The organism is Aminobacter aminovorans (genome assembly GCF_900445235.1).
In the GTDB taxonomy this organism is placed as follows: Bacteria; Pseudomonadota; Alphaproteobacteria; order Rhizobiales; family Rhizobiaceae; genus Aminobacter; species Aminobacter aminovorans.
The window spans coordinates 3543621-3998853 of the sequence record NZ_UFSM01000001.1 but is presented as its reverse complement, the minus strand read 5'-3'; the positions used below and the strand labels follow the sequence as shown (position 1 = coordinate 3998853).

Sequence of the window (455233 nt, the reverse complement as noted above, 5' to 3'; positions counted from 1 at the left end):
GCGCCCGTATAATGGGGTGATGAGCGGCCAGCTCGACGCCCAGCCCGGCGATGAAGCCGCCGTGCTGCTGCCGCCGACCAACAGCACGTCGGGCGTGATCTACATTTTCTCGGATCGCGACAGGTCGAAATGGGTCGGCAGCTTCAGCGGCAATTACGGATCGTTCGTTGCCATGGTGAAGTCGGCAACCATCGCGGCCGGCAAGGTCACGGTCGTCGTCAGCTACATCAATAATCTGACGCCGAGCGCGTCTTATGATGCGACGTTCCAATATGCGGTGCGGGTCAACACCTCCAAGGTCAACTGACAGCTCATTGCAAAACGGGATTGCGCCGGGGTAACCGTGTGCGGCATACAGGAACCACGATGGCGCATTGCGTCGATAAGGGCTGCTGCGGCGGCCCTTTTGCTTTTCCGGTAGCAGGGATTGTTCGTCGCGAGATCCACGGCATGCAACTGTGTTCAAGCGAAGCAAACAAGTGCTCTTTCTTCTGCCGTCCCCGCGTTCCGCACCCTCACGGCATGGATCCTCGGGTCTCCGCGACGGAGCTGCGCTCCTGCTCCGCCCGAGGATGACGACGGCACGGGGGCTCGCGGCTAATCTCCAAGGTCGGCACTTGGCTGCAAAGCTTTCCGACAGTCCAACACCACTCAACCCTGCGACATTCCCCGTCCTTCGTCATCCTAGGGTCTCCGCGTCGCTACGCTCCTGCTTCGCCCTAGGATGACGAAGCGGAGAGGCCGCTCGCGGCAACCGGCTCACCACCTAAGCCCGCGACGACCACCTAAGCCCGCGACGACGCCCCCGCCATTCGTCATCCTAGGGCGAAGCAGGAGCGAAGCTCCGTCGCGGCGACCCTAGGATCCATGCCGTGACCTGTCGGCAGCGCACAGACGGTTCAGCACGCCTGCACTTTCTTCCACCCGGCTCGCATTCCTCACCTTCACGGCCTCGGGTCAAGCCTCCGGGATGACGAAGCGGGGAGACCGCGCTCGCCAACCATCATCACCAAGCCTGTGACGACATCCCATCCCTTTGTCATCCCAGAGGCTTGACCCTAGGATCCATGCCGTGACGTCGATGAAGCCGCGACGGGGCAAGCAGGCCAACTACGGACCGGGCGCGCCAAACAAGACTCCGCGATACCAGATCCGAACGGCACCAGCCTTTTCATGCTGACGGCGAACGCTGCCGCCCATCCCGACGACAGGCCCGACGACAGGAATGCCCATGTCCGCACCCCTGGGAAACCAGTTCTGGAAGGCGCGCAGCTCGCATGGGCGCGATCCGATCTTTGCCACGCCGGATGCGCTGTGGGGCGCATGCGGCGAGTATTTCGAGTGGGTGGACGCCAACCCTCTCTATGAGGCGCGGCCCTTTGCCTATCAGGGCGAGGTCAAGGTCGAGAACATCGCCAGGATGCGGGCGATGACGATTTCGGGCCTGTGCATCTTCCTCGGCATCGCCCGCAGGAGCTGGGACAATTATTGCGAGCGTGACGGCTTCGGCGACGTCACCGCGCGGGTCGAGGCGATCATCCGGACGCAGAAATTCGAAGGTGCTGCGGCCGACCTGTTGAACACCAGCATCATCGCCCGCGAGCTCGGCCTGGCCGACAAGTCCGAAGTGACCGGCAAGGGCGGTGCTGCGCTCACCTCGACGGTGGACGAGCTGTCCAAGAACGACATTGCCCGCCGCGTCGCCTTTCTGCTCGCGCAGGGACTGAACAGTGCAGCTGAGTGAGGTGCTGGCGGCCCTCGACGCCCTGCCGTCGCAGGCCAGGCAGGAAGTGATCGACGAGGCGGTGAAGGCGTCAGTCGGCCGCTACATGATCCCGAACCCCGGCCCGCAGACCGAAGCTTGGCTGTCCGAGGCCGACGAGACCTTTTATGGCGGTGCGGCGGGCGGCGGCAAGACGACGCTGATCTGCGGCCTTGCGCTCGAGGCGTATCAGCCGGCGCTGATCCTGCGCCGGCAGGCGACCCAGCTCAAGGGTATCGAGGACGAGCTCGCCCGGATGCTCGGCGGCCGCGACGGCTACAACAGCCAGTCGCATGTCTGGCGCCTGGCCAATGGCGGCAAGATCGAGCTCGGCGGCGTGCCGCATGAGGCCGACAAGGAAAAATACCAGGGCCGGGCGCACAGGTTGAAGGCCTTCGACGAGATCACCCAGTTCACCGAGAGCCAGTACCGCTACATCATCGGCTGGCTGCGCGATGCCAGGGGCGGGCGCTGCCGGGTCGTCGTCACAGGCAACCCGCCGACCTCGGCCGAGGGCATGTGGGTGGTCAGGTACTGGGCGCCATGGCTCGACAAGGGCCACCCCAACCCGGCAGCTTCTGGCGAACTCCGATGGTTCACCACCGTCGGCGGCGAGGACCGCGAGGTCGATGCCGACTATGTCGGGCCGAAGGGCGAACGTCCGCGGTCGCGAACCTTCATCCGCTCGATGCTGGAAGACAATCCGGAGCTGATGGCGACGGGTTATGCCGCACAGCTCGAAAGCCTGCCCGACGACATCCGCGAGCGGCTGCGCTACGGCTCGTTCGAGGCAGGCGGCAAGGACGATCCCTGGCAGGTGATCCCGACCAGCTGGATCCGGCAGGCGCAGGCGCGCTGGCTCGCCACCCCGCCTGAACTTCCCATGACGGCGGTCGCCGCCGACATCGCGCAGGGTGGATCGGACAAGACGCAGATCCAGAGCCGGCGCGACTGGTGGTATTCGCCCTTCGCCAGCTACAAGGGCAGCGAAACGCCCGACGGGCCGACGGTCGCCGGCCTGATCGTCAAACAGATGCGGGACCGCTGCCGCGTCGTCGTCGATGCCGGCGGCGGTTATGGCGGCGACACGCTGACCCAGCTTGCCCATGCCGATGTCGACTGTTTCGGCTTCAAGGGCGGCAGCGGCTCGACCTCTTCGACACGCGACGGCCTGTATGGCTTTGCCAATCTCAGGGCCCAGGCCGTCTGGCAGTTTCGCGAGCAGCTCGACCCGGCCTATGGCGCGCGCATCGCCTTGCCGCCGGATGCCGAGCTGGAAGCCGATCTCGCCGCCTATCGCTATGAAATCCGCGCCGGCGGCGGCGGCGAGGAAATCCTCGTCCTGCCCAAGGATGCGATGCGCGAACAGCTCGGCCGCTCGCCCGACAAGGGCGACACCACGATCATGCTGTCGGCGTCCGCCATCGGCGGGCTGAAGCGCCCGAAGGCAGCGCAGGAGCGGCGCGAACAATCGAGGATGCGGCTGCAATCCGTGACGTCAAACAGCGCCCTGAAGGCCAAACTGCGAGGAAAACGCCGATGAGTGGACTTTTCGGAAAGAAACAGCAGATGCCTGAGCCGGAGCCGCCGGCGACGATGCCCGACCCGGAAGACCCGTTGGCCAAGCGCCAGCGCAGCCGGACGCGCTCGCTGGCCCCGGCGGCCAAAAGCAGCGCCGCCACCGACCGCCTGGCCCAGGTGCCGGGCACGATCGGGCGTGAGTTCTCGCGCGGAACGCTTGGGGCGAGCTGATGAGCGACCAGGCAGGCCGCGACCTGATGGATATCGATGCGCGCCTCTTCTCCGCCAAGGGCGCGCTCGACAGCCTGTATCAGGAAATCGCCGAATTCCTCTTCCCCGAGCGCGCCGACTTCACGACGGAAATCGTGCTCGGCCAGGAGTTCGCCGCGCATCTGACCGATGCCACGCCGGTGCTGATGCGGCGCGAGCTTGGCGACCAGATCGGCTCGATGGTGCGGCCCGATGGTCGGCAATGGTTCAAGGCGGTGGCCTCCAACAAGCGCATCGGCCGTGACCGCGATGCCGCGTCGTTCCTCGAATTCATGACCGACGTCAACAGCGCCATCCTGAATTCGCGCGACAGCGGCTTTCGCCGCGCCGCCCAGCAGGTCGAGCATGACTTCGCCGCCTTCGGCATGGGGTGGCTGCAGGTCAGCTACAACAGGAACCGCGACAACCTCATCTATCGCTGCCACCATCCCAAGCACATGGCAGGGCAGGAGGGCCCCGACGGCCAGGTCAACCATGTCCACCGCAAATGCGACATGACCGCCGCAGCGATGGCCCATCTGTTCGGCGAGGCCAGGCTGCCGCAACAGGTGAAGAACGCGCTGCGCAACAAGGATACGAAGACGACATTCAAGGTCCGCCACATCTTCATTCCGCTGGAGCTCTACGAGCCGCGCCGCAAATTCCCCAAGGGGGCGAAATGGGCGGATGTCTATGTCAGCGAAGACGGCACCATCCTGCAGGAACTGCCGGGCTTCACCTTCGACTATGTCGTGCCGCGCTGGTGGCTTCTGTCGGGAAAGTTTTATGCGGTGTCGACGGCGGCGTCGATCGGCCTGACCGAAAGCCGCATGCTGCAGCGCATGAAGATGACGATCATCGAGGCGGGCGAAAAGCAGGTCGACCCGCCGCTGGTCGCCACCCAGGACGCATTGCTGTCGCCCGTCGATCTCGGCGCCAACGGCATCACCTTCATCGACAGCCAGTATGACGAACGCCTGGGGGCAGCACTGCGCGTGCTCGACCTGGGCAAGAATGTCGGCCTCGGCATCGACCTGATCAACGACCAGCGCAACCAGCTCGGCGACGCCTTCTTCCTGAGCAAGCTGCAGCCGATCGCCCAGGCCGACAAGACGATGACCGCCTATGAGGCAGCGCAGCGCGTCCAGGAATGGATCCGCAACGCCATGCCGCTGTTCGGCCCGATCGAACATGAATGGACCGGCGCCGTGCTCGACCTGACCACCGAAAAGGTGATGCGGGCCGGCGGCTATGGCCCCGTCGATCGCAACGGCGTGCCGGTCGACATGCCCGACATCCTGCTCGGCCAGAACATCCAGTACGAGTTCAACAATGCGCTGAAGGAAGCGCGCGACCGGCAGGTGCTCAACGCCTTCCAGGAAAGTGCCGCCATCCTGCAGGCAGGCGTTTCGCTCGATCCGTCGCTGGCCGGCGAGGTCGATGCCCGCACCATGTTCCGCGACGCCTTTGCAGCGATCCCGAACAGCCGCGCCGACTGGCTGCTCGATGCCGAGCAGGCGGCGGCCAATCGCCAGCAGAGCGAGCAGGCCATGGCCGAGCAGCAGCAGATGCAGCAGGTCGGCAATGGCGCCGCTGTCGCCACCCAGGTCGGTGACGCCGCGCAGTCGATCCGGGCAGCACTCGGGCAATGAGCCAGAAGCCCTATCGCCCCTGGCACCCGGTCACGGTGCGCAGCGACAATGAGATGCCGCGCAGCGATCTGGAAATCCGCAAGGCCGATTGCGCAGCCCTCCAGGCGCTCGCCGCCGGCATTGCCAATGAAGAACAGCAGAAGCGCGCGCTGGGCGCCGTGCTCCACATTTGCGGCATCCATCAACCCGCCTGGATGCCGTCCGAGCATGGCGGCGAGCGCGACAGCTGCTTTGCCGCCGGAAAGCAGCATGTCGGCTTCCAGATCAGGAAGCTGATTTCTCATTCCCTTTCCATTTTGACAGGTGAGAGCCATGACCGACCAGCCCATGACCGACGCACAGGCAAGCCAGCCGACGAACGCAACGCCGACCGCGCCAGACGATAGCCCGGCGCCATCGTCGACCCCGCCATCGCCGACTTCGCATGCGCCGGCGCCAAATTCTCCGGCATCAAATTCGCCGGCATTGGGCGCCGATGCGGCACTGCAGTCGTTCCGCGAACAGCTGGCCGGCGGCGACGCTGCGATGATGAAGCAGCTCGAGCGCTACAGATCGACCGACGAGATTTCGAAGGCGTTCCGCGAGGGCTACAGGAATGCCAAGAATGGCGGCCGGCAGGTCGAGCTGACCGAGACGTCGACGCCGGAAGAGGTCAGCGCCTATCGCGCCGCCAACGGCATCCCGGAAGATGCCGCCCAGTATCCGGGCGCGTTCCGCGACGGCTTCGAGGTCACCGACGCCGACAAGGCGATCCTCTCCGACTTCAAGGCGGCGATGCATGAACGCCACGTGCCGCCGAAGGTCGCAGCGGCCGCACTCGACTGGTACCAGGACTTTGCCGCCACCCAGGCGCAGGAGCTGAACGCCCAGCTGGCCAAGGTCGCCGGCGAAACGCAGACGTCGCTGCGGGCCGAGTGGGGCGGCGACTATGACGGCCAGATCGGCGCCGCCCAGGAGCTGATGAAGGCGCATCTCGGCGACGACGGTTTCGGCCAGATGATGGGCCTGCGCCTGATGGACGGCTCGCGCCTGCAGGACAATCTGGGCTTCGTCAAGATGATGGCGACCATCGGCGCCGACTACTATGGCAGCAATGCGATCCTCACCGGCGACATCGAGGCGACGGGCAAGACGCTGGAAGCGCAGCAGCAGGAACTGTTGGCGCTGCGCGTCTCCGACCCGGAAAAATACAAGAGCGACACCGTCCAGGGCAAGCTGACCCGGATCTATGCCCAGCTCGACAAGATAAACGCTCGCAAGTGATCCGGGCGTAACAACCTATCGCGGCACCCCGGCAACGGCCCCGCAGACCTCTCCAAAATACAAGCTGATGTGACGCCCCGCGACGGGGTGAGTAGCGGCCCCGTGCCTGGCACGGCATCCCGCGAAAGCCCTGCCTGCTGCACCCCGATCACGGCTGGAAGAACCCCTCCAATCATCAATAAAGGACATTCGAGATGCCTTACGCCATCACGAAAACCCAGTACCGGGATGAGTGGGTCGTCGCCTTTCAGCGCGGCGAAACCTACCTCAAGGACTGCGTCACCAAGGAACTCATGATCAGCGGCCTGACGGCCTCGTTCGCGCTCCAGGGCGCAGCGGGTCGCATGACCAGGCGCGGCACGAACGGGCTCATTCCGTCGCGCAACCGCACCGACAGCCAGCCTGTGATCACGCTGGAAGAAAAGCACACCAAGGAAACCCGGCCCGGCTTCGACGTGTTCACGGCGCCTGCCAACCTGCGTGAAGCGATGCAGAACGCCAGTGCGCTGACCGCCTCGCGCGAAATCGACATGACCATCATCGAGGCGCTGTCGACCGCCACCAACGCCTATGCCGGCGGTGCGGCCCAGACCCTGACCTATGGCAAGACCGTCGACGCCCTGTCCGACCTGTTCGAGCTCGACGTCATGGCCGGCAACGAGATCACCTGCCTGTGGACGCCGAAGGCCTGGGCACGCCTGCTCACCTTCCAGGAGTTCAAGTCGGCCGACTATATCGACGCCAAGCCACTCGTCGGCCTGACGCTCGACCGGCCGAAGGTCTGGCTCGGCGCCAAGCACATCATGCATACCGGCCTGCCGGGCATGGGCACGGCGACCGCGTCCAACTTCATCTTCGCCAAGCCGGCCGTGGGTCACGCCATCGCCGGCGACGTGAAGGTCGATGCCGGCTTCAACGGCGAGGACGACTACTCCTACGACCGTGCCACGATCTACGACGGCAGCACCATCCTGCAGCAGGCCGGCGTGATCAAAGTCGTCACCGACGACACCGCTGCGTTCTCCTGAGGAGGCTTTGAAATGGCTTACGAAACGAACGGCTTCAAGCTCCTGACCGATGGTCTTTCCGGCGCCAGCTCCATGAAGACGTGGCTGCTGGATTCGGTCGACGCCATCGCGACGGTGAACACCTCCAACTATGTCAGCGACGGCCACGCCAGGGGCGCCCGCCAGGGTGACATCGTCATCGTGCGCACGCGCACGACCACGCTGGCCGGCCCGGTGACGGCGATCCACCATTGCTGGGTGATCGACGAGAAGACCGGCAGCGACGGTCGCGGCATCGACCTGACCGACGGCCTCGCCATCACGGCGACGGATACCGATTAACTCGAAGCGACTGGGGGAGGCTTTCGAGCCTCCCTTTTCCTCTTTCATTTCCCTTTGATCCCAGGTGAAAACAATGACTGAAGTCACCAAGCTTGCCGGGCATCGCTTCGCCCAGGCCGACTACGCAATCGGTCGTTATGCGGCGACCGTGCCATCCGACACCACGCTCGCCGACGTCACCCATCCCGAGTTTTTCGCCAACCACCTCGGTGTCTTCAGGCGCGGCATGACCATCGACATCGTTTCGGATGATTTCGGCCTCGATTGCACTTTGCGCGTGCTCGCCGTCACCAAGACCACGTCGGTTGTCCGCGTCATCAGGCTGTTCGACGAGGAAAGCGCGCCCAAGGCCACATCCGTCGATGTCAGCCCGCCGCAGGTCAGCTTCGGCGGCCCGCACCACAAATGGCGTTTCCTGCATGGCGGCAACGTCATCCAGACCGGGTTCGACACCAGGGACGCCGCCGAAAAGGCGGCCGACCGCTATGTCCAGCAGATGAAGGGCTGACACCGCCATGGCGACAAAGCTTGAGATCTGGAAGCAGGCGCTGGTTCACCTGGAGAAGGCGACGATCACAGCCCTGACCGACGACGTCGAAGCCACCTATGTCTTCGCCAACGCCTGGGACGGTGCGGTCGAGGAAGCCTTCAATTCAGGCGACTGGAACTTTGCCAAGGCCTCCGCCGCCTTGTCGGCCAATGGCGCCGTGACGCCGGCCCTGGGCTGGGCCCATGCCTTCGACTATCCCCTGAACTGGCTGCGCACGCTTGTTGTCTCGGACCGGCCCGATTTCGCGGCCTTCCATGACTATGTCGACGAGGGCGGCCGGCTGCATGCCCAGACGCCCGCGCTTTATCTGCGCTTCATCAGCGATGCGAACGCCGCAGACGACAAGGTCGTGACCTGGCCGACGATGTTCTGGCGCTATGTCGCGCTGAAGCTCGCCTTCGACACCTGCGGCAAGCTGACGTCGGGCGATACGCTGGAAGAAAAGCTGCGCCAGCGCATGGAGCGTGCCCTGGTGCAGGCCAAGAACATCGATGCCCGCAACGAAAACAACAAGCTGATCCAGCCGGGCACCTGGCTTCGCGCCCGCCGCGGTAGCGGTACAGGCGGCCGTCATGACGGTGCTGCGACACTTGTCGGCGGCCAGATCAGCTTCGGCGAGGGCGAGGTCTGATGCCGCGCGTTTCAGCTCCGGTCTATTCGGTCAATGGCGGCGAGATCGGCGAGGAAGCGCTGTCGCGCCTCGACCTCGAGCGCATGCAGTTCGCGTCCGCACTCAGCTCGAACATCTTGCCGCGCGTCGTCGGCTCGATGACGCTGCGGCCCGGCCTGGAGCACATCGCCGACATCAATCTCGGCGATGTACGGCTGCTCGAATATTCCTTCGCCGGTTCGAACGCCTCGATGCTGGTGCCGATCCTGTCGAACAACGAGATGCGGGTTTTGAAGGACAATGCCTTCGTCTCGCGCGTCGCCGTCTCGACCGCGATCGTCAATGGCGACTTCAATTCCTTCACCGGCTGGACCAATGCCAGCGCCGTCGGCGCCTCGGCAACTGTCGCGGGCGGCAATCTGGTGCTGACCGGCACCACCCAGGGCAGGGCGGCGGCGCGCCAGACGATCACCGTATCAGGCGGCGACCTGGGCAAGGAACACGGCCTGCGTGTCGAGGTCGTTCGCGGGCCGGTCTGGGTGCATATCGGCTCGTCATCAGGGGCAAGCGACATCCTGCCGCTGTCGATCCTCGACGATGGCGACCATTCGATCGCCTTCACGCCCAACAGCGCCAACATCCATCTCGAGATCTACACCGACAAGGCGCGCCAGGCGCTGGTCGCCCGCTGCCAGATCGACGCGCCGGGAACGCTTGTCATTTCGACGCCATGGACGACGGCCGATCTTGCCGCACCCAGGCACAAGCAGAACATCGACGTGCTTTATCTGGCGTCGCGCCAGTTCCAGCAGCGCGAAATCCAGCGCCGCGGCGACACCAGCTGGGGTATCCAGCGCTACAAGGTCGATGACGGCCCCTTTGTGTCAGCCGACGGCACGGTGGCGCTGACCCCTTCCGTCTACACCGGCAACGGCACGCTGACGGCCAGCCGGCCGCTTTTCGAAGCGAGCATGGTCGGCCGCCTGTTCCGGCTGTTCCAATCCGGCCAGACCGTGCAGGAGAGTTTCACCGCCGCCCCGGCGAATGGTGCGTCGATCCGTGTTTCCGGCGTCAATGCGGCGCGCGATTTCAGCTTGCAGGTCTCCGGTACCTGGGCCGGTTCGGTCCGGCTCGAGGTCGCGACCGATGACGGCAGCGGCAATCCCGGCGCCTGGAGCACACACAGCACCTACACGGCAAACACCGGCCCGACCAACTACCGCGACCCCGACAACAACGTCGTCAAGTTCTTCCGCTTCGTCGCCGTCACCTTCACCAGCGGCACCATCGACACCTCGCTGGTCTACACCGGCGGCAGCCAGGTCGGCATTGCCCGCATGACCGGCTACGTCAGCGCAACGGTGGTCGCGATGGAGGTGCTGAGCCGCTTCTATTCGCTGAGCCCGACCTTCGAATGGGATTTTTCGACCTGGTCGGACTTCGACGGCTGGCCATGGGGCATCGAGGCGTTCGGCGGCCGGCTCTACTGGGGCAAGGGCGACTTCGTGCACGGCTCGGTGCCCGATGCCTTCCACAGCTTCAACGACAATGTCGAGGGCGACAGCGCGCCGATCTACCGGTCGATCGGCGCCAGCACCGACAGGGGCATCCTCTGGCTGCTCGGCCTGCAGCGCCTCATCGCCGGCACCGACAATTCCGAGATCTCGATCAAATCGTCGAGTTTCGACGAGCCGCTGACGGCGTCGAGCTGGTTTCCCGTCGATGGCTCGACGCAAGGCAGCTACGACCTGCGCGCGGTCAAATGCGACAAGGACGGCATCTTCGTGCAGAGCACCGGTCTCAGGGTCTTTGCGCTGATCGCCGAGCAGGGCACGCTGGACTACAGCGCCATGGACCTGATGGCGATGCATGAGGAGGTCTGCGGCGGCTCGCCCATCGTCAGCATGGCCGTGCAGCGCCAGCCCGACACCGTCGTTTGGTTCATCCTCGAAAACGGCGAGGCCCGCGCCTTGACCTATCGCCCCTCGGAGAAGGTGGTCGCCTGGTCGCGCGTCGTCACCGACGGTGCGTTCAGGCAGGTCATCGCCTGCCGCGGCAAGGGCCAGGACAATGTCTATTTCGCCGTCCTCCGTAACGGCACGCAACGCCTGGAAAGGCTGGCCGACCTGAAGGATTGCCGCGGCGGCAAGGTGAACTGCCTGGCCGACGGCTTCAGGCGCTTCGTCACGACAGTGGGGCAGACGACATTTGCCGTGCCGCATCTCAACGGCAAGGGCGTCACCGTCTGGCTCGATGGTGCGGCCCTGCATGACCAGGACAACCTCTATCCTGTCAGCGCAGGGCAGGTGGTGCTGCCGCCGCAGCCGGCCGGCAGGGCGGTGGTGATCGGCCTGCCCTATGTCGGACGCTGGCAGTCGACCAAGCTCGCATATGGGGCTGCCAACGGCACGGCACTGTTCAAGAAAAAACGTGTGTCGCAGCTCGGCATGTATCTGGTCGATACGATGCTGGACGGCCTGCGTGTCGGTAACGATTTCGACAGCCTGCACCGGCTGACCGTGACCAAGGGCGACAAGCCGATCGTGGCAAACACGCTGTTCACAAGCTTCGACGCCGACATGATGTCGGTTTCCAGCGACTGGGACACCGACAGCCGCCTCTGCCTCGAACATCGCTCTCCTTATCCGTTCACCGCCGGCTCGCTGGTGCTGGATGTCAAGACCAATGGCTGACATCCGGCCGGCCGACGACATCGACTTCGCCCGCTTCTATGGCGGCGTCCAGGTAACAAGCCGGTGGGTCGGCCGCGCGCTGTGGCGGCGTCGCCTGCTCGCCGGTTTCGGCTGTGTCATCGAAACCGGTGAGGGCGAGTGGATGGCCTTTCTCGAGGTCCCGGTGGAAGCGCGCCGGCCATTCATCTTCCGCCACATCCTCCAGGTGCTGGCCGAAGTGAAGGCAAGCGGCGCCCGCGTGATCAAGGCGACATGCGACACCTCGATCCCGCGCGCCGAAGCGCTGATGCTGAAACTGGGCTTCAGGCCGACAGACGAAATCTTGGACGGAAAGGTGGTGTGGCAATGGGTTTCCTGACACCGGTCCTGGGAGCAATCGGCACGATCGCCAGCATCGGCGGCACGATCATGTCGGTGGCCGGGGCGATGCAAGAGGGTCGCGAGCAGAAGGCCCGCTTCCAGTATGAGCAGAAGGTCGCGGCACAGCAGGCCGACGAGGCGACGGCGGCAAGCCAGCGCGACGCCATGGCCCGCTATCGCGAAGGCAGGTACCTGCTATCGCAGCAGCAGGCGGCCATTGCCGGCTCGGGCGGCACCATGACCGATCCCTCTGTCATCGACATCATGGACGACACGTCGGAGCGGGTGCGGCTCGCCGCCGAAACCGACATCTACAAGGGCGACCAGCAGGCGCGTGGCTACAACGACGCCGCCAAGGTCGCCGGCTACAACGCCGAGAGCGCCATGCGCGCAGCTCGCATCCGGGCGGCCGGTTCGCTGTTCTCCGGCATGTCGTCTTTGTTCAGCCGGTTCGGCGAAAGCAACAAGAAGACGCAGGACCGGAGCTCGGTCTCTCTCCCCTACAACGCCCCCAGGTGAACAGCGCATGGTGACCATTCCCACAGCACGCGACGTCGCTTACGCCGATCCGCGTTCGGGCCGCATCGCCAATGCCGGGCCGACGCCGATGGTGGGGGCTGCCCTTGCCGACGCCGGCCAGGCCGTCGTGCAGGCGAGCTACAGCCTGCTCGAGCTTGCCGAGCGCGAGAAGGTCGACGTCGCCAACGACCGTTCCAACGCTGTCTCGACCAGCCTGACGCGGTTTCTCGCCGATGAGGAACAGCGTTTCCTGAAGGCGCGCGAAGAAAGCTCGGAAAGCGGCATCGGCTTCACCCGCCAGTTCATGGAAGGCCACCAGCAGCGCGCCAACGACTTCGCCAAGGCGAATTTCGAAGGCCTGACCCAGGACGCCCAGACCACCTATCTCAACAACATCCTGGCACGCGGCAACGTGCTCTATGAGAAGGCCGACGACTACGAGCGGCAGGCGAAGGGCGCCTATTACGACCGCACCACCAACACCAACCTCGACAGCTACCGCACCCAGATAAAGAACAATGCGGCGAACTTCGAGGATCTGAAGCGTCAGGGTCTGGAAGCGATCAACTCGGCAAATATGCCGGAGCCATGGAAGGCGGCGCGCCGGCAGCAGTGGGAAGCGGACGCCACCGAAAGCAAATGGCGCTGGAAGTTCCAGCAAGATCCGGCTGCAGCCTTGTCTCAGATGCGCGCTCCAGTTGGTGGCCGTGTCGGGCGAGCCTATCAGCGCCTTATCGCGAAAGGCTGGGCCGCGCACCAGGCGGCCGGCATCGTCGGCAACCTGCAGGCGGAGTCAGGTAGCGGCCTCAACACACAGGCCCGCAACGCTGGTGACGGCAGCGACGGCTCGGACAGCATTGGCATTGCTCAGTGGAACGGAAAGCGCGCGCAGGCGCTCAAGGCGTTCGCTGCATCGCAAGGCACCGACTGGCACGACTTCAATACCCAGATCGATTTCATCGATCACGAGTTGCGCACGAGCGAGCGCGCGGCAGGCGAAAATCTCGCGAGGTCAAGAAGCGCAGAAGAAGCCGCCGCAGCCTTCACCGGTTACGAGCGACCAGCAGGATGGTCGGCCAGCAATGCCCGCGGCGCACACAATTGGACGGGGCGCCGTGACAACGCGCTTCGTATCGCAGGCGAGAACCCGCAGGCGGAGGACGCCGACCTCGACAAGATCCCCTATGAGCGTCGTGACCAGTTGGCGTCTTGGGGCGAGACGGAACACAGCCAGCAGGTCACGCAGCAGCGCGCGACGTCGAAGGACAACTACAATGAGCTGATTGCCAGCGAGCCGGACACGGTTCGGGAAAGCGTGATCCTGGCCGACACGACGCTCGAAAGCAGCGACAAGGCCGACCTCGTGAAGACCCTTCGCATCGCACAGCAGGAAAGCGGCGGCGTCAATGCGATGATCGGCGCCCTGGCCAGCGGCAAGGTCGACGTCGACAGCTTCGACGGTGACCAGACCAGGATTGCCGACAAGACCTATGACAAGCTCTTTGCCGCAGCCGAAGATGCCGTCAAGCAAAAGGCAATCACATCGGAGTTTGTCGCGCGCACCGGCTACATCCCCAAACGCGTACAGGCCGAAATTCGCAAGGGTGTGGCGTCGACCGATCCGGCGACTTTCGCGGCGGCCATGTCGAAGGCCGACGCTCTCGAGCCTCTTGCACCCGTCTCCTTCGGCGCCTTCGAAGGTGGCGCACAGGCGCGCGAAAAGCTCGGCGTCTTCCGCCACCTGGTCGTTGATCTCGGCCTCGGCGGTGAAGAGGCAGCGACCCGCATTCTCGCCGCGTCCGATCCGTTGATGGTGGCCAATCGCGAAGTGCTGAAGACCAAGGCGGCCAGGTTCATCAAGTATCTGAGCGTCTCTGATGTGACGAGCTCCTTTGACCAAGGTTGGCTGTTCTCGGCGCCCGGCGCCGGCATCGTCCCGCAGCAGCCCAACGGTCTGCTGACCGAATATCGCGAGATTGCCGAAGAAAAATTCTACGAATATGGCGGCGATGCCGCTGCGGCGAAGGCCGCGGCGCTCACCGACCTCAAGCGCCGTTGGAACGTCAGCAACGTTTCGGGCTCTCCGAATCTGATGCGGATGCCGCCCGAGTTGCACTATCCGGCGATCGGAGACAGTTTCGACTATCTGCGCGAAGATGCCATGAAGACCGCCAGTGACTACGCCGCCAAGCTTGGCCGGAAGGTCGAGAACGTCGCGATCCTGGCGTCCGACAAGACCCGCGCCGACATCGAGGGAAAACGCCCCCCGCGCTATCGCCTGTTCTATCAATACACCTCCGGCGGCCAGACCAAATTCAGCGAGGTCTTCGGCCCGCCATGGGGTGTCGATGCCGCAACGTTCAAGCAATACAGCGACAAGCTCGGCAAGCTCTCCATGGCCGAGCGCGCGCGCCAGGACGCGGCGAGTGACGCTGTACGCGCCGGCGATGCTGCCGCCACGCGTGCGCTCGAGGAAACGGTCGGTCCCGACTGGATGAAGGCGCGCGCTGCCGAAGCTGCCCGCGAGCTTGGTCGATCCCAGTCCGAAACAATCCGAAAGCGACCGCTTGAGACTCCGGCAAAGCCAACCTTCGATCCCGAGAAACTGCCAGTCACCTTCGGCCATGCGATGAACGACGCCATGTGGAGCGACGATGCCGCAGATTGAGTATCCCGATGAGCGTCCTGTGCTGGGCACCTTTCGCGCGCTCGACTACACTGAGATGGACGAGCCGGAGCTCGATCCCGACACGGCGACGGTGATCGGGGCAGCATGGCGAGACGGCAACACGTTCGGCTCGGCCGCCAACAACAAGCTGGCCGGCATTGATCGGACGACGCCCGAAGCGAGCTATACCGGCGAAGCTGCCTGGAACGACATTCGCGGCACGGCTTACGAACCGCATTGGCAACGCTTCACCACGCTGCGCAACTGGCGCGCGCACGCAGCCATGAAAAGCCAGATCGACATGGAGCGGGAAGACGACCGCATTCTCGAAGCTGGCGGCTGGACCGCGACATTTGCACAATTCGGCGCTCAGGCGTTCGACTGGCCATCGCTCCTCCCGGGCGGGGCGCTGGTGCGTGGGGCGACTGTTGGCGGCACCATTGCCCGCACGGCACTGTCGACCGGCTTTGCCGGTGCGCTCGGTGCCACCGTGTCCGAAACGGCGTTGCAGGCCACACAGCAGACGCGGCCTCTCGAAGAAAGCATCCTTGCCATTGGCAGCGGTGCGGTGCTCGGCACGCTCCTTGGTGGGGGTATCGGCGCACTTTTTTCGGCGGCTCAACGCAAGGCAGCACTGGCCACTGTCGACCGTGTTTTGTTCGAGGCCCACGACAGCGGGGCTGTGCCGGCTGAAGTCAGGGCGGGCCTTGCCGAAGAACAGGTCGCGGGCTCGGACGGCAACATCAAAGATGCCGATAGTGCTGTGGGCGAAAAGCCGCTGGCCACTGTCGACCGTGTTTTGTTCGAGGCCCACGACAGCGGGGCTGTGCCGGCTGAAGTCAGGGCGGGCATTGCCGAAGAACAGGTCGCGGGCACTGCCGCGGATGGCAACATCAAAGACGTCGACAACGCTGTGGGCGGCAAGCCGCTGGCCACGGTCGGCCGTGTATTGGCGGAGGCCGACGACAGCGGCGTGACACCGGCTGACGTGAGGGCGGGCCTTGCCGAAGGACAGGTCGCGGGCACTGCTGCGGATGGTTACGTCAAAGACGTCGACAGCGCTGTGGGCGGCAGGCCGCCGGCCACGGTCGGCCGTGTATTGGCGGAGGCCAATGACAGCGGGGCTGTGCCGGCTGAAGTCAGGGCGGGCCTTGCCGAAGAACAGGTCGCAGGAGCTGCTGCGGATGGTTACGTCAAAGACGTCGACAGCGCTGTAGGCGGCAAGCCGCTGGCCACGGTCTCCCGTGTTTTGGCAGAGGCCGACGACAGCGGCGTTGCGCCGGCTGACGTCAGGGCGGGCTTTGCCGAAGAACAGGTCGCGGGCACTGCTGCGGACGGCACCATCAAAGACTTCGACAACGCCGCGGGCGCCGGGACGGCTGGCACGGCCACCGATCATCTCGGGCCGCTGCGGCGCGCCCTGGACAGTCCGTCTGCCGTTCATCGTTCGCTCATGGCCGACCTGGTCGAAACCGGCTCCCATGTTGAAAACATTGCGCGCGGCGACGGCGAAATAGCCTTGGAAAGTGAAGTGAAATTCTGGGGTCGCGCCGGGGTCGCCAAGGCTCTGACCAGAATGCGCGCCATCTACAACGAAGCGCGCAAGGTCCGCGGCTTCAACATGAGCTGGGATGAGTTCAAAATCGCCGTCGGCAAGGCCATACGTCGGGCAGATAACAGCGACAACGAAGCGGTACACAAAGCCGCAGTTACCTGGCGCAAAGCAGTGTTTTCTCCGCTGAAGCAGCTGGCAATCAAGGCGGGGCTGCTGCCGGCTGGCGTAAGCGACCAGGGCGCTATTTTGTTTCTGGCCCGCTTCGGGAACGCCCCGCGGCTGAAAGCCGGCGAAGCCCGCTTCAAGACCATTGTGAGGCAGTGGGTTGACCAAAAGCTTGCCGAGCTTGAGCTCAAGGCTGACAAGATGGGCAAGCCCGCCCGCATCAAGGGCGTGAAACCCGACGCGCCCGACCAGTTGGCGCCGGAGGCCAAGCCGAATAGCCATCGGTTTCGGTCGCCCGAGGAGCGGGCGGACTATGTGAACGGCGTCGTCGACGACATCTTTTCCCAGGCCGCCAGTCGGGCAAACCAGGACATGCCGTTCTATGACATCGTTATGTCGACGCACGCACTGCTGAAGGGACGCCCCTTCGACATCGATTTGGATCTCATCGAGGAGTTTCTTGAACACGACATCGAATTGATCGGCCGGCGCTTTGCACGCGTCATTGCGGCCGACATCGCATTGGCGCGGCTGGACAGGCGCCTTGGCGGCCCGGGCAAGCCGACACTTCAAAGCCAGCTCAGCCGGCTGGCAGAGGATTACCGGCAGCTGCGTGAGCAGGTCCAGGCATCCGACCTGGACGAAGCAGCCAAGGCTGAGGCACTCCGGGACATGATCAGTCGGGAAAGCAGCGACATCGAGGACGCCACTGCCATGCGCGATTTTCTGCGCGGGCAGTCCGGGCTCGACAGCCGGCACACCGACTTCGCCCGCGTGTTGCGGACGGCGGGGCTGTTCGAGGTCATGGGCCGGCTCGCCGGCATGCTGGTTTCGTCGCTGGGAGATGCGGTGCGGCCGGCAATGGTGTACGGGCTCGGCCGGTACATGAATGAAGGTATCGCGCCGCTGATCACCAATCTCGGCGCGATCAAGTTCGCGGCCGCCGATGCCAGGCTCCTTTGCGCGGTGGTGAAACACCTGTTGCGCTCGCGTATCGCCACCATGGCGGGGCTGACCGATCCCCATGCGATGAATTCGCCCTTCGAGCAGCTGGTCGACAACATGGGCTCCACCTTCTCTGGAATGAGGCTGCTGCCGTTCCTGACCGATTTGAACACGCACGCTTCTTCGGTGCTGGTTCAGAACCGCATCCTGAAGAATGCGCTTGCGGCGAGCGATGGCGCTTCCCTGCCTGCTCGGGAGGTCGTCGTTGGCGATTTCTCGCAGCAGCCGACTGTGTCGCTCCATGAGCTCTATGCGGTCGCCGGCAAATGGCAGGCCGACCTTGCAGTTCCGGGAGACGAAGTCGCCGAGGCAACCGGCTCAACCTTCGTAAACCCTGGATTCAAGGACAAGGAAACAGCGGCAGACAAGATTGCGCGCAAGGGATATGACGACGCGTCTCACCTGACGGATGTGGTCCGGACCGGCTTCGTGGTCGAGACACCTGCCCAGGCCGACGATGTCGTTGCGAAGCTGGCGGAGCGATACGACGTTGTGGATGAAGGCTGGAAGGAAAAGCCCAACGGCTACTTCGACCGCAAGGTCATCCTGCGCTTTGACGATGGAACCGTGGGTGAGGTCCAGCTGTGGGAACCGAACCTGCATGACGCGAAGTTCGGACGCGGAGAAGAGCTGTACAATCTCACGCGAAAGCTCGATCCCACGTCCGAGGAATTCCTCAAGCTGGAGAAGGAGGAAAAGGCTCTCTATTCGGCGGCGCGGGTTGCCGCAGGCGAGACCTGGTCGAGCGACACCATCGGCGAGTTGAGTTCGCCGATGCTCTTGAAGCGCTCGCGCCAGGGCGCTTCGGAGAGCACGTCGGCGGTTTCCCATACATCCAGAAAGTCGACCGCCACCCAGGGGGAGGTGGGCCTGAGCATGGCGAATGCTCCTGCTTCGTCGATGACTGCTGGACGATGGTCCCAAGTCACTAATCTTGTGGTAACACAGCCGGGATTCCGGGGCTACGCGGGCCTGGCCGAACCTGACCGTAAATACATGGAATTGGTCGGTATCGACGAGGAAATGGCCACAAGAATTGCGATTCAGTTCTTTTGGTACCGCGAGGTCGAAGACACCGTCCATATCCCGCTGATCGAGCGCTGGACCGATGACGAAGCGCGCCGCGCCTTCACTGCCGCCGTCAACAAGGACGTCGACAACACGGTGGCCGACAGCAGCCTGGCGGATGTGCCGCTGTTCGCGCACACGCCGGAGGGCAGGGCCTTGCAACAATTCACGAGCTTCGCGCTGGCCGCCAATCAGCGTGCATCGATGCACGGCCTGCAGGACGGTCCGGGCTCGTTCGTCTCGGGCACGCTGGGCATGTCTGCGCTTGGCATGCTGGTCTGCTGGCTCGAGGCCATGGAATCGGGCCGCGAGCTTGCAGAGGATTCCGAAACATGGATTGCCGCAGGGCTGGACCGCTCCGGCATCATGTCGGTCGGCATGGAGATCAACAATGCCTGGGAAAAGCTGGGCGGCCCGGACTTCCATGCATTGGCAAACGGGCAGTTGCCCGATCCGACAGCCTACGCAGGTCGGCCCGCCGCGCGTGTCGCCGATCGGGACGCCTACGGCTCTCGGCTCGGCCCGTCATTCCGGCTTGGAACAGATGCGGCGCGGTTGCTCGGCATTCCCGCTCGCGCCTCGTCAACTGATCTCGCCATGTTGCCTGGTGATGTCGACCGCCGCTCCAGGATGGCGCCGTTCCTGACGCTGCCCTATTGGCGCTGGCTCATCGAGGGTGGCTTCGGGTTGCCGGACGATTTCAGAGGTGTCGAGCCTGAGCTCACCCTGGCCGCATAGGGGCGGCGCTTTCCAGGGGACGGCAACTGGCCGCAACTCATGTCGACACATGTCGGGGCTGGACTGTGGAAGGACACTGTCGAGGGAAAAAGAGGGTGCCGCTTTGCCCAATTCCCGCACGCCGGCTCTCTGCCGAACGGTGGATACGTCCGGCGGCCTTACAACAGGAGATGCCGGAGCCGCGCGGAGTTTGCCGGCAGCCAGCGGAACCGGAAGTCTGAGGACGCTGGCCCAACAACATGGCATCGGCTCCGACAGTAGCCAATGGCGGTAGGCGGGCAGCCTTCGCTGGAGATGGAAGCTGCCTATCTCTATTCGATGTCGCGTGCTGCTGCAGGCGAAACCTGGTCGATCATCGGCGGGTTCAGTTCGCCGAAGCGCTTGAAGCGTTCGCGCCAGGCCTCTTCGGAGAGTATGTCGGCGGTTCTCCAGACATCCAAAAAGTCCACCTCTACCCAAGAAGAGTTGGGCTTGAGCATGGCAAATGCTCCTGCATCACCAATGATCGCCGGACGGTTGTCCCAATTCACCAAATTGGTGGGGCGCTTGTAGGGTTTGGTGTCAGGTGGTGCAGCACTTGCGGATTCACCGGCTGCGCCGGCCGGGAGCGCAGGCGATGGCGGCGTCGAAGCAGAGGGCGCCGCAACGGACCGGACGATCGGCTCCTGCGCTCGGGGCGAAACCTGGTCGAGCATCGGCGGGTTCAGCTCGCCGAAGTTTTTGAAACGTTCGCGCCAGTCCGCTTGAGGGAGCACGCCGGCGGTCCACAACACATTGGTGAAGTCTACCTCTACCCAAGGGGAGTTGGGCTTGAGCATGGCGAATGCTCCGGCTTCACCGATGACCGCTGGACGACTGTCCCAATTCATGAATTGGGTGGTGCGTACATAGGGTTTCGTTTCAGGCAGTGCAGCACTTGCGGATTCCCCGGCTGCGCCGGCCGGGAGCGCAGGCGATGGCGGCGCCGAAGCGGCGGGCGGCGGAGCTTGCGAGGCGACCGGTTCCTGCGCTCGGGGTGAAGGCGAAACCTGGTCGAGCAAGTGCGTCGGCGGGTTCAGTTCGCCGAAGCTCTTGAAGCGTTCGCGCCATGCCGCTTCAGTGAGCATGTCGGAAGTCCACAACACATCTCTGAAGTCCACCTCTACCCACGGGGAACTGGGCTCGAGCATGGCGAATGCTCCGCCTCCGCTGATGATCGCTGGACGGTTGTCCCAATTCACCAAAAGGATGGGGCGCTCATCGAGCGTCGTGTCCGGAGGTGGTGCGGCACATCCGGATTCCCCCGATGTGCCGGTGGGAAGCGCAGGCGATGGCGCCGAGGCGGGCGCTGCAGCTGACCGGACGATCGGTTCCCGCTGTCGGGGTGGACGCGAAATCTGGTCAAGCAAGTGCGTCGGCGGGTTGAGTTCGCCGAAGCTCCTGAAGTGTCCGCGCCAGCCTGGTCCGCGGAGCTTTCGAGCGGTCCACAACACATCCCTGAAGTTGACCTCCACCCAAGGCGAATTGGGCTTGAGCATGGCCAACGCTCCGGCTTCACCGATGACCGCTGGACGATTGTGCCAATCCACCAACAGGATGAGGCGCTGCGCTGGTGGTGATGAAGGCGAGCCTGTCGTTTTCTGAAAATCGCCGAGTCCGTCATCGGTCATCAGCCTGATGAGCAGGAGACGCAGGCTGCCCAAGCGATCCAGCTTTTCCTGCGTTGGATCAGCCATCCAGTCGGCAAAGAATTGCCTGACTGTTGCGGTCAGTTCGTTATTTTCCGCGCACAGCTCATAGTAAATGCCGATGATGTTGCCGAGCTCATGCCGATCGGCGATGTCGGTGATTTCGAGCACCGCCTGCGCGACGGCACTGTCGAAATTCGTACCGATCTTGCGCGAGAAATGTGCGGCGGCGATCTGGGCGAACATGCCCGCCAGCAAGCGCTCGGCACCGTCGTCGGCCGAGCCGGGCGTCATGACGTGCCTGGTCAGCAGCGACGCCGAGCGCGCCGCAAGCTGGGTATCGGACCCGGCGGCTATCCGCTCGCCACCGATCGTGGAGATGGCCGAGCGCAGCAAAGCGCGGTTTTGGCTTCTGGCGCGGGCCTCCGCGAGGAGTGCGCGCTCACTGAGGGCTTTTCTGCTGCGAAACAGATCGAACAGTTCCATGAGTAGTCGGTTTGAACCTTGGTCAAGGCGGCGCAACACCAGGGTATGAAAACGGTAGAAGATCGCGAGCAGAAGCAGGTTCGCGATCAGGCCCAACGCTATGTGCTTGCCGGGAGCCTCGGTCGGCCTGAATACCAAGGGCATCAGGACCGCAAACACGATCGCCCCGAGACAGATCGTTGAGGCAGTCCTGTTCTTGAGTTCGAGAGCGGTCGCCAACAGAAATGCCATGAAGGTCATCCGTGCAGGGTCAATCAACAGTTCGATAAACAGGCCCATCGTCCGAGTTTCGCTTTCTTTCGCGTATAACGTGTATTCAACCTGAAATTGCAGACTCTTTCAAGGCCGGCTCTCGGCGACAAAATCGCGCTCACCCCATGCCGCGCGGACGGAATAGAGCAGCACGATGGCGCCGATGCCTTATGTCCATCGCCCACAAGCGAACAAGCAATGGTGCCCCGACACGTCGGGGTGCCCAGGGGCGCTCGCGCCACCGGATTTGTGCCGATTCTGCGTGGGGCGATCAAGCTTGGCGCAGACCATCCGAAGTGCGGTATCTGTATATCAGCGCCGGCGCGGTGCCGTCATTTGGTCAGAACAGTTCGCCGGTTCTGTAACCATTGATGAAACGGTCCACCAGGCCCACTGAAATCATGATGGCGGTAAACGCTCCGGCGAATATCCAGAGTATGGCCATCGGATTCTGGCGCAGAAAACGGACGTTCTCCTCTCTGTTCTCTGCATGAAAGAACGACCGGTACAGGATGAAAAGCGTAATCGCGCCGGCGCCGATGGCGGCGTGGATCCATGAGAACCAGATCAGGAATTTGTCGAGCATCGGCGTAAAATCCTGTGTTGCGGCGGAGGATCGGGAAACCGCGGTCGTGGCGCCGTTCAATCGTCCGATCCCATCCTGGATCGGACAGGGCGTTTTGGACGGCGCGGGGCGTGCTCCTCGAGTTCTTGGTTCTGACCACGTCCATCCGGCAGGCCATGGCAGTCTGGCTGAACAGCACAGCCTCTCGAGGTCCGGCCCCAGTCCGTTTCGCAGCCCATTTGCCCTGCCTGGCGATAATCGCTGCTGAATAGATGTCGATCGATGGCGGCCAGCGCATGGTTCGCGTCAGGCGCAAAGAACATCGGCATTTCCCCCTGAAAAACACCCTGAACAGCTCGCCTCGGCGAGCCGCTTTGCTTTGAGGATAAGACATGGCGACAGAATTCGACAACGCGCTGCATTGGGGCCTGTTCCTCACCGGAACGACGCTGACCAGCGAGACCGGCAAATATATCAGGGTGTCCGAGCTGGTGTTGTCGGCGCTCAGGGCGGCCGGTGTGTTCAGCAACATGGTCGACGGCATCGTCGCACCCGCCACCGACAAGCTCTGGCTCGACAAGAATGTCGATCCGGCCGTGCTGAAGGAATGGGACGCCACCGGGGCGTCATGGGTACCGATGACCTATGGCAGGCTGTTCGGCCGCGCCGCCGTCGACAAGCTCACCGTGACCGGCGGCACGGGCAACGCTGTCGTCGTTTCCCAGCCGCCAGGGTTCCAGGCCGACAGGCTCTATTTGATGACGCCTGCGGCCAACAACAGTGGTGCTGCGACGATCACCGTCTCCGGTGTCGGCAGCTATGGCGTCAAATATGGCAACGGCGCCGACATCGGCGCGACCGAATTCACCGCCGGACGACAGACGGTGCTGTTCTTCACCGGTGCGCGTTTCGAGGTGGTGTTTCCGCTCGGCCAGCTGTCGGCGGCCGTATTGGCCGCGCAGGCGTCGGCCGACGCTGCGGCGGCTTCGGCAAGCTCATCGTCGACTTCGGCGTCAAATGCGGCGACCTCGGCCACCAATGCGGCAAACAGCGCCACTGCATCGGCCAACAGCGCAACTGCCGCAGCCAACTCCGTGGCAGCGCTGCCCTACAATTTCTCGACCACGACGACCGATGCCGACCCGGGTGCCGGCATCTTCCGGCTCAACAATGTGGCTCCCGGCTCGGCAACCAGCGCCTATATCGACAATGTCGACAGTGACGGCGTGACGGCGACCGGCGTGCTCGACACATGGGACGACAGCACGAGCGCGGTACGCGGTGTCCTGACGATCCGCTCCAAAACGAACGCAACGATCCGGCACAGCTACAACGTGACGGGCTCCATCGTGGACGGGACGGGCTATCGTAAGCTCACCCTTGTCTATGTCGGGGGCTCGGGCACGCTGACCAACGGTGCGGCGCATTGGCTGATCTTCGAGCGGGCAGGCGATGCGGGGGAGGTAACGCTAGCAGGCATACAGACGCTTTCCAACAAGACGCTAACAAGCCCTGTGATCACTGGAACATTGAATGCCCAAGGCTCGATTGTCGCGACCAACACCAGCGGGGCAGTAGGAGCGGCGCCCACGTTGGAACTGTACCGGGACGCCGTGGTTACCGGGAACATCGGCATCATCCGCTTTCCAGGGAAGAACGCCGCCGGGACAAAGATCAATTATGGTGACATCGTTGCGACGATCATGAACAACGTTGCGGGGTCGGAATCCAGTATCTTGGATTTCCGTACCTATTGGGGCGGTGCCTACGCGGTCAAGTTCACCATCGGCTCCGGCTTCTGGATGAACGGTGCGGCCGGGGGCGACCCCGGCACAGGAAAGATCAACGCGACTGAACTGCAGCAGAACGGGGTGCCAGTCGCGACGGCTATCACCACCGCGCAAGGGGTTGCCAAAGCATGGGTGAACTTCAACGGCACCGGCATGGTCGCCATCCGCGACAGCTTTAACGTCACCTCCATCACTGACAACGGAACTGGTGACTACACGCTCAACCTCGGCGTTACGATGGGAAATTCCAACTATGCAGCCGTGGGTTCCGCGCGCTCTGATGCGGGTGCCGGTGCGTACAATGTTGGCTGCGTGCAAACTATCACGCAGAACACTACGACCTGTCAGATACGTACACGTGCCGTAAACAATACTGCGCTCGATTGCGATATCACCAACGTGGCTATCTTTGGAGACTGACATGGATCGCATCATTTATCCAATTGGCGACGGCGTCGCCGTGGTAATCCCGGCTGAAAAGAGCGGGCTGCCAGTCGAAGAGATTGCACGCAAGGATGTGCCTGCAGGTGTGCCCTTTAAGATCGTTGCCGCTGCCGACATCCCCGTCGATCGATCTCTGCGCGGTCTGTGGACAGCCGATTTCAGCAACCCTGATGGGGTTGGGATAGGCATAGCTGCTTGGTTTGCTGAGCACTACGCAATTGATGAAGCTGCTCACGCCGACGAAATGGAGGACAGCAAATGACCGTCATTACTATCCGGCCCGCTCCGCCATCGCCTGTTCCCGACGTCGTCTCTTCTCGTCAATTTAAGATGCAGTTGGAGATCAACGAGCTAACTGCATCTGTTGAAGCCTGGGTGTCTTCTCAGACCAAGCTTGTTCAGATCGCTTATGTCGAGAGCATGACCTTCAATCGAAACGACGCCATGTTGCGATCGGGATTCGCTGCGTTCGGGTACTCGTCGTCATGCGTGGATACATTCTTCACTGCCGCATCTAAGCTTTGACGCCGAAAATGGGACCAGCTATGGCGTAGCAATGAAGCGCCACGACTTAGTCATTCTCACAGGAAAGCAACGGCCGTTCTTGAACGATCTATGGCTGCAAGTGCGTGAGAAGTTGCGTGGCGAGGAACGCCGATACGGCGGTCACCGCGGCGTCACTCGCAGCCTTGTCGAAGGTCTGCAGCAGATTTCCGGCGTCGACTGGCTGTATGCACGGCGCTACGGCAGGCTTCGGGCAAAGACTGTTCATGCTGTCGCCGACGCCCGTTCCGTGCGTACCGGTATCGCAGCAAAGAGGAACGGTCTATGCGACCGGTTGATCGTAGGGCCGAACATTGTTGTCCGCGCCTTTGAAGAGGACTCGGTTCTCGCTTCTCCCGAGATTGATATGGTGCTGGTGCCAAGCAGATGGGTCAAAGCAGCCTATGAAGCTGATGAGCCGCGCCTGATCGGCAGGATTGCAGTCTGGCCGGCGGGGGTGGACGCCGATCATTGGGCACCAACAGGAGGGCCGCGCCGTAACGTCCTGCTCTATGAGAAGCGGCAGCCGGAAGCCGCAGAAGAGGCGGCGGAAGTGGTCCGATCTGCGGGCTTCGAGCCCGTCACGATCCGCTATGGGCATTACCAACCCGAGGAGTTCAAGCGGGCTCTGGACCACGCGATAGTCTGTGTCGTCGTCGGTCAGAGCGAAAGCCAAGGCCTTGCCCTAGCCGAGGCGTGGTCAATGGACGTGCCGACATTCGTCCGCCGATTTGATGTCATCCCGGAAGAGGGCACTCCTTGTAGTGCTGCCCCATACCTGACGCCATCAACTGGAGCCTTCTGGTCGAGCAATGATGACCTGAAACGCCTGCTGACCAGAGGGACGGATGCATACGCGCCGCGCGATTGGGTGTTGGCGAACAACACCGACCGACACGCTGCTGAAGCTTTGGTGCGGATAGCGCTTCCGGCCTGAGTGTTGCTGGCAGCAGCCTATCGATAGCCCACGCGAACCCGTTTGGTACTCACTAGGCCTAAAGCGGACGCAGCCTGCCGCATTGACCTCTGGAACTCGTGCCTTACCTTTGCGAAGCCGCGCAACTTTGCGGACCGCCCGGCGAATGGGCGCGAGATCAGACCATCGAAACGTGATTGGCTGACAAACTGATCCTGGATGCCAAGAGCGGGGAACAGCTTGTAGATCACCAGGTCGGGTCGCCCGCCGTTGAACAGGATCTGATCGAATTCCCGGTCAATCGACACGAAATCGCGGTGCAGCTTTGCGGCGCAATGCTTGGAGATGATGTAGGCCTCTGCGCTAGCGTTCTCTCCGGTGGGTCGATAGAGCTTGCGCCCGAGGGCCGGCAGAGCTTTCCCGGTCACTTCGCAATGCCGCCGAGCGCACCCCAGGTGCACGATGTCGGCGTCTCCGGGGATCCACGATTGATCGGCTAGAAACTTGGGCAGATCGGAGCTTAGGTGAGTGTCGTCTTCGAAAACGGCCGCATATTGGTCTTCAACTTCAGCCACCATCGCCCATGCGGCTCGGTGACTCTGAAAGCAGCCTAAAGCGCCTGCTGAGAGTACTTCCGACTTGGCGAGCGAGGCCCCGTCCACAGCAGCTAGACGGTCTAGCTTTACCCCCAGGGACTTCGCTTGATCCTCCATCCATTGCCGCCTGTCAGGTGAACGGTCGAGGTTCAGGTAAATAGCTCGCACAGAGAAGTCCCCATTGCCACCTTCAGGTATCGCGGCCTGTCTCGACTTTCAACCGTCTTCTCATCTGCACCCTGTCGTAGTGGGCCAAAGCCAGAGCCTTGCATTTAGCGGAGGCTTGGTCACTGCATACGCCAACCTTCGTTCGGCATTTCGACATTGTCCCAGAAGAAGTTCGACCGATGAGTTTCGGTGATTGCTGGCAGCCGGCACTGCCAGCTATGCCCCTCGTGATCGTTGGCGAACAACACGGACTGTCACGCTGCGAAGGCGCTGCTGCAGATTGCTTTCCCCCAGGGGACTAAGGCGCAAACGCAGGCTGCGTAGGCTGATTGCTCGATTCTTCGATTCGCGTTGCAAATTCTGGGCCGCGTAGGCGGAACAGATCGATGTTCGCGCGGATTTTGTCAGGGCTCCAGTTCCACCATTGGACCGCTTGCAGCACCGAAACTGTATCGTGGTCAAAGCGCATTCGAACGAGTTTGGCCGGGTTCCCGGCAACGATTGCGTACGGCGGGACGTCCTTGGTAACGACGCTTCCTGCGGCTACGACCGCACCATTGCCGATCCTGACCCCCGGCATGATCATGGCGCGGTAGCCTATCCAAACATCGTGGCCAACGACAGTTGGTCCCTTGAATACAGAATCGTCGAACAGATCGCCCGTGCTGGCTATCGAGTAACCGGGATAAGTCGAAACCAGATCGGGCCGATGGTCGGTGCGGAAGAAAAAGACTACCTCGTCCGCAATCGAACAAAATGACCCGACAGATAGGGGTTTGTCCTTCGGGTAGTAGCCGATGAGCGTTGCCTTGCCCACTCCATAGGTCTTCCGACCGATCTCGATGCCGAGCAGTGGCTCATGATCGGCATGCTTGGCGGTGGAAAGGAAATCGACCGTTGGCGGTCGCTCCTTTCGAAGCCCTAATTTGGTTCGCAGTCGACGCAGACAGCCCATTCGCGACGGCATACCAATGCCGTCCAGCGTTGTCGAACTCATTTCAACCGGCGCGCTCCTGCGTTGCGGCCGGCAAGATCACCTCGGCGCCATGTATTCGCATTGCCTGCCACGTGCTCCGGCACCTCGCCTGGCGTGCGCATTCAACTGTGGCCGGAGCAGTCAGGCCGACTTGTGCCTGCCGCGAAATACCGACCAGGCAATCAGGCCGGCCCCGATCAGGGTTGCACCCCAGGCGATCAGCGCCGGCATCATCGGACTGCCGAAACATCCATAGAGGCCGACGTAATCCATCTGGTAGCAATGTCTGGCCGGGCTTTCGTTGTCAAAGCTGTAGGTTCGCGTGAACATTCCGTTGAAGAACAGGAACACGCCGGCGATGAGGATCACCCACTTCATGCAGCCCTCCCTCCCGTTGATGCCGGCAGATTGAACGACTTCATCATCAAAGCAAATCACCAGTGGCCGCAATCTACACCGGCGACGGGCTCGTCCTGAAACGTGAGGGTGGCTGATCGCACCGTGATCCGTATGCCATGGCCGCTGCGCTAGTAGCCGGCCAGCCAGAAGATGCCGCTAGCCGCACCGAACGCCACGGCGATGTAGAACAGGTCAGTCCATTGCGGTCCTGGAACGTCGCTCAAATGGTCGACAGGTGCCATGTGCTCGACACGTGAGCCCCTGAGCCACGGAGATATAGAGCGCGTCTTTTAAGGTCATTGTCGCTGCGAGACGACTTCAGATCGGCCGTCATATTCGCCTCCCTAAGAAGATCGCTTAACTCCTTGGACGGCTGACCGTTCCATGCCGCTGCGGGGCCGTCTGGCACCTGGCCGACCCCGGTGGAGGAAGAGGGATGGCCCCGCTCACTGCTGCGGGGCCTATCAGGACTACGCGGCGTCCGAGACGTCCGACATTTGGTCGAAAATGCCATCCGGAAGGCCGAGGGCTCGCGCAATGCGGTCCCGGTATCCCTTTTCGAAGCGATGTCCGGCCTCGATGCTTTCGACTTCATCGACCGTAAGCCCACTTGTCACAGCGACGGCGCCGATCGAATAGCCCAGATATTGGCGGTAAGCCTGGATGGCGGGCGTTCCATTTGCAATTTCGGACAGAACTTCTGCCGGCAGCGCGAAGGGCGTTGCAATAGACATTTAGCCTCCAATTTTGAGAACAGCGCCAGCGGTCGTTTGAAATGCGTCAGCGCTGCTATTGAGGTGGCATGCCGGGAAAGCCGGCAACCGAAAGCGTCACTCCCGAAACGGTGAGAGGCGCAATCGCAATATGGTGCCTGGCCCCGATGTGATCAAGCCATTCCGCCGATGTCCGATCGTCGGACGAACGCGACGTTGCGTCACCGCGCCTGCTGGCTGCTCAAACTAACCCCCAACCGAAGGAATTTCTCATGGACCGCAATTTCGCGCGGGCGCTTGCGCTCGTCCTGAAACATGAGGGGGGCTGGTCGGATCATCCGGCCGATCCCGGCGGCGCCACCATGAAGGGGGTGACGCTGGCGAATTTCCGCCGCTACGTGAAGCCGGGCGCGACCAAGGACGATCTGCGTGGCATCAGCGACGCGCAACTGGCCACCGTCTACCGGCGCTTCTACTGGGACGCGGTGCATGGCGCCGAGCTTCCCGACGGTGTCGACTATGCCGTCTTCGACTTCGCCGTGAACAGCGGGCCGGGCAGGGCAGCCAGGTATCTGCAGGGCGTCGTCGGCGTCGTCCAGGACGGCCGCATCGGCCCGGTCACGCTGAATGCGACCAAAGCGATGATGCGCGCCACCGTCATCAACGACCTGTGCGACAGGCGGATGAGGTTCCTGCGCGGCCTGAACACCTGGCCGAGCTTCGGCACGGGCTGGACCGCGCGCGTCTCCGGCGTTCGCGCGGCGGCACTGAAACTGGCCGCGCCTGACGCGGCCCCGGTGTCACCTGCGTCAGTGGGGACCAAGGAGCCGGCCACGCCAGCGCCTGTCAAACCCGTACCGCTGCCTGATGCCGCCGAGCCGGCCAAGGGGCTGGCCTTCTTCCTGCACCTCATCACCAGGGCGATTGCCGCCTGGTTTCCCGGAGGACGCTGACCATGGCCCCGATCATCCGTATCCTGCTTCGTTATGTGACGCTTCCGCTGCTGGCGCTCGGCTGGATCCTGCCCGAGGAACAGCAGGCGCTCATCGCCGATCCCGAGATCGTCGCCTGGGTCAGCACCGGCCTCGGCATCATCGCGCCGCTGGTTGCCGAGGGCTGGTATTGGGCGGCGCGCAGCTTCGGCTGGGCGAAATGACGGCGCGCGTCGTCACTGTCGGCGAGGTGCTGACCGCAATGGGCTGCGTGTTAAGGCTCGTCGCCGTCGTGCTCGCCATCGCCGCCATGCGGCAGCGTCGGGGAAGGGGCTCATGACCATGCTCGGCTTCCTCCTCTCCAGCCCGACGCTGATCGCGATCATCGGCGGCGTGCTGGCGGCTCTTGTCGCCTTCCTCCGAGGCAACAGCCGCGGCGTCCGCCGCGAGCGCGAGATACAGGCGAAGGCCGAGCAGAAGGCGAGGGACATCGCCGACGAGGTGCAATCCGATGTCGGCGCGATGTCCCGGGATCAACTGCGCGCCGAGCTCGCCAAAAGGACGCGGCCATGAGGACCAACCAGAAGGACACGTCCATGAGGACACGGGCTAAGAGGACACGGGCTAAGAGGACACGGCCATGAAGCGCCGGCTGCTCGATCTCGTCACGCGGATCCTGCTTCTGATCGTCGTGCTGACCGGTGCTGCCGCCTGCACCACAGCCCGGGGCAGCATCTGCCTTGGCCCCGACATGCGCTATCGGCAACAGGTCTATGACGCCATGAGCGACGACGAGGCAGCGCGCCACCTGGCCAGCCTCAAGCTGCGCGAAGAACTCTGCGGCAGGTCGACATGATCGCACGGGCCACGGTTCTCGTCATACCCATCGACGACCTCCTGTTGATCGGCTTTGGCCTGTCGACTGGCTGGCTGGCGGGGAGGGCGCTGCAATGAGCGAACGGAACAGCGAGATGGACAGCGACCTGCGTTCCCGGCTGGTGGCTCTCGAGCATCAAGGCGCAAGCCGCGACCAGCGCCTCGCGGCGCTGGAAGCCCGGCAGCGCCAGAGCGACATCGCCGAGGCCCGCAAGGACGAGCAGTTCAAGCACATGGACATGCGGTTTTCGACGCTCGACGCCAAGATCGACGGCGTCAGCGGCACGCTCAACTGGATCGCCAAGCTGGTCATCAGCGGCATCATCCTGGCCATTGTCGCCTTCATGATGGGCGGCGGCTTCAAGCTGCCCTGATCATTTTCGCTGTGCCGGCAACATGCTATGCTGGCGCCACTGACCTCCCAGGAGCCCCGCTGCCGAAAGGTAGCGGGGCCTTTTTTCGTCTCCAGTTTTCATGCGGGCCGCGAGATCATCCGTCTCTCAGGCAGTTTCTGTTTATAGAAACGTTCACCACCATGGTGACAACTTTCCCCTCGACGACCCCGGCGATGCCGCCGATGTCGAAACCGCATTCCGTCGCCGACTCGTAGCGGTTCTCCGCGTCGCGAAAATTGTAGTACACCTTGCATCCCCGGTCGTCGCAGCGCGTCAAGTTCTCGATCGGCCTCGACAGGCGCACGTTGAAGTAGTCGCTCAGGAAGCGCCTTGTGCATGTTTCCGGCGTGTCGGTGCAGGATGCGGCCGATACCAAGGGTGTCTCGATATACAGGCTGCAGAAGCGGGCCGAGGCAACAAATTCTGTGTCCGGCATGGCGACCCTTGCTTTGATCAGGCAGAGTTCGCGCAGATGCTGGCCGTATCCGGTATGGTCGATCGGAAACTCGAAAGCATGCGCTACCGGAAAAGGCAGGACGAACAAGGACACAGCCGCAATCAAGGCGCGCAACAAAGGATGGTCTTCGCTTGCCATTGCTAGGCGCCCCTCTGTGCCTGTCGGGCATTTTTGAAACCCGGCCAGCCTCATGACAAGTGAAAATGCAATCCACACAATCGATGGTCAGCAGCCTGCAACTGGACGCAGGTTGATACGGCGCCAACTGAAGAACTCATCTATCATGAAGCAGTTCGGAATGTAGGGTATTGGGGCGGTACCCCCTCCGCAACTCAGAGAGGGCCGGAGAAGGTCCAAATCATAAAGGCGATCACACGATCATGGCAAAGGCGCAAAACGTCTGTAGCGCGCGCACCAAGTCATACTTTTCATACATTTCACGGTAGCGCTCGCCCATCTCGTGAAACTTCCAAGGCTCAAGTTTGATATCGTCTGAATCACGCGCTATCAGACGAATCCTGGTGAGCAGGCTAAGGTTTTTGACGTCTTTTGTCTCCGGCATCGGCACATCCCCTTGGCTTGACCCCTTTATTATGCAGTGCCGCCGACTAACCACCTAATCACCCCGCTGCCGAAAGGTGGCGGGGCGTTTTGTCGTCGAACGGCGATTAGAAGTGATAGTTAACGCCTAGCCGCGCGGTATGGAACTTGAAGTCGGCGTAAAAGCCATCGCCGTTTCCATCGCCAAAATGGGCTCTTCCCAGATCGACAAACAGGTATTCGGCCTTGGCCGACCATTTGTCGTTGAAAGCCCATTCCAGGCCGCCGCCTGCGGTCCATCCCGCTTGGGTGTCGCTGCCGCACCAATTGTCGCTTGGACATGCGCCATCAAGTTCACCACTGACACGACCTATCGCCACACCGGCTGAAACAAAGGGCAGGACGGGCCCCACCGCATATCCCAGACGAGCTCGCAGCGTTGCGGCCCAATCAACCTGGAACGTGCAGATGTCCTCATCACCGCAGCCCCAGTCCTCGCCCCCGTCGCCTTCACCCGACATGCTCGCCGCCTCAACGTCACCCTCGACGCCAATGACCAAGTTGCCGAATTGCTTGTTGTAGCCAGCCGTCAGGCCGCCGATGGCCCCCGAGTAGCCGATTTCATCGGAATGTTCGCCATCGAATGCGCTGGTATTGCCAGAGCCGTATCCAATCATGCCGCCCAGATAGACGCCCGACCAATCAACAGGGCCATCCTCACCGGCACGTGCTGCACCGGGGCCTAGAAAACTGGCGCTCAACAGCAACGCACACAGAGTTTTCTTGAAGTTCTCGCGAACGATGGACATGGAATCCATATCTTCGTGCCCCAATCTAAAGCTCAACCTAATGAGCGAACAGGGCAGCGTTCGCGATATGTGTTTGCGACTATCATGGGCACCAATGCAAGACAAGCCGGCTGAGCCGGTGCGTCACGTCGAGGCGACCGGCCCTTCTTTTGCGGCATTGCGACGCTGTCGGGTCGAGCCGGTCGACGCATATGCTTCCCATCGGTTTTTCAATAGCTCGCCGTCGAAGCTCAAATTCGTCCTCCGCCAGGGTGGCTTGCAACTCCCGGACGCGTTGATTGACGGCACGGATAGACGTGCAAACGATGTTTTCTGCAGATGGCCGGTCCATGGCTCGCCTGCCGGGCAGCGCGTCGCCGCCAGCGGATGTCCGTCTGGCGGCCTTCATACTGGGCGGAATCCGGTTCAGGCGTCGCATGGCCGGCAACGGCCTGGCCGTCGCGAGCTAGAACCTGTAGCTCGCGCCGAGCCGCAGGGCATGGATGTTGTTGTCGAAGTCATATCTGTAGGTGTCGCCATCCTCGAACGATCCCCGGCTGTCCTGGAGGTCGACATAGAGATATTCGGCGCGCAGCGACCAGTTGTCGGTGAGGGCATATTGCGCACCGGCGCCTATGGTCCAGCCGGCGACGACGTCGTCGGCGACGGCGTGGTTGCCCTGGCCGGAATCGTTGTCGTCGTAGCTGCTTCTGATGTGGCCGAAGGCGACACCGCCGGTGACGAAGGGCAGAAAGCGGTCGATCGAATATCCCAGCCGGGCGCGGGCCGTGCCGAACCAGTCGATGCTGGTCGAGAAGCTCTCGTCGGAGCCCGGGATCATCGAGTTGGCGACTGTCTTGTCGATGTCGGCGCCGGTGATATCGAGCTCGACGCCATAGACCAGTTGGCCGGACTGCCAGTTGTAGCCGGCGTGAACGCCGCCGAGGAAGCCGTTCGAATTGAATTTGAACTGGGTGTCGTCGCCGGCCGAGAATGAATAGTCATCCAACTCGGTGACCGTGGTGCGGCCGCCGCCATAACCGAGATGTATGCCGGCATAGCCGCCGGTCCACACAAACCCTGTGGGCGCCGGGGAGAGGGCATCGGAGGCAGCCACTTGCGCGCAGGTGGCGAATGGCAGGGAACAGGCAAGCAGCATCACGGATGATGCCTTGCGGATCGATGTGGTCGTGGTGAGTTTCATAGCGTGCCCAATTCTTTGCTCTAGCCGAGCGAACAGGGCAGCGTTCGCGATACGTGTTTGCAACTATCACGGGCAGTCAGGCCAGGCAAGTCGCCTGATCATCCTCCGTCACGTCGAAGCGTCCGACACGTCTCCCGCCCCGCTGCCTCGAGGCAGTGGAGCCTTCTTGCGTTTGAAGGATCAGGGACGATTGTAAATCCGGCAGGGATGGCGCCGGCTTGTCCTGGTCGGGGATGCATCAGCGTTCATGGCCCGAGCACGGCCTCGACGATCTCAGCAGTTTTCTGCGGCTCGTCGCGGCTTTTGGGTCTAGGATCGAGCGAGATCTTCGAATGACATGACGCCGCCCCGGGCAGTGCGACCGGGATTGATGAACGCCGCGCGAGCATGTCGCGCGCCACCACTGTGGAATGGATGATCAGGTGGGACTGCTCAGGTCGATCAGGAAAAGATGGCTGAGATATGCCGGCCCTCGCCACGTCAGGCGCCATATGGCCGAGCATGCGCGCTGGCTGGCCGACAATGGCGAGGCCAGGCGTTATGACTTCCCGGCGTTGCGGCCGGGCGACGTGGTCGTCGATCTCGGCGGCTATCAGGGCCAATGGGCAGCAGGCATTCTCGATCGCTACGACGTCCAGATGCATGTCTTCGAAGCACATCCGGGCTTCGCTGCGGATCTGGCCAGACGATTTGCCGGCGACCCAAGGGTCAAGGTCCACCCGGTGGCTTTGGGCGCGGCCGACGGCGAGTTCACCATCGCCGACGACGGCGACGCCTCGGGTGCCAGCGGCGCAAACGCCACGGTCAGGTGCCGAAGCGTCGAGGCATCATCCTATCTGCAGGCGATCGGCGTTGCCCATGTCGCCGTCTTGAAGATCAACATCGAGGGTGGCGAATACGAGGTGTTGCCGCGGCTGATCGAAAGCGGCTTCATCGCCCATGTCGATCTCATCCAGGTCCAGTTTCATCGCTACGGCAAGGCCGACGAAGATCGCCGCAATGCCATCGTCGGCCGCCTTGATGAAACGCATGAACAGGTCTGGTGCTACGCGTTCGTCTGGGAAGAATGGCGGCGAAAGGCCGGCCGGCATCGGGATGTGTCAGCGGCCTGACATGAGTTTGCGCGCCCGCTGGATCGAGGGCGCGCCTGCGTGGCCAGCCTGCTGCCGCCACACGACAAGGGCTGATCCCGGGCTAATCGCGGCCTTCGCCGGTGTCCCGCGCCGCACGCACCCGGTCCGGCAAGCCGTCATGATCGCCGAGCACACGTTTTGGTGCGTCGTGCCACCAGTCGCCGCGGATCGCCTTGCGCTCGAGATTGACGGGATAGACGATCTGGTTCTCGTCCTTGTTGGCTTCGCCGACCACCAGGAGGCGGACTTCGCCGTCGGTGTTATTGAGGAAGCTGTGCGCCAGGCCGGTGCCGGCGGGAAAGCCGACGGAATCGCCTGGCTTCAGCCGATGCAGCACCCCGTCCAGCCAGACATCGGGTTCGCCCTCGATCACGTGGACGAATTCTTCCTCCAGGCTTTCGGCATGCGGAAACGAGGTGCGCCGGCCCGGCGGCAGCCTGACATGGTGGATGCCGAGCCGCTCGAGGCCGAAATGAACGGCGAGCGGCGCGCCGAGCCCCCTGAGTTCCGATGTGCCGATGAAGGTTTCACCGTCGGGCTTTTCGATCTCGCTCCAGTGGACGATTTCGGAAGGGCGGCCGGATGCGGTCATGTCGATCTCCCCGAAGAGCTTGCCAGGTCAGGAAGGCAAACGTCGTGATGGCGACGCTGCCTGTCAAGTTGAGGTGGCGGGACGACGTATCCGGGGGCCAGGCTCAGGCGCAGCAGCCTTGCCTGCTGCCCAGCCATCAGCTCACCGCGTTCGCCGCCTGCAGGCCCGCGGCGATGTCTTCCTTCAGGTCGGCCACGTCTTCCAGGCCGATCTGCAGCCGGATGATCGGGCCTTCATAAGGACCGTTGGCGATTTTGCGGTCGGCGAGGCTGACCTGCACCGCCAGGCTTTCGTAGCCGCCCCAGGAATAGCCGAGGCCGAAGATCTCGAGCGCGTCGAGGAAGGCATGCGCCTTTGGCGTGCCGCCGCCAGAAAGCACCACGGAAAAGATGCCGCTCGAGCCGGAGAAGTCGCGCTTGAAGAGAAGGTGGTCGGGATGGCTTTCGAGGCCGGGGTGCAGCACGCGGGCGACGCCCGGCTTGCCTTCGAGCCAGCGCGCGATCTCGAGCGTGCTGTTCTCGTGATGGGCGAGCCGGACGCCCATGGTGCGCAGGCCGCGCAGCACCTGGTAGACATCGTCGGGGCCGGCGCAGCAGCCGAGCGTGACGAAGGCGTCGTGAAGCTTCGGCCAGCAGGCGGCATTGGCCGACACGGTGCCGCTCAAAACGTCCGAATGGCCGGCGGGATATTTGGTCGCGGCATGGATGGTGACGTCGACGCCGAAGTCGAGCGCCTTGAAATAGAGCGGCGTCGCCCAGGTGTTGTCCATCATGACGATGGCGCCCGCGGCATGCGCTGCCTTGGCGATCGCCGGAATGTCCTGGATCTCGAAGGTGTTGGACGCCGGCGATTCGGTGAACACCACCTTGGTGTTCGGCTTGATCAGCGCCGAAATGCCTGCGCCGACATGCGGATCGTAATAGTCGACCTCGACGCCGAGGCGCTTGAGCATGGTGTCGGCGAAATGGCGGGTCGGCAGATAGACGGAATCGGTGATCAGGATGTGGTCGCCCGACGACAGGAAGCCGAGCAGGGGAATCGTCACCGCAGCCAGGCCCGAGGGCACGGCGATGGTGCCGGCTGAGCCTTCGAGCTCGTCGATGGCGTGGCAAAGGGCGTCGCTGGTCGGCGTTCCGCGGGTGCCATATGTGTATTTTTGAGCACGCGCGGCCATCGTTGCAGCGTTGGGGAACAGAACTGTCGAGGCGTGCACGACCGGCGGATTGACAAAGCCATGAAAGCCGTGTGGATCGTGCCCGGAATGCGTCAGCCGCGTGTTGACGCCTTTGGTCCTGCCATTGTCTCGAGTCATGAATCCGCACCCTTTCAGTGAAGACGCCAGCCATAGTGCGACGGCACGACCCGTGCAACCGCCGCAGGGCCCCGTTCGGCTGGGCCAGATCTGGCCCAAGGGGTTTGCCGGGCGTCTCAGGGAGACGGTGGCGTTTTCCTCGCGCCGCATCCGGCGCCGCCCCGTTGGCGCGCCGCAGCCGGTGTGGTCGCGCGGGCTGACCTTGCTGCTTTTATGCGGCGCCGTTGCCGTCGCGCTTCTGTTCACCATCGATTCGGCGGTGATGAACTTCATGCTCAGCAACCGCAACGGCTTCACCGCATGGCTGGCCTGGCTGAGCGATATCGGCAAGTCGGAATGGTATCTCGTGCCCGCCTTGCTGGTCTATCTCGCGACCGCCGCCGCCGACTGGCGCGGCGTGGGTCATGGCCTGAAGGCCCGGCTGGTGACGCTGTTCGGCCAGGCCGCCTTCGTCTTCGGAATGGTCGCCTTCACAGGCATCGCGGTCAACATCGTCAAGCTGTTCTTCGGCCGCGCCCGGCCGGCCTTCTATGGCGAATATGGCGCCTATCATTTCGATCCGTTCGTGGTGACGCGTTATTCGTCGAGCTTTCCTTCCGGCCATGCCACGACCCTCGGCACGGTGGCGGCGATCCTGATGATCTGGTTTCCGCGCCACTGGCTGTCGATCGGCATCGTCGGCCTGGCGCTGTCGGCCCTGCGCATTCCGGCGGCAGCACATTATCCCTCCGACATCACCGCCGGCTTCCTGTTCGGCCTGATCGTGACGATCGCAGCTGCGCGGTTCTTTGCCGTGCGCCGGGTCGGCTTCCGGCTGGTGACGGGAAAGCTGCTGCCCAGAGCCACTGGTTCCGGCAGACGAAAACGCGCCGCCGGCTAACGTCTTCGAAGTGAAGCCGACACCGGCCGCAGCAATCATTCCCGCCGATATCTAATACTAAAGGCGCAGCCGGCAGTGCCGGGCCTTTATTGCTTGACCTAATAAGAATTATCGCCTTCGATGCATCCGTGAACCGGACTGCAGCAAAGCGCGCCGGCAAGGACGCGCAATCCGGATTTGGGCCGGATAGGGGATGCTGAGTTCACAATTCAAAAAGGCAGGCAAAAAGCCTGTAAAAAACAGAAGGGTTCGTGGGTCATGAAGTACATCATTTCAGGCATTCTCGGGGCAGCCACGCTCGGCATGGTGGCGACCGCCGCATCTGCCGGCACCCTTGAGGACGTCAAGGCAAAGGGCTTCCTGCAATGCGGCGTCAGCACCGGCCTGGCCGGTTTCTCGGCGCCGAACGACAAGGGCGACTGGCAGGGTCTGGACGCCGATTTCTGCCGCGCAGTGGCCGCTGCAGTGTTCGGTGACGGCACCAAGGTCAAGTTCACGCCGCTCTCCGCCAAGGAGCGTTTCACCGCACTTCAGTCGGGCGAGATCGATCTTCTGTCGCGCAACACCACCTGGACCATCAATCGCGACACCGCACTCGGCCTCAACTTCGTCGGCGTCACCTATTTCGACGGCCAGGGCTTCATGATCAACGCCAAGAAGCTGCCGGGCGTCAATTCGGCGCTGCAGCTTTCGGGCGCCGCCGTCTGCGTGCAGACCGGCACCACGACCGAACTCAATCTCGCCGACTACTTCAAGGCGAACAAGATGGAGTACAACCCGGTCGTCTTCGAGAAGCTCGAAGAGGTCAATGCCGCCTATGACGCCGGCCGTTGCGACGTCTACACCACCGACCAGTCGGGCCTCTATGGCATCCGCCTGACGCTCGGCTCGCCGGACGATCACGTCGTGCTGCCCGAGATCATCTCGAAAGAGCCGCTCGGACCTGCCGTGCGCCAGGGCGACGACAAGTGGTACCACATCGTCAAATGGGCCTATTTCGCGCTGCTGACCGCTGAAGAGCTCGGCATCACCCAGGCCAATGTCGAAGAGATGAAGGCGTCGGGCAACCCCGAGGTCAAGCGCGTGCTCGGCACCGAAGCAGACACCAAGATCGGCACCGATCTCGGCCTCGGCAACGACTGGGTCGTCAACATCGTCAAAGCCGTGGGCAACTACGGCGAAGTCTTCGAACGCAATGTCGGCCAGGGCAGCCCGCTGAAGATCGCCCGTGGCATCAATGCGCTCTGGACCAAGGGCGGCCTGCAGTACGCACCGCCGATCCGCTGATCCGAAGTCTCACCCGGAGGGCGGCGCTGCCGCCTTCCGGCTCCTCTTTTGAAGGGACTTCCGATGGCTACGCAGGACATTCCCCATGACGTAGGGGGCGGCCGCGCGTCGCTTCTCTACGATCCGAAGGTGCGCGGCATCTTCTTCCAGATCCTGGTGGTCGTTGCGCTGACAGCGTTCGTCTACTGGATCATCGGCAACACGGTCGAAAACCTCAAGCGCGCCAACATCGCTTCCGGTTTCGCCTTTCTCAACGGACGCGCCGGTTTCGACGTCAGCGACACGCTGATCGCCTTCGATTCCGATTCGACCTACAAGCGGGCCTTGCTGGTCGGCCTGATCAACACGATCGTGGTCGCACTTGCCGGCATCGTCACGGCATCGATTCTCGGCTTCCTGATCGGCATCGGCCGGCTCTCCAACAACTGGCTGATCCGCAAGATCTGCACGGTCTATGTCGAGCTGTTCCGCAACATTCCGCCGCTTCTGGTCATCTTCTTCTGGTATTTCGGCGTGCTTTCCGTGCTGCCCTTGCCCAAGGAGAGCATCGAGCTGCCCTTCGGCTCCTATCTCAACAGCCGCGGCTTCTATTTTCCCAAGGCGATGTGGGGCGAGGGGGCGTGGCTGGTCGGTGTGGCGCTGCTGCTCGGCACTGCGATGTCGTGGTTCGTCGCCCGGCAGGCAAGGCAGCGGCAGATGGCAACCGGTGCGACCTTCCCGGTGTTCTGGACCTCGCTGGCCCTGATCGTCGGCCTGCCGCTGCTGGCGCTCGTCGTCACCGGCTTTCCGCTGAGCTTCAACTTCCCGCAGAAGTCGACCTTCAACCTGACCGGCGGGCTGCAGGTCAAGCCAGAGTTCCTGTCGCTCTATCTGGCGCTGTCCTTCTACACCGCAGCCTTCATCGCCGAGATCGTGCGCGCCGGCATTCGCGGCGTCAACAAGGGCCAGACCGAGGCCTCGTCGGCGCTCGGCCTCCGCTCCGGCCAGGCGCTCAGGCTGGTGGTGGTGCCGCAGGCGATGCGCATCGTCATCCCGCCTCTGACCAGCCAGTTCCTCAACCTGACCAAGAACTCGTCGCTGGCCATTGCCATCGGCTATCCGGACCTCGTCGCCGTCGGCGGTACGGTGCTGAACCAGACCGGACAGGCAATCGAGATCGTGGTGATCTGGATGGTCGTCTATCTCGGGCTCAGCCTGATCACCTCGGCCTTCATGAACTGGTTCAATGCCAAGATGGCATTGGTGGAAAGGTAAGGAGGCGGACATGTCGCAAAACGACCTTCATTATGTCCGCACCGAAATGGCGCTGCCGCAACCGGCACCTCTTCGCGAGCGCGGGCCGGTGGCCTGGGTTCGCAAGAACCTGTTCGCCAATCCGTTCGATTCGGTGCTGACCATCATCGGCATGATCATCGTCGCGATGATCCTGCCGCCTTTGGTCAACTGGGCGCTGATCCAGGCGCAATGGACCGGCACCGACCGCACCTTCTGCGCCACGGTGGCGCAAGGCGGCATCCAGCCGGAAGGCTGGTCCGGCGCCTGCTGGGCCTTCGTCAACGCCAAGTTCGGCCAGTTCATGGTCGGCCGCTATCCGTTCGAGGAGCGCTGGCGGGTCATCCTGGTGGCGATCATGTTCGTGGCGCTGCTGGTGCCGCTGCTGATGCCCCGCGCACCATACAAGGGACTGAACGCATTCCTGTTCCTGGTGGCATTCCCTGTCGTCGCTGCGATCCTGCTGATCGGTGGCATGCTTGGCCTGCCGCATGTCGAGACCCCGCTCTGGGGCGGCCTGCTGGTGACGCTGACCTTGTCATATGTCGGCATCGTCGTGTCGCTGCCGCTCGGCATCCTCCTGGCGCTCGGACGGCGCTCCAAGATGCCGGTGGTCAAGATGCTTAGCGTCATCTTCATCGAAACGGTGCGCGGCGTGCCGCTGATCACGGTGCTGTTCATGGCAAGCGTGATGCTGCCGCTGTTCCTGCCGGCGGGCGTCAGCTTCGACAAGTTCCTGCGGGCGCTGATCGGCGTGTCGCTGTTCGCCTCGGCCTATATGGCCGAAGTGGTGCGCGGCGGCCTGCAGGCAATCCCCAAGGGCCAGTATGAGGGCGCCGATTCGCTCGGCCTCAGCTACTGGCAGAAGACCGGGCTGATCATCCTTCCGCAGGCGCTGAAGCTGGTCATCCCGGGCATCGTCAACACCTTCATCGGCCTGTTCAAGGACACCAGCCTGGTCTACATCATCTCGATGTTCGACCTGCTCGGCGTCGTCAGGCAGAACTTTTCGGATCCGGCCTGGGCTTCACCCCAGACGCCGGCGTCAGGGCTGGTCTTTGCGGCGCTGATCTTCTGGATGTTCTGCTTTGGAATGTCGCGATATTCCATTTATATGGAGCATCGCCTCGACACCGGGCACAAGCGATAACGAACAACAAAAGGGAACGGCCCATGGCCATAGAAAACGCAGTCAGCGCCGACGAGATCAAGGTCGATCGGGCAAAGATGCACATCTCCGATACCGACGTGGCGATCGACATTGTCGGCATGCACAAGTGGTATGGCGAGTTCAACGTGCTCAAGGACATCAATCTCAGGGTCATGCGCGGCGAGCGCATCGTCATCTGCGGTCCGTCCGGCTCGGGCAAGTCGACAATGATCCGCTGCATCAACCGGCTGGAAGAGCACCAGAAGGGCAAGATCATCGTCGACGGCAAGGAACTGACCAACGATCTCAAGAAGATCGACGAGGTCCGCCGCGAAGTCGGCATGGTGTTCCAGCACTTCAACCTGTTCCCGCATCTGACGATCCTGGAGAACTGCACGCTGGCGCCGATCTGGGTGCGCAAGACGCCGAAGAAGCAGGCCGAGGAGCAGGCGATGCACTTCCTGCGTCGCGTCAAGATCCCCGAGCAGGCCAACAAATATCCGGGCCAGCTGTCGGGCGGCCAGCAGCAGCGCGTGGCGATCGCCCGTTCGCTGTGCATGAACCCGCGCATCATGCTGTTCGACGAGCCGACCTCGGCGCTCGATCCGGAAATGATCAAGGAAGTGCTGGAGACCATGGTCGGCCTCGCCGAAGAGGGCATGACCATGCTGTGCGTGACCCATGAGATGGGCTTCGCCCGCAAGGTCGCCAACCGCGTCATCTTCATGGATCAGGGCCAGATCGTCGAGGAGAACACACCGGGCGAGTTCTTCGACCATCCACGCCACGAGCGCACCAAGCTGTTCCTCAGCCAGATCCTCCACTAGGGATTTGCCGCATGGACAAAAAAGCCCGGCCGCATTTCGGCCGGGCTTTTTTGTTGCATCAGGTGCTGCGAAGCGGGGACGACGGCAGGTGAGAGAAGTTCTACGTCTGCTGGGCGCTGTCGTGCTTGTGGCCGTGACGGCGGTCGCCCTGGGCACGCTGGTGCCGCGGCCGCTGTTCGGGCGTGCCGCCGATCAGGCGACACCGCGCCATATCCTCGTCTTCACCAACCCGATCCACACCGACATCGCCGTGCCGATCGACGATGCCGTGCTCGAAAAATTCGGCTTCCTGCTCGATTTCGGCATCCAGGCCGACCTGCCGGCGGCGCGTTACCTGGTGTTCGGCTGGGGCAGCAAGGAATTCTATATCGGCACCCCGACCTGGTCGGAGCTGAAACCTGGGCCGGTGTTTGCCGCACTCACCCTCGATGACTCGGTGATGCATGTCGATCTTGCCGGCGAAGTCGACCTGCCACAGCCGGCCGTCCAGCGTTTCGAGCTCGGCGAGGCGGGGTTTGCCGCCATGCTCGATTTCATCGACCGCAGTTTCGTCAGAGATGATGATGGCGTCGCCCAGCGCATTTTCGGGGTTGCCTATGGCGAATATGACGGCTTCTTCAATGCCCATGGCAAGTTCAACGCACTTGCCGGCTGCAACACCTGGACGGCGGCGGCGCTGAGGGAAGCCGGCCTGACGACAGGCTGGTGGAACCCGCTGCCCGTGACGCTGAACTTGTCGCTCGGCCTCTACAACCGGCCAACCGGCGGTTCTGGCGGCGTCCAGCCTGGCGGCGTCCAGCCATAGAGCCAGTCCAGGTCGGCAGCCAGGCTCGCCGGCGACTTGAGCCTGAGGAACAGGTTGCGTGCGAGCGCCACGGGCCCGCTCGCATGCCAGGCGAAATGGTTGAGCGCGCCGCGCCGGGCCACCTTGGCGACGCGGATCTTGCGCGCCGCTTCCCACTGCGAAAGCACGGCCGCCATATTCGAGGCCGCCATGTTCGAGGCCGTAACGACGGCGTCGGCCAGCGTGCAGGCATCCTCGATCGCCATGGCCGCGCCCTGGGCGGCAAAGGGCGTCATGGCGTGCGCCGCATCGCCGATCAGCACGATGCCGGATGCCGAGGTCCAGGGTCGGGTCGGATCGACTGTGTGCAGCGGCCACACCGTCCACGGCCCGGCCTCCTGGACAAGCCTGGAGAGCGCAGCGGAGGTGCCCTGCATGGCGCGCCGCAGCGCATCGGCATCGGTTTCGCCGGACCATTGCTCCGCGATCGCTGTGCCTGGGGTGAAGGCGACGAGATTGACCGCATGGCCGGCGCGGACCGGATAGGCGACGAGATGGAAGCCCGGATGCAGGAAGGTCGTGACAGTCGCAAGCGAGGTCAGTGCGGCGAACTGCCGGCCGAGCTCGCTGTCGACGGGGATCGTCGTGCGCCAGGCGAGCTCGCCCGAGAACCGGCTCTTTTCATGCGGGCCGACAAGGCGTCGGCTGTCCGACCAGACGCCGTCGGCGGCAACGAACAGGCCGGTCTGCTCGTGGGAGACGATGCCGCCTTGCATCACCGACACGCTGAGGCCGTCCGCCCGCGCCTCGACCGTGTCCACGGTCGCTCCGGTGGCGATCTCGATCAGCGGGCTTTGGCTTGCGCGTGCCAGCAGCGCCGACTGCAGATCGGCGCGATGGGCGACGAGGTAAGGGGCTTTCCAGCGTCGCTCGGCCGCAGCGCCAAGCGGCACGCGGGCGCGCTCGACAAGCGTTGCCGCGTCGCGCAGCACCACCGCTTCGGGGCGCACGGCAGCGGCGCTGACGAGGTCGAGCACGCCGAGGCGGTCGAGAATGCGGGTGGCATTGGGAGAGATCTGGAGGCCGGCGCCGACTTCTTCGAGCACCGGCGAGCGTTCACGGATGCGGACGCGGACGCCATGCCGGGCAAAGGCAAGTGCTGCGGTCAGTCCGGCGATGCCGGCGCCTGCAATGACGACCGGCCGCGATTGCATGATCGTGCTGGGGTCTTAGGCGGCGCGGTCGACGACGTAGAGGCTACCCGCCGGCTGGGTCTCGGTCGCCTTCAGCTTCGAGGAGTAGCGATACAGCGTCGAGCAATAGGGGCAGACCTTCTCGGCGTCGGCGCCCATGTCGAGGAACACATGCGGATGGTCGAACGGTGCCGTGGCGCCGACGCACATGAATTCCTTGACGCCGATCTCGATCACGGCATGTCCAGCGTCGTTCTGGAAGTGGGGGATGGAGCCGCCGGCCATGGTATTTTCCCTTCTAAGGAACCTTGTTGCAGAGCGTTTGTATCATAAGCGGCGGGTTTGCAAGATGCTGAAATGAAACTGTCGCAATTGCCTGTCAGAGGATAAGTTGAGCCGGATAAGCGGCGGAACGCGGCAGTGGGGAAGGTTTGTTTATGAATCAGTTGAAGCCGGTCCATACCGATTTCGTCAACGACAAGTCGCCGACCGGGGCCATCGATGGCAATCCGGATCGCTTCGTCAACCGCGAGTTTTCCTGGCTGCAGTTCAACCGGCGTGTGCTCGAGCAATCGCAGAACCCCACCCATCCGCTGCTCGAACGCGTCCGCTTCCTGTCGATCTCGGCCGGCAATCTCGACGAGTTCTTCATGGTCCGCGTCGCCGGTCTCGCCGGGCAGGTGCGCGAGGGCATCACCATCCGCAGCGCCGACGGCCGCACGCCTGAACAGCAGCTCGACCAGTTGCTGCACGAGGTCGAGCGGCTGCAGGAGGACCAGCAGAAAAGCCTCGCCAGCCTGCTGGAACTGCTCAAGCGCGAAGGCATCGAGACCATCGCTTCGGCAGACCTGACCAAGGAAGAGCGTAATTGGCTCGAAGATCACTTCATGGGGCAGATCTTCCCCGTCTTGACGCCGTTGTCGATCGACCCGGCGCACCCGTTCCCCTTCATCCCCAATCTCGGCTTCTCGATCGCCCTGCAGCTGCGCCACCGCAAGAGCGGCGAGGAGATGACGGCGCTGCTGCGCCTGCCGGTCGCCCTCAAGCGCTACATCCGCTTGCCCGACCGCAAGCGCTCGGTGCGCTTCATCCCGATCGAGGAAACGGTCAACCTGTTCATCGGCAAGCTCTTTCCCGGCTATGAGGTCAAGGGCTCGGGCACCTTCCAGATCATCCGCGACAGCGATATCGAGGTCGAGGAGGAGTCGGAGGATCTTGTCCGGCTGTTCGAGACCGCGCTCAAGCGCCGCCGCCGCGGCTCGGTGATCCGCGTCGAATTCGACAGCCTGATGCCGGCCGAGCTGCGCGAATTCGTCGCCGGCGAGCTCGGTGTCGCCGCCAACCGCATCAGCGTGCTGAACGGGCCGCTGGCGATCAACCAGATCTCGGAGATCGTCTCGCTCGCGCGTGACGACCTCAAGTTCCCGCCCTTCAACCCGCGCTTTCCCGAACGCATCCGTGATCACCGCGGCGACTGCTTCGCGGCAATCCGCGAGAAGGACTTCGTCGTCCATCACCCTTACGAATCCTTCGACGTCGTCGTGCAGTTCCTGCGCCAGGCGGCGATCGATCCGGAAGTGGTGGCGATCAAGCAGACGCTCTACCGCACGTCAAACGACAGCCCGATCGTGCGCGCGCTCGTCGACGCTGCCGAGGCCGGCAAGTCGGTGACCGCACTGGTCGAGCTCAAGGCGCGTTTCGACGAGGAGGCCAACATCCGCTGGGCCCGCGATCTCGAGCGCGCCGGCGTGCAGGTTGTGTTCGGTTTCCTCGAACTCAAGACCCACGCCAAGATGTCGCTGGTGGTGCGCCGCGAGGACGGCCGCCTGCGCAACTACGTCCATCTCGGCACCGGCAACTACCACCCGATCACCGCGCGCATCTATACCGACCTGTCGTTCTTCACCACCGATTCGGCGATCGCGCGTGACGTGGCGCATATCTTCAACTTCATCACCGGCTATGCCGAGCCGGCCGACGAGATGTGCATCGCGCTGTCGCCCTACACGCTGCGCAGCCGCATCCTCAAGCACATCGCCGACGAGGTCGAGCACGCCCGTGCCGGCCGGCCGGCGCAGATCTGGATGAAGATGAACTCGCTTGTCGATCCCGACGTGATCGACGCGCTCTATGACGCCAGCCGCAGCGGCGTCGAGATCGATCTGGTGGTGCGCGGCATCTGCTGCCTCAGGCCGCAGGTCCCCGGCCTGTCGGAGAACATCCGCGTCAAGTCGATCGTCGGCCGCTTCCTCGAGCACAGCCGCATCTATTGCTTCGGCAATGGCCATGGCCTGCCCTCGGACGAGGCGATCGTCTATATCAGCTCGGCCGACCTGATGCCGCGCAACCTCGACCGCCGCGTCGAATGCATGGTGCCGATCGCCAAACATTCGACCGTGCACGAGCAGGTGCTGGGCCAGGTCATGCTGGGAAATATCATGGACAACCAGCAAAGTTTCGAAGTATTGGCGGATGGAACCTCGCGGCGGATAACGCTCGACGAGGGCGAAGAGCCGTTCAATGCGCAGGAATATTTCATGACCAATCCGAGCCTCTCCGGACGGGGTGACGCGCTGAAGTCTCACGCGCCCAAACGCATTGCCCAGTTCAAGCGCCGCAAGAAGGCGGAGGCAGCGGCCACCTGATGGCGCAGCTTTCGCAGGGCCGGCTCAAGGACCGCCGACCGCTGTCGATCATCGATATCGGCTCGAACTCCATACGTCTTGTCGTCTATGAAGGGTTGGCGCGTTCGCCGACCCTTCTGTTCAACGAGAAGATGCTGGCCGGCCTTGGCCGCGGCATCGTCTCCACCGGCAAGCTCGACCCCGAGGGCGTGACCCGCTCGATGGAGGAGTTCCGGCGCTTCCGGGCGCTGTCGGAGCAGGCCGGCGCCGAGAAGATGTATGTGCTGGCAACCGCCGCCGCCCGTGAGGCCATCAACGGTCCCGATTTCATCCAGCGCGCCGAGGATGTGCTGGGCACCAAGATCCAGGTGCTGACCGGCCGCGAGGAAGCGCATTATTCGGCGCTCGGCGTCATCTCCGGCTTCCATCCCGCCGACGGCATCGCCGGCGACCTCGGCGGCGGCAGCCTCGAACTCGTCGACGTCAGGGGCGAAGCCATCGGCGACGGCATCACCTTGCCGCTGGGCGGCCTCAGGCTGCAGGACATGGCCAAGGGCTCGCCGGTTACGGCGGCGAAGATCGCGCAGGCCGAACTCGCCCGCGCCAAGCTGCTCAAGGGCGGGCAGGGCAGGACCTTCTATGCCGTCGGCGGCACCTGGCGAAACCTCGCCCGGTTGCACATGAACACCTCCAACTACCCGCTCGAGGTGATGCACCACTACGAGATGGATCCGGTCAGCCTCGTGCCGTTCCTGCGCCAGGTGGCGCGCGGCGAGGTCGAGAAGATCAAGGGCATCGAAGGCGTGTCCAAGAACCGCCGTTCGCTGCTGCCCTATGGCGCGCTGGTGCTGCAGGAGATCATCACGGCGATGAAGCCGGAGAAGATCGTGGTGTCGGCGCTCGGCGTGCGCGAGGGTTTTCTGTTTTCGCTGCTCGAAGAGCAGGAACAGCGCGCCGATCCGCTGATTTCGGCAGCCGAGGAACTGGCCGTGCTGCGCGCACGCTCGGTGCGCCATGCCCATGAACTGACCGAGTGGACCAAGCAGTCCTTCGCCGCCTTCGGCATCGAGGAGACCGAGGAGGAGGCGCGTTATCGCCACGCCGCCTGCCTGCTCGCCGACATCGGCTGGCGGGCGCACCCGGAATATCGCGGGCGGCAGTCGCTCAACATCATCGCGCATGCCTCGTTCATCGGCGTCGATCATCCCGGCCGCGCCTTCCTGGCGCTCGCCAATCTGTTCCGCCATGACGGCGTCTTCAACGACAGCTTCGCCCCGGAACTCAAGGAACTGGCGACGCCGCGCTATCTCGAGCGTGCCCGCATCCTCGGCGCGATGATGCGCGTGGTCTATCTGCTCTCGGCCTCGATGCCGGGGGTGATGCCGAAGCTGCGCTGGGAAAACAGGGGCAATGCGCTCGCGCTGGTGATCCCGTCGGAGTTCGGCCAGCTCTATGGCGAACGCCCCGCCGGGCGTCTCGCCCAGCTTGCCAAGGTCACCGGCCGCAAGCTGGTGCTGGCGGTCGAGGACGGCCCGAGCATCTCAGTCAAATAGCATCTCGGTCAAATGGCATCGCGGTCAAATAGGCTGGCGCTTCAGGATCCGGTCGAGCGACAGCGCCCCTGCGCCTGCAACTGAGAGCGCCAGCAAGCCGCCCGCGGTGGCGATGTCCTTCATCAGCGCCTGCTGGTGCATGAAGGCCATGGCAGCATTGTCGCCGCCCTGGCCGTAATGGCCGATGAAGCCGGCGGCGAGCGCAAAGGCGGCCAGCAGCACGGGCACGATGCGCGACTGGAAGCCTGTGAGCACCAGCAAGCCGCCGGCCAGTTCGAACAGCCCGACTGCCAAAGCGACGATGGTTGGCAGGGGAAAGCCGATGCCGGCGAAATAGCCTGCCGCGCCTGAGATGTTGGACAGCGTGCCGATGCCCGCCGGCACGAACAGCGCGGCGATCAGAATTCTGGCTAGAAGCAGCAACAGGCTGTTGAGCATCGGCATATCCTCGTCGCCGCAGGATGCACCGGCTCACCTTCGATGTCATCACCGTCGCGAACCGGCGGCAGGGCCAGGGCACAAACAGTGCCAGGGCACAAAAAAGCCCGGGACGAGCCCGGGCCATTGTTGGGAGGATATCGGCGGTTTAGCGGCGGCGGCCGTCGATCGACAGGGCGCCGGCGCCGAAGGCGGCGAGCACGAACAGGCCGCCGGCAATGGCGAGGTTCTTCTGCAGGAACATCACCTGGACCTGGTCGGCGAAGTCGAGATGGGCAACCGCGGTGGCAGCCAGAGTGAACAGGCCGAGCACGATCGCAGCGATGCGGGTCTGGAAGCCGACCAGGATGGCGATGCCGCCAACCAGTTCAACCAGGCCGACGACGACGGTGGTTGCGGTCGGCAGCGGCAGGCCGATGCTGGCGAACCAGCCGGCGGTGCCTGAAATGGCGGTCAGCTTGGCAAAGCCGGCGAGGATGAAGATGGCCGACAGAAGCACGCGGCCGGCGAGGGTGAGGGCCGAGGCGTTGGTGCTGAGGCCGGACTTTGCGGTGGCAATGGAAGCATTGGACATGGGCTTGGGGCTCCGTTGAAATTCGATGCCCAACACCTAGTGGATTCGGACTGTTCACTAAAGGTGCGAATATGTCGACAGATCGTTCACCAAGAGAACGGTTTGCTCCGAAACCATTGGCCGGACGATGCGCGGCACGTACCAAAAGAGACGGCGCGGCAGGTGACTGCCGCGCCGTTTCGATGGATCAAACCTGTGATCAGCGGGAAGACGATCAGCCCGGACGGGTCATGTCCTCGGGACGAACGATGCGGTCGTAATCCTCGGCGCTGACCAACCCCGTCGCCAGCGCTTCGTCGCGCAATGTGGTGCCGTTCTTGTGCGCGGTCTTGGCGATCTTGGCGGCGTTGTCGTAGCCGATCGTCGGCGCCAGCGCCGTCACCAGCATCAGCGAGCGGTCGAGCGCTGCCTTGATGTTGTCTTCGCGCGCTTCGATGCCGACGACGCAATTGTCGGTGAAGGAGATCGCAGCGTCGGCCATCAGCTGCACCGACTGCAGGAAGTTGTAGGCCATGACGGGGTTGTAGACGTTGAGCTCGAAATGGCCCTGGCTGCCGGCGAAGGTCAGCGCTGCATTGTTGCCGAACACCTGGACGCAGACCTGGGTCAGTGCTTCGCACTGGGTCGGGTTGACCTTGCCCGGCATGATCGACGAGCCCGGCTCGTTTTCCGGCAGCGACAGCTCGCCGAGGCCGGAGCGCGGGCCCGAGCCGAGGAAGCGGATGTCGTTGGCGATCTTGAACAGGGCAGCGGCGGCCGAATTGATGGCGCCATGCGAGAAGACCATCGAATCGTGGGCGGCGAGTGCCTCGAACTTGTTCGGCGCGGTGACGAAGGCGATGCCGGTGATGGCGGCAATGCTCTCGGCGACCTTTTCGGCGAAGCCGACCGGCGCGTTGAGGCCGGTGCCGACGGCGGTGCCGCCCTGGGCCAGTTCCTGCAGGCCGGGCAGGGTCAGCTCGATGCGCTTGATCGACGAGGCGACCTGGGCGGCATAACCGCCGAATTCCTGGCCCAGCGTCAGCGGCGTCGCGTCCTGGGTGTGGGTGCGGCCGATCTTGATGATGTGGTCGAATTCGCGCGCCTTCTTGTCGAGGGCGGCATGCAGGTGCTTCAGCGCCGGCAGCAGGTCGTGGACGATGCGCTCGGCGCAGGCGATGTGCATGGCCGTCGGATAGGTGTCGTTGGACGACTGGCTCATATTGACGTGGTCGTTGGGGTGGACCGGCTTCTTCGAGCCCATCTCGCCGCCCAGCATCTCGATGGCGCGGTTGGAGATCACCTCATTGGCATTCATGTTCGACTGCGTGCCCGAGCCGGTCTGCCAGACCACCAGCGGGAAATGGTCGTTGAGCTTGCCGTCGATGACTTCCTGGGCAGCGGCAACCACGGTGTTGCCGATCTTGGGGTCGAGCCGGCCGAGCGCCATGTTGGCTTCGGCGGCGGCGCGCTTGACGATGCCGAGCGCCCGCACCACCGACAGCGGCTGCTTTTCCCAGCCGATCTTGAAATTGCCCAGCGAGCGCTGCGCCTGCGCACCCCAATAGCGGTCGGAGGCGACCTCGATCGGTCCGAAGGTGTCTGTCTCGGTTCTGGTCTTCTGGGCTGTCACGATCAGGTCTCCGAAAAATCTCGTTGCGGGCATCGGCCTATCGCGTTGCACACATCGCTTCAAGCGGAGATTGGGGCGTGCCGAAATCCTAATCGGTTCAACTGGGAGGTCGTTTGCGGATCGACAGCCGGGACCGGCCCCGGACCAGAATCGGGACCGGAACGGGGCGACGAAAAAAGGCGGCCGAAGCCGCCTTTATGGTCACGAGATCGGGCGGTCAAAGCGCCTTCTTGATCTTTTCCTTGGTGTCGCCATAGGCCTTCTGCACCTTGCCGGCGATCTTCTCGGCCGTGCCCTTGGCCTGGGTCGTCTTGTCGCCGGTGGCCTTGCCGGCGGCTTCCTTGACCGAACCGGTTACCTGCTTGGCAACGCCCTTGACCTGATCCTTGTTCACCATTTCGCATCTCCTGTGGCTATGTGGCGCAGCACAACGTTCGGCATGCATTACGGTTCCGGCGCCCGGTTGCCGCGATGTTGCCTGGTCGGGTCGCTGATGACCTGCTGGCGGGAGCTGCAAGGTTCTGGTCTTGAAGGGAGCTGCTGATGGGCCAGCCGCAAACGCCGCCCGCCGTCCAGCGCCTGCTTCTGTCGGTGCCGCAACATCGTCGACTGCGTGTTCAGCAATCTCAGGAACTTCCGTGCCGTGGCCGCTGCTTCGAAGAGCATAGCGAAAACCACCATGCTCTCGCCAAACTGGATCAACCAAATCGGGATGCGCGTCACCAGTCGGCGAGCTAGAAAGGCCCGGCGAACGCTCGGAGAGACGTTCAGGCAGGAGCCCGACCATGATCAAGATGAGTGTCTACTACAGGGCCGATGGCGGTTCGACCTTCGATCACGACTACTACCGCACCCGCCATATGCCACTGCTCCAGGAACGGCTCGGCGATGCCTGCCTGCGCTACGAGATCGACAAGGGCCTTGCGGGTCGCGAAGCCGGAAGCGCGCCGGAGTTCGTCGCAGCATGCCACGTCTACTCGCCTTACCTGGCGACCTTCCAGGAAGCATTGGCTCCCCACCGCGCCGAGATCGCCGCTGATGTCGCCAACTATACCGACATCGCCCCCATCGTGCAGATCAGCGAAGTCGTTGCAGGCTAGGGCAAATCTGGATGCGCTTTATGAAACGGTGAGCTAGGCTCAGCCGGATCTTGTCGGGCATCGGAGGTGGGGATGCGGTTGGCAATGCGCGCGGCCTGGGCCGTGGTGGCGGGAGTGTCGGCAGCCGGCTGCGTCGCGAGCGACGTCGGCCCGATCAACACGCTGACCGCCCATGTCGGCCAGGCCTCGCCGGAATTCATCCCCGATATCGGCGATGACGGCTCGACGGTGGTGGGCCTGAGTTTTTCCGGCGGCGGCACGCGGGCGGCAGCTTTCGCCTATGGCGTGTTGCGCGAACTCGACGACACCATCATCGACGAACATCCGGTGGCGCGCAGCCTCGTCGACGATATCCGCATGATATCGGGCGCTTCGGGCGGGGCGGTGGCGGCATCCTATTTCGGCTACAGGGGGCGGGACGACTACCGTGATTTCCGCGAGCGCTTCCTGGTCAAGGACGCCGAAGCCTATCTCAGGACGTCGACGCTATCGCCGGTCAACCTGGCGCGCGCGCTCAATGGCGGCGTCAACGACCGCAACGGCTTCGCCAGATGGCTCGAGGACAATCTTTTCAACGGCGCGACCTATGCGAATTTCAGGCGACCCGATGCCCCGATCGTCTGGATAAACGCCTCCGACATCTACAATCGCACGCCGTTCCTGTTCACCTATGACACTTTCGCTGCCCTGTGCAGCGATCTCGACAAGGTCAGGCTGTCCGATGCCGTTGCAGCGTCAGCCGCGGTTCCCATGGTCTTCGCACCGGTCGTCCTGTCGGCGACCATGCCGAAATGCGGCTACAGCCAGCCTGCGTGGCTGAGCCGCGCGCTTGCCGATCCCGATGCCTCGGTGCGGCTCAAGGCCTATGCCGGCGCCTTGAAGACCTATCAGCACGAGGACCGGCTCGACTATGTGAAGCTGCTCGACGGCGGGCTGACCGACAATCTCGGCATTACCGGTTTCACCATCGAGCGCTCGTCGGCCGGCACGCCCTACGGTCCGCTGTCGCCGGCCGCGGCCGTCAAGTTGCGGACCTTGTTGTTCATCGTTGCCGATGCCGGTCGCGAGGACGATGTCGACTGGGGCGAAACCATACGCGGTCCGGGCCTCGGCGACCTGCTCGAGGCGGTGACCAACACGACCTTCTCAGCTGCCGTTCGCGATCAGCTCGATGCGCTCAAATTTGCCGTGGAGGAGTGGCGCGGCGAACTGATCCGCTACCGCTGCAGCCTGTCGGCGGAAACGGTCAGACGTTATCGCGGTTCGCTGGCCGGCTGGAATTGCCGCGATGTGCGGCTCGTCCTCGAACATCTGTCATTTGCCGATCTCGACCCTGCGGCCCAGGCAAAGCTGAACCGCGTGCCGACGCGGCTGAAGCTGCCCGTCGAACAGGTCGACCTGACGATTGCGGCAGGACGCGAGGCGCTTCGGAGTAATGACAGCTTCCAGGAGGCCGTCGCCGACATCCGCAGCCATGCCCGCGTGCTCGACCACGTGCTTGGCCAACAGCAGGTCGCCTCGGGCGGCGCAAACTGAGCCGCGAGCATTGCGCCGGATCGCCGAAGGCACAAAGCAATCGTTCGCCGAAGGCACAAAGCGATGGTTCGCCGAAGGCACAAAAAAGAACGCCTCCCGCACCTTTGAGAGTGCTGGAGGCGTCCTTTTCGCCGTTCGATTTTCCTTCTGAATTGCTTCTTCCGGTACCGACGACATCACATCAATGCGCGGGCGGCAGAAAGGTTCCGCCCGTTTCGAAAAAACGTCGAAGTTTTTTCGACGCCGTCTCAGGCGATGGCGGCTTTGGCCCGGAACAGGCCCCAGGCAAAGCCGGTTCTCGCCCTTGCATGCAACAGCAGCGCCGAGACCACCAGTACCATCAGCAGTTCGGCCATGGGCGCGGCCAGCCAGATGCCGCGTTCGCCCAGCATGTAGGGCAGGCCGATGGTCAGCGGGATGGCGAACAGATAGGTGCGCGCGACGCTGAGCAGCAGGGCGCGGCGGGCATCGCCGATGGCCTGGAAGTAACCCGACAGCATCATCACAGGGCCGGCCAGGATGTAGAGCGACACCGTCATCGGCAGGATGCGGGCGACTTCGCTCTGTGTCGCCGGATCGTCGACGAAGATCGCGCCCAGGCTGCCATGGCTCAGCAGCATCGCCGCCTCGAACAGCGCGCAATAGCCCAGCGCCAGCACGAGGCCGAGCTTGAGGCCGGCATCCGAGCGCAGCCACAGGCCGGCGCCGAAATTGTTGCCGACAATGGTCTGCATCGCCATGTTCAGCCCGAGCATTGGCAGGAAGGCAAAGGTCATGATGCGGGTGATGATGCCGTAGGCGGCAACGGTCGTGGCATAGGCCTCGCCTTCCCACAGCTGCGTCGCCGTGATGACCGAAGCGGCGAGCAGCGAGATGCCGATGAAGCTCAGGCTCTGCGGCGCCCCGAGCGACAACAATTGCCGCCAGGCGGCAGTCCAGCGCATCGAGGGAACCAGCGCATATTGCAGCACCGTGCCGGCGCGCAGCCTGTAGACGACGATGAAGGCGACGGCCATCAGCTGGGCCAGCACGGTGCCCACCGCCGAGCCTGATACACCGTAGTCGAAGCCGACGATGAGCAGGTAGTTCAAGCCGGCATTGGCAACCGACGTCAGCAGATTGGCCGCCGCGACGATGCCGAGGCGGCCTTCGCTGCGCAGCCCGTCGCCATTGAGCGACAGCGCAAACATCAGCGGCGCAGCCCAGACCAGGATGGAGATGTAGCTGTAGCCCATCTCGGCAAGCGGCTGCGATCCGTTGGCGAGCCGCAAGGCGAGTTCCCTGCCGCCGAGCAGAAACGCAGCGATCGCCAGCGCGCAGACGAGCAGGGCCAGGCCGTGCGCATCGAGGAATGTCGCCCGCGCCTTGTCGAGGTCACCGGCGCCGAGCAGGCGGGCGAGCTGGCTCGCCATGCCGCTTGCCACCAGCGTCGACAAGGCAACGAGCAGCATGAAGGCCGGGAACATCAGGGTGACGGCTGCCAGCGCGTCGGGCCCGACATAGGCGCCGAGGAAATAGGCATCGACGATGGCGAGCAGGCCGTTGGTGGCCATGATCAGGATGATGGGTAAAGCCGTCCTGAGGAAAAGGCCGGGCAAGGGGGCATGCAGGAAGGCATTCGCGCCCTTAGGGTCGAGGGAGGTCATCTCGTCGTCTCCGATAGCGCATCAAACGGAGATCAAATGGGGCCCGCATTGCCATTGGTCTGATGCGTCGGTTTCGACTGACATGGCGAAGGCTTTACCGTGCTTGCGCTGCGGGCGGCGGGCCCTTCATGCCCCGGGCGCTCACTAGGCCGGTGGATGCACGCTGTCAATCCGGCGCCGTGGGCGCGTCTTGCTGACAGGGGCAAGAAGGGCGCCCGAAAACGCCCGCGGCGGTATCCGCAAGCCAGGCGGCAAACACTTCTGTTACTCGATGGCAAGCGCATCGCTGTATTCGCAAACGCCGGCGTTTCGGTCGTGCGCCCCGGTAAAGAGCCGATTGCTCAGCGCCAACTACTGTAACGAAAAAGGGCGCCCGAAGGCGCCCTTTCCGTAAGCTTCTGGAAGCTGGACTTCTTAGAAGTCCATGCCGCCCATACCGCCCATGCCGCCGCCCATGCCGCCCGGCATGCCGCCAGCAGCGCCCGAATCCTTCTTCGGGGCTTCGGCGATCATGGCTTCGGTGGTGACGAGCAGGCCGGCAACCGAGGCTGCGTCCTGCAGAGCCGTACGAACGACCTTGACCGGATCGACGATACCGAAAGCGATCATGTCGCCATATTCGCCGGTCTGGGCGTTGTAGCCGAAGGTAGCCGTCTTGTTCTCGAGGATCTTGCCGGCAACGATCGAAGCTTCGGCACCAGCGTTCGCAGCGATCTGGCGGGCCGGAGCCTGCAGAGCGCGACGGACGATGTTGATGCCGGCAGCCTGGTCGGAGTTCTCGCCGACAGCCTTGATGGCGAGCGACGAACGCAGCAGGGCAACGCCACCGCCAGGAACGATGCCTTCTTCGACAGCGGCGCGGGTTGCGTTCAGCGCGTCATCTACGCGGTCCTTGCGCTCCTTGACCTCGATCTCGGTCGCACCGCCGACGCGGATGACGGCAACGCCGCCTGCCAACTTGGCGAGACGTTCCTGCAGCTTCTCCTTGTCGTAGTCCGACGTGGTCTCTTCGATCTGCTGCTTGATCTGGGCGACGCGGCCCTGGATCTCGGCCTTCTTGCCGGCGCCGTCGACGATGGTGGTGTTCTCCTTGGAGATCGACACCTTCTTGGCGCGGCCGAGCATGTTGAGGCCGACGTTCTCGAGCTTGATGCCGAGGTCTTCCGAGATGACCTGGCCACCGGTCAGGATGGCGATGTCTTCCAGCATGGCCTTGCGGCGATCGCCGAAGCCCGGAGCCTTGACGGCAGCGATCTTCAGGCCGCCACGCAGCTTGTTAACGACGAGCGTGGCCAGAGCCTCGCCTTCGACGTCTTCCGAGATGATGAGCAGCGGCTTCGAGGTCTGCACGACGGCCTCGAGGACCGGCAGCATCGCCTGGAGGTTCGACAGCTTCTTCTCGTGCAGCAGGATGTAGGCGTCTTCGAGGTCAGCAACCATCTTGTCGGGGTTGGTGACGAAGTAGGGGCTGAGGTAGCCGCGGTCGAACTGCATGCCTTCGACGACTTCCAGCTCGGTCTCGGCGGTCTTGGCTTCTTCAACCGTGATGACGCCTTCGTTGCCGACCTTCTGCATCGCTTCAGCGATCATCGAGCCGATTTCCTTCTCGCCGTTTGCCGAGATGGTGCCGACCTGAGCGACTTCTTCCGAAGTCTTGATCTTCTTCGAGCTCTTGACGAGGTGGGTGACGACTTCAGCAACGGCGAGGTCGATGCCGCGCTTCAGGTCCATCGGGTTCATGCCGGCGGCAACGGCCTTGTGGCCTTCCTGAACGATGGCCTGGGCCAGAACGGTCGCGGTCGTGGTGCCGTCGCCGGCGATGTCGTTGGTCTTCGAAGCAACTTCGCGGACCATCTGCGCGCCCATGTTCTCGAACTTGTCTTCAAGCTCGATTTCCTTGGCGACGGTGACGCCGTCCTTGGTGATGCGCGGGGCGCCGAACGACTTGTCGATGACGACGTTGCGGCCCTTCGGACCGAGCGTCACCTTCACCGCGTCGGCGAGGATGTTGACACCGCGCAGCATGCGCTCGCGGGCGTCACGGGAGAACTTTACGTCTTTAGCAGCCATTTTAAGCTCCTCGATGGGCCTTTACGGCCCGAATTTCAGATTGGATGGTGCGGATGGGTGGCGATTAGCCGATGATGCCCATGATGTCGGATTCCTTCATGATCAGAAGGTCTTCGCCATTGAGCTTCACTTCGGTGCCCGACCACTTGCCGAACAGCACGCGGTCACCAGCCTTGACGTCCAGCGGAACGAGCTTGCCGGCTTCATCGCGCGCGCCGGAGCCGACGGCGACGATTTCGCCTTCCTGCGGCTTTTCCTTGGCCGTATCAGGGATGATGATCCCGCCGGCGGTCTTGGATTCGGATTCGACCCGGCGAACGACCACGCGGTCATGAAGCGGGCGGAACTTCGACTTTGCCATTTGAACTTCCTCGGTGAACTGTTGAGAACCCTCGGTCCGGCTGAACCGGACTTGGTTAGCACTCACTTCAGGCGAGTGCTAACGTGCCGCTGAGATAGTCCGCCACCCCTCGGCTGTCAAGGGAATGACAGCTCCGCGACAGCGAGTTTTTGGGGGTGTCAGGCGCGTGCCTGGCCAACGGCCTTGCGGAAGTCGTCTGAGGTCATGCCGCGCTTGTAGAGCGCCTTGCCGATCAGGAAGCCGGGCGTGCCCTGAAGCTGGAAGGCGCTGGCCTGTGCCGCATTGCGCTGAAGCACCCCGACCAGCACGTCCTGCCCGGCCGCGAGGTCGCCGCGCGCGCGCTCGACATCGATGCCGGCCTCGCCGAGCAGTTTGGCGGTGCTGCGGAATGTCAGCCGGTCGCGTGTCGCCATCAGCGTGTGCACGGCGTCGGCATAGCGGCCCTGGCTGTTGGAGGCCAGGGTCAGCAGGGCGGCATTGCGCGAGATCTCGCCGAAGATCGGCCAGTCGCGCAGCACCAGGCGGATGCCCGTATCTTCCTTCATCACCTCCGACAGCTGCAGGAAGCTCAGCTTGCAATAGGGGCATTGGTAGTCGGTGAATTCGACGATGGTGACGTCGCCGTCCGGATTGCCGAGTGCGGGAATGTCGGGGTCGAAGGCGACGTCTTCCACCGTCGGCATCGGGTTGGCCCAAAGTGGCAGCGGCGCCAGAGCGCCAAGGCCAGCAACAAGCTTGAGGATATGACGCCGGTTGGGCGAGGGGTCCGGCATGCGATCGATCCTGTTTTTCGTCGCGATCTCCTAGACGATGAGCGGGCATGATTAACAGTCGCCTAATCGCCGCGCCGGCACACGATGATGTGAATGCCGGGACGTGAATGCAGCTGTGCAATGCAAAAACGCCGCTTGAATGGTAAGCATGCTTATAATATATGCCGCTCATGAAAAACGAAGGCATCGACAGGCTGGGCTTCCTGATCCACGACGCGGCAAGGCTGGTGCGGCGCAGTTTCGAGCAGCGCGGCAGCGAATTCGGGCTGTCGGCGGCGCAATGGCGCCTGCTGGTCCGGCTGGTCAAGGAAGAGGGCGTGGCGCAGGCGCGTCTTGCCGAGCTTCTCGAAATCGAGCCGATCAGCGTCTCGCGACTGCTGGATCGGATGGAGGAGGGCGGCTGGATCGAGCGGCGCCAGGGCGCCGCCGATAGACGTGTGCGCATGATCTTTCCGACCGACAAGGCGCTGGAAGCCTTTTCCAAGGTCAAGGCAGTGGCCGGTGAAGTGTACGAGAAGGCGCTGGCAGGACTTTCCGATGAAGAGCGCCTGGCCACGGTCCATGGCCTGCGCACCATTATCGACAACCTTTCCGCTGGCGAGCCCACGGATGCGAATTGTTTGAGAGAGACGAAGAAATGAACGCGGTGGCGAAAGTGAACGAGAACAGCGCAAAGGTCGAGCTGGATAGCGCGGCCGCAACCCAGCTCCAGCCCGTGATCGCGCCCCCTGCGCCGGCGCCGAAGAAGCGTGGCCGCGTTCTGTTGATGGCGGCATTGCCTTTGGCCCTGGTGGTCGGCGGCGGCTATTTCTGGGTGACCGGTGGCCGCTATCAGGAAACCGAAAACGCCAATCTGCGCCAGGCCAAGGTCAACATCGCCTCGGAAGCCGCGGGCCGCATCGTCAAGGTCGACGTTACCGACAACACGACGGTGAAATCAGGCGACGTGCTGTTCGAGGTCGATCCCGAGCCCTACAGGATTGCCTTGGCGCAGTCGGACGCAGCCCTGGCCGCAGCCCGCCTCAATGTCGAGCAGCTTCGCGCCGCCTACAGCCAGGCGGTGGCCCAGGAGCGGGTCGCTGCCAGTGGCCTCGACTACGCCCAGGCGCAGTTCGACCGCAGCAACGGCCTGGTCACCAAGGGCGTCAACACCAAGTCGTCGCTCGACGAAGCCCGCATGGATCTCGACAAGGCCCAGGAGCAGCACAGTGCCGCGGTGCAGGGCATCGCCAGCGCCAAGGCAGCGCTTGGCGGCAATCCCGATATCGAGACGGACAAGCACCCGACGGTCCTGTCGGCGCTCGCCGCCCGCGACAGCGCTGCCTTCAACCTGGCCCAGACGACGGTTCGCGCGCCCGCCGACGGCGTCGTCTCGCAGGCCGCGTCCTTCAAGGTCGGCCAGTTCGTCGGCACCGGCACCGCGCTGTTCAGCCTCGTCGAGACAGGCGACACCTGGATCGAGGCGAATTTCAAGGAAACGCAGCTGACCCACATGAAGCCGGGCCAGGAGGCCGAGATCGTGCTCGACACCTATCCGGACCGCACCTTCCGCGGCACGGTCGAGGCGATCGGCGCGGGCACCGGCGCCGAGTTCTCGCTGCTGCCGGCCCAGAACGCCACCGGCAACTGGGTCAAGGTCACCCAGCGCATTCCCGTCAGGATCAAGGTCGATACGACAGAGGCAGGCCTCGCCATGCGCACCGGCATGAGCGCCTCGGTGTCGATCGACACCGGCGTGTCGCGCGGCTTCGGCAGCATTTTCGGTCACGCGGTGGCAGCGGAATAAGCGCCGTCACCTCAATGTCCAAGTGAATTTTCGAAGTCGTTCCGGCCGCGCTGATGCGGCCGGCACTCCGGCTTCTGGTCGCCGCTTGACGACCATCAGGTCCCAAGGGTTGGTCGAATGAGCCAGTCAGCTGCAAAATCCCTCACCGATGTGCCGCATCGCGGCCTGATCACAATCGCCATCATGCTGGCGACCGTGATGCAGGTGCTCGACACCACCATCGCCAATGTCGCGCTGCCTTCGATGGTCGGCGATCTCGGCGCGTCCCAGGACACCATCAACTGGGTGCTGACCTCCTACATCGTCGCCGCCGCCATCATGACGCCGCTGACCGGCTGGATGTCGGACCGTTTCGGCCGCAAGGAGCTGTTCCTTGTCTCGGTCGTCGGCTTCACCATCATGTCGATGCTCTGCGGCGTCGCCTGGAGCCTGGAGACGATGGTGCTGTTCCGCGTCCTCCAGGGCGTGTTCGGCGCGGCCATCGTGCCGCTGAGCCAGACCTTCCTGCTCGACATCAATCCCAAGGAGCGCCACGGCCAGGCCATGGCCTTGTGGGGCGCCGGCATCATGGTCGGCCCGATCATCGGCCCGACGCTTGGCGGCTGGCTGACCGAGAGCTTCAACTGGCGCTGGGTGTTCTTCATCAACCTGCCGGTCGGCATCGTCGCCTTCCTGGGCTCGGCCGCCTATCTGCCTGCCATCGCCAAGCGCCTGCGCGGCTTCGACTTCTTCGGCTTTGCCATGCTGTCGCTCGGCGTCGGCGCGCTGCAGCTGATGCTCGACCGCGGCGGCGAGGTCGACTGGTTCTCGGCCGTCGAGATCTGGATCGAGCTCGGCCTCGCCATCACCGGCTTCTGGATCTTCGCCGTCCATATGGCGATGTCGGAGAATACCTTCCTCGATCCCAAGATCTTCACCGACCGCAACTTCGTCACCGGGCTGGTGTTCATCTTCGTCATCGGCGTGATCCTGCTGGCGAGCCTGGCGCTGCTGCCGCCGATGCTTTCGCGCATCTATGGCTATCCGACCATCACCACCGGCCTGGTCATGGCGCCGCGCGGCGTCGGCACGATGATCTCGATGCTGCTCGTCGGACGCCTGGTGCGCATGGTCGACAACCGCTACCTGGTCGTCGCCGGGCTGCTGCTGACCGCCCTTTCGCTCTACTACATGACCGGCTTCACGCCGCAGATGGATGCGTTCCTGATCATCTCGACCGGCGTCGTGCAGGGGCTGGGACTCGGCCTCGTCTTCGTGCCGCTGTCGACGGTGGCCTTCGCGACGCTGGCGCCGCAATACCGCACCGATGCCGCGAGCCTGTTCAGCCTTGTCCGCAACATCGGCTCGTCGATAGGTATTTCGATCGTCACCGTGCTGTTGACGCGCAATGTCCAGATCAACCATGCCGAGCTGTCGGCCAATGTCACGCCGTTCAACCCCAACCTGATGGCACTGTCGCCGGGGGCGGTCGCCGGCAACCCGACGGCGCTGTCGCAGGTCGACGGCCTGGTCAACATCCAGTCGCTGATGATCTCCTACATCGACGACTTCAAGCTGATGATGATCGTCTCGCTCTGTGCCATTCCGCTGGCGCTTTTGCTGCGCAAGCCAAAGGTGCAGGTGGCCGGCGCTGCCCCGGCAGCGCATATGGACTGACGGGCGAAACTAGACCGACAGGCAAATGGCGCCGTCCGCGAGGACGGCGCCATTTTCATTTCTGCCGTCTTGTCAGCCGACGATGCGCAGGTTCGACAGCTCGTCGGCGATTTCCTTGAACACCTGCATCAGATTGGCGCCGGTGGCATTCCAGTAGAGTTTCTTGCCGACCGTCGTGCGCGAATAGGACGCGCAGGCCTTCATCGCGTCGATCGCCTTCTTTTCGGCGGTCTTGCCTTCGCTGAGGTCGAGCGACACGGTCATGACGACGACGGCGTCATTGCCTTCGCCTGTCACCTTGCGGGAATTCGGGCCCTTGGCGTTGGCGCACACCTTCTGCATCTGCTCGTCCATCGCCGCCTGGAAGTTGTCGCTGGTATAGGTCGACTTGCCCACTGACGAACTGGTGCCCATGAAGATGCGCGAGGTGGTGGTGCCGTCATAGCCCTTGCCGGCATAACCATAGGCGGCATAGGTCGAGCGGTTGTTGGCATAGCTCGAGTCGCCGAAGGGACTATAGGTGTTGGCGCCGTCGGTCAGCACGATCACCACCTTGTCGTTGCCCTTCTCGGTTTCCGACCTGCCTCCGGTGAACGGTGCGCCGCTCGATACGACCCGCCAGCCCCAGGCCGTTCCTTCCGGCACGTTGGTGTTGCCCGAAGGCTCCATCTCGTCGATGGCCTTCTTGATCTCGTCCCGCCCGCCGGTCAGGCTGATGTCGGTCAGCGGGGTGATCGGATTGGTGGTGCAGGAGTAGTTCGGACCATTGCCGTCAGGGGCGGCGGCCGCGTCGTAGGGCTTGACGCGAAAATACTTCCGCATGTCGGCCTGCCTGGGCTTGGTCGTCGTGTTTTCCCAGTCCGCCCACCAGTCGTTATCGTAGTTCCAGTTGTCGGTGTTCAGGTCGGGAATGCCGTCATTGTTCAGGTCGGTCCACAGATGCCTGGCTTCGTCGGGCGCAAACATCGGCACGAACAGCGTCTCCGGCTTGGTCGAGGAGGCAACGGTGTCGTCGTTGTTGTAGGGCGCCGGGCGGGCTTCGACGCAACCTTGCCAGCTGGTGTACTGGGTGACGGTGTAGGCGTATTCGGGCTTGTCGGTATATTCCTGGCACCTGCTGTTGCTGTAGCGCTTGCACACGCGCCTGAACTTGTTGGGGATCGCTTCGCGGTCCGTCTGCGCGGTCATGTCCTGGTACAGGCTGAAGCGGGTCAGCGGCTCGCCGGCCTCTGCGCCCCAGCCGGCGCCCTTCTTGCGCCACATGCCGCCTGAATATTCGGCAAACTTCTCGCCGATCTGGGCGATGTCGGCGCTGGTCATGTTGGCCTGTGTCATCTTCGACCAGTCGAAATTCTCGTGATGGACCGGCGAAAGGCCGTTCGTGTCCATCCACGACTGGTCGTCATTGTCGGGTGCGATGTTCACCGAGGCGGCGAAGGGCACCAGGCCGAACTGCACCGGCTTGTCGATCTGCTTCATCGCCGCGGCCTGCTCGGCCATCTTGTCGACCAGCTGCTTGGACGCAGCCTTGAGCAGGTCGATGCGCTTCTGGCCGGTGCCGGATCCGAGATAGCTCATCGATCCCGAATTATCGAGGACAAGCGCGACCTCAAGCGTGTTCTTGAGGCGGATCTCGGACTTGACCGAAAAATCCATCTGGTTCGACGTGCTGCTCTTGCCGAGCAGGGCGGCGGCGGCGGGCACGAAATATGGATCATATTTGAGATTGGCTTCCAGCTTCAGCGTGCCGCCGCCCGAATTGTTGTTGGGCAGCGTAACCGTAAGCGTCGTGTTCGACGGCTTCACCGGGCCGAGATTGGCCTGGAAGAAGTCGGTCGCATAGGTCTTGAGCTGGTCGTCTGTGGCGCCTTCGATGAGGCGCCTGGCCGTGGCGATGCCGGCGGCGTCAAGCGCGTTGCGCGTGATCTCGCGCTGGCGCGACATTTCCGAGTAGTCGATCGCGAGGGCCAGGGCCCCCATGATCGGTACCATTGCTGCGACTGTGAGGATTGCATAGCTACCGCGCCGGTCGCGCAAAAAATTGCGGATCATGGATGGGGGTCCCCGAGCTCAACCCCGGCAAAATCCCACATAATCGTTAAATTTGAGGCCCCTAATCTACCGAGAAGTCGCAGCTCCGGATTAGCCAAGCATTTACCAAGCCGGCCCCGGCCCGCTTCGACGGTGACGGTGCCTTTGCCGCTGGCATAGCTGCCATCAGGGCAAAAGCTGGTGACAGGACGGGTCGGTTCGGATAATTCCGGGCTGCCTGGCCGTTCAGCCAAGGCCTCCCGTTGGGATTGACCGAAGGACAGACAATGGCAGGCTTGCCGCAATCAATCGCGTCGCTCGAAGCGCTCACCGGCCGCTATCAGGCCCTGCTGTGCGATGTCTGGGGCGTCATCCACAACGGCGTCGATGCCTTCCCCGAAGCTGCCGCAGCGCTCAATGCGGCGCGCGAAAAGGGCGTGGCTGTCGTGCTGATCACCAATGCGCCACGTCCGCGCGCCGGTGTCATCGCCCAACTGGCCAGCCTCGGCGTGCCCGAAAGCGCCTGGGACAGGGTCGTAACCTCCGGCGACGTGACCCGCGAGCTGATCCGCTCGGGTCCACGCCGCGTCTTCCACATCGGCCCCGACCGCGATTTTCCGATCTATGACGGTCTCGATATCGATCTTGTCGAGGAGTTCGAGGCCTCCGTCGTGGTCTGCACCGGGCTTTTCGACGACGAGACCGAAACGCCCGACGATTATGCCGAAATGCTGCGCCGCCTGCGTGCGCGCAACCTGCCGTTCATCTGCGCCAACCCCGACATCGTCGTCGAGCGCGGCCACGAGCTGATCTGGTGCGCCGGCGCCCTGGCCCGCGACTACGGCCAGCTTGGCGGCCGCACGCTGGTGTCGGGCAAGCCGCATCGGCCGATCTATGAGGCGGCACTGGCTGCGGCCGGCGAGGTGCTCGGCCGCGAGGTCAAGCTGACCGACGCGCTGGCGATCGGCGACGGCATGTTCACCGACGTCAAGGGCGCGGCCGACAACGGCATAGACGTGCTCTACGTCTCGGGCGGCATCCACGCCCGCGACTATGGCGAAGCGCATGCGCCCGATCCCGATAGACTGGCGGCGTTCCTCGACAAGCATGGCTATTCGCCGGTGGCGACCATTCCCAGGCTGCGGTAAGCGCCAAGATGAAACAGAGCTTTCTTCGCATTTCGGGGGAAGAACCGGTGCCGGCATCGTTGCGCGGCAGCGTCGTTGCCATCGGCAATTTCGACGGCATCCATCGCGGCCATCAGGCGGTGCTCGAGCGCGCGCTCGAAGAGGCGCGCCGGCGCGGCGTGGCAGCCCTTGTGCTGACCTTCGAGCCGCATCCGCGAAAGGTGTTCCGGCCCGAGGTGCCATTGTTCGTGCTGACGCCGCCGCCGGTCAAGGCGCGGCTGGTCGAGGCGCTCGGCTTTGCCGGCGTCGTCGAAACGCCGTTCACGCGCGAATTCGCCAGCCTGTCGGCTGAGGATTTCGTGACCACCATCCTGGAACAGCGGCTGGGCATCAGCCACGTCGTCACCGGTTTTGATTTCCACTTCGGCAAGAACCGCCAGGGCGGCCCCGCCTTCCTGATGGAGGCGGGCGAGCGTCATGGCTTCGGCGTGACGCTTGTCGACGCCTTCCGCGACGAAGGCACGGAGATCATCTCGTCGAGCCGCATCCGCGAATTGCTGTCGCAGGGCGAGGCGGCGGAAGCGGCCGGTCTGCTCGGCTATCGCTACACCGTCGAGGCTGAGATCGTCGGCGGCGCGCAGCTTGGCCGCACGCTGGGCTTTCCGACCGCCAACATGCGGCTGTCTGCCGAGACCGGCTTGAAGGAAGGCATCTATGCCGTCCGTTTCCGCCGCGCCGACGGCTCGTTGCATGACGGCGTGGCAAGTTTTGGCCGACGCCCGACGGTCGGCGACAATCTCGCGCCGCTGCTTGAAACCTTCGTCTTCGATTTTTCTGGCGACCTCTATGGCGAGGTCGCTGCGGTGTCGCTGTTCGGCTACCTCAGGGGCGAGGTCAAGTTCGAAGGCCTCGATGCGCTCGTCGTCCAGATGAAGCAGGACGAGGCCGAGGCGAGGGCGCTGCTGCAAGGCGTGCGCCCTCTCTCCGACCTCGATCAGGTCATCGCGTTCTAGAAAAGCCGGAAGGCTCTAGGCGTTGGCGTTCTTCGCGCCTAAGCCGAAGGCGATGTAGCTGATGCCCTGGAAGATCAGATCGATCGCCAGGAAGGCGCCCAGCACGATCAGGCTGTTCACCGGCCAGCCGATGGCGATGACGATGCCGGCGAGCAACGTCACCACGCCTGCGGCGACGATCCAGCCCCAGCTCGACAAAAGGCCTCTTCCCTTGATGCCCATCCAGATGCGCATCAGGCCCGAAGCGACGAGGCTGGCGGCCAGGAACAATGTCAGGATGGCCGACGCCAAAAGCGGGTTGCTGAAAGCCAGGAAGCCGGCAACGATGTAGAGCACGCCGCCGAGCAGCCAGAGCAGGAAGCCGCCCCAGTTCTTTATGCCGAAGGCGTGGATGATTTCGAAGACGCCGGCCAGGATCATCAGCCAGCCGACGAAATAGACCGACGCGACGGTCGCGATCATCAGGTTGCCTGCGGCGACGACCCCCAGCACGGTGAGTGCTACGCCGAGCAGCACGAACCAGCCCCATTTGGAGCGCAACGCGGCGACGTCGCCTTGCGGCATCTGATCGGAAATTGCCATCGAACCCGTCTCCCTGATTTGAACAAGTCTCAATAACGGTGGCACTGCGCCCGACAGGGAGGCTAGTCTTGGCAGGCGAGTCGGTCCAGTGGCGGGCAACCGGAGAGGGAAATAAACGTCAGTGCGAAGGATCGAATTTAATTCAAATTTTACATTGTTTGCGTCAAACCGAATGGTCCTGGCGATTGGGTTCGTAGCGTACGCGGGGTTGTGATGAGGTCTTTCGGTCGTATTTCCGCAGCGGTTTCCGCTCTTGCTCTGGTCAGCGGACCGGCAATGGCGGGCGAGGGCGCTTTCGGCTTTCTCTCCGGCGACTGGTATCTGACGCTCGGCGCCACCGGCATGGTTGCGCCCCGCTTCGAGGGCTCCAAGAAATATCTGTTCAGCGCCCAGCCGATCATTTCGCTCGGCAAGGCCGGCAATGACGTGCGCTTTTCCTCGCGCAACGACAACATCTCGCTGGCGCTGATCGACGATGGCGGCGTCCGCGCCGGCCTGAACGGCAAGATCATCTTCGGCCGCGACGCCGAGCATGAGCTGCAGGGCCTGCACGACGTGCGCTGGGGCGGCGAAATCGGCGGCTTCTTCGAATTCTATCCCACCGACTGGATGCGCGCCCGCGCCGAGGTTCGCCACGGCATCCGCGCTCATAGCGGCATCGTCGCCGATATCGCCGTCGATGCTTTCCACGACGTCACCCCCGACATCAGGGTGTCAGGCGGCCCGCGCGTCTCCTTTGCTTCCGACGACTATTTCGACACCTATTACGGCGTCAGCGCGCAGGAAGCGGCGGCCTCCGGCATCAGCCAGTACGATCCGAGCGGCGGCATGCGTTCGGCCGGCGTCGGCGGCGCGATCACCTGGAAGGCGACCGACAATGTCACCGCCAGCCTGTTCACCGAATATTCGCGCCTGATGGGATCGGCGGCGGATTCGACGATCGTCAAGGAGCGCGGTTCGCGCGACCAGCTGACGATCGGCGTGTCGACCAGCTATCGCTTCGACTTCAAGCTTTGATCGCAAGCGAATTAGGCGCTTTATTCCGCGCTCCGGCTCCGCTAAAAGCGCGGCCATGAGATTTTTCGCGCCCGTCTTCGCGACGTCGATACGAATTACGGGCCCGGCCTTCCGGGTGGCCTGAGGCTGTCCGCAAGTCCGGGACTTTTTGCCTGCGCGCTACCGGCGCCTTTTCCAGATCATGACAGTTGAACGCCCGTGGCAGCTTTGCCGGGCAAGATGGCAAGACAAATGACCGATACGTTCGAAAAGATCGACTATTCCAAGACCCTTTACCTGCCGCAGACGGAATTCCCGATGCGCGCCGGCCTGCCCGAGAAGGAGCCGGTGACGGTGGCGCGCTGGCAGAAGATGGACCTCTACAAGCGCCTGCGCGAAAGTGCGGCCGGCCGCGAGAAGTATGTGCTGCACGATGGCCCGCCCTACGCCAACGGCAACATCCATATCGGCCATGCGCTGAACAAGATCCTCAAGGACGTCATCACCCGCTCGTTCCAGATGCGCGGCTACGACTCCAACTACGTGCCGGGCTGGGACTGCCACGGCCTGCCGATCGAATGGAAGATCGAGGAAAAGTACCGCGCCGCCGGCAAGAACAAGGACGAGGTCGAGATCAACGAGTTCCGCAAGGAATGCCGTGAATTCGCCGCCGGCTGGATCAAGATCCAGGCCGAGGAGTTCCAGCGCCTTGGCGTCGTCGGCGACTTCAAGAACCCCTACACGACGATGAACTTCCACGCCGAGGCGCGGATCGCCGGCGAATTGCTGAAGTTCGCAAAGTCGGGCCAGCTCTATCGCGGCTCCAAGCCGGTGATGTGGTCGGTCGTCGAGCGCACCGCACTCGCCGAGGCCGAGGTCGAGTACCAGGATTATGAGAGCGACACGATCTGGGTGAAATTCCCGGTGGCGTCCGGCTCGGAAGCCCTGGCCGGCGCTCATGTCGTGATCTGGACGACCACGCCCTGGACCATCCCGGGCAACCGCGCCGTCAGCTATTCGCCGCGCATCGCCTATGGCCTCTATGAGGTCACCGCTGCCGAGAACGATTTCGGCCCGCAGCCGGGCGAGAAGCTGATCTTTGCCGCCGCACTGGCTGACGAATCCGCGGCCAAGGCCAAGGTGACGTTGAATCTGATCCGCAGCCTTTCGGGCGAAGAGCTTGGAATGCTTGTACTTTCGCATCCGTTCAAGGGTCTCGGCGGCGGCTACGGCTTCGCCGTGCCGATGATCGCCGGCGATCATGTCACCGACGATGCCGGCACCGGCTTCGTGCACACCGCACCGGGCCACGGCCGCGAGGACTTTGAAGCCTGGATGGATGCGGCGAAGGATCTGCGCGAACGCGGCATCGACCCGGCGATCCCGTTTACCGTCGACGATGGCGGCTTCTTCACCAAGGACGCGCCCGGCTTCGGTCCCGACCGCGAGGGCGGTGCGGCGCGCGTCATCGACGACAACGGCAAGAAGGGCGACGCCAACAAGGCGGTCATCGACGAGCTGATCAAGGCAAGCGCGCTGTTTGCGCGTGGCAGGCTCAAGCACAGCTACCCGCATAGCTGGCGTTCGAAGAAGCCGATCATCTTCCGCAACACGCCGCAGTGGTTCGTCTATATGGACAAGCAGCTCGGCGACGGCACGACGCTGCGCAGCCGCGCGCTCAAGGCCATCGACGACACCCGCTTCGTGCCGGCCGCCGGCCAGACCCGGCTGCGCGCCATGATCGAGGACCGTCCCGACTGGGTGCTGTCGCGCCAGCGCGCCTGGGGCGTGCCGATCGCCATCTTCGCCGACGCCGACGGCAACGTGCTGAACGACGAGGCGGTCAACGCCCGCATCGTTGAGGCCTTCGAAGCGGAGGGCGCCGATGCCTGGTTCGCCGAGGGGGCGCGCGAGCGCTTCCTGGGGTCGCGCGCCAATGAGGCGTGGACGCAGGTGATGGACATCCTCGACGTCTGGTTCGATTCGGGCTCGACCCATGCCTTCACGCTGGAGGATCGCCCCGACCTGAAATGGCCGGCCGACGTCTATCTCGAAGGCTCGGACCAGCATCGCGGCTGGTTCCACTCGTCGCTGCTCGAAAGCTGCGGCACGCGCGGCCGCGCGCCCTACAACACGGTCGTCACCCATGGTTTCACCATGGACGAGGAAGGCCGCAAGATGTCGAAGTCGCTCGGCAACACCGTCGTGCCGCAGGACGTCATGAAGCAGTCGGGCGCCGACATCCTGCGCCTGTGGGTGATGACGACGGACTATTGGGAAGACCAGCGCCTCGGCAAGAACGTGCTGCAGACCAATATCGACGCCTACCGCAAGCTGCGCAACACCATCCGCTGGATGCTGGGCACGCTCGCCCATGACGATGGCGAGGATGTAGCGCTGGCCGAGATGCCGGAGCTGGAGCGGCTGATGCTGCACCGGCTGTCGGAGCTCGATGCCTTGGTGCGCAAGGGTTATGACGAGTTCGAGTTCAAGCGCATCACCCGCGCGCTGATCGACTTCATGGTCGTCGAGCTGTCGGCCTTCTACTTCGACATCCGCAAGGACGTGCTCTACTGCGACGCGCCGTCGAGCACCCGCCGCAAGGCAGCCGTCCATGTCGTGCGCGCGCTGTTCAACTGCCTGGTCAAGTGGCTGGCGCCGATGCTGCCCTTCACCACCGAAGAGGCGTGGCTCGAGCGCAACCCCGCAGCCGAGTCGGTGCATCTCGAACAGTTCCCCGAGGTGCCGGCTGCCTGGCGCGACGAGGCGCTGGCCGAAAAGTGGCGCAAGGTCCGTCAGGTGCGCAGCGTCGTCACGGGCGCGCTGGAGCTGGAGCGGGCCAAGAAGACCATCGGCTCGTCGCTGGAGGCGGTGCCGGTCGTCCATATGAGCGACGCGGTGCTGGAAGAAGCCTTGGCGGGCATCGATCTGGCCGAGATCAGCATCACCAGCGATCTCGTCATCTCGCATGGGGCGGCGCCGGCCGATTCCTTCGTGTTGCGCGAAGTTCCCGGTGTCGCCGTCGTCGTCGAGAAGGCGGAAGACCGCGGACTGGTCAAATGCGCGCGTTCCTGGCGCTATACGGGCGATGTCGGCTCCGACGCGGCCTTTGCCGACGTCTCGGCGCGCGATGCCGCCGCCCTGCACGAACTGCAGGCGCTTGGCCGCCTCTAACAGGTGCTGAAATGCAACGACCGGCGGACATCTCCGGCCGGTCGTTGCCCTTGACGGCCCATTAAGGTAAAAGCGCGAAACTCCGGCAGACAAATTGTCGCCGGAATTCCGTCGGATGAGCATACGGACCGGGACCCGGCTCAAGGCCGGCATCTAGCGAGAGGCGTTCGAGTGAAAATTACTGGCATGACGGACCGCATCAGCGCGCGCGGAGCTTTGCTTGCGTCGCTCGCCGTTTCCGGCCTGGCGCTTACGGGCTGCATGAGCGCGCCCACCTACGGCACCGACAAGTCGGCGACGACCCAGCTCGCGTCCGACCTGACCAACATCATGTCGTTGAAGCCGAAGACCAACAGCATCGAATACAAGCCGCGTCCGGAGCTGGTGAAGCCGAAGACCGGCCAGGTCGCCGCACTGCCGGCGCCGCAGGACAGCATCGTCACCACGGCGAGCGCCGACTGGCCCGAATCGCCGGAGGCACGCCGCGCCCGCATCCGCGACAACGCGACCAAGAATCGCGACAATCCGAATTTCGAGCCGGAAGTGGTCAACGACATGTCGGCGCTGAACGGCCCCGACATGAGCAAGTGGACCCCGGCCCAGCGCAAGATCGAAATTGAACGCCGCCTCCGCGAGAACAAGCAGGGCAGCACCACGAGCCGCAAATATCTGAGCGAACCGCCGCTGGCCTACCGCCAGGCGGCAGCGTCCGCTGCCCAGGATGAGCTCGGCGAAGACGAGATCAAGAAGGAACGCCGCAAGAAGAAGCTCGCCAAGAAGAGCACGAGCTGGTGGCCGTTCTGATCCTGGCCACAATTGCAGACTGACCGGGCGCCCTGACTGGTTCAGGGCGTTTTCGTTTTTGCGGGGCATTTCCAGGAAAAGTGTGAAGCGGTTTTCCGTAGGAATTGCGCAAAACAAAAAAGAGCGTTTCGAAGAAACGTAGCCTAGTCCTCGCGCCGATCCTTGAAGAAGCTCTTGAGCATCTCGGCGGCGCGTGTTTCGCCGATGCCGGCATATACATCGGGTGCATGATGGCAGGTGGGGGAGGCGTAGAAGCGGATACCGCTGACCACCGCGCCGCCCTTGTCGTCGGCGGCGCCGAAATAGAGCCGGCGCAGGCGGGCAAACGAGATCGCGGCGGCGCACATGGTGCAGGGTTCGAGCGTCACATAGAGGTCGAGCCCGGTCAGGCGCTCCTGGCCGAGCCGCTCGGAGGCTTGGCGGATCGCCAGTATTTCGGCATGCGCGGTGGCATCGTTGAGTTCGCGGGTCCGGTTGCCGGCACGGGCGACGATTTCGTTGCCCTGGACGATGACCGCGCCGATCGGCACTTCGCCGCGCGCCGCTGCCGCTTCGGCCTCGTCGAAGGCCAATGCCATGTAATCGGGCCGTTTCACGCCTCAACCATCCTGTTACCCCTCGCTAACCCCCGAGCTTCCTGTTATCTAGCCGCCGAAAAGGGCAAAGGCCACCATGGACGACGATCGTAAGAAATTCCCCCGCAAGGGCGGGTCAAAACCGGCTGGAGCAGGCGGCCGCGACGGCGGTGCGAAGAAATTCGGCAAGCCGCGCAGCGAAGGCGCTGGCAAGCCATTTGCCAAGAAGCCGTATTCACCCCGCCCTGCGAGTGCAGGTGGTGGCGATCGTCCCGATCGTCCCAAGCGCGATTTCGGTCCGCGCGATGACGCGCGGCCGGCAGGTGGCGAGCGCACGTTCCACAAGGGCCCGCGTCCCGAGGGCAAGCCTTACGATAAGCGCGAAGGCGGCCGCTCCTTTGGTGGCGACAAGCCCTATCGTGCGCGTCCAGCCGCAACTGCCGAGGGCGGCGAACGTCCCAAGCGCGAGTTCCGTCCGCGTGACGGTGAAGCCCGCCCTGCAAGCGGCGAACGCACCTTCAACAAGGGCCCGCGGCCCGAGGGCAAGCCCTACGAGAAGCGCGAAGGCGGCCGCTACTTTGGCGACAAGCCGTTTCGCCCGCGTCCGGCCGAAGGTGGCGAGCGCCCGCACCGTGAGTTCCGTCCGCGCGATGGTGAAGCACGTCCCGCCAGCGGCGAGCGCTCGTTCAGCAAGGGCCCGCGTCCCGAAGGCAAGCCCTACGAAAAGCGTGAAGGCGGCCGCTCCTTTGGTGGCGACAAGCCGTATCGCCCGCGTCCCGCCGAAGGCGGCGAGCGCCCGCATCGCGAATTCCGTTCGCGCGACGGCGAGGCCCGCCCCGCAAGTGGCGACCGCCCGTTCCGTTCGGGCCCGCGCCCTGAAGGTGGCAGGCCTTACGAAAAGCGTGAAGGCGGCGAGGCGAGGGCGTTCCGTCCGAGGCCGGATGGCGACCGTCGCCCGTCGAGCGATGGCTTCAAGCCGCGCCCGCGCGCTCCCGAGGATGCGCCGGAGCCGGGCGAGCGTATCGCCAAGCGCCTGGCACGTGCGGGCCTCGCCTCGCGCCGCGATGCCGAGGAGCTGATTGCTGCCGGCCGCGTCAAGGTCAACAACAAGATCCTGGCGTCGCCGGCGGTCAACGTCATGCCGGATGACATCATCCATCTCGACGGCATGGAAATCCCGCCGATCGAGCGCACCCGCCTGTTCCTGTTCCACAAGCCGGCGGGCGTGGTCACCACCAACCGCGATCCCGAGGGCCGCAAGACCGTCTTCGACGTGCTGCCGCAAGAGCTGCCGCGCCTGATGACCATCGGCCGCCTCGACATCAACACCGAAGGCCTGTTGCTTTTGACCAATGATGGCGGCCTGTCGCGCGTGCTCGAACTGCCGGCGACCGGCTGGCTGCGCCGCTACCGCGTGCGTGTCCATGGCAAGGTCGAGCAGAAGACGCTGGACGGTCTCAAGGACGGCATTGCCGTCGAGGGCGTGTTCTACGGCTCGATCGAAGCGACGCTCGACCGCGAGCAGGGCAGCAATGCCTGGATCACCATCGGCCTTCGTGAAGGCAAGAACCGCGAGGTCAAGAACATCCTCGGCGCGCTCGGCCTCGAGGTGAACCGCCTGATCCGCATCTCCTACGGACCGTTCCAGCTCGGCGAGCTGCCCGAGGGCCATGTTCAGGAGATCAAGGGCAAGATGCTGCGCGACCAGCTCGGCGAGCGGCTGATCGAGGAGTCGGGCGCCAATTTCGACGCCGACATCGTCAAGCCCTTCTCCAACAAGCCTACCTTCCGCCGCGAGGAACGTCGCGAGGAAGAGGCGCCGCGCGCCCCGCGCACCGCCCGCCTCGACATCGGCGAAGGCGGCCTGATCAAGAACCGCAAGCGCGATCGCGAGCGTCATCGTGAGGACGTTCTGGGTCGCCTGTCGACCGAACGCCCTGCCGGCTTCGGTGACAAGCCGAGCTATGGCGACAAGCCGAAATTTGGCGACAAGCCGAAGTTCGGTGACAAGCCCAGGTTTGGCGACAAGCCGAAGTTTGGTGACAAGCCGAAGTTTGGCGGCAAGAAGGGTGACGAGCGCGAAAAGAAGCCGTTCGAGACGCCTGGTGCGCGCAAGGCAAATGTCTGGATGGCTCCGGGCGCGCGTCCGCAAAGTGAAAAGGCCAAGGCCGACTACGCTGCCAAGCCGCGCGGCAAGGCCGACTTCGACAAGCCTCGTTCGGATAAGCCCCGTTCTGACGGCCCGCGTGGCGGACGGCCCGGCGGTCCGCGCCGGGATCGCGGCTGATGCGGGTAGTCGGTGGTGATCTGCGCGGCAGGCCGCTGGCCACGCCGCGCGACAACGCCATTCGCCCGACCACGGATCGCACGCGTGAAGCGGTGTTCAACATGCTTGCCCACCGCTTTGGCGGCAGGCTGGACGGCGCGCGCGTGCTCGATCTTTTCGCCGGCACCGGCGCGCTCGGCATCGAGGCGCTGTCGCGCGGCGCTGCCTATTGCGTCTTCATCGAGGAATCGGCGGAAGGCCGCGGGCTTGTCCGCACCAATGTCGAGAGCTTCGGCCTGACCGGACGGACCAAGATCTTCCGCCGTGACGCAACCGCTCTCGGCGACGCCGGCACGCTCGGGCCCTTCGGCCTGGTCTTTGCCGATCCGCCCTATGGCAAGGGCCTGGGCGAACGCGCCTTGCGTTCGGCCCGCGCCGGCGGCTGGCTGGCATCAGGCGCGCTCTGCGTCGTCGAGGAAGCCGCTGCCGCTGCCTTCGAGCCGGGCCCCGGCTTTTCCATCGTCGACGAACGCGCCTATGGCGAGACGGTGATCCGCTTCATCGAGGCGGAATAGCCGCGGCGCCCGACTTCGGCCTCTTTCGGACCGGAAGATTACGAACAATTCACTTCCCGCCGCTTTGTGCCGAAGCCTATAAGGCGGGCACGTCCACATTCAGAGGCAGTTGATGATCTTGAGATTCTTGCGGGCGAAAGCCTCGCTGCCAGCCCTGTTGGCCCTGGGGCTGGCCTCGTCGGCGCCGGCTCTGGCCGAAGCGCCGCGCAGCGACTGGAAGGTCACCAGTTTCACGCTCGACAATGGCATGCAGGTCGTCGTCATCCCCGACCATCGTGCGCCGATCGCCACCCATATGGTCTGGTACAAGGTCGGCAGTGCCGACGAGGTGCCCGGCAAGTCGGGCATCGCCCATTTCTTCGAACATCTGATGTTCAAGGGCACCAGCAACCACAAGGCCGGCGAGTTCGGCCAGAAGATCGCCGAGATCGGCGGCAGCGAAAACGCCTTCACCACCTATGACTACACCGCCTACCACCAGACGGTGACGCCCGCGGCACTCGAAACGATGATGAGCTTCGAGGCCGACCGGATGCGCAACCTGGTGCTGACCGATGCGGTGATCGGGCCTGAGCGCGACGTCATCCTGGAAGAGCGCCGCTCGCGCGTCGAAAACAATCCGGGCGCGCTGCTCAACGAGGAAGTCGACGCGACGCTGTACCAGAACCAGCCCTATCGCATTCCCGTCATCGGCTGGATGCATGAGATCGAGAAGCTCAACCGCGTCGACGCCACTGCCTTCTACGACCAGTATTACGCCCCCAACAACGCGATCCTGATCGTTGCCGGCGACGTCGAGCCGGAGACGGTCAAGGCACTGGCCGAAAAGACCTATGGCAAGGTCGCGCGCGGCCCCGAGCTGCCGCCGCGCATCCGTCCGGTCGAGCCGGAGCAGAACACCAAGCGCACCGTCGAACTGACCGACGAGCGTGTCAGCGTGCCGAGCTTCTCCAAGGCCTGGGTGGTGCCGTCCTACCAGACGGCCGAGCCGGGCGAAGCCGAAGCGCTCGACCTTCTGTCGGAGATCCTTGGTGGCGGCAGCCGCAGCCGGCTCTACCAGGGCCTGGTGGTCAAGGACGGCATTGCCTCCTCCGCCGGCGCCTTCTTCCAGGGCACGATGGTCGACGACACCAGCTTCACCGTCTATGGCGCGCCGCGTGGCGAAGCCGGGCTGCAGCAGGTGGAAGCCGCCGTCGACGTCGAGATCCGCCGCATCATCAACGACGGCGTGACATCGGACGAGCTCGAAAAGGCCAAGGACCGTTTCGTCCGCTCGATGATCTTTGCCCGCGACAACCAGGCAAGCATGGCCAACATCTATGGCAGCACGCTGGCGACCGGCGGCACGGTTGCCGACATCGAACAGTGGCCGGACCGGATACGCACGGTCACCACCGACCAGATCAAGGCGGTTGCCACCAAGTACCTCAATCCCGACCATTCGGTTGCCGGCTATCTGCTGCCGGCGAAATCAGTCGAGAAGTGATCTGATGACCAGGCTCATGGCAATGCGTTTCAAGGCCCCCACTTTCTCGACGACGCGTGCATCAGCGGCGACGCTGATGCTGGCGCTGGTTTTCCTGGTCCTGCCCGCCATGGTGGCGCGCGCCGAGGTCCGAATCCAGGAGGTCAGGTCCGACAAGGGCATCACCGCCTGGCTGGTCGAGGACTATTCGGTGCCGATCATCGCCATCAAGTTCCTGTTCGACGGCGGCAGCACGCAGGACCCTGTCGGCAAGGAAGGCCTCGCCAACCTGATGACCGGGCTTTTCGACGAAGGCGCCGGCGATCTCGACAGCGACGCCTTTCAGATCAAGCTCGACGAGGCCGGCGCCGAAATGGGCTTCAACGAAGGCAATGACGCCGTCGGCGGCGGCATGCGCATGCTGGCCGATCGCCAGGACGATGCGTTCGAACTGCTCAAGCTTGCGGTCGAGAAGCCGCGCTTCGACCAGGCGCCGCTCGACCGCATCCGCTCGCAGATCGTCAACGGCATCGTTGCCAATGCGCGTGATCCCGAAACCCAGGCAGCCCGCAAATGGGCCGAGGCGATCTACGGCACGCATCCTTATGCGCGGCCCGACATGGGCACCGAGGCATCGCTGGCCACGATCACCGCCGATGACCTGCGCGCCTTCCACAAGGCCAATTTCGCCCGCGAGAACATCCATGTCGCCGTCGTCGGCGCCATCGATGCCGAAACGCTGAAGAAGCGGCTCGACCAGGTGTTCGGCGCGTTGCCGGAAAAGGCCGAATTGCGGCCGGTCGAACGCGTCGAGCCCAGGCTCGGCCAGACCATGCATATCGAGTATCCGCTGCCGCAGACCTCGCTGCAGCTGGTCTATCCCGGCGTGCCGCGCGAAGCGCCCGATTTCCTCGCGGCAGCGCTGATGGAGCACATTCTGGGCGGCGGCACATTCTCGTCGCGGCTGTTCGACGAGGTGCGCGAAAAGCGCGGGCTGGCCTACAGCGTCAGCTCCGCGCTGATCAACCAGGAGCATTCGTCGTCGCTGATCATCGGCACGGCGACACGGTCGGACCGGGCAGCCGAGACGCTGGGCGTCATCCGCGAGGTGATCCGCAAGATGGCGGAGGAGGGTCCCACCGAGGCTGAACTCGACGCGGCCAAGAAATACATGCTTGGCGCCTATGCCATCAACAATCTCGATTCCTCGGGCGCCATCGCTGGCACGCTTGTCGACCTGCAGACCGACAAGCTCGGCATCGACTACATGCAGCGGCGCATCGAGCTGATCAACGCCGTCAAGCTCGACGACGTCAAGGCGGCGGCACGCAAGCTGTTGTCGGTCGAACCGGCGATCATGATCCTCGGTCCGAAATTCGGAGAGAGCAAGGGATGAGCGCCACCTTCGCACTGGCGCTCGGCGGCGGTGGGGCGCGTGGCCTCGCTCATATCCATGTCATCGAGGCGCTCGACGAGCTTGGCATCAAGCCGGTGGCGATCGCTGGTTCCTCCATAGGTGCTGTGATGGGCGCCGGCATGGCCGCCGGCCTGACCGGCAAGGAAATCCACGAGCACTCCCGCGCCGTGCTCGGCCGGCCGGCGGAGGTTGCAAGCCGCATGTGGCGGGCCCGGCCGGGCACGCTGTCGGAGATGGTCGAGACCGGTATCCGGGTCACCCAGTTCAATGTCGAGCGCATCCTCAAATCGTTCCTGCCCGAGGGCGTGCCGGCAACCTTCGAGGAGCTGAAGCTGCCCTTGAAGGTGACGGCAACCGACTATTACGGCCATTGCCTGAAGGTGTTCGAGGAGGGCGAGTTGTTTTCGGCGCTCGCCGCATCGGCGGCGATCCCGGCGGTGTTCAAGCCGGTGACGCGCGGCAACATCCTCTATATCGACGGCGGCATCTACAATCCGGTGCCGTTCGACCTGCTCGAGGGCCTGGCCGACCATGTCATTGCCATCGACGTCGTCGGCGCGCCGTTCGAGAACGGACGCAAGCCGCCCAATTCGATCGACCTGATGTTCGGCGCCAGCCAGCTGATGATGCAGTCGATCATCGCCAACAAGCTCGGCCAGAACCCGCCCGACATCTTCCTGCGGCCGCCGGTGTCGCGCTTCAAAGCGCTCGACTTCCTCAAGATCGACCAGGTGATGGCCGAGACGGCGGCGATCAAGGACGAGCTCAAGCACGCCCTCGACGAGATCCTGCGCTAAACCCGTCTGCTGCCCTATTGCAGCGTCGATGCCTTGCCGGTGGAGAAGGGCGACTGTGCCGCCGGCGGCAGCGCCGGCACCGGCTCGTCCTGATGCTGCGGTTCGCGCGCGATCGCATTGACGACGCGGAAGCAGACGAACATCGAGACGACACCGAACACCACCGCCCCCAGCCCCCAGCCGGCGATGACGCCGATGGCGCCCCAGTAATGCGCGCCGATCCAGACGAAGGGGATGACACCGAGCGTCGAGCGGCCCCAGTTGAACACGGTCGAATAGGTCGGATAGCCCAGATTGTTGAAGGCAGCGCTGGACACGAAGATCGCGCCGTTGAACAGGAAGCTGCCGGCGGCGAAATGGCAGAAGAACACGATCAGCTCGCGGGCGATGCCGTCGGCGCCGAAGGCGCTGGCGATCGGGTTGGCGAAGATCGCCAGCAGCCCCCACACAGCCAGCACATAGACGATGGTGAACAGCAGGCTGTCGCGCATCGTCGTGGTCAGGCGCTCGAACTTGCGGGCGCCGTAGTTCTGCCCGAGGATCGGCCCGACGGCACCCGACAGCGCGAAGATGACGCCGAAGGCGACCGGCACCAGGCGGCCGATGATCGCCCATCCGGCCACCGCCTGGTCGCCGAAGGCGGCCATTTCGATGGTGACATAGGCGTTGCCGACAGGGGTCGCGACCTGGGTCAGCATCGCAGGCACGCCGATGGCAAAGAATGGCCTGACGGCCTCGCGCAGTCCGCTGAGGTCAGGGAGCTTGATCAGCCTGTGCACGACATGGACGCCATGCAGGCCGATGGCCAGCATCACGAAGCGTGTCAGCACCGTCGAGATGGCGGCGCCATTGAGGCCGAGGTCGAAGCCGAAGATCAGGATCGGGTCGAGAATTGCCGCCGCAATGCCGCTGCCCAGCGTCACATACATCGCCCGTCGCGCATCGCCGACGCCGCGCAATATGCCTGTCGTGCACATGCCGAGCGCCATGATTGGGAATGACGGCAGCACGATCTGCAGGAACCGCGTCGACAGCTCGAGCGTGGCGCCGGTGGCGCCGAGCAGGGAGAGCAGCGGACGCAGGAACGGCAAGGCAGCGAGCGTCATCACAAGTGTCGCGACGCCCATGAACACCATCGAGGCGCCGCCCATGCGCCTGGCTTCCTCGCGCTGGCCGCGGCCGAGGCAGCGCGCCACCAGCGCGCCGCAGGCGATGGTGAAACCGATCGAGATCGAAAGCGTGAAGAACAGCAGCGTCGAGGCAAAGCCGATGGCTGCCGCCAGTTCCTCGATGCCGAGCAGGGAAATATAGAACAGGTTGAGCGCGTCGACGATGAAGATGGCGATCAGGCCGACCGAGCCGGTGCCGGTCATGACCACGACATGGCGCATGGTCGAACCGGTGGTGAATTTTGCCGGTGCCGCCGCCGGGGCCTGTGTGGACATGCTGTTCCCCTGGAGATTTCGGCGGCGAAGCGCCGCATCAGGGTCGTTTGACCATGCACCCGCCCATTGCACAAGCCGGTTGGGGACAATAGATGGGGGTGGTACGGGCCGCGACCAACGGGCGGTTAGCAATCGGAACATGCCAAATGAACGATACCAACGACGCCGCAAAACTGGCCGACCGGGTGGCGAGCCTCGTCGAAGCGGCAAAAAAGGCCGGCGCTGACGCAGCCGACGCGGTTGCGGTGCGCGGCCGCTCGACAAGCGTTTCGGTGCGCCTCGGCAAGGTCGAGGCGACAGAGGCTTCCGAAAGCGAGGACATGTCGCTTCGGGTCTTCGTCGGCCAGCGCGTCGCCAGCGTTTCGGCGACTGCCGCCTCCGACCCCAGGGTTCTGGCCGAGCGCGCCGTGGCGATGGCCAGGGTTTCGCCGGAGGATCCCTATCAGGGTCTGGCCGATGCCTCGTTGCTGACGCATGCGCCGCGCGACCTCGACCTGTTCGACGACACCGTCGTTTCCGCCGAACGCCTGAAGGAAGACGCGCTCGCCGCCGAAGAGGCAGCACTCGCCGTCAAGGGCGTGACCAATTCGTCAGGTGCCGGCGCTGCCGCCGGTCTCGGCGGACTGGTGCTCGCCACCTCGCACGGCTTTGTCGGCCACTATGTCGGCTCGCGCTTCTCGCGCTCGGCCAGCGTCATCGCCGGCGAGGGCACGTCGATGGAGCGGGACTATGATTTCTCGTCACGCATCCACTTCGCCGATCTCGATCCATCGGCCGATATCGGCCGCAGCGCCGGCGAACGGGCGGTCAAGCGGCTCAACGCCCGCAAGGCGGCAACCGGACCCGTCGACGTCGTCTTCGATCCGCGCGTCGCGCGCGGCATTGCCGGGCACCTCGCCGGCGCCATCAACGGCGCGTCGGTGGCCCGCAAGACCAGCTTCCTGCGCGACATGATGGGCAAGCAGGTGGCTTCCGCCGCCATCACCGCCATCGACGAGCCGTTGAAGCTGCGCGGCCAGGCGTCGCGTCCGTTCGACGGCGAGGGCATCGAAGGTGCGACGCTCAAGATGGTCGACAAGGGCGTGCTCAACCATTGGTTCCTGTCGACATCGGCGGCGCGCGAACTCGGGCTCGTCACCAATGGCCGTGGCGCGCGCGGCGGCTCGTCCGTGTCGCCGTCCTCGACCAATTTCAGCATCGAGCCGGGCGAGCGCTCGCCCGAGGACATCATCCGCTCGCTCAAGCGCGGCTTCTATGTCACCGAGGTGTTCGGCCAGGGCGTCGACATGGTGACGGGCGAGTACAGCCGCGGCGCTTCCGGCTTCTGGATCGAGAATGGCGAGATCACCTGGGCGGTGTCGGAGGTGACGATCGCCTCCAACCTCAAGGACATGTTCCTGCGCATGGTGCCGGCCAGCGACCTCGACCGCAATTTCGGCACTGCCGCGCCGACGCTTCTGATCGAAGGCATGACCCTTGCAGGCGACTGACAACATCGACAATTCCGACCTGAAGGGCGAGCTCGACCTGCTGCGTGCGGCTGCCACCGAGGCCGGGCGGATCGCCATGGGCTTTTTCCGGCAGAGCCCGGAAGTCTGGTTCAAGGGCGGCAATTCGCCGGTCAGCGAGGCCGATTACGCCGCCGACCACTATCTGCGAGAAACCTTGACGGCGGCCAGGCCCGATTATGGCTGGCTGTCGGAGGAAACCGCCGACAGTCCCGACCGGCTCGGCGCGCGCCGCACCTTCGTCGTCGACCCGATCGACGGCACGCGCGGCTTCGTCGAGGGGCGCACGGCATGGTGCGTCAGCGTTGCCGTCGTCGAGGCCGGCCGTTCACTCGCCGGCGTGCTCGAATGCCCGGCGCGGCAAGAGACCTACTGGGCGGTCAAAGGCGGTGGCGCCTTTCTCAACGGCCAGCCCCTGAAGGTGCGCGAACCGGGCGAACGCATGCGTATTGCCGGTCCCAAGCCGATGATCGACAGGATGCCTGTGGACTGGCAGGGCAGGCTCGAGCGCGAGACCTACATTCCCTCGCTGGCCTATCGCGTGGCGATGATCGCCAACGGGGTGCTCGATGCGACGTTCGTCAAGCCGAATGCCCATGATTGGGACATCGCCGCTGCCGAGCTGATCCTGACCGAGGCGGGCGGCAAGCTGCTCGACCGGCATGGCAGCCGGCTCGCCTTTGCCGGCGAGGACATCGTTCACGGCGCGCTGATGGCCGGCAGCGGGACGCTGCTCGATGTCATGGCCGGTGTTCTCGCCAGCCACGACGGTTGATGATTTTGCCGACTGTTCCAAAACGGCGCGCTTTGGTCTAGATCAGGCAAGCCCTGAGATGATGAATCAAGGAAACAGATGTCCGAAGAAAACGGAAAAAAGCAGCTCCTGCATCTGGTGTTTGGCGGCGAACTGACCAAGCTCGGTGGAACCGAGTTCCGCGATCTCGACGCGCTCGACATGGTTGGCATCTATCCCGACTACAAGTCGGCCGAGCTGGCCTGGAAGGCAAAGGCGCAGGCAAGCGTCGACAACGCCCATATGCGCTATTTCGTCGTTCACCTGCATCGGTTGCTGGAGCCCGACACAAAGGCTGCCGGTCAGAACTGATGGAGCAACCCCGCATGGCGTCGCCGGCCGTGAGGCCCGCGACGAAGAAGAAGCGCGTCAAGCAGCCGGCGTCGAAGACGTTCTGGCGCCGCATTCGCGAGCCGCTTGCCAAATCGCGCTTCGCCAAGGGTGCGGTGGCGAGCCTGTTTGCCGGTGCGATGCGCTTCATCAGGCTGACCAATCCGCTGGTCAAGGGCTCCTATGAGCTGGCCGGCGGCAGCCATGCCGACAGCGAGCCGCTGATCGTCGGGCTGTGGCACGGCCAGCATCTGCTGGCGCCGGCGCTCTATCCGAGCAAGCGCGGCCTGGTGGCGATGGTGTCGCGCAGCGCCGATGCCGAGCTCAATGCGCTTGTCATCAACAAGTTCGGCATCGAGGCGGTGCGCGGCTCCGGCGGGCGTGAAACCAGGCGCAAGCACGAAAAAGGTGGCGCAACCGCGCTGATCGCCCTGAAAAAGGCGCTCGATACCGGCAAGAACGTCTGCATGATCGCTGACATTCCGCATGGCACGCCGCGTGACGCCGGCATGGGCATCGTGCTCCTGGCACGGCTTTCCGGGCGCCCGATCGCGCCGGCGGCGATTGCCACCAGCCGCCGCAAGGTGCTGGAAGGCAGCTGGGACAAGACCACGATCAATCTGCCCTTCGGCCGCTGCGCCATCTTCGTCGCGCCGCTGATCGAGGTTCCGGCCGATGCCGACGATGCCGAGATGGAGCGCAAGCGCCAGGAACTGACCGCGGCCATCGACCATGCCACCGAGCAGGCCTATCGCCTGGTTGATGGCGGCAAAGTCGATGGCGGCAAAGTGGCCAGTGGCAAATTGGATAGTGGCATATGAGCGAACGCTGGGCTCGCGCCTTCCTCAGAGCCTATCGTTACGCAGGTGCCGCTGCCTATCCGATGGTTGGCACCTATGTCGCCTGGCGCGCCTCCAAGGGCAAGGAAGACCACAACCGCCGGCGTGAGCGTTATGGCGTGCCGAGCCGGGAGCGGCCTGACGGGCCGCTGATCTGGTTCCATGCGGCGAGCGTCGGCGAGACCATCGCGGTCGTGCCGCTGATCGAATCGATCCTTGGTTATGGCATCCATGTCGTGCTGACCACCGGCACGGTCACTTCGGCGCAGGTCGCGGAGGAACGGCTGGGCGGCCGCATCATCCATCAATATGTGCCGCTCGACCTGAAGCCGGCGGTGAGCCGCTTCCTCGACCACTGGCACCCGGACCTGGCGATCATCGCCGAATCGGAAATCTGGCCGATGACGATCCTCGAACTCGGCGCCCGCCGCGTGCCGCAGATCCTGGTCAACGGGCGCCTGTCCGACCGGTCGTTCAAGTCGTGGAAGAAGCGCGCCTACATTGCCGAGGCGCTGTTCGAGAACATGGCCCATGTGGTGGCGCAGTCCGAGGTTGACGGCGAGCGTTTTCGCGCGCTCGGCGCACGCCCCGTCACCGTGTCGGGCAACCTCAAGGTCGATACCGCGCCGCCGCCGGCCGACGAAACCGCGCTCTACGCCATCCAGCGCCAGATCGGCCGCCGCCCGACCTGGGCCGCCGTGTCGACCCATGACGGCGAAGAGGTGATGGCTGCCGAAGTGCACGCCATGCTGCGCAGCCGCCACCGCAGCCTGCTGACCATCATCGTGCCGCGCCATCCCGACCGTGCCGAGGCATTGGTGGCGGAGCTGACCGCCATGGGCCTGAATGTCGCCCGCCGCAGCGCCGGCGATCGCATCACCCCTGACACCGACATCCTGCTCGGCGACACCATCGGCGAGATGGGGCTTTATCTGCGCCTGACCGAGATCGCCTTCGTCGGCCGCTCGATGACCGCGCAGGGCGGCCAGAATCCGCTCGAGCCGGCGATGCTCGACACCGCCGTTCTCGCCGGACGCAACGTCCAGAACTTCCGCGACACCTATCAGCGTCTGATCGACAAGGGCGGTGCCAAGATCGTGCGCGACCGCGACATGCTCGCCGGTGCCGTCAATTTCCTGCTCGGCAATGAAATCGCCCGCCACGACATGATGTCGGCGGGTGCTGCCACCGTCGAGGAAATGCGCGGCGCGCTCGCCCGGACGTTGAAGGCGCTCGAACCCTATATCCATCCGCTCATCGTGCAGTCGCGCCTCAAGGGCGCGGGCGGGAGGTAGATCTGGCCAGCGAAGCGCCTCCTTTCTGGTGGGAAAAGCCGGATTGGCGCGCCTACGCGCTCTATCCGGTGTCGGCGCTTTATGCCCTGGTGGCAGGCCGGCGCATGAAGGCGGCCAGGCGCGAAAAGATCGACGCACCGGTGCTGTGTGTCGGCAACTTCACCGTCGGCGGCACCGGCAAGACCCCCGTTGCCATAGCACTCGCCAGGCAGGCCAAGCGCATGCAGCTGGTGCCCGGCTTCCTGTCGCGCGGCCATGGCGGCAGCTTCTCCGAACCGCATATCGTCGATCCCCATCACGACAGCGCCAAGCATGTCGGCGACGAGCCGCTGCTTCTGGCCGAGCATGCGCTGGTCGCGGTGTCGGCCAACCGGGCCGCAGGCGCGCGCATGCTGATCGAGCGCGGCTGCAACTTCCTGATCATGGATGACGGCTTCCAGAGCGCGCGCATCCATATCGACTATGCGCTGATCGTCGTCGACGCCCGTTATGGCCTGGGCAACGGCCATGTCATTCCCGGCGGGCCGATGCGGGCGCGGTTGATCGACCAGCTCAGATTTGCCGACGCGGTGCTGAAGATGGGCGAGGGCGAGCGGGCGGATGCGGTGGTGCGCCGGGCGGCGCGCGCCGGCAAGCCGGTCTTTTCAGCCCTGGCGCGTCCGCGCGGCAAGAAGGCCTTTGCCGGCCGCCGCTTCCTGGCTTTCGCCGGCATCGGCCACCCCGAGAAGTTCTTCGCCACGCTGGCCAAGGCAGGGGCAACGGTGGTGCTGGCGCACCCCTTCGCCGACCATCATTTCTACCTGCCCGACGAGCTCGAGGACCTGGTGACCGCCGCCCGCGCCGGCGAGCTCGAGCTGGTCACCACGTCCAAGGACGCGGCCAGGCTGCGCCATGGTGCGGCCTCGCCGGAATTCCTGGAGAACCTCAACGTGCTGGAGATCGACGCGGTCTTCGACATCGAGAACGCGCCCCAGCGCATCATCGGTGAGACGCTCGAAGCCTGGCGACGGCGCAAGATATCAGCTTGAAGATATCAGGCTGAAGATCGCGGGCCGACGGGCGAGATTCTGTCGCGCCCTATTTGCGCGTGCGCAGCTCCGGGTTCATGTCGATTTCACGCGAAAGCGAGACCGCGGCATCGCGGTAAGGCTCCTGGCGGGCGACGCTCCAGTATTTGAGCTCGTCCAGCGGGATCGAGTCACCCGTCACCGCGCAGCGCACGAAGGAGCCGGGGCTCGTCACCTGGAAATCGCCGTCGAGATAGCGGATGCGGGCTTCGCGTGCGCCGGGGCCTTCGAAACGGTTCATCATGGGCTTTCGCTCAATCTCCCTGTGCCGGCTCCTGGTGCCGGCCGCCGGCGGCATCGCCTGCCGAAATCTACAGTTTCTCTGGCCCGTAAAGAAGGGGGCCCATGAAGAAGGGGCCCCTTTGGAAGGGTGGGCCGTGCGTTGCCCGGCTTTTACGGTCACAAAATGTCCCGGGTCAAGTTACCTCTCCTCGGACAGGAAGCGTTCGACCGTCTCGGGTGCCAGCCCGGCATGGTGGCCGATGCGCCGCGCCAGTTCGGCTGCGGCACTTCTCGGCCGTCCCATCGGGCGGTCGAGCCAGTAGGAGACCGGGTTCAGTGCGCGATGTTCGTCGACCATGACGAGATGGCCTGCCTTCAGCTGGTTTTCGGTCAGTGGCGGCCGCGCCAAAGCGATGCCAAGGCCGTGGCTCGCCGCCGACAGCACCAGATTATAATCCTCGAAGCGCCGGTCCTGCGGCCGCGGGCGGTAGTCGAGGCCATGCGTGCTGAACCAGGATCGCCAGCTCGACGCATCGGAATCGTGGATCAGCGGAAAGTCCAGCAGCCTTGCGGCGTCGCCGCTGCCGATGCGGGCGGCAAGCGCGGGCGCGGCGATGGGAAAGCAATGCTCCTCGAACAACTGCGTCGAGATCCGTCCCGGGATCTTGCCGCGGCCGCAGCGGATGGAGAGATCGATGCCCTCGTCGGCGAGGTCGGCCTGGCGGATGTCGATGTCGAGCACCACCCGCAGCCTGGGGTTGCCGGCTTCGAGCTCGGACAGGCGCGGCATCAGCCACAGGCTGGCGATGGAGGGGATAGAGGTCAGCCGCACGACGGCGGCACCGCGCGGCTCGACCCAACGGTCGGTGGTATCGGAGATCAGCGAGAACGCCTCACTGGCGCGTAGATGCAGGCGCTGGCCTTCGAGCGTCAGCGTCACCCCGCGCGCGCCGCGCTCGAACAGCCTGAGGCCGAGCCAGTCCTCGAGCTTGGCGACCTGCCGGCTGATCGCGCCATGGGTCATGTTGAGCTTTTCGGCCGCCGCCGAGAAGCTGCCGCTGCGCGCCGCCGCCTGGAAGGCGCGCAAGGTTTCGAGAGGGAGCATCTGTTCGGAGCTGTGATCCATGCTCACAGCTGAGCCTTGATTTATTCGTTTGTCAATCAGCTCCTCATCAGGGAAATCTATGCCAGACCCAAACTGACGAGGCCTAGCCATGACCGCCCAGACCACCTCCCGTAGCGGCAATCCGACACAGCGCGCTTCCGCTGTTACCGTGCTTGCGGTGGTCGTGACGATCTTCGGCTGGGCCTCGTCCTTTCCGGCCATCCGCGCCGGGCTGAGCGCCATCGATCCGATCGAGCTCGGCGCGTTGCGCTTCGCCATCGCGGCGGTGCCGTCGGCGATCTACCTGATGATCCTGCGCCCGGCCTTGCCGTCGCTGAACGAGCTCTGGCGCTTTGCCTTTGGCGGCGCGGTCTTCATCGCGCTCTACACGGTGCTGCTGAACTATGGCGAGATGACGGTCTCGGCGGGTGCGGCGAGCTTCATCATCAACGTCAATCCGATCATCACCGCCGTCCTGGCGATGATCCTGCTCGGCGAGCGGTTTCCTGTCTTGGCCTGGATCGGCACCTTCCTGTCGTTTGCCGGCATCGGCATCATTGCGCTCGGCGAAGGGCAGGGGCTGACCTTCAACACCGGCGCCTTGCTGATCCTCGGCTCGGCGTTGTGCACCTCGCTCGCCAGCATCGTCCAGAAGCGGCTGTACAGCCGCCACCGGCCGCTGACGGTCTCGGCCTGGAACATGATCCTCGGCGCGCTGTTCCTGGCGCCGGCGCTGCCCAACGGCCTTGCCCAGATGTCGGTCGCCGCTGCCGAACCGTTCTGGTCGGTCATCTATCTCGGCATCGTGCCGAGCCTGATCGCCTATGGCAGCTGGTCGGTGGCGCTGTCGCGCCTGCCGGCGTCCCGTGCCTCCAACTTCATGTATTGCGTGCCGCCGGTGGCGGTGGCGATCGGCTTTTTCTGGCTCGGCGAGACCCCCGGCCTGTTCGGCATCCTTGGTGGCGCGCTGGCGCTGGCCGGCGTGGTGTTGGTCAATCTTAAGCGCTAAGGCGGGCTGAAGCGCTGAGGCGGGCTGAAGCGCCAAGGCGGGCTCAAGCGCTGCAGCACGCTGAAGCGCTGAGCTCGGGACCGCCCGCTGGATTGCGGCCTGCTTGCATGGCGCCAGGTGGCAGCACCTGGCGCCATGAGCCGTCGAGAAGCAAGTCCACGAAGAGTGTGAAGCGGAGTTGCGTAAAAACAAGCAGATGGAGCGTTTCCTTGATTCAAGGACAAGCGCAACGCTCTGGCGCAATTCCAGCAGAACTGTGCAGCGGGTTTCCGTGCGGAATCGCGCAAAATCAAGGAGATAGAGCGGTTTCGCGATTCAGGGAGAAGCGCAAACGCTCTAGCGGCGGCCGAACAGCTTTTCGATGTCGGCGAGCTTGAGCTCGATATAGGTCGGGCGGCCGTGGTTGCAGGTGCCCGATCCCGGCGTCGCCTCCATCTGGCGCAGCAGCGCGTTCATCTCCTCGGGCCGCAACCGGCGGCCCGACCGCACCGAGCCGTGGCAGGCCATGGTGGCGGCGATCGCATGCAGCCGCTCCTTCAGCGTGTCCGCCGTGTCGCTGTCGGCGATCTCATCGGCGAGGTCGCGCACCAGTTGCGTGACATCGGTTTCGCCGAGCATCGCAGGCGTTTCGCGCACCGCCACGGCACCTGGGCCGAAACGTTCGACGCCGAGACCGAAGCGGGCCAGAGTTTCGGAATGCAGCGCCAGCCGCTCGGCGTCTTCTTCGGGCATGTCGACGATCTCGGGCAGCAGCAGCATCTGCGAGGGGATCGGGCGCGAATGCAGCGCGTTCTTCAGCGCCTCATAGACGAGCCGCTCATGGGCGGCGTGCTGGTCGACGATGACGAGCGAGTCGCTGGTCTGTGCGACGATGTAGTTTTCATGCACCTGCGCCCGGGCAGCACCCAGTTCGGTCCGCAACAGCGCTTCGACCATTTCAGCCTGGCCGGCGCGGGCATCGGCACTGTGCAGCGGTCCTGCGTCGAAGCTCGCCTGCGCTGCCTCGGCAAAGCCCGCGTCGAGCGGCCGGAACGGCGAGCGCTGCGGCTCGTAACTGGCCGAGGTGGCGGCGCGGAAATCCGGATTGTAGGCGCGATGGCCGTTGGCCGGGCCGGGGTGGCCGTAGCTGGTCGGTCCCGGCCGGAACGCCCCCATCATCGCATGCGTGCCTGTCGTCGCCGGCCGGATGCCGGCATTGGCCAGTGCCTGGCGGATCGCGCCGACGATCAGGCCGCGCACCAGCCCAGGATCGCGAAAGCGCACGTCGGCCTTGGCCGGATGCACGTTGACGTCGACGACGGCCGGGTCGAGCGTCAGGAACAGCACCGTAACCGCATGGCGGTCGCGCGGCAGAACGTCGGCATAGGCGCCGCGTATCGCCGAGGCGATCAGCTTGTCGCGCACCGGCCGGCCGTTGACATAGGCATATTGCTGCAGCGCATTGCCCCTGGTGTAGGACGGGATCGAGACATGGCCTTCGAGTCGCACGCTCTCGCGCGCGGCATCGATGACGATCGAATTGTCGGGAAAATCCGTGCCCATCACCTGGGCGATGCGGGCAAGCCGGCCCTCGACTTCATCCGAGGTCGCCGACAATTCCAGCGTCGAGCGGTCGGTGCCCGACAAAGTGAAGCGCACGGCCGGGAAGGCAATCGCAATGCGCTTGACCGTGTCGGCGATGGCCATGGCTTCCGCGCGCTCGGTCTTCATGAATTTGAGCCGGGCAGGCGTGGCATAGAACAGGTCGCGCACCTCGACCGTGGTGCCGCGGTTGCTGGGCGCCGGACGCACGCCCGACACCCGGCCGCCCTCGACAGTGATCTCGGCGCCGCTGTCGGCTGACCTGGTGCGCGACCGGATGGCGAGCTTCGACACCGAGCCGATCGACGGCAAGGCCTCGCCGCGGAAACCGAGCGAGCGGATGTCGAGGATGTCGTCGCCGAGCTTCGAGGTGCAGTGGCGCGAGATCGCCAGCGAAAGCTCGTCCTCGGGCATGCCCGAACCGTCGTCGACGACGCGGATCAGATTCAGCCCGCCGCCTGCTGTCGCCACCTCGATGCGCGCCGCACCGGCGTCGAGCGCGTTCTCGACCAGTTCCTTGACCACGCTGGCCGGCCGTTCCACGACTTCGCCGGCGGCGATCTGGTTGATCATTGTTTCGGAAAGCTGGCGAATGGGCATGGCCGGACTATAGCGGGATTCGGTTGGGTCGGGACAGGTCCATTGCCGGGCGCCGGGCCATCCACAGCGGATTGCTGGACCTTGTGTATGGTAGGGTCAGTTGTCTTGCCGGGCAGGTCCGCGCGCGTTGCGACGGCGGCACGACACGCAGCGCCTCACGCCTGCGCCGCCAGCCAGTCGCGCACCTTTTCAGCACTTTCGCTCAGCACGCGATTCCTCGGCCAGGCGACATGGAAACCCTTGTTCGTCGTCATGACGTGGTCGGACAGCCGGACCAGAAGCCCGGCCGCGATCAGCCGGTCGGTGAGGTGACGCCAGCCCAGCGCGATGCCCTGGCCTTCCATGACAGCCTGGATGACCAGCACATAGTCGTTGATGACCAGCCCACGCTTGGCGACCGCGCCGTTGAGACCGGCCGACTGGAACCATTCGTTCCAGGTCGCAGCCGGGCGATAGGGTTCTTCGAGGTGGATCAGGTGGTGCAGGGTGATCTCGGCCGGTGTCTTTGGCGTGCCGGCGCGCGCGAGATAGGCCGGCCCGGCGACCGGATAGACCTCCTCGTCGGCGATCTGCAAAAGCTCGTAGTCGGGCCAGTCGGCGGCGTCGCCGCCGCGTATGCCGAGCGGAATGCCCTCGGCGATCAGGTCGAGGTCGCGGTCGGCGGTCTGGATGCGCAGGTCGATGCCGGGCAGGTCGTCGCGGAATTTCTGCAGCCGCGGCATCATCCAGAACGAGGCAAAGGCGGTCGACGCCGACAGCGTCACATGCATGCCGCCGGCGCGTGCCCTGAGCTCCTCCGCCGACTTGCGGATATGCGACAGGCCGAGCGTGACATCGGCATGGAAGCGCTCGCCGGCCTCGGTCAATAGCACCTGGCGGTGGCGGCGCTGGAACAGCTTGGCACTGAGCTGGTCCTCCAGTCCGCGGATGGCATAGGAGACGGCGGCCTGGGTCATGCCGAGTTCGCGTCCGGCGGCGGTGAAGCTGGCCAGCCGCCCGGCGGCTTCGAAGACGATCAGGCTGCCGGCCGAGGGCAACAGGTGGCGCAGGTTCTGCATAAGCCAAGCTTATGCAAGTGATGAGGATTTTCAAGCGTCACAGTATCGAATCCAAAGGCTAGCTTCATGCTGGAACGATTTGGAGCCTGACATGAGCGTCGCCACCGCCGAAGCCCCTGGTGAGCCCGCCAAGCGCCGCGAGCGCGGCGGCCGCAACGCCCGCCGCGAGCAGCGCTCGCATGGGCCCGAGGCGCATGGCCGGCCCTTTATCATGAGGAACATCCCGACCTACGACATCCTCTCCCAGGACAACCTCGTCCGCATCGAGGCGACCGCCGACAGGATCCTTGCCGAGATCGGCATCGAGTTCCGTGACGACCCTGTTGCACTGGATCACTGGAAACGGGCCGGGGCCAAGGTCGAGGGTGTGCTGGTCAAGTTCGAGCCCGGCCTGCTGCGCGAGGTGCTGAAGACCGCACCGGCAAGCTTCACCCAGCACGCCCGCAACCCCGAACGCTCGGTCGAGATCGGCGGCAAAAGCGTGGTGTTTTCGCCGGCCTATGGCTCGCCCTTCGTCATGGATCTCGACAAGGGCCGCCGCTACGGCACCATCGAGGATTTCCGCAATTTCGTGAAGCTGGCGCAGTCCTCGCCCTGGCTGCACCATTCCGGCGGCACCATCTGCGAGCCGGTCGACGTGCCGGTCAACAAGCGCCATCTCGACATGGTCTACAGCCACATCCGCTACTCCGACCGCGCCTTCATGGGCTCGGTGACCTCGGAGGCGCGTGCGGAAGATTCCATCGACATGGCGCGTATCGTCTTTGGCGAGGCGTTCACCGACCGGAACTGCGTCATATTGGGCAATGTCAACGTCAACTCGCCGCTGGTCTGGGACGCCACCATGACCACGGCTTTGCGCGCCTATGCCCGCGCCAACCAGGCGGCTGTCATCGTGCCGTTCATCCTCGGCGGCGCCATGGGGCCGGTGACCAATGCCGGCGCCATCGCCCAGTCGCTGGCCGAGACCATGGCCGGCTGTGCCCTGACCCAGCTCGAACGGCCCGGCGCGCCCGTCATCTTCGGCAATTTCCTGTCGTCCATGTCGCTGCGCTCGGGTTCGCCGACCTTCGGCACGCCGGAACCGGCGATCGGCTCGATGGTCATCGGGCAACTGGCCCGGCGGCTCAACCTGCCGCTGCGCTGCTCCGGCAATTTCACCACCTCCAAGTTGCCCGACGCCCACGCCATGAACGAAGGCACCATGTCGATGCTGGCGGCGGTGCATTGCGGCGCCAACTTCATCCTGCATTCAGCCGGTTTCCTCGACGGGCTGTTGTCGATGTCCTACGAGAAGTTCGTCATGGACGCCGATTTCTGCGGCGCGCTGCACACCTATCTCGACGGCGTCAAGATCGACGACAACCAGCTGGCGCTCGACGCCTTCCGCGAGGTCGGCCCCGGCAACCATTTCTTCGGCTGCGCCCACACCATGGCCAATTACGAGACGGCATTCTGGGATTCGGCCATCGCCGACAACGAGCCTTACGAAAAATGGGAGGCGGCGGGTTCGACCGACGCCGCCACCCGCGCCAACCGGCGCTGGAAGACGATGCTCGCCGAATATGAGGCGCCGCCGCTCGACGAAGGCATAGATGAGGCGCTGAAGGACTTCATGACGCGCAGGAAGGCGTCGATGGAAGACGCTTGGTATTGAGGGCCGCAGCCTATGCAGGACACGGCCTTCGATCCCCTCGCGGCTCTGAAAACCTACCACGCGGCCATCGACGTGCTCGATTTCGCCGCCATCGAAGCCTGCTTCGCGGCTGACGCCTGTTATGTCTCCGATGGCGTCGGTGACGCCGTCGTCGGCCGTGACGCGATCATGGCGGCGTTTCGCGGCTATTTCGCCTGCTATGGCGACCAGGTCTCCAAGGACGAGCAGGTGGCGGCATTGTCGCAGCACGCCGCCTGGTCGCGCTGGCGGCTCGAGGCGACGCATGCTGTGTCAGGCGCCCGCCTCGTCAGGTCGGGTGAGGAGACGGTCTATTTCGACGCCGACGGCAGGATCATGCGCGTCGAGGTCAAGGATGACGCTGGCGCGCAAGGCAGCGGCCGATGATGCGTGCTATTGAGGGCCATCACGCCAACGCCGAGGCCGCCATGAAAGCCGCTTTTGCAACTGCCATCCTGCCCTTGCTGGCCACCCCAGCATTTGCCGGCACCGCCGTCGAGGCGATCAGGCCGTTCTACGACCATGTCGGGCTCGAACTCGATCCGGCCGAACGCGGCCGCTTCGTCGATCCGGCCAAGGCGGTGCTCGACGCCCGCGACCAGCTCGAAAAATCGGAACAGGGCGATTGCCTGGATACCAACATGCCGCTCGACAGCACGGCCTATGACAAGGCCGAGCTCGACAGAAGCCTGAAGATCATCGGCTCGGAAACAGGCGACACGGCGATCGTGGTCGCGGCGTTTACCGCGGCCGGCGAGCCGCATCGCATGCAGTGGAAGCTGAAGAAGGTCGACGGCGAATGGAAGGTCGCCGACCTGCTGTCGGTGACCAATGAATGGGCTCTCAGCCAGTATCAATGCCAGTGAGCGCCCAAATCTCTTCGAAACGTTCAGCCGCGGCCGCGATAGGGCGCGACACCGGTTTCGGGCAGCCACACCCCTTCCGGCGGCCTGCCGGTCTGCCAGAACACGTCGATCGGGATGCCGCCGCGCGGATACCAGTAGCCGGCAATGCGCAGCCACAGCGGTTTTGTCGCGGCGACGACGCGGCGGCCGATCATCACGGTGCAGTCCTCGTGGAAGGCGCCATGGTTGCGGAACGAGACCATGAACAGCTTCAGCGACTTGGATTCGACCAGCATGCGGTCGGGGGCATAGTCGATGACGATGTGGGCGAAGTCGGGCTGGCCGGTGACAGGGCACAGCGAGGTGAACTCCGGGCAGGTGAAGCGCACGATGGCGGGCGGACCGCCGAGGCGGTCGTAAGGCACGGTTTCGAGCACGGCTGTCTCGGGCGAAGTCGGCGTCTGCACATGGGTGCCGAGCTGGGTGAGGGTGTCGGTGTTGGTCATTGGGCGGCTCTTCTGGATCGGCCTGGCTCAATGCCCGAAAGGCGGCATGCGCCAGACTGCACGGGCCAGATTTTCAAGTGGCGTGTATTAGCGCCTGACAATGCGGGAAGGCAATGACCAGCAACGATCCGCTTCTCCAGCCCTACCAGCTCCGGCATCTCACGCTCAAGAACCGCATCATGTCGACGAGCCACGAGCCGGCCTATTCCGAGGACGGCATGCCCAAGGAGCGCTACCGGCTCTACCATGCCGAAAAGGCCAGGGGCGGCATGGCGCTGACCATGACGGCGGGCTCTGCCATCGTGTCGCGCGACAGCCCGGCCGCCTTCGGCAATCTGCACGCTTATGACGACGCCATCGTGCCCTGGATGGCCGATCTGGCGGAGGCGTGTCACGAGCATGACTGCAAGGTGATGATCCAGCTCACCCATCTCGGCCGGCGCACCGCCTGGAACAAGGCCGACTGGCTGCCGGTGCTGAGTGCCTCGCCGGTGCGCGAGGCCGCCCATCGCACCTTCCCCAAGACCGCCGAGGACTGGGACCTCGACCGCATCGTTGCCGACTATGCCTCGGCCGCGCAGCGCATGCAGGCGGCGGGGCTCGACGGCATCGAGTTCGAGGCCTACGGCCATCTGCTCGACGGTTTCTGGTCGCCTGTCACCAACCACCGCGATGACGATCATGGCGGTTCGCTCGACAACCGCCTGCGCTTCACCTGGCGGGTCATCGATGCGGTGCGCGCGGCCGTCGGCCCGGATTTCCTCGTCGGCATCCGCATGGTCGCCGACGAGGACATGGACAAGGGTCTCACGCGCGACGAGGGCGTCGAGATCGCCCGGCGGCTGGCGTCGTCAGGAAAGTTCGATTTCCTCAACATCATCCGCGGCCATATCGACACCGATGCCGCACTGACCGGCGTCATCCCCATCCACGGCATGCCGTCCTCGCCGCATCTCGATTTTGCCGGTGAAATCAGGGCGGCAACGAAGTTTCCGGTCTTCCACGCCGCACGTATTTCCGACGTCGCCACCGCCCGCCATGCGATTGCATCAGGCAAGCTCGACATGGTCGGCATGACACGCGCCCACATCGCCGATCCGCATATCACCGCAAAAGTGATGGCGGGCGAGGAGCACCGGATCAGGCCCTGCGTCGGCGCCACATACTGCCTCGACCGCATCTATGAGGGCGGCGGCGCGCTCTGCATCCACAATGCCGCCACCGGCCGCGAGGCGACGATCCCGCATGTCATTTCCCGCACCGATGGGCCGCTGCGCAGAACCGTCGTGGTCGGCGCCGGCGCTGCCGGGCTTGAGGCGGCACGGGTCCTTGGCGAGCGCGGCCACAAGGTGACCGTCCTTGAAGCCGCGAGCCAGGCCGGCGGCCAGATCAGGCTGGCCGCCCAGAACCCGCGCCGGCGCGAGCTGATCGGCATCGTCGACTGGCGGCTGGCCGAGCTGGAGCGCCTCGGCGTCGAGATCCGCTACGACATCTGGGCCGGCGCGGACGACGTGCTGGCGCTCGACCCCGACGCCGTGGTGATCGCCACCGGCGGCCTGCCGCAGAACCCGCCGCTCGACGGCGGCGACGAGCTGGTGACCTCGAGCTGGGACATCATTGCCGGCAGCGTCAAGCCGTCCGAAAACGTACTGCTTTATGACGACAATGGCGGCCACCAGGGCATGACGGCGGCCGAGCTGATCGGCAAGGCCGGCAGGAAGCTCGAGCTTCTGACGCCGGAGCGCTTTTTTGCCCCCGAGATCGGCGGCATGAACCACGTGCCCTATATGGAGGCGTTTCACCGCCATGGGGTGAAGATCACCATCAACACGCGGCTGCAACGGGTGCGGCGCGACGGCAACCAGCTGGTGGCAACGCTTGTTTCGGATTTCGCCAAGGGCTGGAGCGAGGAGCGCCGCGTCGACCAGGTGGTGGTCGAGCATGGCACGCTGCCGCTCGACGAGCTCTATCTCGAACTCAAGCCGCTGTCGAAGAATTCAGGCGCCATCGACTATAACAGTCTGATCCATGGCGGCGACATCTTCCCCGACAACAACCCGGAGGGCCGTTTCCTCTTGCTGCGCATCGGCGACGCGGTTCAGGCGCGCAACATCCACGCCGCCATCTATGACGGCATCCGCTTCGGCCTCAGGATCTGACGGTTTCCGCCGTCAGCCAGCGGACGAATTCGCGCAGGCCCGGGCGGTCCTCGCTGCCTGGGCGGAAGGCGAGCCGGTAGGGCGCTTCGCCGGCGATGCGGTTGGGCGAGGCCATGACCAGCCGGCCGGTGCCGAGTTCGCGCTCGGCCAGCACCTCAGGCACCAGCGCCACGCCAAGGCCGGCGACCGCCGCCTCGACCACCATCGAGAACTGCTCGAAGCGGTGGCCGCGCAAGGTGGTGCGCGGGTCGATGCCGGCGGCCTGGAACCATTGCAGCCACAGCGTCGGCCGCGTCGACTGTTGCAGCAGCGGCAACGCGGCAAGTTCGGCATCGTCGAGTGCAGCGCGCCCGTCGAGCAGTTCAGGCGCGGCGACCACGACGAGGACCTCGTCGAACAGCCTGACGACGCCGGGCTGTCCCGTCTCGGCCGGACCGCGCTGGATCGCGGCATCGAAGGCTTCGGTTTCGAAGTCGACGGTTTCCAGCCGCACCGCAAGGTCGATGGCGACATGTGGGTGGGCGGCGTGGAAGCCGGCAAGCCTGGGGATCAGCCAGCGGTCGGCCAATGTCGGCAGCACCGCGAGGCTGAGCACGTCGGACTGGCCGCCAAAAGCCATGGTGCGCACCGCCGCCTCATGCAGGCTGTCGAGAATGGCTTCGGCATCGCGGGCAAAGCGCCGGCCGGCATCCGACAGCGCCAGCCGCTGCCGGACACGGTGGAACAGCGCCACGCCGAGCCGGTCCTCCAGCTGGCCGATCGAGCGGCTGACCGAGCTTTGCGTCAGGCCAAGCTGATCGGCGGCGCGAATTGTCGTGCCGAGGCTGGCGCAGGCGCGAAACGCCTCAAGCTCTGCAATCGTTGGGACATAGCTGCGGCGCATCGCCTGGCCTCTGACCGAGTTGATCGAATTTACGCATAAACTATGCGAGATTACTTGTTAGCGAAAAGTGCCGAAGCGGTCTAGGATGGCGACGAATTCACCCATTCTCCGGAGGAACCATGAGCGCATCCACACCGGCCGGCGGCGGCAGCTTTGTCTGGGCCGACCCGTTCCTGATCGAAGACCAGCTGACCGAAGACGAGCGCATGGTGCGCGACGGCGCCGCAGCCTTTGCCGCCGACAAGCTCGCGCCGCGCATCGAGGAGGCCTATCTCGACGAGAAGACCGATCCGGCGATCTTCCGCGAAATGGGCGAGGCCGGCCTGCTCGGCATCACTGTTCCCGAGGAATATGGCGGCCTTGGCGCCGGCTACGTCACCTATGGGCTGGTGGCGCGCGAGGTCGAGCGCATCGATTCCGGCTATCGCTCGATGATGTCGGTGCAGTCGTCCTTGGTGATGTACCCGATCTATGCCTATGGCTCCGAGGAGCAGCGCAAGAAGTACCTGCCCAAGCTTGCTTCGGGTGAGTGGATCGGCTGCTTCGGCCTGACCGAGCCGGACGCAGGTTCCGACCCGGGCGGCATGAAGACCCGCGCCGAGAAGACCGCCAATGGCTACAGGATCTCCGGCTCGAAGATGTGGATCTCAAACGCGCCGATCGCCGATGTCTTCGTCGTCTGGGCCAAGTCTGCAGCCCATGACAACCAGATCCGCGGTTTCGTGCTCGAAAAGGGCATGAAGGGCCTGTCGGCGCCGAAGATCGGCGGCAAGCTGTCGCTGCGCGCCTCGATCACTGGCGAGATCGTCATGGAAGGCGTCGAAGTCGGCGAAGACGCGCTGCTGCCCAACGTCTCGGGCCTCAAGGGGCCGTTCGGCTGCCTCAATCGCGCCCGCTACGGCATTTCCTGGGGCGTCATGGGTGCGGCCGAGGATTGCTGGCACCGCGCCCGCCAGTATGGCCTCGACCGCAAGCAGTTCGGCAAGCCGCTGGCCGGCACCCAGCTCTACCAGAAGAAGCTGGCCGACATGCAGACCGAGATCGCGCTCGGCCTGCAGGGTTCGCTGCGTGTCGGCCGCCTGATGGACGAGCACAAGTTCGCGCCGGAGATGATCTCGATCGTCAAGCGCAACAATTGCGGCAAGGCCCTCGACATCGCCCGTGTCGCCCGCGACATGCATGGCGGCAACGGCATCCAGATCGGCTACCACGTCATGCGCCACGCGCAGAATTTGGAGACGGTCAACACCTATGAAGGCACGCATGACGTGCATGCGCTGATCCTGGGCCGCGCCCAGACCGGCCTGCAGGCGTTCTTCTAAGCCTCGGCCGCAACCCGAAGTCGCCTAAAGCGGCCGCAAAGCAAGCGCTTCGCGGCCGCTTTTGTTGGCGCTGCAGACCGCCCGCGGAGCCAATACGACTTTCGCTTTCAGGTTTAGGAAGTGCGAATATATTTCGACTTACGCGCGAATTGTTTCATTGATCTGAAACATGAGCGGCGGCTGCCAACCTCAAACGGTTACATCGCGTCGATAATTCCCGATCTGGCCGGCTGATTTCGCCGGGGTGCGGGGAGAATAATCTGTGAGCGCTCAGACCAGGGCTGAAAACGCCAACCAGATCTTGTGGTTCGGCGACAACCTGATGACCATCCGCGTGCCGGCGAGCGCCGGCGACGACCAGATCAGCGTCATCGAATGCCGCATGCCGCAGGGCGAAACGACGCCGCTGCACATCACGCTCAGCGGCGACGAAGTCATTCACATGCTCGAAGGCACGATGCAGTTTTTCGTCGACGGCAAGGATTTCCCTGTCCATGTCGGCCAGACGGTGATGGCCCCCAAGGGGCTGCCGCACAATTTCAGAATCGAATCGACTGACGCCGCAACATGCCTGATCGTCACCCAGGGTGCCGAGTTCGAGCAGATGGTTCGCCAGATGAGCATGCCGGCGCCGACCGACAGCCTGCCGCCGCGGGCGGAGCGTACGCCTGAGACGACGCAGCGTTTCTTCGACACCTGCGCCCAACACAACATCGAGGTCGTCGGCGCTCCGCTACGATAGCGCCGACATCAGGCTGGACGGGTGCGGGGGCGTGTCCGTCCAGCCATCTCTTCAAAGGCTGCCTCTTCAAAGGCTGCAGGAAAACAGCGGTTCGCCGAACAGGTCAGGCTCGACGTCGAGGCCGAGACCCGGCCCGCCGGGCAGGGCCATCATGCCGCCTGAAATGGCAAACTCGCCGCTTGCATTGGCCACCGTCACCCAGTTGTGGAAGTCGACAGTGTGCTGCCTGAGATGCTCGGGCGTCGACAAGAGCAGGCCCGAATAGGCCGCCGTGTCGATCTGGGCGCCGCCGGTGTCTTCGATCGTCACCTTCAGGTTTTTGGCAATCGCGATGTCGCGCAAAAGCTTGGCCTTGGTCAGGCCGCCGACGCGCGCGAGCTTGATGGTGATGCCGTCGACCAGACCGTCTGATATCGCGCGGATGAGCACATCGGCGCCGTCTATGGTCTCGTCAAGCACCAGCGGCCGGTCGGTGGCGCGGCGGATGGCGAGGTTTTCCTCATAACTCGCGCAAGGCTGCTCCAGTGTGTAGTCGAGATTGCGCGTCGCCATCAGGAAACGCCTTGTCTCCGCTGTGCCCCAGCTGGCATTGGCGTCGCAGAACAGCACGGTCTCGCTGGGCACCGCTGCCCGCACCGCCTCCAGCCGTGCGATATCCTCATTGACGTCGAGCCCGACCTTGACCTGCAGCCGGCGATACCCTTCGGCGATGTATTTTGTCGCCCTGACAGCCATGGCGTCGGGCGCCTGCTGGGCGATGGAGCGGTAGAGCGCAAGGCGCTCTCCCTCGGCGCCGCCTGAGAGCGCGGCCAGCGACAGGCCGGCGCGTTTGCCGGCCAGGTCCCACAGCGCCATGTCGATGGCCGACTTGGCGTAAGGATGGCCCTTGAGCAACAGCTCCATGCGCCGGTTGAGCGCCTCGATGCCTGATGCCGCGCAGCCGAGCAACTGCGGCGCCAGTTCCTTCATCGCTTCGCGGGCGCCAGCGGCAAAGGCCGGGTCGTAGAAACTGCCGAGCGGCGCCATTTCGCCATAGCCCCTGGCGCCGTCGCGGCTGGTGACCTCGACGATGGTCGAATCGAAGCCCTCGGCGCTGCGCCCGCCCGAGCAGCGATAGGTGCCGTCGCGAAACGGCTGCCATTGCCTGTAGATGCGGATGCCTGAAATGCTCGCGTCGGCCATGTTGTCCCCTCGGCGCAGACTGATCTCGGCGAAGGATAAACCGGGCGGACGACCATCGCGACGAAGGAAACGGCACGTGCCCGCGTCGTTTTCCCGACAAGCTCGGCTCTCGCGAGAGGAGTTCTTTTGCTTTCGTATATGGTGCGAATTGTTTCAGGTTTCAGATACAGCGTTCGGTTTCGCTGAATTCGAACGGATACGGTCGCCGCTTAGATCGGTGGCACCGCGGCTTTTCAGACCGCGTTGCTCGAAAGGACACACAATGACCATGCATGCGAAGACCGACAGTGACGGCGAATTGCTGTGGTTCGCCGGCTCCCTGGCAACCATCAAGCTATCCGGTCAGGCGGGAGCCGACACGATCAGCGTCATCGAACATCTGATGCCCTACGGCTCGTCGCCGCCGCTCCACATCCACGTCAATGAGGACGAGGTGTTCCATATCCTCGAAGGCGTGATGCGCTTCAATGTCGGCGGCAAGGAGCTCTACGGCCGCGCCGGCCAGATCATGATGGCGCCGAAGGGTGTTCCGCACAGCTATCGCGTCGAATCCGCCGAGGGCGCCCGCTGCCTGACCGTCACCACGCGCGGCGACTTCGAGCGCCTGGTGCGGGAAATCGGCGTGCCCACAGACAAGGCGGAGTTTCCGCCTCAGCTTGCGCCGACGCCTGAGGCCATCAAGGCGCTCACCGAGGCCTGTGCTCGCAACGGCATCGACATCATCGGCGCGCCGCTGTCCTGACCAAGTCTTGAAGAGCCGGTCGTCCCGGCCGGCTCTTTTCTCGTCAAACGTGCCCGTTGCAAGGTGGCCCGGCTTGGCCGCATCCTGCGCCAGGGATGATCGACCTCTCGGGTCGTATTTCCTGTAGTATCGGCCAAGTCTTGCCGCCATATCAGGGCAACGAACGGGACATGACGCGATGACAAGTGCTTTCCTCTCCCATCTCCAGACGGAACTGTCCGGCCTCCGATCCGCCGGCCTCTACAAGTCGGAGCGGGTCATCACCTCGACGCAGGGTGCCGAAATCGAAGTCGGCGGCGAAAAGGTGCTGAATTTCTGCGCCAACAACTATCTCGGCCTCGCCGACAGCCACGAACTGCGCGACGCGGCCAAGACCGCACTCGACCGTTATGGCTACGGCATGGCCTCGGTGCGCTTCATCTGCGGCACGCAGGAAGAGCACAAGCAACTGGAGGCCAGGCTCTCCGGCTTCCTCGGCATGGAGGACACGATCCTCTATTCCTCCTGTTTCGATGCCAATGCCGGGCTGTTCGAGACGTTGCTCGGCGAAGAAGACGCCATCATCTCCGACGCGCTCAACCACGCCTCGATCATCGACGGCGTCAGGCTCTCCAAGGCCAGGCGTTTTCGCTACGCCAACAACGACATGGCGGCACTCGAGGAGGAGTTGAGGAAAGCCGAGGGCAGCCGCTTCAAGCTGATCGCCACCGACGGCGTGTTCTCGATGGACGGCATCATCGCCAATCTCAGAGGTATCTGCGACCTTGCCGACAAATACGGCGCGATGGTGATGGTCGACGACAGCCATGCCGTCGGTTTCGTCGGCCGGAACGGGCGCGGCACCCCGGAGCATTGCGGCGTCGAGGGCCGGGTCGACATCATCACCGGCACGCTCGGCAAGGCGCTGGGCGGCGCCTCCGGCGGCTACACCTCGGCCAGGCGCGAGGTCGTCGACTGGCTGCGCCAGCGCTCGCGGCCCTATCTCTTCTCCAACACGCTTGCGCCTGCCATCGCCGGCGCCTCGATCAAGGTGCTCGACATGATCGCCGGGGGCGGGGCCTTGCGCGAAAAGCTCGATGCCAATGCCCGGCACTTCCGCTCGGGCATGGGCAAGCTCGGCTTCACGCTCGCCGGCGCCGACCACCCGATCATCCCGGTCATGCTCGGCGATGCGACGGTGGCCCAGGAGATGGCCGCCCGGATGCTAAAGCGCGGCATCTATGTCATCGGCTTTTCGTTCCCGGTGGTCCCCAAGGGCCAGGCGCGCATTCGCACGCAGATGTCGGCGGCGCATTCGACAGCCGATATCGACCGCGCGATAACGGCGTTTGGCGAGGTCGGGCGTGAGCTCGGGGTGGTTTCCTAAGGCAGCGGAACGGTCAAAAGCGATTCCGGATCAAGCGATTCCAAGGACAAGACGATGTCGAACATGATGCGAGCGCTGGTAAAGGCGAAGGCTGAACCGGGTATCTGGATGGAGGAAGTGCCGGTGCCGGAGGTCGGCCCCAACGACGTGCTGATCAAGGTCAGGAAGTCGGCGATCTGCGGAACTGACGTGCACATCTACAATTGGGATCAATGGGCGCAGAAGACCGTGCCGGTGCCGATGGTGACAGGGCACGAATTTGTCGGCACCGTCGCTGATTTTGGCGCCGGGGTGAACGACTACAAGGTCGGCCAGCGCGTCTCGGGCGAAGGCCATATCGTCTGCGGCCATTGCCGAAATTGCCGGGCCGGGCGGGGACATCTGTGCCGCAACACGCTTGGAGTCGGCGTCAACCGGCCGGGCTCCTTCGCCGAATATGTCGCCATTCCCCAGCATAATGTCGTGCCGATCCCCGACGATGTCTCCGACGAGATCGCCGCGATCTTCGACCCGCTCGGCAATGCGGTACACACCGCGCTGTCCTTCGATCTCGTCGGCGAGGACGTGCTGGTCACCGGTGCCGGGCCGATCGGCATCATGGGCGCGCTGGTCGCCCAATGCGTCGGTGCCCGAAAGGTCGTCATCACCGACATCAACCCGACCCGGCTGGCGCTGGCCCGCAAGATGGGCATCCATCACGTCGTCGACGCCTCCAGGGAAAAGCTGCGCGACGTGATGCGCGAGGAAGGCATGACCGAGGGCTTTGACATCGGCCTCGAAATGTCGGGCTCGGCGGTTGCCTTCCGCGACATGATCGACACCATGAACAATGGCGGCAAGATCGCCATTCTCGGCATTGCGCCGACCGGTTTCGAAATCGACTGGAACAAGGTCATCTTCAAGATGCTGCATCTCAAGGGCATCTATGGCCGCGAAATGTTCGAGACCTGGTACAAGATGATCGCGCTGGTCCAGGGGCCGCTCGATGTCAGCGGCCTGATCACCCACCGCATCGGCATCGACGACTATCAGGCCGGTTTTGACGCCATGCGCAGCGGCAATTCCGGCAAGGTCGTCATGGATTGGTAGGGGATTGTCAGGGAAAGATTTTTCACTGTGGGGAGAAAAAATCGAATAAAGCCACGTTGCCAGCCGAAGCCCTGATTTGCTATTGAAGCGGGCCCTTCGGCCTGGAAAGACAGATGCGCCGTCACATTCGCACCCTTACTGCCCGGCATGAGCCGAAAGGACAGATGATCTCGCACGTCAAGTCGGGATCGGGCGCGATTGTCGGCCTGGCGGCCGTCGGCGGCCTGGCATCGGTCACCGGCCTGCCGATGCTGATCGCGCCGCTGGGCGCAACCGCGGTCCTGCTGTTCGGCCAGCCCGCCAGCCCGCTGGCGCAGCCGATCAACATCTTCGCCGGTTATTTCATCGCCACGCTGGTCGGCGTCGCCGCCGCGATGGCTTTCCCCGGCCTGTGGGAAGTGTCGGCCGTGGCGGTCGGTGTTTCGATTGCCCTGATGCTGATGTTCCGCGTCACCCACCCGCCGGCAGGCGCCATCCCGCTCGTTGCGACGGCGACGCCCTACCAGGGCAGCACGCTGTTCATCGTCGTGTTGTTGAGCTGCATCAGCCTGCTGCTGCTGGCACTTGTCCATCACTGGATCCCGCCACGCGCGCAATATCCGCGCCGCGTCGATTGACGCTTTGACCTTGCCTCGGTCACTTCAGGCGCTCTAGCTTGGGCGCAGGCAAAAAGAGGTTCGACATGAAAGCTGAAGTCCGGATCCCGGCTGCTCGCCCGGACAGGGGCGCATGAGCGGCCGTCTTGTCCTGCTCGGCACCAAGGGCGGGCCGGCGATCAGGCCAGGCGGCCCGTGGCCGACCTCGACGCTGCTCCAACTCGGCGGCCGCACCATTGTGATCGATTGCGGCCTCGGCGTGACGCGCGGCGTGACCGATGCCGGTCTCAGCCTCAAGGCGCTCGACCTCGTTTTCATCACCCATCTCCATTCCGACCATGTGCTCGAGCTCGGGCCGTTGCTGCACACCGCCTGGACCGCCGGGCTTGCCACACCGGTCAGGCTTTTCGGTCCGGCCGGATTGAATCGATACTGGCAGAGTTTCGTGCAAGCGCTTGAATTCGACATCGAAATCAGGATCGTCGACGAAGGTCGCCCGGATCTGCGCGAGATGGTCGAGGTGGTGGAGTTCGGCGAGGGTGAGGTGATGCGCGACGGCGATCTTTCGGTTCGCGCCCTGCGTGTCGATCATCCGCCTGTCACCGAGTGTTTTGCCCTGCGCTTCGAGCACCAGGGCACTTCAATCGTCTTTTCCGCCGATACGGCCTATTTCCCGCCTCTGGCGGAATTCGCGCGCGGCGCCGACATCCTGCTGCATGAGGCGATGCTGGAGGAGGGGGTCGAGCGGCTGGTCGCACGCACCGGCAACGGCGCGCGGTTGCGCGAACATCTGATGGCAAGCCACAGCCTGGCCGGCGAGGCGGGCACCATCGCTGCGCGTGCCGGCGTCGGCCGCCTTGTGCTCAACCACCTCATTCCGGCTGACGATCCCGACATCGGCGAGGCCGATTGGGTCGAAGCTGTCAGGAAAACATGGAATGGTCCCTTGACGATTGGTCGCGACGGGCTTGTTGTGACTGACAAGGGCGAAGACGCCCCCTAACCGGGAGGACGTGCATGAAACTGGCGACGCTGAAGAACGGTTCGCGTGACGGGAAACTGGTCATCGTCTCGCGCGACCTGACGCGATACACCGATGCCTCGTTCCTGGCACCCAACCTGCAGGCGGCGCTCGACGACTGGCGCCGGATCTCCCCGCATCTCGCGGCCTTGGCCGGCTCGCTCGAAATCGGCGCGGTGCCGTCGTCGCGGTTCCACGAGCACGACGCCCACTCGCCCTTGCCGCGCGCCTACCAGCGGCTTGGCGGCGGCGATGCCTTCGCCGGTCCGCGCGACCCGATCGAACTGCCCGGCAAGATCCGTGACGCCAGTATCGAAGCCGCTGTCGCCGTCATCGTCGGCGACGTTGCCATGGCGGCGAGCGAAGAGGCGGCGAAGGACGCGGTGGCGCTGATCGTGCTTTCCACCGATACCATCCTCGATGGCGGCCAGGCCGGCACTTCGGCGCTGTCGCCTGTCGCCGTCACCCCCGACGAACTGGGCGATGGCTGGGACGGGGCGATGCACCTGCCGCTGATTGCCGGCGCGCGCAACGTCACTTCGGTCTGGACCAGCTTTCCCAAGCTGATCGCTGAAGCCGCCGCAACCCGCGCGCTCGGCACCGGCGCCATTGTCAGGGGCGCTGTGGAAACGCTGTCGGTGTCGCTCGGCGACACGCTGCGCGTCGAGATGAAGGACAAGGCCGGCCACTCGATCTTCGGTGCCATCGAACGCCAGGTCGGCAGGTTCGAGTCGGCCTGAGACCGCTGCCCGGATGGAGTTGACCAGCCATTTCAGCCGCATGGCGCGGAACAATCTGTGGTCCAACGACCGCATCTACCGCGCCGTGCTGGCCCTACAGCCGGGCGAACTCGAGGCCGAACGGACGAGCTTTTTCCCCTCGCTCAGGGAGACGCTGAACCACATACTGGAAGTCGACCTGTTCTATCTCGACATGATCGAGGAGGGCGGCGAGGGCCAGAAGCTGTTCGACCGTTTTGTTGCCTTCGACACGGCGCAGAGTCTTGCCGCGGCGCAGGCCGAATTCGACCGGCGGCTGGTTGCCTGCTGCGACGGTCTGAGTGCAGCCGATCTGGACAGGCGGGTGCTGTCGGATCGCGGCGAGGCCGGCCAGATCCCCGAGCGCATCGGCGACCTGCTGGCGCATCTGTTCATCCACCAGATCCATCATCGCGGCCAGGTCCATGCGATGCTGTCGGGCACATCGGTCGCGCCGCCGCAACTCGACGAGTTCTTCCTCGACTACGACCTGCGCTTCAGGGGAGAAGAGGTGGAGCGGCTGGGGATTTAGACCAGCGCCACGTCATGGCGGCAAAATGCCGGATTTCCCTATGATGGGGCGAGAGCCCTTGCTCACGGCCCACAGCAGGACATGGGTATCTTGAACCGTGAACAGCTCACTTGATATAATCATCCCATTCCGGGCCGAGCTCATCAAAATCGTCCCAAATCCAGATCCCCTTCATCGCACCAATCGGGCTGGCGCGTGTGGTGTCGGCTTTGGGCGGAGCAGCGATCGTCGCCACCGCCTTGCCGTGACGCGTGACGATGATTTCTTCGCCGGCCTCCGCCCGCTTGATCAGTTCGGAGAACTTGGCTTTGGCTTCTGCGATTGAGACGTTCATGGCTCGTCCTTACGGCCATAATTTTTGGCCTCACGACCCTTCCAAGCATGAGCCCCAGTCGCCGTGCCGATCAGCCCTTGCTCTGCTGGATCGCCATGTAGAGATTGGTGCAGCGCGTGCCCGAACGGCAATAGGCGAACACCGGACCGTCCAACTCGTCGAGCGCGTCGGCCATGTCGGCAACATTGTCGCCGGTCATGGCGCCGCTGATGACGGGGATGTAGCGGAAGGCAAGGCCGGCGGCTTCGACGGCGGCCTTGACGCTGTCGGCGGAAGGCTGGCCGGGCTGCTCGTCGTCGGGGCGGTTGCAGATGACGCTCTTGAAGCCGGCGGCCTTGATGGCGGCAACTTCATCGGGAGTGATCTGGCCCGAAACCGAATAGTCGTCGGTGATCTGGCGGTATTCCATCGTCGTCCTCACAGTTTGCTGGCCGCTCCGGCGGCGCGTCGGCGCCAGTCTTGCCACTGCTGGCGCCGCGGGGCAACTCCTGTTGGGCCTGTGTCAGGCAGCCGGGCGTTGCCAGGACGGGAACGGATCGGTGAGATCACGCCATTTGCCTGGCGTAAACGACGAGGCCTGAACGAGGCAGTCGTCGAGTTCGGCCCGGATGCGCACCTCGTTCATCGGATGGCAGCCGATGAAGACGATCTCCTGCCGCCGGTCGCCCCATACCGGGTCGAGATAGGGCTTCATCGCTTCATGCCATTCGGGATGGTCGGGCCATTGTCCGCGCGGCACCGCCGACCACCACAGGCCACGCTTGCCGGTGCGCACCAGCGCGCCGGCCTGGCTGATCTCGCCGACGAATTCGGACCGTGTGGCGAGCCAGAAGAAACCCTTGGCGCGGATCACACCGGGCCATTGGCGGTTGATGAAGCCGTGCAGCTTCTCAGGGTCGAACGGCCGCCTTTCGCGATAGACGAAGGAGCGGATGCCATATTCCTCGGTTTCGGGGATGTGATTGCCAAAACCGTTCAGCTCCTTGAACCACAAGGGATGCTGTTCGGCCTTGTCGAAATCGAACAGACCGGTGCCGAGGACGGTGTCCGTCGGCACGCGGCCGAAATCGGTCTCGACCAGCCGGGCATCGGGGTTGAGCGCGAAGACGATCTTGCGCGCGGCGTCGCGGTCGGCAGCACTGGCCGACGACGCCTTGTTGAGCACGACGACATCGGCGAATTCGATCTGCTCGACGAGAAGGTCGACCAGAGCGCGATCGTCGCCGGGGCCGGCCTGTTCGCCGCGATCCCGGAGGAAATCTGACGACGCATAGTCCTTGAGCAGGTTGGCGGCGTCGACGACAGTCACCATCGTGTCGAGGCGGGCGACGTCGGACAGGCTTTGGCCGTTTTCGTCGCGGAACTGGAAGGTCGAGGCGACGGGCAGGGGCTCGGAAATGCCTGTCGATTCGATCAGCAGGTAGTCGAAGCGGTTCTGCCCGGCGAGCGCGCGCACCTCCTTGAGCAGGTCGTCGCGCAAGGTGCAGCAGATGCAGCCATTGGTCATTTCGACCAACTGTTCGTCGGTGCGCGACAGGTCGGCGCCGCCGTCGCGGACCAGCGCTGCGTCGATATTGACCTCGCTCATGTCGTTGACGATGACGGCGACGCGAAGGCCGACGCGGTTGTTCAGGATATGATTGAGAAGCGTGGTCTTTCCTGCACCGAGGAAACCGGAGAGCACTGTCACGGGCAGTCGTGCCGGCTTGTTTGGGACGGGCATTGGTCACTCCCTTCGATGTGGGTAGCCGGCGACATATGCCGCCGTCAGGATGTGAGTGGAATTTGCCCGACAGCGAATGCCGCCGGCCGGGACGTGGGCGAAACAACCGGCGGCGGATGCCGCCGGATCTGCGCGTGCCGGTCAGTGCGTTTCGCCGGAGCCGCCGACGGCAACGAGATTGAAGGGCTTGCCTTCGAGCGCGATGTCGTCGCCTTTTTTGAAGCTATCGGCATCGACGACATGCAGCACGCTCTTGAGCGGGTCGGAGACGACGATGCGGCTGCCGGCAACCGCGATGCGCGGGCGCGGATCGCTCCAATGGCCGTCCATGGAGTAGGGCTCGGTCAGCTTGAGCGAGGCGTCGATCTTGCCCCCGACCACGTCGATGCGGTGCAACTGGCCGTCCTCGGTGAAGACATAGGCGAATTTCGCCCGCACCGGATCGACGGTGAAATGCACCCGGCGCGTCGGCAGGTCGATCAGCCGGAACGCCTGCTCGGATTTGGGATCGATCAGCACGACAGCACTTGGGCCATAATTGCCGAGGAAATATTGCAGTCCGCGACCGCCGACGAGTGTCGTCGATTTGCCCTCCGGCAAGGCCTTGTCATAAGGCAAGAGCTCAATCTTGCCGTCCCCGCTGGTGATCAGGAGCCCTGCGGCGCAGGCAATGGCCACGAGGTTGCCTGACGATGCCTCGCCATGCAGGTCGGGGCAGGCATGGACAGCGCCGACAGTCGCGCCGGCACGGTCGACGACACGAATGCCGACCGGCAGTTCGTCGGGTTTGTCCGTGTTTGGTTCCGATATCAGCACGTCGTCGCCAAGGGCGACGGCGACACCATGATGGGGGGCATCGGTCGCCACCTCGCGGATGGCCGGCTTGCCGTCCAGTATGTCGGCTTCGCGGGTGACGCGCGCCTTGCCTTCGCCGTCGAAGAACAGGGCGATGTCGCCGTCATGATCGACGAAATGCGACGGCTTCTTGCCCTCGAAGGCGACGTCGAGCAGCCGTGGCGCCTCGACCTTGATGTCGCCGTGGTCGCCATGGTCGCCGAAGGAGATGCCGCTCGACAGCACCGAGATCACGTCGCCCTTGCCTTGCACGGCAAAGATGCTGCGGCCGCTGTCGGAGCGGTAGAGGCTTGTCGGCGCCTTGACGTTGAAGGTCTCGATCGTCTTGCCGGTGTCCATGTCGAGGGCATGAATGACCGGCGCGGCATGATCGGAGACGAACAGCCGCCATGCGGTTTGTTCCTCGGCGAGCGCGGGCGCCGCGGCGACCCCCAGCAGGACGGCGAGCGCGGATGTGGTGGCGAGCAGATGTTTCATCTTGTCCTCATAAATGTTATTACATAACAAATGCAGTTCAGGAAAAAGGCGAGGTTTTGCGCCCCGCCTTCATTCCGGCTGGTCGGGCAGGCTGGTCGGGTCGTGCGGCAGCCCGATCGCTCGGGCCGCCGGTGCTTCATGCGGGCAGGCCTAGCTGCCGAGGATCGCGCCCTTGATGGTGGCGATGTTGGATTTCATCATCTCGATATAGGTCGCGGCCGGGCCGTCGGCCTTGGACAAGGCGTCGGAGTAGAGCGTGCCGCCGACCTTGACACCGGTTTCGGCCGAAATCTGCTCGACAAGGCGCGGATTGGTGATGTTCTCGACAAAGATCGCCGACGCCTTGTCGCCACGAACCTGCGAGATCAGTGCCGCCACGTCGGCGGCAGAGGCTTCCGCCTCGGTCGAAATGCCCTCGGGTGCCAGGAAGGTCAGGCCATAGGCATTTTCGAAATAGCCGAAGGCGTCATGCGAGGTGATGATGGTGCGCTTGGCCTCGGGAATGGCAGCCACAGCCTCCTTGACCTCGGTCTCGGCGGCGACGAGCTTGGCCGTATAGGCATCGGCGTTGCTCCTGTAGGCGTCGCAGCCGGTGCTATCAGCCGCGCAGAAGGCGTCGGCGATGTTCTTCACATAGATCCTGGCATTGGCGATCGACTGGAAGGCATGCGGGTCGAGGTCGCCGTGATGGTGGTCGTCACCGCCGGCCTCAGCGGCGTGCTCATGGTCTTCCTTCATCTTGATCGGCTCGACGCCCTTGGTCAGCTCGACCACCGACGCCTTGGTGGCGCTGGCCTCGACAAGGCGCTGCAGGAAACCTTCGAACTGCAAACCGTTGACCAGCACGACATCGGCCTTGGACATCGTCACCGCATCTGCGGGCGAGGGCTCATAGACATGGGCGTCGCCGTCAGGGCCGACAAGCGTCGTCAGTTCGATGCGGTCGCCGCCGACATTTTTGGCGAAATCGCCAATGATCGAGAAGCTCGCCACCACTTTCAGCGGCTCGGCTGCGGACGACGTCGCGGTCAGCGAAGTTAATGTTATAACGCTCATCAGCGAGGCGAAGCCAATTGTCCTGAGCATATGTCTCTCCATGTTGAAGCGGATCAGGCGGTGCGGTGGCGGTGGCGGCGCAGCCTGGTGTTGAAGACGCCGCGGGTGCCGAAAACGACGGATGCGAGGTAGATCGCGCCGGCCGACAGGATGATGGCCGGGCCTGAGGGCAGCGAGGCGTGATAGGACACCAGCAGCCCGGCGACGCATGAAATGGCGCCGAAGCCGAAGGCGACTGCGCACATCGGCTCGACGCGCGCCGTCCAGAAGCGCGCCGCCGCCGCCGGCAGCATCATCAGGCCGACCGACAGAAGCGTGCCGAGCGCCTGGAAGCCGCCGACCAGGTTGAGCACGACGAGGCCGAGGAAGATGAAATGGACGGGCGTGCCGAGCCGGCTGACCGAACGCAGGAACAGCGGGTCGAGGCATTCGGCGACGAGTGCGCGCCAGAAGATGGCGAGCGTCAGAAGCGTGATGCCGGAGATCAGCGCGATCAGCGTCAGGGCGTCGTCATTGAGCGCCAGCACGGTGCCGAACAGCACATGCATCAGGTCGACGCTCGAGCCGCGCAGCGACACGATCAGCACGCCGAGCGCCAGCGAGATCAGGTAAAACGCCGCCATCGAGGCGTCCTCGCGCTGCACCGTGAAGCGCGACACCGCACCTGCGCCGAGCGCCACGATGACGCCTGCGATCAGCCCGCCAATTGTCATCGGCACGATCTGCAGGCCATAAAGCAGGAAGCCGGCGGCAGCACCGGGCAGGATGGCATGCGCCATGGCGTCGCCGGTCAGGCTCATGCGTCGAAGCATCAGGAAGACGCCGACCGGGCAGGCGCCCAGCGCCAGCATCAGCGAGCCGGCGAGCGCGCGCTGCATGAAGCCGAATTCGACGAAGGGGGCGATCAGGAAATCATACATGGCGAAGGTCACGCTGCCCGGGGGCCGGATTCGTGGTCGGGATGATCGTGGACTTCGCCGTGATCATGATGGTGATGCCCGTCCTGTCCATGGGCGTGGTCATGCCCATCTGTGTGGGAATGCGTGTGGCCGTGCGCATGCCCGTCGTCCGGCTCGCACCAGGGCGCATCGTCATGCCAGGCTTCGTCGAAACGACGTGCCTTGAGCAGGTTTTCCGGGCGCAGCACCTCGCGCGTTTCGCCCCAGGCGACCGGCCGGCGGGCCAGAAGCAAGGTGTTGGGGAAGTGCGCGCGCACAAGTTCGAGGTCATGGGCGACGACCATCACCGTGCGGCTTTCGCCGTGCCAGCGTTGGATGAGTTTGATCAGGTCGCCGACGGTCTTGGCGTCGACCGCGTTGAACGGTTCGTCGAGCAGGATCAGGTCGGCATCCTGCACCAGCACGCGGGCGAACAGGGCACGCTGGAGCTGGCCGCCCGACAGCGTGTCGATGGCGCGCTTTTCGAAACCTTCGAGGCCAACCGCCATCAGCGCTTTCGAGACGGAATCGCGGTCGTCCCTGGAGTAGCGGCCAAGCAGGCCACGCTTTGGCCAGAGGCCGAGCGAGACGAGGTCGACGACACGGGCCGGGAAGCTGCGGTCGAGCTCGGACTGCTGCGGCAGATAGGCGACGCGCTTGCCCGGTGTAACGGTGCAAATGCCGGCCATCGGCTTCAGCACGCCGACGATGCCCTTCATCAGGGTAGACTTGCCCGAGCCATTGGCGCCGACGACGGCGGTCAGCGATCCCGAGCTGATCGCACCGTTGAGATGGTGCACGGCCGGATGGCTGTTGTAGCCAAGCGTCAGGTCCTTGAATGTCAGGCAGGCGTCGGTCATCGGCTTCATGCTTTGCGGCAGCGAACGGATCATTGGATATGTGATGTTATTACATTAGTCAACGAGGACGGCCGATTTGTCCGGTGGATTTGGGACGCAAAGCGGGTGAACCGGGCGCTGGTCCATGGAATTCGACCATTGCGGCCTTGCGCCGAGGGGGTGGCAAAATCTAAGAAGGCGCCACCCATAACGGAAGGAGACCACCCATGAGCGTTCGTCGTATCGATGTCGGCCCCCGCATGAGCCAGATCGTGATCCACAACAACACCGTTTACCTGGCGGGCCAGGTCGGCGCCCCGGGCGAAAGCGTTGCCGCGCAGACCAAGGCCATCCTGGCCGAGATCGACGCGCTGCTGGCCAAGGCCGGCACCGACAAGACCAAGATCCTGCAGGCGATCATCTGGCTCGACGACATGTCGACCTTCGCCGAGATGAACTCGGTCTGGGACGGCTGGGTGCCGCAGGGCAACACGCCGGCGCGCGCCACCGGCGAAGCCAAGCTGGCCGGCCCTGAGTACAAGGTCGAGATCATCATCACCGCCGCTGCATAAGCGACGGTCTTCGGCTTCAGGCCACGAAAGAACGCCGCGTATCCCCAGGGATGCGCGGCGTTTCTGTTTCCGGACCGAGGCGGCGTGCACAACTAACGGTGTCTGGCGAACAGCTCGCGCTGAGCCTGGTTGACGGAGCCATCGTCCCAGTCGACTTCACGTTTCGACAGCGGCATATGGTTTCGCCGATGCTGATTGTCGTAGAACAGGGTGCCATGGATTCCGAGGGCATCGCGCTTCAGGACGGGGCGGCTCCAAAGCTGCGCCAGGACTGAGCCTGCGGTTTTCTTGCCAAGCCGCTCGATCAGGTCTTCGACCAACTCCATATCGCGTCCAGCCGGGAAGATGGCTGCGGGCGCTAAAGGGGGACTCATAAGGAGGCTTTTGGTCGATCACGCGGCGGCTTTACGACAAAAATCCACGCCCGCGCGGACGGTCAAGGACGCCCTCTCGGGTTCATCCTGACGGGTGGCGAAGTGTCGGACTACAATACCATTCCGAGCTTGCTAGCAATGCCGGTTGGCAAGCCGAGATTGTTTCTCGCTGACAAGGGCTATGACAGCGCCTTTCTACGTGAAGAACTGCTGATCCACGGGATCAGGCCCATTATACCGCCGAAGGCTAACCGAAAAGCGCGGCCAGTCTGCGACTTTCAGGCCTACAAGGATCGAAACCGCATCGAGCGCCTATTCGACAAGCTCAAGCAGTTTCGGCGCGTAGCCACCCGCTATGATAAAACGGAGAGGTCGTTGGCTGCTTTCCTTGCTCTAGCTGCCGTTCGCGTCTGGCTGCCATCATTCACCGGAACGGTCCGAAAGCCATGATGTAATCGTAGTGTCCCCCGTTCGGACGTCTTTGTAGGTCGAGCTGATCTTACTCAGCACCGTCTCATCGTCCGTATCGATCTCGTAGAACGTACTGTCGACGGCTCGGATCGTAACCCATGCCTTGTCTGACTGCATCGGTCCCGAGCCGACGAACTCGCCCCAGATAACCTGCTGCGTCTCCTCGGCCAAGGCTGCTAGGTCGGAGCCTGAAAGGCGGGCGTTGTCCTGCGCCAACTCCTCCAGCTGCTCGCCGCCTTCACCTGTGGCCTCGAACCATTCGTGCCCATCTTTGGACGACTTGACGGTCGTGACCATCCAATTTGCCTCCAAAGACCGAGGTGCCAAAAGCCGCAGTAAGTCTCTGATATCAAGAGCGAGGACGTGATGCTTGAGATCGTAAATCCTAAGTGTCGCCATGGCATCCCCTAACGCTGTGGATCGCACTGGCAACAGCACTGTGTCAACAGATCCTAGCTGTCTGACGGGGTGAAGCGGGCGACCACGGCATGCGCGTTGGCCGGATAGGTGAAACGCACATGGGTGACCGGGCGCTCGGCGCTCCATGTCCGCCTTTCGATGATCAGGCAGGGCGCGCCGCTGGCGAGGCCAAGGTCGGCGGCCGTTTCGCTGTCGGCGGAGGCGGCGCGAATGACGTGCTCGGCGGCACTCCACGGCACCTGTCCGATCAGCCACGGCCCGGGCGCCGACTTCAGGAATTCCTGATCGGCCGCTTCAGGCACGGCGGCAAGATTGATCAGCCGATCCTCGACGCAGAACGGCCGCACCCCGGCATAATGCAGGCATTGCAAGGCCAGCACCTGGCCGGCAACCGAAGGGCCGGGGCCAAGCCTGTCGCGGTCGACCGTCGTGGCACGCCGCCTGGTCTGGGCCATCAGCTCATAGCGGTAGGGCAGGCCGAGCGCTTCGACCTCGACGCGGATGTCGTGGATTTCCAGCACCGCGGCTTGCGATTGCGGCCGGCGCACGAAGCTGCCGGAGCGGCGGCGCCGTTCGATCAGCCCGGCCTTGGCGAGCTGCGACAGCGCCTTGTTGACGGTCATGCGCGAGCAGCCATATTCGGCGGTCAGCTCATGCTCGAACGGGATGCGGTAGCCGGGTTCCCATTCGCCCGAAACGATGCGGTCCCTGATGTCGTTGAGGATGCGCTGGTAGAGCGATGTCGATGCATCGCTGCCAGCCGTCTCTTGAAGCATCTCCGCCGTCGAATCGGGCACCCCAATCACCCCAAGTTACGTCGCCGTCAGTTCCATCATCACGTTACGAAACCTTGCCGCAATAGCGTCGCGACGGAAATGTGCGCCGTCGGAAACGACTTTGCGGCCATTTGCCCAGACACAGTCGACTTTGCCGCCGCCGGCAAAGATCCAGGCATCGACAATGGCATCGTCCGATTTGCCGGCGAGCGTCGGGTGGTTGGGGTCGAGCGAGACGAAATCGGCGGCCGAGCCCGTTGCAAGTCCCGCCGGGCCTGCGCCCAGCGCCTGGGCGCCGCCGTCAAGTGCTGCGTCGAACAAGGCACGGCCGGTCGACTGGCCCGGGGTCGCCAGCACGTTGCGGGCGCGATGGGCGAGGCGCTGCGAATATTCGAGCATCCTGAGCTCGCCACTGAGGCCGATCTCGACATTCGAATCCGAGCCGACGCCATATTTGCCGCCATGTTCGACGAACAGCGGCGCTGCAAAGACGCCGTCGCCGAGATTGGCCTCGGTGATCGGGCACAGGCCGGCGACCGCTCCCGACCGGGCCATGGCGATCGTCTCGGCCTCGGTCATGTGGGTGGCGTGGATCAGGCACCAGCTTTTGTCGACATCGGCATGGCGCAGCAGCCATTCGACCGGCCGGGCGCCGGACCAGGCGACGCAGTCTTCGACTTCCTTGACCTGTTCGGCGATGTGGATGTGAACAGGGCCTGACGTCAGCGCGGTGACAATGGCCAGTTCGTCAGGCGTTGCGGCACGCAGGCTGTGCGGCGCCAGGCCGAGCACCGCACCGTCGATGCCCTTCAGCGCTTCGCCGCACTTCTCAAAAAGCTGTGCGAAGCGATTCGTATCGTTGATGAATCGACGCTGGCCATCATTGGCGGGCGCGCCGCCGAAGCCGGAATGGGCATAAAACACCGGCAGCAATGTCAGCCCGATGCCGGTCTCGACAGAGGCCGCGGCAATGCGTTCGGCCATCTCGGCGATGTTGGCATAGGGGCTGCCGTCGCGGTCGTGATGGAGATAGTGGAACTCGCCGACGCGGGAAAAGCCTGCCTCCAGCATTTCGACATAGAGCTGGGCGGCGACCGCCTCGACCTGCTCTGGTGTCATCGACAGCGCGAAGCGGTACATCACTTCGCGCCAGGACCAGAAGCTGTCGGACGACGGTCCGCGGATTTCGGCCAGGCCTGCCATGCCGCGCTGGAAGGCATGGCTGTGCAGATTGGGCATGCCGGGCAGGACAATGGCGTGGCGCTCGTCGCCGGGCTGCGCGGCCGCGCCTGTTTCCACTGTGCCGATGCGGCCGCCGGCCAATGTCATCCGCACGTCGCGTTGCCAGCCGTCGGCCAGCAGCGCCTGTTCCGCAAAGATCGTCGCCACCAGAATCTCCTCACCTTTCATGTGCACGATAGCACTTGCATCGCCTTTCTGATATGTATATACATAATCGTAGTTGGAGGAAACGAAAAAGATGATGGCTGGCAACCAATCAGCGACATCGGCAAGAATTTGGCGCAATGCGCGGCTGGCGACGCTGGCTGAAGCTGCCGCCGGCCTTGGCATTGTCGAACATGGCGCGATTGCCGCTCGTGACGGCCGCATCGTCTTTGCCGGCCCGGAAGTCGACATGCCCCAGGCTCTGCGCGACGGCGCCGAGGTCATCGACTGTGACGGCCGCTGGATCACGCCGGGCCTGATCGACTGCCATACCCATCTGGTCCATGCCGGCAACCGTGCCAACGAGTTCGAGATGCGGCTGGCAGGCGCGACTTATGAAGAGGTGGCGCGGGCAGGGGGCGGCATCGTCTCGTCGGTCAAGGCGCTGCGCGCGGCGAGCCAGGCCGATCTGGTGGCCCAGACCTTGCCGCGCCTCGATGCGCTGATGTCAGAAGGTGTGACGACCGTCGAGGTCAAGTCGGGCTACGGCCTCGACCTCGACAACGAAGCCAAGTCGCTGCGCGCCGCCAGGCAACTGGCCGAGCTGCGGCCGGTGACTGTGCGCACCACCTTCCTCGGGGCGCACGCGCTGCCGCCGGAAGCAGGTGGCGACAAGGACGCCTATATCGATCTCGTTGCCGGCCCGATGCTCGACCAGATCGCAGCCGAAGGCCTTGCCGACGCCGTCGACGGCTTCTGTGAGGGCATCGCCTTTTCGACGGCGCAGATGACGCGTGTCTTCGACGCCGCCCGCGCCAGGGGCCTGCCGGTCAAGCTCCATGCCGACCAGCTCTCCAATCTCGGCGGTGCAGCCCTTGCCGCAACTCATGGCGCGCTGTCGGCCGACCATCTCGAATACACCGACGAAGCGGGTGCTGCCGCAATGGCCGGGGCGGGCTCGGTCGCCGTCATCCTGCCCGGCGCCTTCTATTTCATCCGCGAAACCAAAAAGCCGCCAGTCGAGCTGTTCCGCCGTCACGGCGTGAAAATGGCTGTCGCCACCGACAACAACCCCGGGACGTCGCCGCTGACCTCGCTGCTTTTGACCATGAACATGGCAGCGACCCTGTTTGCCATGACGGTCGAGGAGTGCCTCGCCGGCACCACCCGCGAAGCCGCCCGCGCGCTCGGGCTGCTCACCGAGACCGGCACGCTCGAAACAGGAAAATGGGCCGATCTCGCCATCTGGGACATCGAAAGCCCGGCCGAACTTGTCTATCGCATGGGGTTCAACCCGCTCCATGCCCGTATCTGGAGAGGGAAATGACCACGCTCGTATTGAACCCCGGCAATGCCACGCTTGCCGACTGGCGCGCCATCTATCGCGGCGCCGTTCCCGAACTCGATCCGGCCTGTCGCCCCGGGATCAAGGCCAGCGCGGAGACGGTGGCGCGGATCGTTGCCAAGGGCGAGCCGGTCTACGGCATCAACACCGGCTTCGGTAAGCTTGCCAGCGTCCGCATCCCGGCCAACGACTTGGAAACGCTCCAGCGCAACATCGTGCTCAGCCATGCCGCCGGCGTCGGCGAGCCGATGCCTGTTGCCGTCACCCGGCTGATGATGGCGCTCAAGCTTGCCAGCCTGGCGCAGGGCGCTTCCGGCGTGCGGGAACAGACAATCGACCTGTTGCAGCAGATGCTCGCCAGGGGCGTCATTCCGGTCGTTCCGGCGCAAGGGTCGGTCGGCGCCTCGGGCGACCTGGCGCCGCTGTCGCACATGACCGCGACGATGATCGGCGTCGGCGACTGCCACACCCCGCATGGCATCGTGCCGGCCAAGGTGGCCTTCGTCACCCACGAGCTCGAGCCGATCACCCTTGGCGCCAAGGAAGGCCTGGCGCTGCTCAACGGCACCCAGTTCTCGACCGCTTATGCGCTGGCCGCATTGTTTGAGGCGGAAAACCTCTATCATTCGGCGCTGGTGACCGGTGCGCTGTCGACCGATGCCGCCAAGGGCTCGGATGCGCCGTTCGACCCGCGCATCCATGTCCTGCGCAAGCATCGCGGCCAGATCGAAACGGCTGAGACGCTGCGCAATCTGATGGCCGGCAGTGCCATTCGTGAAAGCCACCGCGTCGGCGACGAGCGTGTCCAGGATCCGTATTGCCTGCGCTGCCAGCCGCAGGTCATGGGTGCTGCCCTGACCTTGCTGCGCCAGGCCGCCGACACGCTCGGCACCGAGGCCAACGGCGTCACCGACAACCCGCTGATCTTCACCGAGGACGACACCGCGCTGTCGGGCGGCAACTTCCACGCCGAGCCGGTGGCTTTTGCCGCCGACATGATGGCCCTTGCCGTCTGCGAGATCGGCTCGCTGTCGGAACGCCGCATCGCCATGCTCGTCGATCCGGCCCTTTCCGGCATGCCGGCATTTCTCACGCCGAAGCCCGGCCTCAACTCCGGCTTCATGATCCCGCAGGTCACCGCCGCCGCCCTGGTCTCCGAGAACAAGCAGAAGGCCTATCCGGCATCGGTCGATTCGATCCCGACCTCGGCCAACCAGGAAGACCACGTTTCGATGGCCGCCCATGGCGCCCGCCGGCTGCTCGGCATGATCGAGAACGCCAATGGCGTGCTCGGCATCGAGCTGCTGGCCGCGGCCCAGGGCTGCGACTTCCATGCCCCGCTGGCCTCGAGCGGAGCGCTCGAAGCCGTGCGCAAGCTTGTCCGTGCTGAGGTGCCGCATCTCGATGAAGACCGCCATTTCCACCCCGACATGGAAAAGGCCATCGCACTTGTCCGTACCGGCGCCGTCGTCCAGGCAATCGCCGGCGTCGGCCTGCCTGAAATCTCGGGTGGTGAGAGATGAGCGGCACCCCCTGGCTGACGGTCCAGCGTGGCGACGCCCCGCTGCTCGTCAGCATTCCCCATACCGGAACCGATCTTGCCGGGCTCGACGATCTCTTCGTTACGCCCTGGCTGGCGCGGCGCGACACCGACTGGTGGATCGAGCAGCTCTATGATTTTGCCGCCGGCCTGGGCGCCACTGTGGTGCGCACGATGGTTTCGCGGTCGATCATCGACGTCAACCGCGATCCCTCCGGCGCCTCGCTCTATCCCGGTCAAGCGACGACCGAACTCTGCCCAACCACGACCTTTGACGGCGAGGCGCTGTACAAGGAAGGGCAGGAGCCCGACGAGGCCGGAATAGCAAGGCGCCGCGCGACCTATTACGATCCTTATCACGCAGCACTCGAAGGCGAGATCGTCCGCCTCAGGGCCCTGCACCCCGAGATCGTTGTCTACGATTGCCACTCGATCCGCTCGGTCATTCCCCGCCTGTTCGACGGCAAGCTGCCGCTGTTCAACCTCGGCACCAATTCCGGCAAGAGCGCCGATCCCGCCTTGCAGGAACAGGTCGTAGCACTGATGGCCGCCAGCGGCAGGCCCTGGGTGGTCAATGGCCGTTTCAAGGGCGGCTGGATCACCCGCCGGCACGGCCAGCCGGCGCATGGCGTCCACGCCTTGCAGATGGAGCTGTCCTGCCGCGGCTACATGCTCGAGCCGGAAGGCAAGGTCGAGCCTGCCAACTGGCCGACCCGCTACGACCCGGAATTCGCCGCGCCGATGCGCGCGACGCTCACCAAGATTCTCGAAACCGCGCTCGCCTGGGCGGGCAACCGAAACTCCTAGGAGGTTTTCGCATGACCCAACATTCCCGCATCGACAATGCCCGCGTCATCCGCGCCGCCACCGGCACGGAGCTTACCGCCAAGAGCTGGCTTACCGAAGCGCCGCTGCGCATGCTGATGAACAATCTCGACCCTATGGTCGCGGAAAAGCCGGGCGAGCTCGTCGTCTATGGCGGCATCGGCCGGGCCGCCCGTGACTGGGAGAGCTTCGACCGCATCGTTGCCGCCCTGCGCAAGCTCGAAGGCGACGAGACGCTGCTGATCCAGTCGGGCAAGCCGGTCGGCGTGTTCCGCACCCACAAGGACGCGCCGCGCGTGTTGCTCGCCAACTCCAACCTGGTGCCGCACTGGGCCAACTGGGATCATTTCAACGCCCTCGATAAGAAGGGCCTGATGATGTACGGCCAGATGACGGCCGGCTCGTGGATCTATATCGGCAGCCAGGGCATCGTCCAGGGCACCTACGAGACCTTCGTCGAAATGGGCCGCCAGCATTTCGGCGGCGACCTCGGCGGCCGCTGGATCCTGACCGCCGGCCTCGGCGGCATGGGCGGCGCCCAGCCGCTGGCCGCGACCATGGCCGGCGCTGCCTGCCTTGCCATCGAATGCCAGGCGAGCCGCATCGAGATGCGTCTCAAGACAGGTTATGTCGACGTCCAGGCCAAGGATCTCGACGATGCGCTCGCCATCATCGACAGGGCCTGCAAGGAAAGGAAGGCGATTTCGGTCGCACTTCTCGGCAATGCCGCCGAAATCCTGCCCGAACTCGTCAAGCGCGGCGTCAAACCGGACGTTGTGACCGACCAGACCTCGGCACATGACCCTGTCAACGGCTACCTGCCGATCGGCTGGACGGTTGCCGAATGGGAAGACAAGCGTGAGCGCGACCCCAAGGCGGTCGAAAAGGCCGCGCGTGCGTCGATGGCCGTGCACGTCAAGGCAATGCTCGACTTCCACAAGATGGGCATTCCCACCGTCGACTATGGCAACAACATCCGCCAGGTCGCCAAGGAAGAGGGCGTCGAGAACGCCTTCGACTTCCCCGGTTTCGTGCCGGCCTATATCCGCCCGCTGTTTTGCCGCGGCATCGGTCCGTTCCGCTGGGCAGCCCTCTCCGGAGATCCGGAGGACATCTACAAGACCGACGCCAAGGTGAAGGAACTGCTGCCCGACAACAAGCACCTGCACAATTGGCTCGACATGGCAGCCAAGCGCATCCACTTCCAGGGCCTGCCGGCACGCATCTGCTGGGTCGGCCTCGGCGACCGCCACCGCCTCGGCCTCGCCTTCAACGAGATGGTCGCCAAGGGCGAGCTCAAGGCGCCTGTCGTCATCGGCCGCGATCACCTCGATTCCGGCTCGGTTGCGTCGCCGAACCGCGAGACCGAAGCGATGAAGGACGGCTCGGACGCCGTCTCCGACTGGCCGCTGCTGAACGCGCTGCTCAACACCGCCTCGGGCGCCACCTGGGTGTCGCTGCACCATGGCGGCGGCGTCGGCATGGGCTTCTCCCAGCATTCGGGCGTCGTCATCTGTGCCGACGGCACCGAGGACGCCGCACGCCGGCTGGAGCGCGTGTTGTGGAACGACCCGGCGACCGGCGTCATGCGCCATGCCGATGCCGGCTACGACGTCGCGCTCGACTGCGCCAGGGACAAGGGCCTCAACCTGCCCGGAATCCTTGGTTAAGGATCCTGGGCTAAGGATTCTCGACTGATCATGCGCATCATCCGTCACGCCGACTGCCGCCCCATGCCGTGGAAGAACGGAGGCGGCGTGACGACCGAAATCATGGCCTGGCCGCCCGCGGCCGGGCTCGACGCCTTCGACTGGCGTATCTCGATGGCGCAGGTGGCCAGCGGCGGGCCGTTTTCGGTCTTTGCCGGCATCGACCGGACGCTGACCGTGCTGGCCGGTACAATGCGACTTGCAGCGGGCGATGCCGAGCCGGTTGCGCTTTCTCCTCTGTCCCAGCCTTATGCTTTTCCCGGTGATGTCGACACCGAGGCCAGGCTCATCGACGGGCCGGTCCTCGACTTCAACGTCATGACCCGGCGCGGCCGTGTCAGCCACGCCGTTGAACGGCTGTCGTTTTCGGAGCCGACCGAAATTGTCCTGGGGGAGGGCATCAGCCTGATCTTCGTCGCATCCGGGGCGGCACGCATGGACGGCGAGGCGGTGGCGGCATTCGACACGCTTTATCAGGACGACGGCACGGCCAGGTTGAAGATCGAGCCGACCGCGCCTCTGTCGCTGTTGCTGGTCACCATTCGCCTGACATAACAGGGCAATCTCCAAAATCGTCGTGACATCGGCGCGGAACTGGCAAACACTCCCCTTGGGGACGGGTAGGTCAGGCCGGCGATCGATATCGCCAGGCGAAATGGAGAATGTGCCATGGACACCTACAAGGTCGGCTATTTCGTCGGCAGCCTTGCCGCTGGTTCGATCAACCGCAAGCTCGCCAAGGCGCTGGTCAGGCTCGCGCCCAAGCATCTCGAAATGGAAGAGATCCCGTTCAGGGACCTGCCGCTCTACAGTTATGACTACGATGCCGACTTTCCGCCGCCGGCGCGTTCCTTCAAGACGGCGCTGGCCGGCGTCGATGCCGTGCTGTTCGTGACGCCCGAATACAACCGTTCGATCCCCGGCGGCCTCAAGAACGCCATCGACTGGGCGAGCCGGCCCTACGGCACCAATTCCTTCACCCGCAAGCCTTCCGCCGTCATCGGCACGTCGCCCGGCGCGATCGGCACCGCCGTCGCCCAGCAAAGCCTGCGCAGCGTGCTGAGTTTCTGCAATTCGCCGCAGATGAACGCGCCCGAAGCCTACATCCAGTTCAAGCCCGGGCTGATCACCGACGAGGGCGAGGTGACCAACGAAGGCACCGCCGAATTCCTCAAGAATTACATGGCCGAGTTCCATGCTTTCGTGGTCAGGGTCTATACGGTATTGCCGCGGGGTGGCTGAGTGGTGGCTGAGCTGTTCGACGCCTGCTTGGGCGCCATGGGGAGCGAAATCAGGAAGAAGACATGCCGGCATTGCGATGGTTGACGTGCAGCGCCTGAAATATGGCAGAAATTCAACATGCGAACACGAAAAAGCCCCAATCCTTGCGTTCCGCTCGCAGCCCTGCACTGCTATGAGGCGCGGAGGGAGATTGGCGGCGATGACGCCATATTTTCACTCAATCGCGGTGCAAGAGCGATCCATCGACCTGTTGGTTGCATGCAACCAATTCTTGTTTGAAACGGTTTATGTGGCAGGTCCGCGACGCCGGCAGGCGCTGCGGATTTTCTGTCAAACGGAAATGCTGTAGATGAATATTCAGACCGACCCGCGCCGGATCAAAGACGTAGTGCCGAGTTTTCCGGCCGTGGCCGAACAGCCGATCAGGGCGACGGTGCTGCATGAGGACCGGCTGCGCGCGACGGGCGAGAGCATGGCCCGCAAGGAGCTGCGCTCCTATTTCGGTCTCGAAGCCTTCGACTTCCACGCCCGCATCCGCGAGAGCGCCAAGAAGATCCTGCAGGTTTATCGCGACACCAACGCCGCGCAGGGCAGGGGCGAGCCGATCACCCCGGCGGCGCAATGGCTGCTCGACAACAACTATCTGGTCGAAGAGACCATCTATCAGGTCAAGCGCGACCTGCCCAAGCGCTTCTACCGCGAACTGCCGACGATCGATCTCGGCAACGGCCAGTCGGTGCCGCGCGCGCTCGCCATCGCCTGGGTCTATGTCGCCCATTCCGACAGCACCGTTTCGGCGCATATGTTCAAGGCGATCGTCGAGGGCTACCAGGCCGTCGAGCCGCTGCATATCGGCGAGCTCTGGGCGCTGCCGTCGCTGCTGCGTTTCGTTCTGGTCGAGAATCTGCGCCGCATCGCCGTCCGGGTGAACCGCGCCCGCGAAATGCGGGCGATCGCCAACGACGTCGCCGACCGCCTGCAGAGCGTGCAGGAACAGGACGACGGCCTTGCCCTGCTCAGGGCCTACGCTGCCCACGCCCGCGACACGACCTTTGCGACGCAGCTGCTCTATCGCTTGCGCGACGGTTCGCAGAACGCCGGCAAGGCATTGATCTGGCTCGAGAACGAGCTCGAGAAGTCGGGCAGCGACGCCGAAGAGATCATCATCGGCGAGCACCACACGCTGTCCTCCGGCAACGTCACGACAGGCAACATCATTCGTGGCCTGCGCCTGATCAATGACCAGGACTGGACCGTCTGGTTCGAAGATGTCAGCCGCGTCGACACGCTGTTGCGCGAGCGCACCAATTTTGCCGAACTCGACTTCGCCTCGCGCGACCAGTATCGCACCGCGATCGAGGAACTGGCGCGTCATTCCAAGCTGTCGGAATTCCAGGTCGCCGAACAGGCGACCGACTTCGCGCTCAAGGAAGCGCCTGCTTCAGCCGAGGATCCTTCAGGTCTGCAGAAGGAACGCTCCGACGTCGGTTTCTTCCTCGTCGGTCCGCGCCGGCAGGAACTGGAACAGTCGATCGGCTATCGCCCGACCATCGGACGCATCGCCAATCGCGCTTTCCGCAAGACCAACTGGATCGGCATTGCCCTTCCGGTCTTTGCCCTGACCGTGCTGCTGCTTTTCCTTGCCGGCAACGCGCTCGCGGCACTTGGCCTGCCGACGGCAGCCGTCGTTGTGATGCTGGTGCTGTTTTCGGTGCCGGCCAGCGAAGGCGCGCTCGCCTTCTTCAACACCATCGTGCTGAAGTTCCTCGAACCGACCCGCCTCATCGGTTACGAATTCAAGGACGGCGTTCCGGCCGAAGCCAGGACCTTGGTCGTTGTGCCGTCGCTGATCGGCTCGCGCGACGATGTCGAGGAAAATATCCGCAACATCGAGGTCCATCACCTCGCCAACATGTCGGGCGAGATCCATTTCGCCGTGCTGTCGGATTGGCCCGACAGCCAGGCCGAGATATCGGTCGGCGACCGCGAGATCTATGACTACGCCCGTCGCGAGATCGCCAGGCTCAATCAGCGCTACCCGAGCAAGGGCGCGCCGCTGTTTTACCTGCTGCATCGCCGCCGGCTCTATAATCCGGCGCAGGGCTGCTGGATGGGCTGGGAGCGCAAGCGCGGCAAGCTGCACGAACTGAACCTTCTGCTGCGCGGCGACGCCGACACCACCTTCCTGCCGACCGATACGCCGCTGCCCGACAACATCGTCCACGTCATGACGCTCGATGCCGACACGCGCATGACGCGCGGCGTGGTCACCAAGCTGGTCGGCAAGATGTGCCACCCGCTCAACCGGCCGGAGTTCGACGCAGACAAGCGCCTGGTGACGTCAGGCTACGCCATCCTGCAGCCGCGCGTCACACCTTCGCTGACGACGGGCGACGAAGCCTCGTTCTTCCAGCGCGTGTTTTCGGCCCACCGCGGTCTCGACCCATACGTCTTTGCCGTGTCGGACCTCTACCAGGATGTGTTCGGCGAAGGCACCTTCACTGGCAAGGGCCTCTACCATGTCGACGCGATGGAAGCCGCGCTCAAGGGGCGCATCGCCGAGAACACCATCCTTTCCCACGACCTGCTCGAAGGCGCGCTCTCCCGCTCGGCGCTGGTCACCGATGTCGAGGTGGTCGAGGACTATCCGACCCGCTATTCGGTCGACGCCTCGCGCCAGCATCGCTGGGCGCGTGGCGACTGGCAGCTGCTCGGCTACATCTTCGACCCGAAGTCGGGCGTGCCGGCGCTTTCGCGCTGGAAGATGGTCGACAATTTGCGCCGTTCGCTGACGCCGATCTTCTGGGTCATGGCGGCGATTGCCGGCTGGACGCTGCTGCCGTTCACCCAGGCCGCGCAATGGCAGGCGCTGCTGATCCTCAGCCTGTTCATGGCGCCGACATTCGACATCATCGACGCCATCCTGCCCAAGAACCGCGAAGCGACCCCGCGCGGCCATTTCAGCGCACTCGCTCAGGATCTCGCCTTCGGCACCGCGATGGTGGCGCTCAAGGTCGTCTTGATGGCGCATCTGGCCTGGATGATGGGCGATGCGATCGTCCGCACGCTCTATCGCCTGTTCGTCAGCCGCGAGAATCTTTTGGAATGGCGCACCGCCTCGCAGGCGCACAAGTCGGGCGGCAACGACCTCGCTGCCTATTACCGCATGATGTATGGCGCGGTGATCATCGCCGCTGTCGGCCTGATCCTGCCTGTGATGACGGATTCGACCGGCGCCTTCGTCGCCTTCGCTTTCGCCATCTTCTGGGCCGGTTCGCCGGCGTTCGCCTGGCTGATCAGCCGCTCGGCCGAAACGGAAGACCGGCTGCATGTCGCGCCCTGGGACGTCCACACCCTGCGCACTGTGGCACGCCGCACCTGGCACTATTTCGAGACCTTCGTCACGCCGGAGCAGAACTTCCTGCCGCCTGACAATTTCCAGGAAAATCCGACCGGCGTGATCGCCACGCGCACCTCGCCGACCAATATCGGCGTCTATTTGCTGTCGGTCGTCTCGGCTCGCGACTTCGGCTGGATCAGCCTTGCCGATGCGGTGTCGCGCATCGACGCCACCGTTTCGACCATCGAAAAGATGGAGCGCTACCGCGGCCATCTCTACAACTGGTATGACACCACGAACCTGAGGCCGCTCTATCCGCTCTACGTCTCGAGCGTCGACAGCGGCAATCTCGCCGGCCATCTCGTGGCGGTCGCCGCCGCTTGTGCCGAATGGGCGGAAGCGCCCTCGGTGCATCTCCAGGGTGACTTCGAGGGCATTCTCGACATCGTCTCGATCATCGAGGAGAGCGTCGCCGACCTGCCTGACGATCGCCGTCAGCTCAGGCCGCTGCGCCAGCGCCTCATCGACCGCATCGACGGCATGCGCCGTGCCGTGGAAACCATCAAGTCGCAGCCGGAAATGGCCTCGATCCGCACCATCAACCTTGCCGTCTTGTCGGGCGAAATCCGCAAGCTGGCGGGCGCGATCCATACCGAGGCGGCGTCGACCAAGAGCGATGTCCTTGCCGACTGGGCGAGGACACTCGAAATCACCTGCGAGGCGCATGTGCATGACGCGCACAGCGACGACCAGGCGGTCGCGGCCCTGCGCAGCAAGCTGATGGAACTGCGCGAACGCACCCGCAAATTCGCCTTCGAGATGAACTTCTCCTTCCTGATGCGCAACGAGCGCAAGCTTTTGTCCATCGGCTACCGGGTCGAGGAGCATCAGCTCGACGAAAGCTGCTACGATCTGCTTGCCTCCGAGGCGCGGCTGACCAGCCTGTTCGGCATCGCCAAGGGCGACATCTCGACCGAGCATTGGTTCCGCCTCGGCCGTCCGATCGTCGAGATCGGCTTCCAGGGCGCGCTGATGTCGTGGTCGGGCTCGATGTTCGAGTACCTGATGCCGCCGCTGGTCATGAAGGAGCCGCAGGGCGGCATCCTCAACCAGACCAACAAGCTGATCGTCCACCGGCAGATCCAGTATGGCAGGTCGAAGGGTATTCCGTGGGGCATTTCCGAAGCCGCCTATAACGGCCGCGACCGCGAGCTGACCTACCAGTACACCAATTTCGGCGTGCCGGGGCTTGGCCTCAAGCGCGGCCTTGGCCAGAACACCGTCATTGCACCTTATGCGACGGTGCTGGCAGCCCAGTTCCTGCCAAGCGAGGCGACGGCCAATCTCCGGCGCTTGCGCAAGCTCGGCGCCCTTGGCCGCTACGGCTATTACGACGCCGTCGACTACACGCCGCAGCGTGTGCCCGAAGGCACCGACCATGCGGTCGTCTACAACTACATGGCCCATCACCAGGGCATGTCGATCGTGGCGATCGCCAATGCGATCTTCGAAGGCCGCATGCGCGACCGCTTCCACAGCGATCCGGTGATCGAGGCAGCGGAGCTGCTGCTGCAGGAAAAGGCGCCGCGCGACATTCCCGTCGCCACCGTCCGCACCGAGGTTGCCGAACACACCAAGGACGAGACCGCCGACCACAGCGCCGATACGCGCCTGGTGCTCAATCCGATGCGGGCCTTGCGTTCGACCAACCTGATGTCGAATGGCCGCTATTCGGTCATGGTCACGGCAACCGGCTCGGGCTACAGCCGCTGGAACGATATGGCGATCACGCGCTGGCAGCCGGATCCGACCGAAGATCGGCTTGGCACCTATCTGTTCCTGCGCGACACCGAGACAGGCGACTGGTGGTCGGCGACATCGGAGCCGAAGCGCGCCACCGGCGAGCAGACCCAGACCCTGTTCTGCGACGACAAGGCGAGCTTCATCAAGACGGTCGGCACGCTGCGCAGCGAGGTCGAATGCATCGTCGTCTCCGAAGGCAATGGCGAGGCCCGCAAGGTCACCATCTGGAACGACGCCGCCGTCGACCGCCACATCGAGGTGACCTCGTTCGCCGAACTGGTGCTTGCGCCGGAGGCCAATGACAACGCCCATCCGGCGTTCTCCAAGATGTTCGTCGAGACCGAGATCACCCACAATGGCAGCGCCATCCTGGCGACGCGGCGCACCCGTGCCGCCAACGAGCCTTCGGTCGTTGCGGCGCATTTCGTCACCGACCAGTCGGGCTTCGTGCGCGACACCGAGGCCGAGACCGACCGCCGCGCCTTCATCGGCCGTGGCCGCACCATCGCCGATCCGGCGGCGTTCGATCCGGGCGCAAAGCTTTCGGGCAGCGCCGGCTTCACGCTCGATCCAGTCGCGGCCCTGCGTCGCCGCGTCCGCGTGCCTGCCAACAAGAAGGTCACGCTGACCTATTGGACGATCGTCGGCTCGACGCGCGAAGAGGTCGAGGAAACGGTCGCCAAGCTCGACCACCCCGAAGGCTTCCAGCGCCAGGCCATGCTGTCCTGGACCCGTTCGCAGGTGCAGACACGCCACCTCGGCCTCAACCTGGCCGATGCCGCAAACGTCCAGAAGCTGGCGCGCTTCCTGATCTATCCCGATCCGTTCCTGCGCCTGTCGGCTGATGCCATCGCCTCCGGCCTCGGCCGGCAGTCGGCGCTGTGGCCGATGGCGATCTCGGGCGATTTCCCGATCCTGGCGATCAGGATCGGCGACGTCGCCGATATCGAGATCGTCGCCCAGGCGCTGCGGTTCCAGGAATATATGCGGGCGCGTGGTCTCGTTGCCGATCTCGTCATCGTCAATGAGCAGGCGTCGTCCTATGTCCAGGACCTGCAGCAGGCGATCGAGCATCTGTGCGAGAACAGCCGCCTGCGCGGCAAGGAACTCGGACCGCGCCAGCATATCTTCGCCGTCCGCCGCGACCTGATGGACGAAAGCTCATATCGCACGCTTCTGGCTGTCGCGCGTGTCTGCCTGCACACCCGCAACGGCACGATCTTCGACCAGATCGAGCGTGCCGAGGCCGCAGCGCTTGCCGCCCGCGATGCCCTTGCAGCCGCCCAGGCGACCGACCGGCCCGAAACCTCCGCGCTGCAGACGTCGCCCTCGCGCAGCGCCCGCAAGAGCGGCGGCGACGGCCTGACCTACTGGAACGGCTTCGGCGGCTTCGACGCCAATGGCCGCGACTATGTCGTGCGCCTCAATGGCGCACGTTCGACGCCGCAGCCCTGGATCAACGTCATCGCCAATGCCGGTTTCGGCTTCCACGCTTCGGCCGAAGGCGCTGCCTTCACCTGGAGCCGCAACAGCCGCGACTACCAGCTGACGCCATGGTCGAACGATCCCGTCACCAACCGTCCGGGCGAGGCGATCTACATCTTCGATCGCGCCAGCGGCAGGACCTATTCGCCGATTGCAGCTGTGGCGCGTGACGCGGGCGCAAGCTACGAAGCCCGCCACGGCCAGGGTTTCTCGACCTTCCGCTCGAAGCGCGGCACGCTGGCCACCGAACTGACGCATCTCGTCGATCCGAACGATCCGGTTCGCATTTCGCGGCTGAAGATCGAGAATTCGGGCGCGGTGCCGGCCAAGCTCAGGGTCTACGCTTACGCCGAGTGGGTGCTGGGCAACAGCCGGGCCAGGACGGCCCCCAACATCGTGCCTTCGCTCGACGAGGCGACCGGCGCGCTTTTCGCCCGCAACAGCTACGGCCTCGACTTTGGCGAGCGCGTTGCCTTCATGGCGATTGACGGCAAGGCCAATGCGGTCACCTCGGACCGCAACGAGTTCATCGGCATGGGCGGCACCGTCGAGGCGCCGCGCGCCGTGACGCTGGGTGCCGAACTGACCGGCCGTGTCGAGGCGGGTGTCGATCCGTGCGCGGCGATTTCAAGGGATGTCGAGGTGCCCGCAGGCGGCTCGATTTCCCTGCTCTGGCTGCTCGGCGATGCCGGCTCGGACGAGGAAGCGAGCGCGCTGGTGACCCGTCACCTCAAGGTCGATTTCGACAAGAGGCTGGCGGAAAATGAGCGCAACTGGCGTTCGTTCCTCGGCACCATCGAGGTCGAGACGCCCGACAAGGCGCTCGACGCCATGGTCAACAACTGGCTGCCTTACCAGAGCCTTGCCTGCCGCATCCGTGCGCGCTCGGCCTTCTACCAGGCCAGCGGCGCCTTCGGCTTCCGCGACCAGCTGCAGGACACGCTGGCGCTCCTGATGCACGACGCAAGCCTTGCCCGTGGGCAGATCCTGAATGCTGCCGGCCGGCAGTTTGCCGAGGGCGACGTCCAGCATTGGTGGCTGCCGCGCACAGGTGCCGGCGTGCGCACCATGATCTCCGACGACGTCGTCTGGCTGGCGAGTGCCACGGCGCGCTACGTCACGGTGACAGGCGACGCGGCGATCCTCAACGAGCAACTGCCCTTCATCGAAGGGCAGCAGTTGAACCCGGGCGAGCACGACGCGTTCTTCACGCCGGAGCAATCCAAGAAGAAGGCCTCGCTCTACGAGCACTGCGCGCGCGCGCTCGACCTTGCCATCAAGCGGACCGCCAAGAACGGCCTGCCGCTGATCCTCGGCGGCGACTGGAACGACGGCATGAACCGCGTCGGCGAAGAAGGCAGGGGCGACAGCGTCTGGCTTGGCTGGTTCCTGCTGCGGACGCTGGGCGAGTTCGCCCCGCTGGCCAAGGCCGAGGGCGATTCAAAACGCGCCAACGCCTGGGAAAAGCATGCCACGGCATTGAAGCGCGCCCTGGAGAATGCGGCCTGGGATGGCGAATGGTATCGCCGCGGCAGCTTCGACGACGGCACGCCGCTAGGCTCGCGCAACTCCGACGAATGCAAGATCGACTCGATCGCGCAGTCGTGGAGCGTCATTTCGGGCGAGGGCGATCCGGCACGTTCGCGCACGGCGATGGCGCAGGCGACAAAAATGCTGGTCGACGACGAGTTGAAGCTGATCAAGCTGTTCACCCCGCCCTTTTCCGAAACCGACAAGGAGCCGGGTTACATCAAGTCCTATCCGCCTGGCGTGCGCGAAAATGGCGGCCAGTACACGCATGCCGCGACCTGGTTTGTCATTGCCTTGGCGGAAATGGGGCAGGTCGACGAGGCCTATCGCTGCTTCTCGATGCTCAACCCGGTCAACCATGCGCTCGACGAGGCTGCTGCCGAGACCTACAGGGTCGAACCCTATGTGGTTGCAGCCGACGTCTATGCCGACGCCTCCAAGGCAGGCCGAGGCGGCTGGACCTGGTACACCGGTTCGGCGGGCTGGCTCTATCGCGCAGCGGTCGAGAGCATTCTCGGCATCAGCCAGCGCGGCAACAGGCTGGTCGTCGCACCGGCCATTCCCAAGCATTGGGAAGGTTATTCGGCGACGCTCCGTTTGGGTGGTGCCGTCTACAGGTTGCGTGTGGTGAGGGACAAAGCCGCTAAAGCTGCGAAAGCAGAGGTCGATGGCGTGAAGGGCAAGGACGCATCTTTTGCCATGCGCGACAGCGGCGAAGTCGACGTTGTGATCCGCATCCCGGCCTAGCCGGGATGCCGCTGCGTCAATTATGCGGCGGGCTTTGTCATCATTTTGCCGCAACGATGCCTTTTTTCGTTAATTCTCAATTCCTTATCGGATCACAGCAAATTACCGGTCGTAGCCATGTGTTGTTCGATTTTTTTGAACGGAGCGGCTATCTGCGCATTGTCTTGCGGACCTATGACCGCTATTTGTCGGCCATGGTGCAGTGCACAATAAAGGGACGAACGGGACTCAAGGGGTACCAAAGTGTCGTTGCTTGAAGTTTATTGGAGAGCCCTCCGCTATCTTGCCGCCGACGGCAAGAAGGTCGGGCTGATTTGCGCAGCCAACGTCGTGTTGGCAATCGTGACCATTGCTGAACCGATTCTTTTCGGGCGTATCATCGATGCCATCGCTGGAAAGACGGAAGTCGTTCCGACAATGGCGCTGTGGGCGAGCTTCGGCGCGTTCAACATCGTCGCCTTCGTTCTGGTTGCACGCGGTGCCGACCGCCTGGCGCATGCGCGCCGCGGCGAGGTGCTGTGCCAGTCGTTCGAACGCGTCATCACCATGCCGCTTTCCTGGCACCAGCAGCGCGGTACGTCGCATTCGCTGCACACCTTGCTGCGCGCGGTCGAAGCGCTGTTCAGCCTGTGGCTCGAATTCATGCGCACCCATCTGTCGACGGCGGTGGCCCTGCTGCTGCTGATCCCGACGGCATTTTCGCTCGATGCGCGCATGTCGCTGGTGCTGATCGTGCTTGGCGCCCTCTATCTCGCCATCGGCCGGCTCGTCATGCGCAAGACCAAGGAAGGCCAAGCCTCCGTCGAGCGCCACTATCACAAGGTTTTCTCCCACGTCTCGGACTCGGTCAGCAACGTCGCCGTGCTGCAGAGCTACAACCGTGTCGGCCAGGAGACGGAATCGCTTCGTACCTATGTGAAGGCGTTGATCACCACGCAGAACCCGGTGCTCGACTGGTGGGCGCTGGCATCGGCCATGCACCGCCTGGCTTCGACGATCTCGATGATGGTGGTGCTCTTGATCGGCGCCTATCTGGTCAGCAAGGGCCAGCTGCGCATCGGTGACATCGTTGCCTTCACCGGTTTCGCCGCCCTGCTGATCAGCCGCCTCGACCAGGTTTCGAACTTCGCCAACCAGATCTTCGACGCCCGTTCGAAACTCGAGGAGTTCTATCGCCTCGAGGACGCGGCCGGCGAGAACCGCGAGCCGGAAGGCCTGCGCGAGCTCGAAAACGTCACCGGCCATGTGCGGTTCGAAAATGTCAGCTTCGAGTTCCCCAATTCGGGGCAGGGCGTCACCGACGTCTCCTTCGAGGTGCACGCCGGCCAGACCATCGCCATCGTCGGCCCGACCGGTGCCGGCAAGACGACGCTGATCAACCTCTTGCAGCGTGTGCATACGCCGCAGAATGGCCGCATCCTGATCGACGGTATCGACACCCGCACGGTCACCAAGAAGTCGCTGCGCCATTCGATCGCCACCGTCTTCCAGGACGCCGGACTGCTCAACCGCTCGATCGAGGACAACATCCGCGTCGGCCGCGCCAGCGCGAGCTACGAGGAAGTGCATGCTGCCGCGACCGCGGCTGCCGCGCAGGACTTCATCCTGTCCAAGAGCGAAGGCTACGACACCAATGTCGGCGAGCGTGGCGGCCAGCTGTCCGGCGGCGAGCGCCAGCGTATCGCCATTGCCCGCGCCATCCTCAAGAGCGCGCCGATCCTGGTGCTCGACGAGGCGACGAGCGCGCTCGACGTCGAGACCGAGAACCGGGTCAAGGACGCCATCGACATGCTGCGCGACGGTCGTACGACCTTCATCATCGCGCACCGGCTGAGCACGGTTCGAGACGCCGACCTTGTGGTGTTCATGGATCGCGGCCATGTCGTCGAGATGGGCGGCTTCAACGAGCTGTCGACCCGCAACGGCCGCTTTGCAGCACTGCTGCGCGCTGGCGGCCTGCTCAATGACGAGGAAGTCCGTCGCGTCACCCATGTCGAGGCTGCGGCCTAGTCTTTACCTGAAACCGGATCCGGACGGGGCGCCTTGGCGCCCCGTTTGCGTTTGGCCGCGACGCTGGAACCGATTGCGAAGACGAGCGCCCAAGGCTATTTAGCGTCCATGACACAGACGACCTCGCAGGCTTGGCGTTTCAGCGACCTGGCCAATCCGACCCGCTTCATCTCGCTGGTCGACAAGATCGTGCCCTGGCTTGGCGGCGCCTCAGTGTTGGTGCTGGCGATCGGGCTTTATCTGGCCTTTGCCGCACCGGCGGATTTCCAGCAGGGCATCACCGTCCGCATCATGTATATCCACGTGCCTTTCGCCTGGCTCGCCATGATGTGCTACTCGGTCATGGCCGTTTCGGCCCTGGGAACGCTGGTCTGGCGTCATCCGCTCGCCGACGTCGCCCTGAAGTCGGCGGCACCGGTCGGCGCTGTCTTCACCGCACTGGCGCTGCTTACCGGCTCGATCTGGGGCAAGCCGATGTGGGGCACCTGGTGGGTCTGGGATGCCCGGCTGACCTCGGTATTCGTGCTTTTCCTGATGTATCTCGGCATCATCGCACTCACCCGCGCACTCGACGATCCCGCGCGTTCGGCGCGCGCCGCCGCCGTCATCACGCTGGTCGGCTTCATCAACATCCCGATCATCAAGTTCTCGGTCGAATGGTGGAACACGTTGCATCAGCCGGCATCGGTGTTCCGGATGGACGGTCCGACCATCGATCCGAGCATGCTCTGGCCCCTCATGACCATGGCGTTTGGCTTTACCCTTCTGTTCTTCACTCTGCATCTAATGGCGATGCGCACCGAGATCTGGCGCCGCCGCGTCGTCGCCATGCGCCAGATTGCTGCCCGGAGGGCCGAGCGCCAGCAGGCCTGACGGCTCCTTGAAGGAAGGAAGACATGATGTGGCCCGATCATCGAATTCTTGATCTTCTGGGCCTCGAGCTTCCGATCTTGCAGGCGCCGATGGCCGGTCCCGTCGATTCCGAAATGGTGATCGCGGTCTCCGAGGCAGGTGGCCTCGGCGCGCTGCCCTGCGCGTTGATGACGCCTGACAAGGCGCGGACGGAACTCGGCATCATCAGGCAGCGCACAGCAAGGCCGATCAACGTCAATTTCTTCTGCCACACGCCGCCGCAAGAGGACCTGGCCCGCGAGGCGGCTTGGAAACAGCGGCTCGAGCCGTATTATCTCGAGCTCGGCCTCGACCCCAAGGCGCCGATGCCGCGCTCGGCGCGCGCGCCTTTCGACGACACCTTCTGCGACATCGTCGAGGAGTTCCGGCCGGAGGTGGTGAGTTTCCATTTCGGCCTGCCGGATGCCGCCTTGCTCGATCGCGTCAAGGCGACGGGCGCCAAGGTGCTGTCGTCGGCAACGACGGCCGACGAGGCGGTGTGGCTTGAGGCGAGGGGCTGCGATGCGATCATCGCGCAAGGTGCCGAGGCCGGCGGCCATCGCGGCATCTTCCTGACCGATAATATCGCCAACCAGCCCGGCACTTTCGCCCTGGTGCCGCAGGTGGTCGACGCGGTCAAGCTGCCTGTCATCGCCACGGGCGGCATTGCCGATGCGCGCGGCATCGTCGCTGCCTTTGCCCTCGGCGCGTCGGCGGTGCAGGTCGGCACCGCCTATCTGTTCTGCCCCGAGGCCAAGGTGGCAGCACCGCACAAGGCGGCATTGCGTTCGGCCAAGGACGACCATACCGCGCTGACCAATCTGTTCACCGGCCGGCCGGCGCGCGGCATCGTCAACCGCATCATGCGCGAGGTCGGCCCGCTGTCTGAGGACGCGCCGGCATTCCCGCTGGCAGGCGGGGCTTTGGCGCCGCTGCGTGCGGCGTCGGAACCGAAAGGATCGGGTGACTTCATGTCATTGTGGTCGGGGCAGGCGGCGCGGCTGGGCCGCGACATGCCGGCGGCCGACCTGACGCGCGCCCTTGCCGCGGAAACACAAGCTCTGCTTTCGCGCTTCGGCCGCTAGCGCAATTCCAGGAAAAGTGTGCAGCGGTGTTCCGTCCGGAATTGCGCAAAACAAAAAGATAGAAGCTCCGCTGCAAAAGCGAAGCCTTCATTGCGGCAGTTGGAGATCAAGCTACCGGCGTTTGAGGATCACTGACCGCTCTTCCCTAATTCCGTCATCGGCAGACGGGTCCGGAAATGCGACTACAAAAGCCTTGAGAAGAATGTCTCCGTCTGGCTCGTTTAGCCATTCGGCGCTATCCCCGACGTCGAAGTAGACACCATCTTCCGAGAAGCCGAATGTATCGCCGACGGGGAAGGGAGCCCGCCGTCGAATTGCCGCAGCATGAACATCCCACGGAAAGGATGTAATGCGGTCCAAGCAGTCCTGTGTCTCTTTTGCAAGTCTTGCTGCTATGTTCATTATTCCACGCCGAACGTTCTTCTTCTTCGCGCCGACAAACGACCAGCTATCGTCGCACTGAACCGGGCTATTTCGGTGTCAGCGTCCGGCGCACGGCGTCGTGCCAGCCCTTCAGCTTGGCGTTGCGCAGGGCCGGTTCCATCGCCGGCTTGAACTGGCGGTCGAGCGCCCAGGCCTTGGAAAATGCCTTGGCTTTCGGCCAGACGCCGGCGCGCGAGCCGGCGAGCCAGGCGGCACCCAGTGCCGTGGTTTCGAGCACTGTCGGCCGGTCGACCGGTGCGTCGAGAATGTCGGCCAGGCGCTGCATGGTCCAGTCGGAGGCGACCATGCCGCCGTCGACGCGCAGCACGGTCTTGCCGTTGCCGCCCTTCCAGTCCTTCTTCATCGCGTCGAGCAGGTCGCGGGTCTGATAGGCGACGGATTCGAGCGCTGCGCGGGCAAATTCGGCTGGCCCTGTGTTGCGGGTGAGGCCGTAGATGGCGCCACGCGCCTCGGCATCCCAATGCGGCGCGCCGAGCCCGACAAAGGCCGGCACGAGATAGACGTCCTGGGTGTCGTCGGCGTCAGCCGCCAGCTTGCCGCTCTGCTCGGCCTTGCCGATCACCTTGATGCCGTCGCGCAGCCACTGCACGGCAGCACCGGCAACGAAGATCGAGCCTTCCAGCGCATAGGTGGTCTTGCCGTCGAGCCGATAGGCAATGGTGGTCAACAGCCGGTTCTTCGAACGCACCATGTCGCTGCCGGTGTTGAGGATGGCAAAGCAGCCGGTGCCATAGGTGGATTTCATCATGCCTGGTTCGAAACAGGCCTGGCCGATGGTCGCCGCCTGCTGGTCGCCGGCAACACCGAGGATCGGGATTGTCGCGCCGAACAGCGATTTGTCGGTCACGCCAAAATCGGCGGCGCAATCCTTCACCTCGGGAAGCATGGCGGCAGGGATTTTCAGAATGTCGAGCAACTCGGCATCCCAGGCGTTCTTCTCGATGTTGTAGACCAAAGTGCGCGAGGCGTTGGTGGCGTCGGTCGCATGCACCTTGCCGCCGGTCAGGCGCCAGATCAGGAAGGAATCGATGGTGCCGGCGAGCAGCTCGCCGCGCTCGGCCCGCTTGCGCGCGCCCTTCACCTTGTCGAGCAGCCAGGCGATCTTGGTGCCGGAAAAATAGGGATCGAGCAAAAGCCCGGTCTTGCGGGTGAATTTCGGCTCCAGCCCTTGCTTCTTCAGCTTGGCGCAGAGGGATGCTGTGCGCCGGTCCTGCCAGACGATAGCGTTGTGGATCGGCTTGCCTGTCGCCCTGTCCCAGATGACGACCGTTTCGCGCTGGTTGGTGATGCCGATCGCCGAAATGTCGGCGGCGTCCTTGCCTGCCTTCTTCAGTGCCGTCTTGCAGGTCGAAACCACGCTGTCCCAGATCTCTTCCGGGTCGTGCTCGACCCAGCCGGAGGCGGGAAAGTGCTGGGTGAATTCCTTCTGGCCGACACCTGCGACCTTCATCGCCGCGTCGAAGACGATGGCACGGCTGGATGTCGTGCCTTGATCGATCGCCAGAATGAAGCCGCTCATCTTGCCCTCCGCAGTTACTTGCATGAATAGGGGAGACGGCGCTGTGCCGCCTCCCCGGATAGTTGGCCGGGCGGATCAACCGCCCGAACGCTTACTTGCTCCAGCTCTTCACCAGCTCATCGTAGTTGATGGTGACAGGCTTTTCCTTCTCGTTTTCGATCTTCAGCTGCGGCGCGAGATTGCCGGCCTTGACCGCTTCGGCATTCCAGTAGGCGAGATCGTGCTCTTCCGCCATCTTCGGGCCGATGTCGCCCTGGATGCCGGCGCGTTCGAGGCGTTCGAGCACCTTTTCCTGCTCGGCGCACAGCGAGTCCATGGCTTCCTGGGCCGTCTTGGCGCCCGAGGACGCATCACCGATCGCCTGCCACCAGAGCTGAGCCAGCTTCGGATAGTCAGGCACGTTGGTGCCCGTCGGCGACCACTGAACGCGGGCCGGCGAACGGTAGAACTCGATCAGGCCACCGAGCTGCGGGGCACGGTCGGTGAAGCTCTTGTGGTCGAGCGTCGACTGGCGGATGAAGGTCAGGCCGACATGGCTCTTCTTCACGTCGACAGTCTTCGAGGTCACGAACTGCGCATAGAGCCATGCGGCCTTGGCGCGGTCGTCAGGCGTCGACTTCAGGATCGTCCACGAACCGACGTCCTGGTAGCCGAGCTTCATGCCGTCCTTCCAGTAGACGCCATGCGGCGAAGGGGCCATGCGCCACTTCGGCGTGCCGTCCTCGTTCATCACAGGCAGGCCGGGCTTGACCATGTCGGCGGTGAAGGCGGTGTACCAGAAGATCTGCTGGGCAATCGCGCCCTGGGCCGGCACCGGGCCGGATTCGGAGAAGGTCATGCCCTGGGCTTCCGGCGGCGCGTAAGCCTTCAGCCAGTCGAGATACTTGACGATCGAATAGACCGAGGCTGGTCCGTTGGTGTCGCCGCCGCGTGCGACGCAGGAGCCGACGGGCTGCGACTTTTCATTGACCTTGATGCCCCATTCATCGACCGGCAGGCCGTTCGGCAGGCCCTTGTCGCCGTTGCCGGCCATCGACAGCCAGGCGTCGGTGAAGCGCCAGCCGAGCGAGGGGTCCTTCTTGCCATAGTCCATGTGGCCATAGACTTTCTGGCCGTTGACGTCGCGACCGGTGAAGAACTCGGCAATGTCCTCATAAGCCGACCAGTTGACCGGAACGCCGAGGTCGTAGCCGTACTTCGCCTTGAAGTCGGCCTTGTTCTTCTCGTCGTTGAACCAGTCGTAGCGGAACCAGTAGAGGTTGGCGAACTGCTGGTCGGGAAGCTGGTAGAGCTTGCCGTCTGGCGCGGTCGTGAACTTGGTGCCGATATAGTCGGCGATGTCGAGGTTCGGATTGGTGACGTCCTTGCCCTCATTGGCCATCCAGTCGGTCAGGCTGCGTGCCTGCTGGTAGCGCCAATGCGTGCCGATCAGGTCGGAATCGTTGACATAGGCGTCATAGATGTTTTCGCCCGACTGCATCTGCGTCTGCAGCTTTTCGATGACGTCGCCTTCACCGATCAGGTCATGCGTGATCTTGATGCCGGTGATGTCGGAGAACGCCTTGGCGAGTGTCTTCGATTCATACTCATGCGTGGTGATGGTTTCCGAGACGACCTTGATTTCCATGCCGGCGAAAGGCTTCGCCGCATCGACGAACCACTGCATTTCGGCTTCCTGGCCGGCGCGGTCGAGCGCCGACATGTCCTTGATCTCGGCATCGAGGAAGGCTTTCGCCTCGTCCATGCCGGCAAAGGCGCTGCTTGATCCCAAAAGCAGGGCGATCACGCTTGTTGATGCTAGAATATGGCGTCGCATTAATTTCCTCCCAAACAAGGTTGCATTGCCATTTGGCTCCGCCGCGGGCTTGCGGCGGCCCAACATTTCCCCCTCTAGACGAAGCGGAATACGCCGATCGCGTAGACCACTGCGAGAGCGAGAGCCCACCACAGGTTGGGTCCGATCAGACCCAACCATGCGAGATGAATGAAGGCGCTGCCGAGCAGCGAAACGAAAAGCCTGTCGCCCCGGGTCGTTTCGAAGCGGAGGATGCCGACGCGCGGATTGCCGCCCGGCGAGAAGTATTCCCATACCCCCATGCCCACGAGCATCAGGAAGATGGTGATGAAGAACGCGGCCGTCGGCAGCGTCCAGGCCATCCATGAGAAGTCCATCACAAACGCTCCCTCAGACGCGGCCCAGGGCAAAGCCCTTGGCGATGTAGTTGCGGACGAACCAGATGACGAGCGCGCCCGGAATGATGGTCAGGACGCCGGCCGCGGCGAGCACGCCCCAGTCCATGCCCGAGGCCGAGACGGTGCGCGTCATGATGGCGGCGATCGGCTTGGCATCGGTTGTGGTCAAGGTGCGGGCGATCAGCAGTTCGACCCATGAGAACATGAAGCAGAAGAAGGCGGCGACCCCGATGCCGCTGGCGATCAGCGGAACGAAGATCTTCACGAAGAAGCGCGGGAACGAGTAGCCGTCGATATAGGCGGTCTCGTCGATCTCCTTGGGCACGCCCGACATGAAGCCTTCGAGGATCCACACCGCCAGCGGCACGTTGAACAGGCAGTGCGCCAGTGCGACGGCAATGTGGGTGTCGATCAGGCCGAAGGCCGAATAGAGCTGGAAGAAGGGTAGGGCAAACACTGCCGGCGGTGCCATCCGGTTGGTCAGCAGCCAGAAGAACAGGTGCTTGTCGCCCAGGAACCTGTACCGCGAGAAGGCGTAAGCCGCGGGCAGGGCGACGGCGATCGAAATCACCGTGTTCATCACCACGTAGATGATCGAGTTGATGTAGCCCTTGTACCAGGACGGATCGGTGAAGATCACGCCGTAATTGCGCAGTGTCGGGTTCTGCGGCCAGAGCGAAAAGGTGCCCAGGATCTCCTGGTTCGACTTGAAGCTCATATTGATCAGCCAGTAGATCGGCAGCATCAGGAAGATGATGTAGACCGTCGGCACCACCCACCAGAAGCGCGATTCCTCGCCGCGCCGCCGCATCCTGCGCGCCAGAGCCTCGTCTGGAGCACCGCCATGGACAACGCCCGTCGTGGTCCCGGCATTGCGCATCATCTTGTCCTTGTCGGTGTCCGCGACTGCTTGCCTTGTCCCCGCCATCTCACTTCTCCACGTCATAGTTTGTCATGACGGTGTAGAAGACCCATGACAGCAGCAGCACGATCAGGAAGTAGATGATCGACATCGCCGCCGCCGGGCCGAGGTCGAACTGGCCGACAGCCATCTTGACGAGGTCGATCGACAGGAAGGTCGTGGAATTGCCGGGGCCGCCGCCGGTGACGACGAAAGGCTCGGTGTAGATCATGAAACTGTCCATGAAGCGCAGCAGCACGGCGATCAGCAGGACGCGCTGCATCTTGGGCAGCTGGATGTAGCGGAACACCGCCCAGCGCGAGGCGCCGTCGATCTTGGCCGCCTGGTAGAAGGCATCGGGGATCGACACCAGGCCGGCATAGCAGAGCAACACGACCAGGCTGGTCCAGTGCCAGACATCCATGATGATGACCGTCACCCAGGCGTCGAACGGGTCGTTGACGTAGTTGTAGTCGAAGCCGAGCGCATGCAGCGTATAGCCGAGCAGGCCGATGTCGATGCGCCCGAAAACCTGCCAGATGGTGCCGACGACATTCCACGGAATGAGCAGCGGCAGCGCCATCAGCACCAGGCAGACGGGTACGCCCCAGCCTTTCCTCGGCATGTTGAGCGCAATGAAGATGCCGAGCGGAATCTGGATCGCCAGGATGATCGCCGAGAAGATCAGGTTACGGCCCATCGCCGCCCAGAAGCGGTCGGAGTGCAGCATCTCCTCGAACCATTCGGCGCCGGCCCAGAAGAACTGGTTGCCGCCGAAGGTGTCCTGCACCGAGTAATTGACCACTGTCATCAGCGGGATGACCGCCGAGAACGCCACCAGCACGAGCACCGGCAGCACCATGAACCAGGCCTTGTTGTTCCAGGTCTTTTCCATGGTTACGCTCCCATCTCGACGCGCCAGGACTTGTCGTAGAGGTTGATGCCGGCAGGATCGAAGGTGACGTGCGGATCGGCCGGCACGTGGTCGTCCTCGCCCAGGATTGCCGCGATCTCGCGGCCTTCGAGGCTGGCGCGCACCACCTTGTGGCGGCCGATGTCCTCGACCTTTCGGATCGTGACGGGCATGCCCTTGGCGCCGAGCCTGACATATTCGGGCCGGATGCCGAGTTCGATGCCATTGCCTTCAGCCTTGGGCGCGCCGGGCAGGTCTATCACCTGGCCGCCGAGCCGGGCGCGGTTGCCGTCGACGGCCACCGGCATGACGTTCATGCCGGGCGAGCCGATGAAGTAACCGACGAATGTGTGTTTGGGGCGCTCGAACAGCTCGGCCGGGGTGCCGATCTGGACGATCTCGCCGTCATACATCACCACAACCTTGTCGGCGAAGGTCAGAGCTTCGGTCTGGTCATGGGTGACGTAGATCATGGTGTAGCCGAAGCGGCGGTGAAGCTGCTTGAGCTGCGAGCGCAGCACCCATTTCATATGCGGGTCGATGACGGTCAGCGGCTCGTCGAACAGGATCGCGTTGACGTCGGAGCGGACGAGGCCGCGGCCGAGCGAGATCTTCTGCTTCTGGTCGGCGGTCAGCCCGCGCGCCTTGCGCCTGGCCCAGCTGGCGAGGTCGATCATGTCGAGCGTCTCGCGCACCTTGCGATCGACATCGGCTTCGGCAACGCCGCGGTTGCGCAGCGGGAAGGCGAGATTGTCGTAGACGGTCATGGTGTCGTAGATGACCGGGAACTGGAACACCTGGGCGATATTGCGTTCCTGCGTCGACAGGCGGGTCACGTCCTTGCCGTCGAACAGCAATTGCCCGTGCGAGGCATGCAGCAGGCCCGAGATGATGTTGAGCAGCGTGGTCTTGCCGCAGCCGGAGGGGCCGAGCAGCGCGTAGGCGCCGCCATCCTCGAACCCGTAATGGACTTCGCGCAGCGCATAGTCCTTGTCGGATTTCGGGTTTGCGCCATAGGCATGGCGGATGTGGTTCAGGTCGATGCGTGCCATCTCGCCCTCCTATGCTGCCAGTTGCGAAGGCGAAGCGGCCGAATGGCCATTCGCGTCGAAAACCATGATGTGGCGCGGATCGATGAAGACCTCGATGACCTCATCCGGCTCGAACTGGTGGATGCCGTGCGACAGCATCACCCAGCGCGCGTCTGCGTAATTGAGATGGACGAAGCTTTCCGAGCCGGTGATTTCGGTCACCGAGACCTTCGCCTTGACGCCGACGGCGTCCGCGGTGCGTTTCTCAAAAGAAAGATGGTGGGGCTGGAAGCCGATCGTATAGCTGGCGTCGGCAATGCCGGCGAGGTCCGCCGGCACCGGGAGGTCCACCCCACCATCAAGCTGGAAACTGCGGCCGCTCTTCTTCAACACGATGGTGTTGAGCGGCGGGTCGGCGAAGGTCCGCGCCGTGATCAGGTCGTTCGGCTTGCGGAACACCTCGATCGTCGGGCCGAACTGGGTGATGCGGCCCTCCGACAGCGTTGCGACATTGCCGCCGAGCAAAAGTGCTTCATGCGGTTCGGTCGTGGCATAGACGAAGATCGCGCCGGTTTCGGCGAAGATCCTGGGCAATTCGGCGCGCAGTTCCTCGCGCAGCTTGTAGTCGAGATTGGCCAGCGGCTCGTCGAGGAGTACCAGCTTGGCATTCTTGACGATGGCGCGGGCGAGTGCCGTGCGCTGCTGCTGGCCGCCGGAAAGATTGAGGGGGGTGCGGTCGAGATAAGGCGTCAGCCTGAGCAGGTCGGCGGCGCGCTTGACCTCTTGTTCGATCCTGGCCTTGTCGGCGCCGGCGACACGCAGCGGCGAAGCGATGTTCTCGTAGACCGTCATCGCCGGGTAGTTGATGAACTGCTGGTAGACCATGGCGATTTTGCGCTTCTGCACCGGTACGCCGGTGACATCGGTGCCGTCGAACCAGACCGAGCCTGAAGTCGGCCTGTCGAGCCCGGCCATCAGCCGCATCAGGCTGGTCTTGCCCGACAGGGTCGGCCCAAGCAGGACATTGAGGCTGCCATGCTGAAGCGTCAGCGAGACGTCACGGATATGATCCGTGCCGGCCACCGTCTTGGTAACGTTGCGCAGTTCGAGCATAAATCCTCCTCCCAGAGGCAGACGCAGGCGGGCAGGCCTATTCCGCCGCGGCGTTGTGCACGCCTGGGCTCATTCCTTGCAGAAATTCGTCGAGAGATGCGGCCTGCTCCTTGCTGAGCTTCAGGCCCCGCTTGGTGCGCCGCCATAAAACGTCTTCGCCGCTTACCGCCCATTCATGGGCGACGAGATAGCGGACCTCGGCCTCGTAGAGATCGGCGCCGAAATTGCGCCCCAGATCGGCCTCCGACTTCGCCAGGCCGAGAAGGGCCTTGGCGCGCGTGCCGTAGAGCCTGGTCAGCCGGCGGGCGAGGCGCATGTCGAGGAACGGATAGGCAGACTTGAGTTTCACCACTTCGGCGTCGAAGCCCGTCGCATCGAACTCGCCACCGGGCAGGGCAGCGTTTGCCGTCCAGGGCTTTCCCTTCTTGCCCAAATGCTTTTCGATGATCTCGAGCATGGACTCGGCAAGGCGGCGATAGGTGGTGATCTTGCCGCCGAAGATGTTGACGATCGGCGCGCGGCCTTCGCCGGCATCGGCCTTCAGCACATAGTCGCGCGTCGCTTCCTGGGCCTTGCTGGCGCCGTCGTCATAGAGCGGGCGGACGCCGGAATAGGTCCAGACGATGTCGTCGGGGCGCACCGGCTCGGCAAAATATTCGCTTGCCGCGTCGCAGAGATAGGTGATTTCGGCCTGGCTGATCCTGGCGGTGTGGGGATCGCCTTCATAATCCTGGTCGGTGGTGCCGATGAGGGTGAAGTCTTCCTCGTAAGGAATGGCGAAGATGATGCGCCCGTCCTTGTTCTGGAAGAAATAGGCGCGCGGATCGTCGAACTTCTTTGTCACCACGATGTGGCTGCCCTGGACAAGGCGCACATTGTGGACGTTGTTCTGTCCGACGGTCTGGGTCAGCACATGGTCGATCCAGGGGCCGGCGGCATTGACGATGAGCCGCGCCTGGACCTCTTCGACCTGGCCGCTGCGCAGGTCCTCGACGCGGATGTTCCAATGGCCGTTGTCGCGGCGCGCGCTCGTCACCTTGGCGCGGGTGCGGATGACGGCGCCCTTGTCGGCGGCGTCGCGGGCATTGAGCACGACCAGCCGCGCATCGTTGACCCAGCCGTCGGAATATTCGAAGGCGCGCGAAAACATCGGCTTGAGCGGCTTGCCGGCGGCGTCGCTGTGCATGTCGAGCGTGCGCGTCGGCGGCAGCAGCTTGCGGCCGCCAATGTGGTCGTAGAGGAACAGGCCGAGCCGGATCAGCCATGCCGGGCGCAGGCCCTTGGCGTAAGGCAGTACGAAGCGCATCGGCCAGATGATGTGCGGCGCGTTTTTCCACAGCACCTCGCGCTCCATCAGCGCTTCGCGCACCAGGCGGAACTCGTAGTGTTCGAGATAGCGCAGGCCGCCATGGATCAGCTTGGTCGAATAGGACGACGTGCCGGAGGCGAGGTCGTTCATTTCGGCGAGGTAGACGGAGTAGCCGCGGCCGACCGCGTCGCGGGCGATTCCGCAGCCATTGATGCCGCCGCCGATAACGAAGATGTCGTGGATTTCGGGTCTGCTCACGCCTTCGCCGCCTTTTCGCACTGCAGCAATTTAAGCACCATTCGAAGCTCGATTTGGATTATTTCGAACTGAAAATGAATGTCAAACGAAATATAGCGCTGATCGCAGGCTGACATGCTGACGTTGTGTCAGGGGCAGGGGCTTGGCGTGTATCCGTCAGTTTAGACGGCTAAAAGCCTATAAATGGGCGGAATCTTCTGTTTTTTGGCAGGCGAAACACTGTTGCTCTCGGGCAATGCAGGACAATTCCCGGTTGTGATATTCGTTTTTAGCCTTCATTGACCAAAACGAAAGCGGAATTTCCGGTGCATGTTGCGGCTGCAGGCGGCGTCTGTGCGGCCGGCTGTGGACAACAAAAAGCCGGGGCCGCATCGGCGGCCCCGGCTGCAGATGGGGTTCGGGAAAGTCAGTGAGCGAAGAAGGCGAAGCGGATGATGAACAGTGCCGCCACCAACCACGTCGCTGCATGAACCTCGCCGGGACGGCCGGTGAGCAGCTTGAGTGCGGCGTAGCTGACGAAGCCGAAGGCCAGGCCGTTGGCGATCGAGTAGGTGAAGGGCATCATCAGCGCGGTCAGCGCCGCCGGTGCTGCCTCGGTGATATCGGCCCATTCGACCTCGACCAGTTCGCGCATCATCAGGCAGGCGACATAGAGCAGGGCAGGTGCCGTCGCATAGGCCGGCACCGACCCCGCCAGCGGCGAGAAGAACAATGCAGCAAGAAACAGCACGCCGATGACCAGGGCGGTCAGGCCGGTGCGGCCGCCGGCCTGCACGCCCGAGGCGCTTTCGACATAGGCTGTTGTGCTCGAGGTGCCGAGCAGCGAGCCGGCGACGATGGCCGTGCTGTCGGCCAGAAGTGCGCGACCGAGCCGGTTGGGTTTGCCCGGCTCGATCAGCCCGGCACGCTTGGCAACGCCGATCAGCGTGCCGGTGGCGTCGAAGACCTCGACCAGCACGAACACCAGGATGACATGCACCAGGCCGGCATGCAGCGCGCCCATGACGTCGAGCTGCAGGAAGGTCGGCAGGATCGATGGCGGCATCGAGACGATGCCGTTGAACTGGCTGACGCCGAGCGCCATCGAGGCGATGGTGATGACCAGGATGCCGATCAGGATGGCGCCGCGCACCTTGAGCGCGTCGAGTGCTGCGATGATGAAGAAGCCGGCGACGGCAAGCAGCGTTCCGGTCTGGCTGAGGTCGCCGAGCGTCACCAGGGTCGCCGGGCTGGCAACGACGATGCCAGAGCTTTTCAGTGCGATGATGCCGAGGAACAGGCCGATACCGGCTGCAATCGCGCTGCGCATCGAATGCGGGATGCCGGCAATGAGCCAGCTGCGGATGCCGCTGATCGTCAAAAACAGGAAGATGACGCCCGAAATGAAGACGGCGCCCAGCGCCTGCTGCCAGGAAAAGCCCATGGCGCCGACGACGGTGAAGGCAAAGAAGGCGTTCAGGCCCATGCCCGGCGCCATGCCGATCGGCCATTTCGCCACCAGGCCCATGATCAGCGAGCCGATTGCCGCGGCGAGACAGGTGGCGACGAACACGGCATTGCGGTCCATGCCCGTCGACGACAGGATCTCCGGATTGACGAAGATGATGTAGGCCATCGTCAGGAAGGTCGTGACACCGGCGATCACTTCGGTCCGGACCGATGTACCCTGTTCCTTCAGGTTGAAATACTTCTCGAGCACTCTTTGCTTCCTCCCAGACGGCTAGGGGGCAGCCTGGTCCTGGCGCAGTTTCGCCGACGCAACCATGCTTTCCCCGCATGGCCGCAGCGATTTTCCTGCCGAACTCCTGCTACCCTCTCAAGCCGACCCAGGACGCGTCATGCGTCTCCACCCCGGACCGGCTTCCGCCAACAAATGGCGCAAGGCACGATTGCCTGCGCAAACATGGCCTAAATTCTGCCCGTTGCGCTCATCGCACAAGTGGCAGTTGCTAGAAGCAGTTTCGCGTTTTTGTTGATGAATCCGATCCGTTCGGACGATGCCTCAGGCGAGCAGCGCCAGGCCGTCTGCCGGGTCGAACAGGTGCAGCGCGTCGTCGTCGACGGTAAATGTCGCCACGTCACCCTGGCCGACCCTGGCCCGTGGCGCAAGACAGGCGATGAGCTTTTGCTGGCCGAGGCGGGCAGTGGCGACAAGTTCGGGGCCCGTCAGCTCGACCACCTCGATCCGTACCGGCAGCACATGGCCGCCGGCCTGGTCAAGTGATGCCAGCCGCAGCGCTTCCGGCCTTATGCCGAGCGCAAGCCGCGCCTTGTCGCCTATAAGCGTCCTGAAGCGGTCGGGCAGGGGCAAGCGAATGTCGGATCCGACGATTCGTAGCGCACCGTCGTCGACCTCGACATCGAGGATGTTCATCGGCGGGGCGCCGACGAAGCCGGCGACATAGAGCGTGGCGGGTTGATTGTAGATCTCTTCCGGCGTGCCGAGCTGCTCGATGCGCCCGTCCTTCATCACCGCGATGCGTGTCGCCAGCGTCATCGCCTCGATCTGGTCATGGGTGACGTAGACGACGGTGGTCTTCAGCATTTGGTGCAGGCGCTTGAGTTCGGTGCGCATTTCAAGCCTGAGCTTGGCGTCGAGATTGGACAAGGGCTCGTCGAACAGGAACACCTCGGGCTTGCGCACCAGCGCACGGCCGATGGCGACGCGCTGGCGCTGGCCGCCCGACAGCTGGCTCGGCTTGCGGTCGAGCAGCGGCTCGATTTGCAGCAGGCGCGACGCCTCCTCGACGGCCTTTTCGCGCTCGACAAGCGGCACCTTGCGCATCTCGAGGCCGAAGCCGATGTTCCGGCGCACGCTGAGATTGGGGTAGAGCGCATAGGACTGGAACACCATGGCGATGTCGCGGTCCTTGGGATGGACGCCGAGGATGGACCTGCCGGCGATCCTGACGTCGCCGCTGGTGGCTTCCGCAAGGCCTGCGATGATGTTGAGCAACGTCGACTTTCCGCAACCTGACGAGCCGAGCAGCACCAGGAACTCGCCGCTCTGCAAGGCGATATCGATGCCTTTCAGCGTCTCGACCGCGCCATAGCTCTTGCGGATGTTCTGGATGTCGAGCGCACTCATGCAACGTCGTCCCTGATCTCGGGCAATCCGCCATAGCTGCGGGGCAAGGTGGAAATGGCGCGCGAGGCGACCTGAACGCCCGCAGCGAGGCAGGCGGCGAGCGGCTGGTCCTTGGCAAGGGCTGCCAGGAAGGCGGCATTGAAGACGTCGCCGGCCCCGATCGTGTCGATGACCGTGACGACAGGCGCTGCAACCGACACCAGCTTGCCGTCCGGACCGATCGCGATGGCGCCGTCCGGCCCGCATTTGACGACCAGGATCGCGCCCTTGGGCATGCTCGGCCACAAGGCGGCGGCAGCCTCGGCAGGATGGGCGAGGCCTGCCAGCGTCGTTGCCTCGACTTCGTTCAGCAGCGCGCAGTCGCAATGCGAAAGCCAGGCGCGTGTCAAGGCGCAGTTGTGTTCGGTCCAGCCATCGGGCGGCCAGCCGGTATCGAGAACGACCGAGATGCCATGGCCATGCGCCCAATCGAAGAAGGCGTCGTATTCGCGCATCAGGTCGGTGGTCAGGAACGCGCCGCACAGCAAGGCGTAGCCACCGGCAAGGCGTTCGCCATCGAGCACCGAACGCACATCGGCCAGGCTGAACCGGGGCAGGTGTCCATGGGTGGTGAAGAAGGTGCGCTCGCCATCGGGATGGGTGATGCCGACAGAAAGCGTCGTGCGCTCCTGGCTGACCGGCCATTTGGCCGCCCGGTCGCCGAAGGCGTCGCGCAGCCACAGGCCGAACTGGTCGTTGCCGACATTGGCCGCGATCTCGAAATCGACCCCAAGCGCTTCCCAGGCGAGCGCTGAGTTCCCGGCCTGGCCGCCGACGCGCAACTCGTCGTGGTCGACGATGATCTCGGTGCCCGCCCTCGGCCAAGGTGCGGTTGGCCCCAGGATGAGGTCGACATTGACGTTGCCGATCACAGCAAGCGGCCGCATTCATTCGCTCCGTGTGATCTTGGTCGAACGCACCGGCGTGCCGGCGTCCTCGACACGGGCATCGGCAAAGGCGATCATCAGGCGCTGTGCCGTTGGCAGCATGGCAAAAATGGCGTCCATGCCGGTTGCCGGCTTGAAGGCGAGCGTTGTCGCGCCCGCCGCCGGCTGCTCACCAGAGGAATCGAAGATCACGACGGGCGCACCGGTCTCGACGGCCGAGATCGCCATGGCGGTGACCAGCGCCGCCGTCGGGTCCTTGCCACGGAACAGCACCACGCCGATGTCAGGTCCCAGCATTTCCATCGGCCCGTGCCGCAACTGTCCGCCTTCGAGCGAAAAGCACGGCCGCCGCGACAGCTCGGTCAGCCCGAGCGCCAGCGCCTCGGCAACGCCCTGCAGGCGTCGCCCCGAGGTGACGACGGTATCGACGTTGGCCAAAGCCTTGAGTGCTGCGCCGACATCGACGATCTCAGGCATCTGCAGAGCGACCAGCGCGCCGCTCGGATGCTCGCCCAGGGCGGCGAGGATGGCGAGGTGAAGCGAAAGCGTCACCGTCAGGCTGCGGGTCGCGGCAAAAGCGACCTCGCTGCCACCGACGCCGACCAGCGACGGCGCTGTCCGGGCGAGGAACGAGGCGCCTTCCAGCGTCAGCCCGAAAGTCTCGGTATTGCCGCCCGTCTCGGTGAACCAGCGCAGCACCTCGGCGCTTTCGCCCGACTGCGACGTCATGATCACCGTGCGGCCATCGAGCGAAAGCCCCTGGCCGAGCTGCTCGGACAGGGGCAGGGCGATGGCATCGATGCCGAGCGCGCGATAGAGCGGCTCGACCGCGCGGCCGACGGCGTGCGAGCCGCCCATGCCGAGCAGCAGCAACTGGCCGGTCTTTTCAAGGGAAGCGGCGACCCGGGCTGCCATCCCGGCGTTTTCGGCGAAGGACGCCAGCGCGTCGCCATGCTGGCGCGCCATTTCGCGGTCGATGGCCAAGAGGCCGTCCGGTCTGGGCTTCGGTGAGGTCATGGTCGTCATCCTTTCACGCCGCCGCTGGTCAGGCCCGAAATCAGGGCACGCTGCATGACGAGCCCGATCAGCACCGGCGGCAAGGCCGCCAGCACGCCTGCAGTGGCAATCAGACCGTAATCCGAGACGCGGCCGCCGGCGAGGTCGGCGATGGCGACAGTCAGCGTCTTGGCGCGCAGGTCGGAGGTAAACAGCAGCGCATAGAAGAACTCGTCCCAGGCCAGGAGCAGCGCAAACAGGGCCGAAGTGGCGACAACCGGTGCCGCCAGCGGCAAGGTGATGATGCGCAGCGTCTGGAACAGGCTGGCGCCGTCGATCATCGCCGCTGCTTCGATCTCGCGCGGGATCGCGTCGAAACCCGATTTCATCAGCCAGGTGGTGAAGGGGGCGAGGATGGTGAGATAGACAAGCGCCAGGCCGAAGATGTTGTTGAGCATGCCGAAATAGGCCAGGCCCATATAGAGCGGCACGGCGAGCGCGACCGGCGGCAGCATGTAGGTGGCGATCACCACCGACAGCGACCAGCCGACGGCTGGCGTGCGCGACACCGCCCAGCCGGCCGGGATGGCAAGCGCAATCGCTGCAATCGTCGCCATGCCGGCGATCCTCAGGCTGTTCCAGAGGGAGGCGACGAAGGCAGCACCGGCGCTGTTTTCGACTGATGAAAGCAGCAAGGCGTAGCGGGAGAAGTCGACCTGTTGCGGCCACCAGCGCAACGGCTTGGCCGACAGGTCGGCCGCCGGCGAGATGCTCATTACGAACAGCCACAGCACCGGCGCCAGGATGACGATCGCCAAAAGCAGCGCCGAGGCATGGATGAAGATGGTGAAGGGCAGCCTCCTGCGTTCCATCAGCTTGCACTCCCCGCTGCTTTCCTGACAAGGGCCGCATAGGCGACCGCCAGCACGGTGACCAGCAAGGTGACGATCAGAGCCAGTGACGCGCCCGAGCCGGCGCGCTGGAACGAGAAGGCCTCCTGGTAGACCAGGATCGACAGCGTTCTGGTCGAATTGGCCGGACCGCCGCGCGTCATCACCCAGATGATGTCGAACACCTTGAACGCCTCGATGGTGCGCAGCACCAGTGCCACCAGAAGCGGGCCGACGAGATAGGGCAGGATGACGAAGCGGAACCGCGCGATCGGCCCGGCACCGTCGACCATCGATGCGGCGGTGATGTCGCGCGGCACGGCCTGCAAGGCAGCAAGGGCAATGAGCGCGACGAGCGGAAAGTTCTTCCAGCAGTCGGCGACGATCAGCGCTGCCAGCGCGGTGTTGGGCTCGCCAAGCCATGAGCGGTAGGCGTCGAGCAGACCTGCCTGGGTCAGGGCTGCGTTCAACGCGCCATATTCGGGATTGTAGATCAGCCGCCACAGCGTCGCGTTGACCACTGTCGGCAACGCCCAGGGCAGGATCATCAGCGCGCGCAGGACGGTGCGGCCGTAAAACTGCTGGTTCAGCAGCAGAGCGGCGAGCACGCCGAGCACCATCTCCGCCGCCACCGAGATGACCGCGAACCATGTCGTGGTGACGAGCGTGCGCTGGAAGTTCGCGCCGGACAGCATCCTGGCGTAGTTGTCGAGGCCGACGAAGCTGCCCTCGGTGCCGACGAGCTTGGCATCGGTGAAGGACAGGCGAACCGTGTCGACGAGGGGCCAGCCGATGACTGATATCATGACCGTGAGCAGCGGCAGCATCAGCAGCCATGCCCGGGTCGTCATCCATGAGCCCGACATGAGGCGCCTTTTTACTTGATACGGCGGGGCCGGGCGGTCGGAGCCGCCCGGAAGTCTACTTGAAACGAACGGGCTGGGCGGCGGCAGCCGCCCAGAAGTCACTTGAAACGAAAGGGCCGGGCGGTCGGAGCCGCCCGGAAATTTGGGGCAGAAACCTTAGAGGCCGCTGTTTTCGGCAGCACCTTTGAGTGCGTCTTCGGGCTTTGCCTGGCCGAGCAGCGCTTCCTGGATCGCATGCTGCAGCGCCGTCGACAGCTCCTGGTATTTCGGCGTCGTCGGGCGCGGATACATCGCGGCAAGGCCGAGCTTGGCCGCGGCGATCAGCTCTTCCTGGCCCTTGGTGACCGCCGGATCGTCATAGGACGAGGCCCAGATCGGCAGGCTCAGCTTGGCATACTGGTTCTGCGTTTCCTGCGAGGTCATGAAGGTGATGAACTTCCAGGCTTCCTCGGGATGCTTGCTGGCGGTGGTGATGCCGAGGCCCATCGAGCCGTTGACCGCCGAGACCTCGCTCTTGCCCGCAACGCCTGGTGCCGGCACGACACCGACCTTCCCCGCGACCTTGCTGTCCTTGGGGTCGTTGGCCATGTTGTACATGTAGGTCCAGTTGAGTGCGAAGGCGGCTTCGCCGTTCTGGAACACCTTGCGCACGTCTTCCTCGAGGAACTCCTTGGAGTTCGGGTTGGTCAGGCCCGAGCTGTAGCTCGTCACCATGTAGTTCAGCGCATCGAGACCGCCGCCGCTCTGGAAGGCCGGCTTGCCGTCCTTGAGGAACTCGCCGCCATAGGCGCTGACCAAAGTGGTGTAGTCGCAGATCGCGGCCTCCGCCTGCGACCAGCTCCACGAGATCGGCGTTGCCAGGATGCCCTTGTCCTTGATGATCTTGGCCTGCTCGGCCAGTTCGTCCCAGGTCTTGGGCGGGCTCTTGATGCCGGCCTTCTCAAGGATTTCCTTGTTGTAGAACAGGTACTTGGTATCAAGAATCCAGGGCATGCCATAAGACTTGCCGTCATAGGCGACGGTGGTCCAGGCGCCTGGAAGCACGCCCTTCTTCATGTCGTCGGTGATGCGCGAGGAAACGTCGACGAGCACGTTGTTGGACGCATACTCGGCCGGCCAGATGACGTCGAACAGCACCACGTCGTAGCCGCCCGAACCCTGCGCCAGCACGGTCTTGTCGTGCAGACCTTCGTAGGGCACGAATTCGAGGTTCACCTTGATGTCGGGATTGGCCTTGCTGAAGGCCTCGGTCATCGCCCGCACGTCGGCCTCGCTATAGGCGGCCTGGGCCATGAACAGCGCATTGATCGCGGTTTCGGCGAAGGCATGGGGCATGAAGGCGCCGCTGACGAAAGCCGCGCCGAGCAATGTCCTGCTAATCGATTTCAACATTTGATCCTCCATTTTTGACTTATGCAAAGCCGTTCGACGGCGCGCTTCACGCAGCCGTCTCGCTTGGGAAGGACGCTGGGCCTCGGCCTCGCGATCTGTCGCAAGCGGGTGTCCTGGTCGAAAGCCGCGGCGGCTCCAGCCGCCAGTTCATTCCCCGGAACTCTTGCGGTTCCTTAATAAGTCAACTGACTTGACTTATTACTTCTGCAATTATCTATTTGAGTCAAGAGGGGAAAGAGAGTTGCGCGACAGCAGTCCGATCAGAGCCACCAGCGGCACCAACCAGGAGGGCACGAGCGCCCATAATCGCCGTGTCATGATGGATGCGTTGCGGCTCAACGGGGCGCTGTCGCGGGCCGATCTGGCGCGGGCGACGCAGCTGACCAAGCAGGCCGTTTCCAACATCGTCGAGGAGCTGGAGCGCGACGGCTTCGTCGTCTCGCTCGACGCGGTTAGAAAGGGCAGGGGCCAGCCCTCGACGCCCTACAGGCTGGTCCCAGAAGGGGCCTTTGCCATCGGCCTGCAGATCGACCGCCATCTGACCCGCGCCGTCGCCGTCGACCTCGTCGGCACCGTACTGGTACGTGCCGAGGCCAATCTGCCGCCTGACGATCCGCATGGCGGCGTCAGGATCATTCTCGGCGTCATCGAGGGCATCAGGCGCGATCTCGCCGCGATCTCGGCGCAATCCGAAAGGCGCATCGTCGGCCTGGGCGTGGCCATGCCCGGCCCGTTCGGGCTGGAAGAGTTCGGCGACAACAAGTGGATGATGCCGGCCTGGCAGAAATATCCGCTGCTGGAGACGCTTGCCGCCGGCACCGGCCTCGACGTCAGCCTGCAGAACGACGCTGCCGCCTGCGCCATCGCCGAGCGCATGGTGGGTGCCGCGCATGGGCTCGATCACGCCGTCTGCCTCTATGTCGGCTACGGCATCGGCGCCGGCCTCATCCTCAATGGCGAAAGCTACCGGGGCGGCAACGGTAACGCCGGCGAAATCGGCATGGCGCTGCTCTCGCCGCGCAGCAGCGACGGCGCGGTGCTCGAGCACCGCGCCTCGCTTGCCTCGCTCTACCAGCATCTGGAGCTCGACCCGTCCGAACCGGGCCTATACGAACATGTCGAGGCGTTGGCCCTTGCCGAAGATCCGGCGTTGCTCGCCTGGGTCAGGGACGCGGCGATGGACCTGCGCTGGAGCGTCCAGCTCATAGAAACGCTTTTTGACCCGCAGACGGTGATCCTGACCAGCGGCGCGCCCGAGGCCCTGGCGCGGCTGATCCTTGAAGCGATGCTGCCGCTGCCGTCGTCGATCGCCGACCGCCCGCAGCGGAGCTTGCCGCGGCTGCAACTCGGCATCGCCGACCCCTGGTCGATCGCCCTTGGCGCTGCCGCCGAGCCGATCGGCCGCGCATTCGACCCGCGCTTTTCGGCGATCCTCAAGACGCGTTCGGGCGGCTAGGGATTTGCGTGTCGGTTCCTGATGTGAAAATAATTTGACAGGAAGGCAAATCTGCGTTTGCATCGGCATGCCTGATGATGCGAATGCGCGAGCTTTCGCTCAGGCGGGGAGAGATGCCGCAACAGGGCCGATCTCCCGCAGTGCATGATCAGAGCAGCCCGCTCAACCTACCAGTCGATGACGATCCGGAACTCGCAATTCCAGGGACAGGGCTCATAGCGCGTCGAAGCTGAATGTCAGCTTCGTCGGAGTGAATGAGAACCGACCTGGAGAAGCTGCATGTCCGTAGACCTGCTCGTCCGTGATGCATATGTGTATGTCGATCGCGGCTGGGAAATCGCCGACGGCTGGATCGCCGTCAAAGACAAGAGAGTCCATTCCGTGGGCAAGGCCGGCGACGAGCCGGTCGCCGCAAAGACCATCTCGGCGCGTGGCCGGCTGGTCACGCCGGGCCTGATAAACGCCCACCACCACATGTACCAGAACCTGACGCGGTCCTACGCGCCGGTGACCAACGGTTCGCTGTTCGAATGGCTGACCGGGCTCTACCCGATGTGGGCCGGGCTGACCGAGGAATCGGTCTATGCCTCCACCTATGTCGCAATGACCGAGCTTTTGATGGGCGGCTGCACCACCTCGATGGACCACATGTATGTCCATCCCAGGCCCAGGCTGATCGATGCCCAGATCCGCGCCAGCACCGACATCGGCTTCCGTTTCTATGCGACACGCGGGTCGATGACGCGCTCGGTCGAGGATGGCGGCCTGCCGCCTGCCTCGGTGGTGCAGCGCGAGGACGACATCCTCGAAGACAGCGTCCGGCTGGTGGAGAGCTACCACGATGCCGGGCCGGGCGCGATGACGCGCGTGGCGCTCGCGCCTTGCTCGTTGTTCTCCGTGACCGAGCGGATCATGTCGGAATCGGCGCGGCTGGCCGACAAATATGATCTCAGGCTGCACACCCACCTCGCCGAGGACCCCGAGGAGGACAGATATTGCGCCGAGGTCTATGGCTGTACGCCGACCGAATATTTCGAGCGTGTCGGCTGGGCCAGCAAGCGCTCCTGGGTCGCGCATTTCATCTATCCGACCGATGCCGAGATCGGACGCCTCGCACATGCCGGCGTCTGCGCCACCCAGTGCCCCTGTTCGAACATGCTGATCGGCGGCGGCTCGGCCGACGCCATGGGGCTTCGCGCCCGCGGCATGCGCGTCGGCCTTGGCTGCGATGGCTCGGCTTCGACCGACCATGCGTCGATGTGGCTGGAGGCGCGCACGGCGCTGTTGCTCGGACGCTATCGCAACGGCCCGCATTCGATGTCGGCGCGCGATGCGCTCGACATCGCCACGCGGGGCGGTGCCGCCTGTCTCGGCTGGGAGGATGAGATCGGCCATCTGAGGCCGGGTGCCTGCGCCGACCTTGTCGTCTGGAGCATGTCGGATGTGGCGCTTGCCGGCGCCCATAGTGATCCGGTCGAGGCCTGGCTGCGCTGTGGCCCCGCGGTCGCCGGCACCACTGTGGTCTCAGGCAAGGTGCTCGTCGAGGACTGCCGTCCGGTGATGACCGAACTCGGCGACGTGTTGCGCGAGCATGCCCGCCATTCACGCCGCATGCAGTGCCTCGAGGCCTGACCGGGCCATCGGCCCAATTTCATCTATTGCCGCGGAGGCGGCTCATACTTCTGGGAGGAGGTCGTATATCAATGACTGATCATGTTCATGCCCATATGGGCGAGCTTGAAGCGGTCGATGGCATGGTCGGGGATGTCGAGGAGGTCATCCCCGCCAAGCGTCGCTTCGCATTGGGACTTCAGCAGGCGCTCGTGTCCAACGCCTGGCTCGATCCCATCTTCATCGCTTCGGTGGCGGGGTTCTCCGCCACGCTGGCGACAAATCTGGTGACCGCCACATTCCTCGCTGCAGGCGTGGTCACCGTCGTGCAGAGCACCAGGCTGGTCCGCTTGCCGGTGGTGCAGGGGCCGTCCTCGGCCTTTTCGCCACTGGCCATCGGATATTACAAGGCAGGGACGATCTCCGCGGCAAGCCTCGGCCTGATCATCGGCGCGGCACTCGTCTTCCTTGCCTCCGTCTGCGGCCAGTTTGCCAAGCTCCGGCGCCTGCTGTCGCCGGCCGTCTCCGGAACGATCATCACGCTTGTGGGGGTCGCACTGGCGGGGTTCACCTTCATGGAGTTCTTCGGCGGCATCGGCTCGCCAAGCTTTGCCACGGGATCGAGCCTGTTCCTGGCCTGTGTGACGACGGCGGTCGTGCTGCTCAGCGCCGCCTTCGGCGGTACCTTGCGCATGTTCGGCTTCCTGACAGCGCTCATCGTCGGCGATGTTCTGGCGCTGGGCCTTGGACTGCTCGACTTCTCCAGCGTCGGCCAGGCGCCCTGGCTGGCCTTCCCGAAACTGCTGCCCTATGGCGCGCTGACCTTCGACCCGGCGATCACCATCACCATGTGCATCGTCTTCGTCGTTGCCGTCGTCGAGGCCATGGGCATGTATGAGGCGACGGCGCGGCTTACAGGCGTCGAACTCGACGACCGCCGCGTCAATGCCGGCATTGCCGGTGAAGCCGGTGGTTCGATGCTGGCAGCACTGATCGGCGGTTTCGGCACCACGGCATACGCGCAGAATCTCGGCGTCATCAGGCTGACCGGCGTCGCCAGCCGACATGTCGTCCGCGTCGCCGGCCTCATCTTCATCGCCCTGGCATTCCTGCCCAAGGTCGCAGCGGTGCTGGTGGCGACACCGGCGGCGGTTGTCGGCGGGCTGTTCCTGCCGGCGGCGGCAACCGTGGTCATGACCGGCATCCAGATGGCGAGCCAGGACCGGGGTTCACCTGTCAAGAACATGGTGGCCCCGCTCGGCCTGATGGCCGGGCTGGGCATTCCTGCGCTGGCCGGGGCCCTGTCGGGCGGGCTGCCGCAGATCCTTGGCGAGATGCTCGCACATTCCATCGTGGTCGGCGCGGTGACCGTCATGGTCGCCGAGATCGTCCTGGTTCGCCTTCCCGAGTTCCTGCGCTCGCGCTGAAACAGGAGCAGCCGGGCCGAGGATCCGGCGTCGATCGGCTGGGACATGGACGCGGCGATGGACTCGCGCTCGGCGCTGACGCCGAGCGCGATCGGCCCACGCCGTTCGGCGACCCCAAGGACGCGTTCGGAGTGTCAGCCGAGCATTGCCGGGCTGAAGCGCGCGACTTCCTCATGGATCCGGTTGACCAGCATCAGCGGGCGGGTGCCGCCGATCTGGGCCGTCTCATCGGCGACGGCCGCAGGTGGTCGCCGTCGCCATCAGCTTGGGCATGGTCGCGGCGCTATCCATCTCGGCCCGCCGCATCGATGCCGCCGATGCAGGCATATTTGAGCTCGGTGAATTCGAGGATGCCGTGATGGGAGCCCTCGCGCGAATTGCCGCTTTCCTTGACGCCGCCGAAGGGCGCCAGTTCGGTCGAGATCAGCCCGGTGTTGACGCCGACCATGCCGAATTCGAGCCGCTCCATCATCCGGAACACCCGCGCCGAATCGCGCGTGAAGAAATAAGCGGCGAGCCCGGTCTCGGTCGCATTCGCCGCCTGCAGCACCTCGGCCTCTGTCTCGAAGCGGAATATGGGTGCCAGCGGCCCAAAGGTTTCGTCCTGCGCCAACAGCATGTCGGCCGCAGCGCCGGTGATGACTGTCGGTTCGAAGAAGGTGCCGCCAAGCGCGTGGCGCTTGCCGCCGGCGGCAATCTCGGCGCCCTTGCCGAGCGCGTCCGCGATATGCGCTTCGACCTTGGCTATGGCGCGTTCCGAGATCAGCGGCCCCTGGACGACGCCGTCGTCGAAGCCGCAGCCGACCCGCAACTGCTTCACCCGCTCCGTCAGCCTGGCGACGAAGACGTCATGGACGGCCGACTGGACGTAGATGCGGTTGGTGCAGACGCAGGTCTGGCCGGAGTTCCTGAATTTGGAAGCCATCGCCCCTTCGACCGCTGCGTCGACATCGGCGTCGTCGAAGACGATGAAAGGGGCATTGCCGCCAAGCTCGAGGGCGACACGTTTGACCGTGCCGGCCGCCTGCCGCATCAGCAGCTTGCCTGTCGGCGTCGAGCCGGTGAAGCCGACGAGCCGCACCGCCGGATGCGATGTCAGCACGCCGCCTATGGCGATCGCATCGCCGGTGACGACATTGAAGCTGCCGGCCGGGAAGCCGGCGCGCCGTGCCAGTTCGGCCAGAGCGAGAGCGGTCAGCGGCGTCTCGGGCGCCGGCTTGACCACGACGGTGCAGCCTGCGGCGAGGGCGGGCGCGACCTTGCGGGTGATCATCGCCGCCGGGAAGTTCCATGGCGTGATCGCCGCCACCACGCCGAGCGGCTGCCGCTGCACCAGGATACGGGCGTCGGGGCGGTGTGACGGCAGGATCTCGCCGGCAATACGCTTGGCCTCCTCGGCATAGAACTCGACATAGGAGGCGGCATAGTCGATCTCGCCGAGTGCTTCGGCGAAGGGCTTGCCCTGTTCGCTGGTCAGGATGGTGGCAAGGTCGCTGCGTGCCGCAACGATCAGCTCGAACCAGCGCCGCAGCGTTGCCGAGCGCTCCTTCGCCGTCTTCGCCGCCCAGGGCCGGAACGCCCTGGAAGCCGCCTCGACGGCTTGGGTGGCTGCGTCCTCGCCAAGGTTGGGGACATGGGCGATGACTGCGCCAGAGGCCGGATCGGTGACAGGCGTGTCGGCAGACCCGACAAAGCAGCCGTCGATGAAGGCCTGCGTCTTCATGAGGCCATTGTCTTCGAGCGTGCGCATGACGGCTCCTAGGCGTTGGCGGAGACGAGCGCGCGCTCGAGGAGGTCCAGTCCTTCCCCAAGCAGCGCATCGGAAATCGTCAGCGGGCAGAGCAGGCGGACGGTGTTGCCGAATACGCCGCAGGACAGAAGCACCAGCCCATGGCCGAGTGCCGCCTGCACCACCTTCCTTGTCGTCTCGGCGTCAGGGGTGTTGGTGCCACGCTCGGCGACGATGTCGAAGGCGACCATGGCGCCTGGGCCGCGGATCGACGACATCGGCACTGCGTCGTTGCGCTGCGCAATCCGGTCCAGGGCAGTGCGCATCGTCGCCCCGATCTCATTGGCACGGGCGACAAGGCCTTCGTCCTTGATGATGTCGAGCACGGCGAGGGCGGCCGCACAGGCGACCGGATTGCCGGCATAGGTGCCGCCCAGCCCGCCCGGTTCGGCAGCGTCCATGATCGCCGCGCGCCCGACGACGCCAGCCAGCGGGAAGCCGCCGCCGAGCGCCTTGGCGACGGTGATGATGTCGGGCTCGACGCCGGAATGTTCGATGCCGAACATGCTGCCGGTGCGCGCGAACCCCGTCTGCACCTCGTCGGCGATCAGCACGATGCCGTGGCTGTTGCAGATTTCCCTGAGCGCCTTGAGAAGCTCGACAGGGGCGGGCCAGAAGCCGCCTTCACCCTGGACCGGCTCGATGATGATCGCAGCGACGTCAGACGGCGCGATGTCGGCGCGGAACAGAAGCTGCAGCGCGTGCAGCGCATCCGAGACGTCGACATCCAGTGGCGTCGCCGGGAACGGCACGTGAAAGACGCCGGCGGGCGACAGGCCGAATTTATGCTTATAGGGCGCGACCTTGCCGGTCAGCGCCATGGTCATCGCCGTGCGGCCGTGGAAACCGCCGGCAAAGGCGATGATGCCGGGCCGGCCGGTCGCTGCCTTGGCGATCTTGATGGCGTTTTCGACAGCTTCCGCGCCGGTCGAAAACAGGATCGACTTTGCCTCGCCGGAGAAGGGCGCCAGCGCGTTCAGGCGCTCGCACAGCGCGACATAGGGTTCGTAGGGCAGCACCTGGAAGGCGGTATGGGTGTAGGCGTCGAGCTGCTGCTTCGCGGCGGCGATCACCTTGGGGTGACGGTGGCCGGTATTGAGAACCGCGATTCCGGCGGCAAAATCGATGTAGCGGCGCCCCTCGACGTCCCAGATCTCGGCGCCTTCCGCCTTGCCGGCAAAGACGGGGAAGGCCGTTGCGACGCCGCGTGCGACTGCCGCCGACCGGCGGGCCAGCAAGGTGGTGTTGGTGGTCATGGGGGAGGTGCTCCGTAAGATTCTGGCGGCAACCTAGCGGCAATCCTTGGCAAGCAGTGCGCGATTGATTTAGATGCGGTGGTGCCTCCAGTGCACCACAGACTGTCCAGGGGCCTCTGCTTGAACACCGACATTCGAAGACGCCGGTCCGTCGAGAAAGACCAGCCGCATCAGGCGATGCCGCCGCTGCAGATGATCCGCGCCTTCGAGGCGGCGGGGCGCATGGGCTCGATGCGCAAGGCGGCCAACGATCTCGGCGTCAGCCATTCGGTGGTCAGCCGCCATGTCAAGAACCTCGAATTCTGGATGGCGGTGAAACTCGTCGCGTCCAGTCCCCGGGGCCTCAGGCTCACCCGCGAAGGCGAGATTTTCCATGCCGCCATCTCGACGGCCTTCGAACTGATCGCTGCAACGACGGCCGAACTTCGTCCGCCCTCGCATCGGCGGACGCTCAGGCTGTGGTGCATGCCTGGCCTGGCGACGCGCTGGCTGGGGCCGAGGCTGCCTGAGATGCAGCATCTGCTCGGCGACACGGAACTGGTGTTTCGCGCCATCGACCGGCTGCCGGATTTCTCGGTCGGCGAGGCCGATGTGATGGTCGGCTTCGGCGACCCCGACGACCTTCCTGTCGGAGCGACCTTGCTCGTTCATCCCAGGATGTTTCCGGTGGCCAGCCGGCAATGGCTGGATGCGGCAGGTCCCCTGGAAAGCATTGCTGCACTTGTGCGGGCACCGCTGATCCACGAGGAAAACCGCCAGCAATGGGCCGACTGGTTTCGCAAGGCCGGCGTGGCGCATGACGCGCTGCAGGGTCCGCGCCTTTGGGACGCCAGCCTTGGCTTCGAAGCCGCTCTGGCCGGGCAGGGCGTCGCACTGGCGACACGGCTGACGACAGGCAACGAAATGGCCAGGGGCCGCCTCGTCGAGCTGTTCGACACCGACATCCGGCTCGGCGCCTATTATTTCATCGCCGCACCGGCCCGCCGCAAGGACAGGGCGATCCGCAAGCTGCATGACTGGCTGGCCGGCGAATTGATGCGATCGGAGGCTGCCGCAGCACCTTCCAGCGATAAGTCGGCAGCAACTGGAGCTGTCGGCCCGACGCTTTGAACCATACGCGAAAGAAGGACCCAGCAGCCCGGTGATGCCGCGCTGCTACCGGGCTTTCAGGACGCACATATGCATCTGATCGAAGCCGGCGTTTGATCAACCGCCGGAACGAGCGGCGACAGTCGAAACGGATGTCGCTGGTCAACGGAGCGATAGTCCTTCGACCGGTCTGCGCGACATGCTGGTCAGTCCACGTCGAGGCTGGGCGGGCCGACCTCGCGATCATCTGCGATGGCGTAGTCGATGCGCAGGATACGGCCCGAAAAATCCGGGTTCGTCTGCCTGTCCGGATCGACCGGTTCGGCGTTGCTGCGCCCGAACATCAGCGGCGACAGCGACAGCCTGAGCAGGGTGCGTTCGAACACATGTTCGCCGGCCGGCTGGCCGTCGACCGTCAGGCGGCCGCGTCCCTTGAGCGTGCCGGTCTTATCGAATTCGAAGGCGACAGTCGTCTTGCCGAGCGGCAGGTCCCGGTCCGAGATGAGGCGGCTGACTTCGAAGCCGGCATAGTTGTAGGTGTAGACCAGCCGGTTCTCGATGACGTCGAGCGCGTAGCCACCATGGCAGCTGCCGAAGCAGACGAGCGCGCCGCCCTGGCTCGCATCGCTGCGCTCGATCTCGACGGTTATGCGGTGCGAGACGTCCTGCGTCATCGGCGCGGCTTCCGCAGGTATCGAGGAGATCGGCGGGAAGTAGCTGCACTCGTTGCGCCAGCGTGGTGCGCCGGGCCTGTAGGGCGGCTTGAACAGCACGTCGCTGTCGTCGAGAGGCATGACGCCGTAGCGGCCGGCTTCCGCCCACCAGCGTTCCTTCATCTCGGCGAGCTTTTCCGGCCTTTCCTGGGAGAGGTCGCGCAGCTCGGAGAAATCCTCGTCGAGGTGGTAGAGCTCCCAGCGCTCGCTGTCGAAATCGCTGCCGGCCTTGTGCTGCGTCACGGCTTTCCAGCCGCGATGCCAGATGCTGCGATGTCCGTACATCTCGAAATATTGCGACTGCTTGGCGGTTGCCGCATCCGGCGCGTCGAAGGAATAGGCGAAGCTCTCGCCATGGATCGGCATCTGTGCCACGCCGTTGATGCTTTCGGGCGGGGTGACGCCGCAGAGCTGCATGATTGTCGGCGTAATGTCGGTGACATGGGTGAATTGGCTGCGCACCTCGCCCTTGTCTGATATGCCTGAAGGCCACGAAAAGATCATCGGGTCGCGCACGCCGCCGCCATGGGTGAAGCTCTTGTAGAGCTTGAGCGGCGTGTTCGACGCCTGCGCCCAGCCCCAGGGATAGTTGCCCGAGCTGCGTGCCGTGCCGATTTCCGCCATGCGCTCGCGCGACACGGCATAGTCCTCAGGCAGGCGGTTGAACCAGCGCAGCACATTGGTCGTGCCGTCAGGATCGCAATCGGTGGACGCGCCATTGTCGGATATCAGCACGATGATCGTGTTGTCGCGAATGCCGGTGCGGTCGAGGAAGTCCAGCAGCTTGCCGAAGGCGGCGTCGGTATGGCCCAAAAGCGCGGCATAGGCCTCCTGCATATGCTCAGACACCTCGCGTTCTTCCGGCGAGAGTTCGGCCCAGGCACGCACTCCGGGATTTGGCGGCGGCAGTTCGGTGCTTTCCGGAACGAGGCCCATCGCCTTCTGCTTGGCCAGCCTCTGCACGCGTTCTTCGTCCCAGCCATGGCCGAAGCGGCCGCGATATCGGGCCAGTGCGGACTCCGGCGCCTGGTGCGGGAAATGCCCGGCGCCGTAGCAGAGATAGAGGAAGAACGGCTTGTCTGGCCAGATCGCCATCTTGTCGGCGATGTAGCGCACCGCGCGGTCCGAAAGGTCGTCGGACAAATGGTAGCCCTGTTCGGGTGTCGCCGGCGGCGGAACCTGCTGGTTGTCCTGGCAGAGTTCCGGGTGGAACTGGTCGGTGCTGCCATTCATGAAGCCATAGAAGCGCTCGAAGCCGCGGCCGAGCGGCCACTGATCGAAGGGGCCGGCCGCATTGGCGTTTTCGGTCGGCGCAAGGTGCCATTTGCCGACCGCATAGGTCGCATAACCCTGCAGCTTGAGCATTTCGGCGAGCGTGCCGGCGCGGTGGCTGATCGCGCCGCGGCCCGAGGGCCAGCCCATGTCGGCATTGGCCAGATAGCGCATGCCGACCGAGTGGTGGTTGCGCCCGGTCAGCAGGCAGGCACGTGTCGGCGAGCACAGCGTGGTGGTGTGGAAATTGCTGTAGCGCAGTCCGTTATCGGCGAGTGAATCGAAGTTCGGCGTGTCGATGGACGAGCCGAAACAACCGAGGTCGGAGTAGCCGACGTCGTCGAGCACGACATAGATGACATTCGGCTTGCCGGCCGGGCCGACCGGAATGTCGGCATAGTCGCGCTCGGATTCATGGTGCGTGCGGCCGATATGTCCGCGAAATTCGGAAGTCATGCTCTACCCCGATCATGTGAGATGGTCGCCGGGCCGCTTCAGGAGGGGACGGCCCGGCCGATGGATCAGTAGCCGGTGACGCCGCGCAAATAGCGCTTGAGCAGCGTCCGCCCGAGCAGCCGCCACAGCCGATCGGTGGCAAAGCCGAGAAGGCCGAGCGCGATGATTGCCGCGAACATCCAGTCGACCTGGAAGTAGAGGCGCGAGGTCCAGATGATGTAGCCGAGCCCGGCATCGGCGGCGAGCATTTCGGCGGCCGCGATGACGAGGAAGGACGAGGCGAGCGCCAGCCGCATGCCGACATAGATCGAGGGCAGGGAGGCCGGGATCATCACCTTGAAGAACACCTGCCGCTCGTTGGCGCCGAGGCAGCGGGCGGCATTCAGCTTGTCCTGCGAGATCGAGGACACGCCGCTGGCCGTGTTGACCATCACGATGAAGGCCGTCGCATAGGCGATCAGGATGATCTTCGACATCTCGCCTACGCCGAACCAGATGATGAACAAGGTCACCAGCGCGATGGCCGGAACGAAGCGGAAGAAGTGGATGAACGGGTCGACCAGGTGACGCGCCACCGGCGAGACGCCGACGGCGAGCCCGATCGGAATGGCAATGGCGCTGCCGAGAAACCAGCCCGAGAGAATACGCATCATCGACACCAGAATGGACTGAGTGAGGGTACCCTCCGCCAGCATCTGTCCGGCGCCGTTGAGCACGGCGAGCGGTGCGGGCAGGAACATGGGATCGACCAGCCAGGTCGAGGCCATTTGCCAGAAGATCACGACGACAGCGACGCTGAGCGCCGACCAGGCGTAGGATGGCATCAGTTTTGCTCCCATTGCGAAGCCGCCTCCCTTTCGATGTCGCCCTCGATCGCCTTCACGGCATCGGCGAAACGGCTGTCGAGGTCGTCGCGCGGATAGGGCAGGTCGATGTCGTAGATGCGCGTGATGTTGGCGCGGGGCCCCCGGCTCATCACTGCAACGCGCTGGCCAAGCAGCACGGCCTCGCGAATGTCGTGGGTGACATAGACCATGGTGCAGGCGGTCTCGCGCCAGATCCGCGTCAGCTCCTTCTGCAGGACGCGGCGCGTCAGTGCGTCGAGGGCCGCAAACGGTTCGTCGAACAGGATCAGTTCAGGTTCGGCGGCCAGCGTACGCGCGATCTGCACGCGCTGCTTCATGCCGCCGGAAAGCTCATGCGGAAATTTCTGCTCGTGGCCGCGAAGGCCGACGAGGTCGATATAGCGCTGTGCCATTTCGCGGGATTCGGCGCGAGCCTTGCCCGCGACGCTGGGGCCGAAGCCGATATTCTCGGCCACGGTGAGCCACTGGAACAGCGGCTCCTCGATCGATTGGAACACCATGCCGCGCCGCCGGTCGGGGCCGGCGATCGTCTCGCCATTGGCGAGCACGCGGCCTTCGGTCTGCTTCTCGGTCCCGGCGACGATCTTGAGCAATGTCGACTTGCCCGAGCCGCTGGGGCCGACGAGGACGAAGAATTCGCCTTGCGCGACGGTCACGGACAGGTCGGCCAGGATAAGCTCGCTGCCCGCCTTCTGGCCGGGATAGGCCATGCCGACCTTGTCGAAGACGACCGCAGGCATGGCGCCCGGAGATGCCGCCTCGCGTGTTTGATTGTTTGTCATCGCAGGTCCGCTCAGTTGCCCAGCTTGACCAGGTCGGGGGCAGCTTGCCCAAGAAATTTCGGATTGACGCCCGTTTCGAAGCTGACCGGCTGTGCTTTCGTCTTGGCCAGGAAGTCAGCGACTTCCTTGAAGCCGGCGCGCTCATAGTCGGTCAGCGCCAGGGCGAATTCATTGTAGTTGAGCAGGTCGCGCACCGTGTCGCGCGGCGCACGGGTGTTCTTGGCGATGAGGGCTGCCGCTTCGTCCTTGTTGGTTGCGATGAACTGGCTGGCCGCGTTCAGCGCGCGCAGCGTTGAAACTGTCAGTTCCGGATGCTTTTCGGTGAACTCGGTCTGCGCGGCAATGTAGGCGCTGCTGTTGCGCTTGGCTGCCGCATCGTCGGTCAGCACGTAGTGGTTGCCGCCGTCGGTCGATTTCTGCGTGCCGTCGGCCCAGACGAAGGCCGCGTCGATGCGGCCGGAGCGGAGCGAAGCGACGATCTCGAGCAGGCTGGTGAAGCCGACGATCTCGACCTTGTCCTCGGCTATACCGTTTTCCTCGAGATATTTCATGGTGATCAGGTGCTGGGCGGTGCCGGTGGCAATGCCGATCTTCTTGCCGACAAGGTCCTTGGCGTCCTTGATGTCGTTGCTGACCACCAGCTTGTGGAAGCCGGGCTTGGAATGGAAGATGCCGGCAAGCACCGTCAGCTTGCCGCCCTGGATGCGCGAGACGATCGGGAAGTCGAGCCCGACCGCCATGTCGGCACGGCCGATCAGCAGCGCATCGATGGCCTCGACACCGGTGGCGAAGGTGGTGATCTGGGCGTCGATGCCTTCCTTTTCGAAGAAGCCCTTTTCCTTGGCGACCCAGATCTGGGAGCCGGTCGTATAGGCGTCGACGCCGAAGCGTACCGGCTCGAGGGTCTGTGCCCCGGCCAGTTGCGCCGAGAAGAGCATGAGGCCCGATGCGAGACTCAGGACAATTTTGGTGAAGCGGGTCATTTCGGTTCGTCCTCCGGCGAAAGGGCTGAGCTGCCCTGAAAATGAACGGGTGCGAGGGCCATCATCTGATGGCTGGCGAGAAGTTGCGGCACCATCCAGGAGCGCGAGGCCAGCGGCACGCTGCCATTGCCCGAGTGCACGAGCGCCGTACTCCAGAGAAGCGCGTCGCCCTCGCTGACTTCGAGCAGCTCGGCGACGTCGGCCGTGGCGTTGATCGCCGACGTGCGGGTCGAGAGTGATGCGCCATCGATGACGGTGAACGGAGCGATAGCGGCGAGCGCGTCGTGTTCCGTGCTCTGGTTGAAGGCGCCCGGCGGTACGCTGCGCGCGAGAAAGTGGTCGACGAGAATGCAGGGCTGATTGTTGGCGAGGAACAGCCAGCGCAAACGATGGGTTGGCTTCTCGGCTGCCAGGCCCAGGATGACGGCGATCTCTTTTGGCGCGATGACCTGGTCGCGCTGGATCTCGCGGAACGATGCCTTCATTCCGGCATTTTCGATCAGGTTCCAGAAGCCTGCGGAGCCGGTCAAGGCGTTGAGGATCGGCGGGTTGGCGATGAAGGTGCCGACGCCATGCTTGTTCTTGAGCAGCCCCTTGGCCATCAGGTCGGCATAGGCCTCGCGCAGCGAATTGCGGCTGAGGCCGAGCATCCGGGAAATGTCGATTTCCGCCGGCAAACGGTCGCCGGCGACCAGCTTCTGCTGGCGAATATACTGCATGACGCGTTCGGCGGCAGTTCCCGACATCGCTCTCTCCTCCAAGAGGTAGGACGTCCTACCTTTACGCAGGATCATGAAAGAGTCAAACTCGGTCGATCCATTTTTCGACAGGAACGCGCCATGACGTGTTGTTCTCCGGGCCGATCACAGAACGACCATGTCACCAGGCCGGTGGCGGCGCCCGCATTGCTCGATGCCGGCAGCCAGCCTGAAATGGCGCTGATACCGGCTGGGCGCTGGCTTCTGGGGGAGGATCGTTCGATCGCCAATCCTGAGGACGGCGAAGGTCCGGTGCGCCCGGTCGAACTTCCGGCGTTCCTGCTCGACAAGACCGCGGTGACCAATCAGGCCTTCGCGTCATTTGTCGGTGCCACCGGCTACGTGACGGAGGCCGAACGCCTGGGCTGGTCTTTCGTCTTTTTGGCCCAGCTCCATCCTGAGGCAGTGATCGCAATGGACGCCGATGCGCGCGCGCCGGACTGGTGGGCTCCGGTTCGCGACGCCTGCTGGCGCAAGCCTGATGGCAGAGGTTCCACCTGGCGTGACCGGCACGACCATCCGGTTGTCCATGTCTCATGGAACGATGCCGTCGCTTTCGCGAGCTTCGCCGGCAAGCGATTGCCGACCGAAGCCGAATGGGAAGCAGCAGCACGTGGCGGGCTGCAGCGGGCGCTCTATGCCTGGGGCGACGAGCTGCACCCCGACGGCCGTCATATGTGCAACATCTGGCAAGGGCGCTTTCCGCTCAGCAACACCGCCGAAGACGGCTATCTCGCAACCGCGCCGGCGCGCAGCTTTCCGCCCAATGGCTTCGGCCTCTACAACATGCTCGGCAATGTCTGGGAATGGACCGCGTCGCCCTGGTCAGACGAGCCGAGCGGATTGATGGCCATGCGTGGCGGCTCTTACCTGTGCCATGCAAGTTACTGCAACCGCTACCGGGTTGCGGCCCGGACCGGCAACCATCATGGCGCCACCTCGAGCCATCTCGGTTTTCGCTGCGCCGGCGACCTCGCAGGTGAGCTGCCGACCATGCCCGTTCTGCATGGGGGTCCATAACCACATGGAATGAGTTCGCAGAAGCATGTTATGGTGTGGACCCGCTGCATGCGGTCTATCCTCATCGCAATTAGGTCGTTGGGCTTGTCTGATTGGAGGATATAGATGGTCAGCCGACGTTCATTTCTGGCAGCAGCCAGCATCATGTCGCTCGCCTCGCTGGGGCTTGGAGGCGTGGTTCCCGCTTATGCGCAGCAGAAGCAGGTCAAACTGCAACTCGCCTGGCTCTACAACGGAGCCGCCGCTGGCGAAATCGTCGCCTTGAAGAAGGGGTTTTTCGCTGAAAAGGGCCTTGAGGTCGAGATCCTTCCCGGCGGACCGAATTCCAATACGGTGCAGGAAACGCTCTCCGGGGTAGCGCAGATCGCCACCGCCTACGCGCCCGAGATCATGTATGCCGCGAACCAGGGGCTGCCGATCAAGACCTTCGGCGCGGCGTTTCAGAAGGCGCCGCTGACCTTCTATTCGCTTGGCGAAGCCAACATCAAGTCGATTGCCGACTGGAAGGGCAAGCGCATCGGTGCCGGTCAGGGCGCCACCGCCCAGGTCAAGGCCGTGCTCGACCATAATGGCCTGAAGTTCGAGGACATCACCTTCATCCAGGCCCAGATTCCCGGCCTTCTGCAGGATCAGGTCGACGTCGTTGCCTCCTGGCCGACCAATGTCGCCCAGAACCAGCCGATCCTGCAGCATCCCAGCGGCTACAACACACAGAGCATCTGGGACAACGGGCTGCAGTTCCAGTCCAACTACTACATCGCCCGCACCGACCTGATCGGCTCCGACAGCGACATGCTGGTGAAGTTCCTCGAGGCCTGCGACAAGGGCTGGGCCTATGCCGCCGACCATCCCGAAGAAGCGATCGACATGGTTGCCTCGATGTCGAGCGCGATTGAAAAGGACAAGGAACTCGCCTCGCTCAAGGTGATCGTGGCCGACTTCGTCTACACCGACGAAACGCGCGAGCACGGTTTTGCCAATATCAGCAAGGACCGTTGGGACGCGACGCTGCAGACCTACGCCAAAATCGGCGAGATCAAATCCGAGCTGTCTGCGGACGACGTCTTCGACGGCAGCATCCTCGCAGCAGCACAGAGGACGAAGCGGTGAACATGATGGCGACAATGGCTCCTTCCGGGGCCGCCCACTCCGGCGACATCGGTGTCTCCTCGGCGCGCAACGCCATCGAGATCGACAACGTCGCGGTGACGTTTGGCGGCAGTTCGCGGGCGGTGCGCGCCATCGACAACGTCTCGCTGACGGTGCGCGAAGGCGAGTTCGTCTCCCTGATCGGGCATTCCGGCTGCGGCAAATCCACCTTGCTGCGCACCATCGCCGACATTATCGCGCCGACCGAGGGCAAGATCGCCATTTTCGGCGGAACGCCCTCGGCAGCACGTGCCGCGCGCACATTCTCCATGGTCTTCCAGCAATCGGTGCTGATGCCATGGGCCAAGGTGATCGACAATGTCCGCCTCCCTTTCGAGGTCGGCGGGGCCAATCCCAAGGCTGGCAATTTCATGGACCCGCATGAGGCGCTCAAGCTGGTCGAGCTCGAAGGTTTCGAGGACTCACTGCCGTCGGAACTGTCGGGTGGCATGCGCCAGCGTGTGTCGATCGCCCGTGCCCTGGTCACCCGACCGAAGGTCCTGCTCATGGACGAGCCTTTCGGCGCGCTCGATGAGCTTGTGCGCGACACGCTGAATGTCGAGCTGTTGCGGATCTGGAAACAGAGCGGGATGACGATCGTTTTCGTCACCCACTCGCTGCACGAGGCCGTGTTCCTGTCGCAGCGCGTCGTCGTGATGAGCCGAAGGCCCTCGAGGATCGGCGGGATTCTCGAAATCGACCTTCCTGAAGAGCGCGACCTTGCCCTGAAGGATGCCCCGGAACTGGGCCGTCACGTCGCCAGGCTGCGCGACATGCTGGGAGCTGGATAAGCCATGAGCGTTGATCGTTCCATCGAAACCGCCGCGCCTTTGCCGCGCATCTGGAGCATCCTCCCAAGCCCCGAAGTGATGCGTACGCTCGGCATGGCAGTGCTTGGTCTCTCGCTCACCTTGGTCCTGTGGCAGCTCATCGTCACCCTCTTCGGCGTGCCGTCCTATCTGGTGCCTGCGCCGACCGACGTTGCCGGCGCGCTTTCCCGGGATCTGCCGCTGCTTCTGGACGCAGCCGTTCCGACAATCACCGAAGCCTTCCTGGGCTTTCTGCTGGGCAACACCATAGCGCTGCTGGTGGCGGTGTCCTTCGTCTACAACAAGGTCGTCGAGGAGATGTTCTATCCCGTCGCGATCCTGATCAAGACGATCCCGATCGTGGCGATTGCACCGGTGCTCAAGATCATCCTCGGCAACGGCATCGAGCCCAAGATCGTGATCGCGGCGCTGATCTGCTTCTTCCCGACGCTGGTCAATTCGGTCCGCGGTTTCCGCTCGGTCAATCCGCAGCTGCTCGAACTGATGCATGTCCTGTCCGCTTCCAAGACCGAGGTCTTCCTGCGGATCCGCATCTACAGCGCGCTGCCCTACATCTTCTCGGCGCTCAAGATTTCGGTGACGATGTGCGTGCTCGGCGCGATCGTCGGCGAATGGATCGGCTCCAACCAGGGCATCGGCTATCTCCTGCTGCAGAGCATGTTCGACTTCAACGCGCCGCGGCTGTTCGCGACGATCCTGACGGCGTCGGTCATCGCAATCACCGGCTTTGCGATCGTCTCGATGCTCGAGAAGTGGATCATCCGCTGGGATCCCGGCGCGGCAATGTAGTCTCCACAGACCCGGCCTGCCCCAGGGCCGGCCGGGTTCCGATCGATGCGGCATGGTCGGTGAGCGAGATGCGGCATCTCCGGTTTATCCGAAATCCGAGGCGCCCCAATGTCCAACGACCCTGTTTCAGGCCGTATCGGCCGCACCTATCACGAGTCAGACAGCTGGTTTGAAACCAGGCCCAGGCCGGCGCCGGGCAGCCCCAACGTCATCTATGTCATTCTCGACGATGTCGGTTTCGCCGACCTGGGCTGCTTCGGTTCGGAGATCCGCACGCCCAATTTCGACCGGCTTGCCCAGGCGGGGTTGCGCTACAGCAACTTCCACACCACCACCATGTGCTCGCCGACGCGGGCCAGCCTGCTGACCGGGCGCAACCATCACGCCGTCGGCATGCGCTGCCTGGCCAATTTCGATTTCGGCTACCGCAATGGCCGCGGCTCGATCTCGCATCGGGCAGCGACGGTCGCGGAAATGCTCGGCAGTGCCGGCTACGCCAACTTCGCCGTCGGCAAGTGGCATGTCGCGCAGACCGACGAGATCACCGCCGTCGGACCGTTCGACCAGTGGCCGCTCGGCCGTGGCTTCCATCGCTTCTACGGTTTCATGAATGGCAGCACCGATCAGTATCATCCCGAGCTCGTCGAGGACAATCACCCGGTCGCCCAGCCGAAGTCCCCCGAAGACGGCTACCACCTGACCGCCGATCTGGTGGACAAGGCGATGGCGATGCTCGGTGCCCATGTCTCGCTGGCACCGGAGACGCCGTTTTTCCTGAACCTGGCCTTTTCATCAGGCCATTTTCCCCATCAGGTGCCCCGGGCCTATATGGACCGCTATGACGGCGTCTGGGACTGCGGCTGGGACGTCATCAGGCAGCGGCGGCTCGAACGCCAGAAGGCGATGGGCCTGGTGCCTGAAACGACCGAACTGCCGCCCGACGCCCCCGGCGTCGAGAACTGGGACCTGCTCTCTGCCGACCGGAAGAAGGTCGCCGTCAGGTTGCAGCAGGCCTATGCCGGCTTCCTCGAATACACCGACGAGCAGCTGGGCCGGCTGCTCGATCTCCTCGAGACGACAGGCAAGCTGGACGACACGCTGATCGTCGTCATCTCCGACAATGGCGCATCGATCGACTGCGGCCCGGAGGGCACGACCAACGTGCTCAGGCGCTTCAACCAGATCCCGGAATCATTCGAACGCAACCTGGCCGAAATCGACGAGATCGGCGGCCCCAGGAGCAACAGCAACTACTCCTGGGGCTGGGCCCAGGCCAGCAACACGCCGCTGCGCCTGTTCAAGTCCTTCACCCATGGCGGCGGCGTGCGCGACCCGATGATCGTGTCGTGGCCGAGGCGCATCGCCGACAAGGGCAGCATCCGTCATCAGTTCCATCACGTCGTCGACATCACGCCGACGGTGCTCGAGGTCTGTGGCGTCACCGCCCCCGACGTCTACCGGGGCGTCGCCCAGATGCCGGTGCATGGCACCAGTTTTGCCTACACATTCGACGCGCCTGACGCAGATACGCGCAAGGACGCGCAATATTTCGAGATGTTCGGCCACCGCGGCATCTGGCACAAGGGCTGGAAGGCCGTCACCAAGCACCGGCGCGGCGACGACTTCGAGCTCGACGACTGGGAGCTCTACAAGCTCGACGAGGATTTCAACGAGACCCGCGATCTGGCCAGGGAGAACCCGGCAAAGCTCCGCGAGATGACGGAACGCTGGTGGGCGGAAGCCGGCCGGTACGACGTCATGCCTCTCGACGACCGCGAGGTGCGTTTCCGCGCCAAGGCGAAGCCCGACTCCATCCGTTCGCGCAGCCGCTACGTCTTTTATCCGCAGCTCGAATCCATCCCGTCGTCAGCGGCGCCGCTGACCCAGGACACCTCGCATCGGATCACCGCCGAGGTGACGATCGATCAACGTTCGGAAGGCACGCTTGTCAGCTATGGCAACAATTGCAGCGGCTACGTGCTCTCCCTCAAGGACGGCAGGCTGAACTACAGCTACAACCACGTCGGCGAGATCATGCGTCTGGCATCCGCGCCGCTGACCGCATTCGGCTCGATTTCCCTCGGCTTCGAGTACCGCAAGACCGGTCTGCTCAAGGGCATCGGTGCCCTTTTCGTCAACGGCGAGCTGCAAGCCGGCGAGCGCGAGCACCAGACCCTGTTGCGCATATCGCTGGCACCGATGTTCATCGGCCGAAGCGGTTTGCCGCCGGTCTGCGACGGCATCTCCGGTGAATTCCGCTTTACCGGCAAATTGCACCGGCTGGTGATCGAACTTGGCGATGACCGCGAGATCGTGCCGCCCAGCGGCGAAATCGACTGACGCCTGACAGAGTGTTTCCGATTTATTCGCTGAACGCTCTATCTTCTTGTTTTTGCGCAATTCCCTTGGGGAAGCCGCTGTACGGTCTTACTGGAATTGCACCAGGGCGCCGCCTATTCGGCGGCGCTCTGCGGGGTGCGCAAGCCCCTGTTTTCGAACACCTCGACCATCGCCTTCATCAGTCCGCTATGGGCGGGCAGACGGTCCATTCCCTCCCGGAACACGAAGCCCAGATCGTACTGGAAGATCTCCTTGTCGGTCTTGAGCACCTTCAATCCGTGTCCGATCGGGCTGCTGGCCACCATCGTCGACTCGAAGAACAGATAGTCGCCCGAGCGCGCCAGCTCGGCGCAGGTGAAGATCGAGCTGGTTTCGAGCAGGTAGCGGGCAGGCGGAGCCCCCCGGTCCTTCAGCCAGTCGGACAGCATCTTCAGCACGTCCCTGTTCAGGTTGAACGAGACGAACGGGTATTTGACCAGCTCCATCGGGTCGACCGGTCCCTCTACCTTGGCGAGAGGATGATGCTCGGCGCACATGATGCCGATCTGCGCCTTGGCGACGCGGCGCGACGTGAAGCCAGGCAGCCTGCTCTTTGCAATCACCGCGCCGGCGAAGATGTCGACCCGGCCAAGCCGCAGATCCTCGATCAGCTGGTCGACGGGTCCCGTCTGCACCGAAAGCCGATGCCTGGGAAAACGCCGGTGAAAGCGTGAGGCGGCCGGCGGCAGGATCGTCGACGACCAGATCGGGCCCGCCGCCACCCTGATGGTGGCATCCTGCTCGGACAGAAGGTTGCGTATTTCCTGCACCGCATGCTCGTATTCGAGCCCGATGATCTGGGCCCGGTTGAAGAAGGCCTGACCGGTCGGCGTCAGGTCCGCGCCGCCGGAATGACGCTCGAACAGGCGCGTGCCGAGCATCTCCTCCAGCCGCTTGATGTTCTTGGAGAGCGCCGGCTGGGAAATGCGCAGCCGCTTTGCGGCCTTTGATATTCCCTTGTCCTCGGCGACCGTGACGAAGTGCTTGAGCAGCGTCAGATTGGGGACTTCGAACGACATCGCGGGCGCCTGACTCATAACCTATTGGAATTGCCTTCAAGCCTAAATGTATTGGCTCCGGACAGGGCTTTGTCAAATAATCCTGTTGTCGCCGGGAGTTGAAAATCCGGGCATCACCAGGAAATGCCTCGATGTCGTGTTGTTCACCCGTCCGGGAAAGCGAGCTGCAACCGGCGCCTTCATATGCCGCCACGCCAGCGCCTCGTCGCGCAGACATCTCCGGCATGGCCGCTGTCCCCGCCGGCATCTGGCGCATCGGCCATGACGGCTCCGAAGCCTATCCCGAGGATCGCGAGGGTCCCCGGCGGATGGTCGCGAGCCCGGGCTTTCTGATCGACAGGACGACGGTGACCAACAGCGCTTTCGCCCGCTTCGTTGAGGCGACCGGTTATGCCACTGAGGCGGAACGGATCGGCTGGTCCTTCGTCTTTTACGCCCAGCTTCATCCCCGTGCCGAAAAGGACGTGCTTTCGCTGCAGACCGGATCGCGGGAATGGTGGTTGCCGGTGCGCGGGGCAAACTGGTCGAAGCCCGACGGCGCCGGTACCGATTGGCGCGACCGCGACGACCATCCGGTCGTGCACATTTCCTGGAACGACGCCGTGGCCTACGCACTCTGGAGCGGCAAGCGGCTGCCGACTGAGAGCGAATGGGAGATCGCTGCCAGAGGCGGGCTTGAAGACAAGATCTATCCCTGGGGCAACGAGCTGCTGGAGCAGGGCAGGCACCGCTGCAACATCTGGCAGGGGCGCTTTCCCCGGGAGAATACGGCCGCGGACGGCTTCCTCTCGACAGCGCCTGCCGATGCCTTCGAGCCAAATGGCTACGGCCTGTTCAACATGGTGGGCAATGTCTGGGAATGGACGTCGGACAGCTGGTCGCAGAGCCAGCCTCGACTGAAGGCCATGCGCGGCGGCTCCTATCTCTGCCACCGCAGCCACTGCAATCGTTATCGCGTCTCGGCGCGCACCTCCAACTCCGTCGACGCAGCCTCGAGCCACCTTGGCTTTCGATGCACGGCCGACCTGCCGGCGCCATCAGCCGGATCTTTCTGATTTCGAGGAACTGCAATGAAACATGACAAGTTTCCGGGCCATGTCGGCCGCACCGTCGCGGAGTCGACGCCCTGGTGGCCGACGAGCCGCAACCACAAGCAACAGAAACCCAATATCGTCGTTGTCGTCCTGGACGACACCGGCTGGGCTGACTTTGGCTGCTTCGGTTCGGAAATTGCGACCCCGACAATCGACCGGCTGGCTGCGCGCGGGCTGCGCTACACCAATTTCCACGTCACGCCGCTCTGCTCGCCGACGCGCACCTGTCTGCTGACCGGACGCAACCACCATGCCGTCGGCATGCGTTTTCTGTCCGACACCGACACCGGCTTCCCGAATTCGCGCGGCTGCATCGACCGCGACGTGGCGCTGCTGCCGGCCATGCTGCGCGAGCAGGGTTATGGCAGCTATCTGGTCGGCAAGTGGCACCTGACGCCGTCGCATGAGATTTCGCCGGCTGGACCCTATCACAACTGGCCGCTCGGCCGGGGCTTCGACCGGTTCTATGGCTTCCTTCCCGGATGCACCGATCAGATGACGCCCGAGCTGTGCGAGGACAACCACCAGGTCGACCGCGAATTTCCCCAGGATTACCACCTCACCGAGGATCTGGTCGACCGGGCGATTTCTTATGTCCGCGACCACACCGTCTTCCGCGACGAGGAGCCGTTTTTCCTGCAGCTGGCCTTCGGCGCAACCCATGCACCGTTCCAGGCGCCGCGCTCCTTCATCGAACCCTATGTCGATGTCTTCGCCAAGGGCTGGGACGTGACGCGGGAGGACCGCTTGCTGCGCCAGAAGGCGCTTGGCATCGCACCTGAAGAGACCGAACTCGCGCCGCGCAACGAAGAGGTTTCGGCCTGGAACACGCTCTCCGACGAGCAGAAACTGCTCTACACGCATCTTCAGGCGGCCTATGCCGGTTTCCTCGAGCACACCGACCTGCATCTCGGCCGCCTGGTCGATGAGCTGGCAAGACTTGACGAACTCGACAACACGCTGATCATCGTGCTCTCCGACAACGGCGCCAGCCGCGAAGGCGGCAAGGATGGCGCAGTCGACACCAACGCGCCTTATAGCGGCCTGCCGCAGAGCGTCGACGAACAGCTCAAGCGCCTCGACCATATAGGCACCCGTCACGGCGGCGCACACTATCCGCAAGGCTGGGCCATGGCGGGCAACACGCCCTTCCGCCGCTACAAGCAGCATGTCGATCTTGGCGGCGTGCGCTCGCCGATGGTGGTGTCGTGGCCCGGCGGCATCGCCTCGACAGGCGAAGTCAGGACGCAGTTCTCCCATGTCATCGACCTCGCGCCGACAATCATGTCGCTGGCGGGTCTCGACCATCCGTTGCCCTGTGACGGCCGCAGCATCGCATCGACCTTTGATGCTGCCGATGCACCGGCGCCGCGGGCCACGCAATATTGGGAGAACCTCGGTCATCGCGCGATTTGGCATGAAGGTTGGCGGGCGGTCACCGAGCATCGCCAGGGCGATGCCTATGAGGACGACAATTGGCGGCTCTACGACACCGAGGGCGATTTTTCGGAATCGCAGGATTGTGCCGGGCAGGAGCCGGACCTGCTCAAGGAAATGATCGGCCGCTGGTGGCAGGAAGCTGAGGCCAACAACGTGCTGCCGCTAGATGACCGTACGCTGGTGCAATTGCTGCGCGCGCGGCCGCCCATTGGGTTGATGTCACGCGACAGGTTGGTCTTCCGCCCGGGCCAGAGCCATGTGCCGATCAGCAGCATGATCGCGGGTTCGGAACGATCCATGGTCGTCACTGCATCGTTTCGCGATCGCGCCGCCGGCGAAGATGGCGTGCTGGTCTCGAGTGGCGACGCGCAAGGCGGCTACGTGCTTTATGTCATGGACGGGCGCCTGAGCTTCGAACATGTGCAACTCGGCCACCGTGTCGTCTGCGTCGCCGATGCCGTGCTGCCCTCGGGAACATGCGAGGCCGGATTTGCTCTCCACAACCGAAACGGCCATTCTGCCGAAATCGTCTTGCTGCACGGCCGCCGGAGGGTAGGGTCGGCACGTATTCCGGTGACCGCCGCACATCTGTCGTTCTGGGGGATCGATGTCGGCACAGATGCGGCGGACAGGGTCTCCAGCGCCTATCCCGCCGACTTCGCTTACCCCAAGCGGTCGTTTGAGACCTTGACCATAGACTTCCTCGACCAGCCGCTGATCGAGGACGTAGCTGAAGCAATGGAAAGCACTGAGTGATGGCACATCTCGTCGAAGTTCTGATCGATGTCGATACCGGCGTCGATGACGCGCTGGCGCTGTCATTTGCGGCACTCCACCCTGATATCAACCTGCGGGCAGTGACCTGCGTTGCCGGCAACGCCTCGCTCGACAACGTCTACCGCAACACCCGTACCGTCCTTTCCATTGCCGGCGCAGGACACGTCCCCGTCGCCCGCGGTGCCTCGCGTCCGCTGATCGCCGCCCCGCGCGACGCCGCCCATGTCCACGGCCATAACGGTCTCGCCGGGCTTGAGCTCGACGTCCCGGAGGAGGGCGGCAGCGACATCCATGCCGTCGAGCTCATGCGCCAACAGATACTGGCCAGCCCGACACCGCCGACACTGATCGCGCTGGCACCGCTCACCAATGTGGCGCTCCTGGTGCGCATGTATCCTGAGGTGGCGGCCCGGCTCGAGCGGATCGTCTTCATGGGCGGCAGCGCCAGCATAGGCAATGCAACGCCGGTCGCCGAATTCAACAGCTGGGCCGACCCGGAAGCGGCGGCGATCGTCGTCGACAGCGGCATCCCGACTGTCATGTACGGGCTCGACGTCTTCTACAGCGCGGCCGTGTCGGAGGATGATGTCGCGGCACTCGAAAGGTCGAGCCGGCCGGTGGCGCAGTTGTGCGCCAAGCTGTTCCGGCACATGGCGGTCAAGGATTCCGACCAGAAACGCATCCCTGCCGGTACCATCGCAGCCCTGGGCGATGCCGGCACGGTCTGCGCCGTTGTCGACCCCGCCGGCCTGACGACGCACAGGTTTCCGGTCAGCGTCTGCACGGATGGATCGCGGTCGCGCGGCCAGACGATCGTCGACCGTCGTTCCCATCGCGGCGAATCCGAGCTGAGTGGCGCAAGCCTGGGGCAACCTGTCGATGTCGCGCTTGCGGTCGATGGCGCCCGTCTTGCGCAGCTGTTCCGCCGCACGATCCTGGGCAGCTCTGGACGCTGACGGTGCAGATAGTCGGCGCAATCCCCGTGCCAGGGCAATGGCCGGCGCCGGCACGAGCCCGGCTGTCTCATGTGGAGCGCTGGGAGGTCTCATCCTCACTGCGTTCTGTGACAACCGCGTCGAAGCTGCTGCTTTCGGCGAACAGGACGGAGCGCAGTCTGCCTACCTTGCTGGTGTCGATCACGAGTATGTTGCGGCTGGCAGTGGCCATGACCTTTCGCTTTATCTCGGCCTCGTGGAAATGTGCGCAGGTCGCGCCTCGCGCCCAGTCGAAACCGGCGGCCGACAACAAGGCCACGTTGATGCCCAGCGATGCGATGGTGGCCAGCGCCTCTGGGCCGAAGAAGGTGGCCGAAGCGGGATAATAGACGCCGCCGAGCATCACCAGCGTCACGTTCGGTTTGTGTGCCAGCCGCTCGGCAACGTTGAGCGCGTAACAGACAACGGTAAGCGGCATGTCGTTGGGGATGAGGTCGACCAATTCGATGAGCGTCGTGCCGCAGTCGATGAAGATTGTCTCTTCGGCCCTGACGTAACGCAGGGCGGCTTCACAGGCGCGTCGTTTGGCGTCGCGCTGCTGATCGGCAGCCATATCGAGAGTGTAGGAGTTCTCCGGTTCGAACATGCCGCGCGGCACGACATAACCGCCGAGATAGCCCAGTTTGTCCGGGTTCTGCTGGATGTCGCGACGCACTGTCATTTCGGAGACGTCAAGGAGTTTCGCGACGGCGCTGATGTGCAGCGCCCGGCCTTGTGCCAGCTCTGCCTGGAGGCGCTCCATGCGCTGCGCTTTTGCTGAGCCGGCTTTCGCCACGGGAGACTCCCATCGTTGAATGTCAGAGACGTAACAAGTTGGTCCAGGCAGTACAAGTTTGCAGGATATCGTCGGACTTTTTGTGAGAATTATAACAATATGATGTTGACATTATAACAGGTATAATGCCTTTTTCAGTCGCGGCGGCTCCATGATCGTGCTCTCGATCGAAGCACAAACATCGTGGTGGCTGCTTGTCCGGTAGCGCTTTGATGGATCTTGTCGTGGGATTGGCAATGGAAATGAATGAGGGCAGCGGCGCGGTCATGCGCGTGGTGCGTGCTGCGTCAGATGCCGATGTCGGCCCGCCGCGCAACCCCGGCATGGCGCTGGATTTGGGATTTCTGGAATCGATGCGCAGTGTCAACCGTTCGGCGCTGGAGCGGCGGGTCGGCACGCTGACCAAGAGGCGCTCGATCAAGGCCGACAATCAGGCTGCCTGGTTGCTCAGGTCGATCTCGCTGATGGACCTGACGACGCTCAACTCCAACGACACCGACGAGCGTGTGCGCCGGCTCTGTGCCAAGGCGCTGAACCCGCTGCGCCGCGATCTGACCGAGGCGCTGGGACTGGGCGAGGTGCTGATCCGGCCGGCGGCGGTCTGCGTCTATCATCCGTTCGTGGCGGCGGCTGTCGAGGCGGTGAAGGGGTCGGGCATCCATGTCGCTGCGGTGTCGACGGCCTTTCCGCATGGCCTGGCGCCGTTGTCGACACGTCTCGCCGAGATCGAGGCATCGGTTGCCGACGGCGCCGACGAGATCGACGTCGTCATTCCGCGCGGACTGGTGTTCGGTGCGAAGTGGCAGGAGCTTTATGACGAGATCAGGCAGATGCGCGCTGCCTGCGGCGCGGCCCATCTCAAGGTCATCCTCGGCACCGGCGATCTGGCGACTTTGCGCAATGTCACGCTCGCCTCGATGGTGGCGATGATGGCGGGTGCCGATTTCATCAAGACCTCGACCGGCAAGGAAAGCGTCAACGCGACGCTGCCCGTCGGCCTCGCCATGGTCAGGGCGATCCGCGCCTATCACGAGCAGACCGGCTATCTCATTGGCTTCAAGCCGGCCGGCGGCATCTCGACGGCCAAGGTCTCGCTCGACTGGCTGGTGCTGATGAAGGAAGAGCTTGGCCGGCCCTGGCTCGAGCCTGAGCTGTTCCGCTTCGGCGCGTCGAGCCTGTTGACCGACATCGAACGCCAGCTCGAACACCACATCAGCGGCCGCTACTCGGCCAACCACCGCCACGCCATGGCGTGAGGGGCGACCTGGCCATGCCGCGTTCCTTCGCGCCCCCCGCCCGATCCTCGCGCCGCAAAGTCCGGAGCCCCTCATGAACATCCTCGAACGATACCACGCCATGGATTATGCCCCAGCCCCCGAGGCCCGCAGCGAAGCCGATGCCTGGCTTGCGGCCCGCGACTTCTCGAAGGCGCTGTTCATCGCGGGCGACTGGCGCGCCGGCATCGACGGCAAGAGCTTCGACACATCCGATCCCTCTGATGGCAAGCTTCTGGCCAAGGTCTCCGATGCCTCCGCCGCCGACATCGAGACGGCGGTGGCAGCAGCGCGCAAGGCGTTGCCCAAATGGAGTGCTGCCTCGGGTTATGAGCGGGCCAAGGTGCTTTATGCCATCGGCCGCGCCATGCAGCGCCACCAGCGCCTGTTTGCGGTGCTGGAAAGCCTCGACAACGGCAAGCCGATCCGCGAGAGCCGCGACATCGACGTGCCATTGGCGATCCGCCACTTCATCCACCATGCCGGCTGGGCCCAGTCGCTCGACCGGGAGTTCCCTGGCCGCAAGGCAGCCGGTGTCGTCGGCCAGATCATCCCGTGGAACTTTCCGCTTTTGATGCTGGCCTGGAAGATCGCACCCGCTCTTGCCACCGGCTGCACCGTTGTCCTGAAGCCGGCCGAGTTCACGCCGCTGACGGCCATTCTCTTCGCCGAGATCTGCGAACGTGCAGGTGTGCCCAAGGGCGTGGTCAACATCGTCCAGGGCGGACCCGAGACAGGGGTTGCGATCGTCAACCACCCCGGCATCGACAAGATCGCGTTCACCGGCTCGTCGGAAGTCGGCAAGATCATCCGCAAGGCAACCGCCGGCTCGGGCAAGAAACTGTCGCTGGAACTCGGCGGCAAGTCGGCCTTCATCGTCTTTGAGGACGCCGATCTCGACAGCGCCGTCGAAGGGCTTGTCGACGGCATCTGGTTCAACCAGGGCCAGGTCTGCTGCGCCGGCTCGCGGCTTCTGGTGCAGGAGAGCGTTGCCGAGGCCTTCATCGCCAAGGTCAAGACACGGATGAGCCGGCTGCGCGTTGGTTCCCCCCTGGACAAGAACACCGACATCGGCCCGCTGGTCGACAAGACCCAGCTCGACCGCGTCAGGCGCCTTGTCGAGGAAGGTGCAAGACAAGGTGCTGTCTGCTGGCAGCCCGACCAGGATGTGCCATCACAAGGCTATTATCACCTGCCGACGCTGGCGACCGGTGTCGCACCTGCCAACATCCTCGCCCAGGAGGAGGTGTTCGGTCCGGTGCTCGCCACCATGAGCTTCCGCAACACCGAGGAGGCGGTCGAACTTGCCAACAACACCCGTTTTGGCCTTGCCGCCTCGGTGTGGAGCGAGAACGTCAATCTCGCCTTGCATGTCGCCCCGCAGCTCAAGGCCGGAGTGGTCTGGATCAACGGCACCAACATGTTCGATGCCGCCTGTGGCTTCGGCGGCTACCGCGAGAGTGGCTTTGGCCGCGAGGGCGGGCGCGAGGGGCTGGAGGAATATCTGGCGCCGAGCGAGCCGCATGGCCCTGTCATCAAGCCGTCGACGGCGCCCAGGCAGGCAGCGCGGGACAATGGCGAAAGCCATGGCATCGACCGCACCGCAAAGCTGTTCATCGCAGGCAAGCAGGTGCGCCCCGACGGCAACTATTCGCTGCCGGTTCTGACTTCCAAGGGCAAACTCGCGGGCGAGGTCGGCTTGGGCAGCCGCAAGGACATCCGCGACGCGGTCTCGGCGGCGCGTGCCTGCAAGGCCTGGCCGGAGGCGACCGCCTACAACCGGGCGCAGGTGCTCTATTACCTCGCCGAGAACCTGTCGGGCCGCACGGAAGAGTTCGCTGCCCGCATCGTCGAACTGACCGGTGCTGCCCACAAGGCTGCCAAGGCAGAAGTCGAAGCCTCGATCGAGCGGCTGTTCTACTACGCCGGCATGGCCGACAAGTTCGAGGGCAGGGTGCACCAGCCGCCGGCACGCACAGTCACCCTTGCCCTGCACGAACCGGTCGGCGTGATCGGCATCGTCGCCCCTGACGAAGCCCCGCTGCTCGGCCTGATCTCGCTGATCGCTCCGGCACTTGCCATGGGCAACACCACGGTCGTGGTGCCCTCGACCACTGCCCCGCTCGTTGCCACCGACCTCTACCAGGTGCTCGAGTACTCAGATGTCCCTGCAGGCGCGATCAACATCGTCACCGGGCATACCGCCGAACTCACAGCCGTGCTTGCCAAGCACGACGACGTCGACGGCCTCTGGGTCGTTGCCGAAGCCGAGATCTGCGCCAAAGCGGAAGCTGAATCGACGGGCAATCTCAAGCGCGTCTGGACCGGCCACGGCCGCAGCCTCGACTGGCCGACCGCCCAGGGCGAAGCCTTCCTCCGCCGCGCCATCGAGATCAAGAACGTCTGGGTCCCATACGGCGACTAGGGGAATAGGGGAATAGGGGAATAGGGGAATAGGGTTATCTTCTTCCCTTACTCCCTTACTCCCCTGCGGCCCCGGGCCTTCCGCAAACAACGTCCAGTCCGAGAGCACGTATTCATGAAAATCTATCTTGCCGGCCCCGAAGTCTTTCTGCCTAATGCGCGCGAGGTGCTTGATCGCAAGATCGAATTGACCAGGCGCTACGGCTTCGTTCCGGTCTCTCCCGGCGATCTCGAGGTGCCGGCGACCGATACCAAAAGGGCGAAAGGGCTTGCCATCAGCTCGATCAACGAACGCCTGATGATGAGCGCGGACATGATCATCGCCAATCTGACGCCATTCCGTGGCATCGCGGCGGATATCGGTACGGCATTCGAACTCGGCTTCATGTGTGCCCGCGGCTGCCCCGCCTATGCGTTTTCCAACACGGTTGGCGATCACTATGCTCGGGTAGCTGTGCTCTATGACGGGCGCATCGAGGCCGACGCGCAGGGCAGGCCGCGGGGGCCGGATGGACTGGCCGTCGAAGATTTCGAGATGATCGACAATCTCATGCTCGACGGCGGCATCGAGGCGCGTGGCGGCACGATCGTCACGCGCGAGGTTGCGGCCGAGGCGCTGTACACCGACCATCAGGCCTTCGAGCAATGCCTGCGGCTGGCTGCGGCCAGGTTCCCGCGCTGATTTTCATGTTCGGAATGGGAGACAATGTGATGGATCGTGCCGATATCGTCGTGCTTGGAACCTTTGTCGCCGACCTGGCCTTCAAGGCCGAGCGGCTGCCGGTTGTCGGCGAGACACTGCTTGGCCAGGGTTTTGCCATGGGTCCCGGCGGCAAGGGCTCCAACCAGGTGATCGCAGCCGCACGCGCCGGCGCGCGTTCCGCCATGATCACCCGTGTCGGGCAGGATTCTTTCGGTGACATGGCCATGCAGGCCTGGTCACGGGATGGGGTGAACACCTCGCGCGTGCTGATCGACGAGGTCGCCCCGACGGGGGCGGCGTTCATCTTCGTCTCCTCGAAGACAGGCGACAACGCGATCATCATCGAGAGCGGCGCTGCGGCCAATCTGAGCCCCGCCGATGTCCGCGCCGCGGAAGGGCTGATCAGCGGCGCCAGGGTCTTCGTCACCCAGTTCGAGCAGCCCATCGAGACGGCCATCGAAGGCCTTCGCCTGGCACGCAGCCACGGCGTCACCACCATCCTCAATCCGGCGCCCGCGCTGCCGGTCGACGACGCCATCTACGTCAATTGCGATTACGTCACCCCCAACGAAACCGAAGCCGCGACTTTGACCGGGATCGATACGGCAACGGACGAGGGCGCGCTGCAGGCGGCAGCCAGCCTGGTCAGGCGTGGCGCCCGCAATGCGCTCATCACACTGGGCGCCAAGGGCGCGCTGCTGCACGGCGAGGCCGGCACGCATTTCGTCCCGGCTTTCAAGGTAACCAAGGTCGTCGACACGACGGGGGCGGGAGACGCGTTCAACGGCGGCTTCGCCGTTGCGATTGCCGAAGGCCGCAGCCCGGTCGATGCCGTCCGCTTCGGCGCGGCGGTGGCCGCACTTTCGGTGCAGAAGCCGGGCACAGCCCCTTCTATGCCGACGCGGGCCGAAATCGAAGCCTTCATCCGCGCCAACGGTTAGGGCCGATCCCGCCATCGTCGGTGCCGGCTGAAAGCCTGGTGCGGGCCGGACCTGATGTCCCACCCCGCCGTCGCCATGCTATCGACCAGTCTTTGACCGCCGCAGGCCCTCGCCACCGTTTCACGGCATGGATCTCCGGGGGCAAGCCTCTGGGATGACGAAGGACGGGTGGCCGCTCGCTGCAGTCCAACGCCACTCAATCCCTGCGACGCCCCGCTTCAATCCTTCCTGAAGATGATCCTGCCGAGCCAACCGGTGAGCATGGCGAGACCGATGGCGAAGAGGCCGTAGCCGAAGCCGTGGTCGGTGGCGAAGCGAAAGATGGTCTGCTCGAAGCCCGACTTCACGATGGCCAGCTGGGCCGAGGTTTCCTTGATGAAGATGCCGTTGCGAAACAGGAAGGCACGCGCCTTGTGGGTGCCGACCGGAACGTTGGGGGCAAGGTGCAGCGTGGCGCGGAACAGGCTCTGCGACAGGAACTGCACGCCGCCGATATTGTCGGAGTAGAGCCCGGTCGCCAGCTTGCGCTCGCGCAGCGCGTCGGTGAACTCCTGGATGGTCAGCGGGCTGTCGCGCTTGTCCTCGGGCTCCATGTAGATGTTGTTGGCGCCGAGCGAGAGCTGGCGGTAGTTGTTGGGATCGGTGATGTCCTGCGGCTGGCGGGTGGTCGCCACCGAATAGGACATCGGCACGTTGACGAAGGTTTCGGACTGGGTGTTGATCCACATGCCGAGCACGCGGCTCTTGCGCCGCACCACCACCGGCCGTGCCGGACCCTCGAGCACGACATAGACGTCGTAGCGGCCCTGGCGGTTGATCAGCGGGTCGGCGTTTTCGAGCGCCCCGAAGATGGTGAGGTCGGCACCGGCGAAGTCGGCGGTGATGGCGACGCGGTCGGTCGAGAGCCCGATCTGGATGCTTTCGGGATGCGCCGGCTCCTGGGCGCGGGCCGGAAGGGCTGCCGCCAGCATCAGGGCTGCGAGACATGCCGCGACCCGCATCACAGAAGCCCGCTCACGCCGGTCAGCGAATAGAGGTTCTGCGGCTTGACGAACAGGTCGAAGCCGAGGCGCAAGGCAACGGCAAGCACCAGCAGTGCGAGCAGCGCGCGCAGCTGTTCGCCGCGCAGCTTCTGGCCGGCCTTGGCGCCGTATTGGGCGCCGGCAACGCCGCCGACCATCAGCACCAGCGCCAGGATGATGTCGACGGTCTGGTTGGTCGAGGCGTGCACCAAGGTGGTGAAGGCCGAAACGACGACGATCTGGAACAACGAGGTGCCGACGACGACGTTGGTCGGCACCTTGAGCAGGTAGATCAGCGCCGGCACCATGATGAAGCCGCCGCCGACGCCCATGATGGCGGAGAGGAAGCCGATGCCGGCGCCGATGCCGAGCACCGGGATGACCGAGACGAACAGCTTCGAGGTGCGGAAGCGCATCTTGAAGGGCAGGCGGTGGATCCAGTTGTGCTGGCCCGACTTCTTCAAGGCCGGCGGCACGCCGCCCTTGGTCAGGCGCAGCGCATTGACGCTTTCGATCAGCATCAGCCCGCCGACGGTGCCGAGGAAAACGACGTAGAGCAAAGAGATGAACAGGTCGAGCTGGCCGATAGCGCGCAGCAGCGCAAAGACGAAGCCGCCGGCCGCCGAGCCGGCGATGCCACCGACAAGCAGCACCGTGCCGAGCTTGAAGTCGAGCGTGCCGCGCTTGAGATGGGCGAGCGCGCCGGAGAAGGACGAGGCGATGACCTGGTTGGCGCCGGTGGCGACAGCGATGGCGGGCGGGATGTTGTAGAAGATCAGAAGCGGCGTGATCAGGAAACCGCCGCCGACCCCGAACATGCCCGACAGGAAGCCGACCGCCGCACCCATCGCAAGGAGCACGAACACATTGACCGACATCTCAGCAATCGGGAGATAAATGCCCACCCGCGATACTTCTCATGAAATGGCTGCTCGGGACCCAACTGGAGGCCCTCGATATCACCGGCTGCTGCTACGCCTGTTCGGGATGGCGCCCGCCATGTCGAGGATGCGTGTTGTGCGGCATCGTCTTGCTCAGCGTGGCTGGACCGGGGCCACGCATATAGTGCCTTTCCGGATGATACTGTCCGCGCGTCCAGGCGCCGATCAATTCGGCGAAGATCCGCTTCAGGGCGAGCAGTCTATGGGTCTTTGGCATCTGGCTGCATCGGTAAAGTTCGGGTCAGGAGACATTATCATTGCAGCGCACACGTCGCGCATAGCCACTGAGACTAATGGCATTCCTGAGCGGAATGGCTGTGCCTGTGCGGGCAGGAGTCGTCCCGAGCGAGCTCTTGCAGGCAGACCGACAAAAAGGCGCAGCGGTGATCGCCAGGGCGGCGAAGCTGCTATGAACGAGGTCAAGATGATTCTCCGTGCTGCCCGATGACCGCCACCGCTCTCGACATCCTCAAGACCGTCTACGGCTATGATGCGTTCAGGGGACCGCAGGCGCGGATCGTCGAGCATGTCATTGCCGGCAACAATGCCTTCGTGCTGATGCCGACAGGCGGCGGCAAGTCGCTCTGCTACCAGATTCCCGCGATCGTCCGTCCGGGCATGGGGCTCGTCGTCTCGCCGCTGCTGGCACTGATGGCCGACCAGGTGACAGCACTCAGGCAGGCAGGGGTGCGGGCGGCCGGGCTGAACTCCGACCTGTCGCCCGACGACCGCCGCGCGCTGTGGCGCGATATCCGTTCCGGTGCGCTCGACCTGCTCTATGTCTCGCCTGAAACCTTGTTGCGGCCCGATGTGCTGGAACTGCTGGAGAGCGTGAAGCTGTCGCTGATCGCCATCGACGAGGCGCACTGCCTGTCGCAGTGGGGGCACGACTTCCGTCCGTCCTATCGCCAGCTCGACGCCATCGTCTCGCGCTTTGCCGGCACCCCGCGCATGGCGCTGACCGCCACCGCAGATGAGCCGACGCGCGCGGAAATCCTGTCGCATCTCGAAATCGACGAGGTCGACGCCTTCATCGCCGGTTTCGACCGGCCCAACATCCGCTACGCCATCGAGGAAAAGGACAATCCGCGCGCCCAACTCAAGGAGTTCCTCAAGCGCTACGAGGGCGAGAGCGGCATCGTCTATTGCCTGTCGAAACGCCGGACCGAAGAAACCGCCGCCTGGCTCAAGGGCCTCGGCTATGATGCGCTGGCCTATCACGCCGGCATGGACAAGGCGGCACGCGAGGCCAACCAGATGCGCTTCCAGCATGGCGAGGCGGTGATCATGGTCGCCACCGTTGCCTTCGGCATGGGCATCGACAAGCCGGATGTGCGCTTCGTCGCCCATATCGACCTGCCGGGCAGCATCGAGGCCTATTATCAGGAGACCGGTCGCGCCGGCCGCGACGGCCTGCCGTCCGACACGCTGATGCTCTATGGCTATGACGACATCGCCCTGCGCAGCCGCTTCATCGAGGAGTCGGACGCGCCCGACCAGCGCAAGCGCATGGAGCGGCAGAAGCTCGATGCGCTATTGGGCCTGGCCGAGACGGCAAGCTGCCGGCGCCAGGTGCTGTTGTCCTATTTCGGCGACGAGTGCGAACCGTGCGGCAATTGCGACACCTGTGCCGAGCCGCCCAAATTGTTCGACGGCGCCATTTCAGCGCAAAAGGCGCTGTCATGCATCTACCGCACCGGCGAGCGTTTTGGGCAGGCCTATGTCGTCGACGTGCTTCTGGGCGTCGACAACGAGCGCATCGCCCAGTTCGGCCATGACAGGATTTCCACCTTCGGCATCGGCACCGAACATGACAACCGCACCTGGCGGGCGATCCTGCGCCAGCTGATCGCGCTGCGCCTCGTCGACGTCGACCTTTCCGGCCATGGTGGCCTGTCGATTGCGCCCGCCGGCCGCGAATTCCTGCGCGACAAGCCCACGCTGATGCTGCGCGTGCCGGCACCGGCGCGGGCCAGGCGCGGCAAGGTCGCACGCAGCGCGGCCCAGTCCGCTGTCAGCGATGCGGACCAGGACCTGTTCCAGGCGCTCAGGCGGAAACGCACCGAGATCGCGCGGGCACAGAACGTGCCGCCCTATGTCATCTTCCATGACAAGACGTTGATCGAGCTGGCCGCAGCCAGACCGGCGTCACGCGCTGATATGGCAAACGTGCCCGGTGTCGGCGAAGCCAAGCTCGACCGCTACGGCCCGGCCTTTCTCGAGGTGATCGCCGCATACGAATGACGAGGCGAGGTGACGCCGGGATCACCTCGCATCCGCCGTCGCCACCGGCGCGCGGCGCAGAGCGGACAAGGGCTCAGCCGTCCAGCCAGGCGGCGAGGCCGTCCAGCGTCTGCAGCCCGTATTCGACCGCGCCGAAGCCGATGACCTCCTGACGCCGCTTGGCGCTGGGGTGGAGCTGGCGCATGGTCAGCACCGTCTTGCCGTCGCTCTGCTCGTCGAAGGTCACCGTGACGCGGAAGCGGTCGGGATCCTCTGAAGCGGGCGTACCGTAGTCCATCACGATGCGCTCGTTCGGCACGATCTCCAGAAAGCGCATCAAGTTCGGGAAGCGCTGCTGCTTGCCCTCGAAGACGCCGACCATGTCGAAGCGCCAGACCCCGCCCGCGCGAATATCGGCTTCGTGGCTCTCGATGGCGAGGCCGGCCGGCCCGTACCATTGGGCCAGTGCCTTGGGGTCCATCCAGGCGGCAAAGACCTTTTCGCGCGGGTGGTCGAGCAGCTTGGCCAGCACGATTTCGCGGTCGAGCGACCAGGTTTCAAACAGGTTTTCCATGTTCTTTTTCATCCTTCCGTCTTGTCCAGATAGGTTTCCAGCCGATCCAGGCGCTCGGCCCAGCGCCGGCGCTCCGCTTCCATCCAGTCCGCCGCCTCGTCGAAACGCTGCGGCACCAGCCGGCACCAGCGGCTGCGCCCGCGCTTTTCGCTGACGATCAGCCCGCACTCTTCCAGCACCTTGAGATGCTGGGCGAAGGAGGGCAGCGCCATGTCGAAGGGTTCGGCGAGCGCGCTGACCGGCACCTCGCCCGCGGCCAGCCGCGACACCACCGCACGGCGGGTCGGGTCGCTGAGCGCGTGAAAAGCGAGGTCGAGCGGCGTAGAATGGTAAGGCATATGCCTTAGTAATCGCGTCTAAGGCATTGGTCAAGGAAAATAAGGTACTTGCCTTAGTATTTGCCTTCAGGTCGGCAGCTCCATGTCCTGGCTCGGCCAGTCGCTCAGACGGCACCACTCAACGAATTCCATAAATTCTATAAGCTAAGTAGAATTAATTCCCGTCCGGCGACGATGATGGAACTCAGTTCCTGTCACACACCCCATACCCACGCCTATCCTTTTGTCAGCAAACAGGCAGACCGCGCGATCCCGATCCTCCCAAGGGCGTCGATTTCCGGTCCTTATCAAGGGGATGGCCATGTCGCATACACGACGTTCGACACTCAAACTCACGCTGATCGGATTGATGGCGGCGACGTCGCTCGGCTTTGCCGCCAACGGCTTCGCGCAGTCGGACACGCCGGTCAAGGGCGGCACGCTGGTCTATCTCGAGCAGCAGGCGCACACCAATCTCTACCCGCCGGCGGGCGGCTTCTACCCCAATGGCGGGGTGCTGAACCAGATCACCGACAAGCTGACCTACCAGAACCCCAATACCCTCGAGATCGAGCCCTGGGTCGCCGAATCCTGGACGGTCAACGACACTGCCACCGAATACACCTTCAAGCTGCGTCCTGGCGTCACCTTCTCCGACGGCACCCCGCTCGATGCTGCCGCCGTGGCCAGGAACTTCGACACCTTTGGCAAGGGCAACAAGGAGCTGAAGCTGCCGGTTTCGGAGGTCATCAACAATTACGACCGCAGCGAGGTTGTCGATCCGCTGACGGTCAAGTTCCACTTCAAGGCGCCGTCGCCGGGCTTCCTGCAGGGCACGTCGGTGATCGGCTCGGGCCTGGTGTCGCCGAAGACGCTGGAACTGCCCTTCGAGCAGCTGGGCGATGCGACCAAGATCATCGGTTCGGGGCCGTTCGTCGTCGAAAGCGAAGTGCTCGGCCGCGAACTCGTGCTCAAGGCACGCGACGACTATGCCTGGGGACCGCCCAAGCTGAAACACCAGGGCAGGGCATTGCTTGACGAGATCAAGTACCTGATCACGCCGGAGGACAGCGTGCGCATCGGCGCGTTGCTCGCCGGCCAGGCCGATTTCATCCGCCAGGTCCAGGCCTATGACGAAAAGCAGGTCGAGGCAGCCGAGTACAAGATCTATGCACCCGGCACCCGCGGCGTGAACAATTCGGTCGTCTTCCGGCCGGACAATCCGTTGGTGGCCGACGTCAAGGTGCGCCAGGCTCTGCTGCACGCCACCAATGCCAAGGAGATCGTCGAGACGCTCTTCTCGGCCAATTATCCGCAGGCGACGTCGATCATCGCCAAGGCGGCCCAGGGTTATGTCGACCAGTCGGCGAAGCTTGCCTATGATCCGACCCTTGCCGGCAAGCTGCTCGACGAGGCGGGCTGGACGCTTGGCGCCAACGGCATCCGCACCAAGGACGGCAAGGAACTGGTGCTGACCGCCTATGAATCGCTGCCGCAACCTCAGAACAAGGAAACGCTGCAGCTGATCGCCCAGCAGTGGAACAAGGTCGGCGTGAAGCTCTCCGTGCTTGCCGGCGACTCCGGCAGTGCGGCTGCCGACAACCTCGATCCGCTGAAGACCCCAGTCGCACCCGCAATGGTCGGCCGCGCCGATCCCGATGTCATCAAAAGCCAGTATTACCCGAAGAACCGCAACGTGCTGCAGCAGAAGGGCGGCGTCAGCGACAAGGTACAGAGCTTCGTCGACGACAAGCTCAACGGCCTTCTCGAGGCGCTCTCCTCCGAGCCGAACCGCGACAAGCGGCTGGCGATCGCAGTCGAGGTCCAGGCCTATGTGCTCGACCAGGCCTATGCGATCCCGATCTTCGAGGAACCGCAGGCCTTTGCCGGCGCGCCCAACGTTCATGACGTCGCCTTCGAGGCGGTCGGGCGTCCGTCCTTCTATCGCGTCTGGCTGTCGCCGCGCGACTGAGGTCCGAAAGGTCCCGTCTCCGGTGAGACGGGACCTTTCTCCCGATCGCTTCGACGGAGATCCTTCATGTCGCGATATGTCATTGGCCGGATAGGCCAGGCCGTGCTCGTCCTCTGGGCGGCGTTCACCGTCAGCTTCGTGTTGCTGCAGTTGCTGCCGTCCGACGGCGTGCTGATCAAGTTCCTCAATCCGGAACTCGGCCTCAGCCCCGAGCAGCTTGCCGAAATTCGTGTCGCCTACGGCGCCGACGTGCCCGCCTGGCAGCAATATCTGTCAACGCTCCAATCGGTGCTGTCAGGCGATTTCGGTTATTCGGTCCGCGCCGGCGTGCCGGTCACCTCGCTGCTGGCAACCACTTTGCCGACGACCTTGCGGCTGGCAGCGATTGCCCTTGTCGTGTCGGTTCTGGTCGCCGCGGCAATCGCCTATGTTGCGACGGTCAGTCGGAGCGCGTGGTTGCGCAATACACTCCATTCGCTGCCGTCGCTCTTCATCTCGATCCCCGTCTTCTGGCTCGGCATTGCCCTGATCCAGGTCTTTTCCTTCCGACTGAAGCTGATCTCCGTCATCAATCCCGGACCAGTGGAAATGCTGGTGCTGCCGGTGCTGGCCATCGCCGTGCCGATCTCGGCGCCGCTGGCGCAGATCCTCATCCGCAGCATCGACGAGGTGTGCACGCGTCCGTTCGTGGCTGTGGCCCGGGCCAAGGGTGCCAGCCACAGGCGCGTGCTGGTGAGCCATGTCGCTGGCAACGCCATCCTGCCCGTTCTGACCATCGGCGGTGTGCTGTTCGGCGAGCTCGTCGCAGGTGCGGTCATCACCGAAACCGTGTTCGGCCTCAACGGCATCGGCGCGCTGACCTACCTTTCCGTCAACACCCAGGACGTCACTGTCCTGCAGGCGATCGTGCTGATTTCCGCTGCCGGCTTCGTGCTCACAAATCTGATCGTCGATCTTCTCTACCCGGTCTTCGATCCCCGTCTTCGCAATCCCGCAGGAGCCAGCGCATGACCATCATCGATTCACTGGGCGCCATAGGCGGCCTGGCGCCCCGGGACGCAAATGCGGCCTACGATCGTGAAGACTTCGCCGAACGGCTGAAACGACTCCAGCCCAGCCTGGTTCTGGCCTGGCTGGTCATCTCGATCGTCGTTATGTGGGCGCTGCTGCCCGGGCTGTTCACCGGCCATAGCGGCACCGAAGGCGTGGCTGCCCAAAAGCTCACCGGACCCAGCGCGCTGCATATCCTTGGCACGGATGCGCTCGGTCGCGACGTCTATGCGCGCATCGTCTATGGCGCGGTCCATTCGCTCAGCGGCGCTTTTGCGGCTGTCGGCGTCGGCCTCGTCATCGGCACCGCCCTTGGCGTGGTCGCTGCCGCTGCCGGCGGGCGTATCGAGGATGTCGTCATGCGCATCGTCGATGTGCTGCTGTCGATCCCGAGCCTGCTTTTGTCGCTCACCATCATCATCCTGCTCGGCTTCGGCACGGTGAACGCGGCCATTGCCGTCGGCGCAGCCTCGATCGGCAGCTTCGCCCGGCTGGCTCGGTCCGAAGTGGTCCGCGTGCGTCGCAGCGACTATGTCGAGGCCGCCTTCGGCAGCGGCGGAAGCTTCACATCGGTGCTGTTCCGCCATGTCCTGCCCAACTCGCTGACCTCGGTCATTGCCTTTGCGGCGCTGCAGTTCGGCAACGCCATCCTCAACATCTCGACGCTTGGCTTCCTCGGGTATGGCGCGCCGCCGCCCACGCCGGAATGGGGCCTGCTGATTGCCGAGGGCCGCAACTACGTGTCGACAGCCTGGTGGCTGACGACGGCGCCCGGGATCGTCGTGGTGCTGGTCGTGCTGTCAGCCAATCGCATCAGCCGCTCCTTCGGCGGGAGCCGGGCATGACCGAACTGAAACTGGCCAACAATAAAGCGCCTGCCGATGCTGCGGCTCCCGTGCTCGAAGTCGACAAGCTGGTCGTTTCCTATGGCCATGGGACGCGCCGCGAAACTGTCGTCCACGGCATCTCGTTTTCGGTGCAGCCGGGCGAAGTGGTGGCGCTGGTCGGCGAATCCGGCTCCGGCAAGTCGACGACGGCGCATGCGGTGATCGGGCTATTACCCGAAAACGGTCGCGTCGAGGCCGGCGACATCAGGCTGAACGGCACCAGCATTTCAGGCTGGGCCGACAAGCGCCTGGATACGATCCGCGGCAAGGTGGTGAGCCTGATCTCGCAGGATCCGGTCAGTTCGCTCAATCCGGTCAAGACAATCGGCGACCAGATCGGCGAAATCCTCAAGGTGCATCGTTGGGGCGACCGGCGCGCGATCGACGAGCGCGTTATCGAACTGCTCGATCGCGTCGGGCTGCCGCAGCCGGAACTCCGGGCCAGGCAATATCCGCACCAGCTTTCGGGCGGCATGCGCCAGCGCGTGCTGATCGCCATTGCGATAGCACTTCGGCCGGCTTTGATCATCGCCGACGAACCGACGAGCGCGCTCGACGTCACGGTCCAGCGCCGCGTGCTCGACCTGATCGACGAATTGCGGGCCGAGTCCGGCACATCGGTTTTGCTTGTCACCCATGACCTCGGCGTTGCCGCCGACAGGGCCGACCGGATCGTGGTGCTGCAGGGCGGCCAGATCCAGGAAGCCGGGACGGTGGCCGACGTGCTCGCCGCGCCAAAGTCGGCCTATACGAGGCAGTTGCTCAACGACGCGCCGGCTTTTGCCACGCCGAAGACCGCGCGGAACCAGCCCCTGGCTAACGCTGAGCCGGCAATCGTGGTCGAGGGGCTGGTCCAGCATTTTCCGTTGTCGGGTGGGCGGCGGCTCTGCGCCGTCGATGGCGTTTCCTTCGACGTCGCGCGCGGTACCACCCATGCCCTGGTTGGCGAATCCGGCTCGGGCAAGACGACCACGGTGCGCGCCATTTCAGGCTTCCAGAAGCTTGAGGCCGGCCGCATCGTCGTCGATGGCCAGGATGTGTCGTCGCTGCGCGGCGAGCAGTTGCGCCAGTTTCGACGGCGCATCCAGCTCGTCTACCAGAACCCGTTCGCATCGCTCGATCCACGCCAGAGCATCTTCGACATCGTCGAGGAGCCTTTGCTCAACTTCGATCCCGTGGCCAAGGCCGAGCGCCGGGAACGCGTCCACGCGATCCTCAAGCGGGTCGGCCTGCCGGAGGCATCGCTGACCCGGCTGCCTGCGGCACTATCAGGCGGACAGCGGCAGCGTGTGGCCATCGCCCGGGCGATCATCCTGAACCCTGGAATCCTGGTTCTTGACGAAGCCGTGTCGGCGCTCGACGTCACGGTCCAGGCGCAGATCCTGGAGCTTCTCGAAGAACTCCAATGCTCGCTCGGCCTGACGTATCTGTTCGTTTCGCACGACCTCGCCGTGGTCAGGCAGATTGCCGACACCGTGTCGGTGCTGCGCGACGGCAAGCAGGTCGAGCAGGGCAGCATCGAAGATGTCTTCGAGCGTCCGGTGCATGACTACACACGCGAACTCATCGCCGCGATCCCCGGCCGCAAGCTGAAGTCTGGAGCAGGCTTCCTCGCGCGCAAAGTCCAGCCAATTGAAGGAACTGCTTGATGACCGAGAGGAAAAGACTCGGATTTTTCACCCGCCTGCTCGAGGAGGCATCGCCGGCCGACCGCTACCGTTTCGCCACCGAACAGATCCTCACCGCCGAGCGACAGGGTTTCGACACGGCCTGGGTGGCGCAGCATCATTTCCGCGCCGCCGAAGGCGGGCTGCCGTCGCCGCTGATCCTGCTTGCCAATGTCGCCGCCCGCACCCGCACCATCCGGCTCGGCACCGGGATCATTACGCTGCCGCTGGAAAATGCGCTGCGTGTCGCCGAGGACGCCGCCGTGCTCGACCTCATCTCGGGCGGACGGCTTGAACTGGGCGTCGGCTCGGGCGGAACGCCGTCGTCCTTCACCGCCTTCGGACTGGACAGTATCAGGCGCGGCGAGCTGCTCGATGCGCATCTCCAAGTTTTGCGCAGCGCCTTTGCCGGCAAGCCGTTCGACGGTGACGACACGCTCTATCCGGCCGCCCCAACGCTTGCCGGCCGGATCTGGCAGGCGACCTTCTCGATCGAAGGCGGTCGTCGTGCCGGTCTCGCCGGCGATGGCCTGATGCTGTCGCGGACGCAACCACGCCCCAAGGACAATCCGAGCGCCGCCTTGGACGAGGTGCAGAACCCGATCATCGACGCCTATCTCAAGGCACTGCCTGCGGATGTCGCCCCGCGCATCCTGGGCTCACGCAGCCTGTTTGTGGCCGACAGCCATTCGGAAGCCCTGCAGCTTGCGGAGAAGGGGCTGCGCCGTGTGCGCGATCATTTCATCGCCACCGGCCATACCGCGCCGGGCGACAGTGTCGAGCAGCTTGCGACCGCATTCGACACCCATGCGGGCTCGCCCGATGCGGTAATCGCCAGTCTTGCGGCCGACACCAGCCTCAGGCGTGCCACCGACGTCGTGTTCCAGGTCCATTCGGTCGACCCCGGCCATGAGCGCACGCTGCGCTCGATCGAACTCACCGCCCAGAAGGTTGCGCCTGCGCTCGGCTGGGGCAGGTCGATACCACACTCCCCGAAACTCGTTGCCTGAACGGAGGCCAGAACCATGAGCAATCCCGATATCATCGACGAGCTTGCCGGCATTGTTGTCGGCTCCAGGCTCGACCTCATCCGCTATGACCGCGTCGAGGCCCGCGACAACGCACAGAAGAGCTATATCGCGCTGTTCGACCCGGACGACCAGAGCCAGGTTTCCGTCCGCGAGCGCTTTGCGATCGCGAGCTTCGTCGTCGGACTGCATGGCGACGACCGGGTGACGAAGCACTATCTCGACAAGTTCGACCAGGAAAAGCCGTCCAAGGCGCTGGCAAGCGCCATCGCGCATGAGGTGCGGCAGGGCAAGGCCAGCGGTCCCTACGGTGCCTATCCCCAGGGGCCGCTGACGCGGGAAAATGTGACCGGCCCGTCCTATCGCGTCGCCGAGGCGAGCCGCGAGGTCCTGGGACCGAAGCTCGTGGCCGGGCTCGAACATGCGCATCTGCTGGTGCTGCACCCACGTGACGCCAGTCCGGCAGCGCTTCAGGCGCTGCTCGACGCCGGCTGGAGCACGACCGGCATCGTAACGCTGTCGCAGATCATCGCCTTCCTCGCCTTCCAGATCAGGGTGGTGGCCGGTCTGCGTGTGCTCGACAGGAAGTTTGCCGCCGACCGCCTCGATGCGGCGGAATGACAGGGACCAACGACATGACCGATCAAGTAATCACCTATCCCGACAACATCGAACCGAATGTCTTCACCCGCGATGAACTCGGCTGGGTTCCCTGGCTGCAGCCGTTGGCCCAGGACGAGCTGACCGACCGCCACCATGCCGGCCTGGTCGATCCCTCCCGCGCCAAGTCGCCCTATTTCATGCTGCTGGCGCGCGATCCCGATATTCTCGGCGCACGCACCAGGACCGACAAGGACATCTTCTACAACACCAAAAGCGGCCTGCCGCGAGCCGAACGCGAGATCGCAGCGACCGCTGCGTCGCGCACCAATGGCTGCATCTTCTGCGCCTCCGTGCATTCGCGCTTTGCCTGGCAGCACTCCAAGCGCAGCGAAGATGTCCAGAAACTGCTCGACGAGGGCATCTACACGGATATCGATCCGAGCTGGAATGCCATCATCGACGCCTCCGCCGCCCTGACCAGGACGCCCCACGGCCTCACGGAAAGCCATATCGACGAGCTTCGCCGCGCCGGTCTTGACGACGTGGCCATCGTCGACGTGATCAACGGTGCGGCATTCTTCAACTGGGCCAACCGCCTGATGCTGTCGCTCGGCGAGCCCACTCCGCCTGACGCAGCAGCGTGAAGCCCTGAACAATGGTGGTTGCCGCCAAGCGGCGGTCCCAGGGCCTGGAGGTCAGTGTCGGGCACTCGAGTCTGGGAGCTGCAGGTTCGCTGTCGGCTCCTCCCAGGCTTGGTCAGGGAGCCGTCGAGCCGGCCGGATCTTCTACCGCCATCGCCGGTGACGGCGCGGGCTGGAGCACCGTCGTGTCGGGAAGCGCCATGCCATAGGCGGTGTCGCCAGCGCCTTCGGCGATGTCGCTTGCCATGCGGTAGCCCTTGTTTTCGCGAACCTGGCGCGGCGACATGCCGAACTGTTCGGATATCTGCCTGGAGAAATGGAACGGGTTCTTGTAGCCGCACTGATAGGCGATGTCGGAGATCGGCAGGCCGGTCTGCAGCAGCAGGAAGTGGCCGCGAGCGGCCCTGACCTGCCAGAGATAGCGCACCGGCGTGACGCCGATGTGCTTGCGAAACGACGAAACCAGATGCTGCGGCGTGACACCCACAAGCGCGGCCAGGCGTTCGACGGTAATTTCCTTTTCATAGTTCTCGTCGATGTAGAAGCGGGCGCGCAGAACGGAACGCGGCGTCAGCCGCTCCTGCTCGGACATCTGCGCTTCATGGAAGTAGGCGAGAAAGATCGACTCCCCCAGTGCGTTGCGAAGCTGGTTGAGATTGGAACCCGAGCCTGCGCCAAGCTCCACCCCGATACGCTGAATGCTCTCGATGCGCTGCGGCAGGGGGATCCGGGCCGGCAATGAACGCAACCGCGAGGCGAGTGCCTCGCTGACGTCTCCGGCATAGCCTTCGCACCAGCTCACCCGCGTGTGCCGTCCTTCGGTGTACTCCATCGAGATGCTTCGCTCATTGCGGAAGAAGCCGCAGCTTCTTGCGCTCAACACCGTCTCTTCGTCGTCGCAGATGATCCTTGCCTTGCCTTCATGGATGATCAGCAAGGTCACATAACGGTCTTTCAGCGGCCCGTAGACGCCGCCTGCCGGATATATCGCTTCACCGAAGGCGAAGCCCCGGCCGCTGTCGATAAATGCACGCATAGCCAAGGCCTCGCTTGCCGCGTCATGCTTTTTCCTAGCACGGCTAAATGCCCCGTCAAAGATTAGAAGAATGCGATCTTAATGGCAGATATGTTTTCGGTCGGCGCAGGCATTCCGTGAAAACAGGGGCTGCGGAATACTCCTGACATCAACGGGCGAGCCGGTCAGGCCGCCTGGACATGCCAGCAAGACGCATCCTCTGGAGGGAAAACGTGTTTCTGCCAGCCGACCATTCCAAGACAAGAAGCGACCTGCCGCGCGGCTGCACATTTGCCGCCAGCGACTGGCATATCCTGGCCTCGTTCTGGCATCCGATCGCCTTCGTTCACGACATCGCCGACAAGCCGGTGCGCGCCAAGCTGCTCGACGTCGACCTGGTGATCTACAAGACGTCGGCCGGCATCACCGTGGCCCGCGATTTGTGCCCGCACCGCGGCACCCGCATCAGCGCCGGCTGGATGGCCGACGACCAGATCGTCTGTCCGATGCACGGGCTGCATTTCGGGCATGACGGCGCCTGTTCCAAGATCCCGTCGATCGCCAACTCCGAAGGGCGCATACCTCCCAAGCTGCGCCTCGAAACCTACGCATCGGTCGAGCGCTACGGCATCATCTGGACCTGCCTGAAGGGCGAGCCGATCTGGCAGCTGCCGGACTGGGACGGCATCTCCAACCCGGCTCTGCGGAAGGTTTATGTGCCTGAGGGCACCTGGTATGCTGCGGCAAGCCGGCATGTCGAGAACTTCAACGACGTTGCCCATTTCCCATGGGTGCACACCCAGAGCTTCGGCGGCAGCACGGCCGACCCGATCCCTCCCTACGACGTCGAGCAGACCGAGTACGGCCTGCGCTTCGCGTTGCCCTACCATGAAGGCTTCAACCGCTTCGACGACGGCGTCGAGGGCGACGCGCGCGACGTGGTCTATACTTACGAGCTGACCTATCCGTTCTCCACCCTGATCAAGATCGATCCGCAGGGATCCGACTACGTCGTCTACTTCGCCGACACCGTCTGCCCGGTATCGGCGCGCGAGACACGCATCTTCCAGATGATGACCGACACGTCAGGCGATCCGGATACCGACTACTGGGTCAAGGATGCGCTGCTGATCAACGACGAGGACAAGCCGATGGTCGAGGAGCAGCATCCCGAGGAACTGCCGCTCGATCTGACCGAGGAGATCCACGTGCCGTCGGATCGCATGTCGCTCGAATATCGCCGTGGGCTGGTCCGCAAATTTGGCCTTGGTGCGCCGATCGCGAGTTGATCCCGCAGCACATCGCAACTGCAGATATCAGGGAAAGACGATGCCGATCCGTTTCGAAACCTGCTTCCTTCACCAGGCCGTGTTTGGCGCCCGACCAGGACAGCTCGACGGCCAGGCAGCCCAGCAATAGAGGAGGGCGTCTTGACCATGGCGTTCACGAGAAACGGGCTCGCGCCCGCGGCACCGGTAGCCGATAACAGGCTGCGGCTACAGATCGCACGCAAGTGGACCTCTGCCGAGGGCATCGTCGCAATCGACCTCGTTGCAGCGGATGGCGCGCCCTTGCCGGCGTTTACGGCGGGGTCCCACATCGACCTGTTCCTGCCCGGCGGCCTGACGCGTCAATACTCGCTCCGCAACGATCCGCGCGAGCGTCACCGCTATGCAATCGGCGTGCTGCGCGAGCCTGGCGGCCGTGGCGGATCGGCATATGTCCACGACAGGCTGGACGTTGGCGATGCCTTGGAGACGAGCAGGCCGCGCAACGCCTTCGAACTCGATGAGACAGCGCCGTTTTCGCTGCTGCTGGCCGGCGGCATCGGCGCAACACCGATCCTGGCCATGGCCCACAGGCTGTCTGCGCTCGGGCGGGATTTCGAGTTCCACTATTGTGCCCGCAGTGCAGGCCGTCTGGCCTTTCGCGACGAAATCGAGGCCTCGCCCTTTGCCGGCAAGGTCAGGTTCCATCTCGATGACGGCCCTGCGGCGCAGCTTCTGAGCCTGAACAGGTTGCTGGCCTATCGGCCGGAAGGCGCGCATCTCTACGCCTGTGGTCCTTCAGGTTTTCTCGACGCCGTGGTCTCCAGGGCCAAGCCAGGCTGGCCGGCGGATGCCGTGCATCGCGAGTATTTCGCCAACGCGGCACCAAAGGCGCAATCCGATCAGCCGTTCAGGATCACGCTGGCGAGTACCGGCCACAGCTTCGACGTCGCGCCGGGGCGAAGCATCGTCGAGGTGCTGGCCGACAACGGCATCGACATTCCGGTGTCGTGCGAACAGGGCATCTGCGGCACCTGCGTGACGCGGGTGGTTTCGGGCGAGCCGGACCATCGCGATCTCGTTCTGACCGACAGGCAGCGTGCCGACCACATGACGCTGTGCTGCTCGCGCGCCCTGAGCGCCGAGCTGATCCTCGATCTCTAGGCCGGAAGGGTGTTTTCCATGCGGCACTGAAGGTTCACCAGGCAGCGAAGCGCGAGGGCCGCAGGCCCGAGAAGGAAAGCCACCAAGGGAAAGATGATGCAACTGGAACAATTCGTGCGGAACCTGCCCAAGGCAGAGCTTCATCTGCATCTGGCCGGTGCGGTCAAGGCCAGGACGTTCCTCAAGCTGGCGCGCAAGAACAATGTCGCGCTGCCTGATTTCGACGAGGTCGAGGACCTTTACCGCTACGACAATCTGGTCGATTTCCTCGAAGTCTACGATCTCGTCGCGCGCTCCGTCGTCGACGCAGACGATTTCCACTTGATCGCCTATGAGGCGCTGGAACATGTCGCCAAAGCCGGCGGCCGCTACACCGAATTCTTCTTCAGCCCGCAGGTGCATCAGGATGCGGGCATCAGCTACCAGACCATGTTTTCCGGCATCCTCCAGGCCATGGACGACGCCGAGCGCGACTTTGGCCTGGTGTCGCGGCTCATTCCGGCGATCAATCGCGAGTTGAGCCTCGATCGAAGCTTCGAGTTCCTCGACCTGATCCTGCCGTTCCGCTCCGACAAGGTCATCGGCATCGGCCTCGACTATGACGAGGAGCCGTTCCCGCCGGCGCCGTTCAAGCCGGTCTACGACAAGGCGAAGAAGGCAGGCATGCGGCTCACCGCCCATGCGGGTGAGGGCGGCCCGGCTGCCAATGTGCGCGACGCGCTCGACCTGCTCGGCGTCGAGCGGATCGACCATGGCTACCGCGTCATGGAAGATCCCGATCTTGTCGCGCGCTGCATCGCCGAGGACATCGCCTTCACCGTCTGCCCGAGCTCGACAGTCATCCTCACACATTGGCGCGACCTTACCGCTGCCGACCACCCGATCCGGACAATGCTCGATGCCGGTCTCAAGCTGGTGGTCGATACCGACGATCCGCCAATGCTGCAGACCGACCTTGCCAAGGAATACAGTCTGCTCGCCGAGACAATGTCGCTCGATCGGGCGACCCTTGCCGCACTGGCGCTGAACTCGCTCGATGCGGCCTGGCTCGACGACAGCACGAAGCGTAGCTGGCGCGCCGCGTGGACGAAGGACATCGACTTGTTGATGGCGGAGCCGCAGGAGGTGCACACCCCCATTTGAGACCAGGCCGCCTCGAGGAGAAGGCGGGTCCACGACAATAAGAACAGACGGGATAGAACCCAGACGATGACACCAGAGGGAAAGGTAAATCCTATGTTCGAACATCTCGCCAGAAGACTGGCGGTCTTAGCGATGCTTGTCATCGCAGCCATGACAGGCAGTCCCGAGCGCTCAGTGGCAGCCGAGCCCAGCAAGCTCAACATCGCCGTCATCCTGTCGGCCGGCATCGAGAGCGCCTGGGACGGCACTTTGATCGAGGCGCTTGAACGCGCCAAGACGGCAAAGCCGCACGGGCTCGACATCACCTGGAAATACACCGATCCGCTCTGGGGCGACGATGCCGGAGATGCCATGCGCCTGTTCGCCGAAAGCGGCGAATATGACGTCATCTGGGCCCACAGCACCTATTCCGATCAGGTCAAGAAGCTGCGGGACGAGTTTCCCGACATCCTCTTCGTCGTCGTCGGCTCAGGCAATGAAGGGCTCGGCGGCAACCAGTACTGGGTCTACAAGCGTGTGCATGAGCCGGCCTACCTGCTTGGTTATGCCGCCGGAAAGCTCACCAAGTCGAACAGGCTGGGGGCTGTCGGAACGTTCCCGGCTGATGACGTCAACGACGAGATCAATGCCTTCTTCGCCGGCGCCAAGGCGGCAAATCCTGCCGTCGAGCGCACGGTCGCCTTCATCGAGTCCTGGTACGATCCGGCCAAGGCTGGCGAATACACCAAGGCGCAGATCGCCACAGGCGCCGACCTGATTTTCCAGCTCACCGGCAATTTCAAGCCGTGCGAGGAAGCCAAAATCCTGTGCTTCGGCAATTTCCAGGACCAGAAGTCGTTCTCGCCTTCCACCGTCCTGTCGAGCGCCGTGGCGCAGTGGGATCCCGATGTCAGCTGGATCGTCGACGAATGGTGGGCGCACAAGGCCGAAGGCAAGCCTTATCGGGGCAATACCGACAAGCACTGGTTCCTGATGAAGGACGGCGGCTCGGCGGTGGCGCCCAATGCCGAGCTGCAAGGCAACGTGCCGGCCGCCGTCCAGACGGAACTCGACGATCTCAAGGCGAAGATGATGGCCGGCAGCTTCGAGGTGCCTGTCGACGTCTCCGATCCGAAGGCTAAGTAGTTCCTGTTGCAAGCCCGGCCGCGACGGGCGCCTCCGCCTGCCGCGGCCTTCGCTCACTCGAAATTTGGTGCCTCTCATGTCCACTGCCTTGCGTGTCGAAGGCCTGACCAAGCGGTTCGCCGGGGTTACCGCCAACGACGATGTCGACTTCGATCTTCGCTGCGGCGAGATCCACTGCCTGTTCGGCGAGAACGGTGCCGGCAAGTCGACGCTTTCGTCCTGCATCTTCGGCTTCTACCGGCCCGACAAGGGTGAGATCCTTTTGCGCGACCAACCCGTGCACATTGCCTCGCCGATGGACGCAATCCGCTACGGCATCGGCATGGTGCACCAGCATTTCGTGCTCGTTCCGGAATTCACCGTGCTCGAAAACATCATCGTCGGCACACAGCGGTCGGGCTGGCGGCTGAATGCCGCCGAGGCGCGCCAGAAGCTCAGGGGCATCTGCGACGGCTACGGCATTGATCTCGATCTCGATGCCTATGTCTGGGAACTGCCGGTCGGGCGTCAGCAATGGGTCGAAATCCTCAAGGCGCTCTATCTTGATGCGCAGATCCTGATCCTCGACGAGCCCACGGCGGTGCTGACGCCGGGCGAGTCGAAGGTGCTGTTCGACATCGTCCGCAAGATGTGCGCCCGCGGCATGTCGATCATCCTGATCACCCACAAGCTGGTCGAAGTGATGCAATCGGACCGGGTCACCGTCCTGCGCAAGGGCAAGGTGGTGGCGACGCTCGATACGCCCGACACCACGCCGGACGAGCTGGCCACGCTGATGGTCGGCCGCGACGTCTCCTTTACCGTCACCAAGCCCGAAATTGCGCCGGGCGAGACGATCCTGGCCGTCGAAGGCCTGTCGGCCCGCGGCTTCTGGGGCGATGCGGTGCTGAAGGATGTTTCCTTTTCGGTCGCGCGGCACCAGATCCTCGGCATTGCCGGGGTTGCCGGCAACGGCCAGAAGGAACTGTTCGAGGTGCTTTGCGGCGTGCGCAGGCCGGCCGCCGGTTCGATCATCTTCAAGGGCGAGGAGGTGGCCGGCATGTCGCCGCGGGCGATGATGGACCGCGGCGTCGGGCACATTCCCGACGATCGGTTCCGCGAGGGACTGGTGCCCGAGTTCAGCGTTGCCGAGAACGTCGTCCTCGGTTGGCAGCGCAGCCCGAAATACTGCAAGGGCCCGCTGATGGATCACGACGCGATCACTGGCCTGGCCCGGGAGATGATCGGCGAATACCAGATCGCCACGCGCGACGAGCATGTCGCGGCCGGCAAGCTCTCAGGCGGCAACGCCCAGAAGATCATCATCGCCCGCGAGTTCCTGCATGCATCGGGCTTGGTGCTCGCCAACCAGCCGACGCGCGGCCTCGACGTCGGCGTCATCGAATATGTGCAGACGCAACTGTTGAAGAAGCGCGCCGAAGGTTTTGCCATCGTGCTCGCCTCGGAAGAGCTCAGCGATCTGTTCAGCCTCGCCGACCGCATCGCCGTGATGTTCAAGGGCGAAATCATGGGCATCGTCGACCCCAGGACGGTCACGGTTGCCGAAGTCGGCGTCATGATGGCCGGCCGCCGTGGGGAAACCGCGGCCAGTAAGGAAAGGGTGTCGGCATGATCGTCTTCGAACGCAGGATGGAGGCGAACGCGCTCTGGACGCTCGCTTCCTTCATCATGGCCATTGTCGCGGGCCTGGCGGCTTCGGCAATTCTGATCGCATCGACGGGCGCCAATGTGCCTGATGTCTTCGGCGCCTTGCTGCAGGGTTCGGTCGGCTCGCCCAAGGCGCTGGCAACGACGCTGGTCAAGGCCGCCCCGCTGATCCTGACTGGACTGGCGACGGTCATCGCCTTCCGCGCCCAGATATGGAGCATCGGCCAGGAAGGGCAGGTCTTTGCCGGCGCCATGGGCGGTTATCTCGGCGCCCAGCTGCTTGCCGGCCTGCCGCCGCTGCTGTTTTTCCCCGGCGTGCTCGCCTTCGGCATGGCGGCCGGCATGGGTCTTGGCTGGATCGCTGCGGTGCTGCGCAACCGCTTTGCCGTCAACGAGATCATCTCGACGGTCATGCTCAACTATCTGGTCGTCTATCTGCTTTCATGGCTGCTGCAGGGTGGCCCATGGGGCGAGACCGGCGGCACGGTTGCCTACCACCAGTCGCCGATGCTGCCCGATGCGGCGTTCCTGCCGGCACTGTTCGGCAGCAGCCGTCTACATGCCGGGGTGCTGCTGCCTTTCCTGGCCGCCGCCATCTGCGCGCTCGTCATGTCGCGCACGCCTCTGGGCTATGAAATCCGTGGCCTGGGCTACAATCCGGAGGCCCTGCGCCACAAGGGCGTCGACATCGCCCGTACGGTGAGCGTCATCATGATGGCGAGTGCCGCGCTTGCAGCCCTTGCCGGCGCCATCGAGCTCTTTGGCGTCTCTCACCGCCTGCGCGCCGACAATCTCATCGGCCTTGGTTATGCCGGCATCATTGTCGGCATGATCGGCGGCCTGAGCCCGATAGGAACCGTGTTTGCCGGGCTGTTCTTCGGCGGCCTGGCGAGCGGTGCCGTCTATATGCGGGTGCTCGGCGACGTACCGGCCTCGCTGGTGCCGGCAATGCAAGGCATCACCTTGTTCTTCTTCCTCTGCGCCGGCGTCCTGGCGCGCTACCGAATCGTCATGAAGGTTGCCGTCCAATGAGCCAGCTGTTCCAGGAAGCGATCATCATCAGCATCCTCGCCTCGACAATACGCATCATGACGCCGCTGCTGTTCTCGGCGATGGGCGAGCTGATCACCCAGCGTGCCGGCATCTGGAACATGGGCGTCGAGGGCACGATGCTGACCGGAGCCTTTGCCGCCTATCTGGTTGCCACGATGACCGGTTCGCTGTGGCTGGCGGTGCTGGCGGCAATCGTTGCCGGTGCATTGATGGGCATCGTCATTGCCTTCATGACCGCGACCCTGCGGGTCGACCACTTCATCGCCGGTCTCGGCCTCAACCTGCTTGCCGGCGGGCTCACGCTCTACTGGTTCCAGAGCTACATCCAGGGCCGGGCACAGCCGATCTTCTCGGGCTTTCAGGACGTCGACATCCCGCTGCTTTCCGACATTCCCGTCATCGGCCCGGTGCTGTTTTCGCAGCGTGCCCTGACCTATGCCGCCCTGCTGCTGGTGCCGGTTGTCTGGTTCCTGCTCTATCGCAGCCGCTACGGGCTCGAACTGCGCTGCCTTGGTGAAAATCCCAAGGCGCTCGACGTCAAGGGCCTCAGCGTTTCGGCCCGGCAATATGCAGCCGTCATGCTGGGCAGTGCGATGACCGGCCTTGGCGGCGGCTTCCTCATGCTCGGCTTTTCCGACCGCTTCCTGGCCGATTTCACCGCCGGCCGTGGCTGGATCGTCATCGTAGCACTCATCGCCGGCAACTGGCGGCCGAAGGGCGTTCTCGTCGCGGTGACGGCGTTCGCTTTCCTGGAGTCGCTCGCCACCCACCTGCAGGTGGTCGGCGCACAGGTTCCGCACCAGCTGCTGCTCGCGCTGCCCTATCTCGCTTCGATCTGCCTGTTGATGGGACTGCGCTTCCGGTCCGGCCAGCCGGCGCGGCTGGGCATCCCCTACGCCAGGGAATGACCGGGCGCAGGCTCGACTGCGGTACCATTTCCAACAGGCGGCATGCTTCCGGCATGTCGCCTGTTTCGTCATTGAGATCAAAACGCCGTATTGCCCGGGTTCTCCAGCACATCGCTGGCAGGACGGTAGCCCTTGTTCGCGCGGATCTCGGTCGGCGTCATCGCAAAATTCTGCCTGATATGGCGCGAGAAATGAAACGGGTTCTTGTAGCCGCACTGATAGGCGATCTCGGAAACCGAAAGGCCGCTTTGCAGCAGCAGGGCCCGGCCGCGATTGGCCCGCATCTGCCAGAGATAGCGCATCGGCGTGACGCCAATGTGCTTGCGGAACGATGAAATCAGCTGTTGCGGCGACAGGTTTGCGATGGCCGCGAGCGCGCCGCCTGTGATGTCCTTGTCCATGTTTTCATCCATGTGTCGCTTCACCCTGAGGATCGGCCTGGGAACGAAGCGGTCGCGTTCGCTGAGCTGCGCCTCATGGAAGAAGGCGGTGTAGAGCGCGTAGCCAACGGCATTGCGCACGTCGTTGAGACCCGTGGTGGAGGAAAAGCCGAGCTCGACGCCGATGCGCTGCAGGGCGGCCAGCCTTTCGGTCAGGGCGACAACGGGCGAGGCGCCGGCGAGCGGAGAGGGGCCGCTTGCCCAGATCTTGCCGGGCACGCCTTCGCACCATCCCACCTGGTGCAGGATGTCGCGTTCCATCTCGATCAGGAACAGGCGGTCATTCTTGAAGAACGCGGCTTGCCCACCCGCAAGGGTCGTTTTCTCGTCGTCGCAGGTGACCCTGATCAACCCCTGATGGACGAAGATCAGGCTGACATACTGCCTCGACAAAGGTCCATAGACGCCGCCGCGGGAATAGGTCGCCTCGCCGAAGGCGAAACCGTGGCCGACGTCGACGATGGAGTCCATGCCAGCACACCCTCTGCCTTGTTCAGGTAAAGCAGAATAAGACCTCTGTTGGGTAAATTCCATCCCGGCTTTAATCAGGGATATGGATTGCCGTTGGCGCGGTATTCTCTTGATACCCCGTTGGCTGCACAGTCGGGCCACTCAAGTCAGGAGGAGAATGACAGTGCTGGACAAGGCTGAACTGGCGGGCAACGGAACACCGTTCCACGTCGCAAGCAGCGCCGAGATGCGGACCACCTGGTGGTATGCGTGGGACAAATACATCGTCCCCGACGTCTATACGAGCATGCCGCGGGAACTGGCGGCGATCCGCAACGCCGTTGCCATGATCGACATGTCGCCGCTGCCCAAGATGGAGCTGCGCGGCCCCGACGCGCATCGCCTCGTCGACCGGCTGATGACCCGCGACATGACGCGGCTCGACGTCGACCACGTGATGTACACGCCATGGTGCAACCGCGACGGCCTTCTCGTCGGCGACGGCCTGGTTTTTCGCCTCGCGGAGGACTGGTTCATCGTCTCGGGTGAAACGAGCCACGCATGGTTTGCCAGCCAGGCGACGGACCTTCAGGTCGAGATCCGCAACGCCTCCGACGACTATGGCATCCTTTCGCTGCAGGGGCCGCGCGCCTTCGAACTGATGCAGGCCGCGACCGGCCGCGACTGGTCCAGCCTCAAATTCTCGCAGATCGGACGCGCCGCCATTGCCGGCCATGAGATTCTGGTTGCCCGGCAGGGCTTCACCGGCGAACTCGGCTTCGAGCTCTGGGTGCCCAGGGCAGCAGGTGCCGCAGTGTGGAAAGAGCTCCAGTCCGTCGGCCAGCCATTTGGCGTGATGCCGGCAGGCGAATACGCTGTCGACGTGGCCCGCATCGAAGCCGGCCTGATCCTGGTCTCGGCCGATTACAACGGCGCCGGCCCGGACCCCCGCACCGCGCGCGTCGACGTCACAGACGATTTGAACATCACGCCGATCGAGGCCGGCCTCGGGCGGCTGATCGATTTCGGCAGCGATTTTGTCGGCAAGCAGGCGCTTCAGGCTGCAGCAGCCTCGACCGAGCCTGGACGGCGTTTTGTCGGGCTGCAATATGACGCAAGCGAGATCGTGACTGTGGCTGCCGAAAACAGCGCTTATGGCACCGCTCTTTCCCGGGTCTACTGGGGTTCCATGCCAGCCTTGCACGCCGGCAAGCCGGTGGGGCGTGCCTCAAGCCTTACCTTCAGCCCGACGCTGAAGCGCGCCATCAGCTTCGGTTTCCTGCCCGCCGGGCTGTCATCGCCGGGCACCAATGTCGATGTCGAACTGAAGGATGACGAGGGCGCAGGCATCGGGCTTGTCTCGGCCACTGTCGTGTCCTTGCCGTTCATCGAAATTCGCCGGTCGAAGGGCTGACAACGGCACACCCAGGCCACGGAGGAGAGCGACGTGAACATAGCTCACAGGCCCATGTCGTTTGACCTGGAAGACCGGCCCCTTGCCGGTCGGGCGCTCTCCTCCTGTTTGCCCACGGCATCGGATGCGGTCGTATCGAGCTTCCACATCCTGCTCCTGCCCGGTTTCTCCCAACTCTGCCTGGCATCGATGATCGAGCCGCTCAGGCTCGCCAATTCATTGTCGGGCAAAAGCCTGTTTCGATGGCAGCTGACGAGCCTCGACGGCCATTCGGTCGCCAGCGCCAGCGGCATGGCGCTGGAGGTCGCGGGCAACGTCTTTGCCGAGGAGGCGGCAGTCACCACCTGCGGCCACACGGCCGTGCTGGTCTGCGCCGGAGACGGCGTCGAGCACCGCAGCACGAGCGAGCTGCGCAGCTTCCTGCGCCGCATCCACCGCGCCGCCGTTCCGATTTATGCATTGGGCACCGCAACCTGGCTGCTCGCCGACGCGAAGCTGCTGGATGGGGCCCGCTGCACCATCCACTGGGGCAAGATGGCGGCGCTGCACGAGACCTTCTATGGCCTGTCCATCGCCGACGCGCTGTTCGTCCGCGATGGCTCCATCGTCACCTGCGCCGGTGAGTTCGCCGCCTTCGACCTCGCGATGGAACTGGTGGGGCAGCATTGCGAGATCGAGCTGGTGCGCCAGATCTGCCAGCATCTCGCGGCTGATCGCTGGCGCGACGGTGCGAGCGCCCAGTCGCTGCTGCCCGGATTGCGCTTCGGCAGCGCCGGCAAGAAGCTGTCACGTATCCTGCAATTGATGGGGAGGAACATCGAGGAGCCTTTGTCGCTCCAGGCGATCGCCCAAGAGGTTTCGTTGTCGCGGCGCCAGATCGAACGCCTGTTCGAGCGCCATTTGTCGACCACGCCACGGCAGCATTATCTGACACTCAAGCTTCGCCGCGCCCGCCAGCTCATCGAAATGACCGATATGTCGGTAACCGACATCGCCATCGCCTGCGGCTTCGACTCGGCGTCCTACTTCTCGAAAAGCTTCAAGGAACATTTCGGCATCCTGCCGAGCGTGCTGCGCGCACGGTGAGGGCAGGGGCAGGGCGATGCGCTGGGCGTGGGGCAGAGCCAGCAAGGCTGGCAGTGGTCGATACGATGTTCTGCACTACGGCGCGTGGGGTGCCCCCATACAGCCCGCCAGCGCCGTCAGTCGAACTCTATGGGCGCGCGGACATAATGTCCGTTACCTCACCCCTTGAAAACCTGCTCGCGATGATACCGCAGGAACTGTGAATGCGGTCGCTCATCCAGCCTCGCCGGGACGAGCAGCCGCCGCTCCGGATTGACAAGTCGGGTTATGGTGTCGGGCACGCCGCTGCCGGCAATGAGCAGGCTGTAGTCGTCATCGACCGAGATCAGGCCACGGTCGAACATCCAGTGCACGGTGCCGGAGAGTGCGAGCCCGTTTCGCACACTGTCGGGGCCGCCATCGGCCACCGGACGAATATGAGCCGCTTGCACTTCGGAGCGCCCTCCGCCGTTGATCAGCTTGAGGCCGGTGACGCCGCAGGTGTCATGGTAGGCGGTCTTGATCGCCGCGGAGAACGCCCGATCCCGGAAGGGGCGCTGCACGACCTGGGCGATGATCCGACGCTCGACACTGTCGATTTCATAGGGGGCCTGCGGATTGTCGCCAAATCCGATACGCGCCTCCTCGACCGGATCCGGCGTCGGCCTCTCGCGGTCGCGTTTCCCAAGGACATGCGCGAAGCCGGAAGTGAGGATCAGGTCATACTCGGAGTCGGAGATGTTTCGGACAGCACGACCGAACGCTCCCTTGTTCGTCGAGCCGTCCGCCTTGCGCAGGCCGTGCCCAAAATAGTCGTCAGCCTCTTTGAACGGGACGGCATGATCGAAAGGCAGGAAGTCCTCGATCAGCGCGTAGAAGTGATCGGGCCTCGAGCTGTCCGTAATGATGTCGGCAATTCGGGCCGTCGCGAAATAAGCCTGCCTGCCGCCGGCCTTCATCAGATCGCCGCTCGGACGCCTCGGTTCATAATAGACGATCCAGTCCCCACGCGCGGCTTCGACCTGACGCAGATAGGTGCGCGGGAAATGATAATGCTGCTCCGGCAGGTCCTTGTAGGACGACTCGGCCTTGATGGTCAAAATGGCCTTCGCCATCGGATGGACGTACTCTTTCGCTGGAAAACCGGGCTCTCCTGGACTTGCTACCAGGTGTCTTAGTGCTGCGAAAGAGCCTGAGTGAGTGTCTCTCAAGGGCGAGAAAATTTGGCTGGGGAACCTGGATTCGAACCAGGACTAACGGAGTCAGAGTCCGTGGGTCTACCGTTAACCTATTCCCCAGCAAGGCCGATCTGGTGTCGGCCGCGACGCTTGTTCAACGCCGCCGGTGCGCGCCTTTTAGCCGCCGCCGGGAAATAGTCAACCCCACAGGCGGCGGCAATTTCGCATTTCAGCGCTTGTCCGTGTTGCCGCTGCGTCCGAACTGCGAATGCTCGAAGGCAAGCACGGCGACGATGCCGAGGATGAGCGGAATGATGAGATAAAACAGGCGGAAAACCAGCAGGGCGGCCAGCACGGTTGCCGGGTCCATTTCCGGCAGGCCGGTGAGGAACACCACTTCGAGAACGCCGAGGCCGCCCGGCGCATGCGAGGCCTGCGCCACCGCAAACGAGACCAGGAAAATGCCGAGCACGATCAGGTAGCCGGGATTGTTCTCAGTGGGCAGGGCGAAATAGATGATCGCAGCCGCTGCCAGGATTTCCAGCGGGCCGATGATCAGCTGGCGCGCGACGATCGGCAGGGAGGGGTAATAGAGGCGGAAGCTGCGGATGGCGAGCGGCTTGAGATGCAGCCAGCTGCCAAAAACGTAAGCCGCGACCGAGGCGAGCATGGCAATGCCGAGCGCGATCCACCAGCCTTCATGACTGCCTTCGGTGTAGCGGTCGAGCAGGCCGGGCTCGAGCAGAATCACCACGGCGCCGACAAAGACGCTCGACAGCACGAAAGTGAACCAGCAGATGCCGACGAGGACGCCGACGTCCTGGCCGCTCAGCCCCTTGCTGGCATAGGCGCGATAGCGGATGACGGCGCCCGAAAACACCGAGCCGCCGATATTGTGCGACAGCGCATAGGTGGTGAAGGAGCAGGCGGTGACGAAGAACCACGACACGCGTTTGCGCAGGTGCAGAAGGGCGATGTGGTCATAGCCGGCAAGGGCGGCATAAGCGACGACGGAGCTCAGTGCCGACAGGATCCAGCCATGCAGAGGGATGGCGACAAGGCCGCTCCAGACGTCGTCGAGGGAGATTTCACGCCACTCATTGTAGAGCAGCCAGGCGGAAACGGCGACGGCGCCGAGCCCGATGACGGGCCAGATTAGGTCCTTGATTCTCATGCGGCTGCGCTTGCCTGCTCCTTTCGGTCTGGCGTTTCGATACCTCGTTTTGTGGCTATGCGTCCGCTCGCACGACCGGGTGGGGTTCCAGCTTTGCCCCATCAAAGCCGGCTATTCAACCCGAACCGGGGGGTTCCGTGCGGAAGCCCCGTGCTGCCCGGGCAAGGCGAGGGCAAATTTCGACGCAGGCGGCCTTGGTGATCCGCGCGCGCGCTGATAGTCTGGTTTCAACACAAGATGAGATGCGCGTGCAGCGTCCGAAAGGTTCGCGCGGCGCCAGAAGGAAGTTGCAAGGTGAAGGACCGCGAGCCCGGCGCTGACGCGTCGGATGCGGGTGTCTCCGGGGATGGGCCGTCGCGTCACAGCGCTGGCCGATCTCAAAAGGGCCGTCAGGCCGCCGCACGACCGGTCAACGGTCACGGCCAAGGGGACGCTGCGCAACACAAGACAAAGACCAGGAAAAGGCGCAAGCGCCGGCGCGGCCGCAAGGTTTTTGCCCGCGATGGCCTACAGCCGGTGGCCGGCGGCGGACAGGTTGAAACCGCCATCCCGCCGGCACAGCTGAAGCCGAACATGCCGCCGGCAAAACCTGCACCGAAGCTGGAGCAGGCCGAGCAGGTGCGCCGCGTGCCGACCGCGGAGCTGCCGGTCTTTGCCGCGCTCGACCTCGGCACCAACAATTGCCGCCTGCTTGTCGCCGTGCCAGGCCGGCCCGGACAGTTCCGCGTCATCGATGCCTTCTCGCGCATCGTGCGGCTGGGCGAGGGGTTGTCTGCCTCGGGGCGTCTCGGCCAGCCGGCGATGGACCGCGCGGTCGAGGCGCTCAAGGTCTGCAGCGACAAGCTGCGCAACCGCAAGATCAGGAATGCGCGGCTGATCGCCACCGAAGCCTGCCGCACGGCCGCAAACGGTGCGGAGTTCATCGACCGCGTCGAGCGTGAGGCGGGCCTCAAGCTCGAGATCATCGACCGCCAGACCGAGGCGCGGCTTGCCGTGTCCGGCTGCGGTTCCCTGGTCGAGCGCGACACCGACGGCGTCGTCCTGTTCGACATCGGCGGCGGCTCCTCCGAGATCGCGCTGATCGACGTCTCGCGCCATCGCTCGCCGCGCCTGGCGAATCACATCGTCTCATGGACCTCGCTGCCGGTCGGCGTGGTTTCCCTCGCCGAGCGTTTCGGCGGCCGCACGGTGACGCGGGAGATTTTTGCCGCCATGGTCGAGGATGTCGCGACGCGGCTGCGCTCGTTCGATGGGCGCGACCGGCTCAGCCACGTCGTGTCGGGTCCCAAATTCCATCTGCTGGGAACGTCGGGCACGGTGACCACGCTTGCCGGCGTGCATCTCGAACTCGACCGCTACGACCGTCGCCGCGTCGACGGCCTGTGGATGGACGGACTGAGCGTCGACCGCATGGTCGAAAAGGTGCTCGGCTGGGATTTCCAGCAGCGCGTGGCAAATCCCTGCATCGGCGCCGACCGGGCCGATCTCGTGCTTGCCGGCTGCGCCATTCTCGAGGCGATCCGGGCGGTGTGGCCGTCGGAAAGGCTGCGCGTCGCCGACAGGGGCTTGCGCGAAGGCATATTGAGCGAATTGATGGCCGACGACGGCGTGTGGCGCCGCAACTGGCGGAACGGACAGCTGAGATGACCAAGAAGCCGACAAAGCCGGAGGTGGCGGCAGGCGCGACACGCGTGGTGCGCACCAAGATCAAGAAGAAGCGTGGCCTCAAGGAGTCGTCGCGCCGCTGGCTCGAGCGCCACATGAACGACCCATATGTGCAGCGTTCAAAGGCTGACGGCTACCGATCCCGCGCCGCCTACAAGCTGATCGAGATCGACGACAAGCATCATCTGCTCAAGCCCGGCATGAAGGTCATCGACCTGGGCGCTGCGCCCGGCGGCTGGTGCCAGGTGGCGGCGGCTCGCACCGGCTCGACCGCCGAGAAGCCGCATGTCGTCGGCATCGATTATCTCGAAATGGATGCCGTGCCGGGCGCGCCCGTGCTGCTGATGGATTTTCTGGACGACGACGCGCCGGCGCGGCTTTCGGAGACGCTTGGCGGTGCACCCGACGTCGTGCTCTCCGACATGGCGGCGCCGACGACAGGTCACCGCCGCACCGACCACATCCGCACCATGCATCTGTGCGAGGTCGCTGCGGATTTTGCCATCTCGGTGCTCAAGCCGGGTGGTCATTTCCTGGCCAAGACCTTCCAGGGCGGCACCGAGGCCGACCTTTTGAACCTTCTCAAGCAGAATTTCCGCACCGTCCATCACGTCAAGCCGCCGGCCTCGCGTGACGAATCGGCCGAACTCTATCTGCTCGCCAAGGACTTCAAGGGCAGGGCAGTCCCCGACGCATCATAGCTGCTGCGGCTCCTCGGCGGTCCGCTCGGGCCCGCCATGGCCGGAGATCGTCCTGCCGGCATCGGGCGCCATCCGCGCAAACAGCAGGATCGGCAGTGCAGTGATCACGGCGATGACGAGGAAGGCGAAGGTAAAGCCCGCGCCGCCGATGGCCTGGCCAGTAAATACGCTCCACATCTCCAGTGCGCCGCCGCCGACGGCGACGCCGAGTGCGACTGTGATTTGCTGGGCCGCCGCCGAGATCGACGTTGCCTGGCCGCTCTGCGCCGGCTCGATATCGGCGAACACCAGAGCGTTGGTGGAGGTGAAGAACATCGAGCGCAGGAAGCCGGCGAGGAACAGCACCGACAGGATCACCAGGTAAGGCGTCTCGGCCGTGAAAAAGCCGTTGGCGGCGATCAGGCAAGCCGAGCCGCCCGCCGCCACGAGAAGCACGGTGCGGAAGCCGACAGTGCGCAGGATGCGCGGCGCCACGAACTTCATCGACAGCGCGCCCGCAGCGGTGGCGAAGGTGATCATGCCGGACTGAAACGGCGTGAGCCCGAAGCCGAGCTGGAACAGCAGCGGCAAGAGGAACGGCGTTGCGCCGACGCCGATGCGGAACAGCGATCCGCCGGCGATCGCCGTCCTGAAAACCGGATTGGAGAAAAGCTTGAGCTGCAGCAGCGGGTGCGCTGCGCGCCTGGCATGCCTGATGTAGAGCAGGGCGCTGATCACGCCGATGCCGATGGTCACCGCACCCACGACCGGTGGCAAGGCCGGCAGGCTGACGACCGACAGGCCGAAGACGATGCCGGACGCTGCTATCGCCGACAGGAAGAAGCCGGGCACGTCAAGCGGTCGCGTCGGCTCGGGTGGAATTTCGGGCAGGAACCGTCCCGACAGCCAGATCCCGATCGCGCCGATCGGAATGTTGATCAGGAAGATCCAGTGCCAGGCAAAGAAGGTGGTGATGAAGCCGCCGACCGGCGGGCCGATCAGCGGGCCAATGAGGGCAGGGATGGTCAGCGTCGCCATGGCCGACACCAGCCCGCTCTTCTCAGTTGTGCGCACCAGCACCAGGCGCGCCACCGGCGTCATCATCGATCCGCCCATGCCCTGCAGGAAGCGCGCCAGCACGAAGGCGCCGAGCGAATTGGACAGCGCACAGGCGACCGAGCCCAGCATGAACACGCCGATGGCGACGCGGAAGACCAGCTTGGCGCCGAAGCGATCGGCCATCCAGGCGCTGATCGGGATGAAGATGGCGAGCGAGACGAGATAGGCCGTCAGCGCCAGCTTGAGCGCGATCGGGCTCGTGCCGATGTCTGTGGCGATCGCCGGCAGGGACGTTGCGATGACCGTCGAGTCCATGTTCTCCATGAACAGGGCGACGGCAAGGATCAGCGGGGTGGTTCTGTTCACGCGGGGCAAGTCCGGGGGGCAGGAAGTCAGACGCAGGGCGGTCGCTGGTTCGACCGCAATCGAGCGTTATCACGGATGCCTTGATATGTCCGCAGCCAGCACCCTTTGCATTTCAGGGCCAGCTACTTCGAGGCGCCGACCTGGCGGGCACAACGCAAGGTCTCGGCGATGCGTTCCGGTGTCGCCGGGTGTGTAGACAGGAAGTCGGTTTCATCCTTGTCGCCATATTTGTCGTGCAGGGCACGAGCCGGCCGATCTGCGCGGCGTGCAATTGGCCGTCATCATGCGCTTTTCATCGCTTCGAAGACGTGGTACCAGCCACCGCCAATCCTGAAAGGGAAAAGACGAGTCGACGCTGCATACCAACGGTTCCAGCGTCCCTTCATGCATTCCGAGGTTGGCCATGGCAAAAATCATCGAATCCTCCACCGGCGCTCTGGCGCTGACCTTTGACGACGTGCTGCTGCAGCCTGGACATTCCGAGGTCATGCCCGGCGAGACCGACATCAGCACCCGCATTGCCGGCGATATCGACCTTAACGTGCCGATCATTTCGGCGGCCATGGACACGGTGACCGAGGCGCGCCTTGCCATCGCCATGGCCCAGGCCGGCGGCATCGGTGTCATCCACCGCAATTTCACCCCGGTCGAGCAGGCCGAGCAGGTCCGCCAGGTCAAGAAGTTCGAATCCGGCATGGTGGTCAATCCCGTCACCATCGGCCCGGATGCCACGCTGGCCGACGCGCTCACCTTGATGCGCACGCATGGCATTTCAGGCATTCCGGTCGTCGAGAATGGCGGCACCGGCGGCCAGAAGACCGGCCGGCTGGTCGGCATCCTGACCAATCGCGACGTGCGTTTTGCCTCCGACCCGGCGCAGAAGGTCTACGAGCTGATGACGCGCGAGAACCTGATCACCGTCAAGGAGACGGTCGAGCAGGACGAAGCCAAGCGCCTGCTGCACCAGCACCGCATCGAAAAGCTGCTCGTCGTCGACAAGCATGGCAATTGTGTCGGCCTCATCACCGTCAAGGATATGGAGAAGTCGCAGCTCAACCCGAACGCTTCCAAGGATGCGCAGGGACGCCTCAGGGCGGCAGCGGCCACCAGCGTCGGTGATGACGGCTTCGAGCGTGCCGAACGGCTGATCGATGCCGGCGTCGACCTGCTCGTCATCGACACCGCGCATGGCCATTCGCAGCGCGTGCTCGACGCCGTGGCGCGCGCCAAGAAGATTTCCAACTCGGTCCGCATCATGGCCGGCAACGTCGCCACCGCCGACGGCGCCCAGGCGTTGATCGATGCAGGTGCCGACGCCGTCAAGGTCGGTATCGGACCAGGCTCGATCTGCACCACGCGCATCGTCGCAGGCGTCGGCGTGCCGCAGCTTTCGGCCATCATGTCGGCCGTCGAGGCTGCCCAGAAGTCCGGCGTCACGGTCGTGGCCGACGGCGGCATCAAATATTCGGGCGATCTGGCCAAGGCGCTTGCTGCCGGCGCCGGCGCTGCGATGATCGGCTCGCTGCTTGCCGGCACCGAGGAGAGCCCAGGCGAGGTCTACCTGCACCAGGGCCGCTCGTTCAAGGCCTATCGCGGCATGGGTTCGGTTGGGGCGATGGCGCGCGGCTCGGCCGACCGCTATTTCCAGGCCGAGGTTCGCGACACGCTCAAGCTGGTGCCCGAGGGCATCGAGGGCCAGGTTCCCTACAAGGGCCCGGTCGGCGGCGTGCTGCACCAACTGGCAGGCGGCCTCAAGGCTGCCATGGGTTATGTCGGTGGCCGCAATCTGGACGACTTCCGCGAGCGCGCCACCTTCGTGCGCATCTCCAATGCCGGCCTGCGCGAGAGCCATGCCCATGACGTGACCATCACCCGCGAAAGCCCGAACTACCCGGGCGGCATGTGATTTGATGGTCCTTCGGCTGCGGCGCCACGCCGCCGCGCTGGGTGTCGTCACGGCGGCGGTCTTTGCCGCCATGACGATGCTGGAATTCTTCTATTTCCGCAGCCTGAGCGGCGGCTTGCCGTCGCTCGATCTGCGTTTTCTGGGTTTCTCGGAAAGCGAAGCCTTTGCCTGGGTCGCGGCTTTGGGGCGGCCGGGCGCCGAGATCATTCTGGTCTGGCACTACCTGACCTTCGACCTGGTCTTTCCGGCATTGCTGTCGCTGACGCTGGTCAGTCTCGTCCTGAAATCAGGCGAGCATCTGCCGCGCTTCGCAGCCCTGTCAGAGACCATGCGCTCGGTCACGGCTTTGACCTTGGTGCTGCCCTACACGATATCAGACTATGCCCAGAACATCGTCGTCGCGCGCATCCTGTCCGACCCGCCGTCAGCCGGGGCGAAATCGATGTCTCTGGCCTCTGCGCTGGTCGTGACGAAGTTCGCGCTTCTGGCGGTACCGGTTGTCGTCATCGCAGCCTTTGCCCTGGCGGCGAGGCGCAACCGATCAGATTCAGCCGATATCGGAAGCCACAGGGCTGGCTGACAGGCTCGGAGCCGTCTCGAGACCTTCTCTTTCTTCCCGGAATCAACCGGGCTTCTCGGCATCGACCGGGCTTCTCGGAATCGACTGGGTCGGTGAACTCGAGGTCGCGGGCGAGCAAGCCGCGAACAGCCTCACCCCTGGACGGTGCGTCGCCGTCAATCCTCGTGTATCGCGTTCGCGGGCTTAGGTTTCCCGCCTGGATGACCGACGAGGCCGCTGAAGGCGATTGGCTGTTGCAGGGAGCATCATGTTTGGCCGATCATGGGACGATGCTTCATGCCCGGTCTCGCCCACGCCCGTAAATTCTCGATTGATCCGAATGACGTGCCATGGCGAATGACATTGTGATTGTTTGAATATTATTGAGGTAATGCTTATGAATCAGGCCGTCATTTTCTGGCCCCTGCTTGCTCAGGTCCTGCTGGTCTACATCGTCTATGCCGTGCTTTCGGCCCGTCGAAGGCATGCGGTTCGTTCGGGCGAAGCCCGTGTCAACCAGTTCAAGACGCGGTCGACCGAGCCTGAATCGAGCGTCACCGCTGCCAACAATGTCATCAATCAGTTCGAACTGCCGGTGCTGTTCTACGTCGTGAGCCTGTCGCTCTACGTGACTTCAGGCGTTTCTTACGTCGCGCTGTTGCTGGCATGGCTGTTCGTGGCGTTGCGTTATGTGCATGCCTGGTTCCACCTGACCAGCAACCGGGTCAAGTATCGCAGCACTGCCTTTATTGCAGGCGCGCTGCTTCTGGCACTGCTTTGGATCTGGTTCGCGCTGCATCTCGCCGGCGCGGCCTGAACCGCGCCGCAGGCTTTTCAGGCGTCGATCTCGAACACCGCGATCTTGCGCTTGTCGAAACGGATGGCGAGTTCGCCGCGCACCAGCTTCAGCGCGGCTTCGCCGAACACCGAGCGGCGCCAGCCCTGAAGGGCAGGGACGTCGGCAGCCTCGCCTTCGGCGGCAATGCGGTCGATGTCGTCGCCGGAAGCCAGCACCTTGGGAGCGACGCCTTCCTTTTCGGAAACGAGCCGCAGCAGGACCTTTAGCAACTCGGCGGCGGCACTCGAGCCCTCCGGCGGCTGGAAAGTCCTGGGCAGCTTGGGCAGCTGGTCGCGCGGGATTTCAAGCGCCGCATTGACGACGGCAAGCAGTGCCGTCGCCGATGACGAACGCTCCCAGCCCTTAGGCGTGGTGCGCAGCCGTGCGAGGGCCACGGCGTCGCGCGGCGCCTGCTGGGCGACTTCATAGATCGCGTCGTCCTTGAGCACACGCCCGCGCGGCACGTTGCGCTCGCGCGCCTCGCGCTCGCGCCAGGCCGCCACCGCCTGCACGATGGCCAGCTCCTGCGGCTTGCGCAGCCGCATCTTGAGCCGCTTCCAGGCATCTTCGGGAAGCGGGTCGTAGGTCTCGCGGGAGTTCAGGACCTCCATCTCTTCGTTCAGCCAGTGCGCGCGGTTCTCGCGCTCGAGCTCGGTAACGAGATGCTTGTAGACATCGATAAGGTGGGTGACGTCGGCCAGAGCGTAGTCGAGCTGCTTTTCCGACAGCGGCCGGTGGCGCCAGTCGGTGAAGCGCGACGACTTGTCGATGCGCCCGCCTGTGATCTTCTGGACGATCTGCTCGTAGGAGACGCTGTCGCCGAAGCCGCAGACCATCGCCGCGACCTGGGTGTCGAACACCGGGTGCGGGATCAGCGCGCCGAGATGGAAGATGATTTCGATGTCCTGGCGGGCGGCATGGAAAACCTTGGTCACCGCCTCATTGGCCATCAGCGCGAAGAACGGCTTGAGATCGAGGCCCGGGGCCAGAGGATCGACCAGCGCTGAAACGCCGGGTGCTGCCATCTGGATCAGGCAGAGCTCGGGCCAGAAAGTGGTTTCGCGAATGAACTCGGTGTCTACCGTGACGAAGTTGGATTTTTCGAGAGCGGCGACGACGGTTTCGAGTTCGTCCTGGGTCGTTATTACATGCATAATATTGCTTTTATCAGAACGCGTTATCTTTCCATTTCAGCCGGGCGCCCTTTCGTCAAGCACTTGCACGTCCGACGAGGATGTCTAGCCGTCATCAGTGCCGTTGGTGGGGCTGTTTCGGCCGGCAAGACGGGCGAAAATGGGTGACGTCCTCAACAAGGCGATGAAGCGGCCGCGATGGCCGGCTGGCACCGGCGAGCGCGAGCCCATGCGGTAGATGATGACGGCGACGAACACGACGTAGACGGCAGCACTGAAACTAAACAGCGCATGCGGGCCATATCGCTCCATCACCAGAGAGGCCACGAACGGACCCGCAATGGCGCCTACGGAGTAGAACAGCATCAGCGCCGCATTGATCAGCACGAACTCGCCCTTCTCGGCGCGGTCGTTGGCATGCGCCGCTGACAGCGAATAGAGCGGCATGGCGAATGAGCCGAAGATGAAGACGTAGATGAAATTGGCCAGCGGCGAGTCGCCTGCGAAGAACACCAGCATCAGCGCCGAGGCCATCGCACCCGCCGTGGTGACGAGCAGCACCATGCGGCGGTCCCATAGGTCGGACATGTAGCCGAGCGGGTACTGGATGAGCGCGCCGCCGATGATGCCGACGCTGACGAAGGTGACGACGTCGGTCACCGACAGGCCGATCTGCTCGGCATAGATCGGGCTCAGCGTGCGAAAGGCGCTGTTGGTGACGCCGACGAAGATGCAGCCGATGCTGCCGAGCGGCGAGATCTGCCAGGCGCGCCTGAGATCGAGCTTGACCTCTTCGGGCGGCGTCGGATTGGAACGGTCGCCAAGCGACACCGGCACCAGCGACAGCGTGATCATGATCGACATGATGGCGAAGATGGTGAAGCCGCCGGCGCCAAAGACCGGGATCATGAACTGTGCGCCGGTCACCGAGCCGATGTCGATGATGCGGTAGATCGCCAGAATGCGGGCGCGGTCATGATTGGAGACGCCCGAGTTGAGCCAGCTCTCCATTACCGTGAACAGCCCGGCGAAGCAGAAGCCTGTGGCAAAGCGGATCACCGACCACATCACCGGGTCGATGACGAGCACCAATGTCAGCGTCGCCGAGGCGGCGATGGCAGCGAGTGCCGCAAAGGCGCGGACGTGGCCGACGGCCTTCATGATGCGCGAGATGAAAAGGCAACCGAGCAGGAAGCCGACGAAGTAGCACGTCCCCATCAGGCCGATCGTCGACGCCGAAAATCCCTCCTGCGCGCCGCGCAGCGCAATCAAGGTGCTTTGCAGGCCGTTGCCGCCCAGCAGGATGCCGGCGGTGATCAGGAGCGGGATGAGGGGACGTATGGAGGACATCAGGCACGCGATACAAAAGCTGAGGTGGCTACAGTTTGTCTGATCGGTCAATGGCAGACAGCCGCTGGTGCGACATATTCCGTCGACTGCGCCAACGTCACCGCCGCGGAGGCGGCTGGCGTGCGCGGCCTTGGCCCGCCGGCTCGATTGCGAGGGACGCCCAACTGTGAGGGATGCCGGATTGTCAGGGATGCCCAATTGTCAGGGACCAATGAGGCCGCGATGACGACATTGACCGTGAGTACCACCATTGACGACGAGACGGCCAGCTTCATCGGCGAAGGGCTGAACGCCTACAATTTCGACACGGCCGGTCCGCACAACGACCAGGACCTGTGGGTCGTCGCCCGTGGTGACGACGGTTCGGTTGCAGGCGGTCTCAAGGGTTCGTCCGAATACACATGGCTGTTCGTCGAATGGCTGTGGATCAGCAGCGCTCACCGCGGCGAGGGCCTCGGCCAGCGGCTGCTCGCCCAGGCCGAGGCGGCGGCAAGGCAGCGCGGTTGCATCGGCGTTCACCTCGATTCGTACACATTCCAGGCGCCGGAATTCTACAAGCGCCTGGGATATGAGGAGTTCGGCCGGATCGACGATTGTCCGGCCGGGCACTCCAGGGTCTGGCTGAAGAAGCGCTTTTAAGCAGTCGGGGACACGGCCCGCGGTGGCTTTACCTTGACAAAACCGGGCACCCATGCGCTTTTCGCGCCAATTTTAGGCCCGGGCGCAGCTGTCGCCCCGGCGTGACGTCCAAACAGCCTGAACCGGAAAATTTGCCATGCATCGTTACCGCAGCCACACCTGCGCTCAGTTGAGGAAATCCGACGTCGGCTCCGCCGTTCGCCTGTCCGGCTGGGTGCATCGCGTAAGAGATCACGGCGGCCTGCTGTTCATCGATATGCGCGACCATTATGGCCTGACCCAGATCGTCGCCGATCCCGATTCGCCTGCCTTCAAGGTCGCCGAGACCGTGCGCGGCGAATGGGTCATCCGCGTCGACGGCGAGGTCAAGGCGCGCATGGCCGAGGCCGTCAACGGCAACCTGCCGACCGGCGAGATCGAAGTCTTCGCCAAGGAAATCGAGGTTCTGTCGGCCTCCAAGGAACTTCCGCTGCCGGTGTTCGGCGAGCCGGAATATCCAGAAGACATTCGCTTGAAGTACCGCTTCCTCGATCTGCGCCGCGAAACGCTGCACAAGAACATCGTCGCCCGCACCAAGATCATCGCCGAAATGCGCAATCGCATGACCGGCGAGGGCTTCACCGAATATTCGACGCCGATCCTGACGGCCTCGTCGCCGGAAGGCGCACGCGACTTCCTGGTGCCGTCGCGCATCCATCCGGGAAAGTTCTTCGCGCTGCCGCAGGCGCCGCAGCAGTACAAGCAGTTGCTGATGGTCGCCGGCTTCGACCGCTACTTCCAGATTGCACCCTGCTTCCGCGACGAAGACCCGCGTGCCGACCGCCTGCCGGGCGAATTCTACCAGCTCGACCTCGAAATGAGCTTCGTGACCCAGGAAGACGTCTGGAACACGATGGAGCCGGTGATGCGCGGCGTGTTCGAGAAGTTTGCCGACGGCAAGCCGGTCACCCAACAGTTCCGCCGCATTCCCTATGACACCGCGCTGCGCACCTATGGCACCGACAAGCCCGACCTGCGCAACCCGATCGAGATCCAGGAAGTCACCACCCATTTCGACGGCTCTGGCTTCAAGGTGTTCGCCGGCATGATCGCCTCGAACCCGAAGGTCGAGGTCTGGGCGATCCCGGCCAAGACGGGCGGCAGCCGTGCATTCTGTGACCGCATGAACGCCTGGGCGCAGGGCGAGGGGCAGCCGGGCCTCGGCTACATCTTCTGGCGCAAGGAAGGCGACAAGCTCGAGGGCGCTGGCCCGATTGCCAAGAACATCGGCGAAGAGCGTACCGAAGCAATCCGCCAGCAGCTTGGCCTGTCGGACGGCGACGCTGCATTCTTCGTTGCGGGTGACCCCAAGAAGTTCGTCTCCTTCGCCGGTGCTGCCCGCACCCGCGCAGGCGAAGAACTCAACCTCGTCGACCGCGATCGTTTCGAGCTCTGCTGGATCATCGACTTCCCGTTCTACGAATGGCTGGAAGAAGAAAAGAAGATCGACTTCGCCCACAACCCGTTCTCGATGCCGCAGGGCGGCCTGGATGCGCTGAACAACCAGGACCCGCTGACCATCAAGGCCTATCAGTACGACATGGTCTGCAACGGCTTCGAAATCGCCTCCGGTTCGATCCGCAACCAGCTGCCCGAGCTGATGGTCAAGGCGTTCGAGCTGACCGGCAAGACGCGCGAAGAGGTCGAGGAGCAGTTCGGCGGCCTCTACCGCGCTTTCCAGTACGGCGCCCCGCCGCATGGCGGCATGGCTGCCGGCGTCGATCGCGTCATCATGCTGCTCGTCGGTGCCAAGAACCTGCGTGAAGTGACGCTGTTCCCGATGAACCAGCAGGCGCAGGACCTTTTGATGAACGCGCCGTCGGAAGCCACGCCGCAGCAGCTGCGCGAGCTGTCGCTGCGCGTCGCGGTGGCGAAGAAAGAAGCTTAAGCAATCCGCGCAAGCGACTCTTTGGACTCAAAAATCTCGGCGACTTAGAAAAAAAAGCCCGGCAGCGATGCCGGGCTTTTTCATGTCCTGATCTAGCGACCAGGATCAGTCCTGGTTTGCCGTAACCGTCAGGCCGAGCGTCTTGGGCAGGTCCTTGGGGTTCGACATGCCGCTTGCGGCGAGCAGTGCGAACGGGACCGGCGAGGCTGGCTTGGCGGCGATCTCGATCGACTTGGGCGCGTCGAGATAGGCGTTGACAGCGGCCGTCACCTGGGTCGACAGCTCCGGATTGTTCAGTTCCATCATCAGGAACGGCACGATCGCCTTGGCCTGGTTGGCGATGTCCTTGGCCGTCATGTTCTGCTGCTTGGCGACGTATTCGAGAACCTTGTTGGTCACCGAATCGTCGTCGAAGCGGACAGTTGCGCCATTGAAGGTCAACTGCTGCATCAGCCCGAGCATGGCCATGCCCTGGGCCGAGTTGTCGGCGCCTTCCGGCTGGGCGGCCATCTTCTTCTGCAGTTCCTGTACCGATTTCAGGAATTCCACGGTGTAGCCGCCGAGGTCGAAGGTCATGCCGAGCGTGCCGGCATTGTCGACGGTGATGTCGTAGCTCGACAGCGCCATGCGGCCGTCGGTCGGCTGCCAGGTGCCTTCCATCTGGAAGTCGCCAGAGATGTTCTGGTAGCCGAGCGCTTCGATTGCAGCCTTCGACTGGGGGTCCTCGACCAGGGTCAGGTCGGCGGTGAACTTCTCGGCAGAACCGGTGAACTCCATCGCGTTGCCGTCGGCGGGAGGTGTCACCTCGGCCGCGAAGTTGGTCATCTGGAAGGCCTGCTTGTCGCCGATCTTGACGCTGACATTGTCGAGGTTGGCGGTCTCATACATCAGGAAAGACGCCAGCAAGTCGGTCGAATCGGTGGCCGGCAGACTGACATTGCCGAGGGTCAGCGGGCTGATCTCGACCTTGGTCGGGCCTTCGTTGAGGCTGTAGGGCTCGGTCGTGATCGTTTCGATCTTGAAGCCGCGATTCTCTTCGGTGATGCCGCTGAGCGTGAGCTTGCCAATCGACAGCGGCTTGCCTTCGCCTGCCATCTGGATGCTCGTTCCTTCGAGCACGGCTTCCGAGGCATCGCCCGTGACGCTGGTCCAGGCGAGCGTCAGGTTCTGGCCGGCCAACACCGACTTGAGCCGCTCGGCGACCGCGGTGGCATCCTGGGCGAATGCCGCATTGAGCGGCAGCGAGAACAGGAAGGTCGTGAGTGCGAGCTTGCGGAATGCAGAGCGGTGTTGCGTCATCATAGATCCCTGAGACTTTGAAATGATTCAGCCTTACGTCAGCCACGAACTGGACCGGAAGAAGGCGACGCAGCGACAATGGCCGCAATTCGCTCAAAAAGGCAATCACTGCTGAGCAACACGCGCAAAAATGGTGAATGACCGGCTGATCGCATGATTGCTACTTTAGCGAGCGGGCAGATTTGTCGCAGCGCCCGGCGGTCAGCTCTTGCATTTGGCGATAAGGCTTGTCGCGAATCGCCCGTTCCGCTAGTCCAAACCCATGGGAAAAGGGCTCTTGCCGCCTGGAAATGATGGCGGCGACAATATTGAACCGGTCGATCTGAAGAAGGCGCTCGAAGAGCGCTATCTCGCCTATGCGCTGTCGACCATCATGCACCGGGCATTGCCTGACGTTCGCGACGGGCTGAAGCCGGTCCACCGCCGCATCATGCACGCCATGCGGTTGCTCAGGCTCAACCCTGACCAGGGATTCGCCAAATGCGCCCGCATCGTCGGCGAGGTCATGGGTAAGTTCCACCCGCATGGCGACCAGTCGATCTACGACGCTTTGGTGCGCCTGGCGCAGGATTTCTCGGTCCGCTATCCGCTCGTCGACGGGCAGGGCAATTTCGGCAACATCGACGGCGATAGTGCCGCCGCCATGCGCTACACCGAAGCGCGCATGACCGAAGTGTCGGTGTCGCTGCTCGAGGGCATCACCGAGAATGCCGTCGACTATCGCCTGACCTATAACGAAGAGGACGAAGAGCCCGTCGTCCTGCCCGGCGCGTTTCCCAACTTGCTGGCCAACGGCTCGTCCGGCATCGCCGTCGGCATGGCGACCTCTATCCCGCCGCACAATGCAGCCGAGCTGTGCAGCGCTGCCCTTCACCTGATCGACAATCCGGACGCCTCGGTCACCGATCTGATGACCTCGCCGGGCGAATGGGAGCGTATCAAGGACGATCCCGAGCTTCGTCTCGACTGCAAGGTTCGCGGCCCCGATTTTCCGACCGGCGGCAGCGTCGATGATGACTGGGCTTCAATTGTCAATGCCTATGAGACCGGGCGTGGCGGCTTCCGCATGCGTGCCATGTGGCAGCAGGAAGACCAGGGCAGGGGTACGTGGAACCTCGTCGTCACCGAGATACCCTATGGTGTGCAGAAGTCGCGGCTGATCGAAAAGATCGCCGAGCTGCTGATCGCCCGCAAGCTGCCGCTGCTCGAAGACATCCGCGATGAGTCGGCCGAAGACATTCGCGTCGTTCTGGTGCCCAAGAGCCGCACCGTCGATCCGGGCCTGTTGATGGAATCGCTCTACAAGCTCACCGAGCTCGAAAGCCGCTTCCCGCTCAACATGAACGTGCTGTCGCGCGGCAAGGTGCCGAACGTGCTGTCGCTCAAGAGCGTGCTGCGCGAATGGCTCGACCACCGCCGCGAGGTGCTGGTGCGCCGCTCGAAGTTCCGTCTCGGCGAGATCGAAAAGCGCCTCGAAATCCTTTGCGGCTACCTGATCGCCTACCTCAACATCGACGAGGTGATCCGCATCATCCGCGAGGAGGATGAGCCAAAGCGCACCATGATGGCGCGCTGGGACCTGACCGACAACCAGGCTGAGGCCATCCTCAACATGCGCCTCAGGGCGCTGCGCAAGCTCGAGGAATTCGAGATCCGCAAGGAGCACGACGCGCTCAGCATCGAGAAGAAGCAGATCGAGGCGCTGCTGGCATCCGATGCCAAGCAGTGGGCAACGATCAAGTGGGAAGTGAGCGAGGTCCGCAAGCATTACGGTCCCGACACCGAGCTCGGCCGACGCCGCACCGTCTTTGCCGAAGCGCCGGATCACGACCTCACCGACATTCACCACGCCATGATCGAGAAGGAGCCGGTAACGGTCGTCGTCTCGGAAAAGGGCTGGCTGCGCGCAATGAAGGGGCATCTCGCCGACTTCTCGCAACTCACCTTCAAGGAAGGCGACAGCCTCAAGCTCGCCTTCCACGCCCAGACCACCGACAAGATCCTGGTCTTCACGACCGGCGGCAAGTTCTACACCATCGGCGCCGACCGCCTTCCGGGCGGGCGGGGTCATGGCGAGCCGATCCGCATCATCGTCGACATGGACAATGATCAGGACATCGTCACCGCCTTCGTCCACGAGCCCAAGCGCAAGCTCTTGCTGGTCAGCCATGAAGGCAACGGCTTCACCGTGCCGGAGGAGGAGGTCATCGCCAACACCCGCAAGGGCAAGCAGGTGATGAATATCAAGGCGCCAGACGAGGCCAAGCGCTGCATTCCGCTGCAGGGCGACCATCTCGCCATCGTCGGCGAGAACCGCAAGATGCTGGTCTTCCCGCTCGAGCAGATCCCTGAGATGACCCGCGGCAAGGGCGTCAGGCTGCAGAAGTACAAGGACGGCGGCGTGCTCGACGTGAAGACGTTTACGATGGCGAGCGGCCTGAGCTGGCTGGATTCGGCGGAGCGCACATTCACCCGGTCACGCGAGGAACTGCTCGAGTGGATCGGCACGCGCGCCACCGCCGGACGCATGGTTCCCAAGGGCTTTCCGCGTACCGGCCGGTTCAGCTAGGCCGGAATGGTGCAGATGAGCGCGTGCGGTGCGGCAAAGTTTTGGTGCGCGGCATCGCTTTAGGCTCTATGATCTCCCCACCGGCGCTGAACCGCGCGCCGGGCGTCAATCGGGTCCACTTCAGGGCCGAGGAGATCCAGGCTCTTGAACGTGACCAATCCCCGTAAGCCGGAGCGAGAGCAGAGGCTGTTCGGCCCTGCCCAGCCGATGCGTGCCGCTCTGGTGCCGCCACTTTCGGCGGCGCGCTGGCTGCTCGTCCTGATCGTCGCCGCGGGCATCTATTTCTTCCATGGCTTCCTGGTGCCGGTGCTGGCGGCACTGGTCATCGCCTTCGCCAGCTGGCCGCTTTACCGGCGTCTGCTCGTCGCCGTCGATGGCAACAGGACCATTGGCGCGACGCTTGCGCTGCTGTTCATCATCGCCTTCCTCGTCGTGCCGATCTCCTTTGCCGCGACTTATGCCGTCAACGAGATCCGCGACTGGGTCGGCTGGGCGGTGGAAACCAACCGCCACGGCGCGACGACGCCGCAATGGATCAACAACCTTCCGGTCGTCGGCGAATGGCTGAACGAACAGTGGACACGCTATGTCGGCCATCCCGGCGCCATTGGCGAACTGGCCCAGCTTCTCAGCGGAGCCAACATCGGCAGCATCTATCGCGGCGTGCTCGCTGCCGGCGGCAGTGCCTTCGGCATCCTTCTGACGCTGCTGTTCATGCTGATCGCCCTGTTCTTCACCTATCGTGACGGCGAATCCTTCGTCGGCCAGCTCGACCGGCTGGGCGAGCGCATCCTGCCGATGCGCTGGGAGCGCATTTCGCGCGTCGTGCCCAAGACGATAAGTGCCACCGTCACCGGCATGACGCTGATTGCCATCGGCGAGGGCGTGGTGCTTGGCCTTGCCTATTGGGTCGCGGGCGTGCCGTCGCCGGTGACGCTTGGCGTGCTCACCGGTTTCATGGCGCTGATCCCGGGTGGCGCGCCTTTGTCGTTCACGCTTGTCTCTGTCTATCTGGTTGCCAGCGGCTCGCCGATTGCCGGTGTCGCCCTGTTTGCCTGGGGCTCGATCGAGCTCTTCATCGTCGACAAGACCTTGCGCCCCAAGCTTGTCGGCGGCCCGATCAAGCTGCCATTCCTGCCGACCTTTTTCGGCCTCATCGGCGGCGTCAAGACGATGGGATTTCTCGGGCTGTTCATCGGCCCGGTGCTGATGGCGCTGCTTGTCGCGATCTGGCGCGAGTGGCTGCGGGAGGTCGAGTTGACCGACGAGGCAGCGATGCTGGCCGCAGCCAACGCCTTGCCGGAGAGCGACACGCCGCGCACCATCGAAGCCATCCGCAACGACGTGCCGACCAAACAGGCAGGCTAGGGGGCGAGCAGCCCCCCACTCTCGATCTTGAGTGGCTAAGCTGGTTGCCGTGCGAGGGTTGCCCGGCGCCTGCGCCCTTCCGACAGTTGCCAGGCCGAATGCGCGACCAGCGTGACGATCAGGATCGCGCCGCCGATCAGGCTGTTGCGGGTCGGCACCTCGGCGAAGATCATCCACACCCAGATCGGCGCCATCACCGTCTCGAGCAGGTAGAACATCGCGACCTCCGGTCCGGAGATGTATTTCGGGCCGTTGGCGAGGCAGAAGAACGAAATCGGCATGATCACCGCGCCGTTGAAGATGATCCACCACGGCGCCTCGACCTTGAACCCCGTCTTGGACACCATGAAGGCGGCGACCAGTCCGGGCAGCAGCACGCCGACCAGGGCGGTAAAGCCCATGTCCTTGCCGCTGGAGCGGGAAATGGTGATGGCCGAGGCGATGCAGAAGGCCGAGCATACCGCCATCAGGTCGCCGAACAGGTGGCCGGTTCCGATCGAACTGCCGACGATGATCGACACGCCGCCGACCATCGCCAGCATGGCAAGCAGGGTTGCCGGTCGTGGCCTTTCGCGCAGGAACATCCACGACAATACGGCCGAAAACACCGTGTTGAAGGCCAGGATGAACACCAGGTTGGCGGTCGAAGTGTTGTAGACGGCGGTGATGAACGAAATCGAACCGATGCCGTAGAGAGCGGCGACGACGAGGCCGGCACGACCGGGGATGAGTTGCGGCGCCTTCGGGCTCAGTGAGCGCCAGACCAGCCAGATCAGGATGGCGGCGACGAACGTCGTTCCGCTGCGCATCAGCAGGATCGACCAGTTGTTGCCGTCGGCGAGCTTGATCAGCGGAATGTCGACTGTCAGCGCCAGCCCGCCGATGCCTGTCAGCAGCAATCCCTTGGAGTGGTTCGATTGAGTGTCGGCCACGAATATCCCCCTGCCAGATGGTCGACGGCAGCGTGGAAACGGGCCGGACGGGCTCAGATGTCGCCTTCGAAACGCTCCCAGCCCTTCATGCCGAGATGCTCCTGAGGTGTGAAGCGTACCTTATAGTTCATCTTGCGCGAACCGTTGACCCAGTAGCCAAGATAGACGTGGGGCAGGCCCATGGCGCGCGCGCGGGCAATATGATCGAGGATCATGAAAGTGCCAAGCGAGCGTTCGTCCATTTCCGGATTGTAGTAGGAATAGACCATCGACAGGCCGTCCGACATCTGGTCGGTCAGCGCCACTGCCATCAATTCGCCCTGGCCCTGGCCGGTGATGAAAGTATCGGGGCCGCGGCGGCGATACTCGATCACCTTTGTGGTGACATGGGTGTCCTCGACCATCATGGCATAGTCGAGCACCGTCATGTCGGACATGCCGCCTCTGCGATGGCGGGCGTCGAGATAGGAGCGGAACAGCGAATACTGCTCCGTCGAGGGCTCGGCGTCGTGCATCGCCCCGACAAGGTCGGAGTTGCGTTCGATCACCCGGCGCATGTTGCGCGTTGCCTTGAACTCCTGGGCAAGGATGCGGACCGAAACGCAGGCGCGGCACGTCTCGCAGGCCGGGCGATAGGCGATGTTCTGCGAACGCCTGAAGCCACCCTGGGTCAGCAGGTCGTTCATCTCGGGGGCCTTGTCGCCGACGAGGTGGGTGAAGACCTTCCGCTCGAATTGACCCTCAAGATAGGGGCAGGGGGACGGCGCCGTCAGGAAGAACTGAGGAGAATGGGTCGGATGCTGCGTCATCGAGCGTCAGGAAGACTCCCAATCAATGTTCCCTAGCTTGGCGCTGCCTGCGAAAAATTCAACATGAATATGAAGGCAAGCCGATTCTTTGCCTTCACATTTTGGCGCAAGTGCCGGTTTTGACTCGCCGAATGGCAATTTTAGCTGTCGCTGCGGCTGACCACGGTGCCAAGCAGCAGATCATGCAGCGTGCGCTTGCGGTCGGAAAACAGCGAAACCAGCAGCACCAGCGGCGTCAAAACGACGTTGCCGGCCCAGAACAGCACCGAGTGAACCACCGCCAGAAGGCCATCGATCGGCCTGCCGTCGAGCCGGTCGAGCCGGATGCCCATCATGCGCATGCCCGTCGTGGCCTGGTTCGGCCCACCGAGCGTCATCCAGATGTAAAGCAGGGCAACTGCCGGAAACAGGACGCCGAACAGCGCCCAGCCAAGGCCGAGCGTCAGCACGCCGAGAAAGAAGATGACGATGGCGAAGGGGATCATCAGAAGGCCGACGATCAGATAGTCGATCAGGAACGCCAGGATGCGGCGAGTACGTACGCCGTCATAGGCGCGGCTGTCGTCGAGCCTGCTGTTGATGATTTCGCCGTCCAGAACGCGTGCGGTCATGACTTCCTCTATGGGCGGACGAGATTGCCCGCGCCGGAAACAAATGGGAATTGCGGCGGCGGATTCAAGAATCCCGGCGCCAGCTGGCGGAAATCCTCTTGGAGAGACGCTCGACCTCAGCCCTTCAGCATCTCAGCCACTTCGGGCGCGAAGTAGGTCAGGATGCCGTCGCAGCCGGCGCGCTTGAAGGCGAGCAGGCTTTCGAGCATCGCCTTTTCGCCGTCGATCCAGCCATTGGCGCCCGCTGCCTTGATCATCGAATATTCGCCTGACACCTGGTAGGCGAAGGTCGGCACGCGGAACTCGTCCTTCAGCCGGCGGATGATGTCGAGATAGGGCAGGCCGGGCTTGACCATCAGCATGTCGGCGCCCTCGGCGAGATCCTGCTCGGCCTCGCGTACCGCCTCGTCCGAGTTGGCGTGGTCGATGTAATAGGTCTTCTTGTCGCCCTTGAGCAGGCCCTGCGTGCCGATGGCCTCGCGGTAGGGGCCGTAGAAGGCCGAAGCGAACTTGGTCGCGTAAGACATGATCGCAACGTCATGGAAGCCGTTGTCGTCGAGCGCGTCGCGGATGGCGCCGATGCGACCGTCCATCATGTCGGAGGGCGCGATGATGTCGGAACCGGCTGCGGCCTGCAGCACGGCGGCGGCCGCCACCTGGGCAACCGTCTCGTCATTGACGATGACGCCGTCGCGCAGGATGCCGTCATGACCGTGGCTGGTGAACGGGTCGAGCGCGACGTCGGTGATGATGCCGATCTCCGGCACCGCCGCCTTGATGGCGCGGGTGGCGCGGTTGATGATGTTGTCGGGTTCGAGAATATGCGCCCCGGTCTGGTCGCGCAGGCCCATCTCGACATTGGGGAAGGTGGCAAGTGCGGGAATGCCGAGCTTTGCCGCCCGTTCCGCTTCCTTGACCGCGAGATCGACCGACATGCGATAAACGCCTGGCATCGCCGGTATGACTTCCCGACGGTTCTCGCCGTCGATGATGAAGATCGGCCAGATCAGGTCGTCCACCGTCAGGCGGTTTTCCTGGACGAGCCGGCGCGACCAGTCGGCCTTGCGCATGCGGCGCAGGCGGCGGCTGCCGGTAATTTCGTCGACGCTGCGGGCGCCGGCTGGCTTGGCTGGGGTGAACTTGTTCATCGGTATTCTCCGGCAATTGTGCAGTTTTTAGCATGCCGGTTTGCCCAAGACCAAGATGCAGGATGGGACCTGCGGCATTGACGCACCCATGCGCTCCACATTAGCTCTGCACACTCAGCCTGATGTGAGGGATTCCAGTGGACATGGACTTTGGCGGCGACGACGAAATCCGCTTCGAGCGCTCCGGAGCCGCCGGCATCGTCACGCTGACGCGACCGCAGGCGCTGAACGCACTGACCCACAAGATGGTCCTGGCACTGTCCAGGGCACTCACCGCATGGCAGGTCGACCCCAACGTCGCCATCGTCGTGGTCAAGGCCGAGGGCAGGGCATTTTGTGCCGGCGGCGATATCCTGCACGTCTATCACGCCGGCCTCGCCGGCCATGCGCCGGTGGACTTCTTCGCCGATGAATACCGGCTCAATACCCAGATCCAGCGCTATACCAAGCCATATGTTTCGTTCATCGACGGCATCGTCATGGGCGGTGGCGTCGGCATCTCCTTTCATGGCTCGCATCGGGTGCTGACCGAAAACGCGCAATTCGCCATGCCCGAAGTCGGTATCGGCTTCTTCCCCGACGTCGGCGGCAGCCATTTGCTGCCCGACCTCGGCGGCCATTTCGGCATGTACCTAGCGCTGACCGGCAACCGGATCCGTTATGGCGACGCGTTGTGGTCGGGCCTTGCGACACACACGATTTCGGCTGACGGGCAGATCGGGCTGCTGGAGCGCCTGTGCGAAACCGGCGAGCCGGAGGCGATGCTGCGCAACTTCTTCCGCCCGGCCAAGCGCGAGACCGAGCGCGAAACGCTTGAGGCGATCGCCAGGCATTTCTCCGCGCCGACACTGTCCGACGTCATCTCAAGCCTGGAAACGGATTCGAGCGAGTTCGCCCGGAAGACGCTCGCGACCATCCTGCAGCGTTCGCCCACCAGCCTGTCGGTTGCGTTCCGGCAGGTGAGGGCCGGCCTGACAATGTCGATGGAAGACTGCATGCGGATGGAGTTTCGCATCCTCAACCGCATGCTGGCCGGCCGCGACTTCTATGAAGGCATCCGCGCCGTGCTGGTCGACAAGGGGTCGACGCCGCAATGGCAACCGGCCCGGCTCGAGGATGTCGATCCGCTCGACATCGACCGCTATTTCGAAACGCTTGGCGACAGGGAACTTGCCCTGTGACCGACAGCGCAAGCCGCCTGCGCGAGATGCATCCGTCGGCGATAGAGAGCGCCTTCGCCTTGTTTCTGCGCGTGGTGGCAGGCTATTGCCTGCTGTTTGGCATCCTCTACTGGGTTCGCCTCATCGGCCTCTATGACGGCCCGCTCTGGCGTTTCGACCTGATGCCGATTCATTGGCAGGTCGCAGCGGTGACGCTATCGGTGTTTTTCCCCTTCGCCGCCATCGGCCTGTGGATGCTGTCGTCCTGGGGGCCGGTCATCTGGTTCATTTGCGCCGTGACCGAGATCGCCATGTATGCAGGTTTCCCCGAACTGTTCGGAAGCCGGCCGCTGATCGTCGCCTCCCACATTGCGGTGGCCTTGATCTACGCGGCCTTCCGCATCGTCCTGCACCTGAAGAGGCGCCGCGCCGCGCACTAGGCGTTTCCGCTCTTCTTCGCAGCGCGATCTCTCTGTCTTTTGTTTTTGCGCAATTCCGGACGGAAAGCCGCTTCAACGCTTTGCCCGGAATTGCCCCCAGCCAACGCTTTCAGTGCGTTGGCTGCAATCCCGTAAAATACAAGGTTAATTATTCTTACTCGAAGTGGGTTTCGTTAACCCTCTTTCGAAACCTGTCCCCGGTAAGCCCTTGTTAAGCCTGACGTTTAAGTCGAATTTTATGGGTATTCGATAAGTTCGCGATCAAGGTGACATCAAACAAAAAAGTCACCAGGCGAAAACAGAGAGGCAAAGACAATGATCAATTCGCGTCAGGTGGCCAAGCCCGCCATGGTTTCCGAGGACCGTAACGAAGCGATCCGTTCGCTTTACATGGAATCTCTGCAGCTTGTTGAAAGACTTCATCGTCGTCTTCTTGACGTTATCAAGGATGAGTTCGATCGCAACGGCCGCAGCGACATCAATGCGATCCAGGCTCTGCTGCTCTTCAACATCGGCAATGCAGAACTGACCGCCGGCGAATTGCGCTCACGCGGCTACTATCTGGGCTCGAACGTCTCCTACAACCTCAAGAAGCTTGTCGAGCTCGGTTTCATCAACCACCAGCGCTCGCGCATCGACCGCCGCTCGGTCCGTGTCAGCCTGACGCCGAAGGGCCAGGACGTCGCTGAGGTTGTTGCAGGTCTCTATGACCGCCATGTCGGTTCGATCGAGCATGTCGGCGGCATCAACACCGACGAGTTCAAGCAGATGAACCGTGCCCTGCAGCGCCTCGACCGCTTCTGGAACGACACCATCGCCTACCGGATGTAAGCGTGCAGGCAAGCGGGAACAGGGCAGTAAGGCAGCAGGGCGACAGGTCGACGTGACCCCAGGTGCCACGCTCCATTTCTGACGCCCTTCTGCCTTACGGCCCTGTTCCCATGCTTCCAAAGGAACGACCTCCAGTCGCAGGGCCGGTTGCAGAAATGCACCGGTCCTTCCTTTTTTAGCGCACCGACATTCAATGGAAGGCGCGGCAGCCATGTTGCCGCCATATTCGAATGACTATCGGGAAGCTGTGATGTGCCAGATCTGCCTGTTCGGCCGTCAGCAACCCGTGCGATGAAGTCGCGTTTCACGCCTTAGTGATGCCGGGTTATGGTTGGCTAATTGTTAAGTATGGCCGTCATATCGTCGCCGGAGATTTCCTGCCGGTTGTGTTGCGCGAATATGTCTGGAACGTCCATGAAAACGAACCGCCGTTTCTTTCTCTCCGGTGCCGGCGCAATCGCCATGGCAGCCTTGTCGGGCGCAGCCAGCGCTCAGGACGTGATCGGCGAAGTTCTCGGCTCGTCGCGCCGCGGCAATTGGGACGACCAGTTCGACGCCCGCGTCAGCCAGGGCGCCAAGGTTGCCAGCACGCTGCCGGTCTTCACCGCGCAGACGGCTGCTTTCACCCAGCAGGCGATTGCCCAGTACCAGAACATCGTCGCCCAGGGCGGTTGGCCGGTCGTACCGGCCGCCAAGAAACTCAGGCTCGGCGTCGAGGACCCCGATGTCCAGCTGCTGCGCAAGCGCCTGATGGTTTCGGGCGACCTGTCGCCGCGCGCTGGCCTTTCCGATTCCTTCGACACCTATGTCGACGCCGCCTTGAAGCGCTTCCAGGCACGCCACGGCCTGCCGGATGACGGCGTCATGGGCCAGTACACCTATGCGGCGATGAACATCAGCGCCCAGATTCGCCTCGGCCAGCTCGAGACCAACCTTGGCCGTATCCAGGCCCAGGCCGGCACGCTCGGCCAGCGCTATGTCAACGTCAACATTCCGGCTGCCCAGGTCGAAGCCGTCGAGAACGACCGCGTCGTGCTGCGCCATACCGCAATCGTCGGCAAGGTCGACCGCCAGTCGCCGATCGTCAATTCGAAGATCAACGAGATCGTCGTCAACCCCTACTGGAACGCACCGGTGTCGATCGTCCGCAAGGACATCATCCCGCTGATGCGCAAGAACCCGAACTACCTGACCGACAACAAGATCCGCCTGTTTGCGCCGGATGGCAGCGAAGTCGATCCGATGAATGTCGACTGGTCGACGGAAGAGGCGGCGAAGTACCGCTTCCGCCAGGATCCGGGCGCCAACAACGCCATGGCGTCGGTGAAGATCAACTTCCCCAGCCCGGATGGCGTCTACATGCACGATACGCCGCAGCAGAGCCTGTTCGGCAAGCTGATGCGCTTCGACTCCTCGGGCTGCGTGCGCGTCCAGAACGTGCGCGACCTCGTCACCTGGATCCTGCGTGACACGCCGGGCTGGAGCCGCTCGCATTTCGAGCAGGCCATCAAGTCGGGCGAAAATACCCCGGTCCCCGTCACCAATCCGGTGCCGGTCTATTTCACCTACGTCTCGGCATGGTCGACCGGCGATGGTGTCGTGCAGTTCCGCGACGACATCTATGGCCGCGATGGCGTCGACGAGCTGCAGATCACCTCGGCTCTCTGAGCCGCAGCGACAAGCCAAAAAAGCCGCCTTTCGGGGCGGCTTTTTTGTGCTTGCTGCGGGCATCGGCCGATGAGGTGGCGGCTGTCTTCTACTCGTCTGCCGAGAAGAAATGGACTTCCATCAGGACCGGTCCATCCGGACCGCGGAAGAACAACAGCTCGGCGTTTGACACTGTCCTGAACTCTTTGACAATTTCGGATGCGTCGTTGCGATCGAACTCCTGAAACTTGACGCCAAGAGAGTCCAGCAAGGTTCGGGCATCGGCAAGCGCAAGCCCGGGCTGGACGCGGTCCAGCTCCACCTTAATCCCGCGTGCGAGGCGGATGCGTGTCTTCTTGGGGGACGGTTCGCCTTCCGGCGTGTCCCAAAGTTCCACCCAGAACCTGGTCACGACAATCTGGTTGTCGCGCGCCTGAAGATTGATCTCGAAGTCAGCGTAACCAAGCTGGCACGAGAAGAAGCTTTCGTTCGCGAAGTCCCAGCGATCGGGTGTTCCGAGGAAGTACCCGATTTTCCCCAGCGTGTTGTCAGGCCAGAGCGGGCTTTGCTGCTCGCCGCGCAGCATCAATTCGAGCGATATCTTTTTCATGACGGTATTTTGCCGGGGGAACCTTGTGCGTCAAGTTCCTCGCAAGGAGTGCTTGCGTTATCCAGCAGGCTTTCCCGGGTCTGTTTTTTTGTTGCAGTGGCGGTTTGGTCCAAATGCGACCACGAAATTTCGCACCGCACGTGGCGACGCTGGGGCAAGTATGTTAATGGCCGCCGAACTTCCCCGATGCCCCTCCGGACCAGTCCCCGGAACAGCAAGGATCAGAACCGATGGCCGCTTCGAAACACCTCGAAACCTTCTTTGGAACCCCGCTCGAGGAGGCCGATCCCGAGATCTTCGGATCGATCCGCAACGAGCTCGGTCGCCAGCGTCACGAGATCGAGCTGATTGCCTCGGAAAACATCGTTTCCCGCGCCGTGCTCGAGGCGCAGGGCTCGATCATGACCAACAAATACGCCGAGGGTTATCCCGGCAAGCGCTATTATGGCGGCTGCCAGTTTGTCGACGTCGCCGAAGAGCTCGCCATCGAGCGCGCCAAGAAGCTGTTCGACTGCAGGTTCGCCAATGTCCAGCCGAACTCCGGCAGCCAGATGAACCAGGCGGTGTTCCTGGCGCTGCTGCAGCCAGGCGACACCTTCATGGGCCTCGACCTGAATTCGGGCGGTCACCTGACCCACGGCTCGCCGGTCAACATGTCCGGCAAGTGGTTCAAGGTCGTCTCCTATGGCGTGCGCAAGGACGACAACCTGCTCGACATGGACGAGGTCGCGCGCCTTGCCCGTGAGAACAAGCCCAAGCTGATCCTCGCCGGCGGCACCGCTTATTCCCGCATCTGGGACTGGAAGCGCTTCCGCGAAATCGCCGATGAAGTCGGCGCCTATCTGATGGTCGACATGGCCCACATCGCCGGCCTGGTTGCCGGCGGCGTGCATCCGTCGCCGCTGCCGCACGCCCATGTCGTCACCACCACCACGCACAAATCGTTGCGCGGCCCGCGCGGCGGCATGATCCTGACCAATGACGAGGACATCGCCAAGAAGATGAACTCGGCCGTGTTCCCCGGCCTGCAGGGTGGCCCGCTGATGCACGTCATCGCCGCCAAGGCCGTCGCCTTCGGCGAGGCGCTGAAGCCGGAGTTCAAGACCTATGCGGCCAATGTCGTCGCCAATGCCAAGACGCTGGCCGCGAGCCTCAAGGACACCGGCCTCGACATCGTTTCGGGCGGCACCGACAACCATCTGATGCTGGTCGACCTGCGACCCAAGAACGCCACCGGCAAGCGCGCCGAGGCAGCTTTGGGCCGCGCCAACATCACCTGCAACAAGAACGGCATTCCGTTTGATCCGGAAAAGCCCTTCGTCACCTCGGGCGTCCGTCTCGGCACGCCGGCAGGCACCACGCGCGGCTTCGGCGAGGCCGAGTTCCGCGAGATCGGCCAGCTGATCACCGAAGTGCTCGACGGTCTCAAGGTTGCCAATTCGGACGAGGGCAACGCTGCCGTCGAAGCGGCAGTCAAGCAGAAGGTCGTCAGCCTGACCGATCGCTTCCCACTCTATCCTTATCTCGGCTAGGCATCCCTAGCCTTGGTCGGGTCATAAAAGGGCCTTCACGTTTCGAAGCCCCATGCCGGTCGTCCCGGCATGGGGCTTCTGCTTTGCCGGATGATGCATTAAGCCTTTCCCCGTCGAGGATTCGAATGACAAGGCTGAACGATGCGTTGCCCATATTGCCAGTCTGAAGACACGCAGGTGAAGGACTCGCGTCCGGCCGAGGATGGTGCCGCGATCCGTCGCCGGCGAATCTGCCCGGTCTGCGGCGGCCGCTTCACCACCTTCGAGCGTGTCCAGCTGCGCGACCTCGTGGTGCTCAAGAAGACCGGCCGCAAGGTGCCGTTCGATCGCGACAAGCTGGCCCGTTCGGTCGAGATCGCCGTGCGCAAGCGCAATGTCGATCCCGAGCGCATCGAGCGTGCCGTCACCGGCATCGTCCGCCAGCTCGAAAGCTCCGGCGAAACCGAGATTCCGTCTGGCGAAATCGGCCGCCTGGTGATGGAGGCGTTGAAGACGCTCGACGACGTCGCTTATGTCAGGTTTGCTTCCGTCTACCGCAATTTCCGCGAGGCCAAGGACTTCCATGAGGTCCTGGGCGAACTGAAGGGCGACGAGGAAGCCAGCTGAACGATGGTCGAAAACAGTGCATCCGGGCAGGACAGGATTGATCGCCGCTACATGGCAGCTGCTCTCAGGCTGTCGCGCAAGCATCTCGGACTGACATCGACCAACCCGGCGGTCGGCACGCTCATCGTTCGCGACGACGGCAATGGACCCGTCATCGTCGGTCGCGGCGTCACCGCCATTGGCGGGCGGCCGCATGCGGAAGCCGAAGCGCTCGCCGAAGCGGGCGAGCTGGCGCGCGGCGCCACCGCCTATGTCACGCTCGAGCCCTGTGCCCACCACGGCCGCACGCCGCCTTGCGCCAATGCGCTGGTTACCTCAGGCATAAGCCGCGTCGTCGGCGCCGCCAGCGATCCGGATCCGCGTGTTTCCGGCAAGGGCTACGCGATCCTTCGCGGTGCCGGCATCGAGGTCAAGGAGGGCGTTCTGGCCCGGGAGGCCTCCGACCAGCTCGCCGGCTACATGAATCGCTCGATGAGAAAGCGCCCGGAAGTGATTCTGAAGCTTGCGCTTTCCGCCGACGGCATGATCGGCCGCCGCGGCGAGGGGCAGATCGGCATAACCGGCGAAATCGCCCGTCGCCAGGTCCATGTCATGCGCGCCGAATGCGATGCCATCCTGATCGGCATCGGCACGGCCATCGCAGACGATCCCGAACTCACCGTCAGGCTGCCCGGACTGCGGAGCCGCTCGCCGGCCCGCATCGTGCTCGACAGGCTGACACGTCTGCCTGCGACCTCGAAGCTTGCGCGTTCTGCATCCGACGTTCCTGTCATCGTCGCCGCCTGTTCGGACAGCCACGCCGCCAACCGGGCGGAACTGGAGCGCGCCGGGGTGAAATTCCTGGCGACCGAGACCTATGATGGCCGCGTCGCACTGCCGGAACTGCTCGAGGACCTGGGCAACCAGGGCATGTCGCGCATCATCGTCGAAGGCGGCGCCGACACCGCCCGGGCCTTCCTCGACGAGGCGCTGGTCGATCGCATCGCGCTGTTCTATGGCCCCGAAGCCATCGGCACCGACGGCATTGCAGCCCCCATCGGGCGCGACCATATACCGGCAGGGTTCAGCCTGGTGCGCGAGGCGCGCTATGGCGAAGACAGTTTTGCCGAATGGATAAGGGAAATCTGATGTTTACCGGGATCGTCACCGACGTGGCCACAGTCGCGTCCGCAGCCCAGCTCGACCAGGGCGTCCGCCTGCGCATCGACACCGCCTATGATCCGAAGAGCATCGACATCGGTGCATCGATTTCCTGCGCCGGCGTCTGCCTGACCGTGGTGACGCTGCCCGAGGCGACATCTAATGCCCGCTGGTTCGAGGTCGAGGCATGGGAAGAGGCGCTGCGCCTGACCACGGCGAGCAGCTGGAAGGCCGGGCAGAAGCTCAATCTCGAGCGGGCGCTGAAGATCGGCGACGAACTCGGCGGCCACATCGTTTCAGGTCACGTCGACGGCATGGCCGAGATCGTCTCGCGCGAGGACGAAGGCGAGGCGGTACGCTTCCGCCTCGAGGCGCCCCGCGATCTGGCCAGGTTCATCGCGCCAAAGGGCTCGGTTGCGCTCGACGGCACGTCGCTGACCGTCAACAAGGTCGAGGGCACCCGCTTCGATGTGCTGCTGATCCATCACTCGCTGCAGGTGACGACCTGGGGCGAGCGCAAGGTTGGCGACCGCGTCAATCTCGAGATCGACACCATGGCTCGCTACGCTGCGCGCCTTGCCGAGGCGGCCAGGGAAGGGCTCTGAGGCGACGCAAGGCGGCTTCTCGCTGGACAGCGGTTTCCTGCCACAGTGCTTAACACTTCGCTTGCGAACTCACCCGGTTCGGCCTAAGTCAGCCGCTCCTGCCGGAGATTTTACATGGCCAACGACAAGAAACTGAAGCTCCTCATCATCGAGGCGCGCTTCTACGACGACCTTTCGGACGCGCTGCTGGACGGCGCCAAGGCCGCGCTGGATGCTGCGGGTGCAGCTTACGACGTCGTGACCGTTCCAGGAGCGCTCGAAATCCCGGCCGTCATTTCGTTCGCGCTCGATGCAGCCGACGACGAAGGCACGCAGTATGACGGCTATGTCGCGCTCGGCACCGTCATCCGCGGCGAGACCTATCACTTCGATATCGTCGCCAACGAATCCTGCCGCGCAATCATGGATCTGTCGGTCGCGGAATCGATCGCGGTTGGCAACGGCATTCTGACTGTCGAAAACGACGATCAGGCTTGGGCGCGTGCGCGTCGTACCGAAGGTGACAAGGGTGGCTTTGCCGCCCGCGCCGCCCTCTCTATGATCGCCATACGCGAAAAACTCGGAGCAGCCCGCTCGTGACGTCTTCCGAAGATAACGGCCAGCCGCCCGTCCGCCACGCCAACAAGCGCGGCGCCGCCCGTCTGGCCGCCGTGCAGGCGCTCTATCAGATGGATGTGGCCGGCAGCGGCCTGCTCGAAATCACCGCCGAATACGAGGCGTTTCGCCTTGGCAAGGAAGTCGACGGCGCACTCTACCGCGAGGCAGATGCCCAGTGGTTCCGCGCCATTCTTGCCGGCGTCGTCGAAAACCAGAAGGTCGTCGATCCGGTCATCCGCCAGTCGCTGACCGAGGACTGGCCATTGTCGCGTCTCGACTCGACTTTGCGCGCCATCCTGCGCGCCGGCGTCTACGAGTTGATGAAGCGCCAGGACGTGCCGGTTGCGGTGATCGTGTCGGAATATGTCGACATCGCCAAGGCATTCTACGCCGAGGACGAGCCCAAGCTGGTTAACGCGGTACTGGATCGTGTCTCGCGCAAGCTGCGCGGTGAAGGCAAGGGCAAGGACGCATTATGATAGGTGGCGAACGCGAAGCGCGGCGAACAGCATATATTCTCGCCGCATCGCAAGCCATCATCGGTTCTGCCGCCCCGATAGCACTGTCCATCGGCGGACTCGCCGGTTTCTATCTGCTTGATACAGACAAGTCGCTGGCTACCGCGCCTGTCACCGGCTTCAGCGTCGGCATGGCGCTTGGCGCGTTGCCGGCGGCTGCGATCATTCGCGGACTTGGCCAGCGCGGCGGCTTCATGTTCGGCACGGCCGTCACCGCTGCCGGTGGCGCCGTTGCGACTCTCGCCTTGTTCCGCTCCGAATTCTGGCTGTTCGCCTTCGGCCTGCTGGTCATCGGCATCGGCAATGCGTTCGTGCAGCAGTTCCGTTTTGCCGCCGCCGACAACGCGCCGCCTGAATTCAAGGCAAATGCCATTTCGTTCGTCCTGGCCGGCGGCATCATTACCGCCATTTTGGGGCCGCAGATCGTCATCTTCACCCGCGAACTGTTTGCGCCGATCATGTTCGCCGGCTCCTTTGCCGCGATCATCGGGCTTTCGGCCGTCGGCGCCGTCATCCTGGCGTTCCTGCGCGTCAAGCCGAGCGCCGGCACCGCTGCCGCCGTCGACCAGTCGGATGTGCGCCCGTTGATGGAGATCGTCTCCCAGCCGCGATTTGCGGCCGCCCTGATCTGCGGTGTCGGCACCTACACGCTGATGAGCTTCGTCATGACCGGCGCGCCGCTGGCGATGGTCGGCTGCGGCTTCTCGCCCGACGAAGCGACCCTTGGCATTTCCTGGCACGTCATGGCGATGTTCGGCCCAAGCTTCTTCACCGGCCGGCTGATCCAGCGCTTCGGCGCCGAACGCATCGTGGCGCTCGGCCTGCTGCTCCTGATATTTTGTGCCGTCGTTGCCCTTTCAGGCATCGCACTATGGCAATTCTGGACCGCGCTGATCCTGCTCGGTCTTGGCTGGAATTTCGGCTTCATCGGCTCGACCGCGATCGTCGCCGATACCTATCGTCCGTCGGAGAAGGGTAAGGTCCAGGGCTTCCACGATTTCGTCCTGTTCGGTGCCGTCGCTTTCTCCTCGCTGATGTCGGGCGCGGTCTACAACGCCTATGGCTGGGAAATGCTCAACTGGATCGTCTTCCCGGTTTGCGCGGTCAGCCTTGGAGCGCTGGCGACTCTTTCACTGACACGTCGGCGCCAAGCCACCTGACAGTACGTTGTCGGCAGCATTCGCCGCCGATTTCTTCGAAGCACAAAAAAATATTGCGCATGCCCCGCGCATTGTGAAACCGTATGCCCCGACGAACGTTAGGTCGCCATGCTCTTATGCGGCCACCGAATTCCGGGAATGAAAAGGGGCTTCACCATGCGTCACACCACGACAATCGCCGCAGCGTTCATCGCGCTCGGCCTCGCCACCGGCGCCGCGAGCGCGCAGGTGGTGGTGTCTTCCAAGATCGACACCGAAGGCGGCGTGCTCGGCAACATCATCAAGGCCGTGCTCGATGCCAACAACATCGCCACCACCGACCGCATCCAGCTCGGTGCGACGCCTGTCGTGCGCAAGGCGATCACAGCTGGCGAGATCGACATCTATCCCGAATATACCGGCAATGCCGGCTTCTTCTTTGAAAAGGCCGATGACCCGCTCTGGAAGGACGCCGCCAAGGGTTTTGAGACCGCCAAGAAGCTCGATTACGACGCCAACAAGATCGTCTGGCTGTCACCGTCGCCGGCCAACAACACCTGGGCGATCGCGCTGCGCAAGGATGTGGCGGAAACCAACAAGCTCGCCTCGCTCAGCGACTTTGGCAAATATGTCGCCGGCGGCGGCACCGTCGTGCTGGCCGCGTCGTCCGAATTCGTCAATTCGGCAGCAGCACTGCCGGCGTTCCAGACCACCTACGGTTTCACGCTCAAGCCCGAGCAACTGATCACGCTCTCCGGCGGTGATACCGCTGCCACCATCGGCGCTGCCGCCAACCAGACCAACGGCGCCAATGCCGCCATGGTCTATGGCACCGACGGCGGTATCGCGCCGTCCGGCCTCGTCGTCCTCGACGACGACAAGGGCGTGCAGCCGGTCTACCAGCCGGCGCCGATCATCCGCGAAGCCGTGCTCAAGGAGCACCCGCAAATCGAGTCCCTGCTCAAGCCGGTGTTCGAGAAGCTCGATCTCGTCACGCTGCAGGAGCTCAATGGCCGCGTTCAGGTCGGCGGTGAGCCGGCCAAGGCGGTCGCTGAAGATTTCCTGAAGAAGAATGGCTTTCTGAAGTAAGCTTCCCCGGCGCGCCTCGCATACAGCACTGTGCGTCCCTTCCGGACGCGCAGTGCTGCAATATCGAGAATCCGTGCATGGCCTTTTCCGAGAATCGATTCCGATTTTCGGGGTCATGCAAGAGGGCGCGCGCCGACGGAACCGGGGACGCATCGAAGTCGTGGGCATCAGGTTCGACAAGCTTGGCGTGGTGATCGCCGCGATCGCCTGTTATGGCGCCTTGATCGCGCCATTTGCCACTTTCCGCGCCAACCGCATCGTGGCGGGCGAACCTCGTTCCATCATCGAGGCGTTGCCGCAGCCATTGGCTATGGCTCTACTGGCCATTCTGGTAGCCGCGGGCCTCGTTGCCTTGTTCAAGACACCTCTCGTTGCCCGGCTTGGCGCCAGCGTCGTGGCGCTTGTCGCACTCGCGTTGCTCATCGGCGTCGCCGGCAGCCACCTGACCCCTGAAGGCAACACCTTCGCCCGTATCTCGCCGGCCTCCGGTTTCTGGGTCTTGATCTTTGCCTTCACCTTGTTGCTCGCCGATGTCCTGACCCGGCTGCAGTTGTCGCCGACCGGGCGTGTTTTCGTGCTTGCAGTGGCCGCCGCGGCAGTCTGGCTGCTGCTTGCCTCAGGGCAATGGGACAGTCTGTCGATCCTCAAGGAATACGCCAATCGCGCCGACAGTTTCTGGAACGAGGCGAGGCGTCATGTCGAACTCGCGCTTGGCTCGCTGGTTGGTGCCGTTCTTGTCGGTCTGCCGCTCGGCATCCTTTGCCATCGTGTCGAGGCGCTGCGGGCCGGCGTGCTCAACGTGCTCAACATCATCCAGACCATTCCGAGCATTGCGCTGTTCGGCATCCTGATCGCGCCGCTCGGCTGGGTCGCAGCCAATGTTCCCGGTGCCTCAGCGCTCGGCATCCGCGGCATCGGTGCTGCGCCGGCCTTCGTTGCACTGTTTCTCTATTCGCTGCTGCCGGTGGTCGCCAACACCGTCGTCGGCCTTGCCGGCGTGCCGCGTGCAGCCAACGACGCGGCGCGCGGCATGGGCATGACCGGCTGGCAGCGGCTGAGGAACGTCGAGTTCCCGCTTGCCTTTCCGGTCATACTGACCGGTATCCGCATCGTCCTGGTCCAGAACATCGGCCTTGCCACCATTGCCGCGCTGATCGGCGGCGGCGGCTTCGGCGTCTTCGTCTTCCAGGGTGTCGGCCAGACGGCGATGGACCTCGTCCTGCTCGGTGCTGTGCCGACGGTGGCGCTGGCCTTTGCCGCCGCCATTATTCTCGACGCGGTGGTCGAAACCATCGCGACCCGCAAATCCACTGAAGTGGCTGCTGCATGATCGAAATCGAACACATCACCAAGCGTTATGGCGAGACAACGGTGGTCGACGACGTCTCGATGGTCATCGAGCCGCGCACGGTCACCGTGATCGTCGGCACCTCCGGTTCAGGCAAGACGACGCTGCTGCGCATGATCAACCGCCTGGTCGAGCCGACCTCCGGTACGATCAAGCTCGACGGTACGGACAACCGCTCGGTGCCTGGCCACCAGCTTCGCCGCAGCATCGGCTACGCCATCCAGGGCAATGGCCTGTTTCCGCACCGCACGGTGGCGCAGAACATCGCCACCGTGCCCGCGCTGCTCGGCTGGGATGCCGCCCGCATCAAGGCCCGGGTCGACGAGCTGCTGTCGTTGCTGCAGCTCGATCCCGCAGCCTTTGGGCCGCGCTATCCGCATGAGCTGTCGGGCGGCCAGCAGCAGCGCGTCGGCGTCGCCCGCGCGCTCGCCGCCGAACCCAACGTGCTGTTGATGGACGAGCCGTTCGGCGCGCTCGACCCGATCATCCGCACCAAGGCGCAGGAAGACCTGCTGGCGATCCAGAAACGCTTTGGCACCACCATAATCCTCGTTACCCACGACATGGAGGAAGCGGTCCATCTCGGCGACCGCATCGCCGTCATGGATGCCGGCCGTCTGATCCAGTATGCGACACCTGCCGAGATTCTTGCGCGACCCGCCAGCGACTTCGTCGAGACGTTGATCGGTGCCTCCGACCGTCCGTTCAAGCTTCTGTCGCTTGGCTCGGTCGCTGATGCGGTCGAGCCCGGCCAGGCTGCGGGCGAGGGGATACGCGCTGAGGCAAGCCAGCGCGACGCGCTGGCCGAATTGTTGTGGTCGGGCCGCGCCGCCATGCCGGTAATCGCCGAGAATGGCGCTGCCCTTGGCCGCGTGACGGTCGAAAGCCTGCTGAAACGTGCCGCGAGGCCGCAATGAAGGCCTGGATTCCGCTCCTGCTGCGCCTTTGCCTGCTGGCGCTGCTGGTTGCGTTCCTGACCAATCCGCTGTGGTTCGAGCCGCTGCTCAAGCCGCTCACCCAGAATGGCGCGCCGGCGGTCTACAACCAGGGCAGCCTGCTGTCGCTGGCGCTGCTGCATCTGCGCACCGTCGCGATTGCCACCGCGGCGGCGATTGTGGTTGCGGTCGCGCTCGCAATCCTGGTTACCCGACCTGTCGGCGCCGAGTTCCTGCCCCTGTCGCGCAGCCTGGTGAATATCGGCCAGACCTTCCCGCCGGTCGCTGTGCTGGCGCTTGCCGTTCCCGCCGTCGGTTTTGGCGAGAAGCCGACGCTGATCGCGCTGTTTCTCTACGGCCTGCTGCCGATCTTCGAAAACACGCTGACCGGCCTTACCACCACGCCGGCCAACATCGTCGAGGCGGCCCGAGGTGCCGGCATGACCGGTTGGCAACGCTTGCTCAAGGTCGAGCTGCCGCTCAGCGTGCCGGTCATGCTCGCCGGCATCCGGTTATCGGTTGTCATCAGTCTCGCCACCGCCACCATCGGCTCCACCGTTGCCGCCAAGACGCTCGGCGAGGTCATCATCGCCGGGCTGCAATCAAACAACCTGGCCTTCGTCCTGCAAGGCGGCCTGATCGTCGCGGCCCTTGCCGTTCTGATCTACGACGCGCTGTCGGCACTGGAGCGCATGGCGGCAAGGCGCATGGGGCAGGTGGCGCAGGCAGCCTAGTGCTACCGGCCACGGACGGGATAATCGAGCGTGATCTCAAGCCGGTGACCGGTTGTGCCGACGATCCACCGGCGGCGCAGCACCGCGAAATCATGGCCGGTGCCACCTGAGTGCACGGTGACCACATCGCCCGTCTGGCATTCGGGCGAAAGCGCCAGCGCCTTGAGCACGACGTCCAGGCCGGTCTTGCTGGCATGGATCCTGGCTGAACCTGTCAGTGTGACTTCGACCTTCTCAGCTGTTGCGCCGCTGCCGAGACTCGGTGATTGATCTGGCTGATGCCCCGGTCTGTCATTTGAAGGAGTTTTTGCCATGGTTTGGCGTCTCTCTAAGATCGTGATGTGTCTTTGTCTCGCAGCTTTCGCCTTTCTTGTGGCGTTCGGCAACATCACCGACTACGGCTCCAATTTCGCCTTCGTCCAGCATGTGCTGAGCATGGACACCACCTTCCCGGGCAATGCGTTGATGTATCGCTCGATCACCAGTCCGACACTGTGGACCGTCGGCTACTGGCTGATCATTTTCGGCGAGGGGCTCACCTGCGTGCTGTTCCTGATCGCCGCGCTGCAACTCTGGCAGGCGCGCAAGGGGTCAGGCAGGCAGTTCGACGACGCCAAGGGTTTTGTCGTCATCGGTGCCACAATGGGCTTCCTTGTCTGGTTCCTCGGCTTCATGGTCGTCGGCGGCGAATGGTTCGCCATGTGGCAGTCAAGCACATGGAACGGCCAGGAGGCCGCCTTCAAATTCTACATGACCATGTTGGCAGTGCTGATCTTCGTCAATCAGCCGGATCGCGATCTGGCCTGATCCCCCGAAAATCGGAATCGTTTTTTTGCAAAGCACGATGCGCAAATCTTGCCAGTTAAAGCGTGTTTTGTGCGTCCTGCCGGATGCACGGCGCGCTAAAACTGGACTGTCTGCAATAACGGGGCGGCGAAAGCCGAGAAACACCTTTTCGATATCTTGACGTGCGCTGCCCTGTTTCGGATTGTTCGCCAGGGGCCGGAAACCGCGTAATGGCTGCCGGTCTCGTTCACTAGCCCGGGGAGGGGAATTCCGGGCACAATCAGGGAAGAGAATTGGCAATGACAATGCTTTACGTCGTCATCGCCTGCGGCCTGCTATCTGTCCTTTACGCCATATGGGCGACTCAGTCGGTCCTCGCGGCCGACCAGGGCAATGCGCGCATGCAGGAAATCTCCGCCGCCATCCGAGAAGGTGCGCAGGCATATCTGGCGCGCCAATACACAACAATCGCCATCGTCGGCGTCGTCGTGTTCCTGCTCGCATGGTGGCTGCTTTCCGCGACCGCGGCGATCGGCTTTTTGATTGGTGCAGTGCTTTCGGGGGCAGCCGGCTTCATCGGCATGCATGTTTCGGTCCGGGCCAATGTGCGGACTGCACAGGCCGCCTCCAACAGCCTGGCCGCCGGCCTCGACATCGCCTTCAAGTCGGGTGCGATCACCGGCATGCTGGTTGCGGGCCTCGCCTTGCTTGGCGTTTCCGTCTACTACCTCGTTCTGACCGGACCGATGGGTCACGCGCCCGCCGACCGCATCGTCATCGATTCGCTGGTGGCGCTTGGCTTTGGTGCTTCCCTGATCTCGATTTTCGCCCGTCTCGGCGGCGGCATCTTCACCAAGGGTGCGGATGTCGGCGGCGATCTCGTCGGCAAGGTTGAAGCCGGCATCCCCGAGGATGATCCGCGCAACCCCGCCACCATCGCCGACAACGTCGGCGACAATGTCGGCGACTGCGCCGGCATGGCGGCCGACCTTTTCGAAACCTATGCCGTGACCGTCGTCGCCACCATGGTGCTCGGTGCCATCTTCTTCGGCGGAACCGAAGTTCTCTCCAACGTGATGCTCTACCCGCTCGCCATCTGCGGCGCCTGCATCATCACCTCGATCGTCGGCACCTTCTTCGTCAAGCTGGGCGCCAACGGCTCGATCATGGGCGCGCTCTACAAAGGCCTGATCGTCACCGGCCTGCTGTCCATCATCGGCCTGGGTGCGGCGACCTCGCTAACTGTCGGCTGGGGTGAAATCGGCACCGGGGGCGGTGTCGTGATCACCGGTCAGAACCTGTTCATCTGCGGCCTGATCGGCCTGGTGGTGACGGGGCTCATCGTCGTCATCACCGAATACTACACCGGCACCAACAAGCGTCCGGTCAATTCGATCGCCCAGGCGTCGGTCACCGGTCATGGCACCAATGTCATCCAGGGCCTGGCCGTGTCGCTCGAATCGACGGCACTTCCGGCTATCGTCATCGTCGGCGGCATCATCTCCACCTTCCAGCTTGCCGGCCTGTTCGGCACGGCAATCGCCGTCACCACCATGCTCGGCCTCGCCGGCATGATCGTGGCGCTCGATGCCTTCGGTCCGGTCACCGACAATGCCGGCGGCATTGCCGAGATGGCTGGCCTGCCCAAGGAAGTGCGTCATTCGACCGACGCGCTCGATGCGGTCGGCAACACCACCAAGGCCGTCACCAAAGGCTATGCCATCGGTTCGGCCGGTCTCGGCGCGCTGGTGCTGTTTGCCGCCTACAGCTACGACCTGCAGTACTTTGCCGCCAACAGCGCGCAGTTCCCGTACTTCGCCGACATCGGCACGGTGTCCTTCGACCTGTCCAACCCTTACGTCGTCGCCGGCCTGATCTTCGGCGGCCTCATTCCCTACTTGTTCGGCGGCATTGCCATGACCGCCGTCGGCCGTGCCGCGGGTTCGATCGTCGAGGAAGTGCGCAAGCAGTTCCGCGAGGATCCGGGCATCATGAAGGGCACCTCGAAGCCCAACTATGCCCGCGCCGTCGACATCCTGACCAAGGCGGCGATCAAGGAAATGATCATCCCGTCACTGCTGCCGGTGCTGGCACCGCTCGTCGTCTATTTCGGCGTGCTGCTGATCTCGGGTTCCAAGGCCTCGGCCTTCGCGGCCCTGGGTGCCTCATTGCTCGGCGTCATCGTCAACGGCCTGTTCGTTGCGATCTCGATGACGTCGGGCGGCGGCGCCTGGGACAACGCCAAGAAGTCGTTCGAGGACGGCTTCACCGACAAGGATGGCGTCAAGCACCTGAAGGGCTCGGAGGCGCACAAGGCGTCGGTGACTGGCGACACCGTGGGCGATCCGTACAAGGACACCGCCGGTCCGGCGGTGAACCCCGCGATCAAGATCACCAACATCGTCGCACTGCTGCTGCTTGCCGTGCTCGCGCATAGCGGCGGCTGATCCCGCCGGCATCCTTGCCTCTCCGAGGCAGAGATAAACGCCCCGTCCGCAACATCTGCGGGCGGGGTTTTTCGTTGCAGCCGTGCCGGCCAAAGAAAAACCCGCGGAATTGCTTCCGCGGGTCCTGTTGCCTGAGATTCTTGAACCCCAGTCGGCGGATCAGCCGCCGAAGATGCTGCTGGCAGCACTGGAACCCATCTTGCCCGCGCCCGAAAGCAACTGGCCGAGGAAGTTCTGGTCCTTGCCGCCTGTCGGCGTCGTGCGCGAGATGAAGTCGAACACCTTGCCTTCCTGCATGCCGTAATTGGCGATGTTGGAGACGCGGCCATCGGCGCCGAAATAGACGGCGAGCACGCGCTGTTCGATCAGCTTCGGCTTGGCGAAGGCGACTGCGCGCCTGCGCGTCTGGGAGATGTAGTAGAACACCTCATTGTCGAAGGTCGCTGTCGTCGACGGCGTGCCGAGAGCGAGCAGCACCTGCTCGCGGCTCGAGCCCACCGGCACGGAGTCGATCGACTGCTGGTCGATGACGTAGCCCTGGGTCAGCGTCTCGCTGGGGGTCAGGTCACCGAACGTCTTCGAGGTGTTGCATGCCGACAGCGCGGCAGCGGCCACGATCAGCGACACGGCGCCGGCCGGACGCAACGAAAATGGCATCTTGAATTTCAGCGAGTGCAACAACAACTCCATCCTGTCGTGCCAGAGCCCCTGCTTGCGCGAAGCCGCAAAACCGGTAAACCAGCTTGCGCGCCGATGCAACAAGGCCACTAAGCGAAACGGGTCCCCGGGAGACCGCCCTCAAAATGTTCCAGCGTCTGTTTGGCCGTGAACGCCAAGCCAATCGCGCCATCACCGAGGCGCTCTATACACGAATCGTGGCGGCCGCGCGGCAGGAACCATTTTATTCCGCATGGAATGTTCCCGACACGCCGCTTGGCCGTTTCGAGATGCTTTCGCTGCACATGTTCCTGTTCCAGCACCGTTTGCGCGGTGAGCCGGGGGCGCCTGCCGACATTGCCCAGCGTCTGATCGACGAGTTCTTCCTCGACGTCGACCATTCGCTGCGCGAACTCGGCATCAGCGACGTCGGCGTTCCCAAGCGCATGAAGAAGCTGGCCAAGATGTTCTACGGCCGCACCGAATCCTACAAGAACGCGCTCGAAGGCGACGATCATCCGGCACTTGCTGCGGCACTTTTGCGCAATGTCCGCCCCGAGGTGAAGGAGTGGCCGGAAGCCGTCGCACTCGCCGAATATGTCTTTGCGGCGAATCGCGCCCTTGCCGAGCAGCCGTCGGAAGACATATGTGCCGGCAAATTGTCATATCCGGCGCCGCTGGCAGCCTGAAGGAGGCCACCCATGATGCCTGACGAGACCCCGAGCCCGGTTTCATTCAAGGTCAATGTCGCCAGGCTGCCGCAGAAGGGCATGGCTGTAACAGTCGATGCCGATGCCGCCCATCGTGCCGCACTGGCCGAGGTGCATGGGCTGACCTCGGTCGAGCGCTACAAGGCGGACCTGCTTGTCACCAAATGGAAGCGCAACGGCGTCAAGGTTCGCGGCCGGGTCCAGGCAGAGATCACCCAGGCATGCGTCGTCACGCTCGAGCCCGTTGAATCGGTGATCGACGAGGATGTCGAGGGCGTCTTCCTGCCCGAGGATTCCAAGCTTGCCAGGCAAGGCTTCAACGCGGCAGGCGAGATCCTGCTCGATGCGGAGGGGCCCGACGCGCCCGAAACCTTCACTGGCGACACCATCGATGTCGGTGCGCTTGCCGAGGAGTTCTTTGGTCTCGCCATCGATCCTTATCCGCGCAAGACCGGCGTCGCAGTCGCCAGCACCGATGACGATGTCGTCGAGCCGGTCGAGAGCGAATTCCAGAAAAAGCTCCGTCTAATATCCAAGAAGCTTTGAAAACGCCCGCCGTTTCGCGTAATCCCGGTTGTGCGGTTATCCAAAACCGTTACTTTCGCCGGACTTTTGCGTGCCCAGCTACGCCAACAGTGAGATGACCGACGCGTGATCAAGATTTCCATTGATGCCATGGGCGGCGATCACGGTCCTTCCGTGATCATTCCTGCCCTGGCCAAGGTCGCCACCAGGCGCACCGATATTCGCTTCATCATCTATGGCCGCGAAGAAGTGGTCCGTCCCGAGCTTGCCAAGCAGCCCAAGCTTGCTGCCGTCAGCGAGTTCGTGCACTGCGAGGTCGCCGTGCGCATGGACGACAAGCCGAGCCAGGCGCTGCGCCAGGGCCGCTGGAAGTCGTCGATGTGGAAGGCGATCGAAGCGGTCAAGTCGGGCACGTCAGATGCCTGCGTCTCCGCCGGCAACACCGGCGCGCTGATGGCGATGTCGAAATTCTGCCTGCGCACAATGGCGACGATCGATCGCCCCGCCATCGCTGCCCTGTGGCCGACGGCGCGCGGCGAGAGCGTCGTGCTCGACGTTGGCGCCACCATCGGCGCGGATGCGCACCAGCTCACCGATTTCGCCATCCTGGGCACCGGCATGGCGCGGGCGCTGTTCGGCATCGACCGGCCGACTGTCGGCCTGCTCAATGTCGGCGTCGAGGAGATCAAGGGCCAGGAAGAGGTCAAGGAAGCCGGGCGCATGTTGCGCGAGGCCAACATGGCCTCGATGAATTACCAGGGCTTTGTCGAGGGCGACGACATCGGCAAGGGCACCACCGACGTGGTCGTTACCGAAGGCTTTTCCGGCAACATCGCCCTTAAGACCGCCGAAGGCACGGCGCGCCAGATCGCCGGCTATCTGCGTGAAGCGATGAGCCGCACGCTGATGGCCAAGATCGGCTACATTTTCGCCAAGGGCGCCTTCGACCGCCTGCGCGAGAAGATGGACGTGCGTCGCGCCAATGGCGGCGTGTTCCTCGGCCTCAATGGCATCGTGGTGAAAAGCCATGGCGGCGCCGACGCCGACGGCTTCGCCGCTGCCATCGAAATGGCCTATGATATGGTCCGGAATCGGCTGCTCGACCGCATCGAAGCCGACCTCGACCTGTTTCACGCACGCAACCCGCATGCTGCAATGGGCCGCCCCGCGGCCGCGGTCGAAGATCAGGAATAGGATTTTTTCAACGTGATCAGATCAGTTGTGCGCGGCATTGGTTCAGCGCTGCCCCGCCGCATCATGAAGAACGCCGATTTCGAAGGCATGGTCGAGACCTCGGACGAGTGGATCGCCCAGCGCACTGGCATCCGTCAGCGCCACATCGCCGCCGACGACGAGACGACAGCCTCGCTCGGCGAGGCTGCCGCCCGTGCAGCGCTCGACAATGCCGGCCTGACGCCCGATGATATCGACCTGATCGTGCTCGCCACCTCGACGCCGAACAACACCTTTCCCGCCACCGCAGTCGAGATCCAGAACCGGCTCGGCATGCGCCATGGCTTCGCCTTCGACATGCAGGCGGTGTGCAGCGGCTTCGTCTACGCCGTCACCACCGCCGACCTTTACATCAAGGGTGGCCTTGCCAAGCGTGTGCTGGTGATCGGTTCCGAGACGTTCTCGCGCATTCTCGACTGGAGCGACCGCTCGACCTGCGTGCTGTTCGGCGATGGCGCCGGCGCGCTGGTGCTGGAAGCCCAGCAAGGCGAGGGCACTGTTGCCGACCGCGGCGTGCTCGCCGCCAGCCTGCGCTCCGACGGAACCCACAAGGACAAGCTCTATGTCGACGGTGGGCCGTCCACCACCGGCACCGTCGGCCATCTCAAGATGGAAGGCCGCGAGGTCTTCAAGCATGCCGTCGGCATGATCACCGACGTCATCGAGGACGTCTTCGCCCAGACGGGCGTTTCCGCCGACACGCTGGATTGGTTCGTGCCGCACCAGGCCAACAAGCGCATCATCGACGCTTCGGCCAAGAAGCTCGGCATTGCGGAGGAAAAGGCTGTTGTAACCGTGCATCTGCATGGCAACACCTCGGCTGCGTCTGTGCCGCTGGCGCTGTCGGCGGCGGTTGCCGACGGACGCATCAAGAAGGGCGACCTTGTGATGCTCGAGGCGATGGGCGGCGGTTTCACCTGGGGCGCCGTGCTCGTGAGGTGGTGATCGCGCGGGCTCAAGCCTTCGCGCAGCGTCTTGAAAAGGTCATGGGATCGGTCCTTGACCTTGACGGATCAATTACTTAACCTCCGGCGCGTTGCTGGATTTCAGATATTGAGGATGGGGCCCGTCGCATGGGGGGAAAGACACTGACACGTGCCGACCTCGCTGAATCCGTCTATCGGAAAGTCGGCCTCTCGCGCACGGAATCGGCGCAACTGGTCGAAACCGTTCTCGACGAAATCTGCGAAGCAATCGTGCGCGGCGAGACGGTCAAATTGTCGTCTTTCGCCACGTTCCACGTTCGCGACAAGAACGAACGTGTTGGCCGCAACCCCAAGACCGGCGAAGAAGTGCCGATCCTGCCGCGCCGGGTGATGACCTTCAAGGCATCCAACGTGCTCAAGAGCCGGATTCTGCGTGCTCACCAGAACGGCAAGTCCAAGGCCGCCAAGTAGGCTGCGAGCTTTCGACTATCCGGTTGATAGCCTGGTGCGTGATTCGCGCCGGGCTTGAATGTTGTTGCCCAAAGCGCTGAAATGGATCACGAATCGTTTTTTGCGAAAGTGGCGACCATGGACAAGAGCCCCGACGCCTTCCGCACCATCAGTGAAGTGGCCGAAGACCTTGATTTGCCGCAGCACGTGCTGCGCTTCTGGGAAACCCGCTTCACCCAGATCAAGCCGATGAAGCGTGGTGGCGGCCGGCGATACTACAGGCCGCAGGATGTCGAACTGATCAAGGGCATCCGCCATATGCTCTATGAGCAGGGATACACCATCAAGGGCGTGCAGAAACTGTTGCGCGACAATGGCAACCAGTTCCTGGTTGCCATCGGCAGCGGCGACATGAAGGCCGTCGAGGCCATCGCCCAGCGCAAGCAGGCCGAAGCGCCCCTGACGCCGGCAGCGCAGCCGCGCGGTCCTGATGAGGAGATGCTGGTGGGCGAGGCGCGCGCCAAGCCCAGCCGCCGCTTCTTCGGCCTGGGCAAGGGTGACGACGAGGGGCCGGTGGCAGCTGATTCCGGCAAGCTGTCGCGCGACAACCGGGCCTTGCTGCAGGAGGCGCTGTTCGACCTGCTCGAATGCAAGCGCCTGTTGGACCAGGTTCGCTGATCTCCGTCGGCTACTAAAATATTCCTGGAATGAAGAAGTTTGGCGGGAAAGCCGCCGAATTGGGTTGACCGAAGCGGCAATATCAAGATACATCGCGACCGGTCCGGAGTGTAGCGCAGCCCGGTAGCGCACTTGACTGGGGGTCAAGGGGTCGTCGGTTCGAATCCGGCCACTCCGACCATTAAAACAAAGACTTAACCGCTATCCCCCAGATTGCGGTTTGCCGATTTCCCCACCGTTTACATTTTTCGTTCTTGCCTCGGCCTTTCGACCGACGATCGAGCGGTAGAGAACGCCATCGCCTGTCAGGCGCCTGTTTCGGCTGTTACGGCGGGCGGGGTTGCCGTCGACTGCGGTCTGGCGGAGAGAGCGGCGGCAGGCGATCAGGATTGGCTCTCGGCGTCAGTCAGCATTTGAAGCGCTTCGCGGTAGCGATCCAGATATTGCTGCCCAAGTCCGGCGGCCCGCACGCGTTCGGGGGTGGTGTTGTCAAGGATGTCGGCGATCTTGACGCGTCGCGCTATCTCGTTGGAGCGCGCCCGATTGATGAAATCGGGATAGGGCTCATCGTCCCGGCGCGTGAGGGCGTCAACCGCTTCGACAACCCCGGCAGGGAACCCCCTGGTTCGTAGATCGCCCAAAGTGAATTCAGTGTCTTCGACAACGTCATGCAGGACGGCGGCCATCCGTTCTCCGTCACTGTCGACCGCCAGCATGACTCTAAGCGGATGCAGGATATAGGGCTGCTTGGCCTTGTCGATTTGGGTGCGCGTTTGCCGCAACAAGAATCGCAGTCGTAAGGTCGCTCATCGCTTGTCCTGCTGTCGCGTGGCGGTACTCCTTTGAGCGTATCAGAGGCGTTTCGGGTTTACAGCAGGCCTCGGCAAAAACCGGGTCGTCGGTTCGACCCCGGGCTCGACTGCTTTCTTCTGGCACCTGAACTTCGAACTGCCGGCTGCTGCGAAGGCAGTGGCCTCTGCTCCATGCTTCTTTTACCGAAACGAGGAACGCCACGGACGCTGGTGGCGTCCATGGCGTTGTCTGTAGGGGTGGGAACTGACGCGTGATGTTACGTGGCCGAACCCACCATGACGGATTCGATCTTGGCGCCGTTGTCATGCTGGTCGATTGCCACCCGCTTGCCGGGAGCCAGTTGCGGCGGGATTGCGACGTCGCGCGGGATGGTGAAGCTCTCGCCATTGGTGAGCGTGATGACGCGGACCGCCGGGTTGAACTTGGCAACGACGCCATCGACTTCGGTAGCAAGGGCTGCGCCCGACATGAGGGCAAGAGCGGATGCGGCAAGGATGAGCTTTCTCATTATACTTCTCCTATTGCTCTATGACCAAGGGTTGGATCCGGGAGGGAGATGCCAATTGCTTGGTGCGGAGAAGAAACGCCCTGCCGTTAGTTTGGTTCGGTAAACAACAAACACAAATAGATCACGCGCTTTTGCTGCTGTCACGGTGTCGCACCGTCTTGAATTGTCGGCCGCCAGGTCAGCTTCAGGCCGAGCCTGGCAGCGGTCGGGCCGGGCGCGCAAAAGCCATGGGAGTGGCGCGCCCATGGCTTCAGGCCTTTTCGCTGTAACTGCGTTACATCATCTGCGGGCCGGCCAGCACATTGCGGACGACGTCGCCTTCGTCGTTGAAGAGGATCGAGACCTTCTCGCCGACCCTGACCGATGGCAGGGCGACATCGCGCGGAATGGTGTAGCTGGCGCCGCCCTGGAGCGTGATGACGCGGGTGTCGGCGTTGAAGCGGGTGACGACGCCGCTGGCGTCGGAGGCGAGGGCGGAGCCGGAGAAGAGTGCGAATGCGGCTGCAGCCAGAATGAGCTTGTTCATGATCGTTCTCCTGATGGGGTTATGCGAGGTGCTGCTTGTTGCGGGACACCTTGCTGACACCATCAACTACGATCCGACGTCGGTGCTTGTTACGCGCCAACAGGTAAACTCTAGACACGTTTTGATCACGTGAACTTGCCGCGCGGCGGTGAAACTCTGGTGGCGAGTTGCCGTTCGCGCGGGGCATTTTCAATGCCGATGATTTGGCATCGCCATGTCCTGGAACGCAAAAAAGCCATGGGTGGGAGGGCCCATGGCTTTTTGTCGAGGTGAGGCCGGCTTGGGGTAAGTCGGACCATCAATGCTGATCCGCCTTAGCGGAGAACGGCATTGACCTTGTCGCCTTCGCCGTTGAGCTGGATCGATACCTTTTCGCCAGCCTGGATCGCCGGGATGGCGACATCACGCGGAACGGTGTAGCTCTGGCCGCTCTCGAGCGTAATGACGCGTGCCTGTTCGTTGAACTTGGCAACAACGCCATTTGCAGACGAAGCAAATGCAGCGCCAGACATCATGGCGATAGCCGAAGCGGCAAGGATGATCTTCTTCATTGTTTTGGTCCTTTCAATGTTCGGTAGCGGATCGACGGTTTGTTGTTTTGTCGTTTCGCTTACCACTTATAGATAGGCACCTATCTTTCGAATTTCCATAGGCTGGGTGGTCACTCTGAGTCACAAAGCGGTCACGCTGAGTTGAGCCGGCAAACGGGTGTCGGACCGTTCACAAATCGGCACAACTGTGCGCAACGGCCCGGCCGGGAAAACGAATCTGCTCGCGGCGGTGAGACGCGAGCCCGCTTCATCGTGGAGGATAGTGAAAGTGTGCAGGAGCGAGCCTGCATCTGGATGCAGGTCGGTTGCTCGATCGCGCTGGCTGGGCAATGCGGCGTTGGATGGAGCGCGGGGCGCCTTGTGGAGCCGACGGCGGATTGCCAAATGTGCGCTGCGTCACAAACGAAAAAAGCCACGGGTGGGAGGGCCCGTGGCTTTTTCGGAGGTAAAGGCAGTTGAAGGGTATGGCGGTTCCGCTTAGCGGAGGACGCCCTGGACCTTGTCGCCTTCGTCGTTGAGCTGGATCGATACCTTCTCGCCGGTCTGGATCGACGGGATAGCAACGTCACGCGGAACCGAATAGCTCTGGCCGCTTTCGAGCGTAATGACGCGGACGGCTGGGTCAAACTTGGCAACAACACCTTCAGCCGATGAAGCAAATGCTGCACCAGACATCAGAGCGATTGCAGAAGCTGCGAGGATGATCTTATTCATTGGAGTAGTCCTTTCATTATTCGGTAGCGAGGCGGCGGTTTTTGTTTTGTCGTCTCGCTGACCACTGTGAGATAGGCGCCTACCTTTCCGATTGCCATAGACGGATCGGTCACTCTGATTCACAAAGCGGTCACGCTGAGTTGAGCCGGCAAACCGGTGCCGGACCGTTCACAAAACGGGAATCTTGTGTGCAACGGCGGCCAGTCGCCGGCGAGTCAGAAGGTCGGCGAGGCCAAGGCGCGCTGGTGGCGGGCCTCAAGGGCGATCGAGCCCCAGATCAGGCCGAGCAGCAGGTAGAAGTGACGCCAGTGGTCGGTGTCGATGACCGTGCCCAGCGCGATATGTCCGAGGAAAACGACATAGGCCGACAGCAGATAGGGCTGCCAGGGCCTGTTGCGCAGCAGGATGCGGAACCCCGCGGCGACGGTCCAGACGATCAGCGTCAGGTAGCTGGCAAAGCCGAGCCAGCCATAATCCATCAGCGTCTTCAGCCAGATGTTGTGGGTGTCTTCGCCATAGATCTGGCCGAACACCAGCGCTCCGATGCCGAAAGGTTTCTCCGTCGCCAGGAGGAAGCCGATGCCGTAGCGGGCGAAGCGGCCGAGGCGCGCCCCGTCATAGTCCTGGACGAGCTGGGCGCGCGTGGTGAACAGTTCGGCGATGCTGGGGATCTGCAGCACGATCAGCAGCGCCACGGTCAGCAGCGCTATCGCAGCGATGCTCATCATCACGATCCGCAGCCGGAACTTGCCGCTGTCGCTTTGCAGGAACAGGAAGCCGGTGAGCAGGATGGCCGAGGCGCCAAACAGTCCCCACGCGCCACGTGAGAACGACAGGAAGATGCCGCCGGTGACAATGAGCAACGGGACGGCGTAGATCGCCATCTTGAGCGGATTGCCCGTCAGCACGCGGTAGAGCAGGTAGATGCCGGGCAAGGTGAGGAAGGGGCCGAAGACGTTCGGATCCTGGAAGGCGCCTGCGGCACGACCGAACTTGGTGAACATCTCGGCTCCCGGTATCGCACCGAAATAGCCCAACATGCCAAGCACCGAGGTGACCACGGCTGATGCCACCCAGGACAGGAAGATCACCCTGAACAGTCTGGGGTCGGCTTCCGTGACCGCGGCGAAGAAGATGGCGGTGAAGCCGAGGAACAGGGATACCGCGAGATAGAGCGGGGTGTTCATCAGCTCCGCCATCTGCGTCATCGCAATCATCCCGCCGATGTTGAACATGACGATGAGCACGAGCAACGGGGTGATGGCACGCGAGATACGCAGGCCGAAGAGCGACCAAACCGCGATCAGCCCGGCCATATAGAGTTCGTAAGGTGCGGGCTCGCGGATGACGAAGCCCGACAGCAGCACGCCCAGCGCAATGGCGCCGGTGGAAACGAGCGCGATCAGCTTGGCGTTGATCGCGGCTCGCGGCAGATCATAGCTGATCGCGCTCAATAGGCGTTTTCCGTGTCGAGCAAGCGGATCGGCGTCAGGAACAGGATCTTGATGTCGAACCAGAGCGACCAGTTCTCGATGTAATAGAGGTCGAACTCGGTGCGCTTGCGGATCTTCTCGTCCGTGTCCATCTCCCCGCGCCAGCCATTGATCTGGGCCCAGCCGGTAACGCCGGGCTTGACCTTGTGGCGGGCGAAGTAGCCGTCGACCACCTCGTTATAGAGCAGGTTGTGCGACTGTGCGGCGATGGCGTGTGGGCGTGGACCGACCAAGGACAGGCTGCCGAACAGGGAATTGAAGAACTGCGGCAGCTCGTCGATCGAGGTCTTGCGGATGATGCGGCCGACGCGGGTGACGCGGGGGTCGTTCTTGGTCACGGTCTTTTTCGCCGAGGGATCGGACAGCTCGGTGAACATCGAGCGGAACTTGTAGACCTCGACCACCTCGTTGTTGAAGCCGTGGCGCTTCTGCTTGAACAGCACCGGGCCCTTGCTGTCGAGCTTGATGGCGATGGCGGTCGCCAGCATGACGGGCGAAAAGACGACGATGCCGAACAGGCTGAAGATGATGTCGAAGGCTCGCTTGGCGACCGAATCCCAGTCGTTGATCGGCTTGTCGAAAATGTCGAGCATCGGCACTGCGCCGATGTAGGAATAGGAGCGCGGTCGGAACTGCAGCTGGTTGGAGTGCGCCGACAGCCGGATGTCGACGGGCAGCACCCACAGCTTCTTGAGCAGCTGAAGCACGCGGGTTTCGGCGGTCAGCGGCAGCGACACGATCAGCATGTCGATGCGTGCGATGCGTGCGAACTCGAGCAATTCGGAGACAGTGCCGAGCTTGGGATAGCCGGCGACGATCGGCGGCGAGCGCTTGTCGTCGCGGTCGTCGAAGATGCCGCAGATACGAATGTCATTGTAGGGCTGCTGCTCGATCGAGCGGATCAGCACCTCTGCTGCCTTGCCGCCGCCGACGATGACGGCCCGGCGTTCCATGCGTCCGTTGCGGGCCCAAAGCCGGATGAAGCGCGCCAGGATCAGGCGCAGGCAAACGACCAGCGCCAGCCCGATGACGAACCAGCCACCGAACAGCAGGCGGGAGAATTCTGCCGAAACCTTCATGAAGAAGGCGGTAACCGCCATCAGGGCGAAGGTGGTTGCCCAGCAAAGCGCCATTCGTCCCAGCGAGACGCCCGGCCGCATCATGGACTGCAGCTGATAGCAGTCCATGATCTCGAAAAGGACGGTCGCAGCCACGGAGGCTGCCAGAATGACCAGCGGATATTGCCAGCCGAGATGGCCCAGAAATCCGACGTGATAGGCGTAAAGCGCCAGACCGGTGACAAAAAGCAAGCCGAATTCGGTCAGGCGTAAAATGCCGCTGAGCATGACAGGGGACATGGTGTCGCGACGGTACTGGGCTGCCACCTCTTGCGCGACATTGCTCAGCTTGGCCTTGTCGGATGGCTTGCCGTCGCCGTCAGCTGCCTTGACGGCGTCCGGGGTGAAGCGGCGCTTTGGGTCGAAGTTGTTCATCGTCGTCGATCTGTTGGCTGGTCGCCCGTTTGCCAGATTGACATATCAAAGATGAGCTAAGAAACCCTTGAACAACAAACTTGTCTTTGCCGCAGTTCAGACGCGGCGAGATGGCAGCGCCGAGAAATAGGCTTTCTCGACTTCGCTGGCCATCACTTCTACACCGAAACGTGCTTTCAGCTCGGTGATGTCGGGCATCGCCGCGGCATAGGCTGCAGGCGACTGAAACGCCTCGATCATCTTCCGGCCTATTTCGCCGGCATCAGGGTTTACCAGGGCAGGAGACTGCGCCCCGAGAATTTCCGGAATGCCGCCGACTGAGGTGGCCACGATCGGCTTGCCGGCGGCGAGTGTCTCCAGAACGATGTAGGGCATGGCTTCCGCACGCGACGGCACGACGACGAAGCGGGCAAGGGCAAAGGCCTGGCGTGCCGGCATTGGCGCCAGGAAACGGATCTTGCCGTCGAGTTCGAGCCTTGCGACCTGTGCGTGGTAGCGCGGCAGATCCTCGCCGTCGCCGACCATCACCGCGGTGACGTCGCGGTCGAGCTTTTGCCGCGCCGCGCTGATGGCGTCGATGAACATGTCGGGACCCTTCAGGTCGCGCATCATGCCGATATAGAGAAAGTCGGCGGCATCAGGCTGTGCTGCCACCGGTTCGAATTCCGCGTCGCGCAGGCCGTTATAGACCAGGCTGTTGGGCACGCGCGGTTCGCCGACCTTGCGGATAAAGGTGCGGCGCTCGTACTCAGAGACGAAAAGCAGATGATCGGTGAAGCGCTCCATCAGGCGTTCGAGCCCGAAGAACAGCTTTCCGGTCATCGTCCTCTCATCATAGTGCAGAGAGCCGCCATGCGGCGAATAGAGGCGGGCCACGCAATACCTTGAAACCCGCAACAGTGAGCCGAACGCACGCGCATAGGCACCACCTTTGGCGCCGTGCCCATGCAGCACGTCCGGCCGCAATTCCTTGATGATCTTGTACGTGCGCCAGCCGGCGGCGATGTCGCCGGGCCCGATATGGCGCTGCATCGACGTGCGCTTGATGCCAAGCGCCAGCATCGGGCGGATCGCCTCGAACAGGCGTTCCTCATGTTCCCCGCCGGTGGTTGAGTCGCAGATGATGCCGACCTGATGGCCTGCTGCCACCTGGGCTTCGGTCAGGTCGCGCACATGCCTGAAGATGCCGCCGACCGGCGACCTGAAGCAGTGAACGATCCTGAGCTGGCGGGGCGGGGTCTGCTGCACGGCGGCTTAGAACAGCCGCTCGCGGACATAGATCGTGTCGCCGGGCAGAAGCGGGTCGGTGGTCAGCACGCGGCCGGTCATCACCTTGCCATTGATGTCGCGGGTAATGTCGACATTGCCCTGGTTGGCGCGGGCGCTGTAGCCGCCTGCCATCGCCACGGCTTTCTGCACGGTCAGGCCGGGCACATAGGAATATTGACCGGCAGCACCCACTTCGCCCATGACGAAGATCGGCCGGTAGCGATCGACCTCGACCGATACGTCGGGGTCGCGCAGGTAACCCTGCCGCAATTTGGCGGCCAAGGCCTTCTCGACTTCCTGTGCGGTAAAACCGCGGGCCGGCACGCCGCCGACGAGCGGGAAGGAGATGTAGCCCGACTGGTCGACACTATAGGTGTTGGTCAGGCCTTCCTGCTCGAAGACGGTGACGCGGATGCGGTCGCCCGCGCCGAGACGGTAGGGCTGGTCGAGCACTTCATGAAAGGCGGCAGGCGCAGGGCGATAGCTCGAGCAACCGCTTACGACCAGCATGGCGGCGAGAAGCGCATGGCAGATGGGAAGGGAGCTTTTCATTTCTGCAGACACACCTTCGACGGCTTGCCGCCACGCAGCGGAATATTGGTTCGCGCCAGTTATCGACTTGTTAGGGTTAATGCCCGGTAAAGGACGTACTCGTCTTGCCCGGCTCAGCTTGTATGCCGTGCGGCAATGTTAACGCATGGGTTACCATGTTTGTTTACCGTGCAGTCTGCTCAGCCTCGGAGTAGGAACTGCATGTCTGGCGTCCAATCCACTGCCGGTGATGTCGATGTCGATCTGCGCCAGCTCTTCGCCAGTCTTGCGAGGAACTGGCTGCGCCTGGTGCTGTTTGCTGTTGCCGTCACCGCGCTTGCCTTCGTGCTGGCCTCGCTGGCGACGCCGAAGTATCGCGCCGAGACCCGGCTTCTGATCGAAACGCGCGAGTCGGTCTTCACACGGCCCGACGGCAGCGGCGAAAACGAGCGGCCGATCCTCGACGAGGAAGGGGTGACGAGCCAGGTCGAGGTCATCGGCTCGACTGATATCCTCAAGCAGGTTGCCAAGAAGCTCGATCTCGCCAGCCTGCCGGAGTTCGATGCCGCTTCGGAAATGTCGGCGATTTCGCGCCTGCTGGTCATTGCCGGGCTGAAGAGCGATCCCGGCGAGCTACCGCCCGAAGAGCGTGTGCTCAAGGCATTCCGCGAAAAGCTGACCGTCTACCGCGTCGAGAAATCGCGCGTCATCGTCATCCAGTTCTCTTCGGCCGATCCCAAGCTTGCCGCAGCCGTGCCGAACGCGATCGCTCAGGCCTATCTCGATTTCCAGCGCGGCTCCAAGCTTGAGTCGAGCACCGAGGCGACCGACTGGCTGAAGCCGGAGATCGCCGACCTCAACAAGCGCGTCAAGGATGCCGAGGCGAAGGTCGCCAGCTTCCGCTCGCAGTCCGACCTGCTCGTCGGGCAGAACAATTCCGCGCTCGCCACCCAGCAGCTGTCCGAACTCTCCAGCGAGCTGTCGCGGGTCCGTGCTAGCCGGTCGGCCGCCGAAGCCACGGCCCAGAGCGTGCGCCAGGCTTTGAAGGGCGGCGGGTCGATCGACGCCATTCCGGAAGTGCTGTCGTCCGGCCTCATCCAGCGCCTGCGCGAACGCCAGATCCAGCTGCGGACCGACATTGCCGACCTTTCGACGACGCTTTTGCCCAACCATCCCCGCATCAAGGCACTCAACTCGCAGCTCGCCGACCTCGACACGCAAATCCGGTCGGAGGCAGAAAAGGTACTTGTCGGATTGGTCAACGAGGCGAATGGCGCCGACCTTCGCGAAAAGCAGCTTGTCGCCGACCTCAACAGGTTGAAGGTGGAATCCGGGCGCGTTTCGGAAGAAGAGGTCGAACTGCGTGCCCTTGAGCGCGAGGCAGCCGCCCAGCGGGCGTTGCTCGAATCCTATCTTACCCGCTACCGCGAAGCGGCCTCGCGTCAGGACCGCAACTATCTGCCGGTCGACGCGCGGGTGTTTTCGACCGCGATCGTTCCTTCCGAAGCCTATTTCCCCAAGATCGTTCCGATTGTCGGCGCAGCCTTTGTCGGCTCGCTGCTCCTGATGGCGATCTTCACGCTGCTGCAGGAGTTGTTTTCCGGCCGCGCCATGCGACCCGCAGCCGGCGCTCGCGTCACCCCGGTCACGCAGGTGGAGATGCCGGTGCGCCGCGTCGCCGGCCTGCCGCAAGATGACGCGGCCCAGGCCTGGGCCGAAGCGGAAGAGCCGGCAGTCGCCGTGCAGCTCGACACCGCCGACGCCGATGGCGAGCCACGGACACTCGTCGATGCGCAGCACGACCTGGCTGTCGCCGCCGATGAGCAGCCCTTTGAAACGGCGCTCGCGCCGGCACATGGCGGCATCAGCATCGAGACGGCAGCAGAAAAGCTCATAACGAGTGGTGCTGCCCGCGCCATCTTCGTTTCACCCGAAGGCGATGATGCCGCCGCGACTGCCGTGCTGGTTGCACGCGAAGTCGCCGATTCCGGCCTGCGCGTGTTGTTGCTCGACCTCACCGCCTCGGGTGCCGCGGCTGGCCCGATGCTCGACGGCGGCCGTTATCCCGGCATCACGAATCTTCTGGCATCCGAAGCCCAGTTCACCGACGTCATCCGCGCTGACCATTATTCGGATTGCGATGTCATGCCGGTCGGTACGGCCGATCCGGCACGTGCCATGCGTGCCGCCGACCGCCTGCCGATCATCATGGAATCGCTGACGACCGCCTATGATCTCGTCGTCGTTGAATGCGGTCCCGCCGATGCCGGCGAAATTGCGCGGCTTGTTGGCGATGGCACGGAGGTGCTGGTCAGCTTCCTTCACCATGACGATGAGATTGCCTATGTCGCCGACGATCTGCGTGCCGGCGGCTATGAGGACGTCATGTTGGTGACCCCGGTCGGCCATGACTTGCCGACAAGGCCTGAGCCGACACGGTCGGCTGCCTGAGCCGGAGCTATCCCAGGAAAAGCGTGCAGAGGTAATCCGTCCGGGATCGCGCAAAAGCAGGGTGATAGAGAGAGTCTGCGATTCGAAGAAAAGCTGAAACGCCCTAGTCTTCTTCGGCTGCTGTCGCCGCCGGCTTGCCGCGCAAGACCGACCGCAATCGCTTGATCAGCGCCCACAGCCTGTCGTTGTTCTTGACCGTGGCTTTGACACGCGACAGCGACCTCAGGCCGAGCGCATAGAGGCGGCCTTTGGTCGTCAGCGGCACCAGCACATCGGCATGCTGGATCTCAAGGTCGCACCACTGCCGCTTGTAAGGCTCATCCCCGACACTGAAATCGTAGATATCGAAACCCTGGTCGCTGGCCTCGGCAATGTTGTCGAAGAACAGGTATTCGCCAGGGCTGGCATAGGCCAGTTCGTCGTCGGCAATTGCGCCGAATTCGCAGACAAGCCGGTTCCCCGCTCGGCTCGAGCCGGTGACCGCGCGATATTTGCCGCCGACCTCGAGCCCGTGCAGCACGAAGGCGCGATCTTCCCGCGCAAGCGCATCGACGAACAGCTTGCGAAAGAAGCTGCGCACGCTGGCATCGGCGAACACATCGGTGATGCCCATGGCACCGAACCGCTGTTCCTTCATGGCGTAAAACGCGTCGAGCATGGCGTTGGCCTCGGCCGTGGTCGTTGCCATGATACGCCGTGCGCCGCCGACGGCTTCGTATTTTCGCTCCTGGCTGCGATGTCGCTTGCGTTTCTTCTTGCCGCTGGTTCGCGTCAGCACCTGCTCGAAGCCGCCGTCGAGATCGACGGCAAGCGCGACATTGGGGCTCTGTGCCGACGGCAGCTTGAGCAAAGGATTGGGCAGGCCCTTGAAGTCGCCGATCAGGCGGTCGAACGCGACAAGATCGATATCGGGCCGGGCTTTGCCGATTGCGCGGACGAGTACGCCGATGTCTTGGGCATTGGCCGCTACCAGCCAGTTCTTGTCGGAGGCCGGAAAATTTCCGTTGGCGTGCTTGCCGCCCAGGAACCTGGCGATGCGGAACGGCCCTTCGCGGCCGACCTCGAGGGCGACCGACAGCACCGGTCGCCCATTGGTGCTCAAGGTGGCGAGCATCGCGTCGGGCTTGTTGGCGTCGATCCAGGTCGACACCCATTCCGGGCTCTGGGCCGGCGCGTAGATGCTGGTGAACTTGCCGTAGGCGCTCAACACATCGCGCGACACCGGCAGGGCAATTGCCGTTGTCGCGTCGCCGGTGGTGGCAGCGTGACGAAGCAATGTGTTGTTTTCGCTGGGGGCAGTAGCGTCAACCATACTTCAATCCTTGCCGGCTATTGATCGGCACATATTGAGCATTCCTCGCTATGCTCGATGCCACCGAGCCTAAGCGCCAAAGGTGAAGGAATGATCGACATAGCCCGGAAGCTGGCTTTCCTGCTGATCGGATATGGCGGTCTTGGCGCGCTGGCCAAGCCGTTGGTGGGCAGCGTCGGTGTCATCCTGATGCTGCACCGGGTCAGTGCGTTGCTTGACCGGCCTGACGGTCCCAATCGCCATCTGACGATCACGCCCGCGTTCCTCGACCTGATTGTCGGCGAGATGAAGCGGCTCGGCTACGCCTTCGTCTCGATGGATGAGGTCGTCGCTCGCCTGCGCTCCGGCCGGAGCAGCGGCCCGTTCGCAGCACTCACCGCCGACGATGCCTACCGTGACAATCTCGTCGAGGCCTTGCCGGTTCTCGAAAGCCATGGCGCGCCCATCACCATCTATGTCGCGCCGGGGCTCACCTCGGGTGCCGCCGACCTGTGGTGGGAGGTTCTCGACGCGATCGTCGAGGCGGGCAAGCCGGTGACGGCAACGATTGCGGGCAAGCGGCGAACGTTCGAATGCTCGACGCCGGCTGGCCGCAAAGGCGCTTTCCTCGCACTGTCCGATTGGCTGACGTCGGAAGTGTTGGAAGAAGATCATCGCCAGGTGCTGCGCGGCTTGGCCGAACAGGCCGGCGTCGACGCCTCGGCTCCAAACCGGGAGCTGTTGATGGATTGGACCGAAGTCAGGCGTGCGGCGAGCCATCCGTTGGTCACGATCGGCGCCCATACTGTCCATCACTGCAATCTCAAGCGCCTCGAGGCCGGCAAGGCACTGCGTGAGATGCATCGCTCGCGCAGCATGATCGAGGCCGAACTGGGCGAGGCGCCGCAGCATTTCGCCTATCCCTATGGTTACGAAGCCGCGGCCGGCATGCGCGAGACCCATCTGGCGCGCGAGGCGGGTTTCGTGTCGGCCGTCACGACCCGGCACGGTGTCCTGGTACCGGGCCATGCCGCGCATCTGCATGCGCTACCGCGGATTTCGGTCAATGGCCGCCATCAGGATCTTGCCGCCATCCGCGCCATGCTGTCCGGCGCGACCACGCTGATGACCAATGGCGGTCGCAGGCTGGTGACTGTGTAGCTTCCAGAGCAATTCCGGGAAAACTGTCAGCGGTTTTCCGTCCGGAATTGCGGAGACAAAAAAGTTAGAGCGATTCCGCAACTAGGAGAAAAGTGGCAGCGCTCTAGTGGCCCGCGGTCTTGGATGGCTTGACCATCCATTTGATGATCCACATCGCCGGCAGGATCCAGAGAAGGCCGCTGAGGAAGAAGAACAGCAGATGGGCCACCGGGCCGGACTGCGACAGCTGAGCGACCGCCACCATGGTGGCAACCAGCGCGTATACGATGACCAGCAGCACCAGCAGCACGGTTCCGATCAGCTTCTTGACGCGCACGGGCATTTCTTCATCCTTTGTCCAGGCTTCGCATAGTCGCTCTGGCCAGCCGGTGCAACCGGGTAGGGTGGTCGGCGCGACTGCGTGTCGCGTGGGCTGAACTTGCCAGCGGGGCCGCCATGGTCCACCAGTTCCGCGGTTTCGATGAGCCGGGAAAGATTGCCGGGAAAGATTGCTATGTCAGCCATGACCAACACTGCCGCACCGCTTGCCGAGCGCAACAGGGAACTGCGCAACCGTACGCTGGTCCGCGGCTGGCTTTATCTCGTCCTGCTGGTGCTGTTTGCGCTCGTCATGGTCGGCGGCGCAACCCGCATGACCGGCTCCGGGCTCTCCATCACCGAATGGAAGCCGATCCACGGCGTCATTCCGCCGCTCAATCAGGCCGAATGGCAGGAGGAGTTCGAAAAATACCAGCAGATCCCGCAATATGAGCAGATCAACAAGGGAATGACCGTTGACGAGTTCAAGGGCATCTTCTGGTGGGAATGGGGCCACCGCCTGCTCGCACGCGGCGTAGGTTTCCTCGTCGCCATTCCACTTGCCTTCTTCTGGATCTCAGGCCGCCTCGAGCGAAGGCTGAAGCCGCGGCTTGTCGGCCTGCTGGCGCTGGGTGGTCTGCAAGGCTTCATCGGCTGGTGGATGGTCGCCTCGGGGCTCTCGGAGCGCGTGTCGGTCAGCCAGTACCGGCTGGCGATCCATCTTACCTTTGCCTGCATCATCGTCACGGCTGTCGCCTATATAGCGCGCGGCCTTGCGACCTATTCGGAGGTGCCGGCGGACCGCCGGATCCAGCGCTTCTCCGGCGTCATGGTGCTGCTGGTGCTGTTCCAGATCTATCTCGGCGCGCTGGTTGCCGGCTTGCATGCCGGGCTCAGCTACAACACCTGGCCGCTGATGGACGGCGCCATCATCCCCGGCGACCTGCTGGTGATCGAACCGGTCTGGCGCAATTTCTTCGAAAGTCCGAAGACCGTGCAGTTCGTCCACCGCATGTTCGCCTATACGGTGTTGATCGTGGCACTTTGGCACGCCTTTGCGACCATGACCCTGGCACCGCGCAGGACCCATGCGCGCCGCGCCTTGCTGCTGGCTCTTCTGATCGTGGTCCAGGCGGCCATCGGCGTCGGCACTCTGCTGATGCAGGCGCATATGCACTGGGCGCTGCTGCATCAGGGCTTTGCGCTGATCGTGCTGATCTTTGCCACCGCGCACTGGCGCGCGACCAAGGGGGCTTATCCCCTGGAAAACGACGTCGCCGTCAGAAGCTAGCGCGTACCGCCCTGACAGCCGCCACGACGGACAACTCGCTCGCCTCGTCCTCGCCGTTGTCGTCCTCGGCATGCCAGGACGACGACAGGCAGCCCCAGGCAATGGCGTGATCCAGCATGGTGTCAGGGCGCTGGCCCAGCGTTTTGGCGAAAGCTTCCGCCATATAGGCGATGCGCTGCGGATCGATGCAGAGGTCGTCGTGTCGGTCGAGCGGGTTGTAGAAGAAGTTCGCCGCGTCGAAGCCGGGATCGCCAATTATGCCCTTGGGATCGATGACCAGCCAGCCGCGTTCGCCGAGCAGGAGGTTGTCGTGGTGCAGGTCGCCATGCAGCACGCGCAACTCGTGCGGATTCGAAAGCAGCCGTTCCGCAATGACGGCAGCGTCCCGATAAGGGCTTTCCAGCCCGGCATCGCGATCCAGCTCGGCTTTGTTGAATAGGCTGGCAAAGCGCGCCCGCAGCGGCTGCAGATCGGCGGGAGGAGTCACGTCGGACGGCGAAAACAGCCTGGCCATCACCTCGTTGGCGATGTCGGTGGCGTGGCGGTCGCCATGCTCGTTCAATTCGTCGACAAGCAGCCGGTCGCCGGCATATTCGAGCAGCATATCGTGCCCCTCGAAGCCGAGCAGGCGCACGGCTCCAACGCCGTCGCGCCAGCTCAGATAATGTGCGCCGCGCAATTCGTCGGCGACATCGTCGAACGGCTTGAGCGCCTTGACCACCGCCGGCTTGCCGTCGGTCAGGCGCACCTTCCAGATGCGGCTGGAAAAGGTCTCGGCAATGAGCTGCGGATCACTGACATTCCACCGCGCAGGCCAGCGATCTGGCCCGGCATCTGGCCCGTGATCTGGCCCGGGATCTGGAATGACAGCCTGATCCATCCTAGTGCTTGAGCCCGAGCATCAGGTCCATGTTCTGGACGGCGGCACCCGAGGCGCCCTTGCCGAGGTTGTCGAGCAGTGCCACCAGGTTGACCTGACCCTGGCCTTCCGTGCCAAAGACATAGAGCTGCATCCGGTCAGTGTCGGCAAGCTCGGTCGGGTCAAGCCGGTCGAGCTTGGAGCTGACCGCCAGCGGCACGACCTCGACGATGTCCTGTCCGGCATAATGCGCGGCAAGCGTGGCGTGGATGTCGCCGATCGAGGCCGAGCCATTGAGGTCGGCGAGATGCAGCGGCACCTGGACGATCATGCCCTGGGCAAAACGGCCGACCGACGGCGCGAAGATCGGACGCCGCTCGAGCAGGCCATGCTGCTTCATCTCGGCGACGTGCTTGTGCATCAGTGGCAGGCCATAGAGGAAATGCGGCGAAGCGATGTGGTCGGGGCGGGAGGCGTCCTCCATCTGGCCGATCATCTGCTTGCCGCCGCCGGTGTAGCCGGAAACGGCGTTGACGCTGACCGGATAGTCGGCGGGGAGGGTGCCGGCCGCCACAAGCGGACGGATCAGCGAGATCGCGCCGGTCGGATAGCAGCCGGGGTTGGCGACCAGCCGGGCATCGGCGATGCGCTTGCGCTGGGCAGCGTCCATCTCGGCAAAGCCGTAGGCCCAGTCGGGGTGGACGCGATGCGCCGTCGACGTGTCGATGATGCGGGTCGAATTGTTGCCCTCGAGGATGCGCACAGCTTCCTTCGAGGCATCGTCGGGCAGGCAAAGGATGGCGACATCAGCCTCATGCAGGCGCTCGGCCCTGAGGTCGACGTTGCGGCGTTCTGCTTCCGGGATCGACAACACGTCGAGGTCGTCGCGGGCAGCGAGACGCGTGCGGATCTGGAGGCCGGTGGTGCCGTGTTCGCCGTCGATGAATATTTTCGGTGTCATTGTTCTGCCGTCCGTCGAAAAATTCGTTATTTCAGTCAGTTATGGCCAAATTCGGACTCAGGTCCGCAGGCTCTTGATTCAGTCCCTCAGGCCTTGTCGCGCGCCTTCCTCTCGGCCAGCAGACCAAGATAATGCATCGCGACCGTCGAGCCGGCGATTGCCGTAATATCGGCATGGTCATAGGCCGGCGCAACCTCGACGACGTCGGCGCCGACGATGTCGATCTGGGTCATCTGGCGCAGCACCGACAGGATCCTGGCCGAGGACGGCCCGCCCGCCACCGGCGTGCCGGTTCCCGGCGCATAGGCCGGGTCGAGACAGTCGATGTCGAAGGTGACATAGGTCTTCTTGCCGCCGGTGCGTTCGGCGATCGCATAGGCGATGTCGGCGGCGCGCATCTCCTCGACCTCGTGGCCGTAGAGGATCTTGATGCCGCAGTCGTCGGGTGCATGCGTGCGAATGCCGATCTGGATCGAGCGGTCGGGGTCGATGATGCCGTCCTTGACGGCACGGGCCACGAACGAGCCATGGTCGATGCGCTTGCCGTCGTCAGGCCAGGTGTCCTGGTGGGCGTCGAACTGCACCAGCGCCATCGGGCCGTGGATCGCCGCATGCGCCTTCAGCACCGGCCAGGTCACGAAATGGTCGCCGCCAAGCGTCAAAAGGAAAGCGCCCGATTTCAGGATCTTGGCCGCCTCGCGTTCGATCGTTGCCGGTGTCTTCTGGTGATTGCCGCTGTCGAGCAGGCAGTCGCCATAGTCGATGACGGCGAGGTCGTCGAACAGGTCGCGGCTGAACGGGTATTGCGGATCGCAATCGAAGATCGCCGAGGCGCGGCGGATGGCCTGTGGGCCGAAGCGCGCGCCCGGCCGGTTGGTGACGGCGGCGTCGAAGGGGATGCCCCAGACGACCGCGTCGGCGCCGGCGACGTTCTTCGAGTATTTGCGGCGCATGAAGGACAATGCCCCTGCATAGGTCGGATCACCCGAGCGCCCCTTGGGGGTGCGTGCGGTAAAGGCGTGATCGATCGACGAAGAGGGCATGGGCAGTCTCCTTGTTCGGTCTTTCGGAATTTCGAGGCGCAAGAACTACAGAAGCCTGCCACAACATGCCAGCCCCATGGCGAATTGCGTGTGACAGCTGCATTCATCGCCCTGTCATCGACCTTTCACGCCCATGTCATCGCCGCCTTCTAGGTCGTTCCCAGCATCTTCAGCCATGGAGCGATTCCCATGCGGGCAGTTCTGGGAGGCGCAGTCTCGGTCTTGCTGACCCTCGGTCTGGCGACATCCGGCCATGCCGGTTCTCGTTCCGAAGAGATTCTCGCGCGCTTCGAAAATGCCAATCAGTGGCGCGACCATGTGATGGTCGTGGCGCACAGGGCAGGTGGCCTGCAGGACGGCAAGCGGCGCTTTGCCGAAAACTCCATCGCCGCCCTGCATGATGCGATCTCGCTCGGTGCCGAGATGGTCGAGATCGACATCCGCCGCTCAGCCGACGGCGAGCTGATCGTCATGCATGACAGCTGGCTCGACCGCACCACCGACTGCAAGGGCGAAGTCGTCACCCGTGCGATGGACGAACTCAGGAAATGCCGGCTGGTCGTCGAGGGTACCGGCAACGTCACCGCCGAGCCGGTGCCGACCCTGAGGGAATATCTCTCGGTTGCCAGGGGCAAGATCCTGGTCAATCTCGACAACAAGCTCGAAACCGCCGATCTCGTCGACATGGTTGCGCTGGCGCGCGCCATGGAGATGGAAGAGCAGGTGGTGGTCAAGGCGAACCTCTGGAATGCCGAGCGTGTCGCTACCGTCAAGGCTGTGATGGCGCGGGTGGGGCAGGGCTTCCAGTTCATGCCGATCATGGCCGACGATGCGGTGCGTGACCCGGCTTTCGTTGAGGCATCGGGCAAGGCTTTCGCCGCCAATGCCTTGGAGATGATTGCCTGGCGCGGCGACGCCGAAAGCATGACCGTGTCTGGCGGGCCGTTGTTTTCGGTCAAGGTCAAGGCTGCGGCCGTTCGTGGCGACTGGCACATCTGGGTCGACACCCATGCCATCGTCAACAAGCCGGGCGGCTATCTTGCCGGCGGCCGCGGCGACGAACTGGCGGTTGCTGCCGGCTTCCCCAACGAGGTGTTCGGCTTCTGGGTCGAACGTGGCGCGACGATGATCCAGACCGACGAGCCGCGTGCAGCCATCAACTGGCTGGCCGCCAATGGCTATCGCGTGCCTTATGCCGAGGTCGAGAAACCCGTGGCCTCTGTCGCAGGGACGGGCGCCTCTCAGCTGCCGACCAACTGACGTCGCGGGAAGGGGCTAATACGCTCTCGAGCCCCGTAGCGCCTTGCGCCGGTCCTTGAGCGAATATTTCGAGCCGCCCTCCTTAAGAAGCTGCTTGCCCTTTTTCCTGCAGTGACTGTCTGCTTTGCCTGCGGCCTTTCGTGCGTCGGCACCCTTTTCGATCGCCTTGTCGTAGGCGCGCATCCAGCAGCTGTCGAACGAGGTTGCCCGCTTGAGAAACTTGTTCGAAGCGGCCTCGGCTGGGGCTGCGACGAAGGATATGGCTAATGCCAGTGCGAGCATGCGGAGCATGGCGGTCTCCCCGGGCGGCCTGAAGTTTGCGCTTCCAAGCATAAGCCAGGCACGCCGGAACGACATGCAGAAAAGAAAAAGGCCGCCCGAAGGCGGCCTTTTCCAAAATCCGGACTGCGAAACGCTTAGCGCTTCGAGAACTGGAACGAACGGCGGGCCTTGGCCTTACCGTACTTCTTACGCTCGACGACACGGCTGTCGCGGGTCAGGAAGCCGCCCTTCTTGAGCACGCCGCGCAGCGTCGGCTCGTAGTAGGTCAGCGCCTTGGAGACGCCGTGACGAACAGCGCCGGCCTGGCCCGAGAGACCGCCGCCAACGACGGTGGCGATGACGTCGTACTGGCCGACGCGGGCAGCCGCGACGATCGGCTGGTTCAGGATCATCTGCAGCACGGGGCGCGCGAAGTAAGTCGCGAATTCCTTGCCGTTGACGATGATCTTGCCGGTGCCTGGCTTGATCCAGACGCGAGCAATGGCGTTCTTGCGCTTGCCGGTGGCATAGGCGCGGCCGCTCTTGTCGAGCTTCTGGACGTGGACCGGAGCTGCCGGCTGTGCGGCTGCAGCGACGGTGCCGAGTTCTGCGAGCGAGCTGAGATCAGCCATGATTACGAGGCCTTCTTGTTCTTGACGTTCATCGCGCCGACGTCGAGCGTCACTGGCTGCTGAGCGACATGCGGATGTTCGGCGCCTGCATAGACGCGGAGATTCTTCATCTGGCGACGGCCGAGCGGACCACGCGGGATCATGCGCTCAACGGCCTTCTCCAGGACGCGCTCGGGGAAACGGCCCTCGAGCAGCTGGCGCGCGGTGCGCTCCTTGATGCCGCCTGGGTGACCGGTGTGCCAGTAGTACACCTTGTCGGTGAACTTCTTGCCGGTGAAGGCGACCTTGTCGGCGTTGATGATGATGACATTGTCACCGTCGTCGACGTGAGGCGTGAAGGTAGGCTTGTTCTTGCCGCGGAGGATGTTGGCGACGATGGTGGCGAGACGGCCGACGACGAGACCTTCGGCGTCGATCAGCACCCACTTCTTCACCACGTCCGCAGGCTTCTGCGAAAAGGTTGTCATGGTCATATGCTTTCGGTTCGGACCTTCAGGAGAAGGCGTTTCTTGTTGCTTTCATTGACGAAAAACCGGAATTCGCCGCCAATAACAAAACCGCGGCCATTGCGGGCCGCTGCTTTGGATGGGCTTATAGGCGAGGGTCGTTGATGCGTCAAGCGGACGAAGCCGGAAGTCGTGGCAAAAAGATAAACGAAAACAATAGCATATATATGTGGTATTATTTTACCGCATGCCTGCGGCTGGGATGAGGCCGCGTTTTGCGCCGCCGGGCATAGTCGCAGCTGACTCGGCGCCGGCCTCAGTGTCGAAGCGCTGCTGTGCAGCCAGCACGGCCTCGACGTTGGTTTCAGCCCATTCGGCAATGATCGAGATCTTCTCGGAAAGCGTCCGGCCGAGCGGGGTGATCGAATATTCCACCGTCACCGGCACGGTCGCAAACACCTCGCGGTTTATCAGGCCGTCGCGGCCGAGCCGCTTCAGTGTCTGCGACAGCACCTTGGTCGAAATACCCTCGACGTCGCGGCGCAGTTGGTTGAAGCGCACCGGTCCTTCGGAAATCTTCCACAGCACCAGCGACGTCCATTTGTCGGCGATGTGGTCGAGCAGCATCCTGGTCGGGCAATTCTTGGCGTAGACGTCGTAGACGGGCATCGCGGCATTCCCGAAGGGTGATTTCCTGGAGGTAAGCTGGTGGCGTCATAGGCCACCTCATTACCGGAAAGTGCCTTCTTTTTACCCATGTAACGTTTCGCTATCAAGCAGCCATTGGAAACTCACTTTCCAAGGGAAAGCACATATTCCCTGAAGAAAGCACATGTTCCCCGAAGAAAGCACATGGAGCTTGATATGCCTGAAGGAAAGATCCTCGTCCTTGCAGCCACCGGCAATGTTGGCGCACCGCTGGTCTCCGAACTGTTGCGCCGGGGAGAGAAGGTCATGGCCGCCAGTCGTAGTGTTGCGTCGCTCGCAACCGGTGCCGAGGCCGTACGGCTCGACCTTTCCGATCCGCGGAACCTCGCTGTGGCACTGGAAGGCGTGGACCGCATCTTTGCCTTGTCGCCGACCGGCTATCTCGATCCCGTCGGCCTGCTCGCGCCCGTACTCGAGGCGGCAGCAGCGCGCGACATCAAGATCGTGCTGCAGACGGCCCTTGGCGTTGACGCCAATGATGCCATCCCGCTCAGACAGCTGGAACTAAAGCTGCAGGCCTCGGCTGCGCCACATGTCATCCTGCGTCCCAACTGGTTCAGCGACAACTTCGCCACCTACTGGGCGAACGATGTCAGGCGCGGCGAAATCCGCGTGCCGGCAGGCGAGGGCAGGTCGAGTTTCGTCGATGCCCGCGATGTGGCCGCCGCTGCTGCCGGTGCGCTGACCAGCCACCAGCACGACGGCAAGGCCTTCGCGCTGACCGGTCCGGTGGCCTACAGCTATGCCGAAGCGGCGAGGCTCCTGTCCGCGGCCCTTGGACGTCCTGTCGGCTATACGCCGATCGACGATCGCACCTTTGTTGCGGAAGTGGTCGCGGCCGGGCTGACGCCAGGCTACGCCGAGCTCCTGGCGGCTATCTTCCAGCCCGTTGCCGAGGGCTGGACGTCAGGCGTAACCGACGCCGTCGAAGTGCTGTCGGGCAAGGTGCCGCGCTCGCTGGAGCAGTCGATCGGCGACATAGCCGTGCGCCTCGACGCCTGAACCATACCCATAAGCAAGCGTCCTGCCAGCGCGCTCAGCGCTTCGGCGGGATCGAATAGGTGCCGGTTGCGTGCGCCACTGTCTGCCGGTCCGGGCCGGCGACGATATCGATGTCGAAAACCATCAGGCTCTTGCCGAGCTTGAGGATGCGGCAGTGGCCGTCGATCGGTCCGGCTTCGGCCTTGCGCATGAAGTTAATGTTGAGATTGGTCGTCACCGACAGCGCGTCGGGGCCGGCGTGGCTCAGCACGCAGACATATCCGCCAATGTCGGCGAGCGTGAAAAGCGATGGGCCCGAGACTGTGCCGCCGGGCCGGAGATGGCGTTCGTCGGCATTGAGGCGAACGGTGCAGCCGCCCGGAAAGACCTCGGTCACCCGGTAGAAATCATGATGCTCGTTGAGCTGGGGGTAGACCTGCCTCAGAAGGTCGTTGACCTCGGTTGCCGTCATCTTCGGCTTCAATCCGTGCTGCTCGGGCATTAGCTCTTTCCATCGACTTTCCGGTTGCGCGCTCAGGCCTCATTTTTCGTCGGAACGCATGAACCTTTGGTGGTGCTGCAATCACCTAGTTGGGAACCAAGTTTGTGTGCAAACGTATATGGCTGAGGCTCACTTTGGCGATTCGTCTTCGCCGCGCTGAACTCACTTTGGGGACACCATGGCAGAAATAGTCGCCATCAAGCGTAGCACACCGGAAGGTCCGGTTTGGGCCAGCCTCGACAAGGGCGTGCTGCGTCTCGTGCTCTCCAATCCGCCGGCCAACGTACTCTCGATCGCGACGATGGCGGCCCTTCAGGCCCAGCTCGACGGCGCCCAGGACGACGAGGCGGTCCGCGTCATCGTGATCGCTGCGCAAGGCAACGTGTTCTGTGCCGGTCATGATCTCAAGGAGCTGACGGCGCGCCGCAGCGACGCCGATCGTGGTCGCGCCTTCTTCGAACTCACAATGTCGCGCTGTTCGGCGCTGATGCAGAGCATCGTGCGCCACCCCAAGCCTGTCGTAGCCGAGGTCGATGGCCTCGCCACCGCCGCCGGCCTGCAACTCGTCGCCAGTTGCGACCTGGCCATTGCCTCCGACCAGTCCGCCTTCTGCACGCCTGGCGTCAATATCGGTCTGTTCTGTTCGACGCCGATGGTTGCCCTGTCGCGCAACGTTTCGCGCAAGCAGGCGATGGAGATGCTTTTGACCGGCGAGACCATCGACGCCACGACGGCGCGCGACTTCGGCTTGATCAACCGCGTCGTGCCGCGCGAATACCTGAATCACATTGTTGGAAAATATACGCAAACCATTGTTTCAAAATCACCTTTGACGCTGAAAATCGGCAAGGAGGCATTCTATGCCCAGGCCGAGATGGGGCTCGCCGAGGCCTATGATCATGCGGCACGCGTGATGGTCGACAACATGCTGGCAAAGGATGCCGAGGAGGGTATTGGCGCCTTTATCGAAAAGCGCCAGGCCAACTGGACAGGAGAATAGGTTTGGAACAGCGCCTTTCGCTTGTAACCCTTGGAGTGGACGATCTCGGCCGTGCCGTGCGCTTCTACGAAGCGATGGGGCTGAAGCGAAACCAGTCGGTCACCGAAGGCGTCGCCTTCTTCCAGATGGGAGGGATCGTGCTCGGTCTCTGGGGGCGCGAACAACTGGCATCCGACGCCGGGGTTCCCAACGGCAAGGGAGGCTTCTCGGGCGTGTCCATTGCCTACAACACCCGTTCCGAGGCGGAGGTCGACGAGATCCTGGCGACTGCCGAGAAAGCCGGCGGCCGCATCGTCAAGCCGGCGCAACGGGCCTTCTGGGGCGGCTGGTACGGCTACTTCGCAGACACCGAAGGCCATCTGTGGGAAGTGGCCCACAATCCCGATTTCCCTATAGCGGAGGATGGCAGCATCTTGCTGCCGTAAGGGGCGATAGGTTTGCAGGCCCTGCCGAAAGCCGGTATCGAGGAGCCGTCGAACGAGGCCGCCATGAACCACGACAGCTACGACAATGACTATATCGCCGGCATCCTGAATTCGGTGAAGACGATCGCGGTCGTAGGCGCCTCGGCCAATGAGGTGAGGCCGAGCTATTTCGTCACAAAATACCTGATCGACAAGGGCTATGAAGTCTTTCCGGTCAATCCGGGGCATGCCGGCAAGGACATCCTCGGCCGCATGGCATATGCCAGCCTTTCCGACATCCCAGCCTCAATCGACATGGTCGACGTCTTCCGCGCCTCGGCGGCTGTGCCTGGTATCGTCGACGAGGTGCTCAGGCTCGATCCGCTGCCCAAGGTCATCTGGATGCAACTCACCGTTCGCCATGACGAGGCTGCTGCGCGTGCCGAGGCCGCCGGCATCAAGGTCGTCATGAACCGCTGCCCCAAGATCGAATATGCGCGGCTTGCCGGAGAAATCGGCTGGAACGGCGTCAATTCCGGTATGCTCTCCGCGAAGCGCCCGGTGATGCGCGAGGGTTTCCAGAGTTTTGGCATCCGCGCAAGATAATCCGGCATCCGTGCGCGTTTTTGCAATGCCGCGCAAATAATCTCTGCCTGCTCCGGCAGATGTGAAATTTTCGTCTTTGCTTTCCGCCGCAGCCTTGGCCAAAGATGCCAGCTGATTTGACGAACCTATTCTTTGGAGGAAAAAGATGTCCCAGCGCGCCCCTGGTTTCAACACGCTTGCCGTCCACGCCGGCGCAAAGCCCGATCCGGCGACCGGCGCTCGCGCCACGCCGATCTACCAGACGACGTCATACGTCTTCGACGACGCCGATCATGCCGCCTCGCTTTTCGGGCTCAAGGCTTTCGGCAATATCTACACCCGCATCATGAACCCGACCCAGGCGGTTCTCGAGGAGCGCATCGCAGCCCTTGAAGGCGGCACCGCAGCGCTTGCCACCGCCTCCGGCCATGCCGCGCAACTGCTGGTGTTCCACAATCTGATGCGCCCGGGCGACAATTTCGTCGCCGCGACCCGGCTCTATGGCGGCTCTATCAACCAGTTCGGCCATGCCTTCAAGAATTTCGGCTGGGAAGCGCGCTGGGCCGACACCAACGACATTGCGAGCTTCGACAAGCAGATCGACGGCAAGACCAAGGCGATCTTCATCGAGAGCCTGGCCAATCCCGGCGGCACCTTCGTCGACATCGAGAAGGTCGCCGACATCGCCCGCAAGCACGGCCTGCCGCTGATCGTCGACAACACGCTGGCAAGCCCTTATCTGATACGCCCGATCGAGCATGGTGCCGACATCGTCGTCCATTCGCTGACCAAGTTCATCGGCGGCCACGGCAATTCGATCGGCGGCGTCATCGTCGATGGCGGCACCTTCGACTGGTCGAAGTCGGGCAAGTACCCGATGCTGTCGGAGCCGCGGCCTGAATATGGCGGCGTCGTGCTGCACGAGACCTTCGGCAATTTCGCTTTCGCCATTGCCGCCCGCGTGCTCGGCCTGCGCGATCTTGGCCCGGCGATTTCGCCGTTCAACTCGTTCCTGATTCTGACCGGCCTCGAGACCTTGCCGCTGCGCATGCAGCGCCATTGCGACAATGCGCTGACCGTCGCCGGCTGGCTCTCCGACCATCCCAAGGTCGAATGGGTGGCTTATCCCGGCCTCAAGAGCGACAAGAACCATGCGCTGATGAAGAAGTACTCGCCCAAGGGCGCGGGCGCCGTCTTCACCTTCGGCCTCAAGGGCGGCTACGAGTCAGGCGTCAAGTTCGTCGAGGGCCTGGAACTGTTCTCGCACCTTGCCAATATCGGCGACACCAAGTCGCTGGTCATCCACCCGGCTTCGACCACCCACCGCCAGCTCTCCGACGAGCAGAAGATCGCGGCGGGCGCCGGGCCTGATGTCGTGCGACTGTCAGTCGGCATCGAGGATGTCAGCGACATCATCGCCGACCTCGAACAGGCGCTGGCCAAGGCCTGATCGGCCGTGCAAGACTTGGCCCCGGCAGATTGCGCTGCCGGGGCCTTTTGCTGTTTGGGAGTTCGATCTTGCCGAGATTTCTTACCATCGACGTCAATGGCATCGAGCCGGAAGCGGGCGCGCCGGCCAGCGACCGGCTGATTTCGGGCGACCCGAAATTCAGCACCTGGAATGCCGAGGAGGCCGACGGCGGCCTCTATGCCGGCATCTGGCAGTCGACGCCGGGCAAATGGCGCATCGATTATGACGAATGGGAGTTCTGCCACATCCTGTCGGGTGTCTCTGTCATCGCGGAGGAGGGTGGCGAAGCCCGCACTGTGCGGGCCGGCGACAGCTTCGTCCTCAGGCCCGGCTTCAAAGGAAGCTGGGAAGTGCTTGAAACGACTCGCAAGGAATATGTGATCCGCCTCTGAGCGTCAGCTTTTTCCCGTGTCGAATTTTTCCGCTGCCTCTTCCAGCGCGTCGATCTCGTTGGCGCAGAGGAGCGGCTTCAGCGCCTCGAACTTCTCCGCAGGCCATCCGTAGACCTTGAGCCCCAGCAATTTGTCGACAACGGCTTGCGGAAAGCGCGTCTTGATCGGCACGGCCGGATTTCCAGCAACGATGGTGTAGGGCGCCACGTTCTTGGTGACGATCGCACCGGAAGCAATGATGGCGCCTTCGCCGATGTTCACGCCGGGCATGATCATGGCGCGCATGCCGATCCAGGCGCCATCGCCGATGATCGTGTCGCCCTTGCCGGCATAGGCATCCAGAATGAACTCCGGGAAGGGATAAAGGCTGAACCAGTCCGTGCGGTGCGTATGGTTGCCGCCAAGCAGGATCACCGCCTCGGCGCCGATGCAGACATAGTCGCCGATATGGAGCTGGTCGATCGGCCAGGCGGGCTGCCAAGCCTTGAGGCTGTATTCGTCGCCATAGAGATAGCGCACCACGCTGTCTTCGAACGACCCCGACCACGCGTCGCTGTAATAGCTGTGTGTGCCGCGAACATGGATGTTCGGGTTTGTCACGGTCTCGTGCAGCAGTTCCACCTTGGACCAGTGCTTGGCGTCGTTTTTCATTGCTTTAGATCCTCGGGGCGCACCCCAGCCACTCAGGCTTTGGTGGCGAATACATGAAGCCAGTTGGTTGGCTGGCGGTCGTAGCCGCTGCCTCTGCGGCTGGTGATTTCGATTTGCCCGTTCCAGCCGCGGTCGCCATATGCGCCTGCCAGCCATTCCGGGGAAGGGTAGTTATAGTACCTTCCGAAGCGGTCACGCCCCTCGGCCTCGCCAGCCTTGAAGCTTGCATAAAACACCCCTCCGCGGACCAGCGCCCGCTGAACACGGGAAATGACTGCCGGTAGATGTTCGCGCGGCACATGCAGCAGGCAGGCATTGGCCCACACGCCGTCATAGGCGTCGACTTCGTCGATGTCGTCAAACAGAAGGACCTTGACGGTTCGGCCAAGGCGTCTCGCGGCCGCCGCCGCGATTGCCTCCGTACCATCTGACGGCGTTACGTCGAAGCCCTCGGCAAGCATGGCCTCGCTGTCTTGTCCCGCGCCGCATCCGAGTTCCAGCACGCGGCCGCCGGCGGGCAGGCGGGCCATGAAGTCGTGGAGATGGTGCCTGCTCGCCGGCTGGCCCCTTGCCGTGTAGGTTTCTGCCTCGTTCGAGTAGAACCGGATCGTTTCCTGGTCTTTGGCTTCCCTCACGATCGCTCCGATAGCTGGTGTCCGCAAAACAGGCCATCGAGATCGTCATCAAGCCCGCATATCCGCTCAACCGACAGCCGAGCGTCATTTGAGAGGAGCCACTACCGCAGCAGGCATGGAAAGTTCCAGTACCGAGCATTGAGCCAGCTGTCGCAGCGAAAGTTAGCAATAGCTGAAATCATGGGTGTTCACCGGCCTTGCGCAATGGTGAGGCGGCATCCTATTTACAGGGCAAAGCCTCTGAACCGATTCTGCCCGTCCGGCGCCGGAATCCCCTCACGATAAAGGGATAGTCGATGAAGAACCCCGTCGAAACATACATGAACCTCGTTCCGATGGTGGTCGAGCAGACCAACCGCGGCGAGCGCGCCTACGATATCTTCTCGCGCCTGCTCAAAGAGCGCATCATCTTCATCACCGGTCCGGTCGAAGACGGCATGGCGACGCTGGTCTGTGCCCAGCTGCTGTTCCTCGAAGCCGAGAACCCGAAGAAAGAGATCAACCTCTACATCAACTCGCCCGGCGGCGTGGTTACCTCGGGCATGGCGATCTACGACACCATGCAGTTCATCAAGCCGGCGGTTTCGACGCTGTGCATCGGCCAGGCCGCTTCGATGGGCTCGCTGCTGCTCTGCGCCGGCCACAAGGACATGCGTTTCGCGACGCCGAACGCCCGCATCATGGTGCACCAGCCTTCTGGCGGCTTCCAGGGGCAGGCCTCCGACATCGAGCGTCACGCCCAGGACATCGTCAAGCTCAAGCGCCGTCTCAACGAGATCTATGTCAAGCATACCGGCAAGGACTACGAGACCATTGAAAAGACGCTCGACCGCGACCATTTCATGACCGCGGACGAGGCTCGCGACTTCGGATTGATCGACAAGGTCATCGAAAGCCGCGACGTCGCCGAGGGTGCCACGGCTTCGTGATTGGATGCTTCGACCTGCCTGCAGGGCAACATCTCGCATTTTTGAGGTGCCCTGCGGCATTTCGGACACATTTTGCTGTTCCCTCGGTGGAAGCGTCGGCCTACGTTAAGGTGGCGTTGAGCTTCGACGGCTTAGCGTTGTTCAAGGGTGCCGCGACTCGTTGCAGCGACTTCTGGAATGTGAGTGTACGGAGCTCGTTGCGGCGGCCATGGGATGGCGGTGGCGGCGTCCGTCGTTAGATTGCATATGCGCCCCGGAGCCAGACCTTCGGCCGGGCGGCAGTGAAAGGACTTGGACAAGATGAGCAAGGTCAGCAACGGCGGCGGCGACTCCAAGAACACGCTCTATTGCTCGTTCTGCGGCAAGAGCCAGCATGAGGTACGCAAACTCATCGCCGGCCCGACCGTCTTCATCTGCGATGAGTGCGTCGAACTGTGCATGGACATCATCCGCGAGGAGAACAAGACCTCGATGGTGAAGTCGCGCGAGGGCGTGCCGACCCCGCAGGAAATCCTCAAGGTTCTGGACGACTACGTCATTGGTCAGCCTTACGCCAAGCGCGTGCTGTCGGTGGCCGTCCACAATCACTACAAGCGCCTGGCACACGCCTCCAAGAGCAATGACGTCGAGTTGGCGAAGTCCAACATCCTGCTGATCGGCCCGACCGGCTGCGGCAAGACGCTGCTCGCCCAGACGCTGGCCCGCATCATCGACGTGCCGTTCACCATGGCGGATGCGACGACGCTGACCGAAGCCGGTTATGTCGGCGAGGATGTCGAGAACATCATCCTCAAGCTGTTGCAGTCGGCCGACTACAATGTCGAACGCGCCCAGCGCGGCATTGTCTATATCGACGAAATCGACAAGATCAGCCGCAAGTCTGACAATCCTTCGATCACCCGCGACGTCAGCGGCGAGGGCGTGCAGCAGGCGCTGCTGAAGATCATGGAAGGCACCGTCGCTTCCGTGCCGCCCCAGGGTGGCCGCAAGCACCCGCAGCAGGAATTCCTGCAGGTCGACACCGCCAACATCCTGTTCATCTGCGGCGGCGCCTTTGCCGGCCTCGACAAGATCATCTCGGATCGCGGCCGCAAGACATCGATCGGCTTCGGCGCCACCGTCGCTTCGCCGGAAGACCGTCGCAGCGGTGAGGTGTTCCGTCTGGTTGAACCGGAGGATCTGCTGAAGTTCGGCCTGATCCCCGAGTTCGTCGGCCGTCTGCCTGTGCTGGCGACGCTCGAGGACCTCGATGAGCCTGCGCTGATCCAGATCCTGACCGAGCCGAAGAACGCGCTGGTCAAGCAGTACCAGCGCCTGTTCGAGATGGAAAATGTCGACCTGACCTTCCACGAGAACGCGCTGTCGGCGATCGCCAAGCGCGCCATCGAGCGCAAGACCGGCGCTCGCGGCCTGCGTTCGATCATGGAAGCGATCCTGCTCGACACCATGTTCGAGCTTCCGGCGCTGGAAGGCGTGCAGGAAGTGGTTATCTCGGAAGAGGTGGTGACCGGCAGCGCCCGGCCGCTCTACATCTACTCCGAGCAGAAGGAAAAGAAGGGCAACGTCAGCGCCTGAGGCCTGGCCGTTTCCCTTGGAACCGCTCCAGCGAACGGCGCCCCAGCGGCGCCGTTGGCATTTTGGAGCCTCGTCGGTTCGGGCCGGCAAACGCTACAGCGCCGTGCGTCCCTGGATGCGCAAAGGACGCTGTGGAGGTTTGAAGCGGTGCATGATCCTTTCCGAAAATCGATTCCGATTTTCGGGGTCGTGCACAAGCGTGATTGGCCTTGATGTTTACCCGGCGAAGCTCCAACTAACGGAAGAAGAGGCGATGGGTGGGTTTTCGTGCTGTAATGCCGCGCGGTAATCGGCGGTAGGCGGAACCGTCCATGGTCGTTAATATGAGATTCGCGGTTGGCGCTCGCGCGGCTGCGAAATGAAAGGTTGGACAATGGCCAAAATATCCCGCTCTTCCAGCGAAGGTACCTTCGCAGTCCTGCCGTTGCGCGACATCGTCGTGTTCCCGCACATGATCGTCCCGCTGTTCGTGGGACGTGAAAAGTCGATCAAGGCCCTGGAAGAGGTGATGGGTCAGGAAAAGCAGATCCTGCTTGCGACCCAGATGAATGCCGCCGACGACGATCCCGAGCCCGATGCGATCTACGACATCGGCACGCTCGCCAACGTGTTGCAGCTGCTGAAGCTCCCTGATGGCACCGTCAAGGTGCTGGTCGAAGGCACGACGCGTGCCAAGATCCAGTCCTTCACCGACAAGACCGACTTCCACGAGGCCCACGCTCTCATCCTGAGCGAGCCTGAAGAGGAAGAGGTCGAGGTTGAGGCGCTGGCGCGTTCGGTGGTTTCCGACTTCGAAAACTACGTCAAGCTGAACAAGAAGATTTCGCCCGAAGTGGTTGGTGCCGCCAGCCAGATCGAGGACTATTCCAAGCTTGCCGACACGGTGGCATCGCACCTCGCGATCAAGATTACCGAGAAGCAGGAGATGCTCGGCACGCTGTCCGTCAAGGAGCGGCTCGAAAAGGCGATGGGCTTCATGGAAGCCGAAATCTCCGTCCTGCAGGTGGAAAAGCGCATCCGCAGCCGCGTCAAGCGGCAGATGGAGAAGACCCAGCGCGAGTACTATCTCAACGAGCAGATGAAGGCGATCCAGAAGGAACTCGGCGAAGGCGAAGACGGCCGTGACGAGTCCGCCGAGATCGAGGCGCGCATCAAGAAGACCAAGCTGTCGAAGGAGGCCCGCGAAAAGGCGGATGCCGAGCTCAAGAAGCTGCGTTCGATGTCGCCCATGTCGGCTGAAGCCACCGTCGTGCGCAACTATCTCGACTGGATCCTGTCGATCCCGTGGGGCAAGAACTCCAAGGTCAAGCAGGACCTGAACTTCGCCCAGGAGGTGCTCGACACCGACCACTACGGCCTCGACAAGGTAAAGGACCGCATCGTCGAGTATCTCGCCGTGCAGAGCCGCCAGAAGAAGCTGAAGGGGCCGATCCTGTGCCTCGTCGGTCCTCCCGGCGTCGGCAAGACCTCGCTCGGAAAGTCGATCGCCAAGGCGACCGGCCGAGAGTTCGTGCGCATGGCGCTCGGCGGCGTGCGTGACGAGGCCGAGATCCGCGGTCACCGCCGCACCTATATCGGCTCGATGCCCGGCAAGGTCATCCAGTCGATGAAGAAGGCGAAGAAGTCCAATCCGCTCTTCCTGCTCGACGAGATCGACAAGATGGGCCAGGACTTCCGCGGCGATCCGTCGTCGGCGCTGCTCGAGGTGCTCGATCCGGAACAGAACGCAACGTTCATGGACCACTATCTCGAGGTCGAATACGACCTGTCGAGCGTGATGTTCGTGACGACGGCAAACACGCTGAACATCCCTGCGCCCCTCATGGACCGCATGGAGATCATCCGCATCGCCGGCTACACCGAGGACGAGAAGGTCGAGATCGCCAAGCGGCACCTGATGCCTAAGGTTGTTCGCGACCACGCGCTTCAGCCCAAGGAATTCTCGGTTTCCGAGGATGCCATCCGTGCCGTGATCCAGACCTACACCCGTGAAGCGGGCGTGCGCAGCCTCGAGCGCGAGCTGATGAAGCTCGGGCGCAAGGCCGTCACCGAGATCATCAAGACCAAGAAGAAGTCGGTGAAGGTCACCGCCGCCAATTTGGACGATTATCTCGGCGTGCAGCGTTATCGCTTCGGCCAGGTCGAAGGCGAAGATCAGGTCGGCGTCGTCACCGGGCTTGCCTGGACCGAGGTCGGCGGCGAGTTGCTGACGATCGAAGGCGTGATGATGCCCGGCAAGGGCAAGATGACGGTCACCGGCAATCTGCGCGACGTCATGAAGGAATCGATTTCTGCGGCGGCATCCTATGTCCGCAGCAGAGCGCTTGATTTCGGTGTCGAGCCACCTCTGTTCGACAAGCGTGACATCCACGTGCACCTGCCCGAGGGCGCCACGCCGAAGGACGGTCCGTCCGCAGGTGCCGCCATGGCGACTGCGATTGTTTCGATCCTGACCGGCATTCCGGTCAGGGCCGATGTGGCGATGACCGGCGAGATCACGCTTCGCGGCCGTATCTTGCCGATCGGTGGCCTGAAGGAGAAACTCCTCGCAGCGCTGCGGGGCGGCATCAAGAAGGTGCTGATTCCGGAAGACAACGCCAAGGATCTGGCGGAGATTCCGGAAAACGTGAAGAGCGGCATGGAGATCATCCCGGTTTCCCGGGTCGGTGAAGTGCTGCGTCATGCACTGGTCAGGATGCCTGAGCCGATTGAGTGGACCGAGCCGGTCGACGTCCCGGCCTCCAAGCCGGATGCCGGCGAGGATGCCGGCAAGGGTTTCGCTCATTAGTTGTATCTAAAGTCACCGCCAAAACAAAAAGCCGGGCTCATGCCCGGCTTTTTCATGTGAAGAAACCGCGGAATTCTGGGCTTTTTGCGCCTTTTCGACTTGGTTGTGCCCGCACTTTTTCCTAAAGTCCGTGTCCTACCGGCTGAGTCTATGTCCCGGTTTTCTCATGGAAGGGAATTTGAATGAACAAGAACGAACTAGTGTCCGCCGTCGCCGAGGCTTCCAAGCTCTCGAAGGGTGACGCGCAGTCCGCTGTCGACGCTGTTTTTTCCGTCATCACCGGCGAACTGAAGAACGGCGGCGATGTCCGGCTCGTCGGTTTCGGAAATTTCACCGTGTCAAAACGCGCGGAGTCGACTGGCCGTAACCCGCAGACGGGTGCGGAAGTCAAGATCCCGGCTCGCACGGTCCCGAAGTTCTCGGCCGGCAAGGGCCTCAAGGACGCGGTCAACTGATCGCTTTCTTGCCGACATCATGACTGAAAAGCCGGGCTTGCCCGGCTTTTCTTTTGCCTCGGAATGGAGGCGTAACGGCGGCCCTACGGCTCAGTAGACCTGAGTTTTCGACCGGCTGATGAAGAAGCCGTGGCCATCATCGCGGACGCAGCTCAATCCGGCCTTGTCGGACGTGCAGCTGAAGGGGCCCTTTTTCCAGCTGTTGCCATATTCAAGCCTATGCGAGCCGTCGCAGCATCCGGTGTCGCCAACATTCTGATAACGCTTGGCTTTTCCTGATTTTCCGAGGACAAACCTGAGATAGGTCGGCTCGATACGGTCGCAGCCAAGTTCCGGCCCGCCATCTTCGGGTTTGTAGACCTCCGAGCCGCCCGCAGGCGTGTACTGGCAGCCGACATTGCCCGACGGCATATTGAAATAGATGACGCCGCCGTCGGCCGGGAAGCTCTGTTCTACGGCGCGTGCATCGATCGAGATCAGGGCGAACACCCCACGAGCAAAGAACGCACAACCCCTCCAGCACAATTCCACGGTTTCGCGAGTGCCAGGATAGCACCGGAACGCAAACTTGGGGCAACAGAACGGGGGGCGAAAGCGCCAACAAAAAGGGCCGCTGCTGCGGCCCTTTTCCGTGTTCGACTGGTTCGGTGAAGGTCTACGCCTTGACCAGAAATGCCTCGCGCGGCAGGTCGGACAACACCTCGGCGCGGTTGCCGCGCAGGATGACAATCTCCTCGAGGCGCAGGCCGAAGCGGCCCTGCAGATAGATGCCGGGCTCGATCGAGAACACATTGCCTTCCTGCAGGATCGTCTCCGACGTGCCGGTGATGTAGGGCTGCTCGTGGATGTCGATGCCGAGGCCGTGGCCGGTGCGGTGCAGGAAGTTCGGGCCGTAGCCGGCGGCGGTGATGACGTCGCGGGCAGCCTTGTCGACTTCCTTGGCGGCAACGCCGGGCTTTGCGGCGGCAATCGCAGCCTGCACCGCACGTTCTAGGACGCCATGCACCTCGTCGAACCCTTCCGGCTTGTCGCCGAACACACCGACGCGGGTCATGTCGGAGGGATAGCCGTCCTTGCGGCCGCCGATGTCGATCAGCACGGCCTCGTTGGCCTTAAGCTTGCGGTTGCCGGTGTGATGGTGCGGGAAGGCACCGTTCTCGCCGAAGCAGACGCTGACGAATTCGCCGGTCGCGCCATTGGCCGCATAGAAGTCACGGATGGCCTTGCCGACCTCGAGCTCGGTCACGCCTTCCTTCAGCGCGGCGAAGCCTGCCTTCATGGCGCCGTCATTGAGCACCGCGTTCATCTTGAGCAGGGCGTACTCGGCCTCGTCCTTCTTGCCGCGCAGGAAGCTCACCGTATCGTTCAGGAAGCTGCGCTTGGCGCCGGGCAGGGCATCGAGCGCGAGCAGCGCGAAATCGGCGCGCATGGTCTCGTCGAGGGCAACCGAGACGGTGCCGCCATCAACGCCACGATTGATGCCGCAATCGGCGAGCAGCTGCGACAGGGCCGCCTGCGGGCCGTCGGCATCGGCCCAGGGATAGAAGGGCAGCTTGGTGAAGGGGCGCTGGCTGTCGGCGTTCAGCACCGGCATCAGGAAGCCCGCATGCTTCTGCGACACGATCAGCAATACCGGGCGTTCGTCGCCATGGGGCGACATGCCGGCGAGCCAGACAAGGTGCGAGGAGGGGCCAACGACCACAAGGTCGGTTCCCGTCTCAGCCATGCGCTCGCGCAACCGCGCCATCCGCTCTTCGTACATCGTCTCTGCCTTCTCGGAGTTGGGGAGGGGGGTAATGTTTGGGAGGGGGTAATGTTTGGGGAGTGGGTAATGTGTCAGGTAAGGGCGATGGGACCGCCGCAATGGGCGGTCCCTGCCAGGCCGGCTCGTCAGTTCTTCTTGACGAGACGGTAATAGACGAAGTCGGACGTCGCGCCGTTGACGTAGCCCTCGACGTTCTTGGCACGCGCAACCTGGGTCGCGGCCTGGAACATGATGACGATCGGCGACTTCTCCTGCACCTTCTTCTGCAGGTCGACATACATCGCGCTGCGCTTGGCCGGGTCGGCCTCGGCGAGAGCTGCCTTGGTCTCGTTGTTCAGCTCTTCCGGAACGGCCCAGCCGTTACGCCACGTGGTGGTCGACTGGTAGTTTCCGTCCGAGTTGTCGGTGTTGTAGGCGAAGGCCTTGGCGTTGGAGTGCGGGTCCATGAAATCAGGGCCCCAGTACAGCAGCATCGCCTCATGCGTGCGGGCGCGGTACTTGGTGATCACCTGCGAACCGGTGCCCGGCACGATGTCGAAGTTGATGCCGGCTTCGGCGAAGCTTGCCTGCAGCGACTGCGCCATGTCGGTGAACGGCGTCGAGTTGATGACGTCGAGCGTCACTTTGATCGGCGTCTTGATGCCGGCGTCAGCCAGGATCTGCTTGGCCTTGGCGGGATCGTAGCTGTAGGGCGTCTCGTCGAGCGAACCCGGGAAACCCTTCGGCCAGAAAGCCTGGTGCGTCTGCATCTGGCCCTTGAGGAAGGTGTCGGTCATGCCCTGGTAGTTGACCAGGTAACGGGCGGCGTCCCAGACGGCCGGCGGCGTCAGCGTTTCGGTCTTCTGGTTGAACGACAGGAAGTGCACGGCCGCCTGCGGATAGGTCTCGGTCGTCACCTTGTCGTTGCCGGCAAGCGTCGCGATCTGGTCCGAGGTCAGGTTCTTGGCCATGTCGACATCGCCCGACTGCAGCAGCAGCTGCTGGGTCGCGGCTTCGGCGACGTGGCGGATGATGACGCCCTTGATCGCGGGCGCGCCGTTGAAATAGTCGGGGTTGGCGGTCAGGTTGATCAGCTCGCCGGGGCGGAAAGCCTTGAGCACGAACGGGCCGGTGCCAGCCGAGTTCGACTTCAGCCAGGCATTGCCCATGTCGCCATTGGCCTCGTTGGCCTGCAGCGTCACCGCATCGACGATCGAGCCCGGACGGGCGGCCAGCACGTTGAGCACGAAGGCCGAAGCGAAGTCGCCCGCATACTTGATGACGACCTTGTTGCCGTCGGCCTTGACCATCGAATCGAAATTCTCGGGCGTCCAGCCGAGCTGGGTCAGGATGAAGGCCGGCGCCTTGTTCAGTACGATGACGCGCTTGAACGAATAGACCACGTCCTCCGCGCGCAGCGGGTTGCCCGAGGTGAACTTGACGCCGTCGCGCAGCGTGAAAGTGATTGTCTTGTTGGCGTCGTCGACGGCCCATTCCTTGGCGAGGCCAGCGGCCAGCGTCTTGGTGTCGGCGGCGTCGTACTGGACGAGACGGTCATAGGTCTGGGAGACATATTCGCCCGACGAGAACTCGTAGGCCTCGGCCGGGTCGATGCTGACGATGTCGTCGATGTTCTGCGCCACCACGAGCACGCCTGCGGGCGTGGCTGCAAGGCTGATAGCGGGCGTCATCGGCATCGCCAGCGCCGCGGCGAGCAGCGCGGCTTTGAACAGTTTCATCATTTTCTCTCCTTTTTGGTTCCCGTTGTCTTCTCTTCGGCCCTTGAACCGCGCAGGGCCGGATGCTCCGTGCGCGACCTGAACATCGGCAAGGTGCCGGTCCAGAGCATGCGCGCGAACTGTTGGGTGTCGTTCGACCAGGAATGCGGACGATTGCCGCGGAAGTGCAGGCTGTCGCCGGGCGAAAGCACCATCTCTTCGTCCTCGAGGCGCTGGGTGATCGAACCCTCGAGGATGAACAGGATTTCCTCGCCTTCATGGCTGACCGTCTCGGAGCGGTAGCCTGGCGGGACGTTGAGGACGAAGGACGACAGCACGTTGCCGGTGAAGTCGGCAGCGATGCGCTCGTAGACGATCGACGAGCCGTCGACCGAGAATCGGTTGCGCTCGGCCGCCCGCGTCAGTCCGTCTTCCGCGCTGGGCGTGGCGATGAAGTAATACACACCCACGTCGAGGCTGCGGGCGATCTGGGCGAGGGTGCCAAGCGAGGGGGTGGCGTGATCGCGTTCGACCTGGCTGAGGTAGCCGACCGAAATGCCTGCGGCATCACACAATTCCTGCAACGTCATCGACAGCTGGCGACGGCGGGCACGGATCAGCGCGCCAACCTTGGGCTGGCTCGACGGCGTGTTTTTGCTGGCCTCCGAGGACACGCTTTTTTTGCTCCCATCAAATTTTTTTTGATCTAAGCAAAATTATTTGTATAGTCCAAGCAGAATTTTGCTCGACAGAAAACATCCGTGCCGCATCCGCGACGCGGCCAATGTGGTAGGAACAAAGACCGCGTGGCATCAGAAATCGACTCCGCCGCTAAGGCGCTTCCAACAGGGCCTGGCGGCTCGTCGCGCAATGCGCGGCACGCCTGGAAGACAGTGAAGGGCGTGCTTGGCGTCATCGTCGCCGTCGCCTTCACCTTCCTCGGCCTCCTCGCCATCACCTTCTTCATCGGCCGGGTCGTACCGATCGATCCGGTCCTCGCCGTCGTCGGCGACCGTGCCCCGCGCGCCGTCTACGAGGCCGTCCGCATCGAGATGGGCCTGGACAAGCCGCTGATCGTCCAGTTCTTCCACTATGTCGGCAACGTGCTGACGGGTGACCTCGGCATGTCGGTCTCGACGGGCCGGCCCGTCGCCGAGGATCTGGCCCGCGTCTTTCCCGCAACGCTGGAGATGGCGACGATCGGCATCATCATCGGCGTGCTGATGGGCGTGCCGATGGGCGTCTATGCCGCCAGCCGTCAGGGCAGTCTCGTCGACCAGGTCATCCGCGTCGTCGGCCTGCTCGGCTATTCGGTGCCGGCGTTCTGGCTCGGCCTAGTCGGTCTGGCGCTGTTTTATGCCAAGCTGCAATGGGTCGGCGGTCCCGGCCGCATCGACATCTTCTATGATGGCCTCGTCGAGCCGGTTACCGGCTTGCTTTTGATCGACAGCCTGCTTGCCGGCGACACCGAGATCTTCGTCAACGCGCTGACCCATATCGCGCTGCCGGCAGCGGTGCTCGGCTTCTTCAGCCTTGCCTACATCGCCCGCATGACGCGTTCCTTCATGCTCGACCAACTGGCGCAGGAATATGTCACTACCGCCCGGGTCAAGGGCGTGTCGGAGCGGCTGGTGCTGTGGCGCCACGCCTTCCGGCCGATCCTCGTGCCGCTGATCACCGTCATCGGCCTGTCCTATGCCGGCCTGCTCGAAGGGTCGGTGATGATCGAGACCGTGTTCTCCTGGCCGGGCATCGGCAACTACCTGACGACGGCGCTGCTCAACGCCGACATGAATGCCGTTCTGGGCGCGACGCTGGTCATCGGCGCCGTCTTCATCGGCATCAACAAGATTTCGGACGTGCTCTACCGCGTCCTCGACCCGAGGGCACGCTGATGGCTACGACACGTGACTGGCTTCTTGACGATTCGCCGTCCTCGCGCCTGCAGGCCCGGCTTGGCCGCAGCTACCGGCTGAGCCGCGCGCTGGCGCGCAACCCGCTGGCCATGGTCGGTGCGGTCATTGTGCTGACGCTGATCCTGGTGGCGCTGTTTGCGCCGTGGATCGCCACCCATTCGCCTGTTGGCCAGGACCTCGCCATGCGGCTCAAGCCGCCGAGCTGGGACAACTGGATGGGCACGGACGAGCTCGGCCGCGACATCTGGAGCCGGGTGGTCTACGGCGCGCGCATTACGCTGATGATCGTGGCGCTGGTGGCCGTGCTTGCCGCGCCCGTCGGCCTGATCATCGGCGCTGTCGCCGGTTATTTCGGCGGCTGGGTCGATCGCATCCTGATGGGCATCACCGACATCTTCCTGTCGATGCCGAAGCTGATCCTGGCGCTGGCTTTCGTGGCAGCACTCGGACCCGGCATCCAGAACGCGATCATCGCCATCGCGATTGCGACCTGGCCCGGTTATGCCCGCATCGCCCGAGCCGAAACCCTGACCATCCGTAACTCGGAGTTCGTCTCGGCCGTCGAGTTGCAGGGCGCCTCGTCGTTCCGTGTCATCGTCAACCACATCTTGCCGCTCTGCACGTCCTCGATGATCATCCGGGTCACGCTCGACATGGCCGGCATCATCCTGACGGCCGCCGGCCTCGGCTTCATCGGGCTCGGCGCCCAGCCGCCGCTGCCGGAATGGGGCGCGATGATCTCGCGCGGCCGCTCCTTCATCCTCGACCAGTGGTGGGTGGCGACGATGCCCGGCTTTGCCATCGTCATCGTCAGCCTCGGCTTCTGTTTCCTCGGAGACGGTCTGCGCGATGTGCTCGACCCCAAGCATGGAGATCGGCAATGAACCCGCTGCTTGAAATACGCAACCTGAAGGTCACGTTCCCGACGGCGCGTGGTCCGGTCGACGTGGTCAAGGGCCTGTCGCTGACGCTTGGCCGCGAACGCCTCGGCATCGTCGGCGAGAGCGGCTCAGGAAAGTCGATGACCGGCCGCTCGATCCTGCGGCTGATCCGGTCGCCAGGCCGGGTCACCGCAGACGAGATGAGCTTCAATGGCACCGATCTTCTGTCGCTGTCGGAAAAGCAGATGCGCTCGATCCGCGGCGCGCGCATTTCTATGGTCATGCAGGACCCCAAGTTCTCGCTCAACCCGGTCATGACCATCGGCGATCAGATCGCCGAAGCATTGCTGACCCACCAGAGGCTGGGCCGCAGCGATATCCGCAGCCGCACGCTTGCCATGCTGGAAGCCGTGCGCATCAACGATCCGGAGCGCGTGCTCGGCCTCTACCCGCACGAGGTCTCGGGCGGCATGGGCCAGCGCGTCATGATCGCCATGATGCTCATCCCGGAGCCCGATCTTCTGATCGCCGACGAGCCGACCTCGGCGCTCGACGTTTCCGTCCAGGCCCAGGTGCTCGAGATCATTGACGACCTGGTCAAGCGCAAGGGCATGGGGCTGATCCTGATCAGCCACGACCTCGACCTCGTCTCGGCCTATTGCGATCGCATCCTGGTGATGCGCAGCGGCGAGGTGGTCGAGGAATGCGATGCCGGCGAACTCAGGAACGCCAAGCATCCCTATACGCAGGGCCTGCTCGCCTCGATCCCGCGCCTCGACGAAAGCCGCGACGAGCTTCCTGTCCTCGAACGTACTGGGGCTTCGACATGAACGCGCTGGCGATCGACAACCTCGACATCTCCTACGGCGATTCGAAGGTCACCCACGGCATCGGCTTCGAGGTCGCACAAGGCGAGAGCTTCGCGCTTGTCGGCGAAAGCGGCTCGGGCAAGACCACGGTGCTCAAGGCCATTGCCGGCATGGCCAAAAGCTGGACCGGCTCGATCTCGGTCTTTGGCGAGCCGCGCACCCATGGCATCGACCGTGCTTTTGCCAAGCAATGCCAGATGGTGTTCCAGGACCCTTACGGCTCGCTGCATCCGCGCAAGACTGTCGATGCGACGCTGAGCGAGCCGCTGACCATCCACGGCATCGGCAACAGCGGCGAGCGCGTCGACGAAGTCATGCAGTGGGTCGGCCTCGACCGCCGCTTCCGGTTCCGCTTCCCGCACCAGCTTTCGGGTGGCCAGCGCCAGCGCGTAGCCATTGCGCGCGCATTGATTCTCAAGCCGAGGATGCTGTTGCTCGACGAGCCGACGTCGGCGCTCGACGTCTCGGTGCAGGCGGAAATCCTCAATTTGCTCAAGCGCTTGCGCCGCGAGCAGGGGCTGACCTATCTGATGGTAACGCACAATCTGCCGGTCGTTTCGTTCCTGTGCGACCGCCTTGCGGTGATGCGCCATGGCCGCGTCGTCGAGGTAGCCAGTGTCGACCAGCTCAAGCGCGGCCAACTCGTCGATGCCTATTCGCGCGAACTGACCAGGTTCAGCGCGTCTCTACCCAAGACTTGAAATAGAGGTACACCATGACAGAGACCAATTTCGCCGAGGCGCTGGCCGCCTTTGATGCCGCCATTGCGACCACATCGGAGGTCGAAGGCGTGTGGGCGGCGCTGCAGGCTCTGGCCGACGTCGTCGTCGGCGCCAAGCTGTTCACCGTGATGAAGCTCGACTGGGCCACCGAGGTCTCCGGCCGCACCTATACCAGCCATCCCGATGCCTATCCCGTCTCGGGCACCAAGCCGATCAACCGCACCCACTGGTTCGAGACGATTCATGTCCAGCGCCAGCCCTTCGTCGCCAACACCATCAAGGACATTGCCGACGTCTTCCCCGATCACGAGCTGATCTGGTCGCTCGGCTGCGGTTCGGTGCTCAATTGGCCGGTCTTCGTCGGCGACATCATGCTCGGCACGGTCAACATGCTGCACGAGGAGCATTATTACACGCCGGCCCGTGTCGATTCCGCCAAGCAGCTGTCGCTGGCAGCCAAGGCTGCCTTCCTCGCAGTCGAGCACCTTGAACGCCGCTAAGGCGTCATTCGTCGCTTCGTGTCAGCCTGAAACCCACCGGCGTGTCTTTTGCGCCGGTGGCGGTCGCCACTCCGCCCCTCCAGCTTCCTTGCGCTAGGAAACAGCAAGGATCTCGGCAAGGGGGCTGCCTGCCGGCGGATGGAGTGTTGGTGAGATCGAGTTGTTGTACAGGTGGATCGCGTAGGTTCTCGGTGTCGTGATGTCCTTGATCGATAGCTTGCTGTCGAACAGAAGATCGGTCATCTTTTGATGGACCGGGTAGAATGCGTCCATGGGGAGCGCCTTGTCTGCCAGGTCATATTCCTTGATGAAATGGGTGAGGAGCCGAGGGCCGGTCGTGCCCCATTTGGTCCGCTTGATGTCGCGTCCAATCCCGAGTTTCTGAAGCTGACCGTAGGCCGCCTTCTTTCTCGGCGACCACCATGGGGCGATGAAATGCCGGCCAGTGGTGCTCTTGACGAGGCTTTTCACCAACTCGCTGTCGGCTGGTGCCTTCAACACGGCATTATTGATCACGCCATTCGTCTCCCAGCCAAATAGCCAGTCTTGTCGGGGAAACGGCTTCAGGCAGTAGACGTCGCAGTCGGCATAAAGGCCAAGCCCGGCGCCCAGCAGCCTGTAGCGGTAGATGTTCGCCGTCAGTGCCAGGCTCTTCTCACGTCTGTAGGCAACGATCTCATGCCTTGACAGCAGTTGCGAGGCGTCGAAAATTTCGACGCCGTCAGGGGTGTCGCCGGGTGCGTCGAACGTGTGCAACACCGGGCGATAGCCGTGCCGCTGAAACGAGCGGATGCATGCTGCATGCAATCCGCCAAGCCTGTCACCGATCCATATGAAATTGACAGCTTCCCCGGTGTTGCCTTGCATGCAGTCCCGATGATCCTTCCGTCTGCGCCAAGCTGTGATGCTACTTGTGTGGGAAATTTAGCGGCGTTGCAATTACCGAGAGCCGGCATGCGATTGCATTGCCTGCCGAGGTCTGGTCATGAACGCCCGCAGAAGCTTTGTCCCCGGAGGAATGCTGCTAGTGACTGCTGACCAGTGCCGGGATCGGAAGCCTGGCACTGGCCTCGTCCAGTATCGAGAAGCTGTAGCGGCCGGCCTGGTCGCGCTCGACCGAATAGCTCAGCCGGTCGGCGATGCGGTTGTCCTTGTCGAAGGTCAGCACGCGCGGCTTGAGCGCGGTGATCTCGCTTTCGTTCACATATACCGAATTGCAGATGATGACCTGGTCGCCGGCCTGGCAGGTGCGGGCGGCGGCACCGTTGAGGATACAGCAACGCGAGCCGCGTTCGCCGAGGATGACATAGGTCGAAATCCGCGCGCCGGAGCTCTTGTTCCAGATCTCGACGAACTCCATCGGCAGGATGCCGGCTTCTTCGCAATGGTCGGGGTCGAGCGTGATCGAGCCGTGATAGTTGAGGTTGGCTTCGGTGACGTGGATGCCATGCAGCTTGCCCGCTACGATCTTGCGCATTGTTCCTCCCTGATACGCCAGCCGGCGCGAAGCTATATTCCAACCACCAGCGCACCGCCGGTGAGACCCGCGCCGGCTGCCGAAAGCAGCAGCTTTTCGCCGCGCTGGAACGGCGCTTTCAGATGCGCCAGCGACAATGACAGTGGGATCGTGGCGGCCGATGAATTGCCGTAGTCGGCGATCGTCTTGACGATCCTGTCGTCGGCGATGCCGAGCGACTTGCCCACTGCATTGAAGATGCGGGCATTGGCCTGGTGCGGCACGAAGCGGTTGATGGCAGACGTTTCCAGGCCAGCCGCGGCGAGCGCCTCCGTGGAGCAACGGCTCATCATCTCGACCGCCTTGGCGAAAACCGCCCGCCCATCTGCGATGGTCATGCGCGTTTCGGCGATGTCGAGTTCGTCTGAGAAAGGCCGGTTGCTGCCGCCGGCCGGAATCTGGATCAGGCCGTAGCCGCCGCCATCGGCCGCGACCGAGGCGCCGAGAATACCGTGGCCGGGGTCGTCGGCGGGCGTGAGCACGACTGCCCCTGCGGCGTCGGCGAACAGCACCGCACTTGCCCGCTCGGCGGGATTGATGCGGCGGCTGAGGATGTTGGCGGCAATGACGATGGCAGGCTTGTTGTGTAGTCGCACGAAGCCGTCGGCGAAGGTCAGCGCATAGATGAAGCCGGCGCAGGCCCCGGCGAGATCGATGCCGCCCGACCTGGCAAGGCCGAGCTTGTGGGCGACCAGCGGCGCGCTTGGTGGCAGCAGGTGGTCGGGTGTCGACGTGGCGAGCAGCAGCAGGCCGATATCGTCGCGTGCGATGCCGGCCTGCTGCAGCGCCATCTCGCCTGCCTTGGCGGCGAGGTCGGAAAGCGTATCCCGAGGCTCGGCCCAGTAGCGCGAGCGAATGCCGGTGCGGCCTTCGATCCAGCCGGCGTCGAGCCCGAGGCTCGCCTCGATCTCGGCGTTGCCGACCTTGCGGCCCGGCACATGGTGCCCGAAGCCGGCGATTCGCGCAGTGCCGTTCATCCGACGCCGCCAGCAAGTTCTGCGGCCTCGTCGACGGCGTCATAGAGCCGGTCGAGTTCGCCTGCCGTCACGCAATAGGGCGGCAATAGGTAGACGACATTGCCGAGTGGCCGGACCAGCAGCCCGCGCTCGAGGAAGAACGCCCGCAGCTTCGGCCCGACATCGGCGAGATAGCCCGCCTTGCCGACACGCAGGTCGAGCGCGGCAATCGTGCCGGCCGTGCGCACATTCTCGAAGCGCGAGTCGTCGCGGAAGCGCGCGACCTTCTCCGCCTGCATCTTCGCCAATGCCGTCACGCGCTCGGCCACCGGCTCGTCTTGCCAGATCCCGACATTGGCAAGGGCAGCGGCGCAAGCGATGGGGTTCGCCGTATAGGAGCTTGAATGAAAGAAGGTCTTGGCGCGGTCGGTCGAAAAATGCGCCCGGAAGATTGCGTCGGTCGCAAGTGTCGCCGCCAGCGGCATCGAGCCGCCGGTCAAGCCCTTGGAGGTGCAGAGGATGTCGGGCGAGATGCCTGCCTGCTCGCAGGCAAACATGGTGCCGGTGCGGCCCCATCCGGTCATCACCTCGTCGGCGATGAACAGCGTGCCGGACTTTTCGGCGATGCGCTTCAGCTCGGTCAGCACCTGGGCCGGATACATCAGCATGCCGCCCGCACCGAGCACCAGCGGCTCGACGATTAAGGCAGCAGCCTTGCCCTCGCGGGTCAGCGCCTCGAAGCGGTCGAGCGTTTCCTGCTCGCGACCGGGCGCGGGGAAGGGGATGGTGTCGACCTCGAACAGCAACGGGTCGTAGGCGGCGTTGAACACCCCACGCGCGCCGACGCTCATCGTGCCGATGGTGTCGCCATGGTAGCTGTGCTCCATCACGACCAGGCGCGTACGAGCGGCGCCATTGTTGCGGTGGAAGCCGAGCGCCATCTTCAGCGCCACCTCGACGCTGGTCGAGCCGCTGTCGGAATAAAACACCCAGTCGAGGCCTGAAGGCGCCATCCCTACCAGTGCCGACGCCAGCCGTTCCGCCGGCTCATGGGTCAGGCCGGCGAAGATGACCTGGTCGAGCGTTTCGGTGGCGTTGCGGATCGCATTGACGATTTTCGGGTGGCGGTGGCCGTGGGTGATGACCCACCAGGACGAGATCGCGTCGAGGATGCGCTTGCCGTCAGCTGTCTCGACATAGGCCCCCTCAGTGCGCGCGATGACGGGCGGCACGGGCTCGGTGGCGTGCTGGGTGAAGGGATGCCAGACCGACGAACGGCTCATGACTTTGCCTCGAATAACTGGGCCTCGAAGAACCGGCCCTCCAGGAAGTCGGCCGCGTTGAAGTGCGTCCGCATGGCCTCGGCAAGCGTTTCGGGCGTCAGCGGGGCGAGCCGGGGCAGGCGGCCAAGCACGCGCACATTGCCCATCTCGGCGATGGTGCGTTGAGTGTCTGCCATCTCGTCGCCGATGAAGGCGACGCCCAGCAGCGGGACCGAGCGGGCGCGCAACGCCTCGATGGACAGCAGCGTGTGGTTGATCGTGCCGAGCCCGGTACGGGCGCAGAGCACAACGGGTGCCGACCAGCGGGCGAAGACGTCGATATAGAGCGTGCGCCGGTTGATCGGCACCATCAGCCCGCCGGCGCCCTCGACGATCAGCGGCCGTGCGGCGGCGGGCAGGGCGAGCGCGTCGGCATCGATCTCGACGCCGTCGCGCTCGGCGGCGCGGTGCGGCGACAGCGGCTCCTTCAGCCGCCAGGCTTCAGCCAGCACACGCTCCGGCGCAAGGCCGGTTAGGCGGGCGACGATCTCGCTGTCGGTCTCTTCCTCGATGCCTGACTGCACTGGCTTCCAGTAGACGCCGTCGAGCAGGGCGGTCAGGCCAGCGGCGAACACGGTCTTGCCGATGCCGGTGTCGGTGCCGGTCACGACGATCTTCGCCAACTTCTGTGCCGTCATCGCGAGCACTCCTCGGAAAGGGCGTCGAACAGCGCCGCTAGATCTTCTTCGCCGACATTGAGCGTCAGCGAAATCCTCAGCCGCGCGGTACCCTCGGGCACGGTCGGCGGGCGGATGCCGCGCACGTCGAAGCCGCGTGCCTGCAGCGCTTCGGCAAGTTGCATGGCGCGCGCATTGTCGCCGATGATGATGGGCAGGATCTGCGAGCCGCTCGGCGCGAAGCCCAGTGTTCCGGCCTTCTCGCCTGCCAGCTTCACCAGCCTGGCCAGCTGGTCGCGGCGGTCGGGCTCGTCGCCGACGATGTCGAGCGCTGTAGCCGACGCCACCGCCATCAGCGGCGAGGGGGCTGTGGCGTAGATGAAGGGCCGGCAGCGGTTGACGAGATAGTCGCACAACAGGGCTGGCGCCGTGACCAGCGCGCCCGAAGCGCCCAGTGCCTTGCCGCACGTGTGCAGAACGACGACATTGTCGCGGCCTTCGAGATGATGCGCCAGTCCGCGGCCATCGGGACCATAGACGCCAGTCGCATGCGCCTCGTCGACGAACAGGAAGGCGTCGTGCCGGTCGGCGACGGCGGCGAGGTCGTCCAGCGGCGCGCGGTCCCCGTCCATCGAATAGAGGCTTTCAGTGATGATCCAGGCACGTCCGGTGCCACCGTCCGCGCGCCAGGTCTTGACGGCGTCTTCCACTGCATTGGCGTCGTTGTGTCTGGCTTCCACCACCTCGGCGCGGCCGGCACGGGCGCCCTCATGGGCGCTGGCATGGATCAACTCGTCGAGCACGATCAGATCGCCCTTCTGGGGCAGGGTGGTGAGCACGGCAAAGTTGGCGACATAGCCGCCGCCGAAGAACAGCGCCCGTTCTGCGCCGAAGAAGCTGGCGGCTTTTGCTTCCAGCGCCTCATGCTCGGGGTCGTTGCCGCGCAGCAGGCGCGAGCCGGTGGCGCCGACGGGCGTACCATTGGCCAGAGCGGTGGCGACCGCGTCGGCCATGCGCTTGCTGCCCGCCAGGCCGAGATAATCATTCGAAGCGAAATCGAGCCCGGCGCGGCCGCTGAGTGCACGCAGCCGGCTCTTGCGGGCCAGCCCGCTCAGGCTGGCCCGGTAGCGGTCGAGCAGGGCTCGTCCGCTCACTAGAGCGCCGCGCGTCCTGCGGGACGCGCAAAGGACGCTCTGGCACTTTCAGTCTGCGCATCGTGCTCACCCAGAATCGGTTCCGATTCTCGGGCCGATGCGCAGGTGTCGAGCTCCATCGGCTGGATGCCGAGACGACGGAACAGCGCCGTGTCCTTGTCTTCGCCGGGATTTTCGGCGGTCAGAAGCGTGTCGCCGACAAAGATCGAATTGGCACCGGCAAAGAAGCACAGCGCCTGCATCTCGTCGCTCATCGCCGTGCGGCCGGCCGACAGGCGCACATGCGACTTCGGCATCATGATACGGGCAAGTGCGATGGTACGCACGAACTCGATCGGCTCGATCGGGTCTGCTTCACCCAGCGGCGTGCCCTCGATCGGGATCAGCATGTTGATCGGCACGCTGTCAGGATGCTCGGGCAGGTTGGCGAGCGTCACCAGCATGTCGACCCGGTCGGCCTTCTCCTCGCCCATGCCGACGATGCCGCCGCAGCAGACCTTGATGCCGCTGTCGCGGACATTGGCGAGTGTATCCAGCCGGTCGGCAAAGGTGCGGGTGGTGATGATCTCGTTGTAGTAGCGCTCGGAGGTGTCGATGTTGTGGTTGTAGTAGTCGAGGCCGGCCTGCTTCAGCCGCTGCGCCTGGCCGAGATCGAGCATGCCGAGCGTCATGCAGGTTTCCATGCCGAGTTCCTTGACGCCCTCGATCATGGCGACAACGGCATCCATGTCGCGCTCCTTGGGGCTGCGCCAGGCTGCACCCATGCAATAGCGCGTGGCGCCGGCGTCCTTCGCCTTCCTGGCCTCAGCCATAACACGCTGCACCTCCATCAGCTTGGAGGCCTTGAGGCCGGATTCATGACGCGACGACTGGCTGCAATAGCCGCAATCCTCGGGGCAGCCGCCTGTCTTGATCGACAGCAGGCGCGACATCTGCACCCGGTTGGGGTCGAAATTCTCGCGATGGACAGTCTGTGCCCGAAACAGCAGGTCGTTGAAGGGCGAATCGTAGATCGCCTGGGCTTCCGCGCGGCTCCACTGCGGCAGCGCGGCATCGATCTCGGTTGCGGCTGCGTTCAGGTGCAAATCGGCGTTCATGCGCTCTCCATTGCCAAGACGTGTCCTTGCCATCCCCACTCGGGGCGGGACCATTGCCCCGGTCAGGGGGGCGTGTCCAGTCCTATATCGAGGATCGGCGCGCTGTGCGTCAGCCAGCCGACGGAAATGAGGTCGACACCGCTGGCGGCAATGGCGGCGGCGGTGGTGAGGTTGACCCGGCCCGAGGCTTCGGTGATCGCCCGTCCGGCGACCATTCGGACTGCCGTCGTCAGGGTTTCCGGAGACATGTTGTCGAGCAGGACGGCGTCGACGCCGAGCTTAAGCACTTCGTCCAGCTGTTCCAGTCTGTCGACCTCGACCTCGATCTTCACCAGATGGCCGACATTGGCCCGGGCGCGCTCGATGGCCGGGCGAACACCGCCCGAAATGGCGATGTGGTTGTCCTTGATCAGCACCGCGTCGTCGAGGCCGAAGCGATGGTTGGAGCCGCCGCCGCAGCGCACCGCGTATTTCTCCAGCGCGCGCAGGCCGGGCGTCGTTTTCCGTGTGCAGACGATGCGCGCCTTGTGGCCGGCAACAGCATCGACGATGCCAGCGGTGGCGGTGGCGATGCCGCTGAGATGGGACAGGAAGTTCAGTGCCACGCGCTCGCCGGTCAGCAAGCCACGCGCAGGCCCGCTGAGTGTGGCGATGACATCGCCCGGGACCAGGCGGCTGCCGTCGGGTTTCTCGACCTTCATCTCGATTGCGGGCTCGATCAGGCTGAAGGCAAGCGCTGCCAGGTCGAGACCAGCGACGACACCCTGCTGGCGCGAGGCGAGCACGACTGACGCCCGGTGGTCCGCCGGCACGATGGCATCTGTGGTGATGTCGCCGGCGCGGCCGAGGTCTTCCAGCAGGGCTGCACGCACCAGCGGCTCGAGCATGATCCGCGGCAGGGGTGTGAGGTGCATCGTCAGGCGCTCCGGGCAATGGGCAAGAAATCGAGCGAAGCTGCGGCCTGCAGCGCTGCATCGAGTGTGATGTGCGACCGGCGCGCGACCGCGCTTCGCAAGGGAAAGTCGCTGCGGCAATGGGCGCCGCGGCTTTCCTCGCGGCCGAGTGCCGAAATGGCCATCATCAGCGCGACAGCGGCTGGATCGGCTGCCGGCGAATTGCCGCTGGCAATCGGCAGCAGTGCCGTCGCCGCCTGGCGCAGGCTCTCGCCGTCGCGCAGGACGCCGAGCGAAGACGAGACGATCTTGCATGCATCGCGTGGATCGGGATGCATTGGTGCTGGCGGCAAGGCGGTTGTCATGCGGCTCGTGTCCCGAGTGGCGGCGACGCTCCGTGCCACCCAGCCGGCCATGACGACGGCTTCGGTGAGGGAGTTGCTGGCAAGGCGGTTGGCGCCATGCAGCCCGGTCGAGGCGACTTCGCCGCAGGCCCACAAGCCAGATACGGTGCTGCGGCCCTCGCGGTCTACCGCGACGCCGCCCATGTGATAATGGGCGGCAGGCCGTACCGGAATCGGGTCTTGCGCGGGGTCGATCCCTGCTTCGTGGCAGTAGCCGGCAATTGTCGGAAAGCGGTCAGCGAAGCTTTTGCCCAGGCAGGCTCGGGCGTCGAGAAACACCCGGTGGCCGCGGGCGAGATGGCGATGGACGCCGCGTGCAACCGCGTCGCGGGTGCCAAGTTCGGCACCGGGCAGGTCGGCGAGGAAGCGCCGTCCGGTTTCGTCGATCAGCACGGCACCTTCGCCGCGCACCGCCTCGCTTACCAGCCGCATCGGCCGCAGCAGGCCGTCGAGTGCGGTCGGGTGAAACTGGACGAATTCGAGGTCGGCAAAGGCCGCGCCTGCGCGGGCGGCGAGTGCCAGCCCCTGGCCGAAGCAGCCGAGCGGGTTCGTCGTGTCGCGAAACAGCCCGCCGACGCCACCCGTGGCGATCACGACGCGGCTGCTGGCAAACACCGTGCTGCCGAAGCCGTCTTCAGCGAGCACACCGGCTATCGCATCGTCCTCGACGAGCAGCCGGCGCGCCGCGAACCCTTCGACGACCGTTATCGAAGCCCTGTTGCGGACAGCGGCCACGAGCGCGCGCATCAGTTCGCGCCCGGTTGCAGCACCCGCCGCGTGGACGATGCGCCTGCGGGAATGGGCAGCCTCGAGCCCCAGCGACAAGACGCTGTTGGCGTCGCGGTCGAAGGCGACGCCAAGTTCCGCGAGCCTCTCGATGGCCAATGGCGCTGCCTCGACGATGCGCCGGACGACTGTTTCGTCGCACAGGCCATCGCCGGCAGCCAGCGTGTCGGCGAGATGCAGTTCGGGCGAGTCGTCGTTGCCGATCGCCGCCGCAAGCCCGCCTTGCGCGAGTGCGCTTGAGGCTTCGCCACCCAGCGGAGTTGCCGACAGCAGCACGACCGGCTCCGGTGCCAGTTCGAGCGCCGTCATCAGGCCTGCGAGCCCGCCGCCGATGATGACGGGGCGGCCGGCCAGGCGAACGATGTCGTTCATACCGCGAGCATCCGCTCGACGGCGAGGCGCGCGCGCACCGCGACGGCTGGGTCGATGGTCACGGCGTGTTCGTTGCGTTCCAGGGCGGAGCGGATGTTGCCGAGCGTGATCAGCTTCATGTGCGGGCACAGATTGCAGGGGCGAATGAACTCGACATCGGGATGGTCGACCGCGACATTGTCGCTCATCGAGCATTCCGTCACCAAAACGACGCGGGCCGGCTTCACCCGGCCGACATAGTCGGACATTGCGGCCGTCGAGCCGGCGAAATCGGCTTCGGCAACGACCTCCGGCGGGCATTCGGGATGGGCCAGCACGGTGACGCCGGGATGGGCGGCGCGCATCTCGCGGATATCCTCGGGCGTGAAGCGCTCATGCACCTCGCAATGGCCCTTCCAGGCGATGATCTCGACATCGGTCTGGGCAGCGATGTTCTGCGCCAGATACTCGTCCGGCAGCATCAGCACGCGCGGCACGCCGAGCGATTCCACGACCGCCTTGGCATTGCCCGAGGTGCAGCAGATGTCCGATTCCGCCTTCACCGCAGCCGAAGTGTTGACATAGGTGACGACGGGCACGCCGGGATAGCGCTGGCGCAGCAGGCGGATGTCTTCGGGCGTGATCGAATCGGCGAGCGAGCAGCCGGCGCCCATGTCGGGGATCAGCACCGTCTTGGACGGGTTCAGCAGCTTGGCCGTCTCGGCCATGAAATGCACGCCGGCGAGCACGATCACGTCGGCCTCGACCTCCATCGCCTTGCGGGCGAGCGCCAGGCTGTCGCCGACGATATCGGCCACGCAATGGAAGATCTCCGGGGTCTGGTAGTTATGCGCCAGGATGACGGCGTTGCGCTCGCGCTTGAGCCTCAGTATGGCGTCGATGTCATCGGAGAATACCGGCCACTCGATGGCGGGAATGACGCGCTGGACGCGGTCATAGAGCGAGGCGGCGGAAGGGGTCATGCCAGACATCGTTACTCCTATTATGCTCGCAGTGAGTATAATTGGGACATATGCTTAGCATGAGCATAACCTCTGTCAACCCACGATTTCGCTTATTTGGTTCCGGCGATCAGACGTTCGTCGAGCACGGCGTGGCGGAAACGGAACAGTTTCGCCGGGCGTCCACCGGTGTCGGCGCTCATTTCGCCGGTTTCCTCGACCAGGTCCTGCTGCTCGATAAGGCGGCGGAAATTCTGCTTGTGCACGGTAACGCCTGCCAGTGCTTCGACCGCGCGCTGCAGCTGCAGCAGCGTGAAGGCCGGCGGCATCAGCTCGAACACCACGGGGCGATATTTGATCTTGGTCCGGAGGCGGCCGATGCCGGTGGCGAGGATTCGCCTGTGATCGCCGGTCATGGTTCGGCCCGGCACGGATGAAACGGCAGCCTCGCCTTTGGCGCGCACCGCCTCTTCGACCAGACCTGCCTCGAACAGCAACTCGTAGCGCTGCAGCACCAGCTCTTCGTTCCAGTGACGGTCGTCGAAGCCGAAAGCGCCGGCGGCGCGGCGCAGACGGTTCTGCCGCTTGTCCTCTTGCTCGGCAGCATCGGCCCACTGACGCAGGCGCGGCACGATGATGTCGTCGAGGATTGCGGGCGCGCCCGTACGATGGTCCTCCCAGGGGAAGAATTCGTACCAGTTGCGCCAGCTGCCCGGCGGCGTGCGATGCGAGGGCTCTTCGCGCGTCAGGCCGAGATAGCTGATCGAAATCACCCGACGGGTGGCTTCCTCGATGCTGCGGTCGCGGTCGGCGAAGGTGTAGAGCTGCTCGATGTATCCAAGCGGGTGGCCGGTCTGCTGCTCCACCCAATCGCGCAGACCTGATTGCAGCGAACGGTGACCAAGCGCGAACGGGCCGGAGGGCAGGGTGGTGCCTTCCTTGACCGTCAGGACGACAGGATTTCCGTTGGGTGCAGCGACAAGCACCGCAATCAGATCCGCGCTGATCGCACGACGCTCAGCTGCACCTTCCTTGTCCGCCCCTGATGTCTTCAGCATCTTGCCCTTCGTCGATTTCCGGCTGCAATCGGAAAGCCAGATGGATCAAAGGTCAACACCCAATCGCCTGCCGCCGACCTTCATCACATCAAGTGTTTGATGGCTATTGGCCTGTAAAGCCAAGAAAATCCACATGCCGAGGGGGATTACAGCGTGACGATGGGTAAAGCTGTCTCGCCGGGCTGGCAAGAAGCGGACGCGTGTGTGGGGAAATGCTGACCAGCCCCGGAAGCAGCATCGATACCAAGGACATCGGTTTGCTTGACCGCGAGGTCTTCTACGTCGGCAGCCACGCTGCAACTGCCTGACGCCAGTCGCTCAGCGAGAGCCTGGCCACTGCTGCCGGGGCTGCAGGCCCCGTCGCGCATCCTGGTCGAATGCGCGTCCCGGTACCACCCGCCCCGGGACGCGTGTCTCCTCTGGCTACTAGTCCGTCGGCATCTTGCAGTCGGCGGCATAGCTGTCGCTATGCGCCGTCAGCACCTTGGCCTCGGTCTTGAGCACCATCTTGCCGTCAGCGCCTTTTTCCGCCTTGAGCGAATACCAGTCCTGCACCGGGTGCTGGTTGGGGCCGAACTTGAACGAACCGCGCACCGACGGAATTTCCGACGTCAGCAGCGCCTTGCGGAAGGCCGGCAGGTCGTCGACATTTGCCTTTTCAAGGCCGGTGCCGATCAAAAGTGCTGCGTCATAGCCTTGGGCGGCATAATAGGTGATCGGACGGTCGCCGAACTTGGCCTTCCAAGCCGCGACGAAGTCCTTGTTCACAGGATTGTCGAAGTCGTCGTTCCAGTGGCTGGTGACCTTCACGCCGAGCGCGGCGTCGCCGACGGCACCGACGATGACCTGGTCGAGGGACGCCGGATGGACGACCATCGGGATGTCCTTGAGTAGGCCGGCCTGCTGGTACTGGCGCATGAAGGCGATGCCGAGGCCGCCCGGCTCGAACTCGTAGACGACGTCGGGCTTGGCGGCGCGGATCTGTGCCATCTCGGCGGCGAAGTCGGTCTGGTCGAGGCCGGTATAGGTCTCGCCGACGACCTCTCCCTTGTAGAAGCGCTTGAAGGCGCCCATCGTTTCCTTGCCGGCCTGGTAGTTCGGCGCGATCAGGAAGGCCTTCTTGTAGCCGAGAGATTGGGCCAGCGCGCCGGCGCTCTCGCCCTGGCTGTCGTCCTGCCAGGAGCTGACGAAGTAGTTCGGGTGGCATTCCTTGCCGGCGAAGGTGGCCGATGCCGTGTTGGCGCTGATATAGATCGCATCGCCGTCGAGAATGTCGGGCAGGGCGGCGAAGGCGACGTTGGCGAACACCATGCCGGTGAACAGCTTGATGCCTTGCTCAGACAGCATCTTGTCGGCGATCTGCTTGGCGTTGCCCGGCTTCAGGCTGTCGTCCTCGACAACCAGTTCGACGGCCTTGCCGCCAAGCTGTCCTTTGTTGGAGTCGATGGCCAACTGGAAGCCGTCGCGGATGTCCTGGCCAAGATAGCCGGCCGGCCCCGAAAGCGTCGTGATCATGCCGATCTTGAGCGGGTCTTCGGCATAAGCCGCGCTGACCGACAGTGCCATGACGGCGGCCGACAAGATTCCCTTGAAATGCATCAGATTTATTCCTCTTCCCCAAAATTCGCCGCCGCTCCGGCGCGTTTTGCTTGCCATTGCAGCGGACATTTCAAAGGGAGGTGCAGCGGGGCAGGCGGCGCGCTTCCACGGGGCTGGGGCATCAACGCGCCAGCTTTCCGGGGCAGAGACCGTCAGGCAACAGCTGCTCCTCCGCAGTGTTGTCCAATCGGCCAAGCTTGGCCCAACCAGCATTCCGGTAAATGGAAAACTCGTCATCCAGCCATGACGGCCGGGAATATCAATCGTGCAGCGATTACTTATACGTCATGGCGCGCCAGGTCGGCGGCGGTCCGTCGCAGCGTTTCCACCAGCACTTCGGCAGCCGGCGACAGCCTCGCATTGGTCCGGGTGGTGATGCCCATCGGCATGGCCGTGGCGCGCAAGGTCACCGGCAGTATGACGATGGCGCCGGCGGCGGCCTCGCGGCGCGCGACCTGGGCGGGAAACACGCCGAGATAGTCGGCGTCGATCAACAGCGCCCTGTTGGTCAGTAGCGAGACGGAATCCACCGCATGCGACGGCGGCTCCAGCCCTTCCTCGCGGAAGGCGATGTCGATCTGTCGGCGCAGGCTGGTTTCCTGCGGCGGCAGGATCCATTCCCAGCCGATCAGGTCGGCGAGGTTGAGCTCGCTGCGCTCGGCCAGCGGATGGCCGCGACGCGCCACGACACAGGCGATGTCGTCCATCAGCACCTCCTGGACGACATTCAGCCGGTCGCGCTGTTCGGACAGGCGCCCGACCACCATGTCCAGTTCGCCGGCGCGCAATGCCGGGATCAAGACGTCATTGGTGCCCTCGACGATCTTGACCACGAGCTTGGGCCGCTCCTTGCGCAGGCGGGCGATGGCCGTCGGCAGCAATTCGGCCGACGCCGACAGCAAGGTGCCGATGGCGACGCGCCCACCGGTGCCGTCGCGCAGGTCGGCGAGATGTTCCTCGGCATGCGCCAGCTGGGTGATGACGAGGCGCGCGTGCTCGGCCAGCGTGTCGCCGAACATCGTCGGCACGACGCCACGATTGGTGCGGTCGAACAGCCTCGCCTTGGTCAACGCCTCGATTTCCTGCAGCGCCTTGGTCACCGCCGACTGGGTCATGTTCAGGCGCTTGGCGGCGCGCACCAGATTGCCCTCTTCGACGATTGCCACGACCATGCGCAGATGGCGGATGGTGAGACGGCTGGTGACGAGTTTCATCGGAGCCTTGCCTTCAAGTCGTTGCGTCCAAGTTGATATTCCAAATCCTCATAGGAATTTCCAGAGAATTCACTTGTCTGAATGTCCAATCACTGGAAACTTGCCGTCAGGAGGCGTGTTGGCGGTGCGGGGCGTTGCCAGCACGCGGAGGCATTTCGGCTCGAGTCGCCTCGTTGCGGCCGGGCCCCAGACGTCGGCAGGATTTGCCGCACGGGGAGGACAATCCAGACATGACCGAGAAAACCGGAGCCGGGCGCCACGCGGAGATCGCAGGCGCTGGAATTGGCGGCCTGACCACGGCTGCCGCATTGGCCCAGCGTGGCTGGTCGGTGACAGTGCACGAGCGCGCGCCGAACCTGCGCACCTTTGGCGCCGGCATCTACATCTGGAGCAACGGCCTGCGCGTGCTGAAGGCGATCGGCGCCTATGAGCAGGCCGTCGTCGGCGCCCATATCGGACCGCAGTTCCATACTCGCGACCACCACAACACCACGATGGAGGAAATCCCCATCAACGCTCAGGGCGACGCCAGGCTGATCACCATCCTGCGCGAGCAGCTGATCAATTCACTGGTCGACACCTGCCGCCGCAGCGGTGTCGAGATCATGACCAATTCGGAAGCGGTGGGCGCGACGCCAGAGGGCGAGTTGCTGCTGGCCGACGGTGCGCGACGCAAGGCCGACCTCGTCGTCGGCGCCGATGGCATCAACTCAAAGGTGCGCGACTCGCTCGACCTGATGATGTACCGCAAGCATCTCGGCTATGGCGCGATCCGCATGCTGATCGGCCGCGACGATGCCGACGTGCCGGCAGAGGACCGCGACCGCTACATCGAATATTTCACCGGCACCCGTCGCATTCTCTACACCCCGGCCAGCGCCACCGACCTCTATGTTGCGCTGTGCTGCGCCGCCGATGACGCTGCCGCGCTCAAGGTTCCGGCCGACCGGGCGCTGTGGACCGAATCCTTCCCGCATCTCGCCCACCTTGTCTCGCGTTTCGGAGACGCCGGTCGTTGGGATGCCTTCGAGGTGGTCAAGCTCAAGAAGTGGAGCAAGGGCCGCGCGGCGATCCTGGGCGATGCAGCGCATGCCATGCCGCCTTATCTCGGGCAGGGCGGCGGCTGCGCGCTGATGAACGGCCTTGGGCTCGCCGCCGCCGTTGCAAATGCGGCCGACATCGAGCAGGCGCTGGCTGCCTGGGAAGAGCGCGAACGGCCGATCACCGAGCACACCCAGGACACCGCCGAACGCCTCGGGGACATGAATTTCTGGCCTGACGATCTGCGCTCGCAAGTGATGAAGATTACCGGCAAGAGCCGCGAACTCGGCGCTGAGCGCATGAAGACTGCTCGTCATGCGCCGACCGCCACCGAGCCGCTCGCCTGACCAAGGGAACATAGGGTGCGATGCGCCCCAGAATTCGGAGACATCAGATGAAATCCATCGAGATCGGCGCCAACATGCTTTCTTATGACGAGGCCGGCGAGGGCGAGGTGCTGCTGCTTCTGTCGGGCTGGTGCCAGGACCACCGCCTGTTCAAGACGCTGGCGCCCGAGCTTGCCAGGACCCATCGCGTCATCCGCCTGGACTGGCGCGGCCATGGCGAGAACCGAGAACATGACGGCGACTTCACCGTCGACGACCAGGCGTCCGACGTCGTCGCCTTCCTCGACAAGATGAACATCGACAGGCTGGTGCCGGTGTCGACCTCGCATGGCGGCTGGGCCAACATCGAGGTGACCGACCGTCTTGATGTGGCGCGCATCCCGCGTACCGTCGTCATCGACTGGATCCAGACCACGCCGAACGAAGACTTCTTCCGCATGATCGACCACATCCAGGATCGCACAAACTGGGAGAATGGCCGCGGCGATTTCTTCAACTACTGGATCGGCGACACCGAGAACCAGGACATCGTCAATCACGTCAACAACGAGATGGCCAAATACAGCTTCGAAATGTGGGCGCGGTCCGGCCGCGAGATCGGCAAGGCCTATCGCAAATGGGGCAATCCGATGCAGCGCATGGCAGCACTCAAGGACAAGCGTCCGATCACCCACATCTATTCGCAGCCCTTCGAGCCCGAATATGCCCAGGCGCAGCTCGATTTCGCCGCCGGCAACGACTGGTACCAGCCCAACAAGCTGCCCGGCAGGACGCACTTCCCGACGCTCGAGCAGCCCAAGGTGGTGGCCGACACCATCCGTGCCTTCGTCGCCTGACAGGAGGTGCGCATGAGCGTGCTTGCCGAAGAAGCCAACTGGCCGCGTGACGTCCTCGACCGCGACTATGGCGCGCGGGCTTCCGTGACGCCTGAGGTCTTCGAGGCGGCGATGCGTGACTACCGAAGCCGCTCCGAGGAGATGCGGGACCATGCCACGCATCTCGACGTCGTCTATGACGAGCAGAGCGGCCAGACGATCGATATCTATGGCACCTCGGGCGAGCCGCGGCCGGTCTTCGTCTTCGTCCATGGCGGCTACTGGCGCATGCTGTCCAAGCATGATTCCGCCTTCATGGCGGCGATGCTGGCCAAGAACGGCATCGCCACCGCCGTGGTCGATTACCGGCTGGCGCCCGAGGCGTCGCTCGACGAGATCGTGCGCGAGGTGAGGGCGGCGATCGGCTTCTTGTGGAAGAACGGTCGCGAGTTCGGCATCGATCCCGAACGCATTCATGTCGGCGGCAGCTCCGCCGGCGGGCACCTGACGGGGGCCGTGCTCTCGGGCGGCTGGCACGTCGAGGCTGGCGTGCCGGAAGACGTCATCAAGGGGGCGCTGCCGATCAGCGGCCTGTTCCATCTTGCGCCGATTGCAAGATCGTTCGTGCAGGACTGGATCAAGCTTGACGAGGCGGCGGTCGAACGGCTGAGCCCGGCGGCGAACCTGCCACGGATCGGCTGCCAGATCGTCGTTGCCTATGCCGATGGCGAGCCTGACGGCTTCCGGCGGCAGTCGACCGCCTATGACCAGATGTGGCGCGAGGCGGGCTTCGCCTCGCAGCTGATGGAAATCCCCGGCCGCAACCATTTCGACGTGCTGCTCGACCTTGCCTCCGAGGATAGTGTCCTGTCGCAGGCGTTGCTCCGCCTGATCAAGGGCTGAGCAATTCCAGGACAAGTGCGCAGCGGTTTTCCGTCCGGAACCGCGCAAAAACAGGAACATGGAGTTGTTCCGCGATTCGAAGAAAAGCGTAGCCGCTCTATGCGTCAGTTGGCTTCGCGTGGCGTCAGTTGCTGGGCATAGCGGCGCACGACGCCGGCAAAGGCCGAGACGGCAGGCGACACCGAGCGCCCGGTGGCGTGGATCAGCGACACCTCGCGCGAGATGGTGGGCTCGGCCAAGGGCTTGCCGGCGACCTTCCTGAAACGCGCCGCCGCCAGAGCATAGGTGGGCAGGACGGCAATGCCGAGGCCTGCCTCGACAAGGGCGATGGCCGTCGTCACCTGCGTCACCTCATAGGCCGGCTTGAACGGGATCTGCGCCATCTCGAAGCCGACTTCGACGAGCAGCCGGATGCCGCTGTCGCGCGTCAGCGTGATCAACGGCTGTTCCGCCAGAGCGGCCCATTTGACGGTCTCCGCCCCATGAAACGGGCTGTCGTGGTCGCAGAACAGCATCAGGCTGTCGCGCACCAGAGACAGCCGCTCGATGCCGTCCTCAGCAGGTGAGAAGGTGCCGAGGCCGCAATCGGCCTGGCCGCTGCGCACGCTTTCGACGATCTGCTCGGTGCCGACGTCGGCGAGTTGCACCGATATGCCGGGATAACTCCTCTGGAACTCGGCGATGGCCTGCGGCAGCACGACCGAGGCGAGCAGCGGCGGGGCGGCGATGCGCAGGCGTCCGCGCCGGCGTTCGGCCAGCATGTGCACGCCCTCGACCGCATGCTCCAACTCCTCGATCACCTTGGTTGCCGAGTTCTGGAACTCTCGTCCCGCATCGGTCAGTTCGACCCGGCGCGTGGTGCGGTCGAACAGGCGCACCGACAATTCCGCTTCGAGATCACGGATTGCCTGCGACAGCGCCGGTTGCGCGGTTCCAAGCCGCTTCGAGGCGCGCGAAAAACTGCCGAGCTCGGCGACCGCCAGGAACTGCTGGATTTGCTTGATCGTGATCTTCACGGCGGTCTCCGCGGCGCAGGCTTGGACGGCCTGGCCATTTCATCGCTAACTTATACAGAAAACAGTCTTAATTTATCAGATAAATCCATCTTGTCGATATAATGGTTTCCGCCGATGTTGGCACCAAGACGGCACGGGCCGATGCCCGGCACTGTCGAATTTAATGCCAATTGCGAAGCCGAGGCGCCCGATGTCCAACTACCCCGATCTCCAGCTCTATATCGGTGGCGCCTGGCGGCGGACTGCGGAAACGCTGCCCGTCATCAACCCGGCCGACGAGAGCGTGATCGGCGCCGTTCCGGTGGCCTCCACCGGAGATCTGGATGCGGCCCTCGAAGCCGCCGAGCGCGGCTTTGCCGTCTGGCGCAAGACCTCGCCCGCCCGCCGCGCCGAGGTGCTGCGCAAGGCGGCAGCGCTTCTGCGCGAGCGCATCGACGAGGTCGCCAGGGATATCACTCGCGAGCACGGCAAGCCGTTCCAACAGGCCCGGCTCGAAGTCATTCGCGGCGCCGAGTTCTTCGAATGGGACGCCGGCGAAGCCCAGCGCACCTATGGCCGCGTCATCCCGAGCGAGCCGGGCATCCGCTACATCGTCCATCACCAGCCGATCGGCACGGTAGCGGCGTTTTCGCCGTGGAACTTCCCGATGAGCCAGCCGGCGCGCAAGATCGCCGGTGCCTTGGCCGCCGGCTGCTCGATCATCATCAAGGCGGCGGAAGAGACGCCTGCCGGCTGCCTGCACATTGCGCGGGCCTTCCATGATGCCGGCCTTCCCGCCGGCGTGCTCAACCTCGTCTTCGGCATTCCGGCGCAGATTTCCGAGTATCTCATCCCGCAGGAGCAGGTTCGCCTGATCGCCTTCACCGGCTCGACCGCCGTCGGCAGGACCTTGACCGGCCTTGCCTCCCGCTACGTGAAGCCGACGCTGATGGAACTCGGCGGCCATGCCCCGGTGCTCGTTTGCGACGACGCCGATCCGGTGAAGGCCGGCATCGCCTCGGCCATCCGCAAAGTGCGCAATTCCGGCCAGGTCTGCACCTCGCCGACCCGCTTCTTCGTCCATGAGAGCGTCTACAAGTCGTTCACCGAAGCCTTCATCGAGCGTGCCCGCGCCGTAAGGGTCGGCAATGGTCTGGAAGAGGGTGTCGAGATGGGCCCGGTGGCCAATCATCGCCGCGTCGAGGCAATGGAAATGCTGGTCGCCGACGCCGTCTCGAAGGGCGCCAAGCTGCTGCTCGGCGGCGAACGGCCCCGCAACAGCGGCTATTTCTATCCGCCGACGATCCTCGCCGATCTGCCCGACGATGCCCGCGTCATGCGCGAAGAGCCGTTCGGCCCGCTGGCGGTGATCAATCCCGTATCCTCGCTCGAGGAGGCGATCGAGAAGGCCAACGGCGTGCCTTTCGGCCTCGCTGCCTATGCCTTCACCAACTCGGCCGCCAATGTCGACCAGATCACCGACGATCTGGAAGCGGGCAACGTCTCGATCAACACGCTTGAGGCCTCGGTCGCCGAGACGCCATTCGGCGGCGTCAAGGAGAGCGGTTTCGGTCGCGAAGGCGGTGTCGAAGGCATCCTGCACTACATGGTGGCCAAGAACGTCTCGCACCGCATGGCAATCTAGCCGAAGCCTGCAATCGCCTCGTAAAGGTTCGCAATTCGATGAAATACGACAAGAAGAATGCCAAGGCCCATTCGAGGGCAACGATGAAGGGCATCTGGGCTGCCGCCCTGATGCCGTTCAAGGATGATCTTTCGATCGACGAGGACGGTTTCCGCAGCAATGTCGACCACTGGATCGGCGACCTCGGCATCGACGGCTTTTTCATCGCCGGCAAGCAGGGCGAGTTCTTCTCGATGTCGCTTGACGAGCGCAAGCGCAGCTTCGACCTCGCCGTCGACGCCTGCGCCGGTCGCGCCCAGACCATCATGTCCTGCTCCGACCAGAACATGGACGTGGTCATCGATCTGGCAAAACATGCCCAGAAGTGCGGCGCCGACTACATCGTCGTGCACGCGCCGATCCTGCACTTCTTCAAGGAGCAGGACGAGACGCTGCTCAACTACTACCGCACCATCGCCGACAAGGTGGACATCGGCATAGCACTCTGGAGCCATCCCGACAGCGGCTACCTGATGAGCCCCGGTCTTTGCAACAAGCTCGCCGACATCGAGAACGTCGTCGCCATCAAGTATTCTGTGCCGCGTCCGATGTACAAGGAACTGACGGAACTTGCCGGCGACCGCATCCTCGTCAGCACGGCCTCCGAGGAAGAATGGCTCGACAACATTCTCGAGCTCAACTGGCAGCTCTATCTCTGCTCGTCGCCGCCCTATCTGATCCAGACCAGGCACGACAAGCGCATGCGCGAATACACCGACCTTGCCTTATCAGGAAAAGCCGAAGAGGCGCGCCGCATCAGCGCCAGCCTCGACCCGGTACGTTCAGCGCTCAAGAACACGCGCCCGGCCGAGAAGCCGCATTCGCACCAGAAGTATTGGCAGGAGCTTTTGGGGCAGGCGGGTGGACGCGTCCGCCCGCCGCTGCTGGAACTGACCGAGGCAGAGAAGCGCGCCACCCGTGCCGCATTCGAGGCCTGTGGCCTGAAGGCTTCGGCCTGACGATTTGGGCCTGACGACATTGGGCCAGACGACTGGGGCCTGACCGAACAATCCGACGCTTGCGCGCCGACCCAAAGGAGGAACGACAATGACCAGACGCCTTTCGGCCTTCAGCTTCTCGAAGTGGATCGACGAGCACGCCCACCTGCTCAAGCCGCCGGTCGGCAACCAGCAGATCTGGGAGGACGCCGACCTGATGGTGACTGTCGTCGGCGGGCCCAACAAGCGCACCGATTACCACGACGATCCGGTCGAGGAATTCTTCTACCAGCTCAAGGGCGACATGATGCTCAAGGTGGTGGACAACGGCAATTTCTACGACGTGCCGATCCGTGAGGGCGAGATCTTTCTTTTGCCGCCGCATGTGCGCCACTCGCCACAGCGCCCGCAGGAAGGCTCCATTGGCCTCGTCGTCGAGCCGAAGCGCAATGACGGTCTGCTCGACGCCTTCGAATGGTACTGCTTCGAGTGCAGTGGGCTGGTCAAGCGCGTCGAGGTCACCCTGAAGAGCATCGTCCGCGACCTGCCGCCGATCTACCAGGCGTTCTACGCTGACGAGAAGGCGCGCACCTGCCCGCAATGCGGCGCGCTTCATCCGGGCAAGACCCCGCCGGAAGGCTGGGTGAAGCTCTAATCCGTTCGCATTTCTGACTGTGGCTCGCCAGATGGCGTGCCGCTCCAACGCAGGAGCTTCCAAGGCATGAAACTGACGTCTTCGCTGGTCTCGCTCGTGGCCGGCTCGTTCTTCGCATCCGGTGCGCTTGCCCAAGAGCCGCTCAAGATCGGCATGATCACGACGCTTTCCGGACCGGCTGGCTATCTCGGCCAGGACGTGCGCGACGGTTTCCAGCTGGCGATCGACATGGAAGGTGGCAAGCTTGGTGGTGTGCCGGTCAAGGTGCTGGTGGAGGACGACGGCCTCAAGCCGGGCAATGGCCGGCAAATCGCCGAAAAGTTTCTGAACGACGAGGGCGTGAAGCTGTTCACCGGCATCGTCTTCTCGAACGTTGCCGGTGCCACCGTTCCCGAGATCGTCGACGCCGATGCGATTTTCGTCAGCCCCAATGCCGGCCCATCCGAATTTGCCGGCAAGGGCTGTCATCCAAACTATTTCGTCATGTCGTGGTTGACCGACACGATGCAGGGCAGCGCCGGCCAGAACGCCACCGATCTCGGCTACAAGAAGGCCTTCGTGCTGGCGCCGAATTACCAGGCCGGCAAGGACGCCATCGCGGGCTTCAAGCGCTACTTCAAGGGCGAGGTCGCAGGCGAGATCTATACGCGCCTCGATCAGACCGATTTCGCCGCCGAAATGGCACAGATCAAGGCCGCCAACCCTGACGTGGTTTTCCAGTTTCAGCCAGGTGGCCTGGGTATCGCATTTCTGCGCCAGTACCAGCAGTCCGGCCTGCTCGGCACGGTGCCGATGGTGATTGCCGAGCCGTCGATGGATCATGCCATCCTCAAGGCTGTTGGCGAAGCGGCTGCGGGTTTGAACGTATCGGGTTCATGGAACACCGACTTGGACAACGAGACCAATCGCGAGTTCGTCGCCAAGTTCGCAGACACCTACAAGCGCACGCCGACCATGTATGCGGCGCAGGGCTACGATACGGCGCTCGCCATCGCCTCGGCGCTCAAGCAGACGGAAGGCGATGTCGAGGACATCGAGGCCTTCCGTGCGGCGCTGCTCAAGACCGAGTTCAAGACCACACGCGGCAGCTTCAGCTTCGGCAAGAACCAGCATCCCGTGCAGGACTGGTACGCCATGCAGGTGGTCAAGGACGCCGCCGGCGAGATGACGCTCAAGACCCGCAAGAAGCTGCTGAGCGCGCATGGCGATCCCTTCGCCGGCGAATGCGACCTTTGAGGCGGCTTGCGGCATGAAGGTCACGCGTCGGCGCATAAGTGAACTCGACATCGAACTGGAGCAGCTGCACGCTGGCCCGGTTGTGGTGACCTGCATCCCTGACATGGCCAATGTCGCCTGGCCGGCAAAGGCGATCTTCGCGGGGCTTTCGCGCGAAGATCTGGAAGCTGCTTTCAGGCGTTCGCCCGAAGGCACCGTCGATCCCGCGGGTGAGACGGTGGCGCTCAGCTTCAACTGCTACGTCATCGAGACACCTGACTATGTCGCGCTGATCGACGGCGGCATCGGCGATGGCAAGGAGCGGCCGCACCGGCCGGCCTGGCATCGCCGCGAGACGATGTTCCTCGACACGCTCGCCGCGATCGGGATCTCGCCCGAGCGCGTCGACATCGTCATCAACACGCATCTGCACGCCGACCATGTCGGCTGGAACACAAGGCGGGAAGGCGAAACCTGGCGGCCGACCTTTCCCAATGCGCGCTATGTCGTCGCCGAAACCGAGCTGGCCCACTGGACCAAGGTCCATGAGGCCTCGGTCGACGGCAACACGCTGCATGGCGCCTTTGCGGATAGCGTGTTGCCCATCATCCGATCGGTCGGCTTCGAGGCGGTGGCTTCGGACGCCGAGGTGGCGGCAGGTTTGCGGCTGAAGCCGGCGCCGGGACATTCGCCCGGCATGGTGGTGGTCGCGCTCGACAGTGAAGAGGGCGAGGTACTATTCCTGGCCGACGCCGTGCATCATCCGCTGCAGCTCGGTGACGACGGCATCGTCTGCAACTTCTGCGAGGACCCGGTCCTGGCGCGCGCGACGCGGATCGGGCTGCTGGGTGCTGCGGCAGCCAGTGGCACCGTGCTCGCGCCCTACCATTTTCCCGCTCCTGTCTTCGGCCGGCTCAAGGCAGAGGCGGCTTCGTTCCGGTTCGTGCCTCTCGACATCGAGGCAACCGACCGGCTTGCGACCGACCTGGCAATCAACAATGCGCGCTGAAATGCGCCGATCAGAGGAGAACTGAGGATGAATGTGAGGACAACACTTCTTGCCGCATCGATCGCGGGCCTTGCGACGTTTCCGGCAATTGCTGCCGATCCCGTCAAGATCGGTATGATCACCACGCTGTCTGGCCCGGCCGGCTATCTCGGCCAGGACATCCGCGACGGCTTCATGCTGGCGCTGGAGGAGGGCAAGCTTGGCGGCGTGCCTGTCGAACTGGTGGTCGAAGATGACGGCCTGAAGCCCGGCCAGGGCAAGCAGATCGCCGAACGCTTCATGGGCGAAGAAGGCATAAAGCTGTTTACCGGCATCGTCTTCTCCAACGTCGCCGGCGCCACCGTGCCCGATATCGTCGACAACGATGCCTTCTATGTCAGCCCCAATGCCGCGCCGTCGAACATGGCCGGCAAGGAGTGCAACCCGAACTACTTCGTCGTCTCCTGGCAGAACGACAGCCTGCATGAGAGTGCCGGCCAGAACGCCACCAATCTCGGCTACAAGAAGGCCTTTGTCTTGGCGCCGAACTACCAGGCCGGCAAGGATGCCATCGCCGGCTTCAAGCGCTATTTCAAGGGCGAGATCGCAGGCGAAATCTATACCCGCCTCGACCAGACCGATTTCGCCGCCGAGCTCGCCCAGGTCCGCGCCGCCAAGCCGGACGTGGTGTTCCAGTTCCATCCGGGCGGCCTCGGCATCACCTTCCTGCGCCAGTACGAGCAGTCGGGCCTGATGAAGGAAATCCCGATGGTCGTGGCCGAGCCGTCGATGGATGGCGTCACTCTTGCCGCGGTTGGCGATGCCGCCATCGGCCTCAACGTGACCAGCCACTGGAACGCGGACTTCGACAACGCCGCCAACAAGAAGTTCATGGCAGCCTGGAACAAGGCCTACAACCGTCCCGTGACCTACTACGCCAGCCAGGGTTATGACGCTGCCCTTGCCTACGCCTCGGCGCTGAAGGCCACCGGCGGCAAGCTCGACGACGCCGACGCCTTCCGCGAAGCCCTGCGCAAGGCCGACTTCGAATCCGTGCGCGGCAAGTTCGCCTTCGGCCCCAACCAGCATCCGGTGCAAAACTGGTACGCGCTGAAGGTCGAGAAGGGCGATGACGGCAAGCCGATGCTGAAGACCGTCGGCGAGGTCCTCAAAGACCATGGCGACGCCTACGCTGCCGAGTGCAAGATGTAGGCCCGATCGATCAGCCATGGCGGGCGGCCACGATGCCGCTCGCCAGATTTCAAGTTTTTCCAATCGAAACGACAGGCGATGACGCTCTTCCTCGAACAAATGCTGAATGGCGTGCAATTCGGCGTCATGCTCTTCTTGCTGGCGGCCGGCCTGACGCTGATCTTTGGCATCATGGGCGTCATCAACCTGGCGCATGGCTCGATCTACATGATCGGCGCCTATGCCGGCACATGGGTCGCCGCCGAGACCGGCTCGTTCTGGCTAGGCATCCCGGCAGCGCTTGCTGCGGCTGCCGTCACCGGTGCTGCGATCGAGTTCCTCGTCGTGCGGCGGCTCTATGGCCGAGACCATCTCGATCAAGTGCTGGCGACCTTCGGCCTGATCCTGATCTTCAACCAGACGATAACCATCCTGTTCGGGCGCCAGCCGCTGTTCGTGTCGATGCCGGAAGTGCTCGGCGGTTCGGTCGAGCTGCTGCCGGGGCTGGTCTATCCGGTCTATCGCCTCGCAATCATCGCCGTCGGCCTGCTCGTGGCGCTCGGGCTCTATTTGCTGATCAACAAGACGCGCATCGGCATGCTGGTGCGCGCCGGCTCGACCAACCGTGAAATGGTGCGCGCGCTCGGCGTCGACATCCGGCTGCTCTACACGCTGGTCTTCGGCCTCGGTGCGCTTCTGGCGGGTCTTGCAGGCTTCATGGCCGGACCGATCCTCGCCGTCCAGGTCGGCATGGGCGAGCAGATCCTGATCACCACTTTCGTCGTCGTCGTCATTGGCGGCGTTGGGTCGATCCGTGGCGCCTTCTTCGCCAGCCTCATCCTCGGTGTCGTCGACACCGGTTTGCGCGCCTACCTGCCGGGCTTGCTGCGCCAGGTCATGGTCGGCCCGGAGGCCGACGCGCTCGGCGCCGGTATCTCCTCGATGGGCATCTATCTGTTGATGGCGATCGTCCTCCTCATCAGGCCGAAGGGCCTGTTCATCCGCAATTCCTGAACTAGGCGCTGACTGGCCCATGGAAAAGACACTCAAGCGACCCGTATTGCTTGCCGGCGTGCTGATCGCGCTGATCGCACTGCCTGCGGTCGCCGATGCAACCGGCTATGCGGCGTTGACGTCGCTCGCAACGCGCGTGCTGATCTACGGCATTGCCGCCGCCAGCCTCAACTTCGTGCTCGGCTATGGCGGCATGGTCAGCTTCGGCCACGCCGCGTTCTTCGGCATCGGCGGTTATGTCGTCGGCATCCTCTACCAGCATTATTCGCTGGGCGAGCCTTTGCTCGGCTTCATCCCGGGCACCAACCAACTGCTGATTACCATTCCGGTCGCGCTGATGGTCTCCGGCCTGATGGCGGCACTCATCGGCGCGCTGTCGCTGCGCACCGGCGGCGTGCAGTTCATCATGATCACGCTCGCCTTCGCCCAGATGCTGTTCTTCCTGTTCGTCTCGCTGAAGACCTACGGCGGCGACGACGGCCTGATCATTCGCCGCGCCAATGAATTGCCCGGGCTCAACATGCGCGACAAGCAGACAGTCTATTATGTCTGCCTGGCGATCACGGTGGCGTTCTTCTTCATCCTCTGGCGCATCGTCAATTCGCGCTTCGGCAACGTCATCGTCGGCCTGCGCCAGAGTGAAAAGCGCATGGCCGCCATCGGCCTGCCGGCCTACCGCTACAAGCTGATGGCCTTCGTCATCTCGGGAATGGGCTGCGGCCTTGCCGGCGCGCTGATGGCCAACTTCCTGCGTTATGCCAGCCCCGACATGATCCACTGGACCAAGTCGGGCGAACTGATGGTAATGGTCATCCTCGGCGGCGTCGGCACGCTGTTCGGCCCGCTGCTTGGCGCTGCCGCGTTCATCGTGCTTGAATCGATCCTCGCCTCATGGACGGAGAACTGGCAGCTCGGCCTCGGCCTGATCCTTTTGTTCGTGGTCCTCTACACCCAGGGCGGCGTCCAGGGCCTGGGTAGCAGGCTGCTCGGGAGGCGCGCATGACGCCGGTCCTCAACGTCAAGGGCATGGTCAAGCGTTTCGGCGGCCTGCTTGCCACCGATCATGTCGACCTCACCGTCAATCCAGGTGAGATCCACGCATTGATCGGCCCCAATGGCGCCGGCAAGACCACGTTGATTTCTCAGTTGATGGGCGAGCTCAGGCAGAACGAGGGCACGATCGAGCTCGACGGTGTGCCGATCACCAGCCTGCCGACCGCCAGGCGCGTGTCGATGGGGCTGGCACGCACCTTCCAGATCACCTGCCTGCTGCCCGACTACACGGTGCTCGACAACGTCGCCATCGCCATCCAGGTGCGCCAGGGTCACAGCTTCCGCTTCTGGGGCAACGTCCGCCACGAGCACCAGCTGCGCGCAAGCGCACGAAGTTTCCTCGATGCTGCGGGCCTGGCCGACCGGGCAAGCGAACTGGTCGCCAACCTGTCGCATGGCGAGCAGAAGCAGCTCGAGCTTGCCGTGGCGCTCGCCACCAGGCCGCGCCTGCTGCTGCTCGACGAGCCGATGGCAGGCCTTGGCCATGTCGAAAGCCAGCAGATGATCGAGATGCTGCGTGGTCTCAGGAACCAGGTCCCGATGCTGCTCGTCGAGCACGACATGGAGGCGGTGTTCGCGCTGGCCGACCGGATCTCGGTGCTGGTCTATGGTCGCATCATCGCCACCGGCACCGTCGACGAGATCAGGGACAATCCTGAGGTCCGCACAGCCTATCTGGGCGAGGGAGACGAGCTATGCTGAGCGTCGCCAGACTGCAGTCGGCCTATGGCCGCAGCCAGGTGCTTTTCGATGTCGCCCTCGAAATCGGCGATGGCGAGGTGGTGACGCTGCTCGGCCGCAACGGCATGGGCAAGACCACCACCGTCAAGTCGATCATGGGGCTGCTCAAGCCGCTGTCGGGTGAAATCAGCTTCACCGGCCGCGACGTGCGCGGCGCCACGCCCGAAACGGTGGCGCGGCTTGGCGTCGGTCTGGTGCCCGAGGGCCGCCAGACCTTCTCGACGCTCACCGTGCGCGAAAACCTCGTCGCCACCGCAGCCAATCGTCTCGGCCGCAAGGACCCGTGGACGCTGGAACGCGTCTATGCGCTGTTTCCGAGGCTCAAGGAGCGCGCCGGACAGGCTGCCGGAACCCTGTCGGGTGGCGAGCAGCAGATGCTTGTCGTCGGCCGCGCGCTGATGACCAATCCCAAGCTGCTCATCCTCGACGAGGCGACCGAGGGTCTGGCGCCGGTCATCCGTGCCGAAATCTGGGGCTGCATCGAGGCGCTCAAGGCGGAAGGGCAGTCGATCCTGTTGATCGACAAGAACCTCAACGTGCTGAAGCGTCTCGCCGACCGTCACTACATCCTCGAGAAGGGCCGCACCGTCTGGTCAGGCAGCGGCGAAGACCTGACCAACAACGCCGAACTGGTGCAGCGTTATGTCGGCCTCTGACAAGCGCAAGCGCCGTCTGCGGCTCTGCTTCGTCGGTTGGGGTGCCATCGCCTCACGGGTCGGCGAGTTGCTCGCCGAGCGGCAGCCGGCCGGCGTCGAGATCGTGGCCGTCGCCGTGCGCGATCCGGAACTCGAACGCCCCGGCTTGCCGGCGAGTGCCCGCCTGATCAGCGGGCCGCACGAACTGGCTGGGCTCGACATCGACATGGTGATCGAGGTGGCTGGCCGACCGGCAGTCGCCATCTGGGGCGAGGCGGCCCTGCGCCATGCCGCAAGCTTCGTGGTGTCCTCGGCAAGCGCGTTCACCGATGAAGCGCTGCTGGGCCTTCTCCTGGCCGTCGCCGAGGAAATGGGTAGCCGCGTAGTCGTGCCCTCGGGCGCGCTTGGCGATCTTGGCGCGCTCGCCGCCGCTGCCGTCCTGCCCGTCGACGAGGTCAGGCACACAATCGTCAAGCCGCCGCTTGCCTGGAAGGGCACCCGGGCTGCCGAGATGATCGACCTGGACAGGCTTGCCAGGCGCACGGAGTTCTTCGCCGGCACGGCGCGCCAGGCTGCGGAGGCGTTTCCGCAGAATGCAAACGTCGCCGTCATCTCGGCCTTGTCGGGCATCGGCCTGGACCGCACGCGCGTCGTGCTGGCCGCCGATCCCTCGGCCTCGCGCAACATCCACGAGATCAGTGCCGCCGGCGCTTTCGGCACGCTCGAGCTGAGGCTGGAGAACGAGGCGCTGAAGACCAATCCGAAATCCTCCGAGATGACCGCGCTCAGCCTCGTACGTCTCATCGAAAACGCGGTTGCGCCGCTGGTGCGCTGAGCGGTCTCCGTTCGTCCGAGCGACACGCAGCCCGAAACACACCGAACGACGATCGCAGTGCCAGATAAGTCACCTTGTGGCTCGTGCGGTCAGGATTGCGCAGCAATGCGCCATATACGGACTTTGATGGGCATCCCTGGAGCTTTCGTCGGATGGCCAATTCCGACCCTGGCGCGACCCCCGGGCTTTGTTCATCCATGCCTGGTTTCTTTATGAAGATTCTATTTTTCGTGGCTCAGCCCGGCATGGACCTTTTATGGCCATCTGGCCAACTATCGCATCAGGGCAGAGCGCTACAACGTCTACCACGCAGGTGGTGGCGAGGCGGACCTTGGATGTCATTCGGTCAACCACGTGTAGCGCGAGACGGCATGTTGTTGGACAGGAGTTGAGCCAATGGTGGATGCCAGTTCGAAGTCGCACCTGGAGGTCACACGGATGCCACCTGCTGATCCGCCGGCGAGCTCGGCGGATTCTCCGGCTGTGGTGGGCTACCTGGCTGCGTTGGTGATGACGGTCGTCGCCACGGTCCTGGCTGTCAGTGTCGATATAGGGGTAACGATCCCGAACCTCTCCCTGATCTTTGTAGTGCCGGTGGTCATCGCAGGCGCCAGCTTCGGCCTGGGTCCCTCGCTCTGCTCGGCCATACTCGGCGCGCTCGCGTACAACTTCTTCCTCACCGAGCCCCGCTACTCGCTCGCTGTCAGTGACCCGGCGAACATCTGGGCGATCGCACTGCTTTTCATCGTCGGACTTATCGTGAGTGGCGCTGCCTACACCTCGGGCCGGAGGGCCGCCGACTCGGCAAGTCTGAGGAGGCAGACGGATGTACTGCAAGGCTTCAGCCGCGATATCGTGGCGGCCGACAAACCGGAGGCAATCGTCGCGATTACGTCCGAAGCCCTGGCTGAGCTCTTCGAAGTTCCTGCTGTGGTGATGCTTGTCACGGACGATGCGGTTTCCGTGAAGCAAATTGTCGGGGCCGTCGAGCTTCAGGACACCGAGCTAAAGGCAGCACTTTCGTCGTTGGCGGCGCAGACTGCCGTGCGCGCCGGGGTCTACCCTGCTGTCACCTCGCGCTTTGACTTCTGGCCCGTGATAACGCCGAGCGGCCAAAGTGCGGTAATTGGGCTTGCTTTCGACCCCGAAGAGCGTCCGTCGAAACCCGAAACCTTGGTCAACATCGTTCGGGGTGTTCTGGAACTGGCGCTTGACCGCCAGCTTTCCCCGGCTGGCGGCAATGCCCGGCCCACAGGCTGAAGTCTCGATCGTTCGCGTCGCCTGTCGAGTTGCGGTCAGAGCCGCATCAAGTTGCCGGCCCGATGATCAGGGCCGCGCGATAGGCCGGTTCTCCGTACCAGGCCATGCGATCGAGCATGGCATCGCGGATCGGCAGGTCGACGACATCGGCGGCATTTTCGAGCGCATCGACCTCGAACCATGGATCGTTGACGAGGAAGTGCTCCTCGCTCACCGCATGGGCGACCACCCAATGCGGTGCGGTGCGGCCGTGGGTTTCCCTCTGGTCGATCAGAACCACGGCGATCGAACCGCCTGCCACGGCGCTACGTAGTTCGGCTATGGTGAAGGGGCGCGCTTCGACCTCGATGCCGGCTTCGAGCACACGGCTCTTGAAGTCGGCCTGGACGAATTTCATCAGGTCGCGCTTGGCTTCGGTATTGCCGCGATCGATGAGGATCGCTTCTGACGTGCTCATGAACACCTTCACTGCATGACCGCGCGAGTTTGCCGCAAGTGCGAGGCCGTAAGGGTCGCAGCCGCCAGGGCCGTCCATCGATACCACCGTCGTCGCCTCGCGCCACATCGCCAGTTCCAGAAGACGGTCCATGGCGGACGAAGGATCGAGGCCGGCAAAGGCCATCATCAGCGAGGCAGAGCCACAGGTGAACCCGGTTGTCTGGGTGTAGATCGGCGTCCTGGAGCTTGCCATTGGCCCGTCGTTCCGCAGTCGGCGCTCGGCATATGGTGCACCTTGCAGCGCGGCAGCGACGCCGGCAAGAGCTCTCAAGCCGGTGGAGATGACATCCTCCCCCGAGACCGCGGCGATGCGCCAGGTCAGGATATCGCTGTCGAGGGACAACTGCTCCAATGCCGATACCAGTTCGCTGCCGACGGCGTTGCAGTCGATGTCATCGGCATCGACCCAGAAATGGGACACCCGAAGCATCGTAGCCGTGCGCCGCCGACGCCCGATCAGCAACCCGACGATGGCATCGCCACGTTGCGCAATGAAGACGATACGGCCGCGCGCCGACTGTATTGCCGCAAGGTGCTCCGCCATGGCAGCCGGCAGCCCAAGCGGTGCTTCGTGGCCATCGAGAAGTTGCGTGACGTTGATGGGCTCGGCCATGTCAGATCCTTGGTGTTGCGAGATGGGCCAGGCAGTCGCCGCGCACGACCAGCGAGGGGTGCCGCTGGCACACGACGATGCCGGAGATGTCGAAATGCTGAGGTGTGGCAGGGCGCGCCGGATCGTCCACCGCATGGACCATGCCGCAGAGCGCGCCGGCCTCGATGCGATCTCCGAGATCGGTCATGGGCTCGAACACACCGTCCTCGGTCGCATAGACATAGTAGTCGCGGCCAAGCACTTCGAACTCGATCGCGGGAGGTGAGGGAGGGTCAAATGTCTGTTCCACCATGGCGAAATGGGCGAGGAGACGCTGGATGCCGTTTTCGATCAGCGCCAGGCCTTGCCGCGACACCGTCCCGCCGCCGCCGAACTCACCACCAAGCGAGATGATGCCCTGGCGATTCGACTCCGACGTCGAGAGCCGGGGATCGGGACTGTAGCCCCAGACCTGCAGGTGCGGGGCGCCGAAGGCCCGCGCGGCTTCCAAAGCGCGGCTGTCGAGGTCGGGATCGCCGCTGCGGCGGGTGGAAACGAACGGAAGATAGTTCAGCGACGAGCCGCCGGCATGGAAATCCTGATAGAAATCGGCAAGAGGCAGCAGCACGGAGCTGACATAATCGGCGATGGCTGCTGTCGGTCCGCCCAGGGGATCGCCCGGATAGGCGCGGTTGAGATTGCCGCCGTCGAGCGGGGACACACGGCTGCCGGCAAGGGCTGCCGGCGCATTGAGCATCGGCAGGACGATCAGCCGTCCGTTGATCGAGGCGGGATCGATGCTCTGCAGCAGCTTGGTCAGAGCGATCTGGCCTTCATATTCGTCGCCATGGGTGCCGGCGGTGAGCAGCATCGTCGGCCCCTTGCCGCCTGCGACGACCCCGACCGGGATGGTGATCGTGCCATAAGCGGAGCGATGAACCGAGTGTGGGAAATGCAGATTGCCGATCTGCTTGCCCGTTCGTTCATAGTCCAGCCGTGTCCAGATTTGCGTCGACATCTTCAGTTGCTGCTCATGCGGGAGTTGGAATTGGCGGCCGCCTGGCGGTAGAGCGCCAGCAGCCGGGTCGTTTTCGGCGCGTGCTGTGCGCCGGGTGCGTTTGCCTGAAAGGCGGGAATTTCCTGCCAGCGGTGGCAAGCCACCAGCCGCCCATCACCGCCAGGAGAAAGGGCCGGGATGTCCCGTCGGCAGCGCTCGATCGCAAACGGGCACCTTGGGTGGAAGCGACACCCCGAAGGTGGATCGAGCGGACTTGGCATGTCGCCGGCCAGCGCAACGCTGGCCTGGCGGGCGCCCGGCCGCGGCACAGGTGCGGCGGCTAGAAGCGCTCTGGTGTAGGGGTGCGACGGCTGGTCGAAGATCGCCGCCTTCGGCCCGATCTCGACGATATTGCCAAGATACATCACCGCAACGCGATGGCTGATGTGGCGGACGACGGACAGGCCGTGGGAAATGAACAGGTAGCTAAGGCCCAGGCGATCCTGAAGGCTTTGCAGGAGGTTGACGATCTGTGCCTGAACCGAGACATCGAGCGCGGAGACGGGCTCGTCGCAGACGATCAGCCTGGGTTCGACAGCAAGCGCGCGGGCGATGCCGATGCGCTGGCGCTGACCACCGGAGAATTCGTGCGGATAGCGCCCGGCATGCCGCTTTGCCAGGCCAACCAGGCCAAGCAGTTCGGCGACCCTGTCATTGGCGCTATTGCGGTCGGCCAGCCCATGCAGCAGCGCAGGCTCGGCGATCAGTTCGCCCACGGTCATGCGTGGGTTGAGCGAGCCGTAGGGGTCCTGGAAGATCAACTGGATACGCCGGCGCATGGCGCGCTGTTCGCTGGCGGTCTGTCCGGACAGTTCCTGGCCCTCGAACAGGATCCGGCCCGAGCTCGGCGCGGCCAGCCCGACCAACATGCGTCCGGCGGTCGACTTGCCGCAGCCGCTTTCGCCAACCAAAGACAGGGTTTCGCCCGGGGCGATGCCGAAGCTGATGTCATTGACGGCGCTCAGCGTCCGCTTCTGCCATGGCCAGGCGCCTGCGACGCTGAACGTCTTGCTCAGCCCTTCGACTTTCAGAAGTGGGGCAGATGCATCGGTGGGCGACGTCATTGTTGTCCTCCCTGGGTCAGGGTTTCCAGGAGAGGTGCGCGCCAGCATGCGGACAAATGGCCCGGCCTGACGGTCTCAAGCGGCGGCGCCTCCATCGCACAACGCTTGATGGCGAAGGGGCAGCGTGGCTGAAACCGGCAACCGGCGGGCAGCGCCAGCGGATCCGGCATGCTGCCTTCGATCGGCGTCAGCGTTTCGCTGTCGCCGTCGATCGAAGGCATCGAGCTGAGCAGCCCGATCGTGTAGGGGTGCTCCGGACCGTCGAAGAGATCGGTGACCGGCGCGATCTCGACGATGCGGCCGGCATACATCACAGCGACGCGGTCGGCCATCTCGGCAACCACGCCGAGATCATGGGTGATCAGGATGATCGCCGCACCGCTATTCGCCTTGAGCTCGCGCATCAGGTCCAGAATCTGGGCCTGCACGGTGACGTCGAGCGCGGTCGTCGGTTCGTCCGCGATCAGCAACTCCGGCCGGCAGGCCAGCGCCATGGCGATCATCGCGCGCTGGCGCATGCCGCCGCTGAGTTCATGCGGATAACTCTTCATCCGGGCACGGGGCGAGGGGATGCCGGTCAATTCCAGTACTTCGACCGCACGGGCGCGCGCTGCCGCCTTGCCGACCGCCTCGTGCAACTGGATCGCCTCGACGATCTGGTCGCCGATCGTCTGCACCGGATTGAGCGATGTGTTGGGCTCCTGGAAGATCATGCCGATACGGCCGCCGCGAATGTCACGCATCGCATGGGCTGGCTTGGTCAGCAGGTCATCGCCACGAAACAGGATCTCGCCTGTTGTGATTGCGCTTGGGACCAGTCGCAGCAGCGAAAGCGACATGACACTCTTGCCCGAGCCGGACTCGCCGACAATCGCCAGCGTTTCGCCGGCACGGACGCTGAAATCGACGTCGTCGACGGCAGCCACCGTGCCGCCCGCGGTATGGAAACCGACCCGCAAGCCGCGGACCGCGATGAGAGGTATGTCTTGGGTCATCGCTGCAGCTTCGGGTCGGTGAGGTCGCGGAACGCATCCCCCAGCAGGTTGCAGGAAAGCACGATCATGAAGATCAGCAGGCTAGCTGCAGTCGAGACATGCGGTGCCAGGAATATGAAGCTGCGGCCTTCGGCAGCGATGCTGCCGAGCTCAGCCGTCGGTGGCTGCAATCCAAGGCCGAGAAAGCCAAGGGCTGCGGCCAGAAGGATCGTCTCGCCGAATTGCAGCGAGCAGTAGACGACGATAGGGGCGGCACAGTTGCGCAACAGGTAACGCCGGATCAGGGCGCTGTCGGAAAGGCCGATCACGCGGCCGGCATCCATGTATTCGGCCTGCATCACCGAGGCGGCGGTGGCACGGGCAACGCGGGCGATGGGCGGCGCCGCAGACAGGCCGAGCGCAATCACCAGGCTGTCCATGCCAACACCCAGCATGGCCGCCAGAGCGAGGCCAAACAGGATCGACGGAAACGACAAAAGGATGTCGACCAGCCGCATCAGTGGTCCCTCGAGCCTGCGGTAGAAGGCGGCGGCCAGGCCGATGCTGGTGCCGATCAGGCTGCCGACGACGATGCTGGCAAAGCCAAGCGCAAGTGTCGTCCGGGCGCCGTAGAGCAGTCGGGTCAGCAGATCACGTCCCTGGGTGTCGGTGCCCAGGAGATGGTCGCCACCCGGCGGGCGGAGCCGCATCCTGAGATTGGTGTCGTAGGGATCGAACGGAGCCAGAACGGGTGCCAGAATGGCCGCAACGACAATCACGACCAGGAAGATCAGGGCGATGAGGGCGAGCGGATCGCGGGCGAGGCGCCGGAGCAGATGCGGTCGCGAAGCGCCGGCGGTATTTGCCGCCTGGAGGGCGGTGGTGTCAGTGCTCATCGGACCTTGCTCCGGATGCGGGGATCGAGCAGGCCGTAGAGCGCATCGACAACGAAGTTGACCACGATGAAACCGCAGGCCAGCACGAGGATGCAGCCCTGGGCCATCGGAAAGTCGCTGGAGACGATGGAGCCGACCGCCAGCCGGCCGATGCCGGGCCAGCCGAAGATGGTTTCGGCGATAACCGCGCCACCGAGCAGCGAGCCGATCTGCAGGCCGATCAGCGTCACGACAGGTATCAGCGCCGTGCGCAGCGCATGTCGTGTGACGACGCGGAACTCAGACGCCCCCTTGGCGCGGGCGGTGCGGATGAAGTCGGCACCCAGCACCTCGACAACCGCGGTGCGGGTCATCCGCGCCACCGGCCCGATGAAGATGAGCCCCAGCGTCAGCGCCGGCAGTGCGACATGGTGCAATCCGCTGAGCGTCCAAAGCGGCCCGCCCCGGCCTTGCAGTGGAAACAGCTGCCAGCGGAACGCGGCGAACTGCAACAGCAGAAGCCCGACCCAGAAAGCAGGGACGGAGACGCCTGCCACCGACAGCGCGGTGACGGCTCGGTCGAAGACCTGCCCACGGCGCATGGCGGCAAGCGTGCCCAGCAGGATGCCAAGCGGGACCGCCCAGATCAGACTTGCCACCATCAGTTCGATGGTCGGCCCAAGCGCCGTCATAAGCTCTCCGGCGACCGGCGCGTTGTTGATGATCGACCGTCCGAGATCGCCTTGCATGACGCGCAGCAGATAGAACCAGAACTGCATCATGATCGGGGCGTCGAGGCCGAGCTGGCGCCGGATGTCTTCGATTTCGGCAGCCGTACCCGACGGTCCGGCGATAATGGTGGCGGGGTCTGTCGGGATGACCTGAAGCATCAGGAAACCGACCAGAAGCACACCGAGCAGCACAGGTATCGAGGTCAACAAGCGCCAAAGGAGCTGTCGCGTCACGTTGTCTTCTCCCAAGCGGGCATCATTTCAAGGTTTCGGGGTTGGCCCGAATCCTGGCGTTCGAGCGGTCCACCGCACCGGCAGTCATGCCGGGCGCGGTGGACCGTCGCCGTCATTTTGCCAGCTTGAGGTCCAGCCCGTTGTATAGGGGCGCACCGCTGATGCCATGCGGCTTGAACGGCGCAACGCGCGACCCAGCCACCACGACCAGCTTCTCGTTGACCAGAGGCTTCCACAACACGGCGTCGTGGATGATCGCTCCGGCCTCGGCGAAGGCGGCAAAGCGCGCTTCCACTGAGGTCGCGCGGTTGCCGGCGTCGATCAGTTGATCGGTCTTGGGATCGTTCCAGTTCATCCGGTTGGGCGTCGGCATGTTCGACGACAGGAAGTACAGGTTCATGGCGTCGCCCGCGCTCAGATACGGATAGCTCATCTGATACAGGTCGAAATCCTGGGTCTTCAGCTTGCCCCATACGATCGTCGGATCGTAGAGCTCGACCTTCAGATCGACGCCGATCTTGCGCAGATCACCTTGGATGGTCTCGGCCATCTGCTTGTCTGAATCGCCGGTGAAGCCATAGAAGATCAACGACAGAGGCTTGCCGTCCTTCATGCGGACGCCGCCGTCCTTGGAGACCCAGCCTGCCTCGTCGAGCAGCGCCTTGGCCTTTTCTGGATCATAGCCGAATGCGTCCAGCTTCATGTCGGGATTGAAGTCGCGCGCGGCCTCGGAATAATAGGACTTGGCCGCCTCGGCCTCGCCGAAGAAGATCGCGTCGGCGATGGCACTCTGGTCGATTGCCAGGCTTAGCGCTTCGCGGACGCGTTTGTCGCCCAGATCGGGGCGTGTGATCTTCATACCGACATAGTGCGTGCGGAAGCCCGCTTCGGGCCGCAGCAACTGGATCGAAGGTGTCGCCTGCAACTGTGAGATAGCCCAGGCGGGCACCGCGAAGGACACGTCGCCTTCGCCGGTCTGCAAGGCGGCGGCAAGGGTCGCCTCTTCCGGAACGATCTTCCAGACGATTTTCGCCACCTCTGCCGGTCCGGGATTGGTCATGAAGGAAGGCCCCCAGCGATAGCCCTCGTGCCGGGTCAAAACGGTCTGGGTGCGCGGGGTCCAGGACTGGAAGCAGAACGCTCCGGTGCCGTTGAAGGCGGCGACGCCGAAGTCGTCCTTCAGTGCGGTCGCCTGGTCCGGATCGATGATGATGAAGTTGAACTGCGTCATCTGGTACAGCAGTTCCGAATAGGGCTCCTTCAACTTGTATTCGACGGTGTAGTCGTCGAGCGCCTTTACGCTTTCGACCTTGCCGGCCTTCCATTTGCTGACGCCCGGGAAATCCGGATTGAGCCAGCGATCCATCGTGCCGACCACTGCCTTTGCGGTGAAAGGCTTGGCATCGCAGAAGCTTACGTCGCGGCGCAGGTGAAAGGTGTAGGTGAGGCCGTCGGCGCTGACCTCCCAACGCTCGGCCAGGCCGGGGCGGAGGGTCTTGAGATCACGGTCGAGCGTCACCAGCGTTTCGCCGACCATGTAGAGGATTTCGGCTGCAGCGAGCGCTGTGGAGCGCTGCGGGTCGTAGCGGTCCGCATCGCTGATGCGCAGGACCACAGCCGTGTCAGGCTCCTGCGCCATGGCGGCCGTCGTTGCCAATGCGAGCGAAAGCATGCATCCGGCCGCTCGTTTTCCGATCATTCCCATTAACTCACTCCCCGTTGTCGTTGGACGCCGTTCCGGCAAAGCTTCGGTCAGCGCCAAGCCGCTTCCCTGGAAGGAACGGCCTGGCGTCAAAACCGAGATCGAAAATGTCCGGCGTCGTGAGCTGAAGAGTAGAGTGGCCGGCGACGGTCGTTCAAACGATAAGATCGCGTCAAATCATTCCTCTACGGAATGAACTGTCGTTTCGGGTCGACGTGGTGCCTGGTCGCCAATGGTGGGTGGCCGTTTGGACGCCACCACCTCGTCCAAGAGCCACTGCCTGAAGGCCTGCACCGCCGGCAAATAGCTTTTCCGTTCCGGACAGACGAGGAAATAGGATTCCGGACTTTTCATCGGTCGGCCGAACGGCGCGACCAGCGTGCCGTCGGCCAGCTCGACCTCGATCATGAACTTTGGGACGATCGCCATGCCCATGCCGCTGATGGTTGCCTGGATGATCATTTCGAACTGTTCGAAGCGGACACCGTGGAAAGGATTGACCGAGGTATCATCGGCTCTTTGCAGCCAGTCCTTCCAGGCGCGTGGCCGGGCTCGATGATGCAAAAGGGCGACCCGTCCGAGATCGGCAATGCTGCTCACCGGTCCGTTCGGCGCCATCAGCGAGGGCGCGCAGACCGGAACGACCTCTTCCTCCATCAGCCGGTCGGAAATGCCGCCGGGCCATGGTTTTTCGCCGAAATAGATGGCGACGTCGATGTTTTCCTCGACCAGGTCGAACGGCCATGTTCGTGCCGTCAGGTTGAGCGCGATCCTGGGGTGACGCTCCCTGAAGCGGCCGATCCTGGAGGCGAGCCAGCGCGAGCCGAAGGTCGGCAGCGTGGCGATGTTGAGCATGCCGCCGCCGCCCTGGAAGGCAAGTGCCTTCATCGTCGCCGATTCGAGGATCTCGAGGGCCTCGCGCACCCGGGCGAGATAGAGCTGCCCGGCCTCGGTCAAAACGATGCGCTGGCGGATGCGTTCGAACAGGCGCAGGCCGAGGAATGATTCGAGTGACTGGACCTGCTTGCTGACCGCGCTCTGCGACAGGTTCAGCTCCTCGGCGGCGCGGGTAAAGCTCGAATGACGCGCCGCCGCCTCAAAGATCGTCAGCGAGGGTAGCGAAGGCAAAACGCGGCGCATGACGATTCCGAACTGGGCACTGCAATGATGGCGGCGACTATGGAGCGCTTGTCGCTGCGCCGCAATCGGGCCAGCGAGATGGCGTTCCCGCGGTTCAAAGTACAATCTTTGCGAGGATCGCGGCGGCCGAACCTATGATCGACACCACCATGAATATGGCGGCGACGGTCTCGATGCCGGACGTGCTTACCCTTTGTGGCACGAACCGCTCGAACGGATCCCCCGATGAGAAGACCTGCAGTCGGTCGTACCACTGCAATCCGTGATCAATAACGCTGAGCCACATTTTCGTTCGCCACCCAATGGCGCCAACGCGTGGAGCGCCGGCTTGCGTGGCACCAATACGTCTCGCCACATAGGGTTTCGAGGTGACAGCGACGGCTGGAAAATCAAAATGTCATAAGGATTTGGCGGCAGGGGAGCGCTGGCCGTCCTCAATCAACGCGACCTAGGATATCCGGCGGCGGTAAGTGGCCATCGCACAAATGCACGAAGAATTCAGGTTCGCTGAGTGCCTGGGCGACGACTTTTCTTGCCAGCTATCTGGTGATGAGCGAATTACGTACCGGGATGGTGCGGCAAGGCGATGGAGACGAAGGACATCAGGGCGACGACTGCAAACATGGCCTAGAGATAGGAATCGGGGGCAGCGTTGCGAGGGCGGAGGCGAATTATGGGCGTGTCGGTCACGGCAATATACGTGTGATGTCTGGTTTTCCTGGATCGCAGCCGTCGTTGCAGGCTCTTAAGGCCTCCTTGTCAAAGGGCAGCTGGTGCTGGAATTTCAGCGAGAAACTCCATCAGCGCATCGCAGACCTCACGAGGCCTGTCCACTGTCAGCGTATGTCCGGCTCGCGCCAACAGCGCAACTTTGCAGGCTGGCGCATTCGCGCGAATACGCGCCGCTGCTTTGTTTACATCGTAAAGGGCATCATCCTGCCCCAACAGAAATAGGGTTCGCGCCGGCATGCGTTGCAGATCGTCTGCTGACATCCTTGGCGGCGGCGGTGGGCTTTGCCGTTGCGACCGCCAACGTGTGACGAAATCCTGCATGACCAGCCCAGTCGGCTGCGGTGCATGCGGCGATGAGACAAGGCGATAAAAGCTGCGAATTCGTGAGTCGGTTGGAGCCATGGTCGCCAGAACCGCCCTCAGCATAAAGCTCAAACGCAGCGGCTCGATATGGGGCGGCGCGAGCAATGCCAATCCTCGCACGCGTTCCGGGTATTTGAGCGCAAAATCGGCAGCGAGCCATGAGCCGAAAGATGTGCCGGCAAGTGCCGTTTGTTCAAGGCCGAGGCCATCGAGTACCTGAGCCAGCCAACGCACGTGGCCGCCGGATGCATAGGCTGGTCGCGCGCCCGTGCTCCTGCCGACGTCGCCAATGATATCAAGAGCATAGACGCGAAACGTCGCAGCGAGCTCAGCGATGTTGTGAATCCACATCGTCGCATTGCCACCCCCGCCATGCAGCAATACCAGCTGAGACGCCGTCGGATTGCCGGAAACGATGAGATGGGCCTTGCCGAAATCGGTATCGATGAAGCGGCTTTCATAAGATACCGGCCATCGCGCCAGCAGCGCATCATAGTCATCAAGAACCCTGTCCCTTGCCGCATCGGATTTGAATGGTGACTGAGCTGGCATCAGAAATTCTCCCAAAGCTTGCTGTGGCAGCCAAAGCTGCTTCATGCTGTCGAGTTGTTCGAGGGCGCAAAACGGCGTCAATTTGCTCATATGGCGCTATCAACATTGCGAGTTCATTGCAGTTCATGCTTTGCCAACTGCAGATGCACACAACGTGGATTGTGAAATGCACCTTCCGCGGACGAAGCGAATGCGCCCGGCTAGGTTCAAGGATATGCAGCGGCTATTGCTGGTTTGACATGGGCGCGAGTTTCGTTCGTGCCTCATAGTCGAGAGGCTGATCAATCAGACGGGCAGTCACTTGGCAGAGAAAGCCGCGTTTCGTAGAGACGCTGCCAGCCTTCTAATGTCCCGGAGATGGTTTTTGCTGTCGGCTATTAGGCTGCCTTGCCCAGTGCCTTGCGCGCGTCCTCGACCAGCCAGGCCGGGGCGCTGACGCCGGGCTTTTCTGGCAGATAAACAAGCTGGATCGGCCCGCCTTCTTCAAGCTCTACCCATTTGCTGCCGGACACTGTGGCCGCCCGGCGATGCTCGACCCCGTCAGCCGCGACATAGGAAAAGGCGATCCGGCGCCCCATCGATCCAGCATTACCCGCGCCGGTGCGAAATTTCCTGATCACTATCCCCGTCACCGGCAAGCCATGGCGCGCCAGCTCGCCAAACTGCATCCCACGCCACACCAGCGCGCCGACAATAGCCAGGGTGATGATGATTGCCGGCAGGAAGGCGTAGAGGAGAAAGCCCATGGCGGCAGTTTAGCGCGGTGTTTGGGGGAGGCAATTGCAGATGTCTCGATGCATTTGGAGATCCAGATGGCGCGGTGTCACGCCTGGAGACGGCCCGGCTCAATTCCTGACCGTATCGGTGGATAGGGGCAATTCCGGCATTCCAGCCCTTCAGATCCGCTGAACCTGTAGGGCACTTCGCAAATCCAGCCGTCAGGCCGGAAATCATAATAAAATCTGAGGAAAAATGGTGGGCGATGACGGGCTCGAACCGCCGACATCTTCGGTGTAAACGAAGCGCTCTACCAACTGAGCTAATCGCCCCAACCGCGCGGACCAATAAGCGGTTCGCCTGTGATCCGCAAGTTCAAATGCATGCCGCTGGGGCAGGTGAAGCGGTCAGAAAGCCGGGTTTTGTGGACATCGAAAAATAGACGACAAAGTTTGTCGATTATCTCTTCGATGTCGCTTGACACTCCCCATCGAACCCCGTAATTCACCGCCAACGACGCGGCGCCCAGCGCCAACGTCCAGAGCGCGGGTGTAGCTCAGTCGGTTAGAGTGCCGGCCTGTCACGCCGGAGGTCGCGGGTTCGAGCCCCGTCACTCGCGCCAGTTTTTCAAAGGCTTAGCCTTTGCCGACTGATCCTGTAGATTAAGTTTTCCACGAGCGCCTGATGGTGCTGGGAAACACAGATTTTTCCAAATCTCCAAACATGTTCGTGCTGTCATTGTTCGCAGCATGCAGGCGCGAATCGTGCTGACGGAAAAGTCCGCCTTTGATGATTCGTGCTCGCGGGCGAAGCCTCCTGCGGGGCGTCTGCCACCTTTTGTTCGCGCGCTGTGTTGCAGAATGATTCCGGCATCACGCAGATTCGCAGAGCGTCCTGCGTTCCAGAACATGCGATGTGCGCGACAGATGTCCGAACCTGTGGATGACAGTTCCCGGACGTCGCCTCTGGCCGCGTGGCTCAGAGGTACTGCCCGAGCTTCTTGCCGGTCTTGATGAAGCGAAGCGGGTCGACCGCCTCGCCGTCGCGCCGCACCTCGTAGTGCAGGTGCGGGCCGGTCGAGCGTCCACTGCTGCCAACTTCGCCGATTTCGTCGCCAACCGCGATCTTCTGATCGGGGGCGACAAGGATTTTGCTGAGATGGGCGTAGCGCGTGGTGAAGCCGCCGCCATGGTCGATCTCGACCATGCGGCCATAGCCGCCGTTCCAGCCCGCCTTGATGACCGTACCGGCAGCCGTAGCGCGCGCGGGCGAGCCGTAGGGGGCGCGGAAATCCATGCCCGAATGCAACGCCGGCGTGCCGATCAGCGGATCGGTGCGGACCCCGAACGTGCTCGAGATCGAACGGCCGGCGGCGGGATTGGCGAGCGGCAGCTTGCGCGCCTCCTTCTTCAGCCGGTCGAGCGTGTCGAGCGCCTCGTCGAGCTCCTTGACCTTGCTGTCGAAGGCCATCGGGTTGTCGAGCGGCACCAGCGGGCCGCCAACGCCCGACTTGCCGAAATCCGCGGAGACGGGAAGGCCGGCATTCTCGAGCGCGTCGGTGATGGCGCCTGCGGTCTGATAGGCATTGTCGGCCAGTGCATCGATGCGCTCGACCTGGTCGTCCTCGATGCTGCGCAGCGACTTGTTGATGGCGACGAACAACTTGTCGGCGCGGTCGGCCCGGCTTTCGCCGTCGGGCTCGGCCGACCTTGTCGACCAGAATGAGAATGGGCGCACGGCCGCGGCGTCAGCCGCCGCATAGGCGAGCGGCTGCCCTGTTGGAACGGAGATGTCGGCGCGCTCGTCGGCTGCCTTACCCTCAGAAGCGGGTTCCGCCACTTCGGACGCTTGCGCCTTGTCGAGGATCGGGCCGAGCCTGCCATTGCGCTGGCTGAGCTGTGATTGCCGCTCCAGCAATTCGCTGACCTTGGTTTCCATCAATTGCTGGTCGAGCAATTGCCGGCTGGTGATGCGGTCGACCTGGGCACGCAGTGCCGAGATGCGGTCTTCATAGGCGTGCTGCATACGTGCCTGGCGCGCGGTCGCAGCGCCGATCAGGTCGTCACGCAACACGAGATATGATGTGGCAAGGAGATAACCGATGGCGACGGCAGCGAGCGCCGAACCGGCTGCAGCGGCGACCCAGGGGCGCACGGTGAAGTGACGGATCTCGTTGCCGCGTGCGATGATGACGGTATGGGGCTCTTTTCGCCTGCCGAACACGGCGGCCTGACTTGCTGCTTTCACCGGACCCAACTCTCATCACGAGACAGCGACGATCCGATTACACATTATTAGGGTTAACAAAGCTTTGCCCGGATTGGAGCCGCGAGCTGGTTCTGGGGTGATCAGGGCATGAAAAACCCGCCACAGTAATATATGGCGGGCTCTTGGCTGTCCAAGTCATGCTACGAAAGTCTGGCGGCATCTTGGATAACGCGAGAATATACGCGGGCCGAGTTTTCTTCAGCTGTTGTCGAATGATCACGAATTAACGTAGGAAAAGCCAGAGCAGGATGATGATAGGGATGGGAATGCCAAGCATCCAGAGGATGACGCTGCGGAACATCTTTATTCTCCCGTTGATGGTCGTTGGGTGAGAAACGTCGAGAGAGGGCATCGGTTCCGCAGCGGGCGATTTTCGCTAGAGGACTTTCACCGCCTCCAGCACTTCGGCGGCGTGGCCCGGTACCTTCACCTTGCGCCAGATCCTGGCGATCTTGCCGTCAGCGTCGATCAGGAATGTCGAACGCTCGACGCCCATGTACTTGCGGCCATACATAGATTTTTCGGTCCACACGCCATAGGCCTCAAGCGCCTTTCGCTCTTCGTCGGCGACGAGGTCGATGCCAATTTGGTGCTTGGCCTTGAATTTGTCGTGTTTCTTGGCGCTGTCGGGCGAAACGCCGATGACGACCGCTCCAGCCTTTTCGAATTGAGGTTTGAGCTGGGTGAAGTCGATCGCCTGGGCGGTGCAGCCGGATGTATCGTCCTTGGGATAGAAATAGAGGACAACAGGTTTGCCGCCGAAGTCGGAAAGCGTCAGAATACCCCCGCCGTCGCGCGGCAACGTGAATTGCGGGGCGGTTTGGCCTGTCTCGAGTTCAGACATATCGATACCCTTGTTTGAAGTTACGGGGTGAGCCGGCAAGGATGTCAGGTTAATAATGCCGGACTTGGATTCGTCCACGACCGAAACGACTACGGGACATAGCGTGGATCAGGAAGTGCCCCGGCACGAGAAAATCCGGTTCAGGCGCGATGAGATTACCGATCTCGGCGCCATGCCGTCGGCTGCGGGCCAGGAACTGCCGCGTCCACGTACCTCCGTGAGGCGGCGTGCCGGCCATTGCTTGCTTGCCGCGGTGGCCGTGCTCGGCTCGCTGGTGCTTCTGGCAATCATCGCCATCGAAGCGCTCAGCTATTCCGGTTTTGGCCAGGACAGGCTGCGCGCCGAGGCCGAGCATGCCATCGAGGGCCTCGCCGGCGTCGATGTCGACGTCTCGATGGGGCAGGCGCGGCTGACGCTCGATGGCCTCAGGCTGATTGCGGTCGAGGTTCCCGACGTCAAGCTCACACGCACTGACGGCTCGCCCATGGCAGAAGCCGGCCTGATGCGCTTCGGTATCAGGCTTTTGCCATTGCTTACCGGCAATGTCCGGCTCGGCAATGCCAGCATTTCCGACGCCCGGATCGTCGTCGATGCGATGCCGGCCGGTGGCGGTTCGGACTGGAGTGCGGCCCTGCGCAATCAGGACGGTCTCGTCGACCCGCAGAAGCTGCTTGACGAGACGTTCCGGGGTATTCGCCGCGGCTTTGACGCTGTCCAGTTCGATGCCATGCGCGAAATCGCGCTCGGCAACGTCGATTTCGTCCTGCCATCGGGCGGTGAGGTCAAGATCGTGCGCGTCATCGATGCCGCGCTCGCCAAGACACGATCAGGGGAGTTGCGTGTCACAGCCAATTTCGACGTCGATGGCCGCGATGTCGAACTGGCCGCCGCGACAAGGCGCGAGGATGGCGCCAATCGGATCGCAGCACTGGATGCGACAGTATCGATGAGCGATCCGTTCGCCGGAAAGACCGACATCCCGGCAGCCAAGGCAAGTCGCATCGGCTCGGCCGAACTGACCATCACGGGCCAAGAGGGCGTCAACGGTGACGGCTCCGAACTGATCGCCAGGGGATCGATCGGCAAGTCGACGCTGGATCTCAAGGAGCGCGGTCAGCTTGTCGGCGACGTTACCGTCGACCTGCGCCTCGCCAGTGGCGAGAACAAGCTCGACATTCGCAAGTTGCTCGTTGCGACCAGCCGTTCGACGTTCGATTTCGCTGGTGCTTTGGGGCCGCGCCCGGCGACCGGCAATGCAGGCGACAATCCGGCCTACCGCTTCGAGCTGATCAGCCGCGAATCGCGCCTGGCACCCGATGAATCGCCGGAGCCTGCACTCAATTTCCTGGCGCGTGTCGCGGGCGCATATGACGTGGTCACCAACACGCTTTTGGCCGAACAGATCGGCCTGAAGTCCGGGCCGGGCGGCGAGGCGCTTGGAAAGGCGTCGGTCCAGTTCGTCGAAGGCAAGGCTCCAGGCATTTTTGTCGCCTTCAACGTCCACGACATGTCGGTCGCGCATGTCAAGCAGCTGTGGCCGTGGTTTTCGGCGCGAAATGCCCGGCTTTGGGTACTGCATAATCTCTATGGCGGCCGGGTCGTCGACGGCAACGTCCAGTTCGATGTCAGGCCCGACCGTCTCGGCAACGGCGTGCCGCTCAATGCGCAGGAAGTGTTCGGCCGTTTCGAGATCGATGGCTCGCGCTTCGATACGGCGGGCCGCATTCCGCCGATCCGCGATGCCAGGGGCATTGTCGAGTTCCATGGCAACGACGTCGACGTGTCGCTGTCCCAGGGCACAGTCTTCATGCCGAGTGGCCGCACGGTTGCCGCGAGCAACGGCAAGCTGAAGGTCGTCAAGGCCAATGTCATGCCGGTCCTCGGTTCGCTCGACATCGATGTCGAGGGCAGTGCCGATGCGATCGCCGAACTGGCTTCCTACGAACCGATCAATGCCATGCGCCATGTCGGCATCCTGCCCGAGGAACTGACCGGTGACGTGATCGGCAACGTCAAGGCCGACATCCCGCTGACCAGCGGCATCGACACCAGCAAGCTCGATTGGAAGGTGGCGCTCGACTATGACGGCCTGGCGGTGGCCAAGGAGTTCGACGGCCAAAAGCTGTCCGAGGCCGACGGCAACATCACCGTGACGCCCGACAAGGCCGTCATCGTTGCCAAGGGAAAGCTTAACGGAGTTCCGGCGGAACTCGACCTCGTAGAGCCGTTGCGGGACAACGGCATCGACAAGGAGCGCAACGTCCAGTTCGTGCTCGACGACAAGGCGCGCAACGCCCTCGTTCCCGGCCTGTCCGACATGCTCTCCGGCACGATCAAGGTCGATGTCGAGCAGCCCGAGCCGGGCAAGCGCAGCATCACCGCCGACCTGACCGCGGCCAAACTCGATCTTCCCTGGGTAGGCTGGAGCAAGGGGCCGGGTATCGCTGCCGAGGTGTCATTCACCATGACGTCAGATGGCGAGCGGTCGACGCTGTCCGATTTCAGTCTCGACGGAAAGACATTCACCATCAAGGGCGACGTCACGCTTGCCAATGGCAGCCTGTCATCTGCCCGCTTCAACCAGGTTCAGCTCAACCGCGGCGACGATGTCGCGGTCAACATCAAGCGTTCCGGCAAGGGATTTGCGGTCCAGGTCAAGGGCAATTCGCTCGATGCGCGCGCGCTGATCAAGCAGTTCATGTCCGACGTCGACAGCGCGACCAAGTCGACGGGATCGAATTCCATATCTGTCACCGCCAATGTCGACACACTGGTGGGCTTCAGTGGCGAAAAGCTGTCGAATGTCAGCCTGGAATATTCGGGTTCCGGTTCGAAGGTCGGCGGGCTTCAGGTTAATGCCGCGGCCAGCTCCGGCGGGCTGATTACCGTCAGCAACGTGCTGCAAGGCGGCGGGCGCCGCCTTGACGTCAGGTCCGCCGATGCCGGTGCGATCCTGCGCTTCCTCGACGTTTATGCCCGCATGCAGGGCGGGTCGCTGGCGCTTGCGCTGGAATCGGCTGGCGATGGGCCGCTCAAGGGCCAGGTCGACGTGCGTGAGTTCGTCGTCGTCGACGAACCGCGGTTGGCGTCGATCGTCTCCAGCAAGCCGGCCGGCGACAATCGCAGCCTCAACCAGGCGGTGCGCAAGGACATCGACACGTCGCGTGTCGTCTTCGAGCGGGGCTTCGCGCAGATCGACAAGCGATCGAAATATCTGGCCCTGGAAAACGGCGTCCTGCGCGGGCCGCTGATCGGCACGACATTCCAGGGCGTGCTCTATGACCAGCAGGGCCAGATGAACATGACCGGCACCTTCATGCCGGCCTATGGCCTCAACCGCATCTTCGGCGAGCTGCCGCTCGTCGGCGTCATCCTGGGCAATGGCCGCGACCGCGGCCTGATCGGCGTCACCTACAAGCTGTCGGGCGACGCCAACGCGCCCAAGCTGCACGTCAATCCGCTGTCGGTCATCGCACCCGGCATCTTCCGCGCGATCTTCGAGTACTGAGCGCGCAACGCGGCCCGCATCTCCGGATATGAAAATGGCCGGCAGTGCCGGCCATTTTCAGTACCTGCGGGGTGCTGCCAGCTAGGCCGGGCGCACCAGGATGTGCTTCTTCTTGCCGAGCGACAGCTTGACCACGCCTTCCGGCGTCAGGTCGGCCGTCGTCACCGCGCGGCGCTCGTCATTGACCGACTGGTCGTTGATGCGTACAGCGCCACCCTGGACGTGACGGCGTGCTTCGCCGTTGGACGCTGCAAGCCCGGCGCGAACGACCAGCGACAGCAGTCCGATGCCGGCCTTAAGCTCGTCGCCTGGTACCTCTACCGTCGGCAGCGTGTCGGCAAGCGCGCCTTCCTCGAACGTCTTGCGCGCCGTCTCGGCCGCCTGCTCGGCAGCAGTGCGGCCATGCAGCATCGCGGTCACTTCGGTCGCCAGCACCTTCTTGGCGTCGTTGATCTCCGCCCCGCCGAGAGCTGCCAGGCGCGCAATCTCGTCGAGCGGCATCGCCGTGTAGAGCTTCAGGAAGCGCTCGACATCGGCGTCCTCGGTGTTGCGCCAATACTGCCAGAAATCATAGGGCGACAACATGTCGGCATTGAGCCAGACGGCACCGTTCATCGACTTGCCCATCTTGGCGCCGGAAGAGGTCGTCAGCAACGGCGAGGTCAGGGCGTAGAGCTGCGGCGTGCCGAGGCGGTGGCCAAGGTCGATGCCGTTGACGATGTTGCCCCACTGGTCGGAGCCGCCCATCTGCAGGCGCAGGCCGTAGCGCTTGTTGAGTTCGACGAAGTCGTAGGCCTGCAGGATCATGTAGTTGAATTCGAGGAACGACAGCGACTGCTCGCGGTCGAGACGCTGCTTGACGGAATCGAAGCTCAGCATCCGGTTGACCGAGAAGTGCTGGCCGACATCGCGCAGGAATTCGAGATAGTTGAGCGGCATGAGCCACTCGGCGTTGTTGACCATCATTGCATCGCGCGGACCGTCGCCGAAGGTCAGGTAGTTCGAAAACACCTGCTTGATGCCGTCGATGTTGGACTGGATCAACTCGGGCGTCATCAGCTTGCGCGCCTCGTCCTTGAACGACGGGTCGCCGACCATGCCGGTACCGCCGCCCATCAGCGGCACGGGGCGATGGCCGGTCTTCTGCATCCAGTACAGCATCATGATCTGGATCAGGCCGCCGGCGTGCAGGCTCGAAGCCGTCGGGTCGAAGCCGATATAGGCCGACACGGTTTCCTTGCAGAAGAGATCGTCGAGGCCGGCGTCATCCGAGGTCTGGTGGATGAAGCCGCGCTCGGAAAGGGTGCGCAGGAAATCGGACTTGAAGGCGGACATGGTTTCTCTCTCGGCGGACGATTGGCATGGCAGATCGTGCATGTGATCGGCGACGCGAGCGCTTTAGCATCTGAAGCGCAGGAATCACAAGGATTGCCAACCGACAGGAGCGTCCCTTGTGATGCCGGAAACGAATGAGGGCGCGGATGGACGGCAACATGACAGATGAAACGGTTCTCGAAACACCACGGCTGTTGCTCCGGACCTGGCGCGACACGGACCTGGACGATCTCGTCTGGCTGCATTCGCACGTGCAGGCGTCGCGATATCTGTCAATCACCGGCCAGCCTTGGACACGTGACGAGGCTGCCGGCCGAATGACGGGCTGGGCCGAAGAATACCGGCTGCACGGTGTCACCAAGTTCAAGCTGCAGCGGCGCGATGAGGGGCGCTTCATCGGCCGCGCCGGTTTCTCGATCTTCGCCGCCACCGGCCAGTTCGAGCTCGGCTATGCCATTGCCCCGCAGTTCTGGGGGCAGGGCTATGCCACCGAGATAGCAGGGGCCTTGGCCAACTTCTCTTTCGAGCGCAAGATAGGCGATCACTTCATCGCCTTTGCCCATGTCGACAACACGGCGTCGCTGAATGTGCTGCAAAAGATCGGCATGCGCTTTCAGCACACTGGTCCGATGAACGGGCTTCAGGCCCATGTCTACACCATGAACAGCAGCGACCGGCGCAGTCGGTAGGCGGCCCCTGCCGTCCGGCATCCGGGGACTTCATTAAAGTTTCACCCAGGCGTCACCCGCCCGACATGGCGTGGACCTAGCTGGAGGGCGTTCCTTCAACCAATCGGGGTCCACCATGCGACGCTCTCTCTATCTGGCTGCGGCTGTTCTCGCGCTCACCACCGCCTCCGCCTTCGCGGATGAGACGGAATTCAAGGCAACGCTCGCCGGTCACGCGATCCTGCCGGCGAACACCATCATCGCAGCTCCCGAAAATGCGCCCGAACACCTGCGCACGTCGGGCAAGTTCACCACTCCCGACCGCAAGCGCGCCGAAGGCCTCGGCACCGTTCCCGGCAAGGATGGCGTGCGCCTGACCGGCCTGTCGCTGCCATTCGACGGCCAGCCCGTCCAGGGCTTCTCAGGCATCAAGGCTGTCGGTGACGGCACGTTCTGGTCGCTGTCGGACAACGGCTTCGGCAACAAGCTGAACTCCACCGATGCCGCCTTGATGTTGCATCACATCTCGTTCGACTGGGACAAGGGGACGATGAACCGCATCAAGACCCTGTTCCTGACCGATCCCGAGCGCAAGGCACCGTTCCCGATCGTGCTCGAAGGCTCCGACACCCGCTTCCTCACCGGCGGTGATTTCGACGTCGAGTCGATCCAGCCGGTTGCCGACGGCTTCTGGGTCGGCGAGGAGTTCGGCCCCTATCTGCTGAAGTTCGATCTCGACGGCAAGCTGACCGACGTCGTCGGCACCGTCGTCGATGGCAAGCCGGTCAAGTCGCCCGACCATCCGACGCTGACGCTGCAGGCCAACCCGTCGCTGCCGATGCCGGCCTTCAACCTCAAGCGCTCCGGCGGCTATGAGGGCCTCGCCCAGTCGAAGGACGGCTCCAAGCTCTACGGCCTGCTCGAAGGCGCGCTGTTCAAGGAAGACGGCACCATGGAGCAGGCCGAAGGCAACCGTGCGCTGCGCGTCATCGAGTTCGACGTCGCCAAAAAGGAATGGACCGGCCGCAGCTGGCTCTATCCGTTGTCGGCCGGCGGCGATGCCATCGGCGACTTCAACATGATCGATGCCACCACAGCCCTCGTCATCGAGCGCGACCAGGGTGCAGGTGTCGCCGCCAAGAAATGCGCCGATGCCAAGAACCCGCAGCCGGACTGCTTCGCCAACCCGGCTCTGTTCAAGCGGATCTACAAGATCGAGATGTCCGACGCCAATGTCGGCGGCGCGGTCCGCAAGATTGGCTACATCGACCTGATGAACATCGCCGATCCCGACAACAAGAAGCGCCAGGGCGGCGGCGAGGGCTTCTACGACATGCCTTTCAACACCATCGAGAACGTCGATCTCGTCGACGACACCCACATCGTCGTCGGCGACGATAACAACCTGCCGTTCTCGGCCGGCCGCGCGCTCGACAAGGCTGACGACAACGAGTTCGTCCTGCTCGAGGTCGGCGAGTTCCTGAAGGCCAAGTAAGGCGCTGGCTTCACGACAATATCCGGGCCGTCCTTGCGGCCCGGATTCTTTTTATGAATTCCCGGCGCGAAGTGGCTTGCTATAAAACAGGAATCCGTCTTCCCGCTCCGCGGTCTGACGGACAAAGCCGCAGCTTTCTACACTGGCGATCGAGGCGAAATTGTCGTTGTGGACATGGCCGTCTACATGCGTTTAGCGGCTGCCTAAAAGCGCGACGAAGGCGGCGAGTGCGCGCTTGCCGACCCCTCGGCCGCGTTGCGCCGGGTCGAGCACGATCAGCAGGCTGATGCCGCCATCGGGCTCATCGTCATATTGCAGCACGGCAAGCATTGCGTCGTTCGTTGCGCTGGTGGCCACGACCGCATGGGCCGGACTTGCGGGATCCATGACATGGGCGACCCGGTCGGCATTGGGGACGTCGATGCGCCGTACCACCTCGGTGTCGTCGAACCATGCCGCATAGGCGAGAAGGTCCTCGCGGCGAAACGGCCGGAGGCTGATCCCGTCCATGACGCCTCAGGATGCCTGCGACAGGTGCAGCAGCGGGAAAGGCTTTCCCTGGCCGTCTAGTTCGGAGCGCCCGACCTGTTTGAAGCCGCATTTGAGATAGAACGCGACACCGCCCGGGTTCTGCTCGTTGACGTCGACAGCAAGCGGGCCTTTCAGTCGCCCGACATGCTCGATCAGCGCCTTGCCGATGCCTTTGCCATGCTGGCTGGTGCTGACGAACAGCATTTCGACTTTTGGGCCATCCAGGCCGATGAAGCCGACCGGCTCGCCGTCGGCATCCTCCGCCACCAATACCTCGACCGCAGGCAGGTAGTCGTCGCGGACGAGGGGGCGGAAGAACTGGATGTCGTCTTCGCTGAGGAAGTCATGCGTGGCGCGCACGGCATCCTCCCAGATGGCAACGAGCACGGCGTTGTCGGCCGCGATGCCGGGACGGATGTTCATGAGAGAGGCTCCAGGTCGGAAGGGCTATTCGCCCGCGAGCCCGCCATATTGGCGGACCAGTTGCGCCATGCCGCCGGCCGGCTTCTGCTCGGCGGCGATGCCTTCGGCCACGCCGATGCGGTCGCCGACGGGCCGGTTCTGGCTGACCTTCCACTTGCCGTCGATGGCGGTGATGTCGATTTCGAGCCCGATGATGCCCTTGATCTGGGCCGCGATGTAGGCATCGGGCGCGTCGGAGACCTGCCATGGCTCGGTCCGCCCGGCTTCCTGGCTGGCGGTGAGCTCGGCGATCTGGCCGGCAAGCCAGTCCTTGTCGTCGATGACGCGTGCCATGCCGCGCACCTGCACGGTCGCATAGTTCCAGGTCGGAACCACCTTGCCGGTTTCGCGCTTGGTCTCATACCAGGACGGGGTGACGTAGCTGTCCTCGCCGTGGAACACCACCAGCACTGGCAGGTCGGGCGTTTCGGCCAGCAACTGCCATTGCGGGTTGGCGCGGGCGAGATGCGCTCGCAGCAGTCCATTCGGGCCGATGTCGGCGTCGAGCAGGAATGGCAACGGATTGGCCACCGGGCCTTCCGATCCGTTGCAGATCAGAAGGCCGAGCGGATGGTTGCGGATCAGCGCATGCAGAACGTCCAGCCTGGTCTCGCGAAACAGCGGCGGCTGGTACATGCGCGTAACTCCTCTTAGCGCAGGCGCTTCGGACGCGGGTCCGAAAGCTCGCCGGCGAGACGGCGGTCGAGATACTCGGCGCACTCGTCGATCACCAGCTCCGGGTCGTTGCCGAAGAAGTGGTTGGCGCCGGGGAGCGTCTTCTGGGTGATGGTGATGCCCTTCTGCGTGTGCAGCTTGTCGACCAGGCCCTGCACATCCTTCGGCGGCGCCACCTTGTCGGCGTCACCATGGATGATCAGGCCCGACGACGGGCAGGGCGCCAGGAACGAGAAGTCGTAGGTGTTGGGCTGCGGCGCAACAGAGATGAAGCCTTCGATCTCCGGGCGGCGCATCAGAAGCTGCATGCCGATCCAGGCGCCGAAGGAATAGCCGGCGACCCAGCAGCTCTTCGAGTCGGGATGCAGCGACTGCACCCAGTCGAGTGCGGCAGCCGCATCCGACAGCTCGCCCGTGCCATGGTCGAACTCACCCTGGCTGCGGCCGATGCCGCGGAAGTTGAAGCGCAGCGTGGTGAAATCGCGCTTCTGGAACATGTAGAAGAGGTCGTACACGATCTTGTTGTTCATCGTGCCGCCAAACTGCGGGTGCGGATGCAGTATGATGGCAATCGGCGCGTTCTTTTCCTTGGACGGCTGATAACGACCTTCCAGGCGACCCGCCGGACCGGTAAAAATGACCTCTGGCATAAACTACTCCACTTGACGCAAGGCCGATTAAACAATCCTGTGCCCAGCCTTGACGCGAGGGACGCGCCTTCTTAGAAGCTAGTTTAGAACTGTTCAAAACTGGGTGGCGAAACCGCCCATTTGGCAAAGCGGGTAGATAGGACGGCTGGCCTTGGAATTTCAAGGAAATTGCGCGTCCTCCCATCCGAACATGATTTGACAGGGCAAAAACCAGGAAAATGGCCGGACCGCGCGCCTATCTCGACTACAATGCCAGTGCGCCGCTGCTGCCCGCAGCGCGTGCGGCCGTGGTCGCTGCGCTCGATGTCGCGGCCAACCCGTCGTCGGTTCACAGCGAGGGTAGGGCCGCCCGCAAGATCATCGAGGATGCCAGGCGCGATGTCGCCGCCCTCGTTGGCGCCAGGCCTGAACATGTCGTCTTCACCTCTGGCGCCACCGAAGCCGCGACCACGCTTTTGTCGCCCGACTGGCGCATGGGGCGCGGCGCTGTGCGCATGTCGCGCCTCTATGTCACCGAGGCCGATCATCCTTGCGTGCTGAATGGCGGCCGTTTCCCGGCGGAGCGGGTTGCCCGTCTTGGCGTCGATGGCAACGGCATCGTCGACTTTGCTGCCCTGGAAGCCGCACTCGCTGCCCACGACAAGTCGGAAGGCCTGCCGCTGGTGGCGATCCACGCCGCCAACAACGAGACCGGTGTCATCCAGCCCATCCGCGCCATTTCCGAACTGGTGAAGGCTTCAGGCGGCGTGCTGGTACTCGATGCAGTCCAGGCTGCGGGCCGCATTCCTCTCGATATGTCAGAGGGTTATGCCGACTACCTGATTCTCTCCTCGCACAAGATCGGCGGCCCCAAGGGTGCAGGCGCGATCGTCGCCCAAGCCGACCTGATGATGTCCACACCTCTTGTGACGGGCGGCGGTCAGGAAAAGGGCCATCGTGGCGGCACCGAGAACCTGCCGGCGATATCTGGATTTGGCGCTGCCGCGCGCGCCGCTCTGGACGGGCTGGCCGGGATCGGCGAGGTCCGGGCCATGCGCGATCGCCTCGAAGAGACCGTTCTGCGGCTGGTTTCCGACGCCGAAATCTTCGGAAAGGCAGTCGAACGGCTTGCCAATACGACATTCTTCGCTATTCCGGGCGTCAAGGCCGAGACGGCACAGATCGCCTTCGATCTCGCAGGCGTTGCGCTCTCGGCAGGTTCCGCGTGCTCGTCGGGCAAGGTCGGCCCCAGCCATGTGCTGAAGGCGATGGGCTTTGCCGACAATCTGGGCGCGCTGCGCGTGTCGATTGGCCGGCTGACGTCCGAGGCGGACGTGGAAAAATTCGAAACGGCTCTTGCAGCGCTTCTTTCGCGCCGCGCGGACCGTACGAAAGCCGCCTGATCGGCGGGAAATTTGGCCCAAGGGCCAGTGAACGGGTGTGTCAGGGACGCCGAAGGCGTTCTTCCGGGTGAATTCCCGGCAAAAGCACACTATATGGAACTTACGCCGCTCCAGCGGTGCCATAGTTTGAAAACTGTCGGGCCTTGACCCCGGCGTGGATGGAGAACGCTTATGCCTGCTGTGCAGGAAACGATCGAGCAGGTCCGCAAGATCGACGTCGACCAATACAAATACGGCTTCGAATCGTTCATCGAGATGGACAAGGCTCCGAAGGGCCTGAGCGAGGACATCGTCCGCTTCATCTCGGCCAAGAAGGGCGAACCGGAGTGGATGCTCGAATGGCGCCTCGGTGCCTATCGCCGCTGGCTGACGCTTGAAGAGCCGAACTGGGCGCGCGTCGACTATCCCAAGATCGACTTCCAGGACATCTACTTCTACGCCGCTCCCAAGAGCACGCCCGGGCCGACCTCGCTCGATGAAGTCGATCCCGAGATTCTGAAGGTCTACGAGAAGCTCGGCATTCCGCTGCGCGAGCAGGAGATCCTCGCCGGCGTCCAGAAGCAAGCGGCGCCGGTCGACGGCCTGTCCGATGAAGAAGTTGGCGACAATGTCTACAAATCGGGCCGCGTCGCCGTCGACGCCGTGTTCGATTCGGTTTCCGTCGTCACCACCTTCAAGGACGAGCTGGCCAAGGCCGGCGTCATCTTCTGCTCGATCTCGGAAGCTATCCGCGAGCACCCCGAACTGGTGAAGAAGTATCTCGGCTCGGTCGTGCCGACCTCCGACAACTATTATGCGACGCTGAATTCGGCCGTCTTTACCGACGGTTCGTTCGTCTTCGTGCCCAAGGGCGTTCGCTGCCCGATGGAGCTGTCGACCTACTTCCGCATCAACGAGAAGAACACCGGCCAGTTCGAGCGCACGCTGATCATCGCCGAGGAAGGCGCTTACGTCTCCTATCTTGAAGGTTGCACCGCACCCCAGCGCGACGAGAACCAGCTCCACGCTGCAGTCGTCGAGCTCGTGGCCCTCGACGATGCCGAGATCAAGTATTCGACCGTGCAGAACTGGTACCCGGGCGATGCCCAGGGCAAGGGCGGCATCTACAATTTTGTCACCAAGCGCGGCGACTGCCGTGGCGACCGCTCGAAGATCTCGTGGACCCAGGTCGAAACCGGTTCGGCCATCACCTGGAAGTACCCGTCCTGCATCCTGCGCGGCGACGACAGCCGTGGCGAGTTCTATTCGATCGCGGTTTCGAACGGGTATCAGCAGGTCGACAGCGGCACCAAGATGATCCACCTCGGCAAGAACACGTCGAGCCGTATTATCTCCAAGGGCATCGCCGCCGGCTTCTCGCAGAACACCTATCGCGGCCAGGTCTCGGCCCACCGCAAGGCGACCAATGCGCGCAACTTCACCCAGTGCGACTCGTTGCTGATCGGCAACCAGTGCGGCGCGCATACCGTGCCCTATATCGAGGCAAAGAATTCGTCGGCTCAGTTCGAGCATGAAGCGACGACCTCGAAGATTTCCGACGACCAGAAGTTCTACGTCATGCAGCGCGGCATTCCCGAAGAAGAAGCAATCGCGCTGATCGTGAACGGCTTCGTCAAGGAAGTGATCCAGGAACTGCCGATGGAGTTTGCCGTCGAGGCGCAGAAGCTCATCGGCATCAGCCTTGAAGGAAGCGTCGGCTGATGGATCCGGTCACGATGGTCTTCTACGCGGTCGTTTGCGGCGGTCTTGCCGCAGCAGCGCCGTCGTTCCAGTCGCGCGCCGCGCGGCTTGCGTTGGGAACCATCACCGGCATCGTTGCCGCAAGCCTTTTGCCGTTGCTGCGCCGCGCACTGGGAATCTGAGAGACCCGCGCGCCAGCATCGTCGTGGACAGGAATTGCGCCGCCCGCCTCGGCGCCAGATATGAAGAAAGCTGAAAAAAGATGCTTGAGATCAAGAACCTGCATGCCCGTATCGCCGAGAGCGGCACCGAAATCATCCGCGGCCTGAACCTGACGGTGAAGGCCGGCGAAGTCGCAGCCATCATGGGCCCGAACGGCTCTGGCAAGTCGACCTTGTCCTACATCCTCGCCGGCCGCGACGACTACGAGGTGACCGAGGGCGAGATCCTCTACAATGGCGAGTCGATCCTGGAGATGGACCCTGCCGAGCGCGCCGCCAAGGGTCTGTTCCTGGCGTTCCAGTATCCGATGGAGATACCCGGCGTTGCCACGATGGAGTTCCTCAAGGTCGCAATGAATTCGCAGCGAAAGGCGCGCGGCGAGGAGCCGCTGAAGGTTCCTGATTTCATCAAGCGTGTGAAGGACGCCGCCGGTACGCTGGAGATGGACTTCAACATGCTCAAGCGCCCGGTCAATGTCGGCTTCTCCGGTGGCGAGAAGAAGCGCGCGGAGATCCTGCAGATGAAGCTGCTGGAGCCGAAGCTGTGTGTGCTCGACGAAACCGACTCCGGCCTCGACATCGATGCGCTCAAGATCGTCTCCGACGGTGTCAACGCGCTGCGTTCGCCCGACCGCGCCATCATCGTCATCACCCACTACCAGCGCCTGCTCGATCATATCGTGCCGGACACTGTCCACGTGCTCTACAAGGGCCAGGTCATCAAGTCCGGTGACAAGTCGCTGGCGCTCGAACTCGAAGAGAACGGCTATGCCGGGATCATCGAAGAGGCTGCTTGAGGTGTCGACGATGAACATCCGTGCTGAAATCCAGCGTACCCCGGCGGAGGCGGCGATCATCGACGCTTTCGGCGAGCGGCTTTCGCTCCTGCCCGGCGATGGCGCAGTCATGATCAAGCGCGACAACGCGATCGAGCAGATCAAGGCTGGCCTGCCGACCCGTCGTGTCGAGTCCTGGCATTACACCGACCTGCGTCGCCTTCTTGCATCCGTGCCGGCCTTCGATGCCAGCGCTGCTGCCAAGACCATAGCGCCTCTGCTCGAAGGCTCGACCCTGCTGCCGATCGTCAACGGCGTGTCGGCGACGACGCCTTCCGTCGAAGGTGTCACCTTCCAGCGCCTCGGCGACAAGCTGGTCGACGGCAGCTATGCGCCGGCGCTCGTCACTTACGGCAGCGATGACACTGTCGGTGCGTTGAATACCGCCTTTGTCGGCGACGGCTATTTTGTCGACATCGAAGACGGCGCCCAGGTCGAAAAGCCGATCGAGCTGCAGAATATCCAGGCCGGTGGCCAGGTCCATGTCCGCCTGCCGGTTCGTGTCGGCGCTGGCGCCAGGGTAACCATCGTCGAGCGCCAGACGGGCGAGGGCGCTGGTCTCGTCAGCTCCGTCAGCCAGCTTTTGCTCGGCGACGACGCCGAGGTACTGTGGCTGATCGTCCAGGACCAGCCTGAGACGGCGACCCATCTCGCCCAGTTCAAGGCCGAGCTCGGCAAGAACGCCAAGCTGACCCTGTTCGTCATGAACGCCGGCGGAAAGCTTGTGCGCCAGGAAGTCATCGTCAAGGCGACAGGCGAAGGCGCCGACTTCAAGCTGCGCGGCGTCAACCTGCTCGCCGGCGACTGCCATGTCGACGTCACCATGGTGCTCGATCACGCCGTGCCTCATACGTCTTCGACCGAGGTCGTGCGCAACGTCGTCACCGGGCGCGCCAAGGGCGTGTTCCAGGGCCGCATCAACGTGCACCAGATCGCCCAGAAGACCGACGCCCGCATGGCCTGCAACACGCTGTTGCTGTCCGACGACGGCGAGTTCTCGACCAAGCCCGAGCTCGAAATCTTCGCCGACGACGTCGCCTGCGGCCATGGCGCCACCGTCACCGAGATCGACCGCAACCATCTGTTCTACCTGATGGCGCGCGGCATCGACGAAAAGTCCGCCCGCGGCCTTCTCGTTCGTGCGTTCCTGGCCGAGGTCATCGAGGAGCTTGAGGACGAGACGGTCGTCGAACCGCTGGAAGAACTGCTGAACAGCTGGTTTGCGGCGCACGCCTGACCGGGATTTTCTCCCCGTTCGCGGGGAGACGCCGCCGACAGGCGAATGAAGGCATGGGAATTTGTTGATGGATCAGAAGGTCGAAGACAGCACCTATGACGTCGAGGCCATCCGCCGCGACTTCCCGATCCTGTCGCGCGAGGTCTATGGCAAGCCGCTCGTCTATCTCGACAACGGCGCCTCGGCCCAGAAGCCGCAGGTCGTCATCGATGCCATCGCCAACGCCTATTCCAACGAATACGCCAACGTCCATCGCGGCCTGCATTTCTTGTCCAATGCGGCGACCGACGCCTATGAGAAGGCGCGCGAGAGCGTGCGCCGCTTTCTCAATGCGCCTGATGTCAATCAGGTCATCTTCACCTCCAACGCCACCTCGGCGATCAACACCGTCGCCTATGGTTACGGCATGCCGAACATCGGCGAGGGCGACGAGATCGTGCTCTCGATCATGGAGCACCACTCCAACATCGTGCCGTGGCATTTCATCAGGGAACGCCAGGGCGCCAAGCTGGTCTGGGTGCCGGTCGACGACCTCGGCACTTTCCACATCGAGGAATTCGAGAAGCGCCTGACCGACCGGACAAAACTGGTCGCGATCACCCATATGTCGAACGCGCTCGGCACGGTGACGCCGATCAAGGAGATCTGCCGCATTGCGCATGCGCGCGGCATCCCGGTTCTTGTCGACGGTAGCCAGAGTGCTGTTCACATGCCCATCGACGTGCAGGACCTCGACTGCGACTTCTTCGTCATGACCGGCCACAAGCTCTACGGACCCTCTGGTATCGGCGTGCTCTATGGCAAGCGCGAGCTGCTCGAGCGCATGCGCCCGTTCCACGGCGGCGGCGAGATGATCGTCGAGGTGACCGAGGACATCGTCACCTACAATGAGCCGCCGCACCGCTTCGAGGCCGGCACGCCGCCGATCGTCCAGGCCATCGGCCTCGGTGCCGCACTCGACTACATCGACGGCATCGGCCGCGAGCGCATAGCAGCGCATGAGGCGATGCTGCGTGACTACGCCCATGAGCGACTGCGCTCGATCAATTCGCTGCGCATCTTCGGAGATGCGCCAGGCAAGGGCGCCATCGTCTCGTTCGAGCTACAGGGCATCCACGCCCACGACGTGTCGATGGTCATCGACCGCCAGGGCGTCGCAGTGCGTGCCGGCACGCACTGCGCCCAGCCGCTGTTGAAACGCTTCGGCGTAACCTCCACATGCAGGGCGTCGTTCGGCATGTACAACACGAAGGCCGAAATTGACATTTTGGCCGAAGCGCTTGAAAAAGCGCGTAAATTCTTCGGGTGAGCACCATGGAAGACGCTATCGCCGCCACAGTTGACGACACTGCGCCGGAAACGGCGGGCAAGGCTCTCGTTTCGGCTTCGGCCATCCCGGCCGACGAGCTTGCGCGGCTGACCGACGACATCGTCTCGGCTCTGAAGACGGTCTATGACCCGGAAATCCCTGCCGACATCTATGAACTCGGCCTGATCTACAAGATCGACATCGAAGACGACCGCACCGTCAAGATCGACATGACGCTGACAGCTCCAGGCTGCCCAGTGGCCGGCGAGATGCCCGGCTGGGTCCAGAACGCCGTCGGCGCCGTCGAAGGCGTGTCTGGCGTCGAGGTTGCCATGACCTTCGATCCGCCGTGGACACCCGACCGCATGTCAGAAGAGGCCCAGGTGGCGGTTGGTTGGTATTGATGAGCGAGCCGGCAGCCGGGAACAGCGTGTTCGTCGGCTGCTATGTTCGTGTCTTGTCGCTGCCGGCGGACGTATTCCGCTATGGCTCTGACGAGGAAGCGCTTCGGAAAACTGCGATCGGTCGCATATGTCGAATCGTGAAGCCGTATGAGGGTACGTCGGACGACGGGCTTCGCATCAGTACGGGAGAGTTTCGCGCCCACTACGCCATTTTGTCTCGCTATGGAATAGAGGGGTACTCGCTCTATCTAGGCCCCGGCGACATGCAAATCGTCGCTCCGACCGAGGAGATGCTGCTCCTCTATAGCGATGACATTTGGCAGTTGGTTGCTCGATACGGCGAAACGCAACACACGCCTACTTACGACAAGCTGGTCGCCGCTTTCGGACTGGTGGAGCCATCATACTCATCAGCTGCTGGCTGAGAGGTTGCACGCAACAGGAATGTTCACCATCTTAGGTGAGAGAGTCATCCGGCAGGCCTTGAACCTGCAAGGAATGGAGCAGGAAGAAAAATGGGACGCTTCGCCGTCATCTCAATGACCGACCGGGCCGCCGAGCGCGTGCGCGAGATCATGGCCACCCGTGACAATGCCCTGGGCATCCGCCTCGGCATCAAGAAGGGCGGCTGCGCCGGCATGGAATACACCGTCGATCTGGTGACCGAGCCGAACCCCAAGGACGACCACATCGAGCACGACGGTGCCCATGTCTATGTCGCGCCCGAGGCCGCACTGTTCCTGTTCGGCACGCAGATGGATTTCGAGACGACCACGCTGCGCACCGGTTTCACCTTCAACAATCCGAACCAGAGCTCGGCCTGCGGCTGTGGCGAGTCGGTCGAGCTGAAGCCCGCCGACCTCAAGGCGCTCGCAGAGGCGCGCGCGCAGGCCTGATCCACAGCGATCGAGAGGCATCCACCCGCAAGGCATCGGCGCGAGGCATCGGCCCGAAAGGCATCGCAAATGAGTGACGAAGCCATTCGTGAGACCTTCTCCGGCCTCGGCGATGTCACCATCCGCAAGATGTTCGGCGGCAAGGGCATCTATCATGACGCGTTGATCGTCGGCGTAGAGGTGCGCGGCGAAATCCTGCTCAAGGCCGATGCGGTGAGCGCGCCAGATTTCGAGGCGGCAGGTGCCAAGCGCTGGACCGACGCCGGCGGACGGCCGGTCAACATGCCTTACTGGACGATCCCCGAAAGCGCTGTCGACGATCCCGACGAAATGGCGGTATGGGCGCGCAAGGCCTTCGAAGCGGCGCTGCGCAGCAAGAAATAGCCCTACATCGCATCTGGCGGCACGAAGAAGCAGTTCTCGTGTTCTTCGGTCGGATGCAGGCAGATGTGATAGTCGCCGTCGCCCGAGGGGATTTCCGAACCATAGGGCACGAAATAGCGATTGCGGTGCGTCACCTTACGGTGATCTCCGGGTTCCAGCACGATCGACCAGCCGCCGCCATGCTCCTCCACCGCCTTTTCGGGAATGGCCTGGCACTCGCCGTGCTCGATGTCGCCGTGACAGCAGGCCGGCGGATATCTCCAGCCAGAGGCTGTTCGATGCGCCGATGCAGGGGAAATGGTGACGAAAAGTAACGGCAGCGCGAGCAGGGCCGCGCAACGGCGTGCGAACGGCTGTACCTCAGTGTATCGGCAACGTCCGTCACCGCCGGACATCATTAAGCTCCGATGATGCCGCCGGGCAATTCCGGACGGCAGGCTGGCCGCGCCGCAGCTTAAGCCTGCCTGTCCAGAATGTATATTATTGAGTTCTAATATTGATGTGAAGGCGGTTCACGCCTTGGCCAGCGCGATCGCCACCTTGGCCGCCAGCCGGGCATTGTTCTCGACCAGCGCGATATTGGTCTTGAGGCTGGCACCGTTGGTCAGTTCCAGGATCTTGGCGAGCAGGAACGGCGTCACCGCTTTGCCCGATATGTTCTGGGCTTCGGCGGCCTTCTGCGCCGCCTCGATGTAGCCGGCCATCTTGTCGGCAGGAATCTCGTCGCTCTCGGGCACGGGATTGGCCACCAAAAGGCCACCGTCGAGGCCGAGTGCGCCACGGGTGGTGTGCAGGCGGGCGATTTTGTCAGGTGCATCGAGGCGCAGCGGTGCCGAATAAGGCGACTTGCGCGACCAGAAGGCAGGCACGATGTCGGAACCATAGGCCACCACCGGCACGCCACGCGTCTCCAGCACTTCGAGCGTCTTTTCGATGTCGAGGATGGCCTTGGCGCCGGCCGAGACCACGATGACAGGCGTACGCGCCAATTCGTCGAGGTCGGCCGAGATGTCGAAGCTCTTTTCGGCGCCCTTGTGCACGCCGCCGATACCGCCGGTGGCGAACACCTTGATGCCGGCGAGGTGCGCTGCGATCATCGTCGCCGCCACCGTCGTTCCGCCGGTGCGGCTTTCGGCGACCGCATAGGCGATGTCGGCGCGCGACAACTTCATCGCACCGCCGGTCATGGCAAGCGATTCGCGCTCGCCGTCGGACAGGCCGATCTTGATGCGGCCACCGATGACCGCGATCGTCGCCGGAATGGCGCCTTCGTCCGAGATGATCTTCTCGACATTGGCCGCCATCGCCGAATTGTCGGGATAGGGCATGCCGTGGGTGATGATGGTGCTTTCGAGCGCGACGACAGGCTTGCCGGCGGCAAGGGCTGCAGCGACAGGCGCATGGATGTCGATGAACGGACGGGCGGTTTCAGGCGTCATGTTGGTCTCCTTAAGCCGCGTCATGCCATTTCCCGGGCTTGCGGCACAAGAGCCAGCGCCGCGTCAAAATCTGCCTGTGCCAGCTCCGGCACCGCCGACGCACTTTCTATGGCCAGTACGGCAGCGGCAATGCCCTCGCGCAGCGCGTGCTCCAGTGGCAGGCCGCGCATCAGCGCCACAGTCGTTGCACCCGCCAGCGCATCGCCGGCTCCGGTCACATCGACGATCCAGCGCGGGGCAGGTGGGGTGATCTCGATCAGGCCCGCAGCATCATAGGCAAAGACGGAGCTGCCGCCTGCGGTGACGACGCCGCGCCTGAGCCCTGCCTCGCGCAGGCCGCGAGCTATCGCATCAGGGGTGGAATCGGCTGCGATATCAGCCAGCACCGCCGCCTCGCGCCGGTTCATGTAGAGGCAGGCGAGTTTGCCGAGGACAGGCACCAGCCGCACCGCCTTGGCCGGCGAGATTGCGATGGCGAACAGCGGTTTGCCGGAAATCTCGCCGAGCCTGGCCAGCGCCGCCTCGGGCAGGTTGGCGTCGCACAAAACGGCGTCGGCTGCCGCCACCGCCTCGCGTGCCTTGGCGCGCCTGAGTTGCTTGGCGAAGGCAAGCTCATACAGCCCCATGTCGGCCAATGCAGCCACCACGTCGCCGTCGCGGTCGAGCAGGGCGGTGTAGCTAGGCGTTGCCCGATCGAGAAAAATGGCCGACAGGTCCTCGATGCCGTTGGCCACGATCTCCGACGCCACGGTTTCGCCTGCCGCATCGCCGCCGCGCACCGACATCAGGGCGCCGGCTGCCCCGCGGCGAACCGCGCCTCGCAACGCGTTGAAGGCGCCGCCGCCGACCTCCTCGCTCATCGAACCGGGGATAGAGGCGCCCGGCACGAATGGCGCCGTCATGCGTCCGCGCCGGTCGACATGGGCGCCTCCGATGGCGAGGATCTTGGGTGAGTTCATGCTGAGGCTGTCCGGTGTGCGTTTAAGGCGGCGAACTTAGTGTTCCACGCGGGAGGCGGCAACCGCCAGCGATTCGCCAAGACCCGTTCTGCCGAGGAACGGGCTGTCAGGTCGAGACGGCATCCGATTATGCACAGTTTGCAAACAAAAAAAGAACATGTGCAGGAAAGTCATTTTATTTCAACAATTTGACTGCTCTTGCCAAATGTGAACAAAACCAGTACAAAATTATATCGGCGTCGGACGGTCCGGCCTTCATTGACGACTACGGGGTGATGTATCATGGCTCAGAATTCATTGCGGCTTGTAGAGGAAAATTCGGTGGACAAATCCAAGGCTCTGGACGCGGCGCTGTCGCAGATCGAACGCGCCTTCGGCAAGGGCTCGATCATGCGCCTGGGCGCCAATGAGCAGGTTGTCGAGATCGGAACTGTCTCTACCGGCTCGCTCGGCCTTGATATCGCGCTCGGTGTCGGCGGCCTGCCGCGCGGACGCATCATTGAAATCTACGGCCCGGAAAGCTCGGGCAAGACGACGCTCGCCCTCCACACCGTGGCCGAAGCCCAGAAGAAGGGCGGCATCTGCGCCTTCGTCGACGCCGAACACGCGCTCGACCCGGTCTATGCCCGCAAGCTCGGTGTCGATCTCGAGAACCTGCTGATCTCGCAGCCCGACACGGGCGAGCAGGCGCTTGAGATCTGCGACACGCTGGTTCGCTCCGGTGCCATCGACGTGCTGGTCGTCGACTCGGTGGCGGCGCTCACCCCGCGTGCCGAAATCGAAGGCGAGATGGGCGAGTCGCTGCCCGGCCTGCAGGCCCGACTGATGAGCCAGGCGCTGCGCAAGCTGACGGCTTCGATCTCGCGCTCCAACACAATGGTCATCTTCATCAACCAGATCCGCATGAAGATCGGCGTCATGTACGGCTCGCCGGAGACCACCACCGGCGGCAACGCGCTCAAGTTCTATGCTTCGGTCCGCCTCGACATCCGCCGCATCGGCTCGGTCAAGGACCGCGACGAGGTCGTCGGCAACCAGACCCGCGTCAAGGTGGTCAAGAACAAGCTGGCCCCGCCCTTCAAGCAGGTCGAGTTCGACATCATGTATGGTGAAGGCGTTTCCAAGACCGGCGAGCTCGTCGATCTCGGCGTCAAGGCCGGCGTGGTGGAGAAGTCGGGCGCCTGGTTCTCTTACAATTCGCAGCGCCTCGGCCAGGGACGCGAGAACGCAAAACTGTTCTTGCGTAACAATCCCGACGCGGCACGCGAAATCGAACAGCTGCTCAGGCAGAATGCCGGGTTGATCGCCGAGAAGTTCCTTGAGAACGGCTCGCGCGAGGAAGACGACGGCGACGAAGCGAGTGCGATGTAGGCACTTGGGAGGGCGGTCCTGCGGTTGCTGGACCGGACCCGATACAGACGATCTGAGCGACCGCCGGCCCTTGCGCCGGCGGTTTGCGTTTGTGAAGACGGCTTCGGTGATCGGGGCGGCGGGATTGCGGGCTTTTGCCGGTCCGGTGTTTCTGGACAGGGTTAAGGTGGGCCGCTAAAAGGCCAGTTCCAATTTCCGCCTGCAAAGGGCGGGGTGCATCTGTTCAGGGCGGCGATCAAAGGCGGCAATATGAGTGGCGTGAACGAGATCCGGTCGACATTTCTCGACTACTTCAAGAAGAACGGACACGAGGTCGTGGCCTCCAGCCCGCTCGTTCCGCGCAACGACCCGACCTTGATGTTTACCAATGCCGGCATGGTGCAGTTCAAGAACGTCTTCACTGGCCTCGAGACGCGTTCCTATTCGCGCGCAGCGACCGCGCAGAAGAGCGTGCGCGCCGGCGGCAAGCACAACGACCTCGACAATGTCGGCTACACCGCGCGCCATCTCACCTTCTTCGAGATGCTCGGCAATTTCTCCTTTGGCGACTACTTCAAGGAGCAGGCGATCGAACTCGCCTGGAACCTGATCACCAAGGAGTACGGACTCAACAAGGACAAGCTGCTCGTCACCGTCTATCACACCGACGACGAGGCGGCGGACCACTGGAAGAAGATCGCCGGCTTCAGCGACGACCGCATCATCCGCATCGCTACTTCTGACAATTTCTGGGCGATGGGCGACACCGGTCCGTGCGGCCCGTGCTCGGAGATCTTCATCGACCGTGGCGAGCACATCTGGGGTGGCCCTCCCGGCAGCCCCGAAGAGGATGGCGATCGCTTCCTCGAGTTCTGGAACCTCGTCTTCATGCAGTACGAGCAGGTGACGAAGGACGAGCGCATCTCGCTGCCGCGCCCGTCCATCGACACCGGCATGGGCCTCGAGCGCATGGCTTCGATCCTCCAGGGGGTCGAGACTGTTTTCGAGACCGACCTGTTCCGCCATCTGATCGATGCTGCCTCCTCGGCCATCGGCCGTGGCCCGGACGCTGACAACGTCGGCTCGTATCGGGTAATCGCGGATCACCTGCGTTCGTCCTGCTTCCTCGTCGCCGATGGCGTGCTGCCGTCGAACGAAGGCCGCGGCTACGTGCTCCGCCGCATCATGCGCCGCGCCATGCGCCACGCCCAGCTTCTCGGTGCCAGCGAGCCGTTGATGTGGAAGCTGGTTCCGGCGCTGATCCGCGAGATGGCCCAGGCCTATCCGGAGCTCGGACGCGGCGAGGCGCTCATCACCGAGACGCTCAAGCTTGAGGAAACACGCTTCCGCAAGACGCTCGCTCGCGGCCTCGGCCTGCTTGCCGATGCCACCGAGACGCTGGGCGCCGGCGACATGCTCGATGGCGAGACGGCCTTCAAGCTCTATGACACCTATGGTTTCCCGCTCGACCTGACGCAGGACGCTTTGCGTCAGCGCAGCATTTCGGTCGATCTGGCAGGCTTCACCGATGCGATGGAGCGGCAGAAGGCCGAGGCGCGCGCCAATTGGGCTGGATCAGGCGAGGCGGCGACGGAAGTCGTCTGGTTCTCGGTCCGTGAAAAGGCCGGCGCCACCGAGTTCCTCGGCTATGAAACCGAGCAGGCCGAAGGCGTGATCCTGTCGCTGCTCAAGGACGGTGCCGTCGTCGACGCGGTGAATGAAGGTGACGCCGTTGCCATCGTCGTCAACCAGACGCCGTTCTACGGCGAGTCGGGCGGTCAGATGGGCGACACCGGCACCATTTCGGGTGAAGGTTTTGCCATCGAGGTGACCGACACCCAGAAGAAGGCCGACGGCCTGTTCGTCCACTACGGCAAGGTCACCAAGGGCAAGCTCAAGACCGGCGCTGCGGTCGAGCTGAAGGTCGATCACAACAGACGCACGCGCCTGCGCTCGAACCATTCGGCAACCCACCTGATCCACGAGGCCCTGCGCGAGGTGCTCGGCACCCATGTCGCGCAGAAAGGCTCACTGGTGGCGCCTGAGCGCCTGCGCTTCGACATCTCGCACAACAAGCCGATCTCGGCCGAGGAGCTCGAGGACGTCGAGCGTATGTCGAACGAGATCGTGGTGCAGAACAGTCCTGTCACCACGCGCCTGATGAGCGTCGACGACGCCATCGCCGAGGGCGCGATGGCGCTGTTCGGCGAGAAGTATGGTGACGAGGTCCGTGTCGTCTCGATGGGAACCGGTCTGCATGGCGCCAAGGCCAATCGGCCCTATTCGGTCGAGCTCTGCGGCGGCACCCATGTGCGTTCCACCGGCGACATCGGCCTTGTGCGCATCGTCTCCGACAGCGCTGTCGCTGCCGGCGTCCGCCGTATCGAGGCGCTGACCGGCGAGGCGGCTCGCCGTCACCTCGACGAGCAGGACCGTCGCCTGAAGATGGTGGCGGCGACGCTGAAGGTGTCGCCCTCCGACGTGCTGGCGCGTGTCGAGACGCTTGTCGACGAACGCAAGAAGCTCGAACGCGAGCTCACCGAGGCGCGCAAGCGGCTCGCCATGGGTGGCGGGCAGGGCGGATCAGTCGATGCGGTGCGCGAAATTGCCGGCGTGAAGTATCTCGGCAAGGTCGTCTCCGGCGTCGATCCCAAGGATCTCAAGGGCCTGGCCGATGAAAGCAAGGCTGGCCTGGGTTCGGGTGTGGTGACGCTGATCGGCGTGTCGGAAGATGGCAAGGCAAGTGCAGTCGTGGCTGTCACGGCAGACCTCGTCGGGCGCCTGAGCGCCGTCGATCTGGTGCGCGTCGCATCCGCTGCCCTCGGCGGCAAGGGTGGCGGCGGCCGCCCCGATATGGCGCAGGCCGGTGGCCCCGACGCCACGAAGGCCGACGAAGCGGTCGAGGCTGTCGCCCAGGCGATGGCCGGCTGAGCCGATATCAGTTGCTGGAATTGTGAGGGCGGGGGCTTTGGCTCCCGCCTTTTTCGTTTTCGATGTCTCGTGGCCCAGTCAACGGGACTAGTCAGCCGAGGCGGCCACGAACTCGACTTTGATCCGATCCGGATCCTCGATGAACAGCGCGTAATAGTCGATTCCGCCGTTGGCGAAGGGGTAGCGCTCGTCATAGAGGCAGGAGACATCGTTCTCGCGGCAGAACTGCCTGAGCCTGTCGACGGTCTCCCTGTCCTTCACGCGAAATGCCAGGTGATTGAGGCCAACGCCCGACCGGTGATAGTGCCGATGGGCGTGTTTTTCGGCAACTTGCACGAAAGTCAGATAGGCGTCGTCCTCATGCGCGAGTGTGAACCCGTCGCCCCAGCGATCGCTTTCCTCATAGCCGATCTGAGCCAGAAGAGAGGCCCAGAAGGCATGTGAGGCATCCAAGTTCGAAACATAGATCTCGACATGATGCAGCATCGGCTGTCCCCGAAATGGTCGCGTCGCAGTCCCTGGCTTTCTATCGCGTTCAACCCGTCGCTGCCATCTGGTGCGGCTGAAGTCTGCTTGAGCGGTAAACTTGAGGTCAGCAGGATTTGTCAAATCGGGCTATGGTTATGTCCGGCCGATCGATTTGCAAGAGGTTTGGCATGAACGGTGAAACGGCATGGGCAGTCTATGAAACCCGCCTGAGAAGGGTTTCGGCCCACATCCACGCGCATCTCGACGAGGAGCTGGATATGGACCGCCTGGCCGACATCGCCTGCATGTCGAGCTACCACTGGCACAGGATCTACCGCGCCATCTACGGTGAAACGGCTGCCGCCACGGTCAAGCGCCTCAGGCTGCACCGCGCCGCAGGTGACATCGTCGGAACGGATCTGACTGTCCTGGAGATTGCAAAGCGGTCTGGCTATCCCAACGTCCAGTCGTTCAACCGCATCTTCAAGGCCGCCTACGGCATGCCGCCAGCGCGCTACCGGAGGGAGGGAAGCCACAAGCTCTTCGAAACCCATAGAGGAAAGGCTTCCCACATGTTCGACGTTCATATCCGCAACATTCCCGACACCAGTCTCGTCGGCGTCGCCCATCAGGGCTCCTACATGCAGATCGGCAAGGCCTTCGAGCAACTGTTCGGCACGCTCTACGCCCGCGGTCAGGCTCGGCCCGACATGCGCATGATCGGCATCTATCTCGACGATCCCGATATCGTCTCCGAGGACAAGCTGCGCTCCGTCGCCTGCGTCAGTGCCGATGCGGCAGCACCCGCAGCAGCGCCGCTCGAGCGGCACGCAATCTCGGGCTGCGAGTACGCCGTGCTGCGCCACAAGGGGCCTTATGCAGAGATGCACCTGGCCTACAAATGGCTCTATGCCGAATGGCTGCCGAAATCGGGTCGCCAGCTGCGCGATGCGCTGATGTTCGAGGAGTACCTCAACAACCCGCGCGACGTAGCGCCGTCAGAGCTCCTGACCGACATCCACCTGCCGCTGGCTTGAGGCGGGCAGATCCCAAATCAAAAAGGCCCCGGATCGCTCCGGGGCCTTCTTGTTTCGGTGCCTATGGCAGATCAGCCCATCGCCTTCTGCAGGTTCTCGTCGATCTTGTCGAGGAAACCGGTGGTCGACAGCCAGGGCTGGTCGGGACCGATCAGCAGCGACAGGTCCTTGGTCATGAAGCCGCTTTCGACCGTCTGGATGCAGACGCGCTCCAGCGTCTCGGAGAAACGCTTCAGATCGGCGTTGTCGTCGAGCTTGGCGCGGTGCGCGAGGCCACGGGTCCAGGCGAAGATCGAGGCGATCGAGTTGGTCGAAGTTTCCTCGCCCTTCTGGTGCTGGCGGTAGTGGCGGGTCACGGTGCCGTGGGCAGCTTCCGCTTCCACCGTCTTGCCGTCAGGCGTCATCAGCACCGAGGTCATCAGGCCGAGCGAGCCGAAGCCCTGGGCCACGGTGTCCGACTGCACGTCGCCGTCATAGTTCTTGCACGCCCAGACATAACCGCCCGACCACTTCAGGCTCGAAGCCACCATGTCGTCGATGAGGCGGTGTTCGTACCAGAGCTTGCGCGCCTTGAACTCGGCCTCGAATTCCTTTTCGTAGACGTCCTGGAAGATGTCCTTGAAGCGGCCGTCATAGGCCTTGAGGATGGTGTTCTTGGTCGACAGGTAGACCGGGTAGTTGCGCAGCAGGCCGTAGTTCAGCGAGGCGCGGGCGAATTCGCGGATCGACTCGTCGAGATTGTACATGGCCATCGCCACGCCGGCGCCCGGTGCGTCGAACACGTCGTGCTCGATCACCTGGCCGTCGTCGCCGACGAACTTGATCGACAGCTTGCCCTTGCCCGGGAATTTGAAATCGGTTGCCTTGTACTGGTCGCCGAAGGCATGACGGCCGACGATGATCGGCTTGGTCCAGCCCGGAACCAGGCGCGGCACGTTCTTCATGATGATCGGCTCGCGGAAGATGGTGCCGCCGAGGATGTTGCGGATCGTGCCGTTGGGCGACTTCCACATCTTCTTGAGCTTGAACTCCTCGACGCGCTGCTCGTCGGGCGTGATGGTGGCGCACTTGACGCCGACGCCGTGCTTGTTGATGGCGTTGGCGGCGTCGATCGTCACCTGGTCGTTGGTGGCGTCGCGGTGTTCGATGCCGAGGTCGTAATATTCGAGGTCGATGTCGAGATAGGGGTGGATCAGCTTGTCCTTGATGAACTGCCAGATGATGCGGGTCATCTCGTCGCCGTCGAGTTCGACGACGGGCTTGGCCACCTTGATCTTCGCCATAGGAAATTGCCTCTTTTTGCCTGGAACCAGCCGGTCCCGGAGGGTTCACGATTGGGAGTGCGGCCCCTATACCAAAGCGAACCGGGTGGCGCAAATGATTGCGATTGCGACCTTCGGCCTGTCCGCTGACATTGTATGAAATGCGTGGCTGCGACACCGGCCGTCGCGGCTGCCACAGGTCATTTCCGCCTGGCTGTGGCCGTCTTCGGCGGCATCGGCCCGACGAAGCGCGAAGCCATGGCGATCCAGCCCTCGATCGTCCTGTCGTCGAGCTTATCCGCTGCAACCATGATGAAACCTTTCATCTCGCGGCCAGTGAAATCCATCCGCCTCGCGCCTGGCAAAGCGAGGGCTGACGGCTCCTGGGTCTCGCCGACGCGCACGAGCAAGGCGCCATTCTTCAGTGTCCCGACCATCATGTTGCCGTTGAGCGTGAAGCAGGTGCCGCCGAACATGCGGATTTCGCCGACATTGGGATCGTCGCCGACAAAGGCCCGGATCTGCTCTGCGAGATCGTCCGCCATGGCTGGCTCTTACCGGAACTTCATTTTCGCGCGCGAATATGTCAGGGACGCGCAAAAGGCGCAATTCTCGGTTCAATCGCAACGATGTCAGAAAACCCCATGCAAACTGCGGCCCCAGTGATCATCCTCGTCGAGCCGCAGCTCGGCGAGAACATCGGCATGGTGGCGCGCGCAATGGCCAATTTCGGCCTCGGTGAACTGCGCCTGGTCAATCCACGCGACGGCTGGCCGAACGAGAAGGCGCGTTCCGCCGCCAGCAACGCCGATCACGTCATCGACGGCGTCGTGGTTTTCCCCGACCTCGCATCCGCCGTGACTGATCTGAATTTCGTCTTCGCCACCACTGCGCGCGAACGGGACGGTTTCAAGGAAGTGCGTGGCCCTGTCGAAGCCGGCCGCATGCTGCGTGGCCGCGCTGCATCAGGGCTTCGCACCGGCATTTTGTTCGGACGCGAGCGTTTCGGCCTCTACAACGAGGAGGTGAGCCTTGCCGACGAGATCGTCACCTTCCCCGTCGATCCCAGGTTCGCCTCGCTCAACATCGCCCAAGCGGTGCTGTTGATGTCCTATGAGTGGATGAAGTCGGGCCTGGAAGACGAGACCCAGACCAATTTCTCAGGCCCTGAAATGGCGCCGGCAACCAAGGATCAGCTGCACGGCCTGTTCAATCATCTTGAAGCAGCGCTCGACGCGCGCGGTTATTTCCGCCCGGCGGCCAAGAAACCCAAGATGGTCGACAATCTGCGCTCGGTGCTGACGCGGCCTGGCTTCTTCGCGCCGGAGCTCAAGGTTCTGCGCGGCGTCGTTGCCTCGCTCGACTATTTCTCGCCCAAGGAGCCGCGAGGCGCCGGCTACCCCGATCGCAAGGCGAAAGTCGACCACGCTGCCCATTCCGGCAGTGCAGGCAGCGATGAGGACGACACGCCGCCGGTCGGCGGCAGGGGGCTCGACAATGACTGACCGCCCGATCCTGATGTTCGATTCGGGCATTGGCGGCCTGACCGTGCTGCGCGAGGCGCGCGTACTGATGCCCGAGCGTCGCTTCGTCTACGTCGCCGACGATGCGGCATTTCCCTACGGTGCCTGGGAAGAGCCGGCGCTGAAGGCGCGCATCCTCGATCTGTTCGGCCGCCTGCTCGAGCGCTTCGATCCCGAAATCTCGGTCATTCCGTGCAATACGGCATCGACGCTTGTGATCGATGCGTTGCGTCAGGCTTTTCCCGGCCATCCCTTCGTCGGCACCGTGCCGGCGGTCAAGCCGGCTGCAGAGCGCACGCGCTCGGGGCTGGTGTCGGTGCTGGCGACGCCAGGTACGGTCAAGCGGCAATACACACGCGACCTGATCACCCAGTGGGCGACCAAATGCCATGTCCGGCTGGTCGGCAGCGACAGGCTGGCGCAAATGGCCGAAATCTACATGCGCGACGGCTTCGTCGACGAGCAGGCGGTCAAGGACGAGATCGCACCTTGCTTCATCGAGCAGGACGGCCGGCGCACCGACATCGTCGTGCTCGCCTGCACGCATTACCCATTCCTGGTCAACCGAATGCGCAAGACAGCACCCTGGCCGGTCGACTGGATCGATCCCGCCGAGGCTATCGCGCGCCGCGCGCTGTCATTGCTCGACGGTTTGCGCGAGTGGCGCGACGACGCCGGCCGCGACATCGCCGTCTTCACCTCGAAGCGCACCGATTTTGCCACGCGCCGATTGATGCAGGGCTTTGGACTGACAGTCGAAGGAACATGACGGCCCGGCAGGCGTTTTCCAAAGCCGAGAGGTCCAAAGGCCCAGAGCTAAGGAGAAACGCCATGCCAGCCGTATCCAAAGCCCAGCAGAAAGCCGCTGGAGCAGCCCTTGCCGCCAAGCGCGGCGAGATCAAGAAGAGCGAACTCGTCGGCGCATCGAAGGAAATGTACGAATCGATGACCGAAAAGGAGCTCGAAGAGTTCGCCGAGACCAGCCACAAGGGGCTGCCGGAGCACAAGACAAGCCACTGAGCCTTTGGGCACCGAGCCTTGGGGGCACTGAGCCCCGGCGTGCCGGTCAGTAGCCTACGGTGAAGCGCTTGCCCGTATGCTGGGGCGCTTCGGCTTCGTTCACGATGGCGACGGCCAGGTCTTCCACCGAGATGTGGCTTTCGCCTTTGGCATCGAACACCGGCTGGTCGCCGCCGGTGCGGAACTGGCCGGTGCGTTCGCCTGGCGCCATCATGATCGCCGGCGACAGGAACGACCATTCCAGACCGGTCTCGCTGCGCAGGGCCGCGAGTGCATCGCGCGCGGCGCGCGCGCCATCCTTGTAGGCTTCGGGGAAATGCGGGCCGTCGACGAGTTGCTTGCCGTCGATTTCGAGGCTGCCGGCGCCGCCGACGACGATGACGCGCTTGCCGGCGGCCTTGGCGGCCGCAACGATCGCCTTTGAGCCGGCGAGGTGCTTGGCGTAAATGTCAGGATCGCCCCAGCCGCCGTTGAAGGCGGAGACGACGACGTCGCTGCCTGAGATCGCGGCCTTCAGTGCCTCGATATCGTTGACGTCGGCGTTCACAGCAGTGACGCCGTCGATAGCTGCGACCTTGGACGGGGTGCGTACGATGGCCGTTACCTTGTGGCCGCGCGAGGCAGCTTCCTTGAGCACCGCATTGCCGACGAAGCCGGATGCACCGATGAGAGCGAGTTTCATGATCTTCTCCATGTTCGCCCTGCTTTGCTATTTCAGCAGAAAGCAGGTATGATCTGTAATCAGGTTACCAACGATAACTATATAGATCGAACCTAAGGACGCGAAAAGAACGCATGATTTCGTGCCCAGGTTACGTCAGAGGAACCACATGAACGCCTCGACAAGACCCGCAACCGCGGGGCCGCTGCTGCACACCACACCAGGCTTCAATACCGATGGTCGCGACACATGCCCCATTCGCGAGGTGCTCGACCGTGTCGGCGACACCTGGAGCATTCTCGTCATCATCAACCTCCAGGCGCAACCAGTGCGCTTCAACGCGCTGAAGCGCTCGATCGAAGGCATTTCGCAACGCATGCTGACGGTCACCTTGCGCTCCCTGGAGCGGGACGGGCTGGTCACCCGCACCGTGCGGCCGACAACGCCGCCGGAGGTCGAGTATGGACTGACCGAACTCGGTCAGTCGATCGCCGTGCCGATCGCATCACTCGGCAACTGGGCTGCGAGCAATCGCGACCGCATGCGCCAGGCGCGGGAGGCGTTCGATCTCGACGCCTGATCGTTGCCGCGCAGGAATCGGAATGCGGCCTCCAACCTGAGGGCATAGCGTCTGCCTCCTATCGTTATGGAGTGCCGTTATGAATGCAGACACCATCGTTTCGAGCCTGGACTGGCCGCGAATCCTCAGTGAGCTCGATGAGTTCGGTGTCGCGCCGACCGGCCCGCTGCTCGATCGCCAGACCTGCATCGCGTTGCGCGAGCTCTATGATTGCGACGCGCATTTCCGCAGCCGCATCGTCATGCAGCGTCACGGATTTGGTTCGGGAGAGTACAAATACTTCGCCAACCCGCTTCCCCAGGTCATATCTGGCCTTCGCCACGCCTTCTATAAGCGCCTTGCGCCCTTCGCCACCGGCTGGAGCGAACGCATGGGGTTCGACAGGCGTTATCCGTCCGAACTCATCGCCTTCCTTGCCGAATGCCACGCCGACGGGCAGACCAGGCCGACGCCGCTTCTCTTGAAATACGGCGCCGGCGACTACAACTGCCTGCATCAGGACGTCTATGGCGAGCACCTCTTTCCGGTCCAGCTGGTGATTCTGCTCTCCGAGCCCCGATCCGAATTTGCTGGCGGCGAGTTCGTCATGACCGAGCAGCGTCCGCGCATGCAGTCGCGCGCCGAGGTGGTTCCGCTCGGCATCGGCCATGGGGCGCTGTTCGCCGTCAACGACCGGCCAAAGGCTGGTTCACGCGGCGATTACCGGGTAAAGATGCGCCACGGCGTCAGCCGCATCCGCTCCGGCGAGCGCTTCACCCTCGGCATCATCTTCCACGATGCGACGTGAGCCGGCTCCCTGCGAAGCGTTGACATTGCACCCGGTTTCGCCTAGTTACCCGCCAACGCCGGGCCGAAACGCCCGGTGTTTCATTTGACGTGTCCCGTGGACCTTTCCGCAATGCGTGCGTGGAAGATCCTGTCAGGCTCCGAAAACGGGGGCCAGAGGAGGGCGCGTTTCCTTCACTCGAAACACGAGGTTTCGGGTGTATCGTTCTGAAAGGGAATGCGATGAGCAAGCGCGAATCCGCGAAATACAAAATCGATCGCCGTCTTGGTGAGAACATCTGGGGCCGCCCGAAGTCCCCGGTCAACAAGCGTGAATACGGCCCCGGTCAGCACGGCCAGCGTCGCAAGGGCAAGCTCTCGGACTTCGGTCTGCAGCTGCGCGCCAAGCAGAAGCTGAAGGGTCACTACGGCGACGTTTCGGAAAAGCAGTTCCGCAAGACCTATGAAGAGGCAAACCGCCGCAAGGGCGACACCTCCGAGAACCTGATCGGCCTGCTCGAGTCGCGTCTGGATGCGGTCGTCTACCGCGCCAAGTTCGTGCCGACCATTTTCGCGGCCCGTCAGTTCGTCAACCACGGCCACGTCAACGTCAACGGCAAGCGCACCAACATCTCGTCCTACCGCTGCAAGGCTGGCGATGTGATCGAAGTCCGCGAGAAGTCGAAGCAGCTGGTCATCGTGCTTGAGGCCGTTGGCCTCGCCGAGCGCGACGTTCCGGACTACATCGAAGTCGATCACAACAAGATGGTTGCGACCTTCGCTCGCGTTCCCGGCCTGTCGGACGTTCCGTACGCAGTGCAGATGGAACCGAACCTCGTCGTCGAATTCTATTCGCGCTGATCCCCAGAGCGCGGTGCTTCGCGCCGCGTTCAATCTCGCGGCCTTGGGCGCATCTTGGCGATGCGCCGGGGTAGCATCGAATTTCAAAGGGCGGCCGGCAACGGCCGCTCTTTTCGTTTGGGGCGCATGTCTTGCGCGACGCCCAGAATTGCGGAATACCGCTGGCGGCAGCGCTGTCCCGCATCTGCGCGCCGTGGATTGAAGGACCAGACCGATGGGCATTCACGAACAGGACGCGCTGGCCGAGTCTGCGGAGGGCGCATTCCCGCTCTATCGCGACGCCCCGTCCTCGGTTGAGTTCAACAAGCTGCGCAAGCGCCTGCTGCGCCAGACGCGCCAGGCCATCGAAGACTACGCCATGGCCAGGCCAGGCGAGCGTTGGCTGGTGGCGCTGTCGGGCGGCAAGGATTCATATGGCCTGCTCGCGGTCCTGATGGATCTCAAATGGCGCGGCCTGCTGCCGGTAGAGCTGCTCGCCTGCAATCTCGACCAGGGCCAGCCGAACTTCCCCAAGAACGTGCTGCCCGATTATCTCAATGCCAATGGCATCGCGCATCGCATCGAGTACCGCGACACCTATTCCGTCGTCACCGAGAAGCTGCCGGAGGGCAGCACCTATTGTTCGCTGTGCTCGCGGCTCAGGCGAGGGCACCTCTACCGCATCGCGCGTGAGGAGGGTTGTTCATCGCTGGTGCTCGGCCATCATCGCGAGGACATCCTCGAGACCTTCTTCATGAACCTGTTCCATGGCGGCCGCCTTGCCGCCATGCCGCCGAAGCTTCTCAATGACGAGGGCGACGTCATGGTGCTGAGGCCGTTGGCCTTCTGCGCCGAGGCCGACATGGCCAAATTCGCCGAGGGCATGAAGTTTCCGATCATCCCCTGCGACCTCTGCGGTAGTCAGGAAGGCCTGCAGCGCAACGCCATGAAGGCGATGCTGGACGATATTGAAAAGCGCATGCCGGGCCGCAAGGACACCATGCTGCGGGCGCTGTCCAACACTCGACCGTCGCATCTGCTCGATCGCAAGCTGTTCGATTTCACCAGCCTGATGGCTGGCTGAGGTCGACAGGGTCACCAAAACGAACAGCCCGAAACCTTGAGGTTTCGGGCTGTTCTGTTTCAGAGGCTGTACGTCGCCGACGCTCTTGTTAGTGGATCTCGGCAGGGGCCGGCTTGGGATCGTGGTGGCCGCGGAACAGCTTGCCCTTCTCGGCAATCAGCACCATCACCAGGCCAATCGAGGCCACACCGCAGAAACCGATCGCCAGCGGCACCGTCGTGCCATCGAAGGACTGGCCGATGGCCGCACCGATCATGCCGCCGCCCAGGGTCTGCATGAAACCCTGCACCGAGGATGCCGTACCGGCGATATGGCCGAGCGGCTCCATCGAGATCGAGTTGAAGTTCGAGCCGATCCAGCCGAACTGGAACATCGCCAGAGCAAACAGCACGATGAAGGCTGGAAACGGCACCGGCCCGGTCAGCGACCAGACGAGCCAGATCGCACTCACCAGCAGGAAGCCGATCAGGGCGCCGTGCGACAGCTTGCGCATGCCGAACTTGACGACCAGGCGCGAATTCAGGAACGACGACACCGACATCATGCCGGCGATGGCCGCAAACACTGCCGGGAACCACACGCCGAGCCCGTAGAGGCCGACATAGACCTGCTGCGCCGAGTTGATGAAGCCGAACAGCGCGCCGAAGATCGTCATCGAGGCTAGCGTGTACCACAGCGACATCCGCGTGGTCAGCACGGTGCGGAAGCCCCTGGCGATCGACAGCACCGACAGCGGCCGCCGGTCCTCGGGATGCATCGTCTCGGGCAGGCGGATTGCCGCCCATAGCGTGATCGCCAGCGCCGACACCGCCATGACGATGAAAATCATGTGCCATTCCGAAAACAGCATGACGATCTGTCCCATCGCGGGCGCCACGACCGGCACGACCATGAACACCATGAAGATCAACGACATGATCTCGGCCATCTGCCGGCCGCCGAAGCGGTCGCGCACCACCGACACCGCAATGACGCGCGTCGAAGCAGCGCCGATCCCCTGGACGAAGCGCAGCAACAGCAACGTTTCGAAGCTCGGTGCAAAAGCCGCAGCGAAGGCCGCGAGCACATAGATGCCGAGGCCGACCAGCAGCGGCTTGCGCCGGCCGAACTGGTCGGAGATCGGGCCATAGGCAAGCAACGCCAGCGCGAGGCCGGCGAAATAGGCGGTAATCACATACTGGCGGTGGTTCTCGCTCTCGACATTGAGGGCAGCGCCGATCTGCTGCAGCGCCGGCAGCATGATGTCGACGGCGAGCGCGTTGACGGCCATCAAAGCGGCGGCCAGCGCGATGAATTCCCAACGCGGAATCGGGAATGCGTCCTGACGGACGCTCGGGGAGGCTTTCTGTTCCATTCGGAATCCAATTCAAACGGAAATGCGCCGGGCAAGCCGGCGCATTTGCCACAAACGGGACCCCGGAACAGGCCGGAGCCGGTAATTCTCAGGTCAGGCGGCGCCCTTGACGCTCACGCCCTTCTCTTCCAGGAACGACTGCAATTCGCCGGCCTGGAACATCTCGCGGATAATGTCGCAACCGCCGACGAACTCACCCTTGACGTAGAGCTGTGGGATGGTCGGCCAATTGGAATAATCCTTGATGCCTTGGCGAAGCTCGTTCGAGGTCAGGACGTTGACGCCCTTGTAGTCGACCCCGAGGTAATCGAGGATCTGGACGACCTGGCCGGAAAAGCCGCACTGCGGAAAGCCGGGCGTGCCCTTCATGAAAACCACGACATCCTGACTCTTCACTTCGCTATCGATGTATTCGTTGATTCCGCTCATGGCGCCCTAAACCTCAGATCTGGCCGGCGGACCGGCAATGTTCGTTAGACTGCTAGCATCTGCCACTATGTGGTTGCAACAGTCGAGCATTCCAAGCATCGGGTCGACCCGAAATCCGGAAATGTGACCTTTTTGCCGTGCAGCACCTGCGTTGCGGCGTCAGTCAGCTGCTGCGACGCGCCTTCGAGCGCGAGCGTACCGTGCGCTTGCGGCTGGTCTGCTTCTTGGCTGGCCTCAAAAGCTTCTCGATCTGGCGCAGCGTGGCCGAACTCGTCGTCGACGTCGTCCGCTTGCGGCGGCGCGTTCGCTTCGACGTGCTCGACGGCTTCTTCAGAATGTCCTTCAGCACACCGTCGACGACGCCTTGGACCAGGTCGTTGATCAATGACATGAGCGGCGATTTCCTGTTCTGTGGATTTTCCCCGATAAAAGATCGGGCAATCGATGTCGAGAGCTTCTGCCTTCTGGTCTACTTGATCGCCCGAATGCAGATGAACCCGGGCGAATGGCTGAGTTCGGCAAAATGCTCGGGGTCGACGACCGCCATCTCGGCCACCGGCAACGGCTCGACAAAGCGGTCGAGGCGCCAGCCGGCATCGCTCAGCCCGTTCAGTATGTCCTGCAGCGGCCGCCGGTAGGATTCGACATATGGTCTGGGCTCGCCAAAGCCGCTCCAGGACAGGCCCCAGCGGTTGGTCGTGAAGTAGTCGGCGTCGCCGCGTGCGCGGGGATCGGCCCAGTCACGCATCGGGTGGCCCATCGAGAAGACCAACCGGCCTACCGGCCGCGTGATGCGATGGAACTCGGCGAAAACCGGGTGGAGGTCCTCGACATAGTCGAGCGCCAGCGAACACAGGATCGCGTCGGTGCTGCCACTCGCCAGCCAATCCAGCGGATTGGCCAGATCGCCTTGGTGGAAAGCGACGTCTAGACCGGCACAGCGCTTGCGCGCCAGTTCCAGCATTTCAGGCGTGATGTCGAAGCCCCTGACGCGGGCGCCGCCGCGCGCCAGCTTTTCCGAGCAGATGCCCGAGCCGCAGCCGGCATCGACAACGTCGAGCCCGGCGACATCGCCAAGCAGGGCCAGCGAAGCCGGCCGCTCGTACAGTGCGTTGTGGGGCTTGGTGGGGGCTGCCGCGTCGTAGCGCTCGGCAAAAGTCGAGTAGGCGCGGCGCCCTATGTGATTGTCATCCGGGCGCCGCGTCATGGGAGCGTAGACCCTTATTCGGGAATGCTGGTCTGCAGGGCGAGTGCGTGCAGCACGCCGCCCATGTTGCCCTTCAGCGCGTCGTAGACCATCTGGTGCTGCTGCACGCGGGTTTTGCCGCGGAAGCTTTCCGAGACGACCTCGGCGGCGTAGTGGTCGCCATCGCCGGCGAGATCGCGGATGGTCACCCGGGCATCCGGAATGCCGTCCTTGATCATCCGCTCGATGTCGTGTGCGTCCATTGCCATGTTGTCGTTCCCGCTCAGTTGTCCATGAAGCGAGGGAACCAGGATTCGTGAGCCGTGGTCAACTCGTCGATCGCCACGGCCCGTGCCTCGCCCAGCTTCAGTTCCTTGCCGCCGGTCGTTCCGATCCACGGGGCGTGGATGCCGAGCGCCTTGGCTTCGTTCCACAATTCCTGCATCTCAGCCGACTTGGGGTCAAGCTTGACGGTGACCAGATAGCGGCCCTGATCCTCGCCGAAGAACACCGGGATCGGGTCGGTGCCGCTGAGGCCCGGAACAGTGGCACCGATGCCGGAGGTCATCGCCATTTCGGCGAGAGCCACGGCGAGACCGCCATCCGACAGGTCGTGTACGGCAGTGGCCGTGCCGCTGCGGATCAGCTTGCGGACGAAGTCGCCGACCTTCTTCTCGTGCTCGAGGTCGACCGCCGGCGGCGGGCCGTCGGTGCGGCCGTGAACGTCGCGCATGTAGATCGACTGGGCGAGGTGGCTGCCCCACTGGGCCGGGCCGCCGACCAGCAGGATCACCTCGTCCTCCTTGGCAAAGCAGGCCTTGGCCATCTTCGACCAGTCATCGATCAGGCCGACGCCGCCGATTGTCGGCGTGGGCAGGATGCCCTGGCCGTTGGTCTCGTTGTAGAGCGACACGTTGCCCGAAACGATCGGGAAGCCAAGCGCGCGGCAGGCATCGCCGATGCCGGTCACGGCACGCACGAACTGCCCCATGATCTCGGGGCGCTCGGGATTGCCGAAATTGAGGTTGTCGGTGGCGGCGAGCGGCAGTGCGCCGGTCGCGGTCAGATTACGCCAGCATTCGGCCACCGCCTGCTTGCCACCCTCATAGGGATCGGCCTCGCAGTAGCGCGGCGTCACGTCGGACGAAAACGCCAGTGCCTTGGTCTCGTGGCCTTCGACGCGGACGACGCCGGCATCGCCGCCGGGGCGCTGCAGCGTGTTGCCCTGGATCATCGTGTCATACTGCTCGTAGACCCACCGGCGCGACGACAGGTCGGGACCACCGAGCATCTTGAGCAGGGCGTCGGCGACATCGGCCTGCGGTACGTCGTCGGCAGCGAGCGCCGTGCGCTTGGCCGGCTCGACCCACGGGCGGTCATATTCGGGTGCCTCGTCGCCGAGTTCCTTGATCGGCAGATTGGCAACCTCGACACCCCCGTGGATGACGCGGAAGCGCAGGTCGTCGGTGGTCTTGCCGACGATCGCGAAGTCGAGGCCCCACTTGACGAAGATCGCCTCGGCTTCCTTCTCCTTCTCGGGGCGCAGCACCATGAGCATGCGCTCCTGGCTTTCCGACAGCATCATCTCATAGGCGCTCATGCGCTCTTCGCGGACCGGCACTTTGTCGAGGTCGAGTTCGATGCCGAGGTCGCCCTTGGCGCCCATTTCGACGGCCGAGCAGGTCAGCCCGGCAGCACCCATGTCCTGGATGGCGATGACTGCGCCCGAAGCCATGAGCTCAAGGCAGGCTTCAAGCAGGCATTTTTCGGTGAACGGATCACCGACCTGAACGGTCGGGCGCTTCTCGTCGATCTTGTCGTCGAACTCGGCCGACGCCATGGTCGCGCCGCCGACGCCATCACGACCGGTCTTGGCGCCGAGATAGACGACCGGCAAGCCGACGCCCTTGGCCTGCGACAGGAAGATGCCATCGGTCTTGGCGAGGCCGGCGGCGAAGGCGTTGACCAGGATGTTGCCATTGTAGCGGGCGTCGAAATTGACTTCACCGCCGACGGTCGGCACGCCGAAGGCATTGCCATAGCCGCCGACGCCGGCAACCACGCCCGACACCAGGTGGCGGGTCTTGGGGTGGTCGGGCGCACCGAAGCGCAGGGCGTTCATCGAGGCGACGGGGCGGGCGCCCATCGTGAAGACGTCGCGCAGGATGCCGCCGACGCCGGTCGCAGCCCCCTGGTAAGGCTCGATATAGGAAGGGTGGTTGTGGCTCTCCATCTTGAAGACCACGCAGTCGCCGTCGCCGATATCGACGACACCGGCGTTCTCGCCAGGGCCCTGGATGACGACATCACCCTTGGTCGGCAGCGTGCGCAGCCACTTCTTCGACGACTTGTAGGAGCAGTGCTCGTTCCACATCGCCGAGAAGATGCCGAGTTCGGTAAAGCTCGGCTCGCGTCCGACAAGGTCGAGGATACGCTGGTATTCGTCCGGCTTGAGCCCGTGCGCGGCGATGAGCTCGCCGGTGATCTTCACGTCATTCTGAATGGTCATCGTAGATCGCAGAATCCGTTGGGGGAGGCGTTGGTGGCTCCATAGCGCATGATTGCGCTGGGATATACCGCCAAAGGCCAGAAAGTCACCCTTTATGGCACGGAAACGGCCATCTGCCTGAGATCTGCCGGCTTTCAGCCGAAGCTGTCGTAGCCGGCGTCACCCTCGTCGAGCAGGCGGCGCAGCTTGATCAGCCCGCCTTCGACCTCGGCGCGTGAGCGCGGCGCCGAAATGCCGATCCGGACACGATGGAAAACCTGGTCGGAGCGCCCGGCCTTGAACTCGTCCTCGTCATCGACCAGCACGCCCTGGCCATAGGCGGCATTCTTGAATGTCCCGGAGTTCCAGGGCTCCGGCAGGGCAAGCCAGACGAAGGGGATGTTGGCGGCGATGTTGAAGTCGCCTCCTGCGAGTGTCTTGCGCACGATGTCGAGACGCGCATTGATCTCGGCGATCGAGCGGGCGCGAATGGCCGCGGCCTCGCCTGATAGCACCAGTTGCGCGCACAGTTCAGCCAGCAGGAAGGGCATGCCGCCGGTGACCATCTTGTGGGCGACGCGGATGCTGTGTCGGAAATGCGCCGGGCAGGAGAGCCAGCCGCCGCGTACGCCGGCGGCGACCGATTTCGACAGGCCGCCGACCACGAAGACCCGCTCCGGTGCAAATTCCGCCAGCAGCGGGGTACGGTCGTCGGTCAAGGCGCCATACAGGTCGTCCTCGATCAGCAGGACATTGTACCTGCGCGCGACTTCGGCGATTGCGGCGCGCCGCTCGGCCGGCATGGTCGCGCCGGTCGGATTCTGCCCAGTCGGCATCAGGAAGGCCACCTTCGGATGCTTCTGTGCGCAGACGGCCTCGAAATCGTCGGGGTCGATGCCATGGGGGTCTGACCGGACAAGCGCCATGCGCCGCCCGATCAGTCCGGCGCTGCGCGCCACCTGCGTATAGGTCAGGTGCTCGAACACGATGAAATCGCCGGGTTGCGTCACCGCTGCGATGATCGAAACGATCGCCGCATGCGCGCCAAGCGTCGGCACAATCGTGTCGGGCGAGGGGGCAAAGCCGTTGCGCGACAGCCAGGCGCTGCCGGCCCTGAACCAGTGCTCGGGGAAGTTCCGGGCGTAACTCGCAACGTCGTCGGGATAATCGCGGCAGATCGCCGAGGTGATTGTCTCGATTGCACTGTTCTGCCCGACATTGGGCGCAGCCGTGCTGTCGAAATGCAGCTTGCCCGCTGGCGCCTCCACCGACCGCGATCCTTCATGGGGCAGGGGAGTCGGCTCGATGATGGATGGCTGGATGCCGTTGCGTTCCAACACATAGGTGCCGCGGCCGACCTCGCCGCTCACCAGTCCGCGTTCGCGCAGCAGCGCATAGGCGCGACCGACCGTGCCGATGGTCACGCCGATGTCGTAGGCCAGGTCACGCTGCGGCGGCAGCTTGGCACCGGAGGCGAGTATGCCGTTGTCGATGTCGTTCTCGATACGCTCGGCCAACCTGAGATAGAGCGGGCCGGAGCCTGATGTAAGGTTTGGAAGCCAAATTGTCATGGTGACAATTCCTAAATTGCTATCGTCCGTGAGTCAATTCATAGGATCAATCGTTACCAATAGACACAATGCGGACAATGGATATGAGTACAATTGATGCAATTGGTGGAGTTGCCACGGCTGCATCTCCGCACAGGAAGCGTGGCGGGCTTCGCGGCTTCGTGCGCTGGCTGGCATTTTGCATGGAGCGGCGGCGCACCAGGCTGGCACTGTTGGAGCTGACCGACGACCAGCTCGCCGATATCGGAATTTCACGCTGCGACGCTTATCGCGAAGGGCTGCGCCCCTTCTACGATTGACCACTCCCATGGTCGCGAGCCGTCACGACCCACGGACGGTTCGGTTTAGGTGGAGGCGCGCCCCTGGTGCCTCCACCTCTTTTGCCCCGAAGGCACAAGAGGCGGGCAAACGGCGAGTTGTCAGTCCGGAGTGATCAGGCGGCCGCGCCGCAGGATGCGTCGCCGCTGCGCCAGCGATTGATATCAGAGCCGATGCGGGCGCCGAGCGCTTCGCTCATCAGCGGACCGAACACCTGGACCTGGCTCGAATTGCCTTGCGCCTGCACGACAAGCAGTGGGCGCGCGCCATACTGCTTGGCGGGAACAAGCAGGAACCGCGGCGTGCCGCCGAAATTGTTGAGCTCGTTGGCCATCTGGTACTTCTTGAAGGCCGGGTCCTTGCTGGCGAACCAGCATTTGTGGGCAGCAATCGCCACCTGTTCCATCGAACGCAGCGATGCGCTCTTGCCGGACGGCGACGGAGGCGGCGTCTTCGGGTCGGAATTGCAGGCGGCGAGGCCGATGACTGCGGCCGTTGCCGCCAGAATCCGCAGAGACTTCATGCGCCGATGTCCGCCTTTTTTCAGATGGTGAGGGAGGAGGTTGGCTCAGGCTGCCTTGGGCAGCCCGAGTGCGCTCTCGAACAGCGCGCGGCCGTCATTGCCGCCATGCGCTGCCTCGATCAGATTTTCCGGGTGCGGCATCAGGCCAAGCACATTGCCCTTGTCGTTGATGATGCCGGCAATGTCGTTGATCGAGCCATTCGGGTTGGTGCCCTCGGCGTAGCGGACCACGACCTGGCCTTCGCCCTCGATGCGCGCCAACGTCTCGGGATCGGCAAAATAGTTGCCGTCGTGATGCGCCACCGGGCAACGGATGATCTGGCCGGCAGTGTAGTTGCGGGTGAAGGCGGTGTTGGCGTTGGCGATCTCGAGCTTCACTTCGCGACAGACGAACTTCAGCGAGGCGTTGCGCATCAAGGCGCCGGGCAGCAGGCCGGCTTCGACGAGGATCTGGAAGCCGTTGCAGACGCCGACGACCTGCACCCCCTTGGCGGCCTTCTCGGCCACCGCACGCATCACCGGCATGCGGGCGGCGATCGCGCCGCAACGCAGGTAGTCGCCGAAGGAGAAGCCACCGGGAATGGCAATCAGGTCGACATCGGGGATTTCCGTGTCGGTCTGCCAGACGGTGACGGGCGCCTTGCCCGAAATCTTGGTCAGCGCCGCGATCATGTCGCGGTCGCGGTTGAGGCCGGGGAGGAGAACGACTGCTGATTTCACGTCAGGCAATCTCCACTGCGTAATTCTCGATCACCGTATTCGCCAGAAGCTTCTCGCACATGGCGTTGAGGTCGGCTTCCGCCTTGGCCTTGTCGGCGCCTTCGATTTCGACGTCGAAGACCTTGCCCTGGCGCACCGAGCCGACGCCGCCGAAGCCGAGGCCGTCGAGCGCATGTTCGATTGCCTTGCCTTGGGGGTCGAGCACGCCGTTCTTGAGGGTGACGGTGACGCGGGCCTTGATCACGGGCATTTCACTCCGGAGCAGAATTGGAAAACAGTCGGGCGCGAAGTTACTCGCGCCCGTGCTTGGATTTTGTCAGTGCTTGACGAGGACCGGCCCGGTCGGGCGGGGCGTCTCGTTCTCGTTCATGATGCCGAGACGGCGCGCCACTTCCTGGTAGGCCTCGACCAGCCCGCCCATGTCGCGGCGGAAGCGGTCCTTGTCGAGCTTGTCCTGGGTGGCGACGTCCCACAGGCGGCAGCTGTCGGGCGAAATCTCGTCGGCGACCACGATGCGCATCATGTCGCCTTCGAACAGGCGGCCACATTCGATCTTGAAGTCGACGAGCTGGATGCCGACGCCCATGAACAGGCCGGAGAGGAAGTCGTTGACGCGGATGGCCAGCGCCATGATGTCGTCGATTTCCTGCGGGCTCGCCCAGCCAAAGGCGGTGACGTGTTCTTCCGAGACCATCGGATCGTCGAGCGCGTCGGCCTTGTAGTAGAACTCGATGATCGAGCGCGGCAGCACGGTGCCTTCCTCGATACCGAGGCGCTTGGCCAGCGAGCCGGCTGCGACGTTGCGGACAACGACCTCAAGCGGGATGATCTCGACTTCCTTGATCAGCTGCTCGCGCATGTTGAGGCGGCGGATGAAGTGGGTCGGAATGCCCATGCGGTTCAGATGGTTGAAGATGTGCTCGGAAATGCGGTTGTTGAGCACGCCCTTGCCGTCGACGACTTCATGCTTCTTCTTGTTGAAGGCGGTGGCGTCGTCCTTGAAGAACTGGATCAGGGTGCCCGGCTCGGGGCCTTCATAAAGGATCTTGGCCTTGCCTTCGTAGATGCGGCGGCGATTCTTCATTTGAATGATTCTCTGGTTGGAAGGGTGGACGGCAAGTTACCGGTCCCTTTCTCACGCCGCAAAGCCGCGGCGGCTGTGGGTTTCAAGGCCGGTCTCTATCTTAATCGGGCCAATTGCTCAATCATCATTTCCCGCCAATCAACGCCTTTTGCTGCGGAAATGCCGCACCGCACATGCAAATGGTGCAAAAGAGAGATATTGACCGGGCGGCGGGCTTTTGGTTTGAGGAAGTCGATATCATATGCACCGGAAGTCGAATCGATTTCCCACGCCTTGGAGGATTGCCATGAGCAACATGAAGGACCGCGAAGAAGGTTTTGAGCGCAAGTTCGTCTTCGACGAAGAGCTGCGCTTCAAGGCAAATGCGCGGCGCAACAAGGCCCTCGGCCTCTGGGCTGCCGAAAAGCTCGGCAAGTCGGGCGCCGATGCCGACGCTTATGCCAAGGAAGTCGTGGTTTCCGACATCGAGGAAGCCGGCGACCATGACGTTTTCCGCAAGATCCGCGCCGATTTCGACGCTGCCGGCGTCGACCAATCCGACCACCAGATCCGCCGTACCATGGACGAGCTGATGGCGCAGGCGATCGACCAGATCAAGAACACCTGATCCAGCCCCATTTCTGGATACCGGGCGGCTGGTTTCGGCTGCCTGGACCAACGAACCGCCCGCATTCCGGGCGGTTTTTGTTTGCGCCGACGCCAGCTTCCGGTTGAAATGGCTACGACCTGAGGAGAGAAGAATGTCGCTTGCCGAGAGACTGCACGCCAACGAGACCATCATCACCGCCTGGTCTGGCGTGCCGGACGCATTGACTGTCGAAATCCTTGCCGGGCAGGGTTTCGATGCCGTTACCCTCGACATGCAGCATGGCGGCCACAATGAAGACAGCGTGCTGCGCTCGATCGCGCCCGTGCTGCGGGCCGGCAAGCATTCGCTCGTCCGCGTCCCGGTTGGCCGCTTCGACATGGCGAGCCGCGCACTCGACTTCGGCGCCGAGGCAGTCATCGCGCCGATGGTCAATTCGGTCGAGGATGCCAGGCGCTTTGCCGCCGCGATGAAGTATCCGCCGCTGGGCGAGCGCTCCTGGGGTCCGACCTTCGCGGCACCCCGTCACGGCAGCAAGGATTCGGTCAAATGGCTGAAGGAGAGCAACGCCCGTACCGTCTCCTTCGCCATGGTCGAGACGCACGCGGCGGTTGCCGTGCTCGACGGCATCCTGGATACGCCTGGCATCGACGGCATTTTCCTTGGGCCTGGCGATTTCTCCATAGCCTGGACCAAGGGCGAGACGATCAATTCGACGCTCGAGGCGATGATGGAAACGGTCGCCGATGTCGGCAGGAGGACCCGTGCTGCCGGCAAGCATGCCGGCATCTACGTCACTGATCCAAAGATCGCGGGGCGTTTCGTCGACATGGGCTACCAGCTGCTGGCGACAGGCTCCGAGCACCAGCTGATCGCTGCCGGTGCAGCGGGCCTTCTGGCGGATCTCAAGAAGTCGCTCGGCTAACCTTCCAGCCGCGACAGGAACTGCGCGAACACCATCGATCCCTCAGGCCATGGCCCGTGGCCTGAATCGGCGTTGATGTGGCCGGAATCACCGGCGTCGATGAACAGCGAGCCCCAGGCCGCCGCGATATCCTCGGCGACGTCGAGTGAGCAATAGGGGTCGTTGCGGCTGGCGACCACCACGGACGGAAACGGCAGCGGATTGCGCGGGTAGGGGCCGAAGGTCATCAGGTGCTTCGGCTTGAGGGCCGGGTTGGACACATCGGGCGGCGCCACGAAGAAGCCGCCGGCCACGAACTTCTTGAAGCCTGGAATGGCGTGGATGACCGTCGGAATGCCGAGCGAGTGGGCAACAAGCACCACTGGCCGCTCGGCCGCGTTCACCGCCTTGATGACCTTGTCCGTCCAGTCCTCGCGGACGGGCTTCGACCACTCGTCCTGCTCGACACGGCGCGCGGTCGACAGCTTCTCTTCCCAGCGGCTCTGCCAGTGGGCGGCCCCCGAATTGGTGTATCCGGGCACGATGATGATATCGGCGTCTTTTACCTTCATGTCGCGGATGTAGCGATCCGATCTTGCTGGTGCAAGGCGGTGCAGCTCAGAGCTCCATGTGCACGATCTCGATCGGGTCACCACCGACGCCGTGGGAGAAATAGCCGCGCTCGACCGCGCGGAAGCCGTGGCGGCGATAGAAGCCCTCGGCATTGACTGTCGATTCTACCCGGATCGGCCCTTCGTGGTCCTGTCGAGCATTCCGGATGCCGATTTCGAGCAGCATTTTGCCGAGGCCTGAACCTGCCACATCGGCAAGGAGGAATAGCCGCGTCACCTCGCCTGGCTCGGAATCGACGAAGCCGACGATCCTGTCGCCTTGCTCGGCAACGACCATCAGCCCTTTGGCTATAAGGGCTTCGTAAGTGTCCGGCGTCCGATCGCCCATCCATCCGGCAATCTGTTCGGCGGAGTAGTGCTCCTTCGCCAGCTCACGCACGGAATGTCGCGTCACGTCAAACACCGCTCGTCCGTCCCCGCTCCGTGCCGGCCTGAGCGTTGTTGTATGTTCATTGTCGTTCATGACGTGCACCAGGATCGCATTTATGAGCCGGACAGGTAGCCGGCCGGAGATAGGATTGTCTCCGGTGATTGCCGACTGGCACAACGGAACTTTTGCCGACGATCTAAGTCTCGGTCGTGCAATCTTCCAATTGATATCGAATCGTTGAACGACGTGTTCGGTCTTTGCTGACTTGTGTGAACGATGCGCTCAGCCGATCTATGGCTGGAGAAAAACAGCCGTGTTGGCGGAGAGTGGATTTTGGAACTGACACGACGCAAACTGGTTGGCAGCGCGGCACTCCTCGCATTGGGTGCCGGAGTGCGGGCCGGCCACACGGAGCCCAGGATGAGCAACATTCCCTTTGCCGCGACGACCCCGATCAGCGTTTCCCGCGTCGGCCTCAAGGCTCGCGATGCGAATACGCTGGCCGGTTTCTACCGTGACGTCGTCGGCCTGCAGGAGCTCAAGCGCGACGGCGAGACGATCACGCTCGGCGCCGGCAGTCGCGCCTTGCTCGACATCGAGGCCGACAAGGCAGCCAAACCCGACGATCCCCGCAGCGCCGGCCTTTTCCACACCGCATTCCTGCTGCCCAGCCGCACCGATCTCGGCCGCTGGATCAAGCATGCCATCGACAGGCACATTCCGGTCGACGGCGCCTCCGACCATCTGGTCAGCGAGGCGCTCTATCTCACTGACCCGGAAGGCAACGGCATCGAGATCTACTCCGACCGTGCGCATGATGGCTGGAAGTGGAATGGCGCGCAGGTCGAGATGGCGACCAGGCAGCTCGACATCGGCTCGATCGTATCGGAAGTGCCCGAGGGCGACGCCGGCTGGCAGGGCGCGCCCGAAAACAGCATCGTCGGCCATGTCCACCTGCGCGTCGGCGATCCCGCTGCGGCCGCCCGGTGGTGGCACAGCCAGTTCGGCTTCGACAAGGTTGCGGAATACGGCAACAGCGCTGTCTTCCTGTCCTCGGGCGGTTATCACCACCACATCGGCGCCAATTCCTGGCAGAGCCCGGGTGCGGGCAAGCGCGACGCCTCGCTGACCGGCCTTGCCTGGGTCGAGATGCGCTCGGCTGAAGCCAAGACTGCCTCGACCTACGAAGATCCTTGGGGCACCGTCATCCGTGCGGTTCCCGGCCAACCGGGCTGAGTTCCTCCTGACAGCAACTGGCCAAGGCCTGTGCTAAGCCGATGGCCGAACCTGCCGAGCCGGCGGTTCGGCCATTGAGAATGCAGGACCGGGACAAACATGCTGAAAGTCATAGCTCAGGATTTTATCAAGCCTGAGTTCATCGAGATGGTGCGGCCGCTCTATGCCGAGCTGGTGGAGAAGACGCGGCAGGAGCCGCTCTGCCTGTCCTACGATCTGTTCGTCGATCAGAAGGATCCAGGACATTTCGTCTTCGTCGAACAATGGCCAGATCGGGCGGCTCTCGACATCCACTGCGCGTCCGAGCATTTCCGGCGGCTGGTACCGCTGATCAACAAGCACCAGCGCCGGGACCCTACCTTCATCCTGATGGATGCATTCGCAGCATAATAGGGGCAAGGCGCGTTTCGGGCCTGCGCCCTCTCAGCTCCGCTTGCCCGCGTAGCCGGTCAACAAGCCATGGCTCCAACTGGCGAAGCCCGTAGCCTCGGCGCGCTGCGCAGCCTCACTCCAGTCGTAGGCTATGGCATGATGGACAAAGGTCCACTCGCCCTTCTCCAGGGTGGCGATGGCAAAGCGCGCATGCGGGCTACCTGTCACCGTCAGCCCTGGGAAGGCCTGCACGCCGACGCTGCCCGGATTGAGAACTGCCCAGCCGGAAATCAGGGCGATACGCGGCGTATGCGTATGGCCACACAGGATCAGGCGGGCATCGATCTTGCCCAGCTTCCGGGCAATCTGCGCTTCGTCCGACGGATAGAAGTGGTCGCCGCCGTCCTCCTCGAGCAGGAAAACCTCGTCGTCTTCAGGGCTGCCATGGCAAAGCAGGATTTCTGGCGGCAGGCTCAAGCTGGCCGGAAGGGCCGAAATCCACTGACGTGATGCTGCCGACAGGCATTGGTGCGTGAAGCCGTCGACCTTTTCCGGATCGGGCACCGACGTTTCGGTCAGGGCCCGGTCGTGGTTGCCGCGCACCGTCGGCCAGTTCTCGGCCATCAGGTATTGGGCGGTCTCTTCCGGCCACAGCGGGCCGGAGAGACAGTCCCCCAGATTGACTGTCAGGTCGGGGGAACTGTCCTTGATGCGCGCATGGACGGCTTCCAGCGCGCGAATGTTTCCGTGGATGTCTGAGACGACAGCCAGGCGCATGCAGATCCTTATCCAAAAACGCGGCGGAAGATCGTGTCGACGTGCTTGGTGTGATAGCCGAGGTCGAATTTTTCACGAATTTCCGCTTCCGGCAAGGCAGCGGTCACGTCCTTGTCGGCAAGAAGTTCCTCAAGGAAATCCTTGCCTTCTTCCCAAACCTTCATGGCGTTGCGCTGAACAAGACGGTAGGCGTCCTCGCGCGAAACGCCGGCCTGGGTGAGGGCCAGCAGCACCCGCTGCGAATGCACCAGGCCGCGGAACTTGTTCATGTTCTTCAGCATGTTGTCGGGATAGACGAGGAGCTTGTCGATGACATTGGTCAGGCGGGCCAGCGCGAAGTCGAGGGTGACCGTGGCATCCGGGCCGATCATGCGTTCGACCGACGAGTGCGAGATGTCGCGCTCATGCCACAGTGCCACGTTCTCCATCGCCGGTGCGGCATAGGAACGGACCATGCGGGCGAGGCCGGTCAGGTTTTCGGTCAGCACGGGGTTGCGCTTGTGCGGCATTGCCGACGAGCCCTTCTGGCCCGGCGAGAAGTACTCTTCCGCTTCCAGCACCTCGGTGCGCTGCAGATGGCGGATTTCGGTGGCCAGGCGCTCGATCGACGAGGCAATGACGCCAAGCGTCGCAAAGAACATGGCGTGGCGGTCGCGCGGGATGACCTGCGTCGACACGGGCTCCGGCTTCAGGCCGAGCTTGGCGGCGACATGCTCCTCGACGCGCGGGTCGATGTTGGCGAAGGTACCGACGGCGCCCGAGATGGCACAGGTGGCGATGTCCTCGCGGGCATGCACCAGACGCTCGCGGCAGCGGGTGAACTCGGCGAAGGCCAGCGCCAGCTTGACGCCGAAGGTCGTCGGCTCGGCGTGGATGCCATGGCTGCGGCCGATAGTGACGGTATCCTTGTGCTCGAAGGCGCGGCGCTTGAGAGCGGCCAGAAGCGCGTCGAGGTCGCCGAGCAGAATGTCGGTGGCGCGCACCAGCTGCACCGAAAGGCAGGTGTCGAGCACGTCGGACGAGGTCATGCCCTGGTGGATGAAACGCGAATCCGGGCCGACGAATTCGGCGAGATGGGTCAGGAAGGCGATGACGTCATGCTTGGTGACGCGTTCGATCTCGTCGATGCGCTCGACGTCGAAGGTGGCGGCACCGCCCTTTTCCCAGATCGTCTTCGCGGCTTCCTTGGGGATGACACCGATTTCGGCCAGCGCGTCACAGGCATGGGCCTCGATCTCGAACCAGATCCGGAACCGGGTTTCGGGAGACCAGATGGCGACCATCTCGGGCCGGGAATAGCGAGGGATCATGGCGGGGCTCGTCCAGCTGTGGTTTCGTTGCGGCTCCCCTAACAGAGGTAGCAGCAATGCTCAACGCGAACGGCTGGCAAACCACGAAGCTGCGGCGAAAAGGGCGACGAATCCGCCGGGAAAATAGAGGCGCAGGCCCAGAACGGCGAATTGATAGAGCGCGACAAGCCCGGTGAAAACGAACTGGAACGCCCAGGTAATGGTGAAGGGCGCAGCATGCCACTCGGCATAATAGGCCCGGTACTGCAGCGCGTAGAACAAGGCGGTCAGGCCGACTGTCACCACGCCGAGCGATACGAACGCAGCCGCGAACGCGGTCTCGCGGCTGCGACGGCATGACAAAAGGCGTGCGAGCGTCCAGCCGATGGGGAAGGCGATGGCGCCGGCGAGCGCGAATAGCAGCACGACCGCGCGGATGCGAACCGGCGTTTCCCAATGGTCGAACAGAAGTGTCAGGAACGCGCTGGCGCCCATTGCAAAGCCCCACACCGCGGCGCCGAGAACGGCTAGCTGCAGCGACGGCAGCGCCTGGCCCAGCTTGCGGCGTAGGCGCATAAGTACTTTGGCCTTGGAACGAGCCGGGCCCACGGCAATCGTGTCGCTCAAAGCCGCCCCGTCACGGCGATCCAGCGGTGGTCCGGTCCCTCGAAGCCATGGCGGATGACGGTGACCAGCACGGCATAGGCAGCTGTGCCGCCATCACCGAAGAAGGTCTGCACGCCGCCGATGCGGTAGCCGGTCGGGCAACCGCGACTCTGCGGCACATCCTTGTCTTCCTGCAATACGTCGGTCTTTCCGCCGTCACCGACACGGACCAGCTTGAAACCCTTGACCGGACCGAGGCCGGCGCAGCGTTCGATCTCGCCGAAGGAAATCTCCTCGAGCTTGAACGCGAGCTGCGGGTCGATGGGTGGGAACACCGGGCGTGGGTTGACCGTCATGCTGAATGGATCGGCGCTTGTCTCGGTCACCGCGTTGAAGCCGGCGAGGCGGCCGCGATTGGCGGCGAGTTCATCCTCCTTGACGACCTTGTCGCCGCGCTTGCGTGCTTCCGCGCGCGCCGCATCGAGGCCGATGCTTTCGTCCTCCATCTGCACGCGCACCGGCGTGCCGGGCAGGAACGCGTCCGACGTGGTGTCGATGTAGAAGCGGTTGGCATAGGCGAAGCCCGAACCGTCCTGGATGCCGTATTCTTCGAAGGCGAACACCTTGCCGTCGGCGCTGAAGCCGAGCACGTTGAGTTCGGCGGCGTCGCCCGCCAGTGCCACCTGCGAGGCGGTGCACAGCGACAGGGCTGCGAAACAAAGAAGCTTCATCACTTTCATGGCGGTGGCCCCTCTCTGCAGTTGAATCATTTTTTCAATCGAAGGCGCTAACATACAGACATCAAAGGATTTTGGCTCAGCCTTTGCGCGTCGTCCACACCGGCATGATGTCGCCTGACATGGCAGTCGCCGCAAATACGCCCCGCGCAATCGCGCGCGCCATGGTCGAGGCGGCGGCGGCGAAGAAGTCGATGACTTCGGCCTGCCCGACCTCGATTCCACTTGCACCGGTGGCGAGCGCGAACACCAGATCGCCGTCGAAAGGCGTGTGAACCGGCCAGATGGCGCGGGTGAAACCGTCATGCGCCGAGATTGCCATCCGCTTGGCGGCAGCCTTGCTCAGCACCGCGTCGGTGGCGATGACGGCAATGGTGGTATTGGCAACCGCGCTGTTGTCTTCCTCGTATTTCTTGAACACGCGCGAAGCGTTCGCTGGCATCGGCGAAGGAAAACCCAGCCCGCCGAACTCGCCGTCCAGCTCGAACGGTGCCGCCCAGAAATGCCTGGTGCGCCCGACGGTCACAGATCCCGTCGCGTTGACCGCGACAAGCGCGCCGACTGTCACGCCATTGGGCAAGACAGTAGAGGCCGAGCCCAGGCCGCCCTTGAGGCCGGCGGTCAGAGCGCCGGTGCCGGCGCCCGCAGTGCCCAGCGCGAATTCGGGCGCCGCGGCCTGCACCGCCTCGTAGCCAAGCTCGCGATAGGGCGGATAGCGGCCCCAGTCCTTGTCGCCGCCATTCAGCATGTCGAACAGGATCGCCGCCGGCACGATCGGGATCACCTGGTCGCGCATGGCAAAGCCGACGCCTTGTTCGCGCAGCGCCGCCTGGACGCCCGACGCAGCATCCAGGCCGAAGGCCGAGCCGCCCGAGAGTGCAATAGCGTTGATCGTTTCGACGGTGTTATGCGCTTCGAGCAGGTCGGTCTCGCGCGTTCCCGGCGCGCCGCCCAGCACCTGGCAAGCTGCGGTGGCGGGAGTGTCGCAGGCCACTACCGTGACGCCCGACTTCAGCTTTTGATCGGTGGCGTTGCCGACGCGCAGGCCGGCGACGTCGGTGATCAGGTTCAGAGGTCCGGCTCTTAACGTGGCTGGCGGCATCACTGGGTCTCTGCAGGCAGGTAATTGGTTCCGTCGAAACGAAACAGCCGAAACGGGCTTTCCACGAGGTCGCCCTTGGCGTCGAAGCGGATGTTGCCGATGGCGCTGTCGAAGTCCTGACCCGTCAGCATGTCCGCGACAGGCTTGCCGCTTGACGCGGCAAGCCGCGCCGCAGCACCGGCAACCTCTACCGCGGCATAGCCGGGCAAAGTGTAGCCGTCGGTCATCGTCTTGGCCGCTTCGAACGCCGAACGCACTTCCGGCTTCGCGACATCAGACCATTCGGGCGGTGCGATCATCAACGTGCCTGTTGCGGGCGGCACCGTGCGGTCGGCGACACGCAGCGTCTCGCCGCCGGCGAAAGTGATGTCGACGCCGAGTGTGGCGGCGTCACGGCCCATCACCGCGATGTCCTCACCGTCGCCGCCGACGAAGACATGCGTGGCGCCGGCCTTGCGCAGCCGGCCGATCAGCGCGACCTGGTTGTCGAGCTGTGGCCTGTAAGTGTCGAAGAACACCGGCTTCAAGCCGGCCTGTTCGGCGCTGGCGCGAAAGCTCTCGGCCAGCTCGCGGCCATAGATCGTGCCGTCGTCAACGATGGCAAACAGCTCGTCGTTCCAGAGACGCGTCAGCATCGAAGCTGTCGCGTTGCGCTCTCCGTCGCCGCGCGGACCCAGGCGAAACACCAGCCAACCTGTCTTGTCGTGCTGGTCAGTGAGGCTGTCGGTGCGCACGCCGACAGTGATGACAGGGATATTGGCGGCCTTGAGCACGGGCAGCGCGGCCTCGACCGCCTCGGTGCAGAGAAAGCCTGTGGCGACCGACACTTTGGCGTCGACGAAGCTTTGGGCCGCCTTGGCGCCGCCTTCGGCGGTGCAGCCGTCATCGGCTACCACCAGCGAGGCTTCATTTTGGGTCGCAGCAAGCTGCGCGCCGGCACTGACCTGTTCGCCAAGGATCGCCGACGGGCCCGACAACGGTGCTGCAAGCCCGAGCTTCACCGGTTCGGCATGGGCGGCAAGCGCCGCAAGCGAGGCGACGAACAAGGTGGTGATGGCCGTTGCGGCTCGCATTCGCTCCGAAAAATCCTCTCTGCGGCCAAGTTTGCGCGGTTTACCTGACCTACTGCCTGGCCAGGCCAAGCGCAACGTGCTTGTGCCATGTCAGCTTGTGACCCGGACGATGCGGCCATATATAGCGGGTATGTCTCGTTGCAGGAAAATGCGGTGTTGAAGAAGTTTGAAGTCGGGCCGCAGGCCTACCGGGACGCGATGAGCCATTTTGCCGGCGCGGTGCATCTGGTGACCACCGACGGTCCGGCGGGAAAACGTGGTGCCACCGTCATCGCCGCATGTTCGGTATCGGACACTCCGCCGATGGTGCTTGTCTGCGTCAACCGTGAGAACCCCAACAACGACCTGTTCGTCAGGAACGGCAACTTCGCCCTCAACACGCTCGCCGCCAGGCACGAGCCTCTGGCCGTGGCCTTCTCCGGTGTCACGGGCCTCTTGCCCGAACAGCGCTTCGCGCTTGGCGAGTGGGAGGTGCTGGCATCAGGCGCGCCGGTCCTCATCGGCGCTGTTGCCGTGTTCGACTGCGAGCTCGTCGACGCCAAGGAACTGGCCACCCATCGTGTCATGTTTGGCAAGGTGACAGGCCTGCGCATCGGCGATAACCTTCGCCCGCTGATCTATCACGGCCGCAGCTACCACGTGCTGTAGGCCGCCTCTCCGGAAACGCCATGACCGACACGCCTCGTCCAGTTCCGCAGACCATCGACGAGACGCTGACAATGCTCGCCGGCGCGGACTACGTCGCCGACAGGGCGCTGGCGACGGTGCTGTTCTTGTCCCTGCGCATGAACCGGCCCTTGTTCCTCGAAGGTGAGGCGGGCGTCGGCAAGACCGAGATCGCCAAGGTTCTGGCCAGCGCGCTCGGACGCCGCCTGATCCGGCTGCAATGTTACGAAGGCCTCGACGTTTCCTCCGCCGTCTATGAGTGGAACTATGCGGCGCAGATGATCGAGATTCGCATGGAGGAAGCTGTCGGCAAGGTCGACCGCTCCGACATGGAAAAGAACGTCTTCTCCGAAAAATATCTGATCCGGCGCCCGGTGCTGGATGCGTTGACCGGCAAGGCGGGTGCGGCGCCCGTCTTCCTCATCGACGAGCTCGACCGTACCGACGAGGCCTTCGAGGCCTTCCTGCTCGAAATCCTTTCCGACTACCAGGTCACCGTTCCAGAACTTGGCACCATCAGGGCGGAAGAACCGCCGATCGTCATCATCACCACCAACCGCACCCGCGAGATCCACGACGCGCTGAAGCGCCGCTGCCTTTATCACTGGGTCGACTATCCCAACGCCGAGCGCGAGCTCGAAATCGTCAGCCGCAAGGTGCCACAAGCCAACAGGCGGCTGTCCTCGGAGGTCGTCCGTTTCATCCAGAAGCTCCGCGAGATTGAGCTGTTCAAGGTGCCCGGCGTCGCCGAGACCATCGACTGGGCTTCAGCGCTGACCGAACTCGACAAGGTCGCGCTCGATCCAGAGACGATTTCGGACACCATCGGCGTGCTGCTCAAATACCAGGACGACATTGCACGCATCCAGCAAGGCGAGGGCCGCCGCATCCTCAACGAGGTGAAGGCGGAGCTGGCTGCGGCGGAGTAGGTGCGGTGACATGACGCCCAGCAGTGCTACATCAGACGGGCGCATCGCCGACAACATCGTCTATTTCGCGCGCGCTCTGCGCAAGGCCGGCATGCGTGTCGGCCCGGCTTCGGTGATCGATGCGATCGAGGCGGTGCTGGCCGCGGGCATCGGCTCGCGCGACGACTTCTACTGGACGCTGCACGCGGTGCTGGTCAGCCGCCACGAGGATCACGCCACCTTCGACGAGGCCTTCCGGCTGTTCTGGAAATCGCGCGAACTGATCGAAAAGATGCTGGCGATGTTTTCGCCCGTGGCACCCGACCGCCGCGAGAAGCAGAAGCCACGCGCCGCCGAAAACCGGGTCAGCCAGGCGATGTTCGAGGGCCACCAGAACAGCCAGCCGCCGCGCGAAATCCCCGAGATCGAAGTTGATGCCCGCTTTACCGTATCGGGCAATGAGATGCTGCGCGGCAAGGATTTTGCCCAGATGACAGCGGCCGAGATCGGCGATGCGCGGCGTGAGATCGCTGCGCTCAGGCTGCCGTTGGACACCGTGCGCACCCGCCGCTTCAAGCCGGACCCGCATGGCGGCAAGGTCGATCCGCGCGCCATGATGCGGGCGGCCGCCCGCACCGGCGGCCAGCTGATCCTGCCAAGATTCCGCTCCGTACGCGAGGTGCATCCGCCCCTGGTCGTGCTTGCCGACATCTCAGGTTCGATGAGCCAGTATACCCGCATCTTCCTGCATTTCCTGCATGCGCTGACCGAAAAGCGCAGGCGCACACACACCTTCGTCTTTGGCACCCGGCTGACCAACCTGACCCGGCAGATGCGGCACCGCGACCCTGACGCCGCACTTGCCGACTGTTCCGCCGCGGTCAGGGACTGGTCCGGCGGCACCCGCATCGGCGACACGTTGGGCGAGTTCAACCGGCTGTGGTCGCGCCGTGTTCTGGGCCAGGGCGCGGTGGTGCTGCTGATCACCGATGGACTTGAACGCGACGATATTGCCGGGTTGAGCGAGGAGATGGAGCGGCTGAAGAAGTCCTGCCGCCGCCTGATCTGGCTCAACCCGCTACTGCGCTTCGATGGTTTCGAGGCCCGCGCACGCGGTGTGCGCGCCATGCTGCCTTATGTCGACGAGTTCCGCCCGGTGCACAATCTCAACGCCCTTGGCGATCTCTGTGCCTCGCTCGGGGCGCCTGTCGCGCGCGACACCGACCCCAGATTGTGGATGATCGAAGGCCAGCGCCGGGCGGCGTAAGGTCGCAAAGGGAGGTACCATGCCAAGCACGTTTCTCGATGAGGCCCGCGACCCGCTGATCATCGCCGAAGGCTGGATGAAGAACGGCAAGGACGTCGCCATCGCCACCGTGGTCGAGACATGGGGCTCGGCGCCGCGCCCCGTCGGCAGCCATCTCGTCATCGACGCCGAAGGCACCTTCCACGGCTCGGTCTCCGGCGGCTGTGTCGAAGGGGCTGTGATCTCTGAGGCCCTCGATGTCATCGGCAGCGGCAAGCCGAAGATGCTGGAGTTCGGTGTCGCCGACGAGACGGCGTGGCAGGTCGGCCTGTCCTGCGGCGGCAAGATCAGAGTTTATGTCGAGCGGTTGGGCTGATCGATGGATCCTTATGTTCTGAAAACGCTGAATGCCGAGCGTCGCGCCCGCCGCGCCGCGATACTCGTCACCGACATCGGGGATGGCCGCGACCGCGTCGTCAGGGAAGGCGATGCCGTCGCAGGCGACCTTGGCCAGGCGATCGCAAGGGCATTTCGCAGCGGCCTGTCCGGCCTGGTCGAGGCCGAAGGCCGCAATTTCTTCCTCAACGTGCACCTGCCGCAACCGCGGCTGGTGGTGATAGGCGCTGTCCATATCAGTCAGGCGCTGGCGCCGATGGCCAAGATCGCCGGCTTTCCGCTGGAGATTATCGACCCGCGCACGGCATTCACCAGCGACGAGCGCTTTCCCGATGTCATCCACAAGGCCGAATGGCCCGAGGATGTGCTGAAGCATTGTCCGCTCGACCCTTATGCGGCGCTTGCGGCCATCACCCACGATCCCAAGATCGACGACTGGCCACTCAAATCCGCCCTCGATGCCGGGTGTTTTTATGTCGGCGCGCTCGGCAGCAGAAAAACCCACGCCAGGCGGGTGGAGCGCCTGCTGGCGATGGGCGTGACCTCGGAGCAGATCGAGCGCATCAACGCCCCGATCGGGCTCGACATCGGTGCGTCCAACCCTGCCGAGATTGCTGTTGCCATCCTCGCGCAGGTCATCTCAGCGTTCCGCGCGCGCGGGCTTGGCACCAAGGCAAGGGGCGATGCGGCGTGAGGTTCGGCGCGATCCCCGTCGGCCAGGCCAAGGGTGCGGTGCTTGCGCATTCCACCAGCGCCGGCGACCATCGCTACCGCAAAGGCCATGTACTTGCCGCCGAAGACATCGCCATCCTCGCGGCCGAGGGGCTGCGTGAAATCGTCGTCGCCGTGCCGGAGACCGGCGATCTCGGCGAGGATCAGGCGGCGGAGGCGATCGCCGCAAGCATGCGGCACCGCCATGTCGAGGTGCAACCTGCGGCGACCGGTCGGGTCAATCTGCATGCGCGTGAAGCCGGCGTCTTTACCGTCGATGCCGGCCTGGTCGATGCTATCAACGCCATCGACCCGTCGATCACAGTCGCGACGCTCGCCCGTCACGCCACCGTCGAAAGAGGCCAGATGGTCGCGACGGTCAAGATCATTCCCTTCGCCGTTGCCGGGGAGCTGGTGCTGCGGGCGACCGAGCTGTCCGCCAGTGGCGAAATCTTCGCCGTCAATGCGTTCGCGGCCAAGCGGGTCGGCGTCATCCAGACCGTGCTGCCGAGCGTCAAAGCAAGCGTGCTCGACAAGACGAGCCGCTTGACCGAGCAGCGGCTGGCGCGCTCGGGCAGCAGGCTCGTCGCTGAGCGGCGTACCGCACACGAAGCTGACGCAGTGGCCGAGGCCGCAACGCAGCTTGCCCGCGACAACGACCTCGTGGTCATTTTCGGCGCCTCAGCGCTGGCTGATTTCGATGATGTCATCCCGACAGCCATCCGTGCCGCCGGCGGCACCGTCGTCCGCTCCGGCATGCCGGTCGATCCCGGCAATCTTCTGGTGCTCGGCCATATCGGCAAGACCGCCGTCCTCGGCGCGCCTGGTTGCGCCCGCAGTCCCAAGGAGAACGGCTTCGACTGGGTGCTCGATCGGCTGATGGCGGGGCTCGACGTGACGGCGGCGGACATTGCCGGCATGGGCGTCGGCGGCTTGCTGATGGAAATTCCGACGCGACCGCAGCCGCGCGACCTTTCCGCCCTTCCGCCCATCGCAAGAGTGCATGCCGTGCTGCTCGCCGCCGGTCGCTCCAGCCGAATGGGCGGGCCCAACAAGCTTTTGGCGCTGTTCCAGGACAAGCCGCTGGTGCGTCGCACCGCCGAGCGCGTGCTTGCCTCGAAAGCCGAGAGCATCGTCGCCGTCACCGGCCACCAGGCCAGCCGCATCAGCGACGCGCTCGCCGGTCTCGACATCCCTGTCGCCCACAATGCCGACTTTGCCTCAGGCCTTGCCAGTTCGCTCAAGGCGGGCGTTTCGGCGCTTCCTGAAGACGCAGCCGGCGCGCTGATCGTTCTTGGCGACATGCCCGAGGTGCTGCCGGCGGACCTCGACCGCCTGATCGAGGCGTTCGAGCGGGCCAGTGGCCGCGCCGTCGTCCGTGCCACCCATGACGGCAAGCGCGGCAACCCCGTCATCCTTCCGCGGTCCCTGTTTGCGGCTGTCGCACATCTCGAAGGTGACACCGGCGCGCGTCACCTGATTGAGAGCGAAGGCGTCGATGTCATCGACATCGAAATCGGGGCAGGGGCGGCTGTCGATGTCGACACCCCCGAGATGCTAGAGGGTGCTGGCGGGGTGCTGCAGGATTGAAGATTGGCGGGTGATGATCGCGGGGCTGCTTACCACTTCCTTCCTGCTGTTTTGGCTGGTGACGGTGCTGCTGCTCGTCGTTGTGGTCGCAAGGTTATCACGCCGACGGGAGCTTGAACGCCTGACGAAATGGCGTTTTTTCTCCGGTGCTTCCAGTTCCGAGCAAATGTTCGAGGCCGCCAACTCCCGAGATTTGATCTTCTTCGAAGAAGCACGCGGCTATCTCGCCTCCGGAATCGGCAAGGCGCACGGCATGGTCTGGGGTGCTCTGCTTCTTGCAACGATTGGCTTGGGGCTCTCGTTCGCTGCTTTGAAAATGTGAGTGCGCCGTTGACAGACCACCCTGTCGGACCGCAGTCATGCGCCGTCCTTGCAACGGGAGCCGACACGTGACGCTTGCTCGCCTTCGACGCCTTGCCTTGTCTAGCCTGATGGCCGTGGCCTGCGCCTATCCCGCTTCGGCCCAGTCCCTCGCGCCCTACAAGGACGATCTCTTCGCCTATCCCGGCATGCTCTCGTCAGAGGGCGAGACCTACCGCGTCGTCGACTACCAGGAGATGCGCGACATCAATGAACGCGACCAGGTGCCGGAGCGGCGGGTTCAGGGCAAATACGTCTCGACGGGCGTCCGCAAGGCCCAGCAGGACCTGGTGCTGAAGCTTGATGCCGGCGACGTCAGGCACTTCGCCGTCGGCACGACCGAGGGCGCTTCAGTCATCGTGCTTTATCTTCATGGCCAGGGCGGTAGCCGCAAGCAGGGTGTCGACGACTTCACCTTCGGCGGCAATTTCAATCGCATCAAGAACCTGATGGCCGCCAATGGCGGGCTTTACCTGTCGCCCGACTTCACTGATTTTGGCGACAAGGGCGTTTCCGAAATGGCCGCGCTGATCGACCATTACGCTGCGCAATCTCCCGGCGCCAGGATCGTCGTCGCCTGCGGTTCGATGGGTGGTCAGCTGTGCTGGGGACTGGCGCGCGACGCCAAGGCAGCCAGGAAGCTGGGCGGGCTGATGTTGCTCGGCTCGCTGTGGGACAACGCTTTCCTCAAATCACCGGCTTTCGCGGCCAAGGTGCCGGTGTTCTTCGGCCAGGGCAGCAAGGATCCTGTTTTCCCCGCCGACAAGCAGGAGGCGTTCTTCCGCTCGATCCTGGCCAAGAACAAAAGCTATCCGACGCGCTTCGTCCGCTTCGAGACCGGAACCCACGGCACGCCGATCCGCATGACCGACTGGCGCGAGACGCTCAACTGGATGCTGTCTGCGAAATAGCCTCAAGGCGCCGAATTGTAGTCGAGCACGGTCTCGGGGTTGATCTCGCCGTCATAGGACGCGTCGACGTCGTAGCGGACCAGCGCAAACGCGCCGTCGCGGAACAGCCAGTTGCCGTCGGAGGACGCATCGCCGACGCCGCGCCACTTGGCATGCGAGGTAATCGTCAAAGTCTTCTCGTCAAAGGACGAGTTGACCAGCGCGTTTTCGGAGCGGTAGCCGATGACGTTGACGCTCTCGAGCTTGCCGTCGGGATTGTCGCCTTCGTAGTGGATGTCGAGTTCGGGCGCTGCGAAATGCTGCTCGTTCAGGCCGTCTGCTTCGTTCCAGAGATAATAGACGTGGGTCTCGTTGTAGGCGCCCATCTGGCAGAAGAAGCGGAACAGCCGGGCTTCGCTCGCCGGCGTGTCGGCGGCGTCTGATTTGTTATGGTAGGAGATCTTGTAGCTCTGGATCGCCCCTTCACCCTTGCGGGCGATGTCGCACTGGGCCTTGTGGCTCGCTGCGAATGTCTTGGTGGCAAGGTCGAGCACGGCGTCGGTTTCTTCAGGCGGGGCATCGCCGCACTGCTTGGGCAGCGCATCGCTCAGATTGCCTTCGGCTGGCTTGAGCGCACCTTTCTCAAGCTGAATGGGAGTGAAGGGCGGCTCCTGGATGGCGCCGTTGACCTGCCGGGCGGTGTAGCAGCCGGCGAAAACCTTCTCGGTGCCGTCCTTGTCGACGGCGCGGATGGCGACGGGGATGCTGTAGAAGATAGAGCCCGCAGCACCATCCGAGCTTACCGCCCCGGTCTCGACTTCGACGCGCTCGGTTGCCTCATAGCCCTTGGCGAATTCGGCAAAGTCCTTGGCTGGCTTGGCCTCGCCGAAATAGTCCCAGGCGCGGGCATATTCCTTGCGGCTGACCGCATTGTAGAGCGAGCGCACCACGGCGGCCGCGTCGGATCGATCATCGAGATAGGGCAGATCGGCGGCCAGTGCCTGGAACGACCAGAGGCTGGTAAGAGCGGCGGCGGCTGCGGCCCGTTTCGAAAAAGTCCTCATTGCGAATCTCCTGCCTGCCGCAATGATGCATCATCGATTGCGGCAGCGCAGTGACGCGCGGGACCCTCATGCCTGGCGCGACGACATTTCGCGGGCGATGCGGGGGAAGTCGGCAGGCTTGATGCCGATGTCGGCCCGGTCGGCCGAGTTCATCGCGTTCAGCAGGGCAAGCGCCGCACGATAGCGGACCTGTTCCTTGGGGCGAGGGCGGGCGAACAATTCGGTATAGAAACCCATCTCTCAGGCTCCGGTTGGTCCTCCCGAAACGATATATAGGTGATTCCAGTTCGATTGTGCAGTGCAGCATAGGCATGGCTGCCATGCGCTGCTTGGAAATCTTTTCCGCAAAGGCCGCAACAAGCCGGTCCCCGGTTGCGTATCTGAAATACCGGCACTGCCGGCTTTCCTCGCCGAAAGGCGACTTCGGGCCGCATATTTCCCCCATGCGGCCCGATCTTTTTTGACGACACTTCTAAGATTCCGCCGACGCCTCGAAACGATTTTTAACCGAGGCTGATTATGGTTCCGGCAAATATTGCCGTATCATGCCGTTTCGTGCGGAGGGCCTTGCATGGGCACCGAGATCAATCGCGACTTTGCTTCGTTGCTCGACGACCTGTTCGTCGCGACCGAGCCTGGCGAGATTGCGCCCGCACCGACCATCCCTTTCGACTATCTTGCCGTTGCCGAAGAACTGCATTCCGGCCGCATCCGCGTTTCGGGCGAGACTGTGGCCGCAGGCTACCGCGAGGCGGGCGAGGCGCTCGAGGACGAGTTCGTCTCGCTGCTCGACATGGTCAGGGCCAAGGCCGTCGCCGATGCAGTCGAAGCCGCGTCGGAACCTTTGGAGCCCGCCGCGCCCGAACCGCCGTCGATCGACCCGGACGCGATCGCCGCCGAGCTCGGCCTGGCCGAAGCCAAACCGGCCGATCTTGCCAGGCTGCGCCGCATCTTTGCGCTGGCCAACCACCCCGACCGCGTGGCGCCGCATCTGCGCCAACGCGCCATGGTCCGCATGCAACTCGCCAACATGATGATCGACGACGCCAAGCGCCGCGCCGCCAAGAAAAAGAGCTGACCCCAACTTCAGCCCGAGACTAACCGGCCAGTGCCCCGCTTGGCCGATGCAGCGAGACGTCCTATCTGTGAGACGCTGCATCGTACCGCCGGGAGGCCCCATGCTCAGAGTCCAGAAGATACCGCTCGACGACATCTACGTGCCCGCGGCGCGCAAGAAGACGCTGCATCCCGAAACGGTGCGGCACCTCGCCGAGGACATCGTCGAGAACGGCATGAAGACGCCGATCCAGGTGCGGCACGACGGCAAGCGCTACGTGCTGGTCGAGGGGCTGCATCGGCTCGAGGCGGCGCGCTGGCTCGGCGAGACCAGCATCGATTCCTATCTCGTGCAGGCGCGGAAACATTAGCCAGATTTTTTCCGGCGGGCTGTCGGATCGAGCGCGGCTGGCTCGTCCTAGGTCCGAAAGCTGATTTCAACGAGGAGACTGCAATGACCTCTTCCAATGACCGCGAACTGGTTCTGACCCGCATCATCGACGCGCCGCGCGAGAAGCTCTATCGCTGCTGGACCGACGCCGAGCTGCTCCCGAAATGGTTCGCGCCGCTGCCCTGGACGACGGCCAGCGCCAAGCTCGACGTGCGCGCCGGCGGCACCAGCGCCATCACCATGCGCAGCCCCGAGGGCGTCGATTATCCAAGCTCCGGCGTCTATCTCGAGGTCGTGCCGAACGAAAGGCTGGTCTTCACCGACGCCTTCAGCGAAGCCTGGATGCCGTCCGAAAAACCGTTCATGGCGGCGACCGTGACTTTCGAGGACATTGGCGGCGGCAAGACCCGTTACACCGCCACCGCCCGTCACTGGAGCGTCGAGGACCGCGAAGCGCACGAAAAGATGGGTTTCCACGAAGGCTGGGGTCAGTGCGCGGATCAGCTCGAGGCGCTCGCCAAGACGCTCTGAGGATCTTGCCTGATTGCGAAAGGCCAGGTCGGCGGACCTGGCCTTTTCGATTCCTGGGGGACGGCGGCGGCCTCGTGAGGATGGTCTGACGTTGCCCCACGAAGCCAATCTTCGGAGTACTGATCCTTCGCACCCCTCTGGCCGGCAGAGGGGGTGGGAAGGATCGCGGCGTGGCAAGTCACTGCAAAAATTCATCCTCCCATGGAAAATTTCTCCCACCATGTCGGCATGCGGTCGCCTCGCTCGTCCTAGAGGCAGGAGCGACGAGGCTCTGGCAGAGAGGACGAGGACATGAACAAGCGCAGTTTCATCACCATGCTGGCGGCGGCGGCATTTGCAGTTGTGACGGGAGGTGCGGCGATGGCCGAGACGACCAAAACCACCGATGCTAGCGTCAAGGCCGGGCATGCCGAGATCAACGGCGTGAACTATTACTATGAGATCAGCGGCGAGGGCGAGCCGTTGCTTCTGCTGCATGGCGGGTTGGGCTCGATCGACATGTTCGGGCCGGTGCTGCCGGCATTGTCGAAGAACCGGCAGGTGATTGCGGTCGATCTCTACGGACATGGCCGCACTGCGCTGACCGATCGCAAGATGAGCATGATCGACATGGGCGACGACATGGCCGGGCTGGTCAAGAAGCTCGGCTACGACAAGGTCGACGCGCTCGGCTATTCTTTTGGCTCGGGCGTCGCCTTCCGAATGGCCGTGCAGCATCCCGAGGCGGTGCGCAGGCTGGTACTGGTCTCGGCGGCCTATGCCCAGGATGGCTTCTATCCCGAAATGTTGCCGATGCAGGCGCAGGTGGGCGCCGGCATGGCCGAAATGATGAAGCAGACGCCGATGTACCAGACCTATGCGGCGGTGGCGCCCAAGGTCGAGGATTTCCCGAAACTGCTCGACCGGATGGGCGAGTTCATGCGCCAGCCCTATGACTGGGCCGAAGACGTCAAGACGCTGAAGATGCCGGTCATGCTGGTCTATGGCGACAGCGACATGTACCGGCCCGAGCACATCGTGAAGTTCTACCAACTGCTCGGCGGCGGACTGAAGGATGCCGGCTGGATGCGCGAGAACATGTCTGGGAACCGGCTGGCGATCATCCCCAACCGCACCCACTATGACGTGTTTTTCGCACCTGAACTGGCAACGACGGTGCTGCCTTTTCTCAATGGCGAGACCAAGGTCAAGACCTGGGACGAGCAGGTCAAGGAATCGCAATAGGCTCATGGCCGGGCGCCTGCCGGAATTCGGCTGCGCCCGGCCAATTTCCTTGCCGGACCATAGCTTCGGATGGTATCGTCCAGACACGCTGAGAATGCCCCTTGCAGGGCGTCGGAGATGCGGCCAGCAAACTGATCGAAAATGAGCTGGCGATGATGCGGCCCGATTTGCCGCGCGGCACTCGATGCCGCTTTTTATATGCAGGCCGCAGTGACGCGATGATGCCACGAAAGGAAGTGGTCATGGCTATCTCATTGACGATGCAGGAATATCTGGAAGACAACCACATACGCTACGATGCCGCCAAACATGCACGCACCGGCTGCTCGATGATGACGGCGCAGGCGAGCCACGTGCCAGGCAGCGCGCTGGCCAAAGGCGTGGTGCTGAAATGGGAGGACGGCTACGTGCTGGCCGTGCTGCCGGCGACCCGCCATGTCGATCTGGCCCGGATGCGCGAGATCATCGGTGACAAGGTGCGGCTCGCCACCGAAGACGAGGCAAGCTCGCTGTTTCCCGATTGCGACGAAGGTGCGGTGCCGATCCTCGGCGTGCCCTACAGGGTGGCGTGCGTGGTCGACGAGCAACTGCGCCGCGGCAGCGACGTCTATTTCGAGGGCGGTGATCACCGCACCCTCGTGCATGTCACCGGCGACGAGTTTTCGCGGCTGATGTATGGCATGCCGCAGGCCCGCATAAGCTGGTGAAAAGCTGAGACGGCGTGAAGGGGCGGGGCGCGCGCCTTTGACGCAAGCCATTGGATGACAAGGCCTATTGCCGCTTGAGCCGTTGCGCGGGAGCGGCGTACCGAATGACCTGCGGGTGGTTCGGTCGACAGCGAGAAGTTTTTTCGCCGTTCGGGAAAATACCTGCTTCGTGTCACTGATCCGCCATTCGGCGGTCATGGTTCGGGGCTATGTTGAGCGATGTCGAAATGGTCACGGATGGAGGCGACTATGGACGACCAGCATGAACTGACACTGGAAGACCTGCTGCAGGATCCGATCATCCTGAAGGTCATGGAGAGCGATGGCTATTGCCCCGACGACATCCGCCTTCTGGCGCGCCATGCGACTTCGGGCGCCCAGGTCTGGGAAAGCGTATCTTCGAGGGCAAGCGCCCGTAGGCAGAGCCGTCTGGCTTTTCGCACGGCCAATGCGTCGTGCACGTCGCTTTGCGCGTGACGCCGCAATCTGCGATGTGACTGCCGGCTGAGGCAGTCACCCCATCTTTTTTCATCGACAATCGATAGTGCCGCGCCTTATGCCTGATGCCATTGACAGCGGTATCTCGGGTGAGGGGCTTTGCCATGGTGCAACGATATGAAGGCGGCTGCCTGTGCGGGGCCGTGCGTTACGTCGTCGACGCCGAGCCGCTGAATGAACGCATCTGCCATTGCCGCAGATGCCAGAAGGCGGTGGGTGCGGCGTTCAATGCGCGGCTGATGTTCCGTGCCGAGCAGGTGGCGATGAGCGGGCCGGTGAAGACGGCATTTTCGTCGCCAGGGGTGAAGCGCGGCTTCTGCGCCGAATGCGGCACCACCGTGCTGTCGGGGCGCGAGTCTGCCGGCGTGCTGGCCGTGACGTCAGGCTCGCTCGACGAGCCCGCCCTGTTTCAGCCGACAATGCATATCTGGGTGTCGTCGAAGCAGCCTTGGCTCAAGCTCGATGACGGCCTGCAGCAGTTTGCCGAGGCCGCCCCGGCTTAGCCTGGTTGCGCGTGATCTAGACGCAAATCTCGACACCGCTGGCGCGCAACCGGGAGAGCAGACGCTCGTCCGGCAGCATGTCGGTGACGAGCGTTTGGATGTCATGGAGCGAGCCGAGGCGCACCAGGGCACGGCGGCCGAATTTCGAGCTGTCGACGGCCATGATGGTGCGCGCGGACTGGCCCATGGCGGCGGAGACGGCAGCGACTTCGGCATGATCGTCGTCGCCGATGTCGCCGTCAAGGTCGACGCCGCTGACCGAGATGATGGCGACATCGAACTTGAAGCGCCTGATGTACTCCGACGTTTCCTCGCGAAAGACCCCGCCGTCGACCTGGCGCACGAAGCCGCCGGGCACGGCGATAGCGAAATTGGTGCTTTCGCTGAGCGTCGTTGCGACACGCAGCGAATAGGTGACGACGCGCAGGTCGCGGCGTTTTACCAGCGCACGCGCCACCGCCTCGCAAGTCGTGCCGGTGTCGATGAAAACGGCGGCGCCATCGGGCACCAGTTCGGCGGTCAGGCTGCCGATGCGCTCCTTGGCGGCGGCGTTTTCGACACGGCGCTGGCGCAGCACCGCGGGATCGACCGGTGCTGAAATCGTCGCCCCGCCATGCAGGCGCCGCACCTTGCCGCCCTGTTCGAGCGCCATGATGTCGCGACGCGCGGTCTGCGTCGTCACACCGTAGAGCGTGGTGATCTCTTCGATCGAGACATAGTGGTTCTTCTCGAGATAGCCGAGCAGCTGCGCCTGACGGGCCGATTTCTTGTTGTCCGTGTCCATGCCAGGTCCGTCGGTTTGGGGCATCTGCGATCCGCTCTCCACGATCCTAGCTAGCAAAATAGTCGGGCGGTTTCATCCGCCATGCCAGTCGCAGCGCGGTTCATTTCAGCAATCGTGTCCAAATCCAAAAATGTTGTAAAAGTGACATCTATCATCATTAATGTCCGTTTTCGTACTTTTTAAGTGACCGCAACATGTCATTCGCACGCTGGCCCTGGCGGATTTGTGACAATGCGCGGTCGCATCGCAAAAACGGAGTAACGCGATGACGACGATCCACAACGGCGTGACGGAGCTGCCGGCCGCCACCCACGGCCAGCACCAGAGGCGCTTGCACGCGCTAGCCGCCGCACTTTTGTGCGGCACGACCTTGGCGATGTCAGCGATGGCAGCGCAGGCGGCGGAGGATTCGATCAGGATACTCACGCTGAACACCTGGCTCGACCGCTTCAAGCCCAACCCCGCGGTCGCAGCCGACTTCTTCATCAAGGGCAATTACGACGTCCTGACCTTCCAGGAATTCCGCGCCAACAGTACCTATGCCCGCGATCTGCCCGGCCTGATGCAGGCTGCCGGTCTCGGCACCTACGGCACACGCCAGGACAGCGACGTCGGCGTCTTCTCGCGCCTGCCGGGTACGTTCGGCGCCTTCACCTCGGGTGCGGTTGCGACCTACACCAAGGTTGACGGCACGGCGAAGCGGCCGCAGACGATCGTCGGCACCACCCATCTCAACTATTATGACGAGCCGACCAACCGCATCAGCCAGGCCAAGGCCTTGAACAACTGGGCGATGTCGCAGACCGGGCCGGTGATCCTGACCGGCGATTTCAACGCAGGCGACGTCTCCGAGCGCGGCCTGCACTCGATCAGCCAGCAGGAGCGGCTGCTCAAGATCTACACCAAGAACCCGACCAACGCGTTTTATCTCAATCTGCTCAAGCAATACGCCAAGGATCAGACCCAGCTCGACGCCTTCATCGCCCAGTGGAAGGGCAAGCCCGGATCGCAGATCGACGCGGCGACGGTGCCGTCCGGCCTGTTCGCCGACGAGATGTATCCTGTGGCCGGCAACCTGCCGCAGACGATGAATATCCTGAAAAAGCAATACCAGCTGCTGCAGCTACCGGGCGAACGCGAGCAGTTCACGCCGCATGGGCTGAATGACGGCTCTGTGACCTGGCCTTCGCATGGTGAGGACGCGACCAACACCTGGGGCAGCTGGCATCGGGTCAAGATCGACCATTTCCTCGCGTCGCGCCCCTTTGGCAAATGGTGGGCGATCAATGACGATCCGGCCGATCCCTATCTCGGCGTCATCACCGACGTCAGCTACGTGACCAATCCTGATGGTTCCAAGACGCCGATGTCCGACCACGAGCCGGTGGCGCATACGCTGCGTTGGGTCGGGCCGCAGCTCGAGACCTATGATGACAATGGCACGGCCAGGACGCGACTTGAGTGGGGCAAGGATGCCTCGACCTTCGGCGAGAAAGGCAAGGAGTTCTTCCTGTCGCGCAATAACATGCGCAACGACGTCTATCTCGGCCAGATCTCCGACGACAACGGCATGCCGATCCTGGCCGGTCTGACGGACGCCGAGAAAAAGACGCTGCTCGACTGCAAGAGCACCGATGCACGCTTTCAGCAGGCGATCCGCGACTATTGCATCGATGACCACAGCTTCATCGGCGAAACGAGGGTCGCCGATGGCGGCACTGTCATCGTCGAGGAGGATGCGGCGCTCGGCGGCGAACAGGCGAAGCTCAGGCTTGATGGCGGCAGCTTGAGGGTTGCCGGCACCGACATGCATGTGCTCGGCCGCAGCGTCGTGCTGGAGGTGGGCGGCGGCTCGCTTGACATTGCCGACGCAAGCAACGTGGTTGGCATCAACAAGGCGATTTCGGGCACAGGCAACCTGACCAAGCTCGGCCTCGGCACGCTGCTGCTCGACGGCACCCACAGCTACACCGGCGAGACCATCGTCAAGGCGGGTGCGCTTTCGGTGCAGGGCTCGATCGCTTCGTCGAAGCTGGTAACCATTGGTGCCGGCGGCATGCTGGGTGGCATCGGTACGCTCGGCAACACCGTGGTTGCCTCCGGCGGCACGCTTTCGCCCGGCAATTCGATCGGCACCATCAATGTCGCAGGCGACCTTACCTTCGAGGCGGGATCGAAATTCGAGGTCGAGGCCAACGACAAGGGTGAAAGCGACAGGGTTGCTGCCACGGGCAAGGCGAACCTTAAGGGTGGATCGGTGCTGACCCTGGCGAGCGGCAATGCCTATGCGCCGCAGACGCTCTACAAGATCGTCACTGCCGATGGTGGCGTGACCGGCACGTTTGCCTATGTCAGTTCTAACCTTGCCTTCCTCGATCCGTCGCTGGCCTATGGCGCCAACGATGTGACGCTGACGCTCAACCGCAATGACATCACATTTGCCGATGTCGGCACGACGCCGAACCAGAAGGCGGCCGCCGCGGCGCTCGAAAGCACCGGTTTCGACAATGCGGCTTATACTGCCGTCGTTAATCTCGACGAGGCAGGCGCACAGCTGGCGTTTGGCCAGCTCTCGGGTGAGGTGCACGCATCGGCACAAGGGGTGATGATGCAGGACGGCGGTATCTTGCTCGATGCCGCCACCAGCCGTATCGACCAGGCGTTCGGCGATGCGCCTGCTGCCGCCATGCCCGTGATGGCTTATGGCGATGGCGGGCTCGAGATCGCGGCTGCCGATACCGATCGCTTCGCTCTGTGGAGCCGCGCCTTCGGTTCATGGGGGAGCGCCGACGGCGACGGCAACGCGATGGGCTTCGAGCGCAGCAGCGGCGGCATTGTCGGCGGCGCCGACGCGATGGTCGGCGACAGCTGGCGCGTCGGTGTGCTTGCCGGCTACAGCCGGTCGTCCTTCGACGTGGCGGACGGCTCGTCCAGTGGCCGCAGTGACAACTACCATCTCGGCATCAATGCCGGTACGCGGCTTGGCGCTTTCGGGCTGACGGCCGGTGCGACCTACAGCTGGCACCGTTTCGACACCGCACGCTCGGTTGCGTTTACCGGCTTCTCTGATGCTCTGACCGCGAAGTATGACGGCGGCACGGCACAACTGTTCGGTGAGGCGAGCTACAAGGTCGATGCAGGTCGCTTGGCCATCGAAGGCTTCTCCAGCCTGTCCTACGTCAACCTGCGCACCGACGCCTTCACCGAGATGGGCGGGGCGGCAGCGCTGTCGAGCCAGGCCGCGCGTAACGACGTCACCTTCACGACACTAGGCGTTCGCGGCTCGACAGATGTCGCGCTCGGCGCAGTCAATGCCACTGTGCGCGGCACGATCGGCTGGCGCCACGCCTTCGGCGACGTCACGCCGGTCTCGTCGGTTGCCTTCGCTGGCTCCGAGGGTTTCGAGGTGGCGGGCACGCCGATCGCCAGGAATGCGGCGGTTCTGGGCGCCGGCATCGACTTTGCCATCGCGCCGAAGGCAAAACTCGGCATCAGCTACACCGGCCAGCTGAGCAATGGTGCCTCCGACCACGGCATCGACGCCAAGCTTGCAGTCAATTTCTAGAAACTGCGAACTCTGTCCTGCCGGCGATCATGTGCCGGCAGGGTGAGGACCGAGAAGCCACTGGCGTCGAACAAGGCATCCGCGGCCATGGGGCCGTGGCCGCGGATGCTGGACTTGCCCGATCTGATGGCCCTGCAGGATGCGCTCGACAGGTGCCCAGCCGGTGTAGCGCGGCTGGGTCCAGCCTTCGGCGGATTCAAGTGCTTCGACGGCGCGGATGTCGTCGATGCGAACCTCGTCCCAGGCATGGACGATGCGACCGTCGCAAAGGCAAAGCCCGACATGGCCATAGTTGGTTGTGACGTCGAACAGCTCGCCGGTCATGTCGAAGAAGACGAAGGCGCCGCGCGGCAGCTCGACGGGCGGGATGGCTCCGGAAATTCCTGACATGTCGACAATCATGGGCATGCGCGACATTTCCGCGAGGATGACGATGCCAGCATTGTGTCCGCCGAAGCGGATCAGTCGTGGACGCCGCCGCTCCTGACCAGCGCCAGGAATTCGCGCGCGGCGCGGGTGGCGTAACGCTCCTTGTGGCGGAGCACGAAGAAACTGCGCTTAGGCAAAGCGAAGTCGATGGCGACAAGCGTGCCTGCCTTGAGCGAGGCGTGTGCCACGAGGCGCGACATGATGGCGACCCCGGCACCTGCTTCCACCGCCGCGCGCACCGATTCGTTCGATGGCAGCTCGAGCGCGACGTCGAGGCTGCCGGTCGCGACGCCGCGCAACGCCCGTATCGCTTCGAAATGGGCGCGCGTGCCCGAACCTTGCTCGCGCACGACCCAGCGCTGCGACTTCAGCTCTTCGGCAGAGGAGGGTGGCGTGACGGTCCATGGATGACCCGTGACGGCGACCAGCACCAGCTCGTCTTCGGCGACCGGTTCGATGGCAAGTGCCGGATCGTCGACTTCGCCCTCGACAAAGCCGAGATCGGCCGAGCCGTCATGGATCTGCGCTGCGACCGTCTCGGTGTTGCCGATGGCAATGCCGAGCGCTATGCCGGGAAAGCGCTGTTGGAAACGATGCGCGATCGATGGCAGCCAGTAATTGGCGACCGTCTGGCTGCCGGCCAGCTTGAGCGAGCCGCGCTTGAGGCCGGCGAGATCGGCGAGCACGACTTCGGCGGAAACGGCGCGGGCCAGAACGGCGCGCGCCTCGGACAGGAAGATGCGGCCGGCGTCGGTCAGCACGATGCGGCGGCCGACGCGGTCGAACAGCTTCGTCTGGTAACGCGCCTCCAGCGCCGACACCGCGGCACTGGTGGCCGATTGCGTCAGGTTCAGCGCTTGGGCGGCCTGGGTAACGTGTTCGCGTTCGGCGACCGCAACGAAGATCCGGAGCTGTTCGAGGGTCACGGCTTTCCTTTCGGTCTCAGTCCAGAAGCTTGACCAGCATTAGAGAGAAAGTCGCGATGAAAAGGAACGCGGCGAGGCCAAGAAAGAGTGGACGGAGCCCCTTGGCCCTGAGCTTGCGGATGTCGGTTTCCAGCCCCATGGCGGCGAGCGCCATGGTCAGCAGGAAGGTGGTTGACGTAACGGTCCAGGACTTTGCCTCGATAGGAATGTCGATGACGCTGTTGACGCCGACCATGGCGATGAAGCCGAGCACGAACCAGGGCATCGGGGCTGGAGGGCTGCTGTGGGCCACGCGCGACGACCGCGCGCGCTGGCGGGCGGCAAGGCCAAGCGCTATCACAACAGGCGCCAGCATCATCACGCGGGTGAGCTTGGCCACCGTGCCGAACTCGCCTGCCTGCTGGCCGTCCTGGAAGGCGGCTGCGACGACCTGGGCGATCTCGTGGATCGACGCGCCAGCCCACAGCCCATAGGCATGCGGACCAAGCTGGAACAACCCGGGCAGAAGCGGATAGACAAACATCGCGATCGAGCCGAAGACGGTGACGCACGCAACCGCATAGGCGACGTCCTCGTCGGGCGCCTTGGTCACCGTGTTGGTGGCGATGACGGCGGAAGCACCACAGATCGAGGTGCCGGCGGCGATCAGCTCGGCAAGCTTGGCGTCGACACCGATCAGCCGGCCGAGCCACAGCGTGAAAGCGAAGGTAGCGACAAGTGTGGTGGCGATGATCGCGACCCCAGTGACGCCGACATCGGCGACCTGGCTGGCGGTCAGTTGCAGTCCAAGCAGGATGATGGCGAAACGCAGCACCTTGCGCATCGAGAACGCCACGCCCGATTTGGCGCCCACGGGCGTGCCAAAGAGATTGTGAAAGGCGATGCCCAGGATGATCGCAATGATCATCGGGCTGAAGCTGGAAAGGCCGGGCAGGTTGCGCAGCGCGAAGGCGAGCCCGGCGATGCCTGCCGCAAGCAGCAGCCCGGGCACCAGCTTGGCGCTGTCGTAACCAGGTCGCAGCTTGTGGCGCCCTGCCTGCTTGCGGGTGGTGGGAATTGCAGTTTCGGTTCGGGCAAGAGCATGCATGGGCTTGGACCTGTCGATTTCAGGTTCAAGCTATGCGCCGGCTCTTGATCAATCCAACGCGTTATTTCGCTTGAATCGTTCGAGGGAAGCGATTGGTTGGGTCGTAGGCTCTGGGCGCTTTGGTTGCTGCCGCAGCGCTTAGGTTTCGCCAGAGCGTGTCTTAAACAAGATTGCCTTGAAGCGAGCCCGGACCGCTCGGCGAAACCGCTTCCAAGGCGATTGATATGGACCCTCCGCCAACGGCATGGGTGGCCAGGGCGGTTCGCGAAAACTGAAATCGCCAGGCAATGCAGCATGCAGGGCGGCCAGCACCGGTTCGGAGTGGCGCGCGTCTATATGCACGTTGTCATCGGAAAATTCCGGGATGATCGAGCCGTCAGGCAAGCTGTAGCCTTCGCGGAAGTCGACGAACGGAACGCCCATCGCTGCCATGCGGGCGTTCATCCGGTCACGGATCGCCTTCACATCGACGCGGCACTCATCGTCGCTGCCGTACCATTGTGGCTCCAGAAACGCGGCATTGAATGGCACGATGCATGACAGGGCGACGATCGCCGGGCATGTTGCCAGAAAGTGCCGTAGCGCTTCTTCGAAGCGATCGAGCAGGAGGTCGGTTTCTTCCGAAGTCGGACGGCCGTTGGCGCGGGCAAGGCGAGGAATGTGCGTCCTGCTGTCGATCTCTCCGAAGGAGAGGATGAGCACGTCACCTGACTTGGGGCGACAGTTCCTGGGAATCAAGGAAGCGATGCCATCCCGGGCGGCTCTGTGCATGGTAACTGGGCCACGCCAGTACATCTTCGCGTTGGCCACGCCTGCAAAACTGAACAGCGAATGGCTGTCGCCCAGCGTCATCAAGGTCATGCGTCTGCAACGTGTTCGAGATGAGAAAGACGATACGTGGCATGGGGTCGGGGCTTGCCTGCCTCCTTTGACAGCGCCATGGCAATCGCTCCGGTCAGTTCGAGCATATCAGGCAGAGACCTGGTCCTCTACGTCCTGGTGGATGCGGTAGCCCAGCAGTTTTGTCGACGCCTTGGCCGGGCGGCCTGCCATATATGCAAGGACGGTCAGGAGCGACTGGTCCTGGCGATGATTGCTGCGGTCGGAGCCCTTGGGGGCGATGCAGTCTTCGATCAGGGACAGATTTGCCCATCGCTCAAGCAGGTCGACGGCTGTGGGGTTGCGGGCGTCGAAGGCGATGCATGCCCCATTCAGGTTCGCCGCGTCCGCCCTCCAACCAGCCGGCAGGCCGAGATAGCGGAGCATGCCAGGATGCGTCCATGCGCCAAGCGTTCCGGAGGAGCTGGCGCTGTAGTAGCCGAAACGCGCGGTCTCCCGGCGTAGCTGGAGCAGCGGCTCGGCAATTATGTTGCCGGCGTCCATCCAGCAGACGATGCCGGGCCTTTCCCGGGCAACGGTGCTGATGATCTGCGGTTTCCACGCATATTGGCCGGCCGATTTACGGATGTCGACGAAGGCGGGGTAGCTGGCGAAATCGAACTGCCTGAGCTCGCAACCGAGGCTCGTGACGGACAATGCCTGGTCTGGCGTCAGGCCGAGGTCGTAGACGATGGCTGACACCGTGGGTTCATGCCGGCGCGCGCTGGCCAGAAGATTGAGCAATGAGCAGGCATGGCTGCTGTCACTGGCGGTAACCAATATCATGCTGGAAGCAGATCTACCCAATATTTCGATAAGCTTATTTAGCATTCTCGAAAACGGCCTTTCCAAACGTCAGTAAAGCCGGAGCGGCCTGCTTGATTCCCGGTGGCTTACATAGATTGAGCTTCCACATTGCGCCAGTCTGTCCAATCGGAGCAAGGCATGGGTTCGGCGACAATTGTCAGGAGAGGGCTGCCGCTTGCCCGGCGTGCGGTCCAGGGCGGATTTCATGCCATCTTCGCCTCTGGTATCTCTCGGCCTTTCGTTCCTCTTGCATGCCGAGTCGCCGATGCCTGTTTACGAGATTGCAGCACTGGGTGCCGCGACATGCTGGGCCGTTACCGGGCTGATCTCGGCTGGGCCAGCCGGCCATCTCGGCGCGCCGGCGTTCAATCGGCTGCGCCAGCTCTTCGTCACCGGGTTGCTGGCTGTCTATGTGCTGGCGACCGGCACATGGCGCGAGCTTGACGCCAGCGTTGCCGGACCGCTGCTTTTGTCGGGCCTGATCGGCATCTTTGCCGGCGACACGCTGCTGTTTGCGGCGCTGAACCGGCTCGGCCCGCGCCGCTCCGGCATCCTGTTTGCGCTCAATGCGCCGATTGCCGCAGTGCTTGGCTGGATGGTGCTGGGCGAGGATCTTTCCGCCAAGGCCGCCGCCGGCATCGGGCTGACCTGCGCCGGCGTGCTGCTGGCGATTCTGTTCGGCAAGCGCCGCGACCAACTGCATGCCTGGGAGACGGTGAAGGGGCCACTGTGGATCGGCGTGGCGCTTGGCCTCGGGGCCGCGACCGGCCAGGCGATCGGCTCGATCATTGCGCGACCGGTGATGGCGACTGGCATCGACCCGTTCCTGGCATCGATGATGCGCGTCGGCATTGCCGCCTTCTGCCTGACCGTTCTGTTGCAACTGCCGATCCCCGCTGTGAAGCCGAAGGGGCCGCTGACCTGGAGGGTAGCGGTACTCACGGCGCTGACCGGTGTCATCGCGCTCGCCATCGGCATGACGCTGCTGCTGTTTGCGCTGTCGGGCGGCAAGGTCGGCATCGTCTCGACGCTGTCGGCGACGTCGCCCGTGATCATACTGCCGATGCTGTGGGCCAAGACAGGCGAGCGTCCGGCCGGCGGCGCCTGGGCAGGCGCAGCACTGGTGGTCGCCGGCATGGCGCTGCTGTTCATGAAGTGAAGCAGGCAGGCGGTGCGAACGCCTGGTGTTCAGCAGGATTTGTCAATTCGGATCATGCCATCCTCATACGGCAGGGAGCACGCGATGATGCACCGGGCCGACGTGATGGATCGTCTTCAGGCTGACACCGCAATGCCCGGGGCGGTGGCAGCGGCTTTCGCTGCCTTTCCTGCGCCGGTGCGCGGGCGTCTGCTTGAGGTTCGCTCGCTGATCCTGTCGACGGCGGCAGAGACTTCGGGCGTCGGGCCACTGACGGAAACACTGAAATGGGGCGAGCCGGCCTATCTGACCGAAGCCAGTGGCAGCGGCACCACCATCCGGCTCGGCTGGCCGAGACCGGGCGGCCAGACATGCGCGGTGTATTTCAACTGCCGCACCACGCTGGTCGACAGTTTTCGCACGCATTTCCGCGATGTCTTTGCCTATCAGGGCAACAGGGCGATCCTGCTCGAAGTCGCCGCCCCCCTGCCTGAGGCTCCGCTGAAGATCTGCCTGGCGACGGCGCTGACCTATCATCGGCGGCAGAACTGACGCTTTCGGGTCAGTGCAGTTTCGTCACCAGCCGCACCAGCCAATTGGTCAGCCCCTTGTAGGGCGGGCGGATCAGATCGCTGGCCGAGGGCTCATATTTGCGCAATACCGGCATCGCCTTGGAGAAGGTGAGAAACCCCTCGCGGCCGTGATAGTGGCCCATTCCCGAGGCACCGACGCCACCGAAGGGCAGGTCCGCGCAGGCGAACTGGTAAAGCGTGTCGTTGACGCAGACGCCGCCGGCGACGATGCTCTGCAGCATCGCCTCAATCTCGGCCTTGTCGTCGCCGAAGCAATAGAGCGCCAGCGGGCGGTCGCGTTCCCCGACATAGGCGATGGCCTCGTCGAGCGAGATGTAGCCGACGACGGGCAGGATCGGCCCAAAGATCTCGTCGCGCATGACGGCGCTGTCGGAGGCAGGGTCCAGCACCGCTGTCGGTGCCAGCAGTCGCTCCCGGCCGGCGGGTAGTGAGGCCGGGTCGAGCAGCGGAACCCGCTCATGGCCACGCGCCGCTGCGTCTTCCAGCAGGCCGTTCAAGCGGGCGAATTGGGCTTCATTTACGATGGATGTGTAGTCGTCAAAACCTTGCTTGTCGTTGTAGCGGGCGCTGACCTCCTGCTTGATGAGGCGGACAAGCTCGTCGCGCTTTTCCCGCGACACCAGCACATAGTCGGGCGCGATGCAGGTCTGGCCGGCATTGAAGAATTTTCCGGTGGCAATGCGCCGGGCGGCGCGTTCGAGATTGGCACTCGGGGAAACGATCGCCGGCGACTTGCCGCCGAGTTCGAGCGTCACTGGCGTCAGGTTGCGGGCGGCAGCGGCCATTACCTTGCGGCCAACCGCGGTCGAGCCGGTGAAGAACAGATGGTCGAAGGGCAGCTCGGAAAATGCCGCCGACAGCTCGGCGCCGCCTTGCGCTACGGCCACTCGCGATGGCGGAAAAACCTCTGACAGCAGCGATTGCAGAAAGGCTGCCGTGCGCGGCGTGTGCTCGGAGGGCTTGAGGAAGACGTGGTTGCCGGCAGCGATGGCTGCGACAAGTGGCGCCAGCGCCAGGTTCACCGGGTAGTTCCACGGCGCGATGATGCCGACGACGCCAAGCGGTATGTGGCGGATCTCGGCGCTGGCGGGCAAAAGCTTCCAGCCGGCCGAGCGGCGCTCGGGTTTCATCCAGGATTTCAGCTTGCGCAGCGTGTGTTTGATCTCCGACAACACGACGCTGCCTTCGCCGAGCAGGCTTTCATGACGGGATCGATGGCCGAAATCGGCGCTGATCGCCTCGACCATCTCGTCCAGACGTTTGCCGAAGGCGCGCTGCAGGCGCTTGAGGTCGTCGACGCGCTGGTCAGCGGACGGTCGCGTCTCGAGCCACGCTGCGCGCAGCGTGTCGAAGGTCGCCTTGAGGTCGGGCTGGCTGTCGTCAGGCTTGAGCATCGTTTTCCGTCGAGCGGGCAAAGAGATACTGCGCGGCATAATAGGTGCCGAGCACCCAGATTGCATTGTAGGGAATGTTCCAGCGGAAGCGGCCATAAGCAAGCACCGTGTCGCTGACCATGAAGAACAGGCCGCCGAGCGCTGCAAGACGTGCCGCCCGCTGCCCTGGCGTGCCTGCCAGCTGGCGGTCGCGCGACAGCGCTTGCGCTGCCATGGCGGCAAGCACCAGTGCGTAGATCGCAACCGGAACGCGCATGGGGCTGGGCAGGTGCGACCACAGGCCGGCGAAGACCGCTGCAGCCAGTATCGCGAAGAGCGCGAAGATGGCGAGGTTGCCGCCGAAGCTGGAATCGCGGGTCAGCGCCCAGATATAGGCGCAGTGGGTGAGCAGGAAACAGACGAGGCCGGCAAGGAAATAGTCGCCCGGCAGCATCAGGAAGAAATCACCCGCTGCGGCGAAGCCCAGGCCTATGGCAATCGGCAGCCCATAGGCACGCGAGCCCATGCCGCGCAGTACCGCGACGAGCAGAAGAAGCGTCGCCGTCGGCTTGGTGAGGTAATGCAACCAGCGCCAGGGCGAGCTGTTGTCGGGCGCGATGAGGCTGCCCAGGATGGCCAGCACCGCGCAGATGGTGAACAGCCAATAGAGCGCCTTGTTCCTTGATGTCGAATGCATTGTGCCCACGCCGCGCGCTCCCCTCGTGCTGCCAGTGTCAGGATAAGCCAATGTTTTCGACGGTTTGTCCAGTTACCGGAACGTAAGGTGCGGGAAGGTGCGGTTGCCTCTGGCCGTATGGACGAATTGGCTCGAAGGCGGAGCCAGGAGCGGCGAATCCTGCGGAATTGCCGAGGCGCAGGCGCGGTGTCGTCGCGCAAAGGAGACACATCAGGCGTATTGCAGGCTGTAAGGCGAATTGCAGTTTACGTTTCGTTCACCATCGCCTACACCGCGACCTCCCTGAAGTCCCGCCGGTGATTTGCGCCCCAGATGCAGAACAAATCCATCCGTTTCCGCGCCCGTTCGTTCGTTGCCTTTGCGCTTGTGCCCGAGGCGCCGCTGGAGCAATGGCTGCAGGATCTTGATCGCTGGATCGAGAATTCTCCCGGCTTTTTCAAGGGCCGGCCGGTGGTGCTCGACCTCAATGTGCTGAAGCCGCAGGCCGGCGAAATCGGCGCGCTGGTGGCATTGATCGCCGAGCGCGGCATCAGGACTTATGCGATCGAGGCCGATTACGTCGATTCGCTCGGCGACGAGTTGCCGCCCAAACTGGCCGGTGCCAGGAAGACGATGATCGAGGAAGAACAGGCGGACGCCGAGGCGCTGGCAAAGGCCGAGCAGCCGGCGGAACCCTCGCTGTCGAAGACGCTGATCGTCGAGCAGCCGGTGCGCTCCGGCCAGTCGATCGTGCATCCGCATGGCGACGTGATCGTCATGGGCTCGGCCAGTTTCGGCTCTGAAATCCTCGCCGGCGGCTCGATCCACGTCTACGGCACGCTGCGCGGCCGCGCCTTTGCCGGCGCATGGGGCGACCGCAGTGCGCGCATCTTCTGCCGCAGGAACGAGGCCGAGCTTCTGGCGGTCGACGGTTGGTACCGCACCGCCGAGGATATGGAACCGTCGATGCGCGGCAAGGCGATCCAGGTTCACCTGGACGACAACGCCATCCAGGTCGCGCCCCTCAATTGACAAACGGAGACAACAACATGGGCAAGGTAGTGGTCGTCACATCTGGCAAGGGCGGCGTCGGCAAGACGACCTCGACGGCCGCCCTCGGCGCCGTGCTCGCCCAGTCCGGCAAGAAGGTGGTGCTGATCGATTTCGACGTTGGCCTGCGCAATCTCGACCTGGTGATGGGCGCCGAGCGCCGCGTCGTCTTTGACCTCGTCAACGTCACCCAGGGCCAGGCCAAGCTGGCGCAGGCCCTGATCCGCGACAAGCGCGTCGAATCGTTGTTCCTGCTGCCGGCTTCGCAGACCCGCGACAAGGACGCGCTGACCGAAGAGGGCGTCGCCGGCGTCATCAATACGCTGCGCGAAAAGTTCGACTACGTGCTGTGTGACAGCCCGGCCGGCATCGAGCGCGGCGCCCAGCTGGCGATGCGCTTTGCCGACGAAGCGGTCATCGTCACCAATCCGGAAGTAAGCTCGGTGCGCGATTCCGACCGCATCATCGGCTTGCTCGATTCCAAGACGCTGAAGGCCGAGCAGGGCGAGAGCGTCACCAAGCATGTGCTGGTGACCCGCTACGACGCCGGTCGCGCGGCACGCGGCGAGATGCTCAGCATCGACGACGTGCTGGAAATCCTGTCGGTGCCGTTGCTCGGCATCATCCCGGAGAGCCAGGGCGTGCTGCGCGCCTCCAATGTCGGCTCGCCGGTCACGCTGAACGAGCCGACAAATGCGGCCGCCCGCGCCTATGCAGACGCCGCCAAGCGGCTGCAGGGCGAGGAGGTGCCGATGGTCACGCCGGTCGAGAAGAAAGGTCTCCTTAACCGTCTTCTGGGAAGGAGGGTCGCATGAAGCTTCTCGACTTCTTCAAGCGTGGCGGCAGTGCGCCGGTGGCGCGCGAGCGCCTTCAGGTGCTGCTCGCCTATGAGCGCAACAACCGCAACCAGCCTGACCTCGTCGCCGTGCTGCGCGAGGAGATCATTGCGGTGATCGCCAAGCACGTCCAGGTCAACCAGGACGACGTCAAGATCACCATGGATCGCGGCGCCACCACCTCGACGCTGGAAATCGACATCCATATTCCCAACGCCGGCATAAAGGCCGCCGCGGCGATCTGAACGAAATATGCACGGCGCCGCCAGGCGCCGTGTCTGCGCAGTGAAAGCGGGTGCGGATGGCTAGGCTGGCGGGAGCTCGAACAGCAGGGCGCCATGCTGCCGGCCACGTTCGACATAGCCGATGATGCGGAACCAGCGTGTGACCTCCGGGCGATCGAGCCAACCGCGCGAGCGGATCGGGACGTTGCCGGCGAGCTGCTGGATCCGACGGATGTGGCGCTTGCAGAAGCGCACGGTGGGGGCGGCGAAGAATTCGTCCTGGGCGGCAAACAGCGTTTCGGCTGCGTCCGAATTCTCATGCCAGGCAATGATCGCCACCGGGCGATCGCCTTCGACGAGCGCATGGGCTCGTCCTTCCTTCAGGTTCATCATCAGATTGTCATAGGCGCTTTTGGCGTCCTTGCCTGCGGCGGCATACTCGTCGGACATTCGCTTCGACAGGTCGTGGAAGACCACTTCGAGGTCCCCGACGGTAGCTGTTCTTGCGCGCATATCTCCTCCTTCGCACCCCAGGAGACAGTTTGCCCCAGGGGCTAGCGATGTCCAGTGAAGAAATTTTTACCCGGCCCGGTCTTTGAGGAATGATTTTCCAGAAGTACAGCGCGCCTTTCTTACAGGAGATTTTTACGCAGTCGGCTGGTTTGTTGTGTCGACGCAATCGACAAGCGAACGCAGCCGACAAAACAGCGCTCGCTTCTTGGTGATGCCTGCGGCCAGAGTAGCGTTGCTTAACGATGAACCGTGCGTTCTGGATCGCGGCATGCGTTGCGGACGCGAGCCGCCTTTCTCGCGCCGATGGTTCACGCCGGCAGGTGGTTGTCGATCCAGGCTGACATGTCGGCAATGACGCCTTCTTTGCCGTAGTCGTTGAGCAGATCGTGATAGTGCCCCTCATAGAGCTTTAGCGTCTTGTCCTCGGAGCCGACGGTCTCGAAGAAGAATTCGCTGCCGTGGCAGACGGTGGCCTTGTCTTCTGTGCCGTGCATGATCAGCACCGGCAGCGTGATCTGTGGGAATTCCTCGCGCAGCCGCTCGTCGGCGCGGACAAGCGCGGCGACCGTCAGCGCCGGCTGGACCTCGTGGGCGATCAGCGGATCGTTGTTGAGCGCGGCCACCGCCTCCGGGTCGCGGGAGAAATCCTCGTTCTTGAGCTTCAGTACCGGCAGGCGCGGCGCGATGTGGCTGAGCCCCTTGATGGCGGCCAGGGCAAAGCCCGGAGCCGGCACCTGGAAGGCAAAGCTCTCGCAGATGAAGCCCGCAAGCTCGGACTGGTTTTCCAGCGTGTAGACGGACGAAACGACGCCGCCGGCGCTGTGACCGAGAAGGAAGACCGGCAGACCGGAGTTGTGCGACTTGGCGATTTTCACGGCACCGGTGAGGTCGCTCACATAGTCGGCCACGTCCTCGACGAAGAAGCGCTCGCCCTCCGATTTGCCACGCCCGCGCAAATCGAGCGCGAAGACAGCGAAACCTTGCGCTGTGAACTGTTCCGCCGCCCAGCCATATTGGCCGCCATGGGAGTTGACGCCGTGGCAGATGACGATCACCGCGCGCGCCTTGCCTTCGGGCTGCCGGGATCTGAGGAAGATCTTCAGTCCTCCCTTGCCCTCGAATGTTTCTTCAGTCGAACCCGTTCCCCATGCCTGTGTCATAGCCATCCCCCTGAAAGCCTCACCGCGAGGCGGCGGGAAGTGTGACCGTGTCGGGCTCGGCACGCAAGCAGCGGCATCGCAGGCCACATCGCCGATCATGCGTATTCCTTTCCTGCATAGGTCGTTCCGCTGTGTCCAAGACGCGGCATTCCATCGCCATTAGAGGTGGGCGATGGCGGTCGTTCGGCCAGCCATGCTGCCGGCATGTGTCGGTCGGCGCGAGGAGGTTGGCGAATGGCTGGTACAAGGTACATGACGCAGGCGCGTTCGATCTGCATGGTGGTGCAGGCCGCGGCGATGTCGCTGACATTGATGGCCTGCACGACGGCCACCGAGTCGAGCTTCGAAGGTCCCGATTTTTCCGATGACACGCGCAACCTCGAAAAGCAGATGATGGCGGAGGCCGCCGCCCTGGGCACCGCGCAAGGCGTGGCGGGTGCGGCAGCCTCGATGATACCGATGGGTGCCGGCAGTCTCGTCACCACTGCGGCGGGCAGGGCCGCCCGCGACGCGATGATCATCCGCCACGACAAGCTGATGCGCGCACAGATCGAACGCGACAATGCCGAATTCTACAAGCGCTACGGCATCACAGATGCGGACGCCGGGCCGGCGCTGGCAGACCAGAGCGTGCGCGGCGGCTCGAAGCGCTGCGCGAGGCGAGGCGGGGTAAGGCGGTGTTGAAAGGGGCGGCTACCGATCTGGTAATGCTCGCCCTCTCACCCGCCGTATTCCGGGTTTGAGAATGGCTCTTCTGCGCTGTCAGCTATGCCTTGCTTTCAAACCAGGCTGCCAAGCAACTGAGCGACGCCGGTTGCCAAACCTACCAACAGCAGCACGAGCAGGACATTCACCGATCGCTTGATGGTGTAATACAGTGGCCGATTGGTCGACTTCAGTCCCTTGATGCGCGCCAGCAAGGGCGAAAGCCAAGCAAAGGTCCTGTTGGCCAAGCCACGATGGTCTTCCGGCGTGTTGGGCACGACCGAGGCGCGCGTTATGCCCTGGTAGAGGAAGTTGAACAGTGCCCCGATCGGATTGAGCGGGCGCTTGACGTCGCACATGAGGATGAGGCGGTCGCTATCGGTGTCGTTGCGGACGTAGTGCAAATAGGTCTCGTCGAACATCAGCACCTCGCCATCGCGCCAGCTCTGGTTTTGGCCATCGACGTTGATGAAGCAGGCGTCGGAGTTGGGTGTGGCAAGGCCGAGGTGATAGCGCAGGGACACAGCGAGCGGGTCGGCATGCCGACTAAGCTGCGCGCGCGCCGGCAAGAAGGCGAACATGGCTCCATGCACCGCTGGAACCTGTCGCAACAGTTCTACCGTCCTTGGGCAGAGCCGCATCGCGGAGTGGTGTGTGTAGCCGTACCAATAGATGTAGAACCTGCTCCAGCCATATTTGAAGAACGTCCGAAAGCCGACATCGTAGGAGCCAGCCGTGCCCGGACGTTTGGTGGCGTCGAATTAGCCCTGGCGCACAAGCTCCAGCCCTTCGTCGCGGATAGCCTGCCAGTTCTGGCGCAACAGGTGAGTTTCCGGGAACTCGGCTGGGTCGAGTACGGCCTTTGACCCGCGTCGCAGCGTGGTCATGAACAGCACGCAATTGAAGGGCGTGAAGATCGGCCAGCCTTTGCGAATGTACTCGGTCAGATTTTTGTAACGAGCTTCACCCCTGAAGCGGTAGACGTACAAGATACTTGCGGCACAAAACGCCAAAATGATCGCGGAAACTTGCATAAGTTCTCCTTCGCAAACCTTCCGCGCGACGGAGTAGACATGGCAGATTGCCGCAGCATTGCGCGGCTGCTCCTTGCTTGGCGGCGCCGATCGGCTTTGGCAGAGACCTCGAATGAGGCTTGGGCTGGCTATGGCAAGTGGTGCTCGGTCGAAGCCGGCATCCTCCCGATCGTTCCGGCCAGTCTGAAATCTGACGATCTTGCGACACGGCCAGTGTTCGATCCGCATCAAATGTGGTCGAATGCGGCTGTTACCATCGGGAAGGCTCATAGGTGGAAGACAGGGACACGCGCCGGCTCGAGATGGTCGTGCTGATGACGCCCGAGATGGCGAATTTTAGTGGCAAGGTGCATGGCGGCGCCTTGCTCAATCTCCTCGACCGTGTCGCGTTTTCATGTGCGTCTCGCTATTCCAACAAATATGCCGTCACGCTGTCGGTCGACCAGGTGGTGTTCCGGGAACCGATCGATGTCGGCGAACTTGTCACCTTCCGGGCTTCGGTCAATTTTGCCGGCCGCACCTCGATGGAAATCGGTATCCACGTCGAGGCCGAAAACATCCGCTCCGGCCAGCGGCGCCATACCAACTCCTGCTATTTCACCATGGTGGCAGTGGATGAGGATGGCCGCCCGACTGAGATTCCGCCTTTCGTGCCGTCGACCGACATCGACAGGCGTCGCCATCACGCAGCCGAACTACGCCGCGAGCTGAGGCGGGAGTTCGAGGGGCGCTTTAAGGCTGCGGCGAACGCCATCCAAGAGTAGCAGGCCTTTGCGCTGGGTGGTGCACCCCGTCGCCTCTGTCTCTTGGCCGTGGCGATGGCGTGAACAAGAGCCGCGCTCAAACTTTCGAGCCTGAGCTCTACGTGACGGCACCCACTCGCAAGAGCGGCCCGCTTGGAGTTACCAAGTCGGGCCGTCTGCATTGCGCGGTGGGCGTTGGGGTGGGGCAGCCGACGCAATACTCACACCTAGGATTTAAGGCACCGCGTCGGCGCACTACCCCACCTTCCCAAACTCAAATCCTACGCTTGTAGGGGGTACAGAGACAATTAGCTCATTGGGTGGGTTGATATAGTCTGTTCGTCTTATGGAGCGGCTGGGGGCCGATCTCGTTCGTGAATGGGCGCAGCCGATGGGCTTGGGCACTGCCCCCGTGGTCATTGCGGCCTGAGCTTCGAGACGGGTGACCATACCAGCTCTTGCTACTTCTCAGATGGTGGCAGCGGACAAGGACGGCCGACCGACGCGGATTCCGCCTTTCGTGCCGTCGACCGGCAACGACCGGCGCCGCCATCGCGCAGCCGAACTGCGCCGCGAACTGAGGCGGGAGTTTGAGGGGGTGCTTTTGGGCCGTAGCGACGCGGGCGAAGATTAGCGGCGCCAGCGCTGTGTGGAGCAGCCACCGACCAACATCCCTTGCTCTTGGGCGACCTATCAAACATAGGCTGTCGTCGGCTGGATTGCGCAAAGCAGTGCGGCGAAGTCGCGACAGAGGATGATCCGATGCTTGAAAGAATAAATCCCGATGCCCGCTGGAGCGACGCCGTCGTCGTCGGCAACCTGATATTCGTCGCCGGCCACACCGCCGAGAAGACGCGTGGCCAATCGGTGCGCGAACAGACGGAAGAGGTCCTTCAGTTGCTGGACGAGACGCTGGTGCAGGCCGGAGTGACAAAGAGGAACCTCGCCATGGTGCAGATCTATCTGGCTGACATGTCGAACTTCGACCAGATGAACGAGGCCTGGGACAGCTGGGTCGTTCCCGGCGAGGCGCCGGCGAGGGCGACGGTCGAATCCAGGCTCGCTTATCCTGATCTCGACGTGGAAATCACTGCGGTAGCCGCTCGGTAGAGGGGCGGGAACGCGGGGGGCGAGCGCGGCCTCTCCGCTTCGTCATCCCAGAGGCTTGACCCTAGGATGACGAGAAGGCGGGCGTTCTGAACCGTTTGAGCACTGCCGCAATGCTATGGATGGCCTGAATCTCAGGGTCTCCGCGACGTCGCTTTGCTGCTTCGCCCTGGAATGACGAAGAGCGGCTATGTTTGCGTCGTTACAAACTGGCGGCGAACGTTTCCGAGATTGGCCTCCGCCTGCTTGCGGGTGGGCGAACTAGTATTGCCAGCCCTGATAGCTGGCTCGGTATTGCTACCAAGGAATGAGCTCGTCTTAGCGGAGTGCACGATCCACATGCGCCTCTCAACAGAATAGGCCGCACTGAGGCGGCCTATTTGCGATCTCAATGAATGGCGGCGTGGGCCAAACTCAGCTGCAGCCGCTCGTTGCGCCGCAGGTGTCGCACTTCTCGCAGGTGCCGTTGCGGACCATGGTGAAGTTCTGGCACTCCGAGCAGGAGTTGCCGGTGTAGCCCTGCAGCATCGACTTGGCGCGGCGGTCGGCGGCGACTTTCTTGGCGTCGGCGGCTTCCTGGGCGGCGGCGTCGGTGAACAGCGACGAGGTGGTGACCGTTTCCTCCATGGTCTCCTCGATCGCGATTTCCTCGACCAGTTCCTTGGCGCGCTCCTCGTAGTCACGCTTGTAGGCGGTCGATTCTTCCATCGAGATGGCGGCCTTGGGGGCCAGCGACAGCACGTTGGAGCCGGAGAAGGCGGTTACCGGCGCAGCGCGTGCCGGGATGGTGGTCCCGGAGGGAGCCGCTGCCATGCCCTTCGGATCGTTGCCGGCAACGCCGGAGACGACCTTGAGTGGGGAGGCGCCGCGGGTCAGGCCCCTGGAGAAGGGCAGGGCCTTGCCTTCGGTGATGCCCTTGCCGAGTGCCGTCTTGTCGAAGTCCGACTGGTCGACATGGGCGAGGTCGTGGCGGCCGAGATAGCTGACGGCGAGCTCGCGGAAGACGTAGTCGAGGATCGAGGTGGCGTTCTTGATGGCATCGTTGCCGATGACCATGCCGGCCGGCTCGAACTTGGTGAAGGTGAAGGCCTCGACATATTCGTCGAGCGGCACGCCGTACTGCAGGCCGAGCGAGATCGAGATGGCGAAGTTGTTCATCATCGCGCGGAAGGCAGCACCTTCCTTGTGCATGTCGATGAAGATCTCGCCCAGGCGGCCGTCGTCGAACTCGCCGGTACGGAGATAGACCTTGTGGCCGCCGACGACGGCCTTCTGGGTGTAGCCCTTGCGGCGGTTCGGCAGCTTTTCGCGCTCACGGTAAAGCCGCTCGATGACGCGCTCGACGATCTTTTCGGTGACCTGCACCGCCTTGGCGGCGGCGGGGGCTGCGATCAGCGCCTCGACGACCTCGTCTTCATCCTCGTCCCCGTCGGCGATCAGCGAAGCATTCAGCGGCTGCGACAGTTTGGAGCCGTCGCGGTAGAGCGCGTTGGCCTTGAGCGCCAGCTTCCACGACAGCATGTAGGCGCTCTTGCAGTCCTCGACCGTCGCCTCGTTGGGCATGTTGATGGTCTTGGAGATGGCACCCGAGATGAAGGGCTGGGCCGCCGCCATCATGCGGATATGGCTGTCGACCGAGAGGTAGCGCTTGCCGATCTTGCCGCACGGATTGGCGCAGTCGAACACGGCAAGGTGCTCGTCCTTGAGGAACGGCGCGCCTTCGAGGGTCATGGCGCCGCAGACATGGATGTTGGCGGCTTCGATGTCTTTCCTGGAGAAGCCGATTGCCGGCAGGATTTCGAACGAGAAGTCGTTCAGCTGCGCGTCGGTGAAGCCGAAGGTCTCCTTCACCCAGTCGGCACCCAGCGTCCACTGGTTGAACACGAACTTGATGTCGAAGGCGCTCTTGAGCGCTGCATTCAGCGCTTCGATCTTCTCGTCGGTGAAGCCCTTGGCCTTCAAAGAGCCCGGGTTGATGCCGGGGGCCTGGTTGAGATTGCCATGGCCGACGGCATAGGCCTCGATCTCGGCGATCTGGGCCTCGGTGTAGCCGAGCGTGCGCAGTGCCTCAGGCACGGCGCGGTTGATGATCTTGAAGTAGCCGCCGCCGGCGAGCTTCTTGAACTTGACCAGTGCGAAGTCGGGCTCGATGCCGGTCGTGTCGCAGTCCATGACGAGGCCGATCGTGCCGGTCGGCGCGATCACGGTTGCCTGGGCGTTGCGGTAGCCGTGCTTTTCGCCGAGCGCGATGGCCTGGTCCCAGGCGGCGCGGGCGTGGCTGACCAGCTCCTGCTGCTTGAGGTCGGAGGCGACCAGCGGCACCGGGTTGACCGACAGCTGTTCGTAGCCGGTCGCCTCGCCATAGGCAGCACGGCGGTGGTTGCGCATGACGCGCAGCATGTTTGCGGCGTTGCGGTCGTAGTCGGGGAAGGCGCCGAGTTCGGAGGCCATCTCGGCCGAGGTGGCGTATGCAACGCCGGTCATGATCGCGGTCAGCGCACCGCCGATGGCGCGGCCCTCGTCGGAGTCATAAGGAATGCCGGAGGTCATCAGCAGGCCGCCGATATTGGCGTAGCCGAGGCCAAGCGTGCGGTACTCGTAGGACAGCTTGGCGATTTCCTTGGACGGGAACTGCGCCATCATGACCGAGATTTCGAGCACGACGGTCCACAGGCGCACCGTGTGCTCGTAGGCCGCGATGTCGATGGTGCCGTCACGGTTGCGGTAGGGCAAGAGGTTGATCGAGGCGAGGTTGCAGGCCGTGTCGTCGAGGAACATATATTCCGAGCACGGGTTCGACGCACGGATGGCACCCGCCGAGGCGCAGGTGTGCCAATCGTTCATCGTGGTGTTGAAGTGCAGGCCCGGATCGGCCGAAGCCCAGGCGGCGTAGCCGATCTTTTCCCAGAGGTCGCGCGCCTTCAGCGTCTTCAGCACCTTGCCGTCCTTGCGGGCGGTCAGGTGCCAGTCGCCATCCTGCTCGACGGCGCGCAGGAAGTCGTCCTTGAGCGAGACCGAGTTGTTGGAGTTCTGGCCGGAGACGGTGAGGTAGGCTTCCGAATCCCAATCGGTGTCGTAGGTCTTGAACTCGATCGAAGTGTAGCCCTGCTTGGCGAACTGGATGACGCGGTAGATGTAGTTCTCCGGCACCGAATTCTTCTTGGCGGCCTTGATCTCGCGCTTCAGCGCGGTGTTGATCGCCGGATCGAAACAATCGTCATCCTGGCCTTCGCAGTTGACGCAGGCAGCCATGATCTTGGCGAGGTGCTGCTTGACGATCTTGGAGCCGGTGACGAGAGCCGCGACTTTCTGCTCTTCCTTCACCTTCCAGTCGATATAGGCCTCGATGTCGGGGTGGTCGGCGTCGACGACGACCATCTTTGCGGCGCGGCGGGTGGTGCCGCCCGACTTGATGGCGCCGGCGGCGCGGTCGCCGATCTTGAGGAAGCTCATCAGGCCGGACGAACGGCCGCCGCCGGACAGCTTTTCACCTTCGCCGCGCAGGTGCGAGAAGTTCGAGCCGGTGCCAGAGCCATATTTGAACAGGCGCGCCTCGCGCACCCACAGATCCATGATGCCGCCCTCGTTGACGAGGTCGTCGGCGACCGACTGGATGAAGCAGGCGTGCGGCTGCGGGTGCTCATAAGCCGACTTGGACTTGGTCAGCTTGCCGGTGAAGGGGTCGACATAGAAGTGGCCCTGGCCGGGGCCGTCGATGCCATAGGCCCAGTGCAGGCCGGTGTTGAACCACTGTGGCGAGTTCGGCGCGACGCGCTGGGTGGCGAGCATGTAGGACAGCTCGTCCTTGAAGGCGCGGGCGTCGCCCTCTGACTTGAAATAGCCGCCCTTCCAGCCCCAGTAGGTCCAGGTGCCGGCGAGGCGGTCGAAAACCTGACGGGCGTCGGTCTCGGAGCCGTAGCGTTCGTTCTCGGGCAGCTTTTCCAATTCGGCTTCGTCGGGAACCGAGCGCCACAGGAAGGAGGGGACGTCGTTCTCCTCGACCTTCTTCAGGCGGGCAGGCACGCCGGCCTTGCGGAAATACTTCTGCGCCAGGATGTCGGCCGCGACCTGGCTGAACTGCGCCGGGACGTCGATGTTGTCGAGCCGGAAGACCACCGAGCCATCCGGATTCTTGATCTCGGAGAGCGCCTTGCGGAATTCGATCTCCGCATAGGCCGATTGTCCATCCTTGGTGAAACGCCGCTCGATGCGCATCGGTCGATTTCCTTTTGTCTATATATAGCGTCTTTCGCGGGAAATTTCCCGTTGCCGATGCGAAAGACACAAGCCCTTTTGATCCGGTTGCCTGGGCAGCCGGTTGCCATTTTCCGGGTTAGCCGCCGCTTGACTGGAGAATCCCCTTGCGGGGACTGCTTCCTCAAGCCTGCGGCCCGCACCGGACCCGTCGAACTGAAACTTTGATTGCGACTCCCTCATGGAGGGATAACTCACACTATCTAGCGTTCAGGCTGCCTGCAAACACTAAATATAGTGTTAACAGAAGATTTCCGCCAGTCCCCAATTTTTACCCGCAACCTCTTGGACACCTCGGAACCGCGCGCCAGAATGCCCCGCCTGAGCGGGTGCAAATGCGAGCGGGAACTCACTAAATCTGGAGAAAAGGACCGGCCTCAGAACTTTCCGGTCACGTGCTCAACAAGCGCGCTTGAGTCATAAAAAGCGACTCGGCCTTTAACGTCAAGAAGTCGTTTATGCAGATTTTGTGACCCCAACATCTTGTGTGTCACTTGTGTGGATAACGGGGAGAACCGGCCGCGTGAACGAAGCCGGCGAAAGAGCGGTCGGGATGGGCCGCAAGCCCGGGCGGGCCCGGGCGGGCGCTTGCTCAGGCGGCGAATTTTCCGTGCGCGGCGCCGAAGGACGCGATCAGCCGGCAAAGATCGGGTTCGTTGACCATGCGTGCCGCCTCGCCTGGAGAGACCCACTTGCGCGTGCGCTGCCGTCGCTCTTTCCACTTCTCGGCGACCTTGCGCACCTCGAGCGGATACACGAGCACCTCGCAGGCGACCTGCTCGCCGCTGGACAGTTCCTTGAGATAGAAGTAGCGGCCGGCTTCGTGGGTGTCGACCGAACCGCTGAGGCCGGCTTCCTCGCTCGCTTCGCGCGCCGCGGTCTCGCACAGCCGTTCGGCTGGTTCCGGCCAGCCCTTGGGCAGGACCCAGCGGCCGGTGTCGCGGCTGGTGATGAGCATGATCTCGATGCCGGTGGAGATACGGTGCCAGGGCAGGGCGGCGACCTGGAGCCTGCAGGCCGGAGCACCGAAAAGCCGGCGAATGCGCTCGACCAGATGGTTGTGATAGACAGGCTTCATCAGCATCGGCAGCCCCTACTCGACCTGTAGAATCATGCGCCGCGTCACAAATTGTAGGGTTAATACTCCGTAACAAAAGTAAATAGATTGATAACGAAAACGCCTGGCGCGCACCGACCCGAAAACCGAATTCGATTCTCGCAAAAGCATGATGCGGAACCAGGGTTGCCAGAGCGTCCGTTGCGCGTCCAAACAGGACGCGCGGCGCTCGGACGGCAGGGCTTCGAAAACTGCTTTGACGGTGCCGGACGGAAGGTCAGCCCATGTGGTCTTCGGCGATCGGCTTCTGGTAAGTGAAGCCGAGATCCCATGGGAAATAAATCCAGGTATCCTGCGACACTTCGGTGACGAATGTGTCGACCAGCGGCCGGCCTTTTGGCTTGGCGTAGACGGTGGCGAAATGCGCCTTGGGCATCATCGCACGAACGATCGCCGCTGTCTTGCCGGTGTCGGTCAAGTCGTCGACGATCAGCACGTTTTCACCTTCGCCTTCGAGCAGCGACGGCGTGATCTCCTTCAGCACCTGCAACTGACCCTGTGAGGTGTAGTCGTGATAAGAGGCGATGCAGATCGTCTCGATCAGCCGGATGCCGAGTTCGCGCGAGATGATCGCCGCCGGCACCAGGCCGCCACGGGTGATGCAGACGATCGCCTTCCACTGCGGATTGACGCCGGCGAGGCGCCAGGCGAGCGCACGCGCGTCGCGATGGAACTGGTCCCAGGATACGGGAAAGGCTTTTTCGGGAAGGGACATTTGACGCGCACTCCGGCTCGGCGCGCCAGATGGCGCGGAAATAGGGGAATGCAGGCGGAATTAGCCGGAAAGCCCCGTCCTTGGCAAGGGCGGGGCGGCAGGAGATGTACGGTAATCTTACCGCGACAGCAGGATCGCTGTGTCGCCGGCTTGCAGGATGTTGCGGGTGATGCCGCCAAACAGGAACTCGCGGATCCAGGAATGACTATAGGCGCCCATTACAAGGAGGTCTGCGCCGGTTTCGACAACCTTGTTGTGGATGACCGCGTCGACGGTGTGGCCGCGCGACTGCTCGACGCTGACCGAGACCTTGGCGCCATGGCGGGCAAAGGCCGAGGCGATTTCGGCGCCGGCCGCATCCATGCTCTGGGCGGCGGTTTCGACCGGGTCGATGACCAGGATTTCGGTGGCATCGGCCTCGATGACGAAGGGCAAGGCATCGAAGGCGGCGCGCGTGGCTTCGCGGCTGCCGTTCCAGGCAACCAGGATGCGGCGGAACGTCGAGATCAGCGGCGCCGAATGCGGCACGACCAACACCGGCCGGCCGGCCTCGTAGATCAGCGAGTCGATGTCGGCGGCAACCGAATCCCTTGCCTCGGGTGACGCCTGGGCGACGATGACGATATCGGCACAACGCGCGCTTTCGACCCCTGACAGCGCGCTATCGCCGGAAAAGCTCTCGAAGCTGCGCCATTCGAACGACACGCCAGACGTTTCGATGCGCGACAGGAACGCCTGCTGCACCTTTTCGGCGCGCTCCTTGCAGAGGTCGGCATTGGCCTGGATGAACTCGGTGTCGGGAAAACCGACAGCCGTCGTGTAGGGCATAGCCAGCGCCTCGGCGTGGACGCCGATCAGGTGGCTTTCGTGCCGCTCGGCAAACGGGATCGCCACGTCGAGAACGCGGCTGACGTCGCGTTCGCTCTGGATGATGGCAACGATTGTCTTGAACGGCATGAAACCCTCCTTCGTGCGCAGGAATCTGCTCAGCAAAGAAACACTATCATGCCGGTACTTGTTCCAATGTGACCTGTATCAAGTCTTTGGGACCAAGTCTGGGGAGACCAAGTCTGGGGAGATCAGGCTTTCGCGGCGGCCGCTGTTGCTATGTCGGCAAGCATCGCCTCGATGGCGATGCGGGCGGCGTCCATGGCTTGCTCGGAGCGCGCGCGCACGACGAGTTCGGTCCAGAAGGTGCCGTCGAGATATTTCGGATAGGAGCCGATGATGGTGTCGGGATGCGCCTTCTGGATCTCGCCGAGCGGGCCGCCGATCGTGCCTTCGCCATAGGGGCATTGCACGGTTGTCGACAACAGCTTGGTGCCGGTCCTGAGCGTCGGCATGACATTGTCGAGCATCGCCTGGAAGATCGACGGCACGCCGGCCATGACATGGACGTTGCCGATGCGGAAGCCGGGCGCCACCGAGACCGGGTTCTCGATCAGGTCGGCGCCACGCGGGGTGCGCGCCATGCGCTTGCGCGCCTCGGAGAATTCGAGGCCGCGCGAGGCGTAGTTGGCTTCCAGCATGGCATAGGCGCGTGGCTCGTATTCGCATGGCACGCCGAATGCCTTGGAGATCGAGTCGGCGGTGATGTCGTCATGCGTCGGGCCGATGCCGCCTGTGGTGAAGACGTAGTCGTAGCGGGCACGCACCGCATTGACCGCCGCGACGATCTCATCCTCGTCGTCAGGAACGACGCGCACTTCCCGGAGGTCGATGCCCGCGGCGGTCATCATGTCGGCGAGGTGGCCGATATTCTTGTCCTTGGTGCGGCCGGACAGGATCTCGTCGCCGATGACGACCATTGCTGCGGTGACGATGTCGGCCATTTCAAATGCTCCGTTCAAGGCAACAGTGAGATACAGCCGCCAGCACAAGCGGGCAATGGTCGCTGTTTGGTGAACGATGCGTCACGTATTGGGGCGCTTTCATTGAACGCCTATTGCATTACATCTCTCACCAGCCGCCGACCCAAGACGGCGCAACGAGATTTCCCGTTTGGAGAGATGAAATGGCTAAGATTCTTGTTCTCTACTATTCGAGCTGGGGCCACATGGAGCAGATGGCCAAGGCCGCTGCCGAAGGCGCCCGTGCCGCCGGCGCCGACGTGACGATCAAGCGCGTTCCCGAGCTGGTGCCCGAGGCTGTCGCCAAGGCTGCCTACTACAAGCTCGACCAGGAAGCGCCGATCGCCGACCCGCTCGAACTGGCCGACTATGACGGCATCATCATCGGTACCGCCACCCGCTACGGCACCATGGCGTCGCAGATGAAGAACTTCCTCGACCAGACCGGCCCGCTCTGGGCCAAGGGCGCACTGCTCGACAAGGTCGGCTCGGTGATGGTCTCGACCGCGACCCAGCATGGCGGCGCCGAACTGGCGCTCATCAACGCCCAGATCCACCTGCAGCACCACGGCATGGTCATCGTGCCGCTGTCCTATGCCTATCAGGGCCAGATGGGCAACGACGTCGTCCGCGGCGGCGCGCCTTACGGCATGACCACCACGTCGGACGGCGACGGTTCGCGCCAGCCTTCGGCACAGGAGCTCGAAGGCGCGCACTTCCAGGGCAAGCGCGTGGCCGAGATCGCCATCCGCCTGCATGGCAAGGGTTCGAACGCCGTCAAGGAAGTCGCATAATGGGAAGTTGCACAACGGCGACGTTGCGTGACAGGGAAGCTGCATAACAGCTTCGGATCGTTATGATTGTTGTAAACGGGTGGCCGAAAGGCCGCCCGTTTTGCGTTGGGCGTGTTTGAGCCTTGCGCCCCGGACGGCTAAGCTGGCGGCATCGCTTTGCAGGAGGTTCGATGGCGACGACGATTCTCGGCTGGGTGGCCAGCATCGCCTTTCTCGCTGTTGTTCTTGTCGGCGGCTATTTCGTGCTGGCGACGCGCAGGATTTCGGTGCAGGCCGAACGCGCCGTGCCAGCCAGCGGCAGCTTCATGCAGCTTGGCCGTCACAACATCCATTATGTCGACCAGGGGCAGGGCCGCCCGATCCTGTTCATCCACGGCCTCGGCGCGCAATTGCACCATTTCCGCCACCCGCTGTTTCCCGAACTGGCCGATTTCAGGTGTGTCGCGCTCGACCGGCCGGGCTCGGGCTATTCCGGACGACCAGCCGGCTTTGCCGGTGGCCTCGTCGAGCAGGCGGAGTTGATCGCAGGCTTCATTGCCAAGCTTGGGCTCGAGCGGCCGCTTGTCGTCGGTCATTCGCTCGGCGGTGCCGTGGCGTTGGCCTTGGCTGAAAACCATCCGGAGGCGGTTTCGGGGCTGGCGCTGCTCTCGCCGCTGACACATATGGAGGACGAGCTGCGGCCCGAATTCCGTTCGCTCTACATCAAGTCGTCGCTGAAGCGCCGGCTGATAGCCGAGACAGTGGCCATACCGACGAGCCTGAAATACGCGCCGCAGACTTTGGCCTTCCTGTTTTCGCCGCAGGCGGCACCGAAGGACTATGGCACGGCGGGTGGCGGCTTTGCCGGGCTGCGGCCGAGCCATTTCTACGCCTCCTCGGCTGACATGGTGGCGATCGAGCGGGACCTCGGTGCGATCGAGGCGCGTTATGGCGAACTGGATCTGCCCGTCGCCGTCATATTCGGCACCGCCGATCGGGTGCTCGACTACCGGCTGCACGGCGAACCGCTGGCCGGCAGGATCAAGGGCCTGGAACTCGACCTCGTCCAGGGCCTCGGCCACATGCCGCAATTCGTCGAGCCGCAACGGGTGGCGGCGATGATCCGGCGCGTTGCCGCCAAGGCATTCGCGACGGAACGGACCGAAAATCAGTAGCCGCAGGAATTGCTCATCCACTTGCGGTGGGCCCAGCCCTCAAAACCGTCACTGCCGACGAAGTACCAGCTGCCGCGCTTGTCGGTGATCTCGACCTTGTCGCCGTTGAACAACTGGTGGACCATGGGCGCCGAGGCGCTTGGGCCGACGCGCACGGCCAAGAAGCCGGTGCCGCGGGCCAGATCATAGCTGCGCGACAGGCCATGCACGGTGCCTTCGCAATATTGCGCCTGCGCTGGCGTTGCAGCGCCGATCGATAGCGTTGCTGCAACGGTGGCAAGCACTGCCGCCGAGAGCACCGCCTTGGCTGGAAATGCTGGTTTGCCTGCAAATACTGACATGAGCGACATGGTTCGGCCTCCGCTGAGCTGTCCGGCGTCTGGCCGGCTGCTCATGAGTGTCGCCGACTTGGCAAAAGGTTCAGGCAGTTCCTTGCATGTGGCTAGTCGGAGACCTCGGTCTCCGGCCTGTCGTCGCCCTTGGCGAGTTCGTCGTGCCAGCGGCCGTCCGCATCCTCATACTGGATGCCGTCGGTCGAGCCGGCGACGCGCTGTTCGGCAGCCGCGGTCTCTGCTGCCTGCAGGGCGTGATCGTGGGTGGGGAAGGTCTCGGAGAAGGTGTCGCCGACCTTGTAGGCCCAGCCACCATCGTGCTGGACTATTTCATAGACGAGCTTGGCCATGGTTTCCTCGTTTGGGTGGGATGTCGTTGTGCATCAGAGCCTCGAGGTGCCGTGCTGCCGCAAGGAGTGTTCGCGCGCCGCAGTAGGGAACGCCTGACGGCCGTCCCGGCGTGTCCGGTATGTATGGCAGATAATGCGAGCGGTGGGCGACCCAGTGGCGGGCACAAAGGTTCTGGCTGTCAGGCGACAACAGGGGGTCGTCTGGCGCGGAGGTGCAACAGATGCCGGGCGCGCAATGGATTCATATGCGACCATGCCCGCTCAAACGTTGCCGGGCGCAAATGGTTGCATGCCGTCAAACGGCGTTTTTGGACGGCGCTATCTGGTCTGGTTCAGAGAGGGACGATGGAAAACACGACCCAGGCACCGCAAACGGCGGCGGCAAGTCCAAGGCAGGCGCTACGGTGTTTTTCCCAGAAATATGGTGCACGTTCCCAATTGTAATGCATGTACGCTACTCCCCACTCACGCCCCCACGCGGTGAAGTTGTATTTCACTCTGAAATAATCCGCAATTTTCCGGTGTGGTTGTGCAGTGAGGAAAGAGTGCGAGCGTGGCAATTATGTCACGCTAATATACAGCGCCATATGCTTGGCGAGTGCGGCGCGATTCGTCGGTGCGGGGCAGTGGAAAGTTCTGGTGCGGACGGCGGGGCTCGAACCCGCATAGCCGAGGCTGAGAGATTTTAAGTCTCTTGCGTCTACCAGTTTCGCCACGTCCGCTTGGGCGGAACTGGTAAAGCAGCCGGGCGATATTGCAAGTCCCGGCAAGCCCTTGCGGCTACTTCGTTCCGTTGAAATCGAGCAACGGGGACTCGGCCCCAGCACCAGATTTCGGCGCTTTGCGCGGGGCTTTCTTGCCCGGCTTCCTGGCGGTGTCTTTTGTCGCAACCGCTGCTGCTTCCGGCGGCGCCGCAACTGGCGATACCGCCTTGGCAGGCGCCGGTTTTGCCGCGGCCGGGGCCGCCTTTTCAGTGAACTTGATTGCCATGCTTGATTTCCGCCATTTCCGCGTGCCGCGAGTCAGCGGCCTCGCCCTCCATACACGATTTGTTCCGCGAAGGGGGCGATGAAGCGCATCGCCCGCGCCGATGATTGCAGGCAGGCCGCCCAGCTGTCTTGGGACGCGGACGCATCGCCTGCTCCGGTTGCCGACGAAAACGGAACAGGCGAGGGTGGCTGGAAGCCCTATTTCTGGTCGATGAACTCCAGCACCGACTTGTTGTATTCGTCCGGCGCCTGCAGCATGGCGAAATGGCTGGCGTCGGGCAGGATGATCAACTCGGCGCCAGGGATGATCGAGGCCATGTATTCGGTGTGTTTGCGCGTCACCGCCTCGTCATGGTCGCCGAGCACGATCGCCGTCGGCACCATGATCTTCGCCAGCTCTTCCTTGCTCCAGTTCGGCTGCGTCTTCCACATCTCGCTGATCTGGCCGACGAAGGCCTCGTACTGATCGGGCGTCTTCGACATCCTGGCGTAGTCCTTGCCGGAGCGTTCGATATAGGCGCCGAAGGTCTTGTTGGTCTCGACACCGGGATCGACGCCGTCTGTGGTGACGTTGGCTGCCTGGGCGTAGAGCCGGGTCAGGCGTTCAGGGTGTTTCATGGCGATATCGATGCCGACGATGCCGCCGTCGCTCCAGCCGACGATCGCGGTCTTGTCGATCTTGAGATGGTCGAGCAGCGCCAGATAGTCGGATGCCATCAGTTCATAACCGAAGGGCTCCGTGGTGCGGCTCGAGCGGCCGTGGCCGCGGCTGTCGGCGACGACTACCTTGTGGGTCTTGGACAGTTCAGCCACCTGGCTCGCCCAGATGTCTGCATGGCCGAGGCCGCCATGGATCAAGAGGATAGGATCGCCGGCACCGTAGACGGCATAATACATGTCGATGCCGTTGACCTTGGCATAGCCGGTCTCGGTCGATGCCGGCATGGCGGCCGGTTCCGGCAAGGTCAGCCAGCGTTCTTCGGCACTTGCCGATGCCAAGGCAAACAGTGAAACAAAAGCAACAACAACAGCAGTCCAGAAAGAACGCATGCCCGCCTCCGCCCGTTTTGAGCGGCAAGTGACGGCCAATGCGCCGGAAAAGTCAACGGGCGGAGAATCCGCCCGTTGGTTTTGCTCCAAGTTGCTGGCTTCTGATCAGGCGTCTTCCTCGACGAAGACCTCGTCGCGCTTCTTGCGCACCGCCGGGAGCAGCACCACGATCAGCACGCCTGCTGCCAGAGCCAGAAGGATGGCGCTGATCGGACGGGTGATGAAGGTGGTCGGGTCGCCACGCGACAGGATCATGGCGCGACGCAGGTTTTCTTCGAGCAGCGGCCCGAGCACGAAGCCGAGCAGCAATGGCGCCGGTTCGCAGCGCAGCTTGACCAGCACGTAGCCGATGAAGCCGAAGAAGGCGACGGCATAAAGGTCGAAGACGTTGGAGTTGACGCTGTAGACGCCGATGGCACAGAACGCCATGATGATCGGGAACAGCACGTAATAGGGCACCGTCAAAAGCTTCACCCACAGGCCGATGAGCGGCAGGTTGAGGATGATCAGCATCAGGTTGCCGATCCACATCGACGCGATGATGCCCCAGAACAGCGCCGGCTGCTCGGTCGCGACGTTGGGGCCGGGCACGATGCCCTGGATGATCATCGCGCCGATCATCAGCGCCATCACGGGATTGGCCGGGATGCCGAGCGTCAGCATCGGGATGAAAGAGGTCTGGGCACCGGCATTGTTGGCCGATTCCGGACCGGCGACACCGGCCACAGCACCCTTGCCGAACTCCTCCGGGTTCTTGGAAACGCGCTTTTCCACCGTATAGGAGGCGAAGGCGGCGAGGATGGCGCCGCCGCCGGGCAGGATGCCGAGTGCCGAGCCGATCGCCGTGCCGCGCAGGATGGGTGCCGCCATGGCGTGGAAATCCTCGCGCGTCGGCAACAGGCCCGAAACCTTGGCCATCAGCACTTCGCGCGTCTTTTCGCTTTCGAGGTTGCGCAGGATTTCGGCGATGCCGAAGACGCCGACGGCGACCGCGACGAAGTTGAGCCCGTCCGCATATTCGCGAATGCCCAGCGTGAAGCGCGGCGTGCCGGTATAGATGTCGGTGCCGACGAGGCCGAGCAGCAGGCCGAGCACGACCATCGCAAGTGCCTTGACGATCGAGCCATGGGCAAGGGCGATGGACGAGACCAGGCCGACGACCATCAGCGAGAAGTACTCGGCAGCACCGAACTGAAGCGCAATTGCCGTCAGCGGCGGCGCGAAGACGGCAACGAGGAACGTCGAAACGGTGCCGGCGAAAAACGAGCCGATGGCGGCAATGGCGAGTGCAGCACCTGCGCGCCCCTTGCGTGCCATCTGGTAACCGTCGATGGCGGTCACCGCGGACGAGGATTCGCCCGGCATGTTGATCAGGATCGCGGTGGTCGAGCCGCCATATTGCGCGCCGTAGTAGATCCCGGAGAGCATGATGAGCGAGGAGACGGGATCGCCGATCTGAAAAGTGATCGGCAACAGCATGGCGATGGTGGCGGTGGCGCCGATGCCGGGCAGCACACCGATGAGCGTGCCGAGCAGGACGCCGATCAGGCAGAAACCCAGATTGGCGAGCGTCGTGGCGGTCGAGAAGCCGAGCGCGAGATTGTCGAAGAGTTCCATCTCATCCCCCTCAGAATGGCAGCCAGGGGCCGAAGCGCTGGAACGGCAGTCCCAGCGCGTAGCTGAAGACGATGACCGAGAACAGCGTTACCCCGGCGGAGAGGATGATTGCGCCGAGCGGCTTCATCCGCGTCGAGGCGAAGGCAGCGATCAGACAGGTCAGGAAGATCGACGGAACGAAGCCAAGCCCGCGTACCGTAAGACCGAAGAAGACCGGTGCCGGCAGGATGAAGGCCATGCCACGCCAGGCGATCGGGCCAATCGGCTCACCTGCTACCCTGGTGGCCTGGACGACGACGATGAGGCCGAGCACGATCAATGCAAGGGCGAGGGCGAGCGGGAAGTAACCCGGCCCCATGCGGAAGGTGGTGCCGAGTTCGAGGCCGAGCGACTGGATGGCGAAGAAGGCGCCGGTGGCGACAAAGATCGCGCCGCAGGCACCGTTGGTGGGATCGATGGAAAGCTTGTTCATGGTTTCCCTCTTTGAGGTTCCATACTGCCATGTCCCTCATCAGGCCTTGCGGCCACTTTATCCCAGCGAGGGAGAAGAGGAAGGCTGAGGCGGTGCCGATCTCCTCGCCCGACGGGAGAGGTTGACCGAGCGGAGCTGGGGCCCGATTGAGGGCAAGCCTTCGCCCCCAATCGGCACCGGTGCTCAAGACGTCAGTCGGCGAACTGGCCGGCGGACTCGATGATCGGCTTCCAGCGGGCGATCTCGCTTTCGAGCTTGGCCTTCAGCGCGGCCGGCGTGGCATCCGCTTCCGATGACGGGATGGTGCCGAGTTCGGCGAAGCGGGCAACCACGTTTGGATCCTTCAGCGCCTTCTGCAGCGACTGCGACAGGCGCTCGGTCACTTCGGCCGGCGTGCCCTTGGGCGCGTAGACGCCGTGCCAGATGCCGACTTCCATGCCGTCGACGCCGCCTTCCTTGGTGGTCGGAACGTCAGGCAGGACGTCAAGGCGTGCGGGCGAGGTTACCGCATAAGCCTTGATGGTGCCGCCCTTGATCTGCTTGGTGGTGTTGGTGGTCTGGTCGCACATGATGTCGACCTGGCCGCCGAGCAGATCGGTCATGGCAGGGCCGGTGCCCTTGTAGGGAACCGTGACCAAAGGCGTGCCAATGGCGCTCATGAACAGCATGCCGCAGAGATGGGAGGCCGCACCGATGCCGGCATTGGCAACCGTGACGGTGTCCTTGTTGGCCTTGGCGTATTCGACCAGGCCCTTGAGGTCGCTCGGCGCCAGATCCTTCTTGGCAACGATCGTCATCGGCACTTCGGTGACGAGGCCGACATATTCGAAGGCGTTCAGCGTGTCGTAGGCGAGCTTGCGGTACAGCGTAGCGCTGGTGGCCATGCCGATGTGGTGCAGCAACAGCGTGTAGCCGTCCGGATCTGCGGCAGCGACGCGGCCGGCACCGAGCGTACCGCCGGCACCGCCGACGTTTTCGACGATGACCTGCTGGCCGAGGTCCTTCGACATCGATTCAGCAACGAGCCGGGTGACGGTGTCGGTCGGGCCACCGGCCGCGAACGGCACGACGACGGTAATGGTGCGCTCGGGATAGCCGGCAGCGTTGGCAGCAAGCGGGAAAATGGCAACGGCGGCAGCCGTCGCCAGCGAGGCGATAAGTTTCTTCATGTGATCCTCCCGGAAACCGTTTTATCTGTCCACCCGCGCCTGGTGCCTCCCTGCGCCGGCGGTGGACGTACGCATTAGGACCGGCGGGGCAGGCTCGCTGCAATGGATACGTCGGCCTGCAGGTGGCAAAAAATGCCTGGCAGTTGGGGTAATGGGTGGAAACGGTAACATCGCCCTGTTGGCGTGTGTGCGTTTCCACACATTGGCAGCTCGATCAGTCGTCGGCGGTCTCGGAAGCGCCCAGGCGATTCTTGTCGAGGCCGTAGCGCTGCATCTTTTCGTAGAGCGTCTTCCGCGAGATCCCAAGCTGCTCGTAGACCGGCTTGAGGCTGCCGCCATGAGCGAGCAAGGCTGCCGAGATCGCATTCTTCTCGAAGTCGGCGACACGTTCGGCCAGGCGGTCGCCGCCGCCATTGGTGCCCGCCGGCCCGTCGGGCAGCTGCAGGCCGAGGCCAAGCACGAACCGGTCGGCGGCATTGCGCAACTCACGCACATTGCCCGGCCAGTCGCGGCGGGAGACTTCCGCGATGGCCTGCGGAGGCACCTCGACGTCGTCGCGGCGGTAGCGCGCGGCGGCTTCGCGCGCCAGCTGGAGAAACAGCAACGGGACATCGTCGCGCCGCGACGACAATGCCGGCATGCGCAACGTCACCACATTCAGCCGGTAGAGCAGGTCGGCGCGGAAACGGCCTGCAGCGACCTCGGCGTCGAGGTCGACCTTGCTGGTCGCGATAAAGCGGACATCGAGCGCGATCGGTTCGTTGGAGCCTAGGCGGGTGATCACGCGCTCCTGGATGACACGCAGCAACTTGACCTGCAGGTCCGCCGGCATCGAGCCGATCTCGTCGAGCAGCACCGTGCCGCCACGCGCATGTTCGAACTTGCCGAAGCGGGGCCTCAGCGCACCGGCAAAGGCGCCGGCTTCGTGGCCGAACAATTCGCTCTCGATCAGCGTTTCGGGCAGGGCGGCGCAGTTGATGGCGACGAATGGTTTTGTCGCCCGGCCGCTGATGTCGTGCAAAGCGCGTGCGGTCACTTCCTTGCCGGTGCCGGTGTCGCCGATGATCAGCACGTCGGCATCGGTAGCAGCGATGGCGCGCAGCTTGTAGCGCAGGTCGACCATCATCTGGCTGCGGCCGGGCAGACGCGCTTCGATATCGTCGCGCTTGCCGGCGACGGCGCGCAGCTCGCGATTTTCCAGGACAAGGCTGCGGCGGTCGATGGCACGCGCGGCCATCTCGGTCAGATGCTGGGTGACGAAGGGTTTTTCGACGAAATCATATGCGCCTTCGCGCATCGCGCGTACGGCGAGCTGTACGTCGCCATGACCGGTGACAAGGATCACCGGGATGTCGGCGTCAATCTCGCGGATGCGGCTCATCAAGGTCATGCCGTCGATGCCCGGCATCCGGATGTCCGAGATGACGACGCCGTTGAAGCCTTGGGTGATGAAGTCGAGCGCGCGCTCGCCGGACGGGAAATCCTCGACGGTGAAGCCGGCAAGGTCGAGCGACTGGGCCGTCGAGCGGCGCAGTTCGTCTTCGTCGTCGACAAGAAGGACGATCGGCGGCTTCATTCGGCCGCCTCGCGGATCGCAGCGCGGGCCGCATCGAGCTCAATGGTGAACAAAGCGCCGCCTTCCGGGTGATTCAATATGCCAAGACTCCCACCGAAGTCCTTGACGATATTATAGGAAATCGAAAGCCCAAGACCTAGGCCCTTGCCCACGCCCTTGGTCGAGAAGAACGGATCGAAGATGCGCTCGGCAATTGCCGGCGGCACGCCGGGGCCATGGTCGCGGACTGATATGGTGACCTTGGAGCCCTTGCGCCGCGCGACAAGTTCGATGCGCCGGTCGGATCTGCCTTCGACCGCATCGGCGGCGTTGGTTACGATGTTGACCAGCACCTGCTGCAGACGCACCGAGCCGGCCTTGACGGCAGGCGGCGTCGGTCCGAGGTCGACCGACAGTGACGCATCGGCGGCCTTGAGACGCCACGCCACGATCTCCTCGGTGTCGTGGACAACTTCGTCGAGCGCAACGGCTCCCAGCTTCTGGTTTGGCTTGCGGGCAAAGTTCCTGAGGTGACGGCTGATCGAGGCCATGCGGTCGGCGAGGCTCGAAATGCGCGAAACGTTGTCGCGCGCTTCCTCGATGCGCGCGCGGTCGATCAGCGTCGCTGCATTTTCGGCATAGGTCTTCACCGCGGCGAGCGGCTGGTTGAATTCGTGTGACAGTGCTGCCGACATCTGGCCAAGGGCTGCGAGCTTGCCGGCTTGAATCAAATCCGCCTGGGTCTGGCGCAATTGCTGTTCGGCGGTACGTCGCTCGGCTACCTCTGTTTCCAGCCGGCTGTTGACCAGGGCGAGGTCGGCGGTGCGCTCGTCGACCCGGCGCTCGAGTTCGACCTGCGCGCTCTGCTGCATCTGCATACGCTCGGCAAGACGGGCGCGGCGCTGCAGGACGACGGCGCCGCCGAGCGCGGCGAGGCCGAGCGCCAGCAGCGCCGAGATGACCGCCGTCAGCGCCTGCGCATGGGCGGACGCGGTATCCGCCAGGACACGTACGGTCCAGCGCGCTTCGGGCATCTCTTCGGCCAGTTCGAGGAATTCGCGCGACTTGCCGTCCTCGGCAATGCGCAACAAGGGCTGGCCGTCATCGGCGGCACTTCGTATCACCGGCAATTCGCGCAGCATCGCATCGGCATAGCGGCGCGACGTTTCGGTGCGAGCGCGCCGTTCGTCGGTAAGCGGCGTGAGGCTGGCGTAGAGCCAGTCGGGCCGGCCGCTCATGAAGATGATGCCTTCGGGGTCTGTGACGATGATTTCGTGGTCGCCGCCTTTCCACGAGGCCTCGATCGCGTCGATGTCGACCTTGAACACGACCACGCCACGGATCTCCATGCCGACGCGGATCGGCGAGGAGAAGTAGTAGCCGCGCTTGAGCGAGGTCGTGCCGAGCGCAAAGAAGCGCCCGAGATTGCCGCGAATGGCATCCTGGTAGTAGGGGCGGTAGGAGAAATTCTCACCGACAAAGCTGATCGCCAGGTCGTGGTTGGAGGCGGCGATCGTCTCGCCGCCGGGGATCAAAACATATATGTCGGAGGACTTCAGCAGCGCGTTGATTTCCTTGAGGTAATCGTTGGCACGTGCGCGCAGAACCGGATTGTCCGGATCGCTGACAAGCTCCTTGATGTCCTCGTGGTCGGCGATAAGCTCGGGCAAGGGCTCGAAGCGGTTCATCTGGCCGGCAAGAGCGGCGACAGCGAGCCTGAGCGTGGTCTGGCCGCGCGCCGCCGCCTCGTCGAGATAGGCGCGGTTGGCCAAGGCGCCGCCGAAAAAGACGATCGCCGCGGCCAGCACCGCAACCGCGATGCCGGGCCAGAGCCAACGTCGTCCTTCGAAAAACTGCGGCATCGATGCGCCCGAACCCGATTGATGTCGGCAAGTATAGCGGTCGGCCGCGCTCAAACAACCAAGGCCCTGTTTTCCGGCTCGGCTTTCGTTACAGTCGGGCAAAGCAGACAGGATTCCCAGCATGCCCAACAAGACCGCCTTCGCCAAGCCGCGCCCCTGGACCGAGACCGCCCCTGAACTGGTCGACGTCGCAATGGGTCGCAAGCCGGCCGACCTCGTTATCCGCAACGGCCGCTGGGTGAACGTGCATTCGGGCGAGATCATCGCGGGCACCGACCTGGCAATCGTTGCCGGGCGCTTCGCCTATTGCGGGCCGAACGCCAGCCACGCCATCGGCCAGGGTACCAAGGTCGTCGATGCCGGCGGGCGCTATCTCGTGCCCGGCCTGTGCGACGCGCATATGCATGTCGAGAGCGGCATGGTGACCGTCACCGAATTCTCCCGCGCGGTCATCCCGCATGGCACCACCTCGATGTTCATCGACCCGCACGAGATCGCCAATGTGCTCGGCCTCAAAGGCGTCAGGCTGATGCATGACGAGGCGCTCGCCATGCCGATCAACGTGCATGTGCAGATGCCGTCCTGCGTGCCGTCGGCGCCGGGGCTGGAGAATGCCGGTGCGGTGCTGACCGTCGAGGACGTTGCCGAGGCGATGACCTGGGAGAACATCATCGGCCTCGGCGAAGTGATGAATTTTCCCGGCGTCGCCGCCAACAATCCGGTTATGTCAGGCGAAATTGCCGAGACCGTGAAGGCCGGCAAGACCGTTGGCGGCCACTATGCCTCGCCTGACCTCGGCTTGCCGTTCCACGGCTATGTCGCCGGCGGCCCCGAGGATGACCACGAGGGCACCCGCGCCGAGGACGCCATCGCGCGTGTCCGCCAGGGCATGAAGGCGATGCTCCGGCTGGGCTCGGCCTGGTACGACGTCGCCAGCCAGATCAAGGCGGTGACAGAGATGGGCATCGACCCGCGCAACTTCATCCTCTGCACCGATGACAGCCATTCCGGCACACTGGTGCATGAGGGGCATATGGACCGCGTCGTGCGCCATGCCATCCAGCAGGGGTTGAAGCCTGTGACCGCGATCCAGATGGCGACGATCAACACCGCGCAGCACTTCCGCCTCGAGCACGAGCTTGGCTCGATCACGCCGGGCCGGCTGGCCGACGTGCTGATCGTCTCGGACCTGGCCGAGATGAGGATCGACGAGGTCTATGCCCGCGGCGTACGTGTCGCCAAGGCCGGCAAGCTCGACATCGACATTCCTGCCTATGCCTATCCCGCCGAAGCCAAGAACACGGTCAAGCTCGGCAAGCAGTTGGGTGCCGCCGACTTCGACATCAAGGCGCCGGAAGGCGCCAATGAGGTCCGCGTGCGCGTCATCGGCGTGATCGAGAACCAGGCGCCGACGCGTGCGCTGGAGGCTGACCTGCCGGTCGAGGACGGGCTGGTCGGAATGGACCGCCGCAACGACGTCTGCCAGATCGCGCTCGTCGAGCGCCACCGCGCCACCGGGCAGGTGACCAACGCCTTTGTATCGGGCTTCGGCTACATGAAGGACTGTGCGCTGGCCTCGACAGTTGCGCATGACAGCCACCACATGATCGTCGTCGGCACCAACAAGGCCGACATGGCGCTGGCCGCCAACCGGCTCGGGCAGGTCGGCGGCGGCGTGGTGCTGTTCTCCCAGGGCAAGGAACTGGCGCTGGTCGAGATGCCGATCGCCGGCCTGATGTCGGACGAGCGCGCCGAGATCGTCGCCGCCAAGGCCGACAAGCTTGTGCAGGCGATGCGCGACATGGGCTGCAGCCTCAACAACGCCTACATGCAGCACTCGCTGCTGGCGCTGGTGGTCATCCCCGAACTGCGTATATCTGATGTCGGTCTGGTCGACGTCAGGACCTTCGAGAAGGTCGACCTGTTCATCTGAGCGGGAGCGCCACGACCAAGGACAAAAGAAAGGGCGCCCGAGGCGCCCTTTTTCGTTCCGGAGTGTGCGCCCCTACTGCAGCCCGCCAAGCATGTTGATGCGGTCGGTGACCTCGCGGTCGCTGGCGAAGCCGTCGTCGGCGCGCAGGCGTTGGCCGAGCAGCTTCACCATTTGCGGGTTGTCGGCGAACTTGGTGTGGTTGAAGCTGTCGGCGCCCTTGGCATCCGACAGGTCGACGACGATGACGCCATATTCGGCGAGATCGGCGGCGTTCTTGTAGTCGCCAAGGCGCGGCTTGGAACCGGCCAGGATTCCCGACAGCTTGAGCGCGCGGTCGTCGCCCGAGGTCATCAGGAAGAACGGCTTGGTCGGCTTGCCGTAGCGGCGCATCTGGCTCTTGAACACGTCGACGTCGATATCGGGAGAGGCGAGCACCACGTCGCCGAGCTTTCCACCAAGGTCACGGTCGCCGGTGAGCGCGAGCTGCCGCAGTGCTTCCATGGTCACCCAGGTGCCCATCGAATGCGCTACGATGTCGATGCGGCGCGCGCCCGACTGGGCGAGCATGCGCAGCGTCACCTCGAGCTGGTCGCGTGCGGCCGCAGCACTTTCCCTGTCATAGACATAGTCGGTCGTGTTGCCGCCGGACGCCCAGGAAAACAATACCGGCGTGCCGGTATAGCCCGAGTCATGTGCGATCTGGGTGGCGCGATAGACGCCGGCGTCGAACGAGGTGTTGTAGCCGTGTACGAACAGCATGGCGCGGCCGCCGCGCGCAGCGATGTCGGCGCTGAGCGCCTTGGAGAATTCGGGCTGCGTCTGGTAGCCGACTGCGTTGGTTGCGGTGAAGTACTTTGTCGGATCGGGATCCTTGCGGTTGCGCAGCTCGATCTGGCCGGTCTTGTGGATTTTGGGAACGGTCACGTCGACGCGCGCGAAATTCAGTATCGCCGAACGGTCCCGATCGAAGACCTCCTTGTTGTCGGCGGCGTACTGGCGCGTCGAGGCGACGAAAATCGCATGGTTGCCGGCGATCTCCTGGACCGGGACATTGACCACGGCACCTGTCAAAAGCGCGCCGGACGGCTGCCCGATGCAACCGGACAGAAGGAGGGCGGCGATGACAAGGCAGTATTTCGACGGCGACACTTTGATGATCTCTCTGACGGGCAGTGCGTTCAGCATGCCTTCCTCCCGACCGGCTGATAGTGGCGGAAGTAAGTCGGGTCCAGCCGAAACTATCAGCTTCAGCGGAAGTCGGTGGACGAGTGTTGCCGGATTGCCGAAATTGTGGCGAAAACAAGGGTTTCCGCACCAGAGTTCACAGAGTTAGCGACCCCAGAAAGTTGGCGTGAAGATCACCAGGACGGCCAGGATTTCGAGACGACCCAGCAGCATCGCCGCCGAGCAGATCCACTTGGCGGCGTCAGGCAGCGAGGAGAAATTGCCGACCGGGCCGATAGTCGGGCCGAGGCCTGGACCGACATTGGTGAGTGAGGTCAGCGAGCCGGTGACGGCTGTGATGAAATCGAGCCCGGTGGCGCTGAGCAATACGATGGTGATGGCCCAGAGCACCATGAAGGAGGCGATAAACAGCACCACCGCGCTCTGCATCTCGGGTGCCACCGTGCGGTCGCCATAGCGCACAGGAGTCACCGTATTGGGGTAGATCAGGCGGCGCAGACCGTTGGACAACAGCTCGAACAGGATGAGGAAGCGGTAGGCCTTGATGCCGCCGGTGGTCGAGCCGGAGCAGCCGCCGAGGAAGGTGGCCACGAAGATGCAACCGATGGCGAACGGCCCCCACTGATTGTAGTCGTCGCTGGCAAAGCCGGCGGTAGTGATGATCGACATCAGGTTGAACGTCGAGTGGGTCAGCGCTGTAAAGAACGGCATTCCCATGTTGACGCGCAGGTAAATGGCGACGGCGACGGCAAAGACGATGCAGTAGCCGGCATAGACGCGGATCTGCGGGTCGCGCAGTGCATCGAGCCGTCCACGCACGGCAAACAGGATCATGATCGAAAACGGCAGGCCGCCGATGAACATGAAGATGATGCCGGTCCACAGGATGGCAGGGTTGTCGGCATAGCGCAGGAACGAGGTGTCGTGGGTGGAGAAACCGCCTGTCGCGACCGTCGACATGGCGTGGTTGACGGCGTGGAAACCCTCCATGCCGGCGGCGACATAGGAGATAGTGCAGGCGACGACCAGCACCGTGTAGATGCCGATCAGCGAGACGGTGAAGGTCTGGAAACGTTCGAACGGGCGGTCCTCGATGTCGGAGGATTCGATCTTGAAGTAGGACACGCCGCCGATGTTGAGGAACGGCAAGAGGAACAGGCCGAGGGCGATGACGCCGAGACCGCCCATGAAGCTGAGCAGCGAGCGCCACAGCAGGATGCCGGGCGGTGCCGTGTCCAGGCCATTGATGACTGTCGAGCCGGTGGTGGTGACGCCCGACACCGATTCGAAGAAGGAATCGGTGACGCTCAGGCCGAGCGACGAGGTCATGAACGGTACGGCCCCGGCGATCGCCAGCGTGATCCAGAGGAAATTGACCAGAAGGAAGCCGAAGCGGGTGTTGGCCGGCGGCACGCGGCCCTGCGTGGCGAGCGCGATCGCCAGCGAAAGCCCGCCCATGAACAGGGCCGTGAAGGCGAAGGAACGCCAGTCGTCATTGCCGTAGTAGAGGTCGACAGCCGCCGGCAGGAGCATCGCAACAGACAGGTAGATGGCAAAGACGGCTGCGATGTGGATCGCGGCGCGGACGGCAATTCTGTTCACCGAGACGTATCCCCAATGTATCGCGGCGAGCCAATCTGTCGGCCTGAACCTGGCGGCGGGAGCCGGACAGTGGCTTCACGGCGCCGAATATGCAATAGCGCGGGGGCGCGGGCCACAGCATTTGCCCGGTCGATTTCAGGAGTGCCCAAGCCATGACCAGTTTTGCCGAAAGGGTTGTGCTGGCAGCCGGGGCGGTGAGGCAGCTGTTTCCCGAAACGCCGCTGCAGGAGAACGACTATCTCTCGCGCAAGACTGGCGCGCGCGTGCTGCTGAAGCGCGAAGACCTGACCCCGGTGCGCTCCTACAAGATTCGCGGCGCGTTGAATTTCTTCCGCAAGACACTTGCCGCCGGCAACGAGGCCGAACTGTTCGTCTGTGCTTCGGCCGGCAATCACGCCCAGGGCTTTGCCTTCGTCTGTCGGCATTTCGGCAAGCGCGGCGTGGTGTTCATGCCTGTGACCACGCCGCAGCAGAAGATCGACAAGACAAGGCTGTTCGGCGGCGAGTTCGTCGAGATCAAG

436 protein-coding genes, 5 tRNA genes and 2 pseudogenes (2 of these 443 only partly in view) are annotated in these 455233 nt (G+C 63.6%); 240 read left to right on the top strand and 203 right to left on the bottom strand.

The genetic code is table 11. From position 1 onward, the window contains the following. The 16 genes from DY201_RS19670 to DY201_RS19595 all read left to right on the top strand — a co-directional run. Positions 1 to 307, top strand: the 3' end of a protein-coding gene (locus DY201_RS19670; RefSeq protein WP_115732655.1) for a hypothetical protein. 656 nt of this gene lie to the left of the window's left edge; the window shows 307 of its 963 coding nt (coding positions 657-963); the start codon falls outside the window, past its left edge; the stop codon is at positions 305 to 307. Positions 308 to 1231: 924 nt separating this feature from the next. Next, the gene (locus tag DY201_RS19665; RefSeq protein WP_115732654.1) at positions 1232 to 1744 is read left to right on the top strand and encodes a DNA-packaging protein; all 513 of its coding nucleotides are present in this window, start codon (positions 1232 to 1234) and stop codon (positions 1742 to 1744) included. Next, positions 1731 to 3305 carry a terminase large subunit domain-containing protein gene (locus DY201_RS19660; RefSeq protein WP_115732653.1) on the top strand — a complete coding sequence of 525 codons (1575 nt, stop codon included), beginning with the start codon at positions 1731 to 1733 and terminating at the stop codon, positions 3303 to 3305. Before DY201_RS19665 ends, DY201_RS19660 begins: the two co-directional genes overlap by 14 nt. Then, on the top strand, positions 3302 to 3514 hold the full coding sequence (locus tag DY201_RS19655; RefSeq protein WP_115732652.1) for a hypothetical protein: 213 nt from the start codon (positions 3302 to 3304) through the stop codon (positions 3512 to 3514). The genes DY201_RS19660 and DY201_RS19655 overlap by 4 nt, the downstream gene beginning before the upstream one ends. After that, positions 3514 to 5184: a portal protein gene (locus DY201_RS19650; RefSeq protein WP_115732651.1), complete on the top strand. Its 1671-nt coding sequence runs from the start codon at positions 3514 to 3516 to the stop codon at positions 5182 to 5184. The genes DY201_RS19655 and DY201_RS19650 overlap by 1 nt, the downstream gene beginning before the upstream one ends. Continuing rightward, positions 5181 to 5570: a hypothetical protein gene (locus DY201_RS19645; protein ID WP_245432048.1), complete on the top strand. Its 390-nt coding sequence runs from the start codon at positions 5181 to 5183 to the stop codon at positions 5568 to 5570. Before DY201_RS19650 ends, DY201_RS19645 begins: the two co-directional genes overlap by 4 nt. Further along, positions 5497 to 6447: a hypothetical protein gene (locus DY201_RS19640; protein WP_245432047.1), complete on the top strand. Its 951-nt coding sequence runs from the start codon at positions 5497 to 5499 to the stop codon at positions 6445 to 6447. The genes DY201_RS19645 and DY201_RS19640 overlap by 74 nt, the downstream gene beginning before the upstream one ends. Positions 6448 to 6641: 194 nt before the next feature. Further along, positions 6642 to 7475, top strand: coding sequence for a phage capsid protein (locus DY201_RS19635; protein ID WP_115732649.1), 834 nt, complete (start codon positions 6642 to 6644; stop codon positions 7473 to 7475). Between the two features lie 12 nt (positions 7476 to 7487). Beyond that, complete coding sequence (locus DY201_RS19630; RefSeq protein ID WP_115732648.1) at positions 7488 to 7796, top strand: hypothetical protein; 309 nt, start codon at positions 7488 to 7490, stop codon at positions 7794 to 7796. 73 nt (positions 7797 to 7869) lie between these two features. Further along, a complete protein-coding gene (locus tag DY201_RS19625) occupies positions 7870 to 8304 on the top strand; it encodes a hypothetical protein (RefSeq protein ID WP_115732647.1) in 435 nt (144 codons plus the stop codon). A gap of 7 nt (positions 8305 to 8311) precedes the next feature. Continuing rightward, entirely contained in the window at positions 8312 to 8977 is a 666-nt protein-coding gene (locus DY201_RS19620; RefSeq protein ID WP_115732646.1) for a phage connector family protein, read from the top strand. Next, positions 8977 to 11649: a phage tail protein gene (locus tag DY201_RS19615; RefSeq protein WP_115732645.1), complete on the top strand. Its 2673-nt coding sequence runs from the start codon at positions 8977 to 8979 to the stop codon at positions 11647 to 11649. Before DY201_RS19620 ends, DY201_RS19615 begins: the two co-directional genes overlap by 1 nt. After that, the gene (locus DY201_RS19610) at positions 11642 to 12007 is read left to right on the top strand and encodes a hypothetical protein (RefSeq protein ID WP_115732644.1); all 366 of its coding nucleotides are present in this window, start codon (positions 11642 to 11644) and stop codon (positions 12005 to 12007) included. The genes DY201_RS19615 and DY201_RS19610 overlap by 8 nt, the downstream gene beginning before the upstream one ends. Next, positions 11995 to 12528, top strand: coding sequence for a hypothetical protein (locus tag DY201_RS19605; protein ID WP_245432046.1), 534 nt, complete (start codon positions 11995 to 11997; stop codon positions 12526 to 12528). The genes DY201_RS19610 and DY201_RS19605 overlap by 13 nt, the downstream gene beginning before the upstream one ends. A 7-nt stretch (positions 12529 to 12535) precedes the next feature. Further along, positions 12536 to 15196, top strand: coding sequence for a phage tail tip lysozyme (locus DY201_RS19600; RefSeq protein WP_115732643.1), 2661 nt, complete (start codon positions 12536 to 12538; stop codon positions 15194 to 15196). After that, a complete protein-coding gene (locus tag DY201_RS19595) occupies positions 15183 to 19727 on the top strand; it encodes a nucleotidyltransferase family protein (RefSeq protein WP_115732642.1) in 4545 nt (1514 codons plus the stop codon). The genes DY201_RS19600 and DY201_RS19595 overlap by 14 nt, the downstream gene beginning before the upstream one ends. Before the next feature lie 311 nt (positions 19728 to 20038). Here DY201_RS19595 and DY201_RS19590 read toward each other — a convergent pair whose 3' ends face one another. Beyond that, entirely contained in the window at positions 20039 to 22159 is a 2121-nt protein-coding gene (locus tag DY201_RS19590) for a hypothetical protein (protein WP_115732641.1), read from the bottom strand. A 313-nt stretch (positions 22160 to 22472) separates the two neighbouring features. Next, on the bottom strand, positions 22473 to 22778 hold the full coding sequence (locus DY201_RS19585; RefSeq protein WP_131922163.1) for a hypothetical protein: 306 nt from the start codon (positions 22776 to 22778) through the stop codon (positions 22473 to 22475). A gap of 311 nt (positions 22779 to 23089) precedes the next feature. Here DY201_RS19585 and DY201_RS19580 point away from each other — a divergent pair, with 311 nt between their 5' ends. The 4 genes from DY201_RS19580 to DY201_RS19565 are packed head-to-tail and all read left to right on the top strand — an operon-like array spanning position 23090 to position 26411. Then, positions 23090 to 24907: a hypothetical protein gene (locus DY201_RS19580; protein ID WP_115732639.1), complete on the top strand. Its 1818-nt coding sequence runs from the start codon at positions 23090 to 23092 to the stop codon at positions 24905 to 24907. A 1-nt stretch (position 24908) separates the two neighbouring features. Beyond that, positions 24909 to 25193: a hypothetical protein gene (locus DY201_RS19575; protein WP_115732638.1), complete on the top strand. Its 285-nt coding sequence runs from the start codon at positions 24909 to 24911 to the stop codon at positions 25191 to 25193. Beyond that, positions 25190 to 25456, top strand: a complete 267-nt coding sequence (locus tag DY201_RS19570; RefSeq protein ID WP_115732637.1) for a hypothetical protein — start codon at positions 25190 to 25192, stop codon at positions 25454 to 25456. Before DY201_RS19575 ends, DY201_RS19570 begins: the two co-directional genes overlap by 4 nt. A 31-nt stretch (positions 25457 to 25487) precedes the next feature. Beyond that, positions 25488 to 26411, top strand: a complete 924-nt coding sequence (locus tag DY201_RS19565) for a glycosyltransferase (protein WP_115732636.1) — start codon at positions 25488 to 25490, stop codon at positions 26409 to 26411. Between the two features lie 17 nt (positions 26412 to 26428). Here DY201_RS19565 and DY201_RS19560 read toward each other — a convergent pair whose 3' ends face one another. The 4 genes from DY201_RS19560 to DY201_RS19545 form a co-directional block, all read right to left on the bottom strand. After that, positions 26429 to 27154, bottom strand: coding sequence for a glycosyltransferase family 25 protein (locus DY201_RS19560; protein WP_280959930.1), 726 nt, complete (start codon positions 27152 to 27154; stop codon positions 26429 to 26431). 298 nt (positions 27155 to 27452) lie between these two features. Continuing rightward, positions 27453 to 28151: a CatB-related O-acetyltransferase gene (locus DY201_RS29690; protein ID WP_280959929.1), complete on the bottom strand. Its 699-nt coding sequence runs from the start codon at positions 28149 to 28151 to the stop codon at positions 27453 to 27455. 120 nt (positions 28152 to 28271) lie between these two features. After that, entirely contained in the window at positions 28272 to 28508 is a 237-nt protein-coding gene (locus tag DY201_RS19550; protein WP_115732634.1) for a hypothetical protein, read from the bottom strand. A 491-nt stretch (positions 28509 to 28999) separates the two neighbouring features. After that, positions 29000 to 29263: a RodZ family helix-turn-helix domain-containing protein gene (locus DY201_RS19545; protein WP_115732633.1), complete on the bottom strand. Its 264-nt coding sequence runs from the start codon at positions 29261 to 29263 to the stop codon at positions 29000 to 29002. Positions 29264 to 29514: 251 nt separating this feature from the next. On the opposite strand from DY201_RS19545, the gene DY201_RS19540 reads away from it, so the two are divergent. The 5 genes from DY201_RS19540 (at position 29515) to DY201_RS19520 (ending at position 31424) form a co-directional block, all read left to right on the top strand. After that, positions 29515 to 30195, top strand: coding sequence for a glycoside hydrolase family 108 protein (locus DY201_RS19540; RefSeq protein WP_115732632.1), 681 nt, complete (start codon positions 29515 to 29517; stop codon positions 30193 to 30195). Between the two features lie 2 nt (positions 30196 to 30197). Then, complete coding sequence (locus DY201_RS19535) at positions 30198 to 30398, top strand: hypothetical protein (RefSeq protein ID WP_115732631.1); 201 nt, start codon at positions 30198 to 30200, stop codon at positions 30396 to 30398. Between the two features lie 112 nt (positions 30399 to 30510). Further along, positions 30511 to 30747, top strand: coding sequence for a hypothetical protein (locus DY201_RS19530; RefSeq protein ID WP_115732630.1), 237 nt, complete (start codon positions 30511 to 30513; stop codon positions 30745 to 30747). Between the two features lie 67 nt (positions 30748 to 30814). Beyond that, positions 30815 to 31030 carry a hypothetical protein gene (locus DY201_RS19525; RefSeq protein WP_115732629.1) on the top strand — a complete coding sequence of 72 codons (216 nt, stop codon included), beginning with the start codon at positions 30815 to 30817 and terminating at the stop codon, positions 31028 to 31030. 94 nt (positions 31031 to 31124) lie between these two features. Next, a complete protein-coding gene (locus DY201_RS19520) occupies positions 31125 to 31424 on the top strand; it encodes a hypothetical protein (protein ID WP_245432045.1) in 300 nt (99 codons plus the stop codon). A gap of 115 nt (positions 31425 to 31539) precedes the next feature. On the opposite strand, the gene DY201_RS19515 is transcribed toward DY201_RS19520, so the two are convergent. From DY201_RS19515 to DY201_RS19500, 4 genes are all read right to left on the bottom strand, one after another. After that, positions 31540 to 32040: a hypothetical protein gene (locus tag DY201_RS19515; protein ID WP_115732627.1), complete on the bottom strand. Its 501-nt coding sequence runs from the start codon at positions 32038 to 32040 to the stop codon at positions 31540 to 31542. 232 nt (positions 32041 to 32272) lie between these two features. After that, the gene (locus tag DY201_RS19510; protein ID WP_115732626.1) at positions 32273 to 32464 is read right to left on the bottom strand and encodes a hypothetical protein; all 192 of its coding nucleotides are present in this window, start codon (positions 32462 to 32464) and stop codon (positions 32273 to 32275) included. 106 nt (positions 32465 to 32570) lie between these two features. Further along, a complete protein-coding gene (locus tag DY201_RS19505; protein ID WP_165915770.1) occupies positions 32571 to 33251 on the bottom strand; it encodes an outer membrane protein in 681 nt (226 codons plus the stop codon). Between the two features lie 445 nt (positions 33252 to 33696). After that, positions 33697 to 34434, bottom strand: a complete 738-nt coding sequence (locus DY201_RS19500; RefSeq protein ID WP_115732624.1) for an outer membrane protein — start codon at positions 34432 to 34434, stop codon at positions 33697 to 33699. Positions 34435 to 34856: 422 nt separating this feature from the next. On the opposite strand from DY201_RS19500, the gene DY201_RS19495 reads away from it, so the two are divergent. Next, positions 34857 to 35546: an FkbM family methyltransferase gene (locus tag DY201_RS19495; protein ID WP_165915769.1), complete on the top strand. Its 690-nt coding sequence runs from the start codon at positions 34857 to 34859 to the stop codon at positions 35544 to 35546. Between the two features lie 82 nt (positions 35547 to 35628). Here the strand turns inward: DY201_RS19495 and DY201_RS19490 are convergent, their stop codons facing one another. Together DY201_RS19490 and DY201_RS19485 are read right to left on the bottom strand one after the other, a co-directional pair. Then, the gene (locus DY201_RS19490; RefSeq protein WP_115732622.1) at positions 35629 to 36159 is read right to left on the bottom strand and encodes a cupin domain-containing protein; all 531 of its coding nucleotides are present in this window, start codon (positions 36157 to 36159) and stop codon (positions 35629 to 35631) included. A gap of 136 nt (positions 36160 to 36295) precedes the next feature. Further along, positions 36296 to 37471 (bottom strand): cystathionine beta-lyase, encoded by a 1176-nt coding sequence (locus DY201_RS19485; protein ID WP_115732621.1) that lies wholly within the window; start codon positions 37469 to 37471, stop codon positions 36296 to 36298. Positions 37472 to 37523: 52 nt separating this feature from the next. Between DY201_RS19485 and DY201_RS19480 the strand changes: the two genes are divergently transcribed. From DY201_RS19480 to DY201_RS19455, 6 genes are all read left to right on the top strand, one after another. Next, positions 37524 to 38351: a phosphatase PAP2 family protein gene (locus DY201_RS19480; protein ID WP_165915768.1), complete on the top strand. Its 828-nt coding sequence runs from the start codon at positions 37524 to 37526 to the stop codon at positions 38349 to 38351. Between the two features lie 258 nt (positions 38352 to 38609). Further along, positions 38610 to 39638, top strand: a complete 1029-nt coding sequence (locus DY201_RS19475) for an amino acid ABC transporter substrate-binding protein (protein WP_115732619.1) — start codon at positions 38610 to 38612, stop codon at positions 39636 to 39638. 63 nt (positions 39639 to 39701) lie between these two features. Continuing rightward, positions 39702 to 40892 carry an amino acid ABC transporter permease gene (locus DY201_RS19470; RefSeq protein WP_115732618.1) on the top strand — a complete coding sequence of 397 codons (1191 nt, stop codon included), beginning with the start codon at positions 39702 to 39704 and terminating at the stop codon, positions 40890 to 40892. Positions 40893 to 40902: 10 nt separating this feature from the next. Further along, positions 40903 to 42060 carry an amino acid ABC transporter permease gene (locus tag DY201_RS19465; RefSeq protein WP_115732617.1) on the top strand — a complete coding sequence of 386 codons (1158 nt, stop codon included), beginning with the start codon at positions 40903 to 40905 and terminating at the stop codon, positions 42058 to 42060. Between the two features lie 23 nt (positions 42061 to 42083). Then, complete coding sequence (locus DY201_RS19460; RefSeq protein WP_115732616.1) at positions 42084 to 42887, top strand: amino acid ABC transporter ATP-binding protein; 804 nt, start codon at positions 42084 to 42086, stop codon at positions 42885 to 42887. 88 nt (positions 42888 to 42975) lie between these two features. Further along, the gene (locus DY201_RS19455; protein ID WP_115732615.1) at positions 42976 to 43692 is read left to right on the top strand and encodes a TIGR02117 family protein; all 717 of its coding nucleotides are present in this window, start codon (positions 42976 to 42978) and stop codon (positions 43690 to 43692) included. On the opposite strand, the gene DY201_RS19450 is transcribed toward DY201_RS19455, so the two are convergent. After that, the gene (locus DY201_RS19450) at positions 43635 to 44885 is read right to left on the bottom strand and encodes an FAD-dependent monooxygenase (protein WP_115732614.1); all 1251 of its coding nucleotides are present in this window, start codon (positions 44883 to 44885) and stop codon (positions 43635 to 43637) included. The genes DY201_RS19455 and DY201_RS19450 overlap by 58 nt on opposite strands. A 15-nt stretch (positions 44886 to 44900) precedes the next feature. Next, positions 44901 to 45149, bottom strand: a complete 249-nt coding sequence (locus DY201_RS19445; RefSeq protein ID WP_115732613.1) for a zinc-finger domain-containing protein — start codon at positions 45147 to 45149, stop codon at positions 44901 to 44903. 152 nt (positions 45150 to 45301) lie between these two features. Between DY201_RS19445 and DY201_RS19440 the strand changes: the two genes are divergently transcribed. Together DY201_RS19440 and ppx are read left to right on the top strand one after the other, a co-directional pair. Continuing rightward, positions 45302 to 47509: an RNA degradosome polyphosphate kinase gene (locus tag DY201_RS19440; protein ID WP_115732612.1), complete on the top strand. Its 2208-nt coding sequence runs from the start codon at positions 45302 to 45304 to the stop codon at positions 47507 to 47509. After that, positions 47509 to 49041: an exopolyphosphatase gene (ppx, locus tag DY201_RS19435; RefSeq protein WP_115732611.1), complete on the top strand. Its 1533-nt coding sequence runs from the start codon at positions 47509 to 47511 to the stop codon at positions 49039 to 49041. Before DY201_RS19440 ends, ppx begins: the two co-directional genes overlap by 1 nt. Positions 49042 to 49065: 24 nt before the next feature. On the opposite strand, the gene DY201_RS19430 is transcribed toward ppx, so the two are convergent. From DY201_RS19430 to DY201_RS19415, 4 genes are all read right to left on the bottom strand, one after another. Beyond that, the gene (locus DY201_RS19430) at positions 49066 to 49479 is read right to left on the bottom strand and encodes a DoxX family protein (RefSeq protein ID WP_115732610.1); all 414 of its coding nucleotides are present in this window, start codon (positions 49477 to 49479) and stop codon (positions 49066 to 49068) included. 148 nt (positions 49480 to 49627) lie between these two features. After that, entirely contained in the window at positions 49628 to 50053 is a 426-nt protein-coding gene (locus DY201_RS19425) for a DoxX family protein (RefSeq protein ID WP_115732609.1), read from the bottom strand. Between the two features lie 214 nt (positions 50054 to 50267). Further along, positions 50268 to 51665: a class II fumarate hydratase gene (gene fumC / locus DY201_RS19420; RefSeq protein WP_115733887.1), complete on the bottom strand. Its 1398-nt coding sequence runs from the start codon at positions 51663 to 51665 to the stop codon at positions 50268 to 50270. 217 nt (positions 51666 to 51882) lie between these two features. Further along, positions 51883 to 52062 (bottom strand): CsbD family protein, encoded by a 180-nt coding sequence (locus tag DY201_RS19415; protein ID WP_115732608.1) that lies wholly within the window; start codon positions 52060 to 52062, stop codon positions 51883 to 51885. 388 nt (positions 52063 to 52450) lie between these two features. Between DY201_RS19415 and DY201_RS19405 the strand changes: the two genes are divergently transcribed. Further along, positions 52451 to 52765 (top strand): EthD family reductase, encoded by a 315-nt coding sequence (locus DY201_RS19405; RefSeq protein ID WP_115732606.1) that lies wholly within the window; start codon positions 52451 to 52453, stop codon positions 52763 to 52765. 72 nt (positions 52766 to 52837) lie between these two features. Then, a complete protein-coding gene (locus DY201_RS19400; RefSeq protein ID WP_425358738.1) occupies positions 52838 to 54301 on the top strand; it encodes a patatin-like phospholipase family protein in 1464 nt (487 codons plus the stop codon). A gap of 248 nt (positions 54302 to 54549) precedes the next feature. On the opposite strand, the gene DY201_RS19395 is transcribed toward DY201_RS19400, so the two are convergent. The 4 genes from DY201_RS19395 to DY201_RS19380 form a co-directional block, all read right to left on the bottom strand. Beyond that, positions 54550 to 55947 (bottom strand): MATE family efflux transporter, encoded by a 1398-nt coding sequence (locus DY201_RS19395; protein ID WP_115732604.1) that lies wholly within the window; start codon positions 55945 to 55947, stop codon positions 54550 to 54552. Positions 55948 to 56361: 414 nt separating this feature from the next. After that, positions 56362 to 58017 carry a chaperonin GroEL gene (groL, locus tag DY201_RS19390; RefSeq protein ID WP_115732603.1) on the bottom strand — a complete coding sequence of 552 codons (1656 nt, stop codon included), beginning with the start codon at positions 58015 to 58017 and terminating at the stop codon, positions 56362 to 56364. Positions 58018 to 58081: 64 nt separating this feature from the next. Continuing rightward, positions 58082 to 58378, bottom strand: coding sequence for a co-chaperone GroES (gene groES, locus DY201_RS19385; protein ID WP_018427182.1), 297 nt, complete (start codon positions 58376 to 58378; stop codon positions 58082 to 58084). 158 nt (positions 58379 to 58536) lie between these two features. After that, positions 58537 to 59151, bottom strand: coding sequence for a DsbA family protein (locus DY201_RS19380; RefSeq protein ID WP_115732602.1), 615 nt, complete (start codon positions 59149 to 59151; stop codon positions 58537 to 58539). A 170-nt stretch (positions 59152 to 59321) separates the two neighbouring features. Between DY201_RS19380 and DY201_RS19375 the strand changes: the two genes are divergently transcribed. From DY201_RS19375 to DY201_RS19365, 3 genes are all read left to right on the top strand, one after another. Beyond that, positions 59322 to 59792 carry a MarR family winged helix-turn-helix transcriptional regulator gene (locus DY201_RS19375; RefSeq protein ID WP_115733886.1) on the top strand — a complete coding sequence of 157 codons (471 nt, stop codon included), beginning with the start codon at positions 59322 to 59324 and terminating at the stop codon, positions 59790 to 59792. Continuing rightward, complete coding sequence (locus DY201_RS19370) at positions 59789 to 60937, top strand: HlyD family secretion protein (protein ID WP_115732601.1); 1149 nt, start codon at positions 59789 to 59791, stop codon at positions 60935 to 60937. Before DY201_RS19375 ends, DY201_RS19370 begins: the two co-directional genes overlap by 4 nt. Positions 60938 to 61054: 117 nt before the next feature. Beyond that, a complete protein-coding gene (locus DY201_RS19365) occupies positions 61055 to 62593 on the top strand; it encodes a DHA2 family efflux MFS transporter permease subunit (RefSeq protein ID WP_115732600.1) in 1539 nt (512 codons plus the stop codon). Between the two features lie 72 nt (positions 62594 to 62665). Here the strand turns inward: DY201_RS19365 and DY201_RS19360 are convergent, their stop codons facing one another. Next, positions 62666 to 64645 (bottom strand): TadE/TadG family type IV pilus assembly protein, encoded by a 1980-nt coding sequence (locus DY201_RS19360; RefSeq protein WP_115732599.1) that lies wholly within the window; start codon positions 64643 to 64645, stop codon positions 62666 to 62668. Positions 64646 to 64911: 266 nt separating this feature from the next. Here DY201_RS19360 and DY201_RS19355 point away from each other — a divergent pair, with 266 nt between their 5' ends. Both DY201_RS19355 and DY201_RS19350 read left to right on the top strand, forming a co-directional pair. Next, positions 64912 to 65772: a TIGR01459 family HAD-type hydrolase gene (locus tag DY201_RS19355; RefSeq protein ID WP_115732598.1), complete on the top strand. Its 861-nt coding sequence runs from the start codon at positions 64912 to 64914 to the stop codon at positions 65770 to 65772. 8 nt (positions 65773 to 65780) lie between these two features. Next, entirely contained in the window at positions 65781 to 66764 is a 984-nt protein-coding gene (locus DY201_RS19350) for a bifunctional riboflavin kinase/FAD synthetase (protein WP_115732597.1), read from the top strand. Positions 66765 to 66779: 15 nt separating this feature from the next. Here DY201_RS19350 and DY201_RS19345 read toward each other — a convergent pair whose 3' ends face one another. Next, entirely contained in the window at positions 66780 to 67346 is a 567-nt protein-coding gene (locus DY201_RS19345; protein ID WP_245432044.1) for an HdeD family acid-resistance protein, read from the bottom strand. Between the two features lie 213 nt (positions 67347 to 67559). Between DY201_RS19345 and DY201_RS19340 the strand changes: the two genes are divergently transcribed. The 3 genes from DY201_RS19340 (at position 67560) to DY201_RS19330 (ending at position 72320) form a co-directional block, all read left to right on the top strand. After that, positions 67560 to 68363, top strand: coding sequence for a MipA/OmpV family protein (locus tag DY201_RS19340; RefSeq protein ID WP_115732596.1), 804 nt, complete (start codon positions 67560 to 67562; stop codon positions 68361 to 68363). 231 nt (positions 68364 to 68594) lie between these two features. Next, positions 68595 to 71516: an isoleucine--tRNA ligase gene (ileS, locus tag DY201_RS19335; RefSeq protein ID WP_115732595.1), complete on the top strand. Its 2922-nt coding sequence runs from the start codon at positions 68595 to 68597 to the stop codon at positions 71514 to 71516. Positions 71517 to 71702: 186 nt separating this feature from the next. Beyond that, positions 71703 to 72320: a hypothetical protein gene (locus DY201_RS19330; protein WP_172582938.1), complete on the top strand. Its 618-nt coding sequence runs from the start codon at positions 71703 to 71705 to the stop codon at positions 72318 to 72320. Positions 72321 to 72463: 143 nt separating this feature from the next. Here DY201_RS19330 and DY201_RS19325 read toward each other — a convergent pair whose 3' ends face one another. Next, positions 72464 to 72916 carry a nucleoside deaminase gene (locus DY201_RS19325; RefSeq protein ID WP_115732593.1) on the bottom strand — a complete coding sequence of 151 codons (453 nt, stop codon included), beginning with the start codon at positions 72914 to 72916 and terminating at the stop codon, positions 72464 to 72466. A gap of 76 nt (positions 72917 to 72992) precedes the next feature. On the opposite strand from DY201_RS19325, the gene DY201_RS19320 reads away from it, so the two are divergent. The 5 genes from DY201_RS19320 to DY201_RS19300 all read left to right on the top strand — a co-directional run bounded on the left by DY201_RS19320 (position 72993) and on the right by DY201_RS19300 (position 79415). Then, positions 72993 to 75182, top strand: a complete 2190-nt coding sequence (locus DY201_RS19320; protein ID WP_115732592.1) for a pseudouridine synthase — start codon at positions 72993 to 72995, stop codon at positions 75180 to 75182. Then, positions 75182 to 75736, top strand: coding sequence for a 16S rRNA (guanine(966)-N(2))-methyltransferase RsmD (gene rsmD / locus DY201_RS19315; protein WP_115732591.1), 555 nt, complete (start codon positions 75182 to 75184; stop codon positions 75734 to 75736). Before DY201_RS19320 ends, rsmD begins: the two co-directional genes overlap by 1 nt. 112 nt (positions 75737 to 75848) lie before the next feature. After that, entirely contained in the window at positions 75849 to 77222 is a 1374-nt protein-coding gene (locus tag DY201_RS19310) for a M16 family metallopeptidase (protein ID WP_115732590.1), read from the top strand. 4 nt (positions 77223 to 77226) lie between these two features. Further along, positions 77227 to 78597 (top strand): M16 family metallopeptidase, encoded by a 1371-nt coding sequence (locus DY201_RS19305; RefSeq protein ID WP_115732589.1) that lies wholly within the window; start codon positions 77227 to 77229, stop codon positions 78595 to 78597. Continuing rightward, the gene (locus DY201_RS19300) at positions 78594 to 79415 is read left to right on the top strand and encodes a patatin-like phospholipase family protein (protein WP_115732588.1); all 822 of its coding nucleotides are present in this window, start codon (positions 78594 to 78596) and stop codon (positions 79413 to 79415) included. The genes DY201_RS19305 and DY201_RS19300 overlap by 4 nt, the downstream gene beginning before the upstream one ends. 14 nt (positions 79416 to 79429) lie before the next feature. Here DY201_RS19300 and DY201_RS19295 read toward each other — a convergent pair whose 3' ends face one another. After that, positions 79430 to 80860 carry an MATE family efflux transporter gene (locus tag DY201_RS19295; RefSeq protein WP_115732587.1) on the bottom strand — a complete coding sequence of 477 codons (1431 nt, stop codon included), beginning with the start codon at positions 80858 to 80860 and terminating at the stop codon, positions 79430 to 79432. A 146-nt stretch (positions 80861 to 81006) separates the two neighbouring features. On the opposite strand from DY201_RS19295, the gene DY201_RS19290 reads away from it, so the two are divergent. The 6 genes from DY201_RS19290 to lpxK all read left to right on the top strand — a co-directional run bounded on the left by DY201_RS19290 (position 81007) and on the right by lpxK (position 86653). After that, entirely contained in the window at positions 81007 to 82350 is a 1344-nt protein-coding gene (locus DY201_RS19290) for a TldD/PmbA family protein (RefSeq protein WP_115732586.1), read from the top strand. Continuing rightward, positions 82337 to 83143, top strand: coding sequence for a 3'(2'),5'-bisphosphate nucleotidase CysQ (locus DY201_RS19285; protein ID WP_115732585.1), 807 nt, complete (start codon positions 82337 to 82339; stop codon positions 83141 to 83143). Before DY201_RS19290 ends, DY201_RS19285 begins: the two co-directional genes overlap by 14 nt. Before the next feature lie 78 nt (positions 83144 to 83221). Next, entirely contained in the window at positions 83222 to 83473 is a 252-nt protein-coding gene (locus DY201_RS19280) for a DUF4170 domain-containing protein (RefSeq protein WP_067963345.1), read from the top strand. Beyond that, a complete protein-coding gene (locus tag DY201_RS19275) occupies positions 83473 to 84312 on the top strand; it encodes a lysophospholipid acyltransferase family protein (protein ID WP_115732584.1) in 840 nt (279 codons plus the stop codon). The genes DY201_RS19280 and DY201_RS19275 overlap by 1 nt, the downstream gene beginning before the upstream one ends. Then, positions 84309 to 85625 carry a lipid IV(A) 3-deoxy-D-manno-octulosonic acid transferase gene (waaA, locus tag DY201_RS19270; protein ID WP_115732583.1) on the top strand — a complete coding sequence of 439 codons (1317 nt, stop codon included), beginning with the start codon at positions 84309 to 84311 and terminating at the stop codon, positions 85623 to 85625. The genes DY201_RS19275 and waaA overlap by 4 nt, the downstream gene beginning before the upstream one ends. A gap of 2 nt (positions 85626 to 85627) precedes the next feature. After that, positions 85628 to 86653, top strand: a complete 1026-nt coding sequence (lpxK, locus tag DY201_RS19265) for a tetraacyldisaccharide 4'-kinase (RefSeq protein WP_115732582.1) — start codon at positions 85628 to 85630, stop codon at positions 86651 to 86653. Positions 86654 to 86702: 49 nt separating this feature from the next. Here the strand turns inward: lpxK and DY201_RS19260 are convergent, their stop codons facing one another. Continuing rightward, positions 86703 to 86936, bottom strand: coding sequence for a DUF2093 domain-containing protein (locus DY201_RS19260; RefSeq protein ID WP_115732581.1), 234 nt, complete (start codon positions 86934 to 86936; stop codon positions 86703 to 86705). A gap of 177 nt (positions 86937 to 87113) precedes the next feature. After that, positions 87114 to 88019, bottom strand: coding sequence for a LysR substrate-binding domain-containing protein (locus DY201_RS19255; RefSeq protein WP_115733884.1), 906 nt, complete (start codon positions 88017 to 88019; stop codon positions 87114 to 87116). A 109-nt stretch (positions 88020 to 88128) separates the two neighbouring features. On the opposite strand from DY201_RS19255, the gene DY201_RS19250 reads away from it, so the two are divergent. Next, a complete protein-coding gene (locus tag DY201_RS19250; protein ID WP_115732580.1) occupies positions 88129 to 89028 on the top strand; it encodes a DMT family transporter in 900 nt (299 codons plus the stop codon). Between the two features lie 336 nt (positions 89029 to 89364). Here DY201_RS19250 and mutL read toward each other — a convergent pair whose 3' ends face one another. Continuing rightward, positions 89365 to 91209 (bottom strand): DNA mismatch repair endonuclease MutL, encoded by a 1845-nt coding sequence (mutL, locus tag DY201_RS19245; RefSeq protein WP_115732579.1) that lies wholly within the window; start codon positions 91207 to 91209, stop codon positions 89365 to 89367. Positions 91210 to 91364: 155 nt separating this feature from the next. Continuing rightward, a complete protein-coding gene (locus tag DY201_RS19240; RefSeq protein WP_115732578.1) occupies positions 91365 to 92267 on the bottom strand; it encodes a LysR substrate-binding domain-containing protein in 903 nt (300 codons plus the stop codon). A 91-nt stretch (positions 92268 to 92358) separates the two neighbouring features. Here DY201_RS19240 and DY201_RS19235 point away from each other — a divergent pair, with 91 nt between their 5' ends. Genes DY201_RS19235 through DY201_RS19225 form a run of 3 tightly spaced genes read left to right on the top strand, consistent with a single transcriptional unit; the run spans position 92359 to position 94808 of the window. After that, positions 92359 to 93924: a trimethylamine methyltransferase family protein gene (locus tag DY201_RS19235; RefSeq protein WP_115732577.1), complete on the top strand. Its 1566-nt coding sequence runs from the start codon at positions 92359 to 92361 to the stop codon at positions 93922 to 93924. A 12-nt stretch (positions 93925 to 93936) separates the two neighbouring features. Then, entirely contained in the window at positions 93937 to 94329 is a 393-nt protein-coding gene (locus tag DY201_RS19230) for a nuclear transport factor 2 family protein (RefSeq protein ID WP_115732576.1), read from the top strand. Further along, the gene (locus DY201_RS19225) at positions 94326 to 94808 is read left to right on the top strand and encodes a nuclear transport factor 2 family protein (RefSeq protein ID WP_115732575.1); all 483 of its coding nucleotides are present in this window, start codon (positions 94326 to 94328) and stop codon (positions 94806 to 94808) included. The genes DY201_RS19230 and DY201_RS19225 overlap by 4 nt, the downstream gene beginning before the upstream one ends. Before the next feature lie 23 nt (positions 94809 to 94831). On the opposite strand, the gene queF is transcribed toward DY201_RS19225, so the two are convergent. Then, entirely contained in the window at positions 94832 to 95293 is a 462-nt protein-coding gene (gene queF / locus DY201_RS19220; RefSeq protein WP_115732574.1) for a preQ(1) synthase, read from the bottom strand. A gap of 113 nt (positions 95294 to 95406) precedes the next feature. Here queF and DY201_RS19215 point away from each other — a divergent pair, with 113 nt between their 5' ends. Next, the gene (locus DY201_RS19215) at positions 95407 to 97452 is read left to right on the top strand and encodes an NADH:flavin oxidoreductase (protein WP_115732573.1); all 2046 of its coding nucleotides are present in this window, start codon (positions 95407 to 95409) and stop codon (positions 97450 to 97452) included. On the opposite strand, the gene DY201_RS19210 is transcribed toward DY201_RS19215, so the two are convergent. Beyond that, positions 97442 to 98335: a LysR family transcriptional regulator gene (locus tag DY201_RS19210; RefSeq protein ID WP_115732572.1), complete on the bottom strand. Its 894-nt coding sequence runs from the start codon at positions 98333 to 98335 to the stop codon at positions 97442 to 97444. The genes DY201_RS19215 and DY201_RS19210 overlap by 11 nt on opposite strands. A gap of 119 nt (positions 98336 to 98454) precedes the next feature. On the opposite strand from DY201_RS19210, the gene DY201_RS19205 reads away from it, so the two are divergent. Both DY201_RS19205 and DY201_RS19200 read left to right on the top strand, forming a co-directional pair. Next, entirely contained in the window at positions 98455 to 99657 is a 1203-nt protein-coding gene (locus DY201_RS19205; protein ID WP_115732571.1) for an acyl-CoA dehydrogenase, read from the top strand. A gap of 262 nt (positions 99658 to 99919) precedes the next feature. After that, entirely contained in the window at positions 99920 to 100399 is a 480-nt protein-coding gene (locus DY201_RS19200; protein WP_115732570.1) for a cupin domain-containing protein, read from the top strand. A gap of 66 nt (positions 100400 to 100465) precedes the next feature. On the opposite strand, the gene DY201_RS19195 is transcribed toward DY201_RS19200, so the two are convergent. Beyond that, positions 100466 to 101581 carry a mandelate racemase/muconate lactonizing enzyme family protein gene (locus tag DY201_RS19195; RefSeq protein WP_115732569.1) on the bottom strand — a complete coding sequence of 372 codons (1116 nt, stop codon included), beginning with the start codon at positions 101579 to 101581 and terminating at the stop codon, positions 100466 to 100468. A 262-nt stretch (positions 101582 to 101843) separates the two neighbouring features. Between DY201_RS19195 and DY201_RS19190 the strand changes: the two genes are divergently transcribed. The 7 genes from DY201_RS19190 (at position 101844) to DY201_RS19160 (ending at position 107685) form a co-directional block, all read left to right on the top strand. Next, positions 101844 to 102323 (top strand): cupin domain-containing protein, encoded by a 480-nt coding sequence (locus tag DY201_RS19190; RefSeq protein ID WP_115732568.1) that lies wholly within the window; start codon positions 101844 to 101846, stop codon positions 102321 to 102323. 178 nt (positions 102324 to 102501) lie between these two features. Then, positions 102502 to 103689, top strand: coding sequence for a glycine C-acetyltransferase (locus DY201_RS19185; protein WP_115732567.1), 1188 nt, complete (start codon positions 102502 to 102504; stop codon positions 103687 to 103689). A 54-nt stretch (positions 103690 to 103743) separates the two neighbouring features. Then, the gene (gene tdh / locus DY201_RS19180) at positions 103744 to 104778 is read left to right on the top strand and encodes an L-threonine 3-dehydrogenase (protein WP_115732566.1); all 1035 of its coding nucleotides are present in this window, start codon (positions 103744 to 103746) and stop codon (positions 104776 to 104778) included. A gap of 113 nt (positions 104779 to 104891) precedes the next feature. Then, complete coding sequence (locus DY201_RS19175) at positions 104892 to 105395, top strand: HPP family protein (protein WP_115732565.1); 504 nt, start codon at positions 104892 to 104894, stop codon at positions 105393 to 105395. Between the two features lie 112 nt (positions 105396 to 105507). Continuing rightward, positions 105508 to 106377 (top strand): MBL fold metallo-hydrolase, encoded by an 870-nt coding sequence (locus DY201_RS19170; RefSeq protein WP_115732564.1) that lies wholly within the window; start codon positions 105508 to 105510, stop codon positions 106375 to 106377. Positions 106378 to 106391: 14 nt separating this feature from the next. Next, positions 106392 to 107135: a fumarylacetoacetate hydrolase family protein gene (locus tag DY201_RS19165; RefSeq protein WP_115732563.1), complete on the top strand. Its 744-nt coding sequence runs from the start codon at positions 106392 to 106394 to the stop codon at positions 107133 to 107135. Positions 107136 to 107148: 13 nt separating this feature from the next. Then, complete coding sequence (locus DY201_RS19160) at positions 107149 to 107685, top strand: DinB family protein (RefSeq protein WP_115732562.1); 537 nt, start codon at positions 107149 to 107151, stop codon at positions 107683 to 107685. A 106-nt stretch (positions 107686 to 107791) separates the two neighbouring features. Here the strand turns inward: DY201_RS19160 and DY201_RS19155 are convergent, their stop codons facing one another. The 7 genes from DY201_RS19155 to aztA form a co-directional block, all read right to left on the bottom strand. Further along, positions 107792 to 108019, bottom strand: coding sequence for a type II toxin-antitoxin system Phd/YefM family antitoxin (locus DY201_RS19155; RefSeq protein ID WP_115732561.1), 228 nt, complete (start codon positions 108017 to 108019; stop codon positions 107792 to 107794). 70 nt (positions 108020 to 108089) lie between these two features. Further along, entirely contained in the window at positions 108090 to 108428 is a 339-nt protein-coding gene (locus DY201_RS19150; protein ID WP_115732560.1) for a protein tyrosine phosphatase family protein, read from the bottom strand. A gap of 93 nt (positions 108429 to 108521) precedes the next feature. Next, a complete protein-coding gene (zigA, locus tag DY201_RS19145) occupies positions 108522 to 109742 on the bottom strand; it encodes a zinc metallochaperone GTPase ZigA (protein WP_115732559.1) in 1221 nt (406 codons plus the stop codon). 141 nt (positions 109743 to 109883) lie between these two features. After that, on the bottom strand, positions 109884 to 111074 hold the full coding sequence (aztD, locus tag DY201_RS19140) for a zinc metallochaperone AztD (RefSeq protein ID WP_115732558.1): 1191 nt from the start codon (positions 111072 to 111074) through the stop codon (positions 109884 to 109886). Between the two features lie 150 nt (positions 111075 to 111224). After that, positions 111225 to 112160 (bottom strand): zinc ABC transporter substrate-binding protein AztC, encoded by a 936-nt coding sequence (gene aztC, locus DY201_RS19135; protein WP_115732557.1) that lies wholly within the window; start codon positions 112158 to 112160, stop codon positions 111225 to 111227. Positions 112161 to 112183: 23 nt separating this feature from the next. Then, on the bottom strand, positions 112184 to 113050 hold the full coding sequence (gene aztB / locus DY201_RS19130; protein WP_115733883.1) for a zinc ABC transporter permease AztB: 867 nt from the start codon (positions 113048 to 113050) through the stop codon (positions 112184 to 112186). An 8-nt stretch (positions 113051 to 113058) separates the two neighbouring features. Beyond that, a complete protein-coding gene (gene aztA / locus DY201_RS19125; RefSeq protein WP_115733882.1) occupies positions 113059 to 113928 on the bottom strand; it encodes a zinc ABC transporter ATP-binding protein AztA in 870 nt (289 codons plus the stop codon). A 206-nt stretch (positions 113929 to 114134) separates the two neighbouring features. Between aztA and DY201_RS19120 the strand changes: the two genes are divergently transcribed. Next, a complete protein-coding gene (locus DY201_RS19120; protein WP_115732556.1) occupies positions 114135 to 114479 on the top strand; it encodes a RidA family protein in 345 nt (114 codons plus the stop codon). 92 nt (positions 114480 to 114571) lie between these two features. Here DY201_RS19120 and DY201_RS19115 read toward each other — a convergent pair whose 3' ends face one another. Further along, on the bottom strand, positions 114572 to 114805 hold the full coding sequence (locus DY201_RS19115) for a hypothetical protein (RefSeq protein ID WP_115732555.1): 234 nt from the start codon (positions 114803 to 114805) through the stop codon (positions 114572 to 114574). Between the two features lie 36 nt (positions 114806 to 114841). On the opposite strand from DY201_RS19115, the pseudogene DY201_RS19110 reads away from it, so the two are divergent. After that, a pseudogene (locus DY201_RS19110) lies at positions 114842 to 115303 on the top strand (IS5 family transposase); the annotation flags it as partial. Here the strand turns inward: DY201_RS19110 and DY201_RS19105 are convergent. The 3 genes from DY201_RS19105 to DY201_RS19095 form a co-directional block, all read right to left on the bottom strand. Continuing rightward, the gene (locus DY201_RS19105) at positions 115274 to 115621 is read right to left on the bottom strand and encodes a hypothetical protein (RefSeq protein WP_131922161.1); all 348 of its coding nucleotides are present in this window, start codon (positions 115619 to 115621) and stop codon (positions 115274 to 115276) included. The pseudogene DY201_RS19110 and the gene DY201_RS19105 overlap by 30 nt on opposite strands. Before the next feature lie 155 nt (positions 115622 to 115776). Continuing rightward, on the bottom strand, positions 115777 to 116520 hold the full coding sequence (gene hutC, locus DY201_RS19100; protein ID WP_115733881.1) for a histidine utilization transcriptional repressor HutC: 744 nt from the start codon (positions 116518 to 116520) through the stop codon (positions 115777 to 115779). 36 nt (positions 116521 to 116556) lie between these two features. Continuing rightward, a complete protein-coding gene (locus tag DY201_RS19095; protein ID WP_115733880.1) occupies positions 116557 to 117909 on the bottom strand; it encodes a formimidoylglutamate deiminase in 1353 nt (450 codons plus the stop codon). Positions 117910 to 118003: 94 nt separating this feature from the next. Between DY201_RS19095 and hutI the strand changes: the two genes are divergently transcribed. The 10 genes from hutI (at position 118004) to DY201_RS19040 (ending at position 137458) form a co-directional block, all read left to right on the top strand. Continuing rightward, positions 118004 to 119233, top strand: coding sequence for an imidazolonepropionase (gene hutI, locus DY201_RS19090; protein WP_425358761.1), 1230 nt, complete (start codon positions 118004 to 118006; stop codon positions 119231 to 119233). Continuing rightward, the gene (gene hutH, locus DY201_RS19085) at positions 119230 to 120774 is read left to right on the top strand and encodes a histidine ammonia-lyase (RefSeq protein ID WP_115732553.1); all 1545 of its coding nucleotides are present in this window, start codon (positions 119230 to 119232) and stop codon (positions 120772 to 120774) included. The genes hutI and hutH overlap by 4 nt, the downstream gene beginning before the upstream one ends. Next, on the top strand, positions 120771 to 121598 hold the full coding sequence (gene hutG, locus DY201_RS19080; RefSeq protein ID WP_115732552.1) for an N-formylglutamate deformylase: 828 nt from the start codon (positions 120771 to 120773) through the stop codon (positions 121596 to 121598). Before hutH ends, hutG begins: the two co-directional genes overlap by 4 nt. A gap of 11 nt (positions 121599 to 121609) precedes the next feature. Continuing rightward, positions 121610 to 123286: a urocanate hydratase gene (gene hutU, locus DY201_RS19075; RefSeq protein ID WP_115732551.1), complete on the top strand. Its 1677-nt coding sequence runs from the start codon at positions 121610 to 121612 to the stop codon at positions 123284 to 123286. An 87-nt stretch (positions 123287 to 123373) separates the two neighbouring features. Then, positions 123374 to 123880 (top strand): HutD/Ves family protein, encoded by a 507-nt coding sequence (locus DY201_RS19070; protein ID WP_245432042.1) that lies wholly within the window; start codon positions 123374 to 123376, stop codon positions 123878 to 123880. Positions 123881 to 123994: 114 nt separating this feature from the next. Further along, on the top strand, positions 123995 to 124567 hold the full coding sequence (locus tag DY201_RS19065; protein ID WP_115732549.1) for an NADPH-dependent FMN reductase: 573 nt from the start codon (positions 123995 to 123997) through the stop codon (positions 124565 to 124567). A gap of 349 nt (positions 124568 to 124916) precedes the next feature. Further along, complete coding sequence (locus DY201_RS19055; protein ID WP_115732547.1) at positions 124917 to 133472, top strand: glycoside hydrolase family 94 protein; 8556 nt, start codon at positions 124917 to 124919, stop codon at positions 133470 to 133472. Between the two features lie 243 nt (positions 133473 to 133715). Then, positions 133716 to 135482 carry a glucan ABC transporter ATP-binding protein/ permease gene (locus tag DY201_RS19050; RefSeq protein ID WP_115732546.1) on the top strand — a complete coding sequence of 589 codons (1767 nt, stop codon included), beginning with the start codon at positions 133716 to 133718 and terminating at the stop codon, positions 135480 to 135482. Positions 135483 to 135590: 108 nt separating this feature from the next. Continuing rightward, complete coding sequence (locus DY201_RS19045) at positions 135591 to 136355, top strand: heme ABC transporter permease (protein WP_115732545.1); 765 nt, start codon at positions 135591 to 135593, stop codon at positions 136353 to 136355. A 26-nt stretch (positions 136356 to 136381) separates the two neighbouring features. Beyond that, on the top strand, positions 136382 to 137458 hold the full coding sequence (locus tag DY201_RS19040) for an NAD(P)H-dependent flavin oxidoreductase (RefSeq protein ID WP_115732544.1): 1077 nt from the start codon (positions 136382 to 136384) through the stop codon (positions 137456 to 137458). A 469-nt stretch (positions 137459 to 137927) separates the two neighbouring features. Here the strand turns inward: DY201_RS19040 and glpK are convergent, their stop codons facing one another. From glpK to DY201_RS18965, 15 genes are all read right to left on the bottom strand, one after another. Further along, on the bottom strand, positions 137928 to 139421 hold the full coding sequence (gene glpK / locus DY201_RS19035; protein ID WP_115732543.1) for a glycerol kinase GlpK: 1494 nt from the start codon (positions 139419 to 139421) through the stop codon (positions 137928 to 137930). A 91-nt stretch (positions 139422 to 139512) separates the two neighbouring features. Further along, a complete protein-coding gene (locus tag DY201_RS19030; protein WP_115732542.1) occupies positions 139513 to 141237 on the bottom strand; it encodes an ABC transporter substrate-binding protein in 1725 nt (574 codons plus the stop codon). Between the two features lie 74 nt (positions 141238 to 141311). Next, positions 141312 to 141593: a DUF2160 domain-containing protein gene (locus DY201_RS19025; protein ID WP_055979040.1), complete on the bottom strand. Its 282-nt coding sequence runs from the start codon at positions 141591 to 141593 to the stop codon at positions 141312 to 141314. A gap of 13 nt (positions 141594 to 141606) precedes the next feature. Then, positions 141607 to 142494 carry a carbohydrate ABC transporter permease gene (locus DY201_RS19020; RefSeq protein ID WP_371746571.1) on the bottom strand — a complete coding sequence of 296 codons (888 nt, stop codon included), beginning with the start codon at positions 142492 to 142494 and terminating at the stop codon, positions 141607 to 141609. 49 nt (positions 142495 to 142543) lie between these two features. After that, positions 142544 to 143410: a carbohydrate ABC transporter permease gene (locus DY201_RS19015; RefSeq protein WP_115732541.1), complete on the bottom strand. Its 867-nt coding sequence runs from the start codon at positions 143408 to 143410 to the stop codon at positions 142544 to 142546. A gap of 2 nt (positions 143411 to 143412) precedes the next feature. Continuing rightward, positions 143413 to 144480: an ABC transporter ATP-binding protein gene (locus tag DY201_RS19010; protein WP_115732540.1), complete on the bottom strand. Its 1068-nt coding sequence runs from the start codon at positions 144478 to 144480 to the stop codon at positions 143413 to 143415. A 9-nt stretch (positions 144481 to 144489) separates the two neighbouring features. After that, the gene (locus DY201_RS19005; RefSeq protein WP_115732539.1) at positions 144490 to 145572 is read right to left on the bottom strand and encodes an ABC transporter ATP-binding protein; all 1083 of its coding nucleotides are present in this window, start codon (positions 145570 to 145572) and stop codon (positions 144490 to 144492) included. Positions 145573 to 145609: 37 nt separating this feature from the next. Then, positions 145610 to 147139: a glycerol-3-phosphate dehydrogenase gene (glpD, locus tag DY201_RS19000; protein WP_115732538.1), complete on the bottom strand. Its 1530-nt coding sequence runs from the start codon at positions 147137 to 147139 to the stop codon at positions 145610 to 145612. Between the two features lie 406 nt (positions 147140 to 147545). Continuing rightward, the gene (locus DY201_RS18995; protein ID WP_115732537.1) at positions 147546 to 148838 is read right to left on the bottom strand and encodes an NCS2 family permease; all 1293 of its coding nucleotides are present in this window, start codon (positions 148836 to 148838) and stop codon (positions 147546 to 147548) included. A 303-nt stretch (positions 148839 to 149141) separates the two neighbouring features. Next, positions 149142 to 150227, bottom strand: a complete 1086-nt coding sequence (locus DY201_RS18990) for an ABC transporter ATP-binding protein (RefSeq protein WP_115732536.1) — start codon at positions 150225 to 150227, stop codon at positions 149142 to 149144. Further along, on the bottom strand, positions 150224 to 151153 hold the full coding sequence (locus tag DY201_RS18985; RefSeq protein ID WP_115732535.1) for a PfkB family carbohydrate kinase: 930 nt from the start codon (positions 151151 to 151153) through the stop codon (positions 150224 to 150226). The genes DY201_RS18990 and DY201_RS18985 overlap by 4 nt, the downstream gene beginning before the upstream one ends. Continuing rightward, positions 151154 to 152170, bottom strand: coding sequence for an SIS domain-containing protein (locus tag DY201_RS18980; protein WP_115733877.1), 1017 nt, complete (start codon positions 152168 to 152170; stop codon positions 151154 to 151156). A 5-nt stretch (positions 152171 to 152175) separates the two neighbouring features. Then, positions 152176 to 153021: a carbohydrate ABC transporter permease gene (locus tag DY201_RS18975; RefSeq protein WP_115732534.1), complete on the bottom strand. Its 846-nt coding sequence runs from the start codon at positions 153019 to 153021 to the stop codon at positions 152176 to 152178. Continuing rightward, positions 153021 to 153905: a carbohydrate ABC transporter permease gene (locus tag DY201_RS18970; RefSeq protein WP_115732533.1), complete on the bottom strand. Its 885-nt coding sequence runs from the start codon at positions 153903 to 153905 to the stop codon at positions 153021 to 153023. Before DY201_RS18970 ends, DY201_RS18975 begins: the two co-directional genes overlap by 1 nt. Positions 153906 to 154061: 156 nt before the next feature. Beyond that, on the bottom strand, positions 154062 to 155297 hold the full coding sequence (locus DY201_RS18965; protein ID WP_115732532.1) for an extracellular solute-binding protein: 1236 nt from the start codon (positions 155295 to 155297) through the stop codon (positions 154062 to 154064). A 241-nt stretch (positions 155298 to 155538) separates the two neighbouring features. Between DY201_RS18965 and DY201_RS18960 the strand changes: the two genes are divergently transcribed. From DY201_RS18960 to DY201_RS18950, 3 genes are all read left to right on the top strand, one after another. After that, complete coding sequence (locus DY201_RS18960; RefSeq protein ID WP_115732531.1) at positions 155539 to 156753, top strand: ROK family transcriptional regulator; 1215 nt, start codon at positions 155539 to 155541, stop codon at positions 156751 to 156753. Positions 156754 to 157032: 279 nt separating this feature from the next. Beyond that, a complete protein-coding gene (locus DY201_RS18955; protein WP_115732530.1) occupies positions 157033 to 158385 on the top strand; it encodes an 8-oxoguanine deaminase in 1353 nt (450 codons plus the stop codon). A gap of 71 nt (positions 158386 to 158456) precedes the next feature. After that, a complete protein-coding gene (locus DY201_RS18950; protein WP_245432041.1) occupies positions 158457 to 159791 on the top strand; it encodes a uracil-xanthine permease family protein in 1335 nt (444 codons plus the stop codon). A gap of 283 nt (positions 159792 to 160074) precedes the next feature. Here DY201_RS18950 and DY201_RS18945 read toward each other — a convergent pair whose 3' ends face one another. Both DY201_RS18945 and gabT read right to left on the bottom strand, forming a co-directional pair. Then, the gene (locus tag DY201_RS18945; protein WP_115732528.1) at positions 160075 to 161541 is read right to left on the bottom strand and encodes an NAD-dependent succinate-semialdehyde dehydrogenase; all 1467 of its coding nucleotides are present in this window, start codon (positions 161539 to 161541) and stop codon (positions 160075 to 160077) included. Positions 161542 to 161549: 8 nt separating this feature from the next. After that, complete coding sequence (gene gabT / locus DY201_RS18940) at positions 161550 to 162836, bottom strand: 4-aminobutyrate--2-oxoglutarate transaminase (RefSeq protein WP_115732527.1); 1287 nt, start codon at positions 162834 to 162836, stop codon at positions 161550 to 161552. Positions 162837 to 162956: 120 nt separating this feature from the next. Here gabT and DY201_RS18935 point away from each other — a divergent pair, with 120 nt between their 5' ends. Then, complete coding sequence (locus tag DY201_RS18935) at positions 162957 to 163946, top strand: LysR substrate-binding domain-containing protein (RefSeq protein ID WP_115732526.1); 990 nt, start codon at positions 162957 to 162959, stop codon at positions 163944 to 163946. A gap of 185 nt (positions 163947 to 164131) precedes the next feature. Here the strand turns inward: DY201_RS18935 and DY201_RS18930 are convergent, their stop codons facing one another. The 5 genes from DY201_RS18930 to DY201_RS18910 all read right to left on the bottom strand — a co-directional run bounded on the left by DY201_RS18930 (position 164132) and on the right by DY201_RS18910 (position 169743). Beyond that, a complete protein-coding gene (locus DY201_RS18930) occupies positions 164132 to 166366 on the bottom strand; it encodes an arylsulfatase (RefSeq protein ID WP_115732525.1) in 2235 nt (744 codons plus the stop codon). Positions 166367 to 166431: 65 nt separating this feature from the next. Continuing rightward, positions 166432 to 167190 (bottom strand): ABC transporter permease, encoded by a 759-nt coding sequence (locus tag DY201_RS18925; RefSeq protein WP_067963167.1) that lies wholly within the window; start codon positions 167188 to 167190, stop codon positions 166432 to 166434. After that, complete coding sequence (locus tag DY201_RS18920; RefSeq protein ID WP_245432040.1) at positions 167190 to 168014, bottom strand: ABC transporter ATP-binding protein; 825 nt, start codon at positions 168012 to 168014, stop codon at positions 167190 to 167192. The genes DY201_RS18925 and DY201_RS18920 overlap by 1 nt, the downstream gene beginning before the upstream one ends. 11 nt (positions 168015 to 168025) lie before the next feature. Continuing rightward, entirely contained in the window at positions 168026 to 168997 is a 972-nt protein-coding gene (locus DY201_RS18915; protein ID WP_115732523.1) for an ABC transporter substrate-binding protein, read from the bottom strand. Further along, positions 168994 to 169743 carry a GntR family transcriptional regulator gene (locus DY201_RS18910; protein WP_165915767.1) on the bottom strand — a complete coding sequence of 250 codons (750 nt, stop codon included), beginning with the start codon at positions 169741 to 169743 and terminating at the stop codon, positions 168994 to 168996. The genes DY201_RS18915 and DY201_RS18910 overlap by 4 nt, the downstream gene beginning before the upstream one ends. A gap of 93 nt (positions 169744 to 169836) precedes the next feature. On the opposite strand from DY201_RS18910, the gene DY201_RS18905 reads away from it, so the two are divergent. The 5 genes from DY201_RS18905 (at position 169837) to DY201_RS18885 (ending at position 175883) form a co-directional block, all read left to right on the top strand. Further along, the gene (locus DY201_RS18905) at positions 169837 to 170775 is read left to right on the top strand and encodes a formylglycine-generating enzyme family protein (RefSeq protein ID WP_245432039.1); all 939 of its coding nucleotides are present in this window, start codon (positions 169837 to 169839) and stop codon (positions 170773 to 170775) included. A gap of 105 nt (positions 170776 to 170880) precedes the next feature. Continuing rightward, positions 170881 to 171885, top strand: coding sequence for an ABC transporter substrate-binding protein (locus tag DY201_RS18900; protein WP_115732521.1), 1005 nt, complete (start codon positions 170881 to 170883; stop codon positions 171883 to 171885). A 14-nt stretch (positions 171886 to 171899) separates the two neighbouring features. Beyond that, complete coding sequence (locus DY201_RS18895; protein WP_245432038.1) at positions 171900 to 172715, top strand: ABC transporter ATP-binding protein; 816 nt, start codon at positions 171900 to 171902, stop codon at positions 172713 to 172715. A 3-nt stretch (positions 172716 to 172718) separates the two neighbouring features. Continuing rightward, positions 172719 to 173543 carry an ABC transporter permease gene (locus DY201_RS18890; RefSeq protein ID WP_115732519.1) on the top strand — a complete coding sequence of 275 codons (825 nt, stop codon included), beginning with the start codon at positions 172719 to 172721 and terminating at the stop codon, positions 173541 to 173543. Positions 173544 to 173651: 108 nt separating this feature from the next. Beyond that, the gene (locus tag DY201_RS18885; protein WP_115732518.1) at positions 173652 to 175883 is read left to right on the top strand and encodes an arylsulfatase; all 2232 of its coding nucleotides are present in this window, start codon (positions 173652 to 173654) and stop codon (positions 175881 to 175883) included. 113 nt (positions 175884 to 175996) lie between these two features. Here DY201_RS18885 and DY201_RS18880 read toward each other — a convergent pair whose 3' ends face one another. Further along, a complete protein-coding gene (locus tag DY201_RS18880) occupies positions 175997 to 176941 on the bottom strand; it encodes a LysR family transcriptional regulator (RefSeq protein ID WP_165915766.1) in 945 nt (314 codons plus the stop codon). Positions 176942 to 177165: 224 nt separating this feature from the next. Here DY201_RS18880 and DY201_RS18875 point away from each other — a divergent pair, with 224 nt between their 5' ends. From DY201_RS18875 to DY201_RS18865, 3 genes are read left to right on the top strand one after another with little or no spacing between them, the layout of a single operon-like run. Beyond that, a complete protein-coding gene (locus tag DY201_RS18875) occupies positions 177166 to 177996 on the top strand; it encodes a formylglycine-generating enzyme family protein (RefSeq protein ID WP_115732516.1) in 831 nt (276 codons plus the stop codon). A 15-nt stretch (positions 177997 to 178011) separates the two neighbouring features. After that, positions 178012 to 180231 carry an arylsulfatase gene (locus tag DY201_RS18870; RefSeq protein ID WP_115732515.1) on the top strand — a complete coding sequence of 740 codons (2220 nt, stop codon included), beginning with the start codon at positions 178012 to 178014 and terminating at the stop codon, positions 180229 to 180231. After that, positions 180231 to 181208, top strand: coding sequence for a nucleoside hydrolase (locus DY201_RS18865; RefSeq protein ID WP_115732514.1), 978 nt, complete (start codon positions 180231 to 180233; stop codon positions 181206 to 181208). Before DY201_RS18870 ends, DY201_RS18865 begins: the two co-directional genes overlap by 1 nt. Positions 181209 to 181275: 67 nt before the next feature. On the opposite strand, the gene DY201_RS18860 is transcribed toward DY201_RS18865, so the two are convergent. Next, positions 181276 to 182022, bottom strand: a complete 747-nt coding sequence (locus DY201_RS18860) for a DeoR/GlpR family DNA-binding transcription regulator (protein ID WP_245432037.1) — start codon at positions 182020 to 182022, stop codon at positions 181276 to 181278. A gap of 266 nt (positions 182023 to 182288) precedes the next feature. Here DY201_RS18860 and deoC point away from each other — a divergent pair, with 266 nt between their 5' ends. The 4 genes from deoC to rbsK all read left to right on the top strand — a co-directional run bounded on the left by deoC (position 182289) and on the right by rbsK (position 187364). Then, complete coding sequence (deoC, locus tag DY201_RS18855) at positions 182289 to 183278, top strand: deoxyribose-phosphate aldolase (protein WP_172582961.1); 990 nt, start codon at positions 182289 to 182291, stop codon at positions 183276 to 183278. Between the two features lie 73 nt (positions 183279 to 183351). Beyond that, positions 183352 to 185721 carry an aldehyde dehydrogenase family protein gene (locus tag DY201_RS18850; RefSeq protein ID WP_115729746.1) on the top strand — a complete coding sequence of 790 codons (2370 nt, stop codon included), beginning with the start codon at positions 183352 to 183354 and terminating at the stop codon, positions 185719 to 185721. Between the two features lie 114 nt (positions 185722 to 185835). Beyond that, on the top strand, positions 185836 to 186402 hold the full coding sequence (locus tag DY201_RS18845; RefSeq protein WP_115732512.1) for a nucleoside 2-deoxyribosyltransferase: 567 nt from the start codon (positions 185836 to 185838) through the stop codon (positions 186400 to 186402). Between the two features lie 29 nt (positions 186403 to 186431). Continuing rightward, complete coding sequence (gene rbsK / locus DY201_RS18840) at positions 186432 to 187364, top strand: ribokinase (RefSeq protein WP_115733874.1); 933 nt, start codon at positions 186432 to 186434, stop codon at positions 187362 to 187364. A gap of 218 nt (positions 187365 to 187582) precedes the next feature. Here the strand turns inward: rbsK and DY201_RS18835 are convergent, their stop codons facing one another. From DY201_RS18835 to DY201_RS18825, 3 genes are all read right to left on the bottom strand, one after another. Beyond that, positions 187583 to 188365: a TIGR02186 family protein gene (locus DY201_RS18835; RefSeq protein ID WP_115732511.1), complete on the bottom strand. Its 783-nt coding sequence runs from the start codon at positions 188363 to 188365 to the stop codon at positions 187583 to 187585. Further along, a complete protein-coding gene (locus DY201_RS18830) occupies positions 188365 to 189291 on the bottom strand; it encodes a sulfite exporter TauE/SafE family protein (protein WP_115732510.1) in 927 nt (308 codons plus the stop codon). The genes DY201_RS18835 and DY201_RS18830 overlap by 1 nt, the downstream gene beginning before the upstream one ends. A 67-nt stretch (positions 189292 to 189358) precedes the next feature. After that, positions 189359 to 189544 (bottom strand): hypothetical protein, encoded by a 186-nt coding sequence (locus tag DY201_RS18825; RefSeq protein WP_115732509.1) that lies wholly within the window; start codon positions 189542 to 189544, stop codon positions 189359 to 189361. Positions 189545 to 189771: 227 nt separating this feature from the next. Between DY201_RS18825 and recQ the strand changes: the two genes are divergently transcribed. Beyond that, the gene (gene recQ / locus DY201_RS18820; protein ID WP_115732508.1) at positions 189772 to 191571 is read left to right on the top strand and encodes a DNA helicase RecQ; all 1800 of its coding nucleotides are present in this window, start codon (positions 189772 to 189774) and stop codon (positions 191569 to 191571) included. A 73-nt stretch (positions 191572 to 191644) separates the two neighbouring features. Here recQ and DY201_RS18815 read toward each other — a convergent pair whose 3' ends face one another. Both DY201_RS18815 and DY201_RS18810 read right to left on the bottom strand, forming a co-directional pair. Next, positions 191645 to 192124 carry an SRPBCC family protein gene (locus tag DY201_RS18815; RefSeq protein WP_115733873.1) on the bottom strand — a complete coding sequence of 160 codons (480 nt, stop codon included), beginning with the start codon at positions 192122 to 192124 and terminating at the stop codon, positions 191645 to 191647. An 8-nt stretch (positions 192125 to 192132) separates the two neighbouring features. Further along, entirely contained in the window at positions 192133 to 192462 is a 330-nt protein-coding gene (locus tag DY201_RS18810) for an ArsR/SmtB family transcription factor (protein ID WP_115732507.1), read from the bottom strand. Between the two features lie 301 nt (positions 192463 to 192763). Between DY201_RS18810 and DY201_RS18805 the strand changes: the two genes are divergently transcribed. The 7 genes from DY201_RS18805 to DY201_RS18775 all read left to right on the top strand — a co-directional run bounded on the left by DY201_RS18805 (position 192764) and on the right by DY201_RS18775 (position 200292). After that, positions 192764 to 194413 (top strand): TIGR04028 family ABC transporter substrate-binding protein, encoded by a 1650-nt coding sequence (locus DY201_RS18805; protein ID WP_425358737.1) that lies wholly within the window; start codon positions 192764 to 192766, stop codon positions 194411 to 194413. Positions 194414 to 194479: 66 nt separating this feature from the next. Beyond that, positions 194480 to 195424, top strand: a complete 945-nt coding sequence (locus DY201_RS18800) for an ABC transporter permease (protein WP_115732506.1) — start codon at positions 194480 to 194482, stop codon at positions 195422 to 195424. Next, on the top strand, positions 195421 to 196308 hold the full coding sequence (locus tag DY201_RS18795; RefSeq protein WP_115732505.1) for an ABC transporter permease: 888 nt from the start codon (positions 195421 to 195423) through the stop codon (positions 196306 to 196308). The genes DY201_RS18800 and DY201_RS18795 overlap by 4 nt, the downstream gene beginning before the upstream one ends. Further along, positions 196305 to 197999 carry a dipeptide ABC transporter ATP-binding protein gene (locus DY201_RS18790; protein ID WP_115732504.1) on the top strand — a complete coding sequence of 565 codons (1695 nt, stop codon included), beginning with the start codon at positions 196305 to 196307 and terminating at the stop codon, positions 197997 to 197999. Before DY201_RS18795 ends, DY201_RS18790 begins: the two co-directional genes overlap by 4 nt. Next, positions 197999 to 199027, top strand: a complete 1029-nt coding sequence (locus DY201_RS18785) for a putative FMN-dependent luciferase-like monooxygenase (protein ID WP_115732503.1) — start codon at positions 197999 to 198001, stop codon at positions 199025 to 199027. The genes DY201_RS18790 and DY201_RS18785 overlap by 1 nt, the downstream gene beginning before the upstream one ends. Before the next feature lie 15 nt (positions 199028 to 199042). Next, the gene (locus tag DY201_RS18780; RefSeq protein WP_115732502.1) at positions 199043 to 199666 is read left to right on the top strand and encodes a CMD domain protein; all 624 of its coding nucleotides are present in this window, start codon (positions 199043 to 199045) and stop codon (positions 199664 to 199666) included. A gap of 14 nt (positions 199667 to 199680) precedes the next feature. Further along, a complete protein-coding gene (locus DY201_RS18775; protein ID WP_115733871.1) occupies positions 199681 to 200292 on the top strand; it encodes an alkylhydroperoxidase domain protein in 612 nt (203 codons plus the stop codon). A gap of 112 nt (positions 200293 to 200404) precedes the next feature. Here the strand turns inward: DY201_RS18775 and DY201_RS18770 are convergent, their stop codons facing one another. Continuing rightward, on the bottom strand, positions 200405 to 201325 hold the full coding sequence (locus DY201_RS18770; RefSeq protein WP_115732501.1) for a helix-turn-helix transcriptional regulator: 921 nt from the start codon (positions 201323 to 201325) through the stop codon (positions 200405 to 200407). A 212-nt stretch (positions 201326 to 201537) separates the two neighbouring features. On the opposite strand from DY201_RS18770, the gene DY201_RS18765 reads away from it, so the two are divergent. The 7 genes from DY201_RS18765 to DY201_RS18735 all read left to right on the top strand — a co-directional run bounded on the left by DY201_RS18765 (position 201538) and on the right by DY201_RS18735 (position 209612). Continuing rightward, the gene (locus DY201_RS18765; protein ID WP_165915935.1) at positions 201538 to 202593 is read left to right on the top strand and encodes an aromatic ring-hydroxylating oxygenase subunit alpha; all 1056 of its coding nucleotides are present in this window, start codon (positions 201538 to 201540) and stop codon (positions 202591 to 202593) included. 147 nt (positions 202594 to 202740) lie between these two features. Further along, positions 202741 to 203736, top strand: coding sequence for a PDR/VanB family oxidoreductase (locus tag DY201_RS18760; protein WP_115732499.1), 996 nt, complete (start codon positions 202741 to 202743; stop codon positions 203734 to 203736). Between the two features lie 96 nt (positions 203737 to 203832). After that, a complete protein-coding gene (add, locus tag DY201_RS18755; protein ID WP_165915936.1) occupies positions 203833 to 204879 on the top strand; it encodes an adenosine deaminase in 1047 nt (348 codons plus the stop codon). 132 nt (positions 204880 to 205011) lie between these two features. After that, positions 205012 to 206004, top strand: a complete 993-nt coding sequence (locus DY201_RS18750; RefSeq protein WP_245432036.1) for a BMP family lipoprotein — start codon at positions 205012 to 205014, stop codon at positions 206002 to 206004. 76 nt (positions 206005 to 206080) lie between these two features. Further along, complete coding sequence (locus DY201_RS18745; RefSeq protein WP_115732496.1) at positions 206081 to 207616, top strand: ABC transporter ATP-binding protein; 1536 nt, start codon at positions 206081 to 206083, stop codon at positions 207614 to 207616. Beyond that, positions 207613 to 208683: an ABC transporter permease gene (locus DY201_RS18740; protein ID WP_115732495.1), complete on the top strand. Its 1071-nt coding sequence runs from the start codon at positions 207613 to 207615 to the stop codon at positions 208681 to 208683. The genes DY201_RS18745 and DY201_RS18740 overlap by 4 nt, the downstream gene beginning before the upstream one ends. After that, a complete protein-coding gene (locus DY201_RS18735) occupies positions 208680 to 209612 on the top strand; it encodes an ABC transporter permease (protein ID WP_115732494.1) in 933 nt (310 codons plus the stop codon). Before DY201_RS18740 ends, DY201_RS18735 begins: the two co-directional genes overlap by 4 nt. Positions 209613 to 209689: 77 nt before the next feature. Here the strand turns inward: DY201_RS18735 and DY201_RS18730 are convergent, their stop codons facing one another. Next, a complete protein-coding gene (locus DY201_RS18730; RefSeq protein WP_165915937.1) occupies positions 209690 to 210523 on the bottom strand; it encodes a helix-turn-helix domain-containing protein in 834 nt (277 codons plus the stop codon). 163 nt (positions 210524 to 210686) lie between these two features. On the opposite strand from DY201_RS18730, the gene DY201_RS18725 reads away from it, so the two are divergent. Both DY201_RS18725 and DY201_RS18720 read left to right on the top strand, forming a co-directional pair. Further along, positions 210687 to 211916, top strand: a complete 1230-nt coding sequence (locus DY201_RS18725) for an aminomethyl transferase family protein (RefSeq protein WP_165915938.1) — start codon at positions 210687 to 210689, stop codon at positions 211914 to 211916. Between the two features lie 33 nt (positions 211917 to 211949). After that, entirely contained in the window at positions 211950 to 213002 is a 1053-nt protein-coding gene (locus DY201_RS18720; protein ID WP_131922354.1) for a GlxA family transcriptional regulator, read from the top strand. A gap of 158 nt (positions 213003 to 213160) precedes the next feature. On the opposite strand, the gene DY201_RS18715 is transcribed toward DY201_RS18720, so the two are convergent. From DY201_RS18715 to DY201_RS18705, 3 genes are all read right to left on the bottom strand, one after another. Continuing rightward, complete coding sequence (locus tag DY201_RS18715; RefSeq protein ID WP_115732490.1) at positions 213161 to 214096, bottom strand: HNH endonuclease; 936 nt, start codon at positions 214094 to 214096, stop codon at positions 213161 to 213163. A gap of 109 nt (positions 214097 to 214205) precedes the next feature. Further along, positions 214206 to 214279 (bottom strand) — tRNA-Gln (locus DY201_RS18710). Between the two features lie 109 nt (positions 214280 to 214388). Further along, entirely contained in the window at positions 214389 to 215333 is a 945-nt protein-coding gene (locus DY201_RS18705) for a lysylphosphatidylglycerol synthase transmembrane domain-containing protein (RefSeq protein WP_115732489.1), read from the bottom strand. Positions 215334 to 215627: 294 nt separating this feature from the next. Here DY201_RS18705 and DY201_RS18700 point away from each other — a divergent pair, with 294 nt between their 5' ends. Beyond that, positions 215628 to 216980, top strand: coding sequence for a Ppx/GppA phosphatase family protein (locus tag DY201_RS18700; protein ID WP_115732488.1), 1353 nt, complete (start codon positions 215628 to 215630; stop codon positions 216978 to 216980). Continuing rightward, the gene (locus tag DY201_RS18695; RefSeq protein WP_115732487.1) at positions 216977 to 217699 is read left to right on the top strand and encodes an RlmE family RNA methyltransferase; all 723 of its coding nucleotides are present in this window, start codon (positions 216977 to 216979) and stop codon (positions 217697 to 217699) included. Before DY201_RS18700 ends, DY201_RS18695 begins: the two co-directional genes overlap by 4 nt. Here DY201_RS18695 and DY201_RS18690 read toward each other — a convergent pair. After that, positions 217694 to 219103, bottom strand: coding sequence for an MFS transporter (locus tag DY201_RS18690; protein WP_115732486.1), 1410 nt, complete (start codon positions 219101 to 219103; stop codon positions 217694 to 217696). The two genes, DY201_RS18695 and DY201_RS18690, sit on opposite strands and share 6 nt — an antisense overlap. Positions 219104 to 219506: 403 nt before the next feature. Here DY201_RS18690 and guaB point away from each other — a divergent pair, with 403 nt between their 5' ends. From guaB to DY201_RS18675, 3 genes are all read left to right on the top strand, one after another. Further along, positions 219507 to 221009, top strand: coding sequence for an IMP dehydrogenase (gene guaB, locus DY201_RS18685; RefSeq protein WP_115732485.1), 1503 nt, complete (start codon positions 219507 to 219509; stop codon positions 221007 to 221009). A gap of 4 nt (positions 221010 to 221013) precedes the next feature. Further along, positions 221014 to 221589, top strand: a complete 576-nt coding sequence (locus DY201_RS18680) for a hypothetical protein (protein WP_115733870.1) — start codon at positions 221014 to 221016, stop codon at positions 221587 to 221589. A 376-nt stretch (positions 221590 to 221965) separates the two neighbouring features. Beyond that, a complete protein-coding gene (locus tag DY201_RS18675; protein WP_115732484.1) occupies positions 221966 to 222385 on the top strand; it encodes an MAPEG family protein in 420 nt (139 codons plus the stop codon). Positions 222386 to 222402: 17 nt separating this feature from the next. On the opposite strand, the gene rnd is transcribed toward DY201_RS18675, so the two are convergent. Next, positions 222403 to 223560: a ribonuclease D gene (rnd, locus tag DY201_RS18670; RefSeq protein WP_115732483.1), complete on the bottom strand. Its 1158-nt coding sequence runs from the start codon at positions 223558 to 223560 to the stop codon at positions 222403 to 222405. 84 nt (positions 223561 to 223644) lie between these two features. Further along, complete coding sequence (locus DY201_RS18665) at positions 223645 to 224901, bottom strand: MFS transporter (protein WP_280959942.1); 1257 nt, start codon at positions 224899 to 224901, stop codon at positions 223645 to 223647. Positions 224902 to 225111: 210 nt separating this feature from the next. Here DY201_RS18665 and DY201_RS18660 point away from each other — a divergent pair, with 210 nt between their 5' ends. Both DY201_RS18660 and aspS read left to right on the top strand, forming a co-directional pair. Then, positions 225112 to 225528 carry a GNAT family N-acetyltransferase gene (locus DY201_RS18660; protein WP_115732481.1) on the top strand — a complete coding sequence of 139 codons (417 nt, stop codon included), beginning with the start codon at positions 225112 to 225114 and terminating at the stop codon, positions 225526 to 225528. A gap of 136 nt (positions 225529 to 225664) precedes the next feature. Beyond that, positions 225665 to 227455: an aspartate--tRNA ligase gene (aspS, locus tag DY201_RS18655; protein WP_115732480.1), complete on the top strand. Its 1791-nt coding sequence runs from the start codon at positions 225665 to 225667 to the stop codon at positions 227453 to 227455. A 105-nt stretch (positions 227456 to 227560) separates the two neighbouring features. On the opposite strand, the gene DY201_RS18650 is transcribed toward aspS, so the two are convergent. Next, positions 227561 to 228754 (bottom strand): hypothetical protein, encoded by a 1194-nt coding sequence (locus tag DY201_RS18650; RefSeq protein ID WP_165915939.1) that lies wholly within the window; start codon positions 228752 to 228754, stop codon positions 227561 to 227563. Positions 228755 to 229016: 262 nt separating this feature from the next. On the opposite strand from DY201_RS18650, the gene parC reads away from it, so the two are divergent. Then, a complete protein-coding gene (gene parC, locus DY201_RS18645) occupies positions 229017 to 231323 on the top strand; it encodes a DNA topoisomerase IV subunit A (RefSeq protein WP_115732478.1) in 2307 nt (768 codons plus the stop codon). Positions 231324 to 231530: 207 nt separating this feature from the next. Continuing rightward, positions 231531 to 232691: an AI-2E family transporter gene (locus tag DY201_RS18640; RefSeq protein WP_115733869.1), complete on the top strand. Its 1161-nt coding sequence runs from the start codon at positions 231531 to 231533 to the stop codon at positions 232689 to 232691. A 35-nt stretch (positions 232692 to 232726) separates the two neighbouring features. On the opposite strand, the gene DY201_RS18635 is transcribed toward DY201_RS18640, so the two are convergent. The 4 genes from DY201_RS18635 to hemB all read right to left on the bottom strand — a co-directional run bounded on the left by DY201_RS18635 (position 232727) and on the right by hemB (position 236191). Beyond that, a complete protein-coding gene (locus tag DY201_RS18635) occupies positions 232727 to 233623 on the bottom strand; it encodes a DMT family transporter (RefSeq protein ID WP_115732477.1) in 897 nt (298 codons plus the stop codon). A 53-nt stretch (positions 233624 to 233676) separates the two neighbouring features. Beyond that, the gene (locus DY201_RS18630) at positions 233677 to 234432 is read right to left on the bottom strand and encodes an arginyltransferase (protein ID WP_067963014.1); all 756 of its coding nucleotides are present in this window, start codon (positions 234430 to 234432) and stop codon (positions 233677 to 233679) included. A 140-nt stretch (positions 234433 to 234572) separates the two neighbouring features. Next, positions 234573 to 235043, bottom strand: coding sequence for an RDD family protein (locus DY201_RS18625; protein WP_115732476.1), 471 nt, complete (start codon positions 235041 to 235043; stop codon positions 234573 to 234575). 116 nt (positions 235044 to 235159) lie between these two features. Then, positions 235160 to 236191, bottom strand: a complete 1032-nt coding sequence (hemB, locus tag DY201_RS18620) for a porphobilinogen synthase (protein ID WP_115732475.1) — start codon at positions 236189 to 236191, stop codon at positions 235160 to 235162. A gap of 143 nt (positions 236192 to 236334) precedes the next feature. Between hemB and DY201_RS18615 the strand changes: the two genes are divergently transcribed. From DY201_RS18615 to DY201_RS18600, 4 genes are all read left to right on the top strand, one after another. Continuing rightward, on the top strand, positions 236335 to 237372 hold the full coding sequence (locus DY201_RS18615) for an enoyl-CoA hydratase/isomerase family protein (protein WP_115732474.1): 1038 nt from the start codon (positions 236335 to 236337) through the stop codon (positions 237370 to 237372). Between the two features lie 26 nt (positions 237373 to 237398). Continuing rightward, positions 237399 to 237791 (top strand): DUF6163 family protein, encoded by a 393-nt coding sequence (locus DY201_RS18610; protein ID WP_425358760.1) that lies wholly within the window; start codon positions 237399 to 237401, stop codon positions 237789 to 237791. 315 nt (positions 237792 to 238106) lie between these two features. Continuing rightward, positions 238107 to 238622 carry a transcriptional regulator LdtR gene (gene ldtR / locus DY201_RS18605; protein WP_109576855.1) on the top strand — a complete coding sequence of 172 codons (516 nt, stop codon included), beginning with the start codon at positions 238107 to 238109 and terminating at the stop codon, positions 238620 to 238622. A gap of 414 nt (positions 238623 to 239036) precedes the next feature. Then, the gene (locus DY201_RS18600; protein ID WP_115732472.1) at positions 239037 to 240290 is read left to right on the top strand and encodes a L,D-transpeptidase family protein; all 1254 of its coding nucleotides are present in this window, start codon (positions 239037 to 239039) and stop codon (positions 240288 to 240290) included. An 88-nt stretch (positions 240291 to 240378) separates the two neighbouring features. On the opposite strand, the gene DY201_RS18595 is transcribed toward DY201_RS18600, so the two are convergent. Then, entirely contained in the window at positions 240379 to 240879 is a 501-nt protein-coding gene (locus DY201_RS18595; RefSeq protein ID WP_115732471.1) for a thioredoxin domain-containing protein, read from the bottom strand. A gap of 230 nt (positions 240880 to 241109) precedes the next feature. On the opposite strand from DY201_RS18595, the gene glyA reads away from it, so the two are divergent. The 11 genes from glyA (at position 241110) to DY201_RS18540 (ending at position 251122) form a co-directional block, all read left to right on the top strand. Next, the gene (gene glyA, locus DY201_RS18590; protein ID WP_115732470.1) at positions 241110 to 242411 is read left to right on the top strand and encodes a serine hydroxymethyltransferase; all 1302 of its coding nucleotides are present in this window, start codon (positions 241110 to 241112) and stop codon (positions 242409 to 242411) included. A gap of 141 nt (positions 242412 to 242552) precedes the next feature. Beyond that, positions 242553 to 243017 (top strand): transcriptional regulator NrdR, encoded by a 465-nt coding sequence (nrdR, locus tag DY201_RS18585; protein WP_067962991.1) that lies wholly within the window; start codon positions 242553 to 242555, stop codon positions 243015 to 243017. A gap of 3 nt (positions 243018 to 243020) precedes the next feature. Next, positions 243021 to 244145, top strand: a complete 1125-nt coding sequence (ribD, locus tag DY201_RS18580) for a bifunctional diaminohydroxyphosphoribosylaminopyrimidine deaminase/5-amino-6-(5-phosphoribosylamino)uracil reductase RibD (protein WP_115732469.1) — start codon at positions 243021 to 243023, stop codon at positions 244143 to 244145. Then, positions 244145 to 244762, top strand: a complete 618-nt coding sequence (locus DY201_RS18575) for a riboflavin synthase (RefSeq protein ID WP_115732468.1) — start codon at positions 244145 to 244147, stop codon at positions 244760 to 244762. Before ribD ends, DY201_RS18575 begins: the two co-directional genes overlap by 1 nt. A gap of 114 nt (positions 244763 to 244876) precedes the next feature. Beyond that, positions 244877 to 245341, top strand: a complete 465-nt coding sequence (ribH, locus tag DY201_RS18570) for a 6,7-dimethyl-8-ribityllumazine synthase (RefSeq protein WP_115732467.1) — start codon at positions 244877 to 244879, stop codon at positions 245339 to 245341. Beyond that, the gene (gene nusB / locus DY201_RS18565; protein ID WP_115732466.1) at positions 245338 to 245838 is read left to right on the top strand and encodes a transcription antitermination factor NusB; all 501 of its coding nucleotides are present in this window, start codon (positions 245338 to 245340) and stop codon (positions 245836 to 245838) included. Before ribH ends, nusB begins: the two co-directional genes overlap by 4 nt. Continuing rightward, positions 245835 to 247037 (top strand): MFS transporter, encoded by a 1203-nt coding sequence (locus DY201_RS18560; protein ID WP_115732465.1) that lies wholly within the window; start codon positions 245835 to 245837, stop codon positions 247035 to 247037. The genes nusB and DY201_RS18560 overlap by 4 nt, the downstream gene beginning before the upstream one ends. Before the next feature lie 156 nt (positions 247038 to 247193). Continuing rightward, positions 247194 to 248105 (top strand): glycine betaine ABC transporter substrate-binding protein OsmF, encoded by a 912-nt coding sequence (gene osmF / locus DY201_RS18555; RefSeq protein ID WP_165915940.1) that lies wholly within the window; start codon positions 247194 to 247196, stop codon positions 248103 to 248105. Positions 248106 to 248220: 115 nt separating this feature from the next. Further along, on the top strand, positions 248221 to 249435 hold the full coding sequence (locus DY201_RS18550; RefSeq protein WP_172582936.1) for an ABC transporter permease: 1215 nt from the start codon (positions 248221 to 248223) through the stop codon (positions 249433 to 249435). After that, positions 249432 to 250370 carry an ABC transporter ATP-binding protein gene (locus DY201_RS18545; protein ID WP_115732463.1) on the top strand — a complete coding sequence of 313 codons (939 nt, stop codon included), beginning with the start codon at positions 249432 to 249434 and terminating at the stop codon, positions 250368 to 250370. Before DY201_RS18550 ends, DY201_RS18545 begins: the two co-directional genes overlap by 4 nt. Beyond that, positions 250367 to 251122 (top strand): ABC transporter permease, encoded by a 756-nt coding sequence (locus tag DY201_RS18540; RefSeq protein WP_115732462.1) that lies wholly within the window; start codon positions 250367 to 250369, stop codon positions 251120 to 251122. Before DY201_RS18545 ends, DY201_RS18540 begins: the two co-directional genes overlap by 4 nt. A 2-nt stretch (positions 251123 to 251124) precedes the next feature. Here the strand turns inward: DY201_RS18540 and DY201_RS18535 are convergent, their stop codons facing one another. Further along, positions 251125 to 251436, bottom strand: coding sequence for a hypothetical protein (locus DY201_RS18535; RefSeq protein ID WP_245432035.1), 312 nt, complete (start codon positions 251434 to 251436; stop codon positions 251125 to 251127). On the opposite strand from DY201_RS18535, the gene DY201_RS18530 reads away from it, so the two are divergent. Then, positions 251435 to 251929: a DUF2165 family protein gene (locus tag DY201_RS18530; RefSeq protein ID WP_115732461.1), complete on the top strand. Its 495-nt coding sequence runs from the start codon at positions 251435 to 251437 to the stop codon at positions 251927 to 251929. The two genes, DY201_RS18535 and DY201_RS18530, sit on opposite strands and share 2 nt — an antisense overlap. Before the next feature lie 278 nt (positions 251930 to 252207). Further along, positions 252208 to 254355, top strand: a complete 2148-nt coding sequence (locus DY201_RS18525; RefSeq protein ID WP_115732460.1) for a sodium-translocating pyrophosphatase — start codon at positions 252208 to 252210, stop codon at positions 254353 to 254355. 159 nt (positions 254356 to 254514) lie between these two features. Here DY201_RS18525 and DY201_RS18520 read toward each other — a convergent pair whose 3' ends face one another. Beyond that, complete coding sequence (locus DY201_RS18520; RefSeq protein ID WP_172582935.1) at positions 254515 to 255045, bottom strand: outer membrane protein assembly factor BamE; 531 nt, start codon at positions 255043 to 255045, stop codon at positions 254515 to 254517. 113 nt (positions 255046 to 255158) lie between these two features. Between DY201_RS18520 and DY201_RS18515 the strand changes: the two genes are divergently transcribed. The 7 genes from DY201_RS18515 (at position 255159) to DY201_RS18485 (ending at position 259715) form a co-directional block, all read left to right on the top strand. Continuing rightward, the gene (locus DY201_RS18515; RefSeq protein ID WP_115732459.1) at positions 255159 to 255701 is read left to right on the top strand and encodes a ubiquinol-cytochrome C chaperone family protein; all 543 of its coding nucleotides are present in this window, start codon (positions 255159 to 255161) and stop codon (positions 255699 to 255701) included. Positions 255702 to 255713: 12 nt separating this feature from the next. Further along, positions 255714 to 256268, top strand: a complete 555-nt coding sequence (locus DY201_RS18510; RefSeq protein ID WP_115732458.1) for a YceD family protein — start codon at positions 255714 to 255716, stop codon at positions 256266 to 256268. Positions 256269 to 256373: 105 nt separating this feature from the next. Beyond that, positions 256374 to 257441: a phosphate acyltransferase PlsX gene (plsX, locus tag DY201_RS18505; protein ID WP_115732457.1), complete on the top strand. Its 1068-nt coding sequence runs from the start codon at positions 256374 to 256376 to the stop codon at positions 257439 to 257441. Positions 257442 to 257453: 12 nt separating this feature from the next. Beyond that, on the top strand, positions 257454 to 258425 hold the full coding sequence (locus tag DY201_RS18500) for a beta-ketoacyl-ACP synthase III (protein WP_115732456.1): 972 nt from the start codon (positions 257454 to 257456) through the stop codon (positions 258423 to 258425). Between the two features lie 128 nt (positions 258426 to 258553). After that, positions 258554 to 258877, top strand: a complete 324-nt coding sequence (locus DY201_RS18495) for an integration host factor subunit alpha (protein WP_055971437.1) — start codon at positions 258554 to 258556, stop codon at positions 258875 to 258877. 117 nt (positions 258878 to 258994) lie between these two features. After that, positions 258995 to 259534, top strand: coding sequence for a MerR family transcriptional regulator (locus DY201_RS18490; RefSeq protein WP_067966704.1), 540 nt, complete (start codon positions 258995 to 258997; stop codon positions 259532 to 259534). A 104-nt stretch (positions 259535 to 259638) separates the two neighbouring features. Further along, a tRNA-Pro gene (locus tag DY201_RS18485) sits at positions 259639 to 259715 on the top strand. Between the two features lie 202 nt (positions 259716 to 259917). Here DY201_RS18485 and DY201_RS18480 read toward each other — a convergent pair. The 9 genes from DY201_RS18480 to DY201_RS18440 all read right to left on the bottom strand — a co-directional run bounded on the left by DY201_RS18480 (position 259918) and on the right by DY201_RS18440 (position 267453). Continuing rightward, positions 259918 to 260220: a hypothetical protein gene (locus DY201_RS18480; RefSeq protein ID WP_210210432.1), complete on the bottom strand. Its 303-nt coding sequence runs from the start codon at positions 260218 to 260220 to the stop codon at positions 259918 to 259920. 383 nt (positions 260221 to 260603) lie between these two features. Continuing rightward, a complete protein-coding gene (locus tag DY201_RS18475) occupies positions 260604 to 260855 on the bottom strand; it encodes a hypothetical protein (protein ID WP_165915941.1) in 252 nt (83 codons plus the stop codon). A gap of 274 nt (positions 260856 to 261129) precedes the next feature. Beyond that, positions 261130 to 261381, bottom strand: coding sequence for a DUF1344 domain-containing protein (locus tag DY201_RS18470; protein ID WP_115732454.1), 252 nt, complete (start codon positions 261379 to 261381; stop codon positions 261130 to 261132). 314 nt (positions 261382 to 261695) lie between these two features. After that, positions 261696 to 261932 carry a DUF1344 domain-containing protein gene (locus DY201_RS18465; RefSeq protein WP_115732453.1) on the bottom strand — a complete coding sequence of 79 codons (237 nt, stop codon included), beginning with the start codon at positions 261930 to 261932 and terminating at the stop codon, positions 261696 to 261698. 477 nt (positions 261933 to 262409) lie between these two features. After that, a complete protein-coding gene (locus tag DY201_RS18460; RefSeq protein WP_115732452.1) occupies positions 262410 to 262646 on the bottom strand; it encodes a DUF1344 domain-containing protein in 237 nt (78 codons plus the stop codon). A 215-nt stretch (positions 262647 to 262861) separates the two neighbouring features. Then, entirely contained in the window at positions 262862 to 264100 is a 1239-nt protein-coding gene (locus DY201_RS18455; protein WP_115732451.1) for an O-antigen ligase family protein, read from the bottom strand. Continuing rightward, positions 264097 to 265632, bottom strand: a complete 1536-nt coding sequence (locus DY201_RS18450) for an undecaprenyl-phosphate glucose phosphotransferase (RefSeq protein ID WP_115732450.1) — start codon at positions 265630 to 265632, stop codon at positions 264097 to 264099. Before DY201_RS18450 ends, DY201_RS18455 begins: the two co-directional genes overlap by 4 nt. Before the next feature lie 96 nt (positions 265633 to 265728). Beyond that, the gene (locus DY201_RS18445; protein WP_115732449.1) at positions 265729 to 266880 is read right to left on the bottom strand and encodes a glycosyltransferase family 4 protein; all 1152 of its coding nucleotides are present in this window, start codon (positions 266878 to 266880) and stop codon (positions 265729 to 265731) included. A 6-nt stretch (positions 266881 to 266886) separates the two neighbouring features. Beyond that, the gene (locus DY201_RS18440) at positions 266887 to 267453 is read right to left on the bottom strand and encodes a polysaccharide biosynthesis/export family protein (protein ID WP_115732448.1); all 567 of its coding nucleotides are present in this window, start codon (positions 267451 to 267453) and stop codon (positions 266887 to 266889) included. 201 nt (positions 267454 to 267654) lie between these two features. Here DY201_RS18440 and DY201_RS18435 point away from each other — a divergent pair, with 201 nt between their 5' ends. Then, positions 267655 to 269883, top strand: coding sequence for a GumC family protein (locus DY201_RS18435; RefSeq protein ID WP_115732447.1), 2229 nt, complete (start codon positions 267655 to 267657; stop codon positions 269881 to 269883). 103 nt (positions 269884 to 269986) lie between these two features. On the opposite strand, the gene DY201_RS18430 is transcribed toward DY201_RS18435, so the two are convergent. Continuing rightward, complete coding sequence (locus tag DY201_RS18430; RefSeq protein ID WP_115732446.1) at positions 269987 to 271195, bottom strand: GNAT family N-acetyltransferase; 1209 nt, start codon at positions 271193 to 271195, stop codon at positions 269987 to 269989. A 90-nt stretch (positions 271196 to 271285) separates the two neighbouring features. Between DY201_RS18430 and DY201_RS18425 the strand changes: the two genes are divergently transcribed. Next, on the top strand, positions 271286 to 272335 hold the full coding sequence (locus DY201_RS18425) for a polysaccharide deacetylase family protein (protein WP_115732445.1): 1050 nt from the start codon (positions 271286 to 271288) through the stop codon (positions 272333 to 272335). Between the two features lie 103 nt (positions 272336 to 272438). Here the strand turns inward: DY201_RS18425 and DY201_RS18420 are convergent, their stop codons facing one another. Beyond that, positions 272439 to 272657, bottom strand: coding sequence for a DUF2842 domain-containing protein (locus DY201_RS18420; RefSeq protein ID WP_115732444.1), 219 nt, complete (start codon positions 272655 to 272657; stop codon positions 272439 to 272441). Positions 272658 to 272828: 171 nt separating this feature from the next. Here DY201_RS18420 and DY201_RS18415 point away from each other — a divergent pair, with 171 nt between their 5' ends. Continuing rightward, complete coding sequence (locus DY201_RS18415) at positions 272829 to 273923, top strand: COX15/CtaA family protein (protein ID WP_115732443.1); 1095 nt, start codon at positions 272829 to 272831, stop codon at positions 273921 to 273923. Here DY201_RS18415 and DY201_RS18410 read toward each other — a convergent pair. The 3 genes from DY201_RS18410 to speB all read right to left on the bottom strand — a co-directional run bounded on the left by DY201_RS18410 (position 273913) and on the right by speB (position 276786). After that, a complete protein-coding gene (locus DY201_RS18410; RefSeq protein ID WP_115732442.1) occupies positions 273913 to 274803 on the bottom strand; it encodes an aminoglycoside phosphotransferase family protein in 891 nt (296 codons plus the stop codon). The two genes, DY201_RS18415 and DY201_RS18410, sit on opposite strands and share 11 nt — an antisense overlap. 1 nt (position 274804) lies before the next feature. Beyond that, the gene (argC, locus tag DY201_RS18405) at positions 274805 to 275743 is read right to left on the bottom strand and encodes an N-acetyl-gamma-glutamyl-phosphate reductase (RefSeq protein ID WP_115732441.1); all 939 of its coding nucleotides are present in this window, start codon (positions 275741 to 275743) and stop codon (positions 274805 to 274807) included. Positions 275744 to 275829: 86 nt separating this feature from the next. Then, a complete protein-coding gene (gene speB / locus DY201_RS18400; protein ID WP_115732440.1) occupies positions 275830 to 276786 on the bottom strand; it encodes an agmatinase in 957 nt (318 codons plus the stop codon). Positions 276787 to 276975: 189 nt separating this feature from the next. On the opposite strand from speB, the gene DY201_RS18395 reads away from it, so the two are divergent. Then, a complete protein-coding gene (locus DY201_RS18395; RefSeq protein WP_115732439.1) occupies positions 276976 to 278046 on the top strand; it encodes a glycerophosphodiester phosphodiesterase family protein in 1071 nt (356 codons plus the stop codon). Positions 278047 to 278061: 15 nt separating this feature from the next. On the opposite strand, the gene DY201_RS18390 is transcribed toward DY201_RS18395, so the two are convergent. The 4 genes from DY201_RS18390 to DY201_RS18375 form a co-directional block, all read right to left on the bottom strand. Further along, positions 278062 to 278337, bottom strand: coding sequence for a hypothetical protein (locus DY201_RS18390; RefSeq protein WP_131922356.1), 276 nt, complete (start codon positions 278335 to 278337; stop codon positions 278062 to 278064). Positions 278338 to 278462: 125 nt separating this feature from the next. Beyond that, the gene (rpsI, locus tag DY201_RS18385) at positions 278463 to 278939 is read right to left on the bottom strand and encodes a 30S ribosomal protein S9 (RefSeq protein ID WP_067962883.1); all 477 of its coding nucleotides are present in this window, start codon (positions 278937 to 278939) and stop codon (positions 278463 to 278465) included. Positions 278940 to 278941: 2 nt separating this feature from the next. Beyond that, entirely contained in the window at positions 278942 to 279406 is a 465-nt protein-coding gene (rplM, locus tag DY201_RS18380) for a 50S ribosomal protein L13 (RefSeq protein ID WP_115733865.1), read from the bottom strand. A 219-nt stretch (positions 279407 to 279625) separates the two neighbouring features. Next, positions 279626 to 280054: a winged helix-turn-helix transcriptional regulator gene (locus DY201_RS18375; protein ID WP_115732437.1), complete on the bottom strand. Its 429-nt coding sequence runs from the start codon at positions 280052 to 280054 to the stop codon at positions 279626 to 279628. A 195-nt stretch (positions 280055 to 280249) separates the two neighbouring features. On the opposite strand from DY201_RS18375, the gene DY201_RS18370 reads away from it, so the two are divergent. After that, the gene (locus tag DY201_RS18370; RefSeq protein WP_245432034.1) at positions 280250 to 281095 is read left to right on the top strand and encodes an NAD(P)H-binding protein; all 846 of its coding nucleotides are present in this window, start codon (positions 280250 to 280252) and stop codon (positions 281093 to 281095) included. A gap of 34 nt (positions 281096 to 281129) precedes the next feature. Here DY201_RS18370 and DY201_RS18365 read toward each other — a convergent pair whose 3' ends face one another. Then, the gene (locus DY201_RS18365; RefSeq protein WP_115732435.1) at positions 281130 to 281576 is read right to left on the bottom strand and encodes a PaaI family thioesterase; all 447 of its coding nucleotides are present in this window, start codon (positions 281574 to 281576) and stop codon (positions 281130 to 281132) included. Between the two features lie 178 nt (positions 281577 to 281754). Here DY201_RS18365 and DY201_RS18360 point away from each other — a divergent pair, with 178 nt between their 5' ends. The 5 genes from DY201_RS18360 to DY201_RS18340 all read left to right on the top strand — a co-directional run bounded on the left by DY201_RS18360 (position 281755) and on the right by DY201_RS18340 (position 285428). After that, positions 281755 to 282576: an enoyl-CoA hydratase gene (locus DY201_RS18360; protein WP_115732434.1), complete on the top strand. Its 822-nt coding sequence runs from the start codon at positions 281755 to 281757 to the stop codon at positions 282574 to 282576. 2 nt (positions 282577 to 282578) lie between these two features. Next, on the top strand, positions 282579 to 283001 hold the full coding sequence (locus tag DY201_RS18355) for a VOC family protein (protein WP_115732433.1): 423 nt from the start codon (positions 282579 to 282581) through the stop codon (positions 282999 to 283001). Positions 283002 to 283064: 63 nt separating this feature from the next. Further along, on the top strand, positions 283065 to 283586 hold the full coding sequence (locus tag DY201_RS18350; RefSeq protein ID WP_115733864.1) for a CoA-binding protein: 522 nt from the start codon (positions 283065 to 283067) through the stop codon (positions 283584 to 283586). A 145-nt stretch (positions 283587 to 283731) separates the two neighbouring features. After that, positions 283732 to 285015, top strand: coding sequence for an O-acetylhomoserine aminocarboxypropyltransferase (locus DY201_RS18345; RefSeq protein WP_115732432.1), 1284 nt, complete (start codon positions 283732 to 283734; stop codon positions 285013 to 285015). 68 nt (positions 285016 to 285083) lie between these two features. Next, positions 285084 to 285428 (top strand): cupin domain-containing protein, encoded by a 345-nt coding sequence (locus DY201_RS18340; RefSeq protein WP_165915942.1) that lies wholly within the window; start codon positions 285084 to 285086, stop codon positions 285426 to 285428. Between the two features lie 3 nt (positions 285429 to 285431). Here the strand turns inward: DY201_RS18340 and DY201_RS18335 are convergent, their stop codons facing one another. Further along, on the bottom strand, positions 285432 to 286079 hold the full coding sequence (locus tag DY201_RS18335) for a CatB-related O-acetyltransferase (RefSeq protein ID WP_115732431.1): 648 nt from the start codon (positions 286077 to 286079) through the stop codon (positions 285432 to 285434). Between the two features lie 32 nt (positions 286080 to 286111). Next, entirely contained in the window at positions 286112 to 286741 is a 630-nt protein-coding gene (locus DY201_RS18330) for a class I SAM-dependent methyltransferase (protein WP_245432033.1), read from the bottom strand. A 269-nt stretch (positions 286742 to 287010) separates the two neighbouring features. Between DY201_RS18330 and DY201_RS18325 the strand changes: the two genes are divergently transcribed. From DY201_RS18325 to DY201_RS18310, 4 genes are all read left to right on the top strand, one after another. Then, entirely contained in the window at positions 287011 to 287643 is a 633-nt protein-coding gene (locus DY201_RS18325) for an ATP-dependent Clp protease proteolytic subunit (protein ID WP_115732429.1), read from the top strand. Positions 287644 to 287943: 300 nt separating this feature from the next. Next, entirely contained in the window at positions 287944 to 289218 is a 1275-nt protein-coding gene (gene clpX / locus DY201_RS18320) for an ATP-dependent Clp protease ATP-binding subunit ClpX (protein ID WP_115733862.1), read from the top strand. Between the two features lie 373 nt (positions 289219 to 289591). Continuing rightward, a complete protein-coding gene (gene lon, locus DY201_RS18315; protein WP_115732428.1) occupies positions 289592 to 292006 on the top strand; it encodes an endopeptidase La in 2415 nt (804 codons plus the stop codon). A 182-nt stretch (positions 292007 to 292188) separates the two neighbouring features. Next, positions 292189 to 292461: an HU family DNA-binding protein gene (locus DY201_RS18310; protein ID WP_018427423.1), complete on the top strand. Its 273-nt coding sequence runs from the start codon at positions 292189 to 292191 to the stop codon at positions 292459 to 292461. Between the two features lie 90 nt (positions 292462 to 292551). On the opposite strand, the gene DY201_RS18305 is transcribed toward DY201_RS18310, so the two are convergent. From DY201_RS18305 to DY201_RS18290, 4 genes are all read right to left on the bottom strand, one after another. Continuing rightward, on the bottom strand, positions 292552 to 292950 hold the full coding sequence (locus DY201_RS18305; protein WP_115732427.1) for a DUF6636 domain-containing protein: 399 nt from the start codon (positions 292948 to 292950) through the stop codon (positions 292552 to 292554). 166 nt (positions 292951 to 293116) lie between these two features. Then, positions 293117 to 294223 (bottom strand): M24 family metallopeptidase, encoded by a 1107-nt coding sequence (locus DY201_RS18300; RefSeq protein ID WP_115732426.1) that lies wholly within the window; start codon positions 294221 to 294223, stop codon positions 293117 to 293119. A gap of 128 nt (positions 294224 to 294351) precedes the next feature. Further along, a complete protein-coding gene (locus tag DY201_RS18295; protein WP_115732425.1) occupies positions 294352 to 295944 on the bottom strand; it encodes an ABC transporter substrate-binding protein in 1593 nt (530 codons plus the stop codon). Continuing rightward, positions 295944 to 296597: a helix-turn-helix domain-containing protein gene (locus tag DY201_RS18290; RefSeq protein WP_115732424.1), complete on the bottom strand. Its 654-nt coding sequence runs from the start codon at positions 296595 to 296597 to the stop codon at positions 295944 to 295946. Before DY201_RS18290 ends, DY201_RS18295 begins: the two co-directional genes overlap by 1 nt. Positions 296598 to 296825: 228 nt before the next feature. Between DY201_RS18290 and DY201_RS18285 the strand changes: the two genes are divergently transcribed. From DY201_RS18285 to DY201_RS18265, 5 genes are read left to right on the top strand one after another with little or no spacing between them, the layout of a single operon-like run. Then, a complete protein-coding gene (locus DY201_RS18285) occupies positions 296826 to 297818 on the top strand; it encodes an ABC transporter permease (RefSeq protein WP_115733861.1) in 993 nt (330 codons plus the stop codon). Further along, positions 297818 to 298723, top strand: a complete 906-nt coding sequence (locus DY201_RS18280) for an ABC transporter permease (protein WP_115732423.1) — start codon at positions 297818 to 297820, stop codon at positions 298721 to 298723. The genes DY201_RS18285 and DY201_RS18280 overlap by 1 nt, the downstream gene beginning before the upstream one ends. After that, the gene (locus DY201_RS18275; protein WP_115732422.1) at positions 298720 to 299550 is read left to right on the top strand and encodes an ABC transporter ATP-binding protein; all 831 of its coding nucleotides are present in this window, start codon (positions 298720 to 298722) and stop codon (positions 299548 to 299550) included. The genes DY201_RS18280 and DY201_RS18275 overlap by 4 nt, the downstream gene beginning before the upstream one ends. Further along, a complete protein-coding gene (locus tag DY201_RS18270) occupies positions 299547 to 300290 on the top strand; it encodes an ABC transporter ATP-binding protein (protein WP_115732421.1) in 744 nt (247 codons plus the stop codon). Before DY201_RS18275 ends, DY201_RS18270 begins: the two co-directional genes overlap by 4 nt. 14 nt (positions 300291 to 300304) lie before the next feature. Continuing rightward, the gene (locus tag DY201_RS18265; RefSeq protein WP_115732420.1) at positions 300305 to 300811 is read left to right on the top strand and encodes a GAF domain-containing protein; all 507 of its coding nucleotides are present in this window, start codon (positions 300305 to 300307) and stop codon (positions 300809 to 300811) included. Between the two features lie 93 nt (positions 300812 to 300904). Here DY201_RS18265 and DY201_RS18260 read toward each other — a convergent pair whose 3' ends face one another. From DY201_RS18260 to DY201_RS18200, 13 genes are all read right to left on the bottom strand, one after another. Then, a complete protein-coding gene (locus tag DY201_RS18260) occupies positions 300905 to 301678 on the bottom strand; it encodes a hypothetical protein (protein WP_115732419.1) in 774 nt (257 codons plus the stop codon). 157 nt (positions 301679 to 301835) lie between these two features. Beyond that, a complete protein-coding gene (panD, locus tag DY201_RS18255) occupies positions 301836 to 302288 on the bottom strand; it encodes an aspartate 1-decarboxylase (protein WP_115732418.1) in 453 nt (150 codons plus the stop codon). Between the two features lie 32 nt (positions 302289 to 302320). Further along, positions 302321 to 303304, bottom strand: a complete 984-nt coding sequence (locus DY201_RS18250; protein ID WP_115732417.1) for a beta-ketoacyl-ACP synthase III — start codon at positions 303302 to 303304, stop codon at positions 302321 to 302323. Next, positions 303301 to 304566 (bottom strand): adenosylmethionine--8-amino-7-oxononanoate transaminase, encoded by a 1266-nt coding sequence (locus tag DY201_RS18245; protein ID WP_115732416.1) that lies wholly within the window; start codon positions 304564 to 304566, stop codon positions 303301 to 303303. The genes DY201_RS18250 and DY201_RS18245 overlap by 4 nt, the downstream gene beginning before the upstream one ends. Next, entirely contained in the window at positions 304563 to 305243 is a 681-nt protein-coding gene (bioD, locus tag DY201_RS18240; protein WP_115733860.1) for a dethiobiotin synthase, read from the bottom strand. The genes DY201_RS18245 and bioD overlap by 4 nt, the downstream gene beginning before the upstream one ends. After that, positions 305240 to 306376 (bottom strand): 8-amino-7-oxononanoate synthase, encoded by a 1137-nt coding sequence (locus tag DY201_RS18235; protein ID WP_115732415.1) that lies wholly within the window; start codon positions 306374 to 306376, stop codon positions 305240 to 305242. The genes bioD and DY201_RS18235 overlap by 4 nt, the downstream gene beginning before the upstream one ends. Beyond that, positions 306376 to 307473, bottom strand: coding sequence for a biotin synthase BioB (gene bioB / locus DY201_RS18230; protein ID WP_245432032.1), 1098 nt, complete (start codon positions 307471 to 307473; stop codon positions 306376 to 306378). The genes DY201_RS18235 and bioB overlap by 1 nt, the downstream gene beginning before the upstream one ends. A gap of 62 nt (positions 307474 to 307535) precedes the next feature. Next, positions 307536 to 308387 (bottom strand): carboxylating nicotinate-nucleotide diphosphorylase, encoded by an 852-nt coding sequence (gene nadC / locus DY201_RS18225; RefSeq protein ID WP_115732414.1) that lies wholly within the window; start codon positions 308385 to 308387, stop codon positions 307536 to 307538. Positions 308388 to 308389: 2 nt separating this feature from the next. Next, positions 308390 to 309928: an L-aspartate oxidase gene (locus tag DY201_RS18220; RefSeq protein WP_115732413.1), complete on the bottom strand. Its 1539-nt coding sequence runs from the start codon at positions 309926 to 309928 to the stop codon at positions 308390 to 308392. Beyond that, the gene (nadA, locus tag DY201_RS18215) at positions 309925 to 310899 is read right to left on the bottom strand and encodes a quinolinate synthase NadA (RefSeq protein WP_115732412.1); all 975 of its coding nucleotides are present in this window, start codon (positions 310897 to 310899) and stop codon (positions 309925 to 309927) included. Before nadA ends, DY201_RS18220 begins: the two co-directional genes overlap by 4 nt. A gap of 83 nt (positions 310900 to 310982) precedes the next feature. Continuing rightward, entirely contained in the window at positions 310983 to 311927 is a 945-nt protein-coding gene (locus tag DY201_RS18210; RefSeq protein WP_115732411.1) for an NUDIX hydrolase, read from the bottom strand. Between the two features lie 426 nt (positions 311928 to 312353). After that, positions 312354 to 313526 (bottom strand): ABC transporter substrate-binding protein, encoded by a 1173-nt coding sequence (locus tag DY201_RS18205; RefSeq protein WP_115732410.1) that lies wholly within the window; start codon positions 313524 to 313526, stop codon positions 312354 to 312356. Positions 313527 to 313804: 278 nt separating this feature from the next. Beyond that, positions 313805 to 314740, bottom strand: a complete 936-nt coding sequence (locus tag DY201_RS18200; RefSeq protein WP_115732409.1) for a LysR family transcriptional regulator — start codon at positions 314738 to 314740, stop codon at positions 313805 to 313807. 230 nt (positions 314741 to 314970) lie between these two features. Here DY201_RS18200 and DY201_RS18195 point away from each other — a divergent pair, with 230 nt between their 5' ends. The 3 genes from DY201_RS18195 to DY201_RS18185 are packed head-to-tail and all read left to right on the top strand — an operon-like array spanning position 314971 to position 317846. Further along, positions 314971 to 316128 (top strand): FAD-dependent oxidoreductase, encoded by a 1158-nt coding sequence (locus DY201_RS18195; RefSeq protein WP_115732408.1) that lies wholly within the window; start codon positions 314971 to 314973, stop codon positions 316126 to 316128. A 47-nt stretch (positions 316129 to 316175) separates the two neighbouring features. After that, positions 316176 to 316964, top strand: a complete 789-nt coding sequence (locus tag DY201_RS18190) for an alpha/beta fold hydrolase (protein ID WP_115732407.1) — start codon at positions 316176 to 316178, stop codon at positions 316962 to 316964. Between the two features lie 12 nt (positions 316965 to 316976). Next, positions 316977 to 317846 carry an alpha/beta hydrolase gene (locus tag DY201_RS18185; RefSeq protein ID WP_115732406.1) on the top strand — a complete coding sequence of 290 codons (870 nt, stop codon included), beginning with the start codon at positions 316977 to 316979 and terminating at the stop codon, positions 317844 to 317846. A gap of 104 nt (positions 317847 to 317950) precedes the next feature. On the opposite strand, the gene DY201_RS18180 is transcribed toward DY201_RS18185, so the two are convergent. Continuing rightward, positions 317951 to 318862, bottom strand: a complete 912-nt coding sequence (locus DY201_RS18180; protein WP_115732405.1) for a LysR family transcriptional regulator — start codon at positions 318860 to 318862, stop codon at positions 317951 to 317953. Positions 318863 to 319052: 190 nt separating this feature from the next. On the opposite strand from DY201_RS18180, the gene DY201_RS18175 reads away from it, so the two are divergent. The 12 genes from DY201_RS18175 (at position 319053) to DY201_RS18120 (ending at position 331050) form a co-directional block, all read left to right on the top strand. After that, a complete protein-coding gene (locus DY201_RS18175; protein WP_115732404.1) occupies positions 319053 to 320486 on the top strand; it encodes an NAD-dependent succinate-semialdehyde dehydrogenase in 1434 nt (477 codons plus the stop codon). A 38-nt stretch (positions 320487 to 320524) separates the two neighbouring features. Then, entirely contained in the window at positions 320525 to 321484 is a 960-nt protein-coding gene (locus DY201_RS18170) for a dihydrodipicolinate synthase family protein (protein ID WP_115732403.1), read from the top strand. Between the two features lie 88 nt (positions 321485 to 321572). Next, positions 321573 to 322118 carry a 3-hydroxyanthranilate 3,4-dioxygenase gene (locus tag DY201_RS18165; RefSeq protein ID WP_115732402.1) on the top strand — a complete coding sequence of 182 codons (546 nt, stop codon included), beginning with the start codon at positions 321573 to 321575 and terminating at the stop codon, positions 322116 to 322118. Between the two features lie 66 nt (positions 322119 to 322184). Then, positions 322185 to 323354: an ABC transporter substrate-binding protein gene (locus tag DY201_RS18160; RefSeq protein WP_115732401.1), complete on the top strand. Its 1170-nt coding sequence runs from the start codon at positions 322185 to 322187 to the stop codon at positions 323352 to 323354. Positions 323355 to 323367: 13 nt separating this feature from the next. Next, positions 323368 to 324342, top strand: coding sequence for an MBL fold metallo-hydrolase (locus DY201_RS18155; protein WP_165915943.1), 975 nt, complete (start codon positions 323368 to 323370; stop codon positions 324340 to 324342). 27 nt (positions 324343 to 324369) lie between these two features. Next, complete coding sequence (locus tag DY201_RS18150; RefSeq protein ID WP_115732399.1) at positions 324370 to 325533, top strand: ABC transporter substrate-binding protein; 1164 nt, start codon at positions 324370 to 324372, stop codon at positions 325531 to 325533. A 78-nt stretch (positions 325534 to 325611) separates the two neighbouring features. Continuing rightward, positions 325612 to 326526: a branched-chain amino acid ABC transporter permease gene (locus tag DY201_RS18145; protein WP_115732398.1), complete on the top strand. Its 915-nt coding sequence runs from the start codon at positions 325612 to 325614 to the stop codon at positions 326524 to 326526. A gap of 19 nt (positions 326527 to 326545) precedes the next feature. Beyond that, entirely contained in the window at positions 326546 to 327529 is a 984-nt protein-coding gene (locus DY201_RS18140; RefSeq protein ID WP_115732397.1) for a branched-chain amino acid ABC transporter permease, read from the top strand. Continuing rightward, the gene (locus DY201_RS18135; RefSeq protein WP_115732396.1) at positions 327526 to 328281 is read left to right on the top strand and encodes an ABC transporter ATP-binding protein; all 756 of its coding nucleotides are present in this window, start codon (positions 327526 to 327528) and stop codon (positions 328279 to 328281) included. Before DY201_RS18140 ends, DY201_RS18135 begins: the two co-directional genes overlap by 4 nt. Then, complete coding sequence (locus tag DY201_RS18130; protein ID WP_115732395.1) at positions 328275 to 328976, top strand: ABC transporter ATP-binding protein; 702 nt, start codon at positions 328275 to 328277, stop codon at positions 328974 to 328976. Before DY201_RS18135 ends, DY201_RS18130 begins: the two co-directional genes overlap by 7 nt. Next, a complete protein-coding gene (locus DY201_RS18125) occupies positions 328963 to 329790 on the top strand; it encodes an aspartate dehydrogenase (protein WP_115732394.1) in 828 nt (275 codons plus the stop codon). The genes DY201_RS18130 and DY201_RS18125 overlap by 14 nt, the downstream gene beginning before the upstream one ends. Before the next feature lie 396 nt (positions 329791 to 330186). Further along, complete coding sequence (locus tag DY201_RS18120; protein ID WP_115732393.1) at positions 330187 to 331050, top strand: DUF4118 domain-containing protein; 864 nt, start codon at positions 330187 to 330189, stop codon at positions 331048 to 331050. Positions 331051 to 331096: 46 nt separating this feature from the next. Here the strand turns inward: DY201_RS18120 and DY201_RS18115 are convergent, their stop codons facing one another. The 7 genes from DY201_RS18115 to DY201_RS18085 form a co-directional block, all read right to left on the bottom strand. Continuing rightward, positions 331097 to 332161, bottom strand: a complete 1065-nt coding sequence (locus DY201_RS18115) for a peptidase C39 family protein (protein WP_115732392.1) — start codon at positions 332159 to 332161, stop codon at positions 331097 to 331099. Position 332162: 1 nt separating this feature from the next. Next, positions 332163 to 333158 carry a succinylglutamate desuccinylase/aspartoacylase family protein gene (locus tag DY201_RS18110; protein ID WP_115732391.1) on the bottom strand — a complete coding sequence of 332 codons (996 nt, stop codon included), beginning with the start codon at positions 333156 to 333158 and terminating at the stop codon, positions 332163 to 332165. A gap of 2 nt (positions 333159 to 333160) precedes the next feature. Then, the gene (locus tag DY201_RS18105) at positions 333161 to 334309 is read right to left on the bottom strand and encodes an ABC transporter ATP-binding protein (RefSeq protein ID WP_245432031.1); all 1149 of its coding nucleotides are present in this window, start codon (positions 334307 to 334309) and stop codon (positions 333161 to 333163) included. Next, the gene (locus DY201_RS18100; protein WP_115732389.1) at positions 334258 to 335256 is read right to left on the bottom strand and encodes an ABC transporter ATP-binding protein; all 999 of its coding nucleotides are present in this window, start codon (positions 335254 to 335256) and stop codon (positions 334258 to 334260) included. Before DY201_RS18100 ends, DY201_RS18105 begins: the two co-directional genes overlap by 52 nt. Continuing rightward, positions 335253 to 336131, bottom strand: a complete 879-nt coding sequence (locus tag DY201_RS18095) for an ABC transporter permease (protein WP_115732388.1) — start codon at positions 336129 to 336131, stop codon at positions 335253 to 335255. Before DY201_RS18095 ends, DY201_RS18100 begins: the two co-directional genes overlap by 4 nt. Further along, a complete protein-coding gene (locus tag DY201_RS18090; RefSeq protein WP_165915944.1) occupies positions 336128 to 337075 on the bottom strand; it encodes an ABC transporter permease in 948 nt (315 codons plus the stop codon). Before DY201_RS18090 ends, DY201_RS18095 begins: the two co-directional genes overlap by 4 nt. 112 nt (positions 337076 to 337187) lie before the next feature. Next, positions 337188 to 338714, bottom strand: a complete 1527-nt coding sequence (locus DY201_RS18085) for an ABC transporter substrate-binding protein (RefSeq protein ID WP_207904337.1) — start codon at positions 338712 to 338714, stop codon at positions 337188 to 337190. Here DY201_RS18085 and DY201_RS29110 point away from each other — a divergent pair. Further along, positions 338713 to 338973, top strand: a complete 261-nt coding sequence (locus tag DY201_RS29110) for a hypothetical protein (protein ID WP_165915933.1) — start codon at positions 338713 to 338715, stop codon at positions 338971 to 338973. The genes DY201_RS18085 and DY201_RS29110 overlap by 2 nt on opposite strands. Here the strand turns inward: DY201_RS29110 and gcvA are convergent. The 5 genes from gcvA to DY201_RS18060 all read right to left on the bottom strand — a co-directional run bounded on the left by gcvA (position 338955) and on the right by DY201_RS18060 (position 342613). After that, positions 338955 to 339917 carry a transcriptional regulator GcvA gene (gene gcvA, locus DY201_RS18080; RefSeq protein ID WP_115732386.1) on the bottom strand — a complete coding sequence of 321 codons (963 nt, stop codon included), beginning with the start codon at positions 339915 to 339917 and terminating at the stop codon, positions 338955 to 338957. The genes DY201_RS29110 and gcvA overlap by 19 nt on opposite strands. 94 nt (positions 339918 to 340011) lie before the next feature. Further along, positions 340012 to 340203 carry a hypothetical protein gene (locus DY201_RS18075; protein WP_115732385.1) on the bottom strand — a complete coding sequence of 64 codons (192 nt, stop codon included), beginning with the start codon at positions 340201 to 340203 and terminating at the stop codon, positions 340012 to 340014. Between the two features lie 473 nt (positions 340204 to 340676). Beyond that, positions 340677 to 341654, bottom strand: coding sequence for an alpha/beta fold hydrolase (locus tag DY201_RS18070; RefSeq protein WP_115732384.1), 978 nt, complete (start codon positions 341652 to 341654; stop codon positions 340677 to 340679). Between the two features lie 287 nt (positions 341655 to 341941). After that, positions 341942 to 342310 (bottom strand): DUF3592 domain-containing protein, encoded by a 369-nt coding sequence (locus DY201_RS18065; RefSeq protein WP_115732383.1) that lies wholly within the window; start codon positions 342308 to 342310, stop codon positions 341942 to 341944. A 227-nt stretch (positions 342311 to 342537) separates the two neighbouring features. Beyond that, positions 342538 to 342613 (bottom strand) — tRNA-Val (locus tag DY201_RS18060). Positions 342614 to 342826: 213 nt separating this feature from the next. On the opposite strand from DY201_RS18060, the gene DY201_RS18055 reads away from it, so the two are divergent. Continuing rightward, positions 342827 to 342903 (top strand) — tRNA-Asp (locus tag DY201_RS18055). Between the two features lie 356 nt (positions 342904 to 343259). Here the strand turns inward: DY201_RS18055 and DY201_RS18050 are convergent. After that, complete coding sequence (locus DY201_RS18050; protein WP_115732382.1) at positions 343260 to 344528, bottom strand: M23 family metallopeptidase; 1269 nt, start codon at positions 344526 to 344528, stop codon at positions 343260 to 343262. A gap of 397 nt (positions 344529 to 344925) precedes the next feature. Beyond that, on the bottom strand, positions 344926 to 345393 hold the full coding sequence (gene bcp / locus DY201_RS18045) for a thioredoxin-dependent thiol peroxidase (RefSeq protein WP_115732381.1): 468 nt from the start codon (positions 345391 to 345393) through the stop codon (positions 344926 to 344928). A 103-nt stretch (positions 345394 to 345496) separates the two neighbouring features. On the opposite strand from bcp, the gene DY201_RS18040 reads away from it, so the two are divergent. Continuing rightward, the gene (locus tag DY201_RS18040) at positions 345497 to 348901 is read left to right on the top strand and encodes a YhdP family protein (RefSeq protein WP_115732380.1); all 3405 of its coding nucleotides are present in this window, start codon (positions 345497 to 345499) and stop codon (positions 348899 to 348901) included. 81 nt (positions 348902 to 348982) lie between these two features. On the opposite strand, the gene tyrS is transcribed toward DY201_RS18040, so the two are convergent. Next, positions 348983 to 350236, bottom strand: a complete 1254-nt coding sequence (gene tyrS, locus DY201_RS18035; RefSeq protein ID WP_115732379.1) for a tyrosine--tRNA ligase — start codon at positions 350234 to 350236, stop codon at positions 348983 to 348985. Positions 350237 to 350394: 158 nt separating this feature from the next. Here tyrS and DY201_RS18030 point away from each other — a divergent pair, with 158 nt between their 5' ends. Together DY201_RS18030 and DY201_RS18025 are read left to right on the top strand one after the other, a co-directional pair. Beyond that, positions 350395 to 350925 (top strand): GNAT family N-acetyltransferase, encoded by a 531-nt coding sequence (locus tag DY201_RS18030; protein WP_115733858.1) that lies wholly within the window; start codon positions 350395 to 350397, stop codon positions 350923 to 350925. 115 nt (positions 350926 to 351040) lie between these two features. Continuing rightward, positions 351041 to 352399 (top strand): esterase-like activity of phytase family protein, encoded by a 1359-nt coding sequence (locus DY201_RS18025; RefSeq protein WP_115732378.1) that lies wholly within the window; start codon positions 351041 to 351043, stop codon positions 352397 to 352399. Positions 352400 to 352591: 192 nt separating this feature from the next. Here DY201_RS18025 and DY201_RS18020 read toward each other — a convergent pair whose 3' ends face one another. Genes DY201_RS18020 through DY201_RS18005 form a run of 4 tightly spaced genes read right to left on the bottom strand, consistent with a single transcriptional unit; the run spans position 352592 to position 354717 of the window. Next, positions 352592 to 352909, bottom strand: coding sequence for a GNAT family N-acetyltransferase (locus DY201_RS18020; protein ID WP_115732377.1), 318 nt, complete (start codon positions 352907 to 352909; stop codon positions 352592 to 352594). Between the two features lie 6 nt (positions 352910 to 352915). Then, entirely contained in the window at positions 352916 to 353353 is a 438-nt protein-coding gene (locus DY201_RS18015; protein ID WP_115732376.1) for an acetyltransferase, read from the bottom strand. 24 nt (positions 353354 to 353377) lie between these two features. Beyond that, positions 353378 to 354028, bottom strand: a complete 651-nt coding sequence (locus DY201_RS18010; RefSeq protein WP_115732375.1) for an FMN-binding negative transcriptional regulator — start codon at positions 354026 to 354028, stop codon at positions 353378 to 353380. 14 nt (positions 354029 to 354042) lie between these two features. Then, positions 354043 to 354717, bottom strand: a complete 675-nt coding sequence (locus DY201_RS18005; protein ID WP_067962698.1) for an alpha/beta hydrolase — start codon at positions 354715 to 354717, stop codon at positions 354043 to 354045. A gap of 218 nt (positions 354718 to 354935) precedes the next feature. On the opposite strand from DY201_RS18005, the gene DY201_RS18000 reads away from it, so the two are divergent. The 10 genes from DY201_RS18000 (at position 354936) to DY201_RS17960 (ending at position 363066) form a co-directional block, all read left to right on the top strand. Then, a complete protein-coding gene (locus DY201_RS18000) occupies positions 354936 to 356099 on the top strand; it encodes a cysteine desulfurase family protein (RefSeq protein ID WP_115732374.1) in 1164 nt (387 codons plus the stop codon). Positions 356100 to 356270: 171 nt separating this feature from the next. Continuing rightward, a complete protein-coding gene (gene sufB / locus DY201_RS17995) occupies positions 356271 to 357800 on the top strand; it encodes a Fe-S cluster assembly protein SufB (protein WP_115732373.1) in 1530 nt (509 codons plus the stop codon). Beyond that, positions 357800 to 357961, top strand: coding sequence for a hypothetical protein (locus DY201_RS29105; RefSeq protein ID WP_165915945.1), 162 nt, complete (start codon positions 357800 to 357802; stop codon positions 357959 to 357961). The genes sufB and DY201_RS29105 overlap by 1 nt, the downstream gene beginning before the upstream one ends. An 80-nt stretch (positions 357962 to 358041) precedes the next feature. After that, complete coding sequence (gene sufC, locus DY201_RS17990; RefSeq protein ID WP_115732372.1) at positions 358042 to 358797, top strand: Fe-S cluster assembly ATPase SufC; 756 nt, start codon at positions 358042 to 358044, stop codon at positions 358795 to 358797. Between the two features lie 10 nt (positions 358798 to 358807). Beyond that, positions 358808 to 360073 (top strand): Fe-S cluster assembly protein SufD, encoded by a 1266-nt coding sequence (sufD, locus tag DY201_RS17985; protein ID WP_115733857.1) that lies wholly within the window; start codon positions 358808 to 358810, stop codon positions 360071 to 360073. Positions 360074 to 360140: 67 nt separating this feature from the next. Further along, entirely contained in the window at positions 360141 to 361382 is a 1242-nt protein-coding gene (locus tag DY201_RS17980; RefSeq protein ID WP_115732371.1) for a cysteine desulfurase, read from the top strand. A gap of 5 nt (positions 361383 to 361387) precedes the next feature. Continuing rightward, positions 361388 to 361786, top strand: coding sequence for an SUF system Fe-S cluster assembly protein (locus DY201_RS17975; RefSeq protein ID WP_115732370.1), 399 nt, complete (start codon positions 361388 to 361390; stop codon positions 361784 to 361786). After that, positions 361786 to 362211: a hypothetical protein gene (locus DY201_RS17970; protein WP_115732369.1), complete on the top strand. Its 426-nt coding sequence runs from the start codon at positions 361786 to 361788 to the stop codon at positions 362209 to 362211. The genes DY201_RS17975 and DY201_RS17970 overlap by 1 nt, the downstream gene beginning before the upstream one ends. Positions 362212 to 362301: 90 nt before the next feature. After that, on the top strand, positions 362302 to 362682 hold the full coding sequence (gene sufA / locus DY201_RS17965; RefSeq protein ID WP_115732368.1) for a Fe-S cluster assembly scaffold SufA: 381 nt from the start codon (positions 362302 to 362304) through the stop codon (positions 362680 to 362682). 69 nt (positions 362683 to 362751) lie between these two features. Further along, a complete protein-coding gene (locus DY201_RS17960; protein ID WP_115732367.1) occupies positions 362752 to 363066 on the top strand; it encodes a TfoX/Sxy family protein in 315 nt (104 codons plus the stop codon). A 2-nt stretch (positions 363067 to 363068) separates the two neighbouring features. Here DY201_RS17960 and DY201_RS17955 read toward each other — a convergent pair whose 3' ends face one another. The 3 genes from DY201_RS17955 to DY201_RS17945 form a co-directional block, all read right to left on the bottom strand. Further along, the gene (locus DY201_RS17955) at positions 363069 to 363461 is read right to left on the bottom strand and encodes a hypothetical protein (protein WP_245432030.1); all 393 of its coding nucleotides are present in this window, start codon (positions 363459 to 363461) and stop codon (positions 363069 to 363071) included. A 117-nt stretch (positions 363462 to 363578) separates the two neighbouring features. Next, positions 363579 to 364505 (bottom strand): pseudouridine-5'-phosphate glycosidase, encoded by a 927-nt coding sequence (locus tag DY201_RS17950; RefSeq protein WP_115733855.1) that lies wholly within the window; start codon positions 364503 to 364505, stop codon positions 363579 to 363581. Positions 364506 to 364525: 20 nt separating this feature from the next. Further along, positions 364526 to 365464 (bottom strand): carbohydrate kinase family protein, encoded by a 939-nt coding sequence (locus DY201_RS17945; RefSeq protein ID WP_115732366.1) that lies wholly within the window; start codon positions 365462 to 365464, stop codon positions 364526 to 364528. A 282-nt stretch (positions 365465 to 365746) separates the two neighbouring features. Here DY201_RS17945 and recA point away from each other — a divergent pair, with 282 nt between their 5' ends. Together recA and alaS are read left to right on the top strand one after the other, a co-directional pair. Further along, positions 365747 to 366835, top strand: a complete 1089-nt coding sequence (gene recA / locus DY201_RS17940) for a recombinase RecA (RefSeq protein ID WP_115732365.1) — start codon at positions 365747 to 365749, stop codon at positions 366833 to 366835. Between the two features lie 249 nt (positions 366836 to 367084). Continuing rightward, a complete protein-coding gene (alaS, locus tag DY201_RS17935) occupies positions 367085 to 369745 on the top strand; it encodes an alanine--tRNA ligase (protein ID WP_115733854.1) in 2661 nt (886 codons plus the stop codon). An 87-nt stretch (positions 369746 to 369832) separates the two neighbouring features. Here the strand turns inward: alaS and DY201_RS17930 are convergent, their stop codons facing one another. After that, positions 369833 to 370231 carry a VOC family protein gene (locus tag DY201_RS17930; RefSeq protein WP_115732364.1) on the bottom strand — a complete coding sequence of 133 codons (399 nt, stop codon included), beginning with the start codon at positions 370229 to 370231 and terminating at the stop codon, positions 369833 to 369835. A 170-nt stretch (positions 370232 to 370401) separates the two neighbouring features. Here DY201_RS17930 and DY201_RS17925 point away from each other — a divergent pair, with 170 nt between their 5' ends. Beyond that, complete coding sequence (locus DY201_RS17925) at positions 370402 to 371250, top strand: AraC family transcriptional regulator (RefSeq protein ID WP_115732363.1); 849 nt, start codon at positions 370402 to 370404, stop codon at positions 371248 to 371250. 71 nt (positions 371251 to 371321) lie between these two features. On the opposite strand, the gene DY201_RS17920 is transcribed toward DY201_RS17925, so the two are convergent. Then, entirely contained in the window at positions 371322 to 372533 is a 1212-nt protein-coding gene (locus DY201_RS17920) for an NADP-dependent isocitrate dehydrogenase (RefSeq protein WP_115732362.1), read from the bottom strand. Between the two features lie 179 nt (positions 372534 to 372712). After that, positions 372713 to 373057 (bottom strand): TfoX/Sxy family protein, encoded by a 345-nt coding sequence (locus tag DY201_RS17915; protein ID WP_115732361.1) that lies wholly within the window; start codon positions 373055 to 373057, stop codon positions 372713 to 372715. Positions 373058 to 373156: 99 nt separating this feature from the next. On the opposite strand from DY201_RS17915, the gene DY201_RS17910 reads away from it, so the two are divergent. The 3 genes from DY201_RS17910 to DY201_RS17900 all read left to right on the top strand — a co-directional run bounded on the left by DY201_RS17910 (position 373157) and on the right by DY201_RS17900 (position 375055). Then, on the top strand, positions 373157 to 374017 hold the full coding sequence (locus tag DY201_RS17910; RefSeq protein ID WP_245432029.1) for an RNA methyltransferase: 861 nt from the start codon (positions 373157 to 373159) through the stop codon (positions 374015 to 374017). Continuing rightward, positions 374010 to 374804, top strand: coding sequence for a glutamate racemase (gene murI, locus DY201_RS17905; RefSeq protein ID WP_115732359.1), 795 nt, complete (start codon positions 374010 to 374012; stop codon positions 374802 to 374804). Before DY201_RS17910 ends, murI begins: the two co-directional genes overlap by 8 nt. A 62-nt stretch (positions 374805 to 374866) precedes the next feature. Continuing rightward, a complete protein-coding gene (locus DY201_RS17900) occupies positions 374867 to 375055 on the top strand; it encodes a DUF3008 family protein (RefSeq protein ID WP_115732358.1) in 189 nt (62 codons plus the stop codon). A 46-nt stretch (positions 375056 to 375101) separates the two neighbouring features. Here the strand turns inward: DY201_RS17900 and DY201_RS17895 are convergent, their stop codons facing one another. Then, entirely contained in the window at positions 375102 to 375737 is a 636-nt protein-coding gene (locus tag DY201_RS17895; protein ID WP_165915946.1) for an NAD(P)-dependent oxidoreductase, read from the bottom strand. A gap of 148 nt (positions 375738 to 375885) precedes the next feature. Here DY201_RS17895 and DY201_RS17890 point away from each other — a divergent pair, with 148 nt between their 5' ends. The 4 genes from DY201_RS17890 to ttcA all read left to right on the top strand — a co-directional run bounded on the left by DY201_RS17890 (position 375886) and on the right by ttcA (position 378985). Beyond that, positions 375886 to 376296: a winged helix-turn-helix transcriptional regulator gene (locus DY201_RS17890; RefSeq protein WP_115732356.1), complete on the top strand. Its 411-nt coding sequence runs from the start codon at positions 375886 to 375888 to the stop codon at positions 376294 to 376296. 79 nt (positions 376297 to 376375) lie between these two features. Continuing rightward, entirely contained in the window at positions 376376 to 377083 is a 708-nt protein-coding gene (locus DY201_RS17885; RefSeq protein WP_115732355.1) for a 2OG-Fe(II) oxygenase, read from the top strand. Positions 377084 to 377304: 221 nt separating this feature from the next. Beyond that, positions 377305 to 377922, top strand: coding sequence for a 30S ribosomal protein S4 (gene rpsD / locus DY201_RS17880; RefSeq protein ID WP_115732354.1), 618 nt, complete (start codon positions 377305 to 377307; stop codon positions 377920 to 377922). Positions 377923 to 378136: 214 nt separating this feature from the next. Then, a complete protein-coding gene (ttcA, locus tag DY201_RS17875; protein WP_115732353.1) occupies positions 378137 to 378985 on the top strand; it encodes a tRNA 2-thiocytidine(32) synthetase TtcA in 849 nt (282 codons plus the stop codon). A gap of 88 nt (positions 378986 to 379073) precedes the next feature. Here the strand turns inward: ttcA and DY201_RS17870 are convergent, their stop codons facing one another. The 7 genes from DY201_RS17870 to DY201_RS17840 form a co-directional block, all read right to left on the bottom strand. Continuing rightward, positions 379074 to 380339, bottom strand: a complete 1266-nt coding sequence (locus DY201_RS17870) for a multidrug effflux MFS transporter (RefSeq protein ID WP_425358736.1) — start codon at positions 380337 to 380339, stop codon at positions 379074 to 379076. Positions 380340 to 380432: 93 nt separating this feature from the next. After that, entirely contained in the window at positions 380433 to 380768 is a 336-nt protein-coding gene (grxD, locus tag DY201_RS17865; protein ID WP_067962632.1) for a Grx4 family monothiol glutaredoxin, read from the bottom strand. A gap of 163 nt (positions 380769 to 380931) precedes the next feature. Further along, entirely contained in the window at positions 380932 to 381159 is a 228-nt protein-coding gene (locus DY201_RS17860) for a hypothetical protein (protein ID WP_115732352.1), read from the bottom strand. Positions 381160 to 381237: 78 nt separating this feature from the next. After that, positions 381238 to 381975 carry a class I SAM-dependent DNA methyltransferase gene (locus DY201_RS17855; RefSeq protein ID WP_115732351.1) on the bottom strand — a complete coding sequence of 246 codons (738 nt, stop codon included), beginning with the start codon at positions 381973 to 381975 and terminating at the stop codon, positions 381238 to 381240. Between the two features lie 14 nt (positions 381976 to 381989). After that, positions 381990 to 382223 (bottom strand): BolA family protein, encoded by a 234-nt coding sequence (locus tag DY201_RS17850; protein WP_067962623.1) that lies wholly within the window; start codon positions 382221 to 382223, stop codon positions 381990 to 381992. A gap of 14 nt (positions 382224 to 382237) precedes the next feature. Next, a complete protein-coding gene (purL, locus tag DY201_RS17845; protein WP_115732350.1) occupies positions 382238 to 384463 on the bottom strand; it encodes a phosphoribosylformylglycinamidine synthase subunit PurL in 2226 nt (741 codons plus the stop codon). 134 nt (positions 384464 to 384597) lie between these two features. After that, positions 384598 to 386013 (bottom strand): aminotransferase-like domain-containing protein, encoded by a 1416-nt coding sequence (locus tag DY201_RS17840; protein WP_115732349.1) that lies wholly within the window; start codon positions 386011 to 386013, stop codon positions 384598 to 384600. A gap of 83 nt (positions 386014 to 386096) precedes the next feature. Here DY201_RS17840 and DY201_RS17835 point away from each other — a divergent pair, with 83 nt between their 5' ends. Further along, a complete protein-coding gene (locus DY201_RS17835) occupies positions 386097 to 386312 on the top strand; it encodes a DUF1127 domain-containing protein (protein WP_245432028.1) in 216 nt (71 codons plus the stop codon). A gap of 134 nt (positions 386313 to 386446) precedes the next feature. Here DY201_RS17835 and DY201_RS17830 read toward each other — a convergent pair whose 3' ends face one another. The 4 genes from DY201_RS17830 to purC all read right to left on the bottom strand — a co-directional run bounded on the left by DY201_RS17830 (position 386447) and on the right by purC (position 388658). Next, a complete protein-coding gene (locus DY201_RS17830) occupies positions 386447 to 386854 on the bottom strand; it encodes a hypothetical protein (protein ID WP_115732347.1) in 408 nt (135 codons plus the stop codon). A 45-nt stretch (positions 386855 to 386899) separates the two neighbouring features. Beyond that, complete coding sequence (gene purQ / locus DY201_RS17825; RefSeq protein ID WP_115732346.1) at positions 386900 to 387574, bottom strand: phosphoribosylformylglycinamidine synthase subunit PurQ; 675 nt, start codon at positions 387572 to 387574, stop codon at positions 386900 to 386902. 1 nt (position 387575) lies between these two features. Continuing rightward, on the bottom strand, positions 387576 to 387818 hold the full coding sequence (purS, locus tag DY201_RS17820) for a phosphoribosylformylglycinamidine synthase subunit PurS (RefSeq protein ID WP_115733852.1): 243 nt from the start codon (positions 387816 to 387818) through the stop codon (positions 387576 to 387578). A 72-nt stretch (positions 387819 to 387890) separates the two neighbouring features. After that, positions 387891 to 388658 carry a phosphoribosylaminoimidazolesuccinocarboxamide synthase gene (gene purC / locus DY201_RS17815; protein WP_115732345.1) on the bottom strand — a complete coding sequence of 256 codons (768 nt, stop codon included), beginning with the start codon at positions 388656 to 388658 and terminating at the stop codon, positions 387891 to 387893. Positions 388659 to 388944: 286 nt separating this feature from the next. On the opposite strand from purC, the gene DY201_RS17810 reads away from it, so the two are divergent. Beyond that, the gene (locus DY201_RS17810) at positions 388945 to 389265 is read left to right on the top strand and encodes a DUF1476 domain-containing protein (RefSeq protein ID WP_115732344.1); all 321 of its coding nucleotides are present in this window, start codon (positions 388945 to 388947) and stop codon (positions 389263 to 389265) included. Between the two features lie 133 nt (positions 389266 to 389398). Continuing rightward, entirely contained in the window at positions 389399 to 390169 is a 771-nt protein-coding gene (locus DY201_RS17805) for an HpcH/HpaI aldolase family protein (protein ID WP_115732343.1), read from the top strand. On the opposite strand, the gene DY201_RS17800 is transcribed toward DY201_RS17805, so the two are convergent. Further along, the gene (locus DY201_RS17800; protein WP_115732342.1) at positions 390166 to 390720 is read right to left on the bottom strand and encodes an RBBP9/YdeN family alpha/beta hydrolase; all 555 of its coding nucleotides are present in this window, start codon (positions 390718 to 390720) and stop codon (positions 390166 to 390168) included. The genes DY201_RS17805 and DY201_RS17800 overlap by 4 nt on opposite strands. A gap of 46 nt (positions 390721 to 390766) precedes the next feature. Beyond that, entirely contained in the window at positions 390767 to 391243 is a 477-nt protein-coding gene (locus tag DY201_RS17795; RefSeq protein ID WP_115732341.1) for a GNAT family N-acetyltransferase, read from the bottom strand. Positions 391244 to 391483: 240 nt separating this feature from the next. On the opposite strand from DY201_RS17795, the gene DY201_RS17790 reads away from it, so the two are divergent. Together DY201_RS17790 and DY201_RS17785 are read left to right on the top strand one after the other, a co-directional pair. Continuing rightward, on the top strand, positions 391484 to 392386 hold the full coding sequence (locus tag DY201_RS17790) for a VOC family protein (protein WP_425358735.1): 903 nt from the start codon (positions 391484 to 391486) through the stop codon (positions 392384 to 392386). A 99-nt stretch (positions 392387 to 392485) separates the two neighbouring features. After that, complete coding sequence (locus DY201_RS17785) at positions 392486 to 392776, top strand: putative quinol monooxygenase (RefSeq protein ID WP_115732339.1); 291 nt, start codon at positions 392486 to 392488, stop codon at positions 392774 to 392776. Between the two features lie 33 nt (positions 392777 to 392809). On the opposite strand, the gene DY201_RS17780 is transcribed toward DY201_RS17785, so the two are convergent. The 6 genes from DY201_RS17780 to DY201_RS17755 all read right to left on the bottom strand — a co-directional run bounded on the left by DY201_RS17780 (position 392810) and on the right by DY201_RS17755 (position 398342). Then, positions 392810 to 393535: a metallophosphoesterase family protein gene (locus DY201_RS17780; protein ID WP_115732338.1), complete on the bottom strand. Its 726-nt coding sequence runs from the start codon at positions 393533 to 393535 to the stop codon at positions 392810 to 392812. Between the two features lie 8 nt (positions 393536 to 393543). Beyond that, the gene (purB, locus tag DY201_RS17775; protein WP_115732337.1) at positions 393544 to 394845 is read right to left on the bottom strand and encodes an adenylosuccinate lyase; all 1302 of its coding nucleotides are present in this window, start codon (positions 394843 to 394845) and stop codon (positions 393544 to 393546) included. Between the two features lie 60 nt (positions 394846 to 394905). After that, complete coding sequence (locus DY201_RS17770) at positions 394906 to 395400, bottom strand: hypothetical protein (protein ID WP_115732336.1); 495 nt, start codon at positions 395398 to 395400, stop codon at positions 394906 to 394908. Between the two features lie 47 nt (positions 395401 to 395447). Continuing rightward, positions 395448 to 396170, bottom strand: a complete 723-nt coding sequence (locus DY201_RS17765) for a DUF2259 domain-containing protein (RefSeq protein ID WP_115732335.1) — start codon at positions 396168 to 396170, stop codon at positions 395448 to 395450. A 76-nt stretch (positions 396171 to 396246) separates the two neighbouring features. Next, entirely contained in the window at positions 396247 to 397269 is a 1023-nt protein-coding gene (locus DY201_RS17760) for a P1 family peptidase (RefSeq protein WP_115732334.1), read from the bottom strand. After that, entirely contained in the window at positions 397269 to 398342 is a 1074-nt protein-coding gene (locus tag DY201_RS17755; RefSeq protein ID WP_115732333.1) for a branched-chain amino acid ABC transporter substrate-binding protein, read from the bottom strand. The genes DY201_RS17760 and DY201_RS17755 overlap by 1 nt, the downstream gene beginning before the upstream one ends. Positions 398343 to 398495: 153 nt before the next feature. Between DY201_RS17755 and DY201_RS17750 the strand changes: the two genes are divergently transcribed. The 8 genes from DY201_RS17750 to DY201_RS17715 all read left to right on the top strand — a co-directional run bounded on the left by DY201_RS17750 (position 398496) and on the right by DY201_RS17715 (position 405130). Continuing rightward, the gene (locus DY201_RS17750) at positions 398496 to 398990 is read left to right on the top strand and encodes a flavin reductase family protein (protein WP_115733851.1); all 495 of its coding nucleotides are present in this window, start codon (positions 398496 to 398498) and stop codon (positions 398988 to 398990) included. 20 nt (positions 398991 to 399010) lie between these two features. Next, positions 399011 to 399937, top strand: a complete 927-nt coding sequence (locus DY201_RS17745) for an AAA family ATPase (protein ID WP_115732332.1) — start codon at positions 399011 to 399013, stop codon at positions 399935 to 399937. Positions 399938 to 399947: 10 nt separating this feature from the next. Next, positions 399948 to 401183: a vWA domain-containing protein gene (locus DY201_RS17740; protein ID WP_115732331.1), complete on the top strand. Its 1236-nt coding sequence runs from the start codon at positions 399948 to 399950 to the stop codon at positions 401181 to 401183. A gap of 19 nt (positions 401184 to 401202) precedes the next feature. Next, on the top strand, positions 401203 to 401538 hold the full coding sequence (locus tag DY201_RS17735; protein WP_115732330.1) for an XdhC family protein: 336 nt from the start codon (positions 401203 to 401205) through the stop codon (positions 401536 to 401538). A gap of 3 nt (positions 401539 to 401541) precedes the next feature. Beyond that, positions 401542 to 402252, top strand: coding sequence for an XdhC family protein (locus DY201_RS17730; RefSeq protein WP_115732329.1), 711 nt, complete (start codon positions 401542 to 401544; stop codon positions 402250 to 402252). Then, on the top strand, positions 402249 to 403859 hold the full coding sequence (locus tag DY201_RS17725; RefSeq protein ID WP_115732328.1) for an NTP transferase domain-containing protein: 1611 nt from the start codon (positions 402249 to 402251) through the stop codon (positions 403857 to 403859). Before DY201_RS17730 ends, DY201_RS17725 begins: the two co-directional genes overlap by 4 nt. A 13-nt stretch (positions 403860 to 403872) precedes the next feature. Next, on the top strand, positions 403873 to 404181 hold the full coding sequence (locus DY201_RS17720; protein WP_115732327.1) for a hypothetical protein: 309 nt from the start codon (positions 403873 to 403875) through the stop codon (positions 404179 to 404181). Between the two features lie 109 nt (positions 404182 to 404290). Next, positions 404291 to 405130, top strand: a complete 840-nt coding sequence (locus DY201_RS17715; protein WP_115732326.1) for an alpha/beta hydrolase family protein — start codon at positions 404291 to 404293, stop codon at positions 405128 to 405130. A 2-nt stretch (positions 405131 to 405132) separates the two neighbouring features. Here DY201_RS17715 and DY201_RS17710 read toward each other — a convergent pair whose 3' ends face one another. After that, positions 405133 to 406173 carry a DUF1176 domain-containing protein gene (locus DY201_RS17710; RefSeq protein ID WP_115732325.1) on the bottom strand — a complete coding sequence of 347 codons (1041 nt, stop codon included), beginning with the start codon at positions 406171 to 406173 and terminating at the stop codon, positions 405133 to 405135. Positions 406174 to 406239: 66 nt separating this feature from the next. Next, a complete protein-coding gene (locus DY201_RS17705; RefSeq protein ID WP_115732324.1) occupies positions 406240 to 406410 on the bottom strand; it encodes a hypothetical protein in 171 nt (56 codons plus the stop codon). Positions 406411 to 406744: 334 nt separating this feature from the next. Here DY201_RS17705 and DY201_RS17700 point away from each other — a divergent pair, with 334 nt between their 5' ends. The 7 genes from DY201_RS17700 to DY201_RS17670 all read left to right on the top strand — a co-directional run bounded on the left by DY201_RS17700 (position 406745) and on the right by DY201_RS17670 (position 411083). Then, positions 406745 to 407251, top strand: a complete 507-nt coding sequence (locus tag DY201_RS17700) for a hypothetical protein (RefSeq protein ID WP_115732323.1) — start codon at positions 406745 to 406747, stop codon at positions 407249 to 407251. 100 nt (positions 407252 to 407351) lie between these two features. Continuing rightward, a complete protein-coding gene (locus tag DY201_RS17695) occupies positions 407352 to 407600 on the top strand; it encodes a ParB N-terminal domain-containing protein (RefSeq protein ID WP_115732322.1) in 249 nt (82 codons plus the stop codon). 83 nt (positions 407601 to 407683) lie between these two features. Continuing rightward, positions 407684 to 408151: an SRPBCC family protein gene (locus tag DY201_RS17690; protein ID WP_115732321.1), complete on the top strand. Its 468-nt coding sequence runs from the start codon at positions 407684 to 407686 to the stop codon at positions 408149 to 408151. 291 nt (positions 408152 to 408442) lie between these two features. Then, on the top strand, positions 408443 to 409375 hold the full coding sequence (locus DY201_RS17685; protein ID WP_115732320.1) for an alpha/beta fold hydrolase: 933 nt from the start codon (positions 408443 to 408445) through the stop codon (positions 409373 to 409375). 242 nt (positions 409376 to 409617) lie between these two features. Next, a complete protein-coding gene (locus DY201_RS17680) occupies positions 409618 to 410082 on the top strand; it encodes an aminoacyl-tRNA deacylase (protein WP_165915947.1) in 465 nt (154 codons plus the stop codon). A 249-nt stretch (positions 410083 to 410331) separates the two neighbouring features. After that, positions 410332 to 410559, top strand: coding sequence for a hypothetical protein (locus DY201_RS17675; RefSeq protein WP_115732319.1), 228 nt, complete (start codon positions 410332 to 410334; stop codon positions 410557 to 410559). 128 nt (positions 410560 to 410687) lie between these two features. Then, entirely contained in the window at positions 410688 to 411083 is a 396-nt protein-coding gene (locus DY201_RS17670) for a GFA family protein (protein ID WP_115733849.1), read from the top strand. A 16-nt stretch (positions 411084 to 411099) separates the two neighbouring features. Here the strand turns inward: DY201_RS17670 and DY201_RS17665 are convergent, their stop codons facing one another. Next, positions 411100 to 411867, bottom strand: coding sequence for a DeoR/GlpR family DNA-binding transcription regulator (locus DY201_RS17665; protein WP_115732318.1), 768 nt, complete (start codon positions 411865 to 411867; stop codon positions 411100 to 411102). Between the two features lie 265 nt (positions 411868 to 412132). Here DY201_RS17665 and DY201_RS17660 point away from each other — a divergent pair, with 265 nt between their 5' ends. Continuing rightward, positions 412133 to 415432, top strand: coding sequence for an autotransporter domain-containing protein (locus DY201_RS17660; protein ID WP_115732317.1), 3300 nt, complete (start codon positions 412133 to 412135; stop codon positions 415430 to 415432). A 27-nt stretch (positions 415433 to 415459) separates the two neighbouring features. Here DY201_RS17660 and DY201_RS29240 read toward each other — a convergent pair whose 3' ends face one another. The 5 genes from DY201_RS29240 to DY201_RS17635 all read right to left on the bottom strand — a co-directional run bounded on the left by DY201_RS29240 (position 415460) and on the right by DY201_RS17635 (position 419497). After that, a complete protein-coding gene (locus DY201_RS29240; RefSeq protein WP_174969010.1) occupies positions 415460 to 415840 on the bottom strand; it encodes an NlpC/P60 family protein in 381 nt (126 codons plus the stop codon). A gap of 53 nt (positions 415841 to 415893) precedes the next feature. Further along, on the bottom strand, positions 415894 to 416787 hold the full coding sequence (locus DY201_RS17650) for a LysR substrate-binding domain-containing protein (protein WP_115732316.1): 894 nt from the start codon (positions 416785 to 416787) through the stop codon (positions 415894 to 415896). Positions 416788 to 416803: 16 nt separating this feature from the next. Next, positions 416804 to 417874: a YeiH family protein gene (locus tag DY201_RS17645; RefSeq protein WP_115732315.1), complete on the bottom strand. Its 1071-nt coding sequence runs from the start codon at positions 417872 to 417874 to the stop codon at positions 416804 to 416806. A gap of 138 nt (positions 417875 to 418012) precedes the next feature. After that, positions 418013 to 418735 (bottom strand): SGNH/GDSL hydrolase family protein, encoded by a 723-nt coding sequence (locus DY201_RS17640; RefSeq protein ID WP_115732314.1) that lies wholly within the window; start codon positions 418733 to 418735, stop codon positions 418013 to 418015. Positions 418736 to 418843: 108 nt separating this feature from the next. After that, the gene (locus DY201_RS17635; RefSeq protein ID WP_245432136.1) at positions 418844 to 419497 is read right to left on the bottom strand and encodes a hypothetical protein; all 654 of its coding nucleotides are present in this window, start codon (positions 419495 to 419497) and stop codon (positions 418844 to 418846) included. On the opposite strand from DY201_RS17635, the gene DY201_RS29530 reads away from it, so the two are divergent. The 3 genes from DY201_RS29530 to DY201_RS17625 all read left to right on the top strand — a co-directional run bounded on the left by DY201_RS29530 (position 419445) and on the right by DY201_RS17625 (position 421250). Continuing rightward, entirely contained in the window at positions 419445 to 419615 is a 171-nt protein-coding gene (locus DY201_RS29530; protein ID WP_245432157.1) for a hypothetical protein, read from the top strand. The genes DY201_RS17635 and DY201_RS29530 overlap by 53 nt on opposite strands. 210 nt (positions 419616 to 419825) lie before the next feature. Next, entirely contained in the window at positions 419826 to 420719 is an 894-nt protein-coding gene (locus DY201_RS17630; RefSeq protein WP_115733848.1) for a DMT family transporter, read from the top strand. An 84-nt stretch (positions 420720 to 420803) separates the two neighbouring features. Beyond that, the gene (locus tag DY201_RS17625; protein WP_245432027.1) at positions 420804 to 421250 is read left to right on the top strand and encodes a DUF1801 domain-containing protein; all 447 of its coding nucleotides are present in this window, start codon (positions 420804 to 420806) and stop codon (positions 421248 to 421250) included. 10 nt (positions 421251 to 421260) lie between these two features. On the opposite strand, the gene DY201_RS17620 is transcribed toward DY201_RS17625, so the two are convergent. Together DY201_RS17620 and DY201_RS17615 are read right to left on the bottom strand one after the other, a co-directional pair. Continuing rightward, complete coding sequence (locus tag DY201_RS17620) at positions 421261 to 422685, bottom strand: coniferyl aldehyde dehydrogenase (protein ID WP_115732312.1); 1425 nt, start codon at positions 422683 to 422685, stop codon at positions 421261 to 421263. Continuing rightward, positions 422672 to 423361 (bottom strand): lysoplasmalogenase, encoded by a 690-nt coding sequence (locus DY201_RS17615; protein WP_115732311.1) that lies wholly within the window; start codon positions 423359 to 423361, stop codon positions 422672 to 422674. The genes DY201_RS17620 and DY201_RS17615 overlap by 14 nt, the downstream gene beginning before the upstream one ends. Before the next feature lie 312 nt (positions 423362 to 423673). On the opposite strand from DY201_RS17615, the gene minC reads away from it, so the two are divergent. Genes minC through minE form a run of 3 tightly spaced genes read left to right on the top strand, consistent with a single transcriptional unit; the run spans position 423674 to position 425471 of the window. Beyond that, on the top strand, positions 423674 to 424372 hold the full coding sequence (gene minC, locus DY201_RS17610) for a septum site-determining protein MinC (RefSeq protein ID WP_115732310.1): 699 nt from the start codon (positions 423674 to 423676) through the stop codon (positions 424370 to 424372). 17 nt (positions 424373 to 424389) lie between these two features. Further along, on the top strand, positions 424390 to 425205 hold the full coding sequence (gene minD, locus DY201_RS17605; protein WP_115732309.1) for a septum site-determining protein MinD: 816 nt from the start codon (positions 424390 to 424392) through the stop codon (positions 425203 to 425205). Further along, positions 425202 to 425471, top strand: coding sequence for a cell division topological specificity factor MinE (gene minE, locus DY201_RS17600; RefSeq protein ID WP_067961364.1), 270 nt, complete (start codon positions 425202 to 425204; stop codon positions 425469 to 425471). Before minD ends, minE begins: the two co-directional genes overlap by 4 nt. Positions 425472 to 425531: 60 nt before the next feature. On the opposite strand, the gene DY201_RS17595 is transcribed toward minE, so the two are convergent. Both DY201_RS17595 and DY201_RS17590 read right to left on the bottom strand, forming a co-directional pair. Further along, positions 425532 to 425963, bottom strand: a complete 432-nt coding sequence (locus tag DY201_RS17595; RefSeq protein ID WP_115732308.1) for a hypothetical protein — start codon at positions 425961 to 425963, stop codon at positions 425532 to 425534. Positions 425964 to 426271: 308 nt separating this feature from the next. Next, entirely contained in the window at positions 426272 to 427123 is an 852-nt protein-coding gene (locus DY201_RS17590) for an alpha/beta hydrolase (protein ID WP_165915949.1), read from the bottom strand. Between the two features lie 234 nt (positions 427124 to 427357). Here DY201_RS17590 and DY201_RS17585 point away from each other — a divergent pair, with 234 nt between their 5' ends. Then, positions 427358 to 427807, top strand: coding sequence for a hypothetical protein (locus tag DY201_RS17585; RefSeq protein WP_131922359.1), 450 nt, complete (start codon positions 427358 to 427360; stop codon positions 427805 to 427807). A gap of 95 nt (positions 427808 to 427902) precedes the next feature. Here DY201_RS17585 and DY201_RS29285 read toward each other — a convergent pair. Together DY201_RS29285 and DY201_RS29280 are read right to left on the bottom strand one after the other, a co-directional pair. After that, positions 427903 to 428523: pseudogene (locus DY201_RS29285) on the bottom strand (aspartyl/asparaginyl beta-hydroxylase domain-containing protein); the annotation flags it as partial. Between the two features lie 66 nt (positions 428524 to 428589). Next, positions 428590 to 428862 (bottom strand): aspartyl/asparaginyl beta-hydroxylase domain-containing protein, encoded by a 273-nt coding sequence (locus DY201_RS29280; RefSeq protein ID WP_207904338.1) that lies wholly within the window; start codon positions 428860 to 428862, stop codon positions 428590 to 428592. A gap of 272 nt (positions 428863 to 429134) precedes the next feature. Between DY201_RS29280 and DY201_RS17575 the strand changes: the two genes are divergently transcribed. Further along, a complete protein-coding gene (locus DY201_RS17575; protein ID WP_245432026.1) occupies positions 429135 to 429626 on the top strand; it encodes an acyl-CoA thioesterase in 492 nt (163 codons plus the stop codon). A gap of 741 nt (positions 429627 to 430367) precedes the next feature. After that, entirely contained in the window at positions 430368 to 430715 is a 348-nt protein-coding gene (locus DY201_RS17570) for a RidA family protein (protein ID WP_115732305.1), read from the top strand. A gap of 411 nt (positions 430716 to 431126) precedes the next feature. On the opposite strand, the gene DY201_RS17565 is transcribed toward DY201_RS17570, so the two are convergent. The 5 genes from DY201_RS17565 to DY201_RS17545 form a co-directional block, all read right to left on the bottom strand. Beyond that, positions 431127 to 434927 (bottom strand): vitamin B12-dependent ribonucleotide reductase, encoded by a 3801-nt coding sequence (locus DY201_RS17565; RefSeq protein ID WP_115732304.1) that lies wholly within the window; start codon positions 434925 to 434927, stop codon positions 431127 to 431129. 631 nt (positions 434928 to 435558) lie between these two features. Next, a complete protein-coding gene (locus DY201_RS17560) occupies positions 435559 to 436050 on the bottom strand; it encodes an NUDIX hydrolase (RefSeq protein ID WP_115732303.1) in 492 nt (163 codons plus the stop codon). A 250-nt stretch (positions 436051 to 436300) separates the two neighbouring features. Further along, positions 436301 to 436798: a xanthine phosphoribosyltransferase gene (gpt, locus tag DY201_RS17555; protein ID WP_055970685.1), complete on the bottom strand. Its 498-nt coding sequence runs from the start codon at positions 436796 to 436798 to the stop codon at positions 436301 to 436303. 117 nt (positions 436799 to 436915) lie between these two features. After that, the gene (locus DY201_RS17550) at positions 436916 to 437755 is read right to left on the bottom strand and encodes a universal stress protein (RefSeq protein ID WP_115733845.1); all 840 of its coding nucleotides are present in this window, start codon (positions 437753 to 437755) and stop codon (positions 436916 to 436918) included. Between the two features lie 122 nt (positions 437756 to 437877). Continuing rightward, positions 437878 to 438630 carry a competence/damage-inducible protein A gene (locus DY201_RS17545; protein WP_115732302.1) on the bottom strand — a complete coding sequence of 251 codons (753 nt, stop codon included), beginning with the start codon at positions 438628 to 438630 and terminating at the stop codon, positions 437878 to 437880. 182 nt (positions 438631 to 438812) lie between these two features. On the opposite strand from DY201_RS17545, the gene wrbA reads away from it, so the two are divergent. Both wrbA and DY201_RS17535 read left to right on the top strand, forming a co-directional pair. After that, positions 438813 to 439442 (top strand): NAD(P)H:quinone oxidoreductase type IV, encoded by a 630-nt coding sequence (gene wrbA, locus DY201_RS17540; protein WP_067961485.1) that lies wholly within the window; start codon positions 438813 to 438815, stop codon positions 439440 to 439442. 170 nt (positions 439443 to 439612) lie between these two features. After that, positions 439613 to 440596 (top strand): alpha/beta fold hydrolase, encoded by a 984-nt coding sequence (locus tag DY201_RS17535; protein ID WP_115732301.1) that lies wholly within the window; start codon positions 439613 to 439615, stop codon positions 440594 to 440596. On the opposite strand, the gene DY201_RS17530 is transcribed toward DY201_RS17535, so the two are convergent. From DY201_RS17530 to DY201_RS17485, 9 genes are all read right to left on the bottom strand, one after another. Continuing rightward, entirely contained in the window at positions 440590 to 440946 is a 357-nt protein-coding gene (locus DY201_RS17530; protein WP_245432025.1) for an SH3 domain-containing protein, read from the bottom strand. The genes DY201_RS17535 and DY201_RS17530 overlap by 7 nt on opposite strands. Before the next feature lie 92 nt (positions 440947 to 441038). Then, the gene (locus tag DY201_RS17525) at positions 441039 to 441278 is read right to left on the bottom strand and encodes a DUF2188 domain-containing protein (protein WP_115732300.1); all 240 of its coding nucleotides are present in this window, start codon (positions 441276 to 441278) and stop codon (positions 441039 to 441041) included. A 637-nt stretch (positions 441279 to 441915) separates the two neighbouring features. Beyond that, positions 441916 to 442000 (bottom strand) — tRNA-Leu (locus DY201_RS17520). Between the two features lie 465 nt (positions 442001 to 442465). Beyond that, entirely contained in the window at positions 442466 to 443317 is an 852-nt protein-coding gene (locus DY201_RS17510) for an alpha/beta fold hydrolase (RefSeq protein ID WP_115732298.1), read from the bottom strand. A 105-nt stretch (positions 443318 to 443422) separates the two neighbouring features. Continuing rightward, on the bottom strand, positions 443423 to 444934 hold the full coding sequence (locus DY201_RS17505; protein WP_115732297.1) for a tripartite tricarboxylate transporter permease: 1512 nt from the start codon (positions 444932 to 444934) through the stop codon (positions 443423 to 443425). A 10-nt stretch (positions 444935 to 444944) separates the two neighbouring features. After that, the gene (locus DY201_RS17500) at positions 444945 to 445406 is read right to left on the bottom strand and encodes a tripartite tricarboxylate transporter TctB family protein (RefSeq protein ID WP_115732296.1); all 462 of its coding nucleotides are present in this window, start codon (positions 445404 to 445406) and stop codon (positions 444945 to 444947) included. Positions 445407 to 445597: 191 nt separating this feature from the next. Further along, positions 445598 to 446575, bottom strand: coding sequence for a tripartite tricarboxylate transporter substrate-binding protein (locus DY201_RS17495; protein WP_115732295.1), 978 nt, complete (start codon positions 446573 to 446575; stop codon positions 445598 to 445600). Positions 446576 to 446789: 214 nt separating this feature from the next. Then, a complete protein-coding gene (locus tag DY201_RS17490; protein ID WP_115732294.1) occupies positions 446790 to 448151 on the bottom strand; it encodes a sigma-54-dependent transcriptional regulator in 1362 nt (453 codons plus the stop codon). After that, the gene (locus tag DY201_RS17485) at positions 448148 to 449992 is read right to left on the bottom strand and encodes a sensor histidine kinase (RefSeq protein ID WP_115732293.1); all 1845 of its coding nucleotides are present in this window, start codon (positions 449990 to 449992) and stop codon (positions 448148 to 448150) included. The genes DY201_RS17490 and DY201_RS17485 overlap by 4 nt, the downstream gene beginning before the upstream one ends. Positions 449993 to 450113: 121 nt before the next feature. Here DY201_RS17485 and ade point away from each other — a divergent pair, with 121 nt between their 5' ends. Continuing rightward, a complete protein-coding gene (gene ade, locus DY201_RS17480) occupies positions 450114 to 451925 on the top strand; it encodes an adenine deaminase (RefSeq protein ID WP_115732292.1) in 1812 nt (603 codons plus the stop codon). 72 nt (positions 451926 to 451997) lie between these two features. On the opposite strand, the gene DY201_RS17475 is transcribed toward ade, so the two are convergent. Further along, a complete protein-coding gene (locus DY201_RS17475; protein ID WP_115732291.1) occupies positions 451998 to 453110 on the bottom strand; it encodes an alpha/beta hydrolase in 1113 nt (370 codons plus the stop codon). A gap of 144 nt (positions 453111 to 453254) precedes the next feature. Further along, positions 453255 to 454712, bottom strand: a complete 1458-nt coding sequence (locus tag DY201_RS17470) for a TrkH family potassium uptake protein (protein WP_115732290.1) — start codon at positions 454710 to 454712, stop codon at positions 453255 to 453257. Between the two features lie 152 nt (positions 454713 to 454864). On the opposite strand from DY201_RS17470, the gene ilvA reads away from it, so the two are divergent. Next, on the top strand, positions 454865 to 455233 hold the 5' end (the start) of the coding sequence (ilvA, locus tag DY201_RS17465; RefSeq protein ID WP_115732289.1) for a threonine ammonia-lyase IlvA. Its footprint extends 888 nt past the window's final position; only the first 369 of its 1257 coding nucleotides appear in the window; its start codon is at positions 454865 to 454867; the stop codon falls past the right edge of the window.

Coding starts and splice junctions, on each gene's coding strand:
- DY201_RS19665 (WP_115732654.1), top strand. CDS start 1,232: ATGTCCGCACCCCTGGGAAACCAGTTCTGGAAGGCGCGCAGCTCGCAT.
- DY201_RS19655 (WP_115732652.1), top strand. CDS start 3,302: ATGAGTGGACTTTTCGGAAAGAAACAGCAGATGCCTGAGCCGGAGCCG.
- DY201_RS19650 (WP_115732651.1), top strand. CDS start 3,514: ATGAGCGACCAGGCAGGCCGCGACCTGATGGATATCGATGCGCGCCTC.
- DY201_RS19645 (WP_245432048.1), top strand. CDS start 5,181: ATGAGCCAGAAGCCCTATCGCCCCTGGCACCCGGTCACGGTGCGCAGC.
- DY201_RS19640 (WP_245432047.1), top strand. CDS start 5,497: ATGACCGACCAGCCCATGACCGACGCACAGGCAAGCCAGCCGACGAAC.
- DY201_RS19635 (WP_115732649.1), top strand. CDS start 6,642: ATGCCTTACGCCATCACGAAAACCCAGTACCGGGATGAGTGGGTCGTC.
- DY201_RS19630 (WP_115732648.1), top strand. CDS start 7,488: ATGGCTTACGAAACGAACGGCTTCAAGCTCCTGACCGATGGTCTTTCC.
- DY201_RS19625 (WP_115732647.1), top strand. CDS start 7,870: ATGACTGAAGTCACCAAGCTTGCCGGGCATCGCTTCGCCCAGGCCGAC.
- DY201_RS19620 (WP_115732646.1), top strand. CDS start 8,312: ATGGCGACAAAGCTTGAGATCTGGAAGCAGGCGCTGGTTCACCTGGAG.
- DY201_RS19615 (WP_115732645.1), top strand. CDS start 8,977: ATGCCGCGCGTTTCAGCTCCGGTCTATTCGGTCAATGGCGGCGAGATC.
- DY201_RS19610 (WP_115732644.1), top strand. CDS start 11,642: ATGGCTGACATCCGGCCGGCCGACGACATCGACTTCGCCCGCTTCTAT.
- DY201_RS19605 (WP_245432046.1), top strand. CDS start 11,995: ATGGGTTTCCTGACACCGGTCCTGGGAGCAATCGGCACGATCGCCAGC.
- DY201_RS19600 (WP_115732643.1), top strand. CDS start 12,536: ATGGTGACCATTCCCACAGCACGCGACGTCGCTTACGCCGATCCGCGT.
- DY201_RS19595 (WP_115732642.1), top strand. CDS start 15,183: ATGCCGCAGATTGAGTATCCCGATGAGCGTCCTGTGCTGGGCACCTTT.
- DY201_RS19590 (WP_115732641.1), bottom strand. CDS start 22,159: ATGGGCCTGTTTATCGAACTGTTGATTGACCCTGCACGGATGACCTTC.
- DY201_RS19580 (WP_115732639.1), top strand. CDS start 23,090: ATGGCGACAGAATTCGACAACGCGCTGCATTGGGGCCTGTTCCTCACC.
- DY201_RS19575 (WP_115732638.1), top strand. CDS start 24,909: ATGGATCGCATCATTTATCCAATTGGCGACGGCGTCGCCGTGGTAATC.
- DY201_RS19570 (WP_115732637.1), top strand. CDS start 25,190: ATGACCGTCATTACTATCCGGCCCGCTCCGCCATCGCCTGTTCCCGAC.
- DY201_RS19565 (WP_115732636.1), top strand. CDS start 25,488: ATGAAGCGCCACGACTTAGTCATTCTCACAGGAAAGCAACGGCCGTTC.
- DY201_RS29690 (WP_280959929.1), bottom strand. CDS start 28,151: ATGAGTTCGACAACGCTGGACGGCATTGGTATGCCGTCGCGAATGGGC.
- DY201_RS19550 (WP_115732634.1), bottom strand. CDS start 28,508: ATGAAGTGGGTGATCCTCATCGCCGGCGTGTTCCTGTTCTTCAACGGA.
- DY201_RS19545 (WP_115732633.1), bottom strand. CDS start 29,263: ATGTCTATTGCAACGCCCTTCGCGCTGCCGGCAGAAGTTCTGTCCGAA.
- DY201_RS19540 (WP_115732632.1), top strand. CDS start 29,515: ATGGACCGCAATTTCGCGCGGGCGCTTGCGCTCGTCCTGAAACATGAG.
- DY201_RS19535 (WP_115732631.1), top strand. CDS start 30,198: ATGGCCCCGATCATCCGTATCCTGCTTCGTTATGTGACGCTTCCGCTG.
- DY201_RS19530 (WP_115732630.1), top strand. CDS start 30,511: ATGACCATGCTCGGCTTCCTCCTCTCCAGCCCGACGCTGATCGCGATC.
- DY201_RS19525 (WP_115732629.1), top strand. CDS start 30,815: ATGAAGCGCCGGCTGCTCGATCTCGTCACGCGGATCCTGCTTCTGATC.
- DY201_RS19520 (WP_245432045.1), top strand. CDS start 31,125: ATGAGCGAACGGAACAGCGAGATGGACAGCGACCTGCGTTCCCGGCTG.
- DY201_RS19515 (WP_115732627.1), bottom strand. CDS start 32,040: ATGGCAAGCGAAGACCATCCTTTGTTGCGCGCCTTGATTGCGGCTGTG.
- DY201_RS19510 (WP_115732626.1), bottom strand. CDS start 32,464: ATGCCGGAGACAAAAGACGTCAAAAACCTTAGCCTGCTCACCAGGATT.
- DY201_RS19505 (WP_165915770.1), bottom strand. CDS start 33,251: ATGTCCATCGTTCGCGAGAACTTCAAGAAAACTCTGTGTGCGTTGCTG.
- DY201_RS19500 (WP_115732624.1), bottom strand. CDS start 34,434: ATGAAACTCACCACGACCACATCGATCCGCAAGGCATCATCCGTGATG.
- DY201_RS19490 (WP_115732622.1), bottom strand. CDS start 36,159: ATGACCGCATCCGGCCGCCCTTCCGAAATCGTCCACTGGAGCGAGATC.
- DY201_RS19485 (WP_115732621.1), bottom strand. CDS start 37,471: ATGACTCGAGACAATGGCAGGACCAAAGGCGTCAACACGCGGCTGACG.
- DY201_RS19475 (WP_115732619.1), top strand. CDS start 38,610: ATGAAGTACATCATTTCAGGCATTCTCGGGGCAGCCACGCTCGGCATG.
- DY201_RS19470 (WP_115732618.1), top strand. CDS start 39,702: ATGGCTACGCAGGACATTCCCCATGACGTAGGGGGCGGCCGCGCGTCG.
- DY201_RS19465 (WP_115732617.1), top strand. CDS start 40,903: ATGTCGCAAAACGACCTTCATTATGTCCGCACCGAAATGGCGCTGCCG.
- DY201_RS19460 (WP_115732616.1), top strand. CDS start 42,084: ATGGCCATAGAAAACGCAGTCAGCGCCGACGAGATCAAGGTCGATCGG.
- DY201_RS19450 (WP_115732614.1), bottom strand. CDS start 44,885: ATGCAATCGCGGCCGGTCGTCATTGCAGGCGCCGGCATCGCCGGACTG.
- DY201_RS19445 (WP_115732613.1), bottom strand. CDS start 45,149: ATGGCCGGCGGCTCCATCCCCCACTTCCAGAACGACGCTGGACATGCC.
- DY201_RS19440 (WP_115732612.1), top strand. CDS start 45,302: ATGAATCAGTTGAAGCCGGTCCATACCGATTTCGTCAACGACAAGTCG.
- ppx (WP_115732611.1), top strand. CDS start 47,509: ATGGCGCAGCTTTCGCAGGGCCGGCTCAAGGACCGCCGACCGCTGTCG.
- DY201_RS19430 (WP_115732610.1), bottom strand. CDS start 49,479: ATGCTCAACAGCCTGTTGCTGCTTCTAGCCAGAATTCTGATCGCCGCG.
- DY201_RS19425 (WP_115732609.1), bottom strand. CDS start 50,053: ATGTCCAATGCTTCCATTGCCACCGCAAAGTCCGGCCTCAGCACCAAC.
- DY201_RS19415 (WP_115732608.1), bottom strand. CDS start 52,062: ATGGTGAACAAGGATCAGGTCAAGGGCGTTGCCAAGCAGGTAACCGGT.
- DY201_RS19405 (WP_115732606.1), top strand. CDS start 52,451: ATGATCAAGATGAGTGTCTACTACAGGGCCGATGGCGGTTCGACCTTC.
- DY201_RS19400 (WP_425358738.1), top strand. CDS start 52,838: ATGCGGTTGGCAATGCGCGCGGCCTGGGCCGTGGTGGCGGGAGTGTCG.
- DY201_RS19395 (WP_115732604.1), bottom strand. CDS start 55,947: ATGACCTCCCTCGACCCTAAGGGCGCGAATGCCTTCCTGCATGCCCCC.
- groL (WP_115732603.1), bottom strand. CDS start 58,017: ATGGCTGCTAAAGACGTAAAGTTCTCCCGTGACGCCCGCGAGCGCATG.
- groES (WP_018427182.1), bottom strand. CDS start 58,378: ATGGCAAAGTCGAAGTTCCGCCCGCTTCATGACCGCGTGGTCGTTCGC.
- DY201_RS19380 (WP_115732602.1), bottom strand. CDS start 59,151: ATGCCGGACCCCTCGCCCAACCGGCGTCATATCCTCAAGCTTGTTGCT.
- DY201_RS19375 (WP_115733886.1), top strand. CDS start 59,322: ATGAAAAACGAAGGCATCGACAGGCTGGGCTTCCTGATCCACGACGCG.
- DY201_RS19370 (WP_115732601.1), top strand. CDS start 59,789: ATGAACGCGGTGGCGAAAGTGAACGAGAACAGCGCAAAGGTCGAGCTG.
- DY201_RS19365 (WP_115732600.1), top strand. CDS start 61,055: ATGAGCCAGTCAGCTGCAAAATCCCTCACCGATGTGCCGCATCGCGGC.
- DY201_RS19360 (WP_115732599.1), bottom strand. CDS start 64,645: ATGATCCGCAATTTTTTGCGCGACCGGCGCGGTAGCTATGCAATCCTC.
- DY201_RS19355 (WP_115732598.1), top strand. CDS start 64,912: ATGGCAGGCTTGCCGCAATCAATCGCGTCGCTCGAAGCGCTCACCGGC.
- DY201_RS19350 (WP_115732597.1), top strand. CDS start 65,781: ATGAAACAGAGCTTTCTTCGCATTTCGGGGGAAGAACCGGTGCCGGCA.
- DY201_RS19345 (WP_245432044.1), bottom strand. CDS start 67,346: ATGGCAATTTCCGATCAGATGCCGCAAGGCGACGTCGCCGCGTTGCGC.
- DY201_RS19340 (WP_115732596.1), top strand. CDS start 67,560: ATGAGGTCTTTCGGTCGTATTTCCGCAGCGGTTTCCGCTCTTGCTCTG.
- ileS (WP_115732595.1), top strand. CDS start 68,595: ATGACCGATACGTTCGAAAAGATCGACTATTCCAAGACCCTTTACCTG.
- DY201_RS19330 (WP_172582938.1), top strand. CDS start 71,703: ATGACGGACCGCATCAGCGCGCGCGGAGCTTTGCTTGCGTCGCTCGCC.
- DY201_RS19320 (WP_115732592.1), top strand. CDS start 72,993: ATGGACGACGATCGTAAGAAATTCCCCCGCAAGGGCGGGTCAAAACCG.
- rsmD (WP_115732591.1), top strand. CDS start 75,182: ATGCGGGTAGTCGGTGGTGATCTGCGCGGCAGGCCGCTGGCCACGCCG.
- DY201_RS19310 (WP_115732590.1), top strand. CDS start 75,849: ATGATCTTGAGATTCTTGCGGGCGAAAGCCTCGCTGCCAGCCCTGTTG.
- DY201_RS19305 (WP_115732589.1), top strand. CDS start 77,227: ATGACCAGGCTCATGGCAATGCGTTTCAAGGCCCCCACTTTCTCGACG.
- DY201_RS19300 (WP_115732588.1), top strand. CDS start 78,594: ATGAGCGCCACCTTCGCACTGGCGCTCGGCGGCGGTGGGGCGCGTGGC.
- DY201_RS19295 (WP_115732587.1), bottom strand. CDS start 80,860: ATGTCCACACAGGCCCCGGCGGCGGCACCGGCAAAATTCACCACCGGT.
- DY201_RS19290 (WP_115732586.1), top strand. CDS start 81,007: ATGAACGATACCAACGACGCCGCAAAACTGGCCGACCGGGTGGCGAGC.
- DY201_RS19280 (WP_067963345.1), top strand. CDS start 83,222: ATGTCCGAAGAAAACGGAAAAAAGCAGCTCCTGCATCTGGTGTTTGGC.
- DY201_RS19275 (WP_115732584.1), top strand. CDS start 83,473: ATGGAGCAACCCCGCATGGCGTCGCCGGCCGTGAGGCCCGCGACGAAG.
- waaA (WP_115732583.1), top strand. CDS start 84,309: ATGAGCGAACGCTGGGCTCGCGCCTTCCTCAGAGCCTATCGTTACGCA.
- DY201_RS19260 (WP_115732581.1), bottom strand. CDS start 86,936: ATGATGAACCGTTTCGAAGGCCCCGGCGCACGCGAAGCCCGCATCCGC.
- DY201_RS19255 (WP_115733884.1), bottom strand. CDS start 88,019: ATGCTCCCTCTCGAAACCTTGCGCGCCTTCCAGGCGGCGGCGCGCAGC.
- DY201_RS19250 (WP_115732580.1), top strand. CDS start 88,129: ATGACCGCCCAGACCACCTCCCGTAGCGGCAATCCGACACAGCGCGCT.
- mutL (WP_115732579.1), bottom strand. CDS start 91,209: ATGCCCATTCGCCAGCTTTCCGAAACAATGATCAACCAGATCGCCGCC.
- DY201_RS19240 (WP_115732578.1), bottom strand. CDS start 92,267: ATGCAGAACCTGCGCCACCTGTTGCCCTCGGCCGGCAGCCTGATCGTC.
- DY201_RS19235 (WP_115732577.1), top strand. CDS start 92,359: ATGAGCGTCGCCACCGCCGAAGCCCCTGGTGAGCCCGCCAAGCGCCGC.
- DY201_RS19230 (WP_115732576.1), top strand. CDS start 93,937: ATGCAGGACACGGCCTTCGATCCCCTCGCGGCTCTGAAAACCTACCAC.
- DY201_RS19225 (WP_115732575.1), top strand. CDS start 94,326: ATGATGCGTGCTATTGAGGGCCATCACGCCAACGCCGAGGCCGCCATG.
- queF (WP_115732574.1), bottom strand. CDS start 95,293: ATGACCAACACCGACACCCTCACCCAGCTCGGCACCCATGTGCAGACG.
- DY201_RS19215 (WP_115732573.1), top strand. CDS start 95,407: ATGACCAGCAACGATCCGCTTCTCCAGCCCTACCAGCTCCGGCATCTC.
- DY201_RS19210 (WP_115732572.1), bottom strand. CDS start 98,335: ATGCGCCGCAGCTATGTCCCAACGATTGCAGAGCTTGAGGCGTTTCGC.
- DY201_RS19205 (WP_115732571.1), top strand. CDS start 98,455: ATGAGCGCATCCACACCGGCCGGCGGCGGCAGCTTTGTCTGGGCCGAC.
- DY201_RS19195 (WP_115732569.1), bottom strand. CDS start 101,581: ATGGCCGACGCGAGCATTTCAGGCATCCGCATCTACAGGCAATGGCAG.
- DY201_RS19190 (WP_115732568.1), top strand. CDS start 101,844: ATGACCATGCATGCGAAGACCGACAGTGACGGCGAATTGCTGTGGTTC.
- DY201_RS19185 (WP_115732567.1), top strand. CDS start 102,502: ATGACAAGTGCTTTCCTCTCCCATCTCCAGACGGAACTGTCCGGCCTC.
- tdh (WP_115732566.1), top strand. CDS start 103,744: ATGTCGAACATGATGCGAGCGCTGGTAAAGGCGAAGGCTGAACCGGGT.
- DY201_RS19175 (WP_115732565.1), top strand. CDS start 104,892: ATGCGCCGTCACATTCGCACCCTTACTGCCCGGCATGAGCCGAAAGGA.
- DY201_RS19170 (WP_115732564.1), top strand. CDS start 105,508: ATGAGCGGCCGTCTTGTCCTGCTCGGCACCAAGGGCGGGCCGGCGATC.
- DY201_RS19165 (WP_115732563.1), top strand. CDS start 106,392: ATGAAACTGGCGACGCTGAAGAACGGTTCGCGTGACGGGAAACTGGTC.
- DY201_RS19160 (WP_115732562.1), top strand. CDS start 107,149: ATGGAGTTGACCAGCCATTTCAGCCGCATGGCGCGGAACAATCTGTGG.
- DY201_RS19155 (WP_115732561.1), bottom strand. CDS start 108,019: ATGAACGTCTCAATCGCAGAAGCCAAAGCCAAGTTCTCCGAACTGATC.
- DY201_RS19150 (WP_115732560.1), bottom strand. CDS start 108,428: ATGGAATACCGCCAGATCACCGACGACTATTCGGTTTCGGGCCAGATC.
- zigA (WP_115732559.1), bottom strand. CDS start 109,742: ATGCCCGTCCCAAACAAGCCGGCACGACTGCCCGTGACAGTGCTCTCC.
- aztD (WP_115732558.1), bottom strand. CDS start 111,074: ATGAAACATCTGCTCGCCACCACATCCGCGCTCGCCGTCCTGCTGGGG.
- aztC (WP_115732557.1), bottom strand. CDS start 112,160: ATGCTCAGGACAATTGGCTTCGCCTCGCTGATGAGCGTTATAACATTA.
- aztB (WP_115733883.1), bottom strand. CDS start 113,050: ATGTATGATTTCCTGATCGCCCCCTTCGTCGAATTCGGCTTCATGCAG.
- aztA (WP_115733882.1), bottom strand. CDS start 113,928: ATGACCGACGCCTGCCTGACATTCAAGGACCTGACGCTTGGCTACAAC.
- DY201_RS19120 (WP_115732556.1), top strand. CDS start 114,135: ATGAGCGTTCGTCGTATCGATGTCGGCCCCCGCATGAGCCAGATCGTG.
- DY201_RS19115 (WP_115732555.1), bottom strand. CDS start 114,805: ATGGAGTTGGTCGAAGACCTGATCGAGCGGCTTGGCAAGAAAACCGCA.
- DY201_RS19105 (WP_131922161.1), bottom strand. CDS start 115,621: ATGGTCACGACCGTCAAGTCGTCCAAAGATGGGCACGAATGGTTCGAG.
- hutC (WP_115733881.1), bottom strand. CDS start 116,520: ATGCTTCAAGAGACGGCTGGCAGCGATGCATCGACATCGCTCTACCAG.
- hutI (WP_425358761.1), top strand. CDS start 118,004: ATGGCTGGCAACCAATCAGCGACATCGGCAAGAATTTGGCGCAATGCG.
- hutH (WP_115732553.1), top strand. CDS start 119,230: ATGACCACGCTCGTATTGAACCCCGGCAATGCCACGCTTGCCGACTGG.
- hutG (WP_115732552.1), top strand. CDS start 120,771: ATGAGCGGCACCCCCTGGCTGACGGTCCAGCGTGGCGACGCCCCGCTG.
- hutU (WP_115732551.1), top strand. CDS start 121,610: ATGACCCAACATTCCCGCATCGACAATGCCCGCGTCATCCGCGCCGCC.
- DY201_RS19065 (WP_115732549.1), top strand. CDS start 123,995: ATGGACACCTACAAGGTCGGCTATTTCGTCGGCAGCCTTGCCGCTGGT.
- DY201_RS19055 (WP_115732547.1), top strand. CDS start 124,917: ATGAATATTCAGACCGACCCGCGCCGGATCAAAGACGTAGTGCCGAGT.
- DY201_RS19045 (WP_115732545.1), top strand. CDS start 135,591: ATGACACAGACGACCTCGCAGGCTTGGCGTTTCAGCGACCTGGCCAAT.
- DY201_RS19040 (WP_115732544.1), top strand. CDS start 136,382: ATGTGGCCCGATCATCGAATTCTTGATCTTCTGGGCCTCGAGCTTCCG.
- glpK (WP_115732543.1), bottom strand. CDS start 139,421: ATGAGCGGCTTCATTCTGGCGATCGATCAAGGCACGACATCCAGCCGT.
- DY201_RS19030 (WP_115732542.1), bottom strand. CDS start 141,237: ATGCGACGCCATATTCTAGCATCAACAAGCGTGATCGCCCTGCTTTTG.
- DY201_RS19025 (WP_055979040.1), bottom strand. CDS start 141,593: ATGGACTTCTCATGGATGGCCTGGACGCTGCCGACGGCCGCGTTCTTC.
- DY201_RS19020 (WP_371746571.1), bottom strand. CDS start 142,494: ATGCGCAATGCCGGGACCACGACGGGCGTTGTCCATGGCGGTGCTCCA.
- DY201_RS19015 (WP_115732541.1), bottom strand. CDS start 143,410: ATGGAAAAGACCTGGAACAACAAGGCCTGGTTCATGGTGCTGCCGGTG.
- DY201_RS19010 (WP_115732540.1), bottom strand. CDS start 144,480: ATGGCACGCATCGACCTGAACCACATCCGCCATGCCTATGGCGCAAAC.
- DY201_RS19005 (WP_115732539.1), bottom strand. CDS start 145,572: ATGCTCGAACTGCGCAACGTTACCAAGACGGTGGCCGGCACGGATCAT.
- DY201_RS18990 (WP_115732536.1), bottom strand. CDS start 150,227: ATGAGTGCGCTCGACATCCAGAACATCCGCAAGAGCTATGGCGCGGTC.
- DY201_RS18985 (WP_115732535.1), bottom strand. CDS start 151,153: ATGCGGCCGCTTGCTGTGATCGGCAACGTCAATGTCGACCTCATCCTG.
- DY201_RS18980 (WP_115733877.1), bottom strand. CDS start 152,170: ATGACCTCACCGAAGCCCAGACCGGACGGCCTCTTGGCCATCGACCGC.
- DY201_RS18975 (WP_115732534.1), bottom strand. CDS start 153,021: ATGGAACGCAGGAGGCTGCCCTTCACCATCTTCATCCATGCCTCGGCG.
- DY201_RS18970 (WP_115732533.1), bottom strand. CDS start 153,905: ATGTCGGGCTCATGGATGACGACCCGGGCATGGCTGCTGATGCTGCCG.
- DY201_RS18965 (WP_115732532.1), bottom strand. CDS start 155,297: ATGTTGAAATCGATTAGCAGGACATTGCTCGGCGCGGCTTTCGTCAGC.
- DY201_RS18955 (WP_115732530.1), top strand. CDS start 157,033: ATGTCCGTAGACCTGCTCGTCCGTGATGCATATGTGTATGTCGATCGC.
- DY201_RS18950 (WP_245432041.1), top strand. CDS start 158,457: ATGACTGATCATGTTCATGCCCATATGGGCGAGCTTGAAGCGGTCGAT.
- DY201_RS18945 (WP_115732528.1), bottom strand. CDS start 161,541: ATGCGCACGCTCGAAGACAATGGCCTCATGAAGACGCAGGCCTTCATC.
- gabT (WP_115732527.1), bottom strand. CDS start 162,836: ATGACCACCAACACCACCTTGCTGGCCCGCCGGTCGGCGGCAGTCGCA.
- DY201_RS18930 (WP_115732525.1), bottom strand. CDS start 166,366: ATGACTTCCGAATTTCGCGGACATATCGGCCGCACGCACCATGAATCC.
- DY201_RS18925 (WP_067963167.1), bottom strand. CDS start 167,190: ATGCCATCCTACGCCTGGTCGGCGCTCAGCGTCGCTGTCGTCGTGATC.
- DY201_RS18920 (WP_245432040.1), bottom strand. CDS start 168,014: ATGACAAACAATCAAACACGCGAGGCGGCATCTCCGGGCGCCATGCCT.
- DY201_RS18915 (WP_115732523.1), bottom strand. CDS start 168,997: ATGACCCGCTTCACCAAAATTGTCCTGAGTCTCGCATCGGGCCTCATG.
- DY201_RS18910 (WP_165915767.1), bottom strand. CDS start 169,743: ATGTCGGGAACTGCCGCCGAACGCGTCATGCAGTATATTCGCCAGCAG.
- DY201_RS18905 (WP_245432039.1), top strand. CDS start 169,837: ATGACGTGTTGTTCTCCGGGCCGATCACAGAACGACCATGTCACCAGG.
- DY201_RS18900 (WP_115732521.1), top strand. CDS start 170,881: ATGGTCAGCCGACGTTCATTTCTGGCAGCAGCCAGCATCATGTCGCTC.
- DY201_RS18895 (WP_245432038.1), top strand. CDS start 171,900: ATGGCTCCTTCCGGGGCCGCCCACTCCGGCGACATCGGTGTCTCCTCG.
- DY201_RS18890 (WP_115732519.1), top strand. CDS start 172,719: ATGAGCGTTGATCGTTCCATCGAAACCGCCGCGCCTTTGCCGCGCATC.
- DY201_RS18885 (WP_115732518.1), top strand. CDS start 173,652: ATGTCCAACGACCCTGTTTCAGGCCGTATCGGCCGCACCTATCACGAG.
- DY201_RS18880 (WP_165915766.1), bottom strand. CDS start 176,941: ATGTCGTTCGAAGTCCCCAATCTGACGCTGCTCAAGCACTTCGTCACG.
- DY201_RS18875 (WP_115732516.1), top strand. CDS start 177,166: ATGGCCGCTGTCCCCGCCGGCATCTGGCGCATCGGCCATGACGGCTCC.
- DY201_RS18870 (WP_115732515.1), top strand. CDS start 178,012: ATGAAACATGACAAGTTTCCGGGCCATGTCGGCCGCACCGTCGCGGAG.
- DY201_RS18865 (WP_115732514.1), top strand. CDS start 180,231: ATGGCACATCTCGTCGAAGTTCTGATCGATGTCGATACCGGCGTCGAT.
- deoC (WP_172582961.1), top strand. CDS start 182,289: ATGCGCGTGGTGCGTGCTGCGTCAGATGCCGATGTCGGCCCGCCGCGC.
- DY201_RS18850 (WP_115729746.1), top strand. CDS start 183,352: ATGAACATCCTCGAACGATACCACGCCATGGATTATGCCCCAGCCCCC.
- DY201_RS18845 (WP_115732512.1), top strand. CDS start 185,836: ATGAAAATCTATCTTGCCGGCCCCGAAGTCTTTCTGCCTAATGCGCGC.
- rbsK (WP_115733874.1), top strand. CDS start 186,432: ATGGATCGTGCCGATATCGTCGTGCTTGGAACCTTTGTCGCCGACCTG.
- DY201_RS18835 (WP_115732511.1), bottom strand. CDS start 188,365: ATGCGGGTCGCGGCATGTCTCGCAGCCCTGATGCTGGCGGCAGCCCTT.
- DY201_RS18825 (WP_115732509.1), bottom strand. CDS start 189,544: ATGCCAAAGACCCATAGACTGCTCGCCCTGAAGCGGATCTTCGCCGAA.
- recQ (WP_115732508.1), top strand. CDS start 189,772: ATGACCGCCACCGCTCTCGACATCCTCAAGACCGTCTACGGCTATGAT.
- DY201_RS18815 (WP_115733873.1), bottom strand. CDS start 192,124: ATGGAAAACCTGTTTGAAACCTGGTCGCTCGACCGCGAAATCGTGCTG.
- DY201_RS18810 (WP_115732507.1), bottom strand. CDS start 192,462: ATGCCTTACCATTCTACGCCGCTCGACCTCGCTTTTCACGCGCTCAGC.
- DY201_RS18805 (WP_425358737.1), top strand. CDS start 192,764: ATGTCGCATACACGACGTTCGACACTCAAACTCACGCTGATCGGATTG.
- DY201_RS18800 (WP_115732506.1), top strand. CDS start 194,480: ATGTCGCGATATGTCATTGGCCGGATAGGCCAGGCCGTGCTCGTCCTC.
- DY201_RS18795 (WP_115732505.1), top strand. CDS start 195,421: ATGACCATCATCGATTCACTGGGCGCCATAGGCGGCCTGGCGCCCCGG.
- DY201_RS18790 (WP_115732504.1), top strand. CDS start 196,305: ATGACCGAACTGAAACTGGCCAACAATAAAGCGCCTGCCGATGCTGCG.
- DY201_RS18785 (WP_115732503.1), top strand. CDS start 197,999: ATGACCGAGAGGAAAAGACTCGGATTTTTCACCCGCCTGCTCGAGGAG.
- DY201_RS18780 (WP_115732502.1), top strand. CDS start 199,043: ATGAGCAATCCCGATATCATCGACGAGCTTGCCGGCATTGTTGTCGGC.
- DY201_RS18775 (WP_115733871.1), top strand. CDS start 199,681: ATGACCGATCAAGTAATCACCTATCCCGACAACATCGAACCGAATGTC.
- DY201_RS18770 (WP_115732501.1), bottom strand. CDS start 201,325: ATGCGTGCATTTATCGACAGCGGCCGGGGCTTCGCCTTCGGTGAAGCG.
- DY201_RS18760 (WP_115732499.1), top strand. CDS start 202,741: ATGGCGTTCACGAGAAACGGGCTCGCGCCCGCGGCACCGGTAGCCGAT.
- add (WP_165915936.1), top strand. CDS start 203,833: ATGCAACTGGAACAATTCGTGCGGAACCTGCCCAAGGCAGAGCTTCAT.
- DY201_RS18750 (WP_245432036.1), top strand. CDS start 205,012: ATGCTTGTCATCGCAGCCATGACAGGCAGTCCCGAGCGCTCAGTGGCA.
- DY201_RS18745 (WP_115732496.1), top strand. CDS start 206,081: ATGTCCACTGCCTTGCGTGTCGAAGGCCTGACCAAGCGGTTCGCCGGG.
- DY201_RS18740 (WP_115732495.1), top strand. CDS start 207,613: ATGATCGTCTTCGAACGCAGGATGGAGGCGAACGCGCTCTGGACGCTC.
- DY201_RS18735 (WP_115732494.1), top strand. CDS start 208,680: ATGAGCCAGCTGTTCCAGGAAGCGATCATCATCAGCATCCTCGCCTCG.
- DY201_RS18730 (WP_165915937.1), bottom strand. CDS start 210,523: ATGGACTCCATCGTCGACGTCGGCCACGGTTTCGCCTTCGGCGAGGCG.
- DY201_RS18715 (WP_115732490.1), bottom strand. CDS start 214,096: ATGGCGAAGGCCATTTTGACCATCAAGGCCGAGTCGTCCTACAAGGAC.
- DY201_RS18705 (WP_115732489.1), bottom strand. CDS start 215,333: ATGAGAATCAAGGACCTAATCTGGCCCGTCATCGGGCTCGGCGCCGTC.
- DY201_RS18695 (WP_115732487.1), top strand. CDS start 216,977: ATGACCAAGAAGCCGACAAAGCCGGAGGTGGCGGCAGGCGCGACACGC.
- guaB (WP_115732485.1), top strand. CDS start 219,507: ATGGCAAAAATCATCGAATCCTCCACCGGCGCTCTGGCGCTGACCTTT.
- DY201_RS18680 (WP_115733870.1), top strand. CDS start 221,014: ATGGTCCTTCGGCTGCGGCGCCACGCCGCCGCGCTGGGTGTCGTCACG.
- DY201_RS18675 (WP_115732484.1), top strand. CDS start 221,966: ATGAATCAGGCCGTCATTTTCTGGCCCCTGCTTGCTCAGGTCCTGCTG.
- rnd (WP_115732483.1), bottom strand. CDS start 223,560: ATGCATGTAATAACGACCCAGGACGAACTCGAAACCGTCGTCGCCGCT.
- DY201_RS18660 (WP_115732481.1), top strand. CDS start 225,112: ATGACGACATTGACCGTGAGTACCACCATTGACGACGAGACGGCCAGC.
- aspS (WP_115732480.1), top strand. CDS start 225,665: ATGCATCGTTACCGCAGCCACACCTGCGCTCAGTTGAGGAAATCCGAC.
- DY201_RS18650 (WP_165915939.1), bottom strand. CDS start 228,754: ATGACGCAACACCGCTCTGCATTCCGCAAGCTCGCACTCACGACCTTC.
- parC (WP_115732478.1), top strand. CDS start 229,017: ATGGGAAAAGGGCTCTTGCCGCCTGGAAATGATGGCGGCGACAATATT.
- DY201_RS18640 (WP_115733869.1), top strand. CDS start 231,531: ATGCGTGCCGCTCTGGTGCCGCCACTTTCGGCGGCGCGCTGGCTGCTC.
- DY201_RS18630 (WP_067963014.1), bottom strand. CDS start 234,432: ATGACGCAGCATCCGACCCATTCTCCTCAGTTCTTCCTGACGGCGCCG.
- DY201_RS18625 (WP_115732476.1), bottom strand. CDS start 235,043: ATGACCGCACGCGTTCTGGACGGCGAAATCATCAACAGCAGGCTCGAC.
- hemB (WP_115732475.1), bottom strand. CDS start 236,191: ATGAACAAGTTCACCCCAGCCAAGCCAGCCGGCGCCCGCAGCGTCGAC.
- DY201_RS18615 (WP_115732474.1), top strand. CDS start 236,335: ATGGACTTTGGCGGCGACGACGAAATCCGCTTCGAGCGCTCCGGAGCC.
- DY201_RS18610 (WP_425358760.1), top strand. CDS start 237,399: ATGCATCCGTCGGCGATAGAGAGCGCCTTCGCCTTGTTTCTGCGCGTG.
- ldtR (WP_109576855.1), top strand. CDS start 238,107: ATGATCAATTCGCGTCAGGTGGCCAAGCCCGCCATGGTTTCCGAGGAC.
- DY201_RS18600 (WP_115732472.1), top strand. CDS start 239,037: ATGAAAACGAACCGCCGTTTCTTTCTCTCCGGTGCCGGCGCAATCGCC.
- DY201_RS18595 (WP_115732471.1), bottom strand. CDS start 240,879: ATGAAAAAGATATCGCTCGAATTGATGCTGCGCGGCGAGCAGCAAAGC.
- glyA (WP_115732470.1), top strand. CDS start 241,110: ATGGCCGCTTCGAAACACCTCGAAACCTTCTTTGGAACCCCGCTCGAG.
- nrdR (WP_067962991.1), top strand. CDS start 242,553: ATGCGTTGCCCATATTGCCAGTCTGAAGACACGCAGGTGAAGGACTCG.
- ribD (WP_115732469.1), top strand. CDS start 243,021: ATGGTCGAAAACAGTGCATCCGGGCAGGACAGGATTGATCGCCGCTAC.
- DY201_RS18575 (WP_115732468.1), top strand. CDS start 244,145: ATGTTTACCGGGATCGTCACCGACGTGGCCACAGTCGCGTCCGCAGCC.
- ribH (WP_115732467.1), top strand. CDS start 244,877: ATGGCCAACGACAAGAAACTGAAGCTCCTCATCATCGAGGCGCGCTTC.
- DY201_RS18560 (WP_115732465.1), top strand. CDS start 245,835: ATGATAGGTGGCGAACGCGAAGCGCGGCGAACAGCATATATTCTCGCC.
- osmF (WP_165915940.1), top strand. CDS start 247,194: ATGCGTCACACCACGACAATCGCCGCAGCGTTCATCGCGCTCGGCCTC.
- DY201_RS18550 (WP_172582936.1), top strand. CDS start 248,221: ATGCAAGAGGGCGCGCGCCGACGGAACCGGGGACGCATCGAAGTCGTG.
- DY201_RS18545 (WP_115732463.1), top strand. CDS start 249,432: ATGATCGAAATCGAACACATCACCAAGCGTTATGGCGAGACAACGGTG.
- DY201_RS18540 (WP_115732462.1), top strand. CDS start 250,367: ATGAAGGCCTGGATTCCGCTCCTGCTGCGCCTTTGCCTGCTGGCGCTG.
- DY201_RS18530 (WP_115732461.1), top strand. CDS start 251,435: ATGGTTTGGCGTCTCTCTAAGATCGTGATGTGTCTTTGTCTCGCAGCT.
- DY201_RS18535 (WP_245432035.1), bottom strand. CDS start 251,436: ATGGCAAAAACTCCTTCAAATGACAGACCGGGGCATCAGCCAGATCAA.
- DY201_RS18525 (WP_115732460.1), top strand. CDS start 252,208: ATGACAATGCTTTACGTCGTCATCGCCTGCGGCCTGCTATCTGTCCTT.
- DY201_RS18520 (WP_172582935.1), bottom strand. CDS start 255,045: ATGGAGTTGTTGTTGCACTCGCTGAAATTCAAGATGCCATTTTCGTTG.
- DY201_RS18515 (WP_115732459.1), top strand. CDS start 255,159: ATGTTCCAGCGTCTGTTTGGCCGTGAACGCCAAGCCAATCGCGCCATC.
- DY201_RS18510 (WP_115732458.1), top strand. CDS start 255,714: ATGATGCCTGACGAGACCCCGAGCCCGGTTTCATTCAAGGTCAATGTC.
- DY201_RS18495 (WP_055971437.1), top strand. CDS start 258,554: ATGGGGGGAAAGACACTGACACGTGCCGACCTCGCTGAATCCGTCTAT.
- DY201_RS18490 (WP_067966704.1), top strand. CDS start 258,995: ATGGACAAGAGCCCCGACGCCTTCCGCACCATCAGTGAAGTGGCCGAA.
- DY201_RS18480 (WP_210210432.1), bottom strand. CDS start 260,220: ATGGCCGCCGTCCTGCATGACGTTGTCGAAGACACTGAATTCACTTTG.
- DY201_RS18475 (WP_165915941.1), bottom strand. CDS start 260,855: ATGAGAAAGCTCATCCTTGCCGCATCCGCTCTTGCCCTCATGTCGGGC.
- DY201_RS18470 (WP_115732454.1), bottom strand. CDS start 261,381: ATGAACAAGCTCATTCTGGCTGCAGCCGCATTCGCACTCTTCTCCGGC.
- DY201_RS18465 (WP_115732453.1), bottom strand. CDS start 261,932: ATGAAGAAGATCATCCTTGCCGCTTCGGCTATCGCCATGATGTCTGGC.
- DY201_RS18460 (WP_115732452.1), bottom strand. CDS start 262,646: ATGAATAAGATCATCCTCGCAGCTTCTGCAATCGCTCTGATGTCTGGT.
- DY201_RS18450 (WP_115732450.1), bottom strand. CDS start 265,632: ATGAACAACTTCGACCCAAAGCGCCGCTTCACCCCGGACGCCGTCAAG.
- DY201_RS18440 (WP_115732448.1), bottom strand. CDS start 267,453: ATGAAAAGCTCCCTTCCCATCTGCCATGCGCTTCTCGCCGCCATGCTG.
- DY201_RS18435 (WP_115732447.1), top strand. CDS start 267,655: ATGTCTGGCGTCCAATCCACTGCCGGTGATGTCGATGTCGATCTGCGC.
- DY201_RS18430 (WP_115732446.1), bottom strand. CDS start 271,195: ATGGTTGACGCTACTGCCCCCAGCGAAAACAACACATTGCTTCGTCAC.
- DY201_RS18425 (WP_115732445.1), top strand. CDS start 271,286: ATGATCGACATAGCCCGGAAGCTGGCTTTCCTGCTGATCGGATATGGC.
- DY201_RS18420 (WP_115732444.1), bottom strand. CDS start 272,657: ATGCCCGTGCGCGTCAAGAAGCTGATCGGAACCGTGCTGCTGGTGCTG.
- DY201_RS18415 (WP_115732443.1), top strand. CDS start 272,829: ATGTCAGCCATGACCAACACTGCCGCACCGCTTGCCGAGCGCAACAGG.
- DY201_RS18410 (WP_115732442.1), bottom strand. CDS start 274,803: ATGGATCAGGCTGTCATTCCAGATCCCGGGCCAGATCACGGGCCAGAT.
- argC (WP_115732441.1), bottom strand. CDS start 275,743: ATGACACCGAAAATATTCATCGACGGCGAACACGGCACCACCGGCCTC.
- speB (WP_115732440.1), bottom strand. CDS start 276,786: ATGCCCTCTTCGTCGATCGATCACGCCTTTACCGCACGCACCCCCAAG.
- DY201_RS18395 (WP_115732439.1), top strand. CDS start 276,976: ATGCGGGCAGTTCTGGGAGGCGCAGTCTCGGTCTTGCTGACCCTCGGT.
- DY201_RS18390 (WP_131922356.1), bottom strand. CDS start 278,337: ATGCTCCGCATGCTCGCACTGGCATTAGCCATATCCTTCGTCGCAGCC.
- rpsI (WP_067962883.1), bottom strand. CDS start 278,939: ATGGCTGATCTCAGCTCGCTCGCAGAACTCGGCACCGTCGCTGCAGCC.
- rplM (WP_115733865.1), bottom strand. CDS start 279,406: ATGACAACCTTTTCGCAGAAGCCTGCGGACGTGGTGAAGAAGTGGGTG.
- DY201_RS18375 (WP_115732437.1), bottom strand. CDS start 280,054: ATGCCCGTCTACGACGTCTACGCCAAGAATTGCCCGACCAGGATGCTG.
- DY201_RS18370 (WP_245432034.1), top strand. CDS start 280,250: ATGCCTGAAGGAAAGATCCTCGTCCTTGCAGCCACCGGCAATGTTGGC.
- DY201_RS18365 (WP_115732435.1), bottom strand. CDS start 281,576: ATGCCCGAGCAGCACGGATTGAAGCCGAAGATGACGGCAACCGAGGTC.
- DY201_RS18360 (WP_115732434.1), top strand. CDS start 281,755: ATGGCAGAAATAGTCGCCATCAAGCGTAGCACACCGGAAGGTCCGGTT.
- DY201_RS18350 (WP_115733864.1), top strand. CDS start 283,065: ATGAACCACGACAGCTACGACAATGACTATATCGCCGGCATCCTGAAT.
- DY201_RS18345 (WP_115732432.1), top strand. CDS start 283,732: ATGTCCCAGCGCGCCCCTGGTTTCAACACGCTTGCCGTCCACGCCGGC.
- DY201_RS18335 (WP_115732431.1), bottom strand. CDS start 286,079: ATGAAAAACGACGCCAAGCACTGGTCCAAGGTGGAACTGCTGCACGAG.
- DY201_RS18325 (WP_115732429.1), top strand. CDS start 287,011: ATGAAGAACCCCGTCGAAACATACATGAACCTCGTTCCGATGGTGGTC.
- clpX (WP_115733862.1), top strand. CDS start 287,944: ATGAGCAAGGTCAGCAACGGCGGCGGCGACTCCAAGAACACGCTCTAT.
- lon (WP_115732428.1), top strand. CDS start 289,592: ATGGCCAAAATATCCCGCTCTTCCAGCGAAGGTACCTTCGCAGTCCTG.
- DY201_RS18310 (WP_018427423.1), top strand. CDS start 292,189: ATGAACAAGAACGAACTAGTGTCCGCCGTCGCCGAGGCTTCCAAGCTC.
- DY201_RS18300 (WP_115732426.1), bottom strand. CDS start 294,223: ATGTACGAAGAGCGGATGGCGCGGTTGCGCGAGCGCATGGCTGAGACG.
- DY201_RS18295 (WP_115732425.1), bottom strand. CDS start 295,944: ATGAAACTGTTCAAAGCCGCGCTGCTCGCCGCGGCGCTGGCGATGCCG.
- DY201_RS18280 (WP_115732423.1), top strand. CDS start 297,818: ATGGCTACGACACGTGACTGGCTTCTTGACGATTCGCCGTCCTCGCGC.
- DY201_RS18275 (WP_115732422.1), top strand. CDS start 298,720: ATGAACCCGCTGCTTGAAATACGCAACCTGAAGGTCACGTTCCCGACG.
- DY201_RS18270 (WP_115732421.1), top strand. CDS start 299,547: ATGAACGCGCTGGCGATCGACAACCTCGACATCTCCTACGGCGATTCG.
- DY201_RS18265 (WP_115732420.1), top strand. CDS start 300,305: ATGACAGAGACCAATTTCGCCGAGGCGCTGGCCGCCTTTGATGCCGCC.
- DY201_RS18260 (WP_115732419.1), bottom strand. CDS start 301,678: ATGCAAGGCAACACCGGGGAAGCTGTCAATTTCATATGGATCGGTGAC.
- panD (WP_115732418.1), bottom strand. CDS start 302,288: ATGCGCAAGATCGTAGCGGGCAAGCTGCATGGCATCCACGTCACCGAA.
- DY201_RS18250 (WP_115732417.1), bottom strand. CDS start 303,304: ATGAACGGCACTGCGCGAATCGCCGGCTTCGGGCACCATGTGCCGGGC.
- DY201_RS18245 (WP_115732416.1), bottom strand. CDS start 304,566: ATGAGCCGTTCGTCGGTCTGGCATCCCTTCACCCAGCACGCCACCGAG.
- bioD (WP_115733860.1), bottom strand. CDS start 305,243: ATGACGGCACAGAAGTTGGCGAAGATCGTCGTGACCGGCACCGACACC.
- bioB (WP_245432032.1), bottom strand. CDS start 307,473: ATGAACGCCGATTTGCACCTGAACGCAGCCGCAACCGAGATCGATGCC.
- nadC (WP_115732414.1), bottom strand. CDS start 308,387: ATGCACCTCACACCCCTGCCGCGGATCATGCTCGAGCCGCTGGTGCGT.
- DY201_RS18220 (WP_115732413.1), bottom strand. CDS start 309,928: ATGAACGACATCGTTCGCCTGGCCGGCCGCCCCGTCATCATCGGCGGC.
- nadA (WP_115732412.1), bottom strand. CDS start 310,899: ATGTCTGGCATGACCCCTTCCGCCGCCTCGCTCTATGACCGCGTCCAG.
- DY201_RS18210 (WP_115732411.1), bottom strand. CDS start 311,927: ATGCTGAAGACATCAGGGGCGGACAAGGAAGGTGCAGCTGAGCGTCGT.
- DY201_RS18205 (WP_115732410.1), bottom strand. CDS start 313,526: ATGCATTTCAAGGGAATCTTGTCGGCCGCCGTCATGGCACTGTCGGTC.
- DY201_RS18200 (WP_115732409.1), bottom strand. CDS start 314,740: ATGAAACTCGTCACCAGCCGTCTCACCATCCGCCATCTGCGCATGGTC.
- DY201_RS18195 (WP_115732408.1), top strand. CDS start 314,971: ATGACCGAGAAAACCGGAGCCGGGCGCCACGCGGAGATCGCAGGCGCT.
- DY201_RS18190 (WP_115732407.1), top strand. CDS start 316,176: ATGAAATCCATCGAGATCGGCGCCAACATGCTTTCTTATGACGAGGCC.
- DY201_RS18185 (WP_115732406.1), top strand. CDS start 316,977: ATGAGCGTGCTTGCCGAAGAAGCCAACTGGCCGCGTGACGTCCTCGAC.
- DY201_RS18175 (WP_115732404.1), top strand. CDS start 319,053: ATGTCCAACTACCCCGATCTCCAGCTCTATATCGGTGGCGCCTGGCGG.
- DY201_RS18170 (WP_115732403.1), top strand. CDS start 320,525: ATGAAATACGACAAGAAGAATGCCAAGGCCCATTCGAGGGCAACGATG.
- DY201_RS18165 (WP_115732402.1), top strand. CDS start 321,573: ATGACCAGACGCCTTTCGGCCTTCAGCTTCTCGAAGTGGATCGACGAG.
- DY201_RS18160 (WP_115732401.1), top strand. CDS start 322,185: ATGAAACTGACGTCTTCGCTGGTCTCGCTCGTGGCCGGCTCGTTCTTC.
- DY201_RS18155 (WP_165915943.1), top strand. CDS start 323,368: ATGAAGGTCACGCGTCGGCGCATAAGTGAACTCGACATCGAACTGGAG.
- DY201_RS18150 (WP_115732399.1), top strand. CDS start 324,370: ATGAATGTGAGGACAACACTTCTTGCCGCATCGATCGCGGGCCTTGCG.
- DY201_RS18145 (WP_115732398.1), top strand. CDS start 325,612: ATGACGCTCTTCCTCGAACAAATGCTGAATGGCGTGCAATTCGGCGTC.
- DY201_RS18140 (WP_115732397.1), top strand. CDS start 326,546: ATGGAAAAGACACTCAAGCGACCCGTATTGCTTGCCGGCGTGCTGATC.
- DY201_RS18135 (WP_115732396.1), top strand. CDS start 327,526: ATGACGCCGGTCCTCAACGTCAAGGGCATGGTCAAGCGTTTCGGCGGC.
- DY201_RS18130 (WP_115732395.1), top strand. CDS start 328,275: ATGCTGAGCGTCGCCAGACTGCAGTCGGCCTATGGCCGCAGCCAGGTG.
- DY201_RS18125 (WP_115732394.1), top strand. CDS start 328,963: ATGTCGGCCTCTGACAAGCGCAAGCGCCGTCTGCGGCTCTGCTTCGTC.
- DY201_RS18120 (WP_115732393.1), top strand. CDS start 330,187: ATGGTGGATGCCAGTTCGAAGTCGCACCTGGAGGTCACACGGATGCCA.
- DY201_RS18115 (WP_115732392.1), bottom strand. CDS start 332,161: ATGGCCGAGCCCATCAACGTCACGCAACTTCTCGATGGCCACGAAGCA.
- DY201_RS18110 (WP_115732391.1), bottom strand. CDS start 333,158: ATGTCGACGCAAATCTGGACACGGCTGGACTATGAACGAACGGGCAAG.
- DY201_RS18105 (WP_245432031.1), bottom strand. CDS start 334,309: ATGCTGGCGCGCACCTCTCCTGGAAACCCTGACCCAGGGAGGACAACA.
- DY201_RS18100 (WP_115732389.1), bottom strand. CDS start 335,256: ATGACCCAAGACATACCTCTCATCGCGGTCCGCGGCTTGCGGGTCGGT.
- DY201_RS18095 (WP_115732388.1), bottom strand. CDS start 336,131: ATGAGCACTGACACCACCGCCCTCCAGGCGGCAAATACCGCCGGCGCT.
- DY201_RS29110 (WP_165915933.1), top strand. CDS start 338,713: ATGGCGGCCGTCGTTGCCAATGCGAGCGAAAGCATGCATCCGGCCGCT.
- DY201_RS18085 (WP_207904337.1), bottom strand. CDS start 338,714: ATGGCGCAGGAGCCTGACACGGCTGTGGTCCTGCGCATCAGCGATGCG.
- gcvA (WP_115732386.1), bottom strand. CDS start 339,917: ATGCGCCGCGTTTTGCCTTCGCTACCCTCGCTGACGATCTTTGAGGCG.
- DY201_RS18075 (WP_115732385.1), bottom strand. CDS start 340,203: ATGTGGCTCAGCGTTATTGATCACGGATTGCAGTGGTACGACCGACTG.
- DY201_RS18070 (WP_115732384.1), bottom strand. CDS start 341,654: ATGAGCAAATTGACGCCGTTTTGCGCCCTCGAACAACTCGACAGCATG.
- DY201_RS18065 (WP_115732383.1), bottom strand. CDS start 342,310: ATGGGCTTTCTCCTCTACGCCTTCCTGCCGGCAATCATCATCACCCTG.
- bcp (WP_115732381.1), bottom strand. CDS start 345,393: ATGTCTGAACTCGAGACAGGCCAAACCGCCCCGCAATTCACGTTGCCG.
- tyrS (WP_115732379.1), bottom strand. CDS start 350,236: ATGTCCGCCTTCAAGTCCGATTTCCTGCGCACCCTTTCCGAGCGCGGC.
- DY201_RS18030 (WP_115733858.1), top strand. CDS start 350,395: ATGACAGATGAAACGGTTCTCGAAACACCACGGCTGTTGCTCCGGACC.
- DY201_RS18025 (WP_115732378.1), top strand. CDS start 351,041: ATGCGACGCTCTCTCTATCTGGCTGCGGCTGTTCTCGCGCTCACCACC.
- DY201_RS18020 (WP_115732377.1), bottom strand. CDS start 352,909: ATGGACGGGATCAGCCTCCGGCCGTTTCGCCGCGAGGACCTTCTCGCC.
- DY201_RS18015 (WP_115732376.1), bottom strand. CDS start 353,353: ATGAACATCCGTCCCGGCATCGCGGCCGACAACGCCGTGCTCGTTGCC.
- DY201_RS18010 (WP_115732375.1), bottom strand. CDS start 354,028: ATGTACCAGCCGCCGCTGTTTCGCGAGACCAGGCTGGACGTTCTGCAT.
- DY201_RS18005 (WP_067962698.1), bottom strand. CDS start 354,717: ATGCCAGAGGTCATTTTTACCGGTCCGGCGGGTCGCCTGGAAGGTCGT.
- DY201_RS18000 (WP_115732374.1), top strand. CDS start 354,936: ATGGCCGGACCGCGCGCCTATCTCGACTACAATGCCAGTGCGCCGCTG.
- sufB (WP_115732373.1), top strand. CDS start 356,271: ATGCCTGCTGTGCAGGAAACGATCGAGCAGGTCCGCAAGATCGACGTC.
- DY201_RS29105 (WP_165915945.1), top strand. CDS start 357,800: ATGGATCCGGTCACGATGGTCTTCTACGCGGTCGTTTGCGGCGGTCTT.
- sufC (WP_115732372.1), top strand. CDS start 358,042: ATGCTTGAGATCAAGAACCTGCATGCCCGTATCGCCGAGAGCGGCACC.
- sufD (WP_115733857.1), top strand. CDS start 358,808: ATGAACATCCGTGCTGAAATCCAGCGTACCCCGGCGGAGGCGGCGATC.
- DY201_RS17980 (WP_115732371.1), top strand. CDS start 360,141: ATGGATCAGAAGGTCGAAGACAGCACCTATGACGTCGAGGCCATCCGC.
- DY201_RS17975 (WP_115732370.1), top strand. CDS start 361,388: ATGGAAGACGCTATCGCCGCCACAGTTGACGACACTGCGCCGGAAACG.
- DY201_RS17970 (WP_115732369.1), top strand. CDS start 361,786: ATGAGCGAGCCGGCAGCCGGGAACAGCGTGTTCGTCGGCTGCTATGTT.
- sufA (WP_115732368.1), top strand. CDS start 362,302: ATGGGACGCTTCGCCGTCATCTCAATGACCGACCGGGCCGCCGAGCGC.
- DY201_RS17960 (WP_115732367.1), top strand. CDS start 362,752: ATGAGTGACGAAGCCATTCGTGAGACCTTCTCCGGCCTCGGCGATGTC.
- DY201_RS17955 (WP_245432030.1), bottom strand. CDS start 363,461: ATGTCCGGCGGTGACGGACGTTGCCGATACACTGAGGTACAGCCGTTC.
- DY201_RS17950 (WP_115733855.1), bottom strand. CDS start 364,505: ATGACGCCTGAAACCGCCCGTCCGTTCATCGACATCCATGCGCCTGTC.
- DY201_RS17945 (WP_115732366.1), bottom strand. CDS start 365,464: ATGAACTCACCCAAGATCCTCGCCATCGGAGGCGCCCATGTCGACCGG.
- recA (WP_115732365.1), top strand. CDS start 365,747: ATGGCTCAGAATTCATTGCGGCTTGTAGAGGAAAATTCGGTGGACAAA.
- alaS (WP_115733854.1), top strand. CDS start 367,085: ATGAGTGGCGTGAACGAGATCCGGTCGACATTTCTCGACTACTTCAAG.
- DY201_RS17930 (WP_115732364.1), bottom strand. CDS start 370,231: ATGCTGCATCATGTCGAGATCTATGTTTCGAACTTGGATGCCTCACAT.
- DY201_RS17925 (WP_115732363.1), top strand. CDS start 370,402: ATGAACGGTGAAACGGCATGGGCAGTCTATGAAACCCGCCTGAGAAGG.
- DY201_RS17920 (WP_115732362.1), bottom strand. CDS start 372,533: ATGGCGAAGATCAAGGTGGCCAAGCCCGTCGTCGAACTCGACGGCGAC.
- DY201_RS17915 (WP_115732361.1), bottom strand. CDS start 373,057: ATGGCGGACGATCTCGCAGAGCAGATCCGGGCCTTTGTCGGCGACGAT.
- DY201_RS17910 (WP_245432029.1), top strand. CDS start 373,157: ATGCAAACTGCGGCCCCAGTGATCATCCTCGTCGAGCCGCAGCTCGGC.
- murI (WP_115732359.1), top strand. CDS start 374,010: ATGACTGACCGCCCGATCCTGATGTTCGATTCGGGCATTGGCGGCCTG.
- DY201_RS17900 (WP_115732358.1), top strand. CDS start 374,867: ATGCCAGCCGTATCCAAAGCCCAGCAGAAAGCCGCTGGAGCAGCCCTT.
- DY201_RS17895 (WP_165915946.1), bottom strand. CDS start 375,737: ATGAAACTCGCTCTCATCGGTGCATCCGGCTTCGTCGGCAATGCGGTG.
- DY201_RS17890 (WP_115732356.1), top strand. CDS start 375,886: ATGAACGCCTCGACAAGACCCGCAACCGCGGGGCCGCTGCTGCACACC.
- DY201_RS17885 (WP_115732355.1), top strand. CDS start 376,376: ATGAATGCAGACACCATCGTTTCGAGCCTGGACTGGCCGCGAATCCTC.
- rpsD (WP_115732354.1), top strand. CDS start 377,305: ATGAGCAAGCGCGAATCCGCGAAATACAAAATCGATCGCCGTCTTGGT.
- ttcA (WP_115732353.1), top strand. CDS start 378,137: ATGGGCATTCACGAACAGGACGCGCTGGCCGAGTCTGCGGAGGGCGCA.
- DY201_RS17870 (WP_425358736.1), bottom strand. CDS start 380,339: ATGGAACAGAAAGCCTCCCCGAGCGTCCGTCAGGACGCATTCCCGATT.
- grxD (WP_067962632.1), bottom strand. CDS start 380,768: ATGAGCGGAATCAACGAATACATCGATAGCGAAGTGAAGAGTCAGGAT.
- DY201_RS17860 (WP_115732352.1), bottom strand. CDS start 381,159: ATGTCATTGATCAACGACCTGGTCCAAGGCGTCGTCGACGGTGTGCTG.
- DY201_RS17855 (WP_115732351.1), bottom strand. CDS start 381,975: ATGACGCGGCGCCCGGATGACAATCACATAGGGCGCCGCGCCTACTCG.
- DY201_RS17850 (WP_067962623.1), bottom strand. CDS start 382,223: ATGGCAATGGACGCACACGACATCGAGCGGATGATCAAGGACGGCATT.
- purL (WP_115732350.1), bottom strand. CDS start 384,463: ATGACCATTCAGAATGACGTGAAGATCACCGGCGAGCTCATCGCCGCG.
- DY201_RS17840 (WP_115732349.1), bottom strand. CDS start 386,013: ATGACAATTTGGCTTCCAAACCTTACATCAGGCTCCGGCCCGCTCTAT.
- DY201_RS17835 (WP_245432028.1), top strand. CDS start 386,097: ATGAGTACAATTGATGCAATTGGTGGAGTTGCCACGGCTGCATCTCCG.
- DY201_RS17830 (WP_115732347.1), bottom strand. CDS start 386,854: ATGAAGTCTCTGCGGATTCTGGCGGCAACGGCCGCAGTCATCGGCCTC.
- purC (WP_115732345.1), bottom strand. CDS start 388,658: ATGAAGAATCGCCGCCGCATCTACGAAGGCAAGGCCAAGATCCTTTAT.
- DY201_RS17810 (WP_115732344.1), top strand. CDS start 388,945: ATGAGCAACATGAAGGACCGCGAAGAAGGTTTTGAGCGCAAGTTCGTC.
- DY201_RS17805 (WP_115732343.1), top strand. CDS start 389,399: ATGTCGCTTGCCGAGAGACTGCACGCCAACGAGACCATCATCACCGCC.
- DY201_RS17800 (WP_115732342.1), bottom strand. CDS start 390,720: ATGAAGGTAAAAGACGCCGATATCATCATCGTGCCCGGATACACCAAT.
- DY201_RS17795 (WP_115732341.1), bottom strand. CDS start 391,243: ATGAACGACAATGAACATACAACAACGCTCAGGCCGGCACGGAGCGGG.
- DY201_RS17785 (WP_115732339.1), top strand. CDS start 392,486: ATGCTGAAAGTCATAGCTCAGGATTTTATCAAGCCTGAGTTCATCGAG.
- DY201_RS17780 (WP_115732338.1), bottom strand. CDS start 393,535: ATGCGCCTGGCTGTCGTCTCAGACATCCACGGAAACATTCGCGCGCTG.
- purB (WP_115732337.1), bottom strand. CDS start 394,845: ATGATCCCTCGCTATTCCCGGCCCGAGATGGTCGCCATCTGGTCTCCC.
- DY201_RS17770 (WP_115732336.1), bottom strand. CDS start 395,400: ATGCGCCTACGCCGCAAGCTGGGCCAGGCGCTGCCGTCGCTGCAGCTA.
- DY201_RS17765 (WP_115732335.1), bottom strand. CDS start 396,170: ATGAAAGTGATGAAGCTTCTTTGTTTCGCAGCCCTGTCGCTGTGCACC.
- DY201_RS17760 (WP_115732334.1), bottom strand. CDS start 397,269: ATGCCGCCAGCCACGTTAAGAGCCGGACCTCTGAACCTGATCACCGAC.
- DY201_RS17755 (WP_115732333.1), bottom strand. CDS start 398,342: ATGCGAGCCGCAACGGCCATCACCACCTTGTTCGTCGCCTCGCTTGCG.
- DY201_RS17745 (WP_115732332.1), top strand. CDS start 399,011: ATGACCGACACGCCTCGTCCAGTTCCGCAGACCATCGACGAGACGCTG.
- DY201_RS17740 (WP_115732331.1), top strand. CDS start 399,948: ATGACGCCCAGCAGTGCTACATCAGACGGGCGCATCGCCGACAACATC.
- DY201_RS17735 (WP_115732330.1), top strand. CDS start 401,203: ATGCCAAGCACGTTTCTCGATGAGGCCCGCGACCCGCTGATCATCGCC.
- DY201_RS17730 (WP_115732329.1), top strand. CDS start 401,542: ATGGATCCTTATGTTCTGAAAACGCTGAATGCCGAGCGTCGCGCCCGC.
- DY201_RS17720 (WP_115732327.1), top strand. CDS start 403,873: ATGATCGCGGGGCTGCTTACCACTTCCTTCCTGCTGTTTTGGCTGGTG.
- DY201_RS17715 (WP_115732326.1), top strand. CDS start 404,291: ATGGCCGTGGCCTGCGCCTATCCCGCTTCGGCCCAGTCCCTCGCGCCC.
- DY201_RS17710 (WP_115732325.1), bottom strand. CDS start 406,173: ATGAGGACTTTTTCGAAACGGGCCGCAGCCGCCGCCGCTCTTACCAGC.
- DY201_RS17705 (WP_115732324.1), bottom strand. CDS start 406,410: ATGGGTTTCTATACCGAATTGTTCGCCCGCCCTCGCCCCAAGGAACAG.
- DY201_RS17700 (WP_115732323.1), top strand. CDS start 406,745: ATGGGCACCGAGATCAATCGCGACTTTGCTTCGTTGCTCGACGACCTG.
- DY201_RS17695 (WP_115732322.1), top strand. CDS start 407,352: ATGCTCAGAGTCCAGAAGATACCGCTCGACGACATCTACGTGCCCGCG.
- DY201_RS17690 (WP_115732321.1), top strand. CDS start 407,684: ATGACCTCTTCCAATGACCGCGAACTGGTTCTGACCCGCATCATCGAC.
- DY201_RS17685 (WP_115732320.1), top strand. CDS start 408,443: ATGAACAAGCGCAGTTTCATCACCATGCTGGCGGCGGCGGCATTTGCA.
- DY201_RS17680 (WP_165915947.1), top strand. CDS start 409,618: ATGGCTATCTCATTGACGATGCAGGAATATCTGGAAGACAACCACATA.
- DY201_RS17675 (WP_115732319.1), top strand. CDS start 410,332: ATGGACGACCAGCATGAACTGACACTGGAAGACCTGCTGCAGGATCCG.
- DY201_RS17665 (WP_115732318.1), bottom strand. CDS start 411,867: ATGGACACGGACAACAAGAAATCGGCCCGTCAGGCGCAGCTGCTCGGC.
- DY201_RS17660 (WP_115732317.1), top strand. CDS start 412,133: ATGACGACGATCCACAACGGCGTGACGGAGCTGCCGGCCGCCACCCAC.
- DY201_RS29240 (WP_174969010.1), bottom strand. CDS start 415,840: ATGCCCATGATTGTCGACATGTCAGGAATTTCCGGAGCCATCCCGCCC.
- DY201_RS17645 (WP_115732315.1), bottom strand. CDS start 417,874: ATGCATGCTCTTGCCCGAACCGAAACTGCAATTCCCACCACCCGCAAG.
- DY201_RS17640 (WP_115732314.1), bottom strand. CDS start 418,735: ATGACCTTGATGACGCTGGGCGACAGCCATTCGCTGTTCAGTTTTGCA.
- DY201_RS29530 (WP_245432157.1), top strand. CDS start 419,445: ATGGCTGACACCGTGGGTTCATGCCGGCGCGCGCTGGCCAGAAGATTG.
- DY201_RS17630 (WP_115733848.1), top strand. CDS start 419,826: ATGCCTGTTTACGAGATTGCAGCACTGGGTGCCGCGACATGCTGGGCC.
- DY201_RS17625 (WP_245432027.1), top strand. CDS start 420,804: ATGATGCACCGGGCCGACGTGATGGATCGTCTTCAGGCTGACACCGCA.
- DY201_RS17620 (WP_115732312.1), bottom strand. CDS start 422,685: ATGCTCAAGCCTGACGACAGCCAGCCCGACCTCAAGGCGACCTTCGAC.
- DY201_RS17615 (WP_115732311.1), bottom strand. CDS start 423,361: ATGCATTCGACATCAAGGAACAAGGCGCTCTATTGGCTGTTCACCATC.
- minC (WP_115732310.1), top strand. CDS start 423,674: ATGCAGAACAAATCCATCCGTTTCCGCGCCCGTTCGTTCGTTGCCTTT.
- minD (WP_115732309.1), top strand. CDS start 424,390: ATGGGCAAGGTAGTGGTCGTCACATCTGGCAAGGGCGGCGTCGGCAAG.
- minE (WP_067961364.1), top strand. CDS start 425,202: ATGAAGCTTCTCGACTTCTTCAAGCGTGGCGGCAGTGCGCCGGTGGCG.
- DY201_RS17595 (WP_115732308.1), bottom strand. CDS start 425,963: ATGCGCGCAAGAACAGCTACCGTCGGGGACCTCGAAGTGGTCTTCCAC.
- DY201_RS17590 (WP_165915949.1), bottom strand. CDS start 427,123: ATGACACAGGCATGGGGAACGGGTTCGACTGAAGAAACATTCGAGGGC.
- DY201_RS17585 (WP_131922359.1), top strand. CDS start 427,358: ATGGCTGGTACAAGGTACATGACGCAGGCGCGTTCGATCTGCATGGTG.
- DY201_RS29280 (WP_207904338.1), bottom strand. CDS start 428,862: ATGCAAGTTTCCGCGATCATTTTGGCGTTTTGTGCCGCAAGTATCTTG.
- DY201_RS17570 (WP_115732305.1), top strand. CDS start 430,368: ATGCTTGAAAGAATAAATCCCGATGCCCGCTGGAGCGACGCCGTCGTC.
- DY201_RS17565 (WP_115732304.1), bottom strand. CDS start 434,927: ATGCGCATCGAGCGGCGTTTCACCAAGGATGGACAATCGGCCTATGCG.
- DY201_RS17560 (WP_115732303.1), bottom strand. CDS start 436,050: ATGCTGATGAAGCCTGTCTATCACAACCATCTGGTCGAGCGCATTCGC.
- gpt (WP_055970685.1), bottom strand. CDS start 436,798: ATGTCCCTTCCCGAAAAAGCCTTTCCCGTATCCTGGGACCAGTTCCAT.
- DY201_RS17550 (WP_115733845.1), bottom strand. CDS start 437,755: ATGCCGTTCAAGACAATCGTTGCCATCATCCAGAGCGAACGCGACGTC.
- DY201_RS17545 (WP_115732302.1), bottom strand. CDS start 438,630: ATGGCCGACATCGTCACCGCAGCAATGGTCGTCATCGGCGACGAGATC.
- wrbA (WP_067961485.1), top strand. CDS start 438,813: ATGGCTAAGATTCTTGTTCTCTACTATTCGAGCTGGGGCCACATGGAG.
- DY201_RS17535 (WP_115732301.1), top strand. CDS start 439,613: ATGGCGACGACGATTCTCGGCTGGGTGGCCAGCATCGCCTTTCTCGCT.
- DY201_RS17530 (WP_245432025.1), bottom strand. CDS start 440,946: ATGTCGCTCATGTCAGTATTTGCAGGCAAACCAGCATTTCCAGCCAAG.
- DY201_RS17525 (WP_115732300.1), bottom strand. CDS start 441,278: ATGGCCAAGCTCGTCTATGAAATAGTCCAGCACGATGGTGGCTGGGCC.
- DY201_RS17510 (WP_115732298.1), bottom strand. CDS start 443,317: ATGCGTTCTTTCTGGACTGCTGTTGTTGTTGCTTTTGTTTCACTGTTT.
- DY201_RS17505 (WP_115732297.1), bottom strand. CDS start 444,934: ATGGAACTCTTCGACAATCTCGCGCTCGGCTTCTCGACCGCCACGACG.
- DY201_RS17500 (WP_115732296.1), bottom strand. CDS start 445,406: ATGAACAAGCTTTCCATCGATCCCACCAACGGTGCCTGCGGCGCGATC.
- DY201_RS17495 (WP_115732295.1), bottom strand. CDS start 446,575: ATGAAGAAACTTATCGCCTCGCTGGCGACGGCTGCCGCCGTTGCCATT.
- DY201_RS17490 (WP_115732294.1), bottom strand. CDS start 448,151: ATGAAGCCGCCGATCGTCCTTCTTGTCGACGACGAAGACGAACTGCGC.
- DY201_RS17485 (WP_115732293.1), bottom strand. CDS start 449,992: ATGCCGCAGTTTTTCGAAGGACGACGTTGGCTCTGGCCCGGCATCGCG.
- ade (WP_115732292.1), top strand. CDS start 450,114: ATGCCCAACAAGACCGCCTTCGCCAAGCCGCGCCCCTGGACCGAGACC.
- DY201_RS17475 (WP_115732291.1), bottom strand. CDS start 453,110: ATGCTGAACGCACTGCCCGTCAGAGAGATCATCAAAGTGTCGCCGTCG.